This window comes from Lysinibacillus sp. FSL K6-0057 (assembly GCF_038630885.1).
Lineage (GTDB): Bacteria > Bacillota > Bacilli > Bacillales_A > Planococcaceae > Lysinibacillus > Lysinibacillus fusiformis_F.
Genome location: NZ_CP152047.1, coordinates 2,876,646 through 3,338,018, shown reverse-complemented (window position 1 = coordinate 3,338,018; position 461,373 = coordinate 2,876,646). Strand labels below are relative to the sequence as shown.

Below are 461,373 nucleotides of genomic sequence, written 5' to 3'. Positions count from 1 at the left end.
TTTTAACCTAAGAAGATTCAAAATCTGTACGCTGATTTTAAGCGTGCAGATTTTTACTTTTTGGGTATATGAATGCGTGAAAAGGGTATGATAACAGCATGAATATAATGAAAAAGAAATTGTATAAAAGGATAAATTTGACCAATTTTGGATGTTGGCAAGACATATTTTATCCAATAGATACAGAAATGTCGAATTTGTTACAAACAAAGGAAAACTTAGCGAATAGGGCTTTTCGTTTCTTTGTTAATGAAGTACAATATTAGATGTTGACTGATTCTATATTATAATAGAAGTAGACTTAAAATGAGGAGGGGAAACTTATGAAAAACAATCCAGTCGTTCCTTACATCTTAATTCTGGCATTTGGTATTGGTCTTATTTTCTTCATGTCTTTACAAGGTGCAGATAACAAGAAAGAAATTGCTGCTGAACATGAGGGTGGTGGCGAAACTACTACAGAAACAACTGACGCAGATGCTGATGGTTCAGCACTAGTACAAGCTTGTATTGGTTGTCACGGTGGTGACTTAACTGGTGGTATGGGTCCAAACCTACATGGCTTAGATGAAGCTCATATCGTAGAAGTTTTAACTAAGGGTATCGAAGGTACTCCAATGCAACCAAACATGAAAACTGAAGCGGAAGCAAAAGCAATCGCTGAATACATTTCTACTTTAGAATAGTAAAACTGACAAGTAGCTGTACTGAAATCGTACAGCTACTTTTTAGGTTTAAAGAATCATGAAGATGGGGTTGTCCACATAGAAATGTGAGACAACTCCATTTGTTTTTTTTCACGACATCATCCATACTATTAATGGACTCTATTGAAGATAGGCGGTATAAAAATGAACGCACAAAAACTTTCAAAGCGATTAGAAGCAGTAGCAAAATTTGTTCCCACAGGAGCGATCATGGCGGATATTGGTAGTGACCATGCCTATTTACCATGCTATTTAATTCATAATGGAACAGCCTCTTATGCCATAGCAGGGGAAGTTGTAAAAGGGCCTTATGAATCAGCTGTAGGACAAGTACAGAAGGAAAACTTAACTGAAAAAATTACAGTCCGCCTTGCAGATGGATTAGCAGCAATTGAAGAAGCTGACCATGTGGATACAATCACGATAGCTGGGATGGGTGGACCATTGATTGTTTCCATTCTAGAGAAACATCCAGAGAAGCTTCAAGGTGTCACACGTCTTATTTTACAACCAAATATACATGCTAAAGTCATTCGTGAGTGGGCTTTAGCACAACAGTGGGCGATTCTTGATGAAGAGATTTTAGAGGAAGATGATAAAATCTATGAAATCCTTGTGTTACAAAGAGGGCAAATGGAGCTCTCTACAGCAGAGATTTTGTTTGGGCCTAAACTAAGCCTGCGTAAATCACCGGTATTTACGAAAAAATGGTTGCGCGAAAAAGACAACTGGCAACGTGTACTACAATCCATTGAAGGAGCAGAACAGACACCTGAAATTGAAGAAAAACGTGCAGAGTTAATGGCTCTGATACACTTAGTAGAAGGAGTTTTGTAGATGAAAACGGTAAATGGCCAAGAAGTTATTCAAGTGTTCGAATCATGGTCACCCAAAAAACTAGCTTGTATGGACAATGATCCAATTGGACTAGCCATAGGGACCCTAAACAAACCTGTAAACAAAGTATTGGTGACGTTAGATGTCAATGAAGCCGTTGCAAATGAGGCCATAGAAAAGGGCTGTGAGCTGATTATCGCTCATCATCCACCAATCTTTAGACGCCTGGCGAATATCCGCACAGATCATCCAGCAGGGCGTTTATATGAAAAGCTCATTAAACATGATATTGCTGTATATGCTGCTCATACAAACTTAGATGTAGCTGAAGGTGGAGTCAATGATTTACTAGCAGATGCCCTACAGCTAAAAAATCGTTCAATATTAGAAGAAACGTATGCTGAAAATCTGTTGAAGCTAGCAGTCTTTATACCAACTGCCAATGCGGAAGCATTACGTGAGGCGCTGGCAAAGGCTGGCGCAGGTCGTATTGGGGACTATGAAGCATGCAGTTATACAACGACTGGAGAAGGACGATTTCGTGCATTAGCAGGAGCAAATCCGTTTGTTGGCTCTGTTGGCGAATTACATGTGGAGGAAGAAGTGAAGGTAGAAGTCGTATTTCCTGAATCCATTAAAAGTCGCGTGTTAAAGGCCATGTTGACTAGTCATCCTTATGAGGAGCCTGCCTATGATGTAATACGTCTTGAGCAGCAAACAAATGTGATGGGATTAGGGCGTGTTGGTTACTTAACGCAAGAAATGACGTTGCAACAATTTGCTGAATTCGTAAAGCAACAACTAGATGTCCCGGCAGTTCGTATAGTTGGGGATTTACAATCCACGGTCAGCAAAGTGGCGCTTGTAGGTGGAGACGGCAATAAATATATTTATGCGGCAAAACGTGCAGGAGCAGATGTTTTCTTAACAGGTGATATGTACTTCCATACAGCACAGGACGCACAAGCGATTGACTTGCAAATAGTAGATCCTGGTCATCATGTAGAAAAGGTGATGATTGCGGGAGTAGCAAAAAAAATGGCTGAACTATGTGAGAATAAAAAATATCTGGTTGAATTCGTCCAATCAACCATCCATACAGAACCATTTTTATTTGTATAAGTGAGGGAACAAATATGGCTAATGAAAGACCAGCTGGCAATAAGGCCGGCAAGCTATGGATCATGATTGGTTTATTCATCGTTGTTTTTGGTATTGGTATGACGGTAATGACAAATATGGTCAATGATAAGAAAATCGATGCAATGACACAGCAATGTGAAGATGATGGGAGACAAGCGATAGTATCAAAGGAAAAAAATTTTTTATCCACGAGCTATTCATTTGAATGTAAAAAATGAAATGGAGGCTGAACGCTAGTAGAACTAGTGTTTCAGCCTTTTTGTATGCAAGGAATCTATGGATAGTGATAAGATGAAGATAAAATTTATTAGCAGAAATGGAGAGAGTTATTTTGTTTATCCGTTTATCCAAAGATCAGCAAGAAATGATTCTTGCTGATATTCAACGATTTTTCTATAATCAGCGTGATGAAGACATTAGTGAGTTTGAAGCGGAGCGTGTATTAGATTTTATTAAAGAGCATATTGCTCCCTATATTTATAATGCTGCCTTGTCTGATGCTAAGTATGTAGTGGAAAGACAATACGCCTCTATTGATGAGGAATTAGAGGCATTGGAGCAGCCCATTCAAATGAAATAATCCTCTTTATCCCTCTAATTTAAATATTTGACAGGAAATAAAGATTGATGGTACCTTAATCTTGAATTAAAGATAATTTAATTCTAACTATTCGGAGCTAATTAACTGGTGATGAATAAAGGGATATTTTCCTGACCAAAATGGTTACGAGTGGCGAGCACGTACTATGAACCGTGATCGAGTCACAAGAATGGATGATAAGAGGAGGCGTCATATGTTAAAAATCGGTATTATTTTAGGAAGTACGCGAGAAGGTCGTGTAAGCCCACAAGTTGGAACTTGGGTAAAGGAAGTTGCGGAAAAACGTCGTGATGCGGAATATGAAATAATTGATATCGCTGATTTTAAATTACCGTTTTTAGGGGAGCCAGGAGGAGATACTTCTGGTGTAGCTGCATGGTCAGAAAAAGTAGCAGCATGTGACGGCTTTGTCTTTATTGTTGCAGAGTACAATCACTCCATTACAGGTGCATTAAAAAATGCATTAGATTATTTACGAGTGGAATGGAACAATAAAGCTGCTGGTATCGTCTCTTACGGTTCTGTTGGAGGTGCACGTGCAGCAGAGCATTTACGGGGAATTCTTGGAGAATTACTAGTTGCCGATGTTCGAGTGCATCCAGCATTATCATTATTTACTGATTTTGAAAACGGTTCTGTCTTTAAACCAAAAGAGGTGCAAGCAGATTCTGTTCATCAAATGTTAGATCAGCTTGTACCATGGTCAACGGCTTTGAAAACAATTCGATCATAACCTCAAGAATATGATTCAGACGGCCGCTTTCAGAAAGCGGTCGTTTTTTGATAAGGTAAAATCCATTAATGTTTGATTTCTTCAATGACTTTTTCTTTTAAATCATTCTCCATAGAAGATAGTTTTACAGTATTTGTGAGGCGCTCTTTTAATTCTTTATCTGTCATAATGCCACGTTCCTCTAAGATTTGTATGAGCAGATTTAATGTCAGCATATTTTTAATATCCGCTGCTTTTGATTCCATATAAAACCCTCCAAAATGATAGAATTACTACCTCTTAAGTGTACTCCTTTTTGAGAAGCATGGCACAGAAAGGACAAAACAAAGCAAATTTATTTCGCGTCCCGGAATATGTGGGAAAAAGTAAGCGATACAAGATCTGATAGACCAGTTTGAACATTTGCTGATTTCCCTTATGAAGGAGAGTAGTACTGTATTTGACACTGCGTTTTTTAGTACGAAAAGTATCTGCTGTTTCAAGCTAGAAAAGGGAATATTGTAGTAAAAGGGGACATACCTTCCTATCAGGAGGGAGATTCAATGGTTAAACGGTTTGGGCTTGTGATCGGACTGTTAGTAGTCATTATATCTATGTTAATCCTATTTGATAAATTAGCAGGAGAGAAAAGGTCAGAAGCAAATAAAGAGGCTCACTCGCTTATTACAAATGAAGAGTTGAGTCTATCTCGGTTGAAGGATAAGCTCCTTGAAAAGTATGTCGGCGTTGACGTCAAAACGACTGAAGAAAAGGAATTAGTGATTCAAGTTGTAGGCGGAGAAGACTATTTTCAATCAGTCAAAAAAGATATGGAATCCATTGCAAAAAAGGCTATTCTAACGTCTCCATTAAAGGACTATCCCATAGTCTTTGAAAGGTGGGAGTTTACCTCCTTGCTCGATAACAACAAGATGATGGGGGATGATATAAACCTATTGATGGAAGATTTAATCGCAGGTTTAGAAGCTTTTGATGTATACGAATATTTAGTCATTGAAAATCGAACGACCATTACAATTCAAACAACGATAAAGGGTGCCACTCATGAGGCACTTGAGTTAGCGTTGAGGATGGAAGAAGCCATCAAGAAGATTGTACAAGCAAAAGCATCACAAAATGATTCCTATGTCATTAACATATTAAATGTACAGCGAGAAAAAATAAATTAGCCTTGTAGAAAGATGACCCATGATAAAGGCATCGAGAATTAGACGCTCGATGCCTTTGTCATGTTTATAGCTAGACTATGTAGTTATTGCAAAGAGTGCTTGATAAAGGGTTGCGAGGAGTGCAACAAAGTGCATATCGTCCGTATGGAAAAGCTTAAACTGTATACCTGTAAGTACTAGTTCAGTTTCCATAGAGCTTGCACTAGCAATCTTTTCATCATTGCAATATAAATAAGCAGTAGAGGTAAAATCCTTTTCAAAACGAAATTCTAAATCGTCCATCTTGAATGAATAAGAGGATTCTAATAATTGCACTGTTTTCCGTTGAATCGGTATCAAGCTACCATTAGGCATGACAATTTGATGGCTGACTCCTTTTGTTAACAGGGTCGATTGTACTTGAAAAAGTGGTGCACCTAATGTAGTGCGTGTTTCATAACGATAAGGCAATGTTTGCTGTGCCGCTACCAGCAAGACAGCATTCAGTACTTTACCAGTAGAGGATCGTTCCATTTTTTGAAGCACACATACTGTTTCGTTGTGTTCATTCACGATCGGAATATCGGTAAAGCTTTTAAAGCCTTTCGGATAGGTAAGTGTAAATGTTGCCATAAAGAAACCTCCAGTCATTATCTATACGAGTAAGCAGTCGAGGAGGTTTCAAGAAATGAGCTCTACGATCCTTTTTATCAACATGCCTATCTACTATAAATGAATAGGCTGCTGAAATAGCGAATTATTTCGCTTTCAGCAGCCTTTTTCATTTTATGGCATCTGGGTATGCCCTGACAGAGCACGTTTTTCCTGCTCTGTATCAAATTCTTTTTCCATTTTTGACACGACCACTGTTGCCACACCATTCCCAATTAGATTTGTGACAGCACGTGCTTCTGACATAAAGCGGTCTACGCCGATTAAAAGGGCAATCCCCTCTACAGGAATCATCGGAAATGCTGCTAATGTTGCTGCAAGTGTAATAAAGCCAGAGCCTGTTACACCAGCTGCTCCTTTAGAAGTAAGCATTAAGATGGCTAATAACGTAATTTGATGCCAAATATCTAAATCCACACCATAGGCTTGTGCAATAAAGATAGCCGCCATTGATAAGTAAATGGATGTTCCATCTAAGTTAAATGAATAGCCTGTTGGAATAACTAGTCCTACCACTTGCTTTGAACAGCCATAGTTTTCGAGCTTACGCATCATGGAAGGTAGTGCAGATTCGGATGAAGATGTTCCGATAACGATAAAAATCTCATCTTTAATGTACTTAATAAATTTAAAAATACTAAAGCCGAAGTAATGGGTAATCAATCCAATAATCACAACAATAAAAATAAACATTGTAAGATAAACAGATAACATTAAAAATCCTAAGTTTCCAAGTGATTTAAGTCCAAAGTTTCCAATTGTATAACTCATGGCACCGAATGCACCAATAGGAGATAGTTTCATCACCATGTTAACGATTTTAAAGAAAATATCTGCTACTTGCTCGAAAAATTTAATAACAGGTTTAGCTGGTTCTCCGATTGCTGCAGCGGCTAATCCAAATAAAACAGCTGAGAATAAGACTGGTAATAATTCACCGTTTGCTAAAGCACCTACTACATTTTCAGGAATTATTTGCATAATAAATGCACCTAAACCATGTTCTGCAGCAGCTGCTTCTGTATATTGTGAAACATCAGCACCACTTGCCGCATCTGTATTAAAACCTTTACCTGGTTGTACAATATTGACAACGATTAAACCAATTGCAAGAGCAAAGGTCGAAACAATTTCAAAATAAATTAAAGCCTTGCCACCAATTTTCCCAACCTTTTTAACATCCCCCATACTACCAATGCCAATTACGACTGTTAAGAAGATAATTGGTGCTATCAACATTTTAATCAGTTTAATAAATATATCCGCCAAGATTTTGAGCTTTGCCCCGAATTCTGGGAATGTTGCTCCGACGATAATCCCTAGTACAATGGCGATCAATACTTGTACTGTTAAGTTTTTTAAATTTATCCGCATATAGTTCTCCCCCTACAACATCTTTGAATATTGTGTGAACGCTTTCATGTGGTTATCATAGCTGAAATTTTCCGACAATAGTGCTTATGACCGTAATGGTTGTATTGTTCATTTTGGTCATTTTCATGGTGGGGGAATTGAAGCTAGTAATATCAAGGGTTTTGAGCTGTTTTATAGTAGATTTGAGTTTATTGAATCTATTATAATACAAAAGAAAAAATCCTTACGTTTTGTAAGGATCTTTCATTAATGAACAAAAGTATTAGGGAGCAACGATTTTTTCAATCTCTGCTAAGATTTGATCGTTTTGAATATGCGCTCTATAAAAATCATAGACAGGGGCGAGTTGTTCCTTAAAGCGCTGTCTCTCTTGTGGACTCATTGTATACACATCAAAATCATCTAGCTGTTTCAGTTTTTCCATATCTTGTTCATTCATCAGCGCAGCCTGCTCAAATTGCCAATCGGTTGTTTCCTTCATAGCATCCAACAACTGATGCTGAATTTTGACAGGTAGAGAATTCCAAAAGGTTTCATTCATTAACACAGCATAGCCCAAAATACCATGTTGGGTGATCGACATATGTTTTTGTACTTTGTAAAAACCCTTTGAATAGATATTAGAAGCGGTATTTTCTTGTGCATCTATCGCATGTTTCTCTAAATCTGAAAAAACCTCACTAAAAGAAATGGGTATAGGTGTTGCTTTGACCACTTCAAATTGCTTTTCTAATGTTTTACTTGGCATCGTACGCACGCGTAAGCCCTGTAAATCTTCAAATGTATGAATAGGGTGATCGACAGAGGTTAGATGCTTAAACCCATTGTACCAAAAGCCAAGTCCTTTAATATGGATTTGCTCTAGCTCATTGACTAATTGTTCACCAATAGAACCCGTTAGAACTTCCTTTACTTCCTCGTTTGTATTAAATAGATAGGGTAAATCAAGCACCTGCCAATTAGGAACATAGGCTGTCATCTTCGAAAAAGTAGGGATGATCATTTCTACGTCACCCTTTTGCAATGCCTGAAATTCATTTTCATCATTAAATAAAGAGGAGTTGGAGTAGACATGTACTTTGACTTTCCCGTGTGTTTTTTCTTCTACTAGCTCAGCAAATTTATTGGCAGCTTGTCCTTTAGGCGTATTTTCAGCGACGACATGACTTAAATGAATCGTTATCTGTGTGTCTAAGCCCTTTTGCTCATCATCATAGGGTAATGGCTTGGCGAATAGTAATCCTTGCTGAACACTGATAGAGACGATTAATACAAACACAGTTATAATCGTTCCAATAATAAATTTTTTCATTGAATACACCCAATTTATTCGTATTTTCTGATGTTTTTGTTATTCTAACATATGGAGTAAGCTAAAATATAGTAGGAGGGAGGCGGTCATATGAAATTTCACAAGTTATCCATGCAGAGAAAAATTATGTCTCTGACTTTTTTTATTCTGATGCTTTCCTTTAGTATTGGTGGTACTTTTTTGTTAGGTTTTGTCATGAATGAGCAAAAGACCAAACTAAGTGATCAGGCATTTCTTGTAGCAAAAACCGTCTCACAGCTCCCTGAAATCAAAACATATATTGCGAGTGAAAATCGCGCTGAGGCTATACAGCATATTAACCCTGTCGTAGAAGAAATCCGTGATATCAATGGGGCAAAATATATTGTTGTTCTTGATATGCAACGACGGAAATATTCTCATCCTAATAGTCAGGAACTTGGTCGAATATCACATTCTGGAGATTTAAACGCTGCTTTTTCAGAGCATTACTATACCTCGATTGCACGTGGGGAACATGGTAATATGGTTCGTGCGTTTGTCCCAATTATGAACCATGAAGGACGACAAATAGGTGTCACAGTAGTGGGGTACAGTGTTCTTACAGTAGTGGAGTTACTGCAATCAATGCAAACCGAACTAATGATTACTGTTCTATTATCGTTGATTTTTAGTGCATGGGGAGCACGAACATTGGGGCTGCATATGAAAAAGCAAATGTTTGGGTTAGAGCCGCATGAAATTGCCAAAATGTATGTAGAACGTACAGAAACGTTTAATGCCATGCATGAAGGTATCATTGCTATCGATAATGATTTGACCATTACGATTTTTAATGAAAAAGCCTGTGATATCTTAGGGGTCAATGAAAACCCCTCTACATTGATAGGACAGAAAATCTTTCATGTCCTGCCAGATACACGACTTCCTGAAATTTTAGAGCTGGATCAGCCGTTATTTAATCGTGAGCTGTATATTAATAATCATAGTATTATGAGTAATCGAATTCCGATACAGGTTAATGGCGAAACTGTTGGGGCAGTGGCCATGTTTAAGGACCGTACGGAAGTGAAAAAACTTGCCGAAGAATTAACAGGAGTGAGGGCATTTGTCCAAGCCCTTCGCGTGCAAACACATGAGCATAAAAATAAACTGCATACAATAGCAGGTCTTTTACAGCTAGGTCATCATGACCAGGCACTTTCTTACTTAACACAGGTGAAGGAAGAGCATGATGAAATCACTAACTTTTTAAATGAACGAATAAAAAATGAAAATATATCTGGACTACTGCTCAGTAAAATTTCCTATGCGAAAGAACAAGGAATTCGGCTGGAAATTGATCGTGAAAGCCGACTAACATCCTTTCCACCTAATTTGGATCATCATGATTTCGTCATTCTCTTTGGTAATTTAATAGAAAATGCATTTGATGCATTAAAGGATGTACAGGGTGAGGAGAAAGTGATTCATGTTTCTGTGGATGAAGATGATGATGTACTAGCTATTTTAGTAACCGATAACGGTGTTGGCATGACGGAAGAGGTCAAGCAGCACATTTTTGACAATGGTTATTCTACAAAAGAGAAAAACTACCGTGGAATAGGGTTATTTTTAATAAAAGAAATCGTCGAAAAAGGACAGGGTGATATTGAAGTCATCAGTGAGCCAAACAAAGGCACAAGTTTTTTAATCACCTTTTATTATGCATAATGGGATGGAGGGCTAGCAGTGGCACAGATCAAGGTATTATTAATTGAGGATGATCCAATGGTACGAGAGGTAAATCGTCAATTTATTGAAAAGGTAGAACATTTTCAAGTGATTGGACAGGCACCTAATGGCTTAGAAGGCATTACACAAATTCGTCATCTTGAGCCTGATTTAGTTTTTATGGATATTTTTATGCCAGAGCAAGATGGTATTACAAGCTTACGCAAAATACGTGAGCTGGATATACCAGTAGATGTCATTACCGTAACGGCTGCAAATGACATGGAGACAGTGAAACAAGTACTACATCTAGGTGTTTTTGATTATATAATGAAGCCATTTTCTTTTGAACGTGTCAAAGGGACACTTGACAATTATTTACGCTTTAAAAAGCAAACACAAACAGAACATGAGCTCACACAAGGAGAATTGGATCAGTTATTTCATTATCGTGATGGACAAACCATTTTGGAACAATCCGTTCCATTGAAATCTGAGAAAAATCTCCCAAAAGGTTTTAATCGTACCACACTTGAAAAGGTTGTGCACTTTTTACAATCGGTAGATGGAGCATCAGCAGAAGAAGTAGCGAGTGGAGTAGGTATTGCCCGCGTAACAGCCAGAAGATATTTAGATTATTTAGAGAAACAAGAGGAAATCACAATGGATGTCCATTACGGTGGGATTGGTCGTCCGATAAACTATTATTTTAGTAAATAAAGAAAATCCTGATTGTCATGATGGCAACCAGGATTTTTTTGCTATTCATTAATAGGGCAGGATTTTATCAACAGGTGTTGGTGTCTTAATCTTTGGCAGAATTTTATTAAGTGTCACTGTACGCTTGATCTCGTGTGTAGATGGATCATTTTCATCAAATTGATCAAGGAAGTTAATAACCTCTTTTACAATTGGTGTTGGCGTAGAAGCACCCGCTGTTACTGCTACAATGTTGATCCCTTTTAACCATTCTACTTTTAGCTCTGAAACATCTGCAATTCGATAGGATGGTGTTCCTGCAATTTCTACAGAAACTTGTGTTAAACGGTTCGAGTTATTCGATTTAGGATCACCTACAACAATAAGTAAATCCGCTTCACCTGCTTGCTGAGCAACAGCCTCTTGACGGACTTGTGTAGCTAAACAAATCTCTTTGTGTACCTCAATATGTGGAAATTTTTCCTTTAAACTATCCATTAAATGGGCGACATCCCATTGGCTCATTGTCGTTTGATTTGTGACAAGTAATTTATCATTTGTTAATTGTAAAGCATCAATATCATTAGAAGACTGTACTAAATGGACATGCTCCGGGGCAACGCCAATAGCACCCTCTGGTTCGGGATGTCCTTTTTTACCAATATAAATAATGTCATAGCCTTCTGCAGATTTTTCACGAATTAAATCGTGGGTAACTGTTACATCAGGACATGTAGCATCAATGGACACTAAGCCTTTTCGCTTCGCAATCTCACGAATTTCCGGTGAAACACCATGTGCTGTAAAAATGACAGTACCTGTTTCAACTTGTTCAATAATTTCTAGGCGGTTCTCACCATCTAACGTGATGATACCATCCTCTTCAAACGCATCTGTGACATGTTTATTATGCACAATCATCCCTAAGATGTAGATAGGTCTTGGTAATGTTTTATCAAGTGCGGCGTTACGAGCGATCACCATCGCATCCACAACACCGTAGCAATAGCCACGTGGATTAATTTTTAATACTTGCATGGTGGTTGTGACTCCTTTCAAGCTTACCTATCTACATTATAACGGACAGGGACTGTGAATACAAAGAAACGTTCATTTACATAGGTGGTTGGAAAATACGTGGTTTGGATGGAAGTGGCTCGGGAGGCGTAAATGATGCACTTTGCCTGGATGACCGTCTACTTCCAGCAGCTTTACTGTCGCTTCCTGCTGCTTCAGCTGCTCCACCGCCAGAGGAAGGAAGTCCTTGGAATCCTTTATACAATTTTAAGAGTGATGGAATATTTTTCACCATCGGCATAGCTTGTTGGATATAAGGGGTATAGGTTTTGGCTGTATTGAATAAACTGTTGGCTTGCTGTAAAAATGAACCGACTTTCGAAGCTTCTTGCACAGGTGGAATCGGCATTTGCCCTCCAAATGAACCTATTCCATTAGCCATTGGAAAGCCGCCTGGAATTCGTGGTTGACCAGGGAAGCCTCCAGGCGGGAAAAAGGACTGTGGCGACATCTGTGGAGGTGTTTGCATGGGCATGGGCATTCTCATGCCACCCGGGTACATTGGGTATGGATAAGGTGGTCGAAATACCATAATGATCTCCTTTCTACTTGTTTTTCATTGATGACATACCTGACTATAGCTATGATATGCAAAGGCTAATGGGAGGGTTCAATATAGATCAACAATAACCCACGATCCATATGTGGAAATGCACAGAAGTGACCTACTACTTTTTGCTTGTGAGCGTATTATATGTAGATAAAAAAATTGTGCCACAAGTTTACCTTGGAACGCCGAACGACAAAAAACGCCGAGCAACTACTCGACGTTTTTCTTTATCTTGATTCAGCAGAAAACGCCACCTCTATCGGTGGTGAGATGACTGCATAAATTGTTCTCTTTGATTCAGTCGGTGTCCAAATACCGACTGAATCAAGATAAAAGCTCCAGCGGATGTCACAGATTTTGAAGAGGAGCTTTTCGAGCAAGCCCGAAAAAAATCTGGACGCAATTACGCTGAGGCGTAATTGATGCTAGATTATGCTTGAGAATTGACAAGAATTTTAATATGATTACGTTCCTTCATTAAAGCTTCAAAGCCTTCTGTTACTACTTCATCAAGAGCAATTCGTTTTGTAACAAGCTTGTCTGCAGGGAAGTAACCTTGTGTCATAAGCTCCATTACTGCTGGGAAAATATCGCGGTAGGCAATAATTCCTTTGACTGTACGCTCTGATAGAACAATGTTGTTCGGCTGGATAGCAGCTGTAGACTCCCAAATCGACACGATGATTGTTTCGCCTTCAAAAGTTGTTGAGTCAATAGCTTGTTGTAATACTACAGGAACGCCTGTTACTTCAAAGGCAACATCTACGCCACCATTTGTTAATTCATGTAGACGCGCAACGGCATCTTCATCTTTAGGGTTAATGACAGCTGTTGCACCTAGTTCTAAAGCTTTTGCGGCACGCTCTGCCGAAAGCTCTACAGCATAGATTTCTGCAGCGCCTGCTGCACGTAATGCTTCGATAACAAGAAGTCCGATAGGTCCTGTTCCAAAGACAGCAGCTTTGTCACCGGCTTTTAATTTACTTTGACGCACGGCATGTAAAGCGACTGCTGCTGGTTCTACAAGTGCCCCTTGCTCATAAGAAAGACCTTCTGGCATTTTGTGAACTAATTTTTCCTCTACCATTGTATATTCGGAGAATCCTCCGCCGCCGCCTGAAAGACCGTGGAAACCTAAATGCTTACAAATATTATATTTACCTTTTTTACAGGCAGCACATTCGCCACATGCAAGGATTGGTTCTACTACTACTGGATCTCCTATTTTAACAGATGTTACACCATCGCCAATTTCAACTACTTCTCCTGAGAATTCATGTCCCATCACAATGGGCGCGATGTCTTTACTTACATAGTGAGGTTGCTCCACTGGAATAAAGATTGGCCCAGCTGCGTATTCATGTAAATCACTGCCACAAATCCCTGTCCAATGTACTTTAATTTTTACTTTTCCAGGTGCGATGACTGGTTCTTCAATGTTTTCTACACGGATGTCTTTTGCTTTATACCATCTTGCTGCTTTCATAATCTATCAACCTCCTATAATGTCTTACAGCCCTATCATAACATGTGGAGAATCTGCTAATCATTAGTTCCCTATAAATTGACATAAAAATTACATATTACAAGCGTTTTCGAACATTGTTGCAGCGCTTTTTTGATTGCATATTCTGCGTATTTCAAGTACCTTTGATAAGGGCTTTGTTACGGTGATAATAAAACATTAAAATTATGTTTATGCTAGTAAGAAATAGGACGTAAATATACCTTAAAGTTCGAATCATGGTACAATGAAAAAGATGTTAGGAGGAACGAATGATGTCAAAATATACTGATTATAATTTTCAGCCATTTTTGCAGGACGCCATTGCAAATCTTGGCTTTACAGAACCGACACCAATTCAAAAAGAAATTATTCCGCTTTTATTAAAAGGGAAGAGTGCTATTGGACAGGCACATACAGGAACAGGGAAAACACATAGTTTTTTAATTCCGATTGTTCAACGTATTGATGCAGAAAAACAGGAAGTACAGGCCGTTATTACTTCTCCTACACGAGAGTTAGCACAACAAATTTTTGATGCATTAAATCAACTAATAGAAGGAACTGCTATTCAAGCAAAACTATTTATTGGGGGTACGGACAAACAACGCTCCATTGATAAATTAAAAACACAGCCACAAATTGTTGTTGGAACACCAGGACGTATTCGTGACCTTGTTTCAGCACAAGCGTTATTTGTGCATACAGCACCAATTTTAGTTGTTGATGAAGCGGATCTAGCTTTTGATATGGGCTTTATTGAAGAGATTGATGGATTTGCTTCTCAGATGCCAGAAAAGCTTGAAATGTATGTTTTTTCTGCAACAATTCCGGAAAAACTTCAGCCGTTTTTAAAGAAATATATGGAAGCGCCAGTGCACGTCCATATGAATGATAAACGACCAGTGGCAGAAGGGATCGATTTTGTCCTTGTGCCAGTGCGCTCAAAATCGCGTAACAAACGTCTACTAGAAGTTATTGAAGGCATTAATCCGTTTTTAGCTGTTATTTTTACCAATACACGTAAAACAGCAGAACACGTTGCTGGTTACTTAAATGAACATGGTATCCGTTGTGGCCAAATCCACGGTGATTTAAGTCCACGTGATCGCAAAAAGATGATGAAGCAAATACGTGATCTTGACTACCAATACATTGTAGCGACTGATTTAGCTGCTCGTGGTATCGATATTCAAGGAATTTCTCATGTAATTAACTACGAAATCCCAGAGGACTTAGAATTCTTTATTCACCGTGTTGGTCGTACAGCTCGTGCAGGCAATAAAGGGACAGCCATTACTTTATTTGAGCCATCAGATGAGGATGCAGTCGTTCGCGTAGAAAAAATGGGCATTCCTTTTGTACAAAAAGATGTCAAAGATGGCGAATGGTCAGAGTTAAAAGAGCGTCATGCTCGTAAAAATCGTGTGAAGCAAGAGAATGAAATTGATGTGAAAGCAAAAGCATTGGTGCGTAAGCCTAAAAAGGTGAAACCTGGCTATAAACGTAATATGAAGTGGGAAATGGAAAAAGTTAAAAAACGTGAACGTCGCTTAAAAGCACGAGGTAAAAAATAAGGAGGCTTTTACATGTTACTTGGCTCACATGTTTCGATGAGTGGGAAAGAAATGCTACTTGGCTCTAGTAAAGAGGCTCTATCATACGGAGCCAATACATTTATGATTTATACAGGAGCACCGCAAAATACGCGTCGTAAAGCCATTGCTGACTTAAACATCATGAATGGCCTCCTGCATATGAAAGAGCATGGTATGACCAATATTGTTGTCCATGCACCTTATATTATTAATATTGGCAATACAGAAAAACCAGAAACATTCCGTCTCGGCGTAGATTTTCTACAATCAGAAATTGAACGTACTGCCGCACTGGAAGCAACGCAAATTGTTTTACACCCTGGGGCCCATGTAGGTGCAGGTGCTGATGCTGGCATTGCTAAAATTATTGAAGGTTTAAATGAGGTATTATCTCAAGACTATCCCGTTCAAATTGCATTAGAGACCATGGCAGGGAAGGGGACAGAATGTGGGCGTTCCTTTGAAGAGCTTGCTAAAATTATTGACGGTGTAACAAATAATGAACGTCTTTCTGTATGCTTTGATACTTGTCACACACATGATGCTGGCTATAATATTGTAGAAGATTTTGATGGTGTATTAAACGAATTTGATAAAATAATCGGTGTGGAACGCATTAAAGTATTGCATATTAATGACTCCAAAAATGTGCGAGGCGCAGGTAAAGATCGCCACGAAAATATTGGCTTTGGTCATATTGGCTTTGATGCCCTCAACTATGTAGTACATCATCCGCAATTAATGGATGTTCCCAAAATTTTAGAAACGCCATTTGTTCCTCTCAATAGTGATGCCAAATCTAAGGTAGCTCCGTATAAAGTGGAAATCGATATGTTACGAAACGGTACATTTAAGCCTGAGCTTATTGAAGCGTTAAAAGGCTAACATTAAATAACCCGAAATCAGGCTGTGATTCTGATTTCGGGCTTTTTTTATTTTGTAAACAAGGCGATGAGTTGACGAGAGCGCTTTCTTCCTAAAACCGCCTCCACTTCAACAAGAATATCTTTAGGAATACCTAAAAATAGCCAAGAAAATGAGAATTGCTCCAAATAAGGTCGAAGTTTTTTTACTTCAGAAGTCGTAATGTTAAAGCCTTCTTCACGAGCAATCGCGACAATTTCCTTATCCGTGCTTTGTGCTAATTGCTGTAAAAATTGAATACTCAAAGTCAATCCTCCTTTATCCCATTTTATTTTCATGAAATCATATACACACTTACATTTAGCCTATTCGAAAAAAGCATCCATCTTCTTTTCTTTACAAAAACTGCACTTTCCTTTATACTTACAATTTGTAAATCGTAATGATTTTGAATTAGAAAGAAGCGATCATGCATGAAAACAACACTTATTGACATTGAAAATGTGTCATTTCAATATGACTATACGCAAGTTCTAAAAAACATTTCTTTTCGTGTAGAAGAGGGTGATTTTTTAGCGCTTCTCGGTCCGAATGGTTCGGGAAAATCAACATTATTAAAAATTATTTTAGGTTTATTAAAACCTTTATCTGGAGAAATAAAATTATTTGGCGAACCAAGTGCAAATTTTAAGCACCGTGAATGGATTGGCTATGTGTCGCAAAAATCCAATGCCTTTAATTCTGGGTTCCCAGCAACCGTGCAAGAGGTCGTGAAAAGTGGATTAACGAAAAAATTAGGGCTTTTTAAAAGACCTGGCCGAGATGCCAAAGGGAAAGTTCAAGAAGCTTTAAAGGCAGTTGGCATGGATGCTTTTATGAATCGTAACATTGGAGAACTATCTGGTGGACAACAACAACGTGTTTTTATTGCAAGAGCTCTAGTCAGTGATCCCAAACTGCTCATTTTAGATGAGCCAACGGTCGGCATTGATCACGAGAATGTGCAGTCATTTTATGATATGCTGGCGAAATTGAATCGGGAACAAGGAATTACCATGATTCTTGTCACACACGATGTTGATACGGTATCAAATCGCATTAGCCATGTGGCATGTTTGAATCAAACCATTCACTTCCATGGCTATAAAAATGAATTTGATAATATTTCTCAGGATGCGCTAGACGCTTGGTATGGCCATTCCGTGAGAAAGATTCATTAGAAGGAGTAGGCACGATGATTGAAGCAATTTTACACTATGAATTTTTACAAAATGCCTTTTTCTCTGGATTATTAATTGGCATACTTGCTCCATTGCTGGGTGTGTTTATTGTTGTACGTAGACTATCCTTGATTGCGGATGCATTGTCGCATGTAACACTCGCAGGAATCGCTGGGAGCTTATACATCAGTCAATCAGTAACAGCATTAGCAATGCTCAATCCTATTTATCTAGGAATACTAGCTTCTGTTAGTGGCTCTATTTTAATTGAGCGTCTAAGACGTTTGTATAAGCACTATGAGGAGCTTGCCATTCCAATCATTATGTCAGGTGGTATTGGGATTAGTGCTATCTTTATCTCACTTGCCAGTGGCTTTAGTACAGATTTAATGAGCTATTTATTTGGCTCAGTATCTGCTGTGTCTCGCCAAGATTTATGGGTAGTGATCGGAATAGCTGCTATTGTTATTGTCTTTTTGTTTTTATTTTTTAAAGAATTATTTGTTTTGTCTTTTGATGAGGAATATGCAAAAGCTAGCGGACTTCCGGCTCGTTGGGTTCATCTTTTATTTATGATTGTGACAGCACTTGTCATTGCGGCAAGCATGCGCATAGTAGGTATTTTACTAGTATCATCGTTGATGACGTTACCTGTCGCAGCTGCAATGCGCTTGGCAAAGGGCTTTAAGCAAACCATTTTTTATGCTATTGTTTTTGGAGAAACAGCTGTATTAATTGGACTAATTAGTGCATTTTATTTGGATTTAGCGCCAGGAGGCACGATTGTTGTCACTTCTATTTTGATTTTGTTACTTGTAATCCTAGGAAAGAAGGTAGCATTTAAAATGGCTGCAAAGCAGGGGGAGGTAGCGCAATGAATATTTCAAGAGCGTGGGAAATATTAAAGGAAAATGGCTATAAAAAAACAGATAAACGGGAGTTAATATTAGATATGTTTGCAGCAACAGATAAATATCTAACAGCTCGTGATTTATTGGATGTTTTAAAAAAAGATTTTCCGGGAATGAGTTTTGATACCATTTATCGTAACCTTGCTACTTTTGTGAAACTTGGGATATTAGATGAAACAGAGCTATCAGGGGAACGTAATTTCCGTATGCACTGTGAATCTGCGCATCATCACCATCATTTTATCTGTATGGATTGTGGCAACGTCAAAGAGCTTAATCTTTGTCCAATGGAAATGTTAGGTGAAAAATTGCCTGACTATGAAATTGAAAATCATAAGTTTGAAATATATGGGAAATGCCCAGATTGTAAGCATGAAACTCTGTCACATTAAATGTTGACAGAGTTTTTTTCTATGTAAGAAGAGGGTGCCTGTATAGGGCTACCCTCTAAATTGATTAAGCTACTGCCACTCGGCGAATCGCAACAATTTTATTGCAATCTACGATTAAAGGAGAAGCAGCTGCTGCACCTGGCTCAAGGAAGTATGCACAGCAAGTTCGTGGATCGAAGGAGATGAAAGTCACACCTAAGAAGCTAATACCTCCAGATAAGAAGATATCTAGTGTAGTAGCAAGCTCTAATTTTCTTAATTGTTGACAAATACAACTTCTACAGTTGCTGCTCATTCTTGGTGTACATTTTTCCTCTTTTTGACAAGGACATTTCTCAACTTTACGTTGACAGCATTTTTCCTCTTTTTTAGGACATTTACAGCCTTGCCAATTCATATGTGACATATATCGTTTATCTTCCATTGTCTAGACCTCCCTTCCTCTAGTTTCGTAAGGGTAACCCTTACAGTAATAATCTATGTTTGGTGCATAGCTAGAGGCTGGCGATATGTCCGATAGGCAGCTTAAAAATCTATATATTTCTCAAAAACTTTGGCATTGTGTAAAGCCCTAAGTTGAAATATTGCTATAAACATCTACACAAGTTAATTTTATGGGGATAGATTTGCTTGTTTCCCTCTACAAATGAGAAAAACGACGAGTCTCTACAGAAATGTAAGGACTCGTCGTTCAAAGATAAGTTTATTGATGTTTTTGTTGGAAATCTACCATGAAATCTCGTAAAGCTTCACAAGCCTCCAGTGGCACTGCATTATAAGTGGAAGCACGACAGCCACCTACAGAACGGTGTCCATTTAGCCCGATAAAACCTGCTGCCTTTGCCTCTACAAGGAATTGCTTTTCAAGCTCCTCATCTGCAACACGGAATGTAATATTCATTAAAGAACGGCTTTCAGGTGTCGCATGGCCTTTGTAGAAACCATTGCTATTGTCAATGGCATCATAAATCACTTTTGCCTTTAATTCATTATGTTTTTCAATTTCTGCTACGCCGCCTTTAGCTTCTACCCATTTTAACACCTCGCCTAGCATATAGATCCCAAATGTCGGTGGTGTATTATAAAGAGAATTACTATCGGCATGTGTTGTATACTTTAGCATCGTTGGGATGTTTTTATTCGCTTTTTCAAGTAAATCTTTGCGAATAATCACGACCGTTACACCTGAAGGGCCAAGGTTTTTTTGAGCACCAGCATAGATGATTCCGAACTTTTCAATATCCACTGGCTTAGACAGAATATCACTTGACATATCCGCTACTAGTGGAACATTTCCTGTGTTAGGGAAGTTTTTCCATTGTGTACCGTATATCGTGTTATTGGAAGTAATGTGAACATAAGCATCATCTTCATTGAATTGAATAGCTTCTAATGCAGGAATATTGCGGTATTGGTTTTCTTTTGTGCTTGCAGCTTCAACAGGTGTTCCAAACAATTTAGCTTCCTTAAAAGCTTTCTCAGACCATGAGCCTGATAATACATAGCTAGCCTTTTGCTCAGTGTTTAAGAAGTTCATAGGCACCATTGTAAACTGAAGGCTTGCTCCACCCTGTAAGAATAGTACCTCATAGTTTTCTGGAATAGCGTAAAGCTTTTTTAATAAAGTAATAGCTTCGTTATGTACATCGTCGAAAATGGCACTACGGTGACTCATTTCCATAATAGACATACCTGAATCACGGAAGTTTACTAATTGTTGTTGAGCATTCTCTAATACTTCTTGTGGTAGAGCAGATGGACCTGCGTTGAAATTGTATGCACGTTGTGTCAAAGTGGTACACTCCTTGTTTGGTTAATAACAGAACTTTACTGGATTATACCCTAATTTTCAAGAGAAAAAATAAAATTCTTAATATTTGAGCAGAATGGCGACAGGCTCGCAACAAAATGTACACATTTAAGCAAGTATTTTGTGTTAAACACGAACGAATAGAGGCTTATTTTTAAACAAAAGTTATATTTTTCGTATATTGAATATATTTTTAGAGTTTGATATTAACAATGTTCGTGTTTTTGTTTACAGATGATTCTGTTTGATAAAGTGTGAAAGAACATGATAAATCAATCTATTATTAGAGAAAATCCTTATTACTTTACGATAGGTAAGCAAATTTTTGTATAATATTATAAAGAGAAGAAAAAGAGGTGTTTAGGATGTTTACAGTAGAGAAAGCTTGTTTAGTAGTTGTAGATGTGCAAGGAAAGTTAGCAACAATTGTGGATGACAGTGAAACGATAATTGATAATGTGGCAAAGCTAGTACAAGCGATGCAAGCACTAGAAGTACCTATTTTATGGCTAGAACAGAATCCAAGTCGTTTAGGCGGAACGGCACTTGATATTGCCCAGCATTTACAAGGGCAACCTATTGCCAAAATGGCCTTTAGTGCGTGCCAAGAAGAGGCATTTGTAGAGGCGATGAAGGAAAATGGACGTTCTCAATTTATTGTCACAGGTATCGAAACACATATTTGTGTGTACCAAACGGCTAGACAACTGAAAGAACAAGGATTTGAAGTCGAGGTTGTTGTTGATGCCGTATCTTCTCGAACAAAGGCAAATAAAGAAATTGGGCTTGCAAAGATGAATGCCCTTGGTATTTATCCAACAAGCACCGAAATGATCTTATATGAGCTACTACAACGTGCAGATCATGAACATTTTAAAACCATTTTGAAGCTTGTTAAGTGACGTGGAGTTAAAATTGAAACAATAGGTCTGTGTCCTTCATACACTGTAATAACAATTTTTGCTTTCGATAGAAATGTATAAAAATATAATAATTTTATATATAAAACAGGAGATGTTTGATGGGTATATAGACCTTTTTCAAACATCTTTTTTTATTAAATCTGTATAAATTATGACATTACTCATATAAAAACTTAGCCATTCTAATTGTTGTATACTATAATAAAAAACCGGAATTCATTATAGGGAGATAACTATTAATGAGGATGATGACGATGATAAAAAATATTAAATGGTTACTGTTAATAGTTAGTGTAGTTTTTCTTTCGATTAGTTGTACAGGTAAAGAAGTAAATGGACAAAAAGATCCTCTTTCATCAACGGAACAATTTGTTATTCAAGATTTACTAAATGATAAAGGATTATTATGCACAGATTTAACAAACCAAAAAGATCTATTTTTATCAGAGTCAGTAGGGTTATGGTTGGCGTATTTACTAGAAAAAGATGATCAAGCCCGTTTTAATGAACAAATAAATGTTATGAAATCATACTTTTTAACAAATGATTTTATTGTCTGGCGAATCGAGGGGACTAGAAAGGCTTCTGTTAATGCATTGATTGATGATTTGCGAATCATTCGTGTTTTACTGTCAGCCGGTGAAAAATGGCATGATTCAACTTACTTACAATTGGGTAAAAAAATAGGAGAGAACTTGGTTCAGCATGGAATGAATAAAGAATTATTTGTCGATTTTGTTGATGTTGACAGCCATGACAAAGCCAATACGTTAACGATTAGCTATATTATGCCTTCAGCTTTTTATGAGATGGAAAAAAACGGTCTCTTATCCCAACAACAAGTCCAACAGCAGTTAGCTATTATACAAAATGCGCCACAAGCTAATGCAGGGTTTTTTCCAAAATATTATGATATTTCTGCTGAAAAGTATGTGTTTGACGAAGAATTACACATGATTGATCAGTTGTACACAGCTTATCATCTGGCTTCTATAGATGGGGACACAGCAGCATTCAAAGACTGGCTATTAAACCTTCTGAAAAGAGACAATCAATTATATGGTCGTTATAATCCTCAAACGAATCAACCAACTGTTGACTATGAATCACCAGCTGTTTATGCCATGGCAGCGAGATACATGCTTGCATTAGACGAACAGCAAATAGCACAGCAGTTTATTGAGAAAATGGAAACCTTAAAGGACCCTACAACAGGTTATGTTGATAAAAAAACAAGGGCAACGCATAGTTTTGATAATTTACTACCACTATTAGCAGAAAGGGAGGTAGAAAATGCGTACAACAATGACTAGAAATAGAGCTATTTTTGTCTATGGAACCATCCTTATTTTACTCTTACAAATACCTACTTATTTTTTACTGCGTCAGGATGCTGAAGGCTTGCTATTATACGTTCTTTTATTGCTATTAATTGTTCTTACACTTTGGAGAGGGATCGTATTTGGACTTATAAGTAGCTTAGTATTAATTTTTATTACAGGTTCAACGTTGCTTTATACAGGAATATCAGGATCTTTGACATTTCTAAATCCAGCCTTCTCCATGCAGCTGTTTTTCCTCTATGGCATTATGTTATTGCTACTTATTCTTTGTGCCGGTAGGGTGCATGAATTAATGAAGGATCAGGAAAACTATTTAAAGAAACTGCAAGAAGACGTAAGGAATTATGTAGCGATTGATGTTGAAACGGGTTTTGATAATGAAACACGTATGTATATCAGTGTCAATGAGGAGATGCGAAGAGCGGATCGACAGAAACAAACCTTTGTTTTTATGGTGTTAAAAATTGAGAATTATCGAAAGTTCCAACAGCTTTACGGGGCAAAAGAAATACAACATTTATGGCAACAACTTTCACAAAGGATACAGCAAACTGTCAGACTAACAGATAAAAAATTTCGTTTTCGTGAAGATCATATCGGGTTGCTACTAATCGATACGACTGACAAATATATGGAAGTCATCTATGACAAATTGGACCAAGCTTTGAAAAATCATCAATTGTTAAATGGTAAATGGGTAACCATTAGTTATAAAACAAGCTATTTCACCTATCAGCCACTGCAAGAATCCACGTTTGATGAATTATTAAAAGATCTGGAAAGAGAGATGAAAACAAGTGCGCTCTAACTATCAATTATGGTTCGCCATGGGATTGCTTTGTTTTTATACTTTCATCAATAATGAAATCGCATATGCAGTAGAAGCAGACAAGGACGTGGCATTGATTTATGTCACGAGCAACCAGCAGCCAAATGATGATGTATTCGCTTTGCAAGAGATGCTGCAAACATCTACGTCCGTAGATGTTGTTTATATAGAGGATGTCAATGAACGCAATCTACAACAGTATAAACGCATTGTAATTTTGAACTCCTACCAAACAAAAATCCCTCAAAATGCACTATCTGCATTGAATCAATTTCAAGGACCTGTATTGCTGATTGGTGAGAATGCACTTCAATTCGCAACTTTTTCCAAGTGGCAGGAAGGACCTGTAGTGGAGCTTCGAGCTATAGGAGAAGAAAGTTTAAACAACCCTGTTCGATGGAAAAGTATACAACCTTCTGCAGATTCGGAAATAGTAAAGTATGCTTCTTCTTTGAATCAGTCCTATCCTTTTATCGTCACAAAGGACAATTGGTCATTTATTGGGGATTTCATCAATCAGGATTTTTTGCACTATCAATGGCCAGCCATAATAGGTGAATTATTACATTTATCCAAGCCGCAGATACATCCTGCCTTTATCGTTTTAACAGATATCAATATGAAAACAGAGGTACAGAAATTAAAAGAAGTGGTGATGGAATTTTCTGAAAAAAGAATCCCGGTAGCTCTTGAAGTCACACCGATTTTGCAGGATGAATATGAAAAAAAAACCTATCAATTGCACGATAACAAAAAATTATTAAGTTATTTACAAAAATTGCAAAAGGAAGGGTATCCATTCGTCCTTTCTTCGTCTACTGCTAGTCAAACTGAAAAAAATCTCGATTATTTAGTGCTTCGTAAAATCTATCCAACAATAATTAGTGGCAGTAGCTCTTTTTTTCAAGGTAGTATTCAACAAGGAAATCAACAGCTCTATCTATCGCAAAACGACAGTCACACCATATATCCGATGACAGTAGGAGCTATTGCCAATACGGACAATAATCCTTTGTATCCTGTTAAACAGAAAATAGAGCTGTTATTAAAAGTTCCGAGTTCTATCATTGGTATTCAATACCCTGCCTATTTTAATGCTTCCTATGTTCAAGATCTTGCCACTTATTTAAGTGAACATCCACAAATTGAACTACTTAATTTCCGACAAACAAAGCAACGAGTCACATCAGAAAATGTTTCGATTGTGCAACATGAAAATGGCGAACAAACGATTCAATTATCGTTTACAAAAATAGAACGTTTGAAGATTTTATTTGATGAACGACCATTTGAATTGATTTTATGGGCGCTTGTCTTGATTGTTTCGCTGTTTGTTACATTATTTTTTATAAGTACCTTGCGTTTACGGATTACCTTACGTAAGAGATTATTTGAGGAGAGGAAAACAAATGGCTAATACATTATTTTTTATTTCTCTTTTCCTCATTTGGATCATGCTGCTCTACCATATGTTTTTAATGGAGGGTGGTTATTTACACTTTCGGACATTTGAAAAGCCCATTGATGACTGGGCTAAAAAAATGGACAAAGTTCCCTCTGTTAGTGTCTTTATTCCTGCGCACAATGAAGCGCTCGTTATTGAACAGACACTACGGGCCATGTCACGACTTTATTATCCGAAAGATCAACTCGAGGTGATCGTCATTAATGATAATTCCTCGGATGAAACAGGAGCTATTGCAGCGCGATACGCAGAGAAATTCCCATTTATTCGTGTCATTGAAACGGTAGAGCCAAACAAAGGGAAAGGTAAATCCTCTGCCTTAAATTCTGCCCTAGCTGATTCAACTGGGGATATTGTAGTGGTTTATGATGCTGATAATACACCTGAACGGATGGCCGTTTGGTATTTAGTGATGGGGCTCATGAATGATCCGAAAGCGGCTGCCACTGTTGGGAAATTTCGCGTTATTAATGCGGCAGAAACATGGTTAACGCGTTTTATCAATATAGAAACGATTTGTTTCCAATGGATGGCTCAAGGCGGGCGTTGGAAGTGGTTTAAGGTGGCAACTATACCTGGCACCAATTTCGCAATCCGACGGACGGTTTTGGAGCAATTAGGTGGATGGGATGTGAAAGCATTAGCTGAAGATACGGAGCTGACCATCCGTGTTTATAATTTAGGCTACCATATTCGTTTTTTCCCAAAAGCCATTACGTGGGAGCAAGAACCAGAAACGTTAAAAGTATGGTGGAAGCAGCGCACAAGATGGGCAAGGGGCAATCAATATGTCGTGCTGAAGTTTTTAAGTCAATTTTTCACCCTAAAAAGAAAAAGTATAATATTTGATTTATTTTATTTCTTCTTTACGTATTTTTTATTTTTCTTTGGTGTCATTTTATCCAATGCCCTGTTTATTATTAATTTATTTTATGATATTGGATTGACCGTTGGCGACATTGCCCTTGTTTTATGGGTTTTAGCCTTTTTACTATTTTTAGGTGAAGTGATGATTACCTTAAGTATTGAAAAAACAGAAATGAATCGAAAAAATTTCTTCTATGTCATACTTATGTATTTTACCTATTCACAAATGTGGATTGTACTAGTCGTTTGGTCATTACTATTAGAAATAAAGCGCATGTTTACAGGCCAAGAAGTTCAGTGGTATAAGACAGAGCGTTTTTCCAAGCAATCAGATAAAGGAGCAAAATAATGAGAACCAAATTTTTCTATTTATGTTTATTCTGTATTGGTTTTTTATGTTTTGCTAATGATGCAGTTGCAGCTACCATTACCGTAGATGACAACACCATTGCAATTGAAGGCAATCAACAGCAGAAAAAGCCATTATTAGCACAGCCAATTGAATTACAGGGACCTTCCTCTTCCAGAGATTTTTATTACAATCTAAACGAGGATGTAGCATTCAATAACCAGCACGTTACTTTTCAAATCCAGCATTCTGAGCTACTTATAGCGCCATCCTCCTTCACGGTGAAAGTGGATGATGTAGCCATTAAAACAATCCCATTGAAAGCAGATTTATTAAAACAGACTGTTACCGTCAATCTTCCAAAAGAAGCACTGCTAAAGGGTTCTCATAAAATTTCAGCTAGTTTTTATGGCATTCTTAAAGAAGGGATTTGTGTACCACCTGGCAACGCGGGAAATTGGCTACGTATTGAAATAGGATCGTCTATTTCAGCATTTAGCGAGGAGAGCAATGTTTGGTCATTAAATAGCTATCCTGCTGCATTTTTAGGCTATGAGGGATATGCAACGACGGTTATTGTACCAAAGCAAGCCTCTGAAGCCACATTAAACAGCGGGTATCAGCTTGCAGCCTTTTTATCCGAACATGGTGACACAGATGTACAGATTGAGCGTGAAGATGCTATTAATAAGATAACAGGTCCCATCATCATCGTAGGGGCAAAAAATGAATTTAGTACAAGCCTATTGAAAAAGATGTTAGAAAATATAAGTGTTGAGAAAGATGTCATTACACTTACGATGCAGGAACTAGTGAATACAGACTCTCATCGAAAAGTACCTCTTTTAGCCGTAACCTCTTCAAATGGACAAGTGATTCAGGAACGACTATCTTTTTTAACCGAAGCAAGATTATTCGAGCAATTAATCGGTGATACATTAGCGATTCAAGATATTCCTAAAATAGAGGATTCATCTGATACAACGATTTCATTTAAGCAATTTGGCTTTGAGGATCGACTTTTATCCAGCCAGGCGACAATGACACCTCATTACTATGTGTCCTTGCCACAGTTAGAGGCAAATAAAGAAGCTTTCATGCGTTTGATAGTCAAAAAATCAGCAACTATACCGGGTAGCAAAGAGGATGAGGATCGAAAATTAGAATTGATCGCGTATATCAATAATGTGCCACATGCAGTAGATTTACGAAAATTAGAACAAACAACAACAGATATGTATGAGGCCCTTATACCGATTCAAACCAATGTGCTCAACAAACTATCAATGACCGATATCCAATTTGAAGTAACGGGCTTCCAACTAGAAGATCCATGCGAAACAACCAATGAACGCTATTGGATTTACATTGATAGTGACAGTACATTATCGATTACAAAGGACACTTCTGAACCGACATTTACATTACGTGATTTTCCTAATGCTTTTCATGAAAATACGTTAATCGTTATACCTGATAATGGGGAAATGGACGATACAACAATGGTATCGCTTTATAAATCGCTAATGACGAATGGCAATATGGCGCAAATTTCGCTGATGAAGGATAAGAATGTAACAGAGGAAGCTTTACAAAAGCATGCAGTGATTTTTATGGGCGAAATGGAACAGCTCACATGGCTTTCCAAACAAGCCACAAAAATTCCTCATACATCTGAGCAGCTTCTCACACAAGGGTTTTTACCTGAGGCAATTGGTCAATATGTGTTTATAACAAAAAATTTCTGGCAGCTTAACGAGCCTTTATTATGGATTCATTCAGTAGAACATGCTTCTGTAAAAGGTGACTTTTATGCTCACTTAAAAGAGACAGATTCACAGACAGACGCTGCGATTGAAACAAAAGAAGGACAATTTGTCGTGGCAGTGGAGCAAAAAGCTGATAGTGGTGATGTGAAGGTAGATAAAAAAGGTGAAATATCCTATATTTTAATTGCAGAATTTCTTGGGCTCATCCTTGTCATCGCAGTAATATTGTATATCATCCTTCGTAAACGAAAGAAAAATCAATTGAAACAATAAAAGCAAAGTCGCGATTGTGCGACTTTGCTTTTTTACGCAGGCATGTCCGTTGGTGTTGGTTTTGCATAGCCTTCTTTATATGTGTCATCAATGAACTGACGAATCTCTTTTAAGCTCTTGCCTTCTTTATGCAGTTGTGCTGACTGGACAGCAATCTCTAAGCAAACTAAACAACGTGTCCCATGATCATCCCAGACGATAGAACCATCCTCACGTTTTTCCTGAATAAAGCAGTTTAAATTACTTTGATGGCCAGCAGATTCTCCACAGCCGCAATAGCATGGCATCCATTCGAGAATTTCTGTCGATTGTCCAGCGATTTGATAGACTAAGCGAATATTTTCTTGTTTGTCCTCTAAAAAGGTCGGTAGGACGTCAGCAGAAGCGGTTACTTCTTGGATATCACCCGAAGCCTCCGCATGGCTATGTCCTTCATGTGAGGCGTCATTTGCCTCAGGAGTGGTATCAGCACTGTTTTTATTTTCTCCACAAGCACTTAATAACAGTAACGCCAATACAACAAAAATAGAAATCGATTTCTTCAAAAATAGCGCCTCCTACATGTTTACAATGCTTCCATTATAACATCGTTTTCATAAACATTTACAGGCAGCCTCGTTGAAAATCAATGAAATATATCTAATCCACGTGTTTTGTTCATGAAATGTTCCATTTTCTCGCTCAATAATTTTTTTAGGAAAAAGCCGAACAGGATAAAAGTGAACCAGAAACCTGCTAGGAAAAGAAGGTCCATCCAGACTGTTGACCAGATAATTCCTCCAACAGCTTCACGCATCATTTCAATCGCATACGTAAAAGGTAAGAACGGGTTGATTATTTGGAAAAACCTTGGCAGTAACTCAACTGGATAGGTTCCACCAGAGCCAGCAATTTGTAACACGAGCATCACAATAGCTAATGCTTTCCCTACATTGCCGAAGACGGATACGAGTGTATAGACAACCGTTACAAATACGAGACTAATGAAAAGTCCAAATAAGATAAAGTAGGTAGGTGCTTGAATGGAGCCATCTACTAAGAAAATATCTCCGATAGTAATAATAAGGGTTTGAATAAACGAAAAAGTTGCAAATGTTAAGAGTCGCCCAAAGTAAATTTCTCGAATACTGTAAGGTGTATCTCCATGAAGATTCACAGATAATAATGAAATTAACAGTAAACAGCCTACCCAAATAGATAGTACTGTGTAAAACGGTGTCATGGCTGTTCCATAGTTCGCAATAGGGAATACGCGATGTTCCTTTAGTTTAATGGGTTCCTCAAAGAAGTCACGTTCAGCATTGACATCATTTTTAAGTAATTGCACAATCTCTGCTATATCCGCTTCCTCTTCTAACGTTCGTAGCTTATTCGCTAATTCTTTGATTTTAGAACTTAAAGTCGGAAATTCTGTTTGTATTTTTTGAATAGCGTTATTCGCTGTTCCTAGCGTGTTTTTGGCCTGTGTCAATTTATCTGTTGCCTGAGGTATGAATTGCTTTACATCTGTCAGCATGGCAGAAGCATTGATTAAAGTTTGTTTCGCACTGGTTAGGGTGGATCGAATTTGTGGCTCTAGCCTTTCGTTATAGTAGGATAAGAATTTCTGTAAATTGGCCGTTGCATTTTGTGCGATTTGTTGAATAGCTGTAATATCCTGCTGGATGACATCTTGATCAATTGGTTTTAATTGATTGATTTTATTTAGTATATCGTCATGTAATTTCTGCAATTGCTGTAATGCGGTAAGCGCATTTGACGTTGAATCAATGAAGCTTGGAGGATTTTCCAAAGCTTCGCGAATGGCTGTAAGCTGTTCGATGATTGGTTGATTCGCTTCCGCATTACTTTCCTGCAAAGAGCCGATAATGGTTGTTAAGGAGTCCTCTAATTGCTTACGAGTCGAAGCATCTGCCTGAATTAATTTTTGCAGTGCCTCAAGCGTTTGAATACTATTGGTTATATTGTCTTTGGATGTTGCCAATTGATTTTTAAGTGCCTCTTTCGTTTGCGTGATTGAGGTAGGATCAAGGCTTATACTATTGAGCTGATTGATGATATCTGTAAAATGTTGGGCGATATTTTGGACAGTTGCGACATCTTTTTTGATGACGGGAGATAGTTCATTAAACAAAGCATCTGCTTCATTCACTAAATGTAAACCCTTTTGAATGGTAGTTAAACCATCTGTTGTTAGTTGTTCCACCTGTGGAACTTGTGTCAGCGCCTGATTAAGTAATTGATTTGCCTCTTTTCCTTGAGTAGAGGCTTGAGTTAAAAATGAATTAATATCAGGTAAATGCTGTTCGATAGTAAAAACATAATTTTCGAATTTGCGGAAATCAGGAATGTCACGTTCCATTTCAATTCCAATTGTATTAAAAATAGAAAAAAGTGTCCCATTGACGGTGGATACAAATTCATTCGAAACCTGCTGTGTAAGTACGCTCGCTCCTTTACTTGTGATTTTAGGGGCAATAGGATTCTTTTTTTCATTTACATAATAATCAATATGGGCCTTCGTTGGTTGGTCGGTTAGAATGGAGGTTAGTTTTTGGGAAAAATCATTTGGAATGACAATGACAGCAAAGTAATCACCATTTTTTAAATGTTCCTTGGCTTTTTTCTCCGTTTCGAGCGCCCAAGTAAAGCTTTTATTGGTACGTAAAGTCTCGATAACCTCATTCCCGACATTGATTGCTTCATCTCTTACAGTGGTTCCCGTATCTTCATTGACAATCGCGATCTTCATATTAGATGTGTGGGCGTATGGGTCCATGGAGGCATAAATATTTAGCCAAGCATAAAGAGAAGGAAGGAAAATTAGTCCACCGATAATGACAGCTACGACCCAGTTTGTGACAATATTACGGATATCTTTTGAATAAATTTGAAAAACATGCTGGAACGAGTTTTTCATCTAATCACCCCACATTCAAATTTTGCATGAACTCTCATTATGTATGTTCCCAAATATACTTAAAATTATGTTATAAATGTGAAATATCTTCATTTAAAGGCGAATTAGTTTACTAGGTTTTCAAAACAATTTATAATCAATCGCGAATGCACTAAAACTAGGGCTTTTAGTGTAAAAAAGGAGGTCACTACTTTAGTGAAAAAATTATTAATTATTGGTTCAGTGATTGTTGTTTTATTTGCAGCAATTATTGTGCTTACCAATGTCTCAAACAAAAGTAAATTAGAAAGCGCAAACAATCCTTATGGCGATAAAAAGCTAAAACAAGAAACAATTGATCAATTGGATGATGCAAACTATCAAAACATTATGTTACCAGACGAACTAGAAGCTAAAATTAAAGCGGGCGAACCGGTTAATGCTTATTTCTTCAGTCCAATCTGTGTACACTGTCAAGCATTTACACCTGAATTAATGCCGATTGCCGATGAGCTAGGTGTGGATATTGCTCAATTGAATGTCTATGAATACGAAGATTTATGGGAAAAATATAATATTAAAGCAACACCAACATTCATTCGTTTCGAAGATGGTAAAGAAGTAAATCGTTTTGTAGGGGCTTTAAAAGAAGAGGATTTACGCACATTCTTAAATACCGTTGTGTTAAATAAATAGAGAAGTGTGAGACTGTATCAAAAGTTATTTTGATACAGTCTCTTAGTGTTGAAAAATAAAACAATCAATAGAATTTTTGTGAAAGGTGAAAATGGTTTCCGTTGCAGGCTACTTGCTTTCCTGTGGGCGAGCGCCGAATCGCTTCCTCCGCTACCGCTCCGTGCAGGGTTTCGCCTGTCTCGCTATCCCACGGGAGTCAAGTAGCCCTCCACTCCAACCTACAAAATGTTAACTTTTTAGCAAAGGTCTTCAAATAAAGTGAAGGTCTTCACTACCCATTTTATGGAGGGCTTTTGACACTCATCACTTCTTCGCAATGAAATTAAGAGTCTATCCTTTCTCTAATCATACAAATAATGGGCTAATTTGATTACTACGGCTAGCTAGTTTGAAAGATAAGGAAAAGCCACTTTTGCAGAATGGTTGATTGGAGTGGAGCCAGCGTCACTCCAAGGGGATTTAGCGGCTCATCGGACGCCCCCTGGAAAGAACGCTGGCGGAACGGAAAGCAACCCCTCACCTTGCCAAGTTGCTTTTTCTGCCGTTGACATCATCTTTTTTCAACAACAAGAGACTGTATCAAAAGTTATTTTGATACAGTCTCTTTTGTTTTTGTAGTGTATACTAAAAATACTGAATAGTCGTACACTGGAGGAATTATGAATGTCAATCGATGATTATTTTTATAATGGTGAGCTAATGAAATGCTATGAATTAGCGAAGCAGGTGACAAACGAAGAGGACAAAGCACTGGCACAAAAATATATCACTTTATTAGAAGAGTATGAATATGATCGCTATCCAAAGCCAACTCCTCATATCGAAGTACAGCATGTGGAACGTGCTGATGAAAGCTATCCAGAATCAGATCTAGTTGTAGAAATACGGGCAATAAAAGATGAGGAGGCATTTGCGAAGCGTATTCAGCAATTGGAGGAAGTCGCGAAAACAGGAACACCAGCTGACAAAGCACAGTCTTTTTTTACACAGGGAGAGCTGTTCTTATTCGCACATCATTACAATGAGAGTGTTCACTGCTTTCAACAAGCCGTAAGGAAAAACCCGAATAAAGCGGTCTACTGGGGAATCACAGGACAGACCATGCACCGTTTTGGCTGGATGCCTTTCGATGCGCTTGGTTATTTAGAGCAAGCGATACATCTAGATCCCACAAACCCACGTTGGAAATGGAATAAAGCCCTCGTACTTATTCAATTAGCTAAAGATTTGCAAATGGCTCCATTTATGGCGAATGCGGCAATAACTTTAGAGGACGCACTAGCTTCTTGTGGCGAACAGCAGCGGTCATTGAAAGAGGCCATTCAAAATACAATAGATAATATGGATAGCTATGTTTTCTCCTAAGATTTTGGGATGTCTCTAACGCATATGGAGACATCCTTTTCACTTAGAAATCTAGTGAGCGGGGTTCGTTGCCATATTCCACAATCATGGTATGATAAGAAAGAAAATGATTTGTAGATATAAAGGACGGATTTTTTTATGGCACAAGAAGTGGCAAATAAGTTTATTGAAAACGTATGTAATCATTTAGTTCGCAATATGAATATTACAAAAGTGGAAGAGCATTTTAAGGAAACGATTGCCATGCAGCGACAATCAGCCGCAACATCAATGGACTTTTGGGATATGTTGATGATTAATATGCTTTATTTTACAGAAAATGAACAGGCTTGGGAGCAGGAATTTCTAAAAATGCTCCAGGCAAAAAAGTGGCTAAAGCCAGCAGCTCTTGAAGAGGAATTATTAATGCATCAGATGCGAATTCGTCAACAAGTTGCAGAGCAAATGGATGCTGCAAAGGATTTATTCCATCAGCAATATGAGACGGAAGGCATGACAGAGGAAGCGATTATTTATGATTATGCGTATAGCTCTGCTGGGCATTCCATGCGCATGGATTTATTAACTGTTCTTGTATCAACGCCAGAACAATCCAAAATACTCTTTGACGCAGACCCACAAGAAACGATACGTATTGTTAATGGCTATATTGCCTACCATACAGATGGACTAATCAATAAAACAAAATTATGCTAATTTTGTTACGAAGCTTTACGTGAAAGGAATTTAATTGAATGAATACACCATTTACTTTTAACCATACACAACCAACAAATATGGATACAACGAAGAAATACCCTGCTATTTTTTTGCTACATGGCATGGGCAGCCATGAGGATGATTTACCAACATTAGTGCAGGATTTCCAAGAGCAATGTCATATTTTTAGCTTACGAGGGCCGATTACACAGAAACCTGGCTATGCTTTTTTCACCATTCAAGAAGTAGGGCAACCAGATCGTGCTATCTTTGATAAAGTGTTGGTGGCATTGCAACGATTTCTATTAGAGGCCATCGATGAATATCAAATCGATCCCCATAAAGTATTTGTTCTAGGCTTTAGCCAAGGGGCGGTATTAGCACAATCACTTGCCTTTGTTATGGGGAATTTAGTGACAGGAATCGTTGCATTAAGTGGCTATACACCCAAATTTGTGACAGAGGAATATGCCATCCGTTCTGTAGAACATTTACAGGCTTTTATTTCGCACGGAGATTATGATTATGTCATTCCTTCTCAATGGGGCATGGAAAGCAAAGAGATCTTTGAACAATTTGGTGCCACGGTGACATTTAAACAATACCCAGATGGACATGGTGTAACACCTGACAATCTTCGTGATTTGGTGGCATTTTTAGCGCAGCAACTGCAGGAAGAAATTCAATAAAAGGAAATCCGAGGCAAAGATTTGTCTCGGTTTTTTTGGCTACTGCAGTAGGATCTATCATCCAATTATTTTTCTCCTATAGTGATTGGAAGAATCGAGGCAAGAAGGTTCAAATTCACGTCAGTCGGTGGTATCATAGAAGATGTTGTGAATGAGCGTGCTTTGTTAGATGAAAACATGTACTTTATGTGAACAGAGAGACAGAACAGATCTAAAAGGGGTAAAATAATAATTTGATGTGCTAGATGCAAATTTTGTCGCTTTCTATCGATGGAAGCGTGTAGAAATTATGGAGAAAAGGAATTAAGCTGAATGGAACAAAATCTGAAAACGGAGCATAAACCACAATCCTCCGAAAAAACAAGAGGGAAGTCATCACGTTCTTCTATTTTAGCGCAAACCGTCAAAACAGGGATTATCAAATCCAATTTAATACCTATGTGGGCTGGTTTAACGCTAGGCATGTACAAAAATAAAATGACGTTTGTAGACAATATACCAGAAATCATTTTTTCAACAATCGGTTCTGCCCTTGTCATTGGAGCAGCAGGGGCCTTTAATAATGTCTATGATCGTGACATTGATGCGATTATGCCTCGTACACAAAGCCGACCAACTGTTACAGGTGAAATGTCAGCGAAATCGACTTTATCATTAGCTGTCGTAATGTTAATTATTGGGATAGCTGTGTTAGCACTTGCTTCGCCGCTAGCTGCTGCATTTGGTTTATTAGGTGTATTCCTATATGTAGTCCCTTATACAATGTGGACAAAGCGTCGTACGATTTATAATACAGAAATCGGTAGTATTAGTGGTGCAGTACCGCCATTAATTGGTTGGTCTGCTGTATCGACAGATATTACACACCCAGCGATACTTGGTTTGTTTTTTGTTATGGTCATTTGGCAAATGCCGCATTTCTATGCTATTGCCATTCGCAAACGTATAGACTATGAAGCAGCCAGTGTGCCCATGCTACCAGTTGTCAAAGGAATGCGACGTACGTATTATCAAACCAATTTTTATTTAATCTTATTGATTCTATCAAGCTTTTTATTTGGCTCTTTAAGTGTAGGTATTATGCTCGTGGCATTGATCTTAAGCGTTGCTTGGCTAGTGATGAGTATTTACGGCTATCATAGTAATACAGATCAAGTGAAATGGGCTACCAAAATGTTTGTTTTTTCACTATTCCATATGACTATACTATTCTCAACAGTCATTGTGTACTCGTTAGTAGGGGTTATCTTTAAGCTATATTAATTTTCCCCTTTGATGTCTATTTATTTCCGAAATGGCAGGGAAAAAGAAAAATTTACTTAGTTCAGAAGCAATTGCTAAATAAAAACCAACAAGTTTACGCGTTTTTATTAAAAGTTAAGGTAGAAGCTAAATTTATTTTAAATAGTGAATTCTTATATAATGTCACACATTATATATATAGAAAGAAAAAGGATAGAAGAGCTTAAGTAAATTTGCTCTTTCTATCCTTTTTCTTTTCACAAATGACCTTAAGTAATTCAAAAGGAGCTTCTATCTATTCAACTAACGGGTCAGTTTAGGTGGATGTGGAAAAAATTACATATATGAAATCAGGCAATACATTGTTAAGATTTGATAGGTCAAACATCCTATTGGGAAATTTTCAGAACAAAGGGATACTGTGTAAATTTTTATATTTAGGAAGAATAAAAATGAAGTTATATAGTACACAAGGTTTTTTATGATAGTGTTTCTGATTTTTAAATGCGAAATCATGATGTAAGTTGCCCTATACACACTTGATTTCGTGCATGATTATTTTATTTATAAAAGAGGTAAATTATATGACTATAGTATCGTTTGGATTATGATGTATACCAATGGAAGCTATCATACACCTAGGTTATCTAAGTTCACGAAAGAAATGTTGATTCTTATTCAACTAACGGTGCAAGTGAATTGAAAAGAATACCGCTTGATAATGACTATTAAAGGGAGATGGGGAAAATGGCTATAACCTTTGTGAGTTTATGGGTTGGTTTAACAGTGCCAATCGTGTTCTTGGTTGTTTTTACAGTGCTTAAACCAATTGTTTTGGCTGACAATACGGGAATAAGCATGATTCTTATTGGATTATTCGCTGCTTTTGTTGATGGATATGTAGGAATGAAAATATATGAAAAGAAAATTGTGCCTTGGTTTGATAGACGAAAGAAAAAAAGAAAATTTCTATAGTTTTGGAGATACTCTTCAATTAACGGGATGCTTTATTTGAAAAAGAGACAGCAATCGTTATATGTAATTCCATAAAAAGATGTCTTTTGAGCAAAAATACTTCGCAAACCCTTATTTTACGATAAATAAGAAGAATCCCTTTTGAAAAAAGTTTGATCAAAAGGGATTCTTCTTTAGCAGTTTTAAGTTAGGTTATTATAAAAAATTTTGATTATTTTCTACCTGTGTTGCTCCACAATCGCGCCTTTAATGGAATAACTAAAATATGGGCTTACTCCTAAAATCGCTTATAGCTCTGAATACGCTATCCAAGGTACTCATTGGTTAGTTTTGTATGGAAATATTGTTGTACGTCTTGTTCGTAATAAAGCTATTATGATAAATACAGGAACTACTCTAGTTAAAGCGTTTAAATCTAACGGAGCACTACTTGATACTTATTCTTTTGAGTTAATTGGTATTGCTATTTCTAGCTCTGGAATGTATTGAATCTTCGGATCTCCGTTTTCATCCAGTTGGTATGATCCCTCATCGTCATAAAGATGAATATACGGTTTGATTGTAATGGCTTTTGGTAAGGTTTCAAATGGATGTACCCGTAGATCCATAATGAGATCGCTATTTCCTTTATTTGTCTCACGTCTACCATTGCCATGAATTAGTTTTAGTTCATGACCCTGTTCATCAAAAACTGCGATATGAATTCCTCCCCGGAAATCTACAGAAGTTGATTTATCAAGCAAGGCTATTCTTGTTGTAATACTAGTTGTTATGGGCGTTAGCATAATTTGTTCAATAGTAAACTGATTATTTTTGTATTTTCTACTTATATTAGGTTGTAAGTTTACATAGTTACCAATATCACTCACTGGAATATCCATTTTAAAAGGTTCAGAAATCCCAGTTATTGTAATGTATAATGTCAAATTAAACTTCTTTGGGAAAGGACTTCCACCTTGGTTTTTCAAATCTGCAAATTCAAATATTGCTGAATTCTTATCCTTACTTGGTTGTCCAAAAACACCACTAAAATTGGTTTGATTCAATAGTTCACCATTTAGTAAAAATTCAATATTACTAATTTGATCTGATAAACTTTCTTTGGCATTTTCACCTTCTTTATGATGGCGTTCAATCCCGATTGCAACACGTGTACCGTCATACACTACTTCTGTAACATTTAATGTAAAGCCTTCATGCGTAACGCTTGTGTTCAATTTTGTTGAGAGTCCCTTTTCATCTGCGGCGTGTAGACCAAGATCCCTTGTAAATTTAAAAACAGATGATAATAAAGGCACTTCTTTCATCGTCGCAGCCATCGTTGGCGAAATTAAACCCGTAACAATAATCAAACTAAAAATCATTGCTACAGCTGCTGTAACTCCTAAATATTTTTTTACGTGAGATGGCTTTTCTTTACTTATTTTTTTTAATATACGCTTTTCCCATTTCTTTTTCTCGAAGTTTGTAAGGTTTTGTTCTTCATACTGTTCCAAATCAATATTCATATCATTTAAATCTTTATAAATAGACATATTCTCACTCCTCACACTTCATTTTTTGAACTAAAAAACTTTTAAGCTTTTTACGTCCTCTGGAAAGCTTGTTATAAACCCAAGACTCTTTCGCATCAAATTCTTTTGCTATTTCACTTGAAGGGGTTCCTTCTAAATAGTATTTTTCAAAGATTTCCCGTTCACTAGCTGACAATTGCTCAAGGAGTTCCTCAACGCAGTTTTCTTCTGATGGTTGTTTTGCCTTTACCATGGATTCATCAATTTCTGAAACGGAAAATTGCTGATTTTGTATGGTAATTTGTCTTCTTTGATAATCAATTGCTTTATACTTTGCAATCGCTGCAATCCATTGTTTGAATGAATTTTTCTTAGGATCAAAGGAATGAACATTATTCCATATCGATAATAAAACATCATCAAGGCATTCTTCATAATCTTGCTGCCGGTAATTTAAATGACGTTTAATGATCGCTGTAAGTAAACCACCATACTGATTAATAATAAAAGGAATTGCTTTTTCATTTTTTTTCTGTATGTGTTGTACAACATTGTTCTCTGTAATTTTCAATTGTTCACCCCGCTCAATGAATATTGGTACCTACTATGTAATATGAAATGAATACGATAAATCTATCACAAAAGAAAAAAAGAATAACAGAAATGTTAATCTTTTAAAAATTTCCTTTATATAATTTGAAAACCTACAATCCTACACAATCTTATCCATACTCTAACATAAAAATCCAATTTTCTTTAAAGGTGTTGTTCAACAATATGGCCCAATTGCTGAATAAAGAAAAATCCTGCATATAACAGGATTTTTGTTCAAACTTTTTTAAATTATTATTCTAAGTTCTAAAAAAACAGTTCATCTTTTTTATAAACGATACAACTTTCTTACAAACGGTTAAATTTTGTTTTAAAGATACAAGTGGTCTACAAATAAAAAAGCACACCACTATTATTTTAGTGATGTACTGATTTGATAATACACTATTCAACATTATATACCAATTCACTATTTTCCTAATTCTAACTATCATTAATAGGAATAATGTTTACAAATAGCTGTCATTTTTTACTACTTAAATGATTCTACATGAACTGTAACCCATTTGTTTTCGTATACTGTTCAGCAAGAATCGGTCATTGGGCAAGCTCTTGCTAATGTGTAACATGAAAGACAATCTTTTGCTACTATGGTTTTAGAATACATTCTTCAGAGTATATTTGTTGTTTTTTCATTATCGACTGAAATGATTTGGCGACTTGGCCATTCGAATGCATGTAACTGTCCGCCAAACACAGCCCCACCGTCAATGCCAATAATATTATTTTCTCCGAAATAGACACGATAATCAGTTGGATTGTGGTGTAGGTTATAGGTAGGAGTATGGCCGAAGATAACCGTTTTTTTTCCTTGATAGCCGGCATGAAATTCCTCGCGAATCCAAAGTAAGCGCATGGGGTCAGTTTCGGCTATCGCAACATCTGGTACAACGCCACCATGGACAAAAATAGCATCCTCTAATTCAATGTATATTTCAAACGTCTCGATTAACTGTAAATGTTCTTCGAGCTTCGGCAATGTTTTAATAAAGCTAGGCAAAGTATTGCTTTGGATCGCTTCCTCAAAGTCTTCTAGCTGGTAGCCATAGCTTGCTAATGTTGCCTCTCCACCACAAAGCCCTACCCAATGGTTCCATGGTTTAGCAAGGCCTGAACGGCATGCATTGAGCATGATCGCCTCATGATTGCCTAGCAAAACGCGTGCACCCTTTGCCTGTAATTCACTCACTAAATTTAACACACCACTAGAAGAGGGCCCTCTATCAATGTAATCACCTAGTAAAAAAAGCTGATCGTTCATTGGGTCGTAGTTTGCTTTTAATAGTAATTCTTCCAGCAGCCCTAATTCTCCATGTATATCACTAATTGCTAGTATTCGCTTCATTTACGAGCATCCTTTCTAATAGTACAACTTTACCCTTAAGTATAGAGAATTATTCTACAAATTTCGACTTTTCCAGCTTCTCCTGGCTTTTTCCATAGAAATTTTAGAGAAATAATTCTCTTACTACTATTTTTATCATATGATAGGTGATTTTATATCTTTATTCATTTGTCTAGAGAGGATGACTTATGAGGGGAAGGATAAGGGGAAACGTAACAGCAGAAGCAAATAGCAATGCTTCTACTGTTCAATAGTAAGATTAGATTTGTAGTTTTTCCCATGCTTGCTTTGCTATTTGCTCATCAAATGTTGAAATTAGGCGAAAATTATGGCTGTCTAAAATGCGGAAATGCTGACTGATGACGTTTTGCTGTAGTCGAAAACCACCGTGCTCCTGAATGTTTTTCCACCATATGTATCCACCCATCGTTTTTTCTTTTGGCTGCAATGTTCCATTATTCGCGATTAAGTCCACAACCTCTAATGGATCACCACCAAGCTCATGCTGTAATATCGTGCTGTCCCGACACAACGTGCAAACAGTGACAGTGGTTGTCCAGCCGGCTAGTATTCGACCTTTTTCAATTTGGACAAGTGTTTTTTTGGATAGTCCTAGTAAATCACTCATTTGATCCTGTGTAAAAGATTTTTCTGTACGGATTAATTTCAGTTTTTCTGAAACGAGTGTGATTAATTGTTCACGATTCATCCTAACACCCCTTATTTTCAGATTGTTAAATTCCATTATACATGAAAGTAAAGATGCGTGTTTTTCTTTCAACATGGGAAGGTGAGGAGATGGACTAAAATTAAAACAGACTGCCCATAATGGACAGTCTATCGGATGTTAAATCTCATATTTTTTCGTATCAGAGATCACCCTGAAGTGGATGCCTTTAATCTGTGCACTTACTTTATGGCGAAGTGTATCAATATCTACAAGCTCCTCTTTATTTTTAACACACACAGCAATCTCTTGTAATAGCTTTGTAAAAGATTCTTTAAATAAGGAGCGCATATTATCGAAATCTAAACTACGAAAACTCCCATCAATATCGAAAGCTTCAACAGAATTTAATTGCTTAGATGCGCCTGCAAAACGATCATCGTAGACTGTGTAATTTTCATCTGTTACCACGATAATAAATAGAACTTCTCCCGTGATTGTTTTTAATTCAATATTTGTTTTGTGTTTTTTTACGTCAGTAATAATGTGAATACCATCTGAATGATATAGCTTAAATAATGTCATGTGTATGGCCCCCTGCAACTAGAATCATTTTTCTCTATTCATTATATAGTGAAATGGCTAATAATGGAATAAGGAATACCTGTTTCATACTATTACGATTGAACCTCTGTTTTGAGAGGGAGATTTTTTCGAAGAGGACGTACCTCAATATAATGAATTTGATGACCTTGTTGTTCATAGATGCTAAAAATGTAGGAGCCTAGCTCAATATTTTTTGATGCTTTAATGCCATTATTCACAGTTAAGAACCAACCACCTAATGTTTCCACTTCTTCGGCATCCAGCGTAATGTTTAATAGATTTTCCACATCTTCCACAAGCATCTTTGCATTTAATAAATAGTGATGATCTGTAATTTTTCGAATATCCGCAATTTCATCATCATCAAATTCATCTCGAATCTCACCAACAATTTCTTCTAATATATCTTCAACTGTTACTAGACCAGATGTGCCACCATATTCATCCATGAGGATGGCCATATGGATTCGTTCTTTTTGCATACGTACAAGTAATTCTTGGACTGGAATGGTTTCAATTACTCGAATGACAGGGTTAATGAAATCCTCCAGAACTAATGAGTCGTCTGTCAGTTGTTCAAGTAGACCATGCGTTAATAGTTCTTTGGCATTGATGAAACCTAATATATTATCTCGGTCACCATCATAGATCGGGTAACGCGTATATTTTTCAGCCGCAATGTAATGAATAATATTGGTGAATGATTCATTTTGTTCAATTCCAACAATTTCTGTTCGGGGAACCATAATTTCGCGCGCAATACGTTCGTCAAATTCGAAGACGTTATTGACATATTTGAGCTCAGATTTATTGATTTCACCACTTTTAAAGCTTTCAGACAGTAATAATCGCAATTCTTCCTCTGTATGAGAAAGCTCATGTTCGCTAGCAGGTTTCATGCCGAATAAACCAACTAACACGCGTGCAGAGCCGTTCAAGAACCAAATAAATGGATACATGATTTTATAGAAAAACATAATTGGTTTTGCGAAAAGAAGTGTAATGGATTCAGCTTTTTGAATAGCTGCCGTTTTTGGGGCTAGCTCGCCGACCACTACATGTAAAAACGTTGCAATGGCAAAGGCTGTTCCAATTGTAAAGATCGTCATATACTTATCGGAAATGCCGATCATTTCGAATAGCGGGTGAAGCATAAATTCAAATGTTTTTTCACCAACCATCCCGATACCAAGAGCTGTTACAGTAATTCCTAATTGACAGGCTGATAAGTATTCGTCTAAATGTTGAACAACATGCTTTGCAGCAATTGCTTTTTTATTGCCTTCTGCAACCAGTTGATCAAGTCTTGAGGAACGTACTTTTACAATGGCAAATTCTGTTGCCACGAAAAAGCCTGTTAAAGCTAATAAAATGGTAAAAATCGATAGGTTTATTATGGTCTCCAAATAGTCGTTCTGTAAAAACAGAACGTCACCTCCTAATTATGAATGAGTAATAATAAGGATTGCATCAATGCAATACTTTCGGGTGAAACATTTTTCTTAATCGTTTCAATTTTATTATCATCTTGCTTGTTCATTTGTGCTAGCAGAGAAGTGACATCATGCTCTAGATCTTGCATTTTTAAACGAAGCACTTGTACATCGATTTCTTCATAGGGTGTGATGTTTAACTCATGTTGGATTTGTACGAGTGAAAGCCCCTGTTGTTTGCGCTGTTCAATAAATTGAAGCCGTTTAATCATGGCTGGGTCATAGTAGCGATAATTTGTTGCAGAACGTTCTGCATCTAGCAAACCAATATTCGTATAGTAGTCGATTGTTCGTTTAGTAATGCCTGTTTTTTCTGCAAGCTCGCCAATTTTTAATTTCTCTGTCCCAATGCAAACACCTCCAAACCATCACGTGATACTTTGATTATAACGTGATGGTTTTAGTTTATTCAAATGATAGCCTCTAATATTTCGAAATTATAAAATTTCTTTACAAAAAAAATAACGTTTCTACCAGGATTAAATGGTAGAGACGTTACTAGGTTTACGGAAGTAAATAAGTATCATAGAGGTGATGGAGTGCTTCCTCACCATTTTTTTGTAAGAGAACTTCTTCATTATATGTAAGCGTTACGTTCGTGTGCTGGCTATCAATTTTGTCATCAATTATTTTACAGGTAACAGTTACAAAGCCTGATTCAGCAAGCTTTTCTTTCATCTCTTCACTCCATGCCTGATCAGAAAATAGTGGAGACTGCCAAGTACCTCTCACATGTAGCTCATTTTTTTCAAGGTCATAATCCCAGCGTATGTCACGTAAAATAGTTTTAAATAGGTCATTAACCGTAAACGATGTATCTTTATAGTTAATGTCTAGAGCACGTATTGCATGGACATCTCGACTAACTGCACTAGCTGCGGAATTAGCAGCTGAATTGATGCCTGAAGCAGCATCTTTAATTTCTGATAATCGATTACCACAGCCAGAAAGTAGTGCGCAGATGCATGTGATACAAGCTACTTTTGTCATCCATTTCACAAGTAGTCCCTCCAGTCTAGTAAGTTGTTATTACTATCTTAACGAAAAGAAAAATACGAAGAAAGGGCATGAAGGCGGCAGATTGTGACGGTTTTGCAACGATGCGACCTCCACTTGATTGTTCGGCATTTGGGAAGAATAGAAGTCTGAAGATTTAGTAAAATTTCAAGAGAATGGGAGCGGTGTGTGATGAAAATTAATGATGAAATGCTTGATCGATTAGGAACATATTTTGTTTATCATGCTGTTTATGATAATTATGGTATTACGTTTGAAAACTTTGTGGAGCGTTGGCTACGAGGCATACTTGACATATAGTGAGCTGTACTGTAAAAACTCCTGGAAGCAGGAGTTTTTATCTATAAAAAAGACATATATCCCTCTGATTTAGATACTTTACTCATAGTAACTAATGCTATAATTAGCTTAATTGGTTACTTCTCTATTACTTTCTATCTAAAGGGGGATGATACATATGAATTTATTGGGGAAAATACTTGCCACTGTCATTGGCACAGTATTTGTCGTATTTGCAGTTATAACAGCTGTGAATATTTATCAAACAAAAAATTTAACGATAGAAACAGCTCAAAAAATGGCACAGGCAGAAACATCTGATAATGCCTATCAGATTCAAATTCAGCTGGATTATGCAATGGATACAGCACGTACGCTTGCAGCCAATTTAACGACAATGGTGGAAGAACAAAAGGCTGATCGTGCTTTAACAGATGCTATGTTCCAACGTATTTTGAATAATAATGAGCAATTTATGGGTGTTTGGTCTGTATGGGAGCCTAATGCCTTTGACGGGCAAGATGAAAAATACGTCAATACAGATAGACATGATACAACAGGACGCTATGTTCCATTCTGGACGCGAGATGGCGATAGGATCGTTCATTCTCCTATTGTAGATTATGATACGTCCGATTTTTATCTTTTACCGAAACAAAAAGGGCAGGAAATGATTTTGGAACCATTTGTTTATCCTGTCGCTGGTAAGGATGTGCTATTAACGTCCATTATTGTGCCTGTTACGATTGACAATGAATTTAAAGGCATCGTGGCCGTGGATATGAGTTTAGAAACATTAGCTCAACTAAGCCAACAAGTAAAATTATTTGATAATGGCTATGGCTCGATTATCTCGAACAATGGCATGTTTGTGACACATCCAAACAATGATTATGTGACAATGCCACTTGCTGAGCAAGAACACTATACATATATAAAAGAGATCCAAACAGCCATTCAGCAGGGCAAGTCTTCCGTTATCCAGGATTTTTCAAGCTATTTACAAGAGGATAGCTATATTGTCACTGCTCCCATTCACATTGGGAAAACTGAGACACCGTGGTCATTGCTGGTCACAGTACCGACTCAAGAAGTATTAGCACAAACAACAAAGCTAACATGGACAATGGTTATCATAGGCGTTGCTGGTATGATTTATCTTTTAATCGTGTTAACATGGCTTATTCGTCGAATTGTTCGACCTATTGTATTGGCAGTGGCACAAGTACAAGCAGTAGCAGATGGAAATTTAGCAGTGGAACCATTAGCAGAGGATAGCAAGGACGAGCTTGGCCATTTAGCAAAGGCTGTCAATATCATGACAAGTAATACACGAACATTGATTCAAGAAGCGACGCAAATTTCAAATCAGGCGAGTGCCTATAGTGATCGACTCATGTCCTCCACAACTAATATGAGTGTTAGTATCGACCAAGTGCTAACAACAACAGGTGAGTTGGCAACAGGAGCAACCTTACAAGCCGAGCAAGCAGCCCTAACATTAGGCGTAACGCAAGAGGTTGAGCAGAAATTGCAAGCTATTCAAGTGGCAATTAAAGAAATGACGCAGCGCTCTCAGCAGACAACACAGGCATCCAAGCAAGGGTTGGTTCATGCGGAACAATCGATTCAAGGGATGGAGGCGATGGCGGAGCAAGTCACATTAACAGCATCTGTTGTCCAGCAGCTCAGTGACCAATCGACTGAAATTAATCGTATTTTACAAGTAATCGATGCCATTGCAGGTCAAACGGATTTATTAGCACTGAATGCGGCGATAGAGGCTGCTCGCGCAGGTGAGCATGGGAAAGGCTTCTCTGTCGTAGCGGAGGAAGTACGCAAACTTGCGGAGGGATCCGCCAAATCGACAAGTCAAATTGCAGCGATTATAGATACAGTTGTGAAAGAGACCGTGAAAGCAAGCGATGCTATGCAAAATGTCGTGGCTGCTGTGCAAACCAACACACAGTATCTTGATGCCAATAAACAAGCACTTGATGCCATCTTACAGCATATTGTTGAGACAGTAGCGCAAATTGACGAAGTGACAACTGCCTCTCATTTAATTCAAAAGGAAACAGTAGAGGTAGTACGAGCAGTAGAAAATATGACAGCCGTTAGCGAGCAATCCTCAGCAGGAACAGAGGAGCTATTAGCAACGATGGAGCAGCAAAATACCGCGGTTCATGAGCTGCAAAGTATGGCAGAAAGCTTAACAGCCATGACAAACTCCTTACAACAAACACTAGCAAAATTCCATTACTAATGGACAACAGTAGCTGCGTGTCATCTTTTGTACAACGGGATGACATGCGGCTAAATTGTAAGTTGATTTCTATGAGGATTATTTTTCTGAATTTTTAGTTATTTATTGGTGCATAAATGCTATTATTTATTTAGTTGCTATAGGCAGGAGCTGGTACATATGAAATTACTACATAAAATCTTACTGACAACATTATCTACGATGATGATTGTGTTCATCATTATTTTAAGTGTCAATATTGTAAAAACTAATTCATTAGCAGTGGATGATGCACGACAGCTTGCTCAATCGCGTGCGTCTGAAAGTGCATATAAAATGCAGATGGAACTTGATTATGCGATGGATACAGCGAGGACATTAGCCTCTAATCTCCAAACGATGGTAGCCAATCATAAGGGAGATCGTGATTTAGCAAACGACATGTTCAAACAATTACTTGAACAAAATAACACCTTTCTGGGGGTTTGGACGATTTGGGAGCCAAATGCCTTTGATGGACAAGATGCTCACTTTGCCAATATGGAAGGGCATGATGCATCGGGTCGCTTCCTACCCTATTGGGCACGTAGCAACAACGATGTGACGGTTGCTCCGCTTGAAGACTATGAAGCAAGTGATTATTATGTATTACCTAAAACGCTGAAGCAAGAGGTTATTTTAGAGCCGCTTTCTTACCCAATTGATGGACAAGAGGTATTGATGACTTCTACGGCTATTCCTATTCAAATAGATGGCAAGGTCGTTGGTATTGTTGGGGTTGATATAAGCTTAGAAACATTGGTAGCTATTAATAATGAAATTGTCCTATATGATACAGGGTATAGTGCCATTGTGTCACATAAAGGGATGTTTGTTTCCCATCCCTCTCCTGATTATGTCAATAGGCCGGTAGCTGAAACGGCAAAATATAAAAATTCAGATGAAATTTTGACTGCCGTTGAACAGGGCAAATCCTATATCGTAGAGGATTATTCATCTTATTTACAAAAACCTTCCTTTATTGCGATTTCACCTATTCAAATTGGTCAAACAGCGACACCGTGGGCATTGCAGGTAATTATTCCTTCCGATGAGGTAATGGCAGCCGCAAGTGAAGCGATGTGGCTGTCAATACTACTGGCCATTATTGGTATTATTGTGTTAGTTGTAGCCATTACTTGGATAGCTCAACGGATCGTAAAACCAGTGGTTCAGACAGTGGAACAGGTCAAAACCATTGCTGCAGGAAATTTAGCCGTGGAGCCGTTACAGATTCGTTCGAAGGATGAAATTGGTGAGCTTGCACATGCCATGAATCATATGACAGACAATATGCGCGAGCTGTTACAAGCGGCTACACATATTTCCAATCAGGTGAATGTATACAGCGGTGAATTACGTTCTTCTACCAATGATATGAGCATCAGTATCGAACAGGTGTTGACGACAACAAGTGAGCTGGCGACAGGTGCTACCTTACAAGCCGAACAAGCATCTACCACATTGGGGGTCACACAGGAGGTTGAGCAGAAACTGCAAGCGATTCAAATGGCAATTGAGGAAATGCTACAGGATTCTCAGCTAACAACAGCGTCATCTAAACAAGGGTTGGTTCATGCAGAGCAGTCCATTCAAGGGATGGAGGCAATGTCTGAAAAAGTGTCACTGACAGCTACGGTTGTCCAACAGCTCAGTGACCAATCAACAGAAATTAATCGTATTTTACAAGTCATTAATGCTATCGCAGGTCAAACGGATTTATTAGCACTGAATGCGGCGATAGAAGCGGCTCGTGCAGGTGAGCATGGCAAGGGCTTCTCTATAGTAGCAGAGGAAGTACGAAAGCTTGCAGAAGAATCAGCCAAATCAACAAGCCAAATTGCCTTAATTATTGATATGGTTGTCAGGGAAGCGGCTAAGGCCAGTGATGCTATGCAAAGTGTTGTCTTAGCTGTGCAAACCAACACACAGTATATTGATGCCAATAAACAGGCACTTGATGCGATTTTACGCCATATAGTCGATACAGTAGCCCAAATTGATAATGTGACAGCTGCCTCCAGTGTCATTCAAAGGGAGACGCAGGAAGTTGTGCGTGCAGTGGAAAATATGACGGCTGTCAGCCAGCAATCCTCAGCAGGAACAGAGGAGCTATTGGCAACGATGGAACAGCAAAATTTAGCGGTTCATGACATCAATCGTAAGGCCCAGCAATTGGCAGCTATGACGGACTCTTTACAGGGAGCGCTAGCTAAATTTCAATATTAAATCGAAAGAGCTGTTGACAAGGTGAAGTTTTCATCCAACCTTGCCAACAGCTCTTCTACTTATTTAAAAAATTGTGTAATAAATTGATTCGCTTCCTGCCAGTTATAGACCCTTACAACATTATTAGGAACGGCAATACGATTGTATGGTGTATCAAATAACACAACAGGTATTTTTAATTCCTCTGCCAGCATCACCGCATTATCGTGCTTATCCTCAAAGAAAGCTTCTACATGATGTTTTTTAGCAGCAGCTAGTTTATCATGGCTGCCGAGAAGCTCAATATGATCGTATGGTATAGCTTGGGTATGAAACCAATTGACCGTGATGTCTGCAACATTTTCACCTCGTGCAGAAATATAATACAGCTCAAAATTATTTTTCCAAGCGGTTAAAATATTTCTTGCATCTTTTGCTACCTCAGAGACTTCGTACATATAAGGCTCATTTTCCTTAAACCAAGTATTAAAGGCACTTCGGTCAATAGGGTGTGGAAAGGCAGATAAAAAATCATATTCACAAACATCGTCCAGCGTAATATTTACATTGTATTGTTTATTAATATGTGGAATGAGTGTACTTGGACATGTCACAGTCCCATCAATATCAATACCAAAGCGGGGCTTTTTCATGCTAGCACCTCCTTAGGCATTCGCTTTTTGTGCTTCTTCCGCTGCACGTTTTTCTTCCATTTCTGCTGCTAATTTATCAATTTCTTTCTTCAGTTCTTCCACCATTGTTTCTTCTGGCACTTTACGAACTGTTTTCCCCTTCATAAATAGTAAGCCTTCACCACGAGCACCGGCGATACCGATATCTGCTTCTCGTGCTTCCCCAGGACCGTTTACTGCACAGCCTAGAACAGCTACTTTTAAAGGTACACTTAATTTTGAAATATATTCCTCTACTTCATTTGCGATAGAAATTAAATCAATTTCAATGCGTCCACATGTTGGACAAGAAATCAGTGTGGCCATATTAGAAGCGAGACCAAATGATTTTAATAGTTCTCGTGCTACTTTGATCTCTTCTACAGGGTCAGCAGAAAGGGAGATACGTAATGTGTTCCCAATGCCTTTTGAGAGGATGGCTCCAAGACCTGCTGCTGATTTAACAGTACCCGCAAATAATGTCCCTGACTCTGTAATTCCTAAATGGAGCGGATAATTAAAGGCTTTAGCCGCTTTTTCATAGGCTTCAATAGCAAGATTAACATCAGATGCCTTCATTGACACGATAATATCGTGGAAGTCCAAGTCTTCCAAAATTTTAATATGGTGTAGTGCAGATTCAACCATACCATCAGCTGTAGGATAGCCGTATTTTTCTAAAATATGACGCTCTAATGAACCGGCATTTACACCAATACGAATGGGTATACCTTTCGCTTTGGCTGCATTGACAACAGCTTCCACTTTTTCTTTACGACCAATATTACCTGGATTAATACGTACTTTATCGATACCATTTTCAATGGCTTTTAATGCTAATCTATAATCAAAATGAATATCAGCTACTAATGGAATATGAATACGTTTTTTGATTTCGGCAATCGCATCCGCTGCACGTTCATCTGGTACAGCAACACGAACAATTTGACAGCCCGCTTCCTCAAGACGCAGAATTTCTGCAACTGTTGCTTCTACATCATGTGTTTTGGTTGTACACATACTTTGAATGAATAATTCATTACTACCACCAATTGTTAAGTTACCGACACGCACCGGACGCGTATTTGAACGGTGACAAATTTCACTCATTAACTTTCTCTCCTTTTCGGGCCACTATTTTCAGCCGTCACTGTCATTTATTTTAGCAGTGTAAGAAAATAAGGACAAGGAAGAAACGCTAACTTTTCATTTTCCGCAATTGTTTTCAAGCTCAAACGAGAGAGGGAGCTTGATATTTTCACCTGGAACTAGTGCTTGTAATTGTAAGTGTGGGTTTAAGTTGTAAAAAAGTTGTAAGCGTTCTGGAAAGGTCATGGGAACTTTTGCAGGGTGTAGGGCAAATAAACTATGGACGGTATCTCCTTCAATCGTTTGTACGGTAATATAATTTGGCTCACGCTGTTTTTCACAAAGTCCATTTTCTGAGCTCTTTGTGGATAAAGCCGCAAGCGGGATGGACCCTTCTGTTAAATCTACTTTGACGACAAAGGCAATTACGATGATGATAGTTGTTAAGATGAATGCGCGCAAAAAATCCCCTCCTTTTCTACACTATATTGAGAAGAGAGGGGATTCATGCACATTATTTTATATTTGGTTGTTTTGGATATTTTGTAAAGGCCACAATTAATAGAGAAATGGTTAAAAATAAAGAGAGTACAGTGATAACAGTACTGTTAACGGGCAAATAGTCTGCTAGCATCGATAGTAACGTTGCCCAAGTGATAGCAAAAGTTGTTGTTCTCCAGATGTGGCGATATTCACCTCGACGCTTCATCGCTTTCAAGATAAATAAACCTGCTAAAGCATAAAGGGCAATTTGTGCAAAAATAAGCATTGTTGTCACGACGAAAAGCATTAGGAAGGTGAATGGGTATAAAAGCCATTTAATGCCCTCTATGTAATCTGTTAAACCAGTTAAACTATCCATATCAAATGTATCAACAGACATACCTGCTGCAAAGCGACCTAAAGAGAATACGGACACAATGGTAATAAGTAGAAAAGTATATTGAATAACCTTTCCAATAGGTAATAAACGATAGGCTGCTAGTTTTTTAGGATGTATAAGACTATCGATAAAAAGCTGTGAGTGTTTCATACTATATCTCCTCCAATCGATATTTTAACATGTTCAAAGAAGACAAGATATGAAAGAAGTATAAATGAGGAGGGTCTTGATGTTAAAATGTTAACATTATGTAAAGAAGTTAAAGGAATTCTTTACTTTTTGTTTGGAATCATTTAATGATTAGAACTAGAGTAGTAGAGATGTAGGAATTGGAGCGAAAACAATTGACAATAGATTGGCAAAGCATACTCTTTCAGTTTTTAGGTGGGTTAGGGGTCTTTTTATTTTCCATTAAATTCATGGGAGACGGGCTTCAAAAATCAGCGGATGATCGGTTGCGAGAATGGTTAAATCGCTTTACCACAAACCCGATTATGGGTGTCCTGGTAGGGATATTTGTAACGATTTGCATACAATCAAGTTCTGCCACAACAGTCATAACTGTAGGGTTAGTGAGTGCTGGTTTTTTAACATTGCGTCAAGCAATTGGTGTCATCATGGGAGCAAATATCGGTACTACCATAACGGCATTTATTATTGGTATTAATATTGGACTCTATTTTTACCCTTTATTGGCAATTGGTGCAGGCTGTTTATTTTTCTTAAAGAAAGCAACATATCAACATATTGGTCAAATTCTGTTTGGCTTTGGCGGTTTGTTTTTAGGACTAGAGTTGATGAGTGCTAGTATGCAGGCGTTACATCAGCTTGCAGATTTTGCATCGTTAACGCTTCACCTAAGTAATCAACCGATATTAGGCATATTTTTAGGAACCATTTTCACCTTACTTGTGCAAAGCTCTACCGCAACAGTTGGGGTGCTGCAAGGTTTATATGCTGAGCAGTTAATTGGTTTAAATAGTGCTTTACCGATTTTATTCGGTGAAAATATTGGCACGACCATTACAGCTGTTTTAGCTTCTCTTGGTGCTTCTATTTACGCTAAGCGCGCAGCAGCGGCTCATGTGCTATTTAATGTCATTGGGACGATCATTTTCATGTTATTGTTTACACCGTTTATGCAATATGTACAGTGGATCAGTGGGGTATTTCATTTAGAGCCTCGCATGCAAATTGCCATTGCTCATGGCTCATTCAATGTGTTTAATATGATGATCCAACTACCATTTATTGCTGGACTCGCAGCATTGGTTACGAAGTTACTACCAGGACATGATGGCAATATTAATGTAACAACAAAGCATTTAGATCCTTCATTCATCGATGCCTCTCCTGCCATTGCGCTTGGTCAAGCTAAAGAAGAGGTATTGCGAATGGGTGAACATGCATTGCGTGGGTTGGAAGAAACCTTTTTATATATGAAATCAGGAGAGGCGGAACATATCCCAACGGTGCTACAGCTAGAAGTCGGCCTTAATCATCTAGACAATGAAATTACTGATTATTTAGTAATGGTGTCTAAGCAGCCTCTTTCTCGTGCAGACTCAGTGAGACATCATAGCTTACTAACAAATGTAAGAGACTTTGAGCGAATTGGAGATCACTTTGAAAATATATTAGAGCTTTTACAATACAAGGATCATCATGAGGTAAGCTTAAGTAAATCAGCACGACAAGATTTAATTGGTATGTTTAGTTTAGCCATAGAGGCGGTACGTAAAAGTATAGAAGCATTGGATACGGCAAGCTTAAGTTTAGCTCAAGAAGTAACAGAGCTAGAAAGCTTGATAGATGATATGGAAGATAAACTGCGTCAAAAGCATATTGCACGATTAAATACGAATGAATGTAGTGGAGCGGCAGGAATTGTTTATATGGATATCGTTAGCAATCTAGAGCGTATAGGAGACCATGCAGTCAACATTGCAGATTCTATTTTAGGCATTCGTCATTAATGAAATGAAACTTTTCACTTTGTTATTCCGTATGAAAGGCAATGCACGTTAAAGGAGAGAAACGTTATGGAAGTTGTTGGCTGGATCTTAGTGATTGCCTGCTTTATGATTTCATTTATTGGTTTAGTATATCCGATAATTCCCGGTGTACTGTTTTTAGTCGGTGGATTTTTGCTCTATGGCTTATTTTTCTCATTCGCAGAGCTAAGCTGGTGGTTTTGGGTCATTGAAATACTATTTGTCGTGTTGTTATTTGGGGCAGATACTGTGGCAAATGCGTTTGGCATTAAAAAGTTTGGTGGTTCCAATGCGGGAATGTGGGGCAGCACCATCGGTTTATTGATTGGTCCATTTGTTATCCCAGTGGCGGGGATTTTAATCGGACCATTTCTAGGGGCTGTGATTGCTGAACTAATCGTTGAGAAACGTACATTTAGTGAGGCGGTAAAAAGTGGTGTGGGTTCTTTAATTGGCTTTTTGACATCTACTGTTGCAAAGGCCGTTATTCAAATTGTGATGATTATTGTATTTTTTATCGCCATTTAATGCCTCCCTTTGAAGGTTTAGTGTGTTGGATGAAAGGGTAAGATAGTAAACGTATCGGTATTTCAGTCAAAAGGCTGAAATCTTCAAATTGAAGTATTTTTCGTTGAATGGTTTGACCAATTTTGATAATCTAAGGATGTACTAATTATTTCTTATTTTAGGGAGGAACTTAACAATGGCTTACGAATTACCACAATTAACTTACGCTTATGACGCATTAGAACCACATATCGATGCAAAAACAATGGAAATTCACCATTCTAAACACCACAATACTTATGTAACAAACTTAAACGCAGCAGTAGAAGGTACTGAATTTGCAGAAAAAGACATTAACGACTTAATCGCAAACCTTGATGCTCTTCCAGCTGACAAACAAACTGCTGTACGCAACAACGGTGGCGGACATGCTAACCATACATTATTCTGGGAAGTAATCGCTCCAGGCGGTTCAAATACACCAGTTGGCGAAGTTGCAAAAGCAATCGATGCTAAATTCGGTTCTTTCGATGCTTTCAAAGAAGAATTTGCAAAAGCTGCTACAACTCGCTTCGGTTCAGGTTGGGCTTGGTTAATCGTTGATGGTGACTCAGTTGCTGTTACGTCTACTCCAAACCAAGACTCTCCAGTAATGGAAGGTAAAACACCAGTTTTAGGCCTAGATGTATGGGAACATGCATACTACCTAAACTACCAAAACCGTCGTCCAGATTACATCGGTGCTTTCTGGAACGTAGTAAACTGGGATGTAGTGGAAGCTAAATTCCAAGCTGCAAAATAAGAATGAATAATCGGCTGTGCCTAAAGTGAGCAATCACGGAGGCATAGCCTTTTTTTATTGGATAAAACAGCAAAAATAAGGGAGAGAATCTAGAAATATACGGATAGAGGAACCTAAATAAATAGAGAGCGTGAAATAGGGCAACCTTTCTACATAAAGTACCGTCAAATAAATGATGTTTTACATAAGAATTCATAAGTGCGTGCTTTTCTGTCATACCTTCGAATGGTATACTAGGTATCGTGTATTGAAATGATCAGAAGATGAGGAGGGGAATGCATATGCGCAAAGCACCAGGGAAAAATCGCGCGGCGAGTGTTAAAGCAAAACATCATTCTAATTTAACATTTCGTATGAATATCCTTTTCTTTGCAATATTTATCGTATTTTCAATGTTAATTTTTAGACTTGGTTATATGCAAATCGTCAAAGGGGAAGATTATGTACGTGATTTAGAGCGTAAAGAAGAGGTACCTGTCAATACAAGTGTGCCGAGGGGACGTATGTATGATCGATACGGACGTATTTTAGTGGATAATCACCCGGAAAATGCCATTACGTATACGAAAATGCAAACGACCACAACAGAGGAGATGCTTGATATCGCGAAAAAGCTGGCGCAATTAATTGAACAGCCAACGAAGCGTGTCACGTTGCGTGATAAACAGGATTTCTGGATTCTACAAAATCATGATGCTGCCTATGAAAAAATCACGAAGGCAGAAGAGGATAAAATTCGAGCACAAGAAAATATTACAACAAGTCAAATCAATGCAGAAATTGATAAACTGGTACGCGAACGTATAACGAATGATGAACTTTTACAATTAACAGAGGCAGATTTAGAAGTATTAGCGATTTATCGTGAGATGGTATCTGGCTATAATTTATCTCCTCAAATTATTAAAAGTGAAAATGTATCAGCGGATGAATTTGCCCGTGTATCTGAGCGTTTAACAGAATTACCAGGCGTGAATACAACAACAGATTGGAAACGCGTCAAATTATCGTCTTTATCTATTCTTGGCCGAACAACGGTCCCAACAAAAGGGATACCGAAAGAAAAGCTTAATTATTATTTAGCACGTGACTACTCACGTAATGACCGTGTGGGAGAAAGTTATATTGAAGCACAATATGAAGAATTACTACAAGGTCAAAAAACCGTTGTTAAAAACATTACCAATAAAAAAGGCCAGGTAGTCGACACCGTGACAACCTATGAAGGGGAGCCAGGTAAAGATTTAATCCTTTCATTGGATAGTGAGTTACAGGCGGAAACGGATAAGATTGTGGAAGAAGAATTGCTTAATTTAAAGGCACTTCCAGGCTCCTATTTATTAGACCGTGCCTTCCTAATCATGATGGATCCAAATACAGGCGACATTTTATCGATGGTTGGTAAAAAAATAGAGAAAGATCCTGAAACAGGAAAAAATATGGTCGTTGACTATGCATATGGATCATTTACAACGGCTTATGAAGCAGGTTCATCGGTTAAAGCAGCGACCGTTCTTACTGGTTACAATCAAGGCGTTATATCCATGGGCACTTCTATGGGGGATGAGCCTATTAAATTAGCTAGCACTGATCCTAAAGCGTCTATTTTTAACCGTTATGGCTATGTACCAATGAATGACCTGTTGGCATTAGAACGTTCTTCCAACTCCTATATGTTTAAGATTGCGTTGCTGCTTAATGGAACACCTTATAGTTATGGTATGCCATTACGCTTAAAGGACGATACGTTCTCAAAAATGCGTAATAATTATGCGCAATTTGGATTAGGTGTGAAAACAGGCATTGATTTACCAAATGAATTTAGTGGGGTGCGTGGTCCATCAGGTCCAACAATGGGTGGTAAAACACTTGACTTGGCTATTGGTCAGTATGATACGTATACACCACTTCAACTTGCGCAATATATTTCAACAGTTGCCAATGGTGGCTATCGTATTCAGCCACATGTTGTGAAACAGGTTCGTGATCCATCTCAAGATGGCAAACAATTAGGCCAATTAGTGACAGAAATAGGACCAACTATTTTGAATCAAATTGATAATCCTAGAGAAGAGATCGATTATGTAAAACAAGGATTACGTCGTGTATACACGGGTAATCAAGGTACAGCACGAGCTCAATTTGCGGATGCTCCCTATTCAGCTGCAGGGAAAACAGGGACAGCAGAGGTAGTTTATTATGGTCCATTACGTGAGCACTACGGTACAAACACGATTAACTTAACACATGTTGGTTTTGCACCATATGAAAATCCTGAAATTGCCTATGCAGTTGTTATCCCATGGGTTAATACAAATTTAGCTCCACACTACTATCAAAATAATGTCATTGCTAGACGGTCATTAGATAAGTATTTTGAATTAAAAGCAAAATACCAAGCTGAAAAAGTGACAGATAGCAATGTAAAACAGCCAATTTTACCAGCGATTACAGAAGAAAAAATTGGTGAGGATGAGCAGGAATAAAGGGCATTTGAGATGCTCTAATATAAAAACGAATTTGGAAAATTTATTTTCCAAATTCGTTTTTATTTTTACTCTTTTCAAGACTAGTCATGAATTTTAAATGATGTTACGCTAATCCTTAAGTAAATATGGAATGTGTAGCTTATGATGGCAATGATAAGTCATTGAATATGAGCTAGTTGATTTCTATTCACTATAAAAACAACAGGGGTGGTTGAGATGCGGGGGAGTATACAGAAAAAGATGACGCTCTATTTTTCTCTAGTAGTGTTCATTATTTCTATATTGATTGCATGGTCGACCTATCGTTCTTCAGTACAGTTAATTGAAGAATCTTTAAGCAATGTAGCGGGAACGATAGCCATGCAATCATTAAGTAAAATCGATATAGATCAATACGAGAAAGAAATTACGCTAGCAGCAGATCAAGATTTAACATACTATTATGATTTACGAGAGACGCTAAATGATTATCGTGAGTCAACAGGCCTTGTCTATTTATATACGATGGGACGTAATCAAACAGCGAATGGATATGATTATTTTTATATGGTAGATGGCTTACCAGTAGGTGATGACAATGAGTCTCTTTTAGGTGAAAAAGAGGACAGCCCAGAAATTTTGCCACGAATTGAAAAAACGTTTGAAACAGGCAGCGCGCAAATTGAAATGACAAATGAAGCGTCATATGGCGCACTGATTTCAGCCTATATCCCCATAAAAGCAAGCTCTGGCGAAGTAATTGGAATTATTGGTGCGGATTTAGATGCTACAGCGATTTATGCAGAAATGGCGACACAAAAAAGAAATTTAATACTCTTTATTGGTGTGGCCTTGCTAGTGAGTATGATTGCGGTTTATAGTTTGAGCTCCTATCTAGTAGCCCCTATAAAAAAACTGGCAGATCAGGTGAAAAAAATTGGAGAAGGCGATTTATCAACAACTATTGAAACAACAAGATCAGATGAAATTGGTACTTTAACAATAGCTTTTCAAAAAATGACCAACCACTTAAGGCAGGTTATTCAAGGCATTCACCAACATTCCTCCAACCTTGCTTCCATGTCTAGCAATCAATTAAGCCATATGGAGGAAATAAAACAGGGGAATGATATTGTAGAAAAAACAATGACGGAGTTAGCATTAGGTTCTGAGGAGCAAGCAATAGCAACCGTTGATATTTCGGAAATGATGAAGGATTTTACTATCCAAATAGACGATGCTAATCAAAAAGGCACAGTGCTACATACAGAGTCTGTAGATGTTCTTGCATTAACAGACCAAGGCTATAAACATATCATAGAGGCAGAAAAGCAAATAACCATTCTTTATAAAAATGTGGAGGACTCGGTGGAGCAAGTAAAGAGGCTGGACCATCAAACAAGGGATATTTCGAGCTTAGTGCAGGTGATTGAAGGAATTGCAGATCAAACGAACTTATTAGCGTTAAATGCAGCCATTGAAGCAGCACGTGCGGGAGAACAAGGTAAAGGTTTTGCAATTGTAGCCGATGAGGTACGAAAGCTGGCGGAAGAGGTAAAGAGCTCCATTGGCGATATTACTGCTATAGTTACAGGTGTGCAAAGAGAATCCGGTGAAGTGACGAAATTGTTAGAACAAGGATATCAGCAAGCAGACAAAGGGACAAACACATTAAGAGAAACAGGTAAAACTTTCACTCATATTTATGAAGCTGTTGAACAAATGCAGCAACAAATTCATGGTATTGCACATGATGTACAAATTATTTCAGAACGTGGTAGTAATATGAATAATTCGCTTGAAAATGTAGCTGCTGTGACAGAAGAGGCACAGGCAGGGGTGGAAAATACATCGGCACTTATTCAAAAATCCACTATAGCGATCGTTGACATTGTGCACAATTCAGAGGAACTTGTCAAAATTGCTGATGAACTCAATCAGTCAGTCGCAAAATTTAAACTAAACTAAGTAGTGAAAGGGACGTTTGCATAGCAAAACGTCCCTTTCATGTTGTTGAAAAAAGCTCATGTCTCTAACAGAAAAAGACCTTTTGGCAAGGCGAGAGGTTGATTTCCGTTCCGCCAGCGTCCTTTCCAGGGGGCGTCCGATGAGCCGCTTCACTCACTTACGTTCGCTCCAGGGTCTCATCTGTGACGCTGGCTCCACTTCAATCAACCATTCTGCAAAAGTGTCTCTTCCTTATCTTTCATACTAGAGGTAGCGATCAAAATAGCCCATTATTTGTATGATTAGTGAGAGGATAGGCTCTTATTTTCAATTTGGAGAAGTGATGAGTGACAACTCCCTCCATAAAATGAGTAGTGGAAACCTTTGCTAAAAAGATAATATTTTTATGGGTTGGTGTGGAAGGCTACTTGACTCCTGAGGGAAGTGAGTCAGGCGAGCCCCTGCACAGAGTGTTAGCGGAGAAAGCCGTTTGACGCTCGCCCACAGAAATCCATTTTTCACCTTTCACAAAAAGTCTATGTATGTTTTTCAACAACATGAAAAGGGCGTTTGCATAGCAAAACGCCCCTTTATGATATTTAGTACCTTTACGCAGATAAGTGCTGAATGGCTAATTCAAATTGCTCTCTTGGCTTTACTCCATAAAGTTCTATATTGTGATAGAAATAAGAAGCTACCATAAAATCAATCGCCTCTTGAAGTGTGAAGTCCCGATGTTCCATTACTAATGATAAATATGTTTTAAAATAATCGACATTTTGTACTTTTGCATGTTTCATGACAAAGGTCAAACTCTCCTTATCATTAAAATATTATATTTCCTGACACAATTGCTTATTATAGCACCTTTCCAATGGGAAGCAAGTTTCTTCGATTGTAAATGCATCTTTACAATCGTTTACAAAGCATTACATTCCTTTACATCTCTTTTACGAACCGTTTATACGACTTCAACAATCAGTCATTATAGTAAAGATTGTAAGACAAATAACTATAAAACAGTTCATGACGGAGGCAAATGAGATGAAAAAGTGGAAGTACTTAACGATGACAGCAGTAATGGGTTCTGCATTAATGCTAGGTGCATGTGGTAGCGATTCTGCACAAAATGGAAACAATGCAGAAACGAACGCACCAGCAAGCTCAGGACAAGAAGCTGCTGATGAAAAGCTACAAGGGTCTGTAGCTGGAGATGGCTCATCAACAGTTGCACCAATCATTGAGGCAGTTGTTGAAGAGTATGCAGGTACACAACCAGATGTCAAAGTATCAGTGGGGGTTTCTGGTACTGGTGGTGGTTTTGAAAAATTCATCGCAGGTGAAACAGACTTTTCAAATGCATCTCGTAATATAAAAGATGAAGAGAAAACGAAATTAGAAGAAGCGGGCATTGATTTTACAGAGCTAGCTTTAGCATATGACGGTTTATCAGTAGTGGTGAATCCGGAAAATGATTGGGCGAAGGATTTAACTGTAGAACAATTACAAAAAATTTGGGTTGAAGATGGAAAAGAGAAAAAATGGTCTGATATTGATCCATCTTGGCCAGATGAAAAAATCATTTACTATTCACCAGGTACGGATTCAGGCACATATGATTACTTCGATGAAGTCATTTTAGATGGGGCGGATCTAGTAAGCTCAGCAACATTATCAGAGGATGATAATATGCTAGTGCAAGGTGTGGCTGGTGATAAAAACGCTATCGGTTTCTTCGGTTATGCTTACTACCTTGAAAATAAAGATAAATTAAACATTGTAAAAGTAAATGGAGTAGAGCCAACTAATGAAACAATTGAAGGTGGCGAATATACACCACTTTCACGCCCACTATTCACATACGTAAAAAATAGTGCTATGAAGGACAATGAAGCAGCCTACGACTTCATTAAATTTACACTTGAAAACGCAGGCGATATGGCTGAAGCAGTTGGCTATGTTCGTTTACCTGAAGAAAAATATACTGAAGGCTTAAAAACTTTAGAAGGCTTAAAATAAGAAGACATGCATAGAGGGAAAGAGATGTATGCTCTTTCCCTCACTTATTTGAAAGGAGCTCCCAATGGTTTCTCAAAAGGAAGATAAGACATCATCTGTGCAGCAATTAATTGCAAATTCGCGCAATCAAAAAACAAAGAAAATAGTGGAAAAAGCCATGCCAGCTCTATTATTTTCTGCAGCAATTATTTCGATTTTAACAACATTTGGCATTGTTTTCACCCTTATTTTTGAAACGTTTGAATTCTTTAAACGTGTGTCGATTACGGATTTCCTTTTCGGTACAAAATGGTTACCATTTTCAGGTAATGAACCGTTATTTGGGATTTTGCCATTAATCGCTGGTACATTAAAAGTGACACTTATTGCAGTTGTAGTAGCTGTACCATTTGGAATTGCTTCAGCTATCTATTTAAGTGAATATGCAAGTGAGAAAACAAGACGTACAGTGAAACCTATTTTAGAGGTATTAGCAGGTGTGCCAACAATTGTTTATGGCTTCTTCGCTTTAACATTTGTCACACCAATCCTACAAGAAATCGTACCTGGACTCAAACTATTTAATGCATTAAGTCCTGGTATTGTTGTGGGAATTATGATTTTACCAATGATTACATCTCTTTCAGAAGATGCTATGTCATCTGTACCAAATAGTATGCGTGAAGGAGCTTTAGCTCTAGGTGCGACGAAATTTGAGGTAGCAATCAAAGTAGTACTACCCGCTGCACTTTCTGGGATTGTGGCTTCCGTTGTGTTAGCTATTTCCCGGGCAATAGGTGAAACAATGATTGTATCGCTTGCAGGTGGATCGACACCGAAATTTGATCTCAATGTGACAGACTCTATTCAAACAATGACTGCATACATTGTACAGGTTTCAACGGGTGATGCGGGTTATGGCACAACCATTTATTACTCTATTTATTCAGTAGGATTCACACTATTTATCTTTACACTAGTAATGAATTTACTTGCTCACTATATTTCGAAACGCTTCAGGGAGGTTTACTAGCATGCGCTATATGGATGACACGGTCGTCATGAAACGAATGACAAAGCGTATTACAGCAAATAAAGTTTGGAAAACCCTATTTTTCTTAGCTACGACGTTTGCACTTGTAACTTTAGCTGTTTTGCTGTACCGCATTGTGACACAGGGTATCGATTACTTAAACATCGATTTCTTGATGAATTTTGCATCACGATTTGCGGATAAGGCAGGTATCAAAGCTGCCTTGATCGGTTCGCTTTGGTTAATGGCAGTTGTAGCGCCAGTATCTATTATTTTAGGTGTGGGTACTGCGATTTATTTAGAGGAGTATGCCAAGAAAAATAGAATCAATGATTTTATTCGCATGAATATATCCAATCTAGCAGGTGTTCCTTCCATTGTTTTTGGATTACTTGGATTAACTATTTTCGTACGTATGATGGGTTTAGGAAAAAGTATTTTAGCTGCTGGCTTTACAATGAGTTTGTTAATTTTACCTGTTATCATTGTAGCGGCTCAAGAGGCCATTCGCGCAGTGCCAAATGAACAACGTGAGGCTTCCTATGGTATGGGAGCAACGAAATGGCAAACGATTTTGCGTGTTGTATTACCAGCCGCCATCCCAGGTATTTTAACAGGAAGTATTTTAGCCTTGTCTCGTGCCATAGGAGAAACAGCTCCACTAGTTGTTATCGGGATTCCAGTTATCCTGCAGTTTTTACCGAATGGTTTATTGAGTCAATTTACAGCATTGCCGATGCAAATCTATGACTGGGCAAAACGACCACAAGAAGCCTTTCAGTATGTAGCAGCAGCAGGTATTTTAGTGCTGATGACGGTGCTGTTGTTGATGAATTCTATTGCCATCTATATTCGAAATAAATTCCAAAAACGTTATTAATGAGGTGACCTTATGGTACTAGATTTAAAAGAGGAAAAAACAATTGTCAAATTGAATCAAGCAACGACTAAGTCTATGACAGATGTGGCGAAAAACATTGTCTACGATACACGAAATTTAAACTTATGGTATGGTGATCACCATGGCTTAAAAGATGTTAATTTAAGCATCTATGAAAATGAAGTAACGGCTATTATTGGGCCATCTGGCTGTGGTAAATCTACGTATCTAAAAACTTTAAATAGAATGGTTGAACTTGTACCAATCGTTCGTACATCAGGGGAAATTTTATATCGTGAGCGTAATATTTTAGATAAAAATTATACGGTAGAGGAATTAAGAACACGTGTAGGAATGGTGTTCCAAAAGCCAAACCCGTTCCCAAAATCTATTTATGATAACATTGCCTATGGACCAAGAATCCATGGCATTAAAAATAAAAAAATTCTAGATGAAATTGTGGAGAAATCACTAAGAGGGGCAGCCATCTGGGATGAGGTAAAAGATCGTTTGAATCAAAATGCCTACGGATTATCGGGTGGTCAGCAACAACGTATTTGTATTGCGCGTTGTTTAGCGATTGAACCTGATGTCATTCTAATGGATGAGCCGACATCTGCTTTAGACCCTATCTCTACATTGAAAGTGGAAGAGCTTGTACAAGAATTGAAAAAAGATTATTCCATTGTTATCGTGACACATAATATGCAGCAAGCAGCACGTATTTCTGATCGTACAGCATTCTTCCTAAGTGGAGAGGTTGTCGAATACGATAAAACGGATGTTATTTTCCAAACACCAGCAGATCAACGGACAGAAGACTATATTTCGGGACGTTTCGGCTAAGGAGGAGCAATTGGATGATCGTACGTGAACGTTTTGAACAAGAGTTAAAAGAGGTACAGGGACAATTTCTTGCAATTGCCAACAGCAGTATCTTTGCATTAAAAACAGCTTTTGAAGCATTAGTAGAGCAGGATTTAGAAAAGGCATTAAAAATTTTGGAAGACGATTTAATTATTAATCGCCTTGAAGAAGAAATTAATGACCATGTAATACTAATGATTGCCAAGCAACAGCCAGTAGCAACGGATTTACGCCGTCTCATGGTTCTTGTAAAAGCAGCATCGGATATGGAAAGAGTAGGCGACTATGCGGTCAATATTGCTAAAGAAGCGATTCGAATTGGCAAAGAACCAATGATATTCCCGATAACGAATCTACAAACTATGTGTAATAAAACAGTAGAAATGCTAGAGAGCATCATGAAGGCCTTTACCGAGGAGGATACGGTACGCGCTAAAGAAATCGCTGAATTAGATGATTATGTGGACGATTTATACGGGGCAACGATTACACTTTTACTTCGTGCAGGGGTAGAAAACCCATCCCATATTTCTCAGATTACACACCTCACATTTATTTGCCGCTTTTTAGAACGTTCTGCTGATCATGCAACAAATATTGCAGAACATCTATTTTACTTAGTAAAAGGCAAACATTATGAATTAAATAATTAAGAGAGAAGAGCTGCTTTTTAGCTCTTCTTTTCTTTTGCAAAAAAAATCCCTGAAGTAGCAACATTGTTTTTTCTGTAGCGTCTTTATAGCGAGCGTTTTTGTATTGTCAAAATTTTTTTTTGGTTATACTATAGACATTATCCAAAAAATGTGGTGCTTAGGAGGTGCTGCTAAGTGAAAGATGCAATTGAATCCCTCATCAAGCAATTTGACCAGCAGATGACAATCGAACAACTTGACTATTTACGTTTTCTCTACGAAAACCTACATATAGAGGAGTTAAGTGAAGGAGAACAACATTATTTTATCGATTATTTTTTCAAGAGTGAGCCATTACGAAATATGGCAGCATTTGCACTAGAATTGACAGATATCATGCATGAAATCCGAGAAAATATCCCTGCTATTGAGAAAGCTGAACGCTTAGCAAACGGCAAAGAGCAACGCCAGTATTATGAACGAAAATGGTTAGAGCTAAGACGTCAAAAGCTCAAGCAGCAGACAACGAAAAGCGGAAATATTTACTATGTGCCCTTTCATGATTATCAACAAGACTCTGGTCCGATGATTATATGTTTAGAACAAACGACAGGGATGGCAGCTTACTCTGAGATTTGTAAAAGTATGATTTTAGCATTATTTATGAATGCACATCGAGAAGGCCGTGATTTATATATTGTTCCGTATGATCGTCAAATTCATGTCCACTACCGCTTTGAAAATGGTCATTTAAATTTAGCTGATTTTAAGAGTTTTATCGAATATAAGGCAAAGGGAGAGGCTGCCATTTTTCCTGTTTTACAGTTTGTGAAAGCATTACTACAGGAAAATCAACTAGGCACAGAAGCAGATGTGATTATTTTTACAGAAGGAACACCTATTGATGGGCAACATCTCGTTGGCAAGCAAGCGAAAATCATGCTAGAGGAAATGAAACAAAAATATCATGCTGAATTTTCAGTGATTGCCATGCATGAACATAATTTTAATAAACAGCAATTTTGGTTTGCTAGTAAGGCTTTTTTTGCAGATGATGCCATACAATAACAAAAAGGGGCTAACCATTACTGAAGGTCAGCTCCTTTTTGCTGGCGATACATAGGTAGTTATAAAGGAGAAATACATGGATTCATTACATTGGTTGTTACCTAAATTTACAGTCCCAACTTGGATAGATGGTTTAATTGCCGTCATTATTTGTTTAGTTGGGTGGCTTATTCAACGTTTCATCATCAAAAAAATTATTCATCGTGCAGTGATATTTTTAAAGGATCGTCAGCGCAACTTCCAAGCAAATGTACTGGCGCAATTTAGTAAAGCAATTGGCTATGCCTTTATGACGACGGTTATTGTGCTAAGCTTATCTTATTTAATAAAGGTTCCTTTATTTACGCATCCATCAACAAAGAATTTTGTATTGTCTATTATGGTGTTTTTTGCCTTTAAAGGGATTTATGATGTTTTAAATTTTTATACGAAACAACCATTCGAATTAACGAGTGAAGAGGATCAGAATGTCTTATTACCGTTTTTCCTACGAATTGGTAAAGTACTCATCATGATTTTTGCTATGTTTACGATTGCTTCCTTTTGGGATTTTAATCTCAATGGCTTCTTAACAGGAATTGGTTTAACGGGCGTGGCGATTGCCTTTGGTATTCGTGATACATTAGCGCATGTATTTGGTGGCATGTCCGTAGCATTAGATAATCCATTCCAAATAGGGGATTGGATTGCGACAGAGGATCAAAAAATTGAAGGAACGATTGAGGATATCAATTTAAGAAGTACCTTAATTCAAACAGGAGACAAAGGACTTGTATATGTGCCGAACTCCTATTTAGTTAATCGTCCACTTTATAATTTATCTAGAAGAGAAAAACGGAAATGTGAGCAATTTTTATATGTCGCTTCCGATAATGACGAGGACGGTATACGTAGCGCTTTAACGGCCATTCATAAGGAAATTTATTTACATGCAAAAACAGAGAAAGACATGATTCATGTATTTATAGATGAATTTCATCACGATTCCTATCGTGTCCTTGTCCGTTTCTTTGTTGCTACAAATGATACCGCTGTTATGCTGGAAGTGCGGCAGGATATTTTATTTGCCATTCGTCAAATAGTGGAGGAGTTATCGATAACGTTGGTTAGCCCTCATGAAGATGAAAGTCTACGGAATAAAAAATAAATTGAATTGTAAGATAGATTGCTTTACAATATTACCAAGAAATCAGCTTTGATGAAGAATAGTAGCTAGTACAATTTGTTATAGAGAGCTAGTGGTTGATGGAAACTAGTACAAATGTTTGGTGAATGGACTTCGGAGCTCTAATCCTGAAAATAGTACGGATTAGCGGATGCCTACGTTATAAGGCTTAAAGAGGGTCTTCTTAATTAGGAGACCAATGAAGGTGGCACCACGGCTTTTCCGTCCTTTTGTGATGGAAAGGCCTTTTTATATTTATCTTTATACAGCAAATGATTTAGCTGAATGAAGAGAAAGCCTTTGGCAGATCAATGCTGCTAAGGATATATGAGGTGTAGAAGAGCAGAGCTTAGAGAAGGAGAGAAGAGTATGACAGTTGAGCTTAGAAAGTATGCTATGAAAGTATTACAGGGGGATATGATGACCCCAATCTCTGTGTATCAATCACTTAGAGGGCAGCATAAAATGTTGTTCGAATCTTCAGCAAAACATGAGGAGAGTGGGCGATATTCCTTTATCGCCATCAATCCAGTGGCTGAACTAAAAGGAAACAACGAAGAATTCGTCTTTTCAAAAGGAATGGAAAATGACAAGGTCAGTGGCAATGTGCTTGATCAATTAAAAGAAGTAATACCCTTTCATGAAGAAAACTATCCTTTCGCTTTCTTTGGAGGAGCCATAGGTTTCTTTGGCTATGAAACAGCGTTCTACACAGAAAAAATCGGAGACTATTTACAGGATGATTTAGCTATGCCTGATGTGCATGTTTTTTTCTATGATACATTTATTGTTTTTGATCATGTAACGCAGGAAATTACATTAGCTTCGATTGATCTGTTTCATGAGGGGCGTTCATTAGAGGAGATGGAGGCAGCTGTAGCGACGATGGAGCAACAGCTTTGTGCAGGATCAACCTTTGAGGCATTAAAAGTGGATGAGCTACAGTTTAAGCCAATGATTTCAAAGGAGCGATTTGTTACTTTGGTGGAACGTGCTAAGCAGCATATTTTGAGAGGTGATATTTTCCAAATTGTGTTATCACAACGTTTTTCTGCGCCGTTTACGGGTTCGCCATTCTCGCTCTATCGTCAATTGCGCACATCTAATCCGTCACCCTATATGTTCTATATGGATTATGGAGCCTATGTCATTTTAGGAACCTCCCCTGAAAGTCTTGTAAAGGTAAAAAATAGAAAGGTGACAACCAATCCAATAGCAGGTACAAAGCCGCGTGGCGCGACAATAGAACAGGACGAAGCCATCGCAAATGCGCTATTAGAAGATAGCAAGGAAATAGCGGAGCACCGTATGTTAGTGGATTTAGGTCGCAATGATCTTGGACGTATTGCCAAAGTCGGTTCTGTCAAACTAACCAAATACATGAGTATTGAGCGCTATAAATATGTGATGCATATGGTGTCTGAGGTTATAGCCGAATTACGAGATGACCTCCATGTACTGGATGTACTTCGTGCTTGTTTACCTGCTGGTACAGTGTCAGGAGCACCTAAGATTCGTGCCATGCAATTGATTAATGAATTAGAACCAGTAAAGCGCGGGGTGTATGCGGGAGCAGTAGGCTATATTTCGACAACAGGTGACATGGACTTGGCCCTCGCGATTCGCACAATGCTCATTAAGGATCAAAAGGCCCATGTACAGGCAGGAGCAGGTATTGTTCACGATTCTATTCCATTGTCAGAATATGAGGAAACGCTGAATAAAGCCCGTGCGCTATTGGAGGTAAAAAAATGATTTTATTAATTGATAATTACGATTCTTTTACCTATAATCTTTTTCAACAAATCAGTATGCTTGGGAAAAGTGTCAAGGTCTTGCGAAACGATGCCATTACTATAGAAGAAATTCAAAAATTGTCGCCAGAAGCCATAATTTTATCACCAGGACCAGGAACGCCAAATGAAGCAGGTATAACGATAGAGGTCATCAAAGAACTCTATCAAAAATTTCCTATTTTAGGTATTTGTCTTGGACACCAATCCATAGGGCAGGCTTTTGGGGCAAAAATTGTGCAGGCCAAAAACATTATGCATGGAAAGCTGTCCCCACTACAATACGAGAAAACGGGATTATTTGCCCAATTAGATGGAGACATTGAAGTCATGCGTTATCATTCGCTTATTATTGAAGAACAAACATTACACAAGGATTTTAACATACTCGCAACATCGGGTGATGATGGAGAGATTATGGCCATTCAACATAAAGAATATCCTCTTTATGGGCTGCAGTTTCATCCCGAATCAATCGGCACAAAAGAAGGCAGTATGATGATGAAAGCCTTCTTAGAAAGTATAGCGTAATAAAAAAGCTGTCGCCTAATATGAATGGGCGACAGCTTTTAAAGTTATTGTTTCTTGCCAGTAATTAAATTAGCTATTTCTTCTAAAGTCATGGCAGAATGGACCTCATAGGAGCCGATTTGTAAGCTTCTAGCATATTTAGGATTAGCGAGTAGTAACTCCATTTCAACACTATTGGTAATAATACCACCATCTTCAAGCTTTTGTGCCACACTATATGGTGTGATGCCACTATAGATTTGCAGTGACATCGATGTCACTTCCGTATCTGTTTGTTCAACAGCTTGTTCAGATGAATCTGTAGTAGAAGTTTTTTCAGCCGTATTTACTTGCTTTAATTGTTCCTTTAACGAAGCGTTTTCTTGATTGGCCTTATTTAATTTATTTTGCAGTTCTTCTACCTGTTGATGATTGGAAAATTCCTTGGTAGGAAGACCAATATTTACATCGAAGCGGCTTGCGAGTGCGAGCAATGCCCCAATAAGAAAAATGGCCATGCCAAATGCACGGATGGCAGACTTATTCATCAATCAACGCCCCCCGTTTGCAATCACTTGCCGAACTTGCTCTTCTGTTAAATTTGAGCGAATACTGATATCTGCTACCGAAAGACCCTGTTTATTTAATTCCAGTACCTGACTAACGATAATTTGATGAATGGGTTTTGCTTGTGCTGTTGTTTGTCCAACTTTTGAAGCCTGGGCTGCCTGTTGAACGGCTTGCATGACTTGTTGTACTTTAGGATTTTGTCCTTTTGGGTGTATACTTGATTTTGATTTCACTTGGAACTCAGGCTCTAATAAAAGTTCTTCCTCAACAATTTTTAGGCGACGTTTTAAATTATTTGTTTCTTGGAAGATGGAGATAGATAATTCTTCGACATCTTGTTCGATTTTTTTCGAGCTATTTTTGAAAAAGAACGAAACGATGATCAGAAAAATCCCGATACTCATTAATACGATGGATAAATCCAATAGTTTCACCTCAATGTAGTATGTAATTATAAGATATTTTACCATATGCAAACTTAATATGAAATGAAGGTAGATTTTTTTTCAGTTTATGTTATAATAGGTTAGTCGTATAAATCATGCTCAAATTTAAATTCTTGATATAGAGTGGGAGGGTTAATGATGCGCGTAAACATTACTTTAGCTTGCACAGATTGCGGCGAACGTAACTACATTTCTAAAAAGAACAAGCGTAACAATCCAGAGCGTCTTGAACTTAAAAAATATTGCTCTCGCGAGAAGAAATACACTCTTCACCGTGAAACTAAGTAATCGCTCATTAAGCCAAAACCACAAGTGGTTTTGGCTTTCTACATTTTATGACATCATTTCGATGTAACGACTCCAAGAGGATATGAAGTTTTACGATAGAGGAGGTAGCCTAGATGGATAAAACAACTTTACGAAACACGGTACGCCAAGCCCTTGCCACTATGACGGATGCAGACTATCAGCGTCAATCATTAGCTGTTTTAAAAAAGGTGCTACAGGAACCATATATAATAGAAGCAAATACAATTGGCATGACCATTTCAAATAAGCCAGAAGTCGACACGATTCTTTTGATTGAGGAGTTATGGGCACTAGGTAAAAAGGTCGCAGTTCCTAAATGCCACCCAAAAACAAGAGAAATGTCATTTTACGCCATTGAATCATTTGCCCAGCTTGAAACTGTATATATGCATTTGCGTGAGCCCATTCCAGCGAGATGTGAGTTTGTTGACGCAAATGAGATGGATATCATTGTAGTACCAGGCGTTGTTTTTGATCGAGATGGCTATCGAATCGGCTATGGCGGTGGTTATTATGACCGCTATGTATTAAACTATAATAAGGGTAAGCTGATGTCGCTGCTCTTTGATGAACAAATCATTGATTGCGTTCCTACCGAAGCACATGATTGCCCAGTAGATATCATTGTGACACCCACAAAACGTATTGACTGTCTTGCACAACGAGGAGCGAATGAAAATGGATAAAATGTTAGATATTTATGAACTCTTGAAAACATATGGTACTTATATTTATACACGTGATCCAATTGGCGATTTGATGTTAATGGAGGATGAAATACGTGAACTCTATAAAGCAAATGTACTAGACATAAAAGATTATCAAATGGCCTTGCTACTAATTCGACAAGAAACAACAAGACTTCGTATGGAAGAGCATAAAAAGTAATGTTTGAAATATAATGTAATTGGGTATTGTAAAATTAATGTAACATGTATGTAATATTCTTAAAAACAGTGGGTTTCCGCTGTTTTTATGTTTTTACGAAACTTTTTACATTGCAAAACGTATATATAGATATCTAGTGCATAGAAAGAGCGAGGAGAAAAAATTTTCCATAAGATATGTGTTGATTATCTGTTAAAAAAGGATTAAGATATATTTTGTTTCAGTAACAAAATGTAAAAAATTATTATTTTTTTTGTAAGGAAGTAGGGAGGATGTTAGGAATGAAATCAATAAAGTGGCCTAAACATTCATTTATGATACTAGCAATTATAGCAACTTGGATCAAAACGGTCATTGTTTACCACACAAGCTTTGAAATGAAACTTGAAAATGCAATGCAACAATTTATTTTATTTATTAATCCACTAAGCTTCTTGCTATTTACGTATGGTTTATCACTATTCTTTAAATCAGCAAAAGCTAGAAATCGTTATTTGATTACGGTCAGTGTTATTTTGTCCATAGTCTTATACGGAAATGTAGCGTTCTATCGATTCTACAATGATTTTATTACGCTACCAGTATTATTCCAAACAAGTAACTTTAGTGACTTAGGAACATCAGTAGCAGCGATAGTGGAGCCTTGGGATGTATTATATTTCGTTGATGTCGTTATTTTAATCTTAGCGAATAAATTTTTACCGAAAATGAAAGAAGTATTTAAAGTGAATGTTGAGTTCCGTCGTGCATTCTTTGTGCTAGCGATAGCAATGACATTCTTAAACCTAGGATTAGCAGAAACTGAGCGTCCGCAATTACTAACACGTAGTTTTGACCGCGAATTATTAGTAAAAAACATTGGTACGTACAATTACCACTTGTATGACATTTATATTCAATCTAAATCATCTGCGCAACGTGCGTTAGCCGATGGTAGTGAGCTAGTAGAAGTGAATAACTATATACGCTCTAATCAGGCTGCTGTGAATCCAGAGATGTTTGGGAAATATAAAGGTCGTAACTTAATTGTTGTGTCGATGGAGTCTTTACAAAACTTTGTCATCAATAATGACATGAATGGTCATGAAATCACGCCATTCTTAAACTCTTTAACAAAAGATAAAGATACGTATTATTTCAGCAACTTCTATCATCAAACAGGTCTAGGAAAAACATCTGACTCTGAGTTTATTGTTGAAAACTCATTGTTTGGATTAGGTCGAGGTGCTGTATTCTTCACGCATGGTGGAAATACGTATAATTCAATGGCTGAACGCCTTGGAGAAAATGGATACTTTACAAATGTCATGCACCCTAATAATAAATCATTCTGGAACCGTGACATGATGTATCAATCGTTAAAAATTAATAAATTCTACGATATAGATTCATATACTGTGGAAGAGGGGCAAGCTGTAAACTGGGGGATGAAAGATGTTCCATTCTTAGAGCAATCAGCTGCTTTAATGAAAGATATGCCACAGCCATTCTACTCTAGACTTATTACATTAACGAACCATTATCCATTTACATTGGACCCAGAAGATATTATGATTCCTGAATATGATTCAAATTCAGGTACATTAAATCGTTACTTCCAAACAGTACGTTACATGGATGAAGCTTTAAAAGACTTCTTCCAACAGTTAAAAGATCAAGGTGTCTATGATAACTCTATTATCGTGATGTATGGGGATCACTATGGTATTTCTGAGAACCATAATAAAGCAATGGCACAATATTTAGGTAAAGATCAAATTACACCAATGGATAATGCCATGCTTCAAGAAGTACCTTTATTCATCCACATCCCAGGAGCTGGCGATGGAAAAGAAATGACAGAGATTTCAGGACAAATGGATTTACGTCCAACGATCTTACACCTTCTTGGCGTTGAAACGTCAAAAGATATGCAAATGGGTGCAGATTTATTCTCTCCAGAGCATGAGGACTTTGTAGTCTTCCGTGATGGACGCTTTATTACAGATAAATACGTCTATGCTGGTGAAGCTTGCTATGACAAAGCAACTGGTGAAGAAATAGAGGGTGAGCCATGTCAGTCTTATGCTGATCGTGCAACAATGGAGCTGGAAAATTCCGATGCTATCATCAATGGAGACTTGCTACGATTCTATGATGAAAAAACAGGTAATTTAAAGCAGGAGTCAGTTAAATAATCAAAGAGAGATCTCGTATAGGGATCTCTCTTTTTATATTGTTTTTAAAAGACCATTGGCTTCTATTTTAAATATGGAGAAGGAATTAGTCACGACAACCATTCATATAATTTGTGAATCTTATGCTAAAGAAAACACCTTTCATAAAATTTATAGATTTCCTTTGTTTTACATTGCTATGTAAAGTGAAAACACTTTATTGGACCTCTCTTTTTATTGACAAATAGAAAAATACGATTATAATAATTTTAAATATCTGCATAACGAAGATTTGTTTTTCGCATTTCGGAGTATAAGAGTGAAAGGCATGGAAAAGAACGAGTAACTTTAATGGAACTGACAGAGAGTAGCCGGTTGTTGAGAGGCGCAAGGGATATTAAAGTGAATACATCTTGGAGCTGCGTACCGAAACTTTAGTAGGCTACGACGGGGTTGCATCCGTAATCATTGCAAAAGTATCGCTACGGCTGTACTTGTTGAGGAGGGCTATGTGAATAGCTCTTGAAAAAAGGTGGTAACACGTTTATCTACGTCCTTTAGGAATTTCCTAAAGGCTTTTTTTTATGCCTTCTAAGCAGAAACGTGTACAAAAGTTATTAAAGCCTTTACAACAGTCGGTAATCCATTAACTCTTATAGAACTTGCAATATTAATATTTAATATTACAAGGAGATGTTTCGTATGTTTTTAACACCAAAGGAGCAAATAGCGATTATCAAGAAGGGTGCTAACAAAATTGTTGATGAGCAGGATTTACTTGAAAAATTAGAGCGATCGTATAAAGATAAGCGACCTTTAACAATTAAGCTAGGGCTCGATCCATCTGCACCAGATATTCATTTAGGTCATGCAGTCGTTCTACGGAAAATCAAGCAAATGCAAGATTTAGGGCATCATGCAGTTATTGTTATCGGTGATTTTACAGGACGAATTGGCGATCCTACAGGTAAAGCAAAGGGGCGAACAGCCTTAAATGATGATACAGTGAAGAAAAACGCCCAAACATATTGTGAGCAAATTTTTAAAGTGCTAGATGAGAACAAGACAACGGTTCGTTTTAATAGTGAATGGTTAGCAAAGCTGTCATTTGAAGAAGTCATTCAGCTGGCAGCCACGACATCTGTTGCTCGACTTTTAGAGCGCGAAGATTTTCAGAAACGTTACCATCAGCAAATCCCAATTGGCATTCATGAGTTTTTCTACCCACTTATGCAAGCATATGATTCGGTAGAGCTAGAGGCTGATATAGAGTTAGGTGGAACAGATCAGACGTTCAATATTCTAATGGGACGCACCTTACAAAAGCATCGAGGATTAGAAAAACAAATTGCTATTTTTATGCCATTACTCGAGGGATTAGATGGCATTGAAAAAATGAGTAAAAGCTTAGGCAATTATATTGGTGTCAATGAAGCACCTGAGATTATGTTTAAAAAGGTGATGGAAATACCAGATACTTTAATTATCAAATATTTTGAATTAGCAACAGATGAACATCCACTACAAGTGCAGGCTATTCAAGATAGACTACAAATGGGAGAGAATCCCCGTGATCTGAAATTTCAATTAGCAGAAATTATTACGAATTTATACCATGGAGCTACAGCAATGGAGGAAGCAAAATCTTATTTTGAAGCAGCATTTCAAAGAAAGGAAATACCAAAAAACATTCCTCTACTGCTCTTAGAAATTGATAAGGAAAGAATTGTGGATATTATGCCACAACTAGTGGCAATGGGCTTTATTCAGAGTAAGAGTGAGTTTTTGCGGTTAATCAAGCAAAATGGAGTATCCTTGAATGGAGAAAAAATAGCAATGGATGATCTATCACAAGTATTGATGAATGGTGATGTCCTACAAATTGGTAAGAAACGATTCCTTCAATTTAATAAGTAATGATAAACAAAAAAAGAGCAATCTCCGAGGAGACTGCTCTTTTTTTGTCTGAATTTTAGTGTAATTTTGGTGGGTAACCGCTGTTAACAATCGTCATGATGACGAACCATCCGAATACAGCAGCACTTAATAAGTTGAAAACAACGCTTAATAGGTTCTTTTCTTTAATTGCTTGGAATGTACCAACTACAGCTAAAATCGCTACTAGACCAAAAATAACCATTAATAAGTTCATTAAAAATAGACACTCCTTTCGACATCAGAAAATGAATGTCGCAAACAATATTCCTCCTTAATTGTAAACGTTCTACTTGTTTTTGTCGAGAACTAAAATAGCGCAAACTATGAACATTTATCGTCAAATTGTGGCAAAGCCTGTATAATAGGAAGTTGAGGTGATAACTATGATGAACGTACGAAGTTATTCTCTTGGTCCCGTCCAAACGAATTGCTATATCGTATCGAATAAAGAAAAAGAATGTATCGTATTTGATCCAGGTGAGGAAGCGGAGCGTCTAATTAAAACAATCCGTAGCAACGGCTTAAAACCTCTTGCTATCTTTTTAACACATGCCCATTTTGATCATATAGGGGCAGTGGATGCTGTGCGTGAGGTATTTGACGTTCCTGTATGGATTCATGAAAAGGAAGTTAGTTGGCTAGCCGATCCAACGAAGAACGGCTCTAGTAAATATGCTGCATTACCAGATTATCGGGTAGCTGCACCAGCACAAGACACAATCATCAAAGAAGAACAGCAATTTGAAATGAGTAATTTTGTTTTTCAAGCTGTTTTTACACCAGGGCATTCGCCTGGTAGTATATCCTATATCTTTGAAAAGGATGGTTTTGCCATCGTAGGAGATACATTATTTGAACAAGGTGTAGGACGTACAGATCTATTGGGTGGATCAACCAAAATATTATTGGAATCTATCCATAATAAGCTGTTGACACTACCTGAGGATACTATTATCTATCCTGGCCACGGTAATTATACAACTGTAGGTGCAGAAATGGAGACAAATCCTTTTTTAAATGGATTTTAAAAAAATGGCGAATTAGCTAAAATTATCACTTAGCACATAAAAAAGCGTATCTCACCAATCGTGAGATACGCGATTTTCTTTGTATTAATGACCGCCACCAGGTACGTGAATGAATGTTGTATAGTACGTGAAGCCAGCGAAGAATACAGTTAAATATGCTCCGAAAATGTACATGTACATACGTTCTGAAAGGTTTAAGAAGCCTAATAATAAGAATAAACCTGTATTACCTAAGAATAATAGCGATACCTCGTTCATACCTCCAAGGTAGAACATAACGGCAAAAATACCTGTCCAGAATGCCATAACTTTATACATATTATCCATGAAATTTCCCCTCCTTTTGCCCACGACACAATAATCTCTTACTCATTATAAATGATATGAAAGGTGTCTGTAAACTGGAACTTCTCCATGTTTGTGACAAACAAATGGATTTTTAATCTAGCGATCGATTTCTGTCACGTTTATTTCATATTTACATAAATCGCAATTATGTATCATACTTTCCATTTGCACAAATTCATTGTTCGTAAACAGTGCATCTAATTGTCCTTTTAAATAGGATTCATGTAATGAACAAACAATTTCAGAATGGGCAGTCAGTTGCTCCTGGAATGGACAATTGAAAATGGAGAAGATCACTTTTTTTCCATGCTCAGTTTGTTGAATTTGTGGAATATAGCCAATTAAAGCGGCATTGTCCGTTAATAGCTGAAGTTTTTCATCGAAGGAAAGAGAATTACTTAATGTCAAATCAGCATTCATATAATTTTTCATTTGCTGGTAGCCATCTTGGTAGCTAATTTCCTGGCACTTTGTTAATGCAGATGGACCAAAGTCTTCAATTAATTGAATTGTCCATTTTAATAAACGATCTTCATCACGTCTTGGAAATGTAAGTGAAACGCCTTTCTCTGAAGCTTTATAAACACGTCCAGGTCTGCCACCTTTACCTGTTTTTACATAGTCAGCTGTAATAATGTTTATTTCTGAAAGCTTCGTTAAATGAAGTCGAGCAACGTTAGGATGGATACCGAATTTATCAGCAATATGTTGTACAGTAACTGTTTTTTTCTCTTGCAATATGTACTCATAAATAGAGTATCTTGTTTCATCGGCTAGTGTACTAGTAATTTTTAATGGATGGATCATGAGCTTCACCTCTTTAATTTAATATAAAAATTATGTTCGTCTACCAAGTGTTAGGAAAATAATCATGTTGATACTATTATATTGTATTATTGAAAAAGATACAGTTCATTTCGGCATAAATATTAAGTTTTTCATGTATTTATATTCTTTTTTAGTGGAAAATTGCACTTTATCCACATTTTTATAGCAAAAAACATTATTGGCAGAAAATTATCTTGCAAATTTTTATTTTCGGAAAAGGGCTTTTCTCGTGGCAAGTTCCTCCTTATACTAGGAAATAACGAATAGAGCGGTCTTATTCGAATGAACTAAAAGAGAGGTGCATATATGCAGAGTTTTGAAACAGTTGTAGAACAAAGATGTGAGCAACTTTTACTAAAGGCCTATCATTTTGGAGCATCCGATTTATTGCTGGTTCCAGGAAACATAAAATATCGGATCTATTTTCGAAAATATGATAAACTTCTCCACGCTGGTGAGCTACCGAATGAACTTGCAGAAAGAATGATCTCTTATTATAAATTTCTTGCAGAATTAGATATCAGTGAGCGGCGTAAACCTCAAAGCGGCGCCTTTCAAAAAGCAATGGAGCAAAGTTCGTATTCGTTTCGAGTATCCACACTGCCTTCTGTATTTTTAAAAGAGAGCTTAATTATTCGTTTACTTCTCCAAAATCATGCATTTCCACTAACTTCCCTAAGCTTTTCCAAAAGCGCAGCTCACAAACTCATGGAGCTAGTACAAAACCGACAAGGTCTTCTATTTTTTACGGGAGCAACAGGCTCTGGCAAGTCTACTTCACTTTATTCCTTAATCCACTACTGTTCCACAGAATTGAATCGACATGTGATTTCTTTAGAAGATCCTGTAGAAAACAGCCAAGCAAATTTACTTCAAATTCAAGTAAACGAGCGAGCGGGTGTTACATATGCTGCAGGACTAAAAGCCATTTTACGCCATTCACCTGATGTCATCATGATTGGTGAAATTCGGGATAAAGAAACGGCAAATATTGCAATCCAAGCCTCCCTAACAGGGCATTTAGTTGTCTCGACTATTCATGCAAAAGACGCCATTAATTGTCTTTATCGTTTAATGGATTTAGGCGTGTCGATAGAGGAGCTTCGCCAAACGGTTATCGGTATTGTTGCCCAAATGCTTGTTCAGACGGCAGCTTTACATGATGAACGTCGTGCAGTCTTTGAAATTTTACATGATGATCATCTAACAAGAGCCATCACTGCCATCAAGGATAAGGGCAATTACAAACTTCCTTATGATTTAACATTAATGGGGCAAAAAGAATTAGCGGAGAGCCTTTATGCAGTTACAAACATACATCGATAAATTGCTTCTTTTTTACAAGAGGGCTACGAAATGGCGAGTAAAGGAGCAAGCTCAGTTTTTCCATCGATTATGTGTGTTGATGCAGGAAGGATATTTATTTCCACAAGCTATTTCCATGCTTCTACCTCATCATATCGAGGCACATGAAGACATACAGCAGCAAATTGATGAAAGACTCAGACAAGGAGTAGGAGTTGCAGGGATACTTGAAATATTACAACTGGGGAAACATTATTTAATGGCGATTAAGGTGGCAGAAAATAATGGCCATATGATAGAGGCGTTTAAAGGTGTGGCGAAGCAGTTAACAGTAGGTGAAAAGACTAAGAAAAAGCTAATCAAGCTGCTGATCTATCCTGTCACACTGATTATCTTTTTACTATTGTTATTTTTTGTGTTTCGTACATTTTTTTTACCGAATATTGAAAGAATGGTCGTCAGTCGTACCTCTGAAGCAGAGGAGACAAGTATTGCATTATCCAATATGTTATTACATGTTCCAGATATAGTCATTTCGACCATGTTCATAGTAATAGGCAGCTTATTCATTTTTCGATTCTATCTCAAACGACAAGCTGTTGCTCATCAACTAACAATTTTATTAAAGATCCCCATTATGCAACGCTATTTTAGGCTAACATTGACAAGACAATTTGCTGCTTATTTGGGCAGTTTACTACAAAGTGGATTTTCATTACAAGCAAGCCTTCAACTATTAGAAGAACAACAACTCCAACCATATCTCCAAATTCTTTCACAGCGTATAAAAGAAAGAGTCATCTTTGGCGAATCACTGACACAGTCGGTAACGATGATGGCAGTTTTTCAAAAAGATTTTCCAATGTTCGTTGAGCATGGTGAACACAGCGGTTATTTAGGAAAAGAATTAGTATTGTATAGCGAATTATTAATGGAAAAGCAGGAACAGCTTTTGCAAAAAATATTAGCTTTTGTGCAGCCTAGTTTCTTTATCCTGATTGCTGTTTGTATAGTAGCAGCTTATATCAGTTTATTATTACCCATCTATCACATGATTGAATTAGTTTAGGAGGAAGATAATGAAACGTATTAACCAACAAGCTGGTTTCACTTTAATCGAGATGCTAATTGTCTTGTTAATTATATCCATTCTAATTTTAATTACGATCCCAAATGTAACAAAGCATTTCGCCACAATAGATAAGAAAGGCTGTACGGCTTATATTAGCATGGTACAAGGTCAAGTAGAGGCTTATCGTGTAGATTATATGGCGTATCCTACCTTAGATGATTTAGTGGCAAAAGGCTATTTAAAAGAAAATGAAACAACATGTCCCAATAAAGAAGAAATAGTGATTACAAATGAGGGAGAGGTACGTCCAGCTAATGTCAATTTGGAAACAGGTTCTGAGAGCTAATGAATAATGATAAAAATGGTGGTTTTACGATTCTTGAAATGCTGGTCGTCTTATTTCTTGTTATGAGTTTAACTGCGATTGTTGGCAAATTTTCATTCAAAATAGCAGAAGCCAAGGAAGTAGAACGATTTTTCACGCAATTGCAACTCGATATTCAATATATTCAAACCTATAGTATGAGCCAACGGCAATATATAGCCCTGAAAATGGAAAGTTCAACGAATCGTTATATTATTCAAAAAGATTTTTATACTACTTTATATGAACGTTCTTATCCGAAAGGGATTGAATTTTTGCCCGCAGAGAGTTCGATTTACACACTAATCTATAACTACAGCGGCAATGTGATGACAGCTGGTACCATGGCATTTAAAACACCACAGGGCAAGAAAAAAGTAATCATAACATTAGGACGAGGGAGAGCTAGGATTGAATGAGTCAGGCTATTCTTTTATAGAAACTATTTTAGGTGTGGGTATTTTGATGATACTTTGTACCTCGTTGATACCCATTTCCTATACGATGAAAACAAATCTTGCTAATAAAAAAATGGAGCTAATTGCAGCTGAAACAGCCTACGAAGGTTTAAAAAAATACCAGGCTATTCAGCAAACAGAGGGCTCTAGAACCATTGAACAAGTTGCTTATCACTGGATAGTTGATGGACAGCAAGTTTGTGTCCGTTTTCAAAATTTACATGAGCCTCGTCAAAAATGTATCCAAGCGACAGGTGAAGTTCATGAATGAGAAGGGCTATACATTACTAGAAGCTATGTTTCAATTAGTCGTTTTTGTGCTTATTTCTCATCTCTTTGTCCTTATGATGCTGTGGTTTGCTGAAATGAGATCCACTATGCTAACCGATGAACAAACCAAGTGGGAACTATTTGTTTCTGATTTAAATCTCTCTCTAAAAGATATTTCCATATTTTCTGTTCGTGAGGATCAAAAAAGAATGACTTTCCAAACAGCCACTACACTCCATCATATTGATTGCTACTCGAATATTATTCGTGAGCAGGTAAACGGTGGACATGTTCCTATGTTAATAGGAATCAATAAATGCCATTTTAACTATTCTGAAAATATGCTGACGGTAGCTGTCGAAATGACTAGCGGTATTCAAAAGGAGCGAACCTTTTATGTGCCAATTATTGAAAAATGACAGAGGGGCTATTTTTTTGGTCGCAATTGCATTATTATTTTTTGTAACTACTTTTGTTCTTGCGTATTGTATGTCTTATGAAATGCAGTATCGAACATATGATGGGATAGAAAAATTGAATGTTCAAGCTACGATAAATTTATTGGGACAAATTTTGTCAGACAGTGTAGAATCGTAGTTATAAGAAGGTGATTCGAATTGCGAAAAATATATTTTGTTGGCTTTATGGGTAGTGGAAAAAGTGCGTTAGGAAGACGTTTAAGCTATTTATTGAAGATGCCATATTATGATATGGATCATGAGATTGTGCGACAGCAGGGGATGACAATCCCACAAATTTTTGAAAAATACGGCGAGGCCCATTTTCGAGAAATAGAAACAGAATTTTTGAAAAATTTTAGGGACGAGGCTTGTATTATTTCGACTGGTGGTGGCGTTGCCATGAATGCTGAAAATCGAAAAATTATGAGACGTAGTGGATTGGTGTTTTTTTTAGATGCGTCGTTTGAGGATATTTATAAACGAGTTCAGCATGATCCAAATAGACCCATTGTACAGAGCTCCACAAAAGAGGAGCTAGAAAGTCTGTATCACTACAGAAGGAAATTTTACCGTGATGCAGGTCATATTCAGGTACTGACAGAAGGTAGAACGATTCGTCAAATTCTAGAGTATTTAGTATTTCAAGTGAAAAGGTTGAAAAACGAACGATGAAACGATTTCAATACATTAATGTTCGTCTTTTATTATCTTTTAAAAAATGATTGCCTTTTCAATGCATTTAATGTTAGGATATAGACAAATAAGTAACTAAATGTTCATTGAATACTAAATAGTACCAAGATTTATCTTGGGCGGATGATTGTGCGGGGAGAGAGCGTGTAGACGCCACCGAAGGAGCAAGTAGCAATGGGCTATGAATCTCTCAGGTAAAAGGACTCGTACAAGACGCAACTCTGGAGAGAGCTGTAGTATAACAATAACAGCCACCAAAGGGGAAAGCCGACTGATTGGCAATAGTAAAGCTTGCGAGCCAGTCTGGTGTAACTTTCAGGTGCAAGGACAGAGAATCCCGAAAAGGGGTTCGTCTGTCTTTTTTTATGTCTATAGCGTGTTTTATGCGGTTGACTGCATGCATTGGCTGTAGGAATACAAAAAGCAGACGAACTACTACAAGTAAAAATGTAACTAACAATAAGGGGGCAAAAAAGAATGGCGAATGAATTAAAACGTACACCTCTATTTGAAGAATACGCGAAATATGGTGCAAAAACGGTTGACTTCGGTGGATGGGAATTACCTGTTCAATTCTCTTCTATTAAAGAAGAACACGATGCAGTTCGTAATCGTGCAGGCTTATTTGATGTATCACATATGGGAGAGATTTTAGTAACTGGTCCCGATGCATTAGGATTTTTACAAAATCTTTTATCAAATGATGTCTCAAAAATTGTTGACGGCCAAGCGCAGTACACAGCAATGTGCTATGAAGATGGTGGCGTTGTTGATGATTTATTAACATATAAATTAGCTGACAATCACTATTTACTATGTGTCAATGCAGCCAACATCGAAAAAGACTTTGATTGGATGATGGAAAATCAACATCAGTATGATGTGACGATTGATAACCAATCTGATGCCTATGCACAAATTGCTCTTCAAGGACCATTAGCAGAAGAAGTTCTTCAATCCCTTACTTCGACTGATGTAAGTGCCATTAAATTTTTCCGCTTCCAAGAGAATGTTGAGGTTGCAGGTCATAAAGTATTAGTTTCTCGTAGTGGCTACACAGGTGAAGATGGCTTTGAATTATATGGCGCTCCAGAAGATATTAAAGCGCTTTGGGGTAAAATTTTAGATGCTGGTCAAGAAAAAGGTGTAGTTCCAGCTGGACTAGGTTGTCGCGATACACTTCGTTTTGAAGCAGGGCTACCATTATATGGTCAAGAGCTATCAGCAACAATTTCTCCACTAGAGGCTGGTATTGGCTTTGCTGTGAAATTAAGTAAAGAAGACTTTATTGGTCATGAAGCATTAGTAGCACAAAAAGAAAATGGACTACCACGCAAACTTGTAGGAATTGAAATGATCGATAAAGGCATCCCACGCCATGGCTACAAAGTGTTTAAAGATGGTCAAGAAATCGGTGAAGTGACAACGGGTACACAACTTCCTTCATCTAAACGTAACGTTGGTCACGCAATAATTGACAGTCAATTCACAACAATCGGAACTGAGCTAGAAATCGAAATTCGCGGTAAGCACTTAAAGGTAATAACAGTAGAAACACCGTTTTACAAGCGTTCAAAATAATAGTTGAAAAGAGGGACCTACATTTATGAAACATCGTTATTTACCTATGACGGAGCAAGATCAAAAAGAAATGTTAGACGTAATCGGTGTATCCTCAGTCGATGAATTATTCGAGGATATTCCTGAGAAAGTCCGTTTTAAAGGCCTTTATGATATTAAGGAAGCAAAATCAGAATCTGCTTTATTAAAAGAGTTAACGGCCCTTGCTGCAAAAAATAAGGACACAAATGCCAATGTATCATTTTTAGGCGCAGGCGTTTACAACCACTATAAACCAGTGATCGTAGACCATGTTATTTCTCGTTCAGAGTTTTATACAGCTTATACGCCATATCAACCAGAGATTTCACAAGGTGAGCTACAAGCGATCTTTGAATTCCAAACGATGATTGCCGAGCTAACAGGTATGGATCTTGCGAACTCTTCTATGTATGACGGAGGTACAGCATTAGCAGAGGCAGGTATGCTGGCAGCTGGTCATACGCGTCGTAAGAAAATTTTAGTGTCTGAAGCAGTGCACCCAGAATATCGCGATGTAGTTGCTACATATGCCTATGGTCAATCCATTGAGATCGTGACAATTCCACAAAAAGATGGTGTGACAGATGTGGAAGCATTAAAAGAGTTAATCGATGACAACACAGCAGCTGTTATTGCACAATATCCAAACTTCTTTGGTCAAGTGGAAGACATTCAAGTGATCGGGGATATTGCACATGCTGCAAAAAGCTTACTTGTTGTATCTTCTAATCCACTTGCATTAGGCATTTTAACGCCTCCTGGTAAGCTAGGTGCTGATATTTGTGTAGGTGATGCGCAAGTATTCGGTATCTCTGAAGCTTTCGGTGGCCCACACTGTGGTTTCTTTGCGGTGACAACGAAATTAATGCGTAAGGTGCCAGGACGTCTTGTTGGTGAAACAGTGGATGGTGAAGGCCGTCGTGGGTACGTATTAACACTGCAAGCACGTGAACAACATATCCGTCGTGATAAAGCCACTTCAAATATTTGCTCGAACCAAGCCCTTCTTGCACTTGCAGCTTCTGTAGCGATGACTGCTCTAGGAAAACAAGGTATTCGTGAAATGGCTACTCAAAATATTGCAAAAACACGTTATGCAAAAAATGCCTTTGAAGCAGCAGGCTTTACAGTCGCATTCCAAGGCGCACACTTTAACGAAATCGTTGTGAAAACGAATAAATGTGTGAAGGAAATCAATAAAGGTTTAATCGAAAAAGGTATTATCGGTGGATATCCTTTAGGTCAAAATTATGACTCTCTTAAAAATCATGTGCTAATCGCAGTGACTGAATTACGCACAAAAGAAGAAATTGATGCACTTGTTGCAGAAATGGGGGCTCTTCATGCATAACGAAAATCAAACACTCATTTTTGAAATTTCAAAAGAAGGTCGCGTTGGCTATAATTTAGAAGCACTAGATGTACCTGAGGTAGACCTAGCAGATTTATTACCTGCAAACTTAGTACGTACAGAGGCAGCAGAACTACCTGAAGTGTCTGAGCTTGATATTATGCGTCATTATACAGCACTTTCTCGTAGAAACCATGGAGTAGACTCTGGCTTCTATCCGCTTGGCTCTTGTACGATGAAATATAATCCGAAAATTAACGAAGCAGTTGCACGTCTTTCAGGTTTTGCCAATGTTCACCCATTACAGGATGAATCAACAGCACAAGGGGCAATGGAGCTTCTTTATGACCTTCAAACTTCTTTAGTAGAAATTACAGGGATGGATGAAGTGACATTACAACCTGCTGCAGGTGCTCATGGTGAATGGACAGCGTTAATGATGATTCGTGCATTCCATGAAGCAAATGGCGAAGGTCACCGTAACAAAGTCATCGTTCCTGACTCGGCTCACGGTACAAACCCAGCGTCAGCGACAGTAGCAGGCTTTGAAACAATCACTGTTAAATCGGATGAAAATGGCTTAGTTGATATCGAAGACCTTCGCAAAGTAGTAGGTTCTGATACAGCTGCGCTAATGTTAACTAACCCGAATACACTAGGCTTATTTGAAGAAAACATTATCGAAATGGCAGAGCTTATTCACTCTGTAGGCGGTAAAGTGTACTATGATGGTGCGAACCTCAATGCCGTTATGAGTAAAGCACGTCCTGGCGATATGGGCTTTGACTGTGTACATTTAAATCTGCACAAAACATTTACAGGTCCACATGGTGGCGGTGGTCCAGGTTCTGGTCCAGTAGGCGTAAAAGCAGATTTAATTCCATTCCTACCAAAACCAGTTCTAGTGAGAACAGAAGAAGGAACATACCACTTCGATTACGATCGTCCACAATCAATCGGACGCGTAAAACCTTACTATGGTAACTTTGGTATCAATGTTCGTGCTTATACGTACATTCGTACAATGGGGCCGGATGGTTTAAAAGCTGTTACAGAATATGCTGTATTAAACGCAAACTACATGATGCGTCGCTTAGAGCCATTCTACGAACTGCCATATAACCGTCACTGTAAACACGAATTTGTCTTATCAGGTCGTCGTCAGAAGAAACTGGGCGTTCGTACATTAGATATCGCAAAACGTCTGTTAGACTTTGGCTATCATCCACCAACAACATACTTCCCATTAAATGTGGAAGAGGCATTAATGATTGAGCCAACAGAAACAGAATCTAAAGAAACATTAGATGCATTCTGTGATGTGATGATTCAAATTGCCAAAGAAGCAGAAGAAAATCCATCAATCGTTCAAGAAGCACCGCATACAACAGTCGTATCTCGTCTAGACGAAACACGCGCTGCACGTACACCAGTGCTACGCTATCAAAAAGCATAATGAACAGAAGTAACCGTTCAATGAGTATGATTATACTTATTGAACGGTTTTTTTATGTGTTAGTGAAAGTAAATATGTTTTTGTAAGAAGATATTGAGGTATTACTATTGTAAGAACGTGGGTAAATTGAACGTATTTAATTTTATAGGATGTAAGGGTGAATTTACCAACCTAGTAAATTTCACACTTCCACTAACAGACTTCGTTGTATTATGTTTGACTTGGAAAGGAGAAGTGAGATCTTATGGTAGGTTCAAAGATGAGGGAGCGAGTATTTGCTACTTTATATGGTGGGGTTGTCGGAGATCTAATGGGCGTACCTGTTGAATTTAAGAAAAGAGGAACTTTCCATGTGCAAGATGTAATAGGATACGGTACGTACAATCAACCACCTGGCACTTGGTCTGATGATACTTCTTTAACACTTTGCTTAGTCAAAAACATCATTGAAAAAGGCAATACAACTCATTTAATGGATAAGTTTGTACGATACATGGAAGAAGGCTATCTCACACCATTTGGAGAAATGTTTGATATCGGCATCACAACTGCTGAAGCCGTTTCAAACTATAAAAAAGGTGTTTTGCCTGAGCATTGTGGAAAAACGGGCGAGTTTGATAATGGCAATGGGACGCTTATGAGGATAGCACCTTTAGTATCTGTGGTAATGAATGAGTTTGATTTTAGTAAAAGAAAAGCATTGATTCAACAATATACGGAGATTACACATGCCCACCCACGTTCAATCGTGGGGTCTATCATTTATATTGAGCTATTATTAAGCTTATATCGAAATAATTCGCTAGAAGCTGCCTTAGTTGAAATATTTTCATTGCTTGAAAATCATTTGCAGGACGAACTGAAAGCAGAATTAAACACATACGCAAGAATATTTCAAGACAACTTTTTTAGTATTCCTGAAGATGACATTCACTCAAGTGGCTATATTGTCCATTCTCTAGAAGCTGCCATATGGTGTGTTGGTAATGCACGAACGTTTAACGAAGCGATTCTAAAAGCTGTTAATTTAGGAGATGATACAGATACAATTGCCGCAATTACAGGTGCCATAGCGGGTATGAGTAGTTGGTTGAATGAGATTCCAGATGAATGGTTGAATCAAATTATTAAAAAACAGGAGATTGATGATTTAATTACGGCATTTTATGAATTTTGTACAGCACAGGTGTGAAAAAAATTTATTAGAAAGGACGGTGACGGAATGTTACCTATACATAATAGCTATACGACATATCCACCAGCAACAGATCACCAAATTTTAAACATAGAAAATAGGTTGAATTGTCAACTTCCGAGTGCATATAGACATGTATTAAAGGAAAGTAACGGTTTATCGTTTACGAATGGCGTGTTCATTTATGGTACAGAGGACATTTTAGAAAGAAATGAGACTTGGGAAGTGGCGGAATATGCAAAAGGCTATATTGCCATTGGTGATGATAGTGGGGGAATGGTCTTTTTAATGGCGATAAAGGCAGAGAATTATCGTGTTTTTGCAGTAGATGGTGGTGATATGAATCCGCAACATGCTACATTGGTTACTTCTGATTTATGCAAGTGGCTACAAGAAGGGTGTCAGTATTAGCAAGAGAGACAAATGAAAGCTTCTTCCTACTATAAGGAAGGAGCTTTTCATTTGTCTATTTTTGGAGAAAAACAATTGAAAATAAAGCAAAATTATTACGTATTCTATTATTTTTTGAATTTTTTAGAAAATTATGTTGAATTATTGGAGAGAGATAGTATAATGAAAATATAGTTACATATATGGTTAATAATTCCTTTATATAAGGATTTATTGGTATAAAATAGTGACTATAATCTTATAAAATGAAGAAATGAGGCGATTTTAATGATTAACATGATTCAATATTTAGAGCAAAATCCGACGCTGGTGACATTGTTAAAAGAAAAAAAAGCTTCTCTCATTGGTGTAACAGCATTAGAACAAAAGGCAATTTTGGATTCGTTTGATGAAGATGTATGTTTAGAAAATGGAATTTGGTATTGACATTAATTAAAGAGAAATGGTTTTGGCTTGCTGTAGGTATTTATTTAACTCTAGGCTTTTATGTCCTTTATGTTACCTACAGCACGCCTTTTGTAAGCATAAAAATACAGGAAGAAAATGGACAATGGATTATTAAAGAACCATATTATAAAGAATGGGCAACTGATCAAAAAATATCTGTTGGAGATATTGTTATAAATGTCGATGGAGTCAAAGTCGATGAAGTTTCAAATATTACATATGATTCCAAAATTCGAGCAGCAAATACATTAGAGATTTTAAAGCAAAATGGTGAAATTCTCTATGTTCAAATAAATCACTTAGATATTCCCCAACAATTTTATTATCTCTTTTTTTTTCCTGCATGTTTCTTTTTCCTTACGTTATTGATTACTTTTTATTTAAAAATAACCCAAAAAGGAACAACACTTTTAAATTTACTAATGTATTTTATGTTAGTTATTTCAATAGCTTATGTAAGTAGCGGTGCATCTGGACGACTAGATAATCTAAGTATGATTATTAACCGTGGGAGTATGTTACTTTGTTTAGTAATATTAATTCATTTTTTAAAAAAATATTTTTCTTTTTTAAATTTAAAATGGATTTTTATTAAAAATATTTCCATTCTTTACGTATTACCTTTAATAGCAATCTTTATAAGTATCATTAGCATAATTTTCCCGAAAATTAACCCATTATTTTCTACTGTTATATTATGGACATTTTTTATATTATTAATTTCCAATCTAAGTATTTTAATTGTAGGATACTATAGATATAAATCCTCTCAATTGAAACTATTGTTAATAAGTGTTATTACACCGTTTTTACCATTTCTCTTTTTATATGCAGTACCTGTAATTTTGTTTAATCAGTATGTAATTTCTGCAGATATATGTTCTTTATTTTTAATGCTTATCCCGTATAGCTTCATTTTCACACAACTAACTGAACGTATTTTCGATATGGAGTATTTCATTTCTCGATTACGTTATTATTTCAATTTCTCATTTGGCTTTACCATATGGCTGTTAATCGGTCTCTATTTATTTGCGGATCTATCCATTTCACGAATGACGGAGATTTTCTTTTTTGCCTTTCTATCGTTAATGGCGTTGTTTTACATAAAAGAGCGGATTGATTACCGTAAACGGAAAATTTTATTCTCTACAAAAGGGGACTACATCCACCGCTTGTATACGACCGTTGAGAGTATTGGTAGAGTGGTGAAGATTGAGGATTTATTGGAGAGGTTTGTGCAGGAGGTTGTGGTCCAGCTTGAGATGGAAAGTGTGTATGTGCTCACTTACGATTTTCAAACACATCAAGTTACCTTAACAAATAAATCCAAAGAATACACGCAGCATCAAATAGACGAGGTACTAGTTGAACGATTAGGCTTAGGGGACATAAAAAAAACAGATCATTTCTATATCGCCTTTATTCATCAAGATGTGAACTATAAACGAATCCTTGTTGTGGACCATAATAAAACGATTTATCTCAAGGATGAGGAATTACTATGGTTAGAATTGTTATTGCTCTATTTAAATAATTTTATCGAAAACACGAAAATGGTTGAGGAGCTTTTGAATCAGTTAAAGCATATGAAAGAGGCTGATAATCGACAGCTACCATGGCTCAATAAATTACTTTGGCTACGTTTCGAGGAGGAAAAATATCAGTTAGCACAGGAACTTCATGATACGATTTTACAAGAACAACTGCACATCGCAAGGGAGATGGATGTCCTCATGCATGCAAAAGAAAAAGAGGAGATCCCATCTAAACTTATAAAACTTCATGAACATATGATTATCTCACTGAATGATTTAAGAGGCTATTGTGAAAATTTAAAGCCACCTCTGCTAGATACATTGGGCTTAAATGCAGCCCTCGAAAAATTAATCCAAAAAATCCATAAACGTGCTAAATTTGTTTTGATTTATACGATTGACCGTCTCTATTTAGAGGATGAACGTTTAAATTTAATGATTTATCGCCTGTTCCAAGAATTATTAAATAATGCTTTAAAACATTCCTATGCCAATACTGTTGAAATACATTTACTAGGCACTGAAGAAGGCTTTCAAATTTTGTACAGTGATGATGGTGTAGGTTGTAATATAGATGATATTCTACTTGCCGATTCCATGGGCATACAAGGTATGCAGGAGCGAGTTCAAGCTTTTAATGGGAAATTCGCCTTAGACAGCAAAGTAGGAGAAGGGATGACGATTCATATCCGAGTAAGTGAAACCCAACATACGAATCCCTATGCCTATAGGACCCTGACCCGACCAACTTATATGATACGAGGATAACCAGATGAAGCGGAAGCATAAGTGCATACATTTTTTTAACACCTTTTAATCTCATCGTAGATGCTACGAATGCGGGTTAGAAGGCTTTTGTTTGAAGTTGTGTTTATTTAAATGCATTGATAAATCAAAAATAATAAAATGATATCAAAAAAATATTATTTTGCAAAATGAGAATCAGGAGAAAATACACTTTTTACAATACTTACCGTAGAATCAAGGAAATTATGGCCATATGACCGATATAATTCATTAGAAGGATTGAGGAGGTCAATAGATTTGAATAAAAAATTATTTTTAACAGCAGCAGCTATTCCTGTAGCACTTATTGTTCCAACTGTAGCAGGTGCAACTGAACTAGTTTCAGTCAGTGGGAAAAATATTGTCAATGAAACATTGAAAGTGGATAAATTACCAAATGAAACTATCGTCAATGCTTATCAATGGTATTACCTAGAGGAAATTACTGGTGAAGAGGGTTCAACAAATAAGCCGATTCCTGGTGCTACGTCCATTTCCTTAAAAGTGCCCATCGAAGCAGCTGGAAAAACCATTTTTGTGGAAGCAACTACGACAGAAAATAAAAAATTTCAAAGTGAACCACGCAAAATTCAGCCATTAGATCTTGAAATCACCATTCCAACGTTAGAAGGTCAATCTTCTGGTTTTGCAGCACCTGGGGAAACAGTGAAAGTAGCTGGTATTACTGTCACTGATAAGAATGGTGCAGAATTGCAAAGTGGTCAAATTACATATAGTTATCAATGGTTTTATAAACTGGGTGATAACTCCTTTACTATCATAGAGGGAGCTACGGGTAGTACCTATACGATCCCAAAGGATGCTATTGAAAAGGATATTAAGAATATTGCTGTCACAGTTAAAGCAAAAGTGGGTCTTTCTTTTGCGGAATCTAAACTATCGGATACCATTACGGTCTCTAAACAACCAACTGATACTTTAACTAAAGAAATAAAAGAATTACTGGTCAACGATAATAAATATAATATGTCAAGCTTAGAAGAATTTGGTGCTAAAGTTGCGGAACTAGAAAAAAACTATCAATCTTTATCAGCAGCAGCTAAAGGGAATGTGTCCAATTACGATGTTTTAAAGCGAGCGCTTGCTGATGTTGAATTAATAAATAAGTTAAATGAAAAATGGAGCAAAATAGAGACTAGTAATGAAAAAGAAATTAAGGAAATAGAAGAGGCTTATAATAAGCTAGATCTGTTACAGCGTAGCTTAGATGTAAATGAGACCTTATATAAGAGCATTAAAAATCTATTAAATGAGCCAAATGATCTTGAAGAGATAAAAGCAGTGAGAAGTCTCAATCAAGCCATTATTAATTTACTAACTTATGAGAATTCACTTGTGAAATATGTAGCTGCTGATGTTGATTCCTTACAGGAGATTGTGAAGACGCTTGAAGCAGATATTGAGAAACTATCACAAAGCTACCGAGCCGCTGTTCAAAACCAAGCCATTTTGACTGAGGCTAAATCGGATATTAAAAAGGTCGAGCAATTTATTAAATCATTTGATAAATTAGCTACAAATATTACACCGAATAAACAAGTGACGACGGCTAAATCCATTCGAACAGCCTATGAAAAATTAACGTATAAACAATTAAAATTAGTGCCAGATGCGTATGTGCAACGTTTGACTACAGCAGAACGTGCTGAAGAAAGCCAAATTACAAAACTAAATCATGATATAGATAGCTATATTGGTGATGATGTCTATCCGTTCGATCCGTCTGCTGGTTCATGGCAAAGTCATGTCAATAATGTCAATCAAATGATCAAAGAATACAAGAGCTTAACGAAAGCCTCAGCAGCACAAATTATTGGCTATGATAGTCTTGTTACCTTACAGAAAGATTTAAAAGCAGCCGAAAAAGTAAATAAAGATATGGATGCGTATCAAAAGTTATCTGCAACCACTGGTGTTACGGAAAGTAAACTTAATTCAAGCTATACAAGTACTTTAAAAGCTTATAATAATCTTACGAATTTACAGCAGTCACTTGTATATAATGCTGAAGATTTTTTACTAAACACGCCAAAGATTTCTGTTGATGGCAATGGTAAAGTGCCTACTGATAAAGCAGCAGCAGAGGCGTTAAAGACAGATATCGCCAAATTTGCGGATGTGACGAAATATTCATTCAATCAATTAGAAACGGCTGTTGATACAGCTACCGAATCCTATAAAAAATTGTCTTCAGCTGCAAGAAAATATGTGACAAATTATTATTTATTAACGGCGGCAAAGAAGGATATTACGGGTGTGAAATCATTCTATAAAAAAATACAGACTGCTAGAGAAGAAACAGATGCTGCGAAAAAAGCTAAAAAAATTGAAACAGTGCAAAAAGCTTATGCAAAATTACCAGCGAATCAGCAGCATTTAGCAAAAGAACAATATGAAGCTTTATTAAAAAATCAAAATATCGATGAAAATGCATCGAAGCTTACACAGCTAAATAATGACATTGCTACAATTGTTTCCAATAATCTCTATGTCGTAACGATTGAAACAATTAAAAATCTTTCTACGCAGTATAGTAGTCTTAGTTCAAGTGATAAAAAGTTGATTACGAATTATGATATTTTAAAAACAGCGCTTGCAGATGTGAAAAAAGTGGAAAGCTTTATGAAGACCTATGAGAAATCCTTTGCGACTAATCCAAGCACCGTTATCAAGGCATTTGAAAAGCTTACATCTAAACAAGTGAGCCTGATTGATGCAGGGACTCGACAATTGATTATTGATCAGCAAAAAGGACAACAGCAAACGAATGAAAATGCGTTGTCGCTAATTGAATCGATCAATTTACTTCTTGAAAAAGGCGAATATATTGATGGTTTGCAGGAGAAAGTAAGTGATATCCGTAAAGCCTATGATGCATTGAGTGATGCTGATAAGAAGGTTGTTAAAAATTATTCGAAGCTCACACAAGCAGAGGGTGATTTGAAAAAGGTTGACGAGGTGCATACTAAATACGAACCAGCAGGGGGCGATGAAACAGCGCGCAAAGCATGGAAAACTGCCTATGGTAAGCTTTCTAAAAGATTAGAATTACTTTATACAAAAATGTATCCAACTGAGCAATAATAGTTACTTCTAGATGGCCTCGAACAGTTTTCGAGGCTTTTCTTTATACATAAGATTTGTCTAGTAATTTGATTGTCCGCTATACTAGGTACAACAAAGGAAGAAATAGTTTACATAAAGATGGTAGTTTCACAAAGAAGGTAGGAACAAAAGATGTATAAAATAGGTGTTGTTGGTCCCATTCAATCCGTTGAAAGAATCATTGGATTAGCGAGAGAAATCGAACAGGATATGGAATTTATTCCGTATATATATAAAGTGGCGACAGAAACAAAGCATCTTGTGGAGACACATAATCAGGCTGTAGATTTCTGGCTATTTTCTGGCTACATTCCCTATAAAATTGCCAGTCAAACGAATGTTTCCAAAGATAAATTGACCCATATTATTTTTTCCGAAGCGGCCATTTATCGAGGTTTTTTAGAGCAGTCCTATCAACAAAAAAAGTTTATTGAAAATGTCAGTATTGACATTATCCCCTCGCCTTCTGAAATGGCTTCAGAAAGTCTTGCGGAGATTCAGAATAATGTTCATCACATGTATCTAAAGGAATTTGATGTGGCTATTGATCCACAAGAGTTATTTGATTTCCACTATAGTCTTTGGCAGGCGAAAAAGATTGATTTTGCGATTACTTGTTATCCTTCTGTTGATGAAGAGCTGAAGAAACGTGGTGTTCCGTCTTATTGGGTTTCTCCGACAAAAACAGAAATTTATCATACGGTTCAGCTTTTTACAGAAAAGATCAAAACGTCCTATTATAAAGAAACGCAAATTGGTGCGGTCATGCTTGAAATAAAGGACTTCGATTCATTAAAAGAGCGCATGAAGCAAGGCTATCGTATTCAATATTTAGAGTTGCGTACGAAGGAAAATCTACTACAGCTCTGTGAACAGATTGATGGCTCTCTTATTGAAGAGGGGAACGGCAAATATACGATCTTTAGTACAAGAGGAGCTATTGAAGGGCAAATACGATTTTTACAAGAAAAAATGTATCAGTTATCGATTGAAATGGAGGCAAAGGTGACAGCAGGTATTGGTTTTGCTCAAACAGTGTTCAATGCCGAGTTACATGCTCACCGAGGACTAAGACAGACAAAGGAAAATGAAGCCATTGATATCGTGATGATACAGGATGATGGCACCATTATTGAATCGGTAGGGAATGTAGAAGAGCTATCTTATTCCTACCGAGCAGAAGACCCTTATATTTTAGAAAAACTAAAAAAAGGGAATATTAGTATTAAAACCTATATGAAAATCCATGCACTCGTACAGAAAATGCGTTGGAAGCATTTTACGACAAAGGATTTAGCGACACAGCTGCAAATGAGTGAAAGAAATGCCCAACGGATCGTGGCAGATTTATGTAATGTCGATTTAGCGAGAATTTGTGGAGAAGAATTGCAGCATACTCGAGGTAGACCTATAAAAATGTATCAACTTGTCTAAAAATTTATAATAATGTCCCATGCCAATAAGTGGTGTGGGACATTTTTTGTGCTTTTTTTAGAAGAAGCGCTTAATACAGATGAATCAACGAATTCAGCGACTTTTTAGGTAAATAATAAGGGGATGCGAAGACGATTATCTATTAGAAATTTTCAAAAAAATATTGTTTTTTCATTGAACTTTGATTATTATACGAATATATAACGAAATTGTCGGTATATAAGAGGGGGTTTATTGACAGGGGGCAATGATAATCAAGAACGGTCATGGCAATAAAGAGAAGATGTCTATATATGGGAGGGATATGAATGACAACAAATGAAGTAACGAAAAAATCTAGAAATGTCATCCTTGCACTATTATTTTTAGGCTGGTCTTTAGGGAATTTGGATCGCTACATTATGAACTATGCAGTCGTTTCGATTACAGGGGATTTGCAATTGGATGCATCTTCTACGGGAATTATTTTAAGCGCTTTCTTTTTAGGCTATGCCATTATGCAAATACCGGGTGGCTGGCTTGCTGATAAATTTGGTGCAAAACGAGTTTTATTGATGGCGGTTATCATGTGGTCTATTTTCACGGGCCTAACGGCGATTGCTTGGTCTTTAACAGCGATGATTGTGATTCGCTTTTTATTTGGCATTGGCGAGGGTGGATTTCAGCCATCAAGCTCTAAGATTATAGCTACGATCTTCCCGAAAGAAGAAAGAGGCAGAGCAATGTCCATTATGCTTACTTCTGGTGGGATTGTCTCACTCATCGTGCCGCTGCTAGCTGCCTATTTATTAGGAACGATTGGCTGGCGCATGATGTTTATTATCATTGGGGCCATTGGCGCAATAGTTGCCTTTTTATATTGGAAATATATTAAACTTCCGCAAGACGAAACAGCTACAGCTGAAACAGAAAATCCTGCGAATAAAGTGAATTTTAAAGAGTTATTGAAAACACCACTAATGTGGAATTTAATTATTGCTTATTTTTGTATTTATGCAGTGAACTGGGGATTAGTTTCTTGGATTCCAACATATCTTCAAAAAAATCGAGGCTTGGATTTAATGTCCATTGGTTGGGCACAAACAATACCTGCCATTACAACGATCATAGGTGTTTATGGTAGCGGATATATCATTGATAAGTTACCAAAAGGGATGGATAAAGTGTTAGGCTCTATCTCCTGCGCAGTTATTGGTCTTTTATTGTATTTAATGTTTACTGCCGAAACAGTAACGTTATTTATTGGCTACCAAACGGTCGTGTCAATCTTTATTGCATTTGTCATTACATTACTACCTGTTATTGTACTGAAGAAATTACCTTCTTCTATCACAGGTTCTGCAATGGGGATTGCCAATACAGGGGGGCAATTAGCTGGGTTTGTCACACCAATGGCGATTGGCTTTATGGTTGATGCCTTTAATGGCTCCTTTGATGCAGCCTTTTGGATGTTAATTGGCTTTGCGCTTATCTGTATCGTGTCGCTTGTCACGCTAAACGACCAAAAAGGAACACTGTTAAAAGCATAATGAAAGTGGAGGAATGAAAATGAGTTATCATGAAAAAATTTCGGCATTAATTGAAGCAAAACAGCAAGCTACGGTAGCATTAAGCGATGCAATTTGGGCTGTGCCTGAGCTTCATTTTCAAGAAAAAAAATCGATGCAATATATGAAAGAGGCACTAGAAAAAGAGGGCTTTCAAACAGACGTTGGTGTTGCTGGTCTTGAAACGGCGCTTGTTGGAACTTATGGTTCTGGAAAGCCTGTCATTGCCTTTCTAGGTGAATATGATGCGCTTCCCGGCTTGAGTCAAAAAGGTGGGGCAACACAACATGAACCTCTTGTGGAGGGTGGAAGCGGACATGGTTGTGGTCATAACTTATTAGGTACAGGCGCATTCGCAGCTGCTGTAGCTGTGAAGGATTATTTAGCGCAAAATCATCAATCAGCAACAATCCGTTTTTACGGTTGCCCTGCAGAGGAGAATGGATCTGGTAAAGCTTATATGGCAAAAGCTGGTCTTTTCGATGATGTTGACATCGCGATTTCTTGGCATCCAGGTACTTTTTCGACCGTGATGACGTGTAGTTCTCTAGCAAACTATGCCGCAACCTTTAAGTTTACGGGCAAAAGTGCGCATGCGGCGGCTGCACCACATCTTGGGCGAAGTGCTTTAGATGCTGTTGAGCTTATGAATGTTGGGGTAAACTACTTACGAGAACACATCATTCCTGAAGCGCGTGTGCATTATGCCATTACGAATTCAGGTGGAACTTCGCCAAATGTAGTTCAACCATATGCAGAGGTAACGTATCTTGTTAGAGCACCTAAAAAGCAGCAAGTGCAGGAAATTTATCAGCGCGTAGAACATATTGCAAAGGGTGCCACAATGATGACAGGGACGTCAGTGGACATTGAGTTTGAAGGAGCTGCTTCGGATTTGATTACAAATAAAACGCTTTATGATGTAATGTATCAACAAATACTTGAAATTGGCATGCCAGACTATACAATAGAGGATGAACAGTACGCGCAGGCTATTTTCAATACATTTACGCCAGAAGTACAGGCTGCTTCATTAGTAGGCTTGCGTAAAGAGGATGTCAAACAATTACAAGGAAAAGTGATAGCTGATCATGTTCCAGGCATGCTACCTGAATTTATTATGGGTGGCTCTACAGATGTTGGAGATGTCAGCTGGAACGTACCAACTGTGCAGTGTACAACGGTATGTATGGCATTAGGGACACCATTACACACATGGCAGGTGGTGTCTCAGGGAGTTATGCCAATTGCGCATAAAGGTATGCTACAGGCTGCTAAAATTATGGCTTGTACAGCTTTAGCGTTGCTGGAAAATCCCGTATACATTGAAGAAGCGAAAAAGGAATGGCAAGAACGGCTTGATGGAGAAACATATCAATCATTAATTCCAGAGGGCACACAGCCACCTAAGCGCTAACAGGATAGAGTCTTCATAGGAGAACTATGAAGGCTCTGTTTTTGCCTCATTTGAAAGGAGAACGCGACATGTCAACACAACCCAATCATCAGCATCATCTTGTAGCACAGTGGGTATCACAGTATCGTGCAGCTGCCAACGAAGGGCAATGTGCTAGTTATATCCCTGCCTTAGCCCAAAAAGATCCCAACCAATTAGCTGTGGCAATTATTGGGACAGATGGCCATGAAATCAAAGCAGGAAATACCGAAGAACTATTTACCCTTCAAAGCGTTTCCAAGGTCATCACATTTATATTAGCCTGTATGGATCGAGGCTTGCCATATGTTTTAGAAAGAGTAGATGTTGAACCAACAGGAGATACCTTTAACTCAATTATTCGCTTAGAAAGCCATCAGCCAGGTAAACCCTTTAATCCGATGATTAATGCTGGGGCTATTACGGTGTCCTCCATGTTGGCTGGTCATTCTCCACAAGAGAAGGTCACAAAGATTCTACAATTTTTAGAACAAATCATCGGCAAGCAATTAAGTATCAATGAAGAAGTGTTTGAGTCAGAGTGGCAAACGGCTAATCGTAATCGAGCATTGGCGTACTACTTAATGGATTCTGGCTTTCTAGATTGTTCAGTAGATGCGGCCCTTGAGGTTTATTTGAAGCAATGTGCAATTGAAGTCAATGTATCAGATTTAGCTATGATTGGCTTAGTTATTGCCAATGATGGCTATCACCCACTGTTAAAGAAACAGCTATTCCCTAAACAAGTGGCGAAATTAGCGAAGGCTTTGATGGTGACATGTGGTATGTACAATGCCTCAGGGAAGTTTGCAGCATTTATTGGCCTCCCCGCAAAAAGTGGTGTATCAGGTGCGATTCTTGCCGCTGTTCCAGGCCATGCAAGCCTGAACTCCCCGTTTCCTACTGGCTGTGGTATCGGAATTTACGGACCAGCGATTGATCCAATAGGAAACAGTGTGGCAGGTGTACAGTTGCTGAAACATCTAGCAACAGAATGGGATATGACAATATTTTAATAAGTGAAGATGATTTCAGCGCTTTGTCTGAAGTCATCTTTTTTTCATTTTGTAAATAATAAATAAAGCGATAAACCAAATCGGTGTTAATAGCAGTGCTGTACGCGTAGCCTCAGAAATAAACATCACAATTAATAGAAAGGCAAAGAACGCAAGCACGACATAGTTGATAAAAGGTGTCAGCGGTGCTTTGAAGGTTGAAGCTTCATGTAAGGCACGTTTTTTTCGTTTGTAGATGATGTGCGAAATGATGATAATGCTCCACACCCATATAAAACAAATCGCACTAATCGTCGTCACAATACTAAAGGCGTTCTCTGGCATCAACTTACTTAATAGAGCGCCAACTGATACAACAATAGCAGATATAACGAGTGCATTACTTGGCACACTATTTCTGTTGAGCTTTGCAAATGCTAGAGATGCCTGTTTGTTGTTGCCAAGAGTATAGAGCATCCGACTTGTGGAAAATAAACCACTGTTACCTGCTGAAGCGGCTGAAGTAAGGACAACAAAGTTTATAATACCAGCAGCAATCGGGATACCCGCTAATGTAAATACTTGGACAAATGGACTGCTTGAGGCAGACATTTCATACCATGGGTTAATACATAGAATGACAAATAATGCCCCTACATAAAAGAGCAAAATACGAAATGGAATTTTATTAATGGCAGATGGAATATTTTTTTGAGGATCTGCTGTTTCAGCTGCTGAAACTCCCACTAATTCCACACCAACAAATGCAAAGACAACCATTTGGAAGGCCATTAAAAAGCCATATATACCATTTGGGAACATACCCCCATGTGCCCACAGATTTTCAACTGCTACTGTTCCCGAGCTAGTTTGAAAGCCTGTCACTAACATAATAAGACCAATGATGATAAGTGCCACAATCGTAATAACTTTAATAATAGCGAACCAAAACTCTAACTCACCAAAAAGCTTAACCGTTAATAGATTGAGTAGTAACAACAATACGAGACAACCAATAGCGGGCACCCATTGTGGGATATCAAACCAATATTGTGTATAAACCCCCACTGCAATAATGTCTGCCATCGCCGTCATAATCCAACAGAACCAATATGTCCAGCCTGTTACATAACCTGCCCAAGGCCCTATGTATTCGGATGCAAAATCCGTAAATGATGTATAGCCTGCATTGGATAGTAACAATTCACCTAAGGCACGCATCACAAAAAATAGCGCAGTACCTACAATTAAGTAGGCTAGGATGATCGAAGGTCCTGCTAAGGCAATGGCTTTCCCAGAACCTAAAAATAAACCAGTCCCAATTGTTCCACCAATGGCAATAAGCTGCACATGGCGATTTTTTAAATCACGTTTTAATTGTTGCTGTTCCACGTTAATCCCCCTCAAGATGCATAAAAAACTATGACTGGAAAAATAAAAAGAGACTAGTTGTGACACTAGTCTCGGAAAAACGTCAGAATAACAAATACCATTTACTTGCAGATGTCTACATGAAATAGGTTGAATATTACATGTAGCATCGCTTATAAAAGCTGCTATTACTCCTCTGTCCTTTTGCCTGAGATAGTGAACCCTTCGGCGACGCAATGTGCGCTCTCTCCAGAACTGCTCCTGCTATAGTTTGATCCATAGCATTCATAGCTTATTAATTTCATAATCAAATATTATTGTAAGATACTATACATCCTATCAGTGCTTCCAAAATTATTCAACAATAAATTTTGACTATTTTCAGAAAAATAGAAGAATAGGGTTCGTAACTGGTATATCTCTAACGAAAAATAGGATTTTTGGTCATACAAAGTGTTTGATGATGGGGTGTTTAAAATGTGAGGTGTAGAGGCTGATTCTATGGAAGCTAATATAGTGATAATGAGCAATATTCTGAGGGGACTACTTTAAATGGAGTAGAAAGTGATGAATTTTATTAGGTATGCTCTGGAGAGAAGCGAAGTGCTCATACTTATTGGAAGATCGCTCATAGTAAGTGTCCAAGCGCTCCTCCTTATGAGGAAGCCGCTCCAAAAGTGTGTCGAAGCGCTCATCCTTATGAGGAAGCCGACCCAAAAGTGTGTCGAAGCGCTCATCCTTATGAGGAAGCCGACCCAAAAGTGTGTCGAAGCGCTCATACATATGAGAAAGCTGCTCCAAAAAGGTGTGAAAGTGCTCATACTTATGAGGAAACAGCTTCAAAAGAGTATCAAAGTGCTCATCTTTATAAGAAACCCGCTTTCAAAGAGTATCAAAGCGCTCAAACATATGAGAAAGCTACTCCAAAAAGGTGTGAAAGCGCTCAAACATATGAGGAAGCCGCTCCAAAAGAGTATCAAAGCGCTCCTCCTTATGAGGAAGCCGCTCCAAAAGAGTATCAAGGTGCTCATACTTATAAGGACCCCGCTCAAAAAAGGTGCCAAAGCGCTCATACTTATGTGAAAATCCGCTCAAAGACTTGGTATCAAAAAGTGAATTAAATTGCTTCTTGTTACTTTATCTTTTTCTGTCCAATGTATGATTAGGGACTTAGTATACACGAAGCTGGCACATCATCATTTGCAATAGATATAATATAGTAGAAACTCTGAATTTTTTAAAAAAGAAGCCGTCTCATAGTTCTTTGAGACGACTTCTTTACATGAGAGCATTAATATTTTTTTGCTTTTATTTTACCTGTCCAAGTTTTGAAACCACCTTGAAGTTGGTAAATTTGGTTGTACCCACGTTTTTTAAGAAATAATGCAGCACGTGAGCTACGGCCTGTATTTTGACAGTATAGATATACTGGTAAATCTGGGCGGATTTCTTTATAACGTTGACGTAGTGTTGTCGAAGGAACGTTTCGTGCACCAAGAATGTGACCAGCATCAAATTCTTTTTGCTCACGAACATCGATCAGCTGGGCTTTACGATAGCCTTCTATGAATTGCTCTTGCGTTAGGTTGGTTACGGCTTTTTTGAGTCGTAGTGCATTAATACCGATATATGCAATTGTGACTACTAAAACGACACCGATTGTGATAAGTATGTCCAAGATTTTCTTACCCCTTTCTATCTTCCCTATTATTATAAAAGATGCGCTAGCGATAGTCCAATGAGTTTGATAAAATTAACTAGGTTGTGGCGAATTCGTCTATCTCGTTACACAAGCAATCGTTCGCAACTTGAACTGTAGAATATTATTCGTTAAAGTTGAACCACAGGTGGGGCCTGATGGATCATTTTATATTTGTAGGAGATGAACATATGACAACTTGGTATTTTTTAAATTCAGGGAAATGTAGTCCTTCTTTTAACATGGCACTAGATGAAGCATTACTTGATTGGCATAGTGAGGGGTTAATTCCACCGGTGATTCGTTTCTATGAGTGGGAACCTGCAACATTGTCGATTGGTTATTTTCAACAAGCCAAAAGAGATATTAATTTAGATGCTGTACGGGAACAAGGCTTAGGTTTTGTACGACGTCCTACTGGTGGACGAGCTGTCCTGCATGAACATGAGTTAACTTATAGCGTTATTGTGACGGAAAGCTATCCGAATATGCCAGAGTCTGTGACAGAGGCCTATCGTGTGTTAAGTGAGGGAATCTTGCAAGGTTTCCATAACCTAGGTATGGATGCCTATTTTAGTGTACCTGATACAGAGGAGAAAAGAGCTGACTTGAAGAGTCCGAAGAGTGCTGTTTGCTTTGATGCACCAAGTTGGTATGAACTTGTCGTGGAAGGAAAAAAAATAGCGGGTAGTGCCCAAACACGTCAAAAGGGTGTTATTTTACAGCATGGCGCCATTTTATTAGATTTGGACCAGGAGAAATTATTATCCGTATTTAATTTCTCAAGTGAAGAATCGAAGAATCGTATGCGCAGAAAGCTACCAGAAAAGGCTGTTGCCATTAATAGTCTTGTAAAAGAGCCTGTGACAGTTGAGCAGTGTGTGACAGCTTTTCGAGACGGCTTTGCAAAATCGTTGCAAATTGAATTAAAACCATTTACACTTTCTGAGGAGCAATTTGAATATGTCCGAGCTTTAGAAGAAAAAAAATATGCTTCTGATGAGTGGAACTTTAAAAAGTAAAAAATGGTATGGAAAAAATATTTTTTAATGTTTAACCCTAGTCATAACAAGTAGTTCGGAATCTATTAAAAAAAGCAAGAGTTGAATTAAAAAACTATATATAGTATCTTTTTTAAAGACATATACACAATATGTAGTGTTTAACGACACGAGATATTGTGTATTTATTTTGTAATGAAGAAAACAAGGGAGGCAAAACGATGGTACTCACAAATCATCAACCCGAAGTAAACAATCAATTTGAACAGTTAAACAAAGATATCGAACAATTCCCACAGGTACACCCCGTAACGTCTGATATGCATATTACACACAAAGGTGTATCAAGACTCGTCATGATCGATCGCTATTCGTTTAAAGACACAGAAAAGAAAACATTGAAAGCCGGCGACTTTGTTGTATTAACGGTAAAAGCTGACCCAAAATTTCCTGCACGTGGCTTAGGGACAATTCAAAAGCTGGACATGTCTACAAAAACAGCAGATATTTTGATTGAGGAAGATTATCGTAGCGCATTAGACGATCCGCAAGAGCAAGAAACGGGAGTGATTACGCGTTCAATTGACGTGCTAGAAAAGCCTCTTGAGATTTTTTATGAACAAATCGCAAAACGAAATGCAACAGGCCTTGCTGCTGTTGAAAAAACACCCGAAAAACGCCAAGAATGGTTTGAGAAATTTTATAAGCAATTAGTATCTTTAAAATTCATTCCTGCAGGACGAGTGATTTATGGAGCTGGATCTGAAACAGATGTAACTTTCTTTAACTGTTACGTGATGCCATTTGTAGCTGACTCTCGTGAAGGGATTAGTGATCACCGTAAGCAAGTAATGGAAATTATGAGTCGTGGTGGTGGTGTAGGAACAAATGGTTCAACATTACGTCCACGCAACACGTTAGCACGTGGTGTAAATGGTAAATCATCTGGCTCTGTCTCATGGTTAGATGATATTGCGAAGCTGACTCATCTTGTCGAACAAGGTGGTAGCCGCAGAGGTAAGCATAATCTAAGTGCTTCTGCGTAAACAAACCTCGTGAATTGCTGGAAACTCTTTAACGGAAATATTGTCACTTTAATCGAGGTGGGAAATATGGATGTTTATGATGCGATACAACCACAAACTTGTTTAATATGTGGTTTTACAATAAATCATAATAAACAAGGATGGTTTACGTCTCATTTGAAAAATGAGCATAATTTAACATTAGATAATTATTTAATATCTTATTTTTATCCAATAGAAATGGTGATCTGTCATTATAGTTTATGTAATAAAAAGGTTAAACTGAGGCGAGGTATTCCTAATCAATTTTGTAGTAGAAGCTGTCGAGGAAAAGGCGAGCCTTTAACTTGTGTAATTTGTGGGAAACTATTCGATGAAAAACATCGGCAGACTAAAACTTGTAGTAAAGAGTGTGCGAGTAGACTTCGATCCCAAAATACAGGTAAGTGGCATAATGACATGCCAAATGAACAAAAAAAGGTTCATTTTAATAATATCATTTCAAAAACAGCTAAAACTAGAAAAATAAATGGAACGCCTTCATGGAATAGCGGTAAGACAGGGGTTTATAGTAAAGAAACCATTGAAAAGATTCGACAAGCTGCATTAAAGCAAATAGAGAGGGAAACGTTTAGAAAAACTAGTATTGAAACAGCTTTAGAGAATTTCTTAGTTGAACAATCAATCACCTACAAATATTCCTTTATATTTGAAGGTGCACAATTTGATTTCTTACTAGTTGGGACAAATATTCTAATTGAATGTGATGGTGATTTTTGGCATAGGAATCCAAAATTTTATTCCTCTTTTTATGAAGTACAAAAGAGAATAAAAGCTAGGGATCTCGAAAAAAATCAAATTGCAGCAGCTAATGGTTACACTTTACTCCGTTTTTGGGAAGATGAGATAAAAAATGATTTTGAAAATGTTAAAAAACGCATTATAAATGCACTGCTAGCTACAACGTAATCGGAAACGGTAAACGTGAATGCTTGAAAATAGTAGTGGGATAAAGACAATCAGCAGCCAAGCTCCTTTTAAAGGGGAAGGTTCAACGACCATCGAAAACACGCTAAGTTAGCGGAAGTGAGTAGAGTAGGAGTGAAGCCACTCCGAAGTGCGAGGGCATCTAATAAGATGTAAGATATGGTCTCAACTTCTATGGTGACATAGAGAGTGGGTGTAGCGAACCCGCGTAAGAAATCGGCACAAATGATTATGCTAGCAGATTGGCATCCAGATATTGTGGAGTTTATTATTTCCAAAATGCAAAATCCACGTATTCTGCGTTACCTGATCGAAAATACAACGGATGAAACAATCATCCGTCTAGCCAAAGAAAAATTAAACTTCAAGCCACTTTCTATGCAAGAAGAAGCGATGTATCAAGGCATCGTGAACTACAAAAACATTGAAGGCTTAGGTGGATTCGATACAGCGATCATTCGTGATGCTGAAAATAAATTACGTGATGGTGGCACATACACAGTTCATAACCCAGAGTTTTTAACAGGTGCCAACATTTCTGTGACATTAACAAAAGAATTTATGGAAGCAGTTGAAAAAGACGCTGACTTCGAGCTTCGTTTCCCAGCCGTTGAAGAATATACAAAGGAAGAAATGAGCGTTTATAACACGAAATGGCATGAAGTTGGTGACGTTCGTGAATGGGAGAAAATGGGCTATAAAGTCCGCACATACCGTACAATTAAAGCAAAAGAGTTATGGAATTTAATTAATGTATGTGCAACATACTCGGCAGAGCCAGGTATTTTCTTCATTGACAACGCGAATGACATGACAAATGCAAAGGCATATGGTCAAAGTGTTGTAGCGACTAACCCGTGTGGTGGACTTCGCCTCACGTTAAAAATTGCGGGATAAAGCGGGAAGGCTGAGATGCTAATCCGAACCGAAGGCTAATGGTAAAGCTTTAGTCAGGGGCAACGCATACCCGGTGATCCTACTTTGTAGACTATAATCCGGGCACGAGACCGCAACATTACACATTCATTAAAATTCAAAATTGCCTAATGTAAGAAAGGCTGTGATAGAAATGAATAGAGGTTATGCAGGCTTTTATAAATCACATTATTTAAGAAGCTCTTATGAGTATGCATACGCCAAATTTCTAGATTATCATTGTATTTCTTGGGGCTATGAGGATAGAGTATTTAATATAGGATACAAATTTTATAAACCTGATTTTTTCTTTTATAACGATGCCGGTAATCTTATAAAGATTGTAGAGATTAAGTCTCGCGATAACGAGGCAAAAGAGAAAGCTCTAAAGGCTCTAAATGTTATTAAAACAACTTATGGTATTGATTGCGAATTGATTTCCTATGAAGAGTTGCTCGATATGTATAAACTTGTTCCATTTTCACTCACATCAACGATTACAGAATGGATAGAGTCGAATAATACAACAATAAACAAAGCTGTATATGGTAAATACAATGGACATTTCAATCAAAAACATACTGACCAAACAAAAAGAAAAATCGGTCAGCACACTAAGAAGTTGTGGGAATCCAATAGTCCAGCAAAAGCTAGAATGATTGAAGGTTTAAGAAAATCTGGCTTGGTACAAAAAGGTAAGCAGAAGAAGCCCCGAGAGCAAAGAATTTGCAAAAGTTGTGGGCGCGAATTTGAAGTAATTATTACTTCATCCAAATTGTTTTGTACTCAAGTGTGCGCTGGAAATTCGAATATAAAAATCGCCACACAAGTTTATGTTGAAAATCGAGCAAGTATACATCAAGAAATCAAACAAACTGTCATACAATGGGCAATCGATCATACTGAAATAATAACTGTAACACCCTTGAATAAAATAAAATCAACGCTTAATCCATTAATTGAGCAAATTTATCAAGAATTTGGTGTTAAAGATTTTAGAGTAATTTCAAAAGCAGTCTTTGGTGAAGATAGAGGAAGAAAAGAATTACTAAGGTTTATGAAAAAAGTGTGTAATGAAAATGTATGCTGAACTTGCAGGAATTGAACTGTAAGAACTAAAGGATAAAAAGCCTTTAGGATAACAATTATTGGAACAACCACTTGCACCATATTCTGTCTGTAACTTAGCTGCTGTGAATTTAGCACAGTTTGCGAATAAAGAAAATCAATCAGTTGATTACGAAGCATTACGTGAAACAGTTCGTGTTGGTGTTCGTATGCAGGATAACGTTATTGATGCAACACCGTACTTCTTAGAAGAAAACCGTGTACAAGCCCTTGGCGAGCGTCGTGTTGGTTTAGGGGTTATGGGCTTAGCTGATTTACTTATTTACTGTGAAAAAGAATATGGTTCTGAAGCAGGTAATGCGTTAGTCGATGAAATCTTTAAAACAATTGCTGAAACTGCGTATGAGGCGTCTACAGAGCTTGCGAGAGAGCGAGGTAGCTTCCCATTCTTAGTTGGTGCTACAGACGAAGAAACAGCTCGTTTACGTAAAGCCTTCACAGAAACAGGCTTTATGCAAAAAATGCCTGTTCACATCAAAGAGCAAATTTTAGCGACTGGTATCCGTAACTCGCATTTATTAACAGTTGCACCAACGGGATCAACAGGAACAATGGTAGGGGTAGCAACAGGTCTTGAGCCATACTTCTCCTTCACGTATTACCGTTCTGGTCGTCTAGGCAAATTCATTGAAGTAAAAGCCGAAATTGTCCAAGAATATTTAAACCGTCATCCAGAAGTAAATGAGCAAGAGCTTCCAGAGTGGTTTGTCACAGCAATGGAGTTGAAACCAGAAGCACATGCTGATGTGCAATGTATTATTCAAAAATGGATTGATTCGTCTATCTCTAAAACAGTAAATGCACCAAAAGGCTATACAGTACAGCAAGTAGAAAAAGTATACGAGCGACTTTATAAAGGTGGCGCTAAAGGTGGTACGGTCTATGTCGATGGTAGCCGTGATTCACAGGTACTTACACTAAAAGCTGAAGAAAATGATATGGATCAATTGTCATTTGAAGAAGAATTGGTAGAAGAACATACAAAACGTCCAGTTGTATTAGTGGATACAATTCAAGCGTTAGAGTCAACAACCGTTATCGGCTCAGACGTAGGGAATACATGTCCAGTATGCCGTAAGGGAACGGTTGAAGAAATGGGCGGCTGTAATACATGTACAAACTGTGGCGCACAGTTAAAATGTGGCCTGTAAATAATATTTAAAATCAAGTTGTGTAGAATTGAAATAAAGTTGCGACGATTATAAAAAAGTTACGATTAATAACCCTGGGTATTGGCTCAATGGGCCACGTCCGGACGATGCCAGGTACGTGCTTTCCTTGTAGGTCGCCGTTTACATGCTTCAGGATGAGTTTGGAACGGTTTCTGTAACCTTATTCCCGCAAGTTTTTCATCTTGTTCAAGAGCTATTACTAGAAGATGAATTGCTTTTCATTGAGAGAACGCTTGAAAAGCGCTTTGGTAGACCTCAAGTGAAAATAAAATATGCACAAACGACGAAAAGAATATGAAATTGAAGGAAATTTTAGAAACTGCATAAATCTTTATGCAGTTTTTTCTTTACTTTCAAATAATTATTTTGTAAGATAAAGCCAACTTCAAAAGTGGCCAGACCACTTTTGAATTCATTCAGTAAGAGACGCCATCATCTGAAGGTGGTGGATTTTGTTTCTTTTTAGTAGGTATCCAAACACCTACTGAATGAAGATAAAGCCTTTGGATGCATTGTTTATCTGCGCGAAAGGAAAGCGACAGCAATAATTATTCCAAGGCGAATAGATTGACCGAGAAGTTGATCGTATGGATAAAAAAACCGAACAAAAGAAAGTGTTTTTAGATATCGTCCAACAATTACGACAACTTATTAAAATAGAAAAAATACAGGCTGGTGAAAAGTTACCTTCCGAACGAGTCCTTTCAGAACGTCTAGGTGTCGGGCGATCCTCTGTGAGAGAGGCATTGCGAAGTTTAGAGTTATTAGGTCTTATTGAAACGAGACATGGGGAAGGTATGTTTCTAGCTTCTACAAAAGCATCAGCTCGTAGAAATATTGTCGATGTTTATATTAGAAGATGAAAAATCAAAAAGGATGTCGAATTAACGCGACAAATTCATGAAAAGGAAGCCATTCGCGTTATAAGTTGTACAGAGGCTCTGCGAACACTACCAGTGTGGGGCAGTCTTTTTGTAAAGCTAGAGATAGAAAGTACGATTAATTGTCGGGATGTTTTACGAGAAATAATCATCATGTCAGGAAATTGTCTTTCACTAAAGGTCTGGTTTCAGTTAGCAGTTTATGCCGGTGACCGTTTAAATCGAAACTCAACAGAAGAAGTAAAATTAATCATTCAAACTATGTTGAAATCGATGCAGCTTGGCTATGAAAAAGAAGCATTAAAAGCTTACGAACAGTGGATGAATGCTGAACAAGGCATTTAGACAACAAAGGGGGAGTAAAACATGGTAATACGTAGCTTATTTAATAAAAAGAAAGAGGACGGACAGGAAAAGGGATTTCCAGAAGGACTTATGACAAAATGTCCAGAATGCCGTCACATTCAGTTAACAAAGGAATTAGAAAAAAATCATAAAGTGTGTACAAAATGCGACCATCATTTCAAAATGACTGCACAGGAGCGCGTAGCATATTTCTTAGATGAAGGTTCATTTGTTTCAATGGATGATCATTTACAAACAAGTAATCCACTTAATTTCCCTGATTATGTAGAAAAAATTTCAGTGGCTAAACAACAAACGGGATTAAGCGAAGCTGTACTGACTGGGTTAGGTACTCTTGATGGAGAAGAAATTGTTGTAGCCATTATGGATTCTCATTTCCGTATGGGCTCAATGGGCTCCGTTGTAGGAGAAAAAATCACACGTGCCGTTGAAAAAGCTATTGAATTACGTGTACCGGTTATTATTTTTACTGCTAGTGGTGGAGCGCGCATGCAAGAAGGTATTCTATCATTAATGCAAATGGTAAAAACGAGTGTGGCATTAAAACGTCATAGTGAAGAAGGACTACTATTTATTTCGATCATGACGCATCCTACATACGGTGGCGTTTCAGCAAGCTTTGCCTCTGTTGGAGATATTAATATTGCTGAACCACAAGCATTGATTGGCTTTGCTGGTCGCCGTGTCATTGAAGAAACATTAAGAGAAAAATTACCAAATGATTTCCAAAAGTCAGAGTTTTTACTAGAGCATGGTCAGCTTGATGCAGTTTTCCATCGGAAGGATTTACGAAATCAAGTAGTAATGCTTGTAAAAATGCATACAAAAGGCGGTGTGCAACATGTCTAAAAATTTAGCTTTTGAAGAACCCGTAGTACAATTACGAGAAAAAATTGATGAATTAAAAACGATTGCTACAGAGGCAGATGTAGATTTGACAAGCGAAATCGAAAAGCTTGAAACACGTCTAACACAGCTAGAACAATCTATTTATGCCAATATGAAGCCATGGGATCGTGTACAGGTTGCTAGACATCCAGAACGACCAACTACTTTACAATATATAGAAGCTATGTGTGAAAACTTTATTGAGTTACATGGAGATCGTACATTTGGTGATGATGCAGCTATTCTTGGAGGAATTGCTCTCTTTGAAGAACAGCCCGTAACAATTGTTGGACATCAACGCGGAAAATCAACTAAAGAAAATATTCGACGAAATTTTGGTATGCCACACCCTGAAGGATATCGTAAGGCATTACGCTTAATGAAGCAAGCTGAGAAATTTAAGCGCCCAATTATTTGTTTTATTGATACAAAAGGAGCCTATCCGGGTAAGGCAGCCGAGGAACGCGGCCCAAGTGAAGCCATTGCTAGAACTCTCTCTGAAATGGCGATTCTAACAGTACCAGTTATTAGTATTGTTATTGGGGAAGGCGGAAGTGGGGGTGCCATTGCATTAGGGGTAGCTAATCGCGTCTTTATGTTAGAGAACTCAACGTATTCGGTTATCTCACCTGAAGGGGCTGCATCGATCTTATGGCGAGATGGTAGCCTAGGGAAGCAAGCTGCAGAAGCAATGCGTATAACAGCACCTGACTTAAAAGAGCTCGACGTTATTGATGGAATAATCCCTGAAATAACTGGTGGAGCACACCGCAATGTTGCAAAGCAAGCATCTTATATAAAAGAATGTATAAGCGTCACACTAAAAGTATTGAATTCTCTAAATGGCGAACAATTAATTGAAGATCGCTATGAGAAATTCAGAAAGATTGGACATTATACAGAAGTTTAAAGTCATTTTTTGGTTATTGGACATGTGAATTTGTTCGTAAAGAGATAAAAAATGTTTCTTAAATAAATTAATATCCTAATGATGGAAGAAAAAAGAGTTGTAGTTTGTAAAAAAGATTGATCATTTATAATATAGTTTGATAAAAATAACTTCGCATTTAAATAAAACCCACGCATCATTTTGAAAAAAGTTTGATCAAAATGATGCGTGGGTTTCTTCTATTATAAAATCAACGATTGCAGCAAACTTTTAATCAAACTTTATTCCAAACCAACAAGTTGTTGTGGCTTTGAAATAAAGTCGTACTGTTGATAAAAAAGATGTACCATTTCAAATAAAGTTATGGTGTTTATAAAAAATTCTCAACGCCTTTCCCCTTTGGAGTATAGTAATCTAAAGAGGTATTTTTATGTCCAAAAGAACCAGAACATGCAGGTTGATAAATGGATTAAAGAAGGTTGTGGCTCTGGAATGAGTTCGGATTATAAGCCATGGCTAAAGATTCAGGATGTCTCATCGTTAGGAAGGTCACCACGTTTAAAAGGTATTAAAACAAATACACATCCTGATTTTCTATCAGAATTATAACAAAACTACTTTTATTTATGGTGTTATTTTCGTAGGCAAAATGATTGGAAGTGTGTGCAACGACAACTATTTTGGGTATGAAAATACCAACAATATATTCCCTTATAACTAGAGGTGTGAATAGTGATAATATGTATTGGAGATCTTTGAAAAAACTCAGATATATTTTATTTTGAATATGAGATTTTTCCCGATGACATAGAATTGTTATCGTTATTTGAGATTAATCCAGATTTTTAGATACTTTGGAAATACCCTTTTAAAGGAGAACTATCATAATAGTGGTTATTAAAACAGGAATTAAAGGTTATATATGAAAATTTCAAACTATCTAGTAAAAAGATTCTATTTATTTTTTATTAGAGCGATTCTATTTATAATAGGCTTATGGGTAATTGGAATAATATTCGGTCCCCCAAAACATTATCTAATTCCTACTATTTCATTGCTTATTATTTATTTATTCAATGAAGTGTATATTTACAAAAAGAAAAAATAAACATAGTACTTTAAAGTATTAAGATTTAATCAAAATCACCAACTTGTGAAGTGACTTCTAAAAGTAGACCAGGTTATTTCATTAGGCAGCGGTTTGGGCATGAGTTCGATAGTGTATCGGTCTCATGCTTTTTATTTGCAAATAGTTATAAGCAGTGTGAAAAATTTTCATGAAGGCGCTTTTCGCTGATTATCGTGAAGATACATTAACCAATTTTATGTTAATTGTAGCCACAGTTGTTACAAGAAGACTCGCAGTAAAGTAGTTTACAGAACCGAAAATGTTTGTATAGGGTGTAAGCATTTTTTGAAGATTAATTCAGAGAAAGTAATCAAACTTTTTTATAAAAATTAAACAATATATCACCGAGGAAGTATCCATTTTATTAATCCTTTTTCAAAACTTGTTCCTTTATAATAAAGATGTTTTTTTGTTGGAAATTTATATTAACAAAGTGTACTTAAACTATTGAAGCAGTTTAGTGGAAAAGGAATGTCTTTTAATAGTGGTGAATTATTATCTAACTAGACGATTTTAAGGATGGTGTTACATAGATGTGGAAGGACTATATAAGTTCGGTATCAAAAGATTACTCTTTCAAACCACCAGCATCGAATGCTGAAATAATTCAAATATCAGAGGAATTAAATGTGAAATTACCAAATAAGTTGTTTGATTTATATAATGAAACAAATGGAGTGTTTGATAGATTCGGCTGTCCTTTAATATGGTCAACTTCACAAATAGTAAAGGATAATTTATTTTTTAGAAATTTTAGTGACTATAAAGATATTTATATGCCATTTGACCACTTGTTATTTTTTTCAGATAATGGTTGCGGTGACCTATACGGCTATCAAATATTAAATGGTAGCATTCAAACAGAAGATATTTATGTATGGAACCACGAAGATGACAGCAGAACGTGGGTTGCTTCTTCATTGGAAGTATTTATTAAAAGTTTGATTACTGGTGAAATTACTACTTAGATAAAGATATCGAGGGCTTTAGTGGGCTAGGGCAAATTAAAAAAATCAAACTTTATTATAAATCAACAAGCGCAGTATGTTTTCTTTAAGGTAAGAATAACATTGATAGAGGGGGATATAAGTATATGGATGTTTCACAAGTTGTCGAAAGCATTAATGAGCTTTTCAATGTAACAAATAAGGAAATCTATGCTAGTGAATCTGGGATTACATACCATGCAGATAAAAAAGTTAAGAAAATAGGATACTGTGTGAACCTAACGCTTGAAACGATAGAGGAAGCAAGAATTCATGGGGTTGATATGATGATAACACACCATGATGCATGGGATGAAATATATGGATTAAAAGAGGCGTGTACTAAAAAACTAGCAGCGTATGGTATAAGCCATTACTATAATCATTTACCACTTGATGACTGTAACTTTGGAACAAATGATAGCTTATTAAAAAAATTGAATTTAGAGGCTGTTAAAAGAACTCATGAATGGGAAGGGTTATTTTTTGGTAGAATCGCAGAATATGAGGAAGAAATTGAATTTAATGAATTCGTATCAAATATTGAAAAATTACTTGAAGAACCTGTTAGATTTTGGCAGTTTAATGACAAAATGGTAAAGCGAGTGGGCTTAGTCTGTGGTAATGGAGGAACAACCGCTTGCCTGAAGGAAGCGGTTGAACATAAGTGTGATGTATACATTACAGGTGAATGTAATTTGTATACGATCCAATATGCACAGTTTAAAGGAATAAATCTTATCATTGGGAGTCATACCTTCACAGAATTCTTTGGAATTCAAAGTTTAGCATTAAAATTGAAGGAGAATATAAAAGAACTTGAAGTAGTGAGTATTAATGAAGAGCATTATGAGGCGAATATAAAATAGGCCATAATAATAGAGAAAGTTTAATGACTATTAAACTTGTTTAGTAGCAAATTTTGAAGGAGTATACTTGTAGATTTAATGTACTCCACAAAAGTTAATTTTTGAATTATCTATTGACGTGACAGTCATTTCTCTATTTGGATATAGTATTTGTAGTTTCAAGTTAAAGAAATAAGTGTTTCAGCGTGTGTTTTTTATTTTAGCGTTACACTATCTGTAGATTTGCAATGAGATGGTGATTTTTGATATAAAAGATTAATTATTTGCAATAAAGCTTGATTAAAATCATCTCGCTAAATTGTTGGAGCGAAATGATTTTAGTTGGATATTTATGTTAATTTTACTATAATGATTGTGGAGCAGAATATTTTGAGTTTCATTTATTAAAGCTTAAGGAGACAAACATATGACGTTATATTCCGTACTTGTAGCGAACAGTTCTTTACAAACAGTTGATTGTACAGGAATTGCTGAGATAACAATAAGGGAAATGAAAAAATTATATCCCATTACAGAGAGTACACCAACACAGCCGTGGCATTTGATGGATGATGATGCACGAGTTTTACATGCAGCAGATGAATCGGCTTTTGGGAATTTGAATATATTTGAATGGGATAATCCGCCATATGATTTAGGGGTTTATAATGAAAAACCTTTTGTATACGGCATTGAGGGAAATTGGGGTCCTCAATTTTTAGAGGATTTTTTACTATATTTGAAGGAACATATAAAACCAGAGCAAGGCGCTGAATTAATAAGGTTTTGGGCAGGGGATTGTGACAAAAAACTAAAAAGTCGTCGTCTCACGATGGAAGACGTTGAATTGCATCACCTTGAAAGCTTAAAGAACGAGGAATACATACGTGTCGTTTTTGTATAGCTATCTCTGAATGATGAAACGACATATCAAATGATTACGTTCTTTTATCTAAACTGACATCTACTACTGTTGGTGTTATTATCTTAACAATAGGTGACTTAAAAGAATTGGATATATGGCTCAAATAAATAGTTAGGATGAATATAGTGAAGGATAAAAAAGAACGTTTAAAAATGTTGCTAGATAAGCAAAAACAAAAAGCAATAGATGAAGAGGTAAAAAGAGAATATGAAACTGTTTTAGAGGAAGTTCAAGTGTTATTTCCAAATGCTGAAGATGAGGTAGAAATTTTATCAAAAGAAGAATCTAATAAAATCAAAGATGAATTATTTGCAGAATTTCCGTTTCATGCTTATGGAATTGATTGGACACTTGTGTTTTATAAAACGATATTTTCTAACTTTATTGACTATGAAAGCACATTAGTAGAGCTAGTCAATAAAAATCATAAAATACATAACGAAATAGGCTATATTATTGATCTTCACTATCAACATGTTATGAAGACAAAATTAATTAGCATCCTACACAGAGTTGAAGAAGTTAGAAAGTGGGATAGATATATTTATTCGCCTCAAATTAAACTAGTTATTGAATTCCCCTCCAATGATATAGCAGTAGGTTGGAAGGAATAGATACTTAATAGAAAGCTGTCATTTTGATTTATAATGGCAGCTTTTTATATAAATTATAATCAATCCTATTCATATTTGGGCATTACAACAGGGAGGTCTTTTTATTTTTATGATAGATTTTGGGAGGAGTATTCTTCAAAATGTGGAATTAAATTAAAGTTTGATACCTTTGATACTCAGTTTTAGCGGTATGAATCATAACTTTATTAATCATTACATGTTAGGAAACAGAATGAACAATAAAAGGAGAGAAAAACATGAGTATAGAAATTTTTAACGGAGAACGATCTGTAGAGAGTGTTCAATTTGAAAAGTTGTTATTTTCACAAAGTAATAAAAAGAGCTTTTCTAGTATTGAAAATACTCAACAGTTTATTAAACAAAGAGGAACAGAAAATATTAACCCTTATATGATTGGGGAGGATGTCAATCTTGTAAGCGATTTGAAGGAGCAAACTTTCGAGGATATGCAGGTTTTCATTTTAAATGACCAAAAGTCTTCGTCACAAAAGGTGATTCTTTATATACATGGTGGCGCTTGGACGAATCAACCTTTAAATTTACACTGGTTGTTCATGGATAAAATGGCACAATCTTTAAATGCAAAAGTTATTGCGCCTATTTATCCGAAAGTACCTCATTTTAACTATCAAGATACGTACCCAAAAATGCTCAGCTTCTATAAAGAGATTCTAGAATCTGTTGAAAGCTCCAATCAATTAACCATTATAGGGGATTCAGCAGGCGGAAATATAGCACTTGGTTTGATTCAGCTTTTGAAGCTGGACCATTTGCCTCAACCGCAAGATATTATTTTATTGTCGGCATGCGTTGATATAAGTTTAGAAAATCCTCTTATACATGACTATGAAGAAAACGACCCCATGTTAGCTAGTGAAGGAATGGAAGTTATTACTAAAATATGGGCAGCTGATAAAGATTTAAAGGATCCAATGATTAGTCCAATTTATGGTGATTTTCAAGGAACTAGCAAGATTACTCATTTTATTGGAACACACGAAAGCTTATATCCAGATGCAATCCAATTTGATGAACAACTAACAGAACAAGGCGTTGCGATCACTACCTTTGTTTATCCTAAGATGAATCATGTGTTTGTTGTGATGCCGATTCCTGAAGCAATAGATGCTCAACAGAAAATTATAAATATCCTAAGTAAATAATTCACAGAAAACGTGTTTTGACCAATTCAAAACACGTTTTTCTATGTACTTTTTTAGCAAGGTTTATTTAAAATTGTAAAGTGAACTTGACATCCTAAATAATGTAAAGTAAACTTTACTTATAAATAAATGTACAGTTTACTTTACATTTAATGAGGAGGCATTATGAAAAACAAAATTCGTGAATTGCGGAAATCGAAGAAGATTACGCAGGAGGATTTGTCAAAATTAGTTGGTGTCTCAAGACAATCAATCATTGCAATTGAATCGGGAAAATTTAATCCATCACTAGAGCTTGCCTACAATATTTCAAAAGCGTTCAACTGCAAGATTGAGGAAGTATTTATTTTCGAAGAGGAGGGAATGGCATAATGGAATTTTCTATCGGGGGTATTTTTGGACTGTATGGTGGGATGATTTGTGGGATTCTTGGTTGGTGGTTCGGAAGGCAAAAAGCGAAGAAAAATAGAGGCTTAGATGAACTATACGACCATATTTGGCAAAAGGCAAAATCTTATGCATGGTATATGACATTAGCAGCAATTTATATTTTCTTTTCATTAATGGTGTTTGGAATTGAATTAAACATTGCCATGGTTTTAGGTATTCTTTTATTAGTACATATAGGGAGTTGGGGGATCATAGGGATCATTTTGACTGTCAACATGTACGGCCCAGTACCATTTAAGTCTTCTTATGTGAAGATAGGTATCAGCATCAATGTCGCATCCCTTATTATTTTTACTATTATCTCCTTCATAACAAATAATTGGCGGTTTTTATTAATCAGTATTATACCGAATATGGTGGGTATTTTTACAGCCCTTATAGTAAGCAAAAAACAGTCTAAGTAAGCTAAGTTGTACGTTTCACCCCTTTGGATAGTCCTATCTAGAGGGGTGTTTTTTATCGTTCAAAAAAATCTTTTAGATTGACCACTTATTCCTTGATAACGACCAGTTGTCGAAAGTTCATTTACAACGTGTATGGAAAAATTTATAGTGAGGCGTAGAAAGGACAGTGATCATATGAAGGTGGAAATATCGATTGACCCTACATATAAAGAAACCAAAGTAATCATTCTCACAGATAAAATGACGGATGATATTGAGCATCTTATGCAAAGTATTACTGCGGCAGCGGAAAGCACGTTAATCGCTTTCTCTCATAAAGGCGTTGAATTGATCGATAGTAAGGAGATCGTTCGTATTTATACAGAGCAAAAAAAGGTTTTTGTGCAAACCATTAAGGGTGTTTATACGGTACGTTTGCGTCTTTATGAGCTGGAGGAGAAGCTCAACTCTCAAATGTTTATCCGTATTTCGAATGCCGAAATAGTCAATCGCTACATGATCAAGCATATGGACATTAGTAGAACCGGTACAATCGGAGTTGAATTGAAGAATGGCACGAAAACATACGCATCGAGGCGTTATGTAAGCAAAATTAAGAAACATTTAGGGATTTGAGGTGAAAAACATGCGAAAAGACATTTTAACACGTATTATTGGAGGTTTTGTGATAGGTATGATACTGGGACAAATTGTGCAATTCTTTGTATCAATGGGCATAGGGCAAGGGCAATATGTTTGGGTTGTTCCTGAATTTCGTACTTACTTTACAAATGAAATGAGTGCAATTATTAGCCAAAATCTATTAACAGGGGTCATCGGTATTACCTTTGCACTTGCTGCACTTATTTTTGATATGGCTAGATGGGGCATGTTGAAACAATATTTGGTCCACTTTTTCATAACGGCAATGATTTGGATACCAATTGTAACGCTACTATGGATGCCAAAAACGATGGCTAATGTTGGTTCTCTCGTAGCCAGCTTTCTCGGAACTTATATTGTGACATGGGTTTTACAATATAGATTTTCACAACGTGACATAGAAAAAATTAATGCCATACTTTCCAATCGAGGTGAAGAGCTTGACGATTAACATAAAAGGTTTAACAAAGCGTTATAAGGAGCGCTTAGTCGTTAATCAATTGAATTTACAAATATATCAAGGTGAACTTTTTGCTCTTTTAGGACAAAATGGGGCTGGCAAAACAACCACAATCAAAATGTTGTGTGGCCTCCTTCCACCTACAGAGGGAGATGCCACAATAGGCGGGAAAAGTATTGTACAAAATACACAGGCTGTTAAACAAATGATAAATATTTCTCCTCAAGAAACGGCCGTTGCACCTAATTTAACGGTATATGAAAATTTACTATTAATTGGCCAAATTTATGGCTACGAAAAAGCACAGGCACAACAACAAGTACAAACACAATTAGAATTATTCGGACTGACGCCACGTCAGCATGACAAAGCTAAGACACTATCTGGTGGCTACCAGCGCCGTTTAAGTGTAGCGATGGCCTTGATGTCAAATCCCAAAGTATTGTTCCTTGATGAACCGACTTTAGGGATGGATATACGGGCAAGGAATGATGTATGGAACATATTGAACCACTTAAAAGGACATGTCACGATTATTTTGACTTCACATTATTTAGAAGAAGTAGAGGCTTTGGCTGATCGTGTAGGCATTATGCATCATGGACAATTATGTGCACTAGGTACGATACAACAACTGATCAGTGAAACGGGCAAGCAATCTTTAGAAGAAGTATTCTTGGAAAAAACGGAGGAGGTGTTCTTGTGAGGGTGGCCGTATTTGCAACAAGGAATCATAAAGAGATTGTCCGTGATCCAGTCACTTTATTATTTGGTATGGGCTTACCAATCCTTTTGTTAGCATTGTTTTCTGTTATGCAAAAAAATATGCCATTTGCTTTATATGAAATGAATAGTCTAACACCAGGTATCATTGTATTTAGTTTTTCTTTTCTCACATTGTTTTCAGGAATGTTACTGGGAAAAGATAAAAGTTCATCCTTTTTAATGCGAATTTTCGTTTCTCCTATGTCTGCTGCTGATTACATTTTAGGTTATATGCTACCTTTAATACCAATAGCTCTGCTACAAATCATTGTCTGTTTAGTTACCGCCATGTTTTTAGGGTTGTCGTTTAATAAGTCCATTCTCTTCATGATCCTTGTACTTCTGATTATCTCACCACTCTATATTAGTTTTGGTTTATTGTTTGGGACATTATTTACAGATAAACAGGTAGGAGGAATTTTTGCCATCTTTGTTAATATCACAACTTGGTTAAGTGGAACATGGTTCGAATTAGATATGATTGGTGGAACATTTCAAACGATTGCGCAGTATTTACCTTTCGTTCATGCAGTCAATGCAGCGAAGGCTATTTTACATGCAGAGTATACTAATATGTTTCATTCACTCATCGTTGTCATCGGTTATACAGTAATTATTACGATTCTCGCTATTTTTATATTTAAGCAGAAAATGCAAGGCTATGGTTCAAAATGAAAAAAGGCAGCTCCAACGTTCATGTTGGGCTGCCTTTTTTTGTTAATCATGATTTAATGTCGCAGCAATTTCAGGTTGCTGTTCTACTTGGCGTAGCATATTAAAGGAAGCAATCGCTACTTCCACTTGATCGTCCTTTGGTTCACGAGTTGTTAGTAATTGAAGCCATAAGCCAGGGTAGCCAAGGAAGCGTAACACTGGAATATTACGGCAAGCATTTGTCGCTTGTAAGACTTCAAATGAGATACCAAGAACAACAGGAATTAATAGAATACGATCTAAAATACGAAGCCACAGTGGATCTGTAGGCACAAAGAAATATAAAAACATACCGACGAACACTGTAAATAGAATAAAGCTACTGCCGCAACGATAGTGCAGACGTGATTGAGCTTGGACATTTTTTACGGTAATGTCCAAACCTGCTTCATAGCAGTTAATGACTTTATGCTCTGCACCGTGATACTGAAATACCCGTTTAATCAGAGGTGTCAACGAGATAAAGTATAAATAGGTAAGCAGTAAAAGGAGCTTAATGCCACTTTCTAGTAAAATCTGTCCCGTTTTTCCTTCAATCCATTTTGAGAAAAAATCAGCTATAAAAACAGGAATTAATGTAAAGGCAAATTTTCCAAATAAAAAGGAAAGAATACCTACTACAGCAACGCCAAGTATCATTTGAAGTTTAGAGCCTTCTTCTTTATGATCTTCCTCTTCGCCAGGTACTACATCATAACGATCCCCAGCAAATTGCATATGACGAGAACCTAAGCCAGCGGATTCAATCAGCGCAACAACGCCTCGTACAAATGGAATTTTCTTCAGCTTTTGTAACATCGGTTTTTGTACTTTTTTGAAATGATAATAATCAATGGAATCATCGTTACGACGAATGGCTGTAACAGTATGTTCCTTTCCTCCGAACATCACACCCTCTAATTGTGCTTGTCCCCCGTATACAGGTGAATTGCTCAAGGCTAACACCACTCTCTTTATATATTTCAACTGTACCATTGTACTAAATTTAGTGAAAAACCTCTACCTTTACGCATAGCAAATTTTCTATATGGCTACACTAATCGTACATTTTAGGAAATGATTAGTGTGCATAAAGGAGGTATATGGTGAAGGTAGCGACGATTACAGCACTTGTCAACGCGCTTGTTTTAGCGCTGTGCTTAAAGGGTTTACATTATTTCCATCTCATTAAATGGCATCCGATTGGGTTTTATAAGAAATGGAATTGGTTTGAAGAAAGCTCCAAATTATTTCAGTGGACCTTTTTTATTTTTCTTCTATTTATTATTGGCTTATTTTTATACATGACAATGCGCTATGTATATATCATCCCAGCTGTCTTTTCTTCCCTTTTACTAGGTCTTTTGGTGACCATCACATTAGAATGGATGGCTTTAGATTTACCATTACAACTTACGTCTTTTAAAAAACTGTCGATTCCATTTATGGTGACCGTCATTTGTTTATTACGATTCTTGCTGGAAACCGCCAATTTCCATCAGAAGGAACATACGACACAAAAACAAAGTTAGTGGGGCAAAATATCCCCTTCGTTTGAGGGGGTATTTATGGAACCACTAGTTGAAATTAGTTGCTGAATGCACGGTGTATGATAAAATAAATGGCAAGTACATAGAAAGAGGCGAATAGAAGCGTGAAGTTATTATGTTTGAATGGACCTAACTTAAATCGACTTGGTAAACGAGAGCCACATATTTATGGACATGAAACATTGGATAATGTTCGAGAAAATGTTCAAAATCTTGCGGCTTCTTTAGGTGCTACAGTTGAATTTCGTCAATCCAATCATGAAGGGGTACTAGTCGATTGGGTGCATGAAGCAGAGGACGAAAACTATGATGGTATTATCTTTAATCCTGGTGCATATACCCATACAAGCATCGCGTTACATGATGCGATTGCAGGTATTTCTGTGCCAGTTATCGAAGTACATATTTCCAATATCCACAAACGTGAGGCTTTCCGACATCATTCCTATCTTGCTCCGGCCTGCCTTGGTCAAATTTGTGGACTAGGTACGAAAGGCTATGAACTGGCACTACGTACATTTATCGAGAGGGAGAATTGATTATGTTGAAATTACAAAAGCTACGTAAAGCACTTCAAGAACAAAGCATCGATGGCATTCTAATTACTAATGGGTACAACCGTCACTATATGACAGGTTTTACAGGGACAGCGGGCGTAGCAATTGTGTCTCAAAATGATGCTGTATTTATTACAGATTTCCGTTATACAGAGCAGGCTGCTGCACAAATTCAGGACTTCCGAATTGTCAAGCATGAAGCGACAATTATTGAAGAAATCGCTACTCAAGTAAACAATATGGGCATCAAATTATTGGGCTTTGAGAAAGATACTGTAAGCTATGGCACATATGAACTGTATAAATCGAACATTCAAGCAGATTTAGTGCCGATTTCTGGGCTAATTGAAAAAATTCGCTTGATTAAGACGGAACAAGAGATTAATATTATTAAGGCTGCGTGTGAAATTGCAGATCACGCATTTACACATATTTTAGGCTTCATCAAGCCTGGTAAAACCGAGCTTGAGGTTTCGAATGAATTAGAATTTTTCATGCGTAAACAAGGAGCAACTCAGTCTTCGTTTGACACAATTGTTGCGTCTGGTCTTCGTTCAGCATTACCACATGGCGTTGCAACGAATAAAGTGATTGAAAAAGGCGACTTTGTTACTTTAGACTTTGGTGCGCTATATAATGGCTATATTTCGGATATCACACGTACTGTGGCTGTTGGAGAACCATCTGAAAAATTAGTAGATATGTACAATGCAGTCCTTGCTTCTCAACTGTTAGCACTTGAAAAAGTGGGCCCTGGCTTAACAGGCATTCAAGCGGACGCGATTGCACGTGACTATTTAAAAGAAAAAGGATATGGCGAAGCATTTGGTCATTCTTTAGGACATGGTATTGGTCTTGAAGTACATGAAGGCCCTGGCTTATCGATGCGTTCTGATACAGTGCTAGAGCCAGGTATGGCCGTGACGATTGAACCAGGTGTTTACTTACCAGGAATCGGTGGTGTCCGTATCGAGGATGATATTTTAATCACAGAAAAGGGTAATGAACTCCTAACACATTCGTCAAAAGAACTCATTATTTTATAAACTTTGGAGGAACACAAATGATTTCAGTAAACGATTTTCGTACAGGTCTAACAATTGTTGTTGATGGCCAATTATATCGCGTGTTAGATTTCCAACACGTTAAACCAGGTAAAGGTGCTGCATTCGTACGTTCTAAATTACGTAACCTACGTAACGGCTCCGTGAATGAAAAAACATTCCGTGCTGGTGAAAAAGTAGAGAAGGCACAAATCGATAACCGTAAAATGCAATACCTATATGCCCAAGGTGACGATCATGTATTCATGGACTTAGAATCATATGAGCAAACTGAACTAGCTTCAGCAGCTATCGAGTATGAACTAAAATTCCTTAAAGAAAACATGGAAGTGCATATTCAATCTTACCAAGGTGAAATGCTAGGTGTTGAATTACCAAACACTGTACAATTAGAAGTAACTGAAACAGAACCAGGAATTAAAGGTGATACAGCTTCAGGCGGTACAAAACCTGCTACTCTTCAAACAGGTCTTATTGTACAAGTACCATTCTTCGTAAACCAAGGTGATGTTCTAATCATTAACACTGAAGAAGGCTCTTACGTTTCTCGTGCATAATGATCAATAATAGCCAGCCTACTCTTTTGGATGAAAGAGTAGGTTTTTATTTTTTTCTTATACATATCCTGTCAAATCGTTCATTTAATGTGATAATAGATAGAAGCACTATCTAATTTTTATTGAGGAACTAGCAAGTTTCTATCAACAGATAGATGGTCATTACTAGAAGAATTGTTTACAATCATAGTAAGGAGTGAAAGGTATGCTACAAACAACATTTGATTTTCAATATCCAATTATTCAAGCACCAATGGCAGGCGTAACATCCCCTAAATTTGTGGCGGCTTGTGCTGAGGCAGGGCTATTAGGCTCAATTGGTGCGGGTTACTTAGATGGTGAACAAACAAAGCAGTTTATCCAGGAAGTGAAGAAATTAACGACAAAGCCCTTTGCAGTCAATTTATTTGTGCAAGAGGAACCTAAAATTGATGTCGAGGTTTTACAACAAGCACGAATGGCACTGCAACCTTTTTATGATGAATTAGGCTTATCGCCTGTACAGAGTGTAGTATCAAAAGAAGTTTTTGCAGGACAGGTTCAAGCGGTGATTGATGAGAAGGTGGCAATTTGCTCATTTACATTTGGACTGCCATCTCCAGCGATTCTCAAGGAATTAAAAGATCACGGTATCTATACGATTGGCACAGCTACGACAGTAGAAGAAGCTATATTAGTGGAACAGGCAGGAATGGATGCGGTTGTATTACAAGGGGGAGAGGCTGGCGGTCATCGAGGTTCTTTTACTGCTCCTCTGCAATTAATTCCGTTAAACGACTTACTACAACAAGTAGTGGGAAAAGTTACGATTCCTATTATCGCTGCGGGTGGCCTTGTAACCAAAGAGGATATTCAAAAGGCACTTGAGAGTGGGGCACAGGCAGTTCAAATTGGTACCGCTTTACTAGTGGCAGATGAATGCGAAATTTCACCACTCTATAAAAATGCTGTGTTAGCATCGAAAGAACAACAAACGACGATTACGCTTGCATTTACTGGTAAGCCAGCACGAGGTTTAGCGAATGATTTCACAAAACGTATGGAGGATGCGACAGTAGCACCTTATCCTCTACAAAACTATTTAACGACTACCATTCGTAAAGAAAGTGCTGAGCAAGGCAATGCTGAATATTTATCTATGTGGATGGGCGAAAATAGTCATCTCGTTCAGCAAGCAGGCACTGTTAAAAGCATCTTGAAAAAGCTACTCTAAATTTTTTTATTGAAGATCTCTATACATCCGTATAGAGGTCTTTTTTTTTGTAGAGCGACATATATTGCTGTACACGAGGGGGCGTAGGAATGGAATTACAAGACGTATTAAGAGTTGCTGGAGTGGGACTAGTCGTTGCGCTTCTTCATGTTTTCTTTGATCAAACAGGGAAGAAGGAATTTTCATTTTTCCTCTTTTTCATTGCCTACTTATATATGACAGCAGAATTACTTCGATTTTTACGTCTATTCTTTAATGAGATTTTAACATTCTTCCAATGGCTTACCTCTTCGGGGTAACGTAAATGGAAATTGTGATCGTCGCTGTTGTCATGCTGCTTTTATTATTGCTGATAAAAGAAGTTATACAGCCACTCCATGCGCTAATCAGTGTGATGTTTTCTTTTTTGCTTTTTGGCATGTTGTTCTCGACACTTTTATTGCCTTTCGCCAAACAACTGTTAGAAACACTTGCGTTTTTACCTTATGCGAAGGCTATTTTAATCAGTGCAAGTATGTTCTATGTCGGGCAGTGGGTGGCATTGCTTCTGGCAGAACAGAATTATAAAGTGCTCGGGAACATCGTTTTTGCTGCTGTGAAAATTGTGATTTTGCTGTATTGGTTCAAAGAATTTTTGGCTGTTCTACAGGAGGTGTCGGCCATTTTAAAAAGGCTAAACTAAGGAGCGAAGCCATTGCAGGAGCAAATATTATCGTTTTTAATCGATCCATTCTTTCTCTTGCTCAAGATGACGCTCATGCTTTGCAGTTACGTCATCATTATTTTGATTGTGAACATGGTAATACCAGAATTTGAAAAAGGGACAAGGATACTTTTTTTTCTTATCGTTTTAGCAACAATCGGTCCTGTTGTTGTCAAATCCTTTACATTAATTGATGAAATTGCACAAGGACTAGCCCATCTATTTACGGCATTTTATCCAATTCTTACATCAAGCTTTCTCCTATCCAGTAGTATTACCGCGATTGCTTCCTGGCAACCTTTTTTACTGTTTTTTGTACAAGTCCTCACCATTATCAGTAGTAAGTGGCTTATTCCAGGCGTGCTATTGGCCATTGTCTTTGATGTGTGCAGTGTTATTGTCAAGGAAATATCCTTTACGCGGATAGCTGATTTGATTCGTTTTACGATTATGAGTATCGTGTCTGCCTCTGTCATTTGCTATATTCTGCTGATGACTGCAAGCGGCGTAGCAGCATTTAGTGTCAATGCGGCTGTAGCGGAGCCCGTCAAAAAATTAATTGAAGAAAATATTCCAGTTGTTGGTTCTTTTATTGTGGATAGTTTTTCGATGTTTCAGCATATGACACAATTTACATCTTCCCTTACAAGTATTAGTGCCTTTATCGCCGTCATTACGGTGTCATTTATCCCAACAGTGCAGCTCGTAGTCAGTGCGTATTCATTGAAAATGCTTGCCGCCATTTTAGAACCGATTGCCTTTGATGATATTTGTAGACTACTAGATCAAGTTAGCAAATCGCTATTTACTTTATGTGCTGTATCATTTTTAATTGCTTTTTCATTTATGTTTTCTTGTTTTTTCCTCATTGTGTTCGTACAAGTCATGGCAGGGGGGAGATAGATTGATTCTTTTATTGGCATTGCTCTTTGTCTGTCAGATTTTTGTGTTTCTAACGGATGATAAGGAAATAATTTCACTGACAAAGTTGGTCATCACGTTAGTATTTTTGCAATTGCTATTAAAGATTCCATTTATCAATTCATAGGAAGAAACAAGCGTACATACACTTGAAAAAGAGAAGATGAAAGGAGGCAATGTACAAGTGAAGTGGAAAAGACACGAAAAAAAACAACGTCATTGATGCTTTTAATTTTGATAGCTGCCTCCGTGGGAATATTCATCATTTTACCTATGTATCAAACGAATTCAACAAGCGACAAAGGTTCACCGCTCACGAATGAAGAAAAACTTGAGCAAACACTGAAGGCAATGCAAGGTGTTGGGGAGGTTAAAGTCTACTTTTATTATGGAGAGATGACAGATGATCAGGATGCCAATAAACTATTCAGCCAATATTTTCGAGGGACTGAGCAAGGCGCGAAAAACGTAACAGGAATGCTCGTTGTTTCAGAAGGTGCTTCCGATATCTTTGTAAAAAATGAAATTCGTGCTGTCGTCAGTCAAGTGATGCAATTACCGATTCATCGAATTATTATCGTTCCAATGGAAAATAAGGAGGAAAAGTAAATGCGCGTACGTAGAAGAACAGTTTGGTTTATGACATTATTAAGTTTAGTAGCAGTCATTTCAGTGTATTATTTGGTTGATCCAGCAAAACAATTCAATGGTCTTACTATTTTTACGGATGATACACTGCAACAAACAGCTGTCACAGGTGTTACAGATCAGGAAGCAACAAATGATATAACACAAGAAGTATCTTCACCAAGTCACTTATTCGAAGAAATGCGTATGCAGGTTAGTGATGAGAGAAGCCAACTTCGTGAACAGTTAACACAAAAAATTGCTTCTGAGGAAGCTTCTGCTGAAGAAAAAAATGAGGCATTTAATGAAATGGATGGGCTGATTAAACGTGAATCAGCGGAAGCTATGCTTGAAATGCTCGTTAAATCATTAGGTTATTCGGATGCGTTTGTTCGCGCTGAGGGAGAAAAAGTTTCAGTTACAGTGATGGCAGAGGAGTTGTCAAAAGCACAAGCAAACGAAATTATTTATCTGGTAAAAACAGAGATGGAAGGCGCAAATGATGTGCAAGTAAAGTTCAGTGCAAATAATTATTAAAAAATAGAGAAAAAAATAAATATTTAGTTAATTCATAAAAGGGTGTTATATATCAGCTTAATGAAAAGGCTTTCGCTTAGTAAAGGAAAGCCTTTTATTTTGTTCATATTTACTTAATTTTCATTTAACTATTTCAAATTGATACGAAAAAATATAGAATAGTTATTGTAGTAGATTTTAATTCATAAGGAGAGTTAGAAATGTTCAAAATTCAAGAAATTCGTGAAATCATTAAATTAGTGGATTCATCTTCAATTGACGAGTTTGTGTATGAAGTAGATGGCGCAAAAGTAAAACTTAAAAAGAATAATGTTGTTGTTACAGAAACTGTAGCACCTAAAAAAGAAGTAGTAGCCCCTGTTGTACAACAATCTGCACCAGCAGAAGCTCCAGCAGTAACACCTGCACCAGCTAAAGTGGAAGAAGCTCCAGCTGCAGCTACACCAGCAATTAACGACCCTTCGTTACATAAAATTGTATCTCCGATGGTCGGTACTTTCTATCAAGCACCAAACCCAGATTCACCAGCTTACGTAAAACCAGGTGACAAAGTAGGAAATGAAACAATCGTATGTATCGTAGAAGCAATGAAATTATTCAACGAAATCGAAGCAGAAGTGCAAGGGGAAATCGTTGAAATTCTAGTTAAAGATGGCGACTTAGTAGAGTACGGCCAACCACTATTCCTTGTAAAAGCTGAGTAAGGAGTGCAAAACAAATGAAAAAAGTTTTAATTGCAAACCGCGGCGAAATCGCTGTGCGTATCATTCGTGCTTGTAAAGAGTTAGGCATTCAATCGGTTGCTGTCTACTCTGAAGCAGATGCGGACGCATTACATGTGAAATTAGCAGATGAAGCTTATTGTATCGGACCAAAGCTATCAAAAGATTCTTATCTTAGCTTCCCAGCGTTACTTAGTGTAGCTGAAAAAACAGGTGCAGATGGTATCCACCCAGGATATGGTTTCGTATCGGAAAACGCTGATTTTGCTGAAGCTTGTGAAAACGCTGGCATTAAATTTATCGGTCCATCATCTGATTCTATTAAAATTATGGGCATCAAGGACGTTGCACGTACAACGATGGAAGCGGCAGGTGTTCCCCTTGTTCCAGGTACTGGTATTGTACCAGATATTGAAACAGGTAAAGAATGGGCTGCTAAAATTGGTTACCCTGTCATCATCAAAGCAACTGCTGGTGGTGGCGGTAAAGGGATCCGTGTAGCACGTACAGAAGAAGATCTTGTAAAAGGTATTGAAATTACGCAAAAAGAGGCTGCTGCAGCATTCGGTAACCCAGGCGTATATTTAGAGAAATTCATCGAGTACTTCCGTCACTGTGAAATCCAGGTTTTAGCAGATGGCTACGGTAACGTGGTGCATTTAGGCGAACGTGACTGTACGGTTCAACGTCGTATGCAGAAGTTAGTAGAGGAAGCTCCATCTCCAGCTTTATCTTCTGAGCGTCGTGCTGAAATGGGTGCAGCTGCAGTCAAAGCGGCACAAGCATGTGACTATGAAGGCGCTGGTACAATCGAGTTTATCTATGATTATCGAGAGGACAAGTTCTACTTCATGGAAATGAATACTCGTATTCAGGTTGAGCACCCAGTAACAGAAATGATTTCTGGTGTAGATCTTGTACAACAACAATTAAAAATCGCATCTGGTGAGAAGCTTCCGTTTACACAAGATGATATAAAATTAAATGGTTGGGCTATTGAATGCCGTATTAACGCAGAAAATGCCTACAAAAACTTCATGCCATCAGCAGGAACTGTTGATACGTATATAACGCCAGGTGGCTACGGTGTACGTATTGATTCTGCTGTCTATGCAGGCTATACAATCCCACCATATTACGATTCAATGGTAGCGAAACTAATTGTTCATGCGGATACACGTGAAGAAGCGATTGCAAAAATGAACCGCGCCCTAAGTGAATTCGAAGTATCTGGTCCTGGGATTAATACAACCATCCCATTCCACCAAGCACTAATGAACAATGACGTGTTCAAATCAGCACAATTCAATACGAAGTTCCTTGAAGAGAATGATGTATTAGGTGTAGCAGAAAAAGTGAAGTAAGCGTTCGCAAATAGTTTAATTGTCTCGGCTTATAGTCGGGATGATAGAAGTAAGATAAAACAGATTATCCAATTTTTAGACCCTTTAACGAAACTGATTCGTTAGGGGGTCTTTTTTGTAGCAGAGTTGAAGGGAAATTTGTGATATAAAGAATAAAACGGATATACTATTGAAGGAAAATGAGGTATATCAACAGCTAACTGATAAAAAACAAATTAGATAATCAGGAAGAAGGTAGTACTGTGAAAACAACAGGAAATTTTACAGACAAGGCCGATATCTATGCGAAATATCGCCCTAGTTACCCAAATGAGTATATTGATTATTTGTTATCAGCTAACGAACTAAATGGGGATCGAATTGTAGCTGATATTGGTTCAGGTACGGGAATATTTAGCCGTCAGCTGCTTGAAAGAGGTTTACATGTTATTGGAGTTGAGCCAAATGATGATATGAGACAGAAGGCTGAGCAATCCTTAAAAATACATTTACGTTTTAAATCAATAAAAGCAACTGCTGAAAATACGACTTTAACAGGGAATAGTGTGGATTTAGTAACTGTAGCACAGGCATTTCATTGGTTTGATAAAAATGCATTTAAAATAGAGTGTCAGCGGATTTTAAAACAAAAGGGAAAAGTTGCTCTTGTTTGGAATAGCAGAGATTTAACGAACCCAATGATTAAAGAGAATGCAGAAATTTGTCAAAAGACTTGTTCAAATTTCAAAGGATTTAGCGGTGGAATTGAAGAAACGCCAGAAGTATTAAACAGCTTTTTCAAGGATGGAAAGTATGAGTTTAAAAAGTATCAAAATGATTTGTTTTTTGATTATGAAGGTTTTTTAGGAAGGAATTTGTCAGCTTCCTATGCTCCGAAAAAAGATGACGAGGAGTATAAAAATTTTGTTTTTCTCCTATCAGAGTTATTCGAAAAATACAGTAAGAATGGAAAAGTAGTTCTCCAAAACATAACGCGAAGCTATCTAGGTAATGTCTAAACAGCCGGACATAAATAGGCTTTAATCGAGTTTGCATTTATTGGCATGCAATAAGGGTACTTTTTAAAGATAAATAGTACCCTTATGTTGTTGAAAAAAGATCATGTCACTAGCAGAAAAAGACCTTTTAGCAAGGTGAGGGGTTGATTTCCGTTCCGCCAGCGTCCTTTCCAGGGGGCGTCCGATGAGCCGCTTCACTCACTTGCGTTCGCTCCAGGGTCTCCTCTGTGACGCTAAATCCCCTAGGAGTGACGCTGGCTCCACTCCAATCAACCATGCTGCAAAGTGTCTTTACTTTTTTCATAGCAGCATAGCGATTAAATCGCCCATTATTTGTATTCTTAGAGGAGATAAACTCTTATTTTCAATGTGGAGAAGTGATGCGTGACAACACCTTCACTTTATTTGAAAACCGTTGCTAAAAAGGTAACACTTTTGTGGATTGGAGTGGAAGGCTACTTGACCATAGCCGTGTCCTTAAGAAAACATCAGACATCCTATGCCAGATTTTCGTGTGTTTATCTTCTGTTTAAAATGGGTATTACACAAGGAGTGAGGGAAAAATGGCCTCACTAAATAAACTATACAAATTATCCATCCAAATATTGGGTTTACATCGACTTTTAAGAAGTTTTGCGTTTTTTACACTTTAGGCAAAATGACGAAACGTTTCGGGTGAGCGTATCGAAATAGACATATAGCTGTTTTTTCGAATGCCACATACTTTTTAAAAGTCGATTTATTTGTTTCGCAATCAACCGGACCGTCTTTCTTTCACTAATCCTCCGTTTTCTTGTCACCCACAGATCATTTCTCATCATTCCCATGATCATTTCAGTCAATAAAAGCACAATACTTTGAAGATAGAAATGACATAACCATCGTTCAATCTTCACCTTCTTCACCTTATCGACTTCTAAATCTGATTTCCATGTTTTAAATAAGAGCTCGATTTGCCAGCGTAATCGGTAAAGTTCATGAATTTCACTTGCTGGCATATCCTCTGGTACATTTGTTAAATAGATGACCACTCCAGGTATTTGTTCTACTTCATTTTTATGGACTTGCCCTTGTTTCTTTTGACGTCTTCTTTTTTCCCGCTTGTGTAGCTCTTTTTCCTGTTCCTCTGAGAGGCGATAGAGAATACAACGTGCAGGCATTTTTTCGTGTCGTCCTACAAATAATTGGGACCACTCTTTGTATTCGCCACGTACCATATCTAATGCGATTTCTTCTAAATGAATTTGTTTGTAACGGCGACTTTCAATCAATTTCCCATTTGGATGACGAGGTGGATGACTTACTTCGACAAACAATTGCGTATCTTTTTTCGTTTTTGTGATATAGAAAGCACCTTTTGCGTGCACCTTTTTAAAAAAATCGAATTGAAAATAGCCTAAATCCTGTAGAACCAGTTCTCTCTCCTGAATCAAAGGTAATCGCGTCATTCCTGCTGGATTATCGGCATCACGTCCGTTCATTAAATCAAAATAAAGTAGCTGTTGGGTTAAATAATCAAACTCCACTTGCACTTTAACAGACGAACAATGGACACCCTGAAAATTTCCCTGATAGGCATCTGGCAATTTGATCGTTGTGCTATCTAAAATACGTATTCGAGTAAATGTGTATCCCGTTAGCTTGGGGAAGGCGAGTTGAAGCTGCGTTTTGAATAATCGTCCAAAAATGGTTTCCAAAAAAGTAACAGCCCGTTCATCAAAGCGTTTATTAAGAGCCGATTTCGTCATAAATATATCCTGCTCCGCCAAGTCCGTACAAAGCGTTTCAAGCGAATCACTGATAATCTCACTCTTTTTCAAAAACAGAAAGTGTAAAAATTGTGCCGCACTAAACGAACGCTCGCGTTGAATAAAACCCGATAATCTACCCACCTCTTTTACTTCATTTTTCCCAAGTATCTGAAAAAGTGGCGCAAGTAATTGAATATTTTCTGGTTTCATTTTGCTGGACCTCCTTTATCAAGTGTACTTATCTATACCTTGATAAGAGAAATATGAACCCACGAATAAAGGAAATCACTAAGGACACGGCTATGGCTACTTGACTCCCGTGGGATAGCGAGACAGGCGAGCCCCTGCACGGAGCGGTAGCAGAGGAAGCGGCTCGGCGCTCGCCCACAGGAAAGCAAGTAGCCTGCAACGGAAATTCATTTTCACTGTTCACAAAAATTCTATTGATGGTTTTGTTTTTCAACACTATGAGGGTACTATTTAAAGATAAATAGTACCCTACAGTCTGAGTCCATTTTAAATTAAAACGGCTTTCGACAGCCAAACCTTCCTTTTTATAGTATAATAAATGTAAGTACAGCACTTGTTTGTGATGTGTAAGGGAAAGGATGATATTTGTATGGCAGAGAAAGTAGGACAATCTTTCGTACAACCAACACCTTCTGGGAAAGAAGAGCTTGGAAAAATTGAGGTAGCGGCAGAGGTGATCGAAGTTGTGGCTGGGATTGCTGTAAATGAGGTTGAAGGCATTGCTGCAACTCGTGGAAATATTGCGACGGGTGTCGTGGAACGTTTCGGTAAAAAGGTACACAATAAAGGCATTAAATCAGGTGTAACGGAAACTGGTGAAATTGCCATTGATGTATTTTGCTCTGTTAAATATGGATATGCCATTCCTAAGGTAGCAAAAGAAGTTCAAACGCAAATCCGTCAGGCTATTTTTAATATGACAGCACTAGAAACAGCAGAAGTGAATGTGCATATTACAGGTATTCACTTTGAAAAAGAAGAAGCAGTAGTACATGAATAAAAAGAAAAGGATTGCCCGACGATGATTCGTTCATCAAGGGCAGTCCTTTTTATATGGATTTCTCTAGGGTTCATGTGAATGTGTATCGCTATTTTTATAATTCTATATGCTTTGGCTTTCTCCAGAATAACGCAAGAATGACGCCAAGCACCAATACGATTGTGGCAAAGTAGTATGGATAGTTCAGGTTGATATCGAACAATATACCACCTAGAATAGGACCAAAAATATTACCAAGACTTGTAAACATAGAGTTCATCCCACCAACAAATCCTTGTTCATTTCCAGCGATTTTTGATAAATATGAAGTAACAGCAGGGCGAATTAAATCGAAACCTACGAAAATAAAGAATGTAACAAATAAAATGGCAAAATAATGACTCACGATCGTCATGGCGAATGTTAATACTGCTGAAAGGATTAACGAATAACGAATAACATTAATCTCGCCCATTTTCTTTGTCAGCCAGTCAAATAGTATTAATTGAGCTAGGGCACCGACAATACCACTTCCTGTAATAATAATAGCAATATCAGATGGTGTAAACGCAAATTTGTGATCAACGAATAAGCTAAACAACGATTCAAATGCAGCGAGGCCAAATGACAACACGAAAATAAGGATGAATGGAATGAAGTAGAGCGGGCTAAACACTCGCTTGACACTACCTAACATGGATGGTGCTGCTTCTTCATTGTCTGTAGCACGTGACGGCTCTTTTAAAAACATGAATGACAGGATAGCTGCGAACAGACCAAGTACCCCCGCTGCATAAAATGGGACACGTGTACCAATTTCAGCTAAAAATCCACCGATCCCAGGACCGATAATAAAACCTGTGCTAATGGCTGCACTCATATAGCCAAGTGCCTTAGGACGCTGTGCCAATGTCGTAATATCTGCTATATAAGCAGTTACTGCGGGCATAATGAAAGCTGCACTTACGCCACCTAGCATACGGGAGACAAAGAGGATTTCAACAGAACGACCGAATCCAAATAAAAACTCAGAAAGTCCAAAAATAAAAAGACCTGCAACAATCATAACTTTGCGGCCAATAGTATCAACAAGCTTACCTGCAATTGGTGATGCGATTAGTTGTGTAATGGCAAAGGCTGCCACCATATAACCAACAACAGAGCCAGAAATATGTAGCTCATTCATGATGGTTGGTAAAACAGGGATGACTAAACCAATCCCTAAAAAGGCAATGAAAAGATTAGATAATAAAATAGCTAAGGTTACATTTTGCTTCTTGCTCATAAACTTCTCCTTCTAATTGTTCGCGATACATGTTTTCAATCTACTAGAATATTTCCATGTAATACGATAAACCCTATAGTAACTATAGGGTCAAAAGATTTGTTTTTATTTTTTAAAGTTTTTATTAGTTTGGGAATTCTTGTAGAGAGTTATACGAGTGCACAGTTACTTTTTCGGAGGAATTTTGTGTCTCTTGTTTTTGCCTAATCTTTAATTCTACTATAAATTTCTTTTCTTGCTCCATAGTGAGCGTTGCTGGCATGTATAGTTCATACACCTGCGACTCAAATAGTTCCTGCTGAGCCAATACATGATTTCTCAATTTTTCATAGAATGAAAAATAAGTATCAGGATCGTAAATAAAGGCAATGCATACATATTTACCACCAGGAATAATGGTTTGTTGTATGTTTGGTGAGAGCTTCGAAAATGTGCGCTCCGTTAATAGGGGAGTGAAAATAGCATCATAAATAATATCATTGACATCTTTATAAGGCTCTAATGGATAAATACAGCCATAACGACTGTTTAAGACACTGCCTTCCTTTTCTATAATTTTAATTAAAGTGGCATAGTATGTACTGGTGCTTGATGTTGGTGTTAATTCAGTAGTGGTTACTTGAAGAACGGGCATGGCTTCTTCTATCTGCACATAGACCTCACCGAAGACTGGAATATCAATTTGCTCTTGTAATTGCTTTTTAGTTTTCAGTAAAGTATTTTTTGCTTCGTTTAAACGTAAAATTTTTTCATTGATGCGTAGTTCCTGCTGAGCTAAAAAATCAAGCAATTCTTCAGAGGTTAGTCTAAGTGCTTTTTTTATATCATCCAGTGAAACGCCGATATATTTAAGAGACTTTATAATATCTAAATAGAATAGCTGATTGCCTTTATAATACCGATAATTGGTGTAGGTATCGATATAAGCAGGCTTAAATAAATCAATTTGATCATAATAACGTAATGTCTGAACCGATAAGTTTGAAAGTTTGGCAACCTCACCTATCGTATAATAATGTTCTTTCATAAATGGCCTCCACTAGTAATAGCTAAAGAAGTTTCGAATGGCATCAAAACGAATTTTATGCTTGCAAGCCTCGCAGTAAAATAGGTGAGATTTATGTTTCTTTATTTGTTTATATTGTTCTTCACCTTCAACCAATTTAAATGTTTTTTACTACTAGGGCATGTAGCTTCATATTGCATTGTGAACACCTCTAAAGATCTTTTCATTTTCTTTATTATACCATTATGAACAGGAAACAATCATTTTTGAATATCACTATTCGATAAGAAGTGAGCTTAAGCAAAAAGTTTCTTGAAAAAGGTTTCAGATTATTGAAAACTTGCTTGAAATCGTGTTTCTCGTGTGATTTTATGCTATTATAAACCTTAATGCCACTTAAGAAGGAGAGCTTTACATGAAACGACATGAAGCACGCGAAAAAGCGTTGCAAGTTTTGTTTCAGCTAGACAATACGGATCTAACAGTTGAAGAAGCAATGGGTCATATTAAGGGTCAACCTACCAATGCCTTCTATGAAAAGATCGTGAATGGAACAGCTGAACATTTGGAGGAAATCGATGCTACATTAGAACAGCATCTTGAAAAGTGGTCACTTGCCCGTCTACCCAAAATTGAAAGAACGGTTTTACGCCTAGCTGTATATGAATTGTTATACATGCCAGAAACACCAAAAAGAGTAGTACTAAACGAAGCAATCGAGTTATGTAAAACATTTGGCGATGATAGTTCATCTAAATTCGTCAATGGTGTACTTTCTAAATTTACAGAACAAGAATAATGTGTTGAATTGGAAGGAGTAACGAAGGTTTATGTCAAGTGCAATTATTAATGGTAAAGAGATTGGTCAAGAAATTCGTAATGCTGTAGCAGAGCGTGTCATTCGTTTAAAAGAGCGAGGGTTAACACCTGGTTTAGCGGTTGTGTTAGTTGGAGACAACCAAGCATCAGCTACATATGTGAGAAATAAACAGAAATCTTGTGAAGCAATTGGTATGTTTTCAGAACTCATTAAATTACCAGAAGAAACAACGCAAGAGGAATTACTAGCACAAATTGAGCTTTTAAATCAACGTGAGGATATTCATGGTATTTTAGTTCAATTACCACTCCCAAAACATATTGATGAGGATACAGTCATTGCAACGATTGCGGTCGAGAAGGATGTCGATGGATTCTCACCTGTAAGTGTTGGGAAAATGATGCTTGGCCAAGAAACATTTTTACCTTGTACACCGTTTGGCGTGATGAAGCTTCTTGAGTATTCAGGAATTGAAATCGCTGGAAAACATGCTGTGATTGTAGGTCGTAGTCATATCGTTGGTAAACCAATGGGACAACTACTTTTACAAAAAGATGCAACGGTTACCTATACACACTCTAAAACGCCAGATTTACCTTCATTTACAAAACAAGCGGATATTTTAATTGCCGCTGTTGGACGTGCAAACTTTATTACGAAAGAGCATGTGAAAGAAGGGGCTGTTGTCATTGATGTAGGGATTAATCGCGATGACAACAATAAATTATGCGGCGACGTAAACTTTGCAGAAGTGGATGGAATTGCGTCTCATATTACGCCTGTACCAGGTGGCGTAGGTCCAATGACCATCACAATGTTACTATTCAACACAGTGCAAGCAGCTGAAAATACGCTTGCAAAATAAAAATCCTTTGAAAAAAAGTCATCTCAACATTGCTGTGAGATGACTTTTTTTGTTGCGTAAAATCAGAACTTTTCTGCTATTTGGACGTCTAATGTAACGTTTGGGACATACATACTTAGAAGGAGGTCTTTATGGAAAATATTGCTATTATGTTAATTGTTAAGCATATCATTATTGGACTTGTCCAAGGCTTTACAGAGCCAATTCCTGTATCGTCGAGTGGGCATGTGATGATTGCCAGCGAAATACTGGGACTAGGTGAACAAGGTTTTACTTTTGCCATCTTAACAAATACAGCTTCGTTACTAGCTATTATGTATATTTATCGTGAGGATATTGTTCGTCTGATCAGCCATTTTTTTCTTTACTTGAAAACGGGAGAAAAGCGTTATAATGCGGATTTTCGCTTTGCTCTCTATATTATAATTGGTTCAATCCCTGCTGGCGTTTTAGGGGTGTTATTAAGTGACGTTATTGCGGATAATGTAAGTATGACGACGATTGCGCTTATGCTATTTGTGACAGGGACCGCATTGTGGCTAATACGTAATATGCGTGGCAAGAAGAAAGATGCGGATTTACGTGCAAAAGATGCTATCATTGTAGGATTAGGGCAAGCAGTCGCTTTAACGCCAGGCATTAGCCGTTCAGGAGCTACGATTATTTCAGCCATAGCAGTAGGGATGAAGCAGGATACAGCCTTACGTTTTTCCTTTATGCTTTATATTCCTGTGAGTTTGGGTGGGGTAGTCCTCGGTATTACAGATTTTTTAGACGAGCCGAATAAAGGTGCCTTAGCACTTCCCTACGCCGCCACTTTCTTGGCGACACTTATTATGACTTATTTTGCGATGCGTTGGTTTATGGGCATTATGAAAAGTGGCAAACTTAGCTATTTTACGTATTATTGTTTTATTGTAGGAACTCTTTTATTACTATTCTATTAAAATATAAAGTCTCATAACGTATGAAGTTATGGGGCTTTGTTTGTTATTTGTCATAATAGACGGTTTCTAATAGTGAGAACGTGTAGGAATGTGTTATAGTTGTTTTTCGATAGAAGAAAGACAGTCATTTTTTCTAGCGAAACTGCATTTTGGCACGTCAACGACTGTAAAAAATGTTATGATAGGTGTAGTTTTGTGAAAAACTTGATTTTAGTAAAGGAGCCGAAAACATGTCCTCTGCTTCTTATTTAACAGTAAAAGCGTTAACAAAATATATTAAACGAAAATTTGATGCAGATCCACATTTGCGTGAAGTCTATGTAAAAGGTGAATTATCGAATGTGAAAATTCATCAATCTGGTCATATTTACTTTACCTTAAAAGACGATGGTGCCCGAATAGCTGCTACGATGTTTAAAACAGCGGCTACCAAATTAGCATTTGAGCCGAAGGAAGGTATGCAAGTATTTATCCGTGGTGATGTAAACGTTTACGAAGGCTATGGAACTTATCAGCTCTATGTACAGGAAATGCAACCAGATGGCATTGGTAGCTTATTTGTTGCCTTCAATCAATTAAAAGAGCAATTACAAAAAGAAGGGCTTTTTAAACCAGAGTGGAAACAGCCGATTCCAAAGTTTCCTGAAAAAATTGGTGTGCTCACTTCAACTACTGGTGCAGCTATCCGGGATATTTGTACAACCTTAAAGAGGCGTTACCCACTTGCGGAAATTTTGATTTATCCAACACTTGTGCAAGGGGCTCAGGCAGCACCGAATATTGTGCAAAATATTCAACGTGCTAATCAAGAGGCGAGCTGTGACGTGTTGATTGTCGGGCGAGGGGGCGGCTCAATCGAGGACTTATGGGCATTTAATGAAGAGATCGTGGCACGAGCTATTTTTGAAAGCCGAATCCCCATTATAAGTGCGGTTGGTCACGAAACAGACACGACGATTGCCGATTATGTAGCAGATTTACGTGCACCTACTCCAACAGCTGCTGCTGAGATGGCTGTGCCAGATCAAGCGGAGCTCTACCAACGTGTTCTGACGCAAAAATCACAGCTTCATCAAATGGTTAGGTCGCAACTTATGGCTGAGCGACAACGTCTAAATAAGCTCCAGCAGTCTTATCCGTTATCAATGCCAGAAAGACTTTATCGACCTTTTACGGAAAGATTGGCACAGCTTGAGTCTGGATTGCAGACAGCGATGCAAGTGAGCTTGATGAAAAAAGCCGCCCAACTTCAACAATTACATAGTACGGTGGAGCAACATTCACCCAAAAAGGCACTTGCTTTTCATCAGAGAGAGCTTGAAGCGCGTGTCCAACAATTATCACGTGCTACAGCGTATTATGTGGCGAAGCAACAACAAAAATTTGAGTCAACCGTTAGAACATTAGAAGCTTTAAATCCACTATCTATTCTAACAAGAGGCTTTACAGTAGCATATAAAGAGCAGCAAATGATCAAATCATCCACTGAGGTACAAAAGCAGGATCAACTGACACTGACCTTCCATGATGGAAAGGTTGTGGCTGAAGTGACGAATATCTTGCCAAAGAATGAGGGGGAATTGTTGTGACAGAAAAACAACAAACATTTGCAGAAGCCATGACGGCACTAGAAGAAATCGTTCGCCAATTAGAACAAGGTGATGTGCCATTGGAAAATGCGATTGATTTATACAAGCAAGGAATGGAGCTATCAAAGTTTTGCCATAGTAAGCTGCAACATGCTGAGGAGCAGCTTGTATCAATTGTCCAAGAGACTGGTGAAACAACAGCATTTGATCCACTAAAGGGAGAGAATTAGGAAATGAATGAGCCATTAAAGTACTTTATCGAAAGCAATACACCACAAATTGAAGAGACCATGTTTGCACTTGTTGAACAAATTGATGCACCAGCAGATTTAAAGGAATCCATGCTGTATTCATTAAAGGCGGGCGGTAAACGAATTCGTCCACTTTTTGTGTTAGCAGTACTGGAGCTTTACCGTGAAAATCTACAGGACGGTTTGATTGTCGGTTCAGTGATTGAAATTATTCATACGTATTCTTTAATCCATGATGATCTACCAAGCATGGATAATGATGATTTCAGAAGAGGTAAGCCAACAAATCACAAAGTTTATGGAGAAGCGCTGGCTACGCTTGCTGGTGATGCGTTAAACACACTGGCATTTGGTATTTTAGCACGTATGGAAATCTCTGCTGAAAAGCGTATTGAACTTGTCCAATTGCTAAGCGTTGCAGCTGGTGCAGAAGGCATGGTTGGTGGTCAAGTACTAGATATGGAAGGGGAACAACGTCAGCTTAATTTAGCTGAATTGGAACAAGTCCATGTCAATAAAACAGGTGCTTTATTGCGCTTTAGTATTGAAGCGGGAGCCGTACTTGCAGATGTGTCAGAACAAGACCGTGCTACATTGAAGGAGTATGCGCATCACATTGGTTTAGCTTTCCAAATTCAAGACGATATTTTAGATATTGAGGGAACAACAGAAGAACTAGGAAAAACAGCTGGGAAAGATGTCGCTAGTGATAAAAGTACCTACCCAGCACTGTTAACATTAGAGGGAGCAAAAGAAAAGCTTGCTGAGCATTATCAACATGCCATTAACGCACTCGATCAATTACCAATAGATGTCAGCCTATTACGTGACTTTGCGGCTTATATTGTACATCGTAAAAACTAAGAGAAAATCAAGGCGTTGAAGGAAAAGAATATGCTAGAATAGGTGGGAACGTTTGCAATATGCAAACAATGAAGTGCTCGTACTTTTAGCATATTGATAACACTGCTATAATGGTGGAAACACAATTGCGGTGAATATTTTATTGAAAAGGTGTGTGAGAAAGGTGGATTTAAATAAAATAACTAGTCCATCCTTTTTAAAAAACTTAAATAAGAAGGAGCTTGAGCAGCTTGCCCAAGAAATTCGTACCTTCTTAATCGAAAAATGTTCTGTCACAGGTGGGCATATCGGGCCGAATTTAGGCGTAGTTGAGTTAACGATGATGCTGCATAAAATGTTTGACAGTCCAAAAGATAAGTTTTTGTGGGATGTTGGCCACCAAGCTTACGTGCATAAAATTTTAACAGGTCGTGCGAGTCAATTTGACACACTACGTCAGTTCAAAGGGCTTTGTGGGTTTCCAAAGCGCGTGGAGAGTGAACATGATGAGTGGGAAACAGGTCATAGCTCGACTTCCTTGTCAGCAGCCATGGGTATGGCAGCAGCACGTGATATAAAAAAAGAAAACAACTTTGTTATCCCTATTATTGGAGATGGCGCTTTAACAGGTGGTATGGCACTTGAGGCATTAAATCATATTGGCCATGCGAAAACGAATATGATTGTTATATTAAATGATAATGAAATGTCGATTGCACCGAATGTTGGCGCGTTACACAATGTTTTAGGTCGTCTACGTACAGCGAAGGAGTACTCAAAAGCCAAGGAAGAGCTCGAGTCACTTATTAATAAGATTCCAGTATTAGGTGGAAAGCTTGCGTCTACTGTAGAACGCGTGAAGGACAGCTTGAAATATTTAGTAGTATCGGGTGTGTTTTTTGAGGAGCTAGGTTTTAAATATCTTGGTCCGATTGATGGACATGATTTTGAAGCGCTTGAAATGACTTTATCACACGCGAAAAAAGTGAAAGGGCCAGTCCTTGTTCATGTCATTACGAAAAAAGGAAAAGGCTATAAACCAGCCGAGGATGATACAATTGGGAATTGGCATGGAACAGGTCCTTATAAAATTGAAAATGGTGCCTTTGTAAAGTCTGAGGCAACTGGACCAGCATGGAGTAGTTTAATTGCTGAGACAGTTCGTAAAATTGCCCATGAAAATGAGCGAGTGGTAACGATTACGCCTGCCATGCCTGTAGGTTCAAAGCTACAAGGTATTCAACAGGACTTCCCAAATCGTTTCTTCGACGTGGGTATTGCTGAGCAACATGCGGCAACGATGGCTGCAGGATTAGCTACGCAAAATATGAAACCATTTTTAGCGATTTATTCTACATTCCTGCAACGTGCATATGACCAAGTATTACATGATATTGCTCGCCCAAATTTAAATGTCTTTATCGGTATTGATCGTGCTGGTTTAGTGGGAGCAGATGGAGAAACACATCAAGGTGTATTTGATATTGCTTTCCTTCGTCATATTCCAAACATGGCCATCATGATGCCAAAGGATGAAAATGAAGGGCAACATATGGTAAAAACAGCGATTGATTATGATGGTGGTCCAATTGCACTTCGTTATCCGCGAGGTAATGGGATTGGTGTGCCATTAGATGATGAGCTTGTCGCTTTACCGATTGGTAGCTGGGAAGTTTTACGTGAGGGGAAAGACGCATCGATTCTGACATTTGGTACAACGATTCCAATGGCAATGGCAGCTGCTGAAATGCTAGCGCAACAAGGTATCGATATCGAAGTGGTCAATGCTCGCTTTATCAAACCGATGGATGAGGATATGCTACACCGTATATTATCTAGTCAAAAACCAATTTTAACAATTGAAGAAGCTGTTTTACAAGGTGGTTTTGGTAGTGGTGTATTAGAGTTTGCTCATGACCACGGCTATTTAAATGCGCTTGTTGATCGAATGGGCATCCCAGATCAATATATTGAGCATGGCAACGTAGATCAGCTACTCGCAGAAATTCATATGACAGCAGAGGATACGGTTGCACGTATGCACGTATTACTTCAACAAAAACAGCAAGTGGGTTTGAATAAATAATGACAAAACAACCAAAAGAACGAGTAGATATTTTACTTGTAGAGCGTGGGCTATGTGAAACAAGAGAAAAAGCAAAACGTTCCATTATGGCGGGAATTGTCTTTTCAAATGAAATACGTATTGATAAGGCAGGCGAGAAAATTGCCGTCGATGCACCGCTACAAGTAAAGGGCTCAGATTTAAAATATGTGAGTCGTGGTGGCCTTAAATTAGAAAAGGCGCTACAAATTTTTGATATGTCTGTAGAAGGGAAGCTAATGCTTGACATTGGCTCCTCTACAGGTGGCTTTACAGATTGCGCTTTACAGCATGGAGCAAGACATTGTTATGCACTAGATGTTGGTTCTAACCAATTAGCTTGGAAAATTCGCTCAGATGAACGTGTCACGGTAATGGAGAAAACGAATTTTCGCTATACAACGGCAACCGATTTATCAGAAGGTTTACCTGATTTTGCAACAATCGATGTCAGCTTTATTTCGTTATCACTGATTTTACCAGTATTAAAAACATTATTGATGCCAGGTGGGGATGTTATGGCATTGGTGAAACCTCAGTTTGAAGCAGGTAAAGATAAAGTAGGCAAAAAGGGAATTGTTCGTGATAAAAAAGTACATCTAGAAGTATTGGAAAAAACGGCTGCAATGGCAACAGAGATTGGTTTTGTAGTGAAAGATGCTTCGTTCTCGCCCATCACAGGTGGAGAAGGAAATATTGAATTTTTATTCCATTTAGTGAATCCTATTGGACAAGAAATTCTACCTGCATATACAGCTTTTAATGCACTCGTTGAAGAAGCGCATAATTCTTTAAAATAACACGTGCTCGCTTATAGAGCCGTGTTTTTTCTTGTGCTTTTTTGTTGAAAATGGTAGTGTGATTATACACATAAACAATTATTTATAAGAGGTGATTTCGTTGAATAAAGGACAACGACATATACGGATTCGGGATATTATCGCCAATCACGAGATTGAAACGCAAGATGATTTAGTCGATTTTTTAAAAGAAGCAGGCTATAATGTCACACAAGCTACGGTATCACGAGATATAAAAGAGCTTCATTTAGTGAAAGTACCGCTGCAGGATGGTCGTTATAAATATAGCTTGCCCGCAGATCAACGTTTCAACCCAGTCCAAAAATTACATCGTGCATTAGCGGATGCTTTTGTAAGTATTGATGGGGCATCACATTTTTTAGTCATGAAAGCTCTTCCGGGGAATGCGAATGCCATTGCATCCTTACTTGATCATTTAGATTGGCCAGAAATTTTAGGTACAATTTCTGGAGATGATACCATTTTAATTATTTGTCGAAATGAAAATGAGCGTGAAAATACAAAAAATCGCTTATTAGACATGCTTTAAAAAATGGTTAAATTGATTTAGAGGTGACATTTTGTGTTAAGAGAGCTTAGTATTCGAAACTTTGCCATCATTGAGGATTTGACTGTCAGCTTTTTAGAAGGCTTAACAGTTCTCACAGGGGAAACAGGTGCCGGAAAATCCATTATCATTGATGCGGTGCATTTACTTGCTGGTGGACGAGGCAACACTGAATTTATTCGACATGGCGCAAGAAAAGCAGAATTGGGTGGCTTATTTCAAATTTCGAGTTCAGTTCATCCTGTTCTGAAAAAGTTAGAAGAAGCAGGCATTGAAATAGAAGAAGATACGATTATTTTACGTCGTGATTTAAATGATACTGGTAAAAGTATTTGCCGTGTGAATGGAAAGCTTGTGCCATTATCGGTACTAAGAGACATTGGGGCTAGCCTTATTGATATTCATGGCCAACATGAAAATCAAGAGCTAATGGATGAAAAGCAGCACATCAATTTGCTCGACCAGTTTGCAGAAGAAGAGCTATTGCCCATTCAAAAAACGTATCGTGCTCAGTACGATGAATACCGTTTACTCAAAAAAGACTTAGCTTCCATATCCATTGATGAGCAATTGATGGCACAACGTATCGATTTGTATCAATTTCAAATCAAAGAGTTGGACGAAGCAAATTTAAAATTAGGTGAGGAAGACGAGCTTCTAGACGAACGCCGTCGTCTGATGAATTTTAATAAAATTTTTGAACGCTCTAGTGCAGCCTATGAAGCCATTCAAGGCGAAACAAAAGGGCTTGATTGGATCGGTACGGCAATGGGTGCTTTAGAAGACGCTGCAACGGTTGATGAGCAATTTAAAGAATCGTCTGAGGCAGTTACAACTGCGTTTTATGCATTACAGGATGCAGCCTATCAGGTCAAAAATGTGTTAGATGAATTAGAATTTGATCCAGCTCGTTTAAACGAGGTGGAGCAACGTTTAGCATTATTGCAAAATTTAAAACGCAAGTATGGTACAACAGTAGAAGAAATCTTGGCTTATTATGAAAAAATTAAAACTGAGTTAAATGAGCTGTTGAATCGCGATGAAATTTTGCAGGTGAAAGAACGACGCGTGTTAGAAATGGAAGCTGTACTCAATGAGTTGGCTAGTGAACTTTCAACAGTACGTAAAGCTGCAGCCCAACAATTAAGTGAAGCGATTATGGCAGAACTACGTGAATTACATATGGAAAAGGCAAAATTTATTGTCAATTTTGATGAATTATCCTATTTCGATGCTAATGGGAAAGATCAAATTATTTTCTACATCTCCACAAACGTTGGAGAGCCTCCAAAGTCTTTACCAAAAATTGCATCTGGCGGAGAATTATCACGAATGATGCTGGCATTGAAAACCATTTTCTCTTCTTCCAATGGAATTACCTCCATTATTTTTGATGAGGTTGATACCGGTGTCAGTGGTCGTGTGGCGCAAGCGATTGCAGAAAAAATTGCCGCGATTTCTGTAAATTCTCAAGTTTTATGTATTTCACATTTACCACAAGTTGCTGCGATGGCTGATCATCATTACTTCATCAAAAAAGAAGTGGAGCACGATCGAACATTTACTTCATTATCAGAGATTGATCAAGACGCTCGCATAGAGGAAGTAAGCCGTATGATGTCTGGAACCGAAATTACAGCGTTAACATTACAGCATGCAACGGAGCTTTTAAAAATGGCAGATGAAAGAAAAAAACAAATGCGTTAACCTTTATTCCAGAAACAGTTTCAGCTGTTTCTGGCTTTTTTCATTTTGCGCAAATATTTACCGCTTATAAGAACGTCACAACAACACATAGTAAAAAGACAAAAATGAAAAGGAGGTGTCGTATGAATCGTCATTGGCGTCAATTAGTCATTTTGCCTATGCTCATCTTTTTATTAGTGATGCCTATACAAGCTTTAGCCGCCAAAAAGCTTATACCGATGGGCGAAGCAATTGGAATCCAACTTCAATTATCACATGTATTTGTAGCACACGATGTACTGTTAGCTTCCAATCAGTGGATGAAAGGAGGCGCTGTTATTGAAAAAATAAATAATATACCAGTAAAATCACTTGCTGATGCCAAGCAAGCTGTGGCAAAGGATGGCCAACAGAAATGGACGATCAATAGTGGTGGCCAACAAATTACATTGGAATTACAAAACCAAGAAGCAGAGCATGTCATTTCCTTTTTAAAAGATGAAACAGATGGAGTAGGAACACTGACTTATATTGATCCAGAGACAAAAAATTACGGTGCACTAGGTCATCAAATTGTCGATTCAACCCTACAAGAAGCCCCTGTTTTTAGAGCTGGCTCCATTTTTTTAGCTTCTATTCAGCAAATCCGAAAAAGCACACCGGGCCAACCAGGCTATAAAATTTCCTCCATTGAAAAGCATCAAGAACGGCTAGGCAGTATAGATAAAAATACTATTTATGGTATTTTTGGCCGTTGGGAAGACGGTTATCAACAAAGATTACCCAAAGCGATAGAAATTATGCATGAAAAAGATATAAAAACGGGGAAAGCAGAAATCTATACAGCCATTGAAGGCAGTAAGGTGGAAACCTTTTCAATTGAAATTACCAAAGTGGAAAATGAACGCCTTGAATTTATAGTATCTGACGAGAAGCTCATTGAAAAAACAGGTGGTATTTTGCAGGGAATGAGTGGCAGCCCTATTATTCAAGATGGTCGTTTTGTCGGTGCGGTGACACATATGTTTGTGGAGGAGCCGAAAAAAGGTGCAGCGCTAACGGTAGCGGAAATGTTAAGAAGATCTTCATAAAAAGGGATGAAAGGTAAAAATCCGTTTAATTTTCCGCAGGCAGGACAAATGCCGCAGGAAACTACACGGATTTTTTACCTTTATTTCATCGAATCCAACATGTATTTCTGATAATTTCCTGAAGGAGTCATGATATTTAAAAAAACTGTAGTTTTATCTACTAAATTTATCTAAAATAAGTGATAAGAGCATTCAACAGGTCGCAGCCATTTAGCGTAACTTGTCGATATTAAAAGAAAGTATCGGACTACATACTCATTTTTGGAAATAGAAAAGGTTTTTAAAACAAAAATGTCGAAAATTCCACAGTGTGCCAAAAACGGCATTTAGGGGTTTAGGTTATCGCTTTGAGGTGTTCAAAGCAAGTCCAGAAGGAGGAATTGAAATGACAAAGGTAAAAGTAGCGATTGCAGATGATAATCGTGAGTTATTAAAAACAATGGAGCAGTATTTTCAAGGACATGCCGAAATAGAAATTATTGCAACTGCTTCAAATGGAAAAGTATGTCTACAAATGCTTGAGGAATTTACACCAGATATTTTACTTCTAGATATAATAATGCCTCATCTTGACGGTTTAGCTGTATTAGAATCCATGTATCAAAATGAAAAAATGTCATCAATTCAAGTCATTATGCTAACAGCTTTTGGCCAAGAAGATGTCATGAAACAGGCGGTAGATTTAGGAGCTTCCTACTTCATGCTAAAGCCCTTTGAATTCGATCAATTGGTACAAAAGATTTTGCATTGTGCTGGACAGAAGGCGACACTTCCGAAAAAGACAAGCGTGTTACAACCGACAGTACCTCAAAAATTAAATCAGCATCAATTGGACAGTACGATTACAGCCATCATTAAAGAAATCGGTGTACCTGCCCATATTAAAGGCTATTCTTATTTGCGTGAAGCCATTCAAATGGTCTTTGAAGATATTGAATTATTAGGATCTGTGACAAAAATTTTATATCCAGAAATCGCCAAAAAGTTTAATACGACACCATCTCGTGTGGAACGTGCGATTCGCCATGCCATCGAGGTTGCATGGAATCGAGGCAATTATGAATCCATTTCGTCGATGTTTGGCTACACAGTCCATCACTTAAAATCTAAGCCAACAAATAGCGAATTCATTGCCATGATCGCAGACAAAATCCGCATCGATATGATGGCTAGCTAGTTCCGACATATATATAATAAACATATACAGCAATTATACTTCGCATAGTATAGCGCCCTTTTAGATTTTACTGTTTAAAAGGGCGCTTTTTTTGTTACTTGAACAAATGCTGTGGAAATATCTGTGGCTGTCCTTTAATATTGAAACCGTTAAAAGAAAGTCTAAATCAGATAAAAATGCACGATATATGCATGAATAATGGATTTAAAGTCATATCCTAAAGATGAATAGTGAGAAGGGTAATAAATCGTTTGATACCTCACATCGTTTCGTTATACTTATAGTAGGTGATTAAAATAAAAAGTGTAAATTTTCAACTAGATCGAATGAATTCGCTCGAAATCACACAGATAGAGGAAGATCTATTTGAGGTACGTTTAGCATTCGATGGTAAATTAAGTATGCATTATATGAGTCGACAGCAATTGCTACAACTAGGTTCTACTTTCCAAATTGAAAGTAATATCAATGAATTCATAGTTAAAAAGAACTAATATAAATGATGGTTTAGCGAGAAGCAACCAAGATATCTGTCCTTGGAAGATCATTTGTTCAAAATAGCCTAATGGAATTACTTTGAATTTATCGGTAATTTTAATAAAAAAACTCAAAAACAAGAAATTTAGTAGCGTTAAATACCTACTTTTCTTTATGAATAATAAAATATCGTCTCATGTTTTAATGATTAAGTGGTACTATTTTCTTTCTCGGTAGTGACAATGGTCTCTAAACAAAAGTAAGTGGATTGTATATACTTACATATAGAGGGAAGGAGGAGGTAGCTTGATTCTAGTTCGAAATGAAAACTTCGAAATTTCTGAGGAAAATGGCAAGGTATATATGCTTACTTTTAGCGCTGGTTTCCCATTAAAAGAATTTGATAGCATCCTACGTAGTCATCCACGACTGAAATTATCTAATTTTTCAATTTTAAAAAATGTGTTATCAACCCAGAATACCAATCCTGTTGAAATTGGACGCTGGCTTCCGAACATTGAAGCAGAAGTGGCACGTGATAAGATGTCAGCCTCTGTTTTTATATATGAAACGCTTGAATATATTCAAAATAATAAAGAGAAATTAACACAACAAATCCGAGAAACATTGAATGAAAATGGAATTGTGCACGGAATATTGGATTTTGATATATTGAAGGCTGAACCAGGAAAAGCATTTTTAATTGCTCAAGGAGAGCAACCTATAGCGGGAATAGATGCACAAATTACATACTTACCTAAACCAGAGAGAAAGCCGGTCATTCGTGAAGACGGTAAAGCGGATTACTATGATATGAATTTTATTTCGGAAATTTCAGAAGGCTCTTGGCTAGGTGAAAAGATTCCTGCTACATTAGGTAAACCGGGGAAAAATGTGCTAGGTCAAGTAGTTGCTGCTGTACCTGGACGAGATTATCCTATCAAATATGATACAAAATCGGCCTATGAAGTGGAAGAAGACGGAAAAGTAGTCATTCGCTCGAAAATCGCTGGCGTTTTAGATGATGTCAAAGGCATGATTGGTGTAAACAGACACCTTCCTATAAATGGTGATGTTGGAGTGGAAACAGGTAACCTTGAATTTAATGGTTCACTCAGTATTAAAGGTACAGTAACAAATGGCTATACGGTTATTGCGACTGGTGATATTTCCATTGAGGGAGCGGAGGGTGTAAGCGGTGCCAAGCTTATTAAATCCATTGAAGGTGATGTCTATATTCGTGGTGGAATCTTTGGGCTTGGTTCAACAGTGGTAGAAGCAGGTGGCAATATATTTGTTAAACATGTGAATGAAGCAAATTTATTTGCTGCTAATAGTATTCATATTGGTTTTTATGCACTAGGATCACAGCTTTCTGCTCATTCTATTTATGTGGACGAACGAAAAGGTAAAATTATTGGGGGGCGTGCAGTAGCTAAAAATACGATTGTTACGGCCATTTCAGGGAACCGATTAGAGCGTCGAACAGATTTGATAATAGAAAGTATTAATAAGCAGGAGAATAACTCCGTGATGCAAGAAAAAGCAGTACAGTTAAAACAATTGCAGACAGAGATTTCAGCACATGAGAATAGCATGAAAAATTTATTGCCTTTCCTCAATCAAATGTCGAAAGAACAATCAGCCTCATTTGAAGTAACAAAGCAAGCCTTAACTAAATTAAAGGCCGAAGCGATTACATTAGATCGTGAAATTAAATTATTAATGGATGAAATGCGTCATGTAGGGAAAGAAGAGATTGTTGTGACAAAAGAGGCCCATCCTGGAACTTATATTCAAATTGGTAGAAAATCATCTTTATTAAGCAAGATGACGAATGGCAAATTCCTGCTAGAATTCGGTGAGTTAAATGTCTAAGGTAGCTTTTATTCCTGTTTTTGCACATCGAGGAGCTTCTGCTTATGCATTAGAGAATACCTTTAAAGCTTTTGAAAAGGCATTAGAGCTAGGGGCCGATGGGATTGAACTAGATATTCAATTCTCAAAAGATGGATTACCTGTAGTGTATCATGATCCACAGTTATCGAGGTTAGTAGGCACGAATAAATTGGTAAGTGATTGTACGATGGAGGAGCTTCTGCGCTTTAAACTTGGCAAGCCTTGGAGACGTCTATTTTCGTCGTATAAAATGCCAGCGTTTGAGGCAGTTTTAGCATGGGCAAATACACAGCAGATGCCATTGAATATTGAATTAAAATCAACGATCCTGGATAATAAGAGTGGGCTCATTCATTTCCTAAGAGGCTTAGCGCCGCCAGAGGGTAGTCATTTTTCATCCTTTCACTATGAGCTTTTAGAGATCGTAAAAAAGCAGAGACCTGAATTTGAAACGGCCCTTATTGCCACGAAAAAAATAAAATGGGATCTTCTAGCTGATTATAAAGCCGCTGATAGTGTGCATATGCATAAAAGGTACTACAAGCCAAGATACTTGGAGGCCTGTGTTACAAGTGAAAAAGCATGTCGTTTTTATGCCATTGATGGCTCAGAATCATTTTTAACCAACCCGCATCCTTCTGTCATTGGTTGGATTACGGATTATCCTGATAAAGTCATCACAACACAGCAACGAGTATAAAAATAGCTATCCAGTAAGTCTTGCGTGACTTATATGGATAGCTATTTTTATTTTTTTTGGAAGCGTGGTGCTACTTTTCCATTTTTTCGATCGCGATGCAGTAAAAATCCAGCGAAAAACCCAAAGCCTATTACGAAGAAAATGACACCAACTACAAATTGTAGCCATAAAAATGGGAATGGTGAAATGAGCTTACCAAATAATGTATCACGCATAAATTTAATGCCACCTGCAGCCATAAGACCTGGAATAAGCATTACAATAAATGCAGCTAAACGGGCCATGCATACCCCTCCTTATTCCTATGATTAATTGTACCTGTGGATGGTGGAATGTCAAGGAAGGGTATAAATCAATATAATATTTTTGCCTAAAAACGAGGCAGGACAGAAAGTAGTGATTGTAACAGAATGTTTAGAAAATTCTTACTTAAATAAGAATATGTAATAATAGTTGCGAAATTGTGAATTTGTCAGTATTGTAAAAATAAGTGGAGCAATATTATCCATTACTAAACAATTTCTTCTTCAAGTATTAGGGTCTAAACACCTACTGAATAAGAGGAGCTCAGGATTTGCTGAGTGAGGACGCTATGAAGAAGTGATTGTTAGATAAAACTTGATTGGATGGGCATTTGGGGATGCACTTTCCAAAGCAAAGGGGCGAGTTTCATGGAAATCTTCAAGTATATGGAAAAGTATGATTACGAACAATTGGTATTTTGCCAAGATGAAGCATCAGGGTTAAAAGCGGTTATCGCTATCCATGATACAACACTTGGACCAGCACTAGGTGGAGCACGTATGTGGACATATGCGTCAGAAGAAAATGCAATTGAAGATGCATTACGTTTAGCACGAGGAATGACTTACAAAAATGCTGCAGCTGGTTTAAACCTTGGCGGTGGAAAAACGGTCATTATTGGTGACCCATTTAAAGATAAAAATGAAGAGATGTTCCGTGCGTTAGGTCGTTTCATCCATGGATTGAATGGCCGCTATATCACAGCTGAAGACGTAGGTACAACGGTATCGGATATGGATTTAATCCATGAGGAAACAGATTATGTAACAGGAATTTCTCCTGCATTCGGTTCTTCAGGTAATCCATCTCCAGTAACAGCTTATGGTGTTTACCGTGGTATGAAAGCAGCTGCAAAAGAAGCATTCGGTTCTGACTCACTAGAAGGATTAAAAATTTCTGTACAGGGTCTTGGAAATGTAGCCTACAAGCTTTGCGAGTATTTACATAATGAAGGAGCAAAACTTGTTGTAACAGATATCAATCAGGCAGCCATTGATCGAGTTGTGAATGACTTCGATGCAATTGCAGTGGCACCAGATGAAATCTATGCGCAAGAAGTTGATATTTTCTCACCTTGTGCACTAGGTGCAATTTTAAATGATGAAACAATTCCGCAATTAAAAGCGAAAGTGATTGCTGGATCTGCTAATAACCAATTAAAAGATTCACGTCATGGTGACTACCTACATGAATTAGGTATCGTCTATGCACCAGATTATGTAATCAATGCTGGTGGCGTGATTAACGTTGCAGATGAATTATATGGCTATAATCGAGAACGTGCAATGAAACGCGTTGATGGCATTTACGATAGTATTGAAAAAATCTTTGCTATTTCAAAACGAGATGGCATTCCAACATATGTGGCAGCGAACCGCTTAGCTGAGGAACGTATCGCTCGCGTAGCGAAATCGCGCAGCCAATTCTTAAAAAATGAAAAAAATATTTTACACGGTCGCTAATTTACACGGTTGATACATGATGAGAAGTCGCATTGTCGACTTCTTCTATTTTCAACAAGAAATAGGGCATTAATGAAGTAAAGCTAAAGATATTCTAGGACACGGACTGACTGCTAAAAATGGCTTGGTAATTGTTTAATAGAATCTTTAGCACTTTTCTCAATAGGGGGAATAAACATGGCTCGAAATTATGATGTTGTCATTTTAGGTGGAGGTACAGGTGGGTATGTTGCAGCCATCCGAGCTGCTCAGTTAGGCTTGAAAACAGCCATTGTAGAGCGTGAACGTTTAGGTGGTACTTGCTTGCATAAAGGCTGTATTCCAAGTAAAGCCTTACTTCGAAGTGCAGAAGTATATCGTATGGCGAATAAAACAGCTAGCGAATATGGTGTCGATATTGAAGGTGTGACATTACAATTTGACAAAGTTCAAGCGAGAAAACAAGCAATCGTTGAGCAATTAAGTCAGGGTGTGAATACACTGATGAAAAAAGGCAAAATAGATGTTTATCATGGTACAGGGCGAATTTTGGGTCCATCTATTTTCTCACCTATGCCGGGTACGATATCTGTAGAAATGTCAAATGGCGATGAAAATGAAATGCTTGTTCCAACAAATGTTGTCATTGCAACGGGTTCAAAGCCTCGTGGTATGGCAGGGTTAACGGTAGATGGGCAATATGTGCTAAATTCCGATCATGCTTTAGCGTTAGAAAATTTACCAAAGTCATTGCTAATCGTTGGTGGCGGTGTTATCGGAATTGAGTGGGCATCTATGCTATGCGATTTTGGTGTATATGTAACAGTTGTAGAATATGGGCCATCCATTTTACCAGCGGAAGATGCGGACATTGTTAAAGAAGTGACGAAACAACTTGAAAAACGAGGAGTTCGTATTGTTACGAATGCTCGCTTAGATACAAATACATTCAAAATTGAAAATGATAACGTTTTCATTTCAGCGAAAGTGAATGATAAAGAAGAAATCTTTGAGGCTGATAAATTATTACTTTGTGTAGGCCGTGAGGCGAATACGCAGGATATTGGTTTAGAAAATACAGAGATTGAAGTGGAAAACGGCTTTATTAAAGTGATTGATTCCTATCAAACGAAAGAGTCTCATATGTATGCCATAGGAGATGTGATTGGTGGCTTACAATTAGCACATGTTGCTTCTCATGAAGGGCTTTCAGCTATTGAGCATATAGCAACAGGGAAAACAGAGAAATTGGATGATTTGAAAGTACCAAAATGTGTTTATTCCTATCCAGAGGTTGCCAGCATTGGCTTAACAGAGAGTGCTGCTAAAGAACGAGGATTTTCATTAAAGATTGGTAAATTCCCGTTTAAAGCCATTGGTAAAGCATTAGTAAATGGAGAGACAGAAGGCTTTGTCAAAATTATTGCTGATGAAGAAACCGATGATATTTTGGGTATTCATATGGTAGGGCCACATGTGACAGATTTAATTGGAGAAGCATCCTTAGCGAAAGTGTTAGATGCAACACCATGGGAAATAAGTCAGGCTATTCATCCACATCCATCCTTAAATGAGGTGTTAGTGGAATCTGCTCTTGCAGTGGATGATCGTGCTATCCATTTTTAATTTTCTGAATTTCATAACTAACATATCCAAATGTGGGGATATAGGATAAGATAGTTATTTCTCTATAATACGAAAGGGGTGTTCGTATGCAAGATGTTCAAATCAAACATGAAGATTTAGGTTTGTCAAATGAAGATGTACTTGCTATGTTCGAAACAATGTTAATGGCCAGAAGATTAGATGAGCGTATGTGGTTACTAAACCGTTCTGGTAAAATTCCGTTTGTAATTTCTTGTCAAGGCCAGGAGGCAGCACAAGTTGGAGCAGCCTTTGCACTTGATAAAAATAAGGATTATATTGCACCATATTATCGTGATATGGGTGTTGTTTTACATTTTGGTATGACACCGAGAGAATTGATGTTATCTGCGTTTGCCAAAGCAGAAGATCCAAACTCTGGTGGTCGTCAAATGCCTGGTCACTTTGGGCAAAAGAAAAACCGTATTATAACAGGATCATCTCCTGTTACAACGCAAGTTCCACATGCTGTTGGTGTTGCACTTGCTGGACGACTACAAAAAGAAGATTTTGTTTCATTCGTTACACTTGGTGAAGGTTCATCCAACCAAGGGGACTTCCATGAAGGAGCAAACTTTGCAGGTGTTCATAAGCTACCAGTCATTATTATGGTAGAAAACAATCAATATGCTATTTCTGTACCAGTGGAACGTCAACTAGGCTGTGCAAAAGTATCTGATCGTGGGATTGGCTACGGAATGCCAGGTGTGACAGTTGATGGGAAAAATCCATTACAAGTGTATAAAGTGGTGAAAGAGGCCGCAGACCGTGCACGTAATGGGGAAGGTCCAAGCTTAATCGAAACAGTAACATATCGTTTAACAGCCCATTCATCAGATGATGATGACCGTCAATACCGTACGGCTGAAGACATTGCAGAAGGCAAAGCAAAGGATCCAATTGTCTTATTTGAAAAGTATTTAATGGATGCTGGTGTGATGACAGACGCAATACGTACTGAAATCGAAGAGCGTATCATGGCAGAAGTAAATGAAGCAACTGATTATGCAGAAGCGGCTCCATATGCACAACCAGAGCATGCACTTAAATATGTTTATGCACCAGTGGACGGAGGTGACATGTAATGGCAGTAATGTCTTATATTGATGCGATTACATTAGCAATGAAAGAAGAAATGGAACGTGACGAACGAGTTTTCATTTTAGGAGAGGACGTTGGTCGTAAGGGCGGTGTATTTAAAGCTACTACTGGACTATACGATCAATTCGGTGAATACCGCGTGCTTGATACACCTCTTGCAGAAAGTGCGATCGCTGGTGTAGGAATCGGTGCTGCGATGTACGGTATGCGTCCGATTGCTGAAATGCAATTTGCTGATTTTATTATGCCAGCTGTCAACCAAATCGTCTCAGAGGCAGCTAAAATTCGTTACCGTTCTAATAATGACTGGACTTGTCCAATGGTTATCCGTGCACCTTTTGGCGGAGGTATTCACGGGGCACTATACCATTCACAATCCGTTGAAGCACTTTTTGCCGGTACGCCTGGTTTGAAAATTGTCATTCCATCAACACCATATGATGCAAAAGGTTTGCTGAAAGCTGCTATTCGTGATGAAGATCCAGTATTATTTTTCGAACATAAACGTGCCTATCGTTTAATTAAAGGGGAAGTACCACTTGATGATTACACGTTGCCGATTGGTAAAGCAGATGTAAAACGTGAAGGAGATGACGTGACAGTCATTACCTATGGTTTAGCTGTCCACTTTGCACTACAAGCGGCAGAGCGCCTAGCTGCAGATGGTATTTCTGCTCATATCCTTGACTTGCGTACAGTTTATCCTCTCGATAAAGAAGCAATCATTGAGGCTGCAAGTAAGACAGGTAAAGTATTGCTTGTCACAGAGGATAATAAAGAAGGTAGTATCATGAGTGAGGTTGCAGCAATTATTGCAGAGCATTGTTTATTTGAGCTTGATGCACCAATTCAACGTCTAGCAGGACCTGATGTGCCAGCCATGCCATATGCACCAACGATGGAGAAATATTTCATGATTAATCCTGATAAAGTGGAACGTGCTATGCGAGAACTTGCTGCGTTCTAATAGATCACAACAAGGCTGAATGAAAAAAGCGAAAGCCTCAGACGGAACAACAGATTTTGACTTTGAATAAAAGAAAGTCAAAATCTGTCTAATTGCCTATCTACGTTTAATGTTTTTAGCGCTGCATCAGGTACAATGACGCCTAGGCTTAATTGATGGGAGGAATAAAGGATGTCGGTTCAAAATATTACAATGCCACAGCTCGGCGAAAGTGTAACAGAAGGTACAATTGAAAAATGGCTTGTAAAGCCTGGAGATACAGTAAAAAAATATGATCCATTAGCAGAAGTTGTTACAGATAAAGTAAATGCTGAAATCCCCTCATCATTTGAAGGGGTTATTACGGAGCTTCTTGCACAAGAAGGTCAGACATTACCAGTTGGGGCAGTCGTATGCTCGATTGAAATAGCAGGAGAAGGCGAATTACCAGCACCGCCACCTGAAAAAAAATCGGCAGTAAGTACGGCTATTTTAAATGCAGGTGTTCAAAAGAAACAGGAGGCACCACAGCAGGTGGCACCTCCAGTAGCTGCACCAAAAGAGGCACGTACGAGTAAAGTGCGTTACCGTTACTCACCAGCTGTTCTTCGACTTGCACAGGAGCACGATATTGCATTAGACCTTGTAACAGGAACTGGCGAGGGTGGTCGTATTACAAGAAAAGACCTGTTAAAGCTAATTGAAACGGGTAATATCCCAACGGCAAACGATGTGGCACCAGCACCAACAGCTGTTCAAACAGCATCAGCGCCTACATCAGCGCCTCAGCAACAAGTGGAAAAAGCAGCTGCACCTGTACCACCGGTTCATCCAGGAGATATCGAAATTCCAGTGACGAAGATCCGTCGTGCCATTGCGAATAATATGGTGAAAAGTGTTCATGAAGCACCGCATGCTTGGATGATGATGGAAGTCGATGTAACAGATTTAGTCACTTATCGTGATAGCTTAAAGAATGAATTTAAGCAAAAAGAAGGCTTTAATCTTACATATTTCGCCTTCTTTGTAAAAGCGGTTGCTCAAGCTTTAAAGGAATTCCCGATGCTGAATTCTATGTGGGCGGAAGATAAAATTATTCAAAAACATGACATCAATATTTCGATTGCAGTAGCAACGGATGATGCCTTATTTGTACCTGTTATAAAACACGCAGATGAAAAATCCATTAAAGGAATTGCTAAAGAAATCCATGAACTGGCTAATAAAGTCCGTACAGGGAAATTGGCAATGGATGACATCACTGGTGGTACATTTACAGTGAATAATACAGGTGCGTTTGGCTCTGTTCAATCAATGGGCATCATTAATTACCCACAAGCAGCAATCCTTCAAGTGGAAAGTATTGTAAAAAAACCGGTTGTTTTACCAGGTGGAATGTTTGCTGCACGTGATATTGTGAATTTATGTTTATCTTTAGATCATCGTGTGCTTGATGGACTTGTCTGTGGTAAATTCCTAAATAGAGTGAAAGAAATACTCGAAAATACAAATAAATCTTCAACGTCAGTCTACTGATGACTCGTCGGAAACCTGCTGTATAAGGGTTTCCGATTTTTTTTATGCTTTTCGAGTCGCAATTTGTCATGTAGAATAACAAATAGAAACTACTAAGGGGGGAAGCTGATTAAGCGTCCGCATGTCAAACAACATGAAAAATATTGAATTTGAAATACCAGCCTATTCAGACTGGCAAGATGCAGCAATCAAAGCTTTAAAAGGGAAACCATTTGAGTCACTATTCACAAAAACAAATGAAGGTGTTACACTACAGCCGCTTTACACGCAAGAAAGTTTAGTAGCTAAGCTTGGAGAAGAGCTTGATTTACAAGTTGCCACAATCCGTTCCCTACAAAATGGTCCAGTGTTTCAGGTGGCACAGCAAATTCACGCTGATTCAAGCGAAGCTTTTTTTGCACAGCTTGAAGATAGTTTAGCTCGAGGCAATGAAGTTATTACGATTGATAGCCGAGTGAGCTTTGCTTGGACAGAAGAAGTATTGGTCAAATTAGCATCATATTTCTCAGAATATTCGTTTAAAATTACTATCGAGGATTCAAAAGACCCATTATTAGCAGTATTCGACAACATTGCAGTAGATCAACAAGAAGCCATTGAAGGTTACATTATTTCGAAAGACCCTATCACTTTGACTGCATTTCCGAACGTGCGCTCAGTCAGTGCAGACACAACGGTTTACCATAATGAAGGGGCCAACGCTGTACAAGAATTAGCCTATGCACTTGCATTAGCAGCCAAATTTGCACAACAGGAAGAAAGCTTTGCAGCATTTTCGAAGAAGTTTTTTGTATCCTTTGCTATTGATACACAATTCTTTACGGAGATTGCGAAATTGCGTGCTTTTAAAGTACTTTGGAAAGCGTTCTCATCCGCTTATGGCGTCACAGATGATGTGAAAATCCCGACGGTTGCTGAAACATCATTAAGAAGCTTTTCTAAATTAGATGTGTATGTGAACTTATTACGTTCTTCAAATGAAGCGCTTTCTGGTTTAATCGGTGGTGCCGATCTCTTTACGGTTCATCCACATGATGTGTTAACGAAGCCTACGGATCAATCGATTCGTATTGCTCGTAATGTGTCATTAATATTAAAAGAAGAAACAAATGTCTTGAAAGTAACAGATCCAGCAGGGGGCTCTTACTTTATCGAGTCGTTAACAGCAGATTTTGTGAAAGAAGCTTGGGCATTATTTTTAGACATTGAGACAGCTGGCGGTATTGATGAATACACGGCTTCTGGCAAGCTTGCAGAAGAAGTGGAAGCATCCTATCAAAAGCGTATCAAAGCTGCACAAACACGGAAGCAATCATTAATTGGAACGAATATTTATGCAAATCCAGCAGATGTACTTGAACATGACACAAATCCATTGTTTGCTGACATTAAGCGTATTGCTGCTCCATTTGAGGAATTACGTGCAGACATGACAGCCGCTGATGTGAAAACAGGTATTTTGGCATTAGGATCATTAAAAAGCTCTAAACCACGTGCCGATTTTGTAGCGGGCTTCTTAAATACAGTCGGTCTTGTACCAGAAAAAAGTGAGCCAGTGACGACTGTGGAAGAGGCACTAGCTTGGTTGAAGGCTACAGAGGCTAAGTATGTAGTGATTGCGGGCAGTGATGATGATACAAAAGCACTTGTATCAGCCATTTTAGCTGATAAACCAGCGAATGTGCTTGTAGATGTAGCGGGTAAATTTAAAGACGAAGAAGAAGCGTGGTTAGCAGATGGCTTAAACGGCTTTATTTTCGCAGGACAAAACATCATCGAAAAATTACAGTCCGTGTTTGCGAGCATGAAGGAGGTCCAACGATGAGCAAGCCAAATTTTAATGCAGTAGAAATAGAAAAAGTTTTAACAGCTGAAACACCTCAAGCGTCTGACGACAAGTTCATGACAAATGAAGGAATTGAAATTAAAGATATTTACACAAAAGAAGATATCAAAGAGGCTAAACACTTAAACGATGTGGCAGGAATTGCGCCCAATACACGTGGGCCATACCCTACTATGTATGTAGCACGTCCATGGACGGTTCGCCAATATGCCGGTTTCTCAACTGCTGAAGAGTCCAATGCCTTTTATAAACGAAATTTGGCAATGGGGCAAAAAGGTCTTTCTGTAGCGTTTGACTTAGCAACACACCGAGGCTATGACTCTGATCATCCACGTGTAACTGGGGATGTAGGGAAAGCAGGGGTTGCCATTGACTCTGTTGAGGATATGAAAATCCTTTTCGATCAAATCCCGTTAGACCAAATGTCAGTTTCGATGACGATGAACGGTGCAGTATTACCAGTTCTTGCATTCTATATTGTGGCAGCAGAAGAACAAGGGGTAACGCCAGATAAATTAGCAGGTACCATTCAAAATGATATTTTAAAAGAATATATGGTGCGTAATACATATATTTACCCACCAGCTATGTCAATGAAAATCATTGCAGATATTTTTGAATATACAGCGAAATATATGCCAAAATTTAACTCTATTTCGATTTCTGGTTACCATATTCAAGAAGCAGGCGCAACAAATGATATTGAGCTTGCCTATACGTTAGCAGATGGCTTGGAATATGTACGAACAGGATTAAAAGCAGGTATTGATATCGATGCATTTGCACCTCGTTTATCATTCTTCTGGGCAATTGGTATGAACTATTACATGGAAGTTGCTAAAATGCGCGCAGCACGCCGTATTTGGGCCCAAATGATGTCAACGTTTAATCCAAAAAATCCGAAAACATTAGCTTTGCGTACCCATTCGCAAACATCTGGTTGGTCTTTAACTGAGCAAGATCCATTTAACAATGTGGCACGTACATTAATCGAAGCAAATGCGTCTTCCATGGGACACACGCAATCCCTTCATACCAATGCGCTAGATGAAGCGATTGCACTTCCAACTGATTTCTCTGCACGTATCGCACGTAATACACAGCTATTTTTACAAGAGGAAACAGCGATGACAAAAGTCATTGATCCATGGGGTGGTTCATATTACGTGGAGAAATTAACAGAAGAAATTACGAAGTCTGCTTGGGCGTTAATCGAAGAGATAGAAGCACTTGGGGGCATGGCCAAAGCAATTGAAACGGGCCTTCCAAAAATGAAGGTTGAAGAAGCCGCAGCCAAACGTCAAGCGAAAATCGATTCTAAAACAGAAACGATTGTGGGCGTGAACAAGTATCGCTTAACAAAAGAAGAGCCAATTGATATTTTGGATATCGATAATACAATTGTTCGTCAAAAACAAATCGAACGTTTAGAGGCGATGAAGGCAGCTCGTGATGAAGCGGAAGTTCAGAAACATTTAGCTCGCTTAACGAAAGCTGCTCAAGATGGAGAAGAAAACTTACTAGCCGTGGCAGTGGATGCAGCGCGCGCTCGTGCTTCTTTAGGTGAAATCTCTGATGCTATCGAAGTAATTTCTGGTCGTCATAAGGCCGTGATTCGTTCGATTTCAGGTGTTTACTCTGCGAACTTCTCGGATGAGGAGCAAATTGCAGAAGTGAAACAAATGACAGAAGAATTCCTTGAAAACGAGGGGCGTCGTCCACGTATTTTAGTTGCCAAAATGGGACAAGATGGACATGACCGTGGCGCGAAGGTAGTCGCAACAGGCTATGCGGACCTAGGCTTTGACGTAGATATTTCACCATTATTTATGACGCCTGCTGAGGCAGCTCAAATGGCTGTTGAAAATGATGTCCATGTTATCGGGGTATCTTCACTAGCTGCAGGTCATAAAACATTAGTGCCTGAATTGATTGCAGAGCTTGAAAAACTAGGTCGTGGGGATATTATCATTATTGTGGGTGGGGTTATACCAGCACAAGATTATGATTTCCTTTATAATGCAGGCGCAGTAGCCATTTTCGGTCCAGGTACAGTGATCCCTGTTTCTGCACTAAAAATTATTGAAGAAATCTACAAACGTTTAGGCTACGAGGAAGTGTCTGAATAATGGACAAAAATAAAGGAATCGAAGACAGTGCGCTATTTGTCATGGACGGAGTAGAGGCAACTCACGACGGGATGCAATATGGTACACCCAAAAAATTCCGAAAGAAAAAGGCAGACAGTCTAAATGTAGGAGAGCTTGCACAACAAGTACGTGCGGGCTCTCGCACACATTTATCAAAAGCCATTACCCTCATTGAAAGTTCCAATGCTACACATAAAGTGCAAGCACAAGAACTATTGCAGGAGCTTCTTCCACATACAGGTAATAGTATCCGAATTGGCATAACGGGTGTGCCAGGAGCAGGGAAAAGCTCATTCATTGAGGCTTTCGGCACAAAGCTTTGTGACATGGGAAAACGAGTTGCTGTCCTAGCCATTGATCCGAGTTCTTCTCTATCAGGGGGGAGTATACTTGGCGATAAAACCCGAATGGAGGAGCTCGTCAAAAAACCTACTGCATTTGTTCGTCCATCCCCATCGGCAGGTACCCTAGGGGGTGTTCACAAAAAGACGCGGGAAACGATGTTAGTTTGTGAGGCTGCAGGCTATGATGTGATTTTAATTGAAACAGTTGGTGTCGGACAAAGTGAAACCTATGTCCGTGGTATGGTAGATTTCTTCCTTCTTCTTGTTTTAACAGGAGCGGGGGACGAATTGCAGGGCATGAAAAAAGGCATCATGGAATTAGCAGATGCGATTGTTGTGCATAAGGCGGATGGTGATAATATTCGTCTTGCCAAAAAAACGGTTGCAGAGTATAAACAAATTTTGCATTTTTTACAGCCAGCTACACCTGGTTGGATGTCAACTGCCATGCCTGTTAGTTCATTAGAAAAAAGGGGTCTTGATAAGGTTTGGGATACAATTGGGGAATTCAAGCAAATTGTAGAAGCAAATCACTATTGGGCTACCCGGCGCCAACAACAAACAAAAGAGTGGTTCCAATCGATGATTACCGATCATTTAATTGATCTATTTTATGGGAATCCGCAGCGTAAAGCACAAGTACAACAGCTTGAACGTCAAATTTTAAGTGGACAATTGACTGTCACACAAGGTGTTGATCGTTTATTTAGCGTAGAGCAGGAAGACAAGTAAACGAGTCTTATTGTCATCTTAGTAAATTCAACTGAATTGTGATGAGCAAGTAGGTGCACAAATTCGTTTCAAACTGCTATGATAAGAGATGGATAAGCGTCAAAAAGCTACTATATGAAATATCACTATTTTGGCGCGAACTTGAAAGGAGCTATCGCTATATGAATATGGATTACGATTTATTTATGCAGGAAATTTTAAAAACAGCACGTGCTGAAATTGAGGCAGCTGGTTATGAACAACTACAAACACCAGAAGCTGTAGAAGAGGCGTTTGCTCGTCCAGGTACAACATTAGTAATGGTGAACTCAGTATGTGGTTGTGCAGGTGGGATCGCTCGTCCAGCAGCGGCACAATGCGTTCATTATGATAAACGTCCAGACCATTTAGTCACAGTGTTTGCAGGGCAAGATAAAGAAGCAACTGCAGCGGCACGTTATCATTTTGGAGAAGATCATTTACCTTCATCACCATCATTCGTTCTATTAAAAGATGGACAAGTAGTCGCAGAAGTGGGACGCTATGAAATTGAAGGGCATGACCCAATGTCGGTTGTGACAAACCTACAAGCAAACTTTGAAGAATATTGTGACGAGCTTTAAGTCCTTTCTTGCATAAGAAAAATCATTCAAATGAAGTAGAAAAGCCTCATAGATCATGTTGTCTATGTAGGCTTCCTACTATTCATCATGAGTAGATAGTTTCATTATCGTTAAAATTTTCGTAATATTGGCTAAATAATTAGCTAAATGAGTGAAGAGTACTAAAGGATGGGAGGCAGTCGGCCTGAAGACGTTTTCAATCGGCTATCGAACGTTAAAAACAGCAATTGGTGCAGCCATTGCTATTGCCATTGCGCAGTATTTTGATTTAGCCTCATATGCATCTGCTGGTATTCTGACCATATTATGTGTGCAGCCAACAAAAAAGAAATCCATTTATGCAGCCTATACACGACTAGTCGCAAGTATTGTGGCAATGCTTTTTGCCTTCGTAAGCTTTGAGTTATTTGCTTATCATCCGCTTACATTAGCGGGCATGCTTATACTGTTCATACCAACCATTGTGTCTTTAAAGGTTGCGGACGGATTTATCTCCAGTGTCGTCATTATTATGCATATTTACGCTGCTGAAGGTTACTCATTGACACTTGTTTATAATGAATTAGCGTTGATGGCTATCGGTTATGGAACAGGGATTGCCATTAATATGTATATGCCAGACATTCAAAAGGAATTAAATTACTACAGAGTTAAAATTGAGGAGTTATATAGTAAGATTTTTTTAGAAATTGCCAGCTATTTACGGCAAGGAGATACGCTGTGGAACGGGCACGAAATCATAGAAGCAATCAGGGCACTTGAAGAGGCAAAATCATTGGCCTTTAAAGATGTTGAAAACCATTTTATGAGACGTAAAAATGATTACTATGTTTATTTCGATATGCGTGAGCAACAGCTAGAAATTATCGAAAGAGTACTGCCCAAAGTGACAACATTACCTGTTATAGTACAAGAGGCTGAAATTGTGGCAGATTTTTTACAAGACCTTGGAGCGCATGTTCATTCGGGAAATACGGCTAGTCATTATCGTGAAAAGCTCGACAATGTTAAGCGTGATTTTTCTCAACTTCCTTTACCACAAAGCCATGAGCAATTTATTGCCCAGGCAGCACTCTATCAGTTTATAGAGGAAATGGACAGGTATTTAGAAATAAAGCAGTCATTTAAAGGGTTAAAGGCTAAAAAAGAGCGCCCACAGTAGTGTGGACGCCTCATGCTTGTCTTAAACTATCATAGATAATCCGAATGCTAGAGATGAGATTAGCATAATTGCGATCATACTATAAACAACGATTTTTTGAAATTTTTTATTACTCATATGCTCGTTCGCTCCTTCTTTTCTTATAAATAGTTTAGCAAATCTGAAAAATTTCTCAAGTAGTAGAGTTTTGACAAAAAAGTCTGTAAAATAGAGTATGTACCATAACAGAAGGAGATGTCACCATGGAGAGAGTAGACCATATTGGGATTGCGGTGCGCGATCTTGATGAACGCATTACATATTATACAGAAATTTTAGGCTTAAAGTTGATGAAAGTGGAAGAAGTAGAATCTCAGCAGGTTCGTGTGGCATTTATCGACGCAGGTAACGTGAAAATTGAGTTATTAGAACCGATGAGTGATAAAAGTGCCATTCATGGTTTTATTGAAAAACGTGGAGAAGGAATTCACCATGTTGCGTTCGGTGTAACAGGAATTCGTGAGCGAATGGCAGAGCTTCGTGAAAAAGGTGTACGTCTATTATCCGAAGAGCCAGGACCAGGTGCTGGAGGGGCAGAGGTTGCATTTATGCATCCTAAATCCTCATTTGGGGTGTTATATGAATTATGTGATAAAAGTGGAAAAGGGGATAAGTGATCAGTATGGATATGTTCGACAAAATCAATGACTTGTATGATCGTAAGACGGTAATTGAACTTGGTGGTGGCTATGATCGCATCGATAAACAGCATGAAAAGGGGAAACTTACTGCTCGTGAGCGCATAGACTTATTGCTAGACGAAGGTACATTTTTTGAAATCAACCCATTTATTACACACCGTACAGTAGACTTCGGAATGGATAAGTTGGAGGGACCTGGTGATGGTGTGGTAACTGGATTCGGTAAAATTAAAGGACGTCCAGTATACTTATTCTCTCAAGATTTCACAGTGTTTGGTGGAGCGCTTGGTGAAATGCACGCGAAAAAAATGGCAACAGTGATGGATCTAGCTGCCAAAAACGGTACACCATTTATCGGCATCAATGACTCAGGTGGCGCACGTATCCAAGAGGGTGTTCTTTCACTAGATGGCTACGGTCATATTTTCTACCGCAATGCCATTTATTCTGGTGTGATCCCGCAAATCTCTGTTATTATGGGACCTTGTGCTGGTGGAGCTGTTTATTCTCCAGCCATTACAGACTTTATCCTAATGGTGGATAAAACATCTCAAATGTTTATTACAGGACCTAAAGTAATTGAAACGGTAACGGGAGAAAAAATCTCTGCTGAAGATTTAGGTGGCTCGAAAGTAAATAATGCGGTAAGTGGGAATGCTCATTTCCGCGCTCCATCTGAAGAAGCAGCGATTGATGAAATTAAGAAACTATTAAGCTATTTACCACAAAATAATAAAGAAAAGGCACCTCGCCAAGCACGACCTGAAGGGGATGACTACCGCCCAGAAATCGTAGATACAGTGCCAATCGAAACAACACGTCCATATGATGTACGTAAAGTTGTAGAGCAAGTAGTAGATGAAGGTTCATTCATGGAAGTTCACGCAGAGTTTGCAAAAAACGTAGTAGTTGGTTTTGCACGTATTGCTGGTGAATCAGTTGGACTTGTTTGTAACCAACCAAAAGTACTTGCTGGTGGTTTAGATATTGATTCTTCTGATAAAGCAGCTCGTTTCATCCGTACTTGTGATGCATACAATATCCCAATCATCACATTTGAAGACGTTTCTGGCTTCTTCCCAGGCGTTAAACAAGAACATGGTGGCATTATTCGTCATGGTGCGAAAATTCTTTATGCGTATTCAGAAGCAACTGTACCAAAAATTACAGTGATTTTACGTAAAGCTTATGGAGGCGCTTACGTTGCCTTAAACTCTAAATCAATTGGTGCTGACCTAGTATTTGCATGGCCAAATGCTGAGATTGCTGTTATGGGTGCTGCTGGAGCAGCGAACATCATCTTTGCCCGTGAAATTGCGAAATCAGATGATCCAGAAGCAACTCGTGCAGCAAAAATTGAAGAATATAAAGAAAAATTTGCGAACCCATATGTTGCGGCATCTCGCGGTATGGTAGATGACGTCATCGATCCACGAGATACACGTATCAAGCTGATTCAAGGACTTGATATGCTGTCAAACAAACATGAAACACGTCCAGAGAAAAAACACGGTAATATTCCTCTATAACAGTAGTACAAGCCTAGCAGCTCATAAGTTGCTAGGTTTTTCATTGCCAAAAGTGAAACATTTTTGTTTGTCATCCGTACTGATAGATAAGAGGAGTTGAGATGAATGGAATGGCAGCAATTACAAACAGCGCAAGAAAAGATTCATGCACAACTTAGAAAAGCATCTAGATTAAACGAACAAAATCAGTTAATTGATGGACAGATTAAACATACACAACAGGAAATAGACAACCATACGGCAGCACTCCATCAAATTCGATCCAAGCTTGACAAATTAGATGGTTTTTCATTTATGAATATGATTCGTACGTGGACAGGTCAACAGGATGAACTGAGGGCAGAAAAAATTGATAAGGCGGCAGTACTTGAATTAAAGCTCAATGAAGCAATGAAAATGCAAACAGATTTAACAGAAGACAGCATACAAGTGATGAATCAGTTAGCCCAAATTGATGAAAGAGCGTTACAGCAATCACTGCAACAGATTTATCTTCAAAAGAAGGCGTATTTACAAATTCATGACGCTGCCCAAGCTGAGAGACTAGAGCAGTTAGCACATGAGGAAATGCTGACAAAACAACTCATCACTGAAATTCAAGAGGCAGAGGAAGCGGGAGAAGTAGCCCTAACGAGGCTAGGGCAAGCAGCAGCTTCACTCCATTCAGCCAGTGGATATTCTACATGGGATACATTTTTTGGTGGAGGGCTCATCGCAACTCACTTAAAGCATGATGCACTGGATCAGTCAGAAAACTATTTACACAGTGCACAAATTGCGTTACAACGTTTTCATAATGAGTTAGTGGATGTTCAAGAAATGTCTACGAAATCGCTACATGTTGAAACAGATGGCTTTGTTAAGTTTGCTGACTACTTTTTTGATGATATTTTTTCAGCATGGTCTGTTCATTCTAAAATCTCAACAGCAAGAGAACAGGTATCACGTGTTCAGGATGATGTACATAATACGATTTGGCGCTTACAAGATAAGCATCATAAAGCAGTAGACTACCTACAATCATTAGAGAAAGAAAAAGAGCGTATTTTCAATCACTAAGGAAAGTCTGAGAATTTTTCTCAGACTTTTTATTTTGGTAGGATTGTTCAATGATTTCAACTCTTCTGACGTTGTGCTAAAATAATATGTATACTATAACGTGGAAAAACACGTAAACTAAGGGAGTTTTACAACATGACAAGTCGTTTAGTAGAAGAGTTTTTTGAGCTCGTACAAATTGATTCAGAAACAAAACATGAACAGCTAATTGCACCCATTCTTGTAGATAAGTTAACTGCACTCGGATTTTCAGTTATCCAAGACGATGCACATACACGTAATGGACATGGGGCAGGTAATATTATTGCTACATTAAAAGGCACATTGGATGTGGAGCCAATCTACTTCACTTCTCATATGGATACCGTTGTTCCAGGAAAAGGCATCAAACCTTCTCTACGTGAAGATGGCTATATCGTATCCGACGGTACAACGATTTTAGGTGCTGATGATAAGGCAGGACTAGCAGCATTATTTGAGATGGTCAAACGTTTAAAAGAGCAAAATATTGCACACGGAGATATTGAATTTATCATTACAGCTGGTGAAGAAAGCGGCCTTGTTGGCGCTAAAGAGTTAGATCCAGCTAACATTAAAGCAAAATATGGCTTTGCAGTGGATAGTGATGGCAAAGTTGGCGGCATCGTGACAGCGGCGCCATTCCAAGCGAAAATTTTCACGAAAATTATCGGTAAAACGGCACATGCGGGAGTAGCTCCAGAAAAAGGAATTTCTGCTATTACAGTCGCATCAAAATGCATTGCTCAAATGAAACTAGGCCGCTTAGATGAAGAAACGACAGCGAATATTGGACGTTTTGAAGGTGGACAAGCGACAAATATTGTTTGTGACGAAGTGACAATCCTTGCAGAAGCACGCTCAATAGACAAAGCTAAATTGGATGCGCAAACAAAGCATATGCAGGAAACATTTGAACAAGTATCAGCGTCATTAGGTGCACGTGCTGAAATAGAAGTGAAGCTGATGTACCCAGGTTTCCGTGTAACAGAAACGGATAAAGTAGTTCAAGTGGCCATGACTGCTGCACGCAATATTGACCGTACACCGACACTAGGCATTTCAGGTGGTGGATCAGACGCAAACGTGATTGCAGGTTTTGGCATTCCGACAGTTAATCTATCTGTTGGATACGAGGATATCCATACAACGAATGAAAAAATACCAGTAGAAGAGCTTGAAAAATTAGCAGATTTACTAGTAGAAATCGTCAAAGAATCGGCGAAAAACTAACAGTCGAATAAGGATGTGTGACCCTATGGAAAGTGTCAAAGCAGTCGTTTTTGCTTGTGGGACAGAGGAGTATGCTGTGCCGGTGGAGCAAGCGATTTCAATTGAAAAATTAGAGCATGTAACACCTATTCCCCATTTACCTAATTATCTTCTAGGCTTTACAAGAATTCGTGGTGAGCTTGTACCTGTTCTTGATTTTGAACGCATACTGTACAACCGCTCATCGAATCCAGCAACTGCTCGTATCATTGTGTTGAATACAGATGTGGTCAATTATGGATTACTTGTCACAGAAGCCCGTGAAATTCTTGATTTCGATGAATCAGTACTTCAGCAATTGGGTCTAGTCAATTATAGTAAAACACGCTACTTTACTGCTGTAGCTAATCTCGAAAATCGAATGATTACGTATGTTGATCCAAAAATACTAGTTAATTCATTAGACGGCATTCGTGAGATCATTAATTATTTACACAAAATGCTTGAAAATGAAAAAGAAAACGTAGAGTCTTAGGCACTCTACGTTTTTTCATATTTGTGAAAAACTCTTTCATTTTTTCTAAAAATTATGCATAATAAAAAGCCCTTCCAGCGTAACTGAAAGGGCTTTTCGCATGTCATTAAGACAAACGACCACTGTAGTCTTCAAATTTAAACTCACGGATAACCTTAATGCCTTCTTCATCGTTATACGAAACGATAGATGGTAAGTTGACACCGTTAAACATATGGTTTTTCACCATTGAATAATGAGCCATATCTGTGAATACAAGACGATCACCTGGTTTTAATGGCTGTTCAAACGAATAATCGCCAATCACATCACCAGCTAGACATGTTAGTCCACCTAAGCGATATGTGTGTGCTAATTCATTTGCTTGGCCAGAACCAATAATCATTGGACGGTAAGGCATTTCAAGTACATCAGGCATGTGACATGTTGCTGATGTATCTAAAATAGCAAGATCCATTCCATTTTCTTGAATATCAAGCACCGTTGCTACTAAATAACCTGTATTAAGGGCTACTGCTTCACCTGGCTCTAAATACACAAGCAGGTTATATTTTTCTTGCACATAATTAATGATGTTCACAAGCTTCTCTACATCATAATCTTCACGCGTAATATGGTGACCGCCACCGAAGTTTAACCATTTCATTTGGTGTAAAACATCACCAAATTTTTCCTCAACTACTTCAATAATACGCTCTAATGTATCTGAATTTTGTTCACACATCGCATGGAAGTGTAAGCCATCAATACCGTCAAGCTGTGATTTATCAAAGTTAGCCAAAGTCGTTCCAAGACGGGAATTCGTATAGCAAGGATCGTAAAGAGCTGTTTCAATTTCAGAGTACTCAGGATTTACACGAATACCACATTCAATTGTTTTACCAGTAGATTTTACTTTATCCTTGAACTGAGCCCATTGGTTAAATGAGTTAAATACGACGTGATCCACATAGCCTAGAAGCTCGTCCATTTCATGCTCAATATAAGCAGGTGCATAAACGTGTACTTCCTTGCCCATTTTTTCATAGCCAAGACGCGCCTCATGCAGGGAGCTGGCTGTAATGCCTGCTAAATATTCCCCTACTAGCGGGAAAGTTGAATGCATAGAGAACCCTTTAAGGGCTAGTAAAATGCGGCAGCCTGTACGATCTTGAATTGATTTTAAAAGCTCAAGATTTTTTGTTAATAATCGCTCATCCACTACATAAGAAGGGGATGGAACTTTTGAAAAATCAATTGGTTTCATCGGCTTAATTCCTTTGCATCTAAATCAAGGTCAAGTAATTCTGGGTTATGGCTTTCTTGCCATGGTAGACCCCATTTATTTAATGCATCCATGAATGGATCTGGATTGAAATCTTCCACATTCCAAACACCTGGTTTACGCCATTCACCGTTCATCACAAGCATTGCACCGATCATAGCTGGTACGCCAGTTGTGTAAGAAATCGCTTGTGAACCAACCTCGTTGTAGCACTCTTCGTGGTCACATACGTTGTACACATAATACGTTTTTTCTTTGCCATCTTTTAGACCGCGAATGATACAACCGATGTTTGTTTTACCTTTTGTACGTGGTCCAAGTGAAGCTGGATCTGGTAATACCGCTTTAAGGAAGTGGATTGGTTGAATCATTTGTCCTTCGAATTCGATTGGCTCAATTGATGTCATACCTACGTTTTCTAATACTTTTAAGTGTGTTAAGTATTTTTCAGAGAACGTCATCCAGAAGCGGATTTGTTTTAAACCTTTGATATTTTTTGCAAGTGATTCCAGTTCTTCATGGTATAGAAGGTAAATATCTTTTGGTCCGATTTCCGGTAGGTTATACACTTCTTTTTTCTCAAGTGGTGCTGTTTCAACCCACTCGCCTTCTTTCCAGTAACGACCATTCGCTGTAATTTCGCGAATGTTAATTTCTGGGTTGAAGTTTGTTGCGAAATGATAACCATGATCTCCCGCATTGGCATCCACGATATCGATATAGTGGATTTCATCAAATTCATGTTTTTGTGCATGAGCTGTGAAAACGCCTGTTACACCTGGGTCAAAACCGCTACCAAGTAGTGCAGTTAAGCCAGCTTTTTCAAACTTCTCTTTATAAGCCCATTGCCATTTATATTCAAATTTTGCCGTTTCAGGTGGCTCGTAGTTTGCAGTATCCACATAGTGCACACCTGTCGCTAAGCAAGCATCCATAATCGTTAAGTCCTGATAAGGTAAGGCCACGTTAATCACAACATCTGGTCCGAAAGCTTTAATAAGCTCAATAACCTCTTCTGTATTGTCTGCGTCTACCTGTGCAGTATGAATTTTTGTTTTTCCGCCGTCAAGTTTTTCTTTTAGAGCGTCACATTTTGAAACAGTTCTACTTGCGATACAAATTTCCTCAAATACGTCCGAATTTTGAACACACTTGTGTACCACAACACTGGCAACTCCGCCAGCTCCGATAATCAATGCTTTACCCAATTGTCTACCCCCAAGTTCATATAAAGTATTGTCAAACAAGCTGATTATACAGAAAATTGATATACTACTCAATCATTGTTTTAAAATTTTCTACAAAAAATTTTATTTTTCTACAACAATTAGACGTATACGGAGGGGAATACCTCGGAAAAGGAGGGAATTGTGAATAAATCTAAGAAGCCATTTTAGTAAAAATAGATGGAAATAGCTGTTTTATAGACCCGAATAATTGGTGAGGTTTAATCTCAATTCCACGACATCAAATAATTAATTTTCTAAATGAATGGTATGACATAGTATCTCTTCTGACTTACTTTTTGATTCACGCGACTAAATCTTTACATAAAAAAATCCCTTTGCATATAGAAAGGGAAGGAACCACATTAAACGTGCTACTGACAAATGATACATATTATTTCAAAAAACGATTGGATACTTGTTGCTTTTCTTCTCCCCATATATAGAAGAAAACCACCAGTAATGTACTTAAAAAACCCATCACAAGAGCATACGTGCTGAGGGCTACATCCACTTGACTTTGCAAGGCATAAATAAAAATAGCTCCGATTGTTAACAAGTTTCCTGTAACAATCGATATAAAATGAAAGCGTTTATTCATAGCAAGCCCTCCTATTAGATGAATTGGTAATGCTCATGATGATTTACTTCAATTATCGCACAATTCAGAACTTTTATCCAATGTTTTTATCTTACTAGAATAATTAAAGATGCTTTTTTAATACATCTTTTTGTAGTATGATGAAAAACAAAAGGGAATATTCATAGATTATTACAAGAAAGGGGAGAGGATGAATCGTGAAATTACGTAATTCATTAACTTTTCAACTTGGAACGATTATCGCTGGTATTTTAGTGGTGATGCTAGGGATTACTTCGTTCGCTACATACATAACTGCTTACAATAAATTATATGATGCTGCTGGTGTAGAGGCCTATGGCTGTGCCAATATTACGACAGGTTTGATCAATCCAGAACAATTGGACAAGGCCATTCAAGGCGATCGAGCTGTACAGGAACGCATCGGGAATGATTTAAACTGGACAACAGGTCATAAAGATATTTTCCAAACACAATATATTCTAGCATTGGATGGTACATTATTAGCGCTTGATGATCATTTGGCTGAAAAAGGCTTTGCTCCTGGTGATCAATTTCATTTAGACAAAGAAGCGATTGATATGTTGCTTACACATAAGCATCCGACATATTCACAGCCTTATACCTTTGCAGGGATGGACCGTTTATCTGGCTATGCCCCTATTTTTAAAGATCATGATTCTAGTAAAGAGATTATTGCCATTAGTGTCATCGACTTTGATGCCAATATCGTAAAGGAGCGAACGTGGGATGTTGTACGAAATGGGATATTAATTAGTATTTTCCCTATGCTTATCGCTTCCATCATTACAGGCTTTTTAATCCGTCGTAAAGTAAGACCGATTAGTGTGCTCATTCAGCAGGCGAAAGAAATTGCGAATGGGAATTTAGCTGTACCTGAAACAAAAATTAACAGTAAAGATGAAGTAGCGGATTTAGCGAATACATTAAATCGAATGACGGCTAATTTACAAAATATGATTATGACGATGCGTTCCACTTCCAATACGTTGACGAACAACGCTGATGAAACCGCTTCCACCTTGAACGATATGAGCAATACTATTCAAGGTGTTGCCAATAATATCGAAGAAGTGACAAGTGCTGTGACGGCAGGGATGCACCATGCTGAAAATGCGACAGATGTTCTTACTTCCTTAGCAGGGGACCTTCAAATGATTCAAAGCAATGCCAATAACAGTGCTGATAATGCCCGACAAACGATGGAATTAGCAACAGAGGGTGAGCGACTAGCGAAAGATATAAGCAATGATATGGCATTGATTCATAGCGGATCAGGTGAGGTGCGACAAACAGTAGAAAACTTAGTCACGTCTGCAACGAAAATTCAAACGATTACAACGTCTATTGCGAACATCGCATCACAAACAAATTTGCTAGCTCTGAATGCTTCCATTGAGGCGGCTAGAGCAGGGGAGCATGGTAAAGGCTTTGCGATTGTTGCTGAGGAAGTTCGCAAGCTTGCTGAGCAATCTAATCAAGAGGTATTACAAGTTGAACAGCTTATTCAGGATATAATGAAGCATGTTCAGCAGGTTATGTCATCTACGAATGATAATACGCAATATATTGAAAAAGGGACGGAGACGGTGCGTCTAACAGCACAATCTTTAGGGAATATTTCGACAGCAGTGGCCACAACAGTAGAAGAAATGATTACTATTTCTACTGCCATGACTGCTGAAAATGAAAAATCAGCACGCATTGTGCAAATGATTCAACAATTAACGGAATCCATTCGAGATATAGAAGAAACAATGAATATGATTACCATCGCGGCACAGCAAACAACTGCAAGCATTGATGAGGTAGCACAAGGTTCTAATGAAACAAATCATATGGCACACACACTTGAACAGCATGTAAAAGCGTTTAAATTAAAAGAATAATAGAAAGATTAGGACATGCTGTCTTTTGCTTCTACTGCTTAGATGGTAAACTAGCATTAAGATTTTTCTTTTGCGAAGGTGAGGATTTTAATGGTGGTAAAACAAATGAACGAACAAGTTCAACAAATCAATGACTTGTTTTTGAGTGGTCAAGTAAAGGAAAGTTATCAACTAGCTAAAGAAATATTGGGCAATCATGCAGCTGTCGAAGAAGAGGCCAATCCAATCATCCAGCAGCATGTGGCAATGCTAGAGGCAAATGGGTATGCAAACATGCCTCAGCCTACTGATGATAAGGTGAAGCAAAGTGTGGAACGTACAGATGGCTCGTATCCAGAACGAGATGTTCTCGCAGCTTATATAGGTAGTCAGGATGATGAGCAATTTGGCAAAGTGATCGATGAATTATTAGCAGGGTCTATAGAAGCGCAAGCTAACGCCTTTTATACAATGGCGGAATACTATGTCCTCGCTAAAGAACAGGACAAGGCATCTGTGCAATATGCGGAGGCAATCAAATTACAGCCCAATAAGGCATTGTATTGGGGAGCTTTTGCACAGTTTTTGAATCGTCACGAAGGTAGCCCTTATTTGGCTTTACGACTGATTGAAGACGCTATACTATTGGATGGGATGAATCCTCGTTGGCACTATATACAAGGGAATATTTTTTTCCAGCTCGTAGCAGCGACAAAAAATTTAAGCTATTTACCTGCCTTGGAAGAAGCATGGGAAAAAGCTAAAAAACGTTGTACAGCCAAGCAAGTTACACTGAAAATGGATTTGGCAAAGTCGAACGATGTGTTAGCGCAATGGAAAAAGCAAATGCTATAACAGTTAAAAAGTCGTATAAAATATTAATAATTATTCCTTTTGAGTATAATTATGCTATAGTGAAACTATAAACGGACGTATGAAGCTTATCGATGACATGAAAGAAGTGTTTTTTTGAGTTTATATGTAGCGTATGTATTGGTAGGACTTGCCATTGCCATGCCTGTAGGAGCTATTACAGTAGAAATGACAAAGCAAGGACTCAAAAATGGTTTTATGCACGGCTGGGCTGTTGGGCTTGGTGGCATGACCATTGATATTGTATTGGTTTTTGCTTTGTATATGGGACTAGCCTCTATCTTGGCTATGCCTTTGATTCAACTACCTATGTGGATTATTGGAGCGGGCTTTTTATTCTTGTTAGGCTATGATTCTATCAAGAACGCTGACCATGATATTACATTGGCAGGAGAAAAAGTAACCAAATCGTTTTTTGCCTCTTATTTTAACGGCTTACTGGTGGCTATTTCGCCTGGGAATCTCGTTTTTTGGGTCAATGTATTTGGTGTGGTGCTAGCAAAATCTTATGGACAAGGGCAGCCAACGAACTTTTTAATTATTGCAGCTGGTGTTTTAAGTGGAATCTTACTCCACGATATCGGTTTGCTGACCATTGTTTCGGTTACCCGTAAAGCTATGAATCGTAAGATGATTAGGACATTTACAATTGTCGCAGGATTCTTATTGATTGGTTTTGCTTGTTATTTTATATATGAATTTATACAAGGAATTAAGATTTATATATGAAAAGTGCGATCCCTAAAGATCGCACTTTTTTTATGGTGCAATGGCCTCTGTTTGCTCCTTGATACAAGCTAAAATTTCTTCTGCTACTTCATGGGCTAACGACAGTTCTGAAGTAAAGCCCACACAAGAACAATTCATTTCACCTAAAATATAGCAATCTTCTCCAGCTTCATTGGTATCTAGCATAAAATCAGCCGTCCAGATTAACGGTAAATCATAATTGCCTAGTAAGTTTGTTACTTGAGGGAGCTGCGTTAAAAAGTTTTGCACCAGCTCTTGCCAGTCTTCAGGCTTGTCATAGCGGTATTGAGCGCCAGAGAATAGCGTTGCGCTAAAGGCATCCTCGGTAGCGGCTGGTTTTTTATGTACGACGTGTACGGGATGATCGCGCAACATGAATAAGCGGATTTCGCCTTCTGTAATCCTTGGAAGAAAGCGCATATCGATTAACATACCATTCGTCCCCGTAATATACTGCTCACAATATGTCATAAAGTCGCCAAGCTGCCAAAATTCTACATGATTATCTTTTGCTTCTGTACATTTGATTTGTGCATCAAGTGGCACTTCTGTGATACCCTCAGCTAGTGGTTCCACCAATTTTACACGCCAAATGCCTTCACCAGTTGAACCACGATTTTGCTTCAAAACGCGCTCTGTCAGTGCTAAGGAAGTAGGGAATTGTGTTTTGAATGCTTCGATTGTGTAGTAGGCAAATGTATCATCAGGTACTAAATTTGTTGTCGTAAGCTTTGATAACACATCTTTAGAGCCGTAGCTAATCATTGCATCTGGATGTGGCATCCCTATAACGCCAGCTTGGCATAGCTCACGTAGCATGGCAAAATACTCTTCCTCATGCTGTAAGTTCCCTGGGTTTATACGAGATACATAGGCAACACCATGTTCCTTCACATAGTTAAAGATTTGTTGCTTTTTTGTGATATCAAAGAATAGTACCTCAGCATCTTGCCCACGTTGTTTTAGCGCTTCCACCATTGGCATGGTATCTGGACGATAGCCATTTGGCCCTTTATCTGTGCCACCTTCAACCTCGAAAAAAATAACTTTTTTATCCATAAAATACCTCCTTTTATCTGTTGTTAGGTTCAGTATAGTAGATAAATAAGGAGAAAAGATATATGAAATATGTAAATTTTATGTATAAATTCATATATTACTATATCGACTCTAGGAGGTATTAACTATTAATATTTATAATAATCTAAATTTTCAACATTCAAGACTGTTTCTTCTGAAATACTGTGAGATATAAAATCATGAGAAGAATTAGCAAAGTCCCTATAAACTGATAGCCGCCAAAGGCAATTTTTAACCACCAAACACTTGTGATGACAGCCATTAATGGCTCAAGACTACCTAATAAGCTTGACTCCTTTGGTGAAAGATAGTGCAAACTCGCAATATAAAACCAAAAAGCGAGCATTGTACCAAAAATAATGATAAAGAGAAAATAAGCAACGGTAGAAAATGTCCAACCTGATAGATCAATAGCCCAGGGTGGGTGGAAAATACTCATCACCAAACCACCGATAATCATCGACCAGCCGACAACTAGTAATGAATGGAATTGCTGTAAAAGTGGGACGGCATAAATGGTGTAAAATGCAACAGAAAGACCAGATAAGATACCCCATAACACAGCCATAAAAGGAACGGACAATGTCGAAAAGGAGCCGTTTGTTAATAATAAAAAGGTCCCCACAAGTGTCAGTGACACAGCAATAGCATCCTGTTTTGTCAATGGACTTTGTTTCGTTACAAAGTAATAAGCCATGATAAACAGCGGTGCTAAATATTGCAATAATGTGGCTACAGCTGAATTACCAATGGCGATTGACATCATATATGTATATTGGACAGCAAGCATGCCGAGTAAGCTAAATAGAATTTGTCTAAATGCATGTTGCTTCGTGCGCCACATGACGAAAATGGATTCATGACGATGAGTCATTTTATAAATAGCTATCAGTAATAGACCGGCTAAAAGTAAACGACTAGAAACAAGCCAGCCGACTTCTATATGGTCCTGTTGAAACAGCCTTTGGGCAACGGTCCCTCCAATTCCCCAGAAGCTTGCTCCGAGAATAACTAGTAGCAAGCCAAGAGTACGTTTATTTTGGATTAGTTGATTCATCTGTTTACATCTCCCAAACTATCAATATAAGATGAGTATAAAGTGATTAAATGCAAATAAATATCGATTTAATCCAAAAAAATATCAATATATTGAGGTGATGTAGATGCCGTTAACACATATCAAAGTAGCAAAGGATTTACAGGAATTAACCTTGCATGGAACAAAGGCATTTCCAGTTGCCTTGTATGAAACGGTTATGCGATTAGAAAGTATGGATTTTCTACCTCTCCATTGGCATAAAGAAATACAATTTGTTTTTATAAAAAATGGATGTGCACAGTATCGAGTAGGGACGGACGTTTTTGTATTGAAGCAAGGCGAGGGGCTCTTTATCAATGCTTCAGGATTACATGAAGCAAAACCTTATCAAATGGAACAAGCTGTGGTTTATTGTGTAAATGTGGACCCAATAGTAATGGGGGGACATGATGGCAGTATCTTTTTCACGAAATATGTACAACCGTATATCACAAAAAATCGATTACCTTATGTCAAACTAACAGGAGAGTTAGCACAGAAAGTAGCGACGATTGCGGAATTAATGCGAGAGCAAGCCGCATTTTTCGAGCTAAAGGTACGGAGAGAGCTTCTATTCATTTGGGAATCCATGCTGACCCAATCCTTGTTGACAGAACAAATGATGGACTCGTCCACTATTGTGCAGCATGAACGAGCAAAAGCTATGCTAGATTTTTTACATGCACATTATCAGCAGAAAATAGCATTAGAAGATTTAGCTAGCCATGTGTATATAAGTCGAGCTGAATGCAGTCGCTTTTTTAAGAAAATAGTGGGCATGACACCGTTTACCTATTTACGCCAATATCGATTGCGCAAAAGCATAGAATTATTGAGAGGCGATGAGCTATCTATAACAGAAATAGCGGTGGATACAGGCTTTAGTACGGTCAGTTATTATATTGAAAAGTTTAAAGAATACACTGGCTACCCACCACATGTTTATCGTAAGAAGTTTTTAAGTGTGAAAAATAATTGAACGTGAATAGAAAAAGGATAATCTTTTATACTCAAATGATATACAAGATTAACCATTTGGCATAAAGTAAAATTAATAGTTGAGAGGGGGCGTAGAGAATGATGGTCTAAAAAGTAAGCAAAATATATGGCTCGCCTTATTATTAGTGGTATTAGCGAGTAATTATACACTCTATAACACTGGGTTTGGCACATCTATTTTACCCATCGAAACAAATGGTGTTGTCATGGGGTCATTGATTGACTTTATTGTGGTAATACCCGTGTTATATATGCTTTATAAAGGTAAATTTTCATTAAAGCAGGCCATTCTATTAGCCGCAGCTGGCTGTATTGCTGCACGTTTTATCATCCCAATGGAACATCTTCAGCCTTATGTGGCTGTAACATGGGCTGGATTTGCGATTGAAGGGTCTATTATTCTATTAGAAATTGTTCTAGTGGCAACGCTTGTACGATACCTGCCAAAAATCCTAGGGGAAGTGCGTGGAAGCTCTTTGCCAGATCTCTTTTCATTTTCAAAGGCTGTAGAAAAACATGCACCCAAGCATCCAGTTATTCAGATGATTTGTGCGGATTTATTAGTGCTTTATTATGGTTTCGCGAGCTGGAGAAGACAAGAACGTCAAGGTTTAACATTGCATAAAAATTCGAGCTATATCGCTTTTCAGCTTATGATTATTCATGGGATTGCTATTGAAACGATTGGTATTCACTGGTGGCTACATGAAAAGTCAATGGTACTTTCCATTGTGTTGCTTATTATTAATATTTATTCAGTAATCTTCTTGCTTGCGGATATGCAGGCTATTCGTCTAAATCCTGTTTACGTAACAAATGATACATTGTACTTATCGCTTGGATTAATGAAACGCACTGAAATCCGTTTTGAGCATATTGCCGCAATCATTGAAGACAGGGAGCAATTAGAGGGGAAGTTATCAAAAGATACGATAGACTTTATAGCACGTGATTTTGGTGAGGCCTATCCACATTTCATTTTGAAAATGAAAGAGCCTGTGGAAGTAACGTTTATGTTAGGAATAAAGAAACGCTATAGTCAAGTAGCCATTAAAGCAGATCAGGCCCAAGAATTTAGACAAATGCTTGCACAAGGAATGGCAATGAGCCAACATGATTGAAAGCACTTATGATTGTCCTCTATATAAATAGCCAATGTTTTGTAAAAAGTATGATCAAAACGTTGGCTATTTTTTATTGATTGACTAGAAGAATTTACATAAAGAGACATTAATTTTGTTTGATGATCGTTAGGACTGCCTTTCTCCATAAATATATAACCATTATCATGGTGAAAATAGTTGGACTTTTAGTTCTTTTATTAGATTTTAATATAAATAGCCAATTCAAATAGCGTGCAACTTTTATTAGTTAACAAAGGTCATAGTTCTTCATAATAAAATGAATATTTTCTCATGTATTTATAAAAGTAATGAATACTATTTAACCTAATTTTAACCTTCGAATTTTATAGTTTTATTGTACTAAAATAGGAGGAGTGTTAATTTTGAAGGTAGTTCCAACAAAAATTGCTGATTTACAGGAGGGTTTTGTTTTAGGGAAAGATTTATATGTTGAAAATCGTATGCTCATGAAAAAGGGAAGTGTATTAACAGCACGTATTCTTACATTATTAAAAAACCGCAATGTTCAACAAGTATATATTGAAGTGCCAACAGACGAAGGGATCAATCAAATACAGTCTATTACAGAGCAACAGCAACAAAATCCTTTAGTATGTAGTGAATGGATTGAAATGCCTAAATTCCTGCAAGCACTCGCAGAGTTGAGCACAGAAAGACGATATGGCCATGCTTTAAAAAATATGGATGATATCGTATTTGTGCGTGACTTATTTGAAACGTATATGCAGAATCTAAACTATCGAAGGCTACTACTGACACTTAAAAAATATGATGAATATACCTTTATGCATGCGATTGATGTATTTACACTCGCTACCTTATTTGCGAAAAAAGAAGGTATTTCCCATTTAAAGCACTATGCATTAGGCTTTTTATTTCATGATATTGGTAAATTAAATATTCCCTATGAAATTTTATCGAAAGAGGAGAAGCTAACTGTAGAAGAATTTGCTACGATGCAGAAGCATACACAGTTTGGCTATGATATATTAAAGGAAATTGGACTTGAATCCATTGCCTTTTTGGCAAAGTTACATCATGAACGAATTGATGGCTCGGGATATCCAGAAGGATTAGCAGAAAATGAGATTCCAAAGGAAGTGTTACTACTACAGCTGATTGATATCTACTCGGCCGTCACGATGAATCGCCCCTATAAACAGGAAATAGGTGCTGCCGAAGCAATGGCGACGATCTATAAAGAAAAGCATTTATTAGACGAAAAGCTTTTGGCTAAATTTGTTGATTTTATTGGTATTTATCCAGAAAAGTCCATTGTCCTTTTGTCAGATGGAACGCATGCTTTAGTAGAGCATGTCAATAATATGTTCCCACTTCTTCCTACGGTTAGGAGATTAGATACGAATACGATTTTTGATTTGCCGGTAAATTTTCAACTAAAGATTGAGAAGCTTATTACATATTATGTGGAAACACCAGATCAATTGTTCCGAAAATTTTCTGAGTATTTAATAAAAGGCGAAGCACATTTAATGGAGAAATATTATCATAAGCTAATTGAACTCCATACAACTTCCGAATGCATCACAAAAATTTATATTCCCGTATACCAAATTTTTGATGTACTTAAAGAACAAGTAATGTTAGAAAATGTACGAGTAAAGTTAAGAGGATTATTAAACAAGACTATCCTTCAATTACGTAAAGGTTCGAAAACAAAGACCTCTGCCATCTTTCTAGTTGATCAAAATCTGCGAGCAAGTATTCCTTTCCTGTTACTAGAAGGTGTTTTCTATGTAAAGGAAATCTGTCCTATTATAATAGACACTACAACAAGTAAAGAGGAATTATTGAGAATTGCAGACTATTGTAAAGCGTCTGCTATCTGTTCATTTGAAGAGGAATATAACCCACTGATTGGTACAAACCGAAAATTGGAACTCTACCATATTACAACAAAGAAGTTAGATAGCCTGGTTTTTAGCTTTGCTGGATTATCAGTTAAACAAATGAATCTAAAGAAAGCATTGCAAAAATATAAAGCGGTTACAAAGATGATAAACAACTAGCAAAGAAGAGGAGAGATTGTGTGTGAATGATTGTATTCTTTTACTGTCTAGTCAAGATTGGCATCTACAGAGAATGTATATGAAGAAATTTAACAATCTGGTACTGGTAAAAAGTGTTCATCCTAATTCAGCAGAGACAAGAGCCAAACTACAATATGAGTTTTCCTTGTTTTCGAATGAGCAAAATCCTTGGCTATTAAAGCCGATTGCCATGGATTATATAGATGATCAATATGCGATCATCTATGAAAACTTTAATGGAGTCCCCTTAAAGCAATTCAGTAACAACTTGATTTCTTTGCATCAATTTCTACAGATTGCCATTGACCTTGTCAATATTTGTATGAAAATGCAACAAAGTGATTTACTCTACCTAAACCTACATCCTAATCAAATCTTAATCAATCCTAATTCTTTAAAAATAAAGCTACTAAGCTCTGAATTTAGTACAAAATATGATGTAGAATCTCCAGTTGTGATTGAAAATCCCTATGAACGACTAGAGCAGCTTCCCTATTATGCACCAGAGCAAACAGGCAGACTTCATTTAGAGGTGGACTATCGGACTGATTTATATGCACTGGGGATCATATTTTACGAAATTTTGGGTGGTCAATTACCTTTTCAAGCAAAGGATGCTGTGGATTTGATTTATGAAATCATCACAAAAAAACCAGAAGCATTGGTGAGTAGAGACAGTCATTATCATTCTTTAATTTGGGGAATTATTGAAAAGCTATTGGCTAAAAATCCAGCCGACCGTTATCAAAGTGCCATTGGTTTGAGAGAGGATTTGCTACATATCCAACAGAAACTTTTAGTAAACGAACCACTTGAAGATTTCCTGCTTGGTGAACAGGATTTGCATCTGAATATGGGACTGTCTACAAAGCTTTATGGGAGAGAATCGCAATTCGCAGAGCTTTCTTCTATTTTTCGTCAGGTTGCAAAAGGTGACAAAAAGATGGTTACTATTTCAGGACAAGCAGGATATGGAAAATCCAAGTTAGTTCAAGAACTAAAGGGTGAAATTGCGGCTGCAAAGGGCTATTTTATTACAACTAAGTATGAGCAGCTGCAATTAGAAAATGACTATACCATTGTAATCCATCCTTTAAGGAGTTTATTGAAATATATTTATATGGAGGGTGAAAAGTCTGTCCATTTATGGAAAAAATTATTTCAAGAGGTTAAATTAGTTGTGACAGATGAACTTATCCATCTATTACCTGAACTCAAATGGTTTGTGAAGGAGGAAGTACGCTTCCAAAAAGAAGTTCGCCAAAATACAAAACAGCTCCATTCCTATACGTTTATATCGATTCAAAAAATTTTATTAACATTTGCTATGCAAAAGAAACCCGTTATATGGTTTGTAGATGATTTGCATTGGGCCAATCAAAATACGATTGACATTATGATCCAAATTTTTGAGCAACACCGAGCAGGATACTTTATGATGATTGGTACATTTCGAGTGAATGAGGACAGTACAGAGGAGGAAAATCAGCAAAGAACCACTAATTTTTTTAACGGTCATCAAATCCATTTATCCTTGCTTCAGGAACAACATGTTCAACAGTGGTTAGAGGCGTCTTTCAATGCAAAGCCTCATACCATACAGGTCATTGCCAAGCAATTATTTAATTTGACCAAAGGGAATCCGTTATTTGTGAAAGAAGCGTTTCGTTCACTCCAGCAAGATAACACAATTTATTTTAGTGCAACAACAAAAGAATGGGAGTTTAATCGTAAGAAATTTAATTTATCCCGCTTAAATAACGAGCTACTTGCCTTTATTGAAACGAGAATGGCTAATTTAACAACAGAAGCCCATGAGATTTTACGAATTGTAGCATGTTTCGGTCAGCGCTTTGAATTTACAGATGTCTTAAAGCTTGTGTCCTTATCAGCCCAAGCGCTATTAAAACACCTGGAAACACTTGTCGAAAATGGCTTTATTATTCCGTTAGATGCCCATTATAAATGGGCGAGTACGTTAGAGCATGAAGGGATTTTACATACATTTTCGACGAAATTCCAATTTGTCCACGATCGTATTCAACAAGTAGCTTATCAGGATTTACCAGGGCAATTGCGTGCAAAATTCCATTATCAAATTGGCCAGCTTTTAACAGAGGGCTCTCAAATGGTTGCAGATCATGATCGCTTAAGCGAAATCGTCATGCATTTCAATTACAGTCGACACTTATTGACTGGGGAAGAAAAGCAAAAGTTGGCTATATGGAATTATCAACTTGGTATTGAAGCTAAAAGAATAGGGCTATTTGATAATGCGCTAAAATTTTTTACAACCAGTAAAGAACTATTGATGCCTGATCATTGGGGGACTAGGAGAGAACAGTCCGTTAAATTATATGCTAATTTAGGTGAATGTGAATATATAACTGGCCACTATGAACAATCGGAAACGCATTTAACAGAAGCTTTGCAGCATTCGGAGACAGTGTTAGAAAAGCTAATGATTAACAATTTAAAAACGGTATTATACATCGAGTCTGATAATCCAACTATCGGCCTAGAAGCAGGCTTGGCAGGTTTACAAGTTGCAAATGTGAAAATTTCCGCATTTCCGAAAAAGTCACAGCTTCTAAAAGAGTATCTATTGTTGAAATTTGCATTGCGACATATGTCTGACCAAGATTTATTGCAGCATCCCCCAACGAATAGTAAAGAAATTGATATTTTGATTCATTTAATTGTTAATATGACGGCAAGTGCTTTCCTATTAAATCCTAACTTGACAGGCATTCTTTTGATGAAAGGGCTGCGTCTACAGTTGAAGTATGGTGCTACATCGAAAAGCGGTATGGTATTGATTAACTATGCGCTGCTTTTAAATGCGGGTTTTGCCAATATAAAAGAAGCCACTCGCTTTGGAAAACTTGCCATCATTGTTGCAGATACGCAAGAAAGTATGTATATCAAGGGACATACCTATTATGTGTATGGTGTGTTTATCAGTCATTGGACAGAGCCCTATGAAGCCAGTATTCAATACATCAACGAAGCTCAAGCAAAAAGCCAAGAGCTCGGCTTATATCATTTAGTATCCTCAGCATCCTGCTTTATAGTCGCGATACGACTTATTCAAGGTGTTTCCCTAGAGGATTTACAGCAGGAAATTAGACGACAACAAGAGGAATTTTCTGTTCATGCAAGTACCTTATCGATTGACTTTTTAGCCGAAATGGGGAGATGGGTGAATATCCTCCGCTCGCCACACCATCCTGTACAATGGGCTTATCCCATCACAATACAGAATCAGCCTGCTATTAAAATGATGCATTATTCAGTACGTTTACAAATGTCATTTTTATTAGGGGATGAAGAGCAAGGGAAAGCGATTCTGACAGAATTAAAGGAGCTAAGTAAGGAAACCTATACATTACCAATCACCACAGTTTATTATTTTTATCGTGCCATGTGGCAATTTCATTTTCTGCATCGCCAAAATGGTCAGGTACAAGAGCAGAGGTTGTTTTTAGCGGACATACGTCAAAGCCTAAAGAAATTTAAGAAATGGGCGATGTATTCTTCAGAGAATTATGAGCACCTCTATGCTTTATTAATGGCGGAGAATTCCCGTTTCAACAACAACGACAAAGACGCTGAGCTCTATTATGACCGAGCAATACAATTAGCAAGAATGAACGGTTTTGTCCAGGATACAGCACTAGCATATGAGCGAGCGGCAAATTATTATCTCAGAAAACAGCAAGAGAAAACGGCAAGACATTATATACTAAGTGGTATTCAAAATATTGAAACATGGGGAGCCGAAACAGTTGCTAGAAGATGGGCAAGAGACTATCAAGTGCATCGTCAACAGGAGAGTCAGAGTAGAGAATCACTCACGTTTGATATGATGACGGTTTTTGAGACGACGCAATCTTTTGCAACAGCCATTCGTATGGAAGATTTACTGCATAAAATATTGTTTTCTCTGTTAAAGCATGTAGGAGCAGATAGTGGCTATTTTATTCATAAACAGCAGCAGCAATTATTGGTGTTAGCAAAGGCGGAAGCTGCGGAAAAAACATTTACTATGTATGATCAACAAAGAATGGAGAATTTTAATGCTAATATGCAATCGATTATACGCTATGTTCTTAATAGTAAAGAGCATGTGATTATCGACAATGCACAAAAAACGCAGCATCCTCATTGTTCCTATTCAACGGCTAAATCTATTCTTTGTCTACCGATTATCCATCAAAATGAAATTATTTCGATATTGTATTTTGAGCATACATTAATGACGAATGCCTTCCATCCATCTCATGTTCAGTTATTGAAAGTGATCGCTGCTCAAATTGCCGTTTCTTTTGAGAATGCGCAAATATATGGAGATTTAGAAAAACGTGTTCAGTTACGTACTAAGGAGTTAGATGAGACGAATCGGCATTTGACAAAAATGAATGAACGTTTAGAAAAAAATGAACTGGAACGTAAAAAACTCTTGCATAGTATTTCCCATGAATTACGCTCCCCGTTAACCTCGACATTAGGGTATATAGAATTAATGCTAGAGGGTGTGATCGTAGATGCAGTGGCCAGAGAGAAATATTTAATAAGAAGTAAGGAACGGCTACTAGCATTAAATAGCTTAATACAAGATTTGTTTGATTTAGCGAATCTAGAAGCTGGTAGAGCAGAATTTTCTTTTACAGAGGTACAGGCGAAGGAATTATTTCTGCAAATGGCATCCCGTTATGAGGATGAAGTGAAACAATCAGGATTAACCTACAGTGCGCACTTTTATGGTCAGGAAGAAGCTCAGCTACTGATTGATAAAACGCGAATCAATCAAGTGATTGAAAATATCATGACCAATGCAATGAAATATACATCAAGTGGTGGCATTCAATTGTCCATACATGTAGAGGACAAGCATTTGATATGTTCGATAGCTGATAGTGGCATTGGTATTGCTGAGAGTGATCTTCCCTTTATTTTCGACAGCTATTATCGAGCAACTAACATCCATGAAGCACATTCACATGGCATTGGCTTAGCTGTCTGTAAACAAATTGTTCACCAGCACAATGGCGAGATTTTTGTTGAAAGTCTTGAAAATGAAGGAAGCATATTTAGCTTTACATTACCACTAGTTAAGGTATTGGTGAAAAATTAACAAGGGGTGGTGAGCGTTTTCTTCCTACTCACCACTCTCTTTTTTATAGACGAATTGGTAGCCAAAACCTCTCACTGTTTGAATCCATTTCGGTTTTGAGGGGATATCTTCAATTTTACGACGAAGAGTACTTATATGGACAGATACGGTTTTCAAATCAGTGACACCATCATAGCCCCAAACATGATCAATGAGTTGATCAACACTGATCACTTGATTTGCATGCTCAATTAGAAAAAAGAGGAGCAGCTTCTCCTTCGTAAATAAATTTACAAGCTGACCATCCTTATAAACATTTTTCTCATCTAAATGGATGGACAAATTATCAATATGTACAATATTACTTTTCTTTGATGGGTTTCTTCTTTTTAAATTTGCTTGGATACGGGCCAATAATTCTTTTGGAATAAATGGCTTTGTCATATAATCATCTGCACCAACCTCAAAGCCCTCAAGCTTCTGTTCGATTAGATGATTGACGGTCACAAAAATGATAATGGCATCCGACACATCACGGATTTTTTTGGCTAACTCGAAGCCTGTACCATCTGGTAAATTAACATCTAACAAGATTAAATCAGGTTGTTGCGTGACAGCGAGATGCCAGCCACTGGATAGAGTGGATGCCTTTACTACGCTATAGTTAGCATTAGCTAGCGTAAGCGATAAAACCTCCATAATATCTATATCATCTTCCACTATTAAAATTTTCTCGTTCGACATATCTATCAATCACCTTCCTCTTTTAAATATACCAACTTTCGTCTAGGATGGGAAAGAGAAGGCTTAGGACTTGCGTGATTTTAAAATCTGCAATCATCCGTAGGTCAAAGTAATCATGTAGGTTTGCTATAAATGAACAAAGACTTCAATTTCCCACTAGAAAATGAAGTCTCCAAGAAATTAATCGAGGTGTGCGATAGCATTGAGTAGATCATCACGTATGGCCGCCCAAAATTGCTGTTGAACAGTATCACTGTAAGTATAAAGCTCTTTATGCTGAATATGATCATAGATAGCAGCAATATCTTCTTGATGAAAAGAGAGCCGATGGTTTAATACCTCTCGTTCTTCTTCAATACAAAACAGTTTATAAATATCGGAGAGGCGCTCAAACTTTGCTAATTTTTGTGTCATCGTTTCATATTGTATTTGATGAAAACGTCCTACCGCAGAAGTCATGGAAATTTTTGCTCGATGCTCTGCTTGTAATGTGCGAAACTCCTCCTGAAAAATGGCCACACGATACCAAAATTCATAACGATGCGGTAATTCTCTTAGTTCATAGGTAAGTAATGCTTTTAAAATTGAATGTACTTGTTCATATGTATCGATGATCTTTTCTGGTTCTTTAAAAATGCCAAACATACTACCACCCCCATGTAGTTTAATACTACGAGTGAAGATTAAAATCCTTTAAAATCTTCATAATAATCGATAGGGAGAACTGACTAATTATTGAAACCCTGCCTAAGTAGTTACATAAAGATTTACAAGGGGGTGAGTCAATGTATGAAGATAAATTTGTACAAATACATTTAGGTAGCTTTTTTCAGGAAGCTACACATCAGCAAACAATCGAAGAATACGCTAAGCAAGGTTGGCGTTTAGTGCAAGTATTGCCGATTGCCTATAATGGACATGGAAAACCAACAGACTATGAAATCATTTTTGAGAGATTAATAGAATGACTATTAAGGAACGCTAGATTCTTGCCATAAATGGTGGGAGTTTAGTGTTTTCTTATTTTAATACATAATTTGCTGTTTTTATTAAGAAAAATAGTGTATTCAGAAAAATATAGAAATAGCATTTACAAAACAAAAATATATGTGTTAACTTAAATAGTGTTAATGGTTAACTTAAAAAGGGGGAGGTTAACAATGCAACATTTTTGGGTTGTCGGTACAGATACGGATGTTGGGAAAACAATTGTCACCACAATGTTGATGTGTCATTTACAAAAACAAGGTTTGAAAGTTTCACCATACAAGCCTGTGCAAACAGGAGAGCTATACGAAAATGGTCGTGGCTATTATCACGATACAGCCATGTATGAAAAGTATTCCTTACAAAAGCTTCAACAAGAGCACCTCAATAGCTATTCATTTAGAGAAGCTGCATCACCACATTTTGCTGCGCAACTGGAGGGGCAGCAAATTGATGTCAAAGAGCTATTATTGCGTATTCAATTATTACAAGCATCCTATGATGTCGTGATATGTGAGGGAGCGGGTGGACTCTTTGTTCCATTTACTGCTCCAAATGGTATGACATTGCTTGATGTCATCATCAGTAGCAAGCTGCCAGTAGTGCTTGTCACAAGGACTTCCCTTGGGACGATCAATCACACATTGTTAACAATGGAGGCTTTGCGCTCTCGTCAAATCGACATTCTTGGCATAGTGTTTAATGGAGACACGGGCAGCAGCATGGAACAAGATAATATAAAAACAATTTTACAGTACCATCCTGTGCCCTATGCGATTATTCCACAGCTACAGGATCTATCACAGCTAATGGATTATGCCATGACACATACCACACTGTTTGAAAGGCTTTTTAACTATGAAACAAGCATTAACTGATTTACAGGTAAGAGATTTACGTCATGTTTGGCATCCATGCTCACAAATGAAGGACTATGAAGCATTTCCACCAATCGTCATAAAAAAGGGGCAGGGCGTATGGCTTTATGATGAGCATAATCAGCGTTATTTGGATGCTGTATCATCTTGGTGGGTTAATTTATTTGGCCATGCCAATCCGCGCATTAGCCAAGCTTTAAGTGAGCAAGCATTTACATTAGAGCATACGATCTTTGCTAATTTTACACATGAACCAGCCATACAGTTAGCTGAAAAATTAACAGCGCTAGCACCCAAGGGATTACATAAAGTCTTTTTTGCCGATAATGGCTCATCTGCTATTGAAGTTGCACTGAAAATGAGCTTTCAATACCATATGCAGACGGGGAAACCAGCAAAAAAGCGCTTTCTCGCCTTGACGGATGCCTATCATGGAGAAACTATTGGTGCTTTATCCATAGGAGGGGTAGGGCTTTACAATGAAGTTTACCAGCCTCTGTTATTAGATACTGTTCGTGCTAAAGGGCCAGATTGCTTCCGCTGTCCATTTCAGGAAGATCCAGCAAGCTGTAATGCACCATGTAGTCAATTTGTTGAGGAACAACTTCAAGCGTATCATGAGGAAATTACGGCAGTTATTATTGAACCATTAATTCAGGCTGCAGCAGGTATGAAAATGTACCCGCCTGTCTATTTACAGCGCTTACGGGCGTTGTGCTCACATTATGATGTGCACCTCATTGCAGATGAAATTGCTGTAGGTTTTGGTCGGACTGGTACATTATTTGCCTGTCAACAAGCGGACATCATGCCAGATTTTATGTGTTTATCAAAGGGTCTAACAGGTGGTTATTTACCATTATCTGTTGTCTTAACAACAGAGCAAATCTATCAAGCTTTTTATGATGATTACGGAACAATGAAGGCTTTTTTACATTCGCATAGCTATTCAGGCAATACATTAGCCTGTCGTGTGGCACTTGAAGTGTTAACGATGTTTGAAGAGGAACAAGTGATGGAGATGATTCAGCACAAGGGACAACGCATGCGAGCGTTAGCCATGGAAGCTTTTCGTAATATGCCTTATGTGGGTGAATACCGGCAAGTTGGTTTAGTGGGAGCGATTGAACTTGTAGCGAATCAATGGACAAAGGAAGCGTTCGCTAGTGAGGAACGTATCGGTTATCAAATTTATCAACGGGCTTTAACAAAAGGCTTACTAATCAGACCGCTCGGCAATGTTTTGTATTTTATGCCACCTTATATTATTTCTGAAGAGGAAATGGCATTTATGATTCAGACAACGAAAGAGACAATCGAACAATTTTTCCAGGACAGGGGGGCTCAGGTTGGTTAAGCGTCATCAGACATTAGCACTTGTCATGATCGCCATGTTTGCTGCTCTAACAGCGATCGGAGCGTTTATTAAAATCCCATTGCCTGTCGTACCTTTTACATTACAAATTGTTTTTGTATTTTTAGCAGGATGTTTGCTGGGTAGTCGGAATGGTTTTTATAGTCAACTTGTCTATATCGGTGTGGGATTAGTAGGATTGCCCGTTTTTACACAGGGTGGTGGTATCACGTATGTCTTACAGCCAACATTTGGTTATCTGATTGGCTTTGCCATAGCAGCCTATGTAATTGGATTCATCATTGAAAGGATAGAGACACCAACGAAAAAGCATTTTATTGCGGTAACGATTATAGGGCTGGTCATTATTTATGCTGTGGCCGTTCCTTATTTATATGTAGCATTGAATTTCTGGTTAGATATGAAATCAAGCTGGTCACATGTTTTGGTTGTCGGCTTTTTAAGTAGTATTGTCGCTGATTTTTGCTTAGCTATCACATCCGCGCTATTAGCTGAGCGATTGTATAAAGTATTTCAGTCGGCAAGAAATGTGAAATTTTCACGCGTAGAGGGGGAGAATGTAATATGAATTATTACCAACTAGCTCAAGAAGTAATTGCTGGCAAAATCATTAGCAATGAAGAGGCACTTGCCATATTAAATAGCGAGGATGATGCGCTATTACAGCTTATGGATGGTGCTTTTACGATTCGTCGGCATTATTATGGGAAAAAAGTAAAATTGAATATGATTATGAACGCCAAAAGCGGTTATTGCCCGGAGGATTGTGGCTATTGCTCCCAGTCCTCTAAATCAACGGCTCCTATTGAAAAATATCCCTTTATTACAAAAGAGGAAATTTTAGCAGGTGCCAAACGAGCGTTTGACAATAAGATTGGGACATATTGTATTGTAGCCAGTGGTCGAGGGCCAACACGTAAGGATGTCAATGTCGTGAGTGAGGCAGTTACTGAAATTAAAGAAAAATATGGCTTGAAGGTTTGTGCCTGTCTTGGCTTATTAAAAGAAGAACAGGCCCAGCAATTAAAGGAAGCGGGGGTGGATCGTTACAATCATAATTTAAATACATCTGAACGTCATCATTCCTTCATCACGACCTCACATACATATGAGGATCGTGTCAATACGGTGGAGATCGTGAAAAAGCATGGAATTTCACCTTGCTCTGGTGCCATTATTGGGATGAAGGAAACGAAGGAGGATGTTGTCAATATAGCGCGCGCCCTCCATCAATTAGACGCGGATTCTATTCCTGTAAACTTTTTAAATGCAATTGATGGGACAAAGCTAGAAGGAACAAAGGACTTAAACCCACGCTATTGTTTAAAGGTTTTAGCGTTATTCCGCTACCTCAATCCTACAAAGGAAATCCGTATTTCGGGTGGTCGTGAAATCAATTTAGGCTCGCTTCAGCCACTTGGTCTCTATGCTGCTAATAGTATTTTTGTAGGCGATTATTTAACAACAGCAGGACAAGAAGCGAATAGTGACTATCGCATGTTGGAGGATTTAGGTTTCGAGATTGAATTAACGCAAAAGCAAGAAGAAGTATTATGTTAAGCTTATGAAATAAAAATCTACTACTACAGCAAAACCGTACTTTTGTACGGTTTTTTGCTGTAAGCGGATAGAAATTGAAAAGTGGTGGTTAGGCAGCGAAAAATAGTGGATAAAAATTAAAAAGTAACGGATAGGCCTGACATCACTGGCTGTTTATATACCTATAAAATCAAGGTTTTCACAAATTGTTCAATGAAAGCGTTTTGAAATTGAACAGTTTGTGAAGACCTTCACATAAAGCTTTCTTTTTGAAAAAATCAGCGTAAAATAAGTATCAAGTAAGGAATTGTTATAAAACAGTTGACGAGACGTATCATAAATTTTGGTGGTTGTTATATTACAAAAATAATGAATGAAGGGAGCTTTTCATATGTGGGTTATTACAGTTTTTGATAAGAAGGATGTTCGAATTTTTGAGTATACGAACAAAAATGAGGCAACAGAAGCTTTAGCAAAATTCAAGAAAAATGCCGTTTTAACGTATACAAAATAAGTTGCTGACGAAGCAGCCCTCTACCGACAGAGGGCTGTTTTTTTAATGTACAACAATCGAAACAGCACTGTACAGTAATAAAAGTGCCATGATGATGTTAAACGGTTGTCGATATTGCTGTAGAACCTTTTGAAAAACGGAGCCACATAACGCCCAACTAAATGTACTGATTACACCTACTAGAGCTAAAAATAAAGAGAAAAGGAGATAGCTTATGTAGGATGAGTAGTAGGGTAGGATGTAAGTTGCGACAACAGTAAGACCAAATAAAATACCTTTTGGGTTAATAAATTGAACGAACGTGCCTACAAAAAATAGGTTTCGTTTTTCTTCTTCGTTGTCGTGATCCTCTAATTCTTTGCTTGTTAAAATTTTATAAGCCAGGTACAGCATATAGCCTACACCAAATATGGTTAAGGGTAATTTAATGGCAGGCAAGATGTTTAACATGACCGTGTTAAAAAAGCTACTCAGACCAATAATGATGAAAAAACCAATCCCTACGCCTAAACAGAATGGAATCGTTTTCGATAAGCCATATTGTTTAGCAAAAACCATCGCCATAAAATTATTAGGGCCAGGTGTAAAACTTGTAATGATGATAAATAGTAAAAAGGAAAATACAGGCAAATCAATCACCTCTTTCAAGTTGTATGATATAATGTCCGAAATAGACAGTATAACGTCGGTCATTTTATTATACGAAATGTGCGCTATATTGTACATACAAGGAGGGCTTTTGGATGGAAGAAATTCATCTAGTTTTTGCAAGAAATTTAAAGGCAATTCGAGAAAGGGAAAAGTTAAGCTTAGAGAAGGTTTCGCAGCTTAGTGGCGTGAGTAAAACGATGATTGGTCAAATTGAAAGGGGAGAATCCAGTCCAACTTTGACAACGATTTGGAAAATTGCAAATGGATTAAAGGTTTCATTTACAGAGCTTATTCATCATCCCCAACCTGAGACGGAGGTTATTCGCGGTAAAGATATTCAAGTATTGAAGGAGGATCATGGTCGATATATTGTTTACCCTCATTTTCCATTCCAAAAGGATAGTCGCTTTGAAATTTATACAATCGAAATCAAACAAAATGGGACGTTAGATGCTGAGGCACATCGAGAAGGAACGGAGGAATATATAACCGTTTTCGAGGGTGAATTACTCATTTGCATACAGGATCAGGATTATCGATTGACAAGTGGGGATGCCATCCGATTTAAGGCAGACCGTCCACACACATATAGCAATCCAGGAACTACAGTAACACGGCTTAGTATGTCTATTTACTACCCACGTTAAAAAAACGTATAAGCGCTTTTATAAAGCGTTTATACGGCTTAGTGTTGAAAAACAAAACAGTCAATTGAAAGATAGAAATGGATTTCCGTTGCAGGCTACTTGCTTTCCTGTGGGCGAGCGCCGAATCGCTTCCTCCGCTACCGCTCCGTGCAGGGCTTCGCCTGTCTCGCTATCCCACGGGAGTCAAGTAGCCTTCCACTTCAACCCACTGACTTTTTAGCACAGGTTTTCAAATAAAGTGAAGGTGCTCACTACTCTTTATGAAGAGGTGTTGTCACGCATCACTTCTCCACACTGAAAATAAGAGCTTATCCCCGTTAAGAATACAGATAATGGGCGATTTGATCGCTATGCTACTATTAAAAAAAGTAAAGACACTTTGCAGAATGGTTGATTGGAGTGGAGCCAGCGTCACTCCTAGGGGATTTAGCGTCACAGAGGAGACCCTGGAGCGAACGGAAGTGAGTGAAGCGGCTCATCGGACGCCCCCTGGAAAGGTCGCTGGCGGAACGGAAATCAACCCCTCACTTGCAAAGTTGCTTTTTCTGCCGTTGACATCATCTTTTTTCAACAATATGCCGTATAAGCGCTTCTATAAAGCGTTTATACGGCTGCTATTTTTATAAAATACTAGCTAAACGTTTAATCCCCTCGCGGATCACTTCAGGTGTAGCATTTGTGTAGTTTAGGCGCATTGTATTCACATTCGTTTTTGATGTATAGAATGGGTCACCAGGCACAAAGGCAACCTTTTGTTCCATTGCTTTATGGAAAAGATCAAGGGCTGGCGTACCGTCCTTCATTGTTGCCCATATGAACATTCCACCCTCAGGTCGTGTATATTCAACATGGGCAGGGAAAAACTCTTGCATCGCATTTAGCATCGCATCTGATTGATTTTTATATAAAGCGATAATTTTCTTTACATGTTCCGCGTAATCATTACTTGCTAAATAATCGTAGATGACATATTGCGAAAAAATATTTGTATGAAGATCTGACGCTTGCTTCGCTGTTTCAATATGCTGTAAAAGCTCTTTGTTTTTCGTGATGATAAAGCCAAGACGCATACCAGGTGTGACCGTTTTAGAGAAAGAACCTAGTAAAATACTATTTTCTAATTTACCAGCACCGATATATGGAAGCGGCTCTCCTTGGAAACGTAGCTCTCCATATGGATCATCCTCAATTAAAGCAACATCGTATTTTGCCACTATTTCATAAATTTGTTCACGCTTTTCTTTCGAATATGTGAGCCCTGTTGGATTTTGGAAGTTTGGCACCGTATAAATGAATTTTACATTTGGTTGTTGTAGGGCACGCTCTAACTCTTCTAGATTAAGACCATCGTTTTCAAGTGTAACCCCATGGAAAGTTGGCTCCGCTAAAGTAAAGGCTTGAATGGCTCCTAGGTAACCTGGCTCTTCGATGATAATGCCATCGCCTTTATTGATAAGTACTTTACCAATAAGTTCAAGTGCTTGCTGTGAACCTGTTGTAATAAAGACATCATCAGCATGTACATCAAGTCCATGCACACGTTGATATTTCGCGGCAATATATTCACGCAATGGTGCATAACCCTGTGTTGACGAATATTGAAATAGTTTGCTGCCATTTACCGTAATGGCATGGTCTACGGATGCTCTCAATGCATCAATAGGGAAAGAGATGGGGTTTGGAAGCCCACCTGCAAAGGAAATAACGTCCTCCGCATCTGTTACTTTCAAAATATTTCGAATAAATGAGGATGGTGTTTTTAAGATTCTTTCAGAATATTGCATAATAATCGGTCCTTTTTTTCTGATTTTTTAAAAATTATATCATTGTCATCGTGTGCATACAATATTATCATTGTATGCAAGACAATTAAACTATTGTATGCAAATTAAGAGAAAGAAGGGCCTAGTGAATGCCTATTAATTCATTTGACGAGTATCCAATGAGTTGGAAGCCGGATATTAGCAATATTTCTGCTCCATTATATATAGCCATTGCACATCAGCTTGAGCAAGATATCAAGGATGGAAAGCTTGTACCTGGCACAAAATTGCCACCACAACGCGAATTAGCTGATTTTTTAGATGTGAATTTGAGTACGATTACGCGAGCCTTTAAGCTTTGTGGTCAAAAAGGATTAATCTATGCCTCGATTGGCAGTGGTACATTTGTTTCAACAGATGCGGCTAGCAATAAAATGTTACTACCAACTAACCATGCCACACCTATCATTGAAATGGGCTCGGTTCTACCAGACAATTTTGTGAATGAAGACATTACACGCTTTATGAAAAAGATGATGAACGAACCTAGTTTTAGCATGCTATTTCAATATGGGCGACCTGAGGCCAATGCATGGCAAAATGAAGCCGTGATGAAGCTTCTCGAACTGGTGAATTTTCAAACAGATCAGCCTATTCTTCTAGGAGCAGGTGGACAAAATGCCATTGTGGGAACCCTCGCTGCTTTATTTCAGCCAGGCGACCGCATTGGTACAGATCCGATTACCTATGCCGGCATTAAAACAGCTGCAAATATGCTCGGTATCCAGCTTGTAGCTATCCAGCAATGTCAGGGTGAAATGACAAAAGAAGGGTTACTGTATGCTTGTAAAAATGAGCATATCAAAGGAATTTATGTGATCCCTGATTTTCATAACCCAACGACTCATACGATGTCAGTGGAAACAAGAAAAATGATTGCAGACGTGGCAAGACAGAAGGATTTGCTGGTGATTGAAGATGCTATCTATAGCTTTCTCAAGGAGCAGCCGCTTGCTCCGCTTGCTTCTTATGCACCTGATAAGGTAATTTACATTGCTAGCCTATCTAAAACGCTTTCACCTGGTTTACGATTATCCTTCCTTGTGACACCTCCTGCGCTTCGAAAAAAAATAATGGAAACGCTCTATAATATCAATATTTCCGTTTCTCCTATCATGCTGGAGCTTGCAGCAAGGTTAATCCATGAGGGAGTGGCCCAAACGATATTAGAAAAACACCGAGCATATGCCAAGCAGCAAAATGCACTTGTCGATCAGTATTTAGGAGATTATCACATTTTAGGGGATGAGGAATGTATTTTTAGGTGGCTACAATTGCCAGACAAGTTTACGGGTGTTCAATTTGAATTGTTGGCTTCGAAAGCTGGTGTACAAGTTTATGCAGCAGAACGCTTTGCTGTAGGGAATGCAAAGCCTGTCAATGCCGTTCGTTTAGCCATTGCAGCGCCAGAATCTCAGCTTGAGCAAGCTTTAATGATTTTAAAGGACTTACTCGAAAGTAATGGTGATTACGCATTTGTTGATTAAAGGGGATGAAAGGTATAATAAAGCTAAGATAGGATAGAGGTGATGTACATGACACATAAAGGGCGCGTTATTTTACATGTGGATATGAATAGTTTCTATGCTTCGGTGGAGCAAGCGCATGATCCAAGTTTAAAGGGTAAGCCAATCGCGATTGCAGGGAACCCAAAGGAGCGGCGTGGCATTTTAGTAACTTGTTCATATGAAGCAAGGGCGCTAGGCATTTATACAACTATGACTGTTCATGAAGCGAAGCGAAAATGTCCTGAGCTATTGTTATTACCTCCAGATTTTCAAAAGTATCGTCAAGCATCTAAAGAAATGTTCACCATTCTTCGAAGCTATACACCATTAGTAGAGCCTGTTTCGATTGATGAGGGCTACTTGGATGTGACTGAGTTAAGCAAGGAACGACATGCCTTAAGTATTGCCCAGGAAATACAAGCGCGCATTTTAGCTGAGTTGGATTTACCTTGTTCCATCGGTATTGCACCGAATAAATTTTTAGCAAAAACAGCTTCTGATATGAAGAAACCGATGGGAATTACTGTACTACGGATACGGGATATTGAACAGCAGTTGTGGCATCGTGAGGTTGTCAGTATGCATGGGATTGGAGCAAGTACAGCTAAAAAATTAAATGCACAAGGCATATTTACGATAGGTGATTTAGCTAAGACAGAAGAATTTAAAATGAAGCAAATCTTAGGAAAGAATGGGGTACGACTTCGAGCAAGGGCCAATGGTATGGATCAGCGCATGGTCGATCCAGAGGCAATCTTTGATACGAAAAGCGTTGGGAATTCAACAACATTACCTGAAGATGTAACAGATGTTCGTACACTTCATAAAACGATTGAAGGTCTATGTAAGAAAGTGGTGGAGCGTCTTGATGCCAAGCGTTTAGCGGGTTCCACTGTCAGCATCCAAATTCGTGATGCTGATTGGCATAATCATACGCGTTCAAAAACAATGTCCAATGTCCTTTATCGTTATGAAGAAATTTACGACATTGCTTGTACATTATTTGATAAGCATTGGGATGAATCTCCTGTAAGATTACTAGGTGTAACAGTTTCCAATGTGGTGGATCGAAAAGATTATTCACAGCAATTATCGATTTTTGATTTTCAAGAGCATGCGAAAGATGAACCAATTCTCAAGCTTGTCGATGAAATGGAGGGACGGTTTGGCAAGGGGATTATCAAACGTGGTGTAGATTTAGGGAAACGTTCGTCCTATCAATCACAAACAAGCTTTAGTAAAGATTTCTTAGATGACCATGAATGAGATGGAATGAAAGTGGGGGTATCTATGCAATACAAGGAGTATGGGGATGCTCATCATCCTTTAATGATGTTTATTCATGGAGGGGGCGTTGGAGGCTGGATGTGGGATCAACAAATTCAGCATTTTGCCCATTTCCATTGTGTTATACCAGAGCTAATGTCAGACGATCCATTTTCCATTGAACATAGTGCTAAAGAGCTTCTGCTGCTTATTGAGGAAAAAGCCAATGAGAAGCCTGTTATCGTGATTGGTTTCTCCTTAGGAGCGCAAATCGCTATTCAAATGCTAAGTCTAAAACCGAGTTTAATCGATTATACCATCATCAATAGTGCGCTTGTGATACCCTCTCCTACTGTAGAAAGGATGCTTCAACCGTTTATTCGGCTGTCCTTTCCGCTTATAAAAAATAAAGCATTTGCGAAACTTCAAGCGAAAACCCTCTACATTCATGAGGATTATTTTGAACGTTACTATCAAGAGAGTGCCACGATGAAGGTAGATACATTGATTCAAATTTTGCGAGAAAATATGTTATTTTCCATCCCACCTGATTTTCACAAAGCCCAAGGAAAGATTTTAATAACAGTGGGAGACAAAGAGAAAAACAACATGAAAAAATCCGCTATAGCACTTGTGCAAAATCATCCACATAGCAAGGGTGTGCTATTGAAGAACATCGGTCATGGCGTATCATTAGCCCAGCCTGCATTTTTTAATCGCTTTGTAGAGAATTGGATTAAGGATGGTCAATTACCTGAGGGGACAGTTATTGAGTAGGGAAACTCCATTACGAATCGTCATCCATAATGGAGTTGATGTATTGATTATTGAAAATAATGAGGATATAAATCTTGATGCTGCAATACCCATTCCTTCATCTCGATGATCATGTCTTCGTAGCTAGGGACAACAAATGAGAAGTCATTTCTTGTATTTATTAATGTTTTATTGACATTGACGAGCTGATGAGGAAGAATTTTTATTCTGTTGTTGAGGAAGTGTTTATTCAATAAATGAAGCAGATCATGTTTAGAAATAGTTGTCGTATTTACGAGATGATAGAGTCCTGTTAAATCTTCTTGGGCAGCGCGTTCAATGGCTTTAGCTAATGTAAGTGTTGTTACTCCCGTCCAAATAGCACCCGAATAGCCATATACGGAGCTTTTTTGTTGCATAAACCAATTGAAGAGTCCGATGCCATCCTTTTTTAAATCAGGGCCAATAATCGAGTTACGAAATGTTATGTGCTTGTTGTCATTCACTTCTCCCAATCCTTTTGTGCGGTCATAAAAGGTTTCCCCGTCCCGTACACTTTCTTCATAGTAGGGAGCATTTTTACCAGAAAATACGCAATCAGTACTTAGATGAATGAGTTTTGTTTGTCGATTTTCTAGGAGAGAAACAATGGCATGCGGTAAATAACTATTCAGTAAAATGCTTTGGGCTGGATGAGCCTCACAAGCATTGTTTAAAACACCAATACAATTAATGACGACATCTACATCTTTGTCTAGTAGTAGCGACCTTAAGAAATGGGCGTCCGTCACATCACCGGTTCTATTATTGCCATAGGGAAAAGGGGTTCTAGAGTAAGTTGTTACATCATGCCCTTGTTCACATAAATAGGTGGCAATGGTGTGGCCAGCCATACCTGTAGCACCGAGTACTAAAAATTTCATGGCTTTCCTCCTGTCCAATGAAGGAGCTCTTCTTGTATAAGAGGCAATGTTAAGAGCTTTTCTTTGATGTCAGCCACACTTAATTGTTGTGTATTGTTTGAGTTATATTCATCCGTTAATGTAATTTTAGGAGAGCCCTCATCGAGGTATTTTCCATAATTCAAATCCCGATTATCCGCCGGGATTCGATAGAAATGACCCATATCAATAGCTTTTGCCGCTTCTTCCTTTGTACATAATACTTCATACATTTTTTCCCCATGTCGTGTTCCGATAATTTGCATGGCATTGTTTGCTTGAAAGATCTCAAGTAGAGCCTGTGCTAAATTTTCTATCGTGGCAGCAGGTGATTTTTGCACCATAATATCCCCATTTTGAGCATGTGAGAATGCGTACAATACTAATTCTACCGCTTCCTCAAGGCTCATCATAAAACGTGTCATATGAGGGTCTGTAATCGTTAAAGATTTCCCAGCCTTTATTTGCTCGATGAATAATGGGATGACCGAGCCTCGTGAAGCCATGACATTGCCGTATCTAGTGCCACAAATCAGGGTTTGGTGAGGATCAACCATTCGCGACTTCGCAATAAACGTTTTTTCCATCATCGCCTTGGATATGCCCATTGCATTGACAGGGTAGGCAGCCTTATCTGTTGAAAGGCAAATGATTTTCTTGACGCCAGCTTGAATGGCGGCTGTTAGGACATGATCTGTTCCTAAAATATTGGTTTTCACAGCTTCTAAGGGAAAAAATTCGCAGGAGGGAACTTGCTTGAGAGCGGCGGCATGGAATACATAGTCCACATGATACATAGCATTATGAATGCTTTGAATGTCACGGACATCCCCGATATGAAATTTGATTTTACTATGCTGATAGCGTTTCCGCATATCATCTTGCTTTTTTTCATCCCTTGAAAAAATACGAATTTCCTTGATATCCGTATTTAAAAATCGCTTTAATACGGCATTCCCGAAAGAGCCAGTGCCGCCAGTAATCAATAATATTTTATCTGTAAACATGGTATGGTTCGTTACACCTCCTGCACGCTATTATTTCAATCCTCTTTGATGTAGATCACATTCCGAGTTTTCTCTCGGGTAGTTGTACCAGTAAGCAAATTCGTTAGTATATTTACTTGTCGGATTTTTATCCATCAGGGCGCAATTAAAATCCCAATCTCCTGCTATATCTTTGCGTATTGTAAATTTCGCATCTCCAATTAAACTTCTCCGGATAATTTTAAATTGTCCAGGTAAGGAGTAGCGGTTGGATTCGTCTTTAATAAAAGCAAAGCCATTCTTAATAATCATGTTGTAATAGTAAATATCAAATGTACCATCCACTTGTGCTAGTACATTGCGAATGGCGGGTAAATAGTGGTCATCACTATCGATGATGGCTATATAATCTCCTGTCGCTTCTGCAATGCATCGATTATAGGCAACACTCGCACCTAAATTCGTTGGGTGAACGATGATTTTTAAAGCTGCACAGTTTGTCTGATAGTCCTGTAAGATGGCTAACGTATTGTCTGTAGAGCCATCATCCACCACGATAATTTCATAGGCATATTCTTTAGGAATACTATCAAGCATCGTTAAAATCCATTCTTCGCTATTAAATGCAGGTGATAAAAAACTAATCTTCATCTGATCCCTCCATTCTATGTGCATTCGTAGAGTTGTTCTATGTGACTGAGTAGATTCTTTAATACAATATGCGTAGACGTAGTGCTACTGTAGGCAATTGCTTGTTTTAGGAAGTTTTTAAGAGAGTTGTTTTTAGATAGAAATTTTATGTTGCTAGAGAAATGGCATAAGAGAGACAAAAATTTACTAAGATAAGCACGTTTAGCAGGCAAGGTCATAAACTAGTCAGAGCGCTTTTTTAGAAAGAGGGATACGATGACAAAAAGAATCGCATTTATTTGTAGCGTGGAATCTTATAAACTTTCAGATGCCCATATTTTCAAAGATTTGTGTCTAGTGCCTATTTTATTGGGGGAACATTTAGGCTATGACGTGACTATTGTAACGACAGAAATGAATGATGCTCTTCTTCAACAAGTTTTTCCCGCTGTAAAATTTGAGTCCGTACCATTTGAAGATGATTATGTGGCGAATATGAATGCCTATTTAGCCAAGCATGCAAAGGATATCGACATTGCCTTTGCCATAGGACCGTATCCATCCTATTTAGCCATTCTGAAAACCTATAAGCACTTCAATCCGAATGGAAAAATTTATATGAAATTAGATGTCAATCGATTTTGGTTAAATCGATTAAAAACCTATCCCTATTTTTTAGAGTTGTTGCAGCTATGTGATCTCCTCACCTCCGAATGTGCATCCATTCAAACGTCAATCCAAGAATTTTCGCAATTGGAAATTAAACATATACCCAACGGCTTTTTTGAGCATTTTCCCACAGAGCCAGTGCCATTTCATGAGAAAGAAAATAGAATTTTAACAGTTGGGCGCTTAGATGCACCGGAGAAGCAAACTATGTTGACGGTTAAAGCATTTTTAGCGGCACAACTGCCAGATTGGGAGCTTCGTTTAGTAGGGCCGATGTCAGCCACATTTCAAGAGGAGCTGAGACTGTTACTGGATGATCATCCGCTTGCCGCTCAAGTGACGATGGTAGGACCGATTATTGATAAGGCTCAGCTAGAAGAGGAGTATCGCAAGGCTAAAATTTTTTGCTTAACATCTTTAGTTGAATGCTATGCTCACGTCTTTGCAGAGGCAGCTAAAAATGGTTGCTATATCGTGACAACGGATGTGGATGGTGCTGCTGATATTACGCAACAACAGCGTTTTGGTACAATCCATCCTACCCATGATTGGGAGGCGGTAGGGCGGACATTGCAACAAGTTGCAGCACAGGAAACCTTGCTGGCCGATACTTGTGTACAGCTCCAAGCATTTGCCCGCAAGGAATTAAACTGGAGGCAGATCGTCCAGAAGGTTGCTAATTATTTAGGTGAATAAAAGTGAATCTTTTCTCGATTTAGAGGAGTATTCTTTTCTTTATACCATTATTTCCTATATAATAAAAACTAGATTTATAAAGCTAGACAATCATGGGTAGACACAAGGGGAGACTAGAATGGAAATACTGCAAGCAACAATGAATGAACTAGAGGATTTATCAAAACTGTTTGATGAATATCGTCAATTTTATGGAATTGAGTCAGATATAAGCAGTGCCAAGGCATTTTTACAATTACGATTGGCCTTGAAAGAATCCGTCATTTTTATAGCGCTGGTAGATGACAAGGTGATCGGATTTACGCAATTATATCCAACATTTTCGTCCATCGCTTTACAACGTGCCTATATTTTAAATGATATTTATGTAACAGAGGATGCTAGAGGCCTAGGGGTGGGCAAGGCATTGATGGAAAAGGTATTTCGCTATTGTGAGCAACAATCTGCTCGCTATGTCACACTGCAAACGGCGGCTGACAATGTAAATGCACGCAAGCTTTATGAAAAGCTACAAATGAAGCAAGATGAATATTGTAATTATGTTAAATATTTTATGTAAGCTGAACTTGTAAGCATCTCATCTTGGATGAAAATGCTTCTTTCATAGTGTTGAAAAACAAAACCATCAATAGAATTTTTATGAAAAGTGAAAAGGTATTTCCGTTGCAGGCTACTTGCTTTCCTGCGGGCGAGCGCCGAATCGCTTCCTCCGCTACCGCTCCGTTTAGAGTTTTGCCTGTCTCGCTAGCCCACGGGAGTCAAGTAGCCTTCCAATCCAACCCACTGACTTTTTAGCAAAGGTTTTCAAATAAAGTGAAGGTATTCCCTACTCTTTATGAAGGGATGTTGTCACGCATCACTTCTCCACATTGAAAATAAGAGTTTATCCCACCTAAGAATACAGATATTGGGTTATTTGATTTCTATACTAGTATGAAAAAAGTAAAGACACTTTGCAGAATGGTTGATCGGAGTGGAACCAGCGTCACTCCTCGGACGCCCCCTGGAAAGGACGCTGGCGGAACGGAAATCAACCCCTCACCTTGCTAAAAAGTCTTTTTCTGCTAGTGACATGATCTTTTTTCAACAACATGAAATCCCCTAAATCGTGATGATCTAGGGGATTTTGCTTGATTTCATTTATTTTATTTCAAGCGTATAAGGTTGAGTGCTAGCTTTACCATCAAACTCACTTACTTCAATATAGTATTTGCCTGCATCTAGCTCCACCGTGCCAACTTCGGCATCACCAACTCCGTAAAGATCGAATGTTTTAACGGTTTTTCCGTTTGCATCCAACACTCGAATAACACCATCCAACGCTTTTTCTGTTTGAAGTGAGAAGAAGACTTCACGCTTCTGGTCGTTGTTCCATTCAAAATAGTCTTTATCACCAAATGGAATACCTGCATTTAAATATTGCGTTGCAACCCATTTCTCATCTTTTTTCACAAGGACAGATGGTTTGCTAGGTATACCATTGACTAATTTTGAATCACTGTCTTCATCCACATGCTTATGATCAAACAATGTTAATGTATAGGGCTGAATCGAAACCTGGCCAAGCCCCATGCTGTTGACAAGAATAAAATAACCTCGATCCTTCTTCGCCTTAAACGATGTATTTACATCGTTTGTACCCATCATTCCAAGTAACATTTCAAGAATATTATCACCTAGTCCAAATGGAATTTCTGTTTCCATTTCTTTGGCATCAATTTTCATATTGCCGTTTGTATCTTCGATGATAGCTCCTGCAAATTTTAAGTCTTTTTGTAGTTCTTTAGGTAGTTGAGCTAATTGTTCATTTGTAAAGGGAACTGAAGAAAGAAGCAGACTCATGACCTCATCATTGCCTTGTTGCTTATAATAGTAATAATCTACATCATCTTGATAAATCAGGTGATCTTTATAAGTAGTACCTGGTTGGATTTTTAGCGCTTTTGCTTCCTCATGATTGTTTGGATTGTACTCTGCTGGAATATCGCCTATTTTCTTTGTTTTCAATGTATAAGGCTCGACAGATCGTTCTCCAGCATTGACAACGGCTACCACGTAGGTTTTGTCCTTTTTCAATGGAATAACTTTTGCATCGTCCTCATTACCAGCTGTACCAAGTAGTAGTGCCAGTATGCCAAGGCTATTTGTTAAGGAAGAAACGGGGATTAACTCCTTTGCTTCTTCGTCATACTCAAATACTGTACCCGTCGGCATTTGGTTCAATCCTTTCAAAAAGCTGAAGCTATAAAGGGCGTCTTCCTTCGCTTTAAACAAGAAATAATCCTCATCATAGTCTGTTTGGAAATAAGCTTTTTGATCTTCGCCTATTTCAAAACGGATCGCCTGCTTAATGATAGGATCAACATTTTCTAGGTTGCCTGAACCCGTAGGATTCATTAACATACTCATCAAGCTGTCAATTTCATTACGTTTTTTTATGTTATTCTCTGTAAGTGGTAATTGGTCCTCAAGAACATTTTCTTCGAACATGACTTCATCAACAGGTAGTCCATCCTCATCAGGAGGAAGGGTAACCACTTCACCTTTTAATGTGTAAGGGATCATCGATTCACTGATTGTTTCTTCTTTTTCAATGCCGCCACTAAAGAACATCTCCATAGAAAACTCACTATTACTCTCATTAGAGACACTTAAAACGTACTCTTGATCGGGAACAGCGTCGATAATCATACGGACCGGCTCACCTTTTGCTGTACCATAAGCGGTCTGCATTGGATAGGCTTCCAATTCTTCATCTTCATCATTTTCAGCTTGATCGATTTCTTCTGGTGGTACAGGAAGAAAGTCGTCTTTTAGATAGAGCTCCATTGAGGCAGTGACACCTGGAATACCCGATAGATCAAACTGTAATGTCGTCGGTTTTTTGACAGAGAACGTGAAGTAATCTTGATCTTGTTGTTGATCTTTTGACAGTAATGTATAGTTTTTACCTGCTGTACTATATGGGAACTTTTTGATAGGCTCCATTGAAGACTTGTCTACTGTATCGATTGGCAAGTCTTTCGTTGTTTGTGCTGTAAAAATATAAGTAGATTTGCCTTTTAAGCTATAGCTACCATTGTGATCTTTGACACCAATTACAAGCGTTCCCTTTTGATCTGCTTTAAATAGATAACCTTCTTTTTTTCCGACACGTACATCATTAACATGGATCGGCTCTACATCACCAATTCCGCTATTTGGGTAGAAATATAAATCAAAGGCATAGTCGTATTTGTCAGCGCCTTTTAATGTCAATTGAGCATATTCATTTTCTTCTAAATCGACTTTATACCATTTCTTTTCGTCTTGCTGTTCAAAAGCACCCTGTTCTGTATTTAGCTTATTTTTAGCAAGGACCTTGGCGTTTTGAATACGATCTTCCTTTGTCTCTGCATAATGCTTAGGCAGTTTGTTTAAATCAAACTGTAATGCTTTTACAGGATCGACAAGTCCATGACCATAAGTAAGATCATAACCTTTTTCGCCCAAATCTTGTGCTGTCATTTCTAGAATCGCTTCTATTTGATGCGGTTTTAAAGATGGATCTTTTGATTTAAGCAGAGAAGCGATACCTGCCACGACTGGAGAGGCCATGGATGTGCCACTAAATTTGACAAAGGATGATCCTTTTTTCGCATCATGGACGGTACTATAAATGTCTTCACCTGGTGCAACAATATCAACGGACGGGCCGTAATTGGAGTAGCTTGATAGTTTGTTGCGTTCATTCGTTGAACCCACACTAATGACACCTTCGAAAGAAGCGGGGAAGGAGTATTCATCTGTCGATTCATTTCCTGCAGCTGCCACAATCGTAATACCACTATCAATGGCTTTCTGAACGGCTTCCTTCATCAGTGGAGATTCACCATAGCCTCCTAGACTCATATTAATGATGTCAACGCCCTGCTCAATTGCATATAGAATACCCTGTGCAATGATGAAATCATTAGCACCTTCTTTGCCGTTAAATACATCAATTGGCAGTAACTTCGCTTTCGGATTAATCCCATGCCCACCTACGCCATTATCTTTTGCTGCGGCGATAATACCTGCCACATGTGTTCCGTGATCGCCTGAATAAGTAGTATTAGCAGGTGCTGCTGCATTATAGGGTGGGAGTACTTGTGACTTTAGATCGGGGTGTTTAAAATCCACACCAGAATCAATGACAGCAACTGTGACATCATGGTTGCCTGCTAATTCCAGTGCCTTATCCATTTGCAGTAGGTTTAAATGATACATCTCTTGTTTCTTGGGATCAGCTTCTTTATTGAAAGAATGATAGACGTAGCTAGGAGATACACTTGATATCCCGTTTTGCTTTAAATAGTAAGAGACGGCTTTTTCTATCGATACGCCTTTATTTAGTTGCACGACATCATAACCTAATGAAGGAATAGAACGGATGACTTTGGAGCCAATTTTTTTATGTACGTTTTTATCAAGACCTGAATGCTTGATAACAATTGTATCCTTACTCATCCATTTTTCTTCATTTTTCTCTGTTTGTTTCGCACTGTTTGCCAGCACGTTCTTTGCTTTATGCTGGGGTGCCTCAGCAAATGCAGAAGCAGCAGGAACCATGAGTGCAACGGATGCTACAACAGCGACTGATTTTTTATACCAACTTTTCAATTGTTATCTCTCCTTGGTGTTATAAATTAAATCTTGACTATACTAATACGGATAAAGATTAGAAAAGTTTCGTAATGGAGGAAAATTTTTCTTCGTTATTTTAACTTATGGTGGGTATAACGAAAAAACGGACAATTAAACACTGTCCGTTTTTCTTAGTGTTGAAAAACAAAACAGTCAATTGAAAGGTAGAAATGGATTTCCGTTGCAGGCTACTTGCTTTCCTGTGGGCGAGCGCCGAATCGCTTCCTCCGCTACCGCTCCGTGCAGGGCTTCGCCTGTCTCGCTATCCCACGGGAGTCAAGTAGCCTTCCACTTCAACCCACTGACTTTTTAGCAAAGGTTTTCAAATAAAGTGAAGGTCTTCACGACTCTTTAGGAAGAGGTGTTGTCACGCATCACTTCTCCACATTGAAAATAAGAGTTTATCCCCTCTAAGAATACAAATAATGGGCGATTTAATCGCTATGCTGCTATGAAAAAAGTAAAGACACTTTGCAGAATGGTTGATTGGAGTGGAGCCAGCGTCACTCCTAGGGGATTGAGCGTCACAGAGGAGACCCTGGAGCGAACGGAAGTGAGTGAAGCGGCTCCTCGGACGCCCCCTGGAAAGGACGCTGGCGGAACGGAAATCAACCCCTCACCTTGCCAAGTTGCTTTTTCTGCCGTTGACATCATCTTTTTCAACAACATGAAAAACGGACAATTAAACACTGTCCGTTTTTCGGATACCTCGCATTGTGAAAAGCTTTAGATCTGTTCGATTAATTGTTGTAATTCATTTTTGGAGCGGGGGATTGTGATGTTTTCCTGCAATAGCTTCTTTTTTTGTAATGCCATGACCATCTCAAAAATCCATGGCCGTTCAAGATGTGCGCGTTTTAATAATTCTTCTTCATAAAACAAGGCAATTGGATCGCCGTTATAAATAATTTTTCCTGCTTCCATGACGATCATTAAATCTGCCCATTCATAGGCGAGAGGAATGTCATGAGTTGCTAGTAAAATGGTTCTCTCACCATCTTCTAATTTGGCTAAGTATTGTAATACTTGTGTAGCATAATAATTATCAAGACCTGCCGTTGGTTCGTCTAATAAAAGGACAGAGGGCTCCATCGCTAAAACACCTGCCATCGCCACACGCTTTTTCTGACCTACGCTTAGAAAATGAATGGGTTTATCGAGCAAATCTTCCACTTCGGTTTGCGCAACGGCCCATGCTATTTTTTCTTCCATTTTTTCAGTAGACCAGCCGAGGTTCAATGGTCCAAATGCTATATCTTGCTTGACGGTTCCTGAAAAAAGCTGATGATCTGCATTTTGAAAGACAATGCCTACCTGCTGACGTAGAATTTTTAAAGCTTTTCCACTATATTCTAGTCCGTTGCCTTCGAATAAAATCGTCCCAGCTGTAGGTTTCAAAATACCATTAAGATGCTGAAACAAAGTCGATTTTCCTGCGCCATTATGCCCGAGTATGGCGATTTTTTTCCCTTTTGGAATGTCTAATGTAATATCTGACAACGCTTTCGTACCATCTGCATAGGCATATGATAATTGGTTGAGTTCAAAATAAAATGCTGTCATGTGAAATACCCTCCATATACGATGAGGACTAGTAATATTGCTGCCATGCCTAGCCAATTTTTCTTGCTATAGGAGCCCATCTCTTGCCAGTAGACGGCCTCGCCACCACGTGATTGCATGGCATTGTTGAGCTCCCGACTACGTTGAAACATTTCCACAAATAATGCCACAATGAGCATGGAGACAGAGCGTAGCCATTGCATCGGTGAATGGTAGCCGAGACGCGCTTGCTGGGCTAGATGGATATTTTGCATACTTTCTAAAAACATAAAAATAAAACGATAAGTTAGTTCGACGAGCTCAACCAATAAAGAGGGGAGTCGCCATTGTCGTAGCACATAACATATTCCTTGTACAGAAGTGGTTAGAATTAAAAAGTATAAACAACTAATACTGCCCAGAACGACAAAGAACAGCTGCTGCGCTAATAGCACACTTGCGTTCCCAATGAAAACAGTCCAATTCGTCCATGTATAAGACCAAATATGGGCAGGTAGTGCATTGGTTGACGGTGTAATGGAAAGTAAAATAGATACGAGACTTGTGAATAAGAAAAAACCAGGTAGCAATAATAACTTGGCATAGTATGTAAGCGGAATTTTTGCACCTAAAATGATAAAAGCACTCATTACAAAAAATGTAATGAGTGAAAGTCGTTCATCTCTCAAGATGAGCGTTATGAGAAGTAGTCCAAGTGAAAATATCATTTTTTCTAGCGGATGAACAGACGCTAGCTTATTAAGATAGGCATACTTATCAATGAGTAACATAATGGTTAACCTTCTTTATGTTTGCCACGCATATAGCCGATGAAGTAGCCAATAAAGCCAGCTCCAATAGCTGCCTGTAGCACGAATAATAAGCTTTCGATTTCACCGCTTGGTGGCTCCCATAGGCTTTCGAACCATGGTTCATATTCCGCATTGATTTCACCAATGGCTGCTTCTGCCTCTCCATCAGCACCACCAAATTCAGCACCTTTTTGTATGAACAATGGAATGATGGCTAACAACACAACAATTGCTAATAACAATAAATTTTTTTTCATCTGTTAATGTGCCTCCTTTGTTGAGAAAACACGTAAAGTTTTTAATTCGCTAATATTGTATTTTTTCAAGAAATTCATCACAATGACCGTTAAAATCCCTTCACTCACCGCTAAAGGAATTTGAGTTAAAGCAAAAATACCTGCAAACTTTGTAAAGGATGCCATAAAGCCTCCAACTTCTGAAGGGAAGGCTAGTGCTAGTTGTACAGAAGTCACAACATATGTACCTAAATCACCAAGCATAGCTGCGAAAAATACGGCTAGTGAAAATGACAAACCTACTTTTTGTGCTCCTTTAAAGACAAAGTAAGCAATAAAAGGACCTACAATAGCCATCGAAAAGGCGTTCGCCCCTAAAGTCGTGATTCCTCCATGTGCTAATAATAAAGATTGGAATAATAAAACGATTGTTCCAATTACACTCATGGCTAGAGGGCCAAAGAGAACTGTCCCAAGTCCAACACCAGTTGGGTGAGAGCAGCTACCTGTAACAGAAGGGATTTTTAAGGCAGATAGCACAAAAGCAAAGGCTCCTGAAAGCCCTAAAAGCATCTTTGTTTCAGGATTTTCTTCAATTGTTTTGCGAATAGAACGCAATCCTAGAACGATAAAAGGAATAGAAATAACCCACCAAAAAATCGCCCATTCGATTGGTAAAAAACCTTCCATGATATGCATCGCAAAGGCACGTTTTGGCACAATTAAAAAGGCCAATAAAAAATAACTAAGTTTCCACCATGAAAATTTCAAAAAGCTTTCCTCCTAACTAATTAATAGATTTTTAGAATGTAGCGTGCGTAAATAAAAAAGCACTTCTCCGTTGGTGGAAAAGTGCATAGCTAAAAAAGCAAATAACATTCTCATCTGCTAAGCCGCACACCTATCCTCGTAGGCTGAAACGATCACCTATTTTTCGGCAGGTCTCCTGGCTCTAGTTCAATACTTTATAGGTCTTCCCATCCGTTGGACAGTGACATATTCTATAAAGCTCCCTATTACAGTGGCGGGACCGCGCCGGACTCAAACCGGCTTCCCTTTTAAGCAAAATGGCAAGCATTTTACACCGAAAAACATTCAATTGTGAGATTTCACGACAAAGTGTAACATGATTTTCCATAAATATGCTATACCTTTTTATAAAATTTTTTTAATTAAAGGTCAACGGCGAATATTCTGATAATATTCATTGTGCTAATGATGGATATTGTATAAATTTTATACCCCAGTTCACTTCAAAATTGATAAATTTGTCATAAATTTTTAAAGAAATATTGAAATTTTAAAATAATAAGATATGATTAAGACAGTTTTCTATTTAAAATACTAATAAAAATTTCATATAAAACGTCAATAAGTGCTCGAATAGCTCGAGATAATAGGGAAATTGGTGAAAATCCAATACAGCCCCCGCTACTGTAATAGCTGATGAAATCGCAAAGCCACTGGTGCAAACTTGGGAAGGTGCGACTGTAAAATGAAGCTTAAGTCAGGAAACCTGCTTATTTGATTGTGCATGCAAACTTTTCGGAGGGAGAAGTTGAAGCGGAAGCGAGTACCTTTATTTCATGCTATTCGTTTTTATTTGGCTTCTACAAAACCTTTACTCTTCGATTTAGAGTAAAGGTTTTTCTTTTTCCAGAAAGCAAATGAGGGGAGACAGAAGATGACAACATGGAATTTAGAGGGGATGAAAACACATCTCTTTATTTGCAATGGCAGTAGTTGCATGAATAAGGATGGTGAGGAAATTACCTTAGCCATTCGAGATGAAATACAGCGACAAGCACTCGATCAAGAAATACATACGACAAGAACGCGCTGTAATGGACGATGCAAGGATGCCTGTGTGGTAATCGCCTACCCTCAAGGGAATTGGTATCGTGTGCCATCAACAGAGCATGCTAGGACACTAGTACAAGATTTACATCATGAATCCTTATACAACGAACATGTCTTTACACTTCGTGAAGGTACATTACAGCGTACTGCTCAAACAACAGCCATTAAAGGGATCGAAAAGGTGAAAGAGGGGTAACAACATGGCGCAAAAAGGAAAAATTTTCGTAGTAGGCTTTGGACCTGGAGATTTTAAGCATATTACGACACGTGCAGTAGAAGCTTTACAACAAAGTGATATGATTATAGGCTACAAAACCTATGTAGAGCTGATTCAAGATTTAGTTAGTGCGAAATCGATTGTTAGCACAGGCATGACAGAAGAGGTGTCCCGTGCGCAGGAAGCCGTTCGTCAAGCAGAGGCAGGGAGCATTGTCTCGGTGATTTCGAGTGGTGATGCAGGCGTTTATGGCATGGCGGGATTAGTGTATGAGGTGTTAATCGAGCTAGGCTGGACAGAAGCAACAGGAATTGAAGTAGAAATTGTTCCTGGTATTTCTGCGATTAATTCATGTGCGAGCATACTTGGTGCACCCATTATGCATGATGCTTGTACAATCAGTTTAAGTGACCATCTAACACCTTGGAATTTGATTGCAAAGCGTGTCGAGGCAGCTGCTATGGCAGATTTTGTCATCGCATTATACAATCCTAAAAGTGGTCGCCGTACAAGACAAATTGTCGAAGCTCAGCGAATTCTCTTAGAATATCGTTCGCCAGACACACCAGTAGGGCTTGTGAAAAGTGCGTATCGAGAACGTCAAGAAGTGACCATGACAACGCTAGCAGAAATGCTAGAACATGATATTGGTATGCTGACAACTGTCATTATCGGGAATTCATCAACATTTTTCTATGACAATAAGATGATTACGCCACGCGGTTACCAACGTAAATATACCCTGGGGGAAGAAAAACAACCATTACGTCCACATCAACGTTTGCGTGAAGAAAATGAACCTTGGGCAATGAATCAAGAGACAGGAACAGCAAGAAATGACTTTACAGCTGATCCTAATGCAGGGCGCTTTAATAAACCCAGTATAGCCGCTACGCCAAAGCCGAAAAAAACAGCACTTGAAATGGCTACAGCGGCACTCGCAATGGTGAAAGGGACAAACGCAGTCAACGTAACACCGAAGCTTGTACAGCAAAAAATAGAATCTATTTTTGAATTAGCAGTGAGCCCAGGTGTGGCCAATAAGTTTTTTACTCCTCAGCAAATGCTGACGTTAGCAGAGGTCGTTGGGGAAGAGGGGACGATGGAATATACACCAGATCATCAAATCCATTTGAAAATACCAACGACTGCCCCTGAACAGATCACAGAGAAATTGCAGGAAGTAGGCTTTTTATTAGCACCGATTGGTGATGTGCTATCTCTGAAGGCTTGTGATTTTTGCTATGGTGAAAAGGCTGATTCGATACCATACGCCGAAGAAATACAAGAAAAACTTGGTGGCATGTCTTTACCGAAAACATTAAATATTGGCTTTAATGGCTGTGGTATGGCCTGTTATCGAGCTGTATTTGATGATATTGGCATCGTCTACCGTAAAAGTAAATTTGATGTCTTTATTGGAGCAAAGCCAGTTGGTCGTACGGCTCACGCAGCACAGCCTGTTGTAGAAGGGTTGGAGCCTGATCAGCTGATTCCACTCATTACAGATATTATTGAAGAATACCAAGCAAATGCTCATCCAAATGAACGCTTGTTTAAATATTTTAAACGTGTGAAAAAGATACTGCATTTTACGTATCAAGATATGTCTTCCAAAATAAAAGTAGAGCCAGCTCCGTGCGGCGACTAGTAAGGGGTAAAGAGATGAAAGCTATTTTATTTGTCGGCCATGGGAGCCGTTTAGCAGCAGGAAATGATGAGGTTCGTACATTTATCGAACAAATGACACCGCGTATTGACGAACAATTTTTAGTGGAAACTTGTTTCCTTGAATTTGCTTCACCTAACATTGAAGAAGGTATTACAAACTGTGTGAAAAAGGGAGCTACAGAGGTTCATGTGATTCCAATCATTTTACTTCATGCAGGCCATTCAAAACTGCATATTCCAGCAGAAATCGAGCATGCGCGTGAGCATTATCCAACGATTACATTCACATATGGTCAAACAATTGGCATCCATGATGAAATCTTTGCCATTTTACAAGATCGCTTAGCTGAAATTGGCTTTAATTCAGAACAAGAGCAGCAAGACACGGCTATTTTATTGATTGCACGAGGAGGCAGTGATCCATCTGCTAATGGCGATTTTTATAAAATTACACGACTTTTATGGGAAAAACTACCTGTAAAATACGTGGAAAGTGCTTTTATGGGTGTCACAGATCCACGAGTTGAAGAAGGAATTGAACGTTGTGTCAAACTAGGTGCAAAAAAAATCATCATGCTACCTTACTTTTTATTCACAGGCATTTTGATGGAACGTATGAATGGCATGTGTGAGAAGTTTAATGAACTTTATCCAGACTGTGATATTCAAATTGCTAACTATTTTGGCTACCATGAACGTTTACAAAATGTTCTATTAGAGCGTATTGAACAGGCGGTCAACGGTACATCAACAGGTATGCAAGATCTAGAAGACTATCGTGCCTATGCGGCAGTACATGGACATGCACATCATCATCACCATCATGATCATGACCATCACCACCATCATGAGCATGACCATCACCACCATCATGAGCATGACCACGACCACGACCATCATCATGAAGAGGAGCCGGTAAAATGATTTTCATGTTAGCGGGGACGAGTGATGCAAGGGATTTAGCCCTTGCATTACAAAGCGCAGGTCATGCGGTGACAGCTACGGTCGTCACCGAATCGGCAGCCTCAAGTCTTGCTGACGTTGGCCTGCCACATTTAATTGGTCGACTGACGGCTGAGGAAATGGCGACCATTATGACAGAGCAAGGCTATCAATTGGTGGTAGATGCCTCTCACCCATTTGCGGAGGAGGCATCTAAAAATGCGATGGCAGCGGCGAAACAGGCACAAATTCCTTATATTCGCTATGAGCGAGCTCATGAACATTATGCCCATCCTTTAATTACTGTTGTAAAGGATTATGAGGAGGCAGCTCAGTTAGCTGCAGAAAAACGCGGTGTCATTATGCTAACGACGGGAAGTAAAACACTCGCTACATTTACAAAGGTGTTACAGGGCTTAGAAAACACAAGAGTAATCGCTCGTATGCTTCCACGACTGGACAATATGGAAAAATGTGAGGCGCTAGGAGTGGCACAGCGAGATATTGTGGCGATTCAAGGTCCGTTTTCAAAGGAATTAAATGAAGCTCTCTTTCGTCAATACGGAGTGACGCTGATGATCACCAAAGAAAGCGGTAAAGTTGGCTCAGTGGATGAGAAGCTAGAGGCAGCTCTTGCATGTCAGATTGAAACAATTCTTATTGCTAGACCAAATATTCAATACGGCCAACAATATTCAACATTTGAAGAAGTATTAAAGGCTGTTGAACAGACAATTTAGGAGGCATTTTCCATGGATTTTAAAACAGATTTCAAACCATTAACGGTAGACCCAGATAAAATTTACGATTACAGTTTCGCCATTATTGCAGAGGAAATGGGCGAGCATGACTTCTCAGATGATGAATGGAAAGTTGTACGTCGTATTATCCATGCATCGGCTGATTTCGAGCTAGGACGTAGTGTCATCATTACACCAGGGGCAATTGAAGCGGGTATCAAGTCTATTCTTGCAGGACGTCATGTGATTGCAGATGTGCAAATGATTGAAAGTGGCTCTGGTAAAAAGCGTTTCCAAAAACATGGTGGCGATTTGCATTGCTATATTGCGGATGAAGATGTATCAATCGAAGCGAAAAAACAAAATACAACTCGTGCCATTATTTCGATGCAAAAGGCTTCAACATTACATGAAGGTGGTATTTATGCCATTGGTAATGCACCAACCGCATTGCTGGAATTGATTCGTTTAATTAAAGAAGGACTAGCAAAACCAGATTTAATTATCGGTATGCCTGTTGGTTTCGTGTCAGCAGCCGAGTCAAAAGAAGAGCTGCTTAAACTAGAAGGGATTCCGTACATTACCAATGTTGGTCGTAAAGGCGGTAGTACAGTGACGGTTGCCGCATTAAATGCCATCTCACTTTTAGCGGACGAACAGGCGAAAAAATAATGGAGCGGAAGCCAAAAAAGGATCCCAAAGACATGCGTCACGGTTATACGACGGGAGCCTGTGCAACTGCGGTATCAAAGGCTGCATTGCTTGCTCTTATTACCAAGGAGGAGCAAGAAACAAGTACAATCCATTTACCTATTGGTCGAGATGCAACCTTTACAATTGAAAAATGCATATTTGAAGAAAATGCTGTCAGCTGTGAAACGATTAAAGATGCTGGTGATGATCCTGATGCGACCCATCAGGCACTCATCGTTGGCACAGTGAGTTGGGCAGATACACCTGGTATTCATTTAGATGGAGGAATTGGCGTCGGGCGTGTCACAAAGCCTGGCTTGCCAGTGCCTGTCGGAGAGGCGGCCATTAATCCTGTACCACGTAAAATGATTTATAGCACGGTCCAAGGTGTATTGGACGAATTTCACATTACACGAGGCGTGAACGTGGTAATTTCCGTACCGAAAGGAGAGGAGATTGCTAAAAAAACGTTAAATGGGCGACTCGGTATACTTGGAGGCATCTCAATCTTAGGCACAAGGGGAACCGTCGTGCCTTTTTCGAGTTCTGCGTACATGGCCAGTATTGTCCAAGCCATTAGTGTAGCGAAAGAGGCTGGCTGTGAGCACTTAGTGGTGACAACAGGTGGTCGTAGTGAAAAATTTGCGATGAAACAATACCCACATCTAGCAGAAGAAGCGTTTATTGAAATGGGTGACTTTGTTGGTTTTACATTAAAACATTGTAAGCGCCTCGGCATCAAACAAGTATCACTTGTTGGTATGATGGGGAAATTTTCAAAAGTGGCGCAAGGTGTCATGATGGTGCATTCCAAAAGTGCGCCAATCGACTTTAATTTTTTAGCACAACTGGCAGAGGATATAGGAGCCGATGGAGAAACCATAGCACAAGTTCTGGACGCAAATACAGCGTCACAAGTAGGTGAAATTATGATGGAGAAGGGCTATGACGCGTTCTTCCATCATTTATGTGAGGCGTGCTGCTATTCCTCCATCCGTCATATTAGGGGCGGTTTAACGCTTTCCACATCGATCTATTCGATGCAGGGACAATTATTAGGAAGGGCTGATGACATTGCATCGATCGATGAAATTGATTGGGATCGGGGATAACGGATTAGCAAGCTTATTACCACAATACCTTCAGTGGATTGAAGACTGTGAGGTACTTGTTGGTGGTGAGCGCGTACTGGATTTCTTCCCAAACTTTATGGGTGAAAAAATCCTTATAAAAGGAGGTCTTTCAGCACTTGTTGAAAGATTGTCTGAAGAAACAAGAAATACGGTGATCCTTGCATCTGGAGATCCATTATTTTATGGCATCGGAGGCTATTTAGCTAAAAAGCTACAAATAGAGGTTTATCCCTATATGAGCTCTGTCCAGCTTGCCTTTGCGAAAATGGGAGAAAGCTGGCAGGACGCTTACGTAACGAGCATACATGGACGCCCAATGAAGGGCTTGGCACAGCGAATTGATGGCAAAAAGAAAGTAGCACTTTTAACAGATGCTGAGAATAGTCCGAATGCTCTCGCTCGATATTTAAAGCATTTTGGTATGACAGAATACCGTGCGTTTGTAGCCGAAAATTTACAGGGTGAAAACGAAAAAAGTGGCTGGTACTCGCTTGATGAAATGGAAAGTACTCATTTTTCGCCTTTAAATGTTGTGATTTTAAAACAAACAATAGCACCGAAACGCTACACACTTGGGATTGATGATGAAGAATTTTCACAACGCAAGCCAGATAAAGGACTTATTACAAAGAAAGAAATTCGAGTTTTAAGTTTGCAAGCCATGCAGCTTCAACAGGATAGCATTATTTGGGATATTGGCACATGTACGGGATCAATGGCAATTGAGGCAGGTAAGCTTGCACCAGAAGGACAAGTATTTGCTGTTGAGAAAAATGCCCCTGATTTAGAAAATTGTCTCCAAAATCAGCAAAAATTCCGTGTTGATATGACTGCAATTCATAGCAAAGCACCAGCAGGATTAGACAGTTTCCCAGATCCTGATGCTATTTTCATCGGTGGTACAGGGGGCGAAATGGTCGAGTTACTGCAATTATGCTGTCAACGTTTGAAGTCTAATGGTCGCATTGTCTTAAATGCGGCGACAATTGAGAATTTATATAAAGCCGTCGAGGCGTTTAAGGCTTGTGGTTTTGCGGTTGAGATTTTGCAGGCACAGCTTGCGCGCAGTAAACCTATTTTAGATATGACACGCTTTGTGCCATTAAATCCAATATACATTATTTCGGCTTATCGAAAGGAAGAAAATCATGAGTAATTTAGGTGTTTTATACGGCTTGGGCGTTGGTCCTGGCGATCCAGAATTAATTACAGTAAAGGCATTTCGAGTGATTCAGGAATCACCTGTTATTGCTTACCCTAAAAAGCTAAAAGGCAGTAAAAGCTATGCCCATCGTATTGTAGATGTTTATATTAATCCAGACGAAAAAGATATGCTTGGTCTTGTATTTCCAATGACGAAAGATGAGGCTGTTCTAGAACGTGAATGGACAAAGTCAGTAGAACTTGTCTACGAAAAATTACAAGCGGGCAAAGATGTGGCGTTTGTCACAGAGGGCGATCCATTATTGTATAGTACGTTTATCCATATGATGAAATTAATGCAGGAAATGCATCCAGATGTAGAAATCCGTACGGTTCCTGGGATTTCGTCGTTCAATGGCTCTGCATCTCGCTTAGGGATTGCGTTAGCGGATGGCGATGATCGTGTTGCGATTATCCCTGCTCATGATGATTATGACTCCATGCGTGAAGCAATCGAAAGCCATGATGCCGTTGTCTTTATTAAAGTGGCAAAAGTGATTGATTTAATGCTTGAGGTGCTACGCGATTTAGATTTATTAGATAAAGCATCCGTGGTGACAAAGGTAACATCTGATGAAGAAATCATTTGGGATGTGCGTGAGTTGGATGGTGTTGATTTAGAATATTTAACGTTAATGGTGGTGCGTAAATAATGAAGAAAATCTATATTGTTGGCGCTGGTCCTGGTGATCCAGATTTAATTACAGTCAAAGGTTTACATATGTTACAAACTGCGGACGTTGTCATGTACACAGATTCTTTAGTGAGTGAGGACCTCATTGCGAAAGCCAAACCAGATGCAGAGGTCATACGAACAGCTGGCATGCATTTAGAGGAAATGGTTGCTGTGATGGTGGACCGTGTCAATGCTGGGAAAACAGTGGCACGTATGCATACAGGTGACCCAGCGATGTATGGTGCCATCATGGAGCAAGTAGCTCTCTTGAAAAAGGAGGGCATTGGGTACGAAGTCATTCCAGGAGTTAGCTCTGTATTTGCTTCGGCAGCGGCTATCGGAGCTGAGCTAACAATTCCTGATTTAACACAAACCCTTATTTTAACACGCGCTGAAGGGCGCACACCTGTACCAGAATTTGAAAAGCTGCGTGATTTAGCGAGCCATCATTGTACAATTGCATTATTCCTTAGTGCAACGCTGACTAAGAAAATTGTCAAAGAACTACAAAGTGCTGGCTGGGCTGATGATACGCCTGTAGCAGTTATTCAACGTGCTTCATGGCCAGATCAAAAAATCGTACGGACAACCTTAATCGAATTAGATGAAGCAATGCGTGTGAACGGTATTCGTAAGCATGCAATGATTTTAGCGGGTTGGGCGTTAGATCCGACTATTCATGATAAGGATCAATATCGCTCGAAGTTGTATGATGCAAGCTTTACACATGGCTTTAGAAAAGGTGTGAAGACAAGTGATTGAGTTACAAGAAGGTATTTTACCAGAGGTTGATCAACGCAATCCTTATGCTGTGGTTGCCATTACGAAGCATGGTGTTCAAATTGGACGCCGCCTACAGCAAACCTTTGCAGCAAGTGATTTATATTATATGAGTAAATTTGAGCAAGGCGATGAAGCAGAAAAGCATATTCAACTATTTACCGGAACAGTGCGCCTGTTATTGCCAACGCTATTTAAACAATATAAAGGCTTGATCTTAATTATTTCACTAGGGGCAGTCGTAAGAATGATTGCGCCGATTTTAAAGGATAAAAAGACAGACCCGGGCGTTGTCGTGATTGATGATCGAGGCGAAAATGTCATTAGCGTATTATCAGGCCATCTTGGTGGGGCCAATGAGTTAACGCATGAGGTGGCAGCAGCACTTGGTGCTAATCCAATTATTACAACGGCTTCTGATGTGCAAAAGACGATTCCTGTTGATTTATTTGGGGCACGCTTTGGCTGGGTATGGGATAGTGCCGATAAATTAACACCTGTTAGTGCTTCTGTAGTAAATGAGGAGCATGTGGCCATTGTACAGGAAACGGGTGAACGCGACTGGTGGATGCGTGATACACCGATGCCTGAACAAATCAAAATTTATCCATCCACACAGGTGGCTATTGGGGCTAATCCCCATGCTACATTATTAATAACCGATCGAATCATTGAACCTGAAGAGGAGGTTCTTCTAGAAAACGGTGTTATTTATCGACCAAAATCCATTGTGCTAGGAATGGGCTGTAACCGTGGTACATCGTTAGAGGAGATTGAACAGGTAATCGATGAAACCTTGGCAGAGCTAAAGCTTTCGAAAAAAAGTGTGAAAGCCTTATGCACGATTGATTTAAAGAAAGATGAGCAATGTTTTTTAGATATTACGAAGAAATATGATTGGGAGTTCGTTACGTATACACCGGCTGAATTAAATGAAATCGAATTTCCATCACCCTCTGAAACGGTCTTTAAATATACGGGTGCATATGGTGTGAGTGAACCAGCAGCTATGCGTTATGCACAGGTGCAGACACTCCTATTAGAGAAGAAAAAATCGGGTAATGCTACGATTTCAGTAGCTAGATACCTATTTTAAGGAGGAAGTCCATGCAAACAAATCGTTTTGTACTAGCTGGTACGGGCAGTGGGGTAGGTAAAACTACTTTTACCATTGGACTGATGAAGGCATTACAAAATAAAGGAAACGTGGTGCAAGGCTTTAAATGTGGTCCTGATTATATCGATCCAACCTATCATACGGCTGTAACAGGCAGAGTATCACGCAATATTGATAGCTGGATGTTCTCACATGAAGCGGTACGTGATATTGTGGCACGCGCAAGTATGGATGCAGATGTGTCCATTATTGAAGGTGTGATGGGCTTTTATGACGGTAAAAGCCCTTTATCGGATGCTGGTTCTGCTGCTGATATTAGCGTAGTGACTGAGAGCCCTGTTATTTTAATTGTCAATTGTGCTAGCATGGCACGCAGTGTAGCAGCGGTTGTTAAGGGTTTCCAATTACTATCAGATAAGCCGAATATCGTTGGTGTTATTGCGAACCAGGTTGGTAGTGTCGGTCATTACGAAATTGCCAAGGCAGCTATTGAACAAGAATGCGGGATACCTGTGATTGGCTACTTAAAGCGTGAGGAAGGGATCGATATCCCGAGTCGTCATTTAGGATTAGTGCCTGCTATTGAAAGAGGAGAGCTAGATTCATTTTTTGATAAACTAGGGAACCTAATGGCAGAAACGATTGATTTGGACCAATTACTACATTTAACAAAGGCTCCTATCTTACAAGAATCTGGTCATTTATTTATGGAGGAGCCTTCACAAAATATTTGTATAGCAGTTGCAAGAGATGCGGCATTTAATTTTTATTATGAAGAAAACCTGGCTTTGTTACGTGCGAAAGGGGCGACACTACAATTTTTCTCACCGCTTGCTAATGAGCCTGTACCAGCAGAAGCAGATGGCTTATATATTGGTGGGGGCTTTCCTGAGGAATTTGCAGAGTCACTTGCGACCAATACAGTCGTTAAAGACTCTATTCGTGAAGCCATTGCCAAAGGTCTTCCAACATTAGCTGAATGTGGGGGCTTTATGTATTTAACAGAGGCGATCACAAATAGCCATGGCGAACGCTATGACATGGTAGGAGTAATTCCTGGAGAAGTGGCGATGCAAACAAAACTAGCAGCACTTGGTTATCGTGAAATTTTTGGCACAGCCGATAATTTCTTAATTGGTGCTGAGGAGCAAGCGAAGGGCCATGAGTTCCATTATTCCAAATATAGTGGTTCTCACAACACAGCAGCCTACGAAACGATTGGTCGTTTTGGCAAAAAGAAAGAAGGCTATCAAGAAGGAAATTTAGTGGCTGGCTATACACATTTCCATTTTGTATCAAACCCAAAGCTAGTTGACAATTGGTTAACAGCTTGTAAGAAGGTGAAAAGTAATGACTAATTATTTTCCTATTCATATCAATCTAGAATATAAAACGGTAGTAATTGTAGGTGGCGGTCACGTGGCAACGCAGAAGGTAGCATCCCTGTTACCGGCAAAGGCAAACATCGTGATTGTCAGCCCAACCTTACATGACACATTACAGCCACTTGCTGAGTCAGGGCAAATTACTTGGAAGAAAAAGGAATTTGAACCGCGCGATTTAGATGATGCCATTCTCATTATCGCTGCAACGAATGTGACAGCAGTGAACGAAGCAGTTCAAGAGGCGGCACAGCATTGGCAATTAATCAACCGAACAGATAAACAAAGTGAAAGTGATTTTATTACGCCTGCTACTGTTCGCCGTGGTCCATTGGTGTTAACTGTTTCGACATCGGGAGCAAGTCCAGGTCTAGCACGCAAGATCAAAGCAGATTTAGAAGATCAATTCGATGATGCTTATGATGACTATGTATGCTTTTTACAGCAAGCTCGATTAATGATTGCTGCTAAGTATGATAAAGGTCCACAAAGACGTGCAGCATTACAAGCGTTGCTAGAGCCAAACATCCTTGAATGGACACGTCATGGCGAGATTGATCGACGTGAAGCATATTTACAACAACTATTGATGGGAGCAGCGCAATGAAGGATGGAATTGTATATATCGTTGGAGCAGGTCCTGGCGATCCGAAGCTCATTACTGTGTATGGACTGGAATGTATTCAAAAGGCTGATGTAATTGCCTATGATCGTCTTGTGAATCCTAAATTGCTTGATTTTGCAAAAAAGGATGCGGAGCTTGTTTATTGTGGCAAATTACCTGGGAAGCATCATCTCATTCAAGATGAAATTAATGCATTACTTGTGGAAAAAGCCCAAGAAGGTAAAATTGTTACACGTCTTAAAGGTGGCGATCCTTTTGTCTTTGGACGTGGTGCTGAGGAAGCAGAGATATTAAAAAATCATGACATTGCCTATGAAATTGTTCCTGGGATAACAGCAGGTATTGCGGCTCCTGCTTATGCAGGGATTCCCGTTACACATAGAGACTTTGCGACAAGCTTTGCCCTCGTGACTGGGCATGGACGTGAAGAAAAAGGACAAGATTTTTTGAATTGGCCAGCATTAGCTACAGGCATTGATACTGTTGCTTTTTATATGAGTGTTGGGAACATTGCCTACATCGCTCGAAAATTAATCGAAAACGGACGGAAGGCTACAACACCAGTAGCGGTTATTGAGTGGGGAACAACTGCTCAACAACGCACGATTACAGGGCCGTTAGATGAGATAGCCAGCATTATTGAGCGTGAAGGGTATCATAACCCTTCTATGATTGTAGTGGGCGAGGTTGTCAATGTACGTGAAAAAATTCAATGGTTTGAAGAGCAGGGACTTACCTTTTCATAATCATCTTTTGAAAGAGCACAAGGAGGAAGCAATATGACTGTCATTGAAGCATTAAAAAAACGTCGAGCAATTCGTAATTACACAACACAATCTGTAGAGAAAGAAAAGATTGACCAAATTTTACAGGCAGCAACCTATGCACCGAATGACCGTATGCGAGAGCCTTGGCATTTTTATGTCATACAAGATGAAGCCATGAAGCGTTATGAAGAAATGGCTAGTGCTTATTTACAAGAACGTTTCCCCACGAAGCCAAACCTAGTGGAAAGTTCATTGAAGGTTGTACAAACAACGCCTGTGGCCATTGTTGTAACAGCAGACATTGTAGAGGGCGATGCAGATGCGACAGAAGATAATGTTTTTGCCGTATGTAGTGCCATTATGTCCATGTGGTTGACAGCAGAGGAGCTAGGTCTTGGTTTTGTTTGGCGTACACGTGGTGTTGGCCTGGTGCATGATCCTCGTATGCATACGTTCCTTGGTGCAAGTGCCTCTCAAAAAGTAGTCGGCACGATATTTATTGGCTACCCACAGGAGCAAGAGCAAAGCGACAAGAAACGTACACCGTTTGCAGAAAAGACAACATGGCTGTAAGGAGGCTAACAGCATGGCAAGAAAAGGCTTGTTTTTAGTATATACAGGTGAAGGAAAGGGCAAAACGACAGCATCCCTAGGTGTTACATTGCGTGCGGTGGGCCGTGGCTTAAATGTGCGCTATATGCAGTTTATCAAATCACCTGAACGCACTTATGGAGAGCAAATCGCCCTTCGTAAGCTAGGCGTAGAAATGGAACAAATGGGCATAGGTTTTACATGGACAAAGACACCTGAGGAGCATCGTGCTGCATTAGCCAAGGCTTGGAAAAAAACGAAGGCAGCTCTGCAGGATGATCGCATTGATTTATTGGTGCTTGATGAGCTAAATAATGCCCTGGCGATCACCAAGTTTCCAATCGATGATGTCCTCCCACTAGCAGAAGTCATCGAGGCAATCCAACAACGCCCCTCAACGATGCACCTGGTTGTCACAGGCCGAAGCGCGAACCCTGCGTTACTGGCAATGGCTGATTTAGTGTCAACCATTGATGCAACAAAGCATTACTATGATGAAGGGATCCCAGCAGTGAAAGGGCTTGAATTTTAAAGCCCCTCACTAATGCTGGATGAAAAATACCCGCGCTTCGCATTGGAATACCCGCGGAGCGAAGGGAAATACTCGCGCGTCGCGATAAAATACCCGCGGAGCGAAGGGAAATACTCGCGCGTCGCCATAGAATACCCGCGGAGTGAAGGCAAATACTACAGAGGAGAGTGACTATGCCAGCAAAATCGATCATGATTCAAGGAACGGCTTCCGATGTTGGAAAAAGTATGATTTGTACCGCACTATGTCGTATATTTTCAGATGATGGACTAAAAGTAGTACCATTTAAATCGCAAAATATGGCTCTTAATTCATTTGTTACGAAGGATGGCGGTGAAATCGGCCGCGCACAAGGAGTGCAGGCAGAGGCGGCTCGTGTTGTTGCAACGACTGATATGAATCCTATCCTGCTGAAACCGAAGCAAGATATGATGTCAGAGGTTATCGTTCATGGTAAGCATTTTTTAAATATGGATGCCAAAAGCTACCGCAATAATTTTGTGCAAGAAGCGATGCCAATCGTGGAAAAATCAGTACGTACACTACAAAATACATATGATGTCATAGTCCTAGAGGGCGCTGGTAGCCCTGCAGAGATTAACTTAAAGGATCGCGATATTGCCAATATGCGAATGGCTCATTTAGCAGATGCAGCGGTTGTCCTCGTTGCTGATATTGATCGTGGTGGGGTCTTTGCCTCGATTGTTGGTACACTGGCATTGTTAGATGAGAAAGAACGAGCACGTGTAAAAGGATTAATTATCAATAAATTTAGAGGCATGCGTGAATTACTGGATGATGGTTTGGCATGGGTGGAGCGTGAAACGGGCATTCCGGTACTTGGCGTGATTCCTTATGTCGATGTCAATATTGAAGCGGAGGATTCTCTCGCACTATCGTCACTACGCTTTAAAAAACCAAAGCCAGGCGAATTTGCTGTAGATGTAGCCATGATTCGTTTACCACGTATTTCAAACTTCACCGATATTGATCCATTTTTCGATGAGCCAGAGGTGGGTGTGCGTTTAATTGGTAATGTCAACGAGCTAGGTACACCAGATATACTCATTCTGCCAGGAACGAAAAGTACAATGGATGATTTAGCTTGGCTAAAAGCACAGGGCTTCGATCAAGCCATCACACATTTACGTAATAACGGTACTAAAATTATTGGCATTTGCGGTGGTTTCCAAATGCTTGGTGAAACATTACTAGATCCTGAGGCAGTGGAGGGGAATGGCGAATCTGCTCATGGTCTTGGGCTATTACCGATGGAAACCATTTTTGTAGGCAATAAAAAAACGGTGCAAATGACAGGTGTAAGAGGGCAGGACACATTGACAGGCTACGAAATTCATCTAGGACGTACAAAAATTTTACGTGATGAAGTATCACCGTTTTTACAGTTAGAAGATGGAAGAAAAGATGGTGCGGTTAGTCATGATGAGCAAGTGATTGGCACGTATTTCCACGGCTTGTTCCATAATCGTACCTTTACTCGTCAACTCGTCAATGAAATACGAGAGAAAAAAGGGCTAGCTGCTTTACCAAGTGATGTGAAAAGTGACGCAGAACGAAGAGAAGATGCCTATAATATGTTAGCCGACCATGTACGAGCAAATCTTGATATGAAAAAAATATATGAAATTTTATCTATAGAGGTATCTGTATGACGAGAAAAGGACCGTTAGCCATTAACTATGAGGCATTATGGCAGGAAGGCATGAAGGATTGGCATGGCCATATGCCTGAAAGAATGGTGAATGATCAGCTAGAGGAGCAATTTTGGGCGCAATCCGTAGCACGTAAAAAAATGGGGCAAACTGATCCTTATGCTGCACGGATTTTTCAGGAGCTTCAAAAAAAGATTGAACCTCAGCATTCTGTATTAGAAATTGGCCCTGGATGGGGCAATTATACATTTCCATTAGCTGATAAAGTGAGCAAGCTCACATGTGTGGATAGCTCCGAAAGTATTTTGCATTACTTACAACAGTGCATGCCCCAGAAGGAGCACGTTTCCTATATTCATGCGAAGTGGGAAAGTTTAGAGCGTGATGAGATTGAGCCACATGATATCGTCCTAGGCGTGAATTGTTTTTACCGTATGTATGAAATTAAAGCAGCTTTATATCATATGAATCGGCTGGCGAAAAAGCGTGCCATTATTGGGATGACGACAGGGCCAATCCAGCCACATTATGAACAATTATATGAAAAATATGGTTATGACATAAAATTTCCTCGCAGAGATTATATCGAGTTTTTGAATCTACTATATGAAATGGATATTTACGCTGATTGTCAAATTATCCCACTTGAACGTATTTATGAATATGAAAGCTATGAGCAACTTGTGGCAACGCAAAGTAAAAAAATATTAACGCCAAACTTCCAGCGAGCCCATGTGGAAGAATCACTTCTACCTTTTATTGAAGAAAAAGATGGACGGTATTATTATCGTCATGATTTTCATGCAGCACTTGTTTCATGGCAACCAAAATAATCAAGAAACCTTTGGAGAAACTGTACACCAAAGGTTTTTCTTATGGGAATGGATAAGGTACAATAAAACGATATAAACAAGAAGTGAGGTGGCATATGTGCAGCTACATTTTTTAGGGACAGGCGCAGGCATGCCTTCAAAAGAACGAAATACAAGTGCTCTGATGGTAAAGCTATTAGATGAAGTGAGTGAAATGTGGCTATTCGACTGTGGAGAGGCGACACAGCATCAAATCCTCCATACGTCATTAAAGCCGCGAAAGGTAACGAAAATTTTTATTACACATTTACATGGTGATCATATTTTTGGACTGCCAGGCTTTTTAAGCTCGCGTTCCTTTCAAGGTGGGGATGAGCCGCTAACGATCTTCGGGCCACCTGGTTTACAGCAGTGGATTGAACAAACATTGGCGCTATCGAAAACCCATTTAACGTATCCTTTACACTTTGTAGAAGTACAAGAAGGGATTATTTTTGAGGATGCTCATTTTACAATTCATGCTAAGGAATTGCGCCATGTTGTACCTTGCTATGGTTATCGTATTGAGCAAAAGGATTTACCAGGCGAATTATTAATTGATAAAGCACAGGCACTTGGCGTTCCAAAAGGACCTTTGCTCGGGCAATTAAAAAATGGCCATGATATCGTGCTTGAAAATGGTGATGTGATACACGCAAAAGACGTTGTGGCACCCGCCAAAAAGGGCTTTACTCTGTCGATTTTAGGCGATACGAAATATTGTGAAGAAGCCATCCAACTATCAATGGGTGCTGATATCATTGTGCATGAAGCGACTTTTGATGGTACAACAACGGATTTGGCAGCAAGCTATGGTCATGCGACAAATGTAGAGGCAGCAAAAGTCGCACAGCAAGCAGGTGCACACTATTTATTATTAAATCATTTAAGTGCTCGTTTTCTACCATATGACTTACCTCAGTTTTTGGCTGATGCACAGGATATTTTCCCGAATACGCTCCTAACATCTGATCAAGCGGTCTATACGTGGCAACATAATAAATTATTTTGATATAATTATTAGATAAAAAACATCTATTAGTGGAGGAATCTTCTAATGGATGTTTTTTATTTGCAGTTCTAAAGATATACTTAAATATTACTAATTAACCCTCAGAAATATGATTCATTTCTTTCTTTAACTAGTCTGAAATATACAGGCTATTCCTCTTGTAGATTTTATTTTGCAATTTTTACAAATTAATGACAATTTAAACTTCTTCAAAACTTATTATTTTATATTTAATAAATAGTTAATGAAATATATGGAAGTGATATTGTATGATGAAGTGGAAATAATCGTAATTTTTAGGGGGATCTCATCATGAGAAAGTCAATGAAATGGAAAATGCTTCTGGAGATTATGGGCATTGTGGTGTTCATTATAGCGGCATTTTCTATTTATATTTATCAAGCTACATATAAAAGTGAAAAAAGCAATGGAGAAGCAATCGCCAACTCCATTGTCATGGGGATGGAAGGAGCGATTCAATCTAGAGCAAAAGCGGAAGAAATCATGGAAAAGGAAATGATTGCCGAATCTGTGATGGCTGCTTACATAATTGATAAAGGCGCTACGTATGAGGATTTAAAGGCTATTGCTGAACGTGGTGGCATCGATGAGATTTGGAGTACAGATGATAAAGGAAATACAACGGTGACATCAGTAGCTCCAACTGTTGATTTCAACTTTGGCGCTGATCCAAACGGACAAGCTGCTGAATATATGCAACTCCTAGATGGTAGAGCGAAAGAGGTCGTGCAAAAAGCACAAATCCGCGATGTCGATGATCAATTTTTCAAATTTGTCGGGGTAGGTAGCTGGAATCCAGCAACACCACAAATTGTACAGGTGGCTCGTCATGGACAGCAGCTACTAGATTTAGAAGCAAGTATTGGCAGCGCATCCTATATCGATCAACTGGACAATTATTTATCCTCAACTGTATTATTCGCTGCTATTGTAGATGAAAAAGGCAAAACTATTGCCGCTACAGCAGAAAAAGATTTAGCGGATATTGGTTTTGAGCCAGCCCAATTTTCAGCACAAAAGTCGACTGAATTTTCAGGGCGCTATGATGGCACACGTGTCACGCAATATATAAAGCCATTATCCAACGGTACATACTTAGCAATTATTGTATCCAATGCCGTCCTATCACAAATTTTAGTGGGTACAATTGTGGCTTCATTGATCGTTGTCTGTGTGATTTTCTTCATTACGGGCCTATCTATTTCCAAACAAGTATCTCGTATTTTAAGTGTGCGAAATTCCTTAGAGGAAATTAGCAAAGGTGAAGCAGATTTAACCAAGCGCATTCCAATCCATGCGAAAGATGAAATTGGCCAATTAGTGACATCATTTAATGGGATGATGGATAATTTCCAACAAATCATGTGTGAATTAAAGCAAGGGGCCAATCAAATAAAAGAAGCTACCTATACGATTCAAGAAAACGCCCATGAAACTCTAGATTCAGCCGCAATGATCCAAGGAGAATCCAGTCAGGTAGCTCAGGCCTCCTTTGCACAACAGAATAATACAGCAGACAGTGCGCACTCAATGGAGGAATTGGCACGCAGCATTCAATATATTTCGGAATCCATTGCAGAAATTTCTAGTATTTCTCGTAATACCGAGGAAAATGCCGATAATGGATTACAAATTATGCAGTCCTTACAAAAGCAATTAGTGACTATTCATGAGAAAACGAATTTTGCGGTGATTGGTACACAGGAACTTGAAAAATTGTCTACCATGATTGGGGAATTTACTAATGTCATTACGGGAATCTCTGATCAAACGAATTTATTGGCATTAAATGCATCCATTGAAGCAGCACGTGCTGGTGAAGCGGGTAAAGGGTTTGCCGTTGTAGCAGAAGAAGTGCGTAAATTAGCTGAAGACTCTAAGCGTGCAGCGGATAGAATCACACAGGTGGTGATGAATGTCCAAAGGGAAACGGGCAATATTGTAGCAACCATTCAAGCAACAGCGGATGTATTACATGCAGGACGTGCGATCGTACAAGAAGCACAGCAATCGTTTGAAGGAATTCATAATGATGTACAGGTGTTAGCAACACAAGTAGATTTAGTATCTAGCTCAACCGAGGAAATTGCTGCAAGTACTGAGGAGGTAACAGCTACTATGGAAGATGTTTCGCTACTCGCTAAGCAAACATCGCAAAGTGTTGATGCCGTTGCCCAAAAGGCTAAACATCAAGCGGAAAATATGGAGAGCATGACCGCATTTATTGATCAATTGAATACAACAGCGGAAAACCTCCAACTATCAGCAGGCAAATATAAAGTATAAAAGGAAAAATATAGTACGATAAATCACTAGATTCCCGTATAATTGAAAAAAGGGGTGTGGTTTAAATGAATCAACAAAAGATGCCGCCAGCATTATTGCGATTAATCGTCATTTTTCCAAATGTGCTGAGCTATTTACTATTATTCGGTCTAATTATTTTTGTCATGACAAATTATGAAACATTAAAAGCGACAAATAATTTAACTGTGTGGATTATTTTTATTGTCGTATTAGCACCCGCTGCTGCCTATACGACTTTCAGCATCGTAAAAAAAATTCGGGCAGGGCATATGTAAGAATATTAACGACTTCCTATTCAACGTAATAGGAAGTCGTTTTGCTTAAAAGAGAATAAAAAACATATAGAGAGAAAAACTATCGTAAACAGTGATGAAATGAAGAGGTGTGGTATCATATGGATCCAACAAATTGTGATTTTTCACCAATGAAAGAAACATTAAAAGATGAGCTTCTCCAAGTGATCATGTCCTTACAGCAGAGTGTGCAGGAAATGGATACAGATGCAAATTGTCTCCTCGGTAATTTTGAGAAAATTAAAGAGAAGTTTATGACAATTGAAATGAAAGCTGCAACGTTCTATTTAAATTGTTATCTTTCCCCGTTTACTGAAAAGTATCCAGAGCTATCACATAGTGTGCAAAATATGTCTTTAAGAAGACATGGTGGTTTAATTGTCATCCAACGTCAAGATACTTTAGAGAATCTGATTCAGCCTGGTATTCATATTGGGGCAGATTTAACCCATTCTTTATTAGAATCTATTTTCTTCCCTGGTAATCCGCTCCACGATGGTGCTGTACTTGTCAACCAAAATCAAATTGAGTCAGCAGCAAATGTACTGCCATTGTCAGAGCGTTATACAGGGGAAAAGAAATTAGGAACAAGACATCGTGCAGCACTGGGATTGAGTGAGGTTAGTGATGCACTGGTAATGGTTGTATCAGAAGAAACAGGGAGAATTTCTTTTGCTCTTAAAGGCAATTTATATCCTGTGACAACACCTGGCATTATATAGGGAGTCTCCCTATGTTAAAAAATATCTTGAATTCGAGATATTTTTCTTGCGGAAGTATCACTTGCGTGGTAAAGTGATAGCTGAAGGGAGGGTGAAGTGATGAGAAATCATACATTAGGTACCTTAACGTGGATTCGTATGATGCGTTTTACAACGCAAAGTAATCAGTTATCGAATGAATTTTTAAAACGTTTTGATTTAACGACAGCTCAATTTGATGTGTTAATCCAAATCAAAACATATGCCCCGCTTACACAGTGTCAATTAGCAGAAAAAGTAACTGTAACGCAAGGTGGCATGTCTCGCATGCTTGCACGACTGGAAAAAGAGGGGCTAATCGAGCGTAAACAAAATTGGAAGACGAAAACCATCTCATTGACATCCAAAGGGGAGCAAATGATTGATGCAGCAACACCTAGTCAACTTCACTTCCAGTCCTCATTTTTTGAAGAAGTATTAACAGCTGAGGAAATAAAATCTTTATATATTGCGATGACAAAGCTTGAAAAACATAGCCGAGAAAAAAAATTGCCGCCCGTGTAATTTTTTTTGTGAAATCACTTGCTTAGTCAAGTGAAAATGATGAGGAGGAACAATTATGATGAACAAATTAAGCGGACACCATCATATCTCTATGCTAACGAAAAATGGTAAACAGAATAATCATTTCTACACAACTATTTTAGGGTTACGACGTGTAAAAAAAACGGTGAATCAAGACGCACCTTCTATGTATCACTTATTTTATGGAGACTTAACAGGAGCAGCGGGTACAGAATTAACATTTTTTGAAATGCCTGTTGCAGGACGTACAGTACGTGGGACGAATGCTATTACTCGCATTGGCTTACTTGTACCTAGCTACGAAAGTTTACTTTATTGGAAAGAACGTTTTCAACAGCTGGACGTAAAACATAGTGACATTACGACATATGCAGGGAAAGATGCCTTATTTTTTGAAGATCATGAAGGTTTACGGATGGTATTGTTAAACCATCAAGGACAAGAAACGCCTGCACAATGGCAACCATGGGATGGAAATGATATACCGAAGGAACACCATATTTTAGGTATGGGTACTGTTGAAATCACGGTGCGTTATTTACAAAGAACAGTCAATTTATTACAAGATTTATTTCACTATACCGTTGTTGCAGAAAAGGACAAAGAAACAGTTCTACAATCGATAGAAGGGGAAGTACTTGGAGAGATTGTTGTCAAAGAATTAGAAGGGCCAAGCGAGAAACCTGGTAAAGGCAGTATTCACCATCTTGCGTTACGTGTAGCAACTGTCGAGGAATTACAGCAATGGGATAGCAAAATTAAAGAACTAGGATTGGATAGTACAGGTGTTGTTGATCGTTATTATTTCCAAAGCCTTTATTTTAGAGATCGCAACGGTATTTTATTTGAAATGGCGACAGACGGCCCAGGATTTACTGTGGATTCAGCAGTCGAAGAACTTGGCAAAGAGCTAGACCTCCCGCCATTTTTAGAAGAGAGACGTTCAGAAATTGAAGCCATTTTAGAACCGCTAGAATAAGGAGAGATAACACATGATGGAAAAATATCATATTGATCAAACACAAGGACTCGAATTCGGACTGTACTCTTTAGGTGATCATATCCCTAATCCACTAACGGGCGAGCGTATTTCTGCTCAACAACGACTAAAAGAGCTAGTCGAGGCAAGTCAATTAGCAGAGCAAGCGGGAATTGATGTATTCGGCATAGGTGAAAGTCACCAATCTTATTTTACAACACAGGCACATACGGTCGTGTTAGGTGCGATTGCCCAAGCCACTTCGACCATTAAATTGTCTAGCTCAGCAACCGTATTAAGTGTTTCAGACCCTGTACGAGTATATGAGGATTTTGCCACAATTGATTTATTATCAGATGGTCGTGCAGAAATTGTAGCGGGACGTGGTTCACGTGTAGGTGCCTATCACTTACTAGGTGTTGATTTACAAGATTATGAAGAAATCTTTGAGGAAAAATTAGAGCTTCTTATGAAAATCAATGACGAGGAGCTTGTGACGTGGGAAGGGCAATTCAGAGCCCCCCTCCATCATGCACAAATTTTACCGCAGCCAAAAAACGGCTCGTTGCCAATATGGCGTGCGGTTGGTGGACCACCTGCCAGCGCTATTAAAGCAGGCTATATGGGCATTCCGATGATGCTTACAACATTAGGTGGACCTGCTATCAACTTTAAACCATCTGTTGATGCCTATCGAGAAGCGGCAGAGCGCAAAGGCTTTGACCCAAATGAATTGCCTATTGCCACAACAAGCTTGTTTTATGTAGCAGACACAACAAAAGAGGCATTGCAAGGCATGTATCCACATTTAAACGGTGGTTTCCAAGCGATTCGTGGCGGGGGCTATCCAAAGCAACAATTTGCACAAGCGCCTGATACACGTGATGCTTTAATGGTAGGCAGTAAAGAGCAAATTATTGAAAAACTACTTTATCAGTACGAACTATATGGCATGCAACGCTTTATGGCACAAATCGATTTTGGTGGCGTACCATTCGAAAAAGTGATGAAAAACATAGAAATCATTGGCAATAATATTATCCCAGCCATAAAAAAACACACAGCAAAATAAGGAGTGGTGCATCATGAAAATTGTCGCACTTGCGGGTTCAATTGTCGGCTCAAAAACAAGAACTGCTACACAAAAAATAGTCGAGATGTTACAAGAAAAATACCCAGAGCATGAAGTAACATTACTAGATCTTGCTGACTATCAGCTAGTTTTTAGCGATGGTCGTAATTACTTTGACTACGAAGGCGATACAAAATATGTCACTGAAACTATCATGGCTGCAGATGCAATTGTGATTGGGACACCAACATTCCAAGCATCTATTCCAGCTACATTAAAAAATATTTTTGACCTTTTACCTGTCAATGCCTTCCGCGATAAAGTCGTCAGTGTCATTGTTACAGCGGGTACATCCAAGCATTATTTAATGGTGGAACAGCAACTAAAGCCGATCCTTGCTTATATGAAAGCGCACATCGTTCCAACTTATGTATTTATAGAAGAAAAGGATTTTTTACGTAAAGAAATTGTCAATGATGATGTCCTTTTTCGTTTAGAACGGTTAGCGGAGGATACAGTAATGGTTACAGATGCTTTTGCAGAAATTCGTGCCAAAAAAGATGCAGAATATGATTTTTAAAGATTAATAGATGAAACGCTGTGTAAGTAGTCTGACACAGCGTTTCTTTTTGCGTCAAGGCTAACTATAAGTTCGTGACAATCATGATAAAAAATAAAACGTTACTACCAAATCACTTTGAGTTTTTAATAAGGGTGGTTAAGGGTAAATAGAGGATAGAACTGGTTCTTCTGTAGCTAACGAAGCCGTATACTTCCACAAGGAGAAATGTATATAGGAACTTCTATTAGTTCCCAACGTTTTAAAATTAAAGAGAACATGTAGGAAACTTGAGATATAAGTGTGACATTTAGAATGTGGTGAAAAAAATTATGGAGATAGTACCCCCTACTCTTTAACGGGGTTAGTTAAAGAAACTGAATATTATTAAGGGCGATATAGAATCCCTACTAAAGTAATTAGATAGTGTAGTTTTCTTCAATGCAAATGATGGGAGAGATGGAAATGGAAAACGACTGGTACAAAGCTATAGGTTCTCTTTCTAAAATAAACGTTTTTTCAAATTCAAATAATGAGCCGGTAACCATAAGTGGTGAAGCTGATGATTTGAAGTGTATAGGTGTTGGGACAGATGCGGCTGTTTTTCAATCTCTTTCCGCCCCAGCGTATGCATTTAAACTATATGCCAAAGACAAAGTGCACAAAGTAAAAGTTGAAGCAAATGTTTATCAAATATTAGGAGATTCACCTTTCTTTTCAACATGCTTTGCTTCACATGACGAATACCTTGTTTTAAGTTACGAAGAAGGAAAAACGCTCTTTGATTGCATTCTACAAGGTATTCACATTCCAAAACAAGTTATAAATGAAGTGGAGGATGCAAGAGAATATGTTCGGAAGAAGGGCCTTAACCCTCGTGATATTCATTTAAAAAATATTTTGCTACAGAATGGAAGGGCAAAAATAATTGATGTCTCTGAGTACACACTACAGGGCAATGATTATCGATGGGAGCATTTAAAAAAAGGATATGAGCAATACTATCATTTAATAGATGGAAATTCTGTACCGTTTTGGTTAGTAGAAACAATACGAAAGTGGTATAACCAGCGTGGAAAGAATACTTCATATGAAGAGTTTACAAAAAATATTTTAAAATTTCTGTTAAAAAATAATTGAACTTACGGGAGCTACCTTTTACGAGATGATTTCATTTTGGTCAGTTTAATAGAAATAAAGAAAACAGACAACAAAATTTCATTGACTGTTTTAAAAACTACTTATTCGCTTATAATAGTGGGTTCATCGAATGAGACAATATCAATAATATGGTCTAAACAAACAATCTGATAATGGAATAGCTCCTTGTAGGAATAGATATCGAGAGCTATAGTTCCTTTACTTATAAAATCTAAATAAGTTGATTTTGTAAAAAGACGTACTGAGTTACCCAAGAAATCATCTTCTTGATTTACAAAATGAAATGATTCGTCAAAAACAGTATAGGCTACATATGAATCGAATTCTATATGTATGACCGGTAATGTCTTATCAATTTCAATAGGATAGACATCATTTATTGTATATTCCTCAAAACTTATATCCTCGCTTTCGGAGCTAACGGAAGCTCTAGAAATAGAAACTCTCAAAGAATTTGTCCCTGGCTCTACTATATTATCTAAAAACAAATAACCTTTCCATTGCATTAAATCTTCATAGTTCATACAAAACACCCTTCCAAATTATCACTAGAGATAATGGTCATTTTATAGTTAGAATTTCAAAATGTCAATTTGGGATTGGTTGAATTAGAATAAAAATTTATTGTTTATCAATAAAAAATAATTGACTTAGAATATATTTTGGATTTATGATTGTTACAGCAAGTTGTAGAAAGATGCAGTGGAGGAATTAAACATAAAAATATTTAGGAGAGAGGAAATAAGTTATGAAAAAATATATCTTTGCATTAATGCCAATCATATTAGGCGTACTTAGTTTTTTAATCTTTATGGTGAAAGGGAGTAATGTAGCACCTGATGGTACATTAGAAGAACCATTCTTTCTTATTCCAATAGGATTTTTATTGTTATTTATTGGATTTATATGTGTTGTAGGGGTGGCGTTAAATTCGGTTATTAAAAAGACACAATACGTTAAATAATAGATAAAACAACCAGGTCATACATAAGAGACTTGGTTGTTTTTAATATTGACATAATAAAAGCGCTACATTTGTGTGGGAGTTTATGTTTACACGATTTATGGATCAGACTGATGATTTGATTGAACAACATAAATAGCTATTTTAGTTGATTGCAGAATAGTACTTGAAGGTTTTGAATGATAAGTTTGTGACTGCCTTTTTTCAAGGCAGTCATTTTTGTTTAATGGTTGTACATTAATTTCATAAGAAAAACTTATGTTTATTGAGCAGAAAGCTTAATAGTATTTTATGAAAATTATTTTGCTTAACGATACAGTTTTCATGAAGTTTATCGAATTGTGGTATGATCGTTTTTAGAGAGTAGGGGGTCAATAAATATGGTATTTTCTCTTTTTAAAAAAAAGAAGGAACCACAGCAACTAAAAAATAGAGTGGAGTTTTGTATCACTAATTTATCTCTTGGGGCGGCAGATGCGTATGATGTATTAGTAGAACGTGATGATATTGAGATAGAGGAATCTGGTTGTACATCCCACTGTGAAATCTGTGAGCAACGTATTTTTGCCATAGTCAATGGAGAAGTAGTAACAGCTGAAGATGCAGCGTCATTGGTGCAGGCTATTGATGAAGAATTAAAACAAAATCCACTTTTCTAATTGAAAAACAGCTTGCTGGATAACAAGCTGTTTTTTGATGAAATTGATTTACCAGCCACGCACGTATTGTACGGGAGGTTGCACGTCTTCTCCTAGTTCTTTAGCTGCCTGTAGTGCCCAATAAGGGTCTCGTAATAAAACACGCGCTAAAAATATTAAATCTGCACGATTATTTTGAAGAATCTCTTCGGCTTGAATGGCTGTTGTAATAAGACCAACTGCGCCCGTAGGAATATCAGCCCCATGCTTAATCGCTTCTGCATGTGTTACTTGATAGCCTGGAAAGACATTGATGGCTGCTGGTACAACACCGCCTGTTGACACATCGACTAAATCAACACCTTGAGATTTCATCCAGCGGCTAAAAACAATAAAATCATCCATTGTTGTGCCATCTTCCGCGTAATCTTCCGCAGAGACACGTACCAATAATGGTCCATTCCATACACTGCGAACCGCATCGATGACTTGACGCAGAATACGATAACGATTTTCCTGTGAACCACCGTATTGATCTTGACGTTTATTCGTAGCAGGTGATAAAAATTCGCTAATTAAATAGCCATGTGCGCCATGAATTTCGAGTACATCAAAGCCAGCCTTAGCGGCACGAACCGCTGCTTGTTGAAATGCCTCGATGACATAGTGAATGTCCTCTTCTGTCATTTCTGTTGGCGTTTTATAGTCTGAACTAAAGGCAATAGCTGATGGGGCAAAAATTTCGCCATCCACTGTTGCTTTACGACCAGCATGTGCAAGCTGGATGCCTGTTTTAGCTCCGTAAGCTTTCATTCCTTCAACTAATTGACTTAATCCTTCAATATGTGCATCATCCCAAATCCCTAAATCCTTATTTGAGATACGACCTTCTGGCACAACACCCGTAGCTTCTAAAATGATTAAGCCTACTTGACCAGCTGCACGTGTCGCATAATGGACGAAATGAAAGGGTGTCACCATACCATCGTCTTGTGCTGAGTACATGCACATAGGGGCCATAACAACACGGTTTTTTAAGGAGATAGATTGTAATGTATAGGGTTCGAATAATTTACTCAAAATAAAGCCTCCTAATTCCTAGTGATACACTCTATTTTGCACATAATGTTACCCATTTGCAAGTGAACGAGATCGTGCCTCTGCTTCTTTAATACATGCTTCAATGGCTTCATTAAATTGATATTGCTCTAGCGCCTGAATTCCAGCCTCCGTTGTACCACCTGGACTTGTCACCTTCTTGCGTAAGACATCTGGTTCATCTACTGATTGCTTGAGCATCTCCGCTGTTCCTGCCAGTGTTTGAGTCATCAGTAAGCGCACCGTATCTTTCGATAAACCTACCTTCGTCCCTACTCGTTCAAAAGCTTCCATTAAATAATAGATATAAGCAGGGCCACTACCTGAAAGGGCTGTGACAGCATGTAGCTGATCCTCATCGACTTCAATAACGGAGCCAACTGCCTCTAATAATTGGAGGAAAAGGATACGCTGCTCTGCAGATACCTCGTGATTAAATGCAATGCCACTTGCTGACATGCCGATTGTAGCAGAAGTGTTCGGCATGACTCTTGCTACAGGGCGACTCCCTAAAAATTCTGTAATCGTATCAATCGCAATGCCTGCTAAAATGGACAATACAGCAGTGTGCGCTGTAAGTTTAGGCTTAAGATCACACATGGCAGCAATGGCATCTTTCGGCTTCATCGCTAAAATGATAAGGTCTGCCTGTTGATAAATTGCATGATCAAACACACAATGGACACCATATGTTTCATGTAAGAAATGTAAACGTTCTTTGTCAGAGCGATTGGTGACGTATATTTCCTGAGGTGTGAACACCTTTTGTTTAATCCAGCCTTGCATCAATGCTTCCGCCATTGAGCCTGCACCGATAAATAATATTTTTTTCATGAACAAAACCTCCAGTTCAAAATAAAAAAGCGCTCTCGTCCTTATTTAGAAGGACGAAAACGCTCTCGTTTCCGCGGTACCACCTTTGTTTGCCAATTGTTGGCACAACTCTTAGCCCTCTTATCGCAAGGGAAACGGTTATGTTTGCATAACTGCTCAGAAGTAGGTTCGGTAATGGGAGCGGGTGATGTTACTCTCAGCAAATGTAACACTCTCTAACACCTTCACCAGTTACGTACTCGTCTTCCTCAACGCACATAAATAATTAGATTATTCAAAATTATAGTGAGGAAAAGGCAACCTGTCAACAGGAGGATGACGAAAACAGAAAAAACTTGTAAAATAGAATGAATCAGTATTCACAAGTGCGTGAAAAGGGGGAGACAACTTTGTCTATAGTCAAAATAGAAATACCAACACCCTATGCAGTAGGAGATGTCAATGCATTTATTGTAAAAGGCGATGCACTTAGCATTTTTGATGTTGGACCAAAAACAATGGAAGCCTATGATGCTTTGAAATGGGGAATTCGAGCAGCCGGCTTTGACATGCAAGATATTGAACAGGTTGTGTTAACCCACCACCATCCAGATCATGCAGGATGGGTCGATGCCTTTCCACATGCAGAAATTTTAGGGCATGCCTATAATGACAAATGGCTTCGTCATGATGAAGATTTTTTACGTTATCACGAGCAATTTTACAGTGAGCGTTTGTTGGAGCATGGTGTACCACAAGAATATATTTCAAAAAGTGTCCATGTTCGTCGTGAACTGGAGCTTGTGGGTGAACGACCATTAACACAAATCTTGGCGGATGGAGATGAAGTGCCTGGGCATCCAGGATTAAAGGCAATCGAAACATTAGGTCACGCACAAAGCCACTTCATTTTTTGGGACGAAAAAACTCATCATGTGATTGGTGGAGATTTATTACTCGAAAAAATAACGCCCAATCCATTAATAGAGCCACCATTGGATCGTACAGTAGGACGTACAAAATCTTTACTACAGTACAATGCATCCCTTGAAATTCTACGCCAATTACCGGTCAAAAGGATGTATACAGGACATGGAGCAGAGCTAGAGGATATTCCTGTGTTAATTGATAAACGATTAGAGCGTCAGCACCAGCAATCGATGAAGGTTTTTGAATTGTTAGGCGATGACCAATTAACCGTTGTCCAAGTAACAAAACGCCTGTATCCGGCCATCTTCCAGCATCAGTTTGGTTTAACTTTATCCAAAACACTTGGTCATTTAGATTATTTAGAGGCCAATGAGTATATTACATCAACGAAGACAGAAGCAGGTATCTATTTATTTCAAAGGAAGTAGGTTTATACATGAATCATCCTAACAAAACGATCTTTGTGACAGGTGCGACAAGTGGGGTTGGCCTAAAAATAACGGAATTACTAGTAGCTCAAGGGCATATCGTTTATGCAACGGGTCGCAATGCCGTTGCACTAAAGGTCCTAGAGCGTCTAGGTGCTCAAGTGATCCAAGCAGATTTAACCAATCTCCATACACTTGATGATGTTTGCGCCCAGCTACCACCGCTTGATGTAGCGATTCTTTCAGCAGGTGTAGGAAAATTTGCTGTAGCCCCTGCTTTACAGGATGAGGAGATTGCGCAAATGATCGAATTAAATGTTAGTGTACCAATCTATCTTACGAAACGATTAGCCGCTAAGATGATGGAACGCAAACAGGGCCATTTAATATTCATTGGTTCACAGGCTGGGAAGGTAGCCACACCAAAAGCAAGTGTCTATGCTGCTACGAAACACGCGATTGTTGGCTTTACCAATGGACTGCGTATGGAATTGGCTCCGTATAATGTCAACGTGACAGCCATCCATCCAGGTCCAATTGATACACCATTTTTAGATGAAGCCAATGATGCAAGTGGCTACCGAGAGTCCTTGGGTCGATTTTTATTATCAGCAGAAGAAGTGGCACAAGCGACAGTGAAAACAATCGATCATCCAGTTCGCGAGATGAATCTACCACGAATTATGGGATTATCGAGTAAATTGTATGCATTAGCCCCAGCAACCATAGAATGGTTGGGCAAATCATTTTTCCATAAGAAATAACAACATTTGAAACTGTAAACATGCTTCACGTGCATGTCTACGGTTTTTTCATATTTACATATAATTGTAGCTATAGTAGTGAAGAGGAAGAGCTGAAAAGGAGACTTAAATGTATACAATTGGTCAAGTTGCAAAATTTCTAGGGGTTTCTAGGGACACCTTAAAATATTACGAAGAAAAGGGATTAGTAAAGCCCCAGCAAAATAGTCAGAATGGGTATAGAACATACAATCATTTTGATATATACGATGTCACAACCGTCAATTTTTATAGAGAAATTGATGTTGAAATTAAAAAGATTCAGGAATTAAGAAAAGGCAAGAGTATAGATGGCATCCAATCATTGTTAGTAGAAAAAGAACAAGCAGTGTTAGAGGAAATAGCCTATAAAAAGCTACAATTAAAAAAGCTCCAGCTTGTAAAAGAGGATTGTCAAAAAATTAGTCAATTTTTAGGAACGTATACTATAAAGGAAATGAAACCATTAGAAATAATGGGTGTAATAGATCATTATACGGCCTATGATGAATATGACTCGTTAAAAGAAAATGCAGACAGTATAAAGAAAGCGGTAATTCTTACATCTTTAAGAAGAGTTATTCGATTCAATGATAGCGGAATGCTAGAAAATAAATTTATGATTGTCAGGAAAGTGGAAAATAGCGATCAACCAACAGAAGGTGAAATTTTATCGCACCCTAAATGTCTTTATACGGTTATAGAAGATGGGCGCTGGTCTACAGGTGGCAAAAATACAGACGATAAAGTAGAGGCTAGTATAAGAAAAGTAGCTAAGGAAAATGGCTATGAGCTTTTAGGGCTTGTTTATATCAACTTATTGCTTACCACTTATGAAGAGGGGCTTGAACGTATTTTTTTAGAAATGTATGTACCGGTAAAATAATGGCAAAATGGGTTTGACCTGTGAGCAACCCCCAGGTTTATGCTGAAGATACTCAGATGAAATGGGGGATCTACTTGCGTAGAAAAAAGAAATTAAAAAAACCAGTAGCAAGCTTTATTGTTTTAACCAATATCATTTTTTGGCCACTTTTTTGTGTTGTTGGAGCCGTCAAGCTATTAGGCTATCCGACTTGGCTATTTGATATCGTACGCTGTCTATCGGCTTGGTCATCCACCTTTGCCTTTGCTCTACTTTTTCCAAGAATCTATCCTGGGCAGCGTTTTATCCACTTTGTCAAACAAAAATTTAAAAGTAAATTGTCATTGTCATTGATTGTTTCAATAGTGATGATACAAACGGTTATCTTTATCATTATTTTGTTTCTTATCATGAATAATTATGAAGCAACCTCTATTTTTACGCTGTCTTCATGGGGCATGCTGAGTTTTTATTTTGTTAAAACGCTTTTGTCAGGACCACTAGGAGAAGAATTAGGATGGAGGGGCTTTGCGCTGCTTGAGCTTCAAAAGAAGTATTCCCCCTTAATTGCCTCTATTATCATAGGCTTTTGGTGGGGAATGTGGCATTTACCTATATGGCTTACAACAGGGTTTATTGGGATGGATTTAATCAAATACAGTTTATTCTTTATGCTATCCATCATAGCAACGACCATTATCATGACAGTATTTTATAACATCAATCAGAATTTAATTATTCCTATTATTATTCATCAGCTCTTTAATTTTTTTATCGGCTCCATAAATGGAAACCTAATTGATTTAATCATGTATAATGCCATTTTATATTCGGCGGCGGCCGTTCTACTTATTTGGATTAATCCTAATAAAGTCTTGTATGGGATTCAATCAGAAAAGTAGCTAGAAAAGAATCCAGTTTGTATAATGGATTCTTTTTTGTCGTTCATTGCTAAACTTATATAGTATACATTTTTATATATAGTAAAAAAACGTTTTTTCGAGTTAATATCCAAGGATTCCTTCGCGACCTTTTGTCAGGAACGACTTACTTTTGACAATAAAAATAAAAGTCTATTAATTTATAAAAATACACTTGTATTTATTTTTATAACATGATACTATTCGTGTATAAACTTTTAAATGAATGTATAAACATACATATCGATAGAGCAATGGAGGCGCATTTTTAATGGCAAATAAAAAAGTTGTGTTAGCTTATTCAGGCGGACTTGATACTTCGGTAGCAATTCCATGGTTAAAAGAACAAGGGTGGGACGTCATTGCAGTATGTCTTGACGTTGGCGAAGGGAAAGATCTTGAATTCGTAAAAAATAAAGCTCTTCAAGTAGGGGCGATTGAATCTTATATGGTGGATGCGAAAGATGAATTTGCTGAAGGATATGCATTAATTTCTTTACAAGCACATACTTGGTATGAGCAAAAGTATCCATTAGTATCAGCACTTTCCCGTCCACTTATCTCGAAAAAACTAGTAGAGATTGCTAATCAAGTAGGCGCTGACGCTGTTGCGCATGGTTGCACAGGTAAAGGGAATGACCAAGTTCGTTTTGAAGTATCCATTAAAGCATTAAATCCAGATTTAGAGGTATTAGCACCAGTACGTGAGTGGGGCTGGAGCCGCGATGAGGAAATCGAATATGCAATGAAGCATAATGTACCGATTCCTGCAACATTGGATTCACCATTCTCAATCGACCAAAACTTATGGGGCCGTGCAAATGAGGCAGGCATCATGGAAGATCCATGGGTGTCGCCACCAGAAGAAGCTTATGGCTTAACAGTTTCTGTTGAAAATGCACCGAATGAAGCCGAATATGTGGAAATCGAGTTTGTAGCTGGTAAACCAGTAGCATTAAACGGAAAAGAAATGAAGCTTGCTGATTTAATTCAAGAATTAAATGCAGTAGCAGGTGCTCATGGTGTAGGACGTATCGACCACGTAGAAAATCGTCTAGTTGGTATTAAATCTCGTGAGGTTTATGAAATTCCAGGTGCAAAAGTGCTGTTAACAGCGCATAAAGAGCTTGAAGATTTAACGCTTGTAAAAGAATTAGCACACTTCAAGCCAGTAATTGAGAAAAAACTTTCTGAATTAATTTACGACGGTCTATGGTTCTCACCATTACGTGATGCTCTTGAAGCATTCCTTGCACAAACACAACAATATGTGAATGGTACAGTACGTGTGAAACTATTTAAAGGACATGCGATTGTAGAAGGACGTAAATCACCAAATTCATTATACAGTGAAAAGCTAGCAACATACTCGAAGGAAGATCAATTCAATCACGCTTCCGCTGTAGGCTTTATCGAGTTATGGGGTCTACCAACTGTAGTGAACTCATCTGTGAATAAAAAGTAATGTTGAACAAGCAAGGTGTGGTGAGGCATTTGTGCTTATACTACACCTTTTAATAAGTAATCGAGGAAAAGGTGAGCTGACATGACAAAACTTTGGGGTGGACGTTTCCAAAAATCAGCAGAAGCATGGGTAGACGAGTTTGGCGCATCGATTGGCTTTGACCAGCAACTTGTGCTAGAGGACCTTGAAGGTAGTGTTGCACATGTCACAATGCTTGGTGCAACAGGAATTTTACCTGCAGCTGACGTAGAGGCCATACTAGGTGGTCTTGCCCAATTAAAAGAAAAGGCAATCGCAGGTGAGCTTGAATTTAGCGTTGCCAATGAAGATATACACTTAAATTTAGAAAAGATGTTAATTGATTTAATTGGTCCTGTCGGTGGCAAACTACATACAGGACGTAGCCGAAATGACCAAGTAGCAACGGATATGCATCTCTTTTTGAAAAAGCGTGTGCAGGAAGCAATTGATTTAATTGTGACGTTCCAACAAACGCTATTAGACAAAGCACAAGAGCATATTGAAACGATTGCACCAGGTTATACGCATTTACAACGTGCACAGCCAATTTCCTTTGCACATCATTTAATGGCCTATTTTTGGATGCTAGAGCGTGATAAACAACGTTTTACAGAATCCATAAAACGTATTGATATTTTGCCTTTAGGTGCTGGGGCAATGGCAGGGACAACTTTCCCGATTGACCGTTTAAAATCAGCAGAGTTATTAGGGTTTAGCGAGGTTTATGCAAACTCCATGGATGCTGTGAGTGATCGTGATTTTATAGTGGAGTTTTTAAGTCATTCTTCCTTACTTATGGCACATCTATCACGCTTTGCTGAGGAAATTATTATCTGGTCTACAGATGAATTTAAATTTATCGAATTGGATGATGCCTTTTCAACAGGTTCTTCGATTATGCCACAAAAGAAAAACCCGGATATGGCAGAGCTTATTCGTGGTAAAACAGGGCGTGTTTATGGGAATCTAATGGGCTTATTAACGGTGTTAAAGGGCATACCATTAACGTATAACAAAGATATGCAGGAGGACAAAGAGGGCATGTTCGATACCGTTCATACGATTCTTGGTTCACTTAAAATCTTTGAAGGCATGGTTCGTACAATGACTGTCAACACGGAACGTTTACATCAGGCTGTTCACTCTGATTTTTCAAATGCAACAGAGCTGGCAGATTACCTTGCGACAAAGGGGATGCCATTCCGTGAGGCACATGAGGTGACAGGTAAGCTTGTCTTTACATGTATTCAAAAGGGCATTTATTTATTAGATTTACCATTGGAAGAAATGCAGCAAGAAAGTGCGTTAATTGAAGCGGATATTTATGATGTACTAGCGCCAGAAGCGGCTGTTCGCCGCCGTCATTCCTTAGGTGGTACTGGCTTTGAACAAGTAAAAATCCAAATTGAGAAAGCTAAAGCCTGTCTTGTAGTTATTTAATTTTTGCGTGCATGTCCTTGAGACTTTTGCATAGATATTCATTAAAGATGTCCTGTGAGGCACTATGAAAACCTTTATCCTTTTTCAACTGAGCCAGAGGGTGATGTGAAAAAGAGAACCTTACATATGTGAAGGACAATCCCCAATTCTGGAGACGCGGAATTGGGGTTTTTGTATAAGTAATTGGTGGGAGGGATAAAGAAATGAATGAACGTTTTACAAAGGGGCTCGAAACAATTAAACAATATGTGACAGAGGAAGAAGCAGCACGGATGATTGAATCCGATGCATTAGCCGATGTAGCACCCGATTTACGCAAAATGATTATTGAGTTTGCTTATGGTGATGTCTATTCAAGATCTGGGCTAGATGCAAAAAGTCGAGCACTCGTCGTGATAACAGCAGTTGTTACACAAGGTGCTGCACCACAAACCAAAACTCATATTCAGCGAGGATTACATGCAGGCTTAACACAGACAGAAGTGGTTGAGGCACTTTTACAATTAGTACCCTACATCGGTTTTCCAAGAGTGCAAAATGCTCTTACGATAGCACAACAAGTCTTTGCAGAAAAAAGTTAAAGCATGTATAAAAAACAAGGGATGGCTCATAATAAGAGAGGAACCACTTATTAATCTAATCTGATGGGGAGGATGCAGAATGAGTAGTAATAGTCAAACACCCAAAGACCAAGAATCTCAGGAAAGTCCGCCACAACTGTTCAAGGTTGAAGCTTCTTAAATCTTAAGCCTAAAGGTGGAGCAGAAATAATCTGTTTTGCTGTAGTTTAAGATGAAGTGTCAACCAGCCAGTTAAAAATCAAATAGAAGCAATAAGTGTCCATGGATCCAGAATTATTCTGGGTCCTTTTCTTATTTTTAGGTTTCCTATTTGAGGTCAAAAGTGCTCATGCTAACATAGAACCCGCTCAAGTTGAGACTGAAAGCGCTCCTAAGGGAAGAGAATCCGATCTAATGAGAGTCAGAAGCGCTCCTAAGGGAGGAGAATCCGCTCCAATGGGAGTCAAAAGCGCTCATTCAAGGAAGGAACCCGCTCTAAATGATGGACAAAGCGCTCCTAAGGGAGGAGAACCCGCTCTAATTGATGGACAAAGCGCTCACTTAAGGAAGGAACCCGCTCGAATGGGAGTCAAAAGCGCTCATTCAAGGAAGAAACCCGCTCGAATTGTTGTCAAAAGCGCTCACCTAAGGAAGGAATCCGCTCCAATGGGTGTCAAAAGCGCTCCTAAGGGAGGAGACCCCGCTCGAATTGATGGACAAAGCGCTCCCCCAAGGAAGGAATCCGCTCGATTAGGAGTCAAAAGCGCTCATCCAAGGAAGGCTCCCGCTCCTATTGAAGACAAACCCTCTCCAAAAAAGTAACCACCACACTTAAAAAGTCTCCTCCACAAAAAAATTCCTTCATTTGACATTATAGAAAATCTGTATTACTCTATACATAACAGATTTCTGTTTGGTTATTAGCAATACAGATTGGAGGAGTTTTATGCAAATACATTTAGATCCAAGCAGTGAATTGCAGCTTTATAAACAGTTAGCTAATCAATTAATTGAAAGCATTGCGAAAGGGGAGCTGAATAACGGTGATACTTTACCGTCTGTGCGTGCGATGGCTACGGATTTAGGTATCAATGTCAGCACGGTCAGTAAGAGTTATCATGAACTCGAAGAGAAGGGCTTAATTGAATTAAAGCCGAAAGCGAAAGCGGTTATTATTGGTGGCCAAAAGAGAGAGCTGGAAGAAACGGAGGTTGAAAAAGTCGAAAATGCCTTGAAGCCTATTATGGCAGAAGCTTTTGCACGGGGTTTGGAAAAAGAGCAAATGACAAGTTTGTTCCAGCGAATTTTAAAACAATGGAAGTAGGGGTAGTATGCTTATAATCGTAAGCATCTTTATCATTGTCGGGATTTTAGAAACGCTGACACCACATTTAACAAGAAAATCGATTGTCTTTGGTGTTTCTATACCTGAACCTTATGTTAAACATCCACAATTACAGCTGTGGAAGAAGCATTATAGCCAAATCATCTTAGGGATTGCCGGTTTATTTTTACTAGGTCAAATCGGGCTTTATCTTTCGCCTATGCAAGAGGAGAAGGCGTCCTTAATTTCCTTTATCCTGTTGTATATCATGCTCCTTGTATCATCTGGTCTTTACATGAGTTATCATGTCAAAACGAAAAAATTGAAGGTGCAGGAGCAGTGGGAAGCGCAAATAAAAACAGTATATGTGACAGATTTGTCTATCCGCCAAAATGAAGAAACCTTGTCATCTATATTTTTTAGCGTACCCATGATCATCACACTGGCATTAATCGCTTTTACGTATATGAACTATGAGACAATCCCAGCGGTTTTTGCGACACATTGGAATGGAGCGGGGGAGGTCGATGGTTGGACTGATAAATCATGGCTGTCAGTCGTCAGTATGCCACTTATATTATTGGCGATACAAATCAGTTTTTTCATCATGAACCAAGGGATGAAAAGTGCCAAAATCCAATTGAGCGCACAGGCCAAAGAAGCATCCATCCATCGCGAGCTAGCTCAGCGTAAATATGGGAGCTGGTACTTGGCAGCCATTAATTTTAGTATGACTATTCTATTTGTTGTTTTACACTATACAACCGTTATTTTACACGACCAAACGGTTCCTTACTTTATCCCCCTTTTTCTTATCTTTAATGTCGTCATGCTGGGTGGTTTACTAGTGTTCATTTGGAAGCTTAGTAAAAGTAACGAACGTTTTGATGAGGTACATACAAATGAAACAGCTGCGACAGATGATCAATATTGGAAATGGGGTGTTTTTTATTGCAACAAAAATGATCCCTCTTTATTAGTGCCCAAAAAATTCGGGATTGGTTGGACTGTCAATTTTGCGAATAAATGGTGCTACATCTTGATCGGTATAACTTTATTGCCAATTTTATTGGTGATCTTCATATAGAAAGGAAGATTAGATGAAAAAATGGTTATTGTTTTGCTGTACAATTTTACTTTTAGCTGCCTGTGGGCAAAAAGAGGTCACTGCTCAACATCAAGGAACAAAGGGGACAAATGCAATGAATGAACAGTTTATTGGAAAATGGGAAGGAAGTATTGAAACACCAAATGGACCACTACCAATTATCGTCGATTTACAGAAGGATAGTGGCACATTATCTGTTCCAGCACAAGGGTTATCTAATTTTCCATTTCAAAGTGTGACGTATACGGGTGATAAAGTAAAAGTGTCCATTAATTTAAACGGCTCAGCTATTGCCATTATTGGCACAATCAAAAATGAACAAATAGAGGCTACATTTCAACAAAATGGGGGAAAATATCCTTTAACACTAAAGGCTTATAAAGAGCAACCCGTTACCTATGATACATTAAAGATTCCCGTTCAAAACGGCAATTTAACAGTAGCCTTACAAAAGGCTTCTCCATCCCCATCCCCAGTGGCACTGATAATAGCAGGCTCGGGGCCAACTGATAAAGACGGTAATTCCGCTTTAGCTGGAAAAAATAATAGCTTAAAAATGTTGGCGGAAGGTTTAGCACAACAGGGCATTGCGACGGTGCGTTATGATAAGCGAGGACTTGGAGATAATCAAGCGCTCTTAACAAAGGAAGAGGATGGAACGTTTGACCAATACGTGGATGATGCTGTTCAAATCATCCAAACATTGATGGCTGATAAAGCCTATACAAGCGTCCATGTGATTGGACATAGCGAAGGCTCACTTATTGGTTTGCTAGCGGCTCAACAAACAGGCGTAGAATCCTTTGTCTCCATTGCAGGTGCAGGTAGACCGTTGGATGTAGTGCTTTTAGAGCAATTAAAGGGTCAATTAGCACCAAAGCTTTTCAATGAATCCACGAATATTTTCACAGCTTTAAAGCAAGGGGAGCAAGTGAAAAATATTTCACCAGAGCTACAAGCACTTTTCCGTCCATCTGTACAGCCTTTCCTGATTTCTTTGCTAAAGTATCAACCTGCTAATGAGCTAGCCAAGGTAAAAGGACGTGTATTACTGCTACAAGGAACAACGGATTTACAAGTGAAGGAAGCCGATGCCGAAGCATTGAAGAAAGGCAAACAAGAGGCAAAATTGCTTTATCTAGAGGGCATGAATCATGTATTGAAAAAGGCACCAGCAGATCGTGCAGAAAACTTAGCAACCTATGCAGATCCTTCGCTGCCACTTCATGAAGAATTACTACCAGCAATTCAGCAATTTATTAAAAATGAAAAGTAGGATGATGGACTTTGGGTGTTATTGTCTATTTAATTATCATGCTGCCGTTTCTCATCTTCGCCATTGTTTTATCGCAAGGTAAAGGAGCTTTTCTACTTGCAGGCTTTAATACGATGACACAGGAAGAGAAAGAACGATATGATGAAAGAGCACTGGCAAAATTTATGGGAAAAATGATGTATGGTTACTGTTTTTGTGTTCTTTTATGGATTCTAAACGAAATACTCCATACACAGTGGTTATTTAATGTTGGTCTTGTACTTTTTGTCGCACTTACAATATTTTTATTGATCTATGTGAACACAGGCAATCGTTTCAAAAAATAACAGAGATAAAAAATGGACTTAGTCAATGCGATGACAAGTCCATTTTTTGTCTCATATTTTATGTATGAGAATCGTTATCAACTAGTAGAATTTCTGTTAAACTATAGACATGTTAATGGTTTATTAGAAGGAGTGTTTGACCCCGATGAAATTAAGTGATCATATACTTTTATGGAATCACGCATACATCAAAATAATGGATGTACGATTGACGATAATGGAGCAGGGTGAAGATTTTGGCCCCTATCGATTACCAACCAATGCCTTTCTTTATACAAAAAGAGGTAGTGCCCAAATATGGCTGGATAAAAATAGACATATGGTACACCCGTTTTATGTCCTGCATGCAGGGAAAGGGGTCTATGTAGAGATTGTAGCGGAAAAAGAGCTCGAATACTTCCTGATTTTTTATAAAGCGATTGTTCCGTTACCTAACCGCCAAGAAATAGTCGCCTTATTGGAAAACAATCATCCTTTCCACTATCAATATGCTTTTGCGCCTGCTCATCCACTTGCGTTACTTGATAAAGCAGAGCAGATGAACATGGTTTGGCTGCAAAATGATGACAAAGTGCTGAAACATTTACATATAAAATCAGTGTTTTATCAATATGTCTATGAATTATTACGACAAATGCATGTGCAGGGGATTCACCCTGTAAAGCCAGATATTGTAGCGGAGGCAGTTCGCTATATGGAGGAACATGCTCATCAACCTCTGACATTGGATATCATAGCGCAAGAGCTGGGCTGTAGCATCGGTTATTTATCTAAACGCTTTAAAGAAAAAATGCATACTAGCCCCATTCACTACTTGGGTGAAATGCGTGTAAACAAAGCAGCGACTTTACTCGTACAAACAGATGCTACATTGCAGGAAATTGCTGAACATGTCGGCTACCCCGATGGTCATTCCTTGAGCCGAAGCTTTAAACGATATAAGGGCGTGTCTCCCGCTCAATTTAAAGTAACATGGAGACAAAAGCGGCAAATGGAAGATGAAGAATTGCCACTTTGGAAAAGAAGATATGCTATTCTCCCAAAACAATTCGAGTGGTATATTGATGATGAAATTGAAAATCATTATCAACGAAAGGGAGTAAATGAAATGTCGAAGTACAAAAGTATGAAAGTAAAGGCGATGACGTTGTTTATGTGTCTATCATTGCTGCTAGCAGCATGCTCAAATACAGCGAATACAAATGGTGCCTCATCATCCGCGACAAAGCAAGTGGAAACGCAAGCGAATAGTGGACAAGAAGCTGTGCAGGAAGGAAAGACAAGAATAGTTTCTACACCAAGAGGTGATGTAGAAATTCCGGCACAACCACAGCGTGTAGCGGCCGATCAGTACATGGGGCAGCTTTTAAAACTAGGAATTATTCCAGTTGGTGTCCGCGAAGGGATGTTAGCAGAAGGTTGGATTGAAAAAGCAGGGATTCAACAAGAAACATTAGCTAAAATTGAAAATTTAGGTGGCTTCCCAATGAACCCTGAAAAACTCATTATGCTAGAGCCAGATTTAATCATTGGATCGATTGAGAAAAATATTGAACAATATGAAAAAATAGGCACGACTGTTTTTATTCCTTATTGGGAAGAGCTTTCGACAGCTGGACCATTAGAAAAATTCAAAAGGATTGCTGAAGTATTTGGCAAAGAAAAGGAAGCAGACCAATGGATTGAAGAATATGAACACAAGGTTGAAGACGCTCGAAAACAAATAGACGGCATCATTAAAGAAGGTGAAACGGTGTCAGTCGTACAATTAAGCCCTACAGGATTATTTGTATTAGCTGCAGAAGGAGGGAATTATGGTAGTAATACCATTTATCAAATGTTGAAATTACCTCCGACAGAACAGGCATTAAATATGAAAGAGGGGTTTGAAAATATATCTTTAGAGGTACTGCCAGAATATTTAGGCGATCATGTATTTGTCTATGTAAACTCGCAAGAAGATGCAGAGGAAATTTTGAACAGTCCAATTTGGCAGGGAGCACCTGCTGTTAAAAATGGCAATGTTTATATGTATGGCGAGTTTGGGGATGAATTTGTGATGGAAGATCCTTACTCGTTAGATCTTCAGCTTGAGAAAATTGTTAACGTTTTATTGGAAAAAAAATAGCGCGCAAAACGAAGTAGAGCCATTTTAAAATGGTTCTATTTTTTTATGAAAGCGCTTTATGAAAATTCTTTAAAATCTAAATATTTGGATAATCGTAATTTTAGTGTCACGAATATGCTCGTTCATGCATTGTTTTTCTTCTTTTCTGTAAAAATAGAATTTTAAGAATAATTAGTATTATCATAGATGACATTAAAAAATTACTAAGTTAGGAGAATTCTTTGATATGTCGCAAATGTTAGCACTGACGATAGTACTTGCTATTCTTTACATCGGAGATATCGTAGCAACAAGAACGAAGGCGTGGATTCCATCTGTGTTCGTCTGTGCGGTATTATTTTTAATCGGCTATTGGACGTTCTTCCCGAAAGATATTGTGAGTATTGCCGGGATTGGTCCAGTCGTTGCCACGATGTTAATGTATTTATTAATTACCAATATGGGTACACTTCTGTCCCTTAAGGAATTGAAAAACCAGTGGAAAGCCATTGTTATTTCTTTAGCTGGTATTGTAGGCATCATCGCCATATTATTTACAATTGGTGCCATGATTTTTGATTTAAAAACGATGATTGTTGCGGTTCCGCCATTAGTAGGTGGTGTTGTGGCTGCCCTAGTCATGTCAGAAGGTGCTTCTGCAGCTGGCTTAGAGGATTTAGCGGTCTTTGCCATTGTGATTTACGTAATTCAAGGTTTTGCAGGATATCCCATCACGTCCATTGTATTGAAGCGTGAAGCAAAACGTTTATTAAAAGAACACCACCAAGGGAATTTACAATCGGTGACACAGGAACAGGAAGAGGTTGAACAGTCCTCTGAACAACCTAAATTATTTAGAAAAATCCCTTCTAAATACAATACAGAATACTTTAAATTTTTCCGTTTAGCGTTTGTTGGATTATTAGCTTATGGTACATCAACCGCATTAGCACCTATTGTAACAGTCAATGCATTAGTGCTGTGCTTAGTATTTGGTGTACTTGCATCCACATTTGGGTTTTTAGAAAGACAACCATTGCAAAAAGCAAATGGTTTCGGTTTTGCCATTATGGGGTTAATGCTCTTTATATTTGATGGCTTAAAACAGGCATCCCCTGAAATGCTGATGCGTATTATTGTGCCATTAGTGGTGTCAATTATTTTAGCGGTCATTGGTATGTATATTTTCTCTTTCATCGCAGGGAAAGTTTTAAAAGTCAGCCCGAATTTAGCGTTTGCTGTATCCTTAACAGCGCTCTATGGGTTCCCAGCAGATTATATTTTAACGAATGAAGTAGTGAAATCGTCCACAACCGATGAAAAAGAACGTGAAATACTGTTAAGCCATATGTTGCCACCGATGCTTGTAGGCGGCTTCATTAGTGTAACGATTACATCTGTTATTTTAGCAGGTATTTTCGTAAGTTGGTTATAAAACAAGGAGAGAGTAATCATGAACAATATTAAACGCATTATTGCGGAATTAAATAGTGAGCTTGTGACGATTCGTCAAAAATTGCACAGTGAGCCAGAGCTTTCTTGGGAAGAATATGAAACAACGAATTATGTAGCAGCGTATTTAGATAACCTTGGTATTCCATATAGACGAACAGAGCCAACAGGCATTATCGCTGAGTTAAAAGGAGGCAAGGAAGGAAAAACAGTTGCCTTGCGTGCGGATATGGATGCATTGTCAGTTTATGAAATAACAGAAGATATTCCGTATCGTTCTAAAACGGATGGTAAGATGCATGCCTGTGGTCATGATGCGCATACAGCCATGTTGCTGATTGCAGCTAAGACATTACATACGGTACAAGATGAAATCGAAGGAACAGTTCGTTTTATTTTCCAACCAGCTGAAGAAGTAGCTACAGGCGCAAAAGCGATGGTTGAGCAAGGAGCAATGAAAGGTGTAGATAACGCCTTTGGTATTCATATTTGGTCACAGATTGACACAGGAAAAATCCAGTGCAATAAAGGGCCTGCCTTTGCCTCTGCTGATATTTTCAAAGTGCGCTTTAAAGGGCAGGGCGGACATGCTGCAGTACCACATGATGCCATTGATGCCGTAATGATTGCTTCAACGTTTGCTTTAAATGTCCAAACGGTTGTGTCACGTACAGTCAACCCACTTCGACCTGCTGTTCTTACGATTGGGAAAATGGAAGTAGGCACACGCTTTAATGTAATTGCAGAAGATGCCATTTTAGAAGGGACTGTGCGCTGCTTCGATAAAGAGGTTCGTTCACATATCGAAGCGCAAATTCGTCATTATGCTGAGCAGGTTGCGTCACTTTATGGTGGCACAGCAGAGGTTGTTTATGAATATGGTACACAAGCCGTCAACAATGATGTGGCAAGTGCCAACTTGGTTGAGCGCCTCACAGCTGAACATTTTGGCGCAGAAGCTTATCATATTGATGATCCAACAATGGGTGGAGAAGACTTTAGCTTTTACTTAGATGAAGTACCTGGTTGCTTTGCCCTTGTAGGCTCAGGCAATACAGAAAAGGATACACGCTGGGCACACCATAATGGCCATTTTGATATTGATGAAGATGGTTTGCGCGTTGGAGCCGAATTATATGTACAATATGCGCTAACTTGGTTAAGAGAAAATAAATAATAAGAAGTAAACAAGCTTGTTTTGATTAGTATAAATTCACCTTAGCTGGTCATAATAAAGAAGATTTCACTTATGAAATCTATAATGATGAGGAGGATGAAAAATGAGTAGGTTCGAACAACTAGACCCCAAATCTCAAAAAATCCACCGCAACTGGTCAAGGATTAAGCGATCCAAATCGCAAGTAAATGGTGAAACGGAGATTACTCTCCATAACCGTCTCTTGCGAAGTGAAGCAAAGGCCCGTCAGTTTTAATCATGCTAGAAAAGTAAGTGTCATCAAGCCCAGAAAAAAATTCTGGGTTTTTCTTTATGCGTAAAATGAGAAAGATGTATAATATTGTAAGGAAGTAATTTTTAACAGAAAAAGGAGAGGGACACGATGACCATTCCTATTCCAACTTATTTACAGCCATTTGCAGGAAACGTACAATTTGTTGATGGCGTTGAATCACAGTTTCACCTTCAATCTAGCGCAGGCAATGAACAATTTGAAATTTGGTATCATGGTGATTTGCTAATGATTGAAGGAGAGGAAATGCCTTTTATTACAGGCTCAGCTACTAGAATCGTTGCTAAAGATCCTTTATCCGCAGAGGAAATATTGCTGTTTGATGCTACGCTGCATGGTTATAATGCGCTATTTTGTGAGGAGTATACCGACGAGCACCGTGACAACCGACCATTGGAGAAATATATTTTGCCTGTAACAGAAGTCGTACTATCATTTTTCTATAATATCGACTATGACGAAGAAATAGACGACTATGAGGTAGATGAACAAGAAAATGTACGGCTTATAAATGGAGAAGCGGCTAACTGGGAAACGATTAAAAGAAATGGCTATGATGCATTTGCTTTTTATTTCAAAAAAGAAGATGGGACACTTTTAGCATTTGCTGAAGAAGAACTAGCCTAATAGGAAAGGATTTTCGCGCAATGCAAATCATACAATTTACACAAGATTTAGCAAATCCAATTCATCAATACCAATCCATCGATACATTCTATAGAAAAATCACGAAAACGGAAGTGCCTACGACGATCGGTTTCATCTATATTGAGCCAGGTGGCGTAGTTGGGATGCATGAAGCTCCCGTTCCACAGCTATTTATTGTTATCAATGGCGAAGGATGGATTAGTAGTGAAGAGGGTGAAAAAATCACGATAAAAACAGGACAGGGCGTGCTATGGCAACAAGGCCAAGCGCATGAATCCGGCAGTATAACTGGGTTAACAGCACTTGTTATCCAAGCCGAGCAAATTCATCTTACATAATTAAAAGTGTAACGGTAGCTGCAAGAACCGTTACACTTTTTCTAGTTATTTAACCAATTTAATAGTTTTGAGTAAATGCCCATCAAATTCTACAATTGTTACAAATCCCTTTGCTTGATAAAAATGCAAACCAAGTTTATTTTCTTTCTCTACACAAACAAATAAAGACGATAGATTTGGGAGCATGCGTAGTCCTTCCTTTAAAAGTGCAGTACCCACGCCCTTACCATGCATATGAGGATGTAAATAAATCGCATGTAGCTCCGCCTCACCTTGTGTTACATTTGAAAAATTAGCAAAGCCTACTAGCCATTCATCAAAAATTGCAACGAGAAACGGACTATTGATAAGACGTTCGATTAATCGTTCTCGACTATAGGCTAGTTGTAAAAAACGATCTTGAATGTCACGTGGAATGATTCTTTCGTATGTATGATGCCAGCTTATTCTAGCAATTTCTTGTACAAAAGTAATGTCATTTTCTTGCATCTGTCGTATAATAAGTGTCAACACTTTTCACCTGCAATTCCAATTTTTTTCTTTATTGTAACATTCAATCATTCAAAGGGGGTCACTTTCATGCAAGTAATTGAAAAAGCATTTGGCTATATTACGCGAACGCATGAGGATCAATTACAGGTACTCGTATTTGAACAGAATTCAGTTGGGGCAGGTATCCAGGTGCCCAAAGGTACGGTTGAGGAAGGGGAAACACCTTTAGACGCTGTGAAACGTGAAATGCTAGAAGAAACAGGTCTAACCACACTTGTCGTTCAAGCGTTAATAGCACAGGACTATTTTAATCATCCATCAGGTGTTTTACAGAAACGGTATTTTTATCATTTAACATCCGATGAAACACGGGATGCATGGCAACATCATCCAACAGGCTTAAACGAAAGGGATTTAATCTTTTCGTTCTATTGGATTTCAGCTGAGCAAGATGCCCTGCTAGCAAAGGGGCATGGCGATTATTTATACCGATTGTTAGCAAAGGTGAGAAATTGAACCTATTATAAATAAAACCGCGTCAACTGGACGCGGTTTTTATGTTGATTCAATTAAGCCTCGGCAGCAATCTCTAGGGCTTGTGCAAAATCAGCAATTAAGTCATCCACATGTTCAAGTCCAACAGAAAAACGTAGAAGACCATCTGTGATGCCACGTTTAGCACGCTCCTCAGGCTCCATAGCAGCATGACTCATTTTTGCAGGATAAGAAAGAATAGATTCTACTCCTCCAAGAGAGACTGCGAATACAGGAATTGTCATCGCCTCGACCAATGCCTTTGCGGCAGCATAGCTAGGTAGTCGGAAGGATAAAACAGCCCCAGGACTCGTGCTTTGACGCTGATGAATAGCATACCCTGGATGTGAAGCAAGCCCTGGATAGTAGACTTGCTCAACTAGCGAATTGCTAGCCAAATAGGCTGCAATTTTTTGAGCAGATTCAGCAGAACGACTAAAACGTACATCAGTTGTTTTGATGTTTTGTAGTAGTGTGAAAGAATCCTGCACACCTAAAATATTACCGAATGAATTTTGGATAAAGTAAAGATCCTGTCCAAGTTTTTCATCAGCAGTAATCGTTAAACCAGCAATAATATCAGAATGTCCAGATAAGAACTTCGTCGCACTATGAATGACGACATCCACACCAAGCTCGAGTGGGCGTTGGTGTAACGGTGTCATAAAGGTATTATCCAAGAAGGTAAGGCAGTGGTGTTGCTTGGCAAGCGCCACTACACCGCGGATATCTGTAATACCTAATGTTGGATTCGATGGTGTTTCCATATAAAGTAGTTTTGTAGCTGGCGTGATTGCCGCCTCTACAGCTGCTAGATCAGTAAAATCTACAAATGTATGGGAAATTCCAAAGCGAGGCAACACCTTTGTCACAAAACGATAGGTTCCACCATAAACATCCTCGGTCATGACGATATGATCGCCCTGTGATAACAGCATTAACGCTGCTGAAACGGCAGCGATACCAGATGAAAATGCATGTGCACGAACGCCACCTTCAAGCTCAGCTACAGCTTTTTCTAACGCATCTCTTGTAGGATTGCCAGAACGAGCATAATCATATTCTCCAAATTCATCAATACTTTCTTGGTGGAAAGTAGAGGACAAATACATTGGGACATTGACAGCCCCTTTTTTATTACCATAGCCATCACGAACACCTGCGTGAATGAGGCTTGTTTCAATACGTTGCTTCATAATTATGCCTCTTTTCTAAGGATATCAAATACTTGTCGTAAGTCTGCAATTAAATCTTCTGCTTCCTCAATGCCGACAGAGAAGCGTAATAAACGATCACAAACGCCACGCTCCACACGCTCTTCATAAGGCATATCTGCATGTGTTTGTGTAGCAGGATACGTAATAAAGCTTTCGACACCGCCAAGACTTTCAGCAAAAGTAATTAATTTTAAATTACGAAGGAATGGGTCAATCCACTCAGGTTTTTGTAGGCGGAATGACAGCATTCCACCTTTTCCAGTATAAAGAACATCTGTCACTAACGCTTCTTCCTCTAAGTAAGCAGCAATCGCCTTCGCATTTGTATCATGTTGTTTTAAACGAAGATGCATTGTTTTTAGACCACGAATAAGTAACCATGAATCCATAGCTCCTAGCACCATGCCACTGCCATTATGAATAAAGCCAATGCGTTCGGCTAATTCTGCACCTTTAGCAACCACCAGTCCAGCTAAAACATCATTATGACCACCAATATACTTCGTTGCAGAATGAAGCACAATATCTGCGCCTAATTCAATAGGACGTTGGAAGTATGGCGTATAAAATGTGTTATCCACAATTAGCCATGCCCCATGCTTATGTGCTAACTCCGCATACACTTGTAAATCAAATTCCTGCATAAGTGGATTTGTTGGTGTTTCAATGAATATTGCACGTGTATTTTCATTCATTAATGCTTCCACCTGTTCAACCGATTCGAATTTTGAATAAACAGGCTTGATATTATAAGTATCTTGGAAGAAGTTAAATAGTCTATATGTACCGCCATATAAATCATCTGGCACGACTAATTCATCGCCTGGTTTAAATAGGGATAACACCAATTGAATGGCAGCCATCCCGGAACTACAGGCAAAGCCCATATCGCCACCCTCTAAATCAGCAATTCCTGCTTCTAAAAGCGCACGTGTTGGATTTTTTGTCCGTGTATAGTCAAAACCAGTAGATTCACCAATCCCAGTATGTTTGTAAGCAGTCGATAAATGAATAGGCGGACTCACAGCTCCTGTTATTGGGTCACTTAAATTGCCTAGTTGTACAAGCTTTGTTTCAATACTTCTGTTTAATGTCATGACGTCACTCTTTTCTTCAATATTATTAAAAGCAACAACTTTCGCTTTCAATTTAATAGTATTCTCAATAATTGTTACCAATTTAACATGGATACTAAAGAAGAACAAGGTGATTTCTGAAAATTAGCTAGATTATTTATAGTTAATCACCTAGGAATAGTAGGAGATTAATTGTGAATTTATGCGAAATTATCGCTGTTAGCTTCGAGTGGAATGAAATTTTAACAGAGTGAGCGGTTTATACATCAAAAAGAGCGGATTCTAAGTAAAGATGATCGCTTTAGGTTCCAGAAAGAGCGGATTCTAAGTAAAAATGATCGCTTTAGGCTTCAGAAAGAGCGGATTCTAAGTAAAGATGATCGGTTTAGGTTCCAGAAAGAGCGGATTCTAAGTAAAGATGATCGCTTTAGGTTCCAAAAAGAGCGGATTCTAAGTAAAGAAGAGCACTTTAGGTTCCAGAAAGAGCGGATTCTAAGTAAAGATGATCGGTTAGATTCAAAAAGGTGGGTTTCTAAAAAAGATTGTTCGTCCGCCTTCAAAAAAGTAGTTTCCAGCAGAAGGAATCGCTCTAAACTTCAAAGTAAGCGTTTCTATCTAGAATGGAACTGCTTCAATTTACGTAAAACTATCTTCCAGAATATAGATTGAGCAGAGAAAGTAAAGGATACCCATTAAGTTAGTGGATACAAGATAAAAAGTAGTGGATAGGACATGCAAAGTATCGGATAGAACGAGTAAAGTGGTGGATAGAGGAGAAAAAGTAAAGGATACGCATTAAATAGTAGGAGAACACCCGAAGTGAAGGATACAAAACAAAAGCATCTGCCTCATTCAAATGAGAGACAGATGCTTTTACACCGTATGTTAGGCTTGCTCTTTTTTTAGCAAATCGCGAATTTCTTTGAGAAGTTCTTCTTTGGCATCGAGTTCAGGAGCTGGTTCTTCAACGACTGCTTCTTCTTTTTTACGTGTGAGCTTCGTCATAATTCGTAAGGCCATAAAAATGGCAAACGCTATAATTAAAAAATCAATGATGGATTGTAGAAATACACCAAAATTGATTTGGGCTTCACCTGAGCCAAAAACAAAACTCTTTGTTAAATCGATTCCACCTGTTAAAATACCGACCAATGGCATGATGATATTTTCAACTAAGGAGGTAACAATTTTACCGAAAGCACCACCAATGACTACTGCTACTGCTAGATCGACAATATTGCCTTTCATTGCAAATTCTTTAAAGTCTTTCCACAAGATAAATTCCTCCCTATTATTATCCAATAAAATGAATCAATCTGTATTTTACTATATTTTTACCAAACCTTTCAACTGCTTTCATGGTGGAAATGATGTACTTCATATATGTGGAAGACTTCATTTTTCAAAATCAAAAGATATACTACACATTACGGAAAATTTGGTAATATAGAAAAAGAATACTAGATTAGGTGTGACGTATGGCAAAGAAAAAGAATAACAAACCCATGTTATCATCTGCCACAAAATTGGGTATGATAGCATTATTGATTCCAATTGCAATAACTGTGTATGTCCTCACATTTTTTGCATGGAAAGAGCTTCAGACATTACCGATTTTCGAAAAGCTTGCCCAGCAAAAAGCAATAGAGGAGATTCAACAACATTTTGATATGAATATTCCTGAGCAATACATTCCCGTTTATGTAGCTGCTGAAGAAAAATATGGTGTACCATGGACATTACTTGCTGCGCATCATCGGATTGAAACACGATTTTCTACGGTAAAATCAATGGTATCCTCTGCTGGGGCAGAGGGGCATATGCAATTTATGCCTTGCACCTTCGTTGGCTGGCAGCATCCCACATGCTCAGGTTTAGGAAAAGGAAACATCACAAAAACTGAATTAATGAATCCAGAGATAATTGCTAAATATGGAGGATATGGCGTAGATGCAAATGGGGATGGGATAGCCGACCCCTATGATATTGAGGATGCCGTATTTAGTGCAGCGAACTACTTATCTAAATACGGAGCGGGTACAGGGAATATTAAGAAAGCTGTTTATCAATACAACCATAGCGAGAAATATGTAGATGATGTGTTATATTACTACCAGTTGTATAATGATTTTCACGATGAACTCCAAGCAGCCGTTCTTTTAAATGAAGAAAAATAAAGAGCCACCACAACGGATGGCTCTTCATTACATATTTAAGTTGCTTTGCGCATACCTTTTAAAATAAGGCTGACGATAAAGATCAACACGACGGCCCCAATTAGTGCTGGGAACACATAGAAATCACTTACTCTCCAGCCCCAGTTCCCTAAAACCATACTACCAATCCAAGAACCGACAATCCCTGCAATAATATTCCCTATGATGCCGCCAGGTACATCTTTACCTAAAATGACACCAGCTAACCAACCAAGAATTCCTCCAATAATTAAATACCAAATGAAACTAATCATTACTTTCATCTCCTTAAATTTAAGATATAATGGCGATTACTTAGTTATACCCTGAATGGAGTAGATTAAACACTGTGATCTTGTTTAGTAATTATTACATGTTGTCAATGAGGCTGTAGATAAGTGAATACAGCTCCTTTGCTATGCTCACTTTATAGCTAATCCAACTGCATAAATTACTGTGAAAATGTCCACATTAACTACAATTACTTCTATATTGTACATACACCGATTATCGCTTACTTCTATAGTATGTTGATGCATTCAATTCGTACCAGAAATGCTTGCAACGCTCAATCCCATGAACAATAAAAAAATCAGCCATTTGACTAAATTATTTGCTACTACAACCTTTTCATTCATAAAAAAATACATTATTTGTTGAAGCAGAATGTCCATTCTCCGTGCAGTCACATATTTCTTGGGTAAAATTTTTATTTGAGAAAAAGAAAAATGGGTAAATTTCCACTTTTTAATAGTTTGAAAATTCTGTATAAAGGGATTATAATGTAGAAAAGGAGCGTGGTCATATGAATATGGCTGTTATGAAACGTTTAAATCGTCAAGGCTTTTTAATTGCTGGTTTGCATTTACTAGTGATGCTAAATCTTGCAGCTGATTTCTTATACGCATCGTAACCAATTAAATAGAAAGGTGAATGAAATGTTTATCCCATATTAAAACAACCGTGTAGTCTTATTGAATAACAGGCTCACGGTTGTTTTATTTTGCCTAATTGTTTGAAAAAAGGAATTATTCCGTCAAATGTCAAATACATAGTACATACAAGGGAGTGATGAAATGACGACAAGATTGGATCAAGCGTTTTGTGATTTAGAAAGGCCATTTGCATGGTTGGACTTAGATGCACTAGATAAAAATATAAAAATGGTGCAAGAGGCTTGTGGTGGAAAACAAATTCGTATTGCGACAAAATCGATTCGTTCTATTGAGGTCCTTCGTTATATACAGAAAAAACTTGTGAATGTTGTCGGCTTTATGACATTCACGGCAACAGAGACCCTTTTTTTATTAGAACAGGGGTTTGATGATTTATTGCTTGGCTATCCAGTAATGGAGGAAGCAACGATTCGTCGATTGTTGCATTTTGTGAAAGAAGGGAAAATTGTTACGTTTATGGTAGATCGGCCAGAACATATCGAACTATTGGCGAAATTAGGACAAGAGATTGGAGTACGTGTACAGGTTTGTATTGATATTAATGTTTCGAATGATTTTAAAGTATTGTATTTTGGAACAAAACGTTCATCATTGTATTCTCTTGAAACATTGACACCTTTTTTACAAACCATTCAAAAGACCCCTTCGATTGAAGTGGTAGGAGCGATGGGCTATGAGGCTCAAATTGCGGGCGTTGGCAATCGCCCTGCGAATGCTTTAAAAGGTAGAGTCATTGAAGCCATGCAAGTACAGGCCAAAAAGCAAGTAACGCAATTTCGTCGATTAGCAATCGCCCATATCAAGGCCTATTTTCCGAATCTGCGCTTTGTTAATGGCGGAGGATCAGGAAGTATGACATATACCAATCAACAAAAGGAGGTAACGGAAATTACAGTTGGCTCAGCATTTTATGCGCCTGCATTGTTCGATCAATTTACACATTTACAGCTAGAAAAGGCTGCTGGATTTGCCTTGCGTGTCACAAGAATGCCTGAAAAAAATATCGTTGTTTGTCATGGTGGAGGCTATACGGCTTCTGGAGCAATAGGGATGGATCGCTTGCCTGTATTCTATGACCCTACCACTTTTGCATATCTTAGCCTAGAAGGCGCAGGGGAGGTGCAAACACCAATTAAGGTCAAAGGAAAAAGCATCAATATTGGCGATACCATTTATTTTCGACATGCAAAGGCTGGAGAGCTTTGTGAGCGTTTTCAGGTCCTGCATGCTATTCGTGGGGACAAGTATGCAGGACCTTACACAACATACAGGGGGGATGGACAATGTTTTCTATAGAAAAATGGCGGAATGGTGAAAAGTGGACAAATTGGGCTGGGAATGTTATTTCCTATCCGAGCGAAATGTATTTACCACACTCTATTGATGAAGTTTCAGCTATTGTGAAGCATGCGTGTCAAGCAGGAAAGACAATACGTGTCACAGGTGCTGCACATTCTTTTAGTGCTGTGGCTATGCCTGAGCATATCGCTATTTCCTTACATAATCTGCGTGGATTAATCGCTGTGAATGAGGAAAGACAGGAGGCAACACTATGGGCGGGGACCTACTTATATGAAATTGGGCCGATGCTAGCGAAACACGGCTTTGCGTTAATCAATATGGGAGATATTCAGGAGCAAACCATTGCAGGTGCAGTGTCGACTGGTACACATGGCACAGGGGTTACGCTTGGTTCTTTATCGTCAGCTGTCGAGGCATGGGGATTTGTAGATGGCACTGGGACTTATCAGGAACATAGGAGAGGGATGGATGATTTATCTGAAGCGCTTCATGTATCTCTTGGAATGCTTGGTGTCCTTGTCAAAGTAACGATCAAGGTCATGCCACTTTATGGTTTGCATTATGTTGGGGCAAGAGAAACTTTGACAAATGGTCTTACATTGTTTGCCGAGGATATTCGTCAACATCGCCATGTGGAGTGGTTTTATTTTCCTGGTAGTGAAACCATTCAAGTAAAACGGATGAATGCGGTCGCGCCTGTTTTTCAAAGTGAATGGAATAAAAGAATAGAAACGTTAAAGCTTCAAATAGTAGAAAATGGTGCTTTCTATGCGATGTCAGAGTTATGTAAATGGAGACCAGAATTAAGTGGTGCTATGAGCAAGATAGCGGCTGCCAATGTTGTAGAAAGTGAAAAAGTAGGGATAAGCTATGAAATTTATCCTTCACCTCGTAGTGTGAAGTTCCAAGAGAGTGAATATGCCATCCCTTTATCACAATTTGAAGCTTGTCTGGAAGAAATTCATGCAACCTTTAAAAAAGGCATTTTTCATGTTCATTTTCCATTAGAGTGTCGAACAACTGCGGGTGAAGCAGGTTTTTTAAGTCCAACACAAGGTCGTGAGTCAGCTTTTATAGCCTTTCATATGTATAAGGGGATGGCGGAAGAACCTTATTTTAAATGGGTGCATACATTGATGCAAAAATATGAGGGTCGTCCTCACTGGGGAAAACAACATCATTTAACAGCGCAAACGGTCTATGCGTTGTATCCAGAGATTGAAAAGTTTTTAAAAATTCGACACCAATATGATCCCGAACAAGTATTTTTTACAGGATACTTAAAAAAATTGTTTCTATTGTAAGCGTTATTTCTATGATCGGGTGATTTAGCTTATTCAAATATATGGGAATTACTTATTTACTTATTTTTGTTTATTGTTGAAAAATTAAAATTTGAACGAAATGTCAAAATTTTTATCAAAGCGAGATAAAACTGATGCTTAATCAGCATGTAAACGATTTCAATTTTGACAGATTTTTTGAATTGTTTAAACAATTCAAAAAATACTGTTGACGAGACCTTTTTTTCGTACTATGATAACAACAATTTAACACGTTCGTTACAGCAGTCATCATCTAAGAGACTGTTACTCTATAAACAAAAATTAAAAAGACAGAACATTTTGTCTATAGAAACGAACATAGTATGGAAAGCAATGAGGGGCGTTTAAAATGAGAAGTGACATGATTAAAGTAGGCGTAGATCGAGCGCCGCATCGAAGTCTTTTATATGCAACAGGCAAAGTAAAAGCAAAAGATCTAGGCAAACCATTTATTGGGGTTTGTAACTCTTATATCGACATAATACCAGGTCACGTTCATTTACGTACGTTCGCTGATGTAGTGAAAGAAGCTATTATTGAAGCGGGTGGTATTCCATTCGAATTTAATACAATTGGAGTCGATGATGGTATTGCAATGGGGCATATTGGTATGCGTTATTCCTTACCAAGTCGTGAAATTATAGCAGACTCAGCTGAGACAGTTATCAATGCACATTGGTTTGATGGCGTATTTTATATTCCAAACTGTGACAAAATTACACCTGGAATGCTTATGGCAGCAGTTCGTACGAATGTACCATCTATCTTTGTTTCGGGTGGTCCAATGGAGGCAGGTACTTCTGCAGCAGGGAAACAGCTTTCCTTAACATCTGTTTTTGAAGGTGTAGGGGCCCATAAATCAGGAAAAATGTCTGCTGAAGAGCTGTTGGATATTGAAAATAATGCATGTCCAACATGTGGTTCTTGCTCAGGAATGTTTACAGCAAATTCGATGAATTGCTTAATGGAAATGCTCGGTGTAGCTTTACCTGGGAATGGTACAATCGTTGCCACTTCTGAAGAGCGTCACAAGCTGATTAAAGAAGCAGCGAAACAATTAATTCGCATGGTTAAGGAAGACATTAAGCCACGCGATATTATTACAAAAGAAGCAATTGATGATGCTTTTGCGCTTGATATGGCAATGGGGGGCTCTACAAATACAGTGCTTCATACATTAGCAATTGCCAATGAAGCAGAAATAGATTACAACATTGAAGATATTAATAAAGTAGCAGAAAGAGTGCCTTATTTGGCAAAAATTATGCCTGCTTCAGATATTTCAATGGATGATATCAATAAAGCGGGTGGTGTTAGTGCCATTATTAATGAATTAACCTCTATTCCAGGTGCTATTCATCCAAACCGTCCAACCGTTGCAGGCGTCACAATGGGTGAGCTTGTCAAAGATTATCACATCACGAATGATCAAGTCATTCGAACAAAAGACAATCCCTATAGTGCTGTAGGTGGATTATCGGTCTTATTCGGTAACATCGCACCAGACGGCTCTGTTATTAAAGTAGGGGCAGTTGATCCTTCCATCAAAGTATTCAAGGGTGAGGCAATTGTCTTTGATTCACAGGAAGCAGCGCAGGAAAACATTGATAATGGAACGGTCAAAGAGGGCCATGTAGTCGTCATTCGCTATGAAGGACCTAAAGGTGGCCCAGGGATGCCAGAAATGCTCGCACCAACATCTGCCATTCAAGGTCGTGGCCTTGGCACAAAGGTTGCATTAATTACAGATGGTCGTTTCTCAGGGGCATCTCGCGGAATTTCAATTGGCCATATTTCACCAGAAGCTGCTGAAGGCGGTCCAATCGCTTTAGTAGAAAACGGAGATATTATCGAAATTGATCTACCGAATCGTACGATTAATGTACAAGTTTCAGATGAAGTTTTAGCTGAACGTCGTGCAAAATTACCAGTCTTTGAGCCAAAAATTAAACGTGGTTGGTTAGCAAGATATTCAAAATTAGTGACAAGCGCTTCCACTGGTGGCGTAATGAAAATTTAACAACTAGATAGATAAAAACGTTGATGAGGTTAAAGGTTCTAGAGCCTTGTATCTACCAGAGAGCCGGTCGTGCTGGAAGCCGGCGATACAACTAGATCCGACATCCCCTCGGAGTGGGCTATTAAACGTGTTTACACCATTAGATAGCTCCGGGCATAGTCGAAAGTGCTCGTTATTAATGAATAAATGTTTTATGACACTATATTGGATGCGAAGTCTTTTGCATTGGTGCATAAATGCAGTCATTTATTCGCGAGGTAGCAATTATTTGCTATAAAAAAGGGTGGTACCATGGAAAGTCTTTTTCATCCCTACGTAAGGTAGTTCTTTGCGTGTGGAGAAAAAGGCTTTTTATTATTTTCACGATGCAATTGAACAGCCTCTCAACTGAAAAGGAAGAGAGGAATAGTCAATCCAGCTATTGACACTTCACTAATCTACAACACTGATGTGTGAGTTTGAAAGAAATGAAGGAGGCATAATTTGATGAGTGCGAATGTTTCAATCAATGAACAAGAACAATTAGCTACAACAGCAACAGCTGAACAAACCTATCAAGCGAAGGACGGTGCAGATGTATTAGTGCAGGCATTGCACGATCAAGGCGTTGAAATCGTCTTTGGCTATCCAGGAGGAGCCGTATTACAAATCTATGATGCGATGTATAAAAATCCAATTCGTCATATTTTAACAAGACATGAACAAGGTGCAATTCATGCAGCGGAAGGCTATGCTCGTGTCTCAGGTAAAACAGGCGTTGTCATTGCCACAAGTGGCCCTGGTGCAACAAACCTTGTAACAGGTATTGCGGATGCCATGATCGATTCCATCCCATTAGTTGTTTTTACAGGACAGGTTGCGACATCAGTGATCGGAACAGATGCTTTCCAAGAAGCCGATATTATGGGGATTACAACACCGATTACAAAGCACAATTACCAGGTGCAGGATGTTAATGATATCCCACGCATTGTGAAGGAAGCTTTCCATATCGCTAGCACAGGTCGTAAGGGACCGGTTGTCGTGGATTTCCCAAAAAACGTTTCACAAATGTTGTTTGATGTAGGGAATCCGCCACAAGCACCTGAGGAAATTTATTTACCAGGCTATCAACCAACGTATAAACCAAACTATTTACAAGTTCAAAAGGCGATTCAAGCCATTTCATTGGCAAAAAATCCAATCATTTTAGCTGGTGCAGGCGTTCTTTTTGCTGATGCACGGGAAGAATTAACGACCTTCGCAGAAAAATATCGTATTCCAGTAACGAACACATTACTAGGATTAGGCTCCATTCATGGTGAACATGATTTATTCCTTGGAATGGCGGGGATGCACGGTACAGCTACAGCGAATACAGCAATTACGAAATCGGATTTATTACTCAATATTGGAGCACGATTTGATGATCGTTTAACAGGTAATTTAGCCACATTTGCACCGAATGCAACGATTATCCATATCGATATTGATCCTGCTGAAATTGGCAAAAATGTACCGACAGATATTCCGATTGTTGCCGATGCAAAAGAGGCTTTAAAAGCACTGTTGAAAAAGGATTTCCAAGGTCCTGATACAGCTGATTGGCTAGCTTATTTAAGAAATCATTCCATTGAATACCCATTGTGGTATTGCAAGGATACAAATACACAAGAAATCTTACCACAAGAGGCATTGCAATTAGTGCACAAGATTACAGAGGGTGATGCCATTGTGACGACAGATGTTGGGCAGCATCAAATGTGGGCAGCACAATACTACCATTTAAATAATGATCATGCATGGGTAACGTCTGGTGGACTTGGTACGATGGGCTTCGGCTTCCCGGCCGCAATTGGCGCCCAATTTGCGAAGCCAGACAAAAAAGTTATTTCGATTGTAGGAGATGCAGGATTCCAAATGACGGCACAGGAGCTGTCCATCCTACAGGAATTTAACTTACCAGTAAAAATAGTGATTTTGAATAATAGCTGTCTTGGCATGGTGCGTCAATGGCAACAAACATTCTATGAAGAGCGCTATTCATCATCACTTATGCCGATCCAACCAGATTTTGTTAAGTTAGCTGATGCCTATAACATTAAAGGCTATCGTATTAACACAATCGATGAAGCAGAGGCTATTTTCCGTGAGGCACTGCTTTCTGATGAGCCAGTATTAATTGATTGTCGAGTGAAACAGCTTGAATGTGTTTACCCAATGGTAGCACCTGGCAAAGGCTTACATGAAATGATTGGGGTGAAAAAGAATTGAAACGAGTAATTACCGTAACTGTGATTAACCAAAGTGGTGTATTAAACCGTTTGACAGGTTTATTGATGAAGCGTCAGTTCAATATTGAATCGATTACAGTAGGTCATACGGAGCAACCAAATTTTTCAAAGATGACCTTCGTTGTCAACGTAGAGGATGAACGTAAAATCGAGCAACTAGTGAAACAGTTATCCAAGCAAATTGATGTGTTAAAAGTCAATGATATTACTGATAAATCGATTGTTCTGCGAGAGCTAGCACTAGTAAAGGTGATTTCACCACCAAATTTACGCTTAGAAATGAATTCGATTGTTGAACCGTTCCGCGCACAAATTATTGATACAGCCAAAAATGTTGTGACGTATCAAGTAGTGGGACATCCAGAAAAAATTGATGCCTTTATCGAACTCATTCGACCATATGGCATTAAAGAACTTACACGTACAGGAGCAACTGCCTCCGTTCGTGAAACACAAAAAATCTCAAACCCGCAGCTCTCTATTTTAAAATAGTTTGCATATAAAAATGAATAGCTTTATAGACAAAGCAAGTATCTAAAGCTATAAAAAACAAAACAAATTCTAGGAGGAAATTAACTATGGCTACAATGTACTATGAACAAAATATCAACGAGGACGTATTAAAAGGAAAGAAAATCGCAATTATCGGTTACGGATCACAAGGTCATGCACACGCTTTAAACCTTAAAGAATCAGGCTTTGACGTAGTAGTAGGAGTTCGCCCAGGTGGATCTTTCGATGCGGCAAAAGCAGATGGTATTGACGTAAAAACAGTTGCGGAAGCAGCTCAAGAAGCAGATGTAATCCAAATTTTACTACCAGATGAGCGTCAAAAAGCAGTTTATGAAGCAGAAATTGCACCACATTTACAAGCTGGTAAAGCATTGATGTTTGCACACGGCTTCAATATCCATTTCGGTCAAATTACACCACCAGCAGATGTTGACGTATTTTTAGTAGCACCAAAAGGACCAGGACATCTAGTTCGTCGTCAATTCCAAGAAGGTGCTGGTGTACCAGGACTATTCGCTATTCACCAAGATGCTACAGGTCAAGCAAAAGATTTAGCACTTGCTTATGGTAAAGGAATCGGTGCTGCTCGTGGTGGACTTCTTGAAACAACATTTAAAGAAGAAACAGAAACAGATCTATTCGGTGAACAAGCGGTACTTTGTGGTGGTGCAACACAACTTGTAAGAGCAGGATTTGAAACATTAGTAGAAGCTGGTTATCAACCAGAATTAGCCTACTTTGAAACACTACATGAGCTTAAATTAATTGTTGACCTAATGTTTGAGGGCGGTATGGCAACAATGCGTTACTCAGTTTCAGATACAGCGGAGTGGGGAGATTATGTGGCAGGACCACGCATCATCGATGAGTCTGTAAAAGCTCGTATGAAAGACGTATTAACAGATATCCAAGATGGTACATTTGCTCGTCGTTGGATTCAAGAAAATGAAAATGGTCGTCCAGAATATACAAAATTCAAAGAAGCTGGTGCGAACCATCAAATCGAAGAAGTGGGCGCAAAACTACGTGCTATGATGCCATTCATCAACGAAGGTAAAGAAAAAGTTGTGAGAGAAGTGGCGACAAGTGCGAAAAATTGATATTTTCGATACTACGCTTCGCGATGGTGAACAATCTGCTGGGATCAACTTAAACACGGCCGAGAAGATTGAAATTGCCAAACAGTTAGAGCGCCTTGGTGTGACAATTATAGAAGCAGGATTTCCTGCTTCGTCACCCGGTGACTTTGATGCGGTCCATCGCATTGCAGGTACAGTAAAAAATTCCATTGTGACGGGGCTAGCTCGCTGTATCCAAAAGGATATTGATGCTACATGGGAAGCGATTAAAGTAGCACAACAGCCACATATTCATATTTTTCTAGCCACTTCACCTATTCATATGGAATACAAGCTAAAAAAATCCCCTGATCAAGTAGTGGAGCAAGCGGTGGAGGCTGTTAAATATGCTAAAAAATTCTTCCCACTTGTGCAATGGTCTGCTGAGGATGCATTCCGTTCTGATCGAGAATTCTTAGTAAGAATTATGAATGAAGTGGTTGCTGCTGGTGCTACAACAATTAATGTTCCAGACACTGTAGGCTATGCTTCCCCACAAGAATATGGTGCATTATTTAAGTTCCTATTAGAGAATGTCAAAGGTGCTGACAAAGTGAAATTCTCCGCCCATTGTCATGATGATTTAGGGATGGCAACAGCTAACACGATTGCTGCGATAGAAAATGGCGCTACACAAGTAGAGGGGACGATAAATGGCATTGGAGAACGTGCAGGTAATGTGGCACTTGAGGAAATTGCTGTAGCACTTCATATTCGCAAGGACATTTATCAGGTGGAAACGAACATTCAGTTGCAAGAGATTAAACGTACATCTCAATTAGTCAGTAAATTGACAAATGTAGTGATTCAGCCAAATAAAGCGATTGTTGGGAAAAATGCATTTGCACACGAATCAGGCATTCATCAAGACGGTGTCTTAAAAAATCCGGAAACCTATGAAATTATTTCACCTGCTTTAATCGGTGAGGGAGAAATACCATTAGTTCTTGGGAAACATTCTGGTCGTGCAGCCTTCCGTGATCGTGCAGAAACAATGGGCTTCCATCTTTCTGATGAAAAGTTGAACAAAGCATTTGTGGAATTTAAAAAATTGGCTGATCGTAAAAAAGAGATTACAGAGGAAGATTTACTAACCCTTCTGACGGAACAACAAGTTCAATTAGAAGATGTATCACTCTTTGATTTGAAAATGGTGCAAGTACAATATGGTACTGAAAATATTCCTACAGCCACAGCCATTGTGCTTACACCAGAGGGGCTAGAAAAAACAGTTGTGGCTACTGGCTCTGGTTCAGTAGAAGCTATATTTAATACACTCGAGCAACTTGTACCCGGAGCTGTGCATGTCATTGATTATCGTGTGACATCGGTTGGCAAAGGACGAGATGCACTGGGTGAAGCAGTTATTAATATTCGCTATGATGATGTATCGACTACAGGCCGCAACTCCTCTCAAGATGTTTTAGAAGCATCGGCAAAAGCGTATTTAAATGCCATTAACCGTCATTTAATACAAGCAAGCCTTCGCACACATCCTGTATAAGTTTCAGAGGAAGTGAATTGTATGACGTACCATTCACAAGTCGGATGCAATGATGTCATGGCGTATTGTATCAATTAACAACAAATTACGCTTAGACGTAATGACTACGCTCACCTCGATAAAAGGTAGGTGAGCGTCTTTACTAAATTAGCGAATACGCTATACAAAGAAGGGTGTTTTGACAATGGAGAGAAAAATTACAGTACTTCCTGGTGATGGAATTGGGCCAGAGGTTGTTGCTTCTGCTGTACGTGTATTACAAGTGATTGGTAAACGATTTAATCATACATTTCATTTAGGGTATGCAACAATTGGAGGTGCTGCAATCGACCAGCACAATAATCCATTACCAGATGAAACAATCGAGATGTGTGAAAAGAGTGATGCGATTTTATTAGGAGCTGTAGGTGGTCCAAAGTGGGATCAGAATCCGCCTGAATTACGCCCGGAGAAAGGGTTACTGCGAATCCGTAAACACTTCGATTTATTTGCAAATCTACGTCCAGTAAAGGCGTTCCCGAGTTTACTAGATGCTTCACCATTAAAGCGTGAAGTAGCAGAGAACGTTGATTTAATGATTGTACGTGAACTAACAGGCGGCGTATACTTCGGGGAACCACGTATGCGTACTGAAAATGGCGCAATTGATACAACGGTTTACTCTAAAGCAGAGGTGGAGCGTATTGTTGAAAATGCCTTTGAACTAGCACGTTTACGTGGCGGCAAATTATGCTCTGTTGATAAAGCAAATGTGCTTGAAACAAGTCGTTTATGGCGTGAAGTCGTAGAAGCAAAGAAAAAAGAGTATCCAGATGTTGTAGTAGAACATAACCTAGTGGACTCGGTAGCAATGAAACTTATTACAAATCCAGGACACTATGATGTAGTTGTTACTGAAAATATGTTTGGTGATATTTTAAGTGATGAAGCATCTGTTATTACTGGCTCTTTAGGTGTATTACCATCTGCATCTATTCGTGGTGATAATTTTGGCTTATATGAACCAGTACATGGCTCAGCACCAGAAATCGCAGGGCAAGGCGTAGCAAACCCTGCAGCAACCATTTTATCTGTGGCGATGATGCTGCAATATTCATTTGGCTTAAAAGAAGAAGCAGCAGAAATAGAGCGGGCTGTTAGTGCAGTATTTGATGATGGCTATTTTACAGCAGATCTTGCTCGTGACGGCAGTCGCGTTTTATCGACTAATGAATGGACAGATAAAGTGATTAATGAAATTGATACTAGCTTTGTATCGCAAAGTATAATGACAACATATATTTAAAGAAATAGGTGAAGACAATGGGTAAAAATATAATTGAAAAGATTTGGGATAAACATGTTGTTTATCAGGAAGAGGGCAAACCGGACCTGTTATATATTGATCTTCATTTAATTCATGAAGTAACATCTCCGCAAGCTTTTGAAGGGCTACGCATGAACGGACGTAAGGTGCGCCGTCCTGATTTAAGCTTTGCGACAATGGATCATAACGTACCAACAAAAAATTTACCGACTATTCATGATCCCATTGCACGCAATCAAATCGAAACATTAGCTAAAAATGCTGAGGAATTTGGCGTTGAGTTAGCAGGAATGGGTCACCCTGACCAAGGGATTGTACACGTTATTGGGCCAGAGCTCGGTTTAACACAGCCTGGTAAAACCATTGTTTGTGGCGACTCTCATACATCGACACACGGTGCCTTTGGTGCCATTGCATTTGGTATTGGTACATCAGAGGTGGAGCATGTATTATCGACGCAAACATTATGGCAAAATAAGCCAAAGACGATGGAAATTCGTGTCGAAGGGGAGCTATCAGTTGGGGTAGCAGCAAAGGATATTATTTTAGCTATCATTGCAAAGTTCGGCATTGGTGTTGGTACAGGACATATTGTGGAGTTCACTGGAGAGGCTATCCACAAACTATCTATGGAAGAACGTATGACGATTTGTAATATGTCAATTGAGGCAGGTGCAAAAGCAGGGCTTATCTCACCTGATCAAACAACAGTTGATTATATTCGTGGTCGCAAATATGCACCACAGGGAGAAAAATTGGAAGAAGCAGCCGCTTACTGGTTAAGCCTTGCTTCGGACGAGGATGCCACGTACGATACAGTTCGTATTATAAAAGCGGAAGAAATTGAACCAATCATTACTTGGGGAACAAACCCATCGATGGGTACAGGTGTTTCTGGGCATGTTCCAACACAAGCAGATTATGCAGATGAATCTGACAAGGCGGCACTTCAAAAAGCACTTGCCTATATGGGCTTAGAGGAAGGGCAGCCATTAACATCTATTGACATCCAGCATGTCTTCATTGGCTCCTGCACAAACTCACGCATTAGTGATTTGCGTGCAGCTGCTGATGTCATCAAAGGGCGTAAGGTGCATGAAAAGGTCACAGCCATCGTTGTACCAGGCTCACATACGACGAAAAAACAAGCAGAAGCAGAAGGTTTAGATAAAATCTTTATGGATGCAGGCTTTGAATGGCGAGAGTCTGGTTGCTCGATGTGTCTTGCGATGAATGATGACGTCGTACCAGCTGGAGAACGCTGTGCCTCTACCTCCAACCGCAACTTTGAAGGACGTCAAGGCGCTGGATCGCGTACACATTTAGTTTCACCACCAATGGCAGCAGCCGCTGCCATTGCAGGTCACTTTGTAGATGTACGTGAATTTGTGAAGGAAACAGTGTAAGTCTTGCTTTACTCGGAAGGGATGATTGAAAAATGGAACCAATTAATATCGTCAATAGTGTCATCACACCACTTGATCGAAAAAATGTTGATACAGATCAAATAATTTCAAAAGAATTTTTAAAACGTATTGAGCGCACGGGCTTTGGACAGTATTTATTTTACCATTGGCGTTTCGATGCACAAGGCAATGAAGTAGCTGACTTCGTATTAAATAAACCTGAATTTAAAGAATCGAAAATTCTAGTGGCACAAGATAATTTCGGCTGTGGCTCCTCTCGTGAACACGCACCATGGGCCATTTTAGATTACGGTTTTAATGTTGTGATTGCACCTTCTTTTGCAGATATTTTCCATAATAACTGCTTTAAAAACGGTATCTTACCGATTAAGCTAACAGAAGCGGAATGTGATGACATTCTGGCGAAGGGCTTAGCAAAGCCATATAAAATGGAAGTAAATCTTGCAGAGCAAACCGTAACAGGAGAAGATGGTACAGTCTATCAATTTACAATTGATCCGTACTATAAAGAAACGTTACTTAACGGTTGGGATGAAATCGCCTTAACCTTTAAATATGACGACCACATTGCCGCATATGAGGCGAAGCGAGTAGCCTATTAATTGGAATGACTGAAGACAAACTGGATATTGTCTTCAGTTTTTTTATGTTTGGCGTGCATTTCCCATACGAAATTCCTTATAATGAAGGAAATACAAATGCAGAGGTGGCACGATGTTAACTAAGCAAGTGCAGCCTTTTTGGGTCATTCACAAGAAATATTGCTGTTCATGACTATAAAAAAGAATTGAACTTGATAGGCATTTAGGAGATTTCTTAGTTTATATGAGATTTATAATGATAAGTTAGCTACTGAAATGATGGTGCTCATTTCAGTTGTTTTTTTGTTTTATCAAAAGAAGAAAGGTAGGGATTTCTATGATTACAGTTATAGGCAGTTTAAATATGGATTTAGTTGTACAAATGAATGCTTTTCCAAAGCAGGGAGAAACCATTTTAGGCAATTCGTTTCAAACAGTTCCAGGTGGCAAAGGAGCTAATCAAGCAGTTGCCGCTGCTCGTCTTGGCAGTGAGGTGGCGATGGTTGGTTGTTTAGGGGATGATCATTTTGGCGAGACATTACATGCCGTTTTACAGCAAGAGCAGATTCAGACAGATGCCCTTGTAAAAAGTACCTCTGCTCCAACAGGAATAGCTAATATACTTATTTACAATAACGATAATCGAATTGTTGTCGTACCTGGAGCAAATTATGAGTTATCCTTATCACATCTTGAGGCATCAAAGGATTTGATACAAAAGAGCCACTTGGTAATCATACAGCTTGAAATTCCTAAAGAGACGACAGCTTATGCAATCCATTTATGTAAAGAAGCGGGTGTTCCTGTGCTGTTAAACCCAGCTCCAGCAGCCAATTTTGATGTGCAGTGGATGGAGGATATTACCTATTTAACACCTAACGAGACAGAATGTGCAGAAATCTTTAACGAGCCAGTGGATCAAATTTTAGAAAAATATCCGAATAAATTAATCGTGACACTAGGAAGTGATGGTGCACGTTATTTCGATGGCTCCTATCCAATCCATGTACCAGGCTATATGACAACAGCAGTGGATACAACTGGTGCAGGTGATACCTTTAATGGGGCGTTAGCCTATGCTTTAGTAGAAGGACAATCGTTGGATGAGGCTGTATATTTTGCTAATATCGCTGCTTCCTTATCTGTAGAGAAACTAGGTGCCCAAGGTGGAATGCCATTACTTGGATCTGTTTATGCACGTATGGCTGGTTTGGAGGAATAGGACAATGGTCAGCTATTCAGCAACCTTGGAGAGAAATCTCCAAGCCTAATACTTCTAAACTCATAGCTGGGACTATTCCCTTTAGTCTGTGTAGCTATCATATATGAAGCAGACAGGAAATAGGTGTAAGGATGAATTCCTATTTGTCGTATAAACGTATAAGTATATTGTCCTCTTTTCATCAATCCATGTATTAGAAAAGCCATAGTTTCATTTATAATGGTCTTATAGATACATACGAAAAGAGGTTTTGAGGATGACGAACATTGACAATACGCCAATCGAAAATACAACCTCAGCGAATAATATTTTGCCACAACTTGTTGATCAACTACGACACTTGTATGGCATCATTGTCCAAAATACATATGTGAAAGATACAGCAAAACATTTAAATCGAATTATTCAAGATGCCAATAACCAGACGATGATTTTAATTGTCGGAAAAGAGCGAGTGGGCAAAACGACACTTGTGAATGGACTTCTTGGACGCGAAATATTATCAGTAGATGATCAGCATCCAACAGGTGTAAATACATTTATTCGATACGGAGAACAAGAAGAGATTAAAGCTTATTTTTTAGATGGTGTTGTGGCTATATTTGATCTCAGTAAATTAGAGCTGCTAACAACTGGCGACACATTTGCTTCCCAAATTTTACGTGAACATTTAGATTATCTGGAAGTCTATTTGAAAAATGATTTATTAAAATCGGTGACAATAATTGACTCTGTTTCTTTAGAAGCAGGTGGCGGAGAAATGGCTTATTTTTCAGAGGCGCTTATGAACCGTGTGGATGAAATTTTCTGGGTGTTACGCGCTGGCTCGATGGCTATTGATGCTGAACTTTTATTGATTGAGATGTTAAAAAATAAAGGTGTTGAACCTTTATGTGTCATCAATGGCATTGATGACAATGAACATGCCGAAGCATTTATGACCTCTGAACAACAGCGTATTGGCCATTTAATGAGCGATTTTATAGCGATTTCAGCAACCAATGCTCTCGTAGCCAAACAAACAGACAATCATGAGCTTTGGCAAAAAAGCCAGTACGATCAGTTAATTGCTCACATTCATCGTGTGGCTGAAAATAGTGATAAAAAAACATATGCCATCTTAATCCGCTTCTTACAATGGCTTGAACGATTCCGCTTCGAATTAACGGTAATTCCACAACGAGATCCATTTCAATCTGCTGTTGAGAATATTGAAAAATACGCAGGCGATACCCAATATGAATATTCTCGCTATCAACGTGACTTAGCGATTGTTAAAGAATATGAGCAAGAATATGAACAGGTAGCGGATACGTTTAAACACGTTCAAACACTGTATCAGCTATTACAAACGATCGCACAACATGATTATTTACAAGATACGAAAGTGGAAGAGTTTACTGAAATTGCTGTGCACTATCAACAGATGTTACGCGAATATCGCAACATGCACAGTGAGTATATACGTGAATATGAGCGTTTAGATGCGCAGCATAAAAAAATTCATGGCAAAGGTCTGATGAAAGCGATCTTTGGCCAACATACGCAAAATGAATTTTTCAAAGAGCGTGTTCAAAAATTAAATGAGCAGCAAGAGGTTTGCATCGCCCAATATGCCAAAGTACAACAAGCAGAGGCTTCGATGCTACAAGCGATTCGAGACACGCAACCTTATTTAATTGATTTAGTGAAAGAACGCATGAGTCGTATTGAACATAAAGTACTGAAGTTAAATCAACAGCGTGCAAAAGATAAACGCCAATTAAAGCGCTATGCTGAAAAACTAAATGAATTTTCATGCTTAATTGAAGCACAGGGCTATATCAAAGAGCATCTTCAACCATTTTTAATGAATGAGCAAATACCGTTGAAAACGAAGGATATTGATATGCTTGAGGAAACTGTGCAGGCTATATTAGCGATTGATTTATCAAACAATGGCTTACTTGCACGAAGTCAAATGAATAACAAAATGGAAAGTATTGCAATACCTTTTGAGGTTCAAGAAAAATATCCTCTACAACTGCTTGCCTTAAAAGAAGAAGATGTAAAATCAAAGGATATACCCGAAATACCAAAGAAATTAGTTGTACAATATGAAGATTAGGTTTTCACAAAACGTTCTAAAAGTAGCATGCTTTTAGAGCGTTTTCTTTATGATATGAAACATATCATTCCATTTTTACGTATAACTAGTAAGGAGGGATACACTTGATTGAAATAAATGGACGCTTCACGAACGCTAAAATTTTTGCTCAAACAGCATTACAAACAGCTGTCGATCAGATTCAGGAATTGACAGACCAGGCTTTCATGGCGGGCACTACAGTACGGATTATGCCAGATTATCATGCGGGTAAAGGATGTGTCATTGGCACGACCATCCAATTACAAGACCGTGTTGTACCAAATCTTGTCGGCATTGATGTGGGCTGTGGTGTATTTGTAGCACAACTAGATGTAACAACAGTTGATTTTGCTCAGCTCGATGCCATCATTCGCACATATGTACCAAGTGGGCAGGACATTCATAAAGAAGTATCGCCGAAACGACATTTTCTAGAATTTGAAGGTAAACAATTTCGAGCAAGCGGCTTGAAAGACGACTATACTAACTTGTCATTAGGTACACTTGGGGGAGGCAATCATTTTATTGAATTGGCCAAAGATGAAGAAGAACAGCACTATTTATTAATCCATACGGGTTCACGCTATGTAGGGGCAAAGGTTGCTAACTGGCACCAAAAAAGAGCTTATGAAAATTTACGTCGGGAAGATTTGACAGGAAAAATAGAAAAATTGAAACAGCAAGGTCGACAACAAGAGATTCAATCCATGATACAAGCCTATAAAGAACAAAAACCGTTTGTTCCAAAAGATTTGGCTTATTTAGAGGGTGAAGCTTTCCATGACTATATTCATGATATGAAGATTGCACAGCAATTTGCACGTATGAATCGCTGGACCATTGCTGAAATGATCGCTAAACAGATGAATTGGCATTTTACAGATACGTTTGATACGATTCATAACTATATTGATACAGAAACGATGACACTTCGCAAAGGGGCTGTTCGTGCAAATAAAGATGAAAAGCTTGTCATTCCAATGAATATGCGTGACGGATCACTTCTTTGTGTAGGGAAAGGCAATGCGGAATGGAATTATTCAGCACCTCATGGAGCGGGGCGCATGTTTTCACGACGAGCAGCGAAAAAAGCGTTGAACATGGACGATTTCAAAGATACGATGCAGGGAATCTGGACAACATCCGTCAATGAAGAAACTTTGGATGAGGCACCAATGGCCTATAAACCGATGACAGAGATTACTTCTGCGATTGGCGAAACTGTAGATATTATAAAAGTCATTAAACCTGTCTATAACTTTAAAGCGAGTGAAGCAGTAAAGCCTTATGAGCGAAAGGGTTAAAGTAGAGAAGGAATCATCACTATAATCATTATTCTATAGATGATATAATATAGCTTCACAATGATGAAATGGGTGGTTTTTTTGGTATCTTCAAAAGATGTGGCGAAGCATGCTGGTGTCTCACAAACAACTGTATCTAGAGTATTGAATACACCAGAGCTTGTAAAGCCAAAAACAATTGAAAAAGTAATGCAGGCGATAGAGGAGCTAAACTATGTGCCAAATGATATAGCAAGATCGCTTGTTCAGAAAAAAACAGGCATTATTACATTGATTTCGGGGCCCTTACACAACCCTTTTTTTGTTGATACAACTACAGCCATCGTGAATTATGTTAATGCACGTGGCTATAAAGTTAATGTCTATTTTGGCACAGAGGATAATCTTAATTCAATCTACAATGCAGTTTTAGAAACGAAAGCAGACGCGATCATTTTGTCTTCTATGCTGTATCAAGATGATTTATTTTATAAACTAGAAAAACTAGCTATTCCATTTATTATGTTTAATCGTAAGCATAAAGAGAATAGACATTTTGTAGAAATTGATAATGTTCAAGCTGGTTACCTTGCGACCAATCATGTCCTATCGTTAGGGCATGACGCTTTATGTTGGATAGGGGGTCCACATCAAATGAGTACCTTCTATGGACGTTATCGGGGATTTGAACAAGCTTTACAGGATTATGGGCTAGATGCAAAGTTAGTGCCTACTTTTTTAACGAACACCAATAAAATGGATATTGAACGTGCTTTTGCAGAACTCTTACAACTCGAAAAAAGACCAACAGCTATTTGTGCTGCTACGGATGCCATTGCCATTGAAATATTGAATCTTTGTTTAGAGAGAGGTTTTCAGGTTCCGAGAGATTTTAATATCATTGGTATTGATAATGTAGAGCTTAGTAAACATCATTCTATTGCCTTAACAACAGTAGGTTTAACATCAGAAGAGAACTTAGGTTTTATTGCTATCGAAAAATTATTTGAGGTAATGGAGAAAAAAAATACTTGCATTAGACAAACAGAGTCTGTTAAGATTTTCCCAAGAAATACAACGTGTAAAATAAACTGATAGACCATCAGTTTATTTTTTACACCAAAATGGTTACGTATTCATTTCTTTATTTTCTGAAATGAATACGTAACCATAAAGAGAGAGGAGTGAATTACGATTGAAAAAGGGCTTATGGATCAATGGAGAATGGAAGATGACTGCTGAATGGATGGAGATCCAAGCTCCCTCTTCACAAGAGGTATTGGCACACTTTGCGATGGCCACTGAAAAAGATGTACAGGAGGCCATTGAAAGTGCGCATGCTGCAGCTCCTCAAATGGCTGCATTAACTGCTTTTCAACGAGCACAGATATTAGAGCAGTTATCCACCCTTTTTGCAGAAAATAGAGATGAAGCAGCAAGTATCATTGCAATGGAATCAGCCAAACCGTTAAAGTATGCTTACGCTGAAATTGATCGCACAGTTGAAACCTATAAATTTGCGGCAGAAGAAGCAAAGCGACTTACTGGTGAAATGGTTCCAATGGATGCATCAAAAAATGGAGAGGGGCGCTTTGCTTATACATTAAGAGAGCCAATCGGTGTTGTGGCAGCGATTACACCATTTAACTTTCCGCAAAATCTAGTAGCACACAAAGTTGGGCCAGCATTAGCTGCAGGCAATACGATTGTCTTGAAACCTGCCACACAAACAGCATTATCCGCCCATTTTCTTGCAAGATTATTGGCGCAAACAAATGTACCAGCAGGTGCCTTTAATCTTGTAACTGGACAAGGTAAATTAGTAGGCGATGCATTTTTAGCACATCCCAATGTTAAGATGATAACGTTTACAGGAAGTCCAGCGGTAGGGATTTCTCTACGCAATCGTGCAGGCTTGAAGAAAGTAACCTTAGAATTAGGTTCCAATGCAGGTGTAATTATAGATGAAGGGGTACAACTAGAGCGTATTATGGATCGCATTGTGATGGGAGCCTTTTCTAATCAAGGTCAAGTTTGTATATCTTTACAGCGTATCTACGTCATGGAAAGTATGGTTGAGGAATTTTTAACACGCCTGAAGGAAAAAATAGAGCAGCTTACAATTGGTGATCCAATGGATAATCAAACAGATCTTGCTATGATGATTTCACAAGCTGAACAACAGCGTGCTTATCGATGGATTGAAGAGGCAGTAGCTGAAGGTGCACAAGTAATTACAGGTGGTCACATTGACAATCATATTTTATTGCCCACTGTTTTATATAATGTTCAACCACAGAGTCGTGTATCCTGTGAAGAGATTTTTGCACCTGTCGTTATCGTTAATACGATATCCACCATTGATGAAGGGATAGCGGCTATCAATGATTCTCACTATGGTCTACAGGCAGGCATCTTCACACCTTCTATTGAGACAGCTTTTCAAACTACAAAAGCATTGCACGTTGGTGGGGTCATCATTAATGATGTACCTACTTATCGAGTAGATCACATGCCATATGGTGGTGTAAAGGAAAGCGGCACAGGTCGTGAAGGCATTAAATATGCGTTAGAAGAAATGACGGAAATGAAGCTAGTAATTTGGAATAACCAATAATCACGAATGGAGATGGGAAAATGAAAATGATTAAACAACATCCAAAATTGTATGTGATGGACAATGGTACGATGCGAATGGATAAAAATTATATGATTGCCATGCATAATCCGGCAACGATCGATCATCCAAATCAACCAAATGAATTTGTTGAATTCCCTGTTTATACAGTACTGATTGATCATCCAGAAGGCAAAATTCTATTTGATACAGCGTGCAATCCAAACTCGATGGGTCCAGAAGGGCGATGGGGTGAATTTACGCAAAAAGCATTTCCTATTAATATGCCAGAAGAATGCTATTTACATCATCGTTTAGAAGAATTAAATGTTCGTCCAGAGGATATCAAATATGTTGTTGCTTCCCATTTGCATCTCGACCATGCAGGGTGCTTAGAACTCTTTACAAATGCGACAATTATTGTACAGGAAGATGAGTTTAATGGCACATTACAAACATATGCTAGAAACGTGAAAGACGGTGCCTATGTTTGGGGTGACATTGATATGTGGATTAAAAACAATCTACAATGGCGCTTAATCAAACGTGGCGAAGATCAGGTGAAACTAGCTGAAGGGATACAAGTGTTAAATTTTGGTAGTGGTCATGCCTGGGGAATGTTAGGTTTGCATATTCAAATGCCTGACACAGGTGGTATTATTTTAGCTTCGGATGCTATTTATACGGCAGAAAGCTTTGGCCCTCCTGTCAAGCCACCAGGCATTATCTATGATTCGGTAGGCTATAATGCGACAGTGGAACGGATTCGAAGACTAGCACATGAAACAAATTCACAAGTATGGTTTGGCCATGATCCTATTCAATTTAAATCATTTAGAAAATCGACGGAAGGCTATTATGAATAGATAGGAGTAGAGAAGCCATGCATAAATTAACCTTTACGCCTGCTAGCTATACTGGCTGGGGCTGTTTGAGTCAGCTTCTGCTAGAGGTAAAGAAGTTTAACGCGCACAATATTTTGATCGTGACAGATCCATTATTAAAAGAAATAGGTCTAACAGACAATGTTGAAAAGCCTTTGATTGAGAAAGGCTATACAACAACCATTTATACTGATATTGCACCAGAGCCTCCGCTTGCAATTGGTGAAAAACTGGTTGATTTTACGAGAAAGCATCCATTTGATTTGGTGATTGGTGTAGGTGGGGGCAGTGCACTAGATTTAGCAAAGCTTGCCGCGGTATTAGCAAAACATGATGGAAAAGTTGCAGATTATTTAAACCTAACAGGAACGAAAACATTAGATAATAAAGGGTTACCTAAAATCTTAATTCCTACCACTTCTGGGACAGGCTCAGAGGTAACAAATATTTCTGTGCTATCACTGGATACAACCAAGGATGTCGTGACACATGATTATTTATTAGCGGATGTAGCGATTGTAGATCCTGCGTTAACGATATCCTTACCATCGAAGGTGACGGCTGCGACTGGGGTAGACGCGTTAACTCATGCAATAGAAGCCTACGTATCAGTAAATGCGAATGCAGTAACAGATGCACTTGCACTACAAGCTATCCGATTAATTAGCCAGTCAATCCGAACAGCTGTCCATAATGGGCAAGACAAGCAAGCGCGTACAGATATGAGTTATGGCAGCTATTTAGCAGGATTAGCCTTTTTCAATGCCGGTGTAGCAGGCGTCCATGCTTTAGCCTACCCCCTTGGAGGACAATTCCATATAGCTCATGGTGATTCCAATGCAGTACTATTACCATATGTCATGGGGTATATTCGTCAAAGCTGTGAAAAACGAATGAAAGATATTTTAGATGCCATGGGAATATCATCTTCCTATTTATCGCAGGAAGAGGCTTCCTATAAATGTGTTGACGCCTTACAACAACTCGTTCAAGATGTGAATATTCCTTCAACATTACAAGGATTCAATATCCCTGCATCAGCACTCGAACAGTTAACAGAGGATGCTACAAAACAAACGCGTATTTTAGCGCGAAGTCCGATGCCATTAGAGCGTGAAGATATCTATCAAATTTATCAAGCTGCCTTTGCTGGTGTGGTACGAGAACCGTAATGAGGTTTTCAAAAGATTCAATAACTAAAAAATCTGCCTTAATGGCAGATTTTTTTCATGTTGTTGAAACAAAATGATGTCAACGGCAGAAAAAGCAACTTTGCAAGGTGAGGGGTTGATTTCCGTTCCGCCAGCGTCCTTTCCAGGGGGCGTCCGAGGAGCCGCTTCACTCACTAACGTTCGCTCCAGGGTCTCCTCTGTGACGCTCAATCCCCTAGGAGTGACGCTGGCTCCACTCCAATCAACCATGCTGCAAAAGTGTCTTTTCCTTATTTTTCATACTAGCCGTAGCGATTAAAATAGCCCCTGATTTGTATGATTAGAAAAAGTATAGGCTTTTATTTTCAATGTAGAGAAGTGATGAATGACAACACCTCTCCATAAAATGAGTAGTGAAGACCTTCCCTTTATTTGAGAACCTTTGCTAAAAAGTCAGTGGGTTGAAGTGGAAGGCTACTTGACTCCCGTGGGATAGCGAGACAGGCGAAGCCCTGCACGGAGCGGTAGCGGAGGAAGCGATTCGGCGCTCGCCCACAGGAAAGCAAGTAGCCTGCAACGGAAATCCATTTCTACCTTTCAATTAACTGTTTTGTTTTTCAACACTATGAAAAAAATCTGCCTTAATGGCAGATTTTTTATAAGAAATATTACGCTTCCGCATCTGGTGTAAAAGTACGAGTTGCCAGTTCGGCATCTAGCATAAAGATAGCGTTTGAGTCAGTTTCGATACGCTCGATTTTACGAATTAATGTATCGAATGTAGACTCTTCTTCCACTTGCTCGTCAATGAACCATTTTAAAAAGGCCATTGTCGCATGCTCACGTTCATCTAAAGCAATGTCTGATAAATTGTAAATACGACGAGTTACTTCTTTTTCGTGTGATAGAGCCGTTTTAAAGGCATCTAAAATGGATTCGAAATGATTGCCTGGGCTTTCAAAACCTTGGATTGTCGCACGATAGCCCATATCACTTAGGAAATTATAAAATTTCATGGCATGGAAGCGTTCTTCTTCTGCTTGTACTAAAAAGAAGTTAGCGAAGCCATCATAATCTTGATCAGTGCAATAGGCTGCCATTGCCATGTAGGCATGCGCAGAGTAGAATTCAAAATTCATTTGTTCGTTAAGAGCTGTGTGTAGTTTTTCAGATAACATAAAAGTTTTCCTCCTTTTGCAGTAAATGACTTCTTTACTAGTATACAGTGTAGAGGTAGTAACATACAAAAAATTTAATTTTCAAGGCAATTTGTGCAAAATTTAATTGATATTCGTTCTCAATTAGAAGATTCCTTCTTTTTAATTTTCAAAAAGAAGCTAGAAAAAATCGCCCCGATCGTAATCGAAGCGAATTTTTCATCATTATTGTGCTTGTTTCTTTTGATTTTTGACACCGATTAAGTAGCCACCTAATGCGATAGCAACTAAGACAATCCAGAAAATAGCTTTCCAAATTGTGGAGTGGGGGAATTCATGTGGAATCACACCTAATTTTTCATGTGCTAATGTTAATACAGCTAACTTTACACCAACCCAGCCAACAATTAGGAAGGCAGCTGTTTCCAGTGACGGGAATTTGTCAAGAACTTTCACAAACCAACGAGCTGCAAAACGCATCATGATGACACCAATAATACCACCTAAGAACATGACTGCGAACTGACCAGCGTTAATACCGCCGATATCAAAATCACCGATATGTGGAAGTGTGACAGCAATCGCTACCGCTGCTAGGATAGAATCTACCGCGAACGCGATATCAGCAAGTTCCACTTTTACAACCGTCATCCAGAAGCCAGATTGTTTTTTCGGCTCTTGGATTTCTTCGGAGTTTTGGGATGCTTTCCGTGAATCATAAATATGCTTAATAGACATAAACAATAGATAAGCTGCACCTATTGCTTGGATTTGCCAGAAATTAACGAGTGTTGTAATAAGGAATAATGCGGCGAAACGGAAAACAAATGCCCCCACTAATCCATATAATAAAGCTTTTTGTTGTTGTGCTTTTGGTAAATGCTTTACCATAACTGCCATTACGACTGCGTTGTCTGCTGCTAACAAACCTTCTAATACAATTAATACGACGAGTACCCATGCGTATTCTAAAATAATTGCCTCCAAATTTGTTTCCTCCTTTAATTAATGAACAGAAATGAATGATTGCTTCTAACATATTCTTCCCAATTTTAAGCAAAAGAAAAAGACCCCTGCCTAAAAAATAGGCAAAGGTCTTGCTAAGCAATTTACTGTTCGTTGCACAGAATGTATTCTGTGAGACAAATTATGCCATCACACCCGATGGTAAGAAACCATGTAATGACGAATGTGAATCAGATGCTTCGATCGCATCTGCTAGCTACTCCCCTTTGACAATAAAGTCAAAAGCTATTCAATTCTTACTAACATAATAGCATGCAATAAAATGAAAGTAAATAAAAATATACTGCTATGGAGAAAAAATACTTTTCCGTTACGTTTGCACAAATGGTACTATTAAAAGATAGGCGAAATTTTTACAACTTAGAAAGGGGACAAACATGTATAGAAAATTTTTTTCCTACTACAAGCCACATAAACGATTGTTTGTCATCGATTTTTCGAGTGCCATCATTGTAGCGATCTTAGAGCTTGCCTTTCCATTAGCTGTTCAATGGTTTATCGATGAGTTATTGCCATCAGGCGATTGGGGCATGATTGTGAAAGTAAGTGTCTTATTACTGCTAGTTTATGCAATTAGTACATTCTTAAACTTTATCGTAAACTATTTAGGACATAAACTCGGCATTAACATTGAAACGGATATGCGACAGGAATTATTTACGCATGTACAAAGACAATCATTTCGTTTTTTTGATAATACCAAAACAGGACATATTATGAGTCGCATTACCAATGACTTATTTGATATAGGTGAGTTTGCCCATCATGGACCAGAGGATTTATTTATTGCGATTATGACCTTTATTGGTGCCTTTGCTATTATGTTTAATGTGAACCCTACACTCGCTTTAATTGCAGTGATCATGGTGCCATTTTTAACTTGGCTTGTGACCTTTAGTAATGTCAAAATGAACAATGCATGGAAAACGATGTATGGCAAAATTGCTGATGTCAATGGACGTGTGGAGGATAGTGTATCCGGTGTACGGGTTGTAAAATCCTTTACGAATGAAGCTTTTGAAATTAGCCGATTCAAAGAACAAAATGGATTTTTCCGTGCGGCAAAACTATATGCCTATAAAATTATGGCAGGGACACACTCCAGTATTTACATGATGACACGCCTCTTAACACTAGTAGTGCTTGTTGTCGGTGCTTGGTTAAGCTTTAATGGAAAGCTTTCTTACGGTGAATTAGTAAGCTTTGTCTTATATACGAATGTCTTGATTAAACCAATTGATAAAATTAGTGCATTATTAGAGCTTTATCCGAAGGGGATGGCTGGCTTTAAGCGCTTCCGTGAATTAATTGAGCAGGAGCCAGAAATTCAAGACCGTGAGAATGCAAAGGACATTAAACACTTAGATGGTGATATTGCATTCAATCATGTTGATTTTAATTACGATGCATCAAAACAAGTTTTATGTGATATATCATTTAATGTAAAAGCTGGCCAAACGATTGCCTTTGTAGGGCCATCGGGTGCTGGTAAAACTACAATCTGCTCGTTAATTCCTCGATTTTATGAGGTGACAAATGGTGCTATTACGATTGATGGCATCGATATACGTAATATGACACAGGCATCATTGCGTGCTCAAATTGGTATCGTACAGCAGGACGTCTTCTTATTTACAGGGACGATTCGCGAAAACATTGCCTATGGAAAATTAGACGCCAGTGAAGCAGAAATTCGAGAGGCAGCGAAAAAGGCTCATTTAGAGGCATTTATCGCAGAGCTACCAGATGGCTACGATACACAAATTGGCGAACGTGGCTTAAAATTATCAGGGGGGCAAAAGCAACGACTAGCGATTGCTCGTATGTTCCTAAAGAACCCACCGATCTTGATTTTAGATGAGGCAACATCTGCCTTAGATACGGAAACAGAGATGATTATTCAGCAATCATTAACCGAGCTAGCTGAAAATCGTACAACATTAGTTATTGCCCACCGATTGGCAACTATTCGCAATGCAGATCGCGTATTAGTTGTGACACCGAAAGGGATTGAAGAGGATGGTACTTATGACGAGCTTGTTGCTCAAAATGGTATCTTTGCCAAACTCCATCATATTCAATTTCGCAAAGGACAAACAGAACCAAGCGTTCAGAAAGATTTTGTTGAATTGACGTAAATGAAGGAAAGGGGGAGATTGTTTTTAAAACAATCTCCCTTTTTTAGTTCCCTTAGTTACTTGTACTGCTCATGCTGTATCAAAAGCACACTATTTCCCTACATGCATAATATAGGTTTATGTAATAAGGGGGAGATGATTGAATGGTAATGCCATCGAATAATCAAAGGGTATCGCTTCAATATGCTATGCAAATTGCCATGCAAAGGGTGCCAGGTCAAATCATCCATTATGGCATGGATATGGAAAATGGAATTTTAGTCTATGAAATATTTATTTTGACTGCTCAAAATAAGATTTATGAAGTGGAAGTAAATGCAAAGACAGGTGCTATTCGAAAAATTGAAGAAGAAAATGATTTTGATTAATTGATTATAAATAAAGTAACTCCCAAGTACTCAAATTTATTTGAACTTGGGTTTTTTTAATATGAAAAATTCAGGGTTTTGGTTAATCACGCTGAAGTGATTTTCTGTGCTAATAAATTTTATATGAAGTACAAATATGATCTTACTTAGTGAAATTTATGAATACATAGAAGGAATGTTAAGCAAGTAAATCGAATAGAACACAACAGTCCCACTATAAATCATGAAATAGTAGAGGTGAAGCAATGGATAACGAAAAAATCATCGGTCAAACGAAGAGTGTCGGCTTTCAAGTAGGGGTTAGAAGGACATTTCCAATCTCGCAGGAGCAAGCATGGGCGCTGATTACGACGGCAGAAGGGGTACATGCATGGTTGGGTGAAGGCACGGCAGTTATACTAGAGCCTGGGCACAAGTACCATTCAAAGACGGGGACAGGCGAAATTAGGATTGTTAAACCGTTAGAGCAGCTTCGATTGACTTGGCAAAAGGAAGAGTGGTCAAAACCATCTACCGTACAAATCCGTATTTTACCCAAAGAACGTAATAAAACGACCATTAGCTTTCATCAAGAACATCTTTCTGATCAGACAGTACGAGAAGAAATGAAAAATCATTGGGAAAGTGTACTGGACGCTATTAAAGAAAGGACACAAAATATTTGAGCGAACAAAAATAGCATCCCTATCAGCTTTGAAGGGATGCTATTGGTTTTAATTTTGGGAATCCTTGTTTTCATGTCCCTTTGATGTTCGTGTATAATCCTGAGGAGCAAGTGCTTTGTTGCGCTCTGTATAGCCCTTAGGTGATAAACGAAAGATGGATTTTTTAATGGTAGCCCAATTTAGATCTGTTGCCAGATTCATGTAAGAGTAACCGTATATTCGAATATTACTTAAGTAAAGCAGGGTCAGATATAAAGAAACAAAGAAGCCGAATAATCCAAAAAAGGCACTAGCAAAGATAAAGGCGACACGCAATATACTGACGGAAGTAACAAGTGACTGATTCACTAATGTAAACGAGGCAATCGTAGAAATAGCGATGACAACAATCATTTCAGGACTCGTTACGCCTGCTCGAATGGCTGCATCCCCGATAATTAATCCACCTACAACGCTGATGGTTCCACCTATAACGGAGGGAAGACGCAAGCCTGCTTCACGAAACAATTCAAACATGAGCAACATCAGCAGCATTTCAAGCGAAGAGGGAAGCGGTAAGCCCGATTTTGCTTGCACAACGGTTGCGAGTAGTTGAAGCGGTAATTGATTTTGATGATAGGTTGTTAAGGCAAGCCAGAATGCAGGGAGTAATAAACCAATTAAAATACCGAATATCCTTAATAATCGCTCGAGTGAACTAAAGATAATAGGGTATTCATTATCCTCAGCCGATTTCAGCAATAGAAACAGATTAACAGGTGTAACGACGGCGTAGGCGACACCATCTACAAAAATGATAAATCGACCTCTTGCCAAGGCTTGAACCGCATAATCAGGGCGCCCTGTATAATCAAACTTCGGAAAAAGCTTGGAATTTTTATTCACCCGTTCCATCAATAAATCGCCACTAAAAACAATATCCGTATCGACGGCTGCAAGCTGCTTTTTGATTCCATGCAAAATATCCATATCCACAATATCATCAAAGTAAAGAATGGCTACCGTAGTTTTCGATCGTTTCCCAAGCTCCATTTTTTCTACACAAAAAGAATTGGTCGGCAAGCGTTTTCGTATCAATGCAATATTGACGCGAATATCTTCAATGAAATTATCCCTGGGTCCTTTAACAAGAACCTCCATGCGCGTTTCTTCAGGTTGACGATTTGGCTTTTGGGCAATATTACTCGCATACAAAAGATTGTCTTCATCAAAATACAACAACAAGAAGCCACTATAGACCAATGTAATCAGCTGTTCCTTGTCTTGGACTTTTTGAATACTCGGAACATGAAGATGCCTTGCAATATTCTCTTCAAAGGGAACCTCATCCAAATGATCATATAAATATTGAATACGTTGAATAATCACTTCATTAAGCATTTGTTGATCAATCATGGCATCACACGTAATAAAGTGTATTTTCTGCTGATTAAACATATATTCCTGAAATTGAATATCTGCTGATTTTTGAAATAATTTTCTGAGCGTACTAAGATCCAGCTGCTCTTGCTGAGGCATTACGATTCACCACTTTTCATGTCTTGTTTTTCAGTTTTCCCCTTTTTAGAAGATTTATCCGACAAGAAAGCTACGATAACGAAAAATATTGATAGCACAAAGAAAAAAATAAAAGTGGAAGTTAGTATATAATTTCCTTTTACCTTCAAAAATAAGCTTTCATTTAGCATAATTAATGGTAAACAAAGGATAAAGAAGGGAGGAGCAAGCATTTGCCATATACGCTTTGGATTTCCTGTCATTTTCAATAAATCTGCCACGATATATAAAAGGAAACTTACGCGAATAAAGGTTCCTGTTAGCCATTGATAGATGGAGAAAAAGTCAAGATGCTCAATATAGCGACCGATTGTTACTAATCCCCATTCTTCATAGGCAGGATAGCGTTGCTTAGCCGCTTCATTTGGTCCAAATTCTGTAATGGCCCCAATTAATGGTCCTAACGTCAATCCTACTAAAATCGCCAGCATAATAGCAAAGTGGTACCAACGAATTCGTTCCTTAAATTGATGCTGTAAAAATAGCAGCATTAAAAGCTCAATAAACCCGGATGAAGGGAATATCATGCCTCGAAACACAGGCTGAAATCCATGCTCAAAAAATGGACGTAATAATTCATAGTCTTTTACCTGCATATTGGTAAAGGCAACGAAAAAGCCAAAGATAACTACACCGAATAATACAAAAACGTTTAAAATGACAATCGTCTGTAAGCTAGTCGTCACAAGGAGAATACACAGAATGGTATAGATAAATAACAAAATGATAACAGGTGTTTGTGGTAAAAATGTTGTATTCACCCATTGCAATGTTTCGACCATAGTGAAAGCTGCCATAATCATTAAAACAATAACAATAGTATAAATAACAATAGAAGAGCCAATTTTTCCGATTTTTTCGGTTAGCCAGTCTCGAATAGGCTCCTGTTTAGACTTCGATTGAATATATACTAATAAAAATAGCCAAAAGAAAATAATGCCTCCAGCCAACAATACTGATAGCCAGCCATCTCTTTTGGCCACATCTAGCAGTGGGGGAATAATGGTTACATGATTTTTTAAGCCAATAACAGTCATTGATAGGAAGATGACATGTAAAATACTGATTGATCCTACACCTTTCATGTTGAAAACCCTCTAACATTGATTGATACATATTAGCTTAGACAAAAAATGACGTCTTTATAAGCAGAAAATGGTATGGCTTTATGAAAAAACGAGGTATTGGCTGATGCAATCATCCAATACCTCGTCATAGGAAAAGTAAGCTAAATTAATGAATATATTTTGTGCTTACAAGATCTTCTTTTAAAATATCTGTTGGAATTTCAAATTCTACAACGCCCATATAGCCAGGTGCTACTTCATATTTATCAAAGGAAATCACAAGCTTGCCTTTATCAGAAATATAGAATTGCTGATCGGGTTTAATGGCTGTAAATTCCTCCATTATTTCTTCATCGGCAAGTCCAGCACCCTTCACCCAATAAACTTTATCCTGATTCGATTCAGCTATTTGTGTACGCATTTGTTCTTTGATATTTTCACTGATTGCATTAATATAGTGCTGATCTTTAAAGAGCATAGGTAATGTAATTAAAATTTCGTTCTCTTTATCAATCGTATCGTATTCCATCACCGTTGAAGAAGAAGCAGCGGTATTCACTACATAACGACCGATCGATAAAATTTGTTCATTATCGGTTTTGATTTCGAAGCCACTATCGATACCTAAATGGCCACCACCATTCAATTTTAAATCGCCTACTTCTGCCATAAATTCATCGTAAAGTGTTTTACCTTCGGCACGATACTTTTCATTTAATGTATGAGCAAGATCTTGATTTTCTAAATTTTCGATAGAAGGTACTTTAATATTTGCATCATAATTGTCTTCTGCAACCTCATATTCTGTCCAAGTTAATACTTTTATCACACTACCAACTACGGGTATTTCTGAGAGTGTACGAGCCATTGCAGGACTCACATTTAAACCAGCAGTAAACAGCATAGCTGCAGCGGCAGATCCAAGTACCCATTGTGGTGTACGATTTTTTTTCTTTTTACGACCTTGTTTAAGTGCTCTTTCAACCACGAAATCTAGTTCTTTCGGAATCGGGACTTCCATATATTGTTTTTCTAACTCCTGTAATTTTTTATCCATGTGCAGTTTCTCCCTTCACATCTTCCAATTGTATTTTCAATAGTTTTAATGCTTTATAAAGACGCGATTTGGCTGTACTCAACTTAATATCGAGGATGTTCGCCACGTCAGCGAGTTTTAAATCCTCAAAATAATGGAGAATGACAACCTCACGATACATTTGCGGGAGCTCATCCAACGCATGCTCCAAGTCAACGTTCTCATAAACATCCTCTTGAGCAGGTGTCAAATATTGTAATGTATCGTCATCTGTCACTTGTAAGCGTTTATGCTTACGTAAAAAATCTATGGCTGTACGGACAACTATTTTGTAAAACCAGCTTTTCATATAGGTCACATTTTCAAGTCGATCTAATGAAAGCATGGCTTTTTGGATACTGTCTTGTACAACATCTAGTGCGTCCTGTTCATTTTTTGTATAGCTATACGCGAGCAAATAAAAACGCTCTTTTTGTTCTCGAATGAATTGGACAAACACCTCTTCATGTTGAAATGCATTTCTTGTTTTCATGTCCAAAGAAGCTCCTTTTTTAACATTGTCAAATTGTATACATTTACTAGACGTACGAGAAGAGGGAAAAAGTTGATGCCATGAAAAAAACTTACCCCCATTTGAGATAAGTTTGATCCTTCTATCGTATTGGCATACGTCATAACGGTTCATCATGAAAAATAGTCATATGTATTTTTCAAGAGTAATAGAATGGTCATAACGATAAATAATTTACGTACATAGCCACTGCCGCGTTTAATGGCAAATTTTGAGCCAACTATGGCACCTGCAATTTGTGCTAGGCCCATTGGTAGACCATAGGCATAATTTATTTGTCCTAAGTATATAAACATAAGAAGGGCCGCTATATTACTGCCAAAATTTAAGAATTTAGCATTCCCCGCCGATTGTAAAAAATCAAAACCAACCATGAGAAAAGCAAACAGTAAAAATGAGCCTGTCCCGGGTCCTAAAAAGCCATCATAAAAGCCAATAAGCGTCATTACGATAACAAAAATAATAGAGCGTTTTGGCGTTAATTGTTTATAGGTAGTCATACTGCCCCAGTCTTTTTTAAAGATGGTATAGATGGCCACCGCTGCAAGCATAATCAGCATTAAGGGCTTCAATACACTTGGGTCCATTAAGTGGACAATCCAAGCACCAAGCATAGAACCAAAAAAGACAAAGGGAAATAGCTTATAGACGGCTTTAATATCTAGTTTACCAGAGCGATAAAATGTCACTGTGCTAGTAAGGGAACCCATCGTACCTGCCAATTTATTGGTTGCTACTGCAGCAGAGGGAGGAAGGCCAACAAACATAAGAGCTGGTAAAGAGATAAGCCCGCCTCCTCCAACCACTGAATCAATAAAGGCTGCTAAAAAACCGAAGAGGAGTAAGATTAATAAAATATTTACATCTAAATCAAAAGGCACAATAGGTCATCTCTTTTCTATCATAATAAACTGATAGTAGCGAAATGAGGGTGGGCTGTAAATACGCTTTCCATTATTTTTTGATAGAAGTAAATGAAGTGATTGAATAAAGGTTGATGATAATTTCTACATTATTCAAAAAATTTCTACTTGGAGTCATTATTTTGATGTATTATGTAAATGATGGTGTTTTTACGTAAAGGGGACGTGATGACATGAGTTTAGGAAATCATATACGCGTATTTCTCTGTGTTGTGTTTATGGGAGTACTTGTAGGGTATGTCTTTAATGCAAAAAAAGATATAACAGACCATGAGTATATTGATACCGTAAAGGAAGGTTATTTGGAGAATTTTTCGGATGTCACAGTTCGAAATGCATTTAATTACGCTTTTTTTGAACCTTACTGGCGCTATTATGAAGCGAAAACAGGGGAACAAGTTGTAGAATTATCAGGTGATATAACGTTTCAAGACGAAAAAGGACATGCTATCCTCCAATTTGTCGTGAACGAACAAACGCAGCAATTTTCTCTAGAGGCAATGAAATTTAAAGATGTAGTATTAAATCAGCAACAACAACAAAAGCTTGTTGGCATGGTCTATCACACATGGGAAAAGAAACAACTAGCTTATGAGTAAGGTTTTTTATTTTGTAAATCATCCAAACTGTATTACAGTAAAAGGGGGAGCTAGAGACAGAGAGGATGTTTTAAATGAGATTAAGTATGTTAGATCAAATGCCCATTCCCAAAGGTCATTCTGCAGAGGAAGCCTTTCAACGTACAGAACAACTAGCACTACTAGGTGAAGAACTTGGCTATCATCGAATGTGGCTAGCTGAACACCATAATAGTCAGTCATTGGCGAGTTCAGCTCCTGAAGTAACCGCTGCTTTTTTAGCTGCGAAAACAAAACGCCTACGCATTGGTACAGGTGGCGTCATGATGATGCATTATTCACCCTATAAGCTAGCAGAGGTTTTTAAAACATTGTCGGGACTAGCACCAAATCGTATTGATTTTGGTGTAGGTAGAGCTCCTGGCGGTGATCATGCAGCTATTTATGCATTGGCAGAGGGAAGACGACAACGCTTCACGGAACAGTATGATAAGCTCGAAATCATTTTAAAACTGATGAATAATCAAAAAACAGGTGAACATGTCTATGATCAAGTCGTTGCAGCTCCTGCTCATATTTCATTACCAGAGGCTTGGTTACTAGGCTCGAGTGGTCAGAGTGCAATGCAGGCTGGACAACTGGGAGTAGGCTATTCATATGCACAATTTTTCACTGGCAATATGTCAAAGGATATCTTTGATGCCTATAAAGCCTACTTCACACCTTCTTATTATATGGATAAACCACAAATCATTGTGACATATGCAGCAACCGTTGCCCCTACATTAGAAGAAGCGGAATATTTAGCTAAACCGATCGATATTTCTCGTCTTCAATTAATGAAAGGGCAAATCATTCAAACGATGTCACCTGAAGAAGCAAAGGATTACCCATTAACAGAAATGGATAAATTGACGATTGACAATAATCGAAAGGCGAATCTTGTTGGGACCCCACAAGACGTTGCTGCTTTTTTAAGCGCCGAGCAAGAACGCTATGGCTTTGATGAAGTGATGCTAAATTGCAATCAATATGAATTAGAAAGTCGTTTAAATACCTATAGATTCCTGGCAAAGGAATTAATATAGAAAAAATAAAATTTGCTAAAAATCATCTCGTAATTATTCAACGAGGTGATTTTTTTATGTTTTATTTTGGTTTTAGAACAAATTAATTGCAAATAGATGGACAAAATAGAAAACCCGGAAATAAATTTCCGGGTCTGATTACCACTTACATTTTTTGCTCCATGACACACTGCCTCGCTTCCGCATAGGATCTTAAGATATTCCTAAGAAATCTGTACTTTAGCTTATTCAGCTTTGATGGTCCTTCTGAGTTATCGATCAATCGCACTCATCGGGTTAACCCTCCTAGTCATTGGATTTGAAGTGAAATCTTTAATAGTATAGATCAACTTTTATTTTTTATACGTTCTGTGAACAAAAAATTTTGTTTTATTGTTAGTACGAAATAAATACAAAGTATCATGCATTAATTACCAGTTAACAAATCGCATGATTATTGAGAAGATGGGCGTAGTGATAAATAAAGAATTTGGGGTAGTCTGATTGAAGAAAAATATTTTTACAGGCATGTTGTACATGCTAATTGTAGTTGGAATGATCATTACCTTTTTTATTGTATATCAGGATATTGATCATTTACTTGCAGCAAAATTTGTATTTAGTTTTTTAATTTTCCTTCTTTTATTTTGTATTTTCTTCGTCATGAAATCTCTAATCAATATAAGAAAATTGAATAAAATAGATAAAAGAAAAAGGTTCTATCAATTCATGACTTGTTTTATTTTATATAGTAGTTGTAGCTTAATCATTTACTATGTAATAGAGCCATCAAAAATCGATTTTTATCAAATTGTATTTTTGTCAATGACTTTTTCACTCGGCTTTACTTTATGTGGTTTACCGTTTTTTAAGAAGAAATAATAACAAAAATCTTAATAAAATAGTATACTTAATTTACCAAATTAACTTTTATTGGAGGATTATGATGAAACTAGGTGCATTCTCTGTAAGTTTAAGTGTGAAGGACATTCACAAATCAAAATCATTTTACGAAAAGCTGGGATTTGAAGTGATGATGGGTGATATAACGCAAAACTGGCTCATTATGAAAAATGAAGGTTGTGTCATTGGTTTATTCCAAGGAATGTTTGAAAAGAACCTTTTAACATTTAATCCAGGATGGAATGAAAATGCTGAGAATCTTCAGTCATTTACAGACATTCGAGCTATTCAAAAAGAGCTTAAAGCAAAGGGGATGTCATTATTATCTGAAGCAGATGAAGCAAGCAATGGGCCAGCAAATCTTACAATTGAAGACCCTGATGGTAATATCATCCTTTTAGACCAGCACAGATGAAACGAAGTGATTCTATCCAAGAATCGCTTTTTTTAGTGCTGATATCCCTATTAAAAATCACTCATTTTGACCTGCTGTAGTTAGTTTGAATAGTATTTTCTTATATCTTTCACAACTGGTTGTGATTTCCATAAAAATGATTGACTTAAAATGTGTATTAAGCATATAATACATTTCAAGAAGTGTATTAACTGTTTAATACACTTTTTTAATGACTGTGTATTAAGTGATTAATATACTAAAAAATAATAGGTCCATGATAGGTGCAACCCATCATTATGCACACTGTGTATTAAGTGGTTAATACACAAAATTAATTTTTGAGGAGTTGAGTTAATTGACTATAAATTTTAATAATCGGGACCCGGTGTATGTCCAGGTGATTCGGCATTTGAAAGAACAAATTGCCAAGGGATTTTATGAGCCTGGTCAGGAAATTCCATCCAGAAGGGAATTAGCCAATCAATTAAAGATTAACCCTAATACTGCACAACGAGCTTATAAGGAAATGGAGGAACAAGGATTGATTTTTACAGAGGGGAATATGCCTAGCTGCATTACGAAAGATGAAGCGGTCCTTAAAAATGTTCGTGAGGAATTGATTATCGAAGCGGTTGACTTATTTTTAGGCTCTATTAAATCTATCGATGTGCCGTTAGCAGAAGTGTTGGAACTCGTAAAGAAAAAACATGATGCCGAAAGCGGAGAAGCGGAGGAATCGAAATGATTGAAGTAAAAAATGTGAAGAAGAAGTACGGCAGGAAGCAGGTTTTAAAAGACTTTTCTTTTACTGCAGAAAAAGGGGAGATTACTTGTTTAATCGGAATAAATGGCGTAGGAAAGACGACAATTATGAAAGCTATTATGGCGCTCACACCAATTAATAGCGGTGAAATTTTGATTGATGGAGAAAAAATCACAAAAAAAAGTTTTGAAAAAATCACCTTCATCCCCGACACGATAACGATGTTGCCACAAATGAAAATCTGTGAAGCTTTTACGTTCATGGCTGATTTTTATAAAAGCTGGAATCCTCAGAGGGCAGAAGAATTACTGCAATTTTTTAAACTTGATCCAACTGAACGAATTGCTAACTTATCGAAAGGGAATACAGCGAAAGTGAATATGCTACTAGGTTTGTCACTGGATGTGGATTACTTACTGATGGATGAACCATTCTCTGGTATTGATATTTTCTCTCGTGAACAGATTGCAGAAGTGTTTACAAGCCATTTAATTGAAGAACGTGGAGTTATTATAACAACGCATGAAATTACTGATATTGAACACTTGATTGATAAAGCAGTCCTTATCGATGACGGTGCAGTATTGAGGGAATTTAGCGTGGAGGAAGTACGTGAGAATGAAGGAAAATCAGTTGTTGATGTGATGAGGGAGGTATATCGAGCATGAAAAACTATTTAAAACTTGTCAATTTTGAAGTAAATCGATTTTTTAAATTGTACCTTATTTTAATAGGCTTGACCATTCTTAGTCAGCTTATTGGAGCGTGGATCATCTCACAAACCTATATGAAAAATGCCAAACAGATGATGGCTGAAAAACAGTTATCTATGAACCAGTATAAGGAGCAATATGGGACTTTTTCTTTTGATCAATTCACTGATTCTGAATGGTTTCTGCTGCCAATCTTTTTTTGTATCGCCATGCTGATGATTTATGTTTTCTTTATTTGGTATCGAGATTGGTTTGGAAAAAATACATTCATTTACAGATTATTAATGTTGCCAACCGAAAGAATGGTCATTTATTTTGCTAAATTAACAACCATAATGCTTCTGGTTCTTGGATTGATTGCCTTGCAAATAGTGCTAATTTTGATGGAAAAACAAATTGTCAATAGCATGATACCAATAGATTTCCAATCAAATTTTTCAATTTATTCTAGTTCTACTCTAAATATGTGGAGGTGGCTGTATCCGACTACCTTTACAGAGTTTATCCTGGTATATGCAGTTGGGTTACTTTTCGTAGCAGTAATATTTACGGCCATTTTAATTGAGCGAAGTTATGGTTTAAAAGGTATCTTTGGTGCAATTTTTTATGGATTGTTGTCACTCGTTGTCTTTTATGCTCCAATCTTCTTCGTTAATTTCTATACAAACTATTTTTATCCACTTGAAATTTTCTTAATGGTAGTGGTAGCAAGCATGATCGTTTTAGGAAGTGCCATTTGGATTGCGAATCATTTACTAAAATATAAAATCAGGGTCTAGAGGAGGTATAACAATGAAAAAATATTGGGAAATAATATGTATTAGTATCTTAATCGTGGCGATAATCGGTTCTTACTATATCCAAAAAACAGCAATGGCTTCCAAAAATGATAGATCCTTTAAAATTGAAACGATCAGCGGAAACAAGGAAGAAATCGAAAATCTTATCCTTCAAACAAGTTATAAGAGTAATGAATTTTATCATATGTTGTACATATCAAAGGATGGTTCCACGAATCCAAATAATCAGTCTTTTTTTAGAGATTTGATTGCCCCGAATGAGCCTATGATTCTTCGAAAATATATTGATGAACACCGTAATTTTATGCGAGGGAAAGAATTTGATCCAAGAAAATATTTTGAAGACAAAGCACGTTTGATTTACACAACGTTTCTAGATGATGGTCGAAAAGAAGCTAAAGGCAATGTATTGACTCTTCAAATCGATACACTTGATAAAAATACAAATGACAGTTCTTCCTTTAAAATCGATATACCAGTCCAAACAAGCTATGATTGGATCAATATGAATGACGTCTACGTAGGAGATGGAAAAATAAATATTTTAACAACAAACTATCCCATAAATGGCGGAGAAGAGTTGCATATCTATACAATTGATGAAAACAAAAAGGAATTGGTGAATGATTCCATTCTTGCGAAATATGTGATGGAAGAAAGAGGCACATCCAGTATCCGTATTTTTAATGAAAACAATGCAATTCAAAACGAAAATTATTATTTATATATGGTGGAAAAATACAGTGATCGAAAAGAAGATTCTGAGGCAGAAGTTATCTCTAGTCAGATTTATCTTTATAACAACGCCAAGAATGAAGTAGAGGAATGGGTTATTCCAGAAGAATTAAAACCCTATCGGAAGGCAATGCACATTCATGAAGAAACAATATTCATTCCTGTTTATTCAGCTAATGGTTTAACGCTGCATCGTTATCATATTGAAAAAAAACAGTGGGAAAAACCTTTTACCCTTCAATATTCAAGCATTATGAGTGAGAAGGATGCTCCTTTTTTACGTATAACAGAAGGTAAATTTTATTTAGTGTATCGAGTTTCTGACGGACAGTGGTTGTCTATCGTTGATTTAAAAACAGGTGAATTGATTTATGAAGGGAAAATCATCTCCGAAGACAAAAAAAATCAAGAGGCGGATTCCTCACTTACTATTGAACAATTATATACTACGCATTAAGAACAGGTATAACCTACGATTTATCGCTCTATATGAAAAAAGAAACTCCATGTTGATCAGTCTTTGTTCAACATGGAGTCTCCCTATTTATAAATTAACTTATAAGCGAGCAGAGCCACTTACAAATGCGGCATCTTGATAATACATGTTTTTTACTAGTACATTTGGCCCTAAGCATTTGACAGCTGGACAATGGCAGTTAAGCGATTTCGCCAAGTCAGTAGCCATCCATTTGTCAAAGATCAATGGTAGTTCATCATGTACAATATTGCCAAGGGCTGGTGTGTCACCAAAATCGGTAACGATTACATCGCCTGTAAAGATATTGATATTTAATCGTGAACGACCATCTGGGTCATTACGCATTGTGACATTCTTCGTTGTACGGAGACGTTGCAACAGCTTTTGATCCGCTTCATTCGTGCTACATGGGTAGAACGGGAGTGTGCCAAACAACATCCACGTATTTTCATCACGAATATCTAACAGGTGATGAATGGCTTCACGCGTTTCCTCTAGTGATAAAGAAGTAAGCGCACTTGCAAAGTCAGATGGGTACATTGGGTGTAAATTATCTTGCGTGTTAATAGAAGAAGTTATTCCTGCGAATCCACTATCATACATTGGATGAATCTCATGACGTTGGCATTTCATTTCTTCTACAACTTGCTTATGAATTTTATCGAGATAAGGAAGTGTTCTTTTATTCAACATTGTTTCAGCAGAAACTAAAACTCCCATTTCTGACAAAGCACGAGAGTTAGTAATCATTTTATCAAATAAAACTTTACGCTGTTCTCTAGTAGGTTTTCTTTTCATCATACCAAAACCAACATCAATAAATTCGTCTTCAGTACCCCAATTATGAGAGATGTGTAATACATCTAAGTATTGAGCTATGAGTTTGTAGCGTTCTAAATCTAATGTTAAGTTGGAATTGATTTGCGTACGAATACCATTTTCATGTGCGTATTTTAACAAAGGAAGAACATAATTTTGTACAGATTTGTTACTCATCATTGGTTCACCGCCAGTTATACTCAATGAACGAAGATGAGGAATCTCTTCTAATCTCTGAAGGAGTAATTCTATAGGAAGTGCATCAGGGTCTTTATGTTGGAGAGTGTGTCCTACTGCACAATGGGAACATCTCATGTTACAAAGGGTAGTAGTGGTAAATTCTACATTCGATAAAGTTAATTTACCATGTTGTTCTATGTCAAGATACGCCTCCCAAGGGTCATACTCAGGCGTGATCTTTGAAATGGTGTTAATTTGTTCAGTCATAATTATTACTCCTATCTATTTTTATACCTATTCATTATGAGTAATCGAAGAGATATATGTCAATGACTAAAGGTTTTTGCAAAACTAACTATGGTAAAATACTTTACATTCAATGATAAATTAATTTTGCATGTGATTTAGTAGCTGATATACTAAGGTTATTAATGCTAATAAAGGAGATATTTTTCTGTGACTAAAAAAAGAAGAGTTGTTATATATGTACGTAAATCACGATTAAAAGATTCTGATTCTATGGAAATTGAGATGCAAATAGAATTATTAAAAGACTACGCAGAAAAAAATAATATGACTTATGTGATTTTTCATGAAGAAGGTAGTTCAGAAGATTGGAATAGACCTAAATTACAAGCTATGATGACTTTTCTAGAAGAAGAGAATTATGATGGAATCTTAGTTACAGACCAAGATCGAATTTCTAGGGATTCTACCGATATGGGATTATTCAAGCGGTTTTGTAAAAAAGAAAAGCTGTTGCTATTCACACTAACAAAAACTTATGACTATTTAAATGATGAAGATGATTTTATTTCAGGAATTCAAGCAGAAATGGATAGTCAGTTCATGAGAGTAACTAAGCGAAAGATGATGCGTGGAAGAATACAAGCTTTACAAAGAGGTGTTTATTTTGGAATACCTCCTTACGGCTATACTAAAGATTATGGAAGCAAACATAAAAACCTAATCATCGATCAAAAAGAAGCTAAGGTTGTCAAAATGATATTTGATTCTTATGTTAACAAAGGAATGAATCAGACTCAAATTGTCAATGAAATAAATTTAATGGGCATTCTAACAAGAGAAAATAAGAAGTGGACTGTTAGAAAAACTTCATTTATTTTATCTAATGTAGCATACTATGGTAGATTACTTTACGAATTAGAGGGAAGAGAACCTATAGACGTTGAAGATGCCCATGAAGCGATAATTAGTAAAGATATTTTTAATAAAGCACAGGTCAAATTAGCAGAAAAAAGAGTAATTCCGCAAAAATCAAGAATCAGCAAATACATGCTTTCGAAACTACTCAGATGTCCTTTATGTAATACCACTCTGTCTTTTTCGAATAGTTATAAAAGTTCTACCCTTAGAGAGAACGGAAAAGCTTTATTTATACTAAATTGTTGGGCTTCATCTAGTCAAATTAGAAAAGAAGAAAATCCTGAGTTAAAAAAATGTGGGAACTATGGTTGCCGTTCGGAGATAGTCGAAAAAAGAGTACTGAATGAACTAAGACTTCGCTTAGATGAAATTCATGAAGAAATAGAGGAGTTAACGAATAATTCATCCTCATTATTTGATGAAATTGGAAGTAAAATCGATCTAATCAATAAAAGAATAAATGAATTAGATAATGAAAGAAAAAGAATACAAGAAGGTTATAAAAAGGGAATATTCGATGATGACGAAGCTCAAAAAGAACTAACTGAAGTAAAAAATAATAAATTAAAATTACAATTGGAAAAAGAAAAACTTGAAAAATCTGATTTGTCCTCTGAAATCGATAAGAAAAATAAAATTAAAGATACTATTATAAATATCCTAGAAGGAGAAGATGATTTAGAAAAATTAAATTCTTCCTTAAGGGAAGTAATTGATTTTATACATTACTACAAAGAAAAGCCTGATAATAGATATTATAAATACCCACCAGTAATACAGATCTATTATAAACAATGAACCATTCAACCCCTTCTAGTTAGTTTATAGAAAGGGGTTGAATTATTAATAATTTAAATCTACAAAAGAAAGTTCCCTGTATTTTTCTTTTCAACTATTCCATTATGTTTAAAAGTAGGTGAGAGTAAGTTTGAATTACCAGTAGTAAAGGTTGTGAATGAGGATAGCGATTTAGATAAATTAAAAAGAGTAATTGCCATTCATAACACTACAAAAATTGCAGAGTTACGAGAGATTATGAAAATAAATATAAATAAATTGAATGATATGATGAAAGAATTAGTCAATGAAAATTGGTTAGAAAAGCCAGAAAAAAACAATCTGGTTATAAATTGATTATAGGCGAAGATGAATTGTGTAAGTGGAGGAATTAAAAATAAAGTGCAATTGGGGGATTGGGAAAGGGGATGCAATTGCAAGCGAAACATTTTTGTAGAAAATGTGTAGCCATCTTTTTCATCCCCTTTGCGGTCTTATGTATAGTTAAGAGTGCAATATAAAATTTGTCACTTATTTTATACTATTATATGTTATGTATTATGAAAGTTAATAAGTGACAAATTTTATTGAAACAATAAATCTATTTCTTCAAGTTGATGATGATTTGGTTCAGTATAATTATTATTTAAGTCTAATAGTGGTGCTTTAATATTCAACAAGACATCTGCTAATGTTGTCATATTAGGAACATAGTTAACATCGAACCTAATATCCATCGTTTTCGGTGAACTAAAAAAATTAGCTTGTCTATTTTTTGCGTTATTTAAAGAATTGTCAATAATCATATTATTTAACTCATGCTTACTTTTATCACGCATAATTTTACTAAGCATCAATGAAACAAGGCTTTCCTTTTCATAGTCGATGAACTTCTCATTTATGATGATCTCATAAGCATTGTAGTAATATTCTATATTTGTTTTTTGTGACAGCCTATCTTTTACTTCTAACTTAAATTTATTCCAATCTTTGCTCTTTCTAACATTGATCATATCCTCGTAACCTAGACTTATTAATACTTCTTTTTCAATTTCCATTATTTGGACTATCTCAAATTCTGTTGCAGTTCTATTCTGTACAGAATCAATAGGTTTCAATTTCTTAATGGTAGTGTAATGAATAACTCTTTTTGATTCTAAATCATTCAGTGCAGTTTTAATGATATTTGCAAAGTTACTATTATTAACATTATAAAAGTCATAAATAAAACTAACATCCATATTAAGATATTTTGAAAGTTTGTTTAGGTTAGAACGTCCAAGGCTGTAATTTTCATTCGTCATTCCTAAAGTATTCATGAGTTTACTTTTGCTGATTGTAATTTTACCATTTTTATAACCTAGTAAATCTAAAATAAGTAACTGTATAGCATCGCCATAAATAGACTTTCTTCCTCTAGTTTCAGCTTTTATAATCTCGTCATCATATATTTCTTCTATAATGAATTTATGCCCTTGTTTAGTATATTTAATATATCTTTCCCAGTCTTTAATTTGCAGTTGTTTAGATTTTCCACTAACAATTTCTTGTTCTAAAATTCTACACATTTCTTTGTAATTCTTTACAACTTGCCCTACTTGTAATTGTTTAAATTTGTTCATCATAATGTTTAATTCTCCTTATTTCTATTGTGTTCTGTATTTTTTAATTGTTTTATTAATTAGTGACAAAACTTCTTGTAACTTTTCGCTATTTTCAAAGCTATATACTATTCCACCTTCGATTTTCTTGTCAGGGAATGTGTAATAAGGAATACCTGATAAAAAGTGAATTGTTTTAGCATAATTGTCCGATTGAACAATGTAATATTTTTTCATGTCATTCACCATCCTTACTTTTAATTTTGGTTAAGTATTAAACACAAAAATCCCCTACAACTATTAAGAAGTAGGGGAATATGCATATTATGTAGTTATTTTCCGAATTTCTTTGTATTAAACTTATCCATATTGTGAAGTAGGGTGGATACCTGTTCACGAGTAATGTAATTCTGTGGATTTGAACCGTCTGTGATACCATTAGCTTTCATCCATTGCCAATCATCTACATGATACTTTAATGGTTCTCGTGATTCTTGCTTGTCAATTTTATTTGCTAATTGTTTCTTTAACTCTGTATTTTCTTTTTGTAGAACAGTAATCATTTCTTTTAATTCATTATATTGTGACATAGTTAGCTCATCTCCATTTTCTTGATTTGAGTTTAATAATGATATGTATTTCATAGGATTTACTGCATTAGGTTGACCAGCTTTCCATCTCCCATTATGGATTTCGAAGTGTAGATGTACACCAAATGAACGTCCTGTCATTCCAGTAATACCTATGCGTTGACCTTGCTTCACATACTGTCCCACTTTAACGCAGAAAGAATCCAAGTGAGCATAGTTTGTCTCATACGTCTTACCATTTATAGTATGAACAATCATAACTACATTACCATAGCTACTCAATAATCCAGATCTAGTTACTTTTCCATCAGCAGACGCATACACTGGAACTTTTTTACCTGCAATTTGATCACATAAATCCACTCCTTGATGCCACTCTCTACCATAACCTAAATTACGCCATCCAAAAGGAGAGGTTAGTCGAGCATTTAGTACTGGACAGATAAAATTAACCATCTAATCATTCCTTTCTTTTTCTTGAAACTTTCAATAAATAATAAGAAATACAAAATAGTACCAATCCAATAAAGGATTTATTTCTTAATATTACTTTTAGATCGTAAGCGATTCATAACTAAGTCACTATCACTAATACCTTTTGTGGTGAAATCTACAACTGCTAAATAAATGAACGCTCCCAAATTAATAAATGTGTATGGATTCTTCAAAGCATCTAAAATTAAACCACCTAATTTACCCCAACTTGTTACATCTTCAAATGATACGTCTGCCATTGCAAACAGGTTTGTAAAGAAAACAATTCCAATAGCAATCCAAAATTGAGGGTTATAGATACGTACTTTCCAGTTAATTTTCATATTTAATCAATTCCTTTCTTATAGTCCTAACCATTTCATGAAGTAAGCTCCAATAATTGTGAGGGGGAGTAGTAGCCACCATTGTATGTATTTTTTAATAGTCTCACTGATAGAAATATTATCTTTACTTGATTCTGACTTTAAATCTTCCTCAATTCCATCAACACGCTTTCCAATACTTTTAACATCATTCTGTAATTCATCTTGTGACATATTTAATTTAGTTAGATTTACATTTATATTGTTAAAAGTCTCATCCATTTTATTTAGTTGAATTTGTTGATTCTTATTCATTTCCTGTTGTTGTTCTGAAACAACTGTTAAACGATAAAGTAATTCATTGTTACCTTCCAATTTTGAAACTCTATGATTCTGATTTTTTAACTCGGTTTCCACGCTTGCTAATCTTTCACCAAGCTTTTCGTTCTCCAATATAATCACCGACTTCTTTAAAATAATAAAAAGAGTAGGGGAGATTAAACTCATACCTACTCTAAAGTTATGTGTATTTTAATACAATTTTTATGTATTTATATGTCTTTTATGCATTATTTTTGTATTAATATACATTCTGATTTAAATAATATATGTCTTTTACAAAAGAGTGATATTACTGTTCGATTCCAAGCATTTTCTTAACTGCCGCAAGGTAACGTTCTGGTACATCATCAATAGTACAATAATCATATTTAATTTTAGTTGCCCATAATCTAACCATCTTACGCACCTCCTTCCAAAGATTTTACACGTTTCTCTAGCTCTGCATTTTGTTGAATTAAAGTAGCTAATAAATCAGCAACCATCGCATTATCTTCAATCAAAGTAGAAGTAACATCTGCTACGTCATTTACATCAGATTTCATTGACTTAGCGTTACCACCAATCATTTCATGATACTCATCTTTACTGTATTGCGTTTCATCGTATTCCCAACCTTTGAAATCTTCTTCATCAATACGAATAATGTTATTTCGCACATACACTGTATCAATGTTTACTTCTAAATCTTTTACTGTGTTCTGTGTACCTTTCACTTTTTTATAATTTTTCAACTTTTAACACTTCCTCTGTATAATATTTTTCTGCATAATGTTTCAACGGTTCGACATATTTTTTAGTTAAATTGTATCCATTACACCATAGTAACCACCCCTTATACGAATTAATAGAACACCACTCAGAATGAGTCATCTGTTTTTCGTTTTGACATTTCTTTAGAATTTTTCTCATTTTACGCTTAAATTTCAAAGCAGTATTCTTTCTGAGTAGTATATAATCACCAAAATGTCTATACCCTACAAAATCAATTCCTCTAATAAAAGTAGGAAACACTTGCCAATTTTCCTTTATTTTTAAGTCTAAATTTACTCTTAGATAATTTTCGATTTCTAATCTAAGTTTATGGAGATAATTCTTATCATGGTGAAGGATATAAACATCATCCATGTATCTTCCGCTAAATTTGACTTGCTTTTCTTCTTTCAACCAGTGGTCTAAAAATGATAAATAGAAATTACCAAAATATTGTGATGTATAGTTTCCAATTGGCAACCCTTCATCACAACTATCGATTATATCATCTAGTAACCACAATAAATCTTTGTCTTTGAATTTCTTTCTTATCAAACTTTTAAGTATTTCTTTATTTACAGAAGGAAAGAATTTTTTAACATCGAATTTGTAGCAGTAAGTAACTTCTTCTTTGTTTTTCAGAAAAGTGTCTAACCTTTGCAATGCTACATGTATTCCTTTGTTTGGTAATGCTGCGTAGGTATCGTAAATAAAATGATTTAAAAATACATGTTCTATTTGTTGCATAATTGCATGTTGAACAATTCTATCTGGAAAGTAAGGAAGTTTAAATATTTCTCTTTCTTTCTCTTTGTCTATTATTGTAAACACTTCATAGTTTGATGTAGTAAATGTTTTGTTTACTAACATTTTTTGAATTTGTTTTAGATAATAATCTAGATTCTCATCGACCATTTTGACTTCCGAATAATACGATTTATTCTTTCTTGCGTTTTTATGTGCTAGTCTTAGATTGTCTAAAGTTACTATCTTATCAAAAATATTTCCATATCTTTTCACATTATTCCTCCAAAGATTTTAGCTTTGTGTTCTAGAGCCAAGCGTTCGAGATTAAACCTACTAACATAGCTTTTTGGTGCCATTTTAATGTTTTACCATGAGGTAGGGCGTATAAGACTCAATGTATTTTATTTTTTTATAAACACAAATTGAGTGAGGTGGGTGGTAATATTCGAATTAGAATTAGAGGTGGAATAACTCAACTGAAGCTGAAAAGCACCTGTATTCGAAGTATTATTCCAATTGCTACTGAAATAAGTAACCTTAGTAGTATACAGACCCCCAAAAAATGAGCCTTATATGCCATTTAAAATTAAATTATTATATGAATTAATGGAACAATCAAAGGTGAGCGAGGCGGGCGGCAATATACGAAGCAGAACCAGAGGCGAAATAACTCAACTGAAGCCGAAAAGCACCCGCATCCGAAGCAGCATCCCAATAGCCACCGAAATCAGCAACCCTAGCAGCAGCATACAGATTCCCAAAATCACTATAATAAGTAGTAGATGAACCACTTGATGATTTAATTATAAAACCAGTTTCAGTACCACCTTGTACTTTATCAATATAACCACTGATATCCGATGTAGCACCTTGCCCAAAATTACTATAACCACTTCCGTTGTCGTTAAAATTTTGATTTCCAATCATGATATTTCTATTGCTATCACTGTATAATCCATCTATCCAATAGTAACAGTTGCCCCAAAAATCCTCTATACCACAGAATTTATTTTGTAGTTTGCCAGTATTTTCACCGTAGAACATACCTTTTTTATCTGTACCACCAGTTGCGATAGATGATGAATTACCGTCAACATATCCATGACCTAAAGCAGTTTGAGAATCTCTATTTTTAAACATAACAATGTACAATACTTGTAGCATTAATAGTGGATAATACGCCATTTGTTCATAGTCACTACCGTTTGCTTTCGCTAACGTTCTAAATGCACCGATAGTTTTATTTGTATTAGGTGTTTTACCTCTTAGCGAACGTAACTTAGATGCCATTTCGTAACCTAGATACGCTGATACATAAATTTTATCTTTTTCAGCACTACCTCTTGTATGTGCTAGACATTTATACCCACTATCAATTTTTGTATCTGAATATCTAACGTATAAATTACTACCAATCGTTTCGAATTTCCAATAGATTTTCGGAAACTCGACCATCACATCTCCATCATTACCACTTGTAATATCAGCACTTCCGCCACTTTCTTTTTGCGTGTAATCGTTTGGATTGAGATAGTAATTGACTACACCATTTTTTAACACGCAAGGCTTAATCTGATTGAACGGAAACTTATCTTGCCAGCTACCATAACTAAAATTACCGTTATTTCCACTTGCAGGAGTAAATCCTACTGCATCATCTGTATATGTCAAGGCTGTTTCTGGGTTACTGTTATTTGTATCAATTTTTACACCGTAAATGACTGACGCTTTAGGTGTAGCTGAAATTTGTTGACTAGTAGTTGTTGTATTCACATTGCCACTATTGTCATAAGTAAATGCCCTAAAATAATACATTGTATCATTTGTCAATTCAGTAACGTTAACTGTTGTTCCACTACCTTCATACACTACTGTACCATCCACAGGTGACGTAGGGTAGCTACCGACTTTGCGTAAAATCTTTGTTTTATTGAAATCAGAATCTGTCGGATTTATCCAATTCAACGTAACTTGAGCATTACCTGCTTTAGCTGCAAAGTTTGTAATTGGTCCAGGAGGCTCTCTATCAATTTCTGATAATACAACTACCCATTTATCCTTCAATTTATCGTATCGAATGGTATAGTTATCGTCTAATCCTGTAATATCTACCTTCTTACCACCAATACCTGAATTATTCATGATTTCATTAATTGCATTGACTAGATTAGACTTGTCCGCGGTTTGTAAATCTTCTTTATTACCGATTTTACTATTGTAATCAGATTCTATTTGAGATAACGTTTTTCCACCTAATTTATCCGCGTTATCTGCGTTTAAAGCTACCCATGAAGAAGTACCAGTATTATAATATTTAAATTTATTAGTATTAGAATCAACCCACACCATTTTATCAATTGGTGAAGAAGGTGGGGTAGAGGAAACAACTATTCCACTTCTTGCTAAAAACAGTCGCCAAGATGTTCCATTCTCCGAAGGGGTTTCTCCAACTACAGTAGATATACAATAGAATACACTTCCATTGTATTGAACTGCTTCATTTGGATTATAAGTGATGCTAGGGGAATATTCATTTTTAAAAGTCAATCCTACTCCTGCAACACCTTGTTCTCCTTTATCTCCCTTTTTAGATTGAAGAATCCAAAATTCATTATCACTGTTATCTAATGGTGCATTATTATAATTATCTTTAATGCATAAATAAATTTGACCATTGAATCTAACCATATTTTTCTTATAATATTGGACAGTAGGAGAGTAGTTTCCAACTAGATTGAACTTATCCACTTCAGCCTGAAACTCTACTTTTTTAGATTCAGTATAGTTTTGAGTGTCAGTTTTAAGTTGGTTGACGTAATCAAGTGTATTTTCCACAAAATATTTTTGAGTAGCTGAAATTTCATCACCTAATGTATTAATCCACTCAGGACTGATCGTGTAATTTTGTAATTCGCTTTTTAACTGATTTAATCTTTCTATTTCTGTCACAGTTTTGTTCGGTTTAATTAATAAAGCTTTATATTCTTCAGCTTTATTAATGAGACTTGGTGAAAGGTCGTGTAATTCTGGTAATTCCAAATATGAATTTGGAAAATTACTTCGTTTATATGCCAATTAATTCATCCTCCTTTATCTACAAATAAAAAAAGAAGGGTAGAGTTACCCTTCAATTTAATCTAATAATATAATTTAACTGCGCTTACATTCATTGTTCCATCGTGAGAAAGAGGGATGGATATACTCTTTGTTAAATAATAACCATCTATCCCAATGTTATTGTCATGTAGTTTGATTTTTTCATTTACATTTAGTCCATAGATTGGAACACATGTAAAATCTACTGTTTCAGCCAAATTATCTTTTTGTTTTAATTCATATTCAGCCCTTAAAATTGCTTGTTCTAGTAAAGAAATTTTATCGTCATTAATGGCAAATGTACGCTCACCTATACAATCTATTGAGTAATTTGGATTAACTGTAAAGTCTAACTCTTTCCATTCTTCATCCCAATAGTATGATTGTTGAGTAGTGGTGATTGTACAAATATCGCCTTTTTCTTGATTGGTAATAATATCTCTTTCACTGACTGTTTCTCTTATATATTTATTTTTATATACCCATTTTATAGTTTCACCTGTTTTGTTTTTTCTACCCCAAATAAATATGCTATTTTTAACATTTGTGAAGTTTACTTTTGAAGAATTAGTTATGATGAGATTCATATTTTGCTGAGTAAAGTCCCAAACAACAGGGTCGAGGTGTCTGTTTTTTATTCGTTCTACAATATAGTATCCATCCAAATTCACAAAAAAATCTATATCCATATACAACTTCCTCAATGTATCTACTAATTCATAAACTGATGAATTAGGTTGCATATTTATTTCATAAGGTACAAGTAAATCAACATCACTAATTTTTATTTCATCTACAGATACTTTTGATAGCCCATTTAATGATGATCGAATAGCTTCTGAAACAGTTATTCCTTCTGGTACAATTTCTAATTCATGCGACAGAGTACCACCATGAGTACCATCAATAGCAGCCATTTTATCACTTAAATCAATACTCATAGTTTTGTCTGATAATGAACTTTTTAAATCTGCATTTTGAATCAAGAATTCACCTTGCTTGAACCAGATGATGGTTTCGTCATATTCTTCAAGTCCAGTGTATATTCTCACTTTTCTATTAAACCAAATATTAGAATCTGGATTGGGTAGTAAGTTGTTATCCTTGATGTACATAGATAAACTACCATTTCTTCTATATGTTGATTCACCAGATATATTTATATTTCCTGACAATGAGTATCCATGAAGAACATTAATGACAGTATCATTTTTATTCAACAATTCTAATTTAATATGAAGTTTTCGTGATGAACGTTGAAGTATATTATATTGTTCTTGTGTAATCATGTACCATCAAATCCTTCTAGCATTCCGTGAACTTTTAGAGTATTAGAGTTCATATCTCCAATCTCTACAAATGAGAATGATACATTAGCGATACCTATAGCGTCATTATTAGGTTCTTCAACTGGATTATCTGTAATCTGAATTAACATTAACTCCCCATCCATACCACGAAATACTTTTGGACGTTTTGATTTAAGGAAATTTAATAATTGTTGCTTTTCTAATTTCTGTGATTTAATATCTGGAAAATCATTTTTTATTGTGGATGCAGACAATATCATTCCAGACAACGAAGATTTTCTATAATCTAATTGTCCATAAGAGACTACAGGATATCTACTATTAATAGGTTCAAAAACAGTAGAAGGGGAGATGTGTTCAATATTTCCCATTTGAGCATCATAAAATATACGATAGTTATGATTCTTATCAGAGATATAGTATCCATCAAAATCAACTTTAATCGGACTGGATATTACACGATTACCAGTCACCTCATTAGAAATAGGTAATAATGAGTATTCATAATCAAAATCATTTGCTATATATTTATCAATAGCCTCATAGTATCGTTTAGTATTAACATCATAATCTAGTTCTGAAACATCTGTCCAAAATTGATCCTCGATTTTTCTACGTTGAAAACGAATCTTATCAATCTCAATACCCATGTTATTCAAGCTACCAAATTCTAAATTGTTCTGTAAATTACCATTAATAATTGTTTCATATGTAAAATAACTTGTTTTTTCTACTGTATCACTAGTGTTTAAATCTTTATCAATATGCAGGTGATCAATTAACCCATATTTAACATTTACTGCATTATAGTCATGATGACAGTTTACTGTTTCAAAAACGCATCCATCATCATATCCTAAAAAAGACATTCCGATTATAATAACAATCACACTCCTTTATGCTAAAACAATCTTCAAATCAATTAGTTGATATTGTGATTTCATATATATCATGAATTGCTGGTCTGGTAATATTTCTAATTCGTTACTTACAAAATGGGCAGGGTATTTAATTCCATACGTATATTTAAAAGCATGTATTTTATCATCATACTTCATTAAATCTATTCGACCATAATCTGAATTTAAAGTTAAAAACACCTTATCATCAGGAACATTTTCACACCAAAGTTTCAATACAAAATCATCATTCTCAATTTTAAAGCCTTCTCTAATTTCCATTCTTTCATAATCTAATCTATTTAAATCTAATTTATCATCATCTACATATTGAACGTCTTCTCTAGCAATTTCGTTACCATTATCGTCATATAACTTGGCAATTATCTGAATAATATTAGCATTTACTTTTATAGCTCCTTCAGAACTTAAATTTTCCACACTAATTACAGAAGTCAACTTTGGAACAACATAAAATGGTGTAAATTTAATTAATCCTGTCGAGAACTCCTGTTGATTTTGAGAAATTGTCTGCACTTCGATATAGTAATCTACCTCATTTAATAACCCTGCAATTTCTTGTGTTAGGGGAGAAGTGCCATCAGAAAAGACCTCATTATAGGAAGTAATTAAATTTTTATTAGAATCATAAAGAAAATACTTATAAGACTGTAGTATTTCATTATCAACACTACTATAATTTGCTGTAAAATTTACAGTCTGATTATAGACCCTGTTTTGATTAGCGTAATCAATATTAGTAATTACTATATCTGGAGTCTCCAAAACCCAAAAGAAAATAAAATCACTAAATGGGCTAAATTGATTATTTATATTTCCTACTCTAATTTGACATTTATAAGGTAATCCTGATACTAGTGTGTCAGGTGGTAGAGTATGTTTAAGTGCAAACGTATCAATAGTTTCATCATAAACTTTTACATTGTCAGATAATCTATAAATTACTAGATTATTTTTTACCGATTGATCTCCACCAGAATATGTAAATGTAAAATCTTTAGTTGTAGACGAAGAAAATGGTTTTAGGTTATTAAGTATTGGTCTAAACATAATTCACCGTCCTTTATATTATGGTTTTTTACAATCAATAAATTTATTACTAAGATTTCCATTTATAATGCATATAAATACAATGTCTCCTATGGACAACTCTAAACCTTCTCTAATTTTAACCTTAGAATAAATTCGATCATTAACTTCTACTTCACAAGTATTGTCTTCGTTCAAAGATACAACAGTGGCTTCAATATAATAGTTATAATGTAGTTCACTGATTTTTTTATTAACCATTATTTCAATTGCATCTAATATATAGTTTTCAATATCATTCATATACTCACCTCAAATAAAAAGGAGGGTAGGGAAGAACCCTACACCTCATTTATTCTCATTGTAGCTATTTTAGGTAGATTTTTTATTGCGTCTTGTATCTGATTGCTATTTGTAACATTAGGGAAGGACAAGGAATTAATTTTGAATATTTGAGAAGTAGTTTGTTGAATAGGATTTATCATATTTTTAAAATTAACAGGGTTGAAGTGATTTGTAAAATTCCTGTTCAAATCAACTGCTTTAAGTAGATTTTTTGTATCTTCTTTGTTTAAAACTATTTCTTTTTCATGAAGAAAAGCTAGCTTTCCTTGAGAACCGAACTCACCAGTATATCCACCAGTAGCAAGACCATATTTGTCTTCCAATTCTTTTTGAGACATTGTAGCAACATCTTTCAAGCTTATATCCTTACCATTGAAAGATACATAAGAATTTGGATCGTTTAAAACGTCCTTTTTAGAAGAACTATCAAGTGCCTTAAACTCATCAGTAGTGTATACTTTTTTATTTGATTTTTCTTTTATTTCTTCTTGAAGAGACATCAACATATTTAATGCATTTTGAGCCTCTTGTGCTAGATTTTTTAAATCGTCAACATAAGTTTTAAACGTGTTTTTCATATTGTCAATGTTGGTAGACATATTTGCAAAAATATTACTCCACGTTTCTTGGTTGTCGAATTCAATAGTAGTCAAGAAGTTAGAATTTAAACTAGACAATTCGTCAGAAAACTGTTTATAACTAGATATTTCTCCAGATAAAGCTCTATCAGTAATTTGTTTTAGTTGATTAAAATAATCACTTTTAGCAGATAATTCTTCTCTTTCAGCATTTCTTTCTACTTCTTTCTCAAAATTAATTAATTCTAGCTGCTTATCACGTAATTGGTCATTGACCTCATCAATGGCATCTTGATCTACAACATATTGATACTCCCAAGAACCATCTTCATTCTTTCTGAGTTGTTGGATATTCTTTTCAAGTTGAAGATTAGCTAATTTTTGTTCCAGTTGTCTGATTTCTAATTGTTTTTGAAGTCTTTCTAACTTTTTCTTGTCAATTTTATCAGAACTGTTCAAAAGATTAAGCTCTTCTTGAGTTAATTTGATTTCGTTTTTACGAGCAAACTCAATTAACTTTTCAACCTCAAGTTCTTTTTCTAAACCTTCGAGATACAAATCTTGTGCTTTATATTTGTTGTCAAGTTCTTTTCTTGCTTGTTCTTCCGTTTTACCATCGAAAATTTGCTTTTCAATTTCATTTAATTGATTAGAAAATTGTTCAGATAGTAGTTCTTTATTGAGATTTTTTTGTTGAATGTAAGCATCTTCAATTAATTCGTTATACTCTTTGACCTTGTTATTAATGGTATTCCATTCATAACTACCTACTTCTTGTTCCTGTAACAAGTTCTGCAAATGTCTTTTCTGATTTACAAGCTCTTGAGTATATGACTTTTGTTGTTTTAATATTTCATTATTAATTTGAATTCGTTCAGTAATATCAGCATCATTCAACATATCCAAAGCAAATTGTAAGTCATCAATTTGATCAAGGAAATTAGCGTTATTCTTATCCCAAATCTTCTGTTGAGATTCCATCCATTGAGATATTAAATCCTTTTGTTGTTGGATAGCATTGGTAATGTTATTTTTTTGATTTTGTATTTCTTCTTTATATTTTGCAATAGTACTTTCTGTTAAGGCTAAATTCGGATTGTTTAATACATCTTCTAAAGCTTTAATTGTCTCATTAGCAATTTCAATAGACTCTTTTGATAATTTTATATTGCTACTATATAAGAAGGCAGCGTCATCTTTATTGAGTTCATCTTGAAGTCTTACAATTTCTTTTGTCAATCTTTCAAATTCTGATTGATTTTTATTTGATTTAGCATTATCTAATGACTTTTGAAGTTCTTTAATTTGATCTACTTTTGGCTGTCTTTGCTTGTTATATTCTTCAGATAATTTATTTAAACTACTAGAGTTTACAAATTTATCTTTAAGTTTTCCTAATTCAGATAATGCCTGATCGTTATCTGCTTTAGCTTTCATTTCTCTACCATGCTCAGACATTCCTAAATTAAACACTTTACCTGCATCATCTAAAGTAAATTCAAATTGTGGGAGGTTTGTAAATAGACTCTTAACATCGTCTTTAGTTAGATAATTACCTTTAATTAAATTGTTTCCTATAAGCTTGTCTACATACTTTAATGCACCAGTTTCATCAGATTCAATTCCAGAATGCTTAAAATCTTTATTTATAGAAGTAGAGTTAGCATTATTCCATTGCGTGAAGTTGTCCAACGATAATAATGGTGCAATATCTCGTAAATTATTTAATTTACTTACCTCATCGTCTGTCCAATATCCCTCGAATTTTTGATTTAAGTTTAGGGCAGAGTCAATGAGACTATTGATTTCCTCTATAGGTAATTCCTTTATGTATTTATAAACAAAATCTTCAACCGTTTTAAAATTCTTAACTAAATCTTTACTCCAAGCCATCGAAGTGCCTACACTGAAATCTGCTCCAGAAGTAATCTTTGACCACAATTCCTTAGCAGAACTGTCTATTCTATCGTTTTGTTGATTGAATGTAGAATCTAATGCATCTTGTATATCAGTGTTTTCAGCATTTTTATTAATTGCATTCAATAGTGGGCGATAAAGAGTTGTTAAATTGCTATAAATTGCTTCTTTGATACTATCATTTTTGTAATTTGGATTACTGTACAACTCTAACAATTGAGCAATTTCATCAAACTTAGATTTTTCATCTGTATTTAATTCATTTAAGGCTTTAGTATTATGTTTCAAAGCTGCCATGTAGTCAGAGAAGCTACTAAAGTATTCCTCAGTACCAAATAAGCTTTCCTTTGATAACAACTCAAAATTAAAACCAGATGTACCATTAGCATATGCAGGGATATCCTCTAAGAATTGCTCAGTTTGTTTATTTGGAATAACATGTGTACCTTTAGGTAAATCAACTAATTCAGCACCCTTATTTCCTGATAGGGCAATACTGTTATTAGGGTAAACAAGGAGTTCTCGACCTTCTTCGCTTATAATCGCATGTCCACCAGTATGACCACCATTCGTTCCTTTAGCATACGCAGGCACATTTGTTGCTTTACTGATACCTTGATTAAGTTTTTTGATAGGTTCTTTATCTCTAATTTTATCCAATAAGCTACTTGATTTTGTAACTTTAGATTCCAAAATAGAGATTTTTTCATCAAGACTTGCTATTATGTCATCCCAAATACCACTATATTCTGAGCCAAAATCACCCATCGCAGATATCATTTCTGCTTTCATGTTAGCATAATGATTTTTTAACTCCGCAATTTCCTTCTTGGTCATATTCTTAGTTGATTCTAAAAGTTTGTTGTTTTCATTATCCTTTTCTTTTTCTTTAGATTTAGAAGACATTTCCATAAGAAGCTTAACTTCTTTTTCAAACTTTTCAATTGCATCTAAGAGTACAGTATGGAATTGTTCAGACTTACTCTTCATCTCTTCATAGAATTTCTCTGCTTCAGTGATTTGACTACCGTATGAAGAAGATCTGATGTCTTGAATAGATAATTCTACTGACTTCAATTGTTCGACAGGGTTTTCAATTAACTTAGATAAATCTAAAACATTTCCTTCAGGAAGTGAGAAGTTGAAATCTAAATCTGTACCACTTAACTTACCACCGTCTAACAAGTCCAAATTAGCTTGTAGTTGACTAGATAATCTGCTAATTTCTTTTTGAGATTTGTTAGCTCCACTTATTAACTTATTGAAGTTTATTTCCTCTAGTGATTTTGTGTATTCAATGATTGCAGAATTACTTTCCATCAATCTAGATTTTAAATCTTTTAATTTAGATTCAACTTGAGCTTTTTGTTCATCATTGTAAACAGGGGTAGAAGCAAGCTTATTGTACTCAGAAACGATAGTATTCGACATTTCCCTACTTTTAGTAAGTTGGTCAGAAATAACACCGATTTTACCATCAAAATCTGATTCACTAAGTATCTCTAATTTTTTATTTAGAGTATTAATAACATCAGAAAACACTTCAATGCGTTTCTCTGTTTCTTTAATTACTTTATCAATGTCTTTTGATGCTTCACTATATGCATTAGATTCTGCTTCTTTAATTTTATTAGCTGCGTCTGACACATAAGTCTGGATTTGATTGTAAATTGATTGAATTTGACTTAATTGACCTCTACGTTGCTCGATGTAACCTTCAATCTTATCATCGTAAAGCTTAGTGTCATAACCTTTTGCAATAGCAGTGTTTCGCTCAATGATTACATTAGCGATACCTTTGTCAATTTTTGCAATAGAATCCTCTATTTCAGACTGCATATTAGTGTATATATCAACTTTTAACTTTACATCTTTATCATCAATTAAGCCTAACTTATAATTGAGGAAATCGATTTTATCTTGAGTTTCACCTATAGCTTTATCATCAATTTTAAACTTAGCTTCTGAGGCTTGATAGAACGTGTCACGAATTTCATTATTAGTCTCTTGAATCTTTAACTTCAATTCTTGATACTTTTCTTTTAAATCATTTAAAACTGTTGCTGAATGATTCCCAGACTTAATTTCTTTTTCTAAGTCAATTAACTCTTCTTCGTTAATCATCTGAATTTCTTCTAGATAGTCGATAATTTCAGATAGCGCAACTGCATAGTTAACTGCATCATTTTCGTTCAATCCAGTGTTAGTTAAGTCAATTTTATTTTGAGATGCTTTACGCAACTCTTCGTAATACTCTGAGAGTGACTCAAGTTTTGAAATGTCAACACTATTAATGCTTTCTTCAACATCCCACCAAGAAAGAGATAATTCACTCAATTGAGTTGTTAATTCATCTTTGAAAGCAGGGGAGAGGTCAGTACGTTTAAGTTGCTCACGAATGAAGTTTGCTTCTTTATGTAATAAAGATTGCTTGTATTCTAAGTGTTTAGTTTCTTTTTCTAACTCATCACGGTAAGCTTGGGAATGTTCAAGTTGTTGGTCAGCAAGAATGTTCGATTTCTTAATCGAACGATCTACACCTTCCGATAAATGATTATAATAAGCAATATTTGATTTGACTAATTTTTCATTTAAATCTTCAATTATTTCTCTAGTATTTAGTGCATCATTTTGTACTCCGTAAAAATCTGATTTAGCTTGATCGATAGCTTGCTGAGAAGTATCAATACCAATTCCTGAACCACCATTAGTACCTTGAAATTGATTGAAGTATTGGTTAGCATAATCTTGACGTTTTCCAACTGCTGAACCACCAGAACGTTCAAATAGTCTATCGAATTCAGATGCATGTTGGGAAGCTGATAAGTCATTTCGCTGTAAGGAAGCTAAAGATTTCTTTTCTGAACCCTGCAACTCTTTCCATGCATAATCTAATTGAACCTGCAAATCAGACCAAGATTTACCTACCGATTTAGCGTAGTCTTGTAATCCGTTCTTGCGTCCACCTAACCATTGGAAGATACCTGAAGCACCACTAGATTTATTTACAGCACTAGAATTAAAGCCTGATTCTTGTTGGATATTACCCATGATTCCAGCAATTGCTTTATCGTTTAATCCTTTATTTTTAAAGTAATTCCAAACAACAGCTTGTTGACTACTTGAAGATGGGTAGGAGGCTGATACTCTGCCATTTCTAGCATCATTTAAATAGTTTGATGGGTCAATAGGATTACCATTTTTGTTTATTTCGTAATGTAGATGATTACCTGTAGAAGTACCAGTTGAGCCAATTGTACCAATCTGCATACCTGCTGTAATAGTGTCACCAAGTTTAGCTATAGCTTTATCTAAATGAGCGTAGATATGTTTCATACCATTAGTGTCTTGAATAACTACTACATTACCATATGTACTACTCATACCATTTTTCTTAGCATCACCACTAGCTACAACTTTACCGCCAATGTTTGCATCTAATCTAGTACCTTTAGCCATAGCGATATCAATACCACGATGGAATTCTGAACCACGTTGACCATATCCACTTGAAATTGTACCATTCCAACCACTTAAGTTTTGATTAGATGAAGGGGAGGAGCTAGTTGAAATATTTCCAGTTTGCTGAATTTTTCCTGATGCAATTTGAGATTGTAACGCTTTAGATTGCTTCTCCTGTAAAGCTAATTTTTCCTTTTCAAGTTTAATTTGTGCTTCAAGATGTTTGCGATACTCTTTGGAATGCTCAGGATATTTAGCTTGTAACTTTTGTTGCTTCTCAATTTCTAAAGTTAACTTTTCAAGTGCTTGTCTATATTTATCTGTTATGTATATTGATTCTTTAGTTGTGGAGTTGCCGTCTTTTTGTGAGTTAGTGTTATCTTTAGTAGCTTTACCTGAATTTTCGAGTGCGCTGTTGAAAGAGTCGATAGTGCCGATATTAGAGTTTAATGATGACTGTAAATTATCTAATTCAGATGTATAGTCACTAATTTTAGATTGAGTTTGACCTAAAATAGTACCAGAACGATAAGCTCCATATCCAGCAGTATAGCTATTAGGATCTTCATCCTTCATTTTCTTAACTTGCTCATTGTAAACTTCTTGCATTTTAGTTTGAAGAATATTTAATGCCTGAAGTTCCTTTTTGATGTTGTCAATTCGTGCCTTAGTAGCACTAGCTTGGGCAAGTGTCATTTGTTGTTCGGCAGTTAATTTACCGTCACGAGCATTTTTATAACCTTCAAGAAGAACTTTATTCGCCTTGTTTTCAGCTTTAATAGCTTCTATTTTTTCAGAAGTCAAAGCAATTGCTTTTCCATCCTTACCAAGTAAATCTGGATACACACTAGCTAATTCATTCATAATTATTAGACGTTTATCTAGAATGTCTTTTACTCGTTGTTCTTCGGCATTCAAATTTTCTTTTACAAGAATATCTTGAAGCTGTTGTTCGGTATATCCTGCTAATTGATCTGTAAGTCCTTGATAATGAAGTAATAAGTTATCCAAATCATCAACATAAGCTTGTGATACACCAGCTAAAGATTCGGTAACGTCTTTGAAGTCCTGCATTTTTGAAGCTAATTCTGAAACAGAATTAGCAGCATTACTCATTGAGTTGGTCATATCTTCGATTACAACTTCGCCCTCAACAATTTTAATTTGTCCTTTTTCGATTGCGTTTGTAAATTCTTCATAACTCAATGTGAATGAATTTAATTCTTTATCGAAACCTCTACTAGTCGAAGCCAAATCATTTAAACTCTTAATGCTATCTGCATACAAATCTGCGTCATTAGTATTAATTGCTTTTTGTATATTTTCTTGAATTCTACCAAATTCATCTGAAAAACCCTTTAATTGGGCATTATCAAAACCAGAAAAATCTAATGAAGATACAAAATTTTGTAAGGACTCAGAAACATTGGAATCAATTTTTAAGGAAGATTGAGCATCTGCAACCTCGAATATTTTTGCTTTAATTTTTTCACTAGCTTGTTGATATAGTTGTTCTAGTTGTAATAATTCAAGTTCTTGAACAGAAGTATCTACTCCGTTTTCTTGCATGGATTTGATTATCTGTTTTTGTTGTTTTATTCTAGATTCTAAACTACCATAAATGAAATTAGATAATGAATCATACCATGAACCATTAATTTCGTCATTGAGTTTTTCAAATTCTTCAATTGCTGTGTTTACTGTTACTTTATTTTGAGCATCAATTAATTTTTCTGTAGCTTTTATTTCTTGCTCAATAGCATCTTTATTTTTTAAGTGCATTTGTCCAGTAGAGTCCACACTAGCAATTAAAGCAGGGAATATTTCACCAAGTTTTTGTTGTACTTTTAAATACTCTTCTTCTTTAGTTGAATCCCAAGCGCTGTCATTTGCTTTTGCATCGGATAAAGAATTATATTGAGTAATCAGTTTTTCTACTTCATCTTTGTTACTCGATAGTGCAGATGTATTTTTTTCTAAATACAAATCCAGTTCTTCTTGTTTTTGAATGTTCTCTGATATTATGTTTGTTAATTTCTCAATAGCTACACCTGCTACAGCAAACACCATACCTATACCTGTAGCAATAGCTAAACCTTTTAGCGCTACAGTAGCTAATCCAGCAACTGTTCTGAGTCCAACCAAAGCTCCAGAAAATACACCTGTAGCACCTGTAGCAGCAACAGTAGCAGATGTAGAAGCATATGTAGAAGCAACTAATGCTCTGAAACTACCACTAAATGCATATACAGCAACTGTAGCTACTGTAATTACAGGTGGTAATAATCCAATAGTTGAGACAACTCCATTACCTGAATCTGTCATTGTTTCTAAGGCAGAAGTTATCACAATAATTGAGTCATAAAGGACGGTTTCTCCAACAGCGCTAGAAAAAGACCACCAGGCCGCGTCGAGTTGGTTTAATCTAGCCTGCAAACTCTTTCCATACTCTTCCTGTTCCCGCATAGCAGAGTTAAATGAGTCCATAGAGGTAGCTGTCGCTGATTGTGCCATTTGATAATTAAGCATAAGAGCGTTAAATCTCGATAACTGATATGTCCCTGCGACTTTAACAGCAGTATTTTGTCTCTCAGCATCAGATAATTGATTCCACTTTCCAGCAATTTCTTGTATTATACTGGAGACAGGTTTAACTTTTCCTTCCATATCTTCAATTGAAATACCTATATCATTTAACGCACCAATTGCTGAACTATTAGTTGTTATTCGTGAGAAAATGGTTTTTAAACTATTACCGACAATATTGCCAGATTCTCTTGTAGCAGCACCAATCATTCTGTTCACATAGGTTCGTTACTCCTATATCGTATTTGATTATCTCACGATAATTTCTCATACAGCTTATAGTTTCCTATAAGTTCAGACTATATCAAACTCTCAGTGAGAGCCTTCCCGTTTCCATTCACTTGAATGTATGCCTATTAATATAGGACTTACTAGTCGTTGCACATTTACGCCATACGCTTTAGTACAGGATTGCCCTCGTCTTATTACGTTAGGGGTTTCCCTGTTTAGGGAAGTTTAGACATAATATCGCTATTATGAATGCCATTTTTTTAGCAGTGGTGTAACCTAATAATTCATCTAAAGATACTCCAAAAGTTTTCGCTGTTGAAGCTGCTTTATTCATAGATAGACTTAAATCTCTCGTGGTGATCGAATAATTGTTATCTACCTCGTTTAATTTATTTGCAATAGTTATACTGTCTTCAGCAGCAATTCCAAATGAAATCATAGCAGCAGTTAAACTATTTACAGCTTCATCTGCTGTTAATTCAGATATATTTTGTAAGATAGTTGAAACATTAGCTAAATCAAGTGATTCCTTGTCGTTTCTTCCAGTTCTTCCGAATTCACCAACTAATTTAAGATAGTCTTCTACTTTCCCTGATAATCGCTCAGTATTCTCTATAGACTTCTCTAGTATTTCATTAAATTTATACTCAGGTATGTCCATGACACGCCTTAAATTTGTCATAGCCGTGTCCAGTTCCACCACTCGTTCAGTCATATCACTTATAGCCTGTATTGGTAAGAATACAGACGAAGAGGCGATTAGCCAAATCGGAAATTTCGTGAATGCCTGACTGAATGCATTACCTAGTTCATTTGTTGATCTAGCTGCTTGATTAGCATTATTACTGACATTATTTAATCCTTGTGAAGCATTTCCTACAGCTCGTTGTAAATTATTTAAATTATTTGCTGTTTGACTTGAAGCAGTATTGAATGTTTGTAATTGAGATATAGAGTTTCCTATGGAAGTAGTCGATAAACTGTTTAAATTGCTAGAACTACTTGAGCCAGATCCAACGGATTTCAATTTTCTATCTAGTTCTGTTAATTTTGATATTACTTTATCAATTTGACCCTCTAAGTCTTTCATGCCTTTAGAAGTATTACTTGATCCAATATTAACATTTAACTCATTTTGTTTTTTGCTTATTAATTTAGCGACTTCATTTAATTCTTTTTCTAAATTACCTTTATTAATACCAAGAGATATGAGTAGGGGATTTCTGTCGTAATATTTCTTTAATGACTGTACATATTGATTAACATTTTGTTGAGAAGTACTACTATTTATGTCAAGAGACATTAAAAGAGTAATAGGATTTTTAGTAGCCATTCACATCCTCCTTATAATTTATAAAATAAAAAGAAGAAGGTAAGCGAAATAAAATCACTCAACTTCTTCTTTTTATTTTTATATAGATTGATAGTTATTCAATTCTTCTTCAGAGATAATTGACTCTATAACCTTATTGTTTTCAACATAATTTGCATAGAGAATTATTAATCTATCTAATTCATCCTTAACTAATGATTGTCCTTGGCTTAAAATAAATTTATTTAAAGTTGGACATTTTTCTACCTTGTATAACGCATCAAATTTCACAAAAGATTTTAATTTAAAAGGTGGTTTATACTTAATTATTTCTTCATTCGAGTCTAAAAGTAATTTATGCTCTTTCCCTTTGGATGAACTTACATTTAACAATAATAAGAAATTGTTTTCTTCTCCAATTACTAAATATGGTCTTTTATATGATACTACACCATTGTCAGCGAAAGGTAATTGAAGAAGAAAACCTAATCCAGTACTAATAGTGGTATAATCCTTGATCTTCATCGAATGCTAAAAAGAATGTGTCGTCTTCGCCATTTACTTCACTTCCTGAAACTAGAGCAAGGTAATCTAAAATATCTTTCTTACTTACAGGTATTTCGGACTCCTCATAATAAAAAGTAATTCCATTTATTCTTTCAATCAAGTAGTCTTCTTCGTTATTTTCTTTAAAACTATTAATCATCTTTCTTAACTTCTCAATATCTTCTACTTTAATACTACTGCGATCAATTTTACCTAGTTCTTTCTCGTATCTATTTCCAACAAGGGAGTTATCATAACAAACTTGCCAAGTTATCAACTCATGTTGTATGTCAGAGAGCTCTTTGGCACTAAGTTTGTTAAAAATAGAGATACTCATATCTATAGAATTTATTTGCTCTTCTGTAAAATCTGTAGAGTATGATTGTAAGGACTCCTTGTATCCATAATAATTGGTGAAATAAGGAATCCTTACATCCTCTACAACAACGCCATTTTTAAACGCATACATATCATTCTCAAATAGAAAATCATTGTACTGTGCGTAATGAATTAAGTTAGCAAAAGTAAGAAGTTTTTGTAGCTTCATATTACCTTCCATCGAATTACTGAAGTGGCATTCAGGAGTATTGAACAAGTAAGCAGAAACTTTGTTAACTTCAAGTTTTTCTGTACTTATTACCTCATACATATTTTCATCCTCCTTTTGGTTCATATCTCATCACCTCCAATAAAACAAATAGCCATTATTACTATTATATTAGAGATTGATAGAGTTTATTTAGGAAAATTATAGCATATATTGGCATATTATCAAGGACGTTTAACTTTTCAATCGACAAGAGTTAATGGTTAGAGTGGGGGAGATGTATTTGAAAACTATTCATCTATTTTTCCGTACTGTTTTTCGTAATCTGATAAGAACATCCAACTATAACCATAAGCTGATTTAGTTTTACCGTTACAACACATTGAAACACCTGAGACTGCTGATCTATGATATAACCCTATTGATTGCAATCCTTCAGTGATAGAATCGTATATATAAATGTTATTGCTCTTAATACCTATCTTTACAACTTTTTTCTTAAAAGAAGAATAACAAATATCAGGATGCTTTTGCTGATCTCTAGTAAATCTGTTAAATCCAACTTTGTAACCTCTATCTAAATAATCATATATAGTTTTTCTTGAAAGGTTATACTTTTTACTTAGATCACGGACTAGGATTGACATATTCTCATCGTACTCTTTACATATTCTAATCATTAATGAACTTAATGACTTGGAATCGATACTATTCCAATTAATGTTCCTTAAATCGAAAAATCTAATCAACTTACTCTTAAGAATACTATTCTTCAACCATTCTAAATTACTTTGGCGTGCATCCACTATGATATAATTTTCAATGCCATTATCAAGAGCTAATTTTTCTTTAATTAAATCGTTCTTCTCTTCATATTTAACCCCTTTACCATTTAATGTGGAGAATCTTCCGTTGTAATGTTGCCCTCCATGCATTTCTATAATAAAACTCTCATTCAAATATTTAAAGAAGAAATCATATCGTTTACCTTTTGACCAATCAAACTTTATATCATTTTCAAACTCTATATCTAGATCGCTTAGTAAATTGGACATAAACTTTTCAGGATACGATTTACCATCTGAGCAATTCGAACACGATAATCCAAAAATAAAAACATCACTAATCTTTTTAAATCCTAAATATTTATTACAGGAAGGACACTGGAACTCCACTTTAACATTACTACCTTGAGTGTAAGTATCACCATCATCCTTGTTAACTAATGCACTACTAATAAGGTTATTTGTATGATTTATATTGTTGTATCCAACTAGAGTTTTTTGATTTGTACAGTAAGGGCATCCTAATTCGTCTCCATGCCTACTGCTAATCCTAGCTTCCCATTCGTGACCTAATTCACATATCCACCAAACCTTTCTGTTACTTCCACAGGTTACATCATTTGGAGTAGAATTATCATTTTTTGTCGGATGCCATTCAGAGGACAGCTCTGGATTCAATGTTGCAAGGGAATTGTCATCACAAACCATTTGACCTGAACAGTAAGGACATCCTGAACCTCTACTTCTATCCGCTAATCTTGCCTCCCACTCATGTCTGCATTTACCCAGCCACCATACTTTTTTATGTGAATGCGGTAAAACAGAATCTGGTTTTAAGCTTCCATTTCTCTCATGATGCCATTCATTACTAACTTCAGGATATAGAGCTGCAAAAGAAGTCTCTTTGGTTGCTTTCTTACCTGAACAATATGCACATTTACTATTAGTGTTTACTCTAGTGTTTATAACAACATCTATACTGTTTTTACATTTAGAGCATATCCACCGAACTTTTTTCTGCATGGCTTTTGTCATACTCCAAATATCAAAACCTAATTGATCATTCTTCTCAAAGTCCCACTCGCACCAAAGTTCTGGCTTTATTTTTAACATTGCGTTATCTTTCAAGGTTGACACTTTCTCCATATCCAAAACTTCACCTGTTTGAATATTTACATATGTAGTTTTACACATATTTTAATTACCTCCCAAAAAGTAATATCCCAAATTAATTAAATAGGGAAGTAGGTTTGGGATATCCTACTTGTCGAGAAGGCTAGCTACTTCCTTTTCTATCCCTATAGTTAAATATTAACATAAACTATTTGTATGTCAATCTATTTATTATGTATTTATTAATATTTATTATAAATCTATATCGCATTTTAATTAGGTAACTGATTCAATGCTTTTTCTTTTAACTTATTATTCTTTACATTGGACTCAATTAATTGTTTCTGCTTATCTAATTCTTTTTTATAGACATTTGCAATTTCGTTTGTTTTTCTTAGTTGATCAAAAACTTTCGTTACTTCTTCGGAAGTAAAAATCTCATCAAAGAACAACTCAAAATCTCCGCTATCATATAACCCTTTCAAGTATGCAATATTATCTTCTACAGACCATTTGGATAAAGTATCGTATAGAGAAGTGAAGTGTTTAATTATTAGATACCCAAGGTATTGTTCCATATCTGCATCATCTTTAAGATAATCAATATTATTGTCTTTGCAATATTGAATAGTTTCAATTAATTCTATGATTAGCTTATCTTTCTTAGATTTAGAAAAGATAGGGAAGTAAGTGATACTATGTCCTTTTTCTTCATCAAAATGATAAACCTCTTTTCGATTAACGTCCTTAGCTCGTTGGGTAAAAAATGCAGTGGATACTTCATTTATTTTGTTAGACATATACAATTCTCCTTTATATGTTTATGTATTTATTATAATGTTGTTTAAAATTAAACCCACTTCAAAAGTGGGTAGGGTAGATGACTAATAAGATATTTGTTTTTTTAAAACCAATTTCATTTTATCAAAGAAATCATTTATTGATTTGTATAACTCCAAGTGTTCATTAGAATTACGCTTAAGTCCAATATTACTACTATATAAAAAGACATCTGAAGAAGGATGTAGAACATCTTTTGTTATGGCTTGGATTCGAACTTTAAATATTACTTTTTTGTTTTGGATTCCTTCGTTACCGAATCCACCACTAACTGATTTGCCTATTGAAGCTTTATTAGTTGAGTTTACTATGACGATATCATTTTCAATAATATTAACATTGTTAATACTTTCTAATGGAAAAGCATTAATCATATAGTGATTATTTAAAATTTCTATTCCTGTTGATATATCTGCTCTAGTCATCAAGTACAAAGTATTTCTTTCTTTTGAAAACCCAACAATCCCACTTAAGTCATTTGAAACTAAAAGATCATCTAGTTGGTATTTAAATTTTATCTCATCTTTAAGTTTCTTTACTGACTGTGGATTATTTTCGTTAAATCTAAAGAATAAACCTATCGCTAACGCAGATACAATTAATCCTATTATTCCTAAGGTAGTTCCAATTTCTACAGATTGATCAATAGAATTAAATGCCAAAACCAATAACAGTACTCCCAAGATAAGAACTACAGAAGGTACAAGCCAGTTTAATGTTTTGTTATTGCTCATACAGTAAACACTCCTCATCTATACGAGGTAAATGGTTTAGAATGTTAAGGAAATCTAAAGATTTCTCTACCATTCCTCCAAATACATATTTACTATATATTAACATGATTATGTAATTAATGAAAGATTTTAGAAATTATCTCCTCTTTATCGTGAGGACTTCATTAAAATCTGTAATTTCTAAAGCTTCCATTACAGCAAATAGGTGTTCTCTGTTGATTTGATTTTTATTGTTTCTGTATAAATCTGAAATTGTAGCTGCTCTTAATTCCACACCAGTTTTTTCTATGATTAATTCCCTCAACTCTTTTTGAGAACTAATTCCTTTAGAACTAGCTGCCTTATCAATTGTCAATTTTATCAATATTCTACACCTCTAATGTATATAAAAATCTACTAGAAATCATTATATGCACAAGAGGAATGGATTTCAATTTATTACATATTTACGTATTTCTGTAATTATGTTATATTTTTGATACGAAATTATTTATATTGTAGTAAAAAGAGGGTGTTTATATTCAAATTTGAACTAATAAAAGTAGTTCAGTTTTACTAAACTTCATAATTATTCCAGCAGGATAATTAAATCAAATATACATAAAATAGGGGAATAATTATGAAATTCAAGAATAGTTTTTTAATTATTTGTCTTTTGCAAAATCAATAAGATCTCTAATATCATTCACGTTTAATGCAATTGCAATTTTTACTAGTGCAGTCTTAGGAATTCTCTCAGTTTTATTATTTACTAATTCAGATATTGTTCTAGAAGATAAACCTGTTAATTCAGCCAGTTCTTTTTGTTCCATATTTATTTTTTTCAAAAGTTCTTTTAATTTAATTTCAATATTCATTCCATACACCTCTTTAATTAACGTGATGAAAATCACTTTTAAAGTAAATTGAGTAATACAGAAATAATCTTAATCAATACTTTGCCATGAAGGGAATTAAAATGCGAAAACTCAAAGAGTTAACACTAATCTTCTTGATCTTTAAAATCTATAAGTTTTCGAATGTCATCAATTTCCAATGCTTCTGCTATACGAGCCAAATGCACTCTATTCATTGCAGTTTTACCATTTGTACTAATCTCACTAATGGTTGCCCTTCTAATACCGGTCATTTCAGATAATTGCTCTTGGGTTAGATTGTTCTCTTTCATTAGTTGTTTAAGTTTAACTTCTATAGTTTTCATAGTAACTAAACGCTCCATCCTAAAAGTACTTAACTTGATTATAACTTATTTACGAATTTCCGTACAGAAATGTATTGACATATTTTTTCAGTTCATGATACATTTTATTTGTACTTAAATACGTACAGTCGTACAAAAATCTAACTCACAATAAAGAAGGGGAGAATAAAATGAATACATTAATCACATCAATCAAACTTATTGCAAAAGGGGACATCCCATCACAAGTTGAAGTATTAGGACAACCAATTTACGAAAAGGGTAAATTAATATCATTCGAGATTATTCATCAACCTTACAACTATCAAGAAGTAAACAGCCTAGACTACAGTATTGAAAATTTCAACATGTCTATGCCCAACATCTCAGATTGTACATACAGATTTACCGATTACTTTACATTCAATGTATTATCAGAAGGTGAGGTAGAATTTGAATTATGTGTTTTAATTGAAAATGTATCAAATAACCTAATTGACAATATTGACTCACTCGTATCTCCAGCTAATCTTACAATTGATACATTTATCTTCAATGATGACTGCTATTTCTTTGACTCCTGCATGACTGTAACTAAAATTGTAAGTGTAGAAGTAGGTGATTTTCTTTAAGTTATATTGATTAATAATAGGGGAGGTGAGCGGTTATTCTCACCTCTTATTATGTATTTATATTAATTCGCTTGAGGTAATTCATTAAGTATTTGACTAACAGACTTGGTTACAATTTTATCATCCTTAATTAATCTTTTGACTAAGAAGTCTACACCTTTTGATTTAAGTAGAGGTTTATCATTTGTTTTTCCAAACTGATTTACAACTGGAATGACTTTAAAGTAATCCATATACTTTTGATATGGGATATTATTACTTTGTAGAATCTTTTGTTCACGTAACCATTTGAATAAATTATTTCTACCTAATCCCTTAACTCCGATTATTTTAGCAAAGTTTCCAATATCAAAATGACCATCAGTATTTTCAATCAGTTCACTCATATGAATTTTAGACTGTAAACTTTTAACTACTTCTTCTTTAGAAACAATCTTCTCCAATTCTAAAATTTGAGTGTTAGCTTCTTCTACTTCATTTAAATATTTAACCTTATCATCATCTGATTGAGACATGATGCTCATACCGAATGCGAAAGCCTTCTTTTCTTTCCATTTTTCAATCTGTTCATGAATGCCTGTTTTCATATGTTCGTTTTCTGCTTTAGTTTGGAAATAATCTTCTAAGAAGTCTTTATAAATTTCTACAGCCTTATCACCCTCTGCAAACTTTAAATATAATAAGAATCCTGCTTTGGATAAGATGTAAATGTTTTTAGATAAGTTGTATGATTGGTCAGTATACCCTACAGATTTTAGCATTTTTCTAGTGTCGTGTTGTACGTCACTAGATTTTAAATCAACAATATGTATTCCATTTTCGAAATGAGTAATATTTTTACTAATACGCTCACGAACTTGTCTAGCTCCATGCTTATACCCTAACAACTCAGCAACCTGTAAATCAGAAATAACACTTTCTTTTTCGCCAAATCCACCGACTAGACGAGTAAATTCTCTGTCTTTACTTTTTACTGTACCATTTTGAAACAATTTAATTTCTGTCATTGAATCTCTCCCTTTAGTTATTTTATGTATTTATTAGTATAAAGGATAAAATCAATTACTGATTTATCTCTATGTCTAAATACTAACATGCGGAGAAATCAATTTCAAGTATTAATTATGTATTTATTTATATAAAATTCTTATTTGATTAAATAACTCAAGTAATCCCCTAAATTAAAGTAGGGGAGTATTTCAATTATTTATGACATATTACCGAAGATATTATTCTTTTCTTCCGCATGATCTCTAAGGTCGTAATGAGCGATTGTGGTAGACACATCGTTATGATGAGCGACAAATTTAGATACTAGCTCAAGTGGTACGCCTTGTTCCAATAAGTATGTAACTGCTGAAGCTTTGAATAGGTGAGGATTAATACGTCTGTTTAAGATATGAGACAGTACACTTTTACAAAAGTAATTAGCCCATCCTTCTTCTACTACTTTTATTTCATCACCGTATTTTTTTGTGAAAACATATTCATGATCATAGCCACGTTTTTCAATCCATAAACGAATGTATTTAAGTGCTTCGAAATTAATCATATAAGGTTCTATTTTTCCATCTTCTCCAGAACCCTTCAGGCGCACATTATGACTCATTATATATGTCATACCTTCATCGATAGGGTAGTCCAAGATTTCAGTTTTAAATTGAATGATTTCATTACGTCTAGCACCAGTATTGAATGCTGTAGCCAACCAAGCCATACCTAAATAATTTTCATCATCTTCTAACACTTTCATCATATCTAAGTATTCTTCTCTAGTAATTTTAATTTTTTCATAAACTGGACTTTTTGGAATAGACGGTAATCCACGAGTGAAGTTTCTAAAGTTTTTGTATGGATTCTCTTCATCGTCATCGAAATCATCCATAACTACGTTTTCAATATAATTACATAGACTAGAGATAGCTGCTTTACGAGTACCAATTGCAGCAGGGGACATTTTTCTTTCTTCTCGCAGATACGTTAAAAATCTAATGACATCACGCTTTTTAATTTTGTAAATAGGTTTATTGTTTAATGAATTATAAATGAACCATCCAAATTGACGTAACATCGACTTATATTGTTTTTTAGTTTGAGGAGAATGAGATTGTGAAGCTATGTATTCGTTAATTAAATCAACATATTCTTTATTTACCTTGCCCCACATTTCATCCGTCACTTCTGGTAGATTTCTAGCTCTTTCACGTAACATATTCTTGTCAATACTTAACTCTTTTTTACTCAATCCAACATTCTCCTTTCATAGAGTGATTGAATATTACTTAACTTCAAATCCTAGTTTTCTATAAGAATCCTTAATTGCATTAATTAAATAACTAGGGTTAGCTTCAATTCTAGCGATGGTTTCTTGTACAAATGGTCTAGCCTGTGACCACTTACCTTGCCTATACCAGTTATCACTAGCTCCATCCTCAATCGTATCTGTAATAAACTGACCGTGCATACTATCTACAGGTTGTTCATATATAGGGATATAATGTGTTTGTCCCATTGTTAAGTTTTCAAATAGAACTCTAACTTTTCCATTCTTTACTTCAACTTTGGTAATCTTCATATTACGAACGTCAGATAAACCACCGTCATTACCTCTACGTTTATATTCTTGTGGTATGTATTTTCTATATACAACATCATGTACAGCTTGTGACATTGTTTTAGCTAATATGGATTCAATTTTCTTATCACCGAATACTTTATTAATGATATCTCCACGTAGAAGCTGTCGTTGCAGGTCATCTAAATTTGTTGCTTGTATTTTGACCATATTTATTTACCTAACGTATCCACAACTTGTAATTTATTTAATTCCTCATTTAGAGAATTCTTTTCTAATTCAGCAATAAGTGTTTCACCTAATTTTTCAATTTCATTTTTTCTATCCAATACTTTATTTACCTCAACAGGATCGAACATATGATTTAGGAAAATGCGGTATAACCCTACTTCTTCTAACATTTCCATTGATGCATAATGAATATCGAAAGGTTTATTATCAACTTCTGATTTAAAGGATGTAAAATGTTTAATAATTAAAAATAGTAAATAACGTGCAATTTCCTCATCTGTATTCAATTTATCTAACTTATTTTCTTGACAATATTTGATTGTCTTATATAATTCTTCAATTAATTCATTAATTTTAGTATCAGAAAACTTAGGATAGTAGTAGATATATTCATCGTTTTCCTTATCTAAATAAAACTTTTCCTTTTTCTCTAACTCTTTAACACGTTTCTTTACTTCAGATAACTTTAATTGTCCCATATTGAATTTCTCCTTTTCTCCAGTATAATAAAATAGAGTAGGGAATTAACCCTACTCTTGTTATGTATTTATACAACTACAACTTCGATTACATCAACGTTAAGACCATCCGTTACTTTGACATTTGTTTCTCCTACTGCAACTCCTGTGATTGCACCGTTTACAAAAGTCGCTACACTGTCATCATCTGAAGAGAAAGTTAAAGTAGATGTATCCATTACGATATTACTGTACTCTCCACCACGAATACCATAAACAGTTACATTCTCTGATTCACCTACAGAAAGAGTTACTTCAGAAGGACTTGTAGCCAACATTGAAACAGCTACTTTAGCATTACCTACTACCTTCCAAGTAATGTATGCGTAATTATTATTATTATCAGCTAACGCTTTACCGTTTAATGTAAACTGAGAAACACTATCATGTGTTAGATTCATTGATAAAGCACCGTCTAATTTATATCGAGGTGCGATAATTTGTTGCTCAAATACTTTATCACCATCTGCGTTGAAGATATCAGACGTAAGCACTAATTTATAAGCTTTCGGGAATGAATTTGCAGGAATAGTTAATTTATCAACTAATACATTGTACTGATATACAACTTTAGCTGTTTTGTTCGCTAAGGCTGGAACTGTGATTTCTTTGTTGTTGGCATTGATTGTGCTATGATTAGAAGCCATTTCAACATATACTCCACCAATCGGTGTTTCTGATAAAGTACCTTTACCTGAGGCATCAAAAGTAATAGTTTCTTCAGTGTAGTATTTCGACATCTCATTTTTAATTTTTGAACCTGTTTGTAAAGCTAAATATGTTGGTGAGAAATCAGCAGCTTCAATTTGGAAAGATAACACCTTTTGATAATTATGCGTGAATTGTAATTGCGAACCACGACCTGCAAACACTTCACTTTCTTGCATAGCTTGCTCCATTGTCGAACTTAGTAATGCTGTTCCTTTCACCACTAAAGTATCAGCTTGTGGATCGATTAGCAATGCATCTGCTACTGAAACTGCGAATAATTTTTGTGTCATAAAATATTTTCCTCTTTTCTTTTTATGTATATTTTAATTTAATTACTTACTAAACCATTCTTTGAAGAAATATGATCTAGCTGTTCCTTGCTTAATATTAAATCATCAGAATTTCTTTCTTTAATATAATCAAGCCAATGTGGTACTGTTGCACCTTCTTTAAATGAAATCATTCCAGAGTATTGTGCGCTTTGTAATACATCAGCAGACTTAATTAAATCAATTCTTTCAATCTCTTTTCTAAATTGATAAATAGTCATATTTTTTATTTCTTCATAAGTATTTTTTTGCACACACTTATAGGCTATAATCTGCTGTTCCAAATCAGCCATTTTACTGTTACGTCTTGCTAAATCACTTTTAGCCTTATCTTTAGCCTTGTCAAAATCACTACCTAATGAATCATTTTTTGTCTCAATTAAATTTTGAATACTTATGATTTCACGAATCTTATCAAAATCTCTTTCATGTATCTCATATTTTTCATTAATGATAATTATAAATTTATCCTTTTCATTGACGGTAATCTTAATTTCTTCACATCTAGTTACTAATTGTAAAAGCTTAATTAACTTTTCATATAAATGTTCATTGCCTTCACTTAAGCTAACTCCAATTAAAAAAGAAAGATAAGTCATTTTAATAAATCTAGCATCACTCATAGAATTCTTAGGAATTAAAAGACAAGATGATACATCGTAGAACTCAACAATATCTTTCATCAAGACAGGGTGAAACGGAACTCCATTCACATATTTAGGATCACCCCATACATTATCTAAATCAATATTCATCAATACTCACCTCACTGAACTGAGTTTGTAACATATGCCATTTTATATCCAATGAAGCCATCTGGAGTATTATTGATAGGGGAGGAGAACGCTAATCTAAAATCACCTATATCAGTTACATGTTTCTTATCTAGAATTTCGTTCAATGTATCACATATCCAAGTCATTCTGAAATCTTTAATATCAATATCTACATGTACATACACATCGAAATTGTATACTTGGTCAGCAACAAACACATTATCTTGTTGTCTACGTGCAGCAGGGTTGTATGTATCTTGAGGTTTCCTTGTCCCTGTATAGAAACAAATCCTACATAACTCAGACTTCAAATCTAAATCATATTTTTTATCAGAAGGCATTAGCACCTTATCAACAATGTCATACTTGTCTGGTAATGAATTAATATCAGGTTTCTTTGTATCTAGAGGATTATCCAACGCATTTGCAGGTATGTAATGAAGTAAGCGCAATAATTTTTCATGAGATGATAATGTAATAAATAATTTTTTTAGACTTCCTTTCAAATCCATTAATTATCACCAACACTTTCAACACGTTCTCCAGTAATTCTGAGAACGCCCACTTTATTGATTGATTTAGAAGGATCAATACGAATTATTCTGTATGTATCATTGAACAGTTTAAATTTCTCATTGTATTTAATCGATGGAGCTTCAGTGTAGGGGATAGTAATCATTACTTGGTTGTCTAGAAGGTTTATTGGATTATTAGTATCAGCAATGGAAGTAGAAGCATCATTCATCTTAGGAACACATGGGAGCATCTTAACTTCACCTTCAATAATTTTATAAACAGGTCTATTTAAATCATCCTTACCGATTTCAACTTTTTGATCAGCATATTTTACAGGAAATTCAGTACTACACAATCTTGCTTCAGCTTTTCGATAGATCCTATTATCTTCGGGTTTAGTTACTACTAGCCAATATTCACCGTTATGCTCGATTAAGTTTCCTCTTTCGATATCTGCAATATGACCAATTATTTTAACAGCCTCACCATCAGCATCCCACTTCTGATTCATTAAAATCTTTGTAGATTTCGCATAATTAACTACTACTTCATACGATGCATAACTATCTAAGGATTTATTAAGTAGCAATAATGCATCATGAGTAATTTTGTCGCCTGTATTAGTATTGTGATAATTGCTATAATCCTTCATTTTCGTCACCATCCTCAACATAGAGTAGGGAAGGTAGTCTTACTATATCAGCACTAACTGTCAAAACGACACTTCTTATTTCAGCTAATTCACTATCACTAAGTAACTTTTTATTTAGGTATGATTCAAGTAAGTAGAGTATTGCATTGTTTCTTTTACTTAATTTAGAGCAATAGGAATAAATACTTTCATCTTCAAATTCATTGTTGATATAAGAGGATTTCACTTTAATATCACTCATAGAAAGTCCTCCATTGTATTAATAATTAAGATATCAAGCTTCTTTTCTTGCTCTTGAACAGATGCTTTTAATGAGTTTATCTGAGTGCCGAAATTTCTTAATCCAACATCCGAAGCGAATGGTTGCCATAATGACTCAAAGTATGTACGTTGATTAACTAAGAATGTCAATCGGATAAAATTAGCTAGAATTAAAAGGTGATCTTCTGACAATTCAACGCTAAAAGTTTCGATTTCAGTATCACAGTGAATAGAAGTCCTCATTCTATTGTTAAAGTACATGGTCGCATTCTTAATTGCTTCGTGGATTTTTTCATTCGTATTAGGTAAATCAATGTCGGATACTCTACAGTTATTCAAGAAACAACTCCATACATCATCGAAAGTGGTACTCATTTATACCACCCCTCATTCGAATAGAATATCTGCGCTAACTCCCATCCATTCAGCTAGAGCGTCTAATTTACCTTTCGTTAAGTCATCTTTCATATCAGAAGCAGTGTCAATTACAAATTGTTTTTCAGAATCAACCGTGATTTTCTTTAATTCAGCTTTTAGTTTGTTAATGTTACCACCCAATAGTTTTTCAATCTCATCCTTTGTATGAGTGTTATTTTCATACGCATCTACTTCAGTAATAGTATCTTTTATTTCTTTTACAACCACTTCATCTTCAAAAATCACTAATTGTCCTTTATCAAAGCATGAAGTATTCATAGTTAACCAATCCACTACATCACGAGGAACGGCTATAATATCTGGGCGACCATTCTTACTTCCACTCCAAGTATATTGTCTTTCTTGTCCGTTTCCAGTGTATTTTACGAAATAAGAAGTATTGCGATAACGTGCTAATTTAACAGTCTCATTCATTTTTATATTTCCTCCTATAATCCTTTAAATAAAAGGTGACTACATTTAGCAGTCACCCTGTATGTTTATGTATTTTTTATAAAGTAATACTATCATCTTCAATTACTGCAATTGCTTCACCAAATACAAGGTTAATTGCTACATCTTGAGTGATTTTAACTTTAATTCGTTCATCTTCAATATCCTGCTCAGTCATTTGACGTAGACCACCGTATTCTACAATAGAGAACGGTTTTTGTGTAACACTGCCTGCAAACATATAGCCTTTGTTTACTGGTAATTCAACTTTAGAGTTAGTCTCATCAGTAAATGGATTCACAAGGTTTACAGCAGTTGTACGTTGAATAGTTGTAGGGTTAAGAGAAGTAAGTAATTCCTCTTTGACACCTTCAGTAAGTAATTCTTTTACAACAGAATCACTTGCTTGTTGGAAAGCAAAATGATCGATAAGTAATGAATCTGCAACAAATACAGGGCGACCACCATATCGTTGAAGTACAGATGCAGCCTTATTATATTGTGCTAAAGTAAGATTAGTACCAGTGACTACGTTTGCTGCTGGAATTTTACCAGAAGTAATGGCAGATGCAGTTAATTCATTAATTTTATCAAGGAATAATTTAACCTTTGCATTTGCAACGTCATTTACTAATTTACGGAAATATTCTTCAGACTCTTTCACTAAATCAAGAGGTTCATAATAAAAACCAGTAGAAAGATGAGCAGGTACTGCAATAATTGATTTGCGACCTTCTACACGTACTAAGTCTACTCCTGATCCAGTTGCTGACCATACTACTTTAGCTTTATTCTTTTGTGGAATTCGTAACTCAACTAAATCACCACGTTGTCGAGTTTGAGTATTTGCAAATAGCGATAGTAAATCAGATACCATTGGCTTTGCAATTTGATCTGCTGTCTCAACAACTAATTGATTGAATTGGTGTAACATTGTTGGGTCTGGATTAGCACCACCGTCACCAAATACTTTTGTGATATACGCTTTGATATCAGTTGAATCTGTTTCTTCCATTTTATTGTTAATTACACGATTAAATAAACCTTTTAATTTTGAATTGTCTAGTGCCATTATTTTAATCTCCTTTAATATATATATATTATGTATTTTTGATATTAAGCCTTAATTACTTCAAGGCGAATCATTGGTTTTCCAAGTGTGTACTGCATATCTTCTTCATTATTTACAACTAAGAATTGAGCGGATGCAGTAGCATAATCAGCATGTGCTGAAGCTGCATCAGAAACAATGAACTTTTTAGTAGCTACATCAAAGTGAGCAACTTGTCCATTTTTAATTTCGATAACACCTGAATTTTTAGTGAATGCAGAAGTTTCAAATCGAGTATATCCTTCTTCTAAAATTACACATCGAACTCGTTCACCAACTGCATTATAGAACTTAGTCATTTCTTCGCCAAGATAACGAGTTTCTGGAGAAGCTACTAATACAGCTTTTTTATCATTTGCAGATAATTGTTTTACTGTACGTTCTCCTTCTACATTAAAGCCTAATTCGCCCAACGTAAAATTATCAATGTCTGCTCCTTCAACAATAGCTCCATTTGCTACTGTTTTTACTTTTAGACTGTTCAAATTACCCACTGAGTGAGTTCCTGTTTGCTGTAACGCTTTTAAGATATCGCTTGCCATTTTAAATTTCCTCCAATTGTTATGTATTTTTTATAGTGAATATCTGCTATCAAAATCATCACTAGACGGAATTAGATTTTCACGTTTACTAGAAACTTCTCTGATTGCAGGTTTTTCCGAATTTGTTTCTTTGTTCAATACAACCATATCAACTAACATTGAATTTAATTGAAGGGTTGCTTTAGAACCTTCTTCATTTTCATAAACTGTCTTATTAATTAATTCTTGTACTTCTTCTGATTCGAATTTTTCTTTAGCGTTCAATGCTTCAAATTTACCACTATAAAACTCTTTCTTCTCATTTAAAACCTTTTCTAATTCTTGTTGTTCGAATTGTTCTTTAAATGGAGTAAGATGTTCTACTTTTGAATTTAGTTGAACGATTGTTTCAGATGCAGTATTGAATTTTTCTTCGATAGTTTTTTTATCTGTAGAAATATTATTCAATTGTTGTTCTAGTTCAGCTACTTTTGACTCTTTCTCGTTTAATTGAACAGATAATTCTTTTACTTCATTTTGAATTGACTCAAATTGACTAACTTCTACCCAATCACGTTTAATAGTGACCTCTACTTTTGAATCACCATCAATAGTAATTGTATCGTTTTCACCTTTAGAATAATTGAATTTAAAGTACTTATCATACTCTAAATTATCATCCTCATCATATTTGTATGTATTAACTACGAAATATGTCTCGTACACATCTGAAATATAAGAGTATTCTTTTTTATCTAAGAATGTTTCAAGTTGTGTATAAAGTAGGGAACGAACATCACTGTGAGATAATTCGTATACTTTCTTAAAGAATTTCATAATTTCTCTTTCCTCCTCGTCTTTCTGATTAATTGCTTGTGCAACTAATTTATTAAATTTACTTATCTCATTAAAACTCAACAATTTTGATGATTCATAAGCAGGCAATACTATATCTTGATTCCCTCGATTTTCACTTGCTAAAATAGCATGTCCTTCAAAATAAATAGGGGAATAGTGATATTCAATTCCATTTTGAAACGAGTAGTTTGAATACAAATATTCACAACTTGTATTGATTTTAATACCACTTTCGTACCATTCTAATAACAAATCACAAGCATCTGGGAATCTTGTTCTCCAAAGTACAGCATCACAAGCCATAACGTCTCTTTGTTTACCATCGATATTTATAGAGAGCTTATAACCTTCAGTTGTAAATACTCCGATCGGTACTGTATTAGATTTAACTATTTGATTTCCATATCTATCTTCGCCTATATATTGATTATGACCTTCGAAGTTATCTGTTTTTGTATTTGCTTCTTCAACATCTTTATATGCAGCTACTATAGGTTTGTTTAAAAGAGATTTACCACCTTCAAGCACTACATCTTCCTCAACCACAACATTATTTCCTGACTTTTCAAAATCCATTATAATAAAAGTACAAGGAAGAATAGTTGGGTCATCACTTTGTTTTATTTCGTTTAATACCAAATTCAATTTGTGTTTTTTGCTCAATTTCATTATCACCTCCTTTAATCTCTAGTGAAAAAAGTCTATTCAGGAAGACTGTTTCCATCAGTTGTCTTAGAAAGGATAGTATTATCATTATCTGGACTTTCTTGACTAGGTCTACCTGCATCATTACCAGACATAGTGTAAGTACTTTGATATGGGCGAATTCTGTCTTGTAAATGAAGTTCTTCAGTTTCATAAATAGTTTGTTCAAAGAAGCTCTCCCATGAAACACCGTCTAGTTGGTCTACAACATGCTTAATTGACCATCCTTTATCGTTCAATCTCATTAAAATATCCACTTTCTCTTTATGAGTGAGTGGAGTTGATTTGTCGTATTCCATTACAAAATTATCTTTTTGAGAAGAGGGGAGTATTAGATTAATTAACTTCTGATAACATTCTTGTTCGACATCTTCTAACATAACTCCAAGTCTCTTATAGAAAGTATCAAGATTAAGTTTAGATGCACTAAAGTTACCGCCATCACCATTTAACAATGCTCCTGATATGCCGTATGCAGTCTTAATATCTGAATTGACATTCCCATACTTCTTGTCACCTAATCCATCTGTAGAAACATCAGGGAAATCCAACTTGGCAAAGTCTGGTATAGTTACTACAGTTACGCCTTTTGTATTACTTTTTTCTAATGCTTGTTTAACTCCAGAGTGAACTTTCTGTTTCACAGCTTTAGGTAATTTCAAGTTTGTCATTGTGTCATACTTTTCATTACCATTCACACCAACAGTTAGTACTGCAACGGCATTTATGATTTTATTAGCGATAGAGTATTCCACATCTTTTAATTTCTTCTTATGTAATACGTCATATAAACCAGAGGTAACTAACGATGTACCTAAACCTTGATTTCTTTTTAATGTTCCAGTTCTCAATACAAAGGTTCTATCTTGTGGTAACTCTTTATATTTGTGTTTTGAAGTATCGGTTTGATATTTCTTAAAATCTTCTTTTGTTAAGTAGGGGGACATGTTGTCAAATTGTTCATTACGAAAATCATCTTGTAATTTTGAGAAATACTCCATGTCTATAACACATTGCCATTCGCCATTTTTTCTATAAGCAGGGAATACAAATTTTACATCATCGAAAACATAAGGATAAATATTATTCTTGTCGCCTAACCAGATACCAACTAACGTTCCAGATGCAGATGTTTGTTTAAGTAAATCACGAGTCAAACGTTTATGTTTAATTTTGTGGAGTGCTTTGTTAATCATTCCAATATATTTATCTGTGTGTTTATTCTTATCGAATGAATCTATTTTGTAATTTAAAGAGGGAAGTGCTTCGATTAATTCGAATAATTGATGTATTTCACCTGAAGAAATATAATAATATTGTGCTAAATCCTCAATTTCTTTTTGAAAAGTATCTGGATTGGAAAAATACTTTTTAAGCGTCTCTGCATCCACTTCTTCAATTATTCCTTGTGAGAATAAATTGGTAACAAATCCAGAAACAAAAGTGCTAATGTAGTCGTTATAATCGTTTATCATTCTTTTGTATTCTTCTGTCTCTGTATCTATTTGTACAATATCTGACATTTATTCACCTCCGATACAGTTGGGATAGTATTATGTATTTTTATTTAGAAATAAATTAATTCATCATCTTCTTCGTAGTTAACAGTTTCATCTATTTCTTTTTCCAAAAATAAAAAGATATAGTATAGTGCATATGCCAATGCAGAATACCTATCTTTATCAATTTTCTTTTGAACTTGTTCAACTGTTATTGAATTCTTTGTTTTTTTTAGTTTAAGATTGGAAACTTCATCAATCAAATATTGAGTATGAAGTCTTGCTCTCTCTTCTTCAACTAAATTATCATCACCATATACAGATGTCTTTTTAATCTCATCATTTATTTTAAGAAGTTTCAATTTTTCTGTTTCAACGTAATCTATAAATGTACGTATAATTTCATCATTGATACCTGTAGCAGTTAAATCATAAACTATTTTAATAGCTTTTTCATGGTCAGGTTTTTGATCTGTATTTATAGTATCAAAACATCCCAATTCTTCGTTTGTATCTGGGTCAGTGACATCTTCTAAGAGTCTGTCAATTAAACCTTTACCAATAACATTTCCGTCTATAACTATAGCTTTGACACGAGATTTATTTAAATTCTCATTTCCGCCATACTTTTTAAATAGTCTTTTGACAATAATGCTTTGCTCCTTAAAGTTTAATCCGTTTGGGGGTTCGATAATATTCACTAATTGAATTTGCCTAATTAAACCTTTTGGATTTCTAATAATTTTTAGGACAACAATTGCAGTTTTATTATTACTTTGAGCAGACGAACGTGCAACGTCAACTCCAATTACATATTCATTGAGTTCAAAATTCCCTCGATTATCTTTTGGACAACCTAATTCTACTTTTGGTAATACCCTTAAATTAAGTAACTTTGTAATATTTACTAATGCTCCGTCAGTAGCTCCCACCCATTTAGATTCGTAATTCATTGCGAATGCTGTGGCAGATGTAGTAGGGTCATTTTTCTTTGCTAACAATTGATTTCTTGTTTCTCCACGACCATAATGACAAGGAAGCTCCCAACTTGCCCCAAGTACAATCTTTCCTTTTAATTCAGCCATTTCATTAATCATATTTAATATTCGATTAAACTCATCTGATCCGCGGTATCCTGAAGTGGTAACAAAGTTAATCATTCCATTTAATTCATATGGACTAATAATTGACTGTTCACCAATTGTTCGTCTTGGAACATTTACTACTGGTTCAAGTACATCTTTAAATAGCTCGTTATTTAATAAAGCTGATTCCTCTACATTTAACCTGTGTCTACGTTGACCTTTAGTACTTTGTGCATTAGCTAAAATAGAATAAGTACCACCAGATTTAAAAATAACTTCAACACTATCTTTAGTGTGACTTGCTTTTGTTATTTCGTTTAATAGTAATGGGAATTTCTTTACAAGTTCCTTGTGTTTATCTTCACTAATTGAAGCAGCGTTTTCTTTAGTTTGAGCTGACATTGATAAGTTAACATCAGGGAAGAAAATTGCTGTATGGTATATTGACATTAACTCAATCATTGTTTTTCCAAAACCACGAGGGAAAACTCCATATGTACTAATAAATCTACTCAAACATCTAAGAAATACACGTTGATCTAAATCAAGTCTCATTCCACCTTTTTCTGGTTTTATAAGATCAAACCAAAGATCAGGAAACCATCTAGCCCACTGTAAAAATTCAACCCAAGTATTAAAGTTGCTGTCAAATGATTTTTTCTTAATATCATTAACTTTTACTTGTGAGTTGAAAGCTGGATTATCATTAGTGCGAGACGAATCTTTAGTATATTTGAAGTTATCGTCTTGAAAATTCTTGTAACTAGTCATCTTCATCACCATCGGACATCTGACTATCTAGTTCTCTACCTTCATAATCTTTTCTACGTTCATCGTAAAATTGATATATTTCATCATATTCAGCACTAGGCAATCCTTGTAAATCTCTTACATAATTGATGTAGAGCCATAATGTAACATCTACATCATCTTTAGGTTGCTTAATAAACTTGGGCAGAAGGGGTATTATGTCTTGATGCTCTTCTACCATACGAGCAAGTTGTCCAAATCCATCTAATCCTTGAGATAAATCTGCTTTACTCATTTGACTTGGTTTTAATTTACCTGCTTCAGCAGATTCTTTAGCCATAGCAGCCCATTCTTTAGCTTCTTTAAATTCACCTTTAGCTTTAGCGATAGTTTCTTTTACTTTGTTTACACAGTACTCACGTAAGTATTCTTCATGCATTGTAGTAGGTAACTGAAAACTTGGTTTTAGATTGATGAATTTCTTTTCAAACAAAATATACTCTTCATCAGGATAACCGTAACCATATTTTTCTTTTAAATCACTTAATATAACATCATCTATATATTCGATTGATAAACTGTCTTCTTGATTTATTTCACTTTTACGATCATCTTGTTTCTCAAAAATGCTCTGTTCCCATGTTTCATGTCTATAGTCTTTTGCATTAATAAGCTTAAAATACTCTCCAATTACATCTGGTTTAGTTAATGCAGATTCCCATAATAAAATATTAAATGGCTTATCTACCATCCTTAAAATATTTTTTACACTGTCTACATTATTTATATCAGACTCATTTTTAAGACATACTTTACAAACCCTTAGCCGTTCATCTATTTTATCTAAAGGACTATATGACTTATAATAATCTGTTAACTTTTTGTTGTTGCCACACATGGAACAGTTTTTATATTTATCCTTATCTAGTAGAGTAGGCAAATATAATTCACCTCATTCCATTTATGAATTTTTATATGTATTAATTTTAATAAAATAACCGTTTTAATAAAATTTTAAATTCCTGCATGTACATAAAAGTAATAAATTTGATCTCAAATATTAGATTTTTCATATGTATCGCCTAAATATTATGTATAGTTTTCAATAAATCTGATTTATACTCAAATAAACTGAAATATTTACCTGCACCAACAAATGATTCTTCTCTATGCCATTCATCAGTTTGAGCTTTAGTAGGTAATGTTCTAAATACTACACCGAAATCATCTTTAGATTGAGAGAAGTGTAGATGTCCACTGTGAATCTCAACAACTTTCTTGTCAGCAATAACTTTGCCATATTCTTTATAGATGGTTTTACTAACTCGATTTGATCCTTTATCACCATGTAGACTAAGAATAGCGACATCTTTCCATGTGAACATTTTTTTGTTACTAACTGAAGTATCAAATTTAACTTGAGGAAATTTAACTTCCAATGCTCTAACTAATCCATAAGTCATAACTTTATCATGATTACCACATACATAATCAGATACAACATGATTAGCATTCTTTAATGAAGCCTCATAGATATAGCTATAGAAGGTGAAAGCATCAGTCCAAGCATTCTCTATATCTATTTTTTCAATCGCAGTACCGTTGCTAGTATGTCCCTTAAAGTCATCATGGTGAAGTAAGTCGTTTCCAATTGGAATAAAAATAGTATCCCACTTCTTAGACTCAATTAGCTCAATTATCTCATTCAATGTTTCATTGTAGTATTCTAGATCATTAATTCCGAAGTGCATATCTACCAGTGGTATTTCTAGTAAATTTTCACCTTTGAATTCAACCTTATTTATTACTACTTTTTTAACTTTATCATGAAGTTGAGAAAGTACATTTTCAATATCAAATTTAATTGATTTAGGTTTAACTGTGATTTTACTTGAATATAAAGTCTTATCGATAGATTGATTCCAAATGGAATTCTTAGCATTTACTAAATCAAACTCATTAATATCGAATCCATGAGCTGTTAAAATTGTGTCAGCATCTAGTTTTTCATTTTCATTAATGCGAATGAGCTTATCTGAAGAGTGAGTGCCGTCACCTTTAATCTCACTTGACTGCTTATATGAAGGTAACTCATCGTTTCCAATTAATTTAGACTCGATGTAATCCTTCCAATTCAAATACTGACCATAATCCTTACGCCACTTAGATTCACTGTAATTAGAACCATATTCTTTATTTAACAGCATGGTAGCTTCGTCTGATGAAATTTTATAACTATCTAAATTAGAATATAATCGAATGTGATAATCTTTAAAGCTCTCGTTTTCTTTTCGTTTTAATTCATAAGAAGTCATTCAATCACTCCTTAATCTTCAATTGGTTCTAAGTCTTTGTCTTCTTTAACGGTAACAGATGTATTTTTACCATCAAATTCACGAAATTTCTCTGTAATATTAAACTTTTCTTCAATAGTTGTTTTTGTAGCAGCATCTTTTTTAGATTCAGTAATGTAAATTTGATCATCTTCTACACTTACTAAACCTTTATAGCTCACTTGTCCTGAGTATTTAGCCATAAGATATATCCTCCTGTAATCCTCATCTAATTATTAATTAAAATTAAAAGGATAGAGCAGAGAAGGGGAGAACCCTACCTCTAACTCTATCCGAATGTTAAAACGTCTGTATTAATTTGCTATGTATTTAAAATTAGCTGTTTAACTTTTCTTTAAATTTAGGCTTAAGTTTAAGACCTACAGTGCGTTTTTCTTCAATATCAATTTCTACACCAGTCTGAGGATTTCTTCCTTTACGTGCAGCACGAGATTTGTTTTCCAGTTTTCCAAATCCATAGATATCAATATCATTACCTGCAAGCAAACGATCACGAATAACCTCAAAAACAGTCTCTACTGTAGTTTTAGATTCTTTGGAATCCAATTCAATACCTTTTACTCCTAAAGCATCTTTTGTTAGCTTTCCTAATTCTGTTAAGTTTAATACTGTCATAAATTATACTCTCCTTATATTCTTACAAATTTTATGTATTTTAATATTTAAAAAGGGGGATGTGAACCATTTTTCTTTGTACTTTAGTTTTTTATTCCTTTAGAGAACATTCTTGAAAAGTGCTTATAAACGCTGATTTATCAAGGTTTTAACGGTAATGCATGTTTCTAAATTGAACAAACTTCTTAATATTTCAATGTTTATGAGAGTTTCTATCTCAAACATTTCTCCTTGATTTTCGCATTCTTTCTCTTGTTTTTTCTCTATTAATATTTGTGGCACATTCAGCACAAAACTTAACTCTGTTATTAACTGTTTCGATTCTAATACCGCAATATTCGCATTGTTTAGTACCTTTTAAATTTTGACGAATGTTCGACACCAAGATATCACCATAGCAATCCCATAACGTTGATTTGTTAGGTGATTTAGAATTGCCATAGAGTTCCTTAACTAGAACGTTTACGATTTTATCTTTATTAGATTCAATCTTTGATAATTCATTTATTATGTATTTGTTTACATACAATAAACCTTCATTTCTATCTTTGATATTTGTATCCCCAATGAGAAATTTCTTAGAACGATCTAATTTACGATATGTTTCTATAATCTTTCTATTAATATAGATAATATCATTACTCATTAACATTTTATAATCAAATTCACCTGCAATTGCTTCGAATTTAATATTTCTATTAGGAATTATCTTTCTTAGTCTATTAACAGTACTTTTTGTAATGTCAGAAACATTGTCTTTATCTTTATTTTTAGCTTCAATAAAGAAGTAAGGAACTTTACCTTTTATACTCTCTTTAATTTTTTCTTCTACTTCCTCTGGACGTTTAGGCATATACAATGTTTTGGCATAATCAATTATGTAATTGTTTTCAGCAGTAAGCCATTTAACAACATCTAAATCAATCTCTTTTTCAGAATTAAATATCTTAGTGATATTATTACTAACTTCACCTATATTAGCTTTAAATGCTAACAGTAGACTGTCATAAATCCTTGTATTATCAATTATTTCAGGTTCAGCAGAACCCATTTCATAATAAAGAGGGTAGATATCCTTCATATTTCTTTCTGCAATCGATACAAATAATTCATCTTGAATAACAAGAGCTTTATCACCATCGTTATCGAATTGTAGAATTTTAGAAATTGGATCATGAATGCTTGTGTAAATACCATTTGTAATAAACCATTTATTCATTTTAACTTCCTTTATAACATTACGTACACAATGTTCTTTATATAAGTGAGGACTTCGTAAAATATCTACTTTACCTTCAGCATATACATTACAAAATACATCACCATTTGATAATAATCCTGTTGGTTTAACTATACCTAAGAATAGTCTTTGACAAAACGCATATAGATCAGGAATCAGATAAAGATAACGTCCATTTATTCTTAATTTACCTGCTCTTGCATCGTTAACCATTGATTTTTTCTTATCTTTTATAACCTTTTTAGAATGTTCATCATTCAATAATTCTGGATAAAGGGTAAGTGCTATTTGGAAATGATTTTTCTTTTTATTTGTTTCAGTAGCACCTAAAATTCTCAACATTGTTTCTTTATCATTTCCAATTTTCAAGATATCTTCACTAGTAGCTTGAGATATCTCTTTTAATTCCTGATTCGATACATCAGTTAATGTCTGTAGCATTTGATAATTTAATGTAGCGTTCTCACCAATATCTTCTTCATTTAACTTTACAGCTTGACAATTATTATCTTTAAATCTTCTTTTATAATCGTCCCAATCATCATAATATGCTTTCATTTTAAATTGAGATTTAGTGAATATGACTTGTATATCATCTTCAATGATATCCCATTCCTTACCATATATGTCCTTCACTTTAGTATTGTCATGTAATTTAGCAAACTCGTCAAATGGAAAGGGGACTAATAAACCTTTTACATAGGGTAGTCTAGTCATAAAAGCTTTTTTTGATTTTCTAGGTAGTATCATCCCGCAACCATCCGTATGTTCAATTGGCACATTCATTTCTTTACGAGTAATCTTATAGGTATCTCGATCAATATAATCAAAAATTGAACAAACATTTGTCTCTAAATCAGGAACAACTATAGTTTTATCGATATCAAAACCATTCCATTTTACACTTGCTGAAGCAGTTAAAGCTTTATAAGCTAATAATTTATTAACATTGCAGCCACCTTTACTATTTATCTCATCTATACTCAATCCACAGGTTAATGATCCTTCATACTTGTCCCATAGTGATTCTTTTATAAACACAACCTTCTTAGTTCTTATTTGACCTGCACTAGATGAAAAATAAATGTATTTCTCACCTTTGTAAGTAAATCCGTCTTTCATAATATTGTTAAGTACACTGAAGTAAAAAGCTCTTACAATAAATAAATCGGTGGATAAACTATCTACCTTCATTCCAACTGTTCTAGTTAAAGCTGAATCAAACATTCCAATAATTCTATTGTCTGATAAAGAATCAATTCGTAAATCTCTTATACCTTTAAAATCATTAAGAAGTGAAGTAAGTTCTTTTTTATAATTATGTATGATTTTATTAATATTTTTTTTAGTTTTGATTAGTCGTTCTTTACGTGTATTACGATTGTCTTTTTTCTTCTTAATTGCTTTATCTAATTTTCCTCTTAATATGTATAACCTAACTAATTTTTTATGTATTTCATGTTCCTTGTCAGTATAAAAGCTTTCTGTACCAATACTATAGATATAAACCTGTTTTTCTAAAGCACTTACCAATTAATCAACTCTCCTTTAATAGTATTATTTTTTTATTATATATTTATATAATTAGAATTTAGTATTTTGCCATTTATGCATACGCTGTAATACTGATCTTAATTGTTCTCTAGTTATCTTCTTATCTTGTTTAAATGAATAGTAGACATCTTCCTCAATAGAAGTAGCCATCTCCATTTGCAACATTTCCTCTAAATAAAATAAAACATCCTCTTTGTTAAATTTTGTAATCATATAAAATCTCCTTTAAATTTTTATTTTTTATGTATTTATTAATATTATAATGTAAAAGTCCGAGAAGTGACAGTCGAACTAAAAAAATATTTTTTAATATCCACTATATGAGTAGTATTAATTCATTAAAACCGTTAAAATCTATATGTTGGCAAAATTTGTATCGAATTTTTGTCGAATCATGTAGAAATATGTAATATCCGAATAGCTTTGATAGGTATTATGGTGTATTATTTAAACTGTAAGATTAATGTTTGTTTGTATAATTAATGAAATGAAGAGTGTTTTTCTTGTAATTTATAGAAATCATACCAATAATTATAACTATAGAAAGGTGGAGTAGTATAAATGAAAGAAATAAAAACTGTTGATTTAAGTGAAAATGACTCAGTGAATTCAGCATTATTATTAATTATAAGTAAATTATCTATAACTCAACCTGAAGAGTCACTAAGGCTATTGGCAATGTGCGCCAAAGATGATCTCCCTAAGAAAAGTGTATTAAAGTATGCAATTGATATTGTTGAGAATGGTAGATTACTAAGTTAATTTATATTATCAAAATTATATTTAAAATAACAAATAAATATCATAAGTTAATTTGTATGAATACTTAACAATAAAATAATAGGTTATTTTTGAACTCGAAAAGACGATAATCAAGAATTTCATCCTTAGTCGATTGACTATGGGAATCCTGCTGCTGATATGTAGTGTTTATAAGGGATTGGAGATGAATGATCGTTATTTTTCGAGTTATTTTATTGTCTGCTGAATTAGAGGAAAAAGTAGGGTAATATCCAGTGTTTATCAGAGTTTTATCCTTATAATAAGGAATATATTAATTTTAGTCGTACCGTTTTAATCGTAAAACTCAATAGTTATGGGCTTTTCAGGAGTAATTTTAGGTGAAATAGAGGGTAAAATAAGGTAAAGTGACTAAAGTCCTATAATGTTATATTCAATATTTACAAGGGTTTTGATGGTAATTGACGAATGCGATTACGAGTATAAGTAGGGAAGATGATAGGTATAAAGTAATATAAAATTTAGCAAGTTGAAAAAATTGTCATGGTGTGTGGATGGAAGAGGTAGCCATGCTATCAGACACTCCAATTACTTCCAAAATGTTAACATACCCCCCATATCCAGTGTTTATAAGGATATAATGTATATTATTTTACCTATAATAACCAATTATTTACAGTAATAATAGACACCGATCACAGCTAAATTAACATGTCAAAAGTAAATAAATACGAACATACGTTTTAATGTATAGGTAATATGCACCATCATTTATACTGTTCTATTCGTTATATAACATGAGCTGCGTAGTCAAAGTCCTCTATATATAAATTAATGGACTATATACTACATTATAATTATATTATTTGATGTACTATTTTAAATGTGATAGAAATAACCTTTATCATCTACTGTAAATTTTACTGTTTATATCTTAATATACACATAACCATAAACAAAAAAGACAGAAAGAATATTTCATCTCTTTGTCATCATACTTTTAACGTGGTTTAATTTTTCTATTTCTTTGAAGTAAACTAGTCCAGTAAACTTTTACAACCTTTTAATATATTTACTACTTTCACTAAATCTATCTTTCTTTTCTATAATTTGATATCCAGAATTACTAAAATAATTATCTATATTTTCTTTTTTACTATTATAATGATTATGTATGTATCTTTTAAATGACTGACTGACTCCGCCAATTGGTATAGGATCAACTATATTCATACTATCAATAACACTAATAAAACTATCTAGCTTCTTCTCTCTTCCATAATCATACATACTATATAATATATTAAATGATAATCACATAAGCTAACTTGTTAGCGTTGTGGACAAACGACTACTTTAGTAGTTGTGCGTCAGGCTCTTGATCTCTTCTTTATTATAAGTACACATTAATTTGTTGGACGTAATCAGCCTATTAAATGTATTAGTATTATATAGGGATATTACGTCCAACATTTATCTTATGTATTTATCACATTAACTCTGGTAACTCTATAGTTATATCTTCTGTTTGCTTTTGTTCTTTTACTTCTAATTTAAACATATCATTAGCAATCTTAGGAGTTATTTCATTATCAATTAAGTATGCATTAAGTATTTCATAACTATGTAGATAAGATGAATCTGACCGCATAATAACTTTACTGTCAACATCTTTATCTTTCTTTAGGTATTCTATTAATATCTTGCTTGCGTCATTAGAACGATTTCTCGCATTGTCCATAATACGATTTCTAACTTCCTCATTAACTTTGCTTTGAATTAATTTCTTTTCAATATCATCAAGTAGTTCTAATCGTTCTTCTTCTAAGTGATCGTTATTATATATCAGATGATGAGCTGTATAACTTCTAAGTATATTGTATTCTTTGAGAAGTCTATCATTTACTATCTTATTAAACTTGTAAGTCAATCCTTCTTTGTATAATACGTTATACTTATCATCTTTATTAAATCCTAAGCTAATCATAGTTTCTCTTTGCACTTTTAATATTCTTCTTATTTCATCTGTAGTTGCTTCTCTAAAAGTTTCTTTTGTTTTTATTGGAGCAGGCTTATAAGTTGTTCTTTCTATTCCTTTGTCATCCGTAACTGTATTTACATCCAACTTAACATTTCCATCTTGGTTATAACTATTGGAGTCTAACTCAACAATTCTTACCATTACAACTTCTTTATGAAATAGTAATTTCTTTTTCTCTAATCTATTCATTATAGTTTTTAAATTACCTACTAATGAACTATTAACGTTATTATAGTAATCATTAACATGATCTAAATCTATATTTAATCCGTTTGCTAATAGAGGTCTATTATGTCCATAGTAAATATTATAATTATGATTAACTAGCTTTAACGTTTGTAACAAAGCACTATTTGGAAGAAGTAATTCTCCGTCACTACATAACATCAAGTCTATTAAAAGTAATTCAGCATCATTAATGTACGGTGCAATATTACCGTTAAGTTGTCTATTATCTACTTTTTCTAATGGATTATCATAAATATTATTAATGATGAATTTATAACCTTTCTTGTCATAAACAAAATATCTTTCCCATTCAATTAATTGATACTTCTTTGCGTTTCCACTCTTAACTTTCTCTCCAAGTACTTCGCATAACTCTTTATAATTCTTGAATACATCTCCAACCTTGATATTATCTAATTTAATAGTTATCATCCTTTCTGTTTTTAATTTGTTCACACTTATATACATAATCTTTATATTCAACAAAAGTCATATCATTTAATTCTGCTATATATGTAATTGCTTTAATAAACATTTCTTCTTTAACATCAAATCTATCACCATTAACTTTATACCATTCAAACACATTACTATCGTGTTTTGATGAATTTATACTATCCCAAATTGGTAACATGTTAGATAACGTTGTACCTTCGATTTCCCATGCTACTGGTATTACATGATCCATGTGTAAAGTTACTTCTTTACCAGTAAATGCGCATCTATTATTAAACTTATGTAATAAATTAGTCTTATCTTCATTAGTAAAGTCATTAACCAAATTCTTTATACGCTCATATCTTTTATTTTGTATATATGGAGTATTAAATTCTCTTTGAGTACTTATTATACTTATAATTCCTTCATCGTCATGCAGCTTTAACTTTTTAGCATTAGCAATCAGTAGTGAACAGTCTGAGTTCTGTTCTTCAATGAGTCTTACATAATCTTTCTTTATTAACTCATCTAACTCTACATACATATGTTCATTTCTTTCTAACGAGCATACGAAAGAGGGTACTGTTAAATTTTGCACTAACTCAACTAGTATCACTCTAGATTTCAATGACAGATGTTCAGAATTATCATTTATCATCCTTGTTAAAAACTCATCGTCTTTCATTAGTTTTAAAGAATCGCTGAATGATGGATGTCTTTTTATTTTACCGTTACATATCTGACAATACATGTATTCTTCTTCTGGATTCCTAGTTTCGCATCTGAAATCACCGAACATTAATGATAAAAGAGAATTATTGGTGTAACAATATCACATTGCCAGCATATTTCCAATTGTATCTTCCAGCTTTTCTAGCTCACATTCTATGTCTATTAATTCATTATTCAATGATCTTATTTCTTCTTCAATAATTTCTTTTCTTTCCAATAACTCTTCTTTACTATTCATAATATCAATTCCTTTTCAATTTTATTATGTAAGTATGGTATGGGATTGCAACTACTATGTGTCAGCTCTGATCCAATTCAAATTATAATAATTACTTTCATTATGTATTTATATATTAATAAGTAACGCAAAAGAAACCACCAATAAGGTGGTATTTGAAAACTTTAATGAATTATAGATCATATTGTTGTCTTATTTCATTCTCACAACTTTCATTCATTAGTTTGAATGCTAGCCACATTTCAAAATCAAACATTTCTATTTCAGTTGCACCAGTTTCATGCTTATAAATTTCCATTTGTTGTTGAATTGTCATTATATATTTCCTCCTAAGTTATTATTTATTTATTACTTTAAGTATACCATGTTATTTAATTAAATCAATATCATTTTATATATTTATTTATATAAAAATTAAAAATACCTACTCAACTTATACACATAACCGTTATCAAATTCAACCTGACACTCTGTCTCCGTTACTTTATCCAATACAGCTACTTTACCGTGTAATAACTCCAGTCCTTACAAGCCTTCTGTTAACTCATCATTACATACGGTAATAAAGTGTGTACACATATCTTTTTGTAGTGGATCACATTTCCACGTTTCAAATTTTAACTTGGTAGGAGGTGTTGTTATGTTAGCTATAAATTGCTTTACATGGTCTTTAAAAGTGTTGTGACTGTGATAATCTCTACGTGTTACCATTTATATTGCCTCCTTGACACGCTGATTTTCTAAATACATTACATATTTCTTAGTGTCTGTTAGCTTGTCAGCCGTTTTCATACTGTGTATTTCTTTACCTGTAGCACGTTCAAATATACGGTAGCAGCCTGCCATTTTCATAAAGAAGTAGTTAGGTGACTCATAAGAACGTGTATTATATTTATAGCCATAATATTCGAACTCACGCTGTTTAGTAGCAAATGAAAGGGAAGTGCTGTCTAAATTACTCATTGCATGTTCAATTGCTTGTTTTGTTTTGAGTTGTTCTTGCTTCTTAAACTTATTTTTATATTTTTCAAGTATTGATTTTTGTTTTTCTAACATCTCAACAACTTTCATCATTTTATTGTGTAATTGATCTTGCTTTTTATTATACCTAGCAATATTCAATCCACTGCGACCAGTGACAGCCCAACTAACAGTGTTACTCTTTCTATATAAGTAATTGCTTAACTCACTTGTATAACGTTCACAGAAAGCGTTAAAACCGTTAATAAGTGTATTCTTACTGTAATTATTATCAGCCATTTCAACGACTTCCTTTGTTAACTCTAAAATATTGGATAATGTAGATTGTAGTTGAGTTGTTTCTCTACCAACTTGTTTATTAATATTGATTAAGCTATTATCAATTAAACGTTTTTCAGTTTCTTCACTAATAGTAAATTGTGCAATATCCAAAAACTCAACTAATTCAACTTCTACTGGTTCTGTACCTTCTACAGTATCAACATTTCCACTTGAAAGTTGTTCGGCTAGAGCTAAAGCGCTTTTATTCTGTTTACTATACCAACATTTATTAAAGCGACTCCATTTGAAACCATTTGATTTTAATTGTGTGCGGATTTCTTCGCTTGGTTTATCTGTGAAGTATAATTCTACACCGTTTTTCTCATCGTTTAACTTCATAGTAACAGTATTTACTACCTCATCTTTTGAAACGTTTGTAACGTTTTCCTTTGATACAGTAACAGGTTCTTCTTGAATTTCTTCAGCCGTTTCAATTTCCATATGTCCTTTTGGTTGCTCTGGTTTGCGTTTTGCTTTTTGGTATACTGTTTTAGTTGTAACTTCTTCTACTTCTTTAATCTCCATTACATCAATAGTAGAGTCTGAAATGTATTTTAAAAGTCTTTCTTCGCTGATCCACAATAAGTTATTAGATACTTCTTTTAATTTTTGTAGCTTTTTACCTAACTTCACAAAGCTATATCTTTTGCCGTTTGAACCCTCTGAAACTTTAGTTAATACGAAAGCTGTTCCCTTATAGAATCCACCTGTAAAATTATGATTAAGCTTGATAATAGACTCATTAACGATCAATTCATTGTTATCTGCTTTCATAAGTTTATTTACTTTTTTAATTACTTTCTTTTCAACTTTAACAAGTTGCTCACTACCATTTAAAACGTCTTCAAATTTAGAAGCTAAATTCTCCATGTTTTGCCTTGTTAATTCACGGTTATTTGTATCATAGGCACTGATCAAGCCGTTTCCTTTTGCTAGGATCTCTCCGTCTTTTTCAATATGCCACATGCTCATTTTAGGAGTTTTATGAGAGAAAGTAGGGAATACATATTCTAAAGTATAAGAAGCTTCTTGTACTTCTTGTAACTTTTCAATTTTCTTAGCAGCTACTTCTTTTTCGTTTTCACTTGATGCATCATCATTCATAGTTGCTTCAAGTTTTTTTATTTTATCATAGTTGTTAGTTTTACCATTGTAGTTATATGATTTAACTTCACGACCACTATTAAACGTGCTGTACTGATCCACTAATAACACAAAACCATTTTTAGTTGCTACACCATCCCAATGAGCAGGAGACCAGTAATCAGTCATTGCGTCGCTTTCGTCTGGAGTATATCCAAAGATAGTCCATCCATTTTCCTTAAGTACATGCATTAACGCAACTTTTGCACTTTGTTTGTCATAGTAGTTTGTCATGAGTAAAACCTCCGTGTATTTTATGTATTTATTAATTTAATTATAAACAAAAGTCTAAATATATTCAAGTATATTTTATGTATTTAAACAAATATAATTTCTTAAGTAACAAAACATTGATTATTTATAATCGAAATGATAAAATTCTTCTCTGTATCAATGAAAGGAGTGGTTAAAATTTTAAGTCGAAACTTATTATCATTATCCACGCTGCACATATCATCAAGCACGAGATATCTTTTGAAAAATCATAATGAAAATTTAGATTTATTGATATATCCAAAAGAAAGTCACGGTTATTTTATTATGGTTGATCTTGAGAAAACAGATGTCTCTAAGATTCCGAATGATTTATTGTATCTTTTGCGTTTAGCTCATATGCACAATTGTTACTACTTAGAATTAGATGATGATTATCCACCTGAAGATAATGTTCTTCTTACTGTATATGATCGAACGATAGCAGAAGAGGTATCGAATAATGTATTAAATAGAAAGTCCTAAAAGGGCTTTTTATTTACATCAAATATAGTAATGTAATCAGCTTCAAAATTTAATCCTACTACATTAGTTACATCTTTAATTTCATATACCTTTCCATTTACACTTAAGTGATCCACTAATTCAACCTGTATTTCTCCGTCTCCATGTTTATTTAAATTACTTTGCAGGTGCTTGATTAATTTTGATTTTAGCATCTTTTGTATTCCACCTTTGATTTATGTATTTGTTTAACTAATTACTATTATACAGTATTCACTATATATTTCAATTAGTTTTATGTATTTATTTTAAGTGGTTGAGAAGTTGGGAATGGTGTGTTGATCCTATTCAGTCAAAACTCCTTAAAATTGATTCTGAGCACTATTTTATAGTTATTTTATGAGAAGTAGGGGAAGTAATAAAAAAAGACTAACTTATTCAGCTAGTCAAGTTGAATTTTTTTAGTTGCTCAATAGCTTCATTTTCAGCGTTTAGAATCTTATTGTTCAGTGCTTCGATTATTTCTTTGTCTAATTTTCTTCCAGTGGACTCGAACGCTCTCCATAGGTTTATTTCGTCTTTGTAATGACAAGTAATTAAACGAGTAACTAATTCCAATGTATTAGTATAATTAGTAACTTTAAAAGATACACTGTATACTTCATCTTTCTTTGTGAAGCTATTCCATTTAGTTCTATATAGAACATCATTATCACAAATTGTAAGGTGCTTATACATGAAGTTGTCGCCTTTTTCTTTATCTGGTTCAACTAATTCAGATGATGTTAGAACGTCTGTTATTGAACCTTCATAAAATTTAATGTATGTAGCAATTGATTTTTCTTTTTGAATTTGCATATTTTGATATGTTTCGTTTGATACTTTAATTTTACCTGATCCTTCACACTGAAAACATACACCGTCTGCAATGTGCTTATACTTTACTTTCCCTGAACCTTTACAACGATCACAAGTTATAGTATTTGTCATTTCCTGATCACTCCTTATAATTAATTCATATGAATAGTATACAAAATAAAAGTATTATAGTCAATTATATTTATGTATTTATTACAATAAAACCACCTTTTAAGGTGGTTAAATAGTAACGCTTATATAATCATCTGGACATAATTCTAAATTATTTTTTAACTCGTTCAGATTATATGCTATAGTATTGACTTTATCTAATACTGTACCTCCATAAAACATTTTATCTATAGCAAATTTTTTACTTTGAAGATGCTCTTTGTAAAAGTCATCTTCTATACATCCATCATAATTTTCACTGTATAATTTTTCTTTCCATCCTTCAAGTAATTGATTAAATGTAGTATTATAATGCTCGTATGACTGATCGAATTCACCACTTTTTAACACTTCTAATAAATATGCTTTTGATTTACCTTTGTAAGATACTTTAATTTTATTCTCTTTACACAGTTTAACAATTTCAGCATGTAGCTTTATTAATTTCTTTAAGTCGTGTTTAATGTTTTTCTTGTGCTTAATGTAAATCATGTCATAAGAAGAATGTACTGTTAACTGCTCATTCGATAAAACTAATTCTTTGATATTTGTTAAATTCATTTGTTTGACCACCTTAGTATGTATTTTTTATTTTAATGTTCAAAAGGAAATTGACTGTAAAGCCACTTAGTTTTTTATAAAAAGCATATTTTATTTGATGTCTGAAATATAATTTTCTGCCTGTTGCTCACTTGAGAAAGTAGCGTAGCACTTATCATATTCAGTATGAAATACTCCATAGCACTCTAACTCTTCGATGTAGTCTGAATAAAACATATGCGCATCCTCCTAAAATTCAGTATTGTGAATACCTCGACTTAAAATCTAATCTAAATAAATAAGTATGTAATATTAAACGTTGCTGTTTATTTACTTAGATTAAATTTTAAGCAGTCAATTTAATGACTCGTTCGTTTTGATTAACCTTATATTAACATGGGTTATTTATATAAGTCAACTGTGATTATGTAATTATTTAAATAAAATTTAAACTGATAACTTAACCATTACAAACAGTGCTACAGCAACCACATTCATAGTTACACCGAATTTATAATATGAAGCCTTTTCTTCTGGTGTATCATCTTCTAACCATAAGAAATCATCAATTACAGCAGTCAACTTTTTAATCATATTGTATTCACCTCACTTTCATTTTTAAGTATGGTAGGGGATATTATTGTAATTCTTCGATAGCATTATTTGTCCAGTCAATTACTTTAGATGTTAATTCATTTAAATCGGTATCAAAAGGGTATTCTTGATTTAATACACTGCTAACATAACTCCCTTGCTGATCATGAAGTTTCTGTAAATCATTTATAGCCTTGAAACTGTGTTGTAATTGTTTTAAATGCTCAATTAATAATTCAGTTTTCATTGTGAACACTCCTTATTATTTTATTAATAACCGTCAATCATAGCATGAGTTACATAATTATCTAACCAAGTATCAAAATTAAAATCAGTTTCACCACTATTACATTCATCGTTGTAAATTTGAATTGCTGATTGATAATCTTTAAATGTTGGCTCAATCATATTAGATGTCATTACATTTACAAACTGATCATACATGCTCATTTAGATACCGCCTCCAATCCTGTTAGTTCCCATAAAGTATTATCTGTAAATGTACCAATAAACTTTTTACCATGATGTAGGGTAGTAGTATCAATTTTAAAAGCCTCATCAACTAAGTAATCATTCAGACCAACATAAATAACATTTTCAGTTTCAGCTTTTGAATCAAGGAAATAATGTCCTGTTTCATTGCTGTACATGTAATATAACTCAGTTTGATTAGATTCTAAGTCATTCGAAACCACTTGAGAGCATTTACTGATTGTTGTATTAGCTTCCTTTGAAACTGTATTAGCATTAGTTGTAACTAGTGTAAAGATTGATAACGCTGTAATAACTGATAATAAGATATTTTTAATTTTCATTTGAATAACCATCCTTTTATAATTTTATATTTGTTTAAAGAGGGGAGGTGATGCCTCCCAGATACTTTATAATATTTACTTTTTATCTAAGAACTTAGTTCAACTAGCATTATTTTTTGTGCATCTGGTGTACATTTTAAGATCTTTTCTCTGTTTATTTCTTTACGATCATAAGTATCATTTTTAGTTTCAGCGAAATCTAACAACCATAAGAAAGGAGATGAATTCCACTCTTTATAGAATGTGAATTGCTTTTTAATCTTATCTAATCTGTAAAACATTCCTTCACGACAATCCAAGCTAATGTGAATACCTTTTCCAATATTCATAAATGCATCATGTGAAAACCCATTAAGACTCTCTTTTGCTTTTAATAACTCAGGCGTCATTACTAATTCTTGATAAGTCTTTTTCCAGAACTTATTAGTTTTTGTTACATAATTAATTTCACCTTCAAATTTAATTTGAGCATAAAGCTTTGCTTCGTTCAGACTTTCAAAGTAACTTGTTGACCAAATGACAATGCCATCGTTGTTATAAAATAAAATTGCTTCATTTTCATTTCCTTCATTGCCAAATTTATAAGACAAACCTACATTAAAACCATTCCATTTCATTAAACTTTTGAATTCATTCCACTCCATGGAGAAGTAAGTATCATTATTATCTTTCAGTATCTCACGTTTTGTTTCGTTATGTTTGGCATGAAAAGCTAATGAAAGTAACTGTTCATCTGCATCAAATTCATTGTATGATTTCCCAATAATTCTTTCAGATTCTAGAAAAGTATCAAAAGTTAAGATGTTATTTATTTTATTCATTTACTATTCCTTCTCTCTTTAATTTTTAAAGTCTGATTTTATTTAAGCTGCAGCGTTTATTTTACGTTCTGCTGTAGTCACAATACATTTAAGGTTATTGATCGTTAAAGCCCAATTTCGAGCCAGTAATTTGTTTTTCTTGTCCGTAAGCTTATCATGTAATTTTATTAATGCATTTGATAGTAGTTCTTTAATATTATTTAATTGATGTGCAGCTTGACTATAGTCTTCCTTGGCTACATTTATTGCATTAGAAGCTAGTTCTTTAAAGTGTGTAACTAATTGTACAGTTGTTGAATTTTCTATTTCTAAATCTTTACTTTGATCCAGTTCAATTAAGTTTGAGTAGTGTTCAGTTAACAAAGTAATAATTTCATCTTTACGCATTTTTCGCTTTTCCTCACGGTTATACCACGCTAAACCTTCTTTGTTTGCCTCTGCTTGTAACTCCTTAGCCGTCATATTAGATAATGCGCTGATTTTGTTTTGTAATTTCATTTTTTATTCCTCCTAAATTTATATTATGTATTTATTTGTTTAACTTGAATTTATCTTATCATTCAAAAATGAAAACGTCAACAAAAATATGTATTTATTTAAATAAAATGTTAGTTTATCTAGTTCTATAAGGATCATTTTCATAAGACATTTAGTTTCTTCCTATTATAAGCGATTTTTTTATTATATTTGCAATGATAATTGTTCTTCTTATGTATCACCAGATCAATTTACAAGAAATAAATCTATTCAGAGGAGAATGGAATTAAAACTGGATCAACAAACAACTAATTCAAATACATGTGAATAATTAAGAAGGGATTAGACGAGAATAATTAATCTTCCAAAATATACAAAAATAAGTATAAAAAACACTTGTATCTTACTTATATCTTATGTATAATTTACTTATAGCTTACAAGTAAGATAAATTTTAAGAAAAGTGTATTTATCTTACTTAGAGTAAGGGTTCAGCTATCTCTAGAGCAGATATTCTTGCAATCAACAATAAAATAAATACAAAATTATGTAATTTTCTATTGATAATTGGAATAATGTTATAAAAATAAGCTGATATTACAATTAAACGAGATAAGTTGTTGTGATATAATTAAATTAATAAATACTTAAAACGAAAAAGGGGATTTGGACAATGATGAATCAATTAAAATTAGTCGTAAACAATGCTGCGGATTACAATGCTGGAGTTAATTATAATAAATACGAAGTGTATAATTCGTTATTACATATGAGTGATGAAGTTAGAGAAGAATGTATTAATAACATAAATAAAGAATATGGATTTGAATTGGTAGATAAATATGACTTTGCTCGTTATGAAATTTCAGTTAATAACTCTGATGTAGAAATAGAAGCGCCTGAAATATTTACACCGAAATATACAAACGATGAAATGGATTATTATAAGGATCAAATGAAGGAGTTACAAAAAGGTTATATGAAGTTATTAGCAAGTTACTAATCCTATAGAATTGTTTGAAGTGTAAATGAGTATAAGCTCTAACGTGGTGATGAGAGAAGCGTTGGGATCATAAAATGATCTAATGTCAAAAATTTTAAATCAATAGAATTTTACATTAGAAAATTGAAATGACCAGAATTTTTAAAATTGAAAAATGAAATCTGTAGAATTTATTTATATTGAATAATCAAAACTGTAGAATTAAAAAATCAAAATCGTAGAATTTTACATTTAGAAAATTAGAATATGTAGAATTTTTTAATACGAAAATAGAGATAGACAGAATCTTGATTTATTAATTGTATGATTTTGAAATTTGAATCGTATAGAATTTTTTACTTTAAACACTTTAAAATTAAACAATTAAATACATAAAGTGTTTGACTTTAATTTTCGTTGTATGGTAATATCAGGTTAAGAATAAATGGAGGCAGTAACTGATTATAAAATCAAACGACATTTATAATTGGAAGTTGTATACCATTTAAGCATCAAGTAAAATTGATCTATAAAAGTATAATATTATCTAAAAATAGGAGGAATGAATATTGGAAACGAAAGAACATATCTTACATTTGTTACTGCAAAAAGGATTTAATTTTAGATACTATGAGGATCAAAAATTACATTTCTATACAAAAGAAATTACAGAGCCTTCAATAGTCAAATGGTTCGCAAAAGAGAACAGTGATCTAGAAGAAAGCTATGATTTTACTAATGTTTCAGTAACAATTGAGATAATGGATGATTTCAAATATGCTCAATATGTTTTTATTAATGGTGCAGAAAAGCATTATCAGTACGAAGACTTGGTGGAGTTTAAAGAAATGTTGGAAAAATTACCTAATCGAGTTGAGTTACGATAATGTCAGCATTTTATAAAAATTAATTAGGGGTGTTTGTATGGATAAAAAGATTAAAAATAACATCATCATTTTCATAATTTTACAAGAACTAAGATGGGCAAGTTTGCGACACACATCTTTAGAAGTCAGAATTTTCTCTAAAGATTTATTGGAGAAAGTTGAATATGAGTTGACTCATTGGAAAGATGGTTAAATAGGATAGCGATTTTAATTATTTCCATTAAGTATAAGCTCATTTTCTTTAAAAGATGATAAATATATCAAGCACACTATAAATGGCTTTAAAATCAACGTAAATAATTAATTAGCACATAGAGGAGAAATATAGATGACAACATTAAAAGTATCAAGTAAATCAAATCCAAATTCATTAGCAGGAGCAATTGTAGCAACTTTAAGAGAAAATCCTAGTGTAGAAATAGCTGGTGTTGGTGCTGGTGCAATTAATCAAGCAATAAAAGCTATCGCTGTCGGTGAAGGTTTTGTAAGACCTGAAGGTAATGAATTGGTCTGTATTCCATACTTCGAAAATATCACAATTGAAGGAGAAGGTAGGACTTCTATAAGATTGAGAATAGAAAAGAGAAAGATGTATTAAATTATTCAAAATTTAAATTGTGAAGGAGGTGAAGTATCATCTAGTCTATATAAAGGTGAAATAAAGGAAAATATAAATATGAAAATACATAAAAGGATTTAATTAATATGAGTAAGGAGAAAAGAATATGGTTACAGATACCAAATGAAATAATACGCAACACGGGATTTAATATTGATGAAAAGTCATTTGCTATTTATGCGTTTTTACTGTTTAAAAAATTTCAAGCTTTCAATAATGGCGAAATAGATGTTTTACTTAAAGATATAAAATTTGTGACAGGGATTACAGATAACAGAACCGTGAAGAAGTGCTTTTCAATTTTAAGTGATCAAGACTTAATTAGGGTTGATTTTGATAGTTTACCGATTAATAATCCAATACATTTTAAAATGTTAAAACCATATAAAGAAAACTACTTTACGCAAATACCTTTAAATTTACTAAAATCATTAGATACCATTGGTGTAATTGGATTTAGATTGATGTATTATTATGAGTCGTTTATTAACAGAGAGAATGTAACTAAACAATTTTGTTACCCTAGTTACGAGACTATTCAAGAGGATTTAGGTATAAGTAATTTTTCTGTAACGAAATATAATAAACTATTAGTAAAAGAAAAACTAATTACTATTACAAAACATAAAGTAGAGTATGATCCATTTGGAGATAGTGGATTAGAAAGATTCAATAATCATTACACTGTAAATTTACATATGATATAGATAGTAGTAGAATGAATAATTTTCACGATTGGAATTTTACCTGATAAGGTGAAATTTTAAATCGTATATACTGGTTATTAATGATTATTAAATATTCTTCTTTATACACAAAGAATTTTGCAACCTTTAATGGTAATTAACTTTGAGAGATGTTGCATTTCAATTAGCAATAGTGGTAATTGGCTTTATTAATGAATTTAGGTACTATCAAGTCTTTAGAGAGCTTTTGTCTGAATAGTATACAAAGTGTGCTTAAAAGTATTAAAACGTCTAAAATCAATTGGAATCAATATTAAAAGTTGCATAATAGATAGATATTATCAAATTAAATATAAAAGGAGATATTTTTATGAAAGTAAGAGAGTATTACGAAAACCTATATCGAGAATTAGATGAGTCAATTCCTTACCATATGTTCAATTCGACTACTTATGTAGAAGTACAAGATCCATATTATGCACTAATCAAATCAAAAGGCACGTCTGGATGGGTAGATAAGTATGAGGAAGAAGTATGTAAAATTGAATCAAAGACACTTAATATTTCAGATAAAAGATTAGCAAGTAAAGCTAAAACAGTATATGAAGATTATGCTTTTATTAAATATGTAATTGCCAGATATCCAAATCTGAAACATGAAGAGTTTATTGAAGCTAAAAAAGAATTTAAAGAAATTAAGAGCGATACAATTTTAGTATTAGATAACTCATTGATGTAATATTAAATAAATGGATAAGGAGAAATAAATATGAAAGTACCAAAACAATGTCCATACTGTAATCATGAAATTGTCTTTACATCAAATAAAGAACTATATGGGAAAGAATATGGGAATGGTAAATGTTACTTATGTAGGAACTGCAAAGCGAGTGTAGGCTGTCATGACAATGGTAAGCCACTAGGAGTATTAGCGACTAAAGAAATGAAAGTACTAAAAACTGCTTGTCACGATCTATTTGATATTGTCTGGAAGAAGAAATTATTAGGACGTAGTGAGGCTTATCGAAGAATGTCAGTCTTATTAGAAATCGAACAGAATCAATGTCATTTTGGTTATTTTGATATTCCAATGTTAATGAAAGCTATACATATTATGTTGAACCCACAATGGTTTAGAGATCTAAAGTAAATTTATATAAAAACTGAATATTAATTAAATGTAAAAAAAGAAATGAGGAGTTTCACCAATGACAAATATCTATATAGTTTTAAGAAATGGAGAATTATATCACGGAATTAAAAAGAAACCTAAGTCAGTAAAGGCTTTTACAAGTAAAGGAATTGCAGATGGTGTAGTAAAGAGAGATGTGAGTAAAATAGCTAGTGAGATGTATTATAGCATGGATATTAGACCACAAATAGATAGTTATGAAACAGAAGTATATAAGCAATTTTTAGACATTGTAGAAAAAGAATTTGAAATTAGAGAGATTAATCTATGATGTTGTATAAAACTTATATTATTAAAGGAGAGGTTAAATGATTATCAACATAACTACGGATAATGTAAAAGAATTTAATGATTTGATTAAATATTATAGTGGTGAAAATAATGATGCTACTCATACAGGTATTTACGTAGGAGTTAAACATGCATTAGAGTCACTAGGTATTTATCAAGATGTAATTCATAATAAGAAAGAAACTTCATTTGAACTAGATGAAGATAAACTTGAATATTTGATTTTATTAATCAAAAAGAATTCAATTAACGCATTATGGAATATCGGGTTAGCTTCAGGTATTTGTTGGGTATTAGAAGATTTAGGGTTATATAAAAATATTAAATAAAAGTGATTTATTATAAAATATACATATATAATAATTGAATACTTAAAGGAGCAGCTATACATATGATGAAGAAGATCACATTTACAATGTCAGTAATTTATGACGAAGAAAATACCCATGCGAATAACCCGTTAGAATCTATAGAGCTAGACTTAATCAATTCAGAAGAAGTTAAGTCATGGGATGTTGACAATGTTGAAATTGATTATTTAGAAGTGGAATATGATGATGAAAAAGAATACGACTATCACAAGGAGGAAGATTACATAAATGATGAAAAATAAAATTGTTATCTATAAAGCTAACTCAATTCGTAAAAAGAATCCTGAAATGACGTTCAAAGAAGCCTACAGAATAGCAAGTATTGGACACAATTATAAAATAAAAAGATTGAATTAATATGTTGTATGGAAGACATAAACATTAATATTTAAACAATATGTTCATATTATTAAATGAATAGTGCCTAAATACGATTCATAATAAAGTGAGGTGAGATAAGATGCATCATTTACTTAACAATTTGAAAAGAGGGCATACAGTAACATTTGTGAAAAGATTCATGAGAGATTTACGAGACTTGGAAGTATTGATTGTAAATGCTTCAGAGAAAGCATTTATATCGGAAGTCTATGATAGTGGAGTTGTAATTACACTCAAAGGTAATAAGTCAATCAAAATGAATAATTCTGAAATAGTGAAATACTTAAACGTTAAATAGTAAAATGATAGATTAACAAATATACAGTTTTAACATTTAAATGAAATTCTGGTTTCGTGCAACAATTAATTATGAAAAATATAAAAATTTAGGAGGTAATAGTTATGACAGATTTGAAAATTAAATTAGAAGAATTGAAAGTTAATCTAGAAAATAAATTGACTACGTTTCAAGAAAATAATACGGAAGATGTTATTCATGAAATAGGAATGGATGATCCTCATGATGCTTTTCAATTAGGTTTGGATGAAGGACATATTCAAGGTCAATTAGATCTTATTGAAGAATTGAAGAAATCAAAAATTAAATAAACGGGAGGTGAATTTTGTGAAGCTACTTATTGAAGGTAAATTATTTGATTCAACTGAGATACCAGTTTTAATTGTATTTGACGAAAATGAAAAAGAAATATTTAATGGAATGAATAAATTTGTTTCAGCACCAAACAATACATCAGTAGAAGAAAGAGAAAATCTAATAAATACAGAAATATTATAAAATAAAAAAAGAAAGGATTGGATATGGATTGAAGAAATGTGGGCGTATTTATTATGAGATATCAGAAAAAGAACATGAGGAAATAAATGATTTAATTATGGAATTATATGATTACCATAGAAATTTAAGTCTCCTTGATATGGACGATACATTTAATCGTCTATTTAAAATTATCAATGTCGATGAAAGATAGTAAAGTTACATAAAATATAAAGAAGGTGTTGACATGTCGTATTATAAATCGTATCGATACATTAAATCGCCAGAAGAATTACATGAAACAATATTAAAAGATATTGGCGAAGCAAGTAACAAAGGCTGCGAACTAATTGTATTGGAATATGAAAAGATTAAATTCTACGGTGAAGATAGATATTCCTTAGAGTTAGAAATGAGAGATAAAGATGATATATGTTAATTGAAAAAGTAGATAAAATGAAGATGGAAACTCATCATTTAATACATATAGTTGGATTGTTGCAATTTATGGTTAATGAAAATAATGAAGATAATATTGATGAAATACTGAATAAAAGTGTAAATCACATTGAAGAACAATTAAAGTTGTTAAAAGTATTAAACAATGAATTAAAGCAAATGAGTGAAGGAGAGTAGATAAATGAGATTAAAATTAGGTCAAATTTGGATAAGTGAATCACATCCTCATGAAAGCTTTATGATATATAGTGGAGAAATTGATACTTGTACAGATTCAGAAATTAAATATGATGAATCATTTGATAACCAGTACGAATGTAATAAGATTTTCTTTTGGGATCGATATGATACAGATGCTTATATCGATTTCCTAACACATAAATTAGGTCGAACGATAGATACATATCCGTATGCTAGTTGTGGTGAATGTAAGAAAGGTAGTTTAGTACGTAAGATAAGAAAGTACAATATGAAATTAAGTGATCAGACTTGTGGATATAAAGAGCCAAAAATTATGTAAATTTTAAATTTAAGATATGATTTAAGTAAAAGAGGAGTTTTATAAAACTTAAAGAGAGAGGTGAGTATTGTGAGACGAGTGTTAAAACAAGTTAATGAAGAATTTGTAGAATGTGAAATGAAAGAGATAAAGAAGGGTGATTTATTTAAAATGTTTGAACCCAATGGAGATAACGTAGTAAATAAATATGGAGAAGATGTATTTACTGCCACTTCAAACGCTTATCGTTACAAAGGCAAAATTTATCAAGTAGATGTCGAATAAAATGATTCTATTATCAAAAATAAATAATACATAAAATGGAGGAATGAAATAATGGTTAATGATGTTATTGCAAAAGCGATTCAAATGGAAGTAGACGCTAAAGTAGAAGAGTATGTAAGTAAATTTGAGAATTTAAAAAAGAACTATGGAAAATTAAATGATGATCATATTAAATTAAAAGCTGAAAGCAGTGAGCTACTTTCTAAATTAAAACAACTAGAAGCGATAAAATCTTTCTCTGATAACATAACTATCGAAACAATTGAAAGTGCAGTTATTTGCAACTTGAATTATAAACCTACTGATATTTCATTTAGTGGTATGCGAAGTGAAGAAATTCCAATGTGGTTTAATATCCTCTGTCGTTACTTTGACAATAAAAATGAAATTATAAACCTATTTAATATTTTCAATATAGAGTACCCTAACTGGGCAAAAGATATAATTCTTCCTAGTCATTATAATAAACAGCAGCTAAAGTTATGTTTGAATAATTCAGCACAATTATATGTATGTAATGGTCAAATTTACGAAGGTAATATGGGTTTTTATTTTACATACCATCGCAGACATAACTTTGATTTAGATACTGTATTCAAGCGTGAGTCATATGTAGAAATTCCTTTCCAATTACTTCTGAAAAATAAACTACTGATTGAAGATGATGAGTTATTCGATTTATTAATAGAAAAGTTACATAAAGAGGCATTACACATTTCATATTTTATGAAGTTAGTTCACTATCAAGATGTTCCTATTGATAAAGTATTAAAATTGTTATCTCCAACTAAAAGTGGTGCTATTAATTACAAATCAATTGTCGGAAAGTATCCAGAACTCCTCAAATACGAGCATGTTGGTGAAAGTTTAAAACACGGTATTTCAGAAAATAGATATTCTGAGCTGTATTTACTGAACTTCAATAAAGAAGTCCAAAAAGAATACCTTTTGAATCGTGAGAATAAAGACTTGAAATTTGTAGAATTGATTGATAAATCTATGGAATTTAATACAGAAGAAAAAGCAGAGCTAATTAAGTTGTGCTATATGAATACCATTAAATAATAGTCACGTATTATGAAAGAAAACTATAAAAAAGAGGTTGATGTTATGGATTTTTATAAAATAAAAAGAACAAATGAAATTGTTAGAAAAATTTCTGACTGGAGACCTGTAGCTAAAGAGATTTCTAAAATAGATTTCTCAGACAGGTATGCACTATTTAGAAATAAACAAGATCAAATATTAGAAATCAACGAAAAAGATGTAGAAGAACTTTAAATAATTTATTTGTATTACAAAATACATAAAAAGGAGAAAATTAATTATGAAACATAAAATTTCAAGAGTGTACAATGGTTCACTAGATGAATATAAACATGCCTTAGATAAATTTAACGCAACTTATCATACCGATGAAATTTACGAACATAAACACTATGCAATGATAGAATTAAAATCAATTTCTGATTTAAAGGAGTTAGTAAAAGAAATGGATCAAGATATTATCGTTAGTAATTGGGCAGATTATTTAATTATTTATGATGATTATATGGAGTAGTAATTATACAAAATCTTTAACTGGTAAAGAAAGATGTGGAAATGATTGTAGCTATACGCCTAAGACGTGAGAATTAAATCTTGCGTCTTTTGATTTATATAAATAAATACATAAAATATATTGATTTAATCTTTTTATCGTGGTAATATTTAGTTATAAAATAAAAGGAGTGGTTCAGGTGAATGAAATAGAAAGAATTAAATACATAAAAGCATTATCAGATAATGGATTAATGCGTGATATTAACGATGACGATATTAAGTTTCTAATCGATATTGCTGGACGATTGGAACAAGTTGTAAACGAGTTTAATCCTACATATTCAGAAGGGCAGCAAGACCATTTAGTTGAAGCATACAAAGAAGTAATTAAGTAAAACCAATATTTTATTTAAATTAAGAGGAGGAGCAATCGTGACTGAGTTGAGAAGTTTTAGAGATGCTTCGGGAAATATTATTTACGAAGGAGATTATACGACTATCGAAGGCTCTAATACAAAATGGATTATTACATGTGTAGATAACAGCGTACAAGGTTGTCTTGGTATGCCTATTGGGTGGTATGAGCAACGTGATGACTTTGAATCTTGGAGACAATTAGAATGTGGAGAAAGCTATGAGATAAAAGGAAATGTCCACTTGGAAAAGGAGAGAAGTAATGAAATTAGTAATGACTGATCATTGGTGTAATACTAGGAGTAAATGGGAAATTGCAAATCAATTAAATGGATCTTTAGCTGCTTTCGAATATGATGGATTAGCAACTAAGGAAATTGAAGATGCACTTAATGATGAAGAAAAAGATGTAATTATTGTTACTGCGGATAGTAGATTCATGAGATATGTTAGAGAAGATAGTTACTTCAAAATTGAAGACACTTATATTTATAATGATGGTAAAATTAAACGCCTACAAGATACAACAAAGCGCATTTTAAGGTACGGACATAATCTGATGAAACTTTATGAGTCTGATGAATTTCAAATTTAGGAGGAACTTATGAATAAGTTTGAGTATGGAGTATTAAAAGAAAGATACGAATTTGGACAACACTTGTACTCGTTTGACGGAGAAATTATTAATGAAAAGGGATATAAAGGAGACTATTATTATGAAATAAGGTTTATTGATGCTTTAAACATTTTAGGAAAAGATAGTTGGGAGCTAACAATGAAAGATGGAAATGAATACATTATGAAACGTGAAATTAATTAATATCATGCTTTTATTTAATACAGGAGAGGAGAAAAACAGTGTATATTACACAGATTGTAACTGAGTTAAAAAAGGTAATCTCAAAAGAAAATTTTCACATAGAACCTGAAACATCAAAGAGAAAATTAAGTGAGTTTGAAAGAAAATATAATATGACTACTTATGAATTTGTGAATTTAAAGAAGGACATCACGAATATTAATGAGGATGAAAGATGGAATTGGTTAGATACATTAGAGACTTATTGTTTCTTCGGAGGAATTGTAGAAGGTATAAATGATTAAATAAATACATAAGGAAGGATTGCTGAAATTGGATGAAGAAAAAGAAATGCGTATAGCTGCTATTAATAATCTAATAAAATTTATTTCAGAAAGAGGTCGTAGATTTTTCTATAAAGAGAGGAATAGAGTAACTGGAGAACCGCAAACGGCTTACATGAAGTGTAAAAACAACAGAATATATTTCGTAGATGCATACACAAGTAAAGAAGTTTATGCATACAATGGTTTTTCTCATGAAGGATTCTCTCATGGTGATACATTATGGGCTTTAGTTTGTGATTTTAGCATATTTATTAGGACAGGTAAGAGTTCTAACGGTGTAAATGGTTATGGTGGTTTGTATAGTGGTGATTGGGGACATAGTGACGAGATACAGAAAGAGATTATTGATTATGCTAAAGATATAGGTTATTTAAAGTAATTATATAATACTAAACTTTTATGAAAGGTGATGTGAATGGCTAGAGGGTTCGATTATACAACGACTTTAGGTACTTGTTGGCTTAAACGTGAAAACGGATTGAATATTTATTATCCACGAAAAGTTGATGGATGGATAGTGCATGATTTATTAAATAGCGATGCGTTTAAGGAATTTAGAAAAGAAATAGAAGGGCGTGGATATGATTTTCAAACATTTCGTATGTCAGTAAAATTAAAGGATGGTGCTACTGATGAATAAATGTTATACGGTTATTTACAATAGTGAGGGTAGGGCGGTTGTAACAATTGATAATAATGTTGCAGGAGATGAAAGTAAAATGATTCAGCGATTTATAGACGATGGATATATTGTAAAAGAGGTAACTGAAGATGAGTATAAGTTGATCCATAAGAATGGAAACTTTAATCCGTTTTAAGTAAAAGAGACTTATCATTGAAAGGAGTATGATTTTATTATATTCAAATTAACAAAAATACTGTTTTATTTACTATGGATTACTGTTTATATATTTCCAATATCAATTTTTATAGGAGTTATTAAAAATGATGGATTAGGCTTCTTTACTGGTACACTTACAGTAGGTCTTTTAATTATTTGGAGTTTGTTTATAATCTGGTGCATCAGTAGGATCAATACAGTTATCAATGAAGTAACTCTTTGGATTTTGAATTATAGAGATTAAACAACATAGATTTAATATTAAAAATACATAAGAAGGTGTGATGAGTGTGTTGTTAATTGGACAAGTTCTGATTGCAAATTATACAATTGGATTTCCTGATTACGTTACAGAAGGTGTAAAGTATCCTGTACTTGAATATGATGCTGCCGTGAATACATTTAGAATAATAAATGATAAAGGTGATGAATGCTTTCCATTACTAGCTTCATTTAAAATAGTTAATGAAGAAGAAAAAATTAAATAATATTGGATATTTATTTTAAAATGAGGAGGATATTTTATGCTTATATGTACATTACGAAATGATAAAGGTGAATACGTTTCTATGAGTGGAGACAAAACTACTGATTGGTTTCAAGCCAGTAAATTCCCTGAAGAAGATGCTAAAAAAAGACTAAAATACATAGACGATGAATTTAAATTAGTACGATTTGATATATGGGAAATTAGCGAAAGTGAGCATCAGCTAAATAAAGAAGCTTGTGAACAAATATTAAATTTATTTGAAGATAAAGACGAGAAAACACCTTATTTCAAAGGATATAAACCAAAAGAATATTTCAAAACAAAATAATACAGTCATTTTATTAAATAAGAATGGAGGAAGTGTCTAAATGTCTTTATTTCCGATTGAAGAAATAAGAACGTGCAGCAAATGTAGTAATAGATACGTACATACAAGCAATGTAGTAGAGTTTGATTTAGGTAATTCTAAATGTGAGCAATGCAACGGGTATGCGGATTATGAATTTACTACTCATACATCTACTAATAAATCAGGAACAGTACTAAGTCATAAAACGAAAGGAATATATAATAATGATTAAATGGTACATAAGGAAAGTAGTTAAAGAAATGATTCTAAAAGGTGACTTAAAATTTAAGTTGATGAAAGGTGAGAATCTAGTTGAAACTCCAAACAATAAGTACTTAAAAAAGTATGACACGATAAAATTACATGTAACAGACAAAGATGGATCACCTATCGCAATTACAGAAACTAAGATGGTTGATGTTGTTTTCGATAAGAGTGACATTGAGTAAATATAGAGGGGAATGAAGATATGGTAAATACAGCTTGCTTTACTGGTCATAGACCTAATAAATTAAATGGTTATAATCCAAAAGATAATTCTGAATTACTATTTAAACTACGAGACATTATTATTGATCATATTGAAAACAAAGAAGTAGTCACATTTATAAGTGGAATGGCATTAGGTGTAGATATGTGGGCATCAAGAATTGTTTTGAAGCTAAAAGAGACTTATCCTCACATTAGATTATTATGTGCTATTCCATGTGATAAACAATATTCGAAATGGTTTGAATCAAGTATTAAAGAGTATCATGATATTTGTGCTAAAGCTGATGAAATTTATTATGTAAGTAAAGAACCTTACAATAATTATTGCATGTTTAATCGTGATAAGTGGATGGTGGATAGGTCTGATTTTGTAATAGGAGTATACGATGGTTCAAAAAGTGGTACTGGTCATACAATTAACTATGCTAGAAAACTAGAAAAGGAAATCATTACTTTGCATCCTAAAACATTAGAAATTAAATAAAAACAAAGTATTATGAAAGGTTGGTTATTATGAATAAGTTAGAATGCTCTACATGTAAGAAAAGAATTGAAGATGGTAAAACATTTAAAGATGGATATTTCGGAGGATACCATTGCTCTTTTGACTGTTTAGTATCCTATATGTGTGAATTCTTTGATGTTACAAAAGAACCTAACATTACAGTAATAGGTGGCGTACCATATTATGACGAAGAGTTAGATGAAAAAGGAAGACCAATTAATTCTTCACTGTAAGATAAAATAAAACAAGCCTATTATGAAAGGATGGAGGGAATAATTAATAAATATCATCAAGTCGTGTTTAACGAAAGTGGGAAGTTCTACATACTAGAAGATAAAATACAAAGTTACGAGTTAGCGGAAAAATTATTGAATGACTTCATGACAGTTATCCCTTATATTGACGGAGACTACAATAACGCAAGAATATATACGATACATGAAAATGAAGAATTTATAAAATAATTAGTCATCCGAAAAAGGGTTAACAGTAGGAGAAGTGACAAACCAGTAACCCTGCTCTCATGATGAGAAACACCCAAGCCAGTGATGGTTGTACGCTGTTAGGTCACTCATAATTACAAGGGATTAAGGAAGTGAATTAGTGAAGAGTACAAGAATTTACATTTACAAGAATCAATTATCAAGATTTAAACTTTCTCAATTGATAGAGCGAATTACAGGAATTGATGGCATCGAGCATAATAAACTATGGTCTGTAGGATGGTTTGAGATAGGGTCAATTAGCTTTTCTTGTTCGCATATAACGATATCATATTTTGAAGATGAAAAGGGTGCTAAGACAAAGCTCATCAATGGATTAAAAGAATTACTGAATGCTGAACAAATTATTATCAGTGAAAATGGAGTTAATACTTCTTTCAAATTAGAGAACTACAAACCAAAATTACATAATAGAGTAAAGTATAAAATTAAAAACATTATTGAGAAGTGGTAGTGATTTTATAAAATGAGAATATTAAAGAAAATACATAAAAGGTAGTGATATTGTTGTATAACAAGTATGGATGGAAATTTGAAGTCGGTAGTTATGACAAGGGAACAGTGCTAATTGGAGCTAATTTTAACACTAATGATGAATGGGGAGTAGAGGAAAGAGAAACTTATATTTGCATCTACTTATTCAAAAAATGTATTACTTTTGGAAAGTATCACTATACAATATTTAAATAATAATTGAAAATACATAAATGGAGGAAACAGATGTCTGATTATCGGATGTATATATTAGTAAATGAAGATATTAAAATTTCAAAAGGTAAATTAGCAGGTCAGGTTGGTCATGCAGTAATGAGCTTTATTTACAGCAGGGTAGTTAAGCCACTTTATTCTGGAATAGAAGTTGAAAGTCTTGATAAGTATATGAAAGAGCAAAAGAAGATTATCTTGAAATGTTCGCAAGAAAAGTTAGAAGAGTTGGAAAGACAAGGTGGATATACTGTAATTCGAGACAAAGGTTATACTCAATTAGAGCCGAACACATTGACATGCATTAATTATGGAATCATGACTCCTGATGCTGCTCCAGATTGGATTAAAGAATTGAAACTATATAATTAAGAGGTGAAAATACACAGTGATTAATAAGATACTCAATGAAGAAACCATTGGATTTTCGGTAATTGGAATGCTATTTATAGCTTGTCTGTACTTATACACTGAATCACCAATAGTACAGAGATTAGGCCTGGTGTATGGTTTACTTGTATTTATACTGACTATTGGATGTCTCATCAAAACAATCATACAGGCTATAAAAGGTTTATATAATTTCATTAAAAGTAAACAGAACAAGTAAATAATAGTTATCTTTTATTGAAGGAAATGCATAATAAAAAAGTAGGGAGTGTTTAAGTGAGTAATTTAGTTGTCAAGGAAGTTGATTTTAACGGAAGTGGATTGATGGCTTGTCAAAACAAAGACGATGAAAAAATTTATGTAGGAGTAAGTTGGATTTGTAATGGATTAGGGTTAACTAAGAGCCAAAAAGATAGTCAAGTTCAAAAAGTTCAAAATGATTTAGTATTAAATAGAGGGTGCTTGAAATTTCAAGCAGGGGTATTCGATGATAATAATGAGACTTTAGCGTTGGATATAGAATTCCTTCCTTTATGGTTAGCAAAAGTTACTTTAACTCCAAAAATGCAATCGGAGCAACCTGATTTAGTTGACAATTTAATCGAGTATCAATTGAAAGCTAAAGACGTATTAGCAAATGCTTTTATTCATAAAGTTCCGCAACTTTCTTGGGAAGATAGCATGATTCAAATGTTAATACAATCAAAAGAAATGAGAATCAAACAAGAGGAACATGATCGTAAATTAAAAGAACTGGAAATGAACTCCAATACAACGAATAATAAATTATCTTCTATTCAGGATTATATAACAAAAGAACCTGACTTTAAGACATTGGAGACTGTAATCAACAAATACGCTAGATTAAGTGGTAAATCTCATGCTGATGCTCGTACAGATGTTTACAAAAAGGTAGAAGCTATTCATGGAATTGATGTGAAAGTAAGGGTAAATAATGCAAAAGAACGTATTCAGAAGGAAAGAATGGACAGCGGTAAGAAACCTTATTCAGAATCAACTTTAAATAGCAAGGTGAGTGGAGTTAAAGTTCTAAATGAACTAGGTAAGATTAAAGATGTAGTAGAAATTACGATGGGTATGATTATGGAATTAGAAAAATAAAATACATAACTAAAAGGAAGTCATTTACGACTTCTTTTTTCATTAGATAATATTTCCATTTTATAAAATTATATTAATAAATACATAAATAACTATTGATTTTACATGAATATTGAATTATACTTAGGATAAGAAATGAAACATTACTAAATATTAGGAGGATTACATATGGAAATGATTACAGTATATCACGGAACTTCTGCTCATTATTGGGATAAGATTGAGGAAGAAGGATTAGTTGCGCAACGACATAGGAAACATGTATATGTTACTACTGACTATGAAAAAGCTAAAGAGTACGCTTTTATTTGGACAGGTGGATTACTGTACGAAGAAAAAGAATTATTAGATAAATGCGAAATTGAATTTCCTATGATTGAAACAGAGGGTGTAATTTTTACTTTCGAAGTACCTAAAAACTTATTGAAAATAGACGATTACAATTTAGAAGGAGAACCAAATCAATATAAAGTATTAAACAGTCTTTCTACTGATTATATAATTGATGCTGAAGAAGTGATTTTTGATGTTTTTTCAGAGGAAAACTTTGATGAAGAGAAATATAAGAGCGAAATTTTAAGAGCTAGAGCTTTATTAGTGGGAGTTTCTCAATGGGGAGAAGATTAAGTAATATTCGTATTTTAAATAGAAGGAGAGATATTAATGATAAACGTCGAATGGTTTGAAGATAATAATGTTATGAAGGGTTACAAATGGAGTATCCGAGCCAAATATGGAATTGTTGAAATTTCACAAGAAGAATTATTCAGTCGTGTTGAATTTGAATATCTAGACACCACAGATGAGAAAGTTGTCTATGCGGTAAGCTTAGGTTGGAGATTTAATGTAGATAATCAAAAATGGTATAGAATAACTGGTCATTAATTAATAATTCTATTAAGAGGAGGAAATGTTATGGATAGAAGTATTATGTTTAATTCAGCTATTCAATTCATGAAAGAAGTACATTCAGGACAATTACGTATTGATGGAGATGAATATTATACACACCCATTACGTGTAGCAGAAATGTTGAACGAAAAAGGATATGACGAGTATATACAAATTGTAGGTCTATTTCATGACTTATTAGAGGATACAGATGCAACGGAAGATCAAATTAAGTGGTACGGAGGGTTCTTCGGTGAATCAGTATTGGAAGCAGTGAAATTGTTAACTAAACCAAATAAATATGAAATGAAGTCCTATATTGAAGGTATTAAAAATAATCGTATGGCTAAATTAGTGAAACTAGCAGATCGAATACATAATTTACAATGTGCGGTTGTAGCTAATGAAAAATTTAAACGTAAGTACATTAAAGAAACAGAGGAGTGGTATATTGATTTAGCTAAAGGTACTCGTTTTGAGAAAGATATGAATGATGCTTTTTATAATTTAAAATCGTATATAAATTAAATAATAAGTTGATTTTATAAGAAACGGAGGAGAAAATATGAAGCTGAATAAAGAAGAGATGTTTGCACAATTATATAGATATTTTGAAACAAAAACTAAAGAAGAAATTATCCAAGATTTGATTGATAACGGTGGTGCAGAATTGTTTGATTTATCTCATCAAAAGAAGAACTACACTGTGTCTTACATATCAAAAGAAAAATACTGCGATACTCATGTAGAAGAAGGTAAATACACTTATAAGGATAAAAATAAAGCAATACAAGAAGTAGTTGATAAAGGATATAAATATGATAAGTTTGATGATTGCTATAACTATAACACTGGAGATAGTAATTTCCAAATGTTTGCAGTTATTAATGAGCATATTGTAATTGAATAATATAACGATGTCATCAAAAAGGAGATGTAGTGATGTTTGAACATAAATTACAACCTGAATTAGATTTAAATGAAGTATTTCAATTTATGCAAGAATTTAAATGTGACTTTATTAATCGTTTCTGTGAAATTATTATCGATGAAGCTACAAATACATACGTAAGTATTAATGAGTGCAGAAGCTTAGAGGATGTTAAAGCGAGAATATTGATGACTATGTGCAGACCAATTGGTAAAGGATTAGAGTTAAGTCATGCTATTCAAGTAAATTTGAAGAGAATAAAGACTTTATTAATCGTGGATTTCCAGTTCATGAATTGAAGGAATGTTGATAGGAGTGTGAAACATGATAAAATTCCCTGTGATTAGTGATAAAGGAAATGAATATTTTATAAAAATAAAGAAGTGGATAGATGGTGTAGATAATGGTTACTCTAGTATTGAGGTACATATTTATAAAGTAGAAAGAAAGCTATTTTCTAATAAGCTAGTCTCTCTATATTTAAAAACATTTAAATCAAATACACCAGAATTCTATGACTATGTATTAGCTTCAAAAAATACAGTACTAGAATATGAGGGATCAAGTTCATTTATTTTAAAAGAAAATGAAATAGTTAGTGAAAAGAAATTTAAACAATGGGATGGAGTATGTTAAATAAAAATATTTTTATAGGAGGTAATGGGAGTATGGAAAGAATTAAATTAATAACTAAATTGAAACATATCCCTAAAAATACAGAGGTTTATATATGGGATACAAGTACACAACAGTACATTAACACTTTCTTTATTTGGGAAGAGGGTCACGAGTATAGACATTTTATTGACTTAGATCACTTACATAGTAAAGAACATAAGCATCTTAACAAAAGATACACTGTTGGAGAGTTTATTAACGATTTGAAAAAAACGTATAAACAGATGGATCAAGACTACGCAAACACAATTACGGTGAATGTAAATAACAAGAAGAATGAGAATACTGCTAATTTCGATTTGAAATACAAAAATGGCAAATTATATTTGATAGGCGGAGTACCAAACTGGAAGTTATGGTCGAAAAGAAATTAAATGAACGCTTTTATGAAAATATACGAGAGAGGATTACTATTGTATGAAATTATATGTTGTTAGAGCAGGAACGATTAATGATCATTACAATGACATAGTGGAATGGCTAGATGTAGAAGAGAAGAATTCCATATATATTGGTTCAAATAAACGCTTTAAAAAATCTGACATTGGAAAGGTGTTAGAAGGTATGACGTTTGGTTCATATAAGATGTATTTATTAAATGAGGGTGACATTAACAAGGCTAGGATCGAATTAAATAAAGTGGTGATTGCGTACCGCAAAAAGATGTTGGATAAATTTAAATTAGAATTAGAAACATCAGAAAGTTTTAATACCAACAACGAATATCGCTATCGAGAATACTAAATAATAAATTACTTTTATAAAAGGAGGATGCTTCAATTGTTATTTTACTTAATTAAAAAGGGTGAAACTATAGATGCTAAAACAGTATTACAACCTTATGATTTAAACGTTCCAGAATTAGGATCAATGAGAAAAACATTAACGGTAGGTAATATTATTGAAATCGATGATGAGTTGTACGAAGTGTACGATTACATATATTCTAACATACATAATAAAGGTGCTTATGTTATTACCCCATACGTAATGCAGTATTACAAAGCAGTAAGAAGTGAAAATTTAGATGTGGAAGTAATAAAATGAATACAGAAAAGGAGGATTTATAATGAAGAAGTTTATGTTAAGAGGAAATGAACAACATGCAATTACGAAACGTATGCCCAAATCATTTGAATATGGTACATGGTACAACTTAGTGACACCTTTTGATTGGCAATATTTTAAGCTAAAGAAAGGATCTCGCTATGTAGAAATTTATGATTTTATAGGTGATAAAAAGCCAGAGTTCACTATCACTAGACGACGATTCATAGAGGAAATGCTTAAATGGGCAAAATCACCTCCTAATAAAGTCTCAGAAGACAAGTGGGAATTATATTTAGCGGAAAAAGAAGGTACTGTAATTAAATAATAATTTCATATTATAAAACATTGAGAGCTGATCAAATATAGTCGGCTCTCAAATAGTAAAATAAAAAATACATAAAATTCTTTACAAATAACAATTCGATAGGTATACTAGTAGTAATAAAGAAATTATAAAGGGGTTGTGAATAATGGTTATGAATAATTACAATACTCAGTATTTAGATAATTATATAGGGGAGTATATCGAGGAGTTCTTAAATGTAAAAGGTAAAAAGTCTTTGAATACACAAAACACATATAGAACTAGTTTAAATCAAGTTTTTAAGGATATCTTAAAAAATAAAGTGTATAAATATATAACAGTTAAAAATATTGAATATGATTTGCGGTCAGAAGTGTTATTTGAATATTTTGATGCACTGTACTACGCTGAAAAAGAAGATGGTACTAAAAAGTACTCGAATCAGACAATTAACAATAGACAATCAGCAATAAAGTCGTTGATCACTTATTTAAAAACAAAGAAAATAAATGGTGAAAATTTAATAAAATATGATTTAGATGATTTAAAGGTAATTGAATCGCTTAAAAATACTGGCGAAGATATAGAAATGATACCTTTTGAATTAGCAATGAACTACATTGATTTTTTTAGTAAGCAGGAGAAAGGATTAGAGAAATCCTTAATTATGGAATTAGCTATAGATTCTGCACTTAGAGCTTCTGAATTGTTAAAGGTAGAATGGTCAAATTTTACACCAGTAGAAGATGGAGTCATTATGAAATCTCATGGACATAATAAAGGAAAGGGTAATGAAGAATGGATAGATAAGATATCTTTTGAATTATATAATAAGTTGTTAAAACTAAAAGATATTGGGAATACACGCAAATTATTCACTTTAACATATAAAGAATTAGCAGTAATGATGAATAGGGGGCATTTATTATTAAATCACACAGGAATTAAGTACACTTTCCACTCATTCAAAAAGCTTGCGGTAACTATGTGTTATTTAAATAATGGAAACTGTATAGATTCGGCAATGAAAAAGGCTCGACATAAAAACGTAAATACCACTATGAGATATTTGAGACTAACTAATTTAAATGTCACTGGTATTATTTCAGCTAAAATGAGTACAGATGAAGATATCTACAAGACAGTATCACATGAGGTACTTTTAGAAGCATTAAGTGAAATGAGACCTGAAATGCTTTTACTTTTAAATAATAAAATAAAAAATAATAAAAAATAATATGTAATATTTAATGAAAAAATAATTACTAGATGATAAAATATCATTTGTAATTAAGGGAGGGAAATTAATGAAATTAGGTAAAGATAATGAACAATTAGAGATTGAAGTTAAAAGTTTAATTAGTGCATTCTCATCTAATGTAGATAAAGATGAAGTAGATTTAATTGTTGAACACCTAAATATGAAGCACGGAATTGAAAGTGCTAAGATTTATTCCTTATTTAATAATGTTAATAATGTAAGTAAATTAGAATTTGAAGAGATTGCACTATTTGGGCAGCAATTAGTAATTAAATTAGGAATGAATCAAATTGAATGGATGAATGAATGGTTTACTGATCGTGAACAAAAAGAAATTGGTGGTTATCAATTTGTAGGTTCTTCATCAACAGATATTATCGATTTCCCAATGACGATTCACAATGTCACTGATCTAGGTGACGGATACTATAATGCAACCCTAACAAGAAAAGAATTAGCTAGATTATATAAATCAGGAAAATTAGACTATAACGCTAACGTACAACGTGGTATGAAGAAAGTAGTTCGCTTTGGTGTAGAAATTGAAAAACCTATTATTTATCAAAGTAAAATTACACAAATTAGAAATGAAATTCTAAAAGGTGTTTTAAGACCAACAACAATTACATTAAATGCACACCAGATGACAGCTCTAGAAGGTGTAGAACTTATTTATGATGATAAAAATAATACCTTAAAAATAAACGAAGGAACTGTTTTGGATATTGTAGATGGAATGCATAGGTTATTAGGTAATTATAGTGCTTATAATAAAGACTCTAATATCAAAGGCTCTTTCCCAATAACAATTTCTAACAAATCAGACGCAGAAGTTAAGAGATATCAAGTTGATTTAGATAAACATACTCCATTATCGAGAAGTCGTGTAGAAGAGTTAGATAATAAATCATATTCAAATGAAGTTGTGAATATTTTAAAAGTAGAAGGACAACTAAAGAATAGAATAACATCTGCAAGTGATGCTAAGTCGTCTATTAAAGGTAGTGACTTTACGACTTATAAGATAATTAATACACAAATAAACAGTGTATTTAAATTAGATAGTATATTAGATGCAAGAAAACTTGCAAAAGCTATAAATGAATATTTAGTATATCTATTTGGTATATATAAAAACTATATGGTAAGTGATTACAGTCTACTGTTTGACGCTGATGTATTTGAAGGTCATCTACATTTAATTAAATTAATGAAAGATAATGAAATTCCATTTGAAAAAATAGAAGACATTATCGATATTAATGAATTCCATAAAACAGAATCTAAGTTAAGTAAGATAGTTAGTGGAAAAATGAAGTTAAATGTTAAAGATAGAAAAGCTTTGATAAAGATATTTACAGATATGTATAAGAAAGGCGTGAAGTGATTATGTATAACGAGGAATACAAGAAATCATTTCTTGAAACATTAAATTTATCAGATTCATCTAAGAAGACTTATTACTCCATCTTTAATCGTACTGAATCATTTGAAAGAAAACATGAAACAGATTTATATGATATGGATAATTCCATGTTAGATTTATTATTTAGACAAGCAAAAAGACAGACAAAGAGATCTGCAATTATATTTATTAATACTATAAAAAATTATATAACATGGGCTATCGATAATGGTCATAGCGCTTCTCCAACACATCCAATTGTTGATGTAATTAATGATGAGTATGTTTCTACTTATGTTTGGAATGCTGGTAAACATTATTATACTAGAGAAGAACTTCTTAATAAAATTGAGTTACTAGATAATAACAGGGATAAAGCTATTGTAATTTTGTTGTTTGAAGGAATAGTTGGATCATCTTTTTCTGAAATAAGAAATTTAAGAATTGATGACATTACCACAAAAGATGATAAATACTATTTGAATGTACTTTCGGATGAAATAAATTTAGATAGTAGACAAATTGAAGTATCAAAAGAGCTGCACGATTTACTAATTAAAACTTATAATACTACAGAAATAAAGAGTCCAAGTGGAAAAATGACTCGACTAGTTGATGGCGAATATGTATTTAGAAAGAATAGACTGGGAAAAGACAATGATATTCGTATTACAGCATCCATGATTAGTACAATAATTATGCAGAGAATAAAAGATACGTTTGAGGACAGTAACGTAACTGCAACAACTATTGAGATTTCTGGAATGATGTATTATGCAAATGAATGGATGAATAAAAAAGGCGAACGTGTTTTTGATTTAAACATTGTAGAAGAGTTAGTTAAAAAATACAATTTGAGTACTATAATATCTAACAATAAAGAATATCCTCAGCTTCAACGAATCAGAGAAACAATGGATTTTGATTTCATGCAAGATGAATATGGGCATTTTGAGGTTAAGATATAAAGAATAGAAAGACTGAATGAAATTATCATTCAGCTCTCTTATACATATAAATATATAAATATATTAATGATATTCGATACTTTTTAAGAGGATATAAATTATGAGAAAGAAAATAACTATTTAAATGTTCTTAAAAAATATCGAACAAAAATACGAACAAATGTTTTCATTTTTAGATTGACATTATTTTAGACAATTGGTAAAATTGTATTAATAAAGTAACTATTTATACTATGTATAAGCCAAAAGGGGGAGTATATGATTATGACAATAGTAGCAAAGATTCAATCTGATGTAGTAATTCAGAACAATAGCCCAGAAGAGTTATTAGCGCTTTATGATGGTTTAATACCTACTAACGGATTAAGCGTAACAAATGTAAAAGGGAATAAGTTAATCTCTGACTGTACAGATTTTCATTTTGTTGAAATCGCAGAAATAACTGAAGATGGAGATGTAATTAGTATTCTTAAACGGACACCAGAAGTAAAATACTATCTATCTAATAATAAGTTGTTTGACATGACAGATATGATAAGAATTGATGGAAAAGGAGATTATACTTTAATATTGATGCATAGTAATATTTTTTTGTATAATACAGAAGATTTAACTACAATTGAAACTGATGGTGCATCTAACATAGAGGAGATAAAAAAATACTTAAATGTTAACTATCCAAGTTATGAGGTGCTAAGGAAAATCAAGGGGTGAGACTTATTATGTTGTCTTTGTGAAAAACTGATGTGGTAATGGTACAGAGCGCCAATATCACATCAATAAATATATAATTAAAATAAATACATAAAGGTGGTTTTAAAATGTTATGTACATCTGTTAAAAATAATCTTTTCGTTATATCAAATATTTGTGGAGAGGGATACAAAATTAGAGATGAAGATGGTTTTGTTTATGAAAAAACATACAATTCAATAAAGGATGCAAACGATTGGATATTATACATAAATGATTTATTAAGTAATTCGAAGTTAGATCAAAATACATATATTGAGTGTTAATGGATTTAAATTTTAAATAAGGAAGGTGAGTAATCATATGTTAAAAATTTATACAGACAGTAGTTACAAAGACGGTGTATCAACTCATCACTATTTTGTAATGAAAGGAAATAATAAAATCAAGCGAAGAACTTTTATAGGTTTTGATTCTTCTTCTACAAAAGCTGAAGCAACAACCATAATTAAAGCGCTACAAATGGTTTTAAAGAAAGATTGGGAAGGGGTGACGATCTATACAGATTCATTAGTTACAGTATTTGGAGTAAAACATGGGAAGTTTAGTAATGAGGATTATCGATACATAGCACATTTACTCAAGGTGACAAAATCAAATATTATGTGGAAGAACAGAAAGCATTATAGAATTAAAATTGCTGATACAGAATGTCGAAAGATGATGCAAACAAAACTTAGAAGAGTAGTAATCTAAAAATACATATACATAAAGGTGAGATTAAAATGAATAAAGATATTGTAAATTTACGAAATACATTTGAGTATATTATTGATGACTATGATAATGGATCAATGTTTAAAGATGATGACAGTATGAAGACTTGGATTGCTAAATGTGAATGGTTTGTTAAACAGATGGTTGACATTAAAGTAGGGGCAGGATTCAAGTATTTTGAGCTACAAAGGGAATACAATCCACTCCAAGAAAATAACAAAGTTGGAGAGGGTGAAGAATCTGAATAAATATCACGATATTAATGTGATTGGTTGTTGTGCGAATAAGGATTGTTCTAATGAGTTAACCAGAAAAGATGAATACCTTATTGATGATTCAAATTTATACTGTGATTCAATTTGTTATACAAAATACATGCTGAGTGTTGGAGCAGTAAAAGAAGTTAGATATTAAATAAATACATAATAACATAATATATAGATATTATAAAAATGAATAAATGGAGATTATACATAATGAATCAATACATAGTTACGTTAATTTTAAATGGGAATGAATATAACATGAATGTAAAGACGGAGAGTAAAGAAGCTGCTTTACAATATGCGAGGGACAAGCTTAAGTTTGACAAAATAATAGGTGTTGCAGAAAAGCTAGAATTTAAACGTAAACGATTTGGTTATTTAGGAAATCCAGATCGCACTCCCTATGGAAGTAAAAGTAGAGATATGAAATCAGCAAGTAAAGTTAAACGTGGTAAGGCTGCACAAAAGAAAGCGTAAAATAATACATATATATATATAAAAGGGGAACTGAATATGCGTAAAGATATTATGGTTGATATTGAAACACTAGGTACTGGAGAAAATGCAACAGTATTTCAAATTTCAGCAATGAGCTTCAACATTCAAACAGGGGACAAGTATGGTTCGATTAATTTAATTGGTGATATCGAAAAGTACGGAAACTTGAATGTAGATGGTTCAACGTTAAAATGGTGGTTGAATACGGATAAAGAATTACTTACTGAATTACTGAATAAAGGTACATACAAGGAATATGACTTATTTGAAGCTCTACATAAATGGTTAGAGAATCAATCAACTACAGGAGATATGAAGGATGTTTACTTGTGGGGTAATGGTATTTTATTCGATAATGCTAAATTACAAACTAATTTGAACGGCTGTAGTGGGTTGAAGTATCCAATCTATTATAAAAATGATCGTGATGTTCGTACAATCTTAGAATTAGCTAGTATGAAATCAGGATTAACTGAAGAAGAAATTAAAGAGTCTGTAACAGATGAGAATGAACGTAAACATGATGCTTTTGATGACATATCTTATCAAATTAGATTAGTAGTTGAATGTTACAAAATTTTGATGAATAAAGAGGTTTATAAAAATGTGGTGGAGTAATAAAGTTAATCATTGTAATCATAACTATTTTTACATAGGTCAAGATTACGAATCGTCATATGCAGGTTGCGATACTATTATGGATAGAGTTCATGTAGTTCATTGTAAGAAATGCAATACAAAAACAAGTGTACCAACATACTCACAAGCTATGGCATTAGTTAGAAGTTAGTGCTGTTAGGGTTTAATGAAACCACTCTATTATTGAAATACTAGTTAGATTATATTCAAAAACAGGAGGAAATTTATGCCGATAATTAATAATAATGATGGAACACTATCTGTTGAATTTGGCACTGGTGATATTAAAATTAGTTCTGGTATGATGGGTGACGAAGAGCAAGGACTAATAACGTTTAAAGAACAAGAACCAAAACCAATTGGATACTTTGAGAAACAAAAAGAAAAGCAAGTTGATCTAACAACATACCCTGTGCATTTAATATTTAAAAATACAGACAGTTTGGATGTCTTAATTGAACGATTAGAACGAACACGTAAATATATGACTAGAGAATTAGATGTCTGGAATGATTAATCAAAACAAAGTGTATAGGAAGGAGGATTGCTGTGAGATATTACACTTGCTATGAAACTGATAAGATGCAATATGCTGATGGTTACGAGAATGAAAAAATCGCTCAAGAATACGCAGAAGAAGCAAAAGCAGAAGGTTATATGAATGTAAAAGTGTTAAGTGAAGAGAAATTACTTGCTGAAGGTAAGATATCAAATCTTTAAAAATGCCTATTAAATAATAGTGGAATTTTATCAAAAAGAAAAGGGGTGTAGTGGTGAAATTAGAGCATATTGATACAGTAAATAGATCTATTACTTATTCGATAGAATTATCACGAGCAGAAGACATAGCTAGAAACGGTGAAATGGCTGATCTTATGAATATTGGACTTCCTAATAACTTTAATCCAGATGATGAATTGCAATGGACGAGTATGTTGGAAAAATTAAAACCATATATTGATCAGGGTAACTTTGATACAGTTGTATTGAAGTGTGAAACCAATGAAGAAAAAGTTTTTATAATTATTGATTAAATAAATACATAAAACTATTGATTATTTAAACTTAATATAGTAAGATATACATATTCTAGTAGAAATAAAGGAATGTAAATCCATTCTCAATCAGTAGTGAAGTTGTTATGTAGCAAATTGTCGGTGATTAATTTAATAAATACATAATAATGAATGGAGATGGGTGGAATGATTGAAGAAATAAAACAGCTAAGTGAAGATTCCAGAATACAGGACAAGCTAAAAGAAGCATGGCTCAAGCAAATGGAAATAGGGTATCAGGAGATGGCTGAAATAAATCTTAGTATAGCAAATGAGTCATTTCATATTGAAAATGAAGCTGAAGTGATCAATGAAGGTATTTGGAAACAGAAATAAAAAGTCAATTTTTTAGCAAGAGTGCTTATTCTGAATAGGTACTCTTGCAAGAGAGACTTAGTTATATACAATATAAAGGAGTGAATTAAATGGCGAAAGATTGGAGTAAGAAAAAGCACTTCAACAGGAAATCAACTCAACAATTTATAGTTACATATAGAGATAATAGAGTTCTTGAAAAGTTAAATGAATTAGGTTCGATTACATATAAATCACCTGTACTTAATGTTTTGTTTATCGATACATATAAAGAAAAATATGATTTGTTGAAAGTTGATGGTGTATTGAGTGTAAGATCACCAAGTGAAGGTAGATTGCTTAATAATAAAGAGAGATATTATACATAGAGGGAAATTAAATGGAAAAACTAACAAATGAGGAATTAGTTGAATTATATATAAATGATAATGATGAGTTAGCATTTGATGAACTTTACATACGAAATAGTGGATTAATATTTGAGGTCAAAAAGCTTTTTAAGAGTTCAAAAGTAATCACCAAAGAAGATATAGAGAGTGATTGTAATTACGCCTTCTCAAAGGCTGCACAAACATACGCTACAACAAAGAATTGTAAATTTTCTACATACTGTTATGCAATAATGAGAAATGAAGTAATTAAAAGTATAAACGCAGCAACAAGAAAGAAAAGAGATACTTCAAATTATACATTTTCATATCTGGATGCGAATGTTCTAGATAAAGAAGGTAGTAGGTTAATAGATATTTTAGACGTAAAAAATAAAGATGTTTTACATAAAAAAGATTACATATACTTACATAATGCAATTGAATACGCAAAAACATGGGTTATTGATAAATATCATCCATACTTGATCCCATTAATGTTTAGAGAGACTACAACAAATGAAGTAGCGCCATTGATTGGGGTTAGCGCAAGAACAGTACATTACACGGTTACATTGTTTAGAGAACATGTTCGTGAATACATATACTATTACAGTAGTGGAGAAATTGTTTCTTAAGGTTAGATAAAAGAATTATATTATAAGAAATAAAAAAAGGATGAGATCATCCTTTAGGTTTACTCTCAGACTTCTTGTTAAGATGTTCTAGTGCGTCAATATACTTCTTAGCGATTTCTAATTCATCATCAGAGATTTCATTGAACAGTTTTTTAATGCAAGGTGCTCATCTAGATTAACTACTTTGGAATTTTGATTTTCAGACATTTACGATCAATCCTTTATAACTTATATGATGATTATGTTAGCACTTTGTTAAGAGGCGTTTCAAATAAAATGATTGTGGAGGAATAAGATTAATGAATATTACTTTAACAGATGAACAATTCAAAGAAATAAAAGAGGAGTTGATTTCTGAACTGAAGGGTAATTATAAAACTTTTCTTACTGAAATTCTTGAAAATGAATATGATATTTATGATGAAATTACTAACACTATAGAGTCTAAATTAGAAGAAGGTATTATCTATGAAAACTTAGATAAAATACTTGATAAGTTGGATAAGCAGACAGTCATTAACTCAATAACAAATAGTTTAATGGAAAAACTAACTAGATGGTGATATTAAATAAAAAATAAGTATTGTGAAAGTGAAAGGGGAGGTTGGTTATGGGAAATCAAGCAGCAGAATGGATTATGAATGAAACTGAATGCGAATCAGATAAAAATGTTTTATGGGAAATCGAACAAGTTATGATGAAAATTTCAATAAGAAAAACAGAATTAATTGATAAGCATCGAATAGAAAATCTATGTAGTCCAGATTTTACAGACTTGAATTGGTGTTATGAACAACTCTATTATTTGAAGAAAGAGATTCAATAATAATTCACTTTTATGAAAAGGAGAAATAAATATGAATAATACAATTAAATTTAAAGAAGGAAAAGCAATGTTCCCAGTAGCACCACAAGATCGTCAGTTAGAGTGTCCATACTGTGGAAAACATCCTGATCAAATAGAAGAATACTTAGAGGCTTCAAAAGAAGAGAATTCAACCCCGATCGAATATGTGAAATTAAACGAAAATACATATTGTCAATATACAGGATGCTTCGTATGTACAACTTGCTATGTTAATATCGGAAGTCCAACTTTAGATAAAATTCACAGTGCATTTCCGTATTTCAGAATGGATGTAGAGCCACTAGACGGACAAAATTCAGAAGCATTAGTTAAGTATCGATTAGGTGAACTGTAGTTTAAATAATAGTACGATATTAACTAAAGAAAATACATAAAAAGGAGAGTTTGAGTATGTGGACAAACATGTTAATTCTAAATGGAGCTATTAATCAAAAAGATAATGAGGAAATTAACGAAGAAAATTTCTTTAAATTATTAGAAGACAACGGATATGAATTTGAAGGTGGAGTCGGAAACATTGAACGTTCAAAAATGATAGAAGCTATTTACACTATTTCTGGAGCAATTAATGATAAAGGAATAGAAAGCATGGTTGCTACATTAAAGAGTCACTATGGAGATATGAATGATGAGTCTATTGTAGAATTCCTAGAATGTAATACAGGGACAGGTATTTTCCAAAAAGTATTCCTAGACAATCTACATGATAATCAATTGATTGAGTTATTCAATAGATACTCTAATACTAATTGGCAAATTTCAGATGAATTTGAGGGATTGCTAGGAGAAGAAGTTGTTAAAAAGTTTACAGCTTGGAGAGAGAACGTTAAGTAAAATACACGTATTATCGAAATGAAGGTGAAATGGTGTGGACATTTTAACAGATAAAACAGTTAATACTAGGAAGCCTCATCTCTGTCATGGATGTGCAAAGAGTTATGGATCAGGTACAAAAATGCGGTATACAACTTCTGTTGATGAAGGAGAAATAACTTCAGCTTACTGGTGTAAAACTTGTGAAGTATTAATCGATAAAACTTATGATTATTTCGATTTACAAGATGGAATAGAGTTTGGTTCTGTTCGTGATGGCGATGTACAAGCTTGGGAAAGTATTAATAAATGGAATACCAACGTTGATTTATAAAAATACATAAAAAAAAAGGAATGGTGTTTTGTGCAATTTACTTTAACTGAAGATCAATACAATGAAATTAAAAAAGATATTTTAAGTAGTCAATTCGATTTTACATTTGAAAAGAACAAGCTGAAGGCATACTTAGGTCAAGATTTATATAACGCCTTAAAGAAATCGAAAGCTATTATTGCAGGTGGGATGATTTCAAGCTTATTCACCAATAAGGAGATCAATGATGTAGATGTATATTTCCGTGATTATAATTCACTCTACTTATTCGCTGAACAAACTTTATCAGGAAATCATGTAGTCTCACACACGAAGAAAGCTACACAATTTATTAAGAAACACATAGATGAGCAGATTTTAGTACAGATTATCCACTATCGTACATATGAGAAAGTTGAAGAAATTTTTAATACATATGATTTTACAGTTTGCATGGGTGCGTATGATTTTGAAATTGAAGAATTCATTTTACATCCAGAGTTCCTAAAACATAATTCCCAACGTATTTTACGATTTAATTCAAACACTAGCTATCCATTAATTTCAGCTATTCGTACACAAAAGTATGAAAATAAAGGATATAAGATCTCAAAAGCAGAATATTTCCGTGTTCTGATGGCATGTATGAAATTGAGTATTACATCTTATGATGAGTTAAAAGAGCAGCTAGGTGGTATGTATGGTGAATCTTATGATCGATTATTTGATGATGTAAAAGATGAAGAGTTTGATTTGCAACTAGCTATTGATCGAATCGCAAACTTCTCTAAATCAGAAAATTACTTTAAAGAATATCGTCCGATTGACTATAACATTGATGATATTTTAGATGATTTAGATAAAGGTGAAAGATTTACTATTACATTAAAAGATGGTAACAAATATCGAGTTATTAATGGTGAAGTATTAGGAGAGTATGACTCTGAAAAAGAAACATCTGAACTTAATGTTGATGAGTTTTATAAAGGTGAAAAATTCTATAAATTTGTTAAAAAATCAGGAGAATCATTAGAAAGCTTTTATCGTTCATCATTTAAGTATGTAGTTGGAGAAGAAGCAAAGGCTGAAAAAGAATATAATAAAAATACATATGGTGGAGACGGTAAGTTATTCTTTAATCATAGAAATAAATTAAAAAGTTCATCTTATTATGGCAATAATGATAGTGTTTTAATTGAAGTAGAAATTAATGGGTCTGATGTAATTGACGACAATATGTGTGAAATCAAGGCTACAAAATGCAAAGTAGTTAGAGAAGTACCAGAAGCAGAATGGAAAGAGTGGCTTGGAAATACAGATGAAGAAGATAAATTTATCCTATTCTAATTAAATAATATTCTGCTTTTATGAAATTAAATATAAACATACATAAAGTAAGGAGTGGTAATGGTTGCAAAGTCCAGTTAATAAATTAAAGTTAATTATGATTAAAAGTAATAGTAACAGCTACATCTCTGACAACATCAACAATGAAGGATACTTTTATACAAAGATTTCAGATTTATTATTTGATGGTAATAAACTAGAAAATACATATGATAAAAATTGGTTTAAGATTAATTCAATTCCTACGAAAATAGAAAAGGTTAAACCAAAAACAAAAATTAACCAACGATATGAATTAAAAGAAGGTTATCCAGAAAGTGAGCTTACACCAAAAGTAGTTAATTGTTCTGATTTTGATGATAATTTTGATGAAGTACGTGGGCTATATACATATAAGTATGATGAAGTAGAAGAAGGTTTAGAAATTGTTGAATTTGAAATTAATGTTATTGAAGAAGTAGATGGAGAATTTGAAATGAAGCAACCTCAATTTACTCTTAAATACAACTTATTAGATCAAATTCAAACTCATCCGAAATTATTGCCATTAAAGCCATGTAAGCTTACACATGAACAATCATATAAAATCATACGTGACTTTGTGAAGAACAACATTAATTCTAAATATGCAGCTATTACAAGTGACTATGATTTCTGTTTTACAGTAAAGAAGAAAATTGAATTGTATGAGCCACGACAATATCAAGTAGATATTAATTCAATGTATAAACGTAGAAAGCCTAAATATGAAACTCGTTACCAACGTAGTAGAGAAGTTACAGTATTTGAAGTAGCTCCTTCATCATATCAAAGTTATACAGTAGTTACACCATTTGAAGGTGCTAGTTACGAAGACTTACTCGTTAATATTGATACATATTTAAATGAACTTATTACAAAAATTAATGAACCATTAACTGAGTGTGAATGCTGCAAAGGAACTGGAGTGATTCTTGATGACAACAATTAAATTACATAAGGATTATCTTAAAAATGAATTAGACTTACCAAGTAATGCCTTACTTGATGAAGTTACAGATATGTCACGATGGAGTATTCATCATCGAATTGTCTTCAAACATGACAACAAGTTTTATGAAACTTATTACAGTGAAGGAGCTACTGAAATGCAAGATGAACGTCCTTGGGAATATGAAGATGAGGTGGAATGTGATGAGGTTGAGTTAAAAGAAGTTAAAGTATTGAAGTGGGTTAAAGTTTAAATAAAATTTCAGTTTTATAAAAATACATAAAAAGAATGGAGAAATGAAGAATGGGAATGTATACTGAGTTAGTTTTATCTATTGAATTGAATGAGGATGTGCCAAGTGAAGTTATCGATACATTAAAGTTTATGATGAATCGATACAGTGACGAAGATCACGTAACTCCTCTAGACCATAAATTATTTAAAGTTTCAAATAGATGGAGATATATGTTAAATTCATGGAGTTATTATTTTGATGGATTTAGTAATAGTGCTTTGCAATATGACTCAATTATCAATTCATATTTCTTAGTTATAAAATGTAATCTCAAAAATTATGAAAATGAAATTGAGCTATTCCTAGATTGGATTAAGGGTTATTCCAAAACAAGTGGTTTTGTTGGATATAGTCGATATGAAGAAGATACTGAACCTACATTAATTTATTTCTAAATAATAATCACATTTTATAAAAATTGGAGGAAGATAGATGCATAAATTTTATAAGGATTTAAAAGAATTGATCCTTAATCAAGATGAGTCGACTAAAAAGACACTGATTCCTTACTATGAAACATTATTTCAACTTAGTAGTTATCAAGAAATGAAAGAGCTTTTAGATACTTATCAGGGAAAAGGGTATATGATTGACTTTAATGATGCTGATGACAATGACTGCTATTCTAATGGTTGGTTAGAGATTTACAGTCACGATGATTCTATCTCATTTACGATTGAATTAGATATTGGTGAAATGAAAGGTCATTATTGTCAATGCAATCCTAATGACGAAGGATACAACTCTAATAAAGGTTGCTGTGGGATTCTTTGTGATGCACATTTACCTAAAGTATCTATTATCAAAGAAGTCAAAGTGATTAATTATGAGTTTCAGGGATATGAATGTGATCTATGGGAGTTAGAAGAAAAATGGCTTACTGATTATGAAAAAGATTTATTACATAAGAAAAAGTTAGATAAGGTGAGTAATTTAGAAGCACAAATTGAGATATTACAAAGGGAATTAAATGCAGTTAAATCTGATCTTAAAAATTAATTAAATAAATACATAAAAATACTTGAAATAAAAAATGTCGGTGTTATAATAAGAATATAGTTAAGAAAGGGGGTGAGGACAATGGTCAGGCGTTTAACTTATGAAGATGAGCAGAAAATTTTAGACGAATTAGATTACTTAATTGAGCAGACAGAATTTAATCGTGAAAATGCTGTTTGGTGTAGTAAGATAATCAAAAAGCTGCTACTTGAATTACATTTTATGAGGAATGATATTATAAATAAAAATACATAAAGTAAGGTGATTAAATGGTTGAATCTCCATTAGAGAAAAATGAAGTACAAATTACTTCGCAGCACAGGATCGCAGTAGATAAATTGAATTTTGCATTAATGAATAGGTATGAGAAGAAAATATCTAGAGGTAAAAACGCTGAAGGTAGTGGTGAATTTGCTTACAACAAACAAAATGCAAGTTACTTTGGAAACCTCAGAGCATTAGGTAAACGACTTATTGAAAAAGAATTTCTAGAAAATCTGAGTGAACAAGATTTAAACCAAGTAGAGGATCTAAAAGAAGCAATTAATAAAGCTATTGTACATATTGATAAGGTGGCGAAAGAAGTGTCAGACCATCTTACTGAACATATTACTGTTGACTTAGGAGAATTTTCAAAGGGTAGAGGAAGAAAGAAATCAACCGAAGATGAAGAAGAAGCTACAGATGAGGTTGATGCTGATTGACAAAGCGTTATGTAGGAATTGACCCCTCATCAATGACAGGATTTTTTATACAGGATGAAAAAGGTAAGATTGTAGTTGAAACTGATTTATTTTATACACACAAGAAAGATCCAGAAAGAATGATCTATATTGCTGAGGAGATAATTAAGAAACTAAACATAAAAACTGATATCATTTGTATTGAAAACTTCAGCTATAATTCATTAGGTCAAGGAATAGATTATCAATATGGAGTAGGTTGGATAATACGAGAACATCTACATAAGGCAGGATTCTCTTATTATGATGTAGCTCCAAAAACATTAAAGAAATTTGCAACTGGAAATGGGAACTCTTCTAAAAAGACAATGGTAGCACCAATAGAAAGACGATGGGGTTTCAAACATCCAAGCGATAATGTTACTGATGCATTTATACTATCAGAGATTGCTAAAGCAATTGATCAAGGTAGTGCATATATTGGATTAAGAGAGTATGAGAAACAAGTAGTGAAAGTAGTTAAAAATAGTATTTTGAATAAAGAACAATGGAAAGAAGTTAAACCTCCTCCTTGGATGAATAAAAGGAGTAAGTATTACTTTAAACGTGAGGGTTTAGAAGAAAAGGATTGTCTTATTGAAGATAAGTAAGATATGATACATAAGCTAGTTAAAATATCGAACCATGAACGATGTAAATAATTAAAATTTATCTATTGTTAGGTAATATATAAAATAACACATGTTCTCAAATTTAAAATGTTCTCAATAAATTCCTAATATTATTTAGAGTTTGATTAGGTACATTGTGATTGGTTTGATAAAATAAATATAAAAAATACATAATTTGAAACGGAGAGATTTATTTATATGGTAAAACTTAATAACACTTTTGAATTCGTAGGTGCATTTAATCTAATGAAAGAACCTGTGAAAACTACTGAGTTTGATTCTGGATGGACAAAGAAAGAATTAAAGGCAGTTTTAAATGAATCGAAGGCTAATGGTGTATTCTTATCACTTGAAGGCGGTTATTACAAATCAAAAGGACAACCAGACAAGGTTTTTTCATTTAGTAAAAAGATGTTTGGTGAAAAGGGTGGTAAGTTAGAACTTACATGGGATGATCGAAATAACCAATCAATTATCAATACGGTAGCTGACTTTAGTAAAACAGTCATTGATTTAACTACAGATAAAGAAGTTAAAGAAAAGTTTGGCGACCTACGAAAAGAAATCTGGAAAATTGAAAATAATGAAAATGCAACTGACGAAGATAAGGTTAAATTGGAGCAACTATATAAAGATGCAAAAGAAATAGTTCCATATCGTTATGAGTTTTTACATGAGCTAGATGTTCTTGATTTCTTTGAAAAACACAAAGAAAAATTAAGTGGTAAAAAGTTCAAAGTTAAGGGAGAAGTAAAAGTATCTCACTGGAATGGTAAGTTCTATACTAATTATGTACCTAATCACTTTGAGTTAGCTGCTGAAGATGAGCCAAATAAATTAGCGTTAGATTTAGATTTATATTTTGATAAAGATGTAATTGATAAATCTTTATTTAAATCAGAAAAAGTCATGACATTTAATACATATATTTTAGGATACGATTCTGGTCATCGTAAAGACGTATTCTTCCCATTGCAAACAGTACTCAATGCCTCTACATATGATTTAGAGAATACAAAACATAACGCACATATCAATATTGTTGAAAAGTTCTTTACTGTAAAAGGTAAAAAAGTATTCCAGTTACCGTACTCAGCTAAAGTAATAAGTGGTGCTGAGGTTAAAGATTTCTCTGAAGCAGATTTAACTGAAGATCAAAAGACTTTAATTGAAATTGGAATGGCTACAATGGATGACTTTAAACCAAAAGGTCAAACATTTGGAGATAATTTAAATGAAATTCGCTTAATGTTCCCTAAGATTAAAGACATGGGCGAAGGTGCTAATTTCTCAGCAGGAGCAATTGAAACTGATTTTGAGGTAGAGGAGTTAGTTTATACAGCAGTAGAACGGCATTCAACTGTATCAGATGTTCAAGATACTAAAGAAGAGATAAAAGAATCTGATCCATTTGATATTTCGGAAGATGATCTTCCATTCTGAGTAAATTAATAGGATTTGAAAAAGAGTGATTTTAGTTTATTACTCTTTATAATAAATATATAAAATACATAATTTGATCGGAGGAATTTATTTATGGCACGAAAATTCGGAAAGAAAAATGTAGTAAAAATTGACCCACTAAAATATAACGTTGGATTAATTGGTGAATCTGGTGTAGGTAAGACCACTTTAATGAAAAAGGTTTGCGAGAAACTAGCAGGGGAAGACGGTTATTTAATCCTAAATATTGGTCGTGAAGATGGTGTGGACGCTATCTCAGGAGCAATGTATGAGGATATTCCAGATTACCCTACATTGGTTGAATTTGTGGAGGACGTAGTAGAAAACAAAGCAACTGATTATAAAGATTTAAGAGTAGTAGTAATTGATACTATCGATGAGTTATTCCGAATTGTTGAACCAGAGGTTGTTCGTATGCACAATCGTGAATCATCTGCTGAAAAGCGTGTTAAATCAATTAAAGCAGCATTTGGGGGATTCCAAGCAGGAGAGGATAAAGCAGTAGAGTTAGTAATTGATAAGTTATGGGAACTTAAGGACGTTGGTGTAACTCCATATTTCATTGGACATACGAAACGTAAATCAGCAAATGACTTAGTTACTGGTGATGAGTATGAAACACTTACTTCTAACATGATGGCGAAATATTTCAATGCAATTAAGACTAAACTTCATTTCTTAGGAGTTGCTTCTATTGATCGAACAATCGAGAAGCAGAAAGTAAAACAAAAAGTTGGAGCAGATAAAGTAGTAGGGAAAGTTGTTGACGAATCTCGTATTGTTACTTTCCGTGATAATAACTTTAATATTGATTCGAAATCACGATTTGCAGATGTAGTAGAACAAATTCCATTAGATGCTGATGCGTTTATTGAAGCACTCAATGATGCTATTCGGAAAGAATTAGAAAATGATGAGTCTAACAAAGGTAAATCGTTTGAAGAGGTTAAGGTAGAGCAGGAAAAAGAATATGAAGAAAAGGTTTCAAAAGCAGTAGAGAAAGCCAATGATAAAGTGAATGTAGAACGTAATGTGGAACTAGCACGTAAAATTCTTGAAAAATCTAATGAAGCTACGGATGAAGTAAAACAAAGAGTAATCAAATACATGAGTGAAAATAAAGTGTCACTTAAAGAAGTAGAAAGTACTCCAACTTCAGTTTATGAAGCAACGTTAGCACAATTCAGTTAATACATAACTATATATGGAGGGGATATATTTCTCCTCCTATTTTTATAAAAATGAGGTGTACATATATGGCTAGAAAAGTTAAGTGTGGTTACTGTAAAAAAGAAGGTACAAATGAAACTTTTCATAAAGAAATAATTAAAGGTAAGAACAGATATTTTTGTAATCAAACAGAATTTGAACTGTTCGAATTAAATGAGACAAAGAAACAAAAAGAGATAGTGGAAAGAAATGATCTTATGAATTGGATAATGGATGAAATTTATAATTATGAAAAGGGTATGGTGTTTCCTAATACATTGAAAAGTAGGGTTTTTAAACTACTTGAATTTTATCCTTGTACCGTTGTTAAAGAATCATTTGTTATTAATTATGAGGTTCTAACTTGGGCAATCAAGAATAAAAATCTCTCCGAATTTCATATGACATGCTATATTATGTCAATAGTTGAAAAAAGCATTAACGATATCTATTTAGAATTTAAAAGGATTCAAAAGCAAAATGATAAGGTAAGTGAGAAGAGTGTGGATGTTCAATTATTTGATGAAGTTTCAAATAGTACAGTTATAAACCACACAAATAACAAAGATATATCTCACTTTTTAGAAGATGATTTTTAAGGAGGAATGCTAGTGACAGTATTGAGTAATTATCCAAGTGAGTTAGTGGACACTAGAAAAATAATTGAGGCATCGTTTGTATTTTGCTTATGGAAAGATCCTGAATTGTTTGATGATTATTCAGAGTTTAATCCTAGTAAAGAATTATTACTGGATGATTCCAAGTTTTACTATTCTATTGCTCATAAGATGAAAGAACTGGAATATAAATCATTAGATAATGCTTCAGTCTTTACATTCTTAAAAGACAATAAATCATTGGCAGAGGAATTTAGTTCAAAGGGTGGATTTAAGACTGTTGATAAGATGTGTAAAATTCTAAATTTAAATAACATTGAATCATACTATGATGCATTATCAAAAAGCAATATGTTGATTAGTTTGTATGACAAAGGATTTAATGTAATGAGTGACTTAGAGAAATTTAAACAAATGACAACATCACAACTATATGATTATTATGAATATCAATTAGATAATGTGTTCTTAGGTAGGGGATCAGGAGTACAAATTGTGGACTTGGATATAAGTGATGACTTCATTGAAAGAAATAATTCGGGAGCAAGTAGAGGATTAAGTTATCATTCAACATCTCCGATAATGAACTACCATACAATGGGATTACATCGTTCCAATGTACAAATTTTTGCAGGTTTTTCAGGGACAGGTAAAAGTAGTTATGTAGTAAACTCTTATATGTTACCAATTTTAGATAGTGGAGAAAAATTAACAATCATTGCAAATGAAATGAATATTGATGCGTGGAGACACATTTTCCTAGCAACAGTACTGTCACAAAAATTAGGTTATTTTGGGTTAACTAGAAAGAAACAAAAACTTGGATCTTATACAGACGAACAACTACAGAAAATTAAAGAAGCTCAAAAATACATAGATGAAAATTATAAAGGAAGAATAAAATTCGTAAAAATTTTTGATTATAGTGTGGATGATGTAAAACGTATTGCTAGAAAAATGGCTAAAAGAGGATTTGGTTACATAGTTTACGACACATTTAAATCAGAGAATGCTGCTTCAGATAAAGTTACAGGTGAATTAATAGAAGCTTCAAAACAATTACTTCAGGTAGCAGAGAAGGAAGATATCTGTATCATCATCACAATGCAATTAGCTATTTATATGGAAAATACACGTTATTTAACTGCTGCTACTTTATCCAATGCAAAAGGGGTTAAAGAAGTTGTTTCAGAGTTAATTTTGATGCGTAAATTATGGGATGATGAATATACGGGTGAGAAATTTGACGTTAAAGCATGGAAATACATAAAAGATGGAAATGGGAAAATTACAGGAAGTAAAGAGTATCTTACTTTAGATAAAGATAAACGATATCGTATTATGTTTTTAGATAAAACACGTAATGATGAGGATGATATTTGTGTTATTTCAAGATTTGATGGACAGTGGAATCAATGGAAAGAAATAGGGTACTGTAATCCAAAGCACCAGAATAGATAGGGTGTGAATAATTGAACATTCATGCATTAAAACAACAAATTATAGATAATGAAGAACTAATCGAATTGATACTTAATGATGCGGGGTTTACAGATATAAATGGTGACTTTAATCAAGGGAATGAATATAGATGTTCGTGGGAAGAGGGAGGTAACCCTACTTCAGTTCGAGTTAACAAGTCTACATTGTCATCTGATTGCTTTTCTAAGGGGATAAAAGGCGACATCATTACTCTAGTGAGTGAAAAATTGAACCTTTCCTTTACAAAAACAATAGATAGGTTGTCCAGATTAATTGACTTTGAAGATATTAATGAAGCCATCACTTTACCATTCGATGGATTCTTTAATGAAATATTAAATTTAGTTGATGACAATTTCGATGATCTCAAAACTTTTGACGAATCAATACTAGATAATTATTTAATACTCCCTTCTGAGAGGTTTTTGAAAGATGGAATAAGTTATGAAGTACAGCAGAAATACAAAGTAGGATATGATGTTGCATCAGGTAGAATAATTGTTCCGTGGAGAAACTTAGAAGGTAAATTAGTTGGTATTATGGGTAGGTTAAATAAAGAAGAAATAGAAGATCATGAAAATAAATGGTTTCCAGTTATAAGTTTCACTAAATCAAAAACTATATTTGGATTCAGTGAAAATTATGCAGCCATACAAGAAGCTAGTTTTGCAATGATAGGTGAATCAGAAAAATTTCCTATGGCACTATCATCAAAGGGAATACATTTGGGATTGGGACTAGGGGGGAATAATTTAAGTCAATTTCAAGCAAATAACATAAAATCATTATTTCCTAAGAAGATATTGGTTTGTATGGACGAAGGTTTAGATGAAGATATATCAATTGAAATAGCAAGAAAACTTAAAATTGATACATTTTTTGAAAATGAAGTTGGATACATATATGATGCGGAAAATAAATACTTACCTAAAGGATCAAAAATGAGTCCTTCAGATTTACCTTTAGATGAAATGAAGAAATTAATAGTGGAATGTAGTAAGAAGGTATAGGAGGTAATTTATATAAAGCGAATTAATAATGAAGTAGAAGAGGGTCTAGTTAAAAAACTAAGAGCTGAAGGTAAAACAATATACTCTATATCAAGAATAAATACGATGAATACATGTAACTTTGAATATTATAATACATACATAAAAAAGAACAGAGGAATTAGTAATTGTTACGGTGAAGTTGGAAGTGAAATGCATGATTACATTGAAAATATATATCGAGGAAACATCACAGACACATCTGACTTTAATCAAAAACTACATAATAAATTGTTGGAATTAGAAATAATGGACTTAGACTTTCCTAGTGAAGTGATCAAAAATTCATTTGTAAAAGATATGGATCACTTTACAAAGAACTTTAATAAATTGGATGGTAATTTTACATTAGAGAAAATGTTTGTTACTCAGATAGGAGAATATTATCTACTTGGTTATATAGATGCTATTCAGCAGTTAGATGAAAAAATAAATATTATTGACTGGAAAACATCATCTAAGTTTACAGGTTCAAAACTGCAAGAAGCAGGAAGACAGTTAGTAATTTATAAACTTGGTCTTGAAAAGACTTCAGATATCAAAATTAATGAAATTAAATGGGCTATGCTCAAATACATAAATGTTTGTTGGAAATTAAAGAATGGCAATATCAAAAAGAAAATGGTCAATCGAGGTAAGTTAATTAAAGAAATGAAAAATACATTTGAAAAAGAAATGTTAACTTCAGGAATGGATGAAATTGAAGTAGGTATGATTTTAATGCTTGCGGAATCAAATAATTCATTTAAAGATTTACCGAAATTAATTACAGATAAGTATTGGCTAGAAGATTGCTTTGTTGAGTATGAAGCAACAGAAGAAGTAATCAAAGAGGTAGAAGACTATGTTGTAAATACGATTGAAAAAATAGAAAACAAAGATATACATAATGAAAGGGAATGGAAACCTTTAGATTTCGATAAAGAAGGAACATTTTATTGCAACACTTTATGTAGTCATCGAAAAACGTGCAAGTTTATAGCTCAATACAATAAAGAAAATCCATTCAAGAAAAGTTTCTAGGGAGGGTAAATAGTTGAGTTATTTACTACAAGAGATTTGGAAGCCTGTAGAGGGTTATGAAGGATTATATGAAATTAGTAATTATGGCAAGCTAAAAAGTTATTATGATAAGAATGGTAGACAAATGATTGCCGAAGGTAGATTGTTAAAAGGTAAGAAGGATAAGGATGGTTATATTGAATATACATTATCTAAAAATAAAGTATATAAATGCAAAAGAGCGCATCGACTAGTAGCTTCTGCATTTATTGAAAACCCATATAATCTACCTCAAGTAAATCATATTGATGGAATAAAGAGTAACAATTATGTGAGTAATTTAGAATGGTGTGACGTTAAACATAATGCCAAACACAAATACGATACAGGTTTAGGAGAATACTCAAGACATATGGCAAAAATGACTCACGGTAGAAAGTCCAAGCTTCTAAATTTGGAAAATGGAGACGTAATACATTTCAATAGCATGTATGATGTGGATTTATATCTAGGTAAAAGATACGGATTCACAAAGGATACTGTGAGAAGAAATAAGAATTATAATGATAAATTCAAAAAGTTAGGTTACAAGATATTACTGGAAGGAGAATGATTATGAGTGAATTATTAAAAGGTAGACGATTAATCTTCTTTGACTTTGAAGTTCTATCTAAATTAAAAATGCCAGACACAGGAACTTCCTATTGGTGCGTAGTATTTATAGATTATGAATCAAAAGGTATGCGAATTATAAAAAACAATGTAGATGAGTTACGTAGTTTCTACAATACATGTAAAAATGACATATTCATCGGTTATAATTCACGTAACTATGACCAATATATATTTAAAGGTTTGTTGTTAGGATTAGATGCTGGTTATATCAGTGATCAATTAATTGAACATAATAAAAAAGGATATCAAGTTGTACCTAATGGAAACAAGGTTCAATTTTATACATATGACTGTACAAACAAGTTTAATAGTTTAAAACAACTTGAAGCTTTCATGGGGTCTGAAATAAAAGAATCAGACGTTCCTTTCAATATTAGTAGGTTGTTAACTGAAGATGAAGAACGTGATTTAATTAAATACTGTATACATGACGTAAAAGAAACTATAAATGTATTCGAAAAATCAAAAGGTGAATTTGATAGTCATATTACTCTAATGGACATGAACAATATGGGCATTGAACTTATGTCAAAAACTAACGCTCAATTGACTGCTATTATATTAGAAGCAGAAAAAAAGAAACTTCCTGATGACGAATTTGATTTTATTTATCCAGACACAATAGATATAAACAAATACACAAATGTAGTTGAATGGTTCGAAGGTGTAAAATACAATTACTCGTCAGATGACAAAAAGATTGAGTATATTTGTGATATCGCAGGTATGGAAGCTACCGTGGCTCTTGGTGGTATTCACGCAGCGACACCCAATTATAGTGAAGAAGGTATATTGGTTTCTGCGGACGTGGCGAGCCTTTATCCTGCGTTAATTTTGGAGTATGGACTAATGACTAGAACTGTTGAATCAGATGCTAAATTCAGAGCAATTAGAGATAAACGATTGGAATATAAGAAAGCTAAGAACCCATTACAAGCGCCACTAAAAATTGTAATAAATTCAGTGTACGGGTGTTTCGGTGATCAATATAACGCTTTGTGCGATAAAAGAATGATGCGGTCAGTATGCGTAGCAGGACAATTATTACTTACTGATTTAGTAGAGAAGATTGAACCGTATTGTCAAATTTTTAACTTAAACACAGATGGTGTATTCTTCAAAGTTGATTCTTACGAAACTCTAGATAAAATTAAGGAAATAGCAAAAGAGTGGGAAACAAGAACAAGGTTAGATTTAGAGTGGGAAGAGTATGTGAAAGTAATCCAGAAGGATGTGAATAACTATATCATAGTAGATAAGGATGGAAAGTACAAAGGTAAAGGTGCTTACGTTAAAGATCTAAGTGAACTGGATTATGATTTACCAATAGTAAATGAAGCTTTAGTTAACTATTTCGTACATGAAACACCACTGGAAGAAACAATTAATAAGTGTACTGAGTTACATAAATTCCAAAAAATAGTCAAACTAACATCTGCATATAAATACGCAATGAAAGATTGTACATTCTCAAAGAAGAAAGTGTTAAATGAGTTAACTGGTAAAATGAATACGAAAACTTCATGGGATGAAAACGGTGAAATTTTACAAGATAAAACGTTTAGAGTATTTGCTTCATTAGATGAAAATGATGGAGGAATATTTAAACGTAAAGAAGATAAGAATCCTGAAAAGTTTGCTAATACTCCAGAAAAGTGCTTCATTGATAATGGAGATGTTAGGGAAAAAGAAACTCCAGATAAATTAGATAGACAGTTTTACATTGATCTAGCTCAAAAACGAGTAAATCAATATCTAGGAGTTAGTAATCGTAAGAAGAAAACCGATAAATAATAAAATACATAATTAAATAAAAATTAAATATTATTAAAATATAGATAAGGAAGTGTTATTCTGCAAACAAAACACGTTGTAATGTTCTCAACAGGAGCAGGAAGTGCATGGTTAGCTAAATATGTAGTAGACAAGTATGGTAAGGAAAATACAATCATCTTAATTACAGATACTAAATGGGAAGATGAAGATAATTACCGTTTTATGAAAGAAGTTGCAGATTACATTGGAGTAGAAATTACTGAGAAATCAGATGGACGTACTCCAGAAGATATATTTAGAAAGGATTTGTATTTTGGAAACTTCGGAACAGCTCCATGTAGTAAAGAGTTGAAGATGAAACAAACATTTTTATACATACAAGAATTAATTGAACAAGGCATTTTGCCAATTTTATATTTCGGCATTGATTATAAAGAAGCTAGACGTGCTCCTAGATTAGCTTATAACTATAAACATAATGTAGATGTGTTTGAGGATGGAGTAGAGTTACGTTTCCCTCTAATAGCTGAAATTGATGGTGAACCAGTAAACGGCAAACAATTAATACATAATAGAGATTTTCTAAATTCTGATAAAATGCCTAAAGTATACAATAAGGAAATTTATGAATCATTAGAATCCCAAGGAGCAACTATTTGTAATGCAAATCCGAAGCACGAAATCGAGAATGCTTGGGGAATTAAATTACCAAGAATGTACAGTGCTGTTGAAGAAGCAGCTAAAGATAAGAGTAATATGAAGGCAAATGAACTTTTAGAAAAAGGAGTCAAAGGTTTTTCTCATGCAAATTGTGGAGGAATTTGTGTTAAGGGAGGCATGGGGCATTACTCTATATTGTATGCTGTATGGAAAGATCGGTATTTAAAAATGGAAAAGTTGGAGCGAGAAATTAATGATGCTCAAATTGCAAAGAATGGCAGACGCTATACAATTTTAAGTAAACTGATTCCTACTGGTGAGTTTGATGAGAAAGGTAAAGAGAAGAAAAAGAAAGTACCTTATTCATTAGAAGAATATCGATTGGAAGTTTTAGAGGGAGATATTAACTCAAATATAGAAATAGAAGAAAATACGATTTCATGTGAGTGCGTTTTCTAATTATATAAATACATAATTATATATTAAATAATATTCATCTTTTATTAAAAATACATAAGCAAAATGGAGGTAAAATATTGACTGAGTTAAAATGTGATCAACAAGATACTAACGAAAGAGAAATTTCTATACCGATACACAATATCATCGATGTAAATGGGTTAAACGATTTAAAAAAACATATTAAAGACAGATACTACAGTGATACGATATTAAATTTTAAATTTGAGGAATTGAATTTTCCAAATACATATGTATTAGTTAGTTCTCTATATGAGCCTTATGAATATAATGGGGAAGATGATATTTGGTTAAGAGATAGAGTTCAGTTAGATATTTTTAGTATAGATAATTTTAAAAGAAGATTAATTAGTGAGATTACTGATTTCAAATAAAACACGCATATTAATGAAAATACATAAAAAAGAGTCTACTTATTTTTTAGTAGACTCAAGTAACATCGTGATCGCCTTATCCAATAATTTAGAAATTGGAATATCGGTTTCTTTAGAATAAGCACGTAACTCTTCAAGTAATTCAGTTTTTACAGCACTACCTATAGGAGTGCGAGTTTTCAAATCGCTTCTAGCCATTATTATCACCTCATAAATATTATAATATTCCCAATTACTTCTTGCAACTGATATCAGTTTATAGTAGTATATGGATAAAGGAGGTGAGAAGAATGTTAGAAGGAAGAGTTGAACAGCATCATATAACTAAATATCATCCAATGTTTAAAATCTGCAATGACTACTGTAAACGATCAAAGAATTTATATAATCACGCTAACTACATTATACGACAAGAATTCATCAAGAATAACAAATTTATAAAGTATAACGATATGGCTAAATTAATGAAGGTAGAGGATTCATTCAAATTATTTGGTTCTAATTCAGGTCAGCATACTCTTAAAATCTTAGAACGAAATTGGAAGTCATTTTTCGTTGCGATAAAGGATTGGAGTAAAAGACCTGATAAATATTTAGGCAGACCGAAGTTGCCGAATTACTTAGATAAAGATAAAGGTAGATTTGTTTGGATATTGACTAATGTACAAAGTAAGATTGTGGATGGTTATTTAAAGTTTACGTTCAAACCACTACATCCATATAATGGATTAATAAAAACAAATGTAACAGGTAAACATATGCAAACTCGCATAGTTCCAAAGGATAACTACTATATATTAGAAATCGTTTACCAAATCGAAGTACCAGAAGAAACAGAGAGTGAAAATAGAATTCTAGGTATTGATTTGGGATTAAATAATTTAATGACGATTCAAAACAACTTTGGTGAGAAGCCATTTGTCATTAATGGTAAACCAATTAAATCAATGAATGCTTATTACAATGCGAAGAAAGCTACTATGCAATCTGAATTAAAAAGGGTGAACGATAAGAATTGGTCTAAAGGATTAGCTAGATTAACAATGAAACGAGATAATAAGCTAAATAATTATTTGCATATGGCATCTAGATATATAGTTGACTATTGCGTTGCATGTAATGTTGAGGTAGTTGTAATAGGTAAAAATGACAAATGGAAGCAAGAATTTAAAAGACAGTCAAGTTTTATTCAAGTGCCATTTGAAAGACTAATTCACCAAATACAGTACAAGCTACGAGAAACAGGTATTAGAGTAATTCTTACCGAAGAATCATACACAAGTAAGGCTTCATTTATTGATTATGATGAGATGAAGAAGGATACAGTTTTTAAAGGTAAAAGAGTTAAGCGTGGTTTGTATAAAACTAATACAGGCGAATTGATCAATGCAGATGTAAATGGGGCAAGTAATATTATTAGAAAAGTATTCCCAAATGCTTTTGATGGGATAGAGGGTGTAGGTTTTCATCCATCGATTGTGAATTTGTAAGTTGAATTCGTTAACAATTGAGAAGAAAGTCATTTTGACTTTTAATAAATTCACACTATTATAAAAGAATGGAGAAGATTGATTATGAAAAAAGATAAATTAAATACATTTAATAAGTTTATTAGTGGTGTAGGTATTGTAGCCGTACTATTAATTCTGTTAGCAATGTTGACAGGTTTTCATGAACCTACTAAGTTACTTATTTCTTTGCTTGGTTTATCCTACATATTTAAATCATTAAGTGACTTTATTCCAGAAGTTAAAGAAGATAAGTCTAAATAAAAGATTAGTGTTATTAAATACATAATTGGAGTTGATTCTTATGCAAGATGGGAAAACATTAACCGAACAGAATGTATGGGAGCATTATAAAAAGGTGGAAGCAGAAAACTTTCACCTCAAGAAACAACTAGCTAATAAGAATAAACAGATTAAACACTTGAAACGTGTGATCAGTACATGGAAAGGTAAGTTTGAAAAGCTTACAGAAAATCGTAAACCTAAGTACAAAAATACAGTTAGAAGAAAGTAGGATGATTTTATGAGTAACTTTTTAATGGACGTGTTGGAGTTAAAGGTATTTGATGAAAGTGGAAAATTTGTATCGAAACTAAATGCAGCTACAAAAGGTGAATTAGTACATAGTGATCAAGCATCGTATTTTGCAATTAATATTACAAACTTTGATATTGATATGATAAAAGTTATTGGAGAAGTTAACACTACCGAAGATTTGTCTGACTTCGAAAAAGAATTAACTCCTAAATCAACTAAAATTAAATTTAAACCATTATATCATAGTGACAATCAAAAGAAGTTTAAGCTAATTGCCGAAGGTGACTTATATAATAGTGATGGAATTGCATCTCACGACTTTAAAGTAATTATTAATAACGCAGTATTGACTTCTGGATTAGAATTTGAATTCAGTAATGTCAATATCAGCGAATATACACATGTATTTAGTATTCGTGTAGATGATAATGGAAATAGCTTTGAATTAGAGTTAATTGAGAAATAAGTAGTAATTATATTAGGAATATGGTGAATATCTTGATTTTTTTATCATATTCCTAATATAGAATTTAGATAAAATGACAATATTATTAAAAAATACATGATAAGAATGGAGAAAATAAATTATGACAATTTTACAAAACGCTTATAACGCTTATTTAACAAAGAAGTATGAGAAGGAGATCAATGAGTTTAAAGAGGTAGCTTTGACTGTAATTAAGGATGCTGAGAAAAAGTTAAAAGACGAGCTATACTTATGTGCAGTTCTTTCTGATAATAAACGTGGTACAGATAAAGTAACTAAGGATTTACTAGATCTAATCGAAATTGAGCGACTGGTCAATAAAAACACTTTAAATATCGAAGGAAGACTTTTTAATACTCGATATATTGATGAGTTAGGAAATGAGTATCAAAGGTTAAATAATCTGATTGTAAGAGGTGAGAAAGAAGTTACTGATTATAATCAGATAAAACCTTGATTAAGGATAAACAAGACGAAAAGCCAAATCTCAACATCTCTAAAACAGTGACAATTAACCCTTGGTGCGAGGTTAATGAAAAAGGAGTGGAACTAAATTTGACACTGCATGATAAAGGTAGTCAGCATTTAATTACATTAGATACCAAAGCCATGTCAAAGTTAGGGGACTATTTAAATCAAAATGTTTTTAAACGCTAAAGTAAGACTTAAATAATATTTTGATTTTATAAAAATACATAATTATAGGTGACGGCTAATCGTCAAAGGAGAAAATAAATATGGAAAACGTCATTAAAAATATGGAAATCGTAATTAAGAAAATCAATTCTAATTTAGAAGAAAAACATGTAAACGGTAATCTAATTAAAACTTTATCAAATACATATCAATCTTTATTAAATCATTTTAAAGTGATCCCCCATAATGAGAAGATTAAATACGAACATCTAAAAGAATTAAGAAAACATAAAAATGAACTCGTTAGTATTAATGATAAATTGCTGTCAGACATATTACAAAAAACACTTGAAAATGGAGAGTTAAGACAAGCAGATATCATTGCTACAGCATGTGACAAGATGAATAGGTTGATTTACGATCTTAAACACATCATAGAAATTGGTTATTCTAGCAACATTAAAGGAACTGTTTGGAGATTATTAAATAAATCATTGAAAGAAAATAGACTTGTTACAGTACCAAAGGTTTTAAGAGGTAGTGGGAAAACTCTATCCTTAGCCATTAGATGTTGTGAATTGAATGCAGCACTAGTTGTGCCTTACCAGATTCAAGAGGAGTACATAAAGAAGGAATTAGGGTTTGATATTGAAGTATTAGTAGGAAAAGATAAGGATTTATTCTTTGGGAAGCCTATGAAAAGTAAAAAGTTTTTAGTAGACGAGGGAGTCACACAGGAAGCAATCGAAAAATTGATTTTATGTGGGCGTGAATTCCTTGGAGGATTTAAAAATTAAATAAAAACCATATATTACGAAAATGATATACTAGAAAGGACTGATCGTATGACAGTGATGACAATTTTAACTGCCGATGACTTGTCTCATGTAAAAGTAGAAATTAAGAATGTTTCAGTAAAATATTATACATATCATGAAAATATTCCAGAAGAACTCTATTCACGCTTTAAATCAGATATGCCTTCTAAGATTATCTTTGGTTCAGAAAATGTTTATACAAAGTCATTTACAAAGATACTATATGATAATGGATATGAATTATCAGAAAATGGAGATGTTCTTTTTATTAATAATGATAAGATTTGTTATGCTACTTTGGAAAAAGAAGTTGAAAATATACTAGGACGATTCACATTAGAAATTAATGATGAGTATGATGCTGAAACTATACAAAACGCATTATTGAAGAGTGGATATATCATTTCATCTAAAATTATCAACGGTGTAACGCACATTACAATTCATAACAAATTAGATTAATTATAAAAAATACATAAAATAAGAAAGTAGGGAAGTTTATTTCTGCAAGAGAATCGCACAATTATATAATTGTCATATGAGATTCGAATGAGATATGTTTGTGGATAATAAGCGAATAAATGAAGAAGTTTAATAAGTCTGTGACAGTTCCAACTATTATCGTATGCACTCTTGGTTGGGGAGTATTTGCATCTAAAGTTATACAAGAGAACCATAAAGAGGTCAGTAGCAATGTACATAAATACACTTCTGATGACGTTGAGAAAAAGTTAGCTACTTATCGATTTATACCACCTTTCGATAGTCTTAAAAAAGAATATGAACGTTTGAAAGAAGAGGAAAGAAAAAGATTAGAAGAATCAGAGCGTCAACGCTTAGAGAAGGAGAGACGAGCTAAACTTGAACAAGAAAGATTGGCTAGGATTGAAAGAGAAAGACAATTAGCTGAAGCCAAGAGAATTGAGGAAGTTAAAAAGGCTGAACAGGTGCGATTAGCAAATGAAAATAAAAAGCAGCAAATACTGAATGGTAATAGTAATAAACAAGTAGATATTGGTACTCAATCAGGGTGGATTAATGCTGAATTCACAGCTTACACTGCATATTGTCCAGAGGGTTGTACTGGCACATCTGCGAGTGGTGTCTTCTTAGGCAACTCTGAATACTATCAAGGTTATAGAGTTGTGGCAAGCTATAAAGGACTTCCGCTATACACTTTATTAGAATTAAAATACCCTAATGGTACAACAGAAAATGCAGTAATCTTAGACAGAGGCGGAGCAATATCTCATACAGGAATTTTAGATGTGTTAGTTTCTAGTGAATCTAAAGCTAAGCAATTTGGAAGAATCAATGGTCAATATAGAGTAATTGGGAGTTTAAAATAAATACATAATGTTTGAGCGGAGATTGATAATACTCTTTCTCTGCTCAACTATCAAGGAAGGTGAATGATTATTGAAGTTTAGAAAAAGAATCAAGTGGATTAAAAAGACGAGGAAACTAAAAGTTAAATTAAAGGATTTATGCTTTAAGAAACCATTTTACAAACATCTGTATCAGCACATTAAAGATGAATTTGCTTACAACAATAGGCGAAAAGCCCACTCCTTAAGGTGTGGGATGGATAGCCGAATTAAATTAATATTTTTTGTATAAAACCATTGACCACATACACATTTGGTAGTATTATGTATATATGGATAATAAATATAGAAGAACTCAAACAACAGTAAGTTTAATTAACTACCACTTTATTTTCTGTCCAAGATACAGAAGAAAGATATTTTTAATTCCTCATGTAGAAGAACGGTTCAAAGAATTAGTCAAAGAAATATGTAAAGATATGGAAATAGAAATCATTACTATAAAGTGTGATAAAGATCATACTCACTTATTCTTAAACTGCTTACCTACATTGAGTCCTTCTGATATTATGCAGAAAATCAAAGGAATAACTAGTAAAAAATTAAGAGAAGAATTTTCCCAACTTGAAAAAATGCCTAGCTTATGGACACGTTCTTATTTTGTTTCGACAGCAAGAAGCGTATCAAGTGAAACCATTAAAATGTATGTTGAAAAGCAAAAAACAAGATACTAGAAAGGAGTGAATAGTCATGTCAAATTTTATTTTAACGTTATCTTTAAAAACTGAACCATTTCAAGAAACTATTTTAAATAAAAGGCTAGAAACTGGTCGTCAAATGTATAATGCTTGCTTAGGTGAATTATATAAACGTTATGATTCAATGAAGCAAAGTAAAGAATATCAAAAAGTATGCAAAATGACCAAAGGGAAAGAACGTAACAAACAATTTAACGAACTAAATAAACAATACGGTTTGACTGAGTATTCACTCCATACATATGTGAAACCAATGCAAAAACATTTTAAAACAAATATTGATAGTTTTACTGCTCAAAAAATAGCAACAAGAGTATTTAATGCTTTTCAGAAATTAATGTTTCACGAAGCAGATAAAGTCTATTTTAAGAAATATGATGAATTGAATAGCTTGGAAGGTAAAAGTAATAAAACAGGAATTCGATTTATTGATAACAAAATTCAATGGAATAAATTATCAATCCATGTCATCATCAAAAAGAATGATACTTACGCTCAAATGGCTTTATGTAATCCCGTGAAATACTGTCGTATTGTGAGAAAATTAATTCGTGGCAAGTATAAATTCTATGTTCAATTAGTATTAGATGGAATTCCACCTAAAAAAATTAATGCTGAAACAGGTGAAGTCAAACAACCTAGAAATGAAGATAAAGTTGGGATTGATATAGGTACTCAAACAATTGCTATTGCTTCCGAATCAGATGTTAAGCTGTTGGAGTTAGCGCCAGAAGCCAACAATATTGAACGTGAGAAACGAGTACTGCAACGCAAATTAAATCGTCAACGTAGAGCAAATAATCCTCATAAATTCAATGAAGATGGAACAATTAAAAAAGAGAATAAAGGAAAATGGATTCAATCTAACAACTGCATGAAAACAAAACATCAATTAGCAGAATTGCAACGGAAAATAGCAGATATTCGTAAACAATCACATAACAAATTAGCTAATTATGTGTTGTCTTTAGGCGATGATGTAAAAGTTGAACAGATGAATTACAAAGCTTTACAAGCGAGAGCGAAAGAAACGTCTGTAAACGAAAAAACAGGTAAAATTAATAAGAAAAAGCGTTTCGGTAAATCATTAGCCAATAAAGCACCGAGTATGTTTCTGACTATATTGGATAATAAATTGAAATACGATGATAAAGAATTAAAGAAAATTGATACGTATTCAGTAAAGGCGAGTCAATATAATCATTTTACTGATGACTATGTAAAGAAATCGTTAAGTGAACGTTGGAACGAATTTGAATGTGGAAATGTACAACGTGATTTATATAGTGCATTTTTAATTATGAACGTGAATGATGATTTAAAAACAATTAATCGAGATTGGTGTTTTGAGAAGTTTGATAAATTTAAAGAATTGCATGACGTGGAAATAGATAAAGTTAAGAATAGTGACAGTAAATTGATTAGTAGTATGGGTATTTAAAGTGATAAGTATTAAAATAAAATTAAAGGTTTTGAAATGAGCCTACAGGACGTTAATTCTAACAACAGTTAGATTGTCCATGAAAGTCTTATCGAAACAAATTAGTATTCTTATGATGTAATCATCCATTAGAGATGATGAGAGTATGAAAGAAATTTGTATAGATAAGAACCCCACTGCTTTAGCTGTGGGAGTTTCAGATATAGTTAGAAATGAACGTAGGAAAGCCAAGGATATGTTGGATGTCATGAAAAGTGCGAATGACAAGTTAAAACCTAAGCTTCCAAACATAAGTATTTTTAATAATACATTAGGTGAAGTAAGAGGAATTATTAATAAACAGAAGAATAGGAAATACAAGCCTAGAGAACTAACAGAGATAACATACGGAAATAATAATGCATTTACAAATACATAAGGATTGTGGTGATTAATATAAATTATATTGTAGTAGGAACGGATTGTAGTGGTAAGACAAGTCTAGTTGAAATGCTTTCTGACATTACAGAGTTTAAAATTTTGAAGGGTTCAAGTTTTCAACACTCAAAATGTACACAAGATGAATTATTTGAAAAGTTTCTAGAGTTTACTAAGATGGATAATGTAATATTCGACAGATTTACATATTGTAATGAAGTATATGCAGAAATGTATGATGACTTTGCAATGTTATCTGATGAGCAGCGTAGATTTATTGAACGAAAAATGAAAGATAAAGCAACAATCATTTACTTATATGCAGATGATAAAGTTTTAGAGCAACGATTTAATAATCGAGGCGATGATTATGTATCACTGGATAAGTTGAAATATGCTAAAGGTAAATACGAAGAAGCATTACATAAGGTTGAACATTTAGAAGTAGTAAAATTTGATACAGGTAAAATGACAACTAAACAAATTGTAGAGAATATTTTACTTAATTATTAATATGGTAAATACATAATTGAACTAATAATAAAAGTTGGAAGAGGATATACTTATGAAAAATAAATTAACATTAATTAAACGATCTGCACCAATGTGTCCAGATTGCCATAAAATGCAAAACATCTTAGAAGGAGAGGGAATTCCATTTGATACAATAGACATTGCTAAAGATAGTGATGCAATTGAGAAGTATAATTTATCAAGTGTGCCAGTAATCCTAATAGACAGTGATGAAGGTCAATTAAAATTAAATGGAATTCAGCCGATTGAAGTTATCAAAGAACTCCTTGAAGAATAACAATTTCTATTAAAGTGAATCAGTCAGATACATAAACAAGGAGGAAATAATTTGACATTAACAAAAACAATTAAGAAGAGAGATAACTCCGTAGTAGAATTTAAACTAGAGAAGGTTACTAATGCTATTAGCAAAGCAGGGAAGGAAACAGGAGAGTTTGACAGTGAAGAGTCAGAGGTGCTTGCTCAAGATGTATTAGAAGCATTGAGTAAATCAAATGATGGAGAAAATGAACTGTCCGTTGAATATGTTCAAGATATTGTAGAAATGGTTCTTCTTAATTCTAAGTATAAAGCAACAGCTAAGGCGTATATCCTTTATCGGGAAAAACGCTCACAAGAACGAAAACCTGATATTTTTAAGAGTCGAATAAATTTAAAACCTTATGAATATCCGCACTTAAATGAATATAAAGAGGCGATCCAACATTCATACTGGCTGCATACTGAGTTTAATTACACTTCGGATATTCATGACTATAAGGTTAATATTAGTGACAAAGAACGTAATGCGATTAAGAATGCAATGTTAGCTATTTCACAGGTAGAAGTTGCAGTTAAAAACTTTTGGGGAGATTTGCATAATCGTATGCCTAAACCTGAAGTAGGAGCAGTAGGTGCTACTTTTGGAGAGTCAGAAGTACGACATAGTGATGCATATTCTCACCTATTAGAAGTTTTAGGGTTGAATGATGAGTTTGAAAAAATTCAAGAAATCCCTGCTCTATCTAAGAGAGTTAATAGTTTAACGAGTGCTGTGAAATATCTTAAAACTGAGAGTAATAAAGATTTTACATTATCACTTATTCTATTTTCGTTATTTATTGAACACGTATCCCTATTCTCTCAGTTCTTAATTATCATGTCGTTCAATAAGTATAAGAATCTATTTAAAGGTATGTCTAATGCTATTGAAGCTACATCTAAAGAAGAACAATTACACGGAATGTTCGGTATTGAATTAGTTGGTATTATTAGAAATGAAAATCCTGAATGGTTCGATGAAGAATTGAGTAATAAAGTTTATGAAGCTTGTAAGAATACGTTTGAATCAGAAGTGTCTGTAGTGGATTGGATATATGAAGATGGAGATTTAGATTTCTTACCTAAAGCAGTAGTTATAGAGTTTATTAAAAATAGATTGAATAATTCATTAAAGAGTACTGGATTTGAACCTATTTTTGAAATCAATGAAGAATTAGTAGATCAGACAGATTGGTTTACAGATGAATTAGAAAGTACGAAACATGTAGATTTCTTTGATAAACGTTCAGTTAATTATACTAAGAGAACTAAAAGCATCGGAGCAAATGATTTGTTTTAATTAATAATAGAACCTTGGTATGTTATAAAACTGCCAAATTTTATTATTAAAAGGGAGTCTAATAAACTTATGGCATTTGAATGGTTAAACGAAAATAGTAGAAACTTTTTAAAAGGTGGATATTTAAAAGAAGGAGTTAGTGCTGAACATCGATTAAAAGAAATATCTGACCATGCTGAGAAAATTTTAAGAATTGAAGGATTCTCTGATAAGTTTTATACATATTTAAGTAAAGGCTACTATTCATTATCTTCTCCAGTTTGGTCTAATTTCGGTAATAATAAAGGATTAAGTATTAGTTGCTTTGGGAGTAATATTGATGATAACATGGCTAATATTTTATATACTCATGGTGAAGTTGGTATGATGAGTAAGTTTGGTGGAGGAACTTCTGGTTACTTTGGAAACTTACGTCATCGTGGAGCAGAAATAAAAGATAATGGTAAATCTTCAGGAGCAGTTCATTTTATGAAAATGTTTGAAACTCTTATTGATGTTGCATCACAAGGTAGCATGAGGAGAGGTGCATTTTCTCCATACTTGCCTATTGAACATCCTGATATTGAAGAATTTTTACAAATAGGGAGTGAAGGTAATCCTATTCAAAAAATGACTCATGGAGTAACTGTTACGGATAAATGGATGAAAGAGATGATTGCAGGGGATAATCAAAAGCGTTCTATTTGGGCTAAAGTTATTCAGAGTCGTGTAGAAATTGGATATCCTTATATATTCTTTACTGACACAGTTAATAATAATACTGTAGATGTATATAAAGATAAGGGTATGATAATTAATCAAAGTAATTTATGTACAGAAGTAAAATTACCAAACAACGACAAAGAGTCATTTGTATGTTGTTTATCTTCTATGAACTTATTACATTTTGATGAGTGGAAGGATACTGATGCAGTAGAAACTATGATTTATTTCTTAGACGCTGTTATTTCTGAATTCGTTAGTGACTTGGAAGCTATGAGAGATTCCGATGAACAAGAAAAACGAGATGCTTTCAAATATATGGAACGGGCTTATAATTTCGCTAAAAATCACAGAGCATTAGGTTTAGGTGTATTAGGATGGCATTCGCTTTTACAATCTAAAATGATTCCTTTTGAAAGTGTAGAAGCTTCTACGCTGAATGTTCGTATTGCTAAATTAATTGATAAAAGATCATTAAAAGCTTCAAAAGAATTAGCCGAAATGTTTGGAGAACCAGAATTATTAAAAGGTTATGGTAGACGTAACACTACCCGTTTAGCTACAGCGCCAACAACTTCTTCAGCATTCATTCTGGGTCAAGTTTCTCAATCAATCGAACCTCGATTCAGTAATGTATACGTTAAAGATGTTGCTAAAGCAAAAGTAACTATTCGTAATCCATATCTCAAAAAGGTTTTAGAATCTTATGGAAAAGATAATAAAGAAACTTGGAATAGTATTCGTAGTAATGATGGTTCTGTTCAGCATCTAGAATTCTTATCTGATCATGAGAAAGAAGTGTTTAAGACTTTCGCCGAGATTGACCAATATGTAGTATTAGAACAAGCTGCAATGCGTCAAAAATTTATTGACCAAGGACAATCATTAAATATTATGGTTAATCCTAAAATGTCAGCAAAGGAAATTAATGATTTATATATCTTTGCATGGAAAAATGAGATTAAGACTCTTTATTACCAACATAGTACAAATGCTGCTCAACAATTCAGTAAAGATAAGCTATGTAGTAGTTGTGAAGCGTAGTTTAATAAATATTACATAAGCAAATAAATCACAGAAATAAAAGGGGAAATATATAATTATGACAAAGACATTTAACAAGATGGATGAAATCATTCTAGTTACTGAACGTAAACAATTATTTACTACTGAAGAGTTATTATTTCAAGGAGTATTAAATGCTAAAGATAATCCTGAAACAGTTAACTCGATTGTAAATAATCTAAGTAGCAATATTAGTACAATGCGTCGTGGAGATGCTGAAGAAGATGTTACATACAAACAACCAATTCCATATGCAGTAATCAAAAAAGGTGATAGTTACTTTGGTTATACTCGTTTATCTGGAGGTGGAGAGACACGTTTACACGGTAGTATTTCATTAGGTGTAGGCGGTCATATGAATGTAATTGAGGGATTAGACAATTTTAATGAACTTCTACTGGAAAATTTAAATCGAGAGCTTAACGAAGAATTAGAGATTGATTCAGAGAAATTAGAAATAAAAGTTGTTGGATTAATTAATGATGATAAAAATGAGGTTGGTCGAGTTCACATTGGACTACTTGCTACTATTGAGTTATCAGAAGATGCTAAAGTAGAAGTTGCAGAAACTGATCAATTAGAGGGTAAATGGTACTCGATTAATGAATTAAAAGAAAATTATGAGAGATTGGAAAGTTGGTCTAAGTTTGTCGTAGATGCACTATAATTTTATAACAATAAATTGATGTAACTGACAGAATGAGGCTATAAATAACAAATTTGTATAATTAACTTTAAATAAATCATGGATATTATTTAAAAATTAAATTAAAAAATACATAAAAATGCTTGCAATGTGATTGCAATATGGTATTCTTAAATTAATAAATACATAAAATTTGCGGTAAGGTTAACGTGTAATATATCTCCTTACCGCAAACACCTAACTAACGTCAATAGAAATTAATATTTACTCTATTGATAACGCAGACTTCCCTGCGTGATACCAGTCCATTAAGCGAATAATGGCGAGAAGTGAATCGGATACATATTAAATCAGTAAATACATATAAATGTCAGAAAATAACGATTCTACACTCGGTAATCTCATACGAAAAATTCGCTGTAACAACCTACATAGTACGTGTGAGAAGGAAGAATCTGTTTTTCCCATTAAGTACACCTAAAAATGTAACAACCTACATAGTACGAACAACAAAATAATTTGAAAGGTGTGATGCTTAAAGGATCAATTAATAAGCAAGAGTTATAATCAAAAACTACTTGTGCAGACTCTCCTGCGCTATATCGAGAAGTCTTGGTCAACAAATACATAGAAAACTAATTTTAAATCTACCTTTGACACTCGATAAATTTACATATACAGAAAAAATGATTAGATATACATAATTTTCGCAGTAACAATTCATATGAGTATGTAAATAGAGAGAGATAATCCAATTCGTTTTGAGTCGTAAAATCTGTAACAATTCATATGAGTATGTAAATAGAGAGAAGACGGGTAATTAATTCATCAACTTCTTGACCACCCGTAACAATTCATATGAGTATGTAAGAGGTTGAATAATTATAAAATTTAGAAGTGTGAATCATAAGCTAACATAAAAATTCTGTCTTATTCGCACCAAATAAAAACTAAAAGGTAGGTAGTTAAAATGTCAGAAATTAAAAATAAACCATCAAAAAGAAATAAATCAGCAGAAGGCTTAACAACACGTACAATTAAAACTAGATTATTCGCACCAGTTGAAATCCAATCGAACAATAAGGTATTACAAGAGATTATGAGTAAAACAATTTATCATGGTATGTTTAAAGTATTACATCAAACTCGAGATATTGCTAATTTCACTATTCTTAAAACTTGGGATTATCATACTTATTCTTTAAATTACAGAAGTAGATACCATGAATTCTATAAAGAAAAATTTGGATTAGAGTTTGAAAGTATTAAACGAGAGTTCCCTCGTGAAAAGAAAGTAGTTCAATTGCAAGCAGACATTAGCAATTTAATTGGGGAACATTACAAATCTAAGAATGAAGCCTTATATTTAACTGGGATGAACAAAGCGTTACTTATTTTTAATGAAATAAATTCAACAAATAATCATTGGAAAGATGTATTAAGAGGGGAACGAGAAGTTCAATATCACGGAAAGCATATTCCTTTAGATATTAAAATGGAGGAAATGTCAGATGGTAAAGTTAAATTAAATGGACGTAGAAAGCCATTGATTAGCAAGATTAATAATGAATACTACATTAAGATTCATCTTTTTAGTGAAGAAGCAGTTAAAGATTTACAAGAATTCGCAAAAGAAAAGTACGAAGAAATTAAAGACGACTGGATTAAAAAAAATAAGGATATGACTTTTATAGATTTCGATATTCCTAAAATCCCTAGCTGGTTAACATTTAAACTAGGAAATAAAAAGAACACTGAATTTGCTACGATTGAAAAGATCATGAGTGGTGAGTATGAATTAAGTGCATCGAAGATTATTTATGATAAACAAAAGAGAAAGTGGGTTCTCTCATTAGGTCACAGCTTTAAACCTAATAAAATTAATAGCTTAGATAAAAATAAAATACTAGGAATTGATGTAGGCGTAGCAGTACCTGCCACTCTGGGAGTATCTGATGATAGCTATTATCGTAAATTTGTAGGTGACGGTAAGGAAATTAGAGACTTCGAGAATCAAGTTATTGCTCGTAAAAAACGTATTCAAGAATCACGCAAATGGGCTGGAAAAGGTTCTGTTGGACATGGTATTAAATGTCGTACTAAAGCAGTAGATAAGATTAGTGGTAAAATAGCTAACTTCAAACAAACTAAGAATCATAATTGGTCAAGGTTTATTATAGATGAAGCAGTACGCCTAGGTTGTGGTACAATTCAAATGGAAGATTTAACTGGTATTTCAGAGGAAAACACATTCTTAAAGACGTGGACTTATTATCAATTGCAACAATACATTACATATAAAGCTGAAGAAGTTGGTATTGAGGTTGTAGTAGTTAATCCCAAATACACATCTAGTAGATGTAATAAATGTGGAATTATCCATTTCGACAATCGAACGAAAGAAGAAAAGAAAAATAGTAAACCTAAATGGAGACCTACTCAAGATACATTCCATTGTCAAACTTGCAATCATAAAGTTAACGCCGATGTTAATGCTGCTAGAAATATTGCAATGAAAGATATTGAAAAAATTATTGAGAATCAGGTTAAGTTACAGCAAAAAGCGAGTAATCACGCATTGAAGTACTTAGTAGATTAAAATTCACGTAGAAATACGTTTAATATAAATAATACATAAGGTTAATAATTAACAAAAGGAGATTTTGTGTATGAGTAATGTTAAAAATAAAGAATCGCAGATGCATAAAGAGCTGTTTTTAGAGCGTTTAGGATTTAGTAGAGGTTCAGAATTACGGTATGTGAAGATTTCTGAAGATGGTAAATGGGTAAAAGTTGGAGTTAATGTTGTTCAAGAAGATAAAGTTAATTAATACATAAAAAATAGGAACTGTACAGTAAAGTGGTAGCTACCCTCCTGACGAGGAGGATAAATAAGTGTGTAAGAATACATATATAAATATTCAAACTGGTGAAGAGTTAGACCTAAATAGAGTAAATGAATTGAAACCTAATGCAATGCTGAAAGTGAACCCAAAATTATGGGTTGAATGGGACTTTGAAAAGAATAATGAGCTTGGATTAGATGTTTACAAGGTTACTAAGGGCATGAAGATTAAAGCTCGATGGATATGTATATCTAATAAAAATCACAAGTGGGAAGCAAGTATAGCTAATAGAAGTAAGAATGATGGTACAAGCTGTCCTTATTGCATAGGAAGAATACCAAAGTCTATAAACTCATTAGCCTTACTCAATCCAGAACTAGCGAAAGAATGGCATCCAACTAAAAACGGTAATCTGACTCCTTATGATGTTTCGTGTAGTAAAGCAATAAAAGTTTGGTGGCTAGGCAAATGTGGGCATGAGTGGGATTCAGCCATAAATACCAGAAGCAAAGGTCATGGATGTCCATATTGTCATGGTAATCATAAAATCTTAAAAGGTTACAATGATATGTGGACTACTAATCCAGAACTTGCTTCCTTACTTGCAAATCCTGAAGATGGGTATAGGTACACGCAAAACAGTACAAAAAACGTGAATTGGAAGTGTCCTGATTGTAAAACATTTATTGAAAATAAAGTAATTGTGAATATTAATAGAAATGGATTGTCTTGTCCAAGTTGTTCAGATAAGATGAGTTTTGCAGAAAAAATGATGTACAATATCTTAAAAGAATTGAAAGTTGGTTTTATCAAAGAAAAGTCTTTTATTTGGAGCGACAATAAGAGGTATGATTTTTATATCCCTAAACACAATACTATAATTGAAGTGCATGGGTCACAACATTACGGTGATAGCTTTGAAAGCGTTGGAGGTAGAACTTTTGAAGAAGAAATAAAGAACGATAAAATAAAAAAAGAAATGGCGTTTAAACAAGGTATACATAATTATATTGAATTAAATTGTAGTAAAAACACGTTAGATTACATTAGGAATAGTATTTTAAATAGTGAATTAACTCATATTTTAGAATTAAATGATTTACAGTGGGAGGAGCTTGCTAAGAAGTCATCTAAGTCAATATTATTTGAAATTCTAGATTTATGGAATAATGGAACTTCAATTTTGAAAATTTCAAATAATATCGGGTTATCAACTACATCTATCACTAAATACATAGATAAAGGGTTTAATTTAAGACTCACAAAAAAAGAAAGATCCATGAAAGGCGAGAAAAATTGCTTTTTAAAAAGAAAAATAATTCAACTAGATTTGAACTATAATAAAATAAAGCAATGGAGTTCCATAAGTAATGCATCTGAATTTATTAAAATAGATGCCAGCGCAGTTAGTAAAGTTTGCAAAGGACACCGAAAAACATCTGGAGGATATATATGGATGTACAAAGAAGATTATGATAAATACATAGAAGAACAAAAACAATTAGCATAATACATAATATAAATATAATAATTACGTAAAATTAAAATATTATAAGTAGGAGTGATCGCTTGTTAAAGATACAAGATATTGAAGTAGGAAGTTTTATTAAAGTAAACGATTTTAAGGCATTGGGAACAAAAGCTTTATTATTTCTTAATTCACCACTAAAAGAGAAGTATGAGGTGTATAGTGTAAATGCAGGTTCAATAAGTGTAATTTTAGAAACTAGGAAAGATGGAAGTCATTCAGGTGGAATTATTTTTGAACAAGATTTACATGCAATTGAATTAGTAAATTAATAAATGTAAATGCATATAAAGGAGAATGATGTTATGAAATCACGTAAAGAACGTAAGTTAGAAGCAAAGCAAACAGGAGTATCGTTTGTACCACAATATAACGGTAATGGAGTTGTATCATATGAAGATTATTATGATGTAGGAAATGAACGATTCAACAATAAGTTTGTGCAATTTAATAAACCTACAGAAGCACCTCATGAATTATCAGATAGTGTTTTAATCAGCAAAGAAGAAGTTAAATTAGAAACAGAGAGTGCCACAAAAGTTGTAAATAATGATACACAGGATGTTGAAGTTATTGAAACTGAATTAGTAAAAGACACACCTAAAAGTTTAAAGGATAAGGTTAAGAAAAAGTTCAAGAAATTATTTAATAAATAGTTATGGAGGTAAATATGCAAGTTAAATCATATAAAAATAAGAACGTAGACCCATCTATCTATATCGTAGACAAATATAAACAAGTTTTAGAGGAATTGAATTTTAGGATAGAAAAAAAGAATAATGAAAGAGCAACTGAAGCTACTAAATCTAAAAAGTTAACAGTAACAAAGTTAGAATCACAAGCAATAGAAACTGCGAGTAAACTGTTTGGCAAGGAATTGCTTTTACTTGAACATATTCAAAATCAATTAAACAAAGATGATTGTTGGTTAGACGATTTGTCACCCTTGAATAACATTTCAATTGAACAACTTGCTATTGCACTATATGTTGGTTATGAAGTTGAATTAACAAGGGAAGAGATATTGTTGGAAGCTTACAAGGAAAATCTAAAATTACATACTCCAGAAAGTGATGGTGTTTTGGCAGGTATGCTATTTACACTTCATGAGTTAGGGATTGAAATTGAAGGGATTAATAAATAAATACATAATTTTATATGAGGGTGGATTAATTTCTGCTCTCATTACTTTTACACAAAGGAGAATGTCATTGGGTAAACATGTTGATTTAGTATATAAGGATTTAGTATTTAAAGTGTTAGAAGAAGGTGTAATTAAAGGAGATAGAACTGGTACAGGAACAGTTAGTTCATTTGGTAATCAATTTGAAATTGATTTACAGGATGGCTTCCCACTATTAACAACTAAACGAGTATATTGGAAAGGTGTAGTAGCTGAGACAATTATGTTCTTAAAAGGCATTACAGATTTGAAATTTTTACTTGATCAGAATGTAGATATTTGGACTCGTGATGCGTATAAGAAATATTTAAAAGAAATGAATGAGCATTCTCACACTCCTACCTTTACATTAGATGAATTTCGTGAAGATGCAAAAGTAAACGGTTATGATTTAGGGAAAATTTACGGTAGTATTTGGCGTGATTTTAATAACGATGGAATTGATCAATTAATGAATGTTATTAATGAAATTAAAGTTAATCCAGATAGTCGTAGATTAAAGGTGTATTCAGCTAACCCATCTGTTGCTCATACTCAAACATTACCACCATGTCATGATGCGTTCCAATTCTACATAAGAGATGGATATCTTGATTGTTTATTCCAAATGAGAAGTTCAGATGTTTTTCATGGTTGGAGCTTTAATGTTGCTAGTTATTCATTAATTACTCATATCATCTCTGAAATGATAGGTTTAAAAGTTGGAAAATTAATTGGTCAATTGGGAGACACCCACATCTACTCTACTCATTTAGATGCATTGAAAGAACAAACTGAACGTGAACCTAAAGAATTACCTACATTAAAATTGAGTGAACGTGTTAAACAATTTAGAGATATTGGAGAGATTGATTTTGATGATATCGAATTGTTAAATTACAATCCACATCCAACTATTAAAGCACCACAGGCTTTTTAAATAAAAAAGAGTGAATGCAAATTAAGCACTCACTTAAATAAAGAACTATGGAAGTGACTTCATTAGTCTTAAGGAAGATGCGGTTTAGCCACAACTATATTTTACAATTTAAGTATATAGTAGTCAATTTTAAGCAGGAGGAATAAATGTCGATTAATATCATTGCAGCAATTAATGAAACACACTCTATAGGAGTGAAAGGAAAATTACAGTACAGAATTAAGAAAGATTTAGAACGATTCAAGCAATTAACACAGAGTAATAATGGTCATCCAAATATTTGTCTAATGGGGAAGAATACATTTTTAGAATTAGATAAACCATTGTCAAAAAGGATTAATGTAGTTTTAACGTCAGATAAGAAACTAATAGTACCAAAAGGTGTAATTGTAGAATCATCATTTGATAAAGTACTGAATCATTATTTACATAGCGGAAGTCAAGATAAGGATTTATGGATTTGTGGTGGACAAGAGTTGTTTAAACAAGCATTACCACACAGTGATAAAGTTTTTATTACTTACATACACGATGATAAAGTAGGAGATCGACATTTTCCATACGAGCAAGTAAAACAGCAATTTAAAGAAGTACACAGGGAAGAATATGAAGAGAATGGGTTGAAATTTGAGTTTATTAATTATGAAAGAAAGGATGGTTGATGCTTATTGAATGAAAAAGTATTTGATATATTAAGAAAAGAAGCACATAGAAGAAACGAGATTATGAAAGAAGTTAAAATGGAAGACGGTACTATATATTATACATGTGGGAAATTAAACATACATAAACTAGTTAAAACGGCTTTATCCTTAATGGGATGAGTCGTTTTCTTATATTGTTTTAAGTCACGAAATATATTACAATGGGTACATTGGATGCACCTCATGACGTGCACATTTCATTTCATGGATGATTTGGTTATGAATATGTTCTAAGTATGGTAAAGTTTTTTTGTTTAACATTGTTTCTGCTGATACCATTACGCCATGTTCAGCTAGCATTTTTGAGTTATCAATCATACGTTGGAATAAAGCTGCACGCTGGTCGTATGTTGGTTTGCGCTCCATCATTGCAAAGCCCGTTTCCACAAACTCATCTATCGTTCCCCAGTTATGGGAAATATGAAGGACATCTAAATAAGGTGCAATCAGTAAATAACGTGCTGGCTCCAATGTTAAGTTGGAGTTCATTTGTGTTCGTACACCACGTTCGTGCGCATATTTTAAAAGCGGGAGCACATAATTCTGGACAGACTTTTTACTCATCATCGGTTCCCCACCAGTAATGCTGAGTGTTTTTAAATGGGGTATTTCATCTAAGCGTTTTAGAATTATTTCAATTGGTAATGCCTCAGGGTCTTTATTTTGTAATGTATAGCCTACTGCACAGTGTGCGCAGCGCATATTACAAAGTGTTGTTGTTGTAAATTCAATATTAGAGAGCGTCATATGTCCATGCTGTTCCACATCTAAATAAGCTTCCCATGGATCAAAGACAGGCGTTATTTTTTGTAGGGTTGTCATCTTTCGTACATCTTCCTTTCTAGCATTCTATTGTCTCATATTCATCAATATTTTCAAATATGAAATTGCAGAATGGGCTATTTTAGGTCTAGACGAATATTTTTTTACCCAATATAGGAAAAAGTTCCTCTGTTTCAATAGACTGATAAGCATGTATATAAAGCGCATACATGTCCTAATATTCTGTCATAGGACATTTTACTGTTATTTTTTATAAAACACGTTATCATGATATAGAGTAAATAGTCACAATGCATCGAAGAAAGTGGGAATGAACATGACGAAATATGAGATATTATTGTTTGACGTAGATGATACATTGCTAGATTTTGATTTAGCTGAAAATGCAGCACTTGACCGCATGTTTAAAGAGGAAAAGATAGCAACTACACCCAAGATGATTGCGCGCTACAAAGAAATTAATGAATCGATGTGGCGAGCATTTGAGCGTGGGGAAGTGACAAAAAATACACTACATAATACAAGATTTGCGGTTGCTTTAAAAGAATTTGGGATGGAGGTCGATGGCGTCTATTTTGAATCTTTATTCCAAAAATACTTACAGGAAGCACATCATTATGTAGAGGGGGCTTATGAAGTTATCGCTCAACTAGCTAATCACTATCATTTGTATGTCGTATCAAATGGCGTAACGCTGACACAGAATAAACGACTAGTGGATGCTGATTTAGCGCAATATTTTAAAGGCATCTTTATCTCCGAGCAAACGGGCTATCAAAAACCAATGCCTGCCTTTTTTGATTATGTATTTGAACGCATTGAGCATTTTGATAAAGCAAAGACGCTTATTATCGGCGATTCTTTGACATCAGACATAAAAGGCGGATTGCTGTCAGGTATCGATACATGCTGGTTTAACATCCGTAATACTGAAAATACGAGTGGTATTGAACCGCATTATGAAATTAAAAAATTACATGAACTACATGAGCTATTGCATACTAAAATAGCACTCTATTAAGAAATAAGGCACTTCCTTTGTTCCATGAGCAGAGGAGGTGTTTTTTTATGTTTTTGCCGCTAGTAAAATTTAATTTTGGATATCTACTTTACAAAAAGTCCTGAATCATTTAAAATTCGATTTTGAATGATAATAGTAATCATTACGATTTGTATAAAGGGGAAAGTGAATTGAAAAAAATAATGAGTATACTAGTCCTATTCATTGTAAGTGTGCTTGTGGCTTGCGGACAATCTGATGACAAGACGAAAAAAGAAAAGGCAAAAGGTGAACAAGAGCATGTTTTAACAATGTCTTGGCCAAAGGATATTGGAGAAGTGAATCCACACTTGTATGCCCCAAATGAAATGTTTGCCCAGGCAATGTTATACGATCCGCTTGTACGCTATGGAAATGACGGACAAATAGAGCCAGGATTAGCAACAGCATGGGAAATGTCCGAAGATGGTAAGCGCTACCTATTTACATTACGAGATAATGTGTTGTATTCAGACGGTTCTAAGCTTACAGCAGACAATGTTAAACGTAATATCGAAGCCGTAGTGGAGAATATTGCACCGCATAGTTGGCTAGAAGTGGTGGCAGTCATTGATCGGGTAGAAGTTTTAGATGAGCTGAAATTACAGATTCATTTAAAAGAGCCTTATTATCCATTTTTACAGGAGTTAACGTTGATTCGTCCATTACGTATGTTAGGGGATAGTGGCTTCCCAGCAAGCGGGTCAACCAAAGATGGCATTGAAAAAGCCGTTGGAACAGGTCCTTGGATTTTAACTGCTTACCAGCAAGACAATTTTGCTGAGTTTACACGCAATGAGCATTATTGGGGAGAGAAACCTAAGTTAGAAAAAGTGATCGTCAAAATCATTCCTGATTCACAAGCACGGATGATGGCACTTGAAAAAGGGGATATTGATTTGATTTTCGGGAGTGGTCAATTAGCACCTGAGGAATTCCAAGCTTTAGAGAAAAATCCACATTACCAAACGATGATTTCTGAACCTTCCTCTACTAGAATACTATCTTTCAACTCAGACTATGGTGTGACCCAAGATAAAGATGTCAGACTTGCGCTGCAGTATGCTTTTGATCGACAAACAATTATTGAACATGTGTTAAATGGCATTGAGCAAGAGGCCCAATCATTATTTGCTCCAGGGTTTCCATATAGTGATATTCAATTTGATTCTTACAGCTATGATTTAGAAAAGGCGCAGCAACTATTGGATAAAGCAGGCTGGCACTTTGAAAAAGGGGCACCGTTCCGTTCTAAAAACGGTCAAACATTGACCATAACGATTCCCTATAACAGTAATGACCAAGTGCATAAATCTATTTTTGAATATTTACAGAGCGCATGGCGGGAATTGGGTGTAGAGGTCAAACTGATAGGAGAAGAAGATCAACTTTTCCGAACGCGAAGTAAAACAGGTGAGTTCAATGTCATTATGAATGATACATGGGGAGCACCCTATGATCCACATATGTATTTGCGAATGATGACGGGGGAAAAGCAAATTGGCTATTATGCGTTAAAAGGCATAGCACAAGCAGAACCATTAGCAGCGAATATTGCTAAAGTGATTCGCTCAACGGATGAATCAGAGAGACGTAGCTTGTATGAAGCCATTTTACAAACGATTCATGAAGAGGCGATTTTCATGCCATTATCTTATCGGACAAATTATTTGGTGGCCAATCAACGTCTAGCCAATTTATCGTTTTCTATGCAGCAATTTGAAGTGCCACTCAATCAATATGAGGTGAAATAGTTAAAATGGTGCCATTTTTTGTTAAACGGCTAGCGAGTATGTTTTTAGCGTTGCTTGGTATAACCATCATTGCCTTTGGGTTAATTCGTTTCATTCCTGTTGATCCTGTTGAAGCTTATTTTACAATCAATCAAATTCCAGCTACTGAAGAAGCCATGACAAGTATGCGTCAAGAAATGGGTCTTGATCAACCAGTGTGGACACAATATTTTAATTGGCTCAGCCATGCACTGCATTTGGATTTTGGAACATCCTTTGTATCGAAAAAGGCAGTGGCAACAGAACTGTTTCAACGCTTTGAGACGACAATACTATTAGCGGCAACAGCATTGATCATAATCATTGTGACTAGCTTTGTCATTGGCATTTGGTCTGCAGGAAAAAACGGTGGATGGCTGGATTGGTTTACACGTACCACAATCTTTACAATCGCCTCCATGCCCAGTTTTTGGCTGGCCTTTCTCTTCATTTACACGGTGGCTTTGAAATGGGGCGTACTACCTCTCATGGGGTGGGGGAGTTTTGCTCATGTCATTTTACCCTCAATAACGCTAGCTTTAGGATTTATACCTTATTACATTCGGTTAATTCGTTCAAGCATGAGAGAAGAAATGAAGAAACCGCATGTTCTATTTGCCCGTGCAAGAGGTGTAAAAGAAACGGTTATTTTGCGTAAACATATTTTCAAAGGCATTTTACCACAACTTATCACATCCCTTGCGATGACCTGTGGTGGTTTACTGGGTGGTGCCGCGATTATTGAGAATGTTTTTGCCATTTCAGGCGTGGGCCATTTTATTGTAGAGGCCATGTTGGCAAGGGACTACGCTGTACTGCAAGCTTTTATCGTCATCATTGGGGGATTGTATATCACCATCAATTTTATAGCAGATATACTTTGTGCTGTTGTTGATCCACGTGTCAGGCTGAAAGGAGGAGCTCTTTAATGAAAAAGAATCTACCACTCATCATCAGTAGTTTACTCGTACTTGTGCTGGTGGTGATGGCTCTATTTGCTCCTTGGTTAGCGCCTCATGATCCTTATACAACGGATATAGCCAATAAATTACAAGGTTTTTCTATGCACTACCCTTTAGGGACTGATCATCTGGGGCGATGTGTGCTATCACGTTTATTATATGGTACACGCACCTCTCTGCTGCTAGCCTCTGGCGTACTGTTCATTACATTCATCATTAGCATCATCGTAGGGTGTTTGGCAGGATACATGGGTGGGCTGGTTGATTTAGTCTTGATGCGTATTTGTGATGTTCTTCTATCCATTCCTGATTTTATTTTTGCCCTGGTCATTGTGGGTGCGCTAGGTGGTGGCATTAAAAATATGTTTTTGGCAATCATTTTCGTGTCGTGGGTAGGTTTTGCGCGTATTATTCGCAATATGGTGCGTTCTTTAAAAGAAAGCACTTATGTACAGTATGCACGAGTGACAGGTGTACCGAAACGATCCATTATTATGAGGCATATATTGCCGTTTGTCTTTCCACAAATAGTATTGTTGAAACTAATCGGGCTTGGCTCAACAATACTTTTAATTTCGGAGCTGTCGTTTTTAGGGTTAGGTGTAACGGCACCAATGGCAGAATGGGGCATGATGATTAATGATAGTAAAACCTATTTAATGAGTGAGCCACTGCTTATGTTTATACCAGGCATCATGATCTCATTAACCGTTCTTATTTTTAATTGGTTTGGGGATGCACTTCGTACGGCAATGGATGCCAAAATGTAAGGAGAAGAGGTGACGCTATGTTAGAGATAAAGGATTTATCCATTACGCTTCAAACAGCGCATGGACCGAAAACGGTTGTGCAGCAAGTTGATTTCCATATTCCAACTGGTACAACGCTTGGCATTGTCGGAGAAAGCGGTAGCGGTAAAACGATGCTGTGCTATGCCATCTTACAACTGTTTCGAGAGTCCCGACACTATGAGGGGGACATTTTATTGGAAGGGCGTTCCTTAATAAAAATGGATGAACAGCAGTTGCGAGGTCTTCGCGGCAATGACGTGGCATGTATCTTGCAGAATCCTATGGCGATGTTTAATCCTATTATAACAATAGGAGAGCATATGATTGAAACATTACAAGCACACCGTTCACTCAGTAAAAAACAAGCATTGCACATAGCAACTGAGCAACTGGCGTATTTTCAATTGACCGATTCAACACTGTTAAAAAAATATCCTCACGAATTAAGTGGGGGCATGCTTCAACGTGTCATGATTGCCCTTGCCATGAGTCTTCGCCCGAAACTTTTACTTGCAGATGAGCCAACGACAGCCCTTGATACGATGACACAGCTCAAAATTTTAGAGGAATTGTCTCATTGTCAGCAACAATATCAGACAACGATGCTGATTGTGTCACATGATCTTGGCGTCATCGCTCGAATGGCAGAGCAAATTGTGGTTATGCGAAGAGGGATAATCATGGAATACGGCCCAGCCGAACGTCTATTACAAAACCCTGTTCATTCTTATTCAAGGGCATTAGTCGCAACGAAAAGGAATGATGATCAGCTCGAACAACTGGTGGATAGTTGGTCAGGTGATACAAACGGAATCTTATATGAACTAGACACGAATTATTGGGTAAGACAGGAGGTAAGCCGATGTTAGAAATCCAACAAGTATCTAAAACCTATCGAAAAAAGAGATGGTTTGGGGAACATGAAACGATAGAGGCTGTGAAAAATATGTCTTTCACCTTGAAGCAAGGAGTTTGCTTAGCCATTGTCGGAGAGAGCGGTAGTGGCAAAACCACACTAGGAAAGCTGATAATAGGTTTGGAAAAGCCAGATAGTGGAACCATTGAATTCGATCATATAAATCTAGCAACGACATGTAAAGAAGAGAAGAAGCAATTACAAAAAAATATTCAAATCGTTTTTCAAGATTGTCACAGCGCTGTTAATCCGAAAATGAAGATTCAAGACATTATTGCGGAACCAATGAAATGTCATTTACAGTTGACGAAACAACAGCAGCTAGAAAAAATAGTGGAGCTTTTAGTACGGGTAGGTCTATCCGAGCGGGATGCTCAAAAATACCCTCATCAATTAAGTGGTGGTCAGTTACAGCGGGTGACCATAGCACGAGCCATAGCTACTGACCCTAAGCTCATCATTTTAGATGAATCCATTAATAGCTTAGATATATTGGTACAAATCAGTATCCTAAAACTACTGAAACAAATGCAACAGGAAAGAGGGTTCAGTTACTTATTTATCACCCACGATTTACATGCAGTCAGTTTGTTTGCAGACGAAGTAGCTGTTGTAGAGCATGGTGAAGTGGTGGAATATCTTCACGATGTGTCTCAAATTCCATTTATGACCCACTCAACAAGCCAACGCCTCTTAGCCTCTAGATTACCTATTGATTGTAAAGAATTTTCTTTATTGCAAGGGGAATCGAGAGGGGAGCAAGTATCATGAAACTTCAGCCTTTATCCCTTCGCATGATGCAATTATACGGGCTTGCGGTTATTTTTTTTACCGCCAATGCCGTGTTGACAATTATTTTTCCACTGGAGGCAGCGGATGGAGGGTACTTGGAGGGCGAAATTGGTGTCATGATGGCCATGTATATGCTTGTTTGTATGCTATTAAGACCTTTTGCTGGCCAAATGGTCGCCAAGCATAGTCCGTATACCATTATGCAATGGCTGTTAATAGGGCATGCACTCGCACTCCTTATCTATGTAGTATTTGGTATTGATAGTGTCTTTTTAGTACGAGCCCTCCAGGGTATCATCACTGCTTTTTTTTCCATGGCGATGCAGTTAGGCATTACAGATGTCTTGCAGGATCATGAGCGGGGGCAAGGCATGTCCATGTATTCCTTATCCAGTGTTGTGCCTGGTTTATATGGACCTGCAGTAGCCCTACTCTTGTGGACGCAATTTGATAAACAGGATTTATTGATCTTTGTAGTTATGTTGGCACTTCTACCACTACTATTTTTTATTGGCTCCCCTTTACCAAAAGCAAAGGAAGACACAGATGTGGTGACAATAAGAGAGCTGATAGCCGCCATGAAGGGGGCAAAGCAACACAAAGGGCTAGCCGTATCAGCAATCGTTATGGTTCTTGGTGCTGCTATTTTTGGCGCCATCACTACCTTTTTACCATTGTTTATGCTGACCGAGGGAGTAGGTAATCCAGCAATTTATTTAACGTTACAGGCATTGGTAGTAGTCGGTAGTCGCTTTTTATTGCGGCGCTCTATTCCTTCAGATGGACAATGGCATCCGAAATTTATGGCATGTGTGCTTTTCAGTTCCATGTTGGGCACAACGTTGCTTGCTGTATTACCTGAAATAGGCTCTTTTGTCTATATTTCTGCTGTTTTCAATGGCCTTGCATCAGCGATGCTATATCCGACAATTACTACTTATATGTCGTTTGTTGTACCAAAAGAATCGAGAAATGTTTTGCTAGGATTATTTTTAGCTACCTATGATTTAGGCTTTGGTTTAGGTGGCTTTTTGATGGGCTTTGTTGTGCAATTTACATCTTATATGATGATGTTTATGGTTTGCACGGTATTAGCGACTATCGCACTCTGGGTCGTATTGCTTAACCGTAATCCTGATAGGCAAATTAGCACTACCATGCTGACAAAATAATCGCGTGCTTTATAGGTATAAAATACAACAGAAAAGGCAAAACCTTTTATGAGACTAGTTTCCATGAAAGGGGAAATATTCGATGAATATGGTTTTAACTGCCAGTAAACGTCAAAAGGGACGTCAATCTTCTTTAACACAGCTTCGACAAAATGGGGGCATTCCTGGTGTGGTTTACGGCTTTCAAATGGAATCAACGGCGATTATGTTAGATGCTAGAGCCTTTGCTAAAATGTTAGCTACACAGGGCACGAAAAGTGTTTTTCAACTAGAGGTTGAAGGAAAACGCATCAATGCTGTTTTAACAGAGGTGCAACGTTGTGCTCTAAAAGGGAATGTTAAACATGTTGATTTTAAGTCCATCAATATGTCAGAGGAGCTAGAAGTGGATATTCCAGTGACTGTAATTGGTGATGCAGTTGGAGTTGCTGATGGCGGATTCCTGCTCCAGCCTAATCGTGAAGTGCGTATTAAAGTGAAGCCAACTGACATTCCTGAAACCATTGAAATAGATGTCACGAATGTTGCGATTGGCACTTCTCTATACGTCGGAGATATTCGTCAACAGTTCTCGTTTGAAATTTTACAAGAGGATGACTACACCCTTGTGACGATTACACCACCACCTGCTGAAAACGTTCAGGAAGATGATACAGTGGACGATACGCCTGAAGTGATTGAAGCAACAGGACAAAATACTGCTGAACCAGAAGCATAAAGGAAAGAGGAGCCTCCTTACACTACGTAAGAGGCTCTTTGTTATTTGCTATAAAAATTGCTGTATGGATTTACGATAACGATAATACAGTGTGATGTAAATACTACAAGTTGCTAAAAATAGCCATGGTGGAATAAAGCGCATGATGGCAAAGGGTGTTTCAAATAAAAAAGCAAAAAGGAAAGCAGAACCTTCTTTATCCCATAAACCTGGGGTATAATATGCACTTTTTATACTGAAAAAGGGAGCGACGTCATCGTTGCCATAAAAAATCATTAAGAAGATAAGTGAGAGTATTGCCCAATTGCTTGCATGTTTCATTAAACGTTTATATTTCGCAATGTGGGAATCATTATCTGAAAATAATTCATCATTACCATCTTTACCTTTTGTCCAATAATAGGTGCCATCATATGATTTTTCTTTTACTATACGCCAGCCAAAATCCTCATGTAATTGCTTATAGGTAGCTTGCTTTTCTTTGCGAAGATCCTGCTGACAATCAATTCGAATAACTTGTTCAAGATCTTCAGTAGGCTGAAATGTATAAATACCTGCTGAGTTTATGTTAGAGCATATCCAACCCTTGGCTAACATTTCATTTAACCAGCGCTCTTCCTTTTCGATATCAAAAAAAACTTTAAATTTTATCATGTTCGCCAGCTCCCTCGTATAAAGATAAAATGCGCTGCAATCTTTGTTGCTCTGCCGCTAATATTTCGAGACCCACTTCTGTGGTTTGATAAACCTTGCGTCTTATATCCTGGGTTTCAACAGGCGTGATCCAATGATATTTTAATAAATTTTCAATGGCTCCATACATAGTGCCGGCAGCAATCCTTACACTACCTGCGCTCATTTCCTCGATTTTTTGCATCATGGCATAGCCATGTAGCGGTTCACGTAAGGCGAGTAGAATATAATGCATGGTTTCGGATAAAGGTAATAATTTATGTTTTTTCACATTTTCACCTCAAATATACAGTTGGACTATATAGTTTGATTATATATAGTTGAACTGTATATTTCAACTGTAAAAAAAGACAATGCAAAAAATGCATTGTCATTAAAGTTTAGACAACAGCGCTTTTCACGCCTGTCCATCGCATAAATAATTTTTCGTTATAAGATAAGGCAAATTGTACAATTGGTCCTAGCCCAAAGGCCATGAATACCGTACCGATACCAATAGGGCCGCCAAGTAAAAAGCCAATGATCGCAACCGATACTTCCATTGTTGTACGAGAGCGAGTCACACTCCAGCCAAGCTTATGAACCATCATTAGCATGAGCGTATCACGTGGTCCAATACCTAAATTCGCCACCATGTACATCCCACAGCCCCAGCCTAATAAAACTAGCCCTGTAAGGTAAGAAATAAGTTGCATCCAAAAACCATCAATATCAGGTAGCCAGTAGTTGAAAATATCAATAAAAATGCCCGCCAAAAACATATCAATAAACGTTCCGGGTAAAGGGAACTTTTTTGTAATCAGCATATCAAACGCTAAAATAGCAAGTCCCAAAATAATGGACCATGAACCGATTGATAAGCCCAATGTTTTTGTTAAGCCAATATGTAGTACATCCCATGAGCCCACACCAAAAAGTTGGCCTTTAATTGTTAATGTGATACCAAAAGAAAGCACGATAATGCCTGTTATGAAAAACAAACAGCGCGTAAAAAAAGCTTGTTTCATTTTTAACCCTCATTCATTCGAAAATTCCTGTTGTCCATCCAGTTATTATAACAATAGATTTTCAATATGCCCGAAGATTGTCATTTCACATTTTTCAAAAAAAGACGGTTTAGCTTTCTTAGGAGAGGGCAAAATAGATATGTAGATGAAAGGATGGGATACTATGACTTCTGTACGTGATGAAATTTTAGAAGTGTTAAATCGAGAAAAGATTGGAACAATGGCGACTGTAGAAAATGGCAAACCGTACTCACGGTACATGACGTTCCAGCATGAAGATTTTGTGTTGTATACAGTAACAAATAAACATTCAGAAAAAATGGAAGAGCTACGCAAAAACCCATATACCCATATTTTATATGGCTACGAAAATGGTGGCTTTGGTGATACGTATGTGGAAATAGAAGGCAAGCTTACGGAAGTACATGAAGAAGGAATAAAAAATAAACTAGCAGAATTTTTTACGAGTATCTTTATTGGCAATCAGGATGAAATGGTGACATTAAAAATTGAGCCTATCCGTATGCGCTTGATGAATAAAAAAGGGCAACCACCTAAAGAGCTAGAATTTTCGAACGACCATTGAGCAATGGTCGTTTTTTACTGATGTAACGATAAATAGTTGCAATGATTAGCATCTTTTTGGCATGATAGTTCTTAAAAGAAAAAGGAGTATAGGTTATGTCGATAAAATTACAGCAGTTAACACAAAATATCTTATCATCTCAAGGAAAATTAGAGGCAGATTTCATTCTGAGAAATGCACAAATTGCCGATGTTTTTTCGTTAACGTGGAAAAAAGCAGATATTGTCGTGAAGAATGGTATGATTGTGGCTCTAGATCGCACGAATAAGTTTCAGGCTAAGCAGGAAGAGGATGCTTCAGGAAGCTATGTCATTCCTGGGTTAATTGATGGTCATATACATATTGAATCTTCCATGCTAACACCTGGGGAATTTAGTCGGGTCTTACTTCCTCATGGTATTACAACGGTGATGACAGATCCTCATGAAATTGCCAATGTCGCAGGAGCGGAAGGTATTCAATTTATGCTCGATGATGCACAGAAGGCGGATATGGATATTTTTGTGATGCTACCATCAAGTGTGCCAGGTACACAGTTTGAAAATGCTGGTGCTACACTAACGGCTAAGGATTTGGCGCCGTTTCTACAAAATGAACAAGTTCGTGGATTAGCTGAAGTGATGGATTTCCCAGCGGTGTTGAATGGGCAAGAGGACATGCTTCAGAAAATTTTATTATCACAGGAAACAAATTTAGTAATCGACGGGCATTGTGCGGGCTTACAGAGCGAACAAATTACAGGCTATCGGGCCGCAGGTATTCACACAGATCATGAATGTGTAACAGCTGAGGAAGCCATTGATCGTGTAGAGCAAGGGATGTATGTGCTGATTCGAGAAGGCTCAGCTGCTAAAAATTTACGTGATTTATTACCAGCTGTTCAGCCACATAATGCTCGTCGCTTTGGTTTTTGTACGGATGATAAATATGTGGATGAGTTAATTGATGAAGGCAGTATCAATTTTGATGTTGCCATGGCAATAGCTGAAGGGATGCCACCATTACAGGCCATCCAGTTAGCAACTGTGAACACAGCAGAATGCTATCGTTTATTGGATCGAGGTGTACTTGCACCAGGCTATAAGGCAGATTTTGTGTTAATAGAGGATTTGTCGACGATGCAGGCAAAGGCCGTATGGAAAAATGGTCTGAAAGTGGCTGAAAATGGTGAAATGCTGACAAATCGTCTAGAGCCAGTTGTTCCATCTCATATCCATCAATCTGTCCATTTACCAACCATTACAAAGGAGAGGCTACAACTGGCATTCACAAAGGGTACCAAGGCAAATGTGATGGAAATTGTACCAAATCAGCTGATTACGAATCATTTAGTAATAGATGTACCTGTAAAGGATGGTGTCTTTATACCATCCGTAGAACAAGATTTACTGAAACTAGCCGTAATCGAACGTCATCATCAGTTACACACGACAGGTCTGGGAATTGTCAAAGGCTTTGGCTTACAGAAAGGGGCAGTAGCTACAACAGTAGCACATGATTCACATAATGCCCTTGTCGTAGGAACAAATGATGAGGATATGGTCCTGGCGCTTACACGCATTCAGGAAATTCAAGGAGGCTTTGTGATTGTAGCGGATGGCCAAATTCTAGCCGAAATGCCATTAACCATTGGCGGCTTGATGACAGATGTACCCGCTCAGCAAGCAAAGGAGCAGCTAGCAGGCTTGCACAGTGCATTACAGACACTCAACCCAACATTAGATTTCCATTTTCTTCTAACGTTTTCTTTTGTGGCATTACCAGTTATTCCTACTTTAAAGCTAACAGATACAGGGTTATTTGATGTGACAACCTTCCAGCATATCTCGGTAGAAGCATAGACCAAAAACGACCTACTAGCTCAGAGAGGCTTTTAGGTCGTTTTCTTATGCTCATTATTTGGTGTGTGCTTTTAGTTCTTTATTTAAAATAGCTGCTTGTGCTAGTGCTCGCTCATCATTTGTGATATCACCAGGCTTATTCCCTTCACCGATAATATAAGAACTAAATGGCATATTTAAAAAGTCAAAGATATATTGGAATTGCTGAATCATAGGTAAGCCTTTTACATGGGGGTCATCCCCACCTACAGCCAGCACAATGGCTTGCGTCGTTTTTAGCTTTTCCTTCAACTCTGGATAGCGTTCATCTCGAATCGCTTGGCTGAATCGGTCCACCATATTTTTCATAATGCCCGACATACTGTACCAATAAATAGGTGTAGCAAATACAACGACATCGCTTGTCAAGATGGCTTGAATAACTTGATCATAATCATCCGCCACCACCTGAAAACCATTTTCATCGTGACGTAAATCATGAATGGGTTCAATGTGTAAATCCTTGATATATAATTTTTCGTGCGGTACACCTTGTAACACGATATCTGTTAATTGTTCACTATTACTTTGCTCTCTTGAACTACCAATGAATGCGGTAATGTTCATTTGGCATCCTCCTCTTTCTTTCAGCTACTAACTAGTGTAAACTGAATTTTACTATCGATAAAGATGAATGTTTCGATAAAATATATCGAAAAAATTGAATCAAAGGGGTTTGAGTGAATGGATATGAAACAGCTTCAGACGTTTTTAACGGCAGCTGAAACGTTAAGCTTTACACAGACGGCACAGCTTCTTGATTACGCTCAATCGAGTATCACTGCCCAAATTAAAACATTAGAACAAGAATTGGGTGTAATTCTTTTTGAGCGTCTAGGAAAACGTATTGTCCTGACAGAAGAGGGGAAACGTCTGCAACAGTATGCCCAAAAAATGCTAGAGCTAGATCGTGATTTGAAAAAAGCTATGTCCACTGAGCCCGAACAAATCGTCTTAAAAATTGGGGCTCAAGAAAGTCAGTGTGTCTATCGACTACCAAGTATTTTACAGCAATTTCAACAAGCACACCCGCAAGTGAAAATCATTTTTAAGCCTGTTCATACTACAGCTATTGCAAAGGATTTATTACAAGCTGGTAAACTTGATATTGCATTGATAACGGACATTTATCAGGAAACTGCCATGCTCAAGCGAGAGCGATTGATTCAGGAACAGCTTGTTTTTGTGAGTGCCGCCAAAGAAATTAGTCAGCCTCTATCGGCTCAACAAATATCAACTGAAACGATGCTGTTAACAGAAACAGGGTGCTCCTATCGTAATCATTTAGAGGCACAGCTACAGCAAGAGGGTGTCAAACCCTTACAAATGATTGAATTCGCCAGTATTGAAGCGATCAAGCAATGTGTGATGGCAGGGTTAGGAATTACATTTTTACCTAAAATGGTTGTAGAGAAAGAGCTGGAAAGCGGGAAATTAATGGAAGTACCATCCACAGTTGATTTAGCGCCGATTTATACAGATATTGCATGGCATAAAGATAAGCATATGCATCCCTGTCTCGAAGATTTTATTGCCATCGCCAAACATAGCTATGAAGCTTTTAAGGATGAAAAAAGAGCCTGAATGAATCAGACTCTTTTACAAATTATTGCTGCTTGAGGGTACCCGAAAAATTGGTGCCTTCATTACGTTCAGCACGACAATCAATCTCGGACACCTTTAGCGCATTATTGGATAAACGTTCAAACTCGACGACACAGCGATTGCCATTAGAGGATGTATTCATAAGTGCTTTCGTATTGCTTGTGATTGTGGCTGTTCCATTTACACTACCTGAAGCAGTACCATCATTCGCCGTTAAAGCAATTGAAAAGCTTTTGTTTGTGGCATTGGAGATCATAGCATCACGGCGGTTAAAATCGTTTGTACCCTTACCCCATTTATAGTAATAGGTATACACACCCTCCCATGCGCTTTTACTAGGAGTAGCCTGCTGTAATGATTTGTCGAGCTGATTTTGAGCATTTTTTGCCCTATTATTTAAAGATACGTTGTTGGCATTCTCATAAATGGCTTGTGCATCCGCTGAAATTTCATAATAATTTCGTTCGTCCATACGATAGAGCATCGTGACAACTTGCGCACGGGTCATGTTGTTCGTCACGCCATAAAACTTTTGTAAATTACGATCTTCATACTGTGGATTTAACCCGGAAGAAATATAGGTATCAAGTAAAAATTGAATAGATTGATCTAATCCCTTCTTACCGCTAGCTAAATGAGCAATAGCCTGTGCCACTACACCACGCTTCACCGTAGCCGCTCGGATTCGGTTGTCGAAATAGCCATTTAAAGGCACCCCATAGCTTGCGAGTTGGTTATAGAATGCATCCGACCAGTTTGCTGAAGGAGTTTGCTTTTTTAATTCGTCGATGGGCATTTCAAGCTCATAAAAATTGGCTAATAGTTTTGCTAATTGCTGTTCAGTAATGGTAGCATTCGGTTTAAATGTACCGTCTGTAAAGCCATTAACAATATCATACTCTTCTGCCCATAAAATAGCTTCATAGGCATAATGATCCTCTGATACATCTCGAAAGCCAGCAGCTTGTACATTGCCTGCACTAGCTATAAACAGAATAGAAAATAATAATGTACCTATTAATTTTTTCATTCGTTGTCTTCATCCTTTCTTGCTCGCTTTAGTAATAGTTTGCAGGAAATGGATAAAAACTGCAAATTTTTCTAGTGAAAAATAATCGCTATCCTTTGTGGGGAAGCGATTATTTTGAACGTCATTATTGGGCTGTATAACCACCATCTACAGTTAATGTGTTACCTGTCATAAACGTTGAATCGTCACAAGCCATAAATAAAACAGCTTTCGCCATTTCCACTGGTTGACCTAGTCGTTGCATAGGTGTGATTTGACGTAATGGCTCTTTGCTTTCTTCTGGAATGATTGGTGTATCAATAAAACCTGGACAAAGCGCATTGACACGAATACCCCGAGTAGCAAATTCCAATGCTAATGAACGTGTTAAATTAATCACGCCTCCTTTTGCTGCATTATAGGCAGCTGATCCTGGTGAGCCAACCCAACCATACATCGAAGCTGTGTTAACAATCGTTCCACCATTCCCTTTTAGCATTTCTTTGATGGCTGCTTGGGCCATTAAAAATACGCCATCTAGATCCACATTTACAGTTTGACGCCATTCCGCATAAGGAAGCTCCTCAGTTGGTGTAACACGGCCAATTCCTGCATTATTAAAAAGGACATCGACTTTGCCAAATGTCTCAATGGTTGTTTGATAAATAGCTGCTACTTCATTTTCATCTGTTACATTTGCTTTGATAAACAAAGCCTCTGCTCCTGTTGCCTGTAGTTCGGCAGCAAATGCCTGACCTTTTTCTTCGTTTAGGTCCACAAGCACCACTTTTGCACCCTCTGCTACAAATAATTGGGCTGTTGCAGCACCGATACCAGAAGCACCACCTGTAATAATTGCGACTTTATCTTGTAATTTCCCCATATATGACACTCCCTTAAACAATCATTTTTCTTGCACCCTGCGTAAATCACGGTGTACTTTTATTGTAAAGCGCTTGAAAATGGAAACAATCATTAATGTCGTAGCAAGTGTCTAACTAGTAGACATATTTGCCTGAAATGTCTAAAAGGGAGGAAGCAAAATTGCCAAAATGGACACAAAGACAAGAAAGAACCCGTCGTCATTTTTATGAGGCGTTTGTCGATTTAATTAAACAACATGGTTTTCAAGCCATTACAGTGAAGGATATTGTAGAACAAGCAGGCTACAACCGTAGTACCTTTTATGTGCATTTTCAAGATAAATTTGAGCTGGCAGAAAATTTGCTCGAACTGATGTTGAATGGTCTGGAAGTAGCAGTAGGTGAACCATACCTATATGGAGAAAAGGTATATACGACCAAATTGAAAGCACCATCCTTTAATATTATTCATTACATTTATAAGCATCGTCTTTTTTTCGAGTTGCTGAATGTGGAAGATACCATTCCTGGGTTGCATACACGTATGCCCTTAACGATTACAAAAATTTATCAAGAGCAATTTAAATTTGAGACAATCAATCAACAGCCTGTCAATATGGACATGTTCAAGCATTATACATCCTACGGTTTTTATGGATTAATGATGCAATGGATTGCAAGCGGCTATGAAAAATCAGAAGAAGCATTAATCAAGGACATCATTGAATTAACTAAGACGCATATTTATGCATTTGAGTTTATAGGGAAACCGCTAGAAAAAGAAAAATAAATGTTTATTAACATATATCTATGTATTTTTATAAAAAATCTCTAATGTCTTCATTAGGGATTTTTTTGTTTGGGCTAAACTAAGTTTTATGTAAGAAAAAAATTTTTTTAAAGAAATTTTCATAAAGTAGTTGAATTTTCTTTGTATTAAGCATATATTTTTCCTAAGGGAAACAAAATATCTCCTAAGAAAGAAGAGTGCGTGAATGAAAGATTTAGGTGATTTCAAGCTGACGATTCTTCCAATGGCCATTTTAATTATTTTGACAATTGTATGGAAACTTACCGATTCAGTAGGTGCAGGTATGATGTTAATACTTTTCTGGATGAGCTGGCGCCAGCTTATTAGGAAAATGAATATAAATTAAGGCATTGTATGAAAAAAAGTCGTGATAGGAACGCCAACTGCTATTAAAAGGCGGGCATGACAAACAATTTACAGCTTGTCCGCCAATTGGTTCCTACGTGCGTATGCACATTTTTTCAAACAATTGCTTAATAAAGAGAAAGAAGAGGTAGAAAAATGAAACAATGGTTAGGTGTAATGGTATTATCACTCTCACTTCTATTATTTGGCTGTTCAGCAGAAACAGAGGGTGAAAAAGAAGGCATTGTGGTTGCAACTACTGGACAAATTGCAGATGCGATTAAAGAAATCAGTGGCGATCATTTACAGGTATCAGCATTGATGGGCCCAGGGGTAGATCCTCATCTATATAAGGCGACTCAAAGTGATTTATCAAAATTGGATAAAGCAGAAGTCATTTTTTATAATGGCTTACATTTAGAAGGACAGATGCTTGATATATTTGAACAAATGGCTAAGGATAAAACGGTCCTAGCAGTGGGCGAGACATTAGATGAAAAGCAACTGCTTGCCAGTGACACAGATGCCATGCTCCATGATCCACATATTTGGTTTGATATTGAGCTTTGGAAAGGCGTTGTCAAGGCAATCAGTACGCAACTTCAGGAGGAATACCCTGAGTTTAAAGCAGATTTTCAAACGAATGAAGCAGCTTACTTGAAAAAGCTAGATGATTTACAAGGCTATGCACAACAACGTGTGAATGAAATACCACAGCAGCAAAGAATATTAGTAACGGCTCATGATGCTTTCAATTACTTTGGCAGAAGTCAGGGATTTGAAGTACGTGGCTTACAAGGACTGAGTACGGATTCAGAGTACGGTGTGAAAGATGTCCAGGAGATGGTTGATTTCTTAGTAGAAAAAAAGATTAAGGCTCTTTTTATAGAATCCAGTGTATCTGATAAGGCGATGAAGGCTGTCATTGAAGGGGCGAAGGAAAAAGGCCACGACATTGTCATCGGTGGGGAATTATTCTCCGATGCCATGGGAGCTGAAGGAACAACAGAAGGTACGTATATAGGTATGTATCAACATAACATCGACACTATCGTCGATGCATTAAAGTAGGTGAAGAAAATGTATGCATTAACAGTAGAAAATCTATCAGTCGCGTATGATAAGAAAACAGTATTAGAAAATGCCTGTGTAACAGTGCCTACAGGCCACCTAGCTGCCATTATTGGTCCGAATGGTGCGGGGAAATCCACATTTTTAAAGGCCATTTTAAATCAACTTCCCAATAAAGTAGGAAAGGTTGAAATTTTAGGGAAGATGTTTGAGCCAAAGAGTTTAGTCGTGGGCTATGTCCCTCAGCGTAATGCGGTGGATTGGGATTTTCCTACAAATGCGCTGGATGTGGTGCTCATGGGGCGTTATGGTCATACAGGTTTGTTTAAAAGACCATCCAAGCAAGATAAAATTGTTGCTCGACAAGCATTAGCAAGTGTAGGGATGCAGGACTTTGCAGAGCGTTCCATCGGGCAGCTTTCAGGAGGGCAGCAGCAGCGAGTGTTCCTAGCGAGAGCCCTTGCACAAAATGCAGATATTTATTTTTTAGATGAACCGTTTGCGGGGGTAGATGCTGCGACAGAAAAAACAATTATTGATATTTTAAAAGATTTAAAGGCACAGGGAAAAAGTATTTTTGTTGTGCATCACGATCTTCAAACCGTCAAAGAATATTTTGACTATACGATTTTATTAAACAAAACCATTTTAGCATCAGGCGCAACAGAAGATGTTTTTACACCAGAGCAATTACAAAAAACATATGGTGGTAAACTTTTCATGATGCAGCATGTGTAAGGAGGGACACTATGTTAAGTGGTAACTTATTGTGGGTACTGAGCGGAACGATGTTACTTGGCATTGCAGCTGGCATCACAGGCACGTTCTCCTTCTTACAAAAACAAAGTCTAGTTGGTGATGCTGCGGCGCATGCAGCATTACCAGGCATTGCCCTGGCGTTCCTGCTAACAGGTCAAAAGGAATTGCCGATTTTAATGCTAGGAGCGGGCATTACATCTGCATTATCTGTGTATTGTATTCAATGGATTGTGTCATTTTCAAAAATGAAGGCTGACGCTGCTATAGGATTAGTCCTTACTGTATTTTTTGGTGTTGGCGTTGTATTTTTAACTGTCGTTAATCGGAGCCCACTTGGGAATCAGAGCGGATTGAATAATTTTATTTTTGGCAAAGCAGCGACGATGACCAAGGCCGATTTAATGTGGCTCTTTATTAGCGCAACCATCATTATTGTGGTGAGTCTGTTACTTTATAAGGAATGGAAGCTACTGATCTTTGATCCTGTTTATGCAAAGGGAATTGGCTTACCAATTGAGGCTTTAAAGGCAACCTTAACGGTTTTAATTGTTATGACGATTGTTACAGGGATCCAAGCTGTAGGGGTGATTTTAATGTCGGCCTTATTAATTATTCCTGCTGCTAGTGCCAAGCTATGGACAAATAAATTGAGTACGATGCTGATCTTAAGTGCCGCGATTGGAGGCATTGCTGGCATAACAGGAACCTTTATTAGTGCGATTCGAACAGGGTTATCGACTGGTCCGATTATCGTTTTAGTCGCAGCAGGTATATTCTTTCTATCGTATTTTATAAGTCCAGCTGGTCAAATTAGTAAATATCGTAGGAAAATGCAATTTCGGAAGCAGGGTGATGTAGGATGATCGAATTTTGGGTTGTATTCACAGGACTATTAGTTGGGATAACATGCGGGATTGCAGGTGTCTTCCTCATCTTGCGTAGAATGTCTATGATTGCAGATGCGATCAGTCATACAGTGCTCTTTGGTATCGTGATGGCCTATCTTATTACCCAAACATTAAATGGCTTTTGGATGTTAGTAGGTGCCGCGTTTGCAGGGATTCTAACAGCCTATCTCGTGCAATTATTACATTCTTCTGGTATTCAAGAAGATGCCGCGATTGGTGTGGTGTTTACATCCCTGTTTGCAGCAGGTGTCCTCCTGATCACCTTATATGCCGGCAATGTCCATTTAGATGTTGAACATGTTTTAATGGGAGAGATAGCTTTTGTTCCTTGGGATAGATGGACACTGCTTGGGCTAGCGATGCCTAAGGCGGTGTGGATGCTATTGCTCGTCCTCGTGATTAATATTGCGTTCCTGCTCTTATTCTTTAAAGAAATGAAACTTGCGACGTTTGACCCTGTGTATGCAGCAACCATTGGCATTCCCGTTGTCTTTCTACATTATGGCTTTATGACGTCCATTTCGTTTACAACAGTGGCAGCTTTTGATAGTGTGGGAGCCATTTTAGTGGTTGCCATGTTGATTGGGCCAGCTGCTACTTCCTATTTAATCAGCAAGACGATTAAGCAAATGTTCGTCTATAGTATGCTCTTTGGTGCTGCTGCTTCCGTCCTCGGTTATTATTTAGCGAAGTTCTGGGATACTTCTATAGCAGGTATGATGGCGACAACAGTCGGCTTAATCTTTATCGTGACGTTCATCTGTCAAAAAATAGTTGAACGTAGAAAAAAAGCACTTGTTCATAAACTAGAAATCTCTTAACGAAAAACATCGTTTGATACGCCCATCAAACGATGTTTTTTCTTTTAGTCGCAAGTTCAAACTTTTGAATGAGTACTCTTTCTAGGAAAAATAGTATACTCGATAAGGTAAACTAGAAAGGGAAAGAATGGCATAGAATCTAGCAAATTTTTCTATATTTTTATGTACGAATATTTAAAATTTTGTTACGATAAATTTTATGGAAGCAACAAGGAGAACAGCATGTGGAAAAATCGAAACGTATGGATTATTTTATTAGGTGAATTTGTCGTAGGTCTTGGCTTATGGGCTGGCATTATTGGGAATTTAGCCTTTATGCAAGAGGTAGTACCTTCTGACTTTCACAAATCATTAATTATTTCCTGTGGTATTTTAGCAGGCTTAGTCGTCGGTCCAATGGCAGGGCGTATCATTGACCAATCGAAGAAAAAAACGGTTGTCCAGATGGCAAGTATCGGACGCATCATCAGTGTTTTGTTTATGTTTATCGCACTTTATACCAATTCGGTTATTTGGATGATTCTATTTTTAATCACACTGCAAATAGCAGCAGCTTTTTATATGCCTGCCTTGCAATCGATTATTCCAATGATTGCTAATGAGCAAGATTTAATTACGCTAAATGCTTGGCAAATGAATGCCAGAACCATTTCTAGGATTATTGGCACAGCTGCAGCAGGATTTATGCTAAGCTTCTTTGAATTAAAATGGTTATATATTATTTCATTTATTGTCTACATAGTCATGTTTGTCATTACAAGCTTGCTACAATTAGATGAAACAACCAATGCAACGCTGGCAAATAAAGAAAAAGGGAACTTTAAAGAAGTGTTACCGATGGTGAAAGAGCACCCGGTCGTCTTGATGACGCTTGTCTTAATGTTAATTCCAACATTATTTTTAGGCTCTTTCAATTTAGTCATTATGAAAATATCTGAAATCCACCAATCTACCACAATTTCAGGGTTACTGTATACGGTGGAAGGCATTGGTTTTATGCTGGGGGCAGCTGGTTTGAAAATGATCGCTAATCGTGTACAAATGGGCACGCTGCTTTTTTCATTAGCCTTTATTATCGGCTCTATGGAGCTACTACTGTTACTGGCGGACATTCCCTTTTTCGCTTTAGTGGCATTTGGCGTTTTTGGCTTTTCCGTTGGCTGTTTTTTCCCAACGACAATGGTAATCTTCCAAAAGCAAGTACCAAAACAGTTTCATGGACGCTTTTTCTCCTTCCGAAACATGATTGATTCAGTTGTCTTTCAAATCGTGCTTTTATCGACAGGCATGATGCTAGATTTAATTGGTTTAAGTGGTATGGGACTTGTTTTCGGAATCATAAGCTTAAGTTTAACAGCTACTTTCTTATTCTACTCGAAGAAAAAGAAAGTCGTTATGCATGCATATTAATATGTGGAATACGGTAGTCGTATAAAGGGGGTAGCAGATGAAAGGAACTGTCTAAATGGGGACGGTTCCTTCTTCATTAGCTTCAAGTAATTTTGTTTGATATACATAGAGAATTAAGAGAAAGAAGGTTGAAAAATGGTTGGAAAATCTAAAGAGTCAATCGCGTCCTATATGGAGTCACCAGAAAAACTAAAAAACCTATATAGACGTGTACTCATAGTTGTTAGTCTATCCCAAATATTTGGTGGAGCTGGGCTTGCGGCAGGGATTACGGTTGGCGCTCTACTGGCACAACAAATGCTAGGAACGGATGCCTATGCGGGTGTACCCTCTGCATTATTTACGTTAGGCTCGGCAGGTGCAGCTTTTATTGTGGGGAAACTATCGCAGCGTTATGGCCGCCGTATCGGCTTATCAACAGGTTTTATAGTGGGCGGAATAGGCGCGATGGGTGTAGTCCTGGCTGCTTTAATGAATAGTATTGTGTTATTGTTTGCTTCTCTATTAATCTATGGAGCGGGTACGGCAACTAATTTACAGGCTCGCTACGCTGGGACGGATTTAGCCAATGATAAGCAGCGTGCTACGGCAATTAGTACGACCATGCTTATGACTACGTTTGGCGCTGTTTTAGGTCCGAATTTAGTAGAATGGATGGGGAAAGTGGCACGATCCATTGGTATTCCAGCTTTGGCGGGGCCTTTTTTATTATCGGCTGTCGCCTTTATTGTAGCGGGACTTGTATTATTTACTCTGTTGCGTCCTGATCCATTAGAAATAGCGAAAGCCCTTGAGGCACATAAGCAAAAAATGAACAAAGAACATCAAGCACAATCCTTGCATACTACAGGCAATAAAAGAGGCTTAGCGGTAGGGGCAACGGTGATGGTCTTGACGCAAATTGTCATGGTAGCGATTATGACAATGACACCCGTACATATGAAACATCATGGACATGGTTTAGCCGAAGTTGGCATTGTGATAGGGTTTCATGTAGGTTCTATGTATCTGCCATCACTCGTCACAGGTATTCTTGTCGATAAAATCGGACGGACAGCGATGAGTATTGCTTCGGGTATTACATTGCTACTCGCTGGTTTAGTGGCGGCGTTTGCACCAAGCGATTCAATGGTGTTACTCATTGTGGCACTTTCTTTACTAGGATTAGGCTGGAACTTTGGTTTAATCAGTGGGACTGCTCAAATCGTTGATGCAACGGAACCTGCTACACGTGCAAAAACACAGGGGAAAATGGATGTCTTTGTTGCATTGGCGGGTGCGTCAGGTGGTGCGCTATCAGGTATGGTAGTGGCGAATTCAAGCTATGCAGCGTTGTCCTTAGCGGGAGGGCTTTTGTCGTTAGTATTGATCCCTGTTGTGATTTGGTCTAGAAGAGCAGTTTAAAAAGGAGAAGGGAAATTTGGAATCTAAACTAATTATCATCCGAGGAAATTCTGGTAGCGGAAAAACGACGATTGCGAAAAGTCTTCAACATCATCTTGGACATGATACGCTTTTAGTTCCGCAAGATGTTGTCCGACGTGATATGTTAAAGGTGCATGATCGAGAAGGCAATCTTTCTATTGAATTCATTCGTCAAATCGCAGAGTATGGTAAAGGTCGTTGTGAAGTTGTCATTGTAGAAGGAATATTATATACCAGTCTTTATGGAGATATGTTAAAAGATTTAATCCAATTCTATGATCAGAAGGCCTATACGTATTATTTTGATTTATCTTTTGAGGAAACCGTTATTCGTCATCATTCTAGCTCCAAAAAGAATGACTTCGGCGAAGATTCTTTACATGCTTGGTGGAATCCACATGATTATCTTGGTGTGGATGGAGAAACGCTGTTGACCGAAGAGATGTCACAGGAAGATATATTGAAATTGATTGGTAAGCAGCTACAGAAGTAACGGTATTTTTTTAAGCGGAACTATTTTGTGGGAGAAGCGTCCCAATGTTAAAGTGTAGGAAAGCGAAGAGTAGGTACATATGTGGATTTAATAACAGAAAAATTAATCATGATTGCTTTATTTATTTTAATCATTCATGCCATTGAAACGCTTGCCTATGCAGTACGTCTATCTGGAGCACGTGTCAAATTACTAGCTTCGGCTTTATCTCTTTTTAATGTAATGGTCATGGTGTCAAGGTTAGCAAATATGATGCAACAACCATTCACAGGAAGCCTTGTTGATACAGCACCTGCAGATAATGCGATGACATTTGTAGAGCACCAATTTCGACTCATTATTGGAGCGGCTTCGCTTGGAACAATAGTAGGAATCTTACTCATCCCCACCTTTATAGCTATTTTTTCAAGGGCTATCGTCCATTTGGCTGAGGAAAGAGGTTCCATTCCCGCTTTAATGAAAAAGGGCTTTACGTTGGACTATATAAGACGAGGTATTAAGCATATTCATAAACCAAGTTTTAGTTATTTAAAAGGCATTCGTCTAGGGGATATACCAATTAAATTATTCATCATCAATATTATCATTACAGCTATCTATACCATTGGCGTTTTATCCGCTTTATATGCCACATTATTAGTACCAGAACTAAAGACTACTGCTGTCATGGCATCTGGATTAATCAATGGTATTGCAACGATTCTATTGATCCTGTTTATTGACCCTAAAATATCCATTCTGGCCGATGATGTTATCAATAAGAGAGGAAGTTATCTCGACTTAAAAAGAATGTCCGTTATGATGATGTTTTCCAGATTTTTAGGAACCATTGTGGCACAGTTATTATTGATTCCTGGCGCGCATTATGTCGCGTGGTTTGCAAAGCTAATTGCTTGATTAGAAACCTTCCTTTATATTTTTTCATATAAAGGAGGGGTTTTTTTACTTTAAGGAAATAAGCTATTGGTAGGGGAGAAGTACATTAGTTATATAGTATAATGTGTGTGAATAATACATTGGAAAAGAGGGGAACGAAAGTATGCCAACGATACTTGTAGCGGATGATGATGTGAACAT

The 461,373-nt window shown here is 36.0% G+C and carries 499 protein-coding genes, 5 pseudogenes, 4 riboswitches and 2 other annotated features (1 of these 510 cut by a window edge); of the genes and pseudogenes, 364 read left to right on the top strand and 140 right to left on the bottom strand.

Going from position 1 to position 461,373, the window contains the following annotated elements; translation table 11 throughout:
- Positions 1 to 323 precede the first annotated feature (323 nt).
- The 6 genes from cccA to MHB40_RS16645 all read left to right on the top strand — a co-directional run bounded on the left by cccA (position 324) and on the right by MHB40_RS16645 (position 4,021).
- Positions 324 to 686: a cytochrome c550 gene (cccA, locus tag MHB40_RS16670; protein ID WP_205444443.1), complete on the top strand. Its 363-nt coding sequence runs from the start codon at positions 324 to 326 to the stop codon at positions 684 to 686.
- A gap of 165 nt (positions 687 to 851) precedes the next feature.
- Positions 852 to 1,544 (top strand): tRNA (adenine(22)-N(1))-methyltransferase TrmK, encoded by a 693-nt coding sequence (locus tag MHB40_RS16665; protein ID WP_342532991.1) that lies wholly within the window; start codon positions 852 to 854, stop codon positions 1,542 to 1,544.
- On the top strand, positions 1,545 to 2,666 hold the full coding sequence (locus MHB40_RS16660; protein ID WP_342532990.1) for a Nif3-like dinuclear metal center hexameric protein: 1,122 nt from the start codon (positions 1,545 to 1,547) through the stop codon (positions 2,664 to 2,666).
- Positions 2,667 to 2,680: 14 nt separating this feature from the next.
- Entirely contained in the window at positions 2,681 to 2,905 is a 225-nt protein-coding gene (locus MHB40_RS16655; RefSeq protein ID WP_342532989.1) for a hypothetical protein, read from the top strand.
- A 113-nt stretch (positions 2,906 to 3,018) separates the two neighbouring features.
- Positions 3,019 to 3,267: a DUF2164 domain-containing protein gene (locus MHB40_RS16650; RefSeq protein ID WP_205444435.1), complete on the top strand. Its 249-nt coding sequence runs from the start codon at positions 3,019 to 3,021 to the stop codon at positions 3,265 to 3,267.
- A gap of 214 nt (positions 3,268 to 3,481) precedes the next feature.
- On the top strand, positions 3,482 to 4,021 hold the full coding sequence (locus tag MHB40_RS16645) for an NADPH-dependent FMN reductase (RefSeq protein WP_205444434.1): 540 nt from the start codon (positions 3,482 to 3,484) through the stop codon (positions 4,019 to 4,021).
- Positions 4,022 to 4,086: 65 nt separating this feature from the next.
- Here the strand turns inward: MHB40_RS16645 and MHB40_RS16640 are convergent, their stop codons facing one another.
- Positions 4,087 to 4,266: a hypothetical protein gene (locus MHB40_RS16640; protein ID WP_004227198.1), complete on the bottom strand. Its 180-nt coding sequence runs from the start codon at positions 4,264 to 4,266 to the stop codon at positions 4,087 to 4,089.
- A gap of 297 nt (positions 4,267 to 4,563) precedes the next feature.
- On the opposite strand from MHB40_RS16640, the gene MHB40_RS16635 reads away from it, so the two are divergent.
- Complete coding sequence (locus MHB40_RS16635) at positions 4,564 to 5,190, top strand: hypothetical protein (RefSeq protein WP_342532987.1); 627 nt, start codon at positions 4,564 to 4,566, stop codon at positions 5,188 to 5,190.
- Positions 5,191 to 5,265: 75 nt separating this feature from the next.
- Here the strand turns inward: MHB40_RS16635 and MHB40_RS16630 are convergent, their stop codons facing one another.
- The 3 genes from MHB40_RS16630 to MHB40_RS16620 all read right to left on the bottom strand — a co-directional run bounded on the left by MHB40_RS16630 (position 5,266) and on the right by MHB40_RS16620 (position 8,527).
- A complete protein-coding gene (locus MHB40_RS16630) occupies positions 5,266 to 5,802 on the bottom strand; it encodes a hypothetical protein (protein ID WP_342532985.1) in 537 nt (178 codons plus the stop codon).
- A gap of 153 nt (positions 5,803 to 5,955) precedes the next feature.
- A complete protein-coding gene (locus MHB40_RS16625; RefSeq protein WP_205444427.1) occupies positions 5,956 to 7,215 on the bottom strand; it encodes a dicarboxylate/amino acid:cation symporter in 1,260 nt (419 codons plus the stop codon).
- Between the two features lie 262 nt (positions 7,216 to 7,477).
- Positions 7,478 to 8,527, bottom strand: a complete 1,050-nt coding sequence (locus MHB40_RS16620; RefSeq protein ID WP_342441000.1) for a TRAP transporter substrate-binding protein — start codon at positions 8,525 to 8,527, stop codon at positions 7,478 to 7,480.
- 90 nt (positions 8,528 to 8,617) lie between these two features.
- On the opposite strand from MHB40_RS16620, the gene MHB40_RS16615 reads away from it, so the two are divergent.
- Both MHB40_RS16615 and MHB40_RS16610 read left to right on the top strand, forming a co-directional pair.
- Entirely contained in the window at positions 8,618 to 10,219 is a 1,602-nt protein-coding gene (locus MHB40_RS16615; protein ID WP_342532984.1) for a sensor histidine kinase, read from the top strand.
- Positions 10,220 to 10,237: 18 nt separating this feature from the next.
- Positions 10,238 to 10,939, top strand: a complete 702-nt coding sequence (locus tag MHB40_RS16610) for a response regulator (RefSeq protein WP_342440998.1) — start codon at positions 10,238 to 10,240, stop codon at positions 10,937 to 10,939.
- 48 nt (positions 10,940 to 10,987) lie between these two features.
- On the opposite strand, the gene MHB40_RS16605 is transcribed toward MHB40_RS16610, so the two are convergent.
- The 3 genes from MHB40_RS16605 to MHB40_RS16595 all read right to left on the bottom strand — a co-directional run bounded on the left by MHB40_RS16605 (position 10,988) and on the right by MHB40_RS16595 (position 14,031).
- A complete protein-coding gene (locus tag MHB40_RS16605; protein ID WP_342440997.1) occupies positions 10,988 to 11,956 on the bottom strand; it encodes a 4-hydroxy-3-methylbut-2-enyl diphosphate reductase in 969 nt (322 codons plus the stop codon).
- A gap of 76 nt (positions 11,957 to 12,032) precedes the next feature.
- Positions 12,033 to 12,527, bottom strand: a complete 495-nt coding sequence (vrrA, locus tag MHB40_RS16600; RefSeq protein WP_342440996.1) for a VrrA/YqfQ family protein — start codon at positions 12,525 to 12,527, stop codon at positions 12,033 to 12,035.
- Between the two features lie 448 nt (positions 12,528 to 12,975).
- Positions 12,976 to 14,031 carry a 2,3-butanediol dehydrogenase gene (locus tag MHB40_RS16595; protein ID WP_342440995.1) on the bottom strand — a complete coding sequence of 352 codons (1,056 nt, stop codon included), beginning with the start codon at positions 14,029 to 14,031 and terminating at the stop codon, positions 12,976 to 12,978.
- Positions 14,032 to 14,324: 293 nt separating this feature from the next.
- Here MHB40_RS16595 and MHB40_RS16590 point away from each other — a divergent pair, with 293 nt between their 5' ends.
- Positions 14,325 to 15,626: a DEAD/DEAH box helicase gene (locus MHB40_RS16590; protein ID WP_342443756.1), complete on the top strand. Its 1,302-nt coding sequence runs from the start codon at positions 14,325 to 14,327 to the stop codon at positions 15,624 to 15,626.
- Between the two features lie 12 nt (positions 15,627 to 15,638).
- A complete protein-coding gene (locus tag MHB40_RS16585; RefSeq protein ID WP_205444413.1) occupies positions 15,639 to 16,532 on the top strand; it encodes a deoxyribonuclease IV in 894 nt (297 codons plus the stop codon).
- A 47-nt stretch (positions 16,533 to 16,579) separates the two neighbouring features.
- Here the strand turns inward: MHB40_RS16585 and MHB40_RS16580 are convergent, their stop codons facing one another.
- On the bottom strand, positions 16,580 to 16,816 hold the full coding sequence (locus tag MHB40_RS16580; RefSeq protein WP_155591608.1) for a Nif11 family protein: 237 nt from the start codon (positions 16,814 to 16,816) through the stop codon (positions 16,580 to 16,582).
- A gap of 168 nt (positions 16,817 to 16,984) precedes the next feature.
- Between MHB40_RS16580 and MHB40_RS16575 the strand changes: the two genes are divergently transcribed.
- The 3 genes from MHB40_RS16575 to MHB40_RS16565 are packed head-to-tail and all read left to right on the top strand — an operon-like array spanning position 16,985 to position 19,034.
- Complete coding sequence (locus MHB40_RS16575) at positions 16,985 to 17,731, top strand: ABC transporter ATP-binding protein (protein WP_205444412.1); 747 nt, start codon at positions 16,985 to 16,987, stop codon at positions 17,729 to 17,731.
- Between the two features lie 14 nt (positions 17,732 to 17,745).
- A complete protein-coding gene (locus MHB40_RS16570; protein ID WP_205444411.1) occupies positions 17,746 to 18,609 on the top strand; it encodes a metal ABC transporter permease in 864 nt (287 codons plus the stop codon).
- Entirely contained in the window at positions 18,606 to 19,034 is a 429-nt protein-coding gene (locus MHB40_RS16565) for a Fur family transcriptional regulator (protein ID WP_342440994.1), read from the top strand. Before MHB40_RS16570 ends, MHB40_RS16565 begins: the two co-directional genes overlap by 4 nt.
- Positions 19,035 to 19,098: 64 nt before the next feature.
- Here MHB40_RS16565 and MHB40_RS16560 read toward each other — a convergent pair whose 3' ends face one another.
- Positions 19,099 to 19,458 (bottom strand): hypothetical protein, encoded by a 360-nt coding sequence (locus MHB40_RS16560; RefSeq protein WP_205444410.1) that lies wholly within the window; start codon positions 19,456 to 19,458, stop codon positions 19,099 to 19,101.
- A 279-nt stretch (positions 19,459 to 19,737) separates the two neighbouring features.
- Complete coding sequence (gene serC / locus MHB40_RS16555) at positions 19,738 to 20,826, bottom strand: 3-phosphoserine/phosphohydroxythreonine transaminase (protein ID WP_342440993.1); 1,089 nt, start codon at positions 20,824 to 20,826, stop codon at positions 19,738 to 19,740.
- A gap of 383 nt (positions 20,827 to 21,209) precedes the next feature.
- Between serC and MHB40_RS16550 the strand changes: the two genes are divergently transcribed.
- From MHB40_RS16550 to MHB40_RS16525, 6 genes are all read left to right on the top strand, one after another.
- The gene (locus tag MHB40_RS16550; RefSeq protein ID WP_342440992.1) at positions 21,210 to 21,746 is read left to right on the top strand and encodes a hydrolase; all 537 of its coding nucleotides are present in this window, start codon (positions 21,210 to 21,212) and stop codon (positions 21,744 to 21,746) included.
- Positions 21,747 to 22,021: 275 nt separating this feature from the next.
- Positions 22,022 to 23,080: a hypothetical protein gene (locus MHB40_RS16545; protein WP_342532983.1), complete on the top strand. Its 1,059-nt coding sequence runs from the start codon at positions 22,022 to 22,024 to the stop codon at positions 23,078 to 23,080.
- Entirely contained in the window at positions 23,061 to 23,918 is an 858-nt protein-coding gene (locus tag MHB40_RS16540; protein WP_342532981.1) for a diguanylate cyclase, read from the top strand. Before MHB40_RS16545 ends, MHB40_RS16540 begins: the two co-directional genes overlap by 20 nt.
- A complete protein-coding gene (locus MHB40_RS16535; RefSeq protein ID WP_342532980.1) occupies positions 23,908 to 25,356 on the top strand; it encodes a DUF2334 domain-containing protein in 1,449 nt (482 codons plus the stop codon). The genes MHB40_RS16540 and MHB40_RS16535 overlap by 11 nt, the downstream gene beginning before the upstream one ends.
- Positions 25,349 to 26,620, top strand: a complete 1,272-nt coding sequence (locus MHB40_RS16530) for a glycosyltransferase (RefSeq protein ID WP_342532979.1) — start codon at positions 25,349 to 25,351, stop codon at positions 26,618 to 26,620. The genes MHB40_RS16535 and MHB40_RS16530 overlap by 8 nt, the downstream gene beginning before the upstream one ends.
- A complete protein-coding gene (locus MHB40_RS16525; protein WP_342440987.1) occupies positions 26,620 to 28,662 on the top strand; it encodes a cellulose biosynthesis cyclic di-GMP-binding regulatory protein BcsB in 2,043 nt (680 codons plus the stop codon). The genes MHB40_RS16530 and MHB40_RS16525 overlap by 1 nt, the downstream gene beginning before the upstream one ends.
- 32 nt (positions 28,663 to 28,694) lie before the next feature.
- Here the strand turns inward: MHB40_RS16525 and MHB40_RS16520 are convergent, their stop codons facing one another.
- Both MHB40_RS16520 and MHB40_RS16515 read right to left on the bottom strand, forming a co-directional pair.
- On the bottom strand, positions 28,695 to 29,207 hold the full coding sequence (locus MHB40_RS16520) for a PCYCGC motif-containing (lipo)protein (RefSeq protein WP_342440986.1): 513 nt from the start codon (positions 29,205 to 29,207) through the stop codon (positions 28,695 to 28,697).
- A gap of 80 nt (positions 29,208 to 29,287) precedes the next feature.
- Positions 29,288 to 31,582, bottom strand: coding sequence for a YhgE/Pip domain-containing protein (locus tag MHB40_RS16515; RefSeq protein WP_342532978.1), 2,295 nt, complete (start codon positions 31,580 to 31,582; stop codon positions 29,288 to 29,290).
- A gap of 195 nt (positions 31,583 to 31,777) precedes the next feature.
- On the opposite strand from MHB40_RS16515, the gene MHB40_RS16510 reads away from it, so the two are divergent.
- From MHB40_RS16510 to MHB40_RS16485, 6 genes are all read left to right on the top strand, one after another.
- Positions 31,778 to 32,257 carry a thioredoxin family protein gene (locus tag MHB40_RS16510; RefSeq protein WP_342532977.1) on the top strand — a complete coding sequence of 160 codons (480 nt, stop codon included), beginning with the start codon at positions 31,778 to 31,780 and terminating at the stop codon, positions 32,255 to 32,257.
- A 663-nt stretch (positions 32,258 to 32,920) separates the two neighbouring features.
- A complete protein-coding gene (locus MHB40_RS16505) occupies positions 32,921 to 33,622 on the top strand; it encodes an O-linked GlcNAc transferase (RefSeq protein WP_342532975.1) in 702 nt (233 codons plus the stop codon).
- Positions 33,623 to 33,760: 138 nt separating this feature from the next.
- Positions 33,761 to 34,318 carry a hypothetical protein gene (locus tag MHB40_RS16500; RefSeq protein ID WP_205444399.1) on the top strand — a complete coding sequence of 186 codons (558 nt, stop codon included), beginning with the start codon at positions 33,761 to 33,763 and terminating at the stop codon, positions 34,316 to 34,318.
- 38 nt (positions 34,319 to 34,356) lie between these two features.
- On the top strand, positions 34,357 to 35,010 hold the full coding sequence (locus tag MHB40_RS16495) for an esterase (protein ID WP_342532973.1): 654 nt from the start codon (positions 34,357 to 34,359) through the stop codon (positions 35,008 to 35,010).
- A 312-nt stretch (positions 35,011 to 35,322) separates the two neighbouring features.
- Positions 35,323 to 36,273: a heme o synthase gene (cyoE, locus tag MHB40_RS16490; RefSeq protein WP_205444397.1), complete on the top strand. Its 951-nt coding sequence runs from the start codon at positions 35,323 to 35,325 to the stop codon at positions 36,271 to 36,273.
- Positions 36,274 to 36,999: 726 nt separating this feature from the next.
- Positions 37,000 to 37,227 (top strand): hypothetical protein, encoded by a 228-nt coding sequence (locus MHB40_RS16485; RefSeq protein WP_342440981.1) that lies wholly within the window; start codon positions 37,000 to 37,002, stop codon positions 37,225 to 37,227.
- Positions 37,228 to 37,664: 437 nt separating this feature from the next.
- Here MHB40_RS16485 and MHB40_RS16480 read toward each other — a convergent pair whose 3' ends face one another.
- From MHB40_RS16480 to MHB40_RS16445, 8 genes are all read right to left on the bottom strand, one after another.
- Positions 37,665 to 38,762 carry a DUF4179 domain-containing protein gene (locus MHB40_RS16480; RefSeq protein ID WP_342532972.1) on the bottom strand — a complete coding sequence of 366 codons (1,098 nt, stop codon included), beginning with the start codon at positions 38,760 to 38,762 and terminating at the stop codon, positions 37,665 to 37,667.
- Between the two features lie 4 nt (positions 38,763 to 38,766).
- A complete protein-coding gene (locus MHB40_RS16475; RefSeq protein WP_342532971.1) occupies positions 38,767 to 39,312 on the bottom strand; it encodes a sigma-70 family RNA polymerase sigma factor in 546 nt (181 codons plus the stop codon).
- 651 nt (positions 39,313 to 39,963) lie between these two features.
- The gene (locus tag MHB40_RS16470) at positions 39,964 to 40,698 is read right to left on the bottom strand and encodes a metallophosphoesterase (protein ID WP_205444393.1); all 735 of its coding nucleotides are present in this window, start codon (positions 40,696 to 40,698) and stop codon (positions 39,964 to 39,966) included.
- A 259-nt stretch (positions 40,699 to 40,957) separates the two neighbouring features.
- Complete coding sequence (locus MHB40_RS16465) at positions 40,958 to 41,407, bottom strand: helix-turn-helix domain-containing protein (RefSeq protein ID WP_205444392.1); 450 nt, start codon at positions 41,405 to 41,407, stop codon at positions 40,958 to 40,960.
- A 138-nt stretch (positions 41,408 to 41,545) separates the two neighbouring features.
- Positions 41,546 to 41,950: a hypothetical protein gene (locus MHB40_RS16460; protein WP_004227282.1), complete on the bottom strand. Its 405-nt coding sequence runs from the start codon at positions 41,948 to 41,950 to the stop codon at positions 41,546 to 41,548.
- 92 nt (positions 41,951 to 42,042) lie between these two features.
- The gene (locus MHB40_RS16455; RefSeq protein WP_342440978.1) at positions 42,043 to 43,377 is read right to left on the bottom strand and encodes a hemolysin family protein; all 1,335 of its coding nucleotides are present in this window, start codon (positions 43,375 to 43,377) and stop codon (positions 42,043 to 42,045) included.
- 32 nt (positions 43,378 to 43,409) lie between these two features.
- Positions 43,410 to 43,793 carry a MerR family transcriptional regulator gene (locus MHB40_RS16450; RefSeq protein WP_205446984.1) on the bottom strand — a complete coding sequence of 128 codons (384 nt, stop codon included), beginning with the start codon at positions 43,791 to 43,793 and terminating at the stop codon, positions 43,410 to 43,412.
- Positions 43,794 to 43,968: 175 nt separating this feature from the next.
- On the bottom strand, positions 43,969 to 44,454 hold the full coding sequence (locus MHB40_RS16445) for a hypothetical protein (protein WP_342534791.1): 486 nt from the start codon (positions 44,452 to 44,454) through the stop codon (positions 43,969 to 43,971).
- 198 nt (positions 44,455 to 44,652) lie between these two features.
- On the opposite strand from MHB40_RS16445, the gene MHB40_RS16440 reads away from it, so the two are divergent.
- The 3 genes from MHB40_RS16440 to MHB40_RS16430 all read left to right on the top strand — a co-directional run bounded on the left by MHB40_RS16440 (position 44,653) and on the right by MHB40_RS16430 (position 49,273).
- The gene (locus MHB40_RS16440; protein ID WP_004227289.1) at positions 44,653 to 44,781 is read left to right on the top strand and encodes a hypothetical protein; all 129 of its coding nucleotides are present in this window, start codon (positions 44,653 to 44,655) and stop codon (positions 44,779 to 44,781) included.
- Between the two features lie 157 nt (positions 44,782 to 44,938).
- Entirely contained in the window at positions 44,939 to 47,026 is a 2,088-nt protein-coding gene (locus tag MHB40_RS16435; protein ID WP_342532970.1) for a methyl-accepting chemotaxis protein, read from the top strand.
- Positions 47,027 to 47,185: 159 nt separating this feature from the next.
- Positions 47,186 to 49,273 (top strand): methyl-accepting chemotaxis protein, encoded by a 2,088-nt coding sequence (locus MHB40_RS16430; RefSeq protein ID WP_342532969.1) that lies wholly within the window; start codon positions 47,186 to 47,188, stop codon positions 49,271 to 49,273.
- A gap of 59 nt (positions 49,274 to 49,332) precedes the next feature.
- Here MHB40_RS16430 and MHB40_RS16425 read toward each other — a convergent pair whose 3' ends face one another.
- From MHB40_RS16425 to MHB40_RS16410, 4 genes are all read right to left on the bottom strand, one after another.
- Positions 49,333 to 49,905, bottom strand: a complete 573-nt coding sequence (locus MHB40_RS16425) for a hypothetical protein (protein ID WP_342532968.1) — start codon at positions 49,903 to 49,905, stop codon at positions 49,333 to 49,335.
- Positions 49,906 to 49,917: 12 nt separating this feature from the next.
- A complete protein-coding gene (ispG, locus tag MHB40_RS16420) occupies positions 49,918 to 51,033 on the bottom strand; it encodes a flavodoxin-dependent (E)-4-hydroxy-3-methylbut-2-enyl-diphosphate synthase (protein ID WP_155591574.1) in 1,116 nt (371 codons plus the stop codon).
- Positions 51,034 to 51,129: 96 nt separating this feature from the next.
- Positions 51,130 to 51,474, bottom strand: a complete 345-nt coding sequence (locus tag MHB40_RS16415; RefSeq protein ID WP_205444383.1) for a hypothetical protein — start codon at positions 51,472 to 51,474, stop codon at positions 51,130 to 51,132.
- A gap of 52 nt (positions 51,475 to 51,526) precedes the next feature.
- Positions 51,527 to 52,045, bottom strand: coding sequence for a DUF1189 family protein (locus MHB40_RS16410; protein WP_205444381.1), 519 nt, complete (start codon positions 52,043 to 52,045; stop codon positions 51,527 to 51,529).
- Positions 52,046 to 52,239: 194 nt separating this feature from the next.
- Between MHB40_RS16410 and MHB40_RS16405 the strand changes: the two genes are divergently transcribed.
- The 5 genes from MHB40_RS16405 (at position 52,240) to MHB40_RS16385 (ending at position 59,634) form a co-directional block, all read left to right on the top strand.
- Positions 52,240 to 53,871 (top strand): Na/Pi cotransporter family protein, encoded by a 1,632-nt coding sequence (locus MHB40_RS16405; protein ID WP_205444379.1) that lies wholly within the window; start codon positions 52,240 to 52,242, stop codon positions 53,869 to 53,871.
- 66 nt (positions 53,872 to 53,937) lie between these two features.
- Positions 53,938 to 54,417, top strand: coding sequence for a DUF456 domain-containing protein (locus MHB40_RS16400; protein ID WP_205444378.1), 480 nt, complete (start codon positions 53,938 to 53,940; stop codon positions 54,415 to 54,417).
- A 175-nt stretch (positions 54,418 to 54,592) separates the two neighbouring features.
- Entirely contained in the window at positions 54,593 to 55,198 is a 606-nt protein-coding gene (locus MHB40_RS16395; RefSeq protein ID WP_016995356.1) for a superoxide dismutase, read from the top strand.
- Positions 55,199 to 55,479: 281 nt separating this feature from the next.
- Positions 55,480 to 57,684, top strand: coding sequence for a penicillin-binding protein 2 (locus tag MHB40_RS16390; protein WP_205444376.1), 2,205 nt, complete (start codon positions 55,480 to 55,482; stop codon positions 57,682 to 57,684).
- A 219-nt stretch (positions 57,685 to 57,903) separates the two neighbouring features.
- Positions 57,904 to 59,634, top strand: a complete 1,731-nt coding sequence (locus tag MHB40_RS16385; protein WP_342440974.1) for a methyl-accepting chemotaxis protein — start codon at positions 57,904 to 57,906, stop codon at positions 59,632 to 59,634.
- Positions 59,635 to 60,221: 587 nt separating this feature from the next.
- Here the strand turns inward: MHB40_RS16385 and MHB40_RS16380 are convergent.
- Positions 60,222 to 60,413 (bottom strand): hypothetical protein, encoded by a 192-nt coding sequence (locus MHB40_RS16380; protein WP_342532966.1) that lies wholly within the window; start codon positions 60,411 to 60,413, stop codon positions 60,222 to 60,224.
- 244 nt (positions 60,414 to 60,657) lie between these two features.
- Here MHB40_RS16380 and MHB40_RS16375 point away from each other — a divergent pair, with 244 nt between their 5' ends.
- The 9 genes from MHB40_RS16375 to MHB40_RS16335 all read left to right on the top strand — a co-directional run bounded on the left by MHB40_RS16375 (position 60,658) and on the right by MHB40_RS16335 (position 69,580).
- On the top strand, positions 60,658 to 61,632 hold the full coding sequence (locus tag MHB40_RS16375; protein ID WP_205444371.1) for a PstS family phosphate ABC transporter substrate-binding protein: 975 nt from the start codon (positions 60,658 to 60,660) through the stop codon (positions 61,630 to 61,632).
- A 64-nt stretch (positions 61,633 to 61,696) separates the two neighbouring features.
- A complete protein-coding gene (gene pstC / locus MHB40_RS16370; protein WP_205444369.1) occupies positions 61,697 to 62,644 on the top strand; it encodes a phosphate ABC transporter permease subunit PstC in 948 nt (315 codons plus the stop codon).
- A gap of 1 nt (position 62,645) precedes the next feature.
- Positions 62,646 to 63,524: a phosphate ABC transporter permease PstA gene (pstA, locus tag MHB40_RS16365; RefSeq protein ID WP_205444368.1), complete on the top strand. Its 879-nt coding sequence runs from the start codon at positions 62,646 to 62,648 to the stop codon at positions 63,522 to 63,524.
- A gap of 75 nt (positions 63,525 to 63,599) precedes the next feature.
- Positions 63,600 to 64,370: a phosphate ABC transporter ATP-binding protein PstB gene (pstB, locus tag MHB40_RS16360; protein WP_342534790.1), complete on the top strand. Its 771-nt coding sequence runs from the start codon at positions 63,600 to 63,602 to the stop codon at positions 64,368 to 64,370.
- Between the two features lie 14 nt (positions 64,371 to 64,384).
- The gene (gene phoU, locus MHB40_RS16355; protein WP_342532964.1) at positions 64,385 to 65,044 is read left to right on the top strand and encodes a phosphate signaling complex protein PhoU; all 660 of its coding nucleotides are present in this window, start codon (positions 64,385 to 64,387) and stop codon (positions 65,042 to 65,044) included.
- A 174-nt stretch (positions 65,045 to 65,218) separates the two neighbouring features.
- Positions 65,219 to 66,091 carry a hypothetical protein gene (locus tag MHB40_RS16350; protein WP_342532963.1) on the top strand — a complete coding sequence of 291 codons (873 nt, stop codon included), beginning with the start codon at positions 65,219 to 65,221 and terminating at the stop codon, positions 66,089 to 66,091.
- A 76-nt stretch (positions 66,092 to 66,167) separates the two neighbouring features.
- The gene (locus MHB40_RS16345) at positions 66,168 to 67,238 is read left to right on the top strand and encodes a mechanosensitive ion channel domain-containing protein (protein WP_342532962.1); all 1,071 of its coding nucleotides are present in this window, start codon (positions 66,168 to 66,170) and stop codon (positions 67,236 to 67,238) included.
- 39 nt (positions 67,239 to 67,277) lie between these two features.
- Positions 67,278 to 67,489: a binding site (T-box leader), on the top strand.
- A gap of 136 nt (positions 67,490 to 67,625) precedes the next feature.
- Entirely contained in the window at positions 67,626 to 69,011 is a 1,386-nt protein-coding gene (trpE, locus tag MHB40_RS16340; protein ID WP_342532960.1) for an anthranilate synthase component I, read from the top strand.
- Positions 69,008 to 69,580, top strand: coding sequence for an aminodeoxychorismate/anthranilate synthase component II (locus tag MHB40_RS16335; RefSeq protein ID WP_205444355.1), 573 nt, complete (start codon positions 69,008 to 69,010; stop codon positions 69,578 to 69,580). Before trpE ends, MHB40_RS16335 begins: the two co-directional genes overlap by 4 nt.
- A gap of 44 nt (positions 69,581 to 69,624) precedes the next feature.
- On the opposite strand, the gene MHB40_RS16330 is transcribed toward MHB40_RS16335, so the two are convergent.
- Complete coding sequence (locus MHB40_RS16330; protein WP_342532959.1) at positions 69,625 to 70,107, bottom strand: hypothetical protein; 483 nt, start codon at positions 70,105 to 70,107, stop codon at positions 69,625 to 69,627.
- 3 nt (positions 70,108 to 70,110) lie between these two features.
- Positions 70,111 to 70,563 carry a hypothetical protein gene (locus tag MHB40_RS16325; protein WP_243456441.1) on the bottom strand — a complete coding sequence of 151 codons (453 nt, stop codon included), beginning with the start codon at positions 70,561 to 70,563 and terminating at the stop codon, positions 70,111 to 70,113.
- Between the two features lie 150 nt (positions 70,564 to 70,713).
- Here MHB40_RS16325 and rpmG point away from each other — a divergent pair, with 150 nt between their 5' ends.
- From rpmG to tyrS, 5 genes are all read left to right on the top strand, one after another.
- Positions 70,714 to 70,863, top strand: a complete 150-nt coding sequence (gene rpmG, locus MHB40_RS16320) for a 50S ribosomal protein L33 (protein WP_008408521.1) — start codon at positions 70,714 to 70,716, stop codon at positions 70,861 to 70,863.
- Between the two features lie 113 nt (positions 70,864 to 70,976).
- On the top strand, positions 70,977 to 71,570 hold the full coding sequence (locus MHB40_RS16315) for a 5-formyltetrahydrofolate cyclo-ligase (protein ID WP_342532957.1): 594 nt from the start codon (positions 70,977 to 70,979) through the stop codon (positions 71,568 to 71,570).
- Entirely contained in the window at positions 71,563 to 71,772 is a 210-nt protein-coding gene (locus MHB40_RS16310; protein ID WP_004231021.1) for a YqgQ family protein, read from the top strand. Before MHB40_RS16315 ends, MHB40_RS16310 begins: the two co-directional genes overlap by 8 nt.
- A 281-nt stretch (positions 71,773 to 72,053) precedes the next feature.
- Positions 72,054 to 73,949 (top strand): LTA synthase family protein, encoded by a 1,896-nt coding sequence (locus MHB40_RS16305; protein ID WP_205444348.1) that lies wholly within the window; start codon positions 72,054 to 72,056, stop codon positions 73,947 to 73,949.
- A gap of 299 nt (positions 73,950 to 74,248) precedes the next feature.
- Positions 74,249 to 74,489, top strand: a binding site (T-box leader).
- A gap of 141 nt (positions 74,490 to 74,630) precedes the next feature.
- Complete coding sequence (gene tyrS / locus MHB40_RS16300; RefSeq protein ID WP_342532955.1) at positions 74,631 to 75,845, top strand: tyrosine--tRNA ligase; 1,215 nt, start codon at positions 74,631 to 74,633, stop codon at positions 75,843 to 75,845.
- Between the two features lie 55 nt (positions 75,846 to 75,900).
- Here the strand turns inward: tyrS and MHB40_RS16295 are convergent, their stop codons facing one another.
- Complete coding sequence (locus tag MHB40_RS16295) at positions 75,901 to 76,080, bottom strand: DUF2759 domain-containing protein (protein WP_205444344.1); 180 nt, start codon at positions 76,078 to 76,080, stop codon at positions 75,901 to 75,903.
- Positions 76,081 to 76,249: 169 nt separating this feature from the next.
- Here MHB40_RS16295 and MHB40_RS16290 point away from each other — a divergent pair, with 169 nt between their 5' ends.
- Positions 76,250 to 76,894 (top strand): MBL fold metallo-hydrolase, encoded by a 645-nt coding sequence (locus MHB40_RS16290; RefSeq protein ID WP_205444343.1) that lies wholly within the window; start codon positions 76,250 to 76,252, stop codon positions 76,892 to 76,894.
- 84 nt (positions 76,895 to 76,978) lie between these two features.
- On the opposite strand, the gene MHB40_RS16285 is transcribed toward MHB40_RS16290, so the two are convergent.
- Positions 76,979 to 77,221: a DUF2626 family protein gene (locus tag MHB40_RS16285; protein ID WP_004231035.1), complete on the bottom strand. Its 243-nt coding sequence runs from the start codon at positions 77,219 to 77,221 to the stop codon at positions 76,979 to 76,981.
- 117 nt (positions 77,222 to 77,338) lie between these two features.
- Positions 77,339 to 78,049: a helix-turn-helix domain-containing protein gene (locus MHB40_RS16280; RefSeq protein ID WP_342532954.1), complete on the bottom strand. Its 711-nt coding sequence runs from the start codon at positions 78,047 to 78,049 to the stop codon at positions 77,339 to 77,341.
- Between the two features lie 327 nt (positions 78,050 to 78,376).
- On the opposite strand from MHB40_RS16280, the gene comGA reads away from it, so the two are divergent.
- The 19 genes from comGA (at position 78,377) to MHB40_RS16185 (ending at position 100,037) form a co-directional block, all read left to right on the top strand.
- Positions 78,377 to 79,396, top strand: coding sequence for a competence type IV pilus ATPase ComGA (gene comGA / locus MHB40_RS16275; RefSeq protein WP_342532952.1), 1,020 nt, complete (start codon positions 78,377 to 78,379; stop codon positions 79,394 to 79,396).
- On the top strand, positions 79,371 to 80,444 hold the full coding sequence (gene comGB, locus MHB40_RS16270) for a competence type IV pilus assembly protein ComGB (protein WP_342532950.1): 1,074 nt from the start codon (positions 79,371 to 79,373) through the stop codon (positions 80,442 to 80,444). Before comGA ends, comGB begins: the two co-directional genes overlap by 26 nt.
- Before the next feature lie 10 nt (positions 80,445 to 80,454).
- Positions 80,455 to 80,793 carry a competence type IV pilus major pilin ComGC gene (gene comGC, locus MHB40_RS16265; protein ID WP_342532949.1) on the top strand — a complete coding sequence of 113 codons (339 nt, stop codon included), beginning with the start codon at positions 80,455 to 80,457 and terminating at the stop codon, positions 80,791 to 80,793.
- On the top strand, positions 80,793 to 81,230 hold the full coding sequence (gene comGD / locus MHB40_RS16260) for a competence type IV pilus minor pilin ComGD (protein ID WP_342532948.1): 438 nt from the start codon (positions 80,793 to 80,795) through the stop codon (positions 81,228 to 81,230). Before comGC ends, comGD begins: the two co-directional genes overlap by 1 nt.
- Positions 81,223 to 81,540, top strand: coding sequence for a hypothetical protein (locus MHB40_RS16255; protein ID WP_342532946.1), 318 nt, complete (start codon positions 81,223 to 81,225; stop codon positions 81,538 to 81,540). The genes comGD and MHB40_RS16255 overlap by 8 nt, the downstream gene beginning before the upstream one ends.
- Positions 81,533 to 81,958 (top strand): competence type IV pilus minor pilin ComGF, encoded by a 426-nt coding sequence (gene comGF, locus MHB40_RS16250; protein ID WP_205444313.1) that lies wholly within the window; start codon positions 81,533 to 81,535, stop codon positions 81,956 to 81,958. Before MHB40_RS16255 ends, comGF begins: the two co-directional genes overlap by 8 nt.
- 198 nt (positions 81,959 to 82,156) lie before the next feature.
- On the top strand, positions 82,157 to 82,672 hold the full coding sequence (locus MHB40_RS16245) for a shikimate kinase (RefSeq protein WP_205444312.1): 516 nt from the start codon (positions 82,157 to 82,159) through the stop codon (positions 82,670 to 82,672).
- Between the two features lie 144 nt (positions 82,673 to 82,816).
- Positions 82,817 to 82,909, top strand: a riboswitch (glycine riboswitch).
- A 261-nt stretch (positions 82,910 to 83,170) separates the two neighbouring features.
- Positions 83,171 to 84,274 (top strand): glycine cleavage system aminomethyltransferase GcvT, encoded by a 1,104-nt coding sequence (gcvT, locus tag MHB40_RS16240; protein WP_342440958.1) that lies wholly within the window; start codon positions 83,171 to 83,173, stop codon positions 84,272 to 84,274.
- Between the two features lie 25 nt (positions 84,275 to 84,299).
- The gene (gene gcvPA, locus MHB40_RS16235; RefSeq protein ID WP_205444309.1) at positions 84,300 to 85,646 is read left to right on the top strand and encodes an aminomethyl-transferring glycine dehydrogenase subunit GcvPA; all 1,347 of its coding nucleotides are present in this window, start codon (positions 84,300 to 84,302) and stop codon (positions 85,644 to 85,646) included.
- A complete protein-coding gene (gene gcvPB, locus MHB40_RS16230; protein ID WP_342440956.1) occupies positions 85,639 to 87,102 on the top strand; it encodes an aminomethyl-transferring glycine dehydrogenase subunit GcvPB in 1,464 nt (487 codons plus the stop codon). The genes gcvPA and gcvPB overlap by 8 nt, the downstream gene beginning before the upstream one ends.
- A gap of 244 nt (positions 87,103 to 87,346) precedes the next feature.
- Positions 87,347 to 88,294, top strand: coding sequence for an ADP-ribosylglycohydrolase family protein (locus tag MHB40_RS16225; protein ID WP_342532944.1), 948 nt, complete (start codon positions 87,347 to 87,349; stop codon positions 88,292 to 88,294).
- Positions 88,295 to 88,324: 30 nt separating this feature from the next.
- The gene (locus MHB40_RS16220; RefSeq protein WP_342532943.1) at positions 88,325 to 88,708 is read left to right on the top strand and encodes an SMI1/KNR4 family protein; all 384 of its coding nucleotides are present in this window, start codon (positions 88,325 to 88,327) and stop codon (positions 88,706 to 88,708) included.
- A gap of 267 nt (positions 88,709 to 88,975) precedes the next feature.
- Positions 88,976 to 89,134, top strand: a complete 159-nt coding sequence (comX, locus tag MHB40_RS16215) for a competence pheromone ComX (protein ID WP_205444302.1) — start codon at positions 88,976 to 88,978, stop codon at positions 89,132 to 89,134.
- On the top strand, positions 89,107 to 91,461 hold the full coding sequence (locus MHB40_RS16210; RefSeq protein ID WP_205444300.1) for an ATP-binding protein: 2,355 nt from the start codon (positions 89,107 to 89,109) through the stop codon (positions 91,459 to 91,461). Before comX ends, MHB40_RS16210 begins: the two co-directional genes overlap by 28 nt.
- Before the next feature lie 276 nt (positions 91,462 to 91,737).
- Entirely contained in the window at positions 91,738 to 94,584 is a 2,847-nt protein-coding gene (locus tag MHB40_RS16205) for a hypothetical protein (protein WP_342532941.1), read from the top strand.
- Between the two features lie 153 nt (positions 94,585 to 94,737).
- On the top strand, positions 94,738 to 96,039 hold the full coding sequence (locus MHB40_RS16200) for a hypothetical protein (RefSeq protein ID WP_342440951.1): 1,302 nt from the start codon (positions 94,738 to 94,740) through the stop codon (positions 96,037 to 96,039).
- A 308-nt stretch (positions 96,040 to 96,347) separates the two neighbouring features.
- Positions 96,348 to 97,568: an MFS transporter gene (locus MHB40_RS16195; RefSeq protein WP_205444297.1), complete on the top strand. Its 1,221-nt coding sequence runs from the start codon at positions 96,348 to 96,350 to the stop codon at positions 97,566 to 97,568.
- Positions 97,569 to 97,587: 19 nt separating this feature from the next.
- Positions 97,588 to 99,003: a M20 family metallopeptidase gene (locus MHB40_RS16190; RefSeq protein ID WP_342532940.1), complete on the top strand. Its 1,416-nt coding sequence runs from the start codon at positions 97,588 to 97,590 to the stop codon at positions 99,001 to 99,003.
- A 68-nt stretch (positions 99,004 to 99,071) separates the two neighbouring features.
- The gene (locus tag MHB40_RS16185; RefSeq protein WP_205444295.1) at positions 99,072 to 100,037 is read left to right on the top strand and encodes a glutaminase; all 966 of its coding nucleotides are present in this window, start codon (positions 99,072 to 99,074) and stop codon (positions 100,035 to 100,037) included.
- A gap of 33 nt (positions 100,038 to 100,070) precedes the next feature.
- Here the strand turns inward: MHB40_RS16185 and MHB40_RS16180 are convergent, their stop codons facing one another.
- Positions 100,071 to 101,408, bottom strand: coding sequence for an amino acid permease (locus tag MHB40_RS16180; protein ID WP_342532938.1), 1,338 nt, complete (start codon positions 101,406 to 101,408; stop codon positions 100,071 to 100,073).
- Between the two features lie 165 nt (positions 101,409 to 101,573).
- Positions 101,574 to 101,650: riboswitch (glycine riboswitch) on the bottom strand.
- Between the two features lie 304 nt (positions 101,651 to 101,954).
- On the opposite strand from MHB40_RS16180, the gene MHB40_RS16175 reads away from it, so the two are divergent.
- Positions 101,955 to 102,470 (top strand): hypothetical protein, encoded by a 516-nt coding sequence (locus MHB40_RS16175; RefSeq protein ID WP_342440947.1) that lies wholly within the window; start codon positions 101,955 to 101,957, stop codon positions 102,468 to 102,470.
- A gap of 208 nt (positions 102,471 to 102,678) precedes the next feature.
- Here the strand turns inward: MHB40_RS16175 and MHB40_RS16170 are convergent, their stop codons facing one another.
- Positions 102,679 to 103,065, bottom strand: coding sequence for a rhodanese-like domain-containing protein (locus MHB40_RS16170; protein WP_004231073.1), 387 nt, complete (start codon positions 103,063 to 103,065; stop codon positions 102,679 to 102,681).
- A 263-nt stretch (positions 103,066 to 103,328) separates the two neighbouring features.
- Here MHB40_RS16170 and MHB40_RS16165 point away from each other — a divergent pair, with 263 nt between their 5' ends.
- From MHB40_RS16165 to MHB40_RS16060, 22 genes and pseudogenes are all read left to right on the top strand, one after another.
- Positions 103,329 to 104,108, top strand: a complete 780-nt coding sequence (locus tag MHB40_RS16165; protein WP_342443752.1) for a biotin/lipoate A/B protein ligase family protein — start codon at positions 103,329 to 103,331, stop codon at positions 104,106 to 104,108.
- A gap of 200 nt (positions 104,109 to 104,308) precedes the next feature.
- A pseudogene (locus tag MHB40_RS16160) lies at positions 104,309 to 105,106 on the top strand (ribonucleotide reductase N-terminal alpha domain-containing protein); the annotation flags it as partial.
- A gap of 93 nt (positions 105,107 to 105,199) precedes the next feature.
- Positions 105,200 to 106,081: a DUF559 domain-containing protein gene (locus MHB40_RS16155; RefSeq protein ID WP_342532937.1), complete on the top strand. Its 882-nt coding sequence runs from the start codon at positions 105,200 to 105,202 to the stop codon at positions 106,079 to 106,081.
- Between the two features lie 207 nt (positions 106,082 to 106,288).
- Positions 106,289 to 106,963: pseudogene (locus tag MHB40_RS16150) on the top strand (ribonucleoside-diphosphate reductase); the annotation flags it as partial.
- Between the two features lie 205 nt (positions 106,964 to 107,168).
- A complete protein-coding gene (locus tag MHB40_RS16145) occupies positions 107,169 to 108,104 on the top strand; it encodes a restriction endonuclease (RefSeq protein ID WP_342532936.1) in 936 nt (311 codons plus the stop codon).
- A 61-nt stretch (positions 108,105 to 108,165) separates the two neighbouring features.
- Positions 108,166 to 109,293: pseudogene (locus MHB40_RS16140) on the top strand (ribonucleoside-diphosphate reductase); the annotation flags it as partial.
- Positions 109,294 to 109,438: 145 nt separating this feature from the next.
- Positions 109,439 to 109,612 (top strand): hypothetical protein, encoded by a 174-nt coding sequence (locus MHB40_RS16135; RefSeq protein WP_342532935.1) that lies wholly within the window; start codon positions 109,439 to 109,441, stop codon positions 109,610 to 109,612.
- A gap of 289 nt (positions 109,613 to 109,901) precedes the next feature.
- Positions 109,902 to 110,540, top strand: a pseudogene (locus MHB40_RS16130) (GntR family transcriptional regulator).
- A gap of 21 nt (positions 110,541 to 110,561) precedes the next feature.
- Positions 110,562 to 111,410, top strand: coding sequence for an acetyl-CoA carboxylase, carboxyltransferase subunit beta (gene accD / locus MHB40_RS16125; RefSeq protein ID WP_342532934.1), 849 nt, complete (start codon positions 110,562 to 110,564; stop codon positions 111,408 to 111,410).
- On the top strand, positions 111,403 to 112,359 hold the full coding sequence (locus MHB40_RS16120; RefSeq protein WP_342440930.1) for an acetyl-CoA carboxylase carboxyltransferase subunit alpha: 957 nt from the start codon (positions 111,403 to 111,405) through the stop codon (positions 112,357 to 112,359). The genes accD and MHB40_RS16120 overlap by 8 nt, the downstream gene beginning before the upstream one ends.
- 429 nt (positions 112,360 to 112,788) lie before the next feature.
- Positions 112,789 to 112,947, top strand: coding sequence for a hypothetical protein (locus MHB40_RS16115; protein WP_342440929.1), 159 nt, complete (start codon positions 112,789 to 112,791; stop codon positions 112,945 to 112,947).
- Positions 112,948 to 114,000: 1,053 nt separating this feature from the next.
- Entirely contained in the window at positions 114,001 to 114,435 is a 435-nt protein-coding gene (locus MHB40_RS16110; protein WP_342440928.1) for an SMI1/KNR4 family protein, read from the top strand.
- A 125-nt stretch (positions 114,436 to 114,560) separates the two neighbouring features.
- Entirely contained in the window at positions 114,561 to 115,322 is a 762-nt protein-coding gene (locus MHB40_RS16105; RefSeq protein WP_342440927.1) for a Nif3-like dinuclear metal center hexameric protein, read from the top strand.
- A gap of 406 nt (positions 115,323 to 115,728) precedes the next feature.
- The gene (locus tag MHB40_RS16100) at positions 115,729 to 116,205 is read left to right on the top strand and encodes a hypothetical protein (RefSeq protein ID WP_342532931.1); all 477 of its coding nucleotides are present in this window, start codon (positions 115,729 to 115,731) and stop codon (positions 116,203 to 116,205) included.
- 146 nt (positions 116,206 to 116,351) lie between these two features.
- On the top strand, positions 116,352 to 116,840 hold the full coding sequence (locus tag MHB40_RS16095; RefSeq protein WP_342440926.1) for a hypothetical protein: 489 nt from the start codon (positions 116,352 to 116,354) through the stop codon (positions 116,838 to 116,840).
- A gap of 257 nt (positions 116,841 to 117,097) precedes the next feature.
- Positions 117,098 to 118,024, top strand: a complete 927-nt coding sequence (locus tag MHB40_RS16090; protein ID WP_342440925.1) for an alpha/beta hydrolase — start codon at positions 117,098 to 117,100, stop codon at positions 118,022 to 118,024.
- A gap of 165 nt (positions 118,025 to 118,189) precedes the next feature.
- Positions 118,190 to 118,396, top strand: a complete 207-nt coding sequence (locus tag MHB40_RS16085; protein WP_342440924.1) for a helix-turn-helix transcriptional regulator — start codon at positions 118,190 to 118,192, stop codon at positions 118,394 to 118,396.
- The gene (locus MHB40_RS16080) at positions 118,396 to 118,878 is read left to right on the top strand and encodes a hypothetical protein (protein ID WP_342440923.1); all 483 of its coding nucleotides are present in this window, start codon (positions 118,396 to 118,398) and stop codon (positions 118,876 to 118,878) included. The genes MHB40_RS16085 and MHB40_RS16080 overlap by 1 nt, the downstream gene beginning before the upstream one ends.
- A 132-nt stretch (positions 118,879 to 119,010) precedes the next feature.
- Positions 119,011 to 119,493, top strand: coding sequence for a LytTR family DNA-binding domain-containing protein (locus MHB40_RS16075; RefSeq protein WP_342532929.1), 483 nt, complete (start codon positions 119,011 to 119,013; stop codon positions 119,491 to 119,493).
- A 10-nt stretch (positions 119,494 to 119,503) separates the two neighbouring features.
- On the top strand, positions 119,504 to 119,971 hold the full coding sequence (locus MHB40_RS16070) for a DUF3021 domain-containing protein (protein WP_342440921.1): 468 nt from the start codon (positions 119,504 to 119,506) through the stop codon (positions 119,969 to 119,971).
- Positions 119,961 to 120,686, top strand: a complete 726-nt coding sequence (locus MHB40_RS16065) for an ABC transporter A family member (RefSeq protein WP_342440920.1) — start codon at positions 119,961 to 119,963, stop codon at positions 120,684 to 120,686. Before MHB40_RS16070 ends, MHB40_RS16065 begins: the two co-directional genes overlap by 11 nt.
- The gene (locus MHB40_RS16060) at positions 120,683 to 121,420 is read left to right on the top strand and encodes an ABC transporter permease (RefSeq protein WP_342440919.1); all 738 of its coding nucleotides are present in this window, start codon (positions 120,683 to 120,685) and stop codon (positions 121,418 to 121,420) included. Before MHB40_RS16065 ends, MHB40_RS16060 begins: the two co-directional genes overlap by 4 nt.
- A 42-nt stretch (positions 121,421 to 121,462) precedes the next feature.
- On the opposite strand, the gene MHB40_RS16055 is transcribed toward MHB40_RS16060, so the two are convergent.
- Positions 121,463 to 122,434, bottom strand: a complete 972-nt coding sequence (locus MHB40_RS16055; RefSeq protein WP_205444270.1) for a DUF1385 domain-containing protein — start codon at positions 122,432 to 122,434, stop codon at positions 121,463 to 121,465.
- Positions 122,435 to 122,541: 107 nt separating this feature from the next.
- Between MHB40_RS16055 and MHB40_RS16050 the strand changes: the two genes are divergently transcribed.
- The 14 genes from MHB40_RS16050 (at position 122,542) to MHB40_RS15985 (ending at position 132,251) form a co-directional block, all read left to right on the top strand.
- Positions 122,542 to 122,970, top strand: coding sequence for a hypothetical protein (locus MHB40_RS16050; RefSeq protein WP_205444269.1), 429 nt, complete (start codon positions 122,542 to 122,544; stop codon positions 122,968 to 122,970).
- Positions 122,971 to 123,092: 122 nt separating this feature from the next.
- Positions 123,093 to 123,527: a type II 3-dehydroquinate dehydratase gene (gene aroQ / locus MHB40_RS16045; RefSeq protein ID WP_342440918.1), complete on the top strand. Its 435-nt coding sequence runs from the start codon at positions 123,093 to 123,095 to the stop codon at positions 123,525 to 123,527.
- Between the two features lie 2 nt (positions 123,528 to 123,529).
- On the top strand, positions 123,530 to 124,591 hold the full coding sequence (locus tag MHB40_RS16040; RefSeq protein ID WP_342440917.1) for a Xaa-Pro peptidase family protein: 1,062 nt from the start codon (positions 123,530 to 123,532) through the stop codon (positions 124,589 to 124,591).
- A 17-nt stretch (positions 124,592 to 124,608) separates the two neighbouring features.
- Positions 124,609 to 125,166 (top strand): elongation factor P, encoded by a 558-nt coding sequence (efp, locus tag MHB40_RS16035; RefSeq protein WP_008179859.1) that lies wholly within the window; start codon positions 124,609 to 124,611, stop codon positions 125,164 to 125,166.
- Between the two features lie 205 nt (positions 125,167 to 125,371).
- Positions 125,372 to 126,379, top strand: a complete 1,008-nt coding sequence (locus MHB40_RS16030; protein WP_342440916.1) for a nitronate monooxygenase — start codon at positions 125,372 to 125,374, stop codon at positions 126,377 to 126,379.
- Between the two features lie 89 nt (positions 126,380 to 126,468).
- Entirely contained in the window at positions 126,469 to 126,678 is a 210-nt protein-coding gene (locus MHB40_RS16025; protein WP_012295089.1) for a hypothetical protein, read from the top strand.
- Between the two features lie 5 nt (positions 126,679 to 126,683).
- Entirely contained in the window at positions 126,684 to 127,061 is a 378-nt protein-coding gene (locus tag MHB40_RS16020) for a hypothetical protein (protein ID WP_205444264.1), read from the top strand.
- A gap of 12 nt (positions 127,062 to 127,073) precedes the next feature.
- Positions 127,074 to 127,985 (top strand): stage III sporulation protein AE, encoded by a 912-nt coding sequence (locus MHB40_RS16015; protein ID WP_205444263.1) that lies wholly within the window; start codon positions 127,074 to 127,076, stop codon positions 127,983 to 127,985.
- A gap of 1 nt (position 127,986) precedes the next feature.
- The gene (locus MHB40_RS16010; RefSeq protein WP_004231124.1) at positions 127,987 to 128,130 is read left to right on the top strand and encodes a hypothetical protein; all 144 of its coding nucleotides are present in this window, start codon (positions 127,987 to 127,989) and stop codon (positions 128,128 to 128,130) included.
- 62 nt (positions 128,131 to 128,192) lie between these two features.
- A complete protein-coding gene (locus MHB40_RS16005; protein ID WP_205444262.1) occupies positions 128,193 to 128,612 on the top strand; it encodes a hypothetical protein in 420 nt (139 codons plus the stop codon).
- Positions 128,613 to 129,167, top strand: a complete 555-nt coding sequence (locus tag MHB40_RS16000; RefSeq protein ID WP_205444261.1) for a SpoIIIAH-like family protein — start codon at positions 128,613 to 128,615, stop codon at positions 129,165 to 129,167.
- 200 nt (positions 129,168 to 129,367) lie between these two features.
- Positions 129,368 to 129,871, top strand: a complete 504-nt coding sequence (gene accB / locus MHB40_RS15995; protein ID WP_205444260.1) for an acetyl-CoA carboxylase biotin carboxyl carrier protein — start codon at positions 129,368 to 129,370, stop codon at positions 129,869 to 129,871.
- Between the two features lie 14 nt (positions 129,872 to 129,885).
- Positions 129,886 to 131,253, top strand: coding sequence for an acetyl-CoA carboxylase biotin carboxylase subunit (gene accC, locus MHB40_RS15990; protein ID WP_205444259.1), 1,368 nt, complete (start codon positions 129,886 to 129,888; stop codon positions 131,251 to 131,253).
- Between the two features lie 242 nt (positions 131,254 to 131,495).
- Positions 131,496 to 132,251 carry a class I SAM-dependent methyltransferase gene (locus tag MHB40_RS15985; protein WP_342440915.1) on the top strand — a complete coding sequence of 252 codons (756 nt, stop codon included), beginning with the start codon at positions 131,496 to 131,498 and terminating at the stop codon, positions 132,249 to 132,251.
- A gap of 623 nt (positions 132,252 to 132,874) precedes the next feature.
- On the opposite strand, the gene MHB40_RS15980 is transcribed toward MHB40_RS15985, so the two are convergent.
- Complete coding sequence (locus MHB40_RS15980) at positions 132,875 to 134,212, bottom strand: IS4 family transposase (RefSeq protein WP_342532925.1); 1,338 nt, start codon at positions 134,210 to 134,212, stop codon at positions 132,875 to 132,877.
- A gap of 409 nt (positions 134,213 to 134,621) precedes the next feature.
- Here MHB40_RS15980 and MHB40_RS15975 point away from each other — a divergent pair, with 409 nt between their 5' ends.
- On the top strand, positions 134,622 to 135,032 hold the full coding sequence (locus tag MHB40_RS15975) for an Asp23/Gls24 family envelope stress response protein (protein ID WP_205444257.1): 411 nt from the start codon (positions 134,622 to 134,624) through the stop codon (positions 135,030 to 135,032).
- A gap of 94 nt (positions 135,033 to 135,126) precedes the next feature.
- Here the strand turns inward: MHB40_RS15975 and MHB40_RS15970 are convergent, their stop codons facing one another.
- Both MHB40_RS15970 and MHB40_RS15965 read right to left on the bottom strand, forming a co-directional pair.
- Positions 135,127 to 136,296 carry an MFS transporter gene (locus MHB40_RS15970; protein ID WP_342440914.1) on the bottom strand — a complete coding sequence of 390 codons (1,170 nt, stop codon included), beginning with the start codon at positions 136,294 to 136,296 and terminating at the stop codon, positions 135,127 to 135,129.
- Positions 136,297 to 136,420: 124 nt separating this feature from the next.
- Positions 136,421 to 137,323, bottom strand: a complete 903-nt coding sequence (locus MHB40_RS15965) for a MerR family transcriptional regulator (protein ID WP_342440913.1) — start codon at positions 137,321 to 137,323, stop codon at positions 136,421 to 136,423.
- 394 nt (positions 137,324 to 137,717) lie between these two features.
- On the opposite strand from MHB40_RS15965, the gene nusB reads away from it, so the two are divergent.
- From nusB to MHB40_RS15890, 15 genes are all read left to right on the top strand, one after another.
- Complete coding sequence (gene nusB / locus MHB40_RS15960; RefSeq protein WP_004231146.1) at positions 137,718 to 138,101, top strand: transcription antitermination factor NusB; 384 nt, start codon at positions 137,718 to 137,720, stop codon at positions 138,099 to 138,101.
- A 31-nt stretch (positions 138,102 to 138,132) separates the two neighbouring features.
- Positions 138,133 to 138,987, top strand: a complete 855-nt coding sequence (gene folD / locus MHB40_RS15955) for a bifunctional methylenetetrahydrofolate dehydrogenase/methenyltetrahydrofolate cyclohydrolase FolD (protein WP_054549163.1) — start codon at positions 138,133 to 138,135, stop codon at positions 138,985 to 138,987.
- A 131-nt stretch (positions 138,988 to 139,118) separates the two neighbouring features.
- Positions 139,119 to 139,934: an undecaprenyl-diphosphate phosphatase gene (locus tag MHB40_RS15950; RefSeq protein WP_342440912.1), complete on the top strand. Its 816-nt coding sequence runs from the start codon at positions 139,119 to 139,121 to the stop codon at positions 139,932 to 139,934.
- 230 nt (positions 139,935 to 140,164) lie between these two features.
- Positions 140,165 to 141,523, top strand: coding sequence for an exodeoxyribonuclease VII large subunit (gene xseA / locus MHB40_RS15945; protein ID WP_342440911.1), 1,359 nt, complete (start codon positions 140,165 to 140,167; stop codon positions 141,521 to 141,523).
- Positions 141,520 to 141,753, top strand: coding sequence for an exodeoxyribonuclease VII small subunit (gene xseB, locus MHB40_RS15940; RefSeq protein WP_008179899.1), 234 nt, complete (start codon positions 141,520 to 141,522; stop codon positions 141,751 to 141,753). The genes xseA and xseB overlap by 4 nt, the downstream gene beginning before the upstream one ends.
- 3 nt (positions 141,754 to 141,756) lie before the next feature.
- A complete protein-coding gene (locus MHB40_RS15935; protein ID WP_205444249.1) occupies positions 141,757 to 142,638 on the top strand; it encodes a polyprenyl synthetase family protein in 882 nt (293 codons plus the stop codon).
- A 163-nt stretch (positions 142,639 to 142,801) separates the two neighbouring features.
- Positions 142,802 to 144,703: a 1-deoxy-D-xylulose-5-phosphate synthase gene (gene dxs / locus MHB40_RS15930; protein WP_342440910.1), complete on the top strand. Its 1,902-nt coding sequence runs from the start codon at positions 142,802 to 142,804 to the stop codon at positions 144,701 to 144,703.
- Positions 144,703 to 145,521 (top strand): TlyA family RNA methyltransferase, encoded by an 819-nt coding sequence (locus MHB40_RS15925; protein ID WP_342440909.1) that lies wholly within the window; start codon positions 144,703 to 144,705, stop codon positions 145,519 to 145,521. Before dxs ends, MHB40_RS15925 begins: the two co-directional genes overlap by 1 nt.
- Before the next feature lie 100 nt (positions 145,522 to 145,621).
- On the top strand, positions 145,622 to 146,071 hold the full coding sequence (gene argR, locus MHB40_RS15920; RefSeq protein ID WP_004231170.1) for a transcriptional regulator ArgR: 450 nt from the start codon (positions 145,622 to 145,624) through the stop codon (positions 146,069 to 146,071).
- 33 nt (positions 146,072 to 146,104) lie between these two features.
- Positions 146,105 to 147,796, top strand: a complete 1,692-nt coding sequence (gene recN / locus MHB40_RS15915) for a DNA repair protein RecN (protein WP_205444246.1) — start codon at positions 146,105 to 146,107, stop codon at positions 147,794 to 147,796.
- A gap of 122 nt (positions 147,797 to 147,918) precedes the next feature.
- Positions 147,919 to 148,866, top strand: coding sequence for a SpoIVB peptidase S55 domain-containing protein (locus tag MHB40_RS15910; RefSeq protein ID WP_205444245.1), 948 nt, complete (start codon positions 147,919 to 147,921; stop codon positions 148,864 to 148,866).
- Between the two features lie 385 nt (positions 148,867 to 149,251).
- Complete coding sequence (gene spo0A / locus MHB40_RS15905) at positions 149,252 to 150,043, top strand: sporulation transcription factor Spo0A (RefSeq protein ID WP_016993890.1); 792 nt, start codon at positions 149,252 to 149,254, stop codon at positions 150,041 to 150,043.
- A gap of 287 nt (positions 150,044 to 150,330) precedes the next feature.
- Positions 150,331 to 150,537, top strand: coding sequence for a hypothetical protein (locus tag MHB40_RS15900; RefSeq protein WP_342532921.1), 207 nt, complete (start codon positions 150,331 to 150,333; stop codon positions 150,535 to 150,537).
- 289 nt (positions 150,538 to 150,826) lie between these two features.
- Positions 150,827 to 152,398, top strand: a complete 1,572-nt coding sequence (locus MHB40_RS15895) for a FapA family protein (protein ID WP_342440908.1) — start codon at positions 150,827 to 150,829, stop codon at positions 152,396 to 152,398.
- Entirely contained in the window at positions 152,391 to 153,119 is a 729-nt protein-coding gene (locus tag MHB40_RS15890) for a glycerophosphodiester phosphodiesterase (protein ID WP_342440907.1), read from the top strand. The genes MHB40_RS15895 and MHB40_RS15890 overlap by 8 nt, the downstream gene beginning before the upstream one ends.
- Positions 153,120 to 153,166: 47 nt before the next feature.
- Here MHB40_RS15890 and MHB40_RS15885 read toward each other — a convergent pair whose 3' ends face one another.
- On the bottom strand, positions 153,167 to 153,403 hold the full coding sequence (locus MHB40_RS15885; RefSeq protein WP_004231186.1) for a DUF2627 domain-containing protein: 237 nt from the start codon (positions 153,401 to 153,403) through the stop codon (positions 153,167 to 153,169).
- A 387-nt stretch (positions 153,404 to 153,790) separates the two neighbouring features.
- Here MHB40_RS15885 and MHB40_RS15880 point away from each other — a divergent pair, with 387 nt between their 5' ends.
- The 10 genes from MHB40_RS15880 (at position 153,791) to MHB40_RS15835 (ending at position 166,927) form a co-directional block, all read left to right on the top strand.
- Positions 153,791 to 154,885 (top strand): Glu/Leu/Phe/Val dehydrogenase, encoded by a 1,095-nt coding sequence (locus MHB40_RS15880; protein ID WP_205444240.1) that lies wholly within the window; start codon positions 153,791 to 153,793, stop codon positions 154,883 to 154,885.
- 177 nt (positions 154,886 to 155,062) lie between these two features.
- Positions 155,063 to 156,490, top strand: a complete 1,428-nt coding sequence (lpdA, locus tag MHB40_RS15875) for a dihydrolipoyl dehydrogenase (protein WP_342440906.1) — start codon at positions 155,063 to 155,065, stop codon at positions 156,488 to 156,490.
- A gap of 86 nt (positions 156,491 to 156,576) precedes the next feature.
- Complete coding sequence (locus MHB40_RS15870; protein WP_205444237.1) at positions 156,577 to 157,593, top strand: thiamine pyrophosphate-dependent dehydrogenase E1 component subunit alpha; 1,017 nt, start codon at positions 156,577 to 156,579, stop codon at positions 157,591 to 157,593.
- Positions 157,593 to 158,576, top strand: coding sequence for an alpha-ketoacid dehydrogenase subunit beta (locus MHB40_RS15865; protein WP_016993882.1), 984 nt, complete (start codon positions 157,593 to 157,595; stop codon positions 158,574 to 158,576). Before MHB40_RS15870 ends, MHB40_RS15865 begins: the two co-directional genes overlap by 1 nt.
- A 171-nt stretch (positions 158,577 to 158,747) precedes the next feature.
- The gene (locus MHB40_RS15860) at positions 158,748 to 160,091 is read left to right on the top strand and encodes a dihydrolipoamide acetyltransferase family protein (RefSeq protein WP_342532920.1); all 1,344 of its coding nucleotides are present in this window, start codon (positions 158,748 to 158,750) and stop codon (positions 160,089 to 160,091) included.
- Between the two features lie 121 nt (positions 160,092 to 160,212).
- Entirely contained in the window at positions 160,213 to 161,916 is a 1,704-nt protein-coding gene (locus tag MHB40_RS15855; RefSeq protein ID WP_342440904.1) for a methylmalonyl-CoA mutase family protein, read from the top strand.
- Positions 161,913 to 164,066 carry a methylmalonyl-CoA mutase gene (gene scpA / locus MHB40_RS15850; protein ID WP_342440903.1) on the top strand — a complete coding sequence of 718 codons (2,154 nt, stop codon included), beginning with the start codon at positions 161,913 to 161,915 and terminating at the stop codon, positions 164,064 to 164,066. The genes MHB40_RS15855 and scpA overlap by 4 nt, the downstream gene beginning before the upstream one ends.
- Complete coding sequence (gene meaB / locus MHB40_RS15845) at positions 164,066 to 165,163, top strand: methylmalonyl Co-A mutase-associated GTPase MeaB (protein WP_205444232.1); 1,098 nt, start codon at positions 164,066 to 164,068, stop codon at positions 165,161 to 165,163. The genes scpA and meaB overlap by 1 nt, the downstream gene beginning before the upstream one ends.
- Before the next feature lie 161 nt (positions 165,164 to 165,324).
- Positions 165,325 to 165,765 (top strand): BrxA/BrxB family bacilliredoxin, encoded by a 441-nt coding sequence (locus MHB40_RS15840; RefSeq protein WP_205444231.1) that lies wholly within the window; start codon positions 165,325 to 165,327, stop codon positions 165,763 to 165,765.
- A 151-nt stretch (positions 165,766 to 165,916) separates the two neighbouring features.
- Positions 165,917 to 166,927, top strand: coding sequence for an aromatic acid exporter family protein (locus tag MHB40_RS15835; protein ID WP_205444230.1), 1,011 nt, complete (start codon positions 165,917 to 165,919; stop codon positions 166,925 to 166,927).
- A 21-nt stretch (positions 166,928 to 166,948) separates the two neighbouring features.
- Here MHB40_RS15835 and prli42 read toward each other — a convergent pair whose 3' ends face one another.
- Positions 166,949 to 167,044: a stressosome-associated protein Prli42 gene (gene prli42, locus MHB40_RS15830; RefSeq protein WP_205444229.1), complete on the bottom strand. Its 96-nt coding sequence runs from the start codon at positions 167,042 to 167,044 to the stop codon at positions 166,949 to 166,951.
- Positions 167,045 to 167,169: 125 nt separating this feature from the next.
- Here prli42 and mce point away from each other — a divergent pair, with 125 nt between their 5' ends.
- The 5 genes from mce (at position 167,170) to MHB40_RS15805 (ending at position 171,960) form a co-directional block, all read left to right on the top strand.
- Positions 167,170 to 167,583, top strand: a complete 414-nt coding sequence (gene mce, locus MHB40_RS15825) for a methylmalonyl-CoA epimerase (protein ID WP_342440901.1) — start codon at positions 167,170 to 167,172, stop codon at positions 167,581 to 167,583.
- A 5-nt stretch (positions 167,584 to 167,588) separates the two neighbouring features.
- Complete coding sequence (locus MHB40_RS15820) at positions 167,589 to 169,136, top strand: acyl-CoA carboxylase subunit beta (protein WP_205444227.1); 1,548 nt, start codon at positions 167,589 to 167,591, stop codon at positions 169,134 to 169,136.
- 105 nt (positions 169,137 to 169,241) lie between these two features.
- A complete protein-coding gene (locus tag MHB40_RS15815; protein WP_342532919.1) occupies positions 169,242 to 170,195 on the top strand; it encodes a hypothetical protein in 954 nt (317 codons plus the stop codon).
- A gap of 135 nt (positions 170,196 to 170,330) precedes the next feature.
- Positions 170,331 to 171,446: a M20/M25/M40 family metallo-hydrolase gene (locus MHB40_RS15810; RefSeq protein WP_342532918.1), complete on the top strand. Its 1,116-nt coding sequence runs from the start codon at positions 170,331 to 170,333 to the stop codon at positions 171,444 to 171,446.
- 25 nt (positions 171,447 to 171,471) lie between these two features.
- Positions 171,472 to 171,960 (top strand): chemotaxis protein CheW, encoded by a 489-nt coding sequence (locus MHB40_RS15805; protein ID WP_205444223.1) that lies wholly within the window; start codon positions 171,472 to 171,474, stop codon positions 171,958 to 171,960.
- A 106-nt stretch (positions 171,961 to 172,066) separates the two neighbouring features.
- Here the strand turns inward: MHB40_RS15805 and nspC are convergent, their stop codons facing one another.
- From nspC to MHB40_RS15790, 3 genes are all read right to left on the bottom strand, one after another.
- Positions 172,067 to 173,206, bottom strand: a complete 1,140-nt coding sequence (gene nspC / locus MHB40_RS15800; protein WP_342532916.1) for a carboxynorspermidine decarboxylase — start codon at positions 173,204 to 173,206, stop codon at positions 172,067 to 172,069.
- Positions 173,203 to 174,432, bottom strand: a complete 1,230-nt coding sequence (locus MHB40_RS15795) for a saccharopine dehydrogenase family protein (protein ID WP_155591447.1) — start codon at positions 174,430 to 174,432, stop codon at positions 173,203 to 173,205. The genes nspC and MHB40_RS15795 overlap by 4 nt, the downstream gene beginning before the upstream one ends.
- A 412-nt stretch (positions 174,433 to 174,844) precedes the next feature.
- On the bottom strand, positions 174,845 to 175,051 hold the full coding sequence (locus MHB40_RS15790; RefSeq protein ID WP_205444218.1) for a hypothetical protein: 207 nt from the start codon (positions 175,049 to 175,051) through the stop codon (positions 174,845 to 174,847).
- 197 nt (positions 175,052 to 175,248) lie between these two features.
- Between MHB40_RS15790 and MHB40_RS15785 the strand changes: the two genes are divergently transcribed.
- From MHB40_RS15785 to MHB40_RS15775, 3 genes are all read left to right on the top strand, one after another.
- Positions 175,249 to 176,961 carry a methyl-accepting chemotaxis protein gene (locus MHB40_RS15785; RefSeq protein ID WP_342440896.1) on the top strand — a complete coding sequence of 571 codons (1,713 nt, stop codon included), beginning with the start codon at positions 175,249 to 175,251 and terminating at the stop codon, positions 176,959 to 176,961.
- A 105-nt stretch (positions 176,962 to 177,066) separates the two neighbouring features.
- Entirely contained in the window at positions 177,067 to 177,795 is a 729-nt protein-coding gene (locus tag MHB40_RS15780; RefSeq protein ID WP_342532915.1) for a hypothetical protein, read from the top strand.
- Between the two features lie 114 nt (positions 177,796 to 177,909).
- Positions 177,910 to 178,542 (top strand): LysE family transporter, encoded by a 633-nt coding sequence (locus tag MHB40_RS15775; RefSeq protein ID WP_205444214.1) that lies wholly within the window; start codon positions 177,910 to 177,912, stop codon positions 178,540 to 178,542.
- A gap of 30 nt (positions 178,543 to 178,572) precedes the next feature.
- On the opposite strand, the gene MHB40_RS15770 is transcribed toward MHB40_RS15775, so the two are convergent.
- Together MHB40_RS15770 and MHB40_RS15765 are read right to left on the bottom strand one after the other, a co-directional pair.
- Entirely contained in the window at positions 178,573 to 179,622 is a 1,050-nt protein-coding gene (locus MHB40_RS15770; RefSeq protein ID WP_205444213.1) for a Cj0069 family protein, read from the bottom strand.
- A 160-nt stretch (positions 179,623 to 179,782) separates the two neighbouring features.
- The gene (locus MHB40_RS15765) at positions 179,783 to 180,700 is read right to left on the bottom strand and encodes a DMT family transporter (protein WP_342532914.1); all 918 of its coding nucleotides are present in this window, start codon (positions 180,698 to 180,700) and stop codon (positions 179,783 to 179,785) included.
- Between the two features lie 106 nt (positions 180,701 to 180,806).
- Here MHB40_RS15765 and MHB40_RS15760 point away from each other — a divergent pair, with 106 nt between their 5' ends.
- The 4 genes from MHB40_RS15760 to MHB40_RS15745 all read left to right on the top strand — a co-directional run bounded on the left by MHB40_RS15760 (position 180,807) and on the right by MHB40_RS15745 (position 190,053).
- Complete coding sequence (locus tag MHB40_RS15760) at positions 180,807 to 181,700, top strand: helix-turn-helix domain-containing protein (protein WP_342532913.1); 894 nt, start codon at positions 180,807 to 180,809, stop codon at positions 181,698 to 181,700.
- A 79-nt stretch (positions 181,701 to 181,779) separates the two neighbouring features.
- Positions 181,780 to 182,841 carry a beta-carotene 15,15'-monooxygenase gene (locus tag MHB40_RS15755; protein WP_342532911.1) on the top strand — a complete coding sequence of 354 codons (1,062 nt, stop codon included), beginning with the start codon at positions 181,780 to 181,782 and terminating at the stop codon, positions 182,839 to 182,841.
- A 386-nt stretch (positions 182,842 to 183,227) separates the two neighbouring features.
- Positions 183,228 to 184,895 (top strand): HD domain-containing phosphohydrolase, encoded by a 1,668-nt coding sequence (locus MHB40_RS15750; RefSeq protein WP_342532910.1) that lies wholly within the window; start codon positions 183,228 to 183,230, stop codon positions 184,893 to 184,895.
- A gap of 22 nt (positions 184,896 to 184,917) precedes the next feature.
- On the top strand, positions 184,918 to 190,053 hold the full coding sequence (locus tag MHB40_RS15745; RefSeq protein ID WP_342532909.1) for an ATP-binding protein: 5,136 nt from the start codon (positions 184,918 to 184,920) through the stop codon (positions 190,051 to 190,053).
- A 24-nt stretch (positions 190,054 to 190,077) separates the two neighbouring features.
- On the opposite strand, the gene MHB40_RS15740 is transcribed toward MHB40_RS15745, so the two are convergent.
- Positions 190,078 to 190,776 carry a response regulator transcription factor gene (locus MHB40_RS15740; RefSeq protein WP_205444207.1) on the bottom strand — a complete coding sequence of 233 codons (699 nt, stop codon included), beginning with the start codon at positions 190,774 to 190,776 and terminating at the stop codon, positions 190,078 to 190,080.
- Positions 190,777 to 190,956: 180 nt separating this feature from the next.
- Positions 190,957 to 191,421, bottom strand: coding sequence for a hypothetical protein (locus MHB40_RS15735; protein ID WP_342532907.1), 465 nt, complete (start codon positions 191,419 to 191,421; stop codon positions 190,957 to 190,959).
- A gap of 140 nt (positions 191,422 to 191,561) precedes the next feature.
- Between MHB40_RS15735 and MHB40_RS15730 the strand changes: the two genes are divergently transcribed.
- From MHB40_RS15730 to MHB40_RS15705, 6 genes are all read left to right on the top strand, one after another.
- Complete coding sequence (locus MHB40_RS15730) at positions 191,562 to 191,744, top strand: DUF4177 domain-containing protein (protein ID WP_342532906.1); 183 nt, start codon at positions 191,562 to 191,564, stop codon at positions 191,742 to 191,744.
- A 192-nt stretch (positions 191,745 to 191,936) separates the two neighbouring features.
- Positions 191,937 to 192,641, top strand: coding sequence for a dethiobiotin synthase (gene bioD / locus MHB40_RS15725; RefSeq protein WP_342532904.1), 705 nt, complete (start codon positions 191,937 to 191,939; stop codon positions 192,639 to 192,641).
- The gene (gene bioA, locus MHB40_RS15720) at positions 192,622 to 193,998 is read left to right on the top strand and encodes an adenosylmethionine--8-amino-7-oxononanoate transaminase (RefSeq protein WP_342532903.1); all 1,377 of its coding nucleotides are present in this window, start codon (positions 192,622 to 192,624) and stop codon (positions 193,996 to 193,998) included. The genes bioD and bioA overlap by 20 nt, the downstream gene beginning before the upstream one ends.
- A complete protein-coding gene (locus tag MHB40_RS15715; protein WP_342532902.1) occupies positions 193,991 to 194,584 on the top strand; it encodes a biotin transporter BioY in 594 nt (197 codons plus the stop codon). Before bioA ends, MHB40_RS15715 begins: the two co-directional genes overlap by 8 nt.
- Complete coding sequence (gene bioB, locus MHB40_RS15710; protein WP_205444198.1) at positions 194,581 to 195,576, top strand: biotin synthase BioB; 996 nt, start codon at positions 194,581 to 194,583, stop codon at positions 195,574 to 195,576. The genes MHB40_RS15715 and bioB overlap by 4 nt, the downstream gene beginning before the upstream one ends.
- Positions 195,577 to 195,946: 370 nt before the next feature.
- Positions 195,947 to 196,069 (top strand): hypothetical protein, encoded by a 123-nt coding sequence (locus tag MHB40_RS15705; RefSeq protein ID WP_255358819.1) that lies wholly within the window; start codon positions 195,947 to 195,949, stop codon positions 196,067 to 196,069.
- Positions 196,070 to 196,111: 42 nt separating this feature from the next.
- Here the strand turns inward: MHB40_RS15705 and MHB40_RS15700 are convergent, their stop codons facing one another.
- Positions 196,112 to 196,699 (bottom strand): LysE family transporter, encoded by a 588-nt coding sequence (locus tag MHB40_RS15700; RefSeq protein WP_205444197.1) that lies wholly within the window; start codon positions 196,697 to 196,699, stop codon positions 196,112 to 196,114.
- A 113-nt stretch (positions 196,700 to 196,812) separates the two neighbouring features.
- Between MHB40_RS15700 and MHB40_RS15695 the strand changes: the two genes are divergently transcribed.
- Positions 196,813 to 197,367: a helix-turn-helix domain-containing protein gene (locus MHB40_RS15695; protein ID WP_342532901.1), complete on the top strand. Its 555-nt coding sequence runs from the start codon at positions 196,813 to 196,815 to the stop codon at positions 197,365 to 197,367.
- Positions 197,368 to 197,987: 620 nt separating this feature from the next.
- Here MHB40_RS15695 and MHB40_RS15690 read toward each other — a convergent pair.
- A complete protein-coding gene (locus MHB40_RS15690; RefSeq protein ID WP_205444195.1) occupies positions 197,988 to 199,151 on the bottom strand; it encodes a PLP-dependent aminotransferase family protein in 1,164 nt (387 codons plus the stop codon).
- A 128-nt stretch (positions 199,152 to 199,279) separates the two neighbouring features.
- Between MHB40_RS15690 and MHB40_RS15685 the strand changes: the two genes are divergently transcribed.
- Genes MHB40_RS15685 through MHB40_RS15675 form a run of 3 tightly spaced genes read left to right on the top strand, consistent with a single transcriptional unit; the run spans position 199,280 to position 202,741 of the window.
- Positions 199,280 to 200,677: a PLP-dependent aminotransferase family protein gene (locus MHB40_RS15685; protein ID WP_342532899.1), complete on the top strand. Its 1,398-nt coding sequence runs from the start codon at positions 199,280 to 199,282 to the stop codon at positions 200,675 to 200,677.
- Between the two features lie 48 nt (positions 200,678 to 200,725).
- A complete protein-coding gene (locus MHB40_RS15680; protein WP_342532897.1) occupies positions 200,726 to 201,964 on the top strand; it encodes a DNA polymerase IV in 1,239 nt (412 codons plus the stop codon).
- A gap of 24 nt (positions 201,965 to 201,988) precedes the next feature.
- The gene (locus MHB40_RS15675) at positions 201,989 to 202,741 is read left to right on the top strand and encodes an alpha/beta hydrolase (protein ID WP_342532896.1); all 753 of its coding nucleotides are present in this window, start codon (positions 201,989 to 201,991) and stop codon (positions 202,739 to 202,741) included.
- Positions 202,742 to 202,788: 47 nt separating this feature from the next.
- On the opposite strand, the gene MHB40_RS15670 is transcribed toward MHB40_RS15675, so the two are convergent.
- The 3 genes from MHB40_RS15670 to MHB40_RS15660 are packed head-to-tail and all read right to left on the bottom strand — an operon-like array spanning position 202,789 to position 205,298.
- Positions 202,789 to 203,643, bottom strand: coding sequence for a sugar nucleotide-binding protein (locus MHB40_RS15670; protein ID WP_342532895.1), 855 nt, complete (start codon positions 203,641 to 203,643; stop codon positions 202,789 to 202,791).
- Positions 203,640 to 204,668: a polysaccharide biosynthesis protein gene (locus MHB40_RS15665; protein WP_342440878.1), complete on the bottom strand. Its 1,029-nt coding sequence runs from the start codon at positions 204,666 to 204,668 to the stop codon at positions 203,640 to 203,642. Before MHB40_RS15665 ends, MHB40_RS15670 begins: the two co-directional genes overlap by 4 nt.
- Positions 204,669 to 204,698: 30 nt before the next feature.
- Positions 204,699 to 205,298 (bottom strand): glycosyltransferase family 2 protein, encoded by a 600-nt coding sequence (locus MHB40_RS15660; protein ID WP_205444187.1) that lies wholly within the window; start codon positions 205,296 to 205,298, stop codon positions 204,699 to 204,701.
- A 255-nt stretch (positions 205,299 to 205,553) separates the two neighbouring features.
- On the opposite strand from MHB40_RS15660, the gene MHB40_RS15655 reads away from it, so the two are divergent.
- Both MHB40_RS15655 and MHB40_RS15650 read left to right on the top strand, forming a co-directional pair.
- Positions 205,554 to 206,642, top strand: a complete 1,089-nt coding sequence (locus MHB40_RS15655; protein WP_342532894.1) for a glycosyltransferase — start codon at positions 205,554 to 205,556, stop codon at positions 206,640 to 206,642.
- A gap of 118 nt (positions 206,643 to 206,760) precedes the next feature.
- Complete coding sequence (locus tag MHB40_RS15650; protein ID WP_342440875.1) at positions 206,761 to 207,201, top strand: GNAT family N-acetyltransferase; 441 nt, start codon at positions 206,761 to 206,763, stop codon at positions 207,199 to 207,201.
- Between the two features lie 581 nt (positions 207,202 to 207,782).
- Here MHB40_RS15650 and MHB40_RS15645 read toward each other — a convergent pair.
- Entirely contained in the window at positions 207,783 to 211,283 is a 3,501-nt protein-coding gene (locus MHB40_RS15645) for a S8 family serine peptidase (RefSeq protein WP_342532892.1), read from the bottom strand.
- Positions 211,284 to 211,758: 475 nt separating this feature from the next.
- On the opposite strand from MHB40_RS15645, the gene MHB40_RS15640 reads away from it, so the two are divergent.
- Positions 211,759 to 212,037: a hypothetical protein gene (locus tag MHB40_RS15640; RefSeq protein ID WP_342532891.1), complete on the top strand. Its 279-nt coding sequence runs from the start codon at positions 211,759 to 211,761 to the stop codon at positions 212,035 to 212,037.
- On the opposite strand, the gene MHB40_RS15635 is transcribed toward MHB40_RS15640, so the two are convergent.
- Genes MHB40_RS15635 through MHB40_RS15620 form a run of 4 tightly spaced genes read right to left on the bottom strand, consistent with a single transcriptional unit; the run spans position 212,034 to position 214,668 of the window.
- Positions 212,034 to 212,870, bottom strand: coding sequence for an ATP-binding cassette domain-containing protein (locus MHB40_RS15635; protein WP_342532890.1), 837 nt, complete (start codon positions 212,868 to 212,870; stop codon positions 212,034 to 212,036). The genes MHB40_RS15640 and MHB40_RS15635 overlap by 4 nt on opposite strands.
- A complete protein-coding gene (gene cbiQ, locus MHB40_RS15630) occupies positions 212,867 to 213,640 on the bottom strand; it encodes a cobalt ECF transporter T component CbiQ (protein ID WP_342532889.1) in 774 nt (257 codons plus the stop codon). The genes MHB40_RS15635 and cbiQ overlap by 4 nt, the downstream gene beginning before the upstream one ends.
- Before the next feature lie 5 nt (positions 213,641 to 213,645).
- Positions 213,646 to 213,918, bottom strand: a complete 273-nt coding sequence (locus MHB40_RS15625; RefSeq protein WP_009370241.1) for an energy-coupling factor ABC transporter substrate-binding protein — start codon at positions 213,916 to 213,918, stop codon at positions 213,646 to 213,648.
- Between the two features lie 3 nt (positions 213,919 to 213,921).
- Positions 213,922 to 214,668 (bottom strand): energy-coupling factor ABC transporter permease, encoded by a 747-nt coding sequence (locus MHB40_RS15620; RefSeq protein ID WP_342440872.1) that lies wholly within the window; start codon positions 214,666 to 214,668, stop codon positions 213,922 to 213,924.
- 147 nt (positions 214,669 to 214,815) lie between these two features.
- A riboswitch (cobalamin riboswitch) is annotated at positions 214,816 to 215,001 on the bottom strand.
- A gap of 252 nt (positions 215,002 to 215,253) precedes the next feature.
- A riboswitch (cobalamin riboswitch) is annotated at positions 215,254 to 215,436 on the top strand.
- A 145-nt stretch (positions 215,437 to 215,581) separates the two neighbouring features.
- Here MHB40_RS15620 and MHB40_RS15615 point away from each other — a divergent pair.
- From MHB40_RS15615 to MHB40_RS15490, 26 genes are all read left to right on the top strand, one after another.
- Positions 215,582 to 215,953: a (2Fe-2S) ferredoxin domain-containing protein gene (locus MHB40_RS15615; protein WP_205444180.1), complete on the top strand. Its 372-nt coding sequence runs from the start codon at positions 215,582 to 215,584 to the stop codon at positions 215,951 to 215,953.
- Positions 215,954 to 215,957: 4 nt separating this feature from the next.
- Positions 215,958 to 217,625: a precorrin-3B C(17)-methyltransferase gene (cobJ, locus tag MHB40_RS15610; RefSeq protein WP_205444179.1), complete on the top strand. Its 1,668-nt coding sequence runs from the start codon at positions 215,958 to 215,960 to the stop codon at positions 217,623 to 217,625.
- 14 nt (positions 217,626 to 217,639) lie between these two features.
- A complete protein-coding gene (locus tag MHB40_RS15605) occupies positions 217,640 to 218,569 on the top strand; it encodes a sirohydrochlorin chelatase (protein WP_342532887.1) in 930 nt (309 codons plus the stop codon).
- Positions 218,566 to 219,327: a precorrin-6A reductase gene (gene cobK, locus MHB40_RS15600; RefSeq protein WP_342532886.1), complete on the top strand. Its 762-nt coding sequence runs from the start codon at positions 218,566 to 218,568 to the stop codon at positions 219,325 to 219,327. The genes MHB40_RS15605 and cobK overlap by 4 nt, the downstream gene beginning before the upstream one ends.
- Before the next feature lie 12 nt (positions 219,328 to 219,339).
- Entirely contained in the window at positions 219,340 to 219,999 is a 660-nt protein-coding gene (locus MHB40_RS15595) for a precorrin-8X methylmutase (protein ID WP_342440869.1), read from the top strand.
- A complete protein-coding gene (locus MHB40_RS15590; RefSeq protein WP_342532885.1) occupies positions 219,999 to 221,132 on the top strand; it encodes a cobalt-precorrin-5B (C(1))-methyltransferase in 1,134 nt (377 codons plus the stop codon). Before MHB40_RS15595 ends, MHB40_RS15590 begins: the two co-directional genes overlap by 1 nt.
- Positions 221,089 to 222,309, top strand: a complete 1,221-nt coding sequence (gene cbiE / locus MHB40_RS15585; RefSeq protein ID WP_342532884.1) for a precorrin-6y C5,15-methyltransferase (decarboxylating) subunit CbiE — start codon at positions 221,089 to 221,091, stop codon at positions 222,307 to 222,309. The genes MHB40_RS15590 and cbiE overlap by 44 nt, the downstream gene beginning before the upstream one ends.
- The gene (gene cobI, locus MHB40_RS15580) at positions 222,302 to 223,009 is read left to right on the top strand and encodes a precorrin-2 C(20)-methyltransferase (RefSeq protein ID WP_205444170.1); all 708 of its coding nucleotides are present in this window, start codon (positions 222,302 to 222,304) and stop codon (positions 223,007 to 223,009) included. Before cbiE ends, cobI begins: the two co-directional genes overlap by 8 nt.
- Positions 223,009 to 223,794, top strand: a complete 786-nt coding sequence (gene cobM / locus MHB40_RS15575; protein ID WP_342440866.1) for a precorrin-4 C(11)-methyltransferase — start codon at positions 223,009 to 223,011, stop codon at positions 223,792 to 223,794. Before cobI ends, cobM begins: the two co-directional genes overlap by 1 nt.
- Positions 223,787 to 224,908, top strand: coding sequence for a cobalamin biosynthesis protein (locus MHB40_RS15570; protein ID WP_205444168.1), 1,122 nt, complete (start codon positions 223,787 to 223,789; stop codon positions 224,906 to 224,908). Before cobM ends, MHB40_RS15570 begins: the two co-directional genes overlap by 8 nt.
- Before the next feature lie 11 nt (positions 224,909 to 224,919).
- The gene (locus tag MHB40_RS15565; protein ID WP_205444167.1) at positions 224,920 to 226,287 is read left to right on the top strand and encodes a cobyrinate a,c-diamide synthase; all 1,368 of its coding nucleotides are present in this window, start codon (positions 224,920 to 224,922) and stop codon (positions 226,285 to 226,287) included.
- Positions 226,280 to 226,918: an NAD(P)-dependent oxidoreductase gene (locus MHB40_RS15560; RefSeq protein WP_342532881.1), complete on the top strand. Its 639-nt coding sequence runs from the start codon at positions 226,280 to 226,282 to the stop codon at positions 226,916 to 226,918. The genes MHB40_RS15565 and MHB40_RS15560 overlap by 8 nt, the downstream gene beginning before the upstream one ends.
- Entirely contained in the window at positions 226,915 to 227,682 is a 768-nt protein-coding gene (gene cobA / locus MHB40_RS15555; RefSeq protein ID WP_342532880.1) for a uroporphyrinogen-III C-methyltransferase, read from the top strand. The genes MHB40_RS15560 and cobA overlap by 4 nt, the downstream gene beginning before the upstream one ends.
- A gap of 33 nt (positions 227,683 to 227,715) precedes the next feature.
- Entirely contained in the window at positions 227,716 to 228,276 is a 561-nt protein-coding gene (locus tag MHB40_RS15550) for a nitroreductase (protein ID WP_342532879.1), read from the top strand.
- Positions 228,277 to 228,289: 13 nt separating this feature from the next.
- Positions 228,290 to 228,826: a cob(I)yrinic acid a,c-diamide adenosyltransferase gene (locus tag MHB40_RS15545; RefSeq protein ID WP_342532877.1), complete on the top strand. Its 537-nt coding sequence runs from the start codon at positions 228,290 to 228,292 to the stop codon at positions 228,824 to 228,826.
- Between the two features lie 173 nt (positions 228,827 to 228,999).
- Positions 229,000 to 230,499, top strand: coding sequence for a cobyric acid synthase (locus MHB40_RS15540; protein ID WP_342532876.1), 1,500 nt, complete (start codon positions 229,000 to 229,002; stop codon positions 230,497 to 230,499).
- Positions 230,496 to 231,332: a methyltransferase domain-containing protein gene (locus tag MHB40_RS15535; RefSeq protein ID WP_342532875.1), complete on the top strand. Its 837-nt coding sequence runs from the start codon at positions 230,496 to 230,498 to the stop codon at positions 231,330 to 231,332. Before MHB40_RS15540 ends, MHB40_RS15535 begins: the two co-directional genes overlap by 4 nt.
- Before the next feature lie 97 nt (positions 231,333 to 231,429).
- Positions 231,430 to 232,362, top strand: coding sequence for a ribonuclease Z (gene rnz / locus MHB40_RS15530; protein ID WP_342532874.1), 933 nt, complete (start codon positions 231,430 to 231,432; stop codon positions 232,360 to 232,362).
- A gap of 312 nt (positions 232,363 to 232,674) precedes the next feature.
- On the top strand, positions 232,675 to 234,669 hold the full coding sequence (locus tag MHB40_RS15525; RefSeq protein ID WP_342532873.1) for a methyl-accepting chemotaxis protein: 1,995 nt from the start codon (positions 232,675 to 232,677) through the stop codon (positions 234,667 to 234,669).
- A gap of 65 nt (positions 234,670 to 234,734) precedes the next feature.
- Positions 234,735 to 234,965, top strand: coding sequence for a hypothetical protein (locus tag MHB40_RS15520; RefSeq protein WP_009370265.1), 231 nt, complete (start codon positions 234,735 to 234,737; stop codon positions 234,963 to 234,965).
- A 119-nt stretch (positions 234,966 to 235,084) separates the two neighbouring features.
- Positions 235,085 to 235,705 carry a sporulation-specific diadenylate cyclase CdaS gene (gene cdaS, locus MHB40_RS15515; protein WP_342532872.1) on the top strand — a complete coding sequence of 207 codons (621 nt, stop codon included), beginning with the start codon at positions 235,085 to 235,087 and terminating at the stop codon, positions 235,703 to 235,705.
- A gap of 99 nt (positions 235,706 to 235,804) precedes the next feature.
- Positions 235,805 to 236,248 carry a MarR family transcriptional regulator gene (locus MHB40_RS15510; protein ID WP_205444153.1) on the top strand — a complete coding sequence of 148 codons (444 nt, stop codon included), beginning with the start codon at positions 235,805 to 235,807 and terminating at the stop codon, positions 236,246 to 236,248.
- Positions 236,249 to 236,306: 58 nt separating this feature from the next.
- Positions 236,307 to 237,248 carry a ring-cleaving dioxygenase gene (locus MHB40_RS15505; protein ID WP_342534789.1) on the top strand — a complete coding sequence of 314 codons (942 nt, stop codon included), beginning with the start codon at positions 236,307 to 236,309 and terminating at the stop codon, positions 237,246 to 237,248.
- Positions 237,249 to 237,264: 16 nt separating this feature from the next.
- On the top strand, positions 237,265 to 238,320 hold the full coding sequence (locus tag MHB40_RS15500; RefSeq protein WP_342534788.1) for an LLM class flavin-dependent oxidoreductase: 1,056 nt from the start codon (positions 237,265 to 237,267) through the stop codon (positions 238,318 to 238,320).
- A gap of 13 nt (positions 238,321 to 238,333) precedes the next feature.
- Positions 238,334 to 238,900 carry an NADPH-dependent FMN reductase gene (locus tag MHB40_RS15495; protein WP_342532871.1) on the top strand — a complete coding sequence of 189 codons (567 nt, stop codon included), beginning with the start codon at positions 238,334 to 238,336 and terminating at the stop codon, positions 238,898 to 238,900.
- Positions 238,901 to 239,344: 444 nt separating this feature from the next.
- On the top strand, positions 239,345 to 240,019 hold the full coding sequence (locus MHB40_RS15490) for a serine/threonine protein kinase (RefSeq protein ID WP_342532869.1): 675 nt from the start codon (positions 239,345 to 239,347) through the stop codon (positions 240,017 to 240,019).
- Between the two features lie 101 nt (positions 240,020 to 240,120).
- On the opposite strand, the gene MHB40_RS15485 is transcribed toward MHB40_RS15490, so the two are convergent.
- Entirely contained in the window at positions 240,121 to 240,564 is a 444-nt protein-coding gene (locus MHB40_RS15485) for a hypothetical protein (RefSeq protein ID WP_342532868.1), read from the bottom strand.
- A gap of 224 nt (positions 240,565 to 240,788) precedes the next feature.
- Here MHB40_RS15485 and MHB40_RS15480 point away from each other — a divergent pair, with 224 nt between their 5' ends.
- A complete protein-coding gene (locus MHB40_RS15480) occupies positions 240,789 to 241,004 on the top strand; it encodes a DUF3955 domain-containing protein (protein ID WP_205444145.1) in 216 nt (71 codons plus the stop codon).
- Positions 241,005 to 241,384: 380 nt separating this feature from the next.
- Positions 241,385 to 241,663, top strand: coding sequence for a DUF1450 domain-containing protein (locus MHB40_RS15475; RefSeq protein ID WP_342532867.1), 279 nt, complete (start codon positions 241,385 to 241,387; stop codon positions 241,661 to 241,663).
- Between the two features lie 48 nt (positions 241,664 to 241,711).
- Here MHB40_RS15475 and namA read toward each other — a convergent pair whose 3' ends face one another.
- Positions 241,712 to 242,722, bottom strand: a complete 1,011-nt coding sequence (namA, locus tag MHB40_RS15470) for an NADPH dehydrogenase NamA (protein ID WP_205444142.1) — start codon at positions 242,720 to 242,722, stop codon at positions 241,712 to 241,714.
- 48 nt (positions 242,723 to 242,770) lie between these two features.
- Positions 242,771 to 243,574: a pyrroline-5-carboxylate reductase gene (gene proC, locus MHB40_RS15465; RefSeq protein WP_205444141.1), complete on the bottom strand. Its 804-nt coding sequence runs from the start codon at positions 243,572 to 243,574 to the stop codon at positions 242,771 to 242,773.
- A gap of 347 nt (positions 243,575 to 243,921) precedes the next feature.
- Here proC and MHB40_RS15460 point away from each other — a divergent pair, with 347 nt between their 5' ends.
- The 17 genes from MHB40_RS15460 (at position 243,922) to MHB40_RS15380 (ending at position 261,012) form a co-directional block, all read left to right on the top strand.
- The gene (locus MHB40_RS15460; RefSeq protein ID WP_342532866.1) at positions 243,922 to 244,911 is read left to right on the top strand and encodes an MBL fold metallo-hydrolase; all 990 of its coding nucleotides are present in this window, start codon (positions 243,922 to 243,924) and stop codon (positions 244,909 to 244,911) included.
- Positions 244,912 to 244,919: 8 nt separating this feature from the next.
- The gene (locus tag MHB40_RS15455; RefSeq protein WP_342532865.1) at positions 244,920 to 245,675 is read left to right on the top strand and encodes an SDR family NAD(P)-dependent oxidoreductase; all 756 of its coding nucleotides are present in this window, start codon (positions 244,920 to 244,922) and stop codon (positions 245,673 to 245,675) included.
- A 109-nt stretch (positions 245,676 to 245,784) separates the two neighbouring features.
- Positions 245,785 to 246,579 carry a MerR family transcriptional regulator gene (locus tag MHB40_RS15450; RefSeq protein WP_342532864.1) on the top strand — a complete coding sequence of 265 codons (795 nt, stop codon included), beginning with the start codon at positions 245,785 to 245,787 and terminating at the stop codon, positions 246,577 to 246,579.
- Between the two features lie 74 nt (positions 246,580 to 246,653).
- Entirely contained in the window at positions 246,654 to 247,460 is an 807-nt protein-coding gene (locus tag MHB40_RS15445) for a type II CAAX endopeptidase family protein (RefSeq protein WP_342532862.1), read from the top strand.
- A gap of 289 nt (positions 247,461 to 247,749) precedes the next feature.
- Complete coding sequence (locus tag MHB40_RS15440) at positions 247,750 to 248,943, top strand: argininosuccinate synthase (RefSeq protein ID WP_004231366.1); 1,194 nt, start codon at positions 247,750 to 247,752, stop codon at positions 248,941 to 248,943.
- An 81-nt stretch (positions 248,944 to 249,024) separates the two neighbouring features.
- Positions 249,025 to 250,404, top strand: a complete 1,380-nt coding sequence (argH, locus tag MHB40_RS15435) for an argininosuccinate lyase (protein ID WP_342440846.1) — start codon at positions 249,025 to 249,027, stop codon at positions 250,402 to 250,404.
- A gap of 203 nt (positions 250,405 to 250,607) precedes the next feature.
- A complete protein-coding gene (locus tag MHB40_RS15430) occupies positions 250,608 to 250,985 on the top strand; it encodes a carboxymuconolactone decarboxylase family protein (RefSeq protein ID WP_342532860.1) in 378 nt (125 codons plus the stop codon).
- 925 nt (positions 250,986 to 251,910) lie between these two features.
- Positions 251,911 to 252,288 carry a GntR family transcriptional regulator gene (locus MHB40_RS15425; protein ID WP_342532858.1) on the top strand — a complete coding sequence of 126 codons (378 nt, stop codon included), beginning with the start codon at positions 251,911 to 251,913 and terminating at the stop codon, positions 252,286 to 252,288.
- A gap of 7 nt (positions 252,289 to 252,295) precedes the next feature.
- A complete protein-coding gene (locus tag MHB40_RS15420; RefSeq protein WP_342532857.1) occupies positions 252,296 to 253,375 on the top strand; it encodes a DUF5808 domain-containing protein in 1,080 nt (359 codons plus the stop codon).
- Positions 253,376 to 253,388: 13 nt separating this feature from the next.
- Positions 253,389 to 254,672, top strand: coding sequence for an alpha/beta fold hydrolase (locus MHB40_RS15415; RefSeq protein WP_342532855.1), 1,284 nt, complete (start codon positions 253,389 to 253,391; stop codon positions 254,670 to 254,672).
- 11 nt (positions 254,673 to 254,683) lie between these two features.
- A complete protein-coding gene (locus MHB40_RS15410; RefSeq protein WP_342532854.1) occupies positions 254,684 to 254,998 on the top strand; it encodes a DUF3784 domain-containing protein in 315 nt (104 codons plus the stop codon).
- Positions 254,999 to 255,194: 196 nt separating this feature from the next.
- Entirely contained in the window at positions 255,195 to 257,126 is a 1,932-nt protein-coding gene (locus MHB40_RS15405; protein ID WP_342532853.1) for an AraC family transcriptional regulator, read from the top strand.
- Between the two features lie 226 nt (positions 257,127 to 257,352).
- Positions 257,353 to 258,540 (top strand): hypothetical protein, encoded by a 1,188-nt coding sequence (locus MHB40_RS15400; RefSeq protein ID WP_342532852.1) that lies wholly within the window; start codon positions 257,353 to 257,355, stop codon positions 258,538 to 258,540.
- 18 nt (positions 258,541 to 258,558) lie between these two features.
- A complete protein-coding gene (locus MHB40_RS15395) occupies positions 258,559 to 259,734 on the top strand; it encodes an amidohydrolase (protein ID WP_342532849.1) in 1,176 nt (391 codons plus the stop codon).
- Positions 259,735 to 259,837: 103 nt separating this feature from the next.
- Positions 259,838 to 259,990 carry a YpzG family protein gene (locus tag MHB40_RS15390; RefSeq protein ID WP_004231380.1) on the top strand — a complete coding sequence of 51 codons (153 nt, stop codon included), beginning with the start codon at positions 259,838 to 259,840 and terminating at the stop codon, positions 259,988 to 259,990.
- A 126-nt stretch (positions 259,991 to 260,116) separates the two neighbouring features.
- Positions 260,117 to 260,653: a hypothetical protein gene (locus MHB40_RS15385; RefSeq protein ID WP_342532848.1), complete on the top strand. Its 537-nt coding sequence runs from the start codon at positions 260,117 to 260,119 to the stop codon at positions 260,651 to 260,653.
- Between the two features lie 20 nt (positions 260,654 to 260,673).
- Positions 260,674 to 261,012 carry a cupin domain-containing protein gene (locus tag MHB40_RS15380; protein ID WP_342440839.1) on the top strand — a complete coding sequence of 113 codons (339 nt, stop codon included), beginning with the start codon at positions 260,674 to 260,676 and terminating at the stop codon, positions 261,010 to 261,012.
- 45 nt (positions 261,013 to 261,057) lie between these two features.
- Here the strand turns inward: MHB40_RS15380 and MHB40_RS15375 are convergent, their stop codons facing one another.
- Entirely contained in the window at positions 261,058 to 261,522 is a 465-nt protein-coding gene (locus MHB40_RS15375) for a GNAT family N-acetyltransferase (RefSeq protein ID WP_342532847.1), read from the bottom strand.
- A gap of 69 nt (positions 261,523 to 261,591) precedes the next feature.
- Between MHB40_RS15375 and MHB40_RS15370 the strand changes: the two genes are divergently transcribed.
- A complete protein-coding gene (locus MHB40_RS15370) occupies positions 261,592 to 262,020 on the top strand; it encodes an NUDIX domain-containing protein (RefSeq protein WP_009370292.1) in 429 nt (142 codons plus the stop codon).
- 53 nt (positions 262,021 to 262,073) lie between these two features.
- Here MHB40_RS15370 and MHB40_RS15365 read toward each other — a convergent pair whose 3' ends face one another.
- From MHB40_RS15365 to mscL, 3 genes are all read right to left on the bottom strand, one after another.
- The gene (locus MHB40_RS15365; RefSeq protein WP_342532846.1) at positions 262,074 to 263,234 is read right to left on the bottom strand and encodes an aminotransferase class I/II-fold pyridoxal phosphate-dependent enzyme; all 1,161 of its coding nucleotides are present in this window, start codon (positions 263,232 to 263,234) and stop codon (positions 262,074 to 262,076) included.
- A gap of 2 nt (positions 263,235 to 263,236) precedes the next feature.
- Complete coding sequence (locus MHB40_RS15360; protein ID WP_342440835.1) at positions 263,237 to 264,352, bottom strand: methionine biosynthesis PLP-dependent protein; 1,116 nt, start codon at positions 264,350 to 264,352, stop codon at positions 263,237 to 263,239.
- 864 nt (positions 264,353 to 265,216) lie between these two features.
- Positions 265,217 to 265,606: a large conductance mechanosensitive channel protein MscL gene (gene mscL, locus MHB40_RS15355; RefSeq protein WP_004231397.1), complete on the bottom strand. Its 390-nt coding sequence runs from the start codon at positions 265,604 to 265,606 to the stop codon at positions 265,217 to 265,219.
- A 203-nt stretch (positions 265,607 to 265,809) separates the two neighbouring features.
- Between mscL and MHB40_RS15350 the strand changes: the two genes are divergently transcribed.
- On the top strand, positions 265,810 to 266,508 hold the full coding sequence (locus tag MHB40_RS15350) for a lytic transglycosylase domain-containing protein (RefSeq protein ID WP_342532845.1): 699 nt from the start codon (positions 265,810 to 265,812) through the stop codon (positions 266,506 to 266,508).
- 35 nt (positions 266,509 to 266,543) lie between these two features.
- Here the strand turns inward: MHB40_RS15350 and MHB40_RS15345 are convergent, their stop codons facing one another.
- Positions 266,544 to 266,801, bottom strand: a complete 258-nt coding sequence (locus MHB40_RS15345; RefSeq protein WP_036123271.1) for a GlsB/YeaQ/YmgE family stress response membrane protein — start codon at positions 266,799 to 266,801, stop codon at positions 266,544 to 266,546.
- Positions 266,802 to 267,602: 801 nt separating this feature from the next.
- Here MHB40_RS15345 and MHB40_RS15340 point away from each other — a divergent pair.
- The 17 genes from MHB40_RS15340 to MHB40_RS15260 all read left to right on the top strand — a co-directional run bounded on the left by MHB40_RS15340 (position 267,603) and on the right by MHB40_RS15260 (position 290,157).
- A complete protein-coding gene (locus MHB40_RS15340) occupies positions 267,603 to 268,778 on the top strand; it encodes an amino acid deaminase/aldolase (protein WP_342532844.1) in 1,176 nt (391 codons plus the stop codon).
- Positions 268,766 to 270,088 carry a D-arabinono-1,4-lactone oxidase gene (locus MHB40_RS15335; protein ID WP_205444116.1) on the top strand — a complete coding sequence of 441 codons (1,323 nt, stop codon included), beginning with the start codon at positions 268,766 to 268,768 and terminating at the stop codon, positions 270,086 to 270,088. Before MHB40_RS15340 ends, MHB40_RS15335 begins: the two co-directional genes overlap by 13 nt.
- A 370-nt stretch (positions 270,089 to 270,458) precedes the next feature.
- A complete protein-coding gene (gene ilvD, locus MHB40_RS15330; RefSeq protein WP_342440832.1) occupies positions 270,459 to 272,129 on the top strand; it encodes a dihydroxy-acid dehydratase in 1,671 nt (556 codons plus the stop codon).
- Between the two features lie 486 nt (positions 272,130 to 272,615).
- Entirely contained in the window at positions 272,616 to 274,382 is a 1,767-nt protein-coding gene (gene ilvB, locus MHB40_RS15325) for a biosynthetic-type acetolactate synthase large subunit (RefSeq protein ID WP_342532840.1), read from the top strand.
- Positions 274,379 to 274,894, top strand: coding sequence for an acetolactate synthase small subunit (gene ilvN, locus MHB40_RS15320; RefSeq protein ID WP_036123293.1), 516 nt, complete (start codon positions 274,379 to 274,381; stop codon positions 274,892 to 274,894). Before ilvB ends, ilvN begins: the two co-directional genes overlap by 4 nt.
- 86 nt (positions 274,895 to 274,980) lie before the next feature.
- On the top strand, positions 274,981 to 276,015 hold the full coding sequence (gene ilvC, locus MHB40_RS15315) for a ketol-acid reductoisomerase (protein WP_016991908.1): 1,035 nt from the start codon (positions 274,981 to 274,983) through the stop codon (positions 276,013 to 276,015).
- Positions 276,002 to 277,537 carry a 2-isopropylmalate synthase gene (locus MHB40_RS15310; protein WP_342532838.1) on the top strand — a complete coding sequence of 512 codons (1,536 nt, stop codon included), beginning with the start codon at positions 276,002 to 276,004 and terminating at the stop codon, positions 277,535 to 277,537. The genes ilvC and MHB40_RS15310 overlap by 14 nt, the downstream gene beginning before the upstream one ends.
- Positions 277,538 to 277,721: 184 nt before the next feature.
- Entirely contained in the window at positions 277,722 to 278,822 is a 1,101-nt protein-coding gene (gene leuB, locus MHB40_RS15305; protein WP_342532836.1) for a 3-isopropylmalate dehydrogenase, read from the top strand.
- A gap of 17 nt (positions 278,823 to 278,839) precedes the next feature.
- A complete protein-coding gene (gene leuC / locus MHB40_RS15300) occupies positions 278,840 to 280,249 on the top strand; it encodes a 3-isopropylmalate dehydratase large subunit (RefSeq protein ID WP_205444108.1) in 1,410 nt (469 codons plus the stop codon).
- Positions 280,250 to 280,281: 32 nt separating this feature from the next.
- Complete coding sequence (leuD, locus tag MHB40_RS15295) at positions 280,282 to 280,872, top strand: 3-isopropylmalate dehydratase small subunit (RefSeq protein ID WP_342532835.1); 591 nt, start codon at positions 280,282 to 280,284, stop codon at positions 280,870 to 280,872.
- Positions 280,873 to 281,188: 316 nt separating this feature from the next.
- On the top strand, positions 281,189 to 282,073 hold the full coding sequence (gene rbsK, locus MHB40_RS15290; protein WP_342532833.1) for a ribokinase: 885 nt from the start codon (positions 281,189 to 281,191) through the stop codon (positions 282,071 to 282,073).
- A 256-nt stretch (positions 282,074 to 282,329) separates the two neighbouring features.
- Positions 282,330 to 284,180 (top strand): dynamin family protein, encoded by a 1,851-nt coding sequence (locus tag MHB40_RS15285; protein ID WP_342440827.1) that lies wholly within the window; start codon positions 282,330 to 282,332, stop codon positions 284,178 to 284,180.
- Between the two features lie 104 nt (positions 284,181 to 284,284).
- Positions 284,285 to 285,505, top strand: a complete 1,221-nt coding sequence (locus MHB40_RS15280) for an RtcB family protein (RefSeq protein ID WP_342440826.1) — start codon at positions 284,285 to 284,287, stop codon at positions 285,503 to 285,505.
- A 60-nt stretch (positions 285,506 to 285,565) separates the two neighbouring features.
- Positions 285,566 to 286,579: a LacI family DNA-binding transcriptional regulator gene (locus MHB40_RS15275; protein ID WP_342532831.1), complete on the top strand. Its 1,014-nt coding sequence runs from the start codon at positions 285,566 to 285,568 to the stop codon at positions 286,577 to 286,579.
- 100 nt (positions 286,580 to 286,679) lie between these two features.
- Entirely contained in the window at positions 286,680 to 288,101 is a 1,422-nt protein-coding gene (locus tag MHB40_RS15270) for an aldehyde dehydrogenase family protein (RefSeq protein WP_342440824.1), read from the top strand.
- Between the two features lie 20 nt (positions 288,102 to 288,121).
- Positions 288,122 to 288,967 (top strand): N-acyl homoserine lactonase family protein, encoded by an 846-nt coding sequence (locus MHB40_RS15265; RefSeq protein WP_342440823.1) that lies wholly within the window; start codon positions 288,122 to 288,124, stop codon positions 288,965 to 288,967.
- Between the two features lie 17 nt (positions 288,968 to 288,984).
- Positions 288,985 to 290,157 carry an iron-containing alcohol dehydrogenase gene (locus MHB40_RS15260; protein ID WP_342440822.1) on the top strand — a complete coding sequence of 391 codons (1,173 nt, stop codon included), beginning with the start codon at positions 288,985 to 288,987 and terminating at the stop codon, positions 290,155 to 290,157.
- Between the two features lie 647 nt (positions 290,158 to 290,804).
- Here MHB40_RS15260 and MHB40_RS15255 read toward each other — a convergent pair.
- Together MHB40_RS15255 and MHB40_RS15250 are read right to left on the bottom strand one after the other, a co-directional pair.
- Positions 290,805 to 291,314 carry a ferritin gene (locus MHB40_RS15255; protein ID WP_009370301.1) on the bottom strand — a complete coding sequence of 170 codons (510 nt, stop codon included), beginning with the start codon at positions 291,312 to 291,314 and terminating at the stop codon, positions 290,805 to 290,807.
- 204 nt (positions 291,315 to 291,518) lie between these two features.
- Complete coding sequence (locus MHB40_RS15250; protein ID WP_205444099.1) at positions 291,519 to 292,280, bottom strand: TerC family protein; 762 nt, start codon at positions 292,278 to 292,280, stop codon at positions 291,519 to 291,521.
- 416 nt (positions 292,281 to 292,696) lie between these two features.
- Between MHB40_RS15250 and MHB40_RS15245 the strand changes: the two genes are divergently transcribed.
- The 3 genes from MHB40_RS15245 to MHB40_RS15235 all read left to right on the top strand — a co-directional run bounded on the left by MHB40_RS15245 (position 292,697) and on the right by MHB40_RS15235 (position 295,490).
- A complete protein-coding gene (locus MHB40_RS15245; protein ID WP_342532830.1) occupies positions 292,697 to 294,457 on the top strand; it encodes an ABC transporter ATP-binding protein in 1,761 nt (586 codons plus the stop codon).
- Positions 294,458 to 294,600: 143 nt separating this feature from the next.
- Entirely contained in the window at positions 294,601 to 294,825 is a 225-nt protein-coding gene (locus MHB40_RS15240) for a PepSY domain-containing protein (protein ID WP_342532829.1), read from the top strand.
- A 245-nt stretch (positions 294,826 to 295,070) separates the two neighbouring features.
- Positions 295,071 to 295,490 carry an SRPBCC domain-containing protein gene (locus MHB40_RS15235; RefSeq protein ID WP_342532828.1) on the top strand — a complete coding sequence of 140 codons (420 nt, stop codon included), beginning with the start codon at positions 295,071 to 295,073 and terminating at the stop codon, positions 295,488 to 295,490.
- Positions 295,491 to 295,538: 48 nt separating this feature from the next.
- Here the strand turns inward: MHB40_RS15235 and MHB40_RS15230 are convergent, their stop codons facing one another.
- The 5 genes from MHB40_RS15230 to MHB40_RS15210 form a co-directional block, all read right to left on the bottom strand.
- A complete protein-coding gene (locus MHB40_RS15230; protein WP_342440818.1) occupies positions 295,539 to 297,008 on the bottom strand; it encodes a spore germination protein in 1,470 nt (489 codons plus the stop codon).
- Positions 297,008 to 298,132: an endospore germination permease gene (locus MHB40_RS15225; protein ID WP_342532827.1), complete on the bottom strand. Its 1,125-nt coding sequence runs from the start codon at positions 298,130 to 298,132 to the stop codon at positions 297,008 to 297,010. Before MHB40_RS15225 ends, MHB40_RS15230 begins: the two co-directional genes overlap by 1 nt.
- Before the next feature lie 148 nt (positions 298,133 to 298,280).
- Positions 298,281 to 299,171 (bottom strand): RsiV family protein, encoded by an 891-nt coding sequence (locus MHB40_RS15220; RefSeq protein WP_342532826.1) that lies wholly within the window; start codon positions 299,169 to 299,171, stop codon positions 298,281 to 298,283.
- On the bottom strand, positions 299,164 to 299,682 hold the full coding sequence (locus MHB40_RS15215; RefSeq protein WP_155594023.1) for a sigma-70 family RNA polymerase sigma factor: 519 nt from the start codon (positions 299,680 to 299,682) through the stop codon (positions 299,164 to 299,166). Before MHB40_RS15215 ends, MHB40_RS15220 begins: the two co-directional genes overlap by 8 nt.
- Before the next feature lie 152 nt (positions 299,683 to 299,834).
- Positions 299,835 to 300,602, bottom strand: a complete 768-nt coding sequence (locus MHB40_RS15210) for a TSUP family transporter (protein ID WP_342532824.1) — start codon at positions 300,600 to 300,602, stop codon at positions 299,835 to 299,837.
- A gap of 215 nt (positions 300,603 to 300,817) precedes the next feature.
- On the opposite strand from MHB40_RS15210, the gene MHB40_RS15205 reads away from it, so the two are divergent.
- The 7 genes from MHB40_RS15205 (at position 300,818) to MHB40_RS15175 (ending at position 307,057) form a co-directional block, all read left to right on the top strand.
- A complete protein-coding gene (locus MHB40_RS15205; protein WP_036077327.1) occupies positions 300,818 to 301,243 on the top strand; it encodes a hypothetical protein in 426 nt (141 codons plus the stop codon).
- Between the two features lie 74 nt (positions 301,244 to 301,317).
- Complete coding sequence (locus MHB40_RS15200) at positions 301,318 to 302,310, top strand: LLM class flavin-dependent oxidoreductase (RefSeq protein ID WP_342440814.1); 993 nt, start codon at positions 301,318 to 301,320, stop codon at positions 302,308 to 302,310.
- Between the two features lie 925 nt (positions 302,311 to 303,235).
- On the top strand, positions 303,236 to 303,607 hold the full coding sequence (locus MHB40_RS15195) for a VOC family protein (protein ID WP_342443749.1): 372 nt from the start codon (positions 303,236 to 303,238) through the stop codon (positions 303,605 to 303,607).
- A 337-nt stretch (positions 303,608 to 303,944) separates the two neighbouring features.
- Positions 303,945 to 304,334, top strand: a complete 390-nt coding sequence (locus MHB40_RS15190; RefSeq protein ID WP_004230719.1) for a GntR family transcriptional regulator — start codon at positions 303,945 to 303,947, stop codon at positions 304,332 to 304,334.
- On the top strand, positions 304,331 to 305,020 hold the full coding sequence (locus MHB40_RS15185) for an ABC transporter ATP-binding protein (RefSeq protein ID WP_342532822.1): 690 nt from the start codon (positions 304,331 to 304,333) through the stop codon (positions 305,018 to 305,020). The genes MHB40_RS15190 and MHB40_RS15185 overlap by 4 nt, the downstream gene beginning before the upstream one ends.
- Positions 305,017 to 305,844, top strand: a complete 828-nt coding sequence (locus MHB40_RS15180) for a hypothetical protein (RefSeq protein ID WP_342532821.1) — start codon at positions 305,017 to 305,019, stop codon at positions 305,842 to 305,844. The genes MHB40_RS15185 and MHB40_RS15180 overlap by 4 nt, the downstream gene beginning before the upstream one ends.
- A gap of 13 nt (positions 305,845 to 305,857) precedes the next feature.
- Positions 305,858 to 307,057 (top strand): hypothetical protein, encoded by a 1,200-nt coding sequence (locus MHB40_RS15175; RefSeq protein ID WP_342532820.1) that lies wholly within the window; start codon positions 305,858 to 305,860, stop codon positions 307,055 to 307,057.
- 99 nt (positions 307,058 to 307,156) lie between these two features.
- On the opposite strand, the gene yfkAB (MHB40_RS15170) is transcribed toward MHB40_RS15175, so the two are convergent.
- The gene (gene yfkAB, locus MHB40_RS15170; protein WP_342532819.1) at positions 307,157 to 308,344 is read right to left on the bottom strand and encodes a radical SAM/CxCxxxxC motif protein YfkAB; all 1,188 of its coding nucleotides are present in this window, start codon (positions 308,342 to 308,344) and stop codon (positions 307,157 to 307,159) included.
- A gap of 189 nt (positions 308,345 to 308,533) precedes the next feature.
- Between yfkAB (MHB40_RS15170) and MHB40_RS15165 the strand changes: the two genes are divergently transcribed.
- Both MHB40_RS15165 and MHB40_RS15160 read left to right on the top strand, forming a co-directional pair.
- A complete protein-coding gene (locus MHB40_RS15165) occupies positions 308,534 to 310,042 on the top strand; it encodes a recombinase family protein (protein WP_342532818.1) in 1,509 nt (502 codons plus the stop codon).
- 153 nt (positions 310,043 to 310,195) lie between these two features.
- Positions 310,196 to 310,378: a hypothetical protein gene (locus MHB40_RS15160; protein ID WP_342532817.1), complete on the top strand. Its 183-nt coding sequence runs from the start codon at positions 310,196 to 310,198 to the stop codon at positions 310,376 to 310,378.
- Between the two features lie 227 nt (positions 310,379 to 310,605).
- Here MHB40_RS15160 and MHB40_RS15155 read toward each other — a convergent pair whose 3' ends face one another.
- The 22 genes from MHB40_RS15155 to MHB40_RS15050 all read right to left on the bottom strand — a co-directional run bounded on the left by MHB40_RS15155 (position 310,606) and on the right by MHB40_RS15050 (position 337,400).
- Positions 310,606 to 311,646, bottom strand: a complete 1,041-nt coding sequence (locus tag MHB40_RS15155; protein WP_342532816.1) for a hypothetical protein — start codon at positions 311,644 to 311,646, stop codon at positions 310,606 to 310,608.
- A gap of 21 nt (positions 311,647 to 311,667) precedes the next feature.
- Positions 311,668 to 311,859 carry a hypothetical protein gene (locus MHB40_RS15150; protein ID WP_257521463.1) on the bottom strand — a complete coding sequence of 64 codons (192 nt, stop codon included), beginning with the start codon at positions 311,857 to 311,859 and terminating at the stop codon, positions 311,668 to 311,670.
- 95 nt (positions 311,860 to 311,954) lie between these two features.
- Positions 311,955 to 312,668 carry a M23 family metallopeptidase gene (locus tag MHB40_RS15145; protein ID WP_342532815.1) on the bottom strand — a complete coding sequence of 238 codons (714 nt, stop codon included), beginning with the start codon at positions 312,666 to 312,668 and terminating at the stop codon, positions 311,955 to 311,957.
- Between the two features lie 77 nt (positions 312,669 to 312,745).
- Positions 312,746 to 313,030, bottom strand: a complete 285-nt coding sequence (locus tag MHB40_RS15140; RefSeq protein WP_342532813.1) for a phage holin — start codon at positions 313,028 to 313,030, stop codon at positions 312,746 to 312,748.
- 18 nt (positions 313,031 to 313,048) lie between these two features.
- Positions 313,049 to 313,462 carry a hypothetical protein gene (locus MHB40_RS15135; protein ID WP_342532812.1) on the bottom strand — a complete coding sequence of 138 codons (414 nt, stop codon included), beginning with the start codon at positions 313,460 to 313,462 and terminating at the stop codon, positions 313,049 to 313,051.
- A 287-nt stretch (positions 313,463 to 313,749) separates the two neighbouring features.
- Positions 313,750 to 314,082, bottom strand: coding sequence for a hypothetical protein (locus MHB40_RS15130; RefSeq protein ID WP_342532811.1), 333 nt, complete (start codon positions 314,080 to 314,082; stop codon positions 313,750 to 313,752).
- Positions 314,069 to 315,121, bottom strand: coding sequence for an RNA-directed DNA polymerase (locus MHB40_RS15125; protein ID WP_342532810.1), 1,053 nt, complete (start codon positions 315,119 to 315,121; stop codon positions 314,069 to 314,071). The genes MHB40_RS15130 and MHB40_RS15125 overlap by 14 nt, the downstream gene beginning before the upstream one ends.
- A gap of 342 nt (positions 315,122 to 315,463) precedes the next feature.
- Entirely contained in the window at positions 315,464 to 317,923 is a 2,460-nt protein-coding gene (locus MHB40_RS15120; protein WP_342532809.1) for a fibronectin type III domain-containing protein, read from the bottom strand.
- 62 nt (positions 317,924 to 317,985) lie between these two features.
- On the bottom strand, positions 317,986 to 319,233 hold the full coding sequence (locus MHB40_RS15115) for a hypothetical protein (RefSeq protein WP_342532807.1): 1,248 nt from the start codon (positions 319,231 to 319,233) through the stop codon (positions 317,986 to 317,988).
- A complete protein-coding gene (locus tag MHB40_RS15110; protein ID WP_342532806.1) occupies positions 319,230 to 320,123 on the bottom strand; it encodes a hypothetical protein in 894 nt (297 codons plus the stop codon). Before MHB40_RS15110 ends, MHB40_RS15115 begins: the two co-directional genes overlap by 4 nt.
- A gap of 27 nt (positions 320,124 to 320,150) precedes the next feature.
- The gene (locus MHB40_RS15105) at positions 320,151 to 321,224 is read right to left on the bottom strand and encodes a hypothetical protein (protein ID WP_342532805.1); all 1,074 of its coding nucleotides are present in this window, start codon (positions 321,222 to 321,224) and stop codon (positions 320,151 to 320,153) included.
- A gap of 18 nt (positions 321,225 to 321,242) precedes the next feature.
- Positions 321,243 to 321,506, bottom strand: a complete 264-nt coding sequence (locus MHB40_RS15100; RefSeq protein WP_342532803.1) for a hypothetical protein — start codon at positions 321,504 to 321,506, stop codon at positions 321,243 to 321,245.
- Positions 321,507 to 321,544: 38 nt separating this feature from the next.
- Complete coding sequence (locus MHB40_RS15095) at positions 321,545 to 330,301, bottom strand: phage tail tip lysozyme (protein ID WP_342534787.1); 8,757 nt, start codon at positions 330,299 to 330,301, stop codon at positions 321,545 to 321,547.
- A 220-nt stretch (positions 330,302 to 330,521) separates the two neighbouring features.
- Positions 330,522 to 331,655 carry a phage tail tape measure protein gene (locus MHB40_RS15090; RefSeq protein WP_342532802.1) on the bottom strand — a complete coding sequence of 378 codons (1,134 nt, stop codon included), beginning with the start codon at positions 331,653 to 331,655 and terminating at the stop codon, positions 330,522 to 330,524.
- 78 nt (positions 331,656 to 331,733) lie between these two features.
- Positions 331,734 to 332,159 carry a hypothetical protein gene (locus MHB40_RS15085; protein ID WP_342532800.1) on the bottom strand — a complete coding sequence of 142 codons (426 nt, stop codon included), beginning with the start codon at positions 332,157 to 332,159 and terminating at the stop codon, positions 331,734 to 331,736.
- A complete protein-coding gene (locus MHB40_RS15080) occupies positions 332,131 to 332,853 on the bottom strand; it encodes a type II toxin-antitoxin system antitoxin SocA domain-containing protein (protein ID WP_342532799.1) in 723 nt (240 codons plus the stop codon). Before MHB40_RS15080 ends, MHB40_RS15085 begins: the two co-directional genes overlap by 29 nt.
- Positions 332,854 to 333,017: 164 nt before the next feature.
- Positions 333,018 to 334,706, bottom strand: a complete 1,689-nt coding sequence (locus tag MHB40_RS15075) for a zinc-ribbon domain-containing protein (protein WP_342532796.1) — start codon at positions 334,704 to 334,706, stop codon at positions 333,018 to 333,020.
- Between the two features lie 191 nt (positions 334,707 to 334,897).
- Complete coding sequence (locus MHB40_RS15070) at positions 334,898 to 335,425, bottom strand: hypothetical protein (protein WP_342532795.1); 528 nt, start codon at positions 335,423 to 335,425, stop codon at positions 334,898 to 334,900.
- Between the two features lie 84 nt (positions 335,426 to 335,509).
- Positions 335,510 to 336,199 carry a hypothetical protein gene (locus tag MHB40_RS15065; protein ID WP_342532794.1) on the bottom strand — a complete coding sequence of 230 codons (690 nt, stop codon included), beginning with the start codon at positions 336,197 to 336,199 and terminating at the stop codon, positions 335,510 to 335,512.
- 136 nt (positions 336,200 to 336,335) lie between these two features.
- A complete protein-coding gene (locus MHB40_RS15060; RefSeq protein WP_197223509.1) occupies positions 336,336 to 336,563 on the bottom strand; it encodes a helix-turn-helix domain-containing protein in 228 nt (75 codons plus the stop codon).
- A gap of 280 nt (positions 336,564 to 336,843) precedes the next feature.
- Positions 336,844 to 337,056 carry a helix-turn-helix transcriptional regulator gene (locus MHB40_RS15055; protein ID WP_342532792.1) on the bottom strand — a complete coding sequence of 71 codons (213 nt, stop codon included), beginning with the start codon at positions 337,054 to 337,056 and terminating at the stop codon, positions 336,844 to 336,846.
- 125 nt (positions 337,057 to 337,181) lie between these two features.
- Positions 337,182 to 337,400, bottom strand: coding sequence for a helix-turn-helix transcriptional regulator (locus tag MHB40_RS15050; RefSeq protein WP_342532791.1), 219 nt, complete (start codon positions 337,398 to 337,400; stop codon positions 337,182 to 337,184).
- Positions 337,401 to 337,570: 170 nt separating this feature from the next.
- On the opposite strand from MHB40_RS15050, the gene MHB40_RS15045 reads away from it, so the two are divergent.
- Positions 337,571 to 338,011 (top strand): hypothetical protein, encoded by a 441-nt coding sequence (locus MHB40_RS15045; RefSeq protein WP_342532790.1) that lies wholly within the window; start codon positions 337,571 to 337,573, stop codon positions 338,009 to 338,011.
- A gap of 62 nt (positions 338,012 to 338,073) precedes the next feature.
- On the opposite strand, the gene MHB40_RS15040 is transcribed toward MHB40_RS15045, so the two are convergent.
- The 22 genes from MHB40_RS15040 to MHB40_RS14935 form a co-directional block, all read right to left on the bottom strand.
- Positions 338,074 to 339,018 (bottom strand): phage antirepressor KilAC domain-containing protein, encoded by a 945-nt coding sequence (locus MHB40_RS15040; protein WP_342532788.1) that lies wholly within the window; start codon positions 339,016 to 339,018, stop codon positions 338,074 to 338,076.
- A 200-nt stretch (positions 339,019 to 339,218) separates the two neighbouring features.
- A complete protein-coding gene (locus MHB40_RS15035) occupies positions 339,219 to 340,223 on the bottom strand; it encodes a site-specific integrase (RefSeq protein ID WP_342534786.1) in 1,005 nt (334 codons plus the stop codon).
- A gap of 66 nt (positions 340,224 to 340,289) precedes the next feature.
- The gene (locus tag MHB40_RS15030) at positions 340,290 to 340,796 is read right to left on the bottom strand and encodes a hypothetical protein (protein ID WP_342532787.1); all 507 of its coding nucleotides are present in this window, start codon (positions 340,794 to 340,796) and stop codon (positions 340,290 to 340,292) included.
- 2 nt (positions 340,797 to 340,798) lie between these two features.
- Positions 340,799 to 341,296 (bottom strand): hypothetical protein, encoded by a 498-nt coding sequence (locus MHB40_RS15025; protein ID WP_342532786.1) that lies wholly within the window; start codon positions 341,294 to 341,296, stop codon positions 340,799 to 340,801.
- 68 nt (positions 341,297 to 341,364) lie between these two features.
- Positions 341,365 to 342,336, bottom strand: coding sequence for an Ig-like domain-containing protein (locus tag MHB40_RS15020; RefSeq protein ID WP_342532784.1), 972 nt, complete (start codon positions 342,334 to 342,336; stop codon positions 341,365 to 341,367).
- A 38-nt stretch (positions 342,337 to 342,374) separates the two neighbouring features.
- Positions 342,375 to 343,130 (bottom strand): hypothetical protein, encoded by a 756-nt coding sequence (locus MHB40_RS15015; protein WP_342532783.1) that lies wholly within the window; start codon positions 343,128 to 343,130, stop codon positions 342,375 to 342,377.
- An 11-nt stretch (positions 343,131 to 343,141) separates the two neighbouring features.
- Positions 343,142 to 343,663, bottom strand: coding sequence for a hypothetical protein (locus tag MHB40_RS15010; RefSeq protein ID WP_342532781.1), 522 nt, complete (start codon positions 343,661 to 343,663; stop codon positions 343,142 to 343,144).
- Entirely contained in the window at positions 343,663 to 344,319 is a 657-nt protein-coding gene (locus tag MHB40_RS15005; RefSeq protein ID WP_342532779.1) for a hypothetical protein, read from the bottom strand. Before MHB40_RS15005 ends, MHB40_RS15010 begins: the two co-directional genes overlap by 1 nt.
- Complete coding sequence (locus MHB40_RS15000) at positions 344,306 to 344,560, bottom strand: hypothetical protein (protein WP_342532777.1); 255 nt, start codon at positions 344,558 to 344,560, stop codon at positions 344,306 to 344,308. The genes MHB40_RS15005 and MHB40_RS15000 overlap by 14 nt, the downstream gene beginning before the upstream one ends.
- Complete coding sequence (locus MHB40_RS14995) at positions 344,557 to 344,919, bottom strand: hypothetical protein (protein WP_342532776.1); 363 nt, start codon at positions 344,917 to 344,919, stop codon at positions 344,557 to 344,559. Before MHB40_RS14995 ends, MHB40_RS15000 begins: the two co-directional genes overlap by 4 nt.
- 48 nt (positions 344,920 to 344,967) lie before the next feature.
- Positions 344,968 to 345,432 carry a hypothetical protein gene (locus tag MHB40_RS14990; protein ID WP_342532775.1) on the bottom strand — a complete coding sequence of 155 codons (465 nt, stop codon included), beginning with the start codon at positions 345,430 to 345,432 and terminating at the stop codon, positions 344,968 to 344,970.
- Positions 345,433 to 345,508: 76 nt separating this feature from the next.
- Positions 345,509 to 346,522: a hypothetical protein gene (locus tag MHB40_RS14985; protein WP_342532774.1), complete on the bottom strand. Its 1,014-nt coding sequence runs from the start codon at positions 346,520 to 346,522 to the stop codon at positions 345,509 to 345,511.
- Positions 346,523 to 346,566: 44 nt separating this feature from the next.
- Positions 346,567 to 347,103 carry a hypothetical protein gene (locus MHB40_RS14980; protein WP_342532773.1) on the bottom strand — a complete coding sequence of 179 codons (537 nt, stop codon included), beginning with the start codon at positions 347,101 to 347,103 and terminating at the stop codon, positions 346,567 to 346,569.
- Positions 347,104 to 347,133: 30 nt separating this feature from the next.
- Positions 347,134 to 348,609, bottom strand: coding sequence for a hypothetical protein (locus MHB40_RS14975; protein WP_342532772.1), 1,476 nt, complete (start codon positions 348,607 to 348,609; stop codon positions 347,134 to 347,136).
- A gap of 32 nt (positions 348,610 to 348,641) precedes the next feature.
- Positions 348,642 to 350,168 carry a hypothetical protein gene (locus MHB40_RS14970; RefSeq protein ID WP_342532771.1) on the bottom strand — a complete coding sequence of 509 codons (1,527 nt, stop codon included), beginning with the start codon at positions 350,166 to 350,168 and terminating at the stop codon, positions 348,642 to 348,644.
- 44 nt (positions 350,169 to 350,212) lie between these two features.
- On the bottom strand, positions 350,213 to 352,000 hold the full coding sequence (locus MHB40_RS14965; RefSeq protein ID WP_342532770.1) for a hypothetical protein: 1,788 nt from the start codon (positions 351,998 to 352,000) through the stop codon (positions 350,213 to 350,215).
- A complete protein-coding gene (locus MHB40_RS14960) occupies positions 351,993 to 352,919 on the bottom strand; it encodes a hypothetical protein (protein ID WP_342532769.1) in 927 nt (308 codons plus the stop codon). The genes MHB40_RS14965 and MHB40_RS14960 overlap by 8 nt, the downstream gene beginning before the upstream one ends.
- A gap of 142 nt (positions 352,920 to 353,061) precedes the next feature.
- Positions 353,062 to 354,294, bottom strand: coding sequence for a hypothetical protein (locus tag MHB40_RS14955; RefSeq protein WP_342532768.1), 1,233 nt, complete (start codon positions 354,292 to 354,294; stop codon positions 353,062 to 353,064).
- Positions 354,295 to 354,305: 11 nt separating this feature from the next.
- Positions 354,306 to 354,515, bottom strand: a complete 210-nt coding sequence (locus MHB40_RS14950) for a YonK family protein (RefSeq protein WP_342532766.1) — start codon at positions 354,513 to 354,515, stop codon at positions 354,306 to 354,308.
- A 133-nt stretch (positions 354,516 to 354,648) separates the two neighbouring features.
- Entirely contained in the window at positions 354,649 to 354,948 is a 300-nt protein-coding gene (locus MHB40_RS14945; protein ID WP_342532765.1) for an HU family DNA-binding protein, read from the bottom strand.
- A gap of 217 nt (positions 354,949 to 355,165) precedes the next feature.
- Positions 355,166 to 357,721 carry a hypothetical protein gene (locus MHB40_RS14940; RefSeq protein ID WP_342532764.1) on the bottom strand — a complete coding sequence of 852 codons (2,556 nt, stop codon included), beginning with the start codon at positions 357,719 to 357,721 and terminating at the stop codon, positions 355,166 to 355,168.
- Between the two features lie 51 nt (positions 357,722 to 357,772).
- Positions 357,773 to 357,955: a hypothetical protein gene (locus MHB40_RS14935; protein WP_342532762.1), complete on the bottom strand. Its 183-nt coding sequence runs from the start codon at positions 357,953 to 357,955 to the stop codon at positions 357,773 to 357,775.
- Positions 357,956 to 358,303: 348 nt separating this feature from the next.
- Between MHB40_RS14935 and MHB40_RS14930 the strand changes: the two genes are divergently transcribed.
- A complete protein-coding gene (locus MHB40_RS14930) occupies positions 358,304 to 358,504 on the top strand; it encodes a hypothetical protein (protein ID WP_281115045.1) in 201 nt (66 codons plus the stop codon).
- A 1,032-nt stretch (positions 358,505 to 359,536) separates the two neighbouring features.
- Here MHB40_RS14930 and MHB40_RS14925 read toward each other — a convergent pair.
- The 7 genes from MHB40_RS14925 to MHB40_RS14895 all read right to left on the bottom strand — a co-directional run bounded on the left by MHB40_RS14925 (position 359,537) and on the right by MHB40_RS14895 (position 364,839).
- Complete coding sequence (locus MHB40_RS14925) at positions 359,537 to 359,773, bottom strand: hypothetical protein (protein WP_342532761.1); 237 nt, start codon at positions 359,771 to 359,773, stop codon at positions 359,537 to 359,539.
- Positions 359,774 to 359,972: 199 nt separating this feature from the next.
- Positions 359,973 to 361,208, bottom strand: coding sequence for a hypothetical protein (locus MHB40_RS14920; RefSeq protein ID WP_342532760.1), 1,236 nt, complete (start codon positions 361,206 to 361,208; stop codon positions 359,973 to 359,975).
- Positions 361,171 to 361,875, bottom strand: a complete 705-nt coding sequence (locus MHB40_RS14915) for a hypothetical protein (RefSeq protein WP_342532758.1) — start codon at positions 361,873 to 361,875, stop codon at positions 361,171 to 361,173. The genes MHB40_RS14920 and MHB40_RS14915 overlap by 38 nt, the downstream gene beginning before the upstream one ends.
- A 147-nt stretch (positions 361,876 to 362,022) precedes the next feature.
- Entirely contained in the window at positions 362,023 to 362,160 is a 138-nt protein-coding gene (locus tag MHB40_RS14910; protein ID WP_342532757.1) for a hypothetical protein, read from the bottom strand.
- Between the two features lie 172 nt (positions 362,161 to 362,332).
- Positions 362,333 to 362,476, bottom strand: a complete 144-nt coding sequence (locus tag MHB40_RS14905; protein WP_342532755.1) for a hypothetical protein — start codon at positions 362,474 to 362,476, stop codon at positions 362,333 to 362,335.
- Between the two features lie 209 nt (positions 362,477 to 362,685).
- Positions 362,686 to 362,871 carry a hypothetical protein gene (locus MHB40_RS14900; protein WP_342532753.1) on the bottom strand — a complete coding sequence of 62 codons (186 nt, stop codon included), beginning with the start codon at positions 362,869 to 362,871 and terminating at the stop codon, positions 362,686 to 362,688.
- On the bottom strand, positions 362,872 to 364,839 hold the full coding sequence (locus MHB40_RS14895) for a hypothetical protein (protein WP_342532752.1): 1,968 nt from the start codon (positions 364,837 to 364,839) through the stop codon (positions 362,872 to 362,874). It abuts the gene before it with no gap.
- A gap of 306 nt (positions 364,840 to 365,145) precedes the next feature.
- On the opposite strand from MHB40_RS14895, the gene MHB40_RS14890 reads away from it, so the two are divergent.
- Positions 365,146 to 365,343, top strand: coding sequence for a hypothetical protein (locus tag MHB40_RS14890; protein WP_342532750.1), 198 nt, complete (start codon positions 365,146 to 365,148; stop codon positions 365,341 to 365,343).
- On the opposite strand, the gene MHB40_RS14885 is transcribed toward MHB40_RS14890, so the two are convergent.
- From MHB40_RS14885 to MHB40_RS14840, 10 genes are all read right to left on the bottom strand, one after another.
- Positions 365,340 to 365,537: a hypothetical protein gene (locus MHB40_RS14885; protein WP_342532749.1), complete on the bottom strand. Its 198-nt coding sequence runs from the start codon at positions 365,535 to 365,537 to the stop codon at positions 365,340 to 365,342. The genes MHB40_RS14890 and MHB40_RS14885 overlap by 4 nt on opposite strands.
- Positions 365,538 to 365,760: 223 nt before the next feature.
- Positions 365,761 to 366,312 (bottom strand): hypothetical protein, encoded by a 552-nt coding sequence (locus MHB40_RS14880; RefSeq protein ID WP_342532748.1) that lies wholly within the window; start codon positions 366,310 to 366,312, stop codon positions 365,761 to 365,763.
- Positions 366,313 to 366,420: 108 nt separating this feature from the next.
- Entirely contained in the window at positions 366,421 to 366,912 is a 492-nt protein-coding gene (locus MHB40_RS14875; RefSeq protein ID WP_342532747.1) for a hypothetical protein, read from the bottom strand.
- Positions 366,913 to 367,002: 90 nt separating this feature from the next.
- Positions 367,003 to 367,128 carry a hypothetical protein gene (locus MHB40_RS14870; protein ID WP_342532746.1) on the bottom strand — a complete coding sequence of 42 codons (126 nt, stop codon included), beginning with the start codon at positions 367,126 to 367,128 and terminating at the stop codon, positions 367,003 to 367,005.
- Positions 367,129 to 367,338: 210 nt separating this feature from the next.
- Positions 367,339 to 367,485 (bottom strand): hypothetical protein, encoded by a 147-nt coding sequence (locus MHB40_RS14865; protein WP_342532745.1) that lies wholly within the window; start codon positions 367,483 to 367,485, stop codon positions 367,339 to 367,341.
- A gap of 43 nt (positions 367,486 to 367,528) precedes the next feature.
- The gene (locus MHB40_RS14860; protein WP_342532743.1) at positions 367,529 to 367,732 is read right to left on the bottom strand and encodes a hypothetical protein; all 204 of its coding nucleotides are present in this window, start codon (positions 367,730 to 367,732) and stop codon (positions 367,529 to 367,531) included.
- Between the two features lie 23 nt (positions 367,733 to 367,755).
- Positions 367,756 to 367,935: a hypothetical protein gene (locus tag MHB40_RS14855; RefSeq protein WP_342532742.1), complete on the bottom strand. Its 180-nt coding sequence runs from the start codon at positions 367,933 to 367,935 to the stop codon at positions 367,756 to 367,758.
- Positions 367,932 to 368,300 (bottom strand): hypothetical protein, encoded by a 369-nt coding sequence (locus tag MHB40_RS14850; RefSeq protein ID WP_342532741.1) that lies wholly within the window; start codon positions 368,298 to 368,300, stop codon positions 367,932 to 367,934. The genes MHB40_RS14855 and MHB40_RS14850 overlap by 4 nt, the downstream gene beginning before the upstream one ends.
- A gap of 86 nt (positions 368,301 to 368,386) precedes the next feature.
- Positions 368,387 to 369,121: a hypothetical protein gene (locus tag MHB40_RS14845; protein ID WP_342532740.1), complete on the bottom strand. Its 735-nt coding sequence runs from the start codon at positions 369,119 to 369,121 to the stop codon at positions 368,387 to 368,389.
- A gap of 42 nt (positions 369,122 to 369,163) precedes the next feature.
- Entirely contained in the window at positions 369,164 to 369,619 is a 456-nt protein-coding gene (locus MHB40_RS14840; RefSeq protein WP_342532738.1) for a hypothetical protein, read from the bottom strand.
- 652 nt (positions 369,620 to 370,271) lie between these two features.
- Here MHB40_RS14840 and MHB40_RS14835 point away from each other — a divergent pair.
- From MHB40_RS14835 to MHB40_RS14425, 83 genes are all read left to right on the top strand, one after another.
- Positions 370,272 to 370,601 carry a hypothetical protein gene (locus MHB40_RS14835; RefSeq protein WP_342532737.1) on the top strand — a complete coding sequence of 110 codons (330 nt, stop codon included), beginning with the start codon at positions 370,272 to 370,274 and terminating at the stop codon, positions 370,599 to 370,601.
- Positions 370,602 to 371,149: 548 nt separating this feature from the next.
- Positions 371,150 to 371,467: a hypothetical protein gene (locus MHB40_RS14830; RefSeq protein ID WP_342532735.1), complete on the top strand. Its 318-nt coding sequence runs from the start codon at positions 371,150 to 371,152 to the stop codon at positions 371,465 to 371,467.
- Between the two features lie 37 nt (positions 371,468 to 371,504).
- Positions 371,505 to 371,660 carry a hypothetical protein gene (locus tag MHB40_RS14825; RefSeq protein ID WP_342532734.1) on the top strand — a complete coding sequence of 52 codons (156 nt, stop codon included), beginning with the start codon at positions 371,505 to 371,507 and terminating at the stop codon, positions 371,658 to 371,660.
- A gap of 135 nt (positions 371,661 to 371,795) precedes the next feature.
- The gene (locus MHB40_RS14820; RefSeq protein WP_281115021.1) at positions 371,796 to 372,065 is read left to right on the top strand and encodes a stage V sporulation protein S; all 270 of its coding nucleotides are present in this window, start codon (positions 371,796 to 371,798) and stop codon (positions 372,063 to 372,065) included.
- Positions 372,066 to 372,172: 107 nt separating this feature from the next.
- Entirely contained in the window at positions 372,173 to 372,793 is a 621-nt protein-coding gene (locus tag MHB40_RS14815) for a hypothetical protein (RefSeq protein WP_342532732.1), read from the top strand.
- A gap of 349 nt (positions 372,794 to 373,142) precedes the next feature.
- Positions 373,143 to 373,511, top strand: a complete 369-nt coding sequence (locus tag MHB40_RS14810) for a hypothetical protein (RefSeq protein WP_342532731.1) — start codon at positions 373,143 to 373,145, stop codon at positions 373,509 to 373,511.
- A 30-nt stretch (positions 373,512 to 373,541) separates the two neighbouring features.
- Positions 373,542 to 373,922 carry a zinc-finger-containing protein gene (locus MHB40_RS14805; protein WP_342532730.1) on the top strand — a complete coding sequence of 127 codons (381 nt, stop codon included), beginning with the start codon at positions 373,542 to 373,544 and terminating at the stop codon, positions 373,920 to 373,922.
- A gap of 58 nt (positions 373,923 to 373,980) precedes the next feature.
- The gene (locus MHB40_RS14800; protein WP_342532729.1) at positions 373,981 to 374,235 is read left to right on the top strand and encodes a hypothetical protein; all 255 of its coding nucleotides are present in this window, start codon (positions 373,981 to 373,983) and stop codon (positions 374,233 to 374,235) included.
- A 37-nt stretch (positions 374,236 to 374,272) separates the two neighbouring features.
- On the top strand, positions 374,273 to 374,584 hold the full coding sequence (locus MHB40_RS14795) for a hypothetical protein (RefSeq protein WP_342532728.1): 312 nt from the start codon (positions 374,273 to 374,275) through the stop codon (positions 374,582 to 374,584).
- A 62-nt stretch (positions 374,585 to 374,646) separates the two neighbouring features.
- Positions 374,647 to 374,868 carry a hypothetical protein gene (locus MHB40_RS14790; RefSeq protein WP_342532726.1) on the top strand — a complete coding sequence of 74 codons (222 nt, stop codon included), beginning with the start codon at positions 374,647 to 374,649 and terminating at the stop codon, positions 374,866 to 374,868.
- A gap of 541 nt (positions 374,869 to 375,409) precedes the next feature.
- On the top strand, positions 375,410 to 375,616 hold the full coding sequence (locus tag MHB40_RS14785; protein WP_342532725.1) for a hypothetical protein: 207 nt from the start codon (positions 375,410 to 375,412) through the stop codon (positions 375,614 to 375,616).
- A gap of 16 nt (positions 375,617 to 375,632) precedes the next feature.
- Positions 375,633 to 375,803: a hypothetical protein gene (locus MHB40_RS14780; protein ID WP_342532724.1), complete on the top strand. Its 171-nt coding sequence runs from the start codon at positions 375,633 to 375,635 to the stop codon at positions 375,801 to 375,803.
- A gap of 28 nt (positions 375,804 to 375,831) precedes the next feature.
- The gene (locus tag MHB40_RS14775; RefSeq protein ID WP_342532723.1) at positions 375,832 to 375,996 is read left to right on the top strand and encodes a hypothetical protein; all 165 of its coding nucleotides are present in this window, start codon (positions 375,832 to 375,834) and stop codon (positions 375,994 to 375,996) included.
- A 33-nt stretch (positions 375,997 to 376,029) separates the two neighbouring features.
- Complete coding sequence (locus tag MHB40_RS14770) at positions 376,030 to 376,221, top strand: hypothetical protein (RefSeq protein WP_342532722.1); 192 nt, start codon at positions 376,030 to 376,032, stop codon at positions 376,219 to 376,221.
- Entirely contained in the window at positions 376,215 to 376,418 is a 204-nt protein-coding gene (locus tag MHB40_RS14765) for a hypothetical protein (protein WP_342532721.1), read from the top strand. Before MHB40_RS14770 ends, MHB40_RS14765 begins: the two co-directional genes overlap by 7 nt.
- Positions 376,419 to 376,422: 4 nt before the next feature.
- A complete protein-coding gene (locus MHB40_RS14760; RefSeq protein ID WP_342532720.1) occupies positions 376,423 to 376,761 on the top strand; it encodes a hypothetical protein in 339 nt (112 codons plus the stop codon).
- Positions 376,762 to 376,830: 69 nt separating this feature from the next.
- Positions 376,831 to 377,025 (top strand): hypothetical protein, encoded by a 195-nt coding sequence (locus MHB40_RS14755; protein WP_342532718.1) that lies wholly within the window; start codon positions 376,831 to 376,833, stop codon positions 377,023 to 377,025.
- A gap of 51 nt (positions 377,026 to 377,076) precedes the next feature.
- Positions 377,077 to 378,090: a hypothetical protein gene (locus tag MHB40_RS14750; RefSeq protein WP_342532717.1), complete on the top strand. Its 1,014-nt coding sequence runs from the start codon at positions 377,077 to 377,079 to the stop codon at positions 378,088 to 378,090.
- A gap of 12 nt (positions 378,091 to 378,102) precedes the next feature.
- Positions 378,103 to 378,306 (top strand): hypothetical protein, encoded by a 204-nt coding sequence (locus MHB40_RS14745; RefSeq protein WP_342532716.1) that lies wholly within the window; start codon positions 378,103 to 378,105, stop codon positions 378,304 to 378,306.
- 46 nt (positions 378,307 to 378,352) lie between these two features.
- Positions 378,353 to 378,586 (top strand): hypothetical protein, encoded by a 234-nt coding sequence (locus MHB40_RS14740; protein WP_342532714.1) that lies wholly within the window; start codon positions 378,353 to 378,355, stop codon positions 378,584 to 378,586.
- Between the two features lie 178 nt (positions 378,587 to 378,764).
- On the top strand, positions 378,765 to 378,962 hold the full coding sequence (locus tag MHB40_RS14735; protein ID WP_342532712.1) for a hypothetical protein: 198 nt from the start codon (positions 378,765 to 378,767) through the stop codon (positions 378,960 to 378,962).
- Positions 378,963 to 378,999: 37 nt separating this feature from the next.
- Positions 379,000 to 379,263, top strand: coding sequence for a hypothetical protein (locus MHB40_RS14730; protein ID WP_342532711.1), 264 nt, complete (start codon positions 379,000 to 379,002; stop codon positions 379,261 to 379,263).
- Entirely contained in the window at positions 379,244 to 379,576 is a 333-nt protein-coding gene (locus tag MHB40_RS14725) for a hypothetical protein (RefSeq protein WP_342532710.1), read from the top strand. Before MHB40_RS14730 ends, MHB40_RS14725 begins: the two co-directional genes overlap by 20 nt.
- 9 nt (positions 379,577 to 379,585) lie before the next feature.
- Positions 379,586 to 379,801 (top strand): hypothetical protein, encoded by a 216-nt coding sequence (locus MHB40_RS14720; protein WP_342532709.1) that lies wholly within the window; start codon positions 379,586 to 379,588, stop codon positions 379,799 to 379,801.
- Between the two features lie 38 nt (positions 379,802 to 379,839).
- A complete protein-coding gene (locus tag MHB40_RS14715) occupies positions 379,840 to 380,085 on the top strand; it encodes a hypothetical protein (protein ID WP_342532707.1) in 246 nt (81 codons plus the stop codon).
- 28 nt (positions 380,086 to 380,113) lie between these two features.
- Positions 380,114 to 380,506 (top strand): hypothetical protein, encoded by a 393-nt coding sequence (locus MHB40_RS14710; RefSeq protein WP_342532705.1) that lies wholly within the window; start codon positions 380,114 to 380,116, stop codon positions 380,504 to 380,506.
- 36 nt (positions 380,507 to 380,542) lie between these two features.
- Complete coding sequence (locus MHB40_RS14705) at positions 380,543 to 380,767, top strand: hypothetical protein (RefSeq protein ID WP_342532704.1); 225 nt, start codon at positions 380,543 to 380,545, stop codon at positions 380,765 to 380,767.
- Positions 380,760 to 380,945: a hypothetical protein gene (locus MHB40_RS14700; protein ID WP_342532702.1), complete on the top strand. Its 186-nt coding sequence runs from the start codon at positions 380,760 to 380,762 to the stop codon at positions 380,943 to 380,945. The genes MHB40_RS14705 and MHB40_RS14700 overlap by 8 nt, the downstream gene beginning before the upstream one ends.
- Before the next feature lie 304 nt (positions 380,946 to 381,249).
- Positions 381,250 to 381,456: a hypothetical protein gene (locus tag MHB40_RS14695; protein WP_342532701.1), complete on the top strand. Its 207-nt coding sequence runs from the start codon at positions 381,250 to 381,252 to the stop codon at positions 381,454 to 381,456.
- Between the two features lie 36 nt (positions 381,457 to 381,492).
- Positions 381,493 to 381,786, top strand: coding sequence for a hypothetical protein (locus MHB40_RS14690; RefSeq protein WP_342532700.1), 294 nt, complete (start codon positions 381,493 to 381,495; stop codon positions 381,784 to 381,786).
- Positions 381,787 to 382,031: 245 nt separating this feature from the next.
- Positions 382,032 to 382,256, top strand: coding sequence for a hypothetical protein (locus MHB40_RS14685; RefSeq protein ID WP_342532699.1), 225 nt, complete (start codon positions 382,032 to 382,034; stop codon positions 382,254 to 382,256).
- Between the two features lie 20 nt (positions 382,257 to 382,276).
- Positions 382,277 to 382,783 (top strand): SLOG family protein, encoded by a 507-nt coding sequence (locus tag MHB40_RS14680; RefSeq protein ID WP_342532698.1) that lies wholly within the window; start codon positions 382,277 to 382,279, stop codon positions 382,781 to 382,783.
- Between the two features lie 29 nt (positions 382,784 to 382,812).
- Positions 382,813 to 383,037 carry a hypothetical protein gene (locus tag MHB40_RS14675; protein WP_342532697.1) on the top strand — a complete coding sequence of 75 codons (225 nt, stop codon included), beginning with the start codon at positions 382,813 to 382,815 and terminating at the stop codon, positions 383,035 to 383,037.
- A 370-nt stretch (positions 383,038 to 383,407) separates the two neighbouring features.
- The gene (locus MHB40_RS14670; protein WP_342532696.1) at positions 383,408 to 383,761 is read left to right on the top strand and encodes a hypothetical protein; all 354 of its coding nucleotides are present in this window, start codon (positions 383,408 to 383,410) and stop codon (positions 383,759 to 383,761) included.
- A gap of 266 nt (positions 383,762 to 384,027) precedes the next feature.
- Positions 384,028 to 384,384: an aminoacyl-tRNA hydrolase gene (locus MHB40_RS14665; protein ID WP_342532695.1), complete on the top strand. Its 357-nt coding sequence runs from the start codon at positions 384,028 to 384,030 to the stop codon at positions 384,382 to 384,384.
- A 294-nt stretch (positions 384,385 to 384,678) separates the two neighbouring features.
- On the top strand, positions 384,679 to 385,524 hold the full coding sequence (locus tag MHB40_RS14660; RefSeq protein ID WP_342532694.1) for a phage antirepressor N-terminal domain-containing protein: 846 nt from the start codon (positions 384,679 to 384,681) through the stop codon (positions 385,522 to 385,524).
- Positions 385,525 to 385,692: 168 nt separating this feature from the next.
- Positions 385,693 to 386,151, top strand: a complete 459-nt coding sequence (locus MHB40_RS14655; RefSeq protein WP_342532693.1) for a hypothetical protein — start codon at positions 385,693 to 385,695, stop codon at positions 386,149 to 386,151.
- A 36-nt stretch (positions 386,152 to 386,187) separates the two neighbouring features.
- Positions 386,188 to 386,409, top strand: coding sequence for a hypothetical protein (locus tag MHB40_RS14650; RefSeq protein ID WP_342532691.1), 222 nt, complete (start codon positions 386,188 to 386,190; stop codon positions 386,407 to 386,409).
- Between the two features lie 30 nt (positions 386,410 to 386,439).
- Complete coding sequence (locus MHB40_RS14645; protein ID WP_342532690.1) at positions 386,440 to 386,943, top strand: HD domain-containing protein; 504 nt, start codon at positions 386,440 to 386,442, stop codon at positions 386,941 to 386,943.
- Positions 386,944 to 386,980: 37 nt separating this feature from the next.
- Positions 386,981 to 387,325 (top strand): hypothetical protein, encoded by a 345-nt coding sequence (locus MHB40_RS14640; RefSeq protein ID WP_342532689.1) that lies wholly within the window; start codon positions 386,981 to 386,983, stop codon positions 387,323 to 387,325.
- Positions 387,326 to 387,357: 32 nt separating this feature from the next.
- The gene (locus tag MHB40_RS14635) at positions 387,358 to 387,645 is read left to right on the top strand and encodes a hypothetical protein (RefSeq protein WP_342532687.1); all 288 of its coding nucleotides are present in this window, start codon (positions 387,358 to 387,360) and stop codon (positions 387,643 to 387,645) included.
- 25 nt (positions 387,646 to 387,670) lie between these two features.
- On the top strand, positions 387,671 to 387,982 hold the full coding sequence (locus tag MHB40_RS14630) for a hypothetical protein (RefSeq protein WP_342532686.1): 312 nt from the start codon (positions 387,671 to 387,673) through the stop codon (positions 387,980 to 387,982).
- A 32-nt stretch (positions 387,983 to 388,014) separates the two neighbouring features.
- Positions 388,015 to 388,398, top strand: coding sequence for a hypothetical protein (locus MHB40_RS14625; protein ID WP_342532685.1), 384 nt, complete (start codon positions 388,015 to 388,017; stop codon positions 388,396 to 388,398).
- Between the two features lie 43 nt (positions 388,399 to 388,441).
- Positions 388,442 to 388,768 (top strand): hypothetical protein, encoded by a 327-nt coding sequence (locus tag MHB40_RS14620; RefSeq protein ID WP_342532684.1) that lies wholly within the window; start codon positions 388,442 to 388,444, stop codon positions 388,766 to 388,768.
- Positions 388,769 to 388,804: 36 nt separating this feature from the next.
- On the top strand, positions 388,805 to 389,071 hold the full coding sequence (locus tag MHB40_RS14615) for a hypothetical protein (protein WP_342532683.1): 267 nt from the start codon (positions 388,805 to 388,807) through the stop codon (positions 389,069 to 389,071).
- Positions 389,072 to 389,093: 22 nt separating this feature from the next.
- Positions 389,094 to 389,399: a hypothetical protein gene (locus tag MHB40_RS14610; RefSeq protein ID WP_342532682.1), complete on the top strand. Its 306-nt coding sequence runs from the start codon at positions 389,094 to 389,096 to the stop codon at positions 389,397 to 389,399.
- Between the two features lie 145 nt (positions 389,400 to 389,544).
- Positions 389,545 to 390,615 carry a site-specific integrase gene (locus tag MHB40_RS14605; RefSeq protein ID WP_342532681.1) on the top strand — a complete coding sequence of 357 codons (1,071 nt, stop codon included), beginning with the start codon at positions 389,545 to 389,547 and terminating at the stop codon, positions 390,613 to 390,615.
- Positions 390,616 to 390,685: 70 nt separating this feature from the next.
- Positions 390,686 to 392,026 (top strand): hypothetical protein, encoded by a 1,341-nt coding sequence (locus MHB40_RS14600; protein ID WP_342532679.1) that lies wholly within the window; start codon positions 390,686 to 390,688, stop codon positions 392,024 to 392,026.
- A gap of 2 nt (positions 392,027 to 392,028) precedes the next feature.
- Positions 392,029 to 393,012, top strand: coding sequence for a hypothetical protein (locus MHB40_RS14595; RefSeq protein ID WP_342532677.1), 984 nt, complete (start codon positions 392,029 to 392,031; stop codon positions 393,010 to 393,012).
- 264 nt (positions 393,013 to 393,276) lie between these two features.
- A complete protein-coding gene (locus MHB40_RS14590; RefSeq protein WP_340815343.1) occupies positions 393,277 to 393,726 on the top strand; it encodes a hypothetical protein in 450 nt (149 codons plus the stop codon).
- A 342-nt stretch (positions 393,727 to 394,068) separates the two neighbouring features.
- Positions 394,069 to 394,461: a hypothetical protein gene (locus MHB40_RS14585; RefSeq protein ID WP_257521573.1), complete on the top strand. Its 393-nt coding sequence runs from the start codon at positions 394,069 to 394,071 to the stop codon at positions 394,459 to 394,461.
- Between the two features lie 29 nt (positions 394,462 to 394,490).
- Positions 394,491 to 394,730, top strand: a complete 240-nt coding sequence (locus MHB40_RS14580) for a hypothetical protein (protein WP_340815344.1) — start codon at positions 394,491 to 394,493, stop codon at positions 394,728 to 394,730.
- 228 nt (positions 394,731 to 394,958) lie between these two features.
- Positions 394,959 to 395,225 carry a hypothetical protein gene (locus MHB40_RS14575; protein WP_342532676.1) on the top strand — a complete coding sequence of 89 codons (267 nt, stop codon included), beginning with the start codon at positions 394,959 to 394,961 and terminating at the stop codon, positions 395,223 to 395,225.
- A gap of 36 nt (positions 395,226 to 395,261) precedes the next feature.
- Entirely contained in the window at positions 395,262 to 395,864 is a 603-nt protein-coding gene (locus MHB40_RS14570) for a 3'-5' exonuclease (RefSeq protein WP_342532675.1), read from the top strand.
- A 247-nt stretch (positions 395,865 to 396,111) separates the two neighbouring features.
- Positions 396,112 to 396,402: a hypothetical protein gene (locus MHB40_RS14565; RefSeq protein ID WP_342532674.1), complete on the top strand. Its 291-nt coding sequence runs from the start codon at positions 396,112 to 396,114 to the stop codon at positions 396,400 to 396,402.
- 32 nt (positions 396,403 to 396,434) lie between these two features.
- The gene (locus MHB40_RS14560; protein ID WP_342532673.1) at positions 396,435 to 396,605 is read left to right on the top strand and encodes a hypothetical protein; all 171 of its coding nucleotides are present in this window, start codon (positions 396,435 to 396,437) and stop codon (positions 396,603 to 396,605) included.
- 53 nt (positions 396,606 to 396,658) lie between these two features.
- Positions 396,659 to 396,919, top strand: a complete 261-nt coding sequence (locus MHB40_RS14555; protein WP_342532672.1) for a hypothetical protein — start codon at positions 396,659 to 396,661, stop codon at positions 396,917 to 396,919.
- A gap of 168 nt (positions 396,920 to 397,087) precedes the next feature.
- A complete protein-coding gene (locus tag MHB40_RS14550) occupies positions 397,088 to 397,276 on the top strand; it encodes a hypothetical protein (protein WP_281114930.1) in 189 nt (62 codons plus the stop codon).
- 89 nt (positions 397,277 to 397,365) lie between these two features.
- A complete protein-coding gene (locus MHB40_RS14545; RefSeq protein ID WP_281114931.1) occupies positions 397,366 to 397,623 on the top strand; it encodes a hypothetical protein in 258 nt (85 codons plus the stop codon).
- A gap of 11 nt (positions 397,624 to 397,634) precedes the next feature.
- Entirely contained in the window at positions 397,635 to 398,261 is a 627-nt protein-coding gene (locus tag MHB40_RS14540; RefSeq protein WP_342532671.1) for a sigma factor, read from the top strand.
- Between the two features lie 299 nt (positions 398,262 to 398,560).
- Positions 398,561 to 398,824 carry a hypothetical protein gene (locus MHB40_RS14535; protein ID WP_342532670.1) on the top strand — a complete coding sequence of 88 codons (264 nt, stop codon included), beginning with the start codon at positions 398,561 to 398,563 and terminating at the stop codon, positions 398,822 to 398,824.
- Positions 398,825 to 398,871: 47 nt separating this feature from the next.
- A complete protein-coding gene (locus MHB40_RS14530) occupies positions 398,872 to 399,087 on the top strand; it encodes a hypothetical protein (RefSeq protein ID WP_342532668.1) in 216 nt (71 codons plus the stop codon).
- A 31-nt stretch (positions 399,088 to 399,118) separates the two neighbouring features.
- Entirely contained in the window at positions 399,119 to 399,463 is a 345-nt protein-coding gene (locus MHB40_RS14525; RefSeq protein WP_342532667.1) for a hypothetical protein, read from the top strand.
- Positions 399,464 to 399,519: 56 nt separating this feature from the next.
- Positions 399,520 to 399,963 (top strand): hypothetical protein, encoded by a 444-nt coding sequence (locus MHB40_RS14520; RefSeq protein ID WP_342532665.1) that lies wholly within the window; start codon positions 399,520 to 399,522, stop codon positions 399,961 to 399,963.
- Positions 399,964 to 399,997: 34 nt separating this feature from the next.
- Positions 399,998 to 400,276: a hypothetical protein gene (locus MHB40_RS14515; RefSeq protein ID WP_342532663.1), complete on the top strand. Its 279-nt coding sequence runs from the start codon at positions 399,998 to 400,000 to the stop codon at positions 400,274 to 400,276.
- Between the two features lie 30 nt (positions 400,277 to 400,306).
- A complete protein-coding gene (locus MHB40_RS14510) occupies positions 400,307 to 401,602 on the top strand; it encodes a hypothetical protein (RefSeq protein WP_342532661.1) in 1,296 nt (431 codons plus the stop codon).
- A 64-nt stretch (positions 401,603 to 401,666) separates the two neighbouring features.
- Positions 401,667 to 402,572, top strand: a complete 906-nt coding sequence (locus MHB40_RS14505) for a hypothetical protein (protein WP_281114940.1) — start codon at positions 401,667 to 401,669, stop codon at positions 402,570 to 402,572.
- Positions 402,559 to 402,825 carry a hypothetical protein gene (locus MHB40_RS14500; RefSeq protein ID WP_281114941.1) on the top strand — a complete coding sequence of 89 codons (267 nt, stop codon included), beginning with the start codon at positions 402,559 to 402,561 and terminating at the stop codon, positions 402,823 to 402,825. The genes MHB40_RS14505 and MHB40_RS14500 overlap by 14 nt, the downstream gene beginning before the upstream one ends.
- 50 nt (positions 402,826 to 402,875) lie before the next feature.
- Positions 402,876 to 403,262, top strand: coding sequence for a hypothetical protein (locus tag MHB40_RS14495; RefSeq protein WP_342532659.1), 387 nt, complete (start codon positions 402,876 to 402,878; stop codon positions 403,260 to 403,262).
- A 37-nt stretch (positions 403,263 to 403,299) separates the two neighbouring features.
- Entirely contained in the window at positions 403,300 to 403,866 is a 567-nt protein-coding gene (locus MHB40_RS14490; protein ID WP_342532658.1) for a hypothetical protein, read from the top strand.
- A gap of 81 nt (positions 403,867 to 403,947) precedes the next feature.
- The gene (locus tag MHB40_RS14485; protein ID WP_342532657.1) at positions 403,948 to 404,121 is read left to right on the top strand and encodes a hypothetical protein; all 174 of its coding nucleotides are present in this window, start codon (positions 403,948 to 403,950) and stop codon (positions 404,119 to 404,121) included.
- A 14-nt stretch (positions 404,122 to 404,135) separates the two neighbouring features.
- A complete protein-coding gene (locus MHB40_RS14480) occupies positions 404,136 to 404,570 on the top strand; it encodes a hypothetical protein (RefSeq protein ID WP_342532656.1) in 435 nt (144 codons plus the stop codon).
- Complete coding sequence (locus MHB40_RS14475) at positions 404,567 to 405,199, top strand: hypothetical protein (protein ID WP_342532655.1); 633 nt, start codon at positions 404,567 to 404,569, stop codon at positions 405,197 to 405,199. Before MHB40_RS14480 ends, MHB40_RS14475 begins: the two co-directional genes overlap by 4 nt.
- A gap of 219 nt (positions 405,200 to 405,418) precedes the next feature.
- Positions 405,419 to 406,663 carry a hypothetical protein gene (locus MHB40_RS14470; protein WP_342532653.1) on the top strand — a complete coding sequence of 415 codons (1,245 nt, stop codon included), beginning with the start codon at positions 405,419 to 405,421 and terminating at the stop codon, positions 406,661 to 406,663.
- Between the two features lie 93 nt (positions 406,664 to 406,756).
- Complete coding sequence (locus MHB40_RS14465) at positions 406,757 to 407,875, top strand: AAA family ATPase (protein ID WP_342532652.1); 1,119 nt, start codon at positions 406,757 to 406,759, stop codon at positions 407,873 to 407,875.
- Positions 407,876 to 407,940: 65 nt separating this feature from the next.
- Complete coding sequence (locus MHB40_RS14460) at positions 407,941 to 408,492, top strand: hypothetical protein (protein ID WP_342532650.1); 552 nt, start codon at positions 407,941 to 407,943, stop codon at positions 408,490 to 408,492.
- Positions 408,493 to 408,504: 12 nt separating this feature from the next.
- Positions 408,505 to 409,971: a DnaB-like helicase C-terminal domain-containing protein gene (locus tag MHB40_RS14455; RefSeq protein ID WP_342532649.1), complete on the top strand. Its 1,467-nt coding sequence runs from the start codon at positions 408,505 to 408,507 to the stop codon at positions 409,969 to 409,971.
- A gap of 11 nt (positions 409,972 to 409,982) precedes the next feature.
- Complete coding sequence (locus MHB40_RS14450) at positions 409,983 to 411,002, top strand: hypothetical protein (RefSeq protein WP_342532648.1); 1,020 nt, start codon at positions 409,983 to 409,985, stop codon at positions 411,000 to 411,002.
- 6 nt (positions 411,003 to 411,008) lie between these two features.
- Positions 411,009 to 412,064, top strand: coding sequence for a PD-(D/E)XK nuclease family protein (locus tag MHB40_RS14445; RefSeq protein WP_342534785.1), 1,056 nt, complete (start codon positions 411,009 to 411,011; stop codon positions 412,062 to 412,064).
- A 13-nt stretch (positions 412,065 to 412,077) separates the two neighbouring features.
- A complete protein-coding gene (locus MHB40_RS14440; protein WP_342532647.1) occupies positions 412,078 to 412,656 on the top strand; it encodes an NUMOD4 domain-containing protein in 579 nt (192 codons plus the stop codon).
- Between the two features lie 2 nt (positions 412,657 to 412,658).
- Positions 412,659 to 414,512: a hypothetical protein gene (locus MHB40_RS14435; protein WP_342532646.1), complete on the top strand. Its 1,854-nt coding sequence runs from the start codon at positions 412,659 to 412,661 to the stop codon at positions 414,510 to 414,512.
- Positions 414,513 to 414,593: 81 nt separating this feature from the next.
- Entirely contained in the window at positions 414,594 to 415,613 is a 1,020-nt protein-coding gene (locus MHB40_RS14430; RefSeq protein ID WP_342532645.1) for a hypothetical protein, read from the top strand.
- Positions 415,614 to 415,690: 77 nt separating this feature from the next.
- On the top strand, positions 415,691 to 416,008 hold the full coding sequence (locus tag MHB40_RS14425; RefSeq protein ID WP_342532644.1) for a hypothetical protein: 318 nt from the start codon (positions 415,691 to 415,693) through the stop codon (positions 416,006 to 416,008).
- 39 nt (positions 416,009 to 416,047) lie between these two features.
- On the opposite strand, the gene MHB40_RS14420 is transcribed toward MHB40_RS14425, so the two are convergent.
- The gene (locus MHB40_RS14420) at positions 416,048 to 416,206 is read right to left on the bottom strand and encodes a ribbon-helix-helix domain-containing protein (RefSeq protein ID WP_342532642.1); all 159 of its coding nucleotides are present in this window, start codon (positions 416,204 to 416,206) and stop codon (positions 416,048 to 416,050) included.
- A gap of 92 nt (positions 416,207 to 416,298) precedes the next feature.
- On the opposite strand from MHB40_RS14420, the gene MHB40_RS14415 reads away from it, so the two are divergent.
- The 24 genes from MHB40_RS14415 (at position 416,299) to MHB40_RS14300 (ending at position 435,623) form a co-directional block, all read left to right on the top strand.
- On the top strand, positions 416,299 to 417,498 hold the full coding sequence (locus tag MHB40_RS14415; protein ID WP_342532640.1) for a transposase: 1,200 nt from the start codon (positions 416,299 to 416,301) through the stop codon (positions 417,496 to 417,498).
- 84 nt (positions 417,499 to 417,582) lie between these two features.
- The gene (locus tag MHB40_RS14410; RefSeq protein ID WP_342532638.1) at positions 417,583 to 417,780 is read left to right on the top strand and encodes a hypothetical protein; all 198 of its coding nucleotides are present in this window, start codon (positions 417,583 to 417,585) and stop codon (positions 417,778 to 417,780) included.
- A gap of 40 nt (positions 417,781 to 417,820) precedes the next feature.
- Positions 417,821 to 418,030: a hypothetical protein gene (locus MHB40_RS14405; RefSeq protein ID WP_342532637.1), complete on the top strand. Its 210-nt coding sequence runs from the start codon at positions 417,821 to 417,823 to the stop codon at positions 418,028 to 418,030.
- 9 nt (positions 418,031 to 418,039) lie between these two features.
- Positions 418,040 to 418,519, top strand: coding sequence for a hypothetical protein (locus MHB40_RS14400; protein ID WP_342532636.1), 480 nt, complete (start codon positions 418,040 to 418,042; stop codon positions 418,517 to 418,519).
- 121 nt (positions 418,520 to 418,640) lie between these two features.
- A complete protein-coding gene (locus MHB40_RS14395) occupies positions 418,641 to 418,997 on the top strand; it encodes a hypothetical protein (protein WP_342532635.1) in 357 nt (118 codons plus the stop codon).
- 280 nt (positions 418,998 to 419,277) lie between these two features.
- Positions 419,278 to 419,973 (top strand): hypothetical protein, encoded by a 696-nt coding sequence (locus MHB40_RS14390; protein ID WP_342532634.1) that lies wholly within the window; start codon positions 419,278 to 419,280, stop codon positions 419,971 to 419,973.
- A 48-nt stretch (positions 419,974 to 420,021) separates the two neighbouring features.
- The gene (locus tag MHB40_RS14385; RefSeq protein ID WP_342532632.1) at positions 420,022 to 420,456 is read left to right on the top strand and encodes a hypothetical protein; all 435 of its coding nucleotides are present in this window, start codon (positions 420,022 to 420,024) and stop codon (positions 420,454 to 420,456) included.
- 119 nt (positions 420,457 to 420,575) lie between these two features.
- Positions 420,576 to 421,343, top strand: coding sequence for a hypothetical protein (locus tag MHB40_RS14380; protein ID WP_342532631.1), 768 nt, complete (start codon positions 420,576 to 420,578; stop codon positions 421,341 to 421,343).
- A 311-nt stretch (positions 421,344 to 421,654) separates the two neighbouring features.
- Positions 421,655 to 422,056, top strand: coding sequence for an IS200/IS605 family transposase (gene tnpA, locus MHB40_RS14375; RefSeq protein ID WP_342532630.1), 402 nt, complete (start codon positions 421,655 to 421,657; stop codon positions 422,054 to 422,056).
- A gap of 16 nt (positions 422,057 to 422,072) precedes the next feature.
- On the top strand, positions 422,073 to 423,521 hold the full coding sequence (locus MHB40_RS14370; RefSeq protein WP_342532628.1) for a transposase: 1,449 nt from the start codon (positions 422,073 to 422,075) through the stop codon (positions 423,519 to 423,521).
- A gap of 145 nt (positions 423,522 to 423,666) precedes the next feature.
- Positions 423,667 to 423,939 (top strand): hypothetical protein, encoded by a 273-nt coding sequence (locus MHB40_RS14365; protein ID WP_342532627.1) that lies wholly within the window; start codon positions 423,667 to 423,669, stop codon positions 423,937 to 423,939.
- 230 nt (positions 423,940 to 424,169) lie between these two features.
- Positions 424,170 to 424,451, top strand: a complete 282-nt coding sequence (locus MHB40_RS14360; protein ID WP_342532625.1) for a hypothetical protein — start codon at positions 424,170 to 424,172, stop codon at positions 424,449 to 424,451.
- 34 nt (positions 424,452 to 424,485) lie between these two features.
- Positions 424,486 to 424,749, top strand: coding sequence for a glutaredoxin domain-containing protein (locus MHB40_RS14355; protein ID WP_342532624.1), 264 nt, complete (start codon positions 424,486 to 424,488; stop codon positions 424,747 to 424,749).
- A 51-nt stretch (positions 424,750 to 424,800) separates the two neighbouring features.
- Positions 424,801 to 426,072 (top strand): ribonucleotide-diphosphate reductase subunit beta, encoded by a 1,272-nt coding sequence (locus MHB40_RS14350; RefSeq protein WP_342532623.1) that lies wholly within the window; start codon positions 424,801 to 424,803, stop codon positions 426,070 to 426,072.
- Between the two features lie 69 nt (positions 426,073 to 426,141).
- Positions 426,142 to 427,818, top strand: a complete 1,677-nt coding sequence (locus MHB40_RS14345; RefSeq protein WP_342532622.1) for a ribonucleoside-diphosphate reductase subunit alpha — start codon at positions 426,142 to 426,144, stop codon at positions 427,816 to 427,818.
- 58 nt (positions 427,819 to 427,876) lie between these two features.
- A complete protein-coding gene (locus MHB40_RS14340) occupies positions 427,877 to 428,506 on the top strand; it encodes a hypothetical protein (protein ID WP_342532621.1) in 630 nt (209 codons plus the stop codon).
- Positions 428,507 to 429,455: 949 nt separating this feature from the next.
- Positions 429,456 to 431,084 carry a transposase gene (locus tag MHB40_RS14335; RefSeq protein ID WP_342532619.1) on the top strand — a complete coding sequence of 543 codons (1,629 nt, stop codon included), beginning with the start codon at positions 429,456 to 429,458 and terminating at the stop codon, positions 431,082 to 431,084.
- 70 nt (positions 431,085 to 431,154) lie between these two features.
- Complete coding sequence (locus tag MHB40_RS14330; RefSeq protein WP_342532618.1) at positions 431,155 to 431,316, top strand: hypothetical protein; 162 nt, start codon at positions 431,155 to 431,157, stop codon at positions 431,314 to 431,316.
- Positions 431,317 to 431,380: 64 nt separating this feature from the next.
- Positions 431,381 to 432,841 (top strand): zinc-ribbon domain-containing protein, encoded by a 1,461-nt coding sequence (locus MHB40_RS14325; protein ID WP_342532617.1) that lies wholly within the window; start codon positions 431,381 to 431,383, stop codon positions 432,839 to 432,841.
- A 59-nt stretch (positions 432,842 to 432,900) separates the two neighbouring features.
- Positions 432,901 to 433,131 (top strand): hypothetical protein, encoded by a 231-nt coding sequence (locus MHB40_RS14320; protein ID WP_342532615.1) that lies wholly within the window; start codon positions 432,901 to 432,903, stop codon positions 433,129 to 433,131.
- Positions 433,132 to 433,164: 33 nt separating this feature from the next.
- Entirely contained in the window at positions 433,165 to 433,515 is a 351-nt protein-coding gene (locus tag MHB40_RS14315) for a hypothetical protein (protein ID WP_342532614.1), read from the top strand.
- A 14-nt stretch (positions 433,516 to 433,529) separates the two neighbouring features.
- Entirely contained in the window at positions 433,530 to 434,003 is a 474-nt protein-coding gene (locus MHB40_RS14310; protein ID WP_342532613.1) for a hypothetical protein, read from the top strand.
- Between the two features lie 61 nt (positions 434,004 to 434,064).
- Positions 434,065 to 434,961 (top strand): thymidylate synthase, encoded by an 897-nt coding sequence (thyA, locus tag MHB40_RS14305; RefSeq protein WP_342532611.1) that lies wholly within the window; start codon positions 434,065 to 434,067, stop codon positions 434,959 to 434,961.
- Between the two features lie 146 nt (positions 434,962 to 435,107).
- A complete protein-coding gene (locus tag MHB40_RS14300) occupies positions 435,108 to 435,623 on the top strand; it encodes a dihydrofolate reductase (protein WP_342532610.1) in 516 nt (171 codons plus the stop codon).
- Between the two features lie 201 nt (positions 435,624 to 435,824).
- Here MHB40_RS14300 and yfkAB (MHB40_RS14295) read toward each other — a convergent pair.
- A pseudogene (gene yfkAB, locus MHB40_RS14295) lies at positions 435,825 to 436,487 on the bottom strand (radical SAM/CxCxxxxC motif protein YfkAB); the annotation flags it as partial.
- A 277-nt stretch (positions 436,488 to 436,764) separates the two neighbouring features.
- Between yfkAB (MHB40_RS14295) and MHB40_RS14290 the strand changes: the two are divergent.
- From MHB40_RS14290 to MHB40_RS14255, 8 genes are all read left to right on the top strand, one after another.
- A complete protein-coding gene (locus MHB40_RS14290) occupies positions 436,765 to 437,469 on the top strand; it encodes a YjjG family noncanonical pyrimidine nucleotidase (RefSeq protein WP_342532609.1) in 705 nt (234 codons plus the stop codon).
- Between the two features lie 170 nt (positions 437,470 to 437,639).
- Complete coding sequence (nikA, locus tag MHB40_RS14285) at positions 437,640 to 439,241, top strand: nickel ABC transporter substrate-binding protein (RefSeq protein ID WP_342532607.1); 1,602 nt, start codon at positions 437,640 to 437,642, stop codon at positions 439,239 to 439,241.
- A gap of 5 nt (positions 439,242 to 439,246) precedes the next feature.
- Positions 439,247 to 440,188: an ABC transporter permease gene (locus MHB40_RS14280; RefSeq protein ID WP_342532606.1), complete on the top strand. Its 942-nt coding sequence runs from the start codon at positions 439,247 to 439,249 to the stop codon at positions 440,186 to 440,188.
- Positions 440,188 to 440,991, top strand: coding sequence for an ABC transporter permease subunit (locus tag MHB40_RS14275; RefSeq protein ID WP_342532605.1), 804 nt, complete (start codon positions 440,188 to 440,190; stop codon positions 440,989 to 440,991). The genes MHB40_RS14280 and MHB40_RS14275 overlap by 1 nt, the downstream gene beginning before the upstream one ends.
- 17 nt (positions 440,992 to 441,008) lie before the next feature.
- The gene (locus tag MHB40_RS14270; protein ID WP_342532604.1) at positions 441,009 to 441,881 is read left to right on the top strand and encodes an ABC transporter ATP-binding protein; all 873 of its coding nucleotides are present in this window, start codon (positions 441,009 to 441,011) and stop codon (positions 441,879 to 441,881) included.
- Positions 441,875 to 442,699, top strand: coding sequence for a dipeptide/oligopeptide/nickel ABC transporter ATP-binding protein (locus MHB40_RS14265; RefSeq protein ID WP_342532603.1), 825 nt, complete (start codon positions 441,875 to 441,877; stop codon positions 442,697 to 442,699). The genes MHB40_RS14270 and MHB40_RS14265 overlap by 7 nt, the downstream gene beginning before the upstream one ends.
- A complete protein-coding gene (locus MHB40_RS14260; protein ID WP_342532601.1) occupies positions 442,696 to 443,892 on the top strand; it encodes an MFS transporter in 1,197 nt (398 codons plus the stop codon). Before MHB40_RS14265 ends, MHB40_RS14260 begins: the two co-directional genes overlap by 4 nt.
- 82 nt (positions 443,893 to 443,974) lie before the next feature.
- The gene (locus tag MHB40_RS14255; protein ID WP_342532600.1) at positions 443,975 to 444,610 is read left to right on the top strand and encodes a 50S ribosomal protein L25/general stress protein Ctc; all 636 of its coding nucleotides are present in this window, start codon (positions 443,975 to 443,977) and stop codon (positions 444,608 to 444,610) included.
- A 48-nt stretch (positions 444,611 to 444,658) separates the two neighbouring features.
- Here the strand turns inward: MHB40_RS14255 and MHB40_RS14250 are convergent, their stop codons facing one another.
- From MHB40_RS14250 to MHB40_RS14240, 3 genes are all read right to left on the bottom strand, one after another.
- Positions 444,659 to 445,264, bottom strand: coding sequence for a DUF2812 domain-containing protein (locus MHB40_RS14250; RefSeq protein WP_342532599.1), 606 nt, complete (start codon positions 445,262 to 445,264; stop codon positions 444,659 to 444,661).
- On the bottom strand, positions 445,251 to 445,538 hold the full coding sequence (locus MHB40_RS14245) for a PadR family transcriptional regulator (protein ID WP_342534784.1): 288 nt from the start codon (positions 445,536 to 445,538) through the stop codon (positions 445,251 to 445,253). Before MHB40_RS14245 ends, MHB40_RS14250 begins: the two co-directional genes overlap by 14 nt.
- A 145-nt stretch (positions 445,539 to 445,683) precedes the next feature.
- Positions 445,684 to 446,310 carry a YitT family protein gene (locus MHB40_RS14240; RefSeq protein WP_342440800.1) on the bottom strand — a complete coding sequence of 209 codons (627 nt, stop codon included), beginning with the start codon at positions 446,308 to 446,310 and terminating at the stop codon, positions 445,684 to 445,686.
- Positions 446,311 to 446,473: 163 nt separating this feature from the next.
- Between MHB40_RS14240 and MHB40_RS14235 the strand changes: the two genes are divergently transcribed.
- Together MHB40_RS14235 and ade are read left to right on the top strand one after the other, a co-directional pair.
- Positions 446,474 to 446,896, top strand: coding sequence for a pyridoxamine 5'-phosphate oxidase family protein (locus MHB40_RS14235; protein WP_048392416.1), 423 nt, complete (start codon positions 446,474 to 446,476; stop codon positions 446,894 to 446,896).
- Between the two features lie 95 nt (positions 446,897 to 446,991).
- Positions 446,992 to 448,737 (top strand): adenine deaminase, encoded by a 1,746-nt coding sequence (ade, locus tag MHB40_RS14230; RefSeq protein WP_342532596.1) that lies wholly within the window; start codon positions 446,992 to 446,994, stop codon positions 448,735 to 448,737.
- Between the two features lie 54 nt (positions 448,738 to 448,791).
- Here ade and MHB40_RS14225 read toward each other — a convergent pair whose 3' ends face one another.
- The gene (locus MHB40_RS14225; RefSeq protein WP_342440798.1) at positions 448,792 to 449,343 is read right to left on the bottom strand and encodes a flavodoxin family protein; all 552 of its coding nucleotides are present in this window, start codon (positions 449,341 to 449,343) and stop codon (positions 448,792 to 448,794) included.
- 117 nt (positions 449,344 to 449,460) lie between these two features.
- Here MHB40_RS14225 and MHB40_RS14220 point away from each other — a divergent pair, with 117 nt between their 5' ends.
- Positions 449,461 to 450,360, top strand: coding sequence for a LysR family transcriptional regulator (locus MHB40_RS14220; RefSeq protein WP_342532593.1), 900 nt, complete (start codon positions 449,461 to 449,463; stop codon positions 450,358 to 450,360).
- Positions 450,361 to 450,382: 22 nt separating this feature from the next.
- Here the strand turns inward: MHB40_RS14220 and MHB40_RS14215 are convergent, their stop codons facing one another.
- Together MHB40_RS14215 and MHB40_RS14210 are read right to left on the bottom strand one after the other, a co-directional pair.
- Entirely contained in the window at positions 450,383 to 451,411 is a 1,029-nt protein-coding gene (locus MHB40_RS14215) for an S-layer homology domain-containing protein (protein ID WP_205444060.1), read from the bottom strand.
- Positions 451,412 to 451,535: 124 nt separating this feature from the next.
- Entirely contained in the window at positions 451,536 to 452,273 is a 738-nt protein-coding gene (locus MHB40_RS14210) for an SDR family NAD(P)-dependent oxidoreductase (protein ID WP_205444058.1), read from the bottom strand.
- Positions 452,274 to 452,434: 161 nt separating this feature from the next.
- On the opposite strand from MHB40_RS14210, the gene MHB40_RS14205 reads away from it, so the two are divergent.
- The 11 genes from MHB40_RS14205 to MHB40_RS14155 form a co-directional block, all read left to right on the top strand.
- Positions 452,435 to 453,043, top strand: a complete 609-nt coding sequence (locus MHB40_RS14205; RefSeq protein ID WP_243456234.1) for a TetR/AcrR family transcriptional regulator — start codon at positions 452,435 to 452,437, stop codon at positions 453,041 to 453,043.
- Positions 453,044 to 453,248: 205 nt separating this feature from the next.
- On the top strand, positions 453,249 to 453,410 hold the full coding sequence (locus tag MHB40_RS14200) for a hypothetical protein (RefSeq protein ID WP_205444054.1): 162 nt from the start codon (positions 453,249 to 453,251) through the stop codon (positions 453,408 to 453,410).
- Positions 453,411 to 453,565: 155 nt separating this feature from the next.
- Positions 453,566 to 454,480, top strand: coding sequence for a zinc ABC transporter substrate-binding protein (locus MHB40_RS14195; protein WP_205444053.1), 915 nt, complete (start codon positions 453,566 to 453,568; stop codon positions 454,478 to 454,480).
- 9 nt (positions 454,481 to 454,489) lie between these two features.
- Positions 454,490 to 455,218 (top strand): metal ABC transporter ATP-binding protein, encoded by a 729-nt coding sequence (locus MHB40_RS14190; RefSeq protein WP_205444051.1) that lies wholly within the window; start codon positions 454,490 to 454,492, stop codon positions 455,216 to 455,218.
- A gap of 11 nt (positions 455,219 to 455,229) precedes the next feature.
- Complete coding sequence (locus tag MHB40_RS14185) at positions 455,230 to 456,102, top strand: metal ABC transporter permease (protein ID WP_205444050.1); 873 nt, start codon at positions 455,230 to 455,232, stop codon at positions 456,100 to 456,102.
- The gene (locus MHB40_RS14180) at positions 456,099 to 456,968 is read left to right on the top strand and encodes a metal ABC transporter permease (RefSeq protein WP_205444048.1); all 870 of its coding nucleotides are present in this window, start codon (positions 456,099 to 456,101) and stop codon (positions 456,966 to 456,968) included. Before MHB40_RS14185 ends, MHB40_RS14180 begins: the two co-directional genes overlap by 4 nt.
- 222 nt (positions 456,969 to 457,190) lie before the next feature.
- Positions 457,191 to 458,378, top strand: coding sequence for an MFS transporter (locus MHB40_RS14175; protein ID WP_342440795.1), 1,188 nt, complete (start codon positions 457,191 to 457,193; stop codon positions 458,376 to 458,378).
- A 135-nt stretch (positions 458,379 to 458,513) separates the two neighbouring features.
- Positions 458,514 to 459,782: an MFS transporter gene (locus MHB40_RS14170; protein WP_342440794.1), complete on the top strand. Its 1,269-nt coding sequence runs from the start codon at positions 458,514 to 458,516 to the stop codon at positions 459,780 to 459,782.
- A gap of 16 nt (positions 459,783 to 459,798) precedes the next feature.
- Positions 459,799 to 460,296 carry a kinase gene (locus MHB40_RS14165; protein ID WP_342440793.1) on the top strand — a complete coding sequence of 166 codons (498 nt, stop codon included), beginning with the start codon at positions 459,799 to 459,801 and terminating at the stop codon, positions 460,294 to 460,296.
- A 108-nt stretch (positions 460,297 to 460,404) separates the two neighbouring features.
- Positions 460,405 to 461,193 (top strand): lipid II flippase Amj family protein, encoded by a 789-nt coding sequence (locus MHB40_RS14160; RefSeq protein ID WP_342443746.1) that lies wholly within the window; start codon positions 460,405 to 460,407, stop codon positions 461,191 to 461,193.
- Positions 461,194 to 461,335: 142 nt separating this feature from the next.
- Positions 461,336 to 461,373: the beginning of a response regulator transcription factor gene (locus MHB40_RS14155; RefSeq protein WP_342440792.1), read on the top strand. 637 nt of this gene lie beyond the right edge of the window; the window shows 38 of its 675 coding nt (coding positions 1-38); its start codon is at positions 461,336 to 461,338; its stop codon lies beyond the right edge, outside the window.

Bases quoted from the DNA above. Each gene is read 5' to 3' on its own strand.
- cccA (WP_205444443.1), top strand. From the start codon at position 324: ATGAAAAACAATCCAGTCGTTCCTTACATCTTAATTCTGGCATTTGGT.
- MHB40_RS16665 (WP_342532991.1), top strand. From the start codon at position 852: ATGAACGCACAAAAACTTTCAAAGCGATTAGAAGCAGTAGCAAAATTT.
- MHB40_RS16660 (WP_342532990.1), top strand. From the start codon at position 1,545: ATGAAAACGGTAAATGGCCAAGAAGTTATTCAAGTGTTCGAATCATGG.
- MHB40_RS16655 (WP_342532989.1), top strand. From the start codon at position 2,681: ATGGCTAATGAAAGACCAGCTGGCAATAAGGCCGGCAAGCTATGGATC.
- MHB40_RS16645 (WP_205444434.1), top strand. From the start codon at position 3,482: ATGTTAAAAATCGGTATTATTTTAGGAAGTACGCGAGAAGGTCGTGTA.
- MHB40_RS16640 (WP_004227198.1), bottom strand. From the start codon at position 4,266: ATGGAATCAAAAGCAGCGGATATTAAAAATATGCTGACATTAAATCTG.
- MHB40_RS16635 (WP_342532987.1), top strand. From the start codon at position 4,564: ATGGTTAAACGGTTTGGGCTTGTGATCGGACTGTTAGTAGTCATTATA.
- MHB40_RS16630 (WP_342532985.1), bottom strand. From the start codon at position 5,802: ATGGCAACATTTACACTTACCTATCCGAAAGGCTTTAAAAGCTTTACC.
- MHB40_RS16625 (WP_205444427.1), bottom strand. From the start codon at position 7,215: ATGCGGATAAATTTAAAAAACTTAACAGTACAAGTATTGATCGCCATT.
- MHB40_RS16620 (WP_342441000.1), bottom strand. From the start codon at position 8,527: ATGAAAAAATTTATTATTGGAACGATTATAACTGTGTTTGTATTAATC.
- MHB40_RS16615 (WP_342532984.1), top strand. From the start codon at position 8,618: ATGAAATTTCACAAGTTATCCATGCAGAGAAAAATTATGTCTCTGACT.
- MHB40_RS16605 (WP_342440997.1), bottom strand. From the start codon at position 11,956: ATGCAAGTATTAAAAATTAATCCACGTGGCTATTGCTACGGTGTTGTG.
- vrrA (WP_342440996.1), bottom strand. From the start codon at position 12,527: ATGGTATTTCGACCACCTTATCCATACCCAATGTACCCGGGTGGCATG.
- MHB40_RS16595 (WP_342440995.1), bottom strand. From the start codon at position 14,031: ATGAAAGCAGCAAGATGGTATAAAGCAAAAGACATCCGTGTAGAAAAC.
- MHB40_RS16590 (WP_342443756.1), top strand. From the start codon at position 14,325: ATGTCAAAATATACTGATTATAATTTTCAGCCATTTTTGCAGGACGCC.
- MHB40_RS16585 (WP_205444413.1), top strand. From the start codon at position 15,639: ATGTTACTTGGCTCACATGTTTCGATGAGTGGGAAAGAAATGCTACTT.
- MHB40_RS16575 (WP_205444412.1), top strand. From the start codon at position 16,985: ATGAAAACAACACTTATTGACATTGAAAATGTGTCATTTCAATATGAC.
- MHB40_RS16570 (WP_205444411.1), top strand. From the start codon at position 17,746: ATGATTGAAGCAATTTTACACTATGAATTTTTACAAAATGCCTTTTTC.
- MHB40_RS16565 (WP_342440994.1), top strand. From the start codon at position 18,606: ATGAATATTTCAAGAGCGTGGGAAATATTAAAGGAAAATGGCTATAAA.
- MHB40_RS16560 (WP_205444410.1), bottom strand. From the start codon at position 19,458: ATGGAAGATAAACGATATATGTCACATATGAATTGGCAAGGCTGTAAA.
- MHB40_RS16550 (WP_342440992.1), top strand. From the start codon at position 21,210: ATGTTTACAGTAGAGAAAGCTTGTTTAGTAGTTGTAGATGTGCAAGGA.
- MHB40_RS16545 (WP_342532983.1), top strand. From the start codon at position 22,022: ATGATAAAAAATATTAAATGGTTACTGTTAATAGTTAGTGTAGTTTTT.
- MHB40_RS16540 (WP_342532981.1), top strand. From the start codon at position 23,061: ATGCGTACAACAATGACTAGAAATAGAGCTATTTTTGTCTATGGAACC.
- MHB40_RS16530 (WP_342532979.1), top strand. From the start codon at position 25,349: ATGGCTAATACATTATTTTTTATTTCTCTTTTCCTCATTTGGATCATG.
- MHB40_RS16525 (WP_342440987.1), top strand. From the start codon at position 26,620: ATGAGAACCAAATTTTTCTATTTATGTTTATTCTGTATTGGTTTTTTA.
- MHB40_RS16515 (WP_342532978.1), bottom strand. From the start codon at position 31,582: ATGAAAAACTCGTTCCAGCATGTTTTTCAAATTTATTCAAAAGATATC.
- MHB40_RS16505 (WP_342532975.1), top strand. From the start codon at position 32,921: ATGTCAATCGATGATTATTTTTATAATGGTGAGCTAATGAAATGCTAT.
- MHB40_RS16500 (WP_205444399.1), top strand. From the start codon at position 33,761: ATGGCACAAGAAGTGGCAAATAAGTTTATTGAAAACGTATGTAATCAT.
- MHB40_RS16495 (WP_342532973.1), top strand. From the start codon at position 34,357: ATGAATACACCATTTACTTTTAACCATACACAACCAACAAATATGGAT.
- cyoE (WP_205444397.1), top strand. From the start codon at position 35,323: ATGGAACAAAATCTGAAAACGGAGCATAAACCACAATCCTCCGAAAAA.
- MHB40_RS16485 (WP_342440981.1), top strand. From the start codon at position 37,000: ATGGCTATAACCTTTGTGAGTTTATGGGTTGGTTTAACAGTGCCAATC.
- MHB40_RS16480 (WP_342532972.1), bottom strand. From the start codon at position 38,762: ATGTCTATTTATAAAGATTTAAATGATATGAATATTGATTTGGAACAG.
- MHB40_RS16470 (WP_205444393.1), bottom strand. From the start codon at position 40,698: ATGAAGCGAATACTAGCAATTAGTGATATACATGGAGAATTAGGGCTG.
- MHB40_RS16465 (WP_205444392.1), bottom strand. From the start codon at position 41,407: ATGAATCGTGAACAATTAATCACACTCGTTTCAGAAAAACTGAAATTA.
- MHB40_RS16460 (WP_004227282.1), bottom strand. From the start codon at position 41,950: ATGACATTATTTAAGCTATATCATTCAGATGGTATTCACATTATTACT.
- MHB40_RS16445 (WP_342534791.1), bottom strand. From the start codon at position 44,454: ATGACAAAAGTAGCTTGTATCACATGCATCTGCGCACTACTTTCTGGC.
- MHB40_RS16440 (WP_004227289.1), top strand. From the start codon at position 44,653: ATGAAAATTAATGATGAAATGCTTGATCGATTAGGAACATATTTTGTT.
- MHB40_RS16435 (WP_342532970.1), top strand. From the start codon at position 44,939: ATGAATTTATTGGGGAAAATACTTGCCACTGTCATTGGCACAGTATTT.
- MHB40_RS16430 (WP_342532969.1), top strand. From the start codon at position 47,186: ATGAAATTACTACATAAAATCTTACTGACAACATTATCTACGATGATG.
- MHB40_RS16425 (WP_342532968.1), bottom strand. From the start codon at position 49,905: ATGAAAAAGCCCCGCTTTGGTATTGATATTGATGGGACTGTGACATGT.
- ispG (WP_155591574.1), bottom strand. From the start codon at position 51,033: ATGAGTGAAATTTGTCACCGTTCAAATACGCGTCCGGTGCGTGTCGGT.
- MHB40_RS16410 (WP_205444381.1), bottom strand. From the start codon at position 52,045: ATGAAACACTCACAGCTTTTTATCGATAGTCTTATACATCCTAAAAAA.
- MHB40_RS16400 (WP_205444378.1), top strand. From the start codon at position 53,938: ATGGAAGTTGTTGGCTGGATCTTAGTGATTGCCTGCTTTATGATTTCA.
- MHB40_RS16395 (WP_016995356.1), top strand. From the start codon at position 54,593: ATGGCTTACGAATTACCACAATTAACTTACGCTTATGACGCATTAGAA.
- MHB40_RS16390 (WP_205444376.1), top strand. From the start codon at position 55,480: ATGCGCAAAGCACCAGGGAAAAATCGCGCGGCGAGTGTTAAAGCAAAA.
- MHB40_RS16385 (WP_342440974.1), top strand. From the start codon at position 57,904: ATGCGGGGGAGTATACAGAAAAAGATGACGCTCTATTTTTCTCTAGTA.
- MHB40_RS16380 (WP_342532966.1), bottom strand. From the start codon at position 60,413: ATGAAACATGCAAAAGTACAAAATGTCGATTATTTTAAAACATATTTA.
- MHB40_RS16375 (WP_205444371.1), top strand. From the start codon at position 60,658: ATGAAAAAGTGGAAGTACTTAACGATGACAGCAGTAATGGGTTCTGCA.
- pstC (WP_205444369.1), top strand. From the start codon at position 61,697: ATGGTTTCTCAAAAGGAAGATAAGACATCATCTGTGCAGCAATTAATT.
- pstA (WP_205444368.1), top strand. From the start codon at position 62,646: ATGCGCTATATGGATGACACGGTCGTCATGAAACGAATGACAAAGCGT.
- pstB (WP_342534790.1), top strand. From the start codon at position 63,600: ATGACAGATGTGGCGAAAAACATTGTCTACGATACACGAAATTTAAAC.
- phoU (WP_342532964.1), top strand. From the start codon at position 64,385: ATGATCGTACGTGAACGTTTTGAACAAGAGTTAAAAGAGGTACAGGGA.
- MHB40_RS16345 (WP_342532962.1), top strand. From the start codon at position 66,168: ATGGATTCATTACATTGGTTGTTACCTAAATTTACAGTCCCAACTTGG.
- trpE (WP_342532960.1), top strand. From the start codon at position 67,626: ATGACAGTTGAGCTTAGAAAGTATGCTATGAAAGTATTACAGGGGGAT.
- MHB40_RS16335 (WP_205444355.1), top strand. From the start codon at position 69,008: ATGATTTTATTAATTGATAATTACGATTCTTTTACCTATAATCTTTTT.
- MHB40_RS16330 (WP_342532959.1), bottom strand. From the start codon at position 70,107: ATGAATAAGTCTGCCATCCGTGCATTTGGCATGGCCATTTTTCTTATT.
- rpmG (WP_008408521.1), top strand. From the start codon at position 70,714: ATGCGCGTAAACATTACTTTAGCTTGCACAGATTGCGGCGAACGTAAC.
- MHB40_RS16315 (WP_342532957.1), top strand. From the start codon at position 70,977: ATGGATAAAACAACTTTACGAAACACGGTACGCCAAGCCCTTGCCACT.
- MHB40_RS16310 (WP_004231021.1), top strand. From the start codon at position 71,563: ATGGATAAAATGTTAGATATTTATGAACTCTTGAAAACATATGGTACT.
- MHB40_RS16305 (WP_205444348.1), top strand. From the start codon at position 72,054: ATGAAATCAATAAAGTGGCCTAAACATTCATTTATGATACTAGCAATT.
- tyrS (WP_342532955.1), top strand. From the start codon at position 74,631: ATGTTTTTAACACCAAAGGAGCAAATAGCGATTATCAAGAAGGGTGCT.
- MHB40_RS16295 (WP_205444344.1), bottom strand. From the start codon at position 76,080: ATGAACTTATTAATGGTTATTTTTGGTCTAGTAGCGATTTTAGCTGTA.
- MHB40_RS16290 (WP_205444343.1), top strand. From the start codon at position 76,250: ATGATGAACGTACGAAGTTATTCTCTTGGTCCCGTCCAAACGAATTGC.
- MHB40_RS16285 (WP_004231035.1), bottom strand. From the start codon at position 77,221: ATGGATAATATGTATAAAGTTATGGCATTCTGGACAGGTATTTTTGCC.
- MHB40_RS16280 (WP_342532954.1), bottom strand. From the start codon at position 78,049: ATGATCCATCCATTAAAAATTACTAGTACACTAGCCGATGAAACAAGA.
- comGA (WP_342532952.1), top strand. From the start codon at position 78,377: ATGCAGAGTTTTGAAACAGTTGTAGAACAAAGATGTGAGCAACTTTTA.
- comGB (WP_342532950.1), top strand. From the start codon at position 79,371: ATGCAGTTACAAACATACATCGATAAATTGCTTCTTTTTTACAAGAGG.
- comGC (WP_342532949.1), top strand. From the start codon at position 80,455: ATGAAACGTATTAACCAACAAGCTGGTTTCACTTTAATCGAGATGCTA.
- comGD (WP_342532948.1), top strand. From the start codon at position 80,793: ATGAATAATGATAAAAATGGTGGTTTTACGATTCTTGAAATGCTGGTC.
- comGF (WP_205444313.1), top strand. From the start codon at position 81,533: ATGAATGAGAAGGGCTATACATTACTAGAAGCTATGTTTCAATTAGTC.
- gcvT (WP_342440958.1), top strand. From the start codon at position 83,171: ATGGCGAATGAATTAAAACGTACACCTCTATTTGAAGAATACGCGAAA.
- gcvPA (WP_205444309.1), top strand. From the start codon at position 84,300: ATGAAACATCGTTATTTACCTATGACGGAGCAAGATCAAAAAGAAATG.
- gcvPB (WP_342440956.1), top strand. From the start codon at position 85,639: ATGCATAACGAAAATCAAACACTCATTTTTGAAATTTCAAAAGAAGGT.
- MHB40_RS16225 (WP_342532944.1), top strand. From the start codon at position 87,347: ATGGTAGGTTCAAAGATGAGGGAGCGAGTATTTGCTACTTTATATGGT.
- MHB40_RS16220 (WP_342532943.1), top strand. From the start codon at position 88,325: ATGTTACCTATACATAATAGCTATACGACATATCCACCAGCAACAGAT.
- comX (WP_205444302.1), top strand. From the start codon at position 88,976: ATGATTAACATGATTCAATATTTAGAGCAAAATCCGACGCTGGTGACA.
- MHB40_RS16210 (WP_205444300.1), top strand. From the start codon at position 89,107: ATGTTTAGAAAATGGAATTTGGTATTGACATTAATTAAAGAGAAATGG.
- MHB40_RS16200 (WP_342440951.1), top strand. From the start codon at position 94,738: ATGTATAAAATAGGTGTTGTTGGTCCCATTCAATCCGTTGAAAGAATC.
- MHB40_RS16195 (WP_205444297.1), top strand. From the start codon at position 96,348: ATGACAACAAATGAAGTAACGAAAAAATCTAGAAATGTCATCCTTGCA.
- MHB40_RS16190 (WP_342532940.1), top strand. From the start codon at position 97,588: ATGAGTTATCATGAAAAAATTTCGGCATTAATTGAAGCAAAACAGCAA.
- MHB40_RS16185 (WP_205444295.1), top strand. From the start codon at position 99,072: ATGTCAACACAACCCAATCATCAGCATCATCTTGTAGCACAGTGGGTA.
- MHB40_RS16175 (WP_342440947.1), top strand. From the start codon at position 101,955: ATGAATTTTATTAGGTATGCTCTGGAGAGAAGCGAAGTGCTCATACTT.
- MHB40_RS16165 (WP_342443752.1), top strand. From the start codon at position 103,329: ATGGCACTAGATGAAGCATTACTTGATTGGCATAGTGAGGGGTTAATT.
- MHB40_RS16155 (WP_342532937.1), top strand. From the start codon at position 105,200: ATGGATGTTTATGATGCGATACAACCACAAACTTGTTTAATATGTGGT.
- MHB40_RS16145 (WP_342532936.1), top strand. From the start codon at position 107,169: ATGAATAGAGGTTATGCAGGCTTTTATAAATCACATTATTTAAGAAGC.
- MHB40_RS16135 (WP_342532935.1), top strand. From the start codon at position 109,439: ATGCTTCAGGATGAGTTTGGAACGGTTTCTGTAACCTTATTCCCGCAA.
- accD (WP_342532934.1), top strand. From the start codon at position 110,562: ATGGTAATACGTAGCTTATTTAATAAAAAGAAAGAGGACGGACAGGAA.
- MHB40_RS16120 (WP_342440930.1), top strand. From the start codon at position 111,403: ATGTCTAAAAATTTAGCTTTTGAAGAACCCGTAGTACAATTACGAGAA.
- MHB40_RS16115 (WP_342440929.1), top strand. From the start codon at position 112,789: ATGCAGGTTGATAAATGGATTAAAGAAGGTTGTGGCTCTGGAATGAGT.
- MHB40_RS16110 (WP_342440928.1), top strand. From the start codon at position 114,001: ATGTGGAAGGACTATATAAGTTCGGTATCAAAAGATTACTCTTTCAAA.
- MHB40_RS16105 (WP_342440927.1), top strand. From the start codon at position 114,561: ATGGATGTTTCACAAGTTGTCGAAAGCATTAATGAGCTTTTCAATGTA.
- MHB40_RS16100 (WP_342532931.1), top strand. From the start codon at position 115,729: ATGACGTTATATTCCGTACTTGTAGCGAACAGTTCTTTACAAACAGTT.
- MHB40_RS16090 (WP_342440925.1), top strand. From the start codon at position 117,098: ATGAGTATAGAAATTTTTAACGGAGAACGATCTGTAGAGAGTGTTCAA.
- MHB40_RS16085 (WP_342440924.1), top strand. From the start codon at position 118,190: ATGAAAAACAAAATTCGTGAATTGCGGAAATCGAAGAAGATTACGCAG.
- MHB40_RS16080 (WP_342440923.1), top strand. From the start codon at position 118,396: ATGGAATTTTCTATCGGGGGTATTTTTGGACTGTATGGTGGGATGATT.
- MHB40_RS16075 (WP_342532929.1), top strand. From the start codon at position 119,011: ATGGAAAAATTTATAGTGAGGCGTAGAAAGGACAGTGATCATATGAAG.
- MHB40_RS16070 (WP_342440921.1), top strand. From the start codon at position 119,504: ATGCGAAAAGACATTTTAACACGTATTATTGGAGGTTTTGTGATAGGT.
- MHB40_RS16055 (WP_205444270.1), bottom strand. From the start codon at position 122,434: ATGGTACAGTTGAAATATATAAAGAGAGTGGTGTTAGCCTTGAGCAAT.
- MHB40_RS16050 (WP_205444269.1), top strand. From the start codon at position 122,542: ATGGTGAAGGTAGCGACGATTACAGCACTTGTCAACGCGCTTGTTTTA.
- MHB40_RS16040 (WP_342440917.1), top strand. From the start codon at position 123,530: ATGTTGAAATTACAAAAGCTACGTAAAGCACTTCAAGAACAAAGCATC.
- efp (WP_008179859.1), top strand. From the start codon at position 124,609: ATGATTTCAGTAAACGATTTTCGTACAGGTCTAACAATTGTTGTTGAT.
- MHB40_RS16030 (WP_342440916.1), top strand. From the start codon at position 125,372: ATGCTACAAACAACATTTGATTTTCAATATCCAATTATTCAAGCACCA.
- MHB40_RS16025 (WP_012295089.1), top strand. From the start codon at position 126,469: ATGGAATTACAAGACGTATTAAGAGTTGCTGGAGTGGGACTAGTCGTT.
- MHB40_RS16020 (WP_205444264.1), top strand. From the start codon at position 126,684: ATGGAAATTGTGATCGTCGCTGTTGTCATGCTGCTTTTATTATTGCTG.
- MHB40_RS16000 (WP_205444261.1), top strand. From the start codon at position 128,613: ATGCGCGTACGTAGAAGAACAGTTTGGTTTATGACATTATTAAGTTTA.
- accB (WP_205444260.1), top strand. From the start codon at position 129,368: ATGTTCAAAATTCAAGAAATTCGTGAAATCATTAAATTAGTGGATTCA.
- accC (WP_205444259.1), top strand. From the start codon at position 129,886: ATGAAAAAAGTTTTAATTGCAAACCGCGGCGAAATCGCTGTGCGTATC.
- MHB40_RS15980 (WP_342532925.1), bottom strand. From the start codon at position 134,212: ATGAAACCAGAAAATATTCAATTACTTGCGCCACTTTTTCAGATACTT.
- MHB40_RS15975 (WP_205444257.1), top strand. From the start codon at position 134,622: ATGGCAGAGAAAGTAGGACAATCTTTCGTACAACCAACACCTTCTGGG.
- MHB40_RS15970 (WP_342440914.1), bottom strand. From the start codon at position 136,296: ATGAGCAAGAAGCAAAATGTAACCTTAGCTATTTTATTATCTAATCTT.
- MHB40_RS15965 (WP_342440913.1), bottom strand. From the start codon at position 137,323: ATGAAAGAACATTATTATACGATAGGTGAGGTTGCCAAACTTTCAAAC.
- nusB (WP_004231146.1), top strand. From the start codon at position 137,718: ATGAAACGACATGAAGCACGCGAAAAAGCGTTGCAAGTTTTGTTTCAG.
- folD (WP_054549163.1), top strand. From the start codon at position 138,133: ATGTCAAGTGCAATTATTAATGGTAAAGAGATTGGTCAAGAAATTCGT.
- MHB40_RS15950 (WP_342440912.1), top strand. From the start codon at position 139,119: ATGGAAAATATTGCTATTATGTTAATTGTTAAGCATATCATTATTGGA.
- xseA (WP_342440911.1), top strand. From the start codon at position 140,165: ATGTCCTCTGCTTCTTATTTAACAGTAAAAGCGTTAACAAAATATATT.
- MHB40_RS15935 (WP_205444249.1), top strand. From the start codon at position 141,757: ATGAATGAGCCATTAAAGTACTTTATCGAAAGCAATACACCACAAATT.
- MHB40_RS15925 (WP_342440909.1), top strand. From the start codon at position 144,703: ATGACAAAACAACCAAAAGAACGAGTAGATATTTTACTTGTAGAGCGT.
- MHB40_RS15910 (WP_205444245.1), top strand. From the start codon at position 147,919: ATGAATCGTCATTGGCGTCAATTAGTCATTTTGCCTATGCTCATCTTT.
- spo0A (WP_016993890.1), top strand. From the start codon at position 149,252: ATGACAAAGGTAAAAGTAGCGATTGCAGATGATAATCGTGAGTTATTA.
- MHB40_RS15890 (WP_342440907.1), top strand. From the start codon at position 152,391: ATGTCTAAGGTAGCTTTTATTCCTGTTTTTGCACATCGAGGAGCTTCT.
- MHB40_RS15885 (WP_004231186.1), bottom strand. From the start codon at position 153,403: ATGGCCCGTTTAGCTGCATTTATTGTAATGCTTATTCCAGGTCTTATG.
- MHB40_RS15880 (WP_205444240.1), top strand. From the start codon at position 153,791: ATGGAAATCTTCAAGTATATGGAAAAGTATGATTACGAACAATTGGTA.
- lpdA (WP_342440906.1), top strand. From the start codon at position 155,063: ATGGCTCGAAATTATGATGTTGTCATTTTAGGTGGAGGTACAGGTGGG.
- MHB40_RS15870 (WP_205444237.1), top strand. From the start codon at position 156,577: ATGCAAGATGTTCAAATCAAACATGAAGATTTAGGTTTGTCAAATGAA.
- MHB40_RS15865 (WP_016993882.1), top strand. From the start codon at position 157,593: ATGGCAGTAATGTCTTATATTGATGCGATTACATTAGCAATGAAAGAA.
- MHB40_RS15860 (WP_342532920.1), top strand. From the start codon at position 158,748: ATGTCGGTTCAAAATATTACAATGCCACAGCTCGGCGAAAGTGTAACA.
- MHB40_RS15855 (WP_342440904.1), top strand. From the start codon at position 160,213: ATGTCAAACAACATGAAAAATATTGAATTTGAAATACCAGCCTATTCA.
- scpA (WP_342440903.1), top strand. From the start codon at position 161,913: ATGAGCAAGCCAAATTTTAATGCAGTAGAAATAGAAAAAGTTTTAACA.
- meaB (WP_205444232.1), top strand. From the start codon at position 164,066: ATGGACAAAAATAAAGGAATCGAAGACAGTGCGCTATTTGTCATGGAC.
- MHB40_RS15840 (WP_205444231.1), top strand. From the start codon at position 165,325: ATGAATATGGATTACGATTTATTTATGCAGGAAATTTTAAAAACAGCA.
- prli42 (WP_205444229.1), bottom strand. From the start codon at position 167,044: ATGAGTAATAAAAAATTTCAAAAAATCGTTGTTTATAGTATGATCGCA.
- mce (WP_342440901.1), top strand. From the start codon at position 167,170: ATGGAGAGAGTAGACCATATTGGGATTGCGGTGCGCGATCTTGATGAA.
- MHB40_RS15820 (WP_205444227.1), top strand. From the start codon at position 167,589: ATGGATATGTTCGACAAAATCAATGACTTGTATGATCGTAAGACGGTA.
- MHB40_RS15815 (WP_342532919.1), top strand. From the start codon at position 169,242: ATGGAATGGCAGCAATTACAAACAGCGCAAGAAAAGATTCATGCACAA.
- MHB40_RS15810 (WP_342532918.1), top strand. From the start codon at position 170,331: ATGACAAGTCGTTTAGTAGAAGAGTTTTTTGAGCTCGTACAAATTGAT.
- MHB40_RS15805 (WP_205444223.1), top strand. From the start codon at position 171,472: ATGGAAAGTGTCAAAGCAGTCGTTTTTGCTTGTGGGACAGAGGAGTAT.
- nspC (WP_342532916.1), bottom strand. From the start codon at position 173,206: ATGAAACCAATTGATTTTTCAAAAGTTCCATCCCCTTCTTATGTAGTG.
- MHB40_RS15790 (WP_205444218.1), bottom strand. From the start codon at position 175,051: ATGAATAAACGCTTTCATTTTATATCGATTGTTACAGGAAACTTGTTA.
- MHB40_RS15780 (WP_342532915.1), top strand. From the start codon at position 177,067: ATGAACGAACAAGTTCAACAAATCAATGACTTGTTTTTGAGTGGTCAA.
- MHB40_RS15770 (WP_205444213.1), bottom strand. From the start codon at position 179,622: ATGGATAAAAAAGTTATTTTTTTCGAGGTTGAAGGTGGCACAGATAAA.
- MHB40_RS15765 (WP_342532914.1), bottom strand. From the start codon at position 180,700: ATGAATCAACTAATCCAAAATAAACGTACTCTTGGCTTGCTACTAGTT.
- MHB40_RS15760 (WP_342532913.1), top strand. From the start codon at position 180,807: ATGCCGTTAACACATATCAAAGTAGCAAAGGATTTACAGGAATTAACC.
- MHB40_RS15740 (WP_205444207.1), bottom strand. From the start codon at position 190,776: ATGTCGAACGAGAAAATTTTAATAGTGGAAGATGATATAGATATTATG.
- MHB40_RS15735 (WP_342532907.1), bottom strand. From the start codon at position 191,421: ATGTTTGGCATTTTTAAAGAACCAGAAAAGATCATCGATACATATGAA.
- MHB40_RS15730 (WP_342532906.1), top strand. From the start codon at position 191,562: ATGTATGAAGATAAATTTGTACAAATACATTTAGGTAGCTTTTTTCAG.
- bioD (WP_342532904.1), top strand. From the start codon at position 191,937: ATGCAACATTTTTGGGTTGTCGGTACAGATACGGATGTTGGGAAAACA.
- bioA (WP_342532903.1), top strand. From the start codon at position 192,622: ATGAAACAAGCATTAACTGATTTACAGGTAAGAGATTTACGTCATGTT.
- bioB (WP_205444198.1), top strand. From the start codon at position 194,581: ATGAATTATTACCAACTAGCTCAAGAAGTAATTGCTGGCAAAATCATT.
- MHB40_RS15705 (WP_255358819.1), top strand. From the start codon at position 195,947: ATGTGGGTTATTACAGTTTTTGATAAGAAGGATGTTCGAATTTTTGAG.
- MHB40_RS15695 (WP_342532901.1), top strand. From the start codon at position 196,813: ATGGAAGAAATTCATCTAGTTTTTGCAAGAAATTTAAAGGCAATTCGA.
- MHB40_RS15690 (WP_205444195.1), bottom strand. From the start codon at position 199,151: ATGCAATATTCTGAAAGAATCTTAAAAACACCATCCTCATTTATTCGA.
- MHB40_RS15685 (WP_342532899.1), top strand. From the start codon at position 199,280: ATGCCTATTAATTCATTTGACGAGTATCCAATGAGTTGGAAGCCGGAT.
- MHB40_RS15680 (WP_342532897.1), top strand. From the start codon at position 200,726: ATGACACATAAAGGGCGCGTTATTTTACATGTGGATATGAATAGTTTC.
- MHB40_RS15675 (WP_342532896.1), top strand. From the start codon at position 201,989: ATGCAATACAAGGAGTATGGGGATGCTCATCATCCTTTAATGATGTTT.
- MHB40_RS15670 (WP_342532895.1), bottom strand. From the start codon at position 203,643: ATGAAATTTTTAGTACTCGGTGCTACAGGTATGGCTGGCCACACCATT.
- MHB40_RS15665 (WP_342440878.1), bottom strand. From the start codon at position 204,668: ATGTTTACAGATAAAATATTATTGATTACTGGCGGCACTGGCTCTTTC.
- MHB40_RS15660 (WP_205444187.1), bottom strand. From the start codon at position 205,298: ATGAAGATTAGTTTTTTATCACCTGCATTTAATAGCGAAGAATGGATT.
- MHB40_RS15655 (WP_342532894.1), top strand. From the start codon at position 205,554: ATGACAAAAAGAATCGCATTTATTTGTAGCGTGGAATCTTATAAACTT.
- MHB40_RS15650 (WP_342440875.1), top strand. From the start codon at position 206,761: ATGGAAATACTGCAAGCAACAATGAATGAACTAGAGGATTTATCAAAA.
- MHB40_RS15640 (WP_342532891.1), top strand. From the start codon at position 211,759: ATGAAAAAAGTAAAGACACTTTGCAGAATGGTTGATTGGAGTGGAGCC.
- MHB40_RS15635 (WP_342532890.1), bottom strand. From the start codon at position 212,870: ATGACAGCATTTTATTTTGAACTCAACCAATTATCATATGCCTATGCA.
- cbiQ (WP_342532889.1), bottom strand. From the start codon at position 213,640: ATGTTACTCATTGATAAGTATGCCTATCTTAATAAGCTAGCGTCTGTT.
- MHB40_RS15625 (WP_009370241.1), bottom strand. From the start codon at position 213,918: ATGAAAAAAAATTTATTGTTATTAGCAATTGTTGTGTTGTTAGCCATC.
- MHB40_RS15615 (WP_205444180.1), top strand. From the start codon at position 215,582: ATGACAACATGGAATTTAGAGGGGATGAAAACACATCTCTTTATTTGC.
- cobJ (WP_205444179.1), top strand. From the start codon at position 215,958: ATGGCGCAAAAAGGAAAAATTTTCGTAGTAGGCTTTGGACCTGGAGAT.
- MHB40_RS15605 (WP_342532887.1), top strand. From the start codon at position 217,640: ATGAAAGCTATTTTATTTGTCGGCCATGGGAGCCGTTTAGCAGCAGGA.
- cobK (WP_342532886.1), top strand. From the start codon at position 218,566: ATGATTTTCATGTTAGCGGGGACGAGTGATGCAAGGGATTTAGCCCTT.
- MHB40_RS15595 (WP_342440869.1), top strand. From the start codon at position 219,340: ATGGATTTTAAAACAGATTTCAAACCATTAACGGTAGACCCAGATAAA.
- MHB40_RS15590 (WP_342532885.1), top strand. From the start codon at position 219,999: ATGGAGCGGAAGCCAAAAAAGGATCCCAAAGACATGCGTCACGGTTAT.
- cbiE (WP_342532884.1), top strand. From the start codon at position 221,089: ATGACATTGCATCGATCGATGAAATTGATTGGGATCGGGGATAACGGA.
- cobI (WP_205444170.1), top strand. From the start codon at position 222,302: ATGAGTAATTTAGGTGTTTTATACGGCTTGGGCGTTGGTCCTGGCGAT.
- cobM (WP_342440866.1), top strand. From the start codon at position 223,009: ATGAAGAAAATCTATATTGTTGGCGCTGGTCCTGGTGATCCAGATTTA.
- MHB40_RS15565 (WP_205444167.1), top strand. From the start codon at position 224,920: ATGCAAACAAATCGTTTTGTACTAGCTGGTACGGGCAGTGGGGTAGGT.
- MHB40_RS15560 (WP_342532881.1), top strand. From the start codon at position 226,280: ATGACTAATTATTTTCCTATTCATATCAATCTAGAATATAAAACGGTA.
- cobA (WP_342532880.1), top strand. From the start codon at position 226,915: ATGAAGGATGGAATTGTATATATCGTTGGAGCAGGTCCTGGCGATCCG.
- MHB40_RS15550 (WP_342532879.1), top strand. From the start codon at position 227,716: ATGACTGTCATTGAAGCATTAAAAAAACGTCGAGCAATTCGTAATTAC.
- MHB40_RS15545 (WP_342532877.1), top strand. From the start codon at position 228,290: ATGGCAAGAAAAGGCTTGTTTTTAGTATATACAGGTGAAGGAAAGGGC.
- MHB40_RS15540 (WP_342532876.1), top strand. From the start codon at position 229,000: ATGCCAGCAAAATCGATCATGATTCAAGGAACGGCTTCCGATGTTGGA.
- MHB40_RS15535 (WP_342532875.1), top strand. From the start codon at position 230,496: ATGACGAGAAAAGGACCGTTAGCCATTAACTATGAGGCATTATGGCAG.
- MHB40_RS15525 (WP_342532873.1), top strand. From the start codon at position 232,675: ATGAGAAAGTCAATGAAATGGAAAATGCTTCTGGAGATTATGGGCATT.
- MHB40_RS15520 (WP_009370265.1), top strand. From the start codon at position 234,735: ATGAATCAACAAAAGATGCCGCCAGCATTATTGCGATTAATCGTCATT.
- cdaS (WP_342532872.1), top strand. From the start codon at position 235,085: ATGGATCCAACAAATTGTGATTTTTCACCAATGAAAGAAACATTAAAA.
- MHB40_RS15510 (WP_205444153.1), top strand. From the start codon at position 235,805: ATGAGAAATCATACATTAGGTACCTTAACGTGGATTCGTATGATGCGT.
- MHB40_RS15505 (WP_342534789.1), top strand. From the start codon at position 236,307: ATGAACAAATTAAGCGGACACCATCATATCTCTATGCTAACGAAAAAT.
- MHB40_RS15500 (WP_342534788.1), top strand. From the start codon at position 237,265: ATGGAAAAATATCATATTGATCAAACACAAGGACTCGAATTCGGACTG.
- MHB40_RS15495 (WP_342532871.1), top strand. From the start codon at position 238,334: ATGAAAATTGTCGCACTTGCGGGTTCAATTGTCGGCTCAAAAACAAGA.
- MHB40_RS15490 (WP_342532869.1), top strand. From the start codon at position 239,345: ATGGAAAACGACTGGTACAAAGCTATAGGTTCTCTTTCTAAAATAAAC.
- MHB40_RS15485 (WP_342532868.1), bottom strand. From the start codon at position 240,564: ATGAACTATGAAGATTTAATGCAATGGAAAGGTTATTTGTTTTTAGAT.
- MHB40_RS15480 (WP_205444145.1), top strand. From the start codon at position 240,789: ATGAAAAAATATATCTTTGCATTAATGCCAATCATATTAGGCGTACTT.
- MHB40_RS15475 (WP_342532867.1), top strand. From the start codon at position 241,385: ATGGTATTTTCTCTTTTTAAAAAAAAGAAGGAACCACAGCAACTAAAA.
- proC (WP_205444141.1), bottom strand. From the start codon at position 243,574: ATGAAAAAAATATTATTTATCGGTGCAGGCTCAATGGCGGAAGCATTG.
- MHB40_RS15460 (WP_342532866.1), top strand. From the start codon at position 243,922: ATGAATCAGTATTCACAAGTGCGTGAAAAGGGGGAGACAACTTTGTCT.
- MHB40_RS15455 (WP_342532865.1), top strand. From the start codon at position 244,920: ATGAATCATCCTAACAAAACGATCTTTGTGACAGGTGCGACAAGTGGG.
- MHB40_RS15450 (WP_342532864.1), top strand. From the start codon at position 245,785: ATGTATACAATTGGTCAAGTTGCAAAATTTCTAGGGGTTTCTAGGGAC.
- MHB40_RS15440 (WP_004231366.1), top strand. From the start codon at position 247,750: ATGGCAAATAAAAAAGTTGTGTTAGCTTATTCAGGCGGACTTGATACT.
- argH (WP_342440846.1), top strand. From the start codon at position 249,025: ATGACAAAACTTTGGGGTGGACGTTTCCAAAAATCAGCAGAAGCATGG.
- MHB40_RS15430 (WP_342532860.1), top strand. From the start codon at position 250,608: ATGAATGAACGTTTTACAAAGGGGCTCGAAACAATTAAACAATATGTG.
- MHB40_RS15425 (WP_342532858.1), top strand. From the start codon at position 251,911: ATGCAAATACATTTAGATCCAAGCAGTGAATTGCAGCTTTATAAACAG.
- MHB40_RS15420 (WP_342532857.1), top strand. From the start codon at position 252,296: ATGCTTATAATCGTAAGCATCTTTATCATTGTCGGGATTTTAGAAACG.
- MHB40_RS15415 (WP_342532855.1), top strand. From the start codon at position 253,389: ATGAAAAAATGGTTATTGTTTTGCTGTACAATTTTACTTTTAGCTGCC.
- MHB40_RS15405 (WP_342532853.1), top strand. From the start codon at position 255,195: ATGGATGTACGATTGACGATAATGGAGCAGGGTGAAGATTTTGGCCCC.
- MHB40_RS15400 (WP_342532852.1), top strand. From the start codon at position 257,353: ATGTCGCAAATGTTAGCACTGACGATAGTACTTGCTATTCTTTACATC.
- MHB40_RS15395 (WP_342532849.1), top strand. From the start codon at position 258,559: ATGAACAATATTAAACGCATTATTGCGGAATTAAATAGTGAGCTTGTG.
- MHB40_RS15390 (WP_004231380.1), top strand. From the start codon at position 259,838: ATGAGTAGGTTCGAACAACTAGACCCCAAATCTCAAAAAATCCACCGC.
- MHB40_RS15385 (WP_342532848.1), top strand. From the start codon at position 260,117: ATGACCATTCCTATTCCAACTTATTTACAGCCATTTGCAGGAAACGTA.
- MHB40_RS15380 (WP_342440839.1), top strand. From the start codon at position 260,674: ATGCAAATCATACAATTTACACAAGATTTAGCAAATCCAATTCATCAA.
- MHB40_RS15370 (WP_009370292.1), top strand. From the start codon at position 261,592: ATGCAAGTAATTGAAAAAGCATTTGGCTATATTACGCGAACGCATGAG.
- MHB40_RS15365 (WP_342532846.1), bottom strand. From the start codon at position 263,234: ATGAAGCAACGTATTGAAACAAGCCTCATTCACGCAGGTGTTCGTGAT.
- MHB40_RS15360 (WP_342440835.1), bottom strand. From the start codon at position 264,352: ATGACATTAAACAGAAGTATTGAAACAAAGCTTGTACAACTAGGCAAT.
- MHB40_RS15350 (WP_342532845.1), top strand. From the start codon at position 265,810: ATGGCAAAGAAAAAGAATAACAAACCCATGTTATCATCTGCCACAAAA.
- MHB40_RS15345 (WP_036123271.1), bottom strand. From the start codon at position 266,801: ATGATTAGTTTCATTTGGTATTTAATTATTGGAGGAATTCTTGGTTGG.
- MHB40_RS15340 (WP_342532844.1), top strand. From the start codon at position 267,603: ATGACGACAAGATTGGATCAAGCGTTTTGTGATTTAGAAAGGCCATTT.
- MHB40_RS15335 (WP_205444116.1), top strand. From the start codon at position 268,766: ATGTTTTCTATAGAAAAATGGCGGAATGGTGAAAAGTGGACAAATTGG.
- ilvD (WP_342440832.1), top strand. From the start codon at position 270,459: ATGAGAAGTGACATGATTAAAGTAGGCGTAGATCGAGCGCCGCATCGA.
- ilvB (WP_342532840.1), top strand. From the start codon at position 272,616: ATGAGTGCGAATGTTTCAATCAATGAACAAGAACAATTAGCTACAACA.
- ilvC (WP_016991908.1), top strand. From the start codon at position 274,981: ATGGCTACAATGTACTATGAACAAAATATCAACGAGGACGTATTAAAA.
- leuB (WP_342532836.1), top strand. From the start codon at position 277,722: ATGGAGAGAAAAATTACAGTACTTCCTGGTGATGGAATTGGGCCAGAG.
- leuC (WP_205444108.1), top strand. From the start codon at position 278,840: ATGGGTAAAAATATAATTGAAAAGATTTGGGATAAACATGTTGTTTAT.
- leuD (WP_342532835.1), top strand. From the start codon at position 280,282: ATGGAACCAATTAATATCGTCAATAGTGTCATCACACCACTTGATCGA.
- rbsK (WP_342532833.1), top strand. From the start codon at position 281,189: ATGATTACAGTTATAGGCAGTTTAAATATGGATTTAGTTGTACAAATG.
- MHB40_RS15285 (WP_342440827.1), top strand. From the start codon at position 282,330: ATGACGAACATTGACAATACGCCAATCGAAAATACAACCTCAGCGAAT.
- MHB40_RS15275 (WP_342532831.1), top strand. From the start codon at position 285,566: ATGATGAAATGGGTGGTTTTTTTGGTATCTTCAAAAGATGTGGCGAAG.
- MHB40_RS15265 (WP_342440823.1), top strand. From the start codon at position 288,122: ATGAAAATGATTAAACAACATCCAAAATTGTATGTGATGGACAATGGT.
- MHB40_RS15260 (WP_342440822.1), top strand. From the start codon at position 288,985: ATGCATAAATTAACCTTTACGCCTGCTAGCTATACTGGCTGGGGCTGT.
- MHB40_RS15255 (WP_009370301.1), bottom strand. From the start codon at position 291,314: ATGTTATCTGAAAAACTACACACAGCTCTTAACGAACAAATGAATTTT.
- MHB40_RS15245 (WP_342532830.1), top strand. From the start codon at position 292,697: ATGTATAGAAAATTTTTTTCCTACTACAAGCCACATAAACGATTGTTT.
- MHB40_RS15240 (WP_342532829.1), top strand. From the start codon at position 294,601: ATGGTAATGCCATCGAATAATCAAAGGGTATCGCTTCAATATGCTATG.
- MHB40_RS15235 (WP_342532828.1), top strand. From the start codon at position 295,071: ATGGATAACGAAAAAATCATCGGTCAAACGAAGAGTGTCGGCTTTCAA.
- MHB40_RS15230 (WP_342440818.1), bottom strand. From the start codon at position 297,008: ATGCCTCAGCAAGAGCAGCTGGATCTTAGTACGCTCAGAAAATTATTT.
- MHB40_RS15225 (WP_342532827.1), bottom strand. From the start codon at position 298,132: ATGAAAGGTGTAGGATCAATCAGTATTTTACATGTCATCTTCCTATCA.
- MHB40_RS15220 (WP_342532826.1), bottom strand. From the start codon at position 299,171: ATGGATAAAAAATTACAGGAGTTAGAAAAACAATATATGGAAGTCCCG.
- MHB40_RS15215 (WP_155594023.1), bottom strand. From the start codon at position 299,682: ATGAAAACAAGAAATGCATTTCAACATGAAGAGGTGTTTGTCCAATTC.
- MHB40_RS15205 (WP_036077327.1), top strand. From the start codon at position 300,818: ATGAGTTTAGGAAATCATATACGCGTATTTCTCTGTGTTGTGTTTATG.
- MHB40_RS15200 (WP_342440814.1), top strand. From the start codon at position 301,318: ATGAGATTAAGTATGTTAGATCAAATGCCCATTCCCAAAGGTCATTCT.
- MHB40_RS15195 (WP_342443749.1), top strand. From the start codon at position 303,236: ATGAAACTAGGTGCATTCTCTGTAAGTTTAAGTGTGAAGGACATTCAC.
- MHB40_RS15185 (WP_342532822.1), top strand. From the start codon at position 304,331: ATGATTGAAGTAAAAAATGTGAAGAAGAAGTACGGCAGGAAGCAGGTT.
- MHB40_RS15180 (WP_342532821.1), top strand. From the start codon at position 305,017: ATGAAAAACTATTTAAAACTTGTCAATTTTGAAGTAAATCGATTTTTT.
- MHB40_RS15175 (WP_342532820.1), top strand. From the start codon at position 305,858: ATGAAAAAATATTGGGAAATAATATGTATTAGTATCTTAATCGTGGCG.
- yfkAB (WP_342532819.1), bottom strand. From the start codon at position 308,344: ATGACTGAACAAATTAACACCATTTCAAAGATCACGCCTGAGTATGAC.
- MHB40_RS15155 (WP_342532816.1), bottom strand. From the start codon at position 311,646: ATGATGAACAAATTTAAACAATTACAAGTAGGGCAAGTTGTAAAGAAT.
- MHB40_RS15150 (WP_257521463.1), bottom strand. From the start codon at position 311,859: ATGAAAAAATATTACATTGTTCAATCGGACAATTATGCTAAAACAATT.
- MHB40_RS15145 (WP_342532815.1), bottom strand. From the start codon at position 312,668: ATGGTTAATTTTATCTGTCCAGTACTAAATGCTCGACTAACCTCTCCT.
- MHB40_RS15140 (WP_342532813.1), bottom strand. From the start codon at position 313,030: ATGAAAATTAACTGGAAAGTACGTATCTATAACCCTCAATTTTGGATT.
- MHB40_RS15115 (WP_342532807.1), bottom strand. From the start codon at position 319,233: ATGATTACACAAGAACAATATAATATACTTCAACGTTCATCACGAAAA.
- MHB40_RS15110 (WP_342532806.1), bottom strand. From the start codon at position 320,123: ATGTCTTTTTTAGGATATGATGATGGATGCGTTTTTGAAACAGTAAAC.
- MHB40_RS15105 (WP_342532805.1), bottom strand. From the start codon at position 321,224: ATGTTTAGACCAATACTTAATAACCTAAAACCATTTTCTTCGTCTACA.
- MHB40_RS15100 (WP_342532803.1), bottom strand. From the start codon at position 321,506: ATGAATGATATTGAAAACTATATATTAGATGCAATTGAAATAATGGTT.
- MHB40_RS15095 (WP_342534787.1), bottom strand. From the start codon at position 330,301: ATGATTGGTGCTGCTACAAGAGAATCTGGCAATATTGTCGGTAATAGT.
- MHB40_RS15090 (WP_342532802.1), bottom strand. From the start codon at position 331,655: ATGGCTACTAAAAATCCTATTACTCTTTTAATGTCTCTTGACATAAAT.
- MHB40_RS15085 (WP_342532800.1), bottom strand. From the start codon at position 332,159: ATGAAGATCAAGGATTATACCACTATTAGTACTGGATTAGGTTTTCTT.
- MHB40_RS15080 (WP_342532799.1), bottom strand. From the start codon at position 332,853: ATGAACCAAAAGGAGGATGAAAATATGTATGAGGTAATAAGTACAGAA.
- MHB40_RS15075 (WP_342532796.1), bottom strand. From the start codon at position 334,706: ATGTGTAAAACTACATATGTAAATATTCAAACAGGTGAAGTTTTGGAT.
- MHB40_RS15070 (WP_342532795.1), bottom strand. From the start codon at position 335,425: ATGTCTAACAAAATAAATGAAGTATCCACTGCATTTTTTACCCAACGA.
- MHB40_RS15065 (WP_342532794.1), bottom strand. From the start codon at position 336,199: ATGAGCAATAACAAAACATTAAACTGGCTTGTACCTTCTGTAGTTCTT.
- MHB40_RS15055 (WP_342532792.1), bottom strand. From the start codon at position 337,056: ATGAATATTGAAATTAAATTAAAAGAACTTTTGAAAAAAATAAATATG.
- MHB40_RS15050 (WP_342532791.1), bottom strand. From the start codon at position 337,400: ATGAAAACTATAGAAGTTAAACTTAAACAACTAATGAAAGAGAACAAT.
- MHB40_RS15045 (WP_342532790.1), top strand. From the start codon at position 337,571: ATGAATACATTAATCACATCAATCAAACTTATTGCAAAAGGGGACATC.
- MHB40_RS15040 (WP_342532788.1), bottom strand. From the start codon at position 339,018: ATGACAGAAATTAAATTGTTTCAAAATGGTACAGTAAAAAGTAAAGAC.
- MHB40_RS15035 (WP_342534786.1), bottom strand. From the start codon at position 340,223: ATGTTACGTGAAAGAGCTAGAAATCTACCAGAAGTGACGGATGAAATG.
- MHB40_RS15030 (WP_342532787.1), bottom strand. From the start codon at position 340,796: ATGGTCAAAATACAAGCAACAAATTTAGATGACCTGCAACGACAGCTT.
- MHB40_RS15025 (WP_342532786.1), bottom strand. From the start codon at position 341,296: ATGGGACAATTAAAGTTATCTGAAGTAAAGAAACGTGTTAAAGAGTTA.
- MHB40_RS15020 (WP_342532784.1), bottom strand. From the start codon at position 342,336: ATGACACAAAAATTATTCGCAGTTTCAGTAGCAGATGCATTGCTAATC.
- MHB40_RS15015 (WP_342532783.1), bottom strand. From the start codon at position 343,130: ATGAATATTGATTTAGATAATGTATGGGGTGATCCTAAATATGTGAAT.
- MHB40_RS15010 (WP_342532781.1), bottom strand. From the start codon at position 343,663: ATGGATTTGAAAGGAAGTCTAAAAAAATTATTTATTACATTATCATCT.
- MHB40_RS15005 (WP_342532779.1), bottom strand. From the start codon at position 344,319: ATGAAGGATTATAGCAATTATCACAATACTAATACAGGCGACAAAATT.
- MHB40_RS15000 (WP_342532777.1), bottom strand. From the start codon at position 344,560: ATGAGTGATATTAAAGTGAAATCCTCTTATATCAACAATGAATTTGAA.
- MHB40_RS14990 (WP_342532775.1), bottom strand. From the start codon at position 345,432: ATGAATGAGACTGTTAAATTAGCACGTTATCGCAATACTTCTTATTTC.
- MHB40_RS14985 (WP_342532774.1), bottom strand. From the start codon at position 346,522: ATGGCACTAGACAATTCAAAATTAAAAGGTTTATTTAATCGTGTAATT.
- MHB40_RS14980 (WP_342532773.1), bottom strand. From the start codon at position 347,103: ATGGCAAGCGATATCTTAAAAGCGTTACAGCAAACAGGAACTCACTCA.
- MHB40_RS14975 (WP_342532772.1), bottom strand. From the start codon at position 348,609: ATGAAATTGAGCAAAAAACACAAATTGAATTTGGTATTAAACGAAATA.
- MHB40_RS14970 (WP_342532771.1), bottom strand. From the start codon at position 350,168: ATGTCAGATATTGTACAAATAGATACAGAGACAGAAGAATACAAAAGA.
- MHB40_RS14965 (WP_342532770.1), bottom strand. From the start codon at position 352,000: ATGACTAGTTACAAGAATTTTCAAGACGATAACTTCAAATATACTAAA.
- MHB40_RS14955 (WP_342532768.1), bottom strand. From the start codon at position 354,294: ATGACTTCTTATGAATTAAAACGAAAAGAAAACGAGAGCTTTAAAGAT.
- MHB40_RS14950 (WP_342532766.1), bottom strand. From the start codon at position 354,515: ATGGCTAAATACTCAGGACAAGTGAGCTATAAAGGTTTAGTAAGTGTA.
- MHB40_RS14945 (WP_342532765.1), bottom strand. From the start codon at position 354,948: ATGACAGTATTAAACTTAACAGAATTAGGAAAGCTAACAAAAGATGCT.
- MHB40_RS14935 (WP_342532762.1), bottom strand. From the start codon at position 357,955: ATGATTACAAAATTTAACAAAGAGGATGTTTTATTTTATTTAGAGGAA.
- MHB40_RS14930 (WP_281115045.1), top strand. From the start codon at position 358,304: ATGAAAGAAATAAAAACTGTTGATTTAAGTGAAAATGACTCAGTGAAT.
- MHB40_RS14925 (WP_342532761.1), bottom strand. From the start codon at position 359,773: ATGTATGATTATGGAAGAGAGAAGAAGCTAGATAGTTTTATTAGTGTT.
- MHB40_RS14915 (WP_342532758.1), bottom strand. From the start codon at position 361,875: ATGAAAGACGATGAGTTTTTAACAAGGATGATAAATGATAATTCTGAA.
- MHB40_RS14910 (WP_342532757.1), bottom strand. From the start codon at position 362,160: ATGAATAGTAAAGAAGAGTTATTGGAAAGAAAAGAAATTATTGAAGAA.
- MHB40_RS14905 (WP_342532755.1), bottom strand. From the start codon at position 362,476: ATGACAATTCAACAACAAATGGAAATTTATAAGCATGAAACTGGTGCA.
- MHB40_RS14900 (WP_342532753.1), bottom strand. From the start codon at position 362,871: ATGGTAACACGTAGAGATTATCACAGTCACAACACTTTTAAAGACCAT.
- MHB40_RS14895 (WP_342532752.1), bottom strand. From the start codon at position 364,839: ATGACAAACTACTATGACAAACAAAGTGCAAAAGTTGCGTTAATGCAT.
- MHB40_RS14890 (WP_342532750.1), top strand. From the start codon at position 365,146: ATGGTTGATCTTGAGAAAACAGATGTCTCTAAGATTCCGAATGATTTA.
- MHB40_RS14885 (WP_342532749.1), bottom strand. From the start codon at position 365,537: ATGCTAAAATCAAAATTAATCAAGCACCTGCAAAGTAATTTAAATAAA.
- MHB40_RS14880 (WP_342532748.1), bottom strand. From the start codon at position 366,312: ATGACAAATACTATAACTTGTGATCGTTGTAAAGGTTCAGGGAAAGTA.
- MHB40_RS14875 (WP_342532747.1), bottom strand. From the start codon at position 366,912: ATGAATTTAACAAATATCAAAGAATTAGTTTTATCGAATGAGCAGTTA.
- MHB40_RS14870 (WP_342532746.1), bottom strand. From the start codon at position 367,128: ATGTTTTATTCAGACTACATCGAAGAGTTAGAGTGCTATGGAGTATTT.
- MHB40_RS14865 (WP_342532745.1), bottom strand. From the start codon at position 367,485: ATGATTAAAAAGTTGACTGCTGTAATTGATGATTTCTTATGGTTAGAA.
- MHB40_RS14860 (WP_342532743.1), bottom strand. From the start codon at position 367,732: ATGAAAACTGAATTATTAATTGAGCATTTAAAACAATTACAACACAGT.
- MHB40_RS14855 (WP_342532742.1), bottom strand. From the start codon at position 367,935: ATGAGCATGTATGATCAGTTTGTAAATGTAATGACATCTAATATGATT.
- MHB40_RS14850 (WP_342532741.1), bottom strand. From the start codon at position 368,300: ATGAAAATTAAAAATATCTTATTATCAGTTATTACAGCGTTATCAATC.
- MHB40_RS14845 (WP_342532740.1), bottom strand. From the start codon at position 369,121: ATGAATAAAATAAATAACATCTTAACTTTTGATACTTTTCTAGAATCT.
- MHB40_RS14840 (WP_342532738.1), bottom strand. From the start codon at position 369,619: ATGAAATTACAAAACAAAATCAGCGCATTATCTAATATGACGGCTAAG.
- MHB40_RS14835 (WP_342532737.1), top strand. From the start codon at position 370,272: ATGATGAATCAATTAAAATTAGTCGTAAACAATGCTGCGGATTACAAT.
- MHB40_RS14825 (WP_342532734.1), top strand. From the start codon at position 371,505: ATGGATAAAAAGATTAAAAATAACATCATCATTTTCATAATTTTACAA.
- MHB40_RS14820 (WP_281115021.1), top strand. From the start codon at position 371,796: ATGACAACATTAAAAGTATCAAGTAAATCAAATCCAAATTCATTAGCA.
- MHB40_RS14815 (WP_342532732.1), top strand. From the start codon at position 372,173: ATGAGTAAGGAGAAAAGAATATGGTTACAGATACCAAATGAAATAATA.
- MHB40_RS14810 (WP_342532731.1), top strand. From the start codon at position 373,143: ATGAAAGTAAGAGAGTATTACGAAAACCTATATCGAGAATTAGATGAG.
- MHB40_RS14805 (WP_342532730.1), top strand. From the start codon at position 373,542: ATGAAAGTACCAAAACAATGTCCATACTGTAATCATGAAATTGTCTTT.
- MHB40_RS14800 (WP_342532729.1), top strand. From the start codon at position 373,981: ATGACAAATATCTATATAGTTTTAAGAAATGGAGAATTATATCACGGA.
- MHB40_RS14795 (WP_342532728.1), top strand. From the start codon at position 374,273: ATGATTATCAACATAACTACGGATAATGTAAAAGAATTTAATGATTTG.
- MHB40_RS14790 (WP_342532726.1), top strand. From the start codon at position 374,647: ATGATGAAGAAGATCACATTTACAATGTCAGTAATTTATGACGAAGAA.
- MHB40_RS14785 (WP_342532725.1), top strand. From the start codon at position 375,410: ATGACAGATTTGAAAATTAAATTAGAAGAATTGAAAGTTAATCTAGAA.
- MHB40_RS14770 (WP_342532722.1), top strand. From the start codon at position 376,030: ATGTCGTATTATAAATCGTATCGATACATTAAATCGCCAGAAGAATTA.
- MHB40_RS14765 (WP_342532721.1), top strand. From the start codon at position 376,215: ATGTTAATTGAAAAAGTAGATAAAATGAAGATGGAAACTCATCATTTA.
- MHB40_RS14760 (WP_342532720.1), top strand. From the start codon at position 376,423: ATGAGATTAAAATTAGGTCAAATTTGGATAAGTGAATCACATCCTCAT.
- MHB40_RS14750 (WP_342532717.1), top strand. From the start codon at position 377,077: ATGGTTAATGATGTTATTGCAAAAGCGATTCAAATGGAAGTAGACGCT.
- MHB40_RS14745 (WP_342532716.1), top strand. From the start codon at position 378,103: ATGAAAGAAAACTATAAAAAAGAGGTTGATGTTATGGATTTTTATAAA.
- MHB40_RS14740 (WP_342532714.1), top strand. From the start codon at position 378,353: ATGAAACATAAAATTTCAAGAGTGTACAATGGTTCACTAGATGAATAT.
- MHB40_RS14725 (WP_342532710.1), top strand. From the start codon at position 379,244: ATGAAATTAGTAATGACTGATCATTGGTGTAATACTAGGAGTAAATGG.
- MHB40_RS14720 (WP_342532709.1), top strand. From the start codon at position 379,586: ATGAATAAGTTTGAGTATGGAGTATTAAAAGAAAGATACGAATTTGGA.
- MHB40_RS14705 (WP_342532704.1), top strand. From the start codon at position 380,543: ATGGCTAGAGGGTTCGATTATACAACGACTTTAGGTACTTGTTGGCTT.
- MHB40_RS14700 (WP_342532702.1), top strand. From the start codon at position 380,760: ATGAATAAATGTTATACGGTTATTTACAATAGTGAGGGTAGGGCGGTT.
- MHB40_RS14690 (WP_342532700.1), top strand. From the start codon at position 381,493: ATGCTTATATGTACATTACGAAATGATAAAGGTGAATACGTTTCTATG.
- MHB40_RS14685 (WP_342532699.1), top strand. From the start codon at position 382,032: ATGATTAAATGGTACATAAGGAAAGTAGTTAAAGAAATGATTCTAAAA.
- MHB40_RS14680 (WP_342532698.1), top strand. From the start codon at position 382,277: ATGGTAAATACAGCTTGCTTTACTGGTCATAGACCTAATAAATTAAAT.
- MHB40_RS14675 (WP_342532697.1), top strand. From the start codon at position 382,813: ATGAATAAGTTAGAATGCTCTACATGTAAGAAAAGAATTGAAGATGGT.
- MHB40_RS14665 (WP_342532695.1), top strand. From the start codon at position 384,028: ATGTCTGATTATCGGATGTATATATTAGTAAATGAAGATATTAAAATT.
- MHB40_RS14655 (WP_342532693.1), top strand. From the start codon at position 385,693: ATGGAAATGATTACAGTATATCACGGAACTTCTGCTCATTATTGGGAT.
- MHB40_RS14650 (WP_342532691.1), top strand. From the start codon at position 386,188: ATGATAAACGTCGAATGGTTTGAAGATAATAATGTTATGAAGGGTTAC.
- MHB40_RS14645 (WP_342532690.1), top strand. From the start codon at position 386,440: ATGGATAGAAGTATTATGTTTAATTCAGCTATTCAATTCATGAAAGAA.
- MHB40_RS14640 (WP_342532689.1), top strand. From the start codon at position 386,981: ATGAAGCTGAATAAAGAAGAGATGTTTGCACAATTATATAGATATTTT.
- MHB40_RS14635 (WP_342532687.1), top strand. From the start codon at position 387,358: ATGTTTGAACATAAATTACAACCTGAATTAGATTTAAATGAAGTATTT.
- MHB40_RS14630 (WP_342532686.1), top strand. From the start codon at position 387,671: ATGATAAAATTCCCTGTGATTAGTGATAAAGGAAATGAATATTTTATA.
- MHB40_RS14625 (WP_342532685.1), top strand. From the start codon at position 388,015: ATGGAAAGAATTAAATTAATAACTAAATTGAAACATATCCCTAAAAAT.
- MHB40_RS14620 (WP_342532684.1), top strand. From the start codon at position 388,442: ATGAAATTATATGTTGTTAGAGCAGGAACGATTAATGATCATTACAAT.
- MHB40_RS14610 (WP_342532682.1), top strand. From the start codon at position 389,094: ATGAAGAAGTTTATGTTAAGAGGAAATGAACAACATGCAATTACGAAA.
- MHB40_RS14605 (WP_342532681.1), top strand. From the start codon at position 389,545: ATGGTTATGAATAATTACAATACTCAGTATTTAGATAATTATATAGGG.
- MHB40_RS14600 (WP_342532679.1), top strand. From the start codon at position 390,686: ATGAAATTAGGTAAAGATAATGAACAATTAGAGATTGAAGTTAAAAGT.
- MHB40_RS14595 (WP_342532677.1), top strand. From the start codon at position 392,029: ATGTATAACGAGGAATACAAGAAATCATTTCTTGAAACATTAAATTTA.
- MHB40_RS14590 (WP_340815343.1), top strand. From the start codon at position 393,277: ATGACAATAGTAGCAAAGATTCAATCTGATGTAGTAATTCAGAACAAT.
- MHB40_RS14585 (WP_257521573.1), top strand. From the start codon at position 394,069: ATGTTAAAAATTTATACAGACAGTAGTTACAAAGACGGTGTATCAACT.
- MHB40_RS14580 (WP_340815344.1), top strand. From the start codon at position 394,491: ATGAATAAAGATATTGTAAATTTACGAAATACATTTGAGTATATTATT.
- MHB40_RS14575 (WP_342532676.1), top strand. From the start codon at position 394,959: ATGAATCAATACATAGTTACGTTAATTTTAAATGGGAATGAATATAAC.
- MHB40_RS14570 (WP_342532675.1), top strand. From the start codon at position 395,262: ATGCGTAAAGATATTATGGTTGATATTGAAACACTAGGTACTGGAGAA.
- MHB40_RS14565 (WP_342532674.1), top strand. From the start codon at position 396,112: ATGCCGATAATTAATAATAATGATGGAACACTATCTGTTGAATTTGGC.
- MHB40_RS14550 (WP_281114930.1), top strand. From the start codon at position 397,088: ATGATTGAAGAAATAAAACAGCTAAGTGAAGATTCCAGAATACAGGAC.
- MHB40_RS14545 (WP_281114931.1), top strand. From the start codon at position 397,366: ATGGCGAAAGATTGGAGTAAGAAAAAGCACTTCAACAGGAAATCAACT.
- MHB40_RS14540 (WP_342532671.1), top strand. From the start codon at position 397,635: ATGGAAAAACTAACAAATGAGGAATTAGTTGAATTATATATAAATGAT.
- MHB40_RS14535 (WP_342532670.1), top strand. From the start codon at position 398,561: ATGAATATTACTTTAACAGATGAACAATTCAAAGAAATAAAAGAGGAG.
- MHB40_RS14530 (WP_342532668.1), top strand. From the start codon at position 398,872: ATGGGAAATCAAGCAGCAGAATGGATTATGAATGAAACTGAATGCGAA.
- MHB40_RS14525 (WP_342532667.1), top strand. From the start codon at position 399,119: ATGAATAATACAATTAAATTTAAAGAAGGAAAAGCAATGTTCCCAGTA.
- MHB40_RS14520 (WP_342532665.1), top strand. From the start codon at position 399,520: ATGTGGACAAACATGTTAATTCTAAATGGAGCTATTAATCAAAAAGAT.
- MHB40_RS14500 (WP_281114941.1), top strand. From the start codon at position 402,559: ATGACAACAATTAAATTACATAAGGATTATCTTAAAAATGAATTAGAC.
- MHB40_RS14495 (WP_342532659.1), top strand. From the start codon at position 402,876: ATGGGAATGTATACTGAGTTAGTTTTATCTATTGAATTGAATGAGGAT.
- MHB40_RS14490 (WP_342532658.1), top strand. From the start codon at position 403,300: ATGCATAAATTTTATAAGGATTTAAAAGAATTGATCCTTAATCAAGAT.
- MHB40_RS14485 (WP_342532657.1), top strand. From the start codon at position 403,948: ATGGTCAGGCGTTTAACTTATGAAGATGAGCAGAAAATTTTAGACGAA.
- MHB40_RS14480 (WP_342532656.1), top strand. From the start codon at position 404,136: ATGGTTGAATCTCCATTAGAGAAAAATGAAGTACAAATTACTTCGCAG.
- MHB40_RS14470 (WP_342532653.1), top strand. From the start codon at position 405,419: ATGGTAAAACTTAATAACACTTTTGAATTCGTAGGTGCATTTAATCTA.
- MHB40_RS14465 (WP_342532652.1), top strand. From the start codon at position 406,757: ATGGCACGAAAATTCGGAAAGAAAAATGTAGTAAAAATTGACCCACTA.
- MHB40_RS14460 (WP_342532650.1), top strand. From the start codon at position 407,941: ATGGCTAGAAAAGTTAAGTGTGGTTACTGTAAAAAAGAAGGTACAAAT.
- MHB40_RS14435 (WP_342532646.1), top strand. From the start codon at position 412,659: ATGAGTGAATTATTAAAAGGTAGACGATTAATCTTCTTTGACTTTGAA.
- MHB40_RS14430 (WP_342532645.1), top strand. From the start codon at position 414,594: ATGTTCTCAACAGGAGCAGGAAGTGCATGGTTAGCTAAATATGTAGTA.
- MHB40_RS14420 (WP_342532642.1), bottom strand. From the start codon at position 416,206: ATGGCTAGAAGCGATTTGAAAACTCGCACTCCTATAGGTAGTGCTGTA.
- MHB40_RS14415 (WP_342532640.1), top strand. From the start codon at position 416,299: ATGTTAGAAGGAAGAGTTGAACAGCATCATATAACTAAATATCATCCA.
- MHB40_RS14410 (WP_342532638.1), top strand. From the start codon at position 417,583: ATGAAAAAAGATAAATTAAATACATTTAATAAGTTTATTAGTGGTGTA.
- MHB40_RS14405 (WP_342532637.1), top strand. From the start codon at position 417,821: ATGCAAGATGGGAAAACATTAACCGAACAGAATGTATGGGAGCATTAT.
- MHB40_RS14400 (WP_342532636.1), top strand. From the start codon at position 418,040: ATGAGTAACTTTTTAATGGACGTGTTGGAGTTAAAGGTATTTGATGAA.
- MHB40_RS14395 (WP_342532635.1), top strand. From the start codon at position 418,641: ATGACAATTTTACAAAACGCTTATAACGCTTATTTAACAAAGAAGTAT.
- MHB40_RS14390 (WP_342532634.1), top strand. From the start codon at position 419,278: ATGGAAAACGTCATTAAAAATATGGAAATCGTAATTAAGAAAATCAAT.
- MHB40_RS14385 (WP_342532632.1), top strand. From the start codon at position 420,022: ATGACAGTGATGACAATTTTAACTGCCGATGACTTGTCTCATGTAAAA.
- MHB40_RS14380 (WP_342532631.1), top strand. From the start codon at position 420,576: ATGAAGAAGTTTAATAAGTCTGTGACAGTTCCAACTATTATCGTATGC.
- tnpA (WP_342532630.1), top strand. From the start codon at position 421,655: ATGGATAATAAATATAGAAGAACTCAAACAACAGTAAGTTTAATTAAC.
- MHB40_RS14370 (WP_342532628.1), top strand. From the start codon at position 422,073: ATGTCAAATTTTATTTTAACGTTATCTTTAAAAACTGAACCATTTCAA.
- MHB40_RS14365 (WP_342532627.1), top strand. From the start codon at position 423,667: ATGAAAGAAATTTGTATAGATAAGAACCCCACTGCTTTAGCTGTGGGA.
- MHB40_RS14360 (WP_342532625.1), top strand. From the start codon at position 424,170: ATGTATGATGACTTTGCAATGTTATCTGATGAGCAGCGTAGATTTATT.
- MHB40_RS14345 (WP_342532622.1), top strand. From the start codon at position 426,142: ATGGCATTTGAATGGTTAAACGAAAATAGTAGAAACTTTTTAAAAGGT.
- MHB40_RS14340 (WP_342532621.1), top strand. From the start codon at position 427,877: ATGACAAAGACATTTAACAAGATGGATGAAATCATTCTAGTTACTGAA.
- MHB40_RS14335 (WP_342532619.1), top strand. From the start codon at position 429,456: ATGTCAGAAATTAAAAATAAACCATCAAAAAGAAATAAATCAGCAGAA.
- MHB40_RS14330 (WP_342532618.1), top strand. From the start codon at position 431,155: ATGAGTAATGTTAAAAATAAAGAATCGCAGATGCATAAAGAGCTGTTT.
- MHB40_RS14315 (WP_342532614.1), top strand. From the start codon at position 433,165: ATGAAATCACGTAAAGAACGTAAGTTAGAAGCAAAGCAAACAGGAGTA.
- MHB40_RS14310 (WP_342532613.1), top strand. From the start codon at position 433,530: ATGCAAGTTAAATCATATAAAAATAAGAACGTAGACCCATCTATCTAT.
- thyA (WP_342532611.1), top strand. From the start codon at position 434,065: ATGTCATTGGGTAAACATGTTGATTTAGTATATAAGGATTTAGTATTT.
- MHB40_RS14300 (WP_342532610.1), top strand. From the start codon at position 435,108: ATGTCGATTAATATCATTGCAGCAATTAATGAAACACACTCTATAGGA.
- MHB40_RS14290 (WP_342532609.1), top strand. From the start codon at position 436,765: ATGACGAAATATGAGATATTATTGTTTGACGTAGATGATACATTGCTA.
- MHB40_RS14280 (WP_342532606.1), top strand. From the start codon at position 439,247: ATGGTGCCATTTTTTGTTAAACGGCTAGCGAGTATGTTTTTAGCGTTG.
- MHB40_RS14275 (WP_342532605.1), top strand. From the start codon at position 440,188: ATGAAAAAGAATCTACCACTCATCATCAGTAGTTTACTCGTACTTGTG.
- MHB40_RS14270 (WP_342532604.1), top strand. From the start codon at position 441,009: ATGTTAGAGATAAAGGATTTATCCATTACGCTTCAAACAGCGCATGGA.
- MHB40_RS14265 (WP_342532603.1), top strand. From the start codon at position 441,875: ATGTTAGAAATCCAACAAGTATCTAAAACCTATCGAAAAAAGAGATGG.
- MHB40_RS14260 (WP_342532601.1), top strand. From the start codon at position 442,696: ATGAAACTTCAGCCTTTATCCCTTCGCATGATGCAATTATACGGGCTT.
- MHB40_RS14255 (WP_342532600.1), top strand. From the start codon at position 443,975: ATGAATATGGTTTTAACTGCCAGTAAACGTCAAAAGGGACGTCAATCT.
- MHB40_RS14250 (WP_342532599.1), bottom strand. From the start codon at position 445,264: ATGATAAAATTTAAAGTTTTTTTTGATATCGAAAAGGAAGAGCGCTGG.
- MHB40_RS14245 (WP_342534784.1), bottom strand. From the start codon at position 445,538: ATGCATTATATTCTACTCGCCTTACGTGAACCGCTACATGGCTATGCC.
- MHB40_RS14240 (WP_342440800.1), bottom strand. From the start codon at position 446,310: ATGAAACAAGCTTTTTTTACGCGCTGTTTGTTTTTCATAACAGGCATT.
- MHB40_RS14235 (WP_048392416.1), top strand. From the start codon at position 446,474: ATGACTTCTGTACGTGATGAAATTTTAGAAGTGTTAAATCGAGAAAAG.
- ade (WP_342532596.1), top strand. From the start codon at position 446,992: ATGTCGATAAAATTACAGCAGTTAACACAAAATATCTTATCATCTCAA.
- MHB40_RS14225 (WP_342440798.1), bottom strand. From the start codon at position 449,343: ATGAACATTACCGCATTCATTGGTAGTTCAAGAGAGCAAAGTAATAGT.
- MHB40_RS14220 (WP_342532593.1), top strand. From the start codon at position 449,461: ATGGATATGAAACAGCTTCAGACGTTTTTAACGGCAGCTGAAACGTTA.
- MHB40_RS14215 (WP_205444060.1), bottom strand. From the start codon at position 451,411: ATGAAAAAATTAATAGGTACATTATTATTTTCTATTCTGTTTATAGCT.
- MHB40_RS14210 (WP_205444058.1), bottom strand. From the start codon at position 452,273: ATGGGGAAATTACAAGATAAAGTCGCAATTATTACAGGTGGTGCTTCT.
- MHB40_RS14200 (WP_205444054.1), top strand. From the start codon at position 453,249: ATGAAAGATTTAGGTGATTTCAAGCTGACGATTCTTCCAATGGCCATT.
- MHB40_RS14195 (WP_205444053.1), top strand. From the start codon at position 453,566: ATGAAACAATGGTTAGGTGTAATGGTATTATCACTCTCACTTCTATTA.
- MHB40_RS14190 (WP_205444051.1), top strand. From the start codon at position 454,490: ATGTATGCATTAACAGTAGAAAATCTATCAGTCGCGTATGATAAGAAA.
- MHB40_RS14185 (WP_205444050.1), top strand. From the start codon at position 455,230: ATGTTAAGTGGTAACTTATTGTGGGTACTGAGCGGAACGATGTTACTT.
- MHB40_RS14180 (WP_205444048.1), top strand. From the start codon at position 456,099: ATGATCGAATTTTGGGTTGTATTCACAGGACTATTAGTTGGGATAACA.
- MHB40_RS14175 (WP_342440795.1), top strand. From the start codon at position 457,191: ATGTGGAAAAATCGAAACGTATGGATTATTTTATTAGGTGAATTTGTC.
- MHB40_RS14170 (WP_342440794.1), top strand. From the start codon at position 458,514: ATGGTTGGAAAATCTAAAGAGTCAATCGCGTCCTATATGGAGTCACCA.
- MHB40_RS14160 (WP_342443746.1), top strand. From the start codon at position 460,405: ATGATTGCTTTATTTATTTTAATCATTCATGCCATTGAAACGCTTGCC.